Origin of the sequence: Mesorhizobium sp. LMG17149 (assembly GCF_024518695.1) — a bacterium.
Taxonomy (GTDB): Bacteria; Pseudomonadota; Alphaproteobacteria; order Rhizobiales; family Rhizobiaceae; genus Mesorhizobium.
Window position 1 is genome coordinate 54,562 of sequence record NZ_JANIFL010000004.1, and the last position, 442,595, is coordinate 497,156.

Sequence of the window (442,595 nt, forward strand, 5' to 3'; positions counted from 1 at the left end):
GACGGCCGGGCTCGAGCCGGTCGGCATTGCCGCGGCCATCTTTTCGTCAGCAGGAAACGGACCTGGGGCCGTAACGCCGCCGGTCCCAACAATGGGAGCATGCAGCATGAACTGGAAACTGACCGCGACGGCCATCGGCCTGTCGCTGCTGACTGTCACGGGCGTGGCCCGTGCCGACGGCGAGCTCAACATCTACAATTGGGGCAACTACACCAGCCCCGACCTGATCAAGAAGTTCGAGGAGACCTACAAGGTCAAGGTCACCGTCACCGACTATGACTCCAACGATACCGCCTTGGCCAAGGTCCGGCAGGGCGCCTCCGGCTATGACATCGTCGTGCCTTCGGCGAGCGTCGTGCCGGTCTGGATCAGCGAAGGTCTGCTCTTGGAGACCGATCCCAACAAGATGGAAAACTTCAAGAACGTCGATCCCAGGTGGGTCGATGTTCCATTCGATCCAGGCCGTAAATACACCGTTCCATGGCAGTGGGGCACGACCGGCATTTCGGTGAACAAGTCGGTCTATGCCGGCGATCCGAACACATCGGCGATCTTCCTCGACCCACCTCCCGAACTCATCGGCAAGATCAATGTCGTACCCGAAATGGGTGACATCATGTTCCTCGCCATCGCTTACGAGGGTGGCAAATATTGCAGCCGCGACATGCAGATGCTGAAGAAGGTGCATGACAAGCTGGTGGAGGCGAAGGCGAAATGGCTTTCGCTCGACTATGCGGCCGTCGATGGCCTGGGCAGGGGCGACATCGCCGCGGGCGTCAACTGGAACGGCATATCGCTGCGCGAGCGGCTTGAGAACGACAAGATCGTCTATGGCTATCCCAAGGAAGGCTATCCGATCTGGATGGACAATGTCGCTGTCCTCAAGGACGCCAAGAATGTCGACAACGCCAAGCTGTTCCAGAACTTCATCATGGATCCGCAGAATGCGGCGCTGATCTCAGCCTTTGCGCGTTATTCGAACGGCATCAAGGGCTCGGAAGCCTTCATGCCCGACGACATGAAGACCGCGCCGGAAGTCAACATTCCCGCCGAGTTCGCCGCCAAGGGCCAATTCATGCTGGCCTGCCCGCCCGATGTGCAGGCGCTCTACACGAAGATCTGGACCGACCTGCAGAAATGACCTGACCAGGCTTTCCCGCGCCGCCGCACGCGGCGCGGTCATCTTCCGTCCATGCCAAACGCGATGCGCAGATCGCAGGAGACTTCCCATGACCGATCTCGACCTTTGCTACATGCCGGCCAGCGAGGCGCTGCGGCTGTTCAAGGCAAAGAAGCTTTCGCCCGTCGAACTGATGCAGGCCACCATCCGCCGCGCCGAAGCCACCAAAGCGACGATCAACTGCCTCACCTTCACGCATTTCGACGAGGCGATAGACCTGGCCAGGAAAGCCGAGGCAAAATACGCCAGGGGCGCCCGGACCGGGGCGCTCGAGGGCCTGCCGATCGGCATAAAGGACGAGAGCTACATCAAGGGCAAGCCGACCTCGCACGGCTCGCTGCTGTCCGGGGATGCTATCGGTGGCCATACCTCGACGATGAACGAGCGCATCATCAAGGCCGGAGGCATTGTCCATGCCCGCACGGCGACGCCTGAATTCAGCTGCGCCGGCTACACCTGGTCGAAACGCTGGGGCGTGACGCGCAATCCGTGGAACCCGGATTTCACGCCCGGCGGTTCGTCGGGAGGCTCCGCGGCGACGCTGGCATCCGGCACGTCGTCGATCGCCACCGGTTCGGACATTGCGGGATCGATCCGGATTCCCGCGTCGGCCTGCGGTCTTGTCGGCTTCAAGCCGCCTTACGGGCGCAATCCGGACGAGCCGCCATTCAACCTCGACTTCTACTGCCACACCGGACCGCTGGCGCGAAACGTCGGGGATGCGATCCTGCTGCAGAATGTGATGGCCGGACCAAGCCCGCTCGACATCGCCACGCTGCGCCCGAAACTGCGCCTGCCGCTCGAGTACAAGCCGATCAAGGGCTGGAAGATTGCTTTCTCGATGGACCTTGGTTCTTTCGAAGTCGACCCGGACGTGCGCAAGAACACGCTTGCCGCCTGCGATGTGTTCCGTTCGCTCGGCGCCACGGTCGAGGAAGTCGATCTGGGCTGGGGCGACGAAGTGCTCAGGGCGGGCATGGCCTATCTCGAGCATCTGTTCGGCGCATCGCTGTCGCAGCTGCTCAAGAAGCACGGCAAGGACATGACGAGCTATGCCAGGCAGTTCGCCGAGGACGGGCAAAAGTCGAAGGCGACGGACTTTGTCGGAACACTCGACGTGGCGGCCAGGATGTACCAGACGCTGGGGCCGCTGCTGGAGACCTACGATGTGCTGATCTGCCCGACCAACGCGCTTCCCTCCGTGCCGGCGGAGTTCGATCAGACCACGGGTACGGTCGAGATCAACGGTAAGCAGGTGAACCCGTCGTTGGGATGGGTGATGACGACGCCGTTCAACATGATGAGCCGTTGTCCGGTTCTGTCCATCCCTTCGGGTCGGGCGGCAAGCGGCGTGCCGACAGGCATCCAGATCGTCGGCCGCACCTATTGCGATGCCGATGTTTTCCGAGCGGCCATGGCCTATGAGACGGCCAACGGGCAGTGGTACACAAACGCCGAAACGCGTCCGTCGCTATAACAGGGCGATGCGGCTCTTGCCGCGGTTGGAGAGCCGACGCCGGACACCTCGAATAGACGAATCTGTGGTGGCGCCGGTGATCGCGCCAGAAGGTCCGAAAGGAGCTGGACGAAGATGGCGCAACAAAAGGCTGCGGCGGCAAAACGCAAAGGCGCAACGGCGAAGAATGGGCGTGCGGCAAACGATGCCGCGCCGCCCAAGGACCGTCGGCGCGAGCGCGGCGAAGCCAGCGTGCAGCGGATCATCGACGCCACCATCGAACTCATCGCGGAGGAGGGGCTGGCAAGCGTCACCATGCAGCGCATCGCCGAACATGTCGGCTCGTCCAATGCCCTGGTCGTCTTCCATTTCCGCAGCAAGGAGAACCTGTTTCGCGCCGTCCTGCAGTATCTCAGCGATCGATATGATGAGCTGTGGGTGACGTTGGTGCGGGCGCCCGGCCTGTCGCCGGTTGAGCGGGCTCTGGGCGCGGTCGATTGCGCGCAACGTTTCGCCCGCCAGCATCCGAAATGGGTTTCAGTTTTTGTCGTGTTTTCCAGCGACCGCAAGAGCATGCAGATCTACAACGAAATCGGCCTGCCGAGCGACCTTGCCTACACCGCCGAGGCGCGCGAGCTGCTGATCGAGATTTCGCGCAGTGGCGGTTATACCGGCGTCGACATCGATACGCTGTCGGAGAGCCTGAATTATCTGGTTCATGGCGCCTGGTATTGGGATCACCTGAACCCTCGCGGCCGTGACACCAACGTGCTGCGCAAGACCATGCTGCTCCTGCTGCATCAGGCGTTCCCCCGGCATTTCGAACTGATGCGCTAACTGCTTCAGGGCTGCCGCAGATGGCAGCCGGCCTGCCGCTTCTGCGCCAGATACTCGTCGACAAGCTGGCGGTAGCGTACCTTGCCGAAGCTTGGGAAATGCCCGCCATGCACGACTGAGACATGGAGGTCGCGCAGGCGCATCAGCGTCGCCATGTAGTCGGGAATGTCTGAGTGGTAGACGTCGTCGATCAGCGGGCCGTCATAGATGATGTCGCCGGATAACAGGGTGCCCGTCCTGTTTTCGTAGAGCGCGATGCCGCCGGGCGAATGGCCGGGCGTGTGGATCACCTCGAAGGCACGGTCGCCGAGATCGACGACATCGCCCTGGTCGAGCAAACGGCCGGCGGGCGCAGGCAAAATGCCGTAGCGCGCCGTGTCCCAGCCTTGCGGCATGCGATCGAACATCTCGTCGGTCGCATAGGTGCCGGCTGCCGTCCATTCATTGCGCGGATCGGCGAGGATGCCGGCCTCGGCGGCGTGCACGCAGCGCTCGGGAAATTCGTGGTGGCAACCGATATGGTCGAAATGCGTGTGGCTGGCGACGCAGGTCAGCTTGCGCTCGCTCACCAGCGGTACATGGCGCCGGAGGCTGAAATGGCCGAGGCCGGTGTCGAAGAGGAGGTCGCGATCGCGACCGCGCACATGCCACATATTGCAGCGGAAGAACGGCTTTATCCACGGCTCGTGGATCAAGGTCACGCCATCGCTCATGCGGATGGTTTCGTACCAGTCGGGTGCCTCGATGAGCGGAAGTGTTGCCATGTTCAATCCGTCAGAAAAGCTCAGTCCGTCAGCAGAATAATCTGGTCGGTATTGCAGGAAATCGCGACCGTGTCGCCCGGCTGGACGGCCGCCGTCGCTGGCAATTTGGCGATGAAGTGAAGCGAGGGGTCCTCGATGGAAACCGCAAGCACGCGCTTGAAGCTGCCCTGGAAGACGACATCGCTCACCTCAGCCGTGCCGAGCCTGACACCGCCGCTGGCCTCGCCGAGGACAAGATGCTCCGGCCGTATGGCCAGCGCAACGGCGGAGCCCACCGGCAGCGCACCGGGCAGCGAGACCGGGCCGACGGGCGTGGCGACGGTGCTTGTCCTCTCCTTCGCTTCCGTGACCGTGCCGGCAAGGATCGAGCTTTCGCCCATGAAGGTGGCGGAAAAGCGCGTCGCCGGCCGTGCGTAGACGCGCTCGGGCGGACCTTCGTCCTCAATGCGCCCATCATTCATCACCACACAATGGTCGGCCAGCGCCATCGCTTCTTCCTGGTCGTGGGTGACGTGGATGAAGGCGGTGCCGACGCGCTTCTGGATCGCTTTCAACTCGTCCTGCATCTGCCGGCGTAATTTGAGATCGAGCGCGCCGAGCGGCTCGTCGAGCAGAAGCACCGCCGGCTCGATCACCAGCGCCCGCGCCAGCGCCACTCGCTGCCGTTGGCCGCCGGAGAGCTGGTGCGGCTTCTTGTCGAAGGCGGCAGCCAATCCGACCAGCGCCAACGCCTCACGCGCCTTTGCAGCGCGCGTCGTACCGTCGACGCCCTGCATGCGCAGGCCGAAGCCGACATTGCTGCCGACGCTCATATGCGGGAACAGCGCATAGTCCTGGAACACCGTCGTCGTCGGCCGCTTGGCCGGCGGCACCGAGGTGCAGTCCTCGCCACGGATGAACACCTTGCCTTCGCTGGGGATGACGAAGCCGCCCAGAATGGAGAGCAGCGTCGTCTTGCCGGAGCCGGACGGCCCGAGCAGGATGGTGTAGCTGCCGGGCTCGATCTGCAGCGAAACGTCATTCAGCACGGTGTGCTGGCCGAAGCGATGCGAGACGGCACGAATATCGACCAAAGGCGCGGTCATGCCTTTCTCCTGCGCAGCAACGTCAACTCGAACAGCACGACCAGCACGATGGAAACGGCGAAGACCAGTGAGCCGATGGCGTTGGTCTTGGGGTTGAGGCCGGAGCGCAGCAGGTTCCAGATTTCGACAGGCAGCGTGGTGTCGAAGCGGGTGAGCAGGAAGGAGATCACGAATTCGTCCCAGGAGAAGGTCATCGACAGGAAGAAGCCGGCGAAGATGGCGGGCGCCATGACCGGCACGGTGATCAGCAGCAGCACCTTCCATTCCGGCGCGCCGAGGTCGCGCGCGGCACGCTCGATGTTGATCTGGTGGTCGCCCATCTGGCTGTAGATGATGGCGAAGCACAGCGGCAGGTTGATCACGACATGGCCGATGCCGGCGGCGAGCAGCGATTTCGGCACGCCGGCCCAGTTGAACAGCACCAGCAGCCCCATGCCGATGATGAGATAGCTGACCGTCAGCGGCAGGGTGATCAGCCCGCGCAGCAGGCCGGAGCCAGGCAGGACGAAGCGGGCAAAGCCCCAGGCGGAGAGAAAGCCGAGCGTGACGGCTGCGAGCGAGGAGATGGATGCCACCAGCAGCGAGTTGACCAGCGCCGAGGTCAGCCGCGTGTCCGAAAGAACCGCATCGTACCAGCGCAGCGACGGGCCGGTGAAGGGCGGGATCGGGAACGACGTCGCCTGCAGCGAAAACAGCACCAGCACGACGACCGGCAAGAAGATGAAGCCGTAGACGGCGAGCGCGTAGAGCCAAGAGGCGATGCGGACAATCCGGCGCATCTCAGGCCCGCTCGATCTTCAGCCAGCGCGCGCAGGCGAGGTAGGCTGATGTGACCACCGCCATCAGGATGATCGACAGCGCCGAGGCCAGCGGGAAATCGCCGCGCCTGCCGATCTGCATCATCACCAGTTGCGGCATCAGCAGCTCGTTGTTGCCGCCCAGGATCTGCGGCGTGATGTAGTCGCCGATGCACAGCACGAAGGTCAGGAAGGCGCCGACCATGATGCCGGGCAAGGTCAGCGGCAGCACGACATGCAGGAAGGTGCGCACCGGCCCGGCGCCGAGATCGGCGGCCGCCTTGCGGTAGCTCGGGCTCAACTGCTTGAGGTTGGCAAAGATGGTCAGCGTCAACAGCATGACGAAGAAGTGCACGAAGCCGGTGACGGTGGCGAAACGCGTGTTGGCGAGTTGCAGCGGCTCGCTGAACAGGCCAGAGCCGGTCAGCGCCCGGTTGACGACGCCGTTCTGCGCCAGCACCAGCAGCCACGAGTAGGAGCGCACGACATAGGAGGTCCAGAACGGCAGCACGGCCAGCATCAGTGCCAGCCGCTGCCAGCGTTCCGGAACCTGTTCGGCGAGGATCCAGGCAAATGGATAGGCGAGCAGCACCGAAATCACGGTGACGATCGCGGTCACCTGCAGCGAGTTCACCATCGCCTGCCAGTAGGACGGGTTGGTGAAGAACTGGCTGTAGTTGGACGCCGTGAAGCCGCCGCCCTCATGCGCCGTCAGGCTGGAAAACCCCATGGCGATGAAGGGCAGCACGAAGAACAGCAGCGTCCAGCCGAGCGCCGGCGTGACCAGCGCCCAGGGCAGGGCAGAGCCCGCCCGGGGCAGGGCCGCCCGGGGCAGAGCAGAGCCCGCCCGGGGCAGGGCACGTCCGTTGTTTGCCGAGCTGCTCATGAGCGCTATCGGCTCATTTCGCCTGCAGCATTTCGGTCCACATATCCTGCATCTTCTTGTCGAGATCGGCGTTCGGCGCCGGATAGGCCTGGGCGCGCGCCAGGAAGCCCGGCTGCTCGTCGAAGCGCAAAACCTTCTTCTGGTCGTCGGTGAGTGCGGCCTTGGTGTTGGCCGGCATGCCCCAATAGCAGGAGGAGGTGGCAAGGCGGGCCTGGCCTTCCGGGCTCATAATGTACTGGATAAACTTCAGCGCCATGTCCTTGTTCTCGGAATCCTTGAACATGGCCAGCGACTGCGACCAGAGAATCGCACCCTCCTTGGGGACCGAGAAGTCCAGCGCCGGGTTTTCCTTGGCCAGGCCCGCCGTCACCCATTCGCCGCCGCCGACCAATATGTCGACCTCGCCGGTCGCAAGCGCCGTCTGGCTGGCGGTCACTTCGCCGACCAGCTTGGCATTGGCCTTCATCTTCAAGAGCTCGTCCTTGAGGGCGGGCAGGTCGGCTTCGGTGAGATCGGCCGTCTTCTTGCCGATCGCCAGTGCCGCCATGCCGATGACCGGCAGGTAGTAGTCGTAGATGGCGACCTTACCCTTGTACTTGTCGCCGGTGAGTGCCGCCATCGACTGCATGTCGGCCGGATCGACCTTGGTCTTGTTGTAGCCGATCGTGTTGTAGCCGAACTTTTCGGTGATGCCGTAGCGCTTGCCGCCGACCACGGTGGAGCTGTCCATCTTCACCTGCGGAAACAGGTCGGCCAGCGGCAGTTTGTCTTCCGGCAACGGCTCGAACAGTCCCTTCTCGACGCCGCGCGGCACATCGATGCTGTCGATCACCATCACATCCCAGTCGCCGGGCTGCGACTGCTCGACGATGGCGAGGCCGGCGCCGGTGCCCTCGAATTCCTTGACGTTGACCTTGACGCCATTGGCCTCCTCGAAAGGCTGCAGCAAGGCCGGATCGGCATGATCGCACCAGATCAGCGCGTTGAGATCGGCGGCCTGCGCGCTCGTCGAAAGCAGCAGCGCCGCGGCTGCGGCAGCTGTGCGCAAACGGGTCTTCAGGATGGAAAGCGGATTGCTGGCTGTGTGTGACATCGAGTGTTCTCCCTTGCCTTTGTGGCTTCTTGCAAAAAATTGAACCAATTCTAAAATTGAGTCAATTCTGTTTTTATGGCAAGAGGCTGGGAATGAGCGGATTGCGGGCTAGGCAAAAGGCGGACCGGCACCGGCGTATCATCGAGGCGGCGGCCGAACTGTTTCGCGAGGCCGGCTACGAAGGCGCCAAGATCGAGGCGATCGCCGCGCAGGCCGAGGTCTCTGTCGGGACGATCTACAACTACTACGAGAACAAGGGCGACATCCTCGGCGCCATCGTCTCGCTGGAGGTCAACGAGGTGCTGAATGCCGGGCAAGGCGTCGTCGCCAAGCCGCCGGCCAATGTCGGCGACGCGCTGGACACGCTGGTCGGCATCTATATCGAGCACTCGCTGCACTATCTCAGCAAGGAGATGTGGCGGCAGGCGATGGCAATCTCGACGCAACTGCCCGACAGCCCGTTCGGCCAGGCCTACACCGCGCTCGACCGCGCCCTGACCGAACAGATCCGCGCCCTGATCGCCCGGCTGCAGGAGATTGGCCTGGTGCGCCAGGACATCGACGGTGCAGCGCTCGGCGAACTGATCTTCAACAACATGAACATGATGTTCATCGAATTCGTGAAGCGTGACGCGGCCAAGATACCGGAACTGCGCGCGGCGATACGGAGGCAGAATAGGATATTGGTGGCGGCGATTGGGGTGTGACACGTCAGGAGCAGGCAGGAGAAAGCGTCGCTTCCGCATAAGACCTGGTTTCAGACGCGGGTCGCCTCTTGAGTTGCGTTTGAAATCTGGTACAACCTAGGAGGGCATAAATAGGGGGAGGGGTAAATGGGCACGTTTTCAGTCTGGCATTGGGCGATCTTGCTGCTGTTGATCGGCGTGCCTGTTTTCCTTGCCGTTCGATCAGCCGCGAAGCCGTCACAGAATCCTGAGGCTCTTGTGGGCTTCGGCGGCTGGCTGATGCTGCTGGCTATCGGTCAGGCAGTGTCACCATTGCGGACGCTTGCCGACTTCGCCAATTCGGCCGACGGCTACCAGCAACTCATGACCCTCTCGAATGGGCCGCTGGCGGTGTATGGCGAGGTTGCCCTTAATCTGGCGTTTCTGGCGCTTCAGCTGGTTGTGCTCGTTTCGATGCTGCGGCGTAGCCGCCGCTTTCCGCAATTGTTTCTGCTCCAGTGGCTGGCGATTCCCGTCGTGTTTATCCTGGACACGATCTGGGTTGCCTCAGTTCTGGGCGTTCCGGTGAGCCTGGTGCTCGCAGGCGATGCGCTGGTGGCCCCCATAGTCTCGTTTGTGGTGACAGGGCTCTGGGTCGCCTACGTCTACAAGTCTGTCAGGGTGCGGAACACGTTCACCAGGATTGGGGCATCCGCCCAGGTTGCGAGCGCGTCATAGAAGGCAGCCCAATTTGGGATATTTTGGAGCATCGGGGCTCGACGAACTGATCTTCAATGACATGATGTTCATCGAGTTCGTGAAGCGCGACGCGGCGAAGATACCCGGAGCTGTGCGCGGCGGTCCGCAGGCAGAACTGGATTTTGGCGGCGGCGATCAGGGTGTGACCTCGTGCACCACTATGTCGTCATCGAACCTGGAATGGCCAAATCCCGAGCCGAATGACCGCAACTGTCGTCCGTGACGGCTGCGAGCTTTTGGAAGGTCTTCATTTCGGCTTCGTTTATAGGTGCTGCCCGCGCTTTCGCCTGGAGATCAGCCAGGCGCGCCACGAGGGCTTGCGACGTCTCGACTTCAGGGCTCATCATTTTCATTGTCCGATTCAGTGGCGATTGACGAGCACAACCCGCCGCCATCCCTGCCGGCGGGCGTGGCCGGTTCGAAGTTTCAGTCGTAGACTTTCACAATCTTGCGTGTGCTCGGGTCCACCAGAACCGTTCGGTTATCGACCACAGTATAGCGGTATTTGACGTTGGGAACCTCGTGGAGCTCGACCGTGTCTGGCAGCGCCGTGCCGACGTTCAGCTCGACCCCCGGAAGCTTCACAGAAGCCAAGGGTTGCTTCTTCACGTATTCGCGCACGACGGTGTCCTGTTCCGGTGTGACAACCACATCCTGTGCCGCAACTGCGCCGACGCTGGCCAGCAGCAAGAGCGCCGCAGCGGCGCTGCTTAGGTGCATCCTCATTGTTTTTCTCCTCTTAACCTGGCGGCAGCACGATCGGCTGGCCACCCGAACACGTCGCCAGGCCAAACGTTCCTCATACGGGCTTCTGGCTGAACCCGCGCAGGACCAAAGTCTGATTGGCAAACGCAATGGTCTTACCCGCTGGGAGTAGGCGGAACGGCTTAGGCCTAAAGGTTGTTGTCTCTCCGAATTCGGAGAGAAACAGTGGAAAAAAGTGTCGGCCAGGCGCGATGGTTGCTCGCACCGATTTTGGCAACAGCCATCACCTTCCTGGTGATGGGAATAGTCCTTGGCTGACATGGCTTGGATCGGCGCAGCTACGTCCCTTCCTGCGCGGATAGGACCCGTGAGCCGCTTTCGGCGGCTGGCGGGTCCTGTATTTCACCGTGCGCTGGGCTGCTCATGCGGCAGCGCGCGCTTTCTAGCTCATGCACCTTGGGAGGTTTATTATGGATCGGCGATCCTTCTTGACCGCAATGTTTGGTGTTGCCGGGGCAGCGGCCCTTGCAAGCGCTGTCCGCCCAATCGACGCAGTGGCGGGTGTTCCAGGAGCCGGACGCGGCATCCTCGATGAACTTGAGACGCCACAAACAGCGACCTTTGACGAAGATGCACAGGCAGAAGTGCAGCAAGTCTACCATCGGGACTGGCACCACCGTCCCCACCGCCGCCGCCGGCGAGGCTGGAGACGGGTTTGCCGCAGTTACTGGCGGCATGGTCGCCGCCGCGTCCGGTGCTACCGCCGACGTGGTCCTTCGGTCGTCCTTCGATTTTAACTAGCTTTCCGCCTTGGCCCGTTCCGGCTCACGCGCCGAGAACGGGCCGCTTGGATTCTTTGGTGAACGATAACAATGACATTGGTCCAGAGATCGAATGCGAGTGGCAGCGCAAACCAACCGGGAAATGACAATGATGATCATGCGCCCGGGTTTGCGGACGCCGCCTCGTTGCCGGACGAGGAAAACATTGCCGACCTTGTCAGGCGAACAGAGCGCATGGCCATTTTGGTGGTTCTAGGAATGGGCGGCTGGTTGATGTTGGTCCCCGCCATCTACCTTGTCCTGACCCACGGGATGTGAACGGCTTTCGGTATCGCGGCGGCTGACTGCAGCATGTCTGCAGAAGCTAACGCAACATCCATGCGCGTCCAAAGTTGAATTGCGGGAGCATCGCATCGCGGCTTCCGCACCCCGTTTCCTGTATCGGCAATATGGGGACGGGCTGTTTTGCTGGCGCGAGGCACAAGTGTCTGGAACCACCTATTATAGTGGTCCACGTCCGGCATGCTGGGAAGGCGCTCTCATCCAACCAGCCGCGCATACTCGGCCTCCGGTTTGCCGTAGGTGCCATTTGCGCAAGCCGCAAGGCCGCTGCGGTCCCTGATATGCACTTCGCCACGTCGAGAATAGATGAAACCGCGCCCTTCCAGCACTTGCAGTCCAACGGTAACCCCTGGGCGTCTTGCTCCAAGCATGACGGCGAGAAACTCGTGGGTGATCGCAAGGCGTTCGCCGTGGACCCGATCGTCACACATTAGAAGCCAGCGCGCCAACCGCTCTTCAAGGTTTGATTTTGCGTTGATCAGGGCCGTATAGCTGGTCTGGATGTGGAAGTAGTGGACATAGCGCAACAGGAACAGGCGCAACGTTGGGCTGTTCGCAAGAGCCTCCTTGAAGGGCTCGGCTCCGATCCTGAAAGCGCTGCCGGGCGACTGAATGTAACATTGATGCGCCGCATAGTCAGCGCCCATCACGAGCGCGGCACCGGTCATTCCCTCAAAGCCGACAAGACCTACCTCGGCCTCCTTACCTGAAGCCGCCGCGACCACAGAGGCAATGCCGTCTTCCAGGAAGTAAACCGTCTCGATCTCCGAATCGGCTTTCTCCAAGGTCATTTTCAGCTCGAGGTCACACAGTTCAAGGTGTGGCTGCAAAAGCCCCAGGTCACCAGGGTTAAGCCGACGCAACAATTGGTTTTTATAGGAAGCGTTCTCTGGATTGGTCATAGCTCAATCCCGCTTGGGGCAAGAGCTTTCCAATCTCCCTGCCGTCTGCGCCCGTAAACACGTGCAGACGATTTGGAGAAGATACGCCCTCTGGCGCGCGATTGACAGTGAAATGCGACCTGATGCACGGCGTCCCCCCAGCCGCCGAATTACAAAACAGGGGTGTACAAAGTTAAAGGGTTGGAATCGTACAGAACTCTGCTTCGTACGAATCCGACAATTTCGTGATCGCGGCCAACGCCGGCATGATGTGCATGGTTATCGATGTCGAGGTAGAGCGACGAGAAGGCGACTGGCAGGACCGACTGGCAAGGCGAAGGCTGTGCTCCATAACGGGTCAAACAATTTGGCATCTAAATTGCTTTGACGGGTATGGGGTGGGCGAGAGCCCGTCGCTTCGCAAATGGAGCGGCGGGTCTACTCTACCTGCGACTGTCGAATGGCCACAGCAGCAGGATGTACCCGCTTTTCAGCAGAAGCTAACGGAACATCCGTGCGCGTCCAAAGTTGGATTGCAGGAAGCACCGCATGCCGGCTTCCGCAGCCCGTTTCGTGTCACCGGCAATGTGGGCGGAACGGGCTGTTTTGCGTCGGTACGCGATTTATCCAAGCGGTGACTACTTGTGGGTAATCCAGTCCAACAAGCCTGCGTCAACCTGCTCGCACCCGACATATTCGCGGACCAAGCTTTCAGCCAGGTGGCGCCATTCACACGCGGGAACGCTTGTTTCCCTTACCAGGTTTCGAAATGCAGAGCGGAGAATGTCGGCATCGAAGGCCGAGACGGCAACAGGATCTGGATCCGGATCTTCCCAACCTCGGGCCAGGTCATCGCGGTGACGTTGCCGAAGGCCCTTGAGCAGTTCGCGCGAGGCCTCGATTGCGCGTCGGGAGTGGTCCATACCGCGGCGAAATGAGGCGGTTCCGGCCAGGGAATGGTGCCGCAACCGAAAGCTGGTTTCTATAGCCGCGCGTGCGATTTCTATATGCGTTTCAACCATCGCGGCCTCCCTTCCTGCGAAGAGATTTATTTACTCTCTTTTCGCGCGTGACCCAAGAAGGATTCAACGTACGGTTTGATACGCAAGGGCGGCGTGCAGAGGGCTGCGGATCGTGGACGTCTCTAACGAGCATTCGGGCGTGAGCAAGCTGTTCGAGCAAGACCAGCATTTGCTGCTCGCTCATTCTCGCCAATACAATCTCGTCAAGCGCGCTGACCGCAGTTTTGAATCAGGGTCTAATGTGGCGGAAATACAACGGCACATATCGGCGCGCTCTGCTACGAGAGGGTGGGTTACAGGGGATCACCTATGAAGAAGCTGCTTCTTGGTTTGTCGTTGTCTCTGCTGGCTTCGTCGGCGTTCGCTGCCGATGCCATGGTCGAAGAAGTCGCCCCGGTTTTTAGCTGGACAGGTGGGTATATCGGTCTTCAGGCAGGCTACGCTCGGGGTGAGGGGAATATACGGCAGGCCAGCGGCCCGGGCTTCATTGAGACAGATCCTGACGGGTTCCTTGGAGGTGTCTACGCCGGTTACAACTACCAGATGCCGAACAATATCGTCATTGGTGCGGAACTGGACGTCGTATATGCGAATGTTGATGGCAGCGGCCAAATATTCGCCGCTCCCGGTCTCCCATTTCCGGGCGGCATCGGGACCGAGGAACTTAAGTGGAGTGGAGCGGCAAGACTTCGATTGGGATATGCCGTTGATCGCTTGCTTCCCTATGTCGCGGGTGGCGTTGCATTTGGCGACATCGACACAAGCAGTAATACCGTCTCAGGTTCTTTCGGAGACACATTTACTGGATGGACGATAGGCGCGGGCTTGGACTACGCCATGACCGACAATCTTCTGCTGCGCGCCGAGTATCGCTATACTGATTTCGGCACTGAATCATTGCCGAATGGTAATGTTGATCTGAAGATCAATGAGGTTCGCTTCGGTATCGCCTACAAATTCTAGTCCACTAAAGCCCATAGAGAGAGCCTGCCGCCAAACCGCGACGGGCTTTTTTCTTTGCGCGACAACAGAGAAATATCTCGGCAATGCGTCGTCGCATCCCTGGGACGGCGTCTCCCGCCTGGTTCCTGTCTTAGTGGTGGCTTTGGGCGCGGACCGCTTTACATGTCGTGAGGAAAGTAGGAATATTATCCTCGGGTGGGGCGACTCTTAAAAGGTGTCGCAATGGCTCGGTCAAAACCTTCGAAGCGATTATCGCAGGCTGAAATCGAGCGCTTTCTCGTGGCGGCGGAAGCGCTGCACCTGAGCATCATCAAGCCGTTCATATCGCCGCAATGCGACCACTACAGACAGACGCGCGTCTTGCATGAGGTGCTGTTAAGGGCGGTGCGGGAAGTCACCGGGAAGGATGCTACGTTCATCCGGTGGAATTTGACCGGGCCGGCACAACAAGGGCGGAGCACCCGGTAGAAGAGCCCATAGCATGGTCCGGAACGGACGAAGGGCCTGAGCCGCGAACTATTTGCGATCCAGGCCCCTAGCCGTCGGGTTCGTGGCGACATTGCGCCCGCGCTAGACCGTTCGCAAGCTGGACCTTGGTCTTGCCATTCCTGCGGAGGGCGTCAACCATCAGCGATGGGCTGAACAGTTGGAACTTCATCGCGATGCCGACGCGGAAATCGTGCGTCTGAAGCGGGTGTTCGAGCGTGCATCCGCCGCCGCAATATTCAAGCGACTTCTGCCCGCCGCTGCCGTGAATGGAGCGGCGGGCTCTATTTGGATTTGTGGTATCGTTCAAAATTGCGTCGCTACGCGCCTTGGATGCCGAAATTTCCGTCTTGGATTACTGTCGTACGGCAAGGTAGCGGTGTGGTATTTTTACACTAGCGGGAGGTCGGTGCGGTAATTACCCAAGAGTCTGCTCAAGCACTGGGGGTGCGCTTTGAAATTTTATCTCGCGACGTTGGTTTCTATCCTTGCACTGACCGCAGGCGCTAACGCTGCCGATGCGGTTGTGGAAGAAGTCCCTGCAGCTGTCGAGGTGGATGCATTCACCTGGAGCGGATTCTACGCCGGTATCCACGGTGGTTACGGTTGGGCTGACAGCGAGATTAACGTTCTTTCCGGCGGATTGAACCATACCTCGGAGGCTGATCTTGACGGATTTCTGGTCGGTGTGCACGCCGGCGCCCAGCATCAGTTCGGCAACAATATTGTTCTGGGTGTTGAGTTTGACGTCGACTACCGAGATGGCGATGGCACCGGAGAGACATTTGCCGGCGCATTTGCCTTTCCTGGATTTTCCTCGCAAGTCGAATACAACTGGACTGGTTCGGCGAGGCTTCGCGCCGGCTATGCAATGGACCGGTGGCTCCCTTATGTGACCGGCGGTTTGGCTTTTGCCGACTTCGACGCGGCTAGTCTTTTCAACGGCGCAGAGATCAGATCCTACAGCGATACCTCGGTCGGCTGGACAGCTGGTTTGGGTACTGAATATGCCTTTACCGACAATCTGATTTTCAGGGCCGAGTATCGCTACAGCGATTTCGGCAACTCAGATGGTTTCCTGCTGCTTCTACCAACCACAGGGGATCTCGATCTCACGAGCCATGACATAAATCTCGGTGTTAGCTACAAGTTCTAACCGGCATTTCCGGTCCACTTAACCCCGGCCTTCGTGCCGGGGTTTTTGTTCCCCCCGCGTCCGGACAGCCTCGTCACGGCTATCAAACATTCAATTTGTCTAAAATGGTCCGGAACCTAAGGGGCGGGTATTCCGGCTGGTAAGCCAAAATTTAAGGTGGACTAAGCGATGGACGGAACTTCACGTTCATCAATCAAGTAATTGAGATAGTTGTCTGGTGCCCCCGGACGGAATCGAACCGCCGACCTTCGGTTTACAAAACCGCTGCTCTACCAGCTGAGCTACAAGGGCACGGCGCTCCGGTTAGCATATTTGTTGCGCCAGTAAAGACAAAACTCCGTTTTTCCCCGGCATGCCGCATGGCCCGTCGACGAGGGCATCCTGAAAAGCGCTAGATTGCTTCCTACATCTAGGGGAGGTGCAATCGCTTCGAGCAGGGGTGTGGCATGATCAGATTAGTCATCATTCTCCCGATCATCTTCGTGGCCTGGATGCTGCTGGTGAAGATCATCAGCGATGTGAAGAAGGCCAATGTCGACTGGACCGGCGTCACCACCATCATCGGCTTCATCGCGCTGGCGTTCTGGCTGCGCCATGTCACGGGGATGGGGTGAGAGAGAGCGAATAGTGAGTAACGAATAGCGAATAGGGAACGGCAACGTAGCGATTGGTAAGTGGCGTTCCTGCCTTTTCCTACTCGCTATTCGCTATTCACTATTCGCTCGGGCCAAAGGCCCCACAAAAAATCTCTTCGACCTATCGAACCTTTTGCCGCGCCGCGCCGACTGATGGTTAGAGGCGAATGGGTCGCCTCGATCAAAAGATCCAGGAGATCATCATGTTCAAGCGCACTCTTACCTCAGGCCTCGTCGCCATCTTCGTCGCCACCGGCGCGCTCGCCGGCACTGTCGGCACGTCGTCAGCCCACGGCATGCACGGCCATCATCACCATCACAACCACAAACATCACAAGAAGCACTTCAAGAAGTTCTGGTGGAAGCACTACAACAACCACCACCACAACCATCACCACAGGCACGGCAGGGTGATCATTTTCCTTTGATGGAGGGACCCAATTCCCCAAAAGGGCGGCTTCGGCCGCCCTTTTTGCGTTCGGCGATCACTTTGTGAAGTGGGGACGGCAAAGCTGCCGATCTCCCCCTTTGCGGGGAGATGTCCGGCAGCACAGAGGGGGGGTGAAAGATCACCGGCTTCCCCATGAACTTTCTCTATTTTGTCCGTGCGGTTGCCTCGCCCTGATTGGTTGACAAGCTGGCGGGACAGCACCCCCTCTGCCCTGCCGGGCATCTCCCCGCAAGGGGCAGGACTATCGCATATGGATTCTTGCGAAGAGGGCCCCCCACCCTAACCCTCCCCACAAAGGGGAGGGAACGCTGCCGCGTGCCTTTAATTCTTCTTTGGCGCCGAAAAGACAGGCGATTCGCCTAGGTCAGCACCAACGGAAGTCTCCCTCCCCCTTGTGGGGAGGGGCTAGGGGTGGGGGTCCGTGCCGGGCAGACATCTCAGGAATTCCATATGCGATAGCCCTGCCGCAAGGGGGGAGATCAGCCGCATCAACTTCTTCGCCAAGCTCTCGCAAGGTCGCCGTCAGCATGACCTCGGTCGATCCGATTTCCCCGATCCCAGAAGATCGACAAAAGATTCGAACCTTTTTCCTGGCTGCGACGACAGATGATCAAGAGGCGGATGGATCGCCTCGGTCAACGGAGCAAGGAGATCGTCATGTTCAAGAACACACTCGTTTCCGGCCTTATCGCCACCGCCGTCGCCGCCGCCACGCTGGCCGGAACCGTGCAGCCTTCGACCGCTCACAGCCATCACCACAATCACGGCCTCGGCATCGGCATTGCGGCCGGCGTCGGCGGCTTTGTCCTCGGTAGCCTGCTCGCCCAGCCGCGCACCGTCTATGTCGACGAAGGCGGCGGCTCGTGGCATGTCCGCCGCTGCTACGACCGTTACGCCAGCTACGACGCGGACTCCGATACCTATCTCGGCCGCGACGGTTACCGCCACTATTGCCGTCTTTAGAGGGGAGGACCGTTTCAGCAACAGAGGGGCCCATGCGAGCCCCTCTTCTGCTGTCTGGATGGTAGCGGTGCGTACTCCATCGGCCGATTCAGCGCAGAAAGGATTGGCCCGGGCGGCAGACCGGACGGTGTAGAGAGATTTTCCGAGCGTCTATTCTGACCGCGAAACGCGGGGAGAGACCTTTGGACGAGCAGGACCCCAGGGAAGACCTGGTCGAAACGGTTTTCCGCAACGGCACCGTCACCGCCGTCGGCATCCTGCTGGCGTTTTCGCTGGGCTTCATCACGCATTGGGCCGCCAACCCGATCCCGTGGCAGACCTACCATCTTGTCGCCGTCCTGCCGATCCTGGCCGGCATTGCCTTGCAGATGCGGGCGCTCTCGCTGCTGCTCGACACGAAATGCCTGCAGCGGCGCATCTATGAACGTGCCAACCGCATCTTCATGGCCGGCCTGATATTCACCGCCTGCGGCGTCGGCATGGCCATCCTTCTCGATTTCTTTGATATCGCGACCAGGAGCGCGCTGCCCGGGACGGGCTGATCAGCTGGCTCGCACGCCGCCGATCATCCTGGTCACCTCGGCGGCGGCATCGCGCACCAGCGGGCCGATCTCGGCCAACCGCTCCGGCGTCACCCGCACCGTTGGTCCCGACACCGAAACGCCGCCGATCGGCTCGCCGAATTCGTTGAAGATGGCGGCTGCCACGCAGCGCATGCCGGGGTGCCGCTCCTCGTCGTCGACCGACCAGCCGCGCAGCTTGATCCGCGCCAGATCGTGGGCAAGCGCCGAAATGTCTGAAAGTGTCCTGTCCGTGAAGCGCTGCAGGCCTGCCTTGCGCAGGATGGTTCCGACGCGCTCCGGCTCGAGATGGGCCAGCACCGCCTTGCCGATGCCGGACGCATGGAAGGGGCTGCGTGTGCCCGGACGGAAGAAGGCGCGGATCGCCTGATGCGTCTCGACCTGGCTGACGAAGACCACGCAATCGTCCTCGGCGACGCCGAGATTGGCGGTCTCGCCGGTCCTCTCCATCAGCTCCTGCATGACGACACGCGCGCGGTCGACCAGCTTGCGGCGGCGCAGGAAGGCCGCGCCCATGCGGTAGGTCTCGACGCCGATCGACCACAGTTGGTCTGATGTGTCGAATTCGACCATGCCGTGGTTTTGCAGCGTCGTCAGCATGCGGTAGGCGGTGGAGGCGGCAAGGCCGCTCTGCGCCGATATCTCGCTCAGAGACAGGCCGCTGCCTTCCGCGACAATGGCCAGGATGCGCAGTGCCCTGTCGAGCGACTGCACCGAACTGGCCTCCGAGGGCCCGTTGAAAGCGCGCGGCCGGCCACGCTGGCGTTTTTCGGTGGTTTCCATGGCGCCATTCTCGGCCGATTTCGCCAAGCGCGCAATGAAAAAGTTTTTCACTACCATCACTAGCTGAATTCCTGGAAAACGGAAAACCCAATAAAATCAAAAACCTGATGCCGTTTTCTAGAAATGAAAAAATATTCTGAAAAAATTGAAAAATACCCGGCGTGCTGACATCCTTGGCCAATCCAACAATGACAAACCCCGTGGAGGGCTGGAAATGGCCAGGATGCGCGCTGTCGATGCCGCGGTTCTCGTTCTCGAAAAGGAAGGCATTTCCTGCGCTTTCGGCGTGCCGGGCGCGGCGATCAATCCGCTCTATTCGGCCCTGAAGGCGAGGGGAACGATCCGCCACGTGCTCGCCCGCCACGTCGAGGGCGCCTCGCACATGGCGGAAGGTTTTACCCGCGCCAAGGCAGGCAATATCGGCCTGTGCATCGGCACATCGGGTCCGGCCGGCACCGACATGATCACTGGGCTCTATTCGGCGGCCGCGGATTCCATTCCGATCCTGTGCATCACCGGGCAGGCGCCGCGGGCGCGGCTGAACAAGGAGGATTTCCAGGCCGTCGACATATCAGCCATTGCCGCGCCGGTCGCCAAATGGTCGGTCACCGTCATGGAGCCCTATCTCGTCCCCATGGCGCTGCAGAAGGCATTTCACCTGATGCGCTCGTCGCGGCCGGGTCCGGTGCTGATCGACCTGCCCGTCGACGTCCAACTGGCCGAGATCGAATTCGACATCGATGCCTATGAGCCGTTGACACCGTTCAAGCCGGCCATGACACGCGCGCAGGCCGAAAAGGCCTTGACGATGCTCAACGGGGCCGAAAAGCCGCTGATCGTCGCCGGCGGCGGCATCATCAACGCCGACGCGTCGGACCTGCTGATCGAATTCGCCGAAATTTCGGGCGTGCCGGTCATCCCGACCTTGATGGGCTGGGGCGCCATCCCCGACGACCACCGGCTGATGGCCGGCATGTGCGGGCTGCAGACCTCGCACCGCTATGGCAATGCCACGATGCTGGAAGCCGACTTCGTCTTCGGCATCGGCAACCGCTGGGCCAACCGTCACACCGGCTCCGTGGATGTCTACACCAAGGGGAAAAAGTTCATCCATGTCGACATCGAGCCCACTCAAATAGGCCGTGTCTTCGCGCCGGATCTCGGTGTCGTTTCGGATGCGGGCGCGGCGCTGAAGATGCTGCTCGACGTTGCCACCGAATGGAAGACATCAGGCAGACTGCGCGACTGGTCCGGCTGGGCGAAGGAATGCCAGGCCCGCAAGAAGACGATGAAGCGCAAGACGCATTTCGACCAGGTGCCGCTGAAGCCGCAGCGTGTCTATGAGGAGATGAACAAGGCGTTCGGCCGCGACGTCACCTATGTCACCACGATCGGCCTGTCGCAGATCGCCGGTGCGCAGTTCCTGCATGTCTACAAGCCGCGCAACTGGATCAATTGCGGCCAGGCCGGCCCGCTTGGCTGGACCTTGCCGGCAGCCCTTGGCGTGCGCGCGGCCGATCCCGACCGGACCATCGTGGCGCTGTCGGGCGACTATGACTTCCAGTTCATGATCGAGGAACTGGCGGTCGGCGCACAGCACAAATTGCCCTATCTGCATGTCGTCGTGAACAACGCCTATCTCGGCCTGATCCGGCAGGCGCAGCGTGGGTTTTCGATGGACTTCGAGGTCGACCTTGCCTTCGAGAACATCAACCGGGCAGGCGATCCCGAGGCAGGCTATGGCGTCGACCATGTTGCCGTCGCCGAAGCGATGGGCTGCAAGGCGGTCAGGGTGCGCAAGCCGGAAGAGTTCGCCGGAGCCTTCAAGGAGGCGCAGCGGCTGATGAAAGAGCACCGGGTTCCGGTCGTGCTTGAATTCATCCTCGAACGCGTCACCAACATCTCCATGGGCACCGAGATCGACAAGATCACCGAATTCGAGGAGCTTGCCGAAAGCCACGAGGATGCGCCGACGGCGATCGTGATGTTGGATTAGGAGAAAAAGAATGCCGCGTTTTTCAGCCAATCTGTCGATGCTCTTTGGCGAGCATGAGTTCCTCGACCGTTTCGATGCCGCCGCCCGCGCCGGCTTCAAGGGCGTCGAATATATCGGACCCTATGACCATGCGCCCGATGTCGTCGCCGCCCGGTTGAAGAAGAACGGCCTGACCCAGGTGCTGTTCAACCTGCCGGCCGGCGACTGGGGCAAGGGCGAGCGTGGCATTGCGGTGCTGCCGGACCGCGTGCCGGAATTCCGCCAGGGCATCGCCAAGGCGATCGTCTACGCGCAGGCGCTCGGCTGCCAGCAGGTCAATTGCCTGGCCGGCATCGCGCCGGCCGCCGCCGACCGCAAGGTGCTGGAGGATGTCTTTGCCGAAAACCTCGCTTTCGCGGCGGAAAAGCTGGAGCAGGCCGGGATCAGGCTGCTGATCGAGCCGATCAACACGCGCGATATTCCGGGCTTCTTCCTCAACTATTCCGATCAAGCCCTGGCGCTGATCGATCGTGTCGGCTCAAAAAACCTGTTCCTGCAATACGACATCTATCACATGCAGATCATGGAGGGGGATCTCGCCCGTACCATCGAGGCTAACCTCGGCAGCATCGCGCATATCCAGCTTGCGGACAATCCCGGCCGTCACGAGCCGGGGACGGGCGAGATCAATTTTCCCTTCCTGTACGAGCACATCGACCGCATCGGTTATGCCGGATGGGTCGGGGCGGAATACAAGCCGAAGGCAGGGACGGAGGCTGGGTTAGGCTGGTTTCGGGAGTTGAGCGGGCAGGGCAGTGCTGCGGCTTAGCGGCCAAGGCCCCCTCATCCGGCCCTTCGGGCCACCTTCTCCCCGGTGGGGAGAAGAGACAGGCATCAACGTCGGCATTCTCTTCTCCCCTCGGGGAGAAGGTGGTCGCGCTAGCGGCCGGATGAGGGGGCGTTTCACACAACCTTCTGGAGAACCACAATGGAAACCATCGGCTTCATCGGCCTCGGCATCATGGGCGCGCCGATGGCAGGGCATCTCTTGGACGCGGGCTACAAGGTCATCACCAGCGACCATCGCTCCAAGCCGCCGGCCGATCTCGTCGCCAAGGGGCTGAAGACCGTCACCGGCCACGCCGGCGTGGCCAAGGCTGCCGACATCATCATCCTGATGGTGCCCGACACGCCGCAGGTGGCCGATGTACTGTTCGGCGACAACGGCGTCGCGTCCGGCCTGGCCAAGGGCAAGCTGGTCATCGACATGAGCTCAATCTCGCCGATTGAGACCAAAATGTTCGCAAAGAAGATCAACGATCTCGGCTGCGACTATCTCGATGCGCCGGTCTCGGGCGGCGAGGTTGGCGCCAAGGCGGCATCGCTCACCATCATGGTCGGCGGCGAGGAAACCCCCTTCGAGCGCGCCAAGCCCGTGTTCGAGAAGATGGGCAAGAACATCACCCTGGTCGGGCCGAACGGGGTTGGCCAGACCACCAAAGTGGCCAACCAGATCGTCGTCGCGCTGACCATTGAAGCTGTCGCCGAAGCGCTTGTTTTTGCTTCGAAAGCCGGCGCCGATCCGGCCAAGGTCCAGCACGCGCTGATGGGCGGGCTGGCGGCTTCGCGCATTCTGGAAGTGCATGGCGAGCGCATGGTCAAGCGCACCTTCGCGCCTGGTTTCCGCATCGAACTGCACCAGAAGGATCTGAACCTCGCGCTGGAGGGCGCGAAGGCGCTCGGCGTTTCCTTGCCCAACACGTCGACGACTCAACAGCTGTTCAATTCCTGCGCGGCCAATGGCGGCGCCAAGGAGGATCATTCGGCGCTGGTCAGGGCGCTGGAGCGGATGGCGGGGCATGAGGTGGGGTAGGAGCGAGTAGCGAGTAGCGAATAGCGAATAGGGATTGCAGCCACGGATAGCCGGGATTCGACTTTCGCTATTCGCTACTCGCTACTCGCTAAAAACTTCCTCGCCACGTAAAGGCTGATCGCCGCGGCATTCGACACGTTGAGCGAATGGATCGCGCCGGGCATGTCGAGCCGCGCCAGCGTCGTCACCGTCTCGCGGGTCTTCTGGCGCAGGCCCTTGCCTTCGGCGCCCAGCACCAGGGCGATCTTTTCTCCGGCAAAGCTCTTTTCGAGTTCGGCCGGCGCGTCCGAATCAAGCCCGATGGTGCGAAAGCCCGCCTCGTGCAGCTGGCCGAGCGCGTCGGCGAGGTTCTTCACCTCGATCTGGTCGATGTGCTCCAGCGCGCCGGAGGCGGATTTCGCCAGCACGCCCGATTCCTGCGGGCTGTGGCGGGCTGTGGTGATCAGCGCGCCGGCGCCGAAGGCGACCGCGGAGCGCAGGATGGCGCCGACATTGTGCGGGTCGGTGATCTGGTCGAGCACCAGCACCAGCTTCGCGTCACCAAGCGCATCGAGCCGCTTGGCTTTCAGCGGCTCGGCCTCGATCAGCACACCCTGATGCACGGCATCCGACCCGGTGATCTTGTCGATGTCCCTGGGTTCGACCAGTTCGGTCTTGAAGGGCAGGGCGGCGAGATCGGCTATTTCGAGGCGCTCGGCCGCATTGCGCGTCACCAGCATCTTCCTGATCTTGCGGCGCGGATTGTCGAGTGCGGCGCGCACCGTGTGCAGGCCGTAGAGCCGCACCAGGCCGTCCGCGGCATTTTCGCCCGGCGGAACCGGCTGTCGGGGCCGGAACGCCGGCGCGCCGCCGCTTTTCTCGTCGCGATAGGCGCGGCGCAGCTTGGCGTAATGGGTGTCTTTGGGGGTGTTGGTTTTATCGCTCATGGCTGGCTTCTATAGCCGTGTCCTCCGGCCAAGGATATGGCCCGCCGTCACAGCCGGCGAACAGAAACGAAAAACCATGGTTGCGCGGTTGACACCCAATGGGCTTGCCGCCATAAGGCGCTGCGCTGGTTTCGGAGAACACATAACTCGGGTCCGGATCGGCGTGAATGCCTCGTTGCATGGCTCCGGCGGCAGACTGGAGAGGTGCCCGAGTGGTTAAAGGGGACGGACTGTAAATCCGTTAGCTTAGCTTACGTTGGTTCGAATCCAACCCTCTCCACCACTGCCGGCCCGGAAGCCCTGAAACGCGACAAGAATCGGACCGAAAAGTGCATGGCGCTTTTCGGATGAATCCGGTACTTCAGGTAAGGCGCGGGTATAGCTCAGTGGTAGAGCAGCAGCCTTCCAAGCTGAATATGCGGGTTCGATTCCCGCTACCCGCTCCAGACGCTCATCCCATCACCAGTAAATCGAAACACTGCGCACGAGGCGCAGCGCTCCAATTGTCGTGGCCGTGACGCGTCAGCTGTTGAAGGCGGTGGCGACCTGGTGCTGCTGCGGCACCTGGCCGTTCGGCGTCAGTCTGTCGACGATGCCGGGCAGGGCGGTGGACAGTTGCTTGAGCAGTTCCTGCTCGTCCAGCCCGGTCCGTTGCGCGATCTCGCGAATGATCTGCGGTCCGATCGCGGCGCCAAGATCGTTGGCGTTGATCGGCTGGTTCTGCCCGGTGCCGACCCAGGAGTCGGCGGCATTGCCGTGGCCGGCATTTCTGAGCTTGTCGAGCAGGCCGCCCAAGCCGCCAGCCAGGCCACCATCGGCGGATGTGGTTTCCGTCGGGACGGGAACGGGGGCGGTCGGAGCGGGCGCGGGAGACTGTTCTGGCGCTTCGGCACTTCTGCCGCTCAGCATCTTGCCGACCAGCAATGCGCCGAGCGCGATCATCAGGGGTTTGGTGATGTTGCCGCCGGGAACGGCATTGTCAAAAAGTCCCATAGTGGATCCTCCATAGCGACCAAGGCCCGACCCCTCCTCAACAATGAAGCATTCGGGCGGAATTTCAAGCTGGCTTGAGGTTTTGACAATCCTATGAAAATGTTCGGCTGGCGAGGGGATGGAGAGGAAAAAATGGGTATCATCAGCTGGATCATTCTCGGCGTGGTCGCCGGCTTCATAGGCAGCAAGATCGTCAACAAGACCGGCCAGGGTGTCATCATGGACATCGTGCTGGGCATCGTCGGCGCCATTGTCGGCGGTCTGATCTTCAGTGCCTTCGGCGCGTCAGGCGTCACCGGCCTCAACATCTACAGCCTGATCGTTGCCGTCATCGGAGCGGTGGTCGTTCTGTGGGCTTACCATCAGTTCAGCGCAAGGCGGACGCTTTAGGCGCCTGAGATTTCGAGTTTCTGAAGGCAAGACCGGCTTTCAGGCCGGTACGTGCAGCGGCTCGTCTATGGCATCAGCACTGCATCGGCGGCGACGAAAAAGATCAGCGTTCCGGCGATGAACACCGCCCAGCCGACAAGCGACTTGCGGATAGCGGCCTTGTGCTCGGCGTCGGAGTTGTTGTTTTGGTCAAAATCGGTCACGGGGAACTCCGCTGGCTGATTGATCATGTCGTCGTCGATCGAACGTTGCTTCGCCGATTAGACGATCTTTTTCGGCCCGGCAACGCCTCGTGAGCACCTGCCCGGGTGCCGAGGTTACGCGACGACGGCCAGCCGGCGCTGACGCTGATCCAGCGACACGATGGTCAGCCCGCTGCCGACGACCAGCAGGATGCCGCAGATCGCCAGCGCGTTGGGGAATTGCCCGAACACCAGCAGGCCCGAAATGACCGCCCAGACGGTGAAGCAATAGTAGAACGGCGCCACGGCGCTGGTCGGTCCGACGCGATAGGCCATGAAGATGAAGAAATGGCCGAAGATCAGGAAAAATCCGGCACCCGCCATCAGCAGCAGGTGATGTGCCCCAGGCATGACCCAGCGCTCTGAAACCAGATGCGCAGCGCCGGCGCCGATCAGCACCACCACGACGGCGGAAATCGCCACGATCATCCCCGGCACCTCGGCCGCGACCCGCCGGCCGGCAAGGTCGCGCGCCGCCGCAAATGTGGCATTGCCGAGCGCCAGCAAGGCGTAGACCGAAATGCCTTGCATAGTAGGCTGCGCCACCATCAGCGCTCCGACGAAGCCGAGCCCGATCAGCGCCATGCGCCGGCCGCCGATCCGCTCGCCAAACAGGATCGAGGAGCCGACCAGCATCAAGAGCGGCGTGATCTGGCCGAGCGCGGTGGAATCGGCGATCTGCATGTTGGCGAGCGCGACCACATAGCAAAGGATCGCCGCCAGCTCGAGCATGTTCCGGCTCAGGACGCGCTTGTCGAAGATCAGCGGGATCTGCTTGCCGTAGCCCAGTGCGAACAACAGCGGGAAGCCCCAGAGCGCTGCCGCGGCACCGCGCAGAAACAGCACTTCATAGGACGGCAGGCCTGCCGTCGCGAGCTTCATCATCGTGTCGTTGACGAGATACGACCCCGTCGAGACGATCATGAACAGCGGGCCGCGGATAGAGGCAGGGATGAAATGCATCCGGCCACAAGATCAGAGGCGGGTGGTGGCGGCAAGAGGTGCCAATGGGGCAGCGCCGCTCAGCAACGCCACCAATTCGCTCTGACGGCCGGTGCCGGTCTTGTAGAAGACACGCTCAAGGTAGGTACGGGCGGTTTTGACCGTGATCCCGTGGTCAAGTGCCGCCGCTTTCAGCGGACGGCCGGATACCAGCGATGCGGCAAGCTTTGCCTCGGCCGGAGACAGATCGAAGAGCGCGCTCAGAATTTGCGGCGACGGCTCTTGGTTGCCCATGCGGATCGACGCTGCAACGACAAGGATGTTTGCACCTGCGAATATGTCCCTTGCTGATCGGCGAAGCGGCAACACATGCAGGACGACAGCGGGCTGATCGATCGTCTGGCGAACGGGAATGGACCTGACGATTGGCACGATGGCAGCCGAAGTGCTCCTGACTGCCTCCTGGAACAGCAAATCGGCTTTCGGATCGCCGATTGCCAAGCCGTCATACGCCAGCGGCTGAAAAACGGACGGCAACGCATCGAACAGTCCGTTGGTGGCAACCACCTGTCCGCCGGCCGACATGACTGCGGCGGGAAGCCCAACGCTCTGCAAGGCCGACACGGTGGCCAACGCCCTCTCCAGGCCAAGCCTTGCCGCAACAAGCCCGGCGCGGGCAAGATGAGGGCGAAGGACGTTGAGCGAGGCGATGGAGGTTGGGTCATGCGGACCGTCCTGCAGACGACGCTCCACACTGTAGATCACGACCTCGCCATTGGTCATCGGTATGACCATGCCGGTTTGCCAGCCCAATCCGTACCTGATCAATTCGTGTCTCATCGGATCGGTTTCCAATTCGTCCGGACTGAAGAGTTCGACGTCGCGAAGAAACCCATCGACACTAGGCTTCCAGCGCAACGGACGATCGTTGTTTCGCCACGCGTCGGAAGAGAATTCAATCAGCGCATCCATAATCGATGCCGATGCCGCAAACCGCGGCGGATGAGCCTCGCTGGCGACCAGCAAGGCGCCGCCTACCGATCCCGACATCGTGCTCAAGCCGTCAAGCACCACCGGCCACAGCTCTGGCACGAATGCGGCTTCGTAGATTCGGTCGATCAGATCTTCCATGAAAGTTGCCCCTCAATCGGCACGGGAACGAACGATCCGCCCAGCCATCACGCTAGCGATATGAATGACCTGTATCGGCTGAGCAAACCAGATATTCGCCATATCGACAAGCGCCCGATCCTCGGCTTCGGATCCAGTATGCAACGCCCATTCCATTTGACGGTTCGCCTTCCTATATCAGCGTCATATCCCGCAATCGGATCGATGGTTCGGACTGAGTGAGACGGCACCCGGCCAAAAGACGCTTGTGTTTTTTGGCCTTTGTCGCTAATCGCCCCGCATTCGACTGAACTGAAGGTCTTCGACCGAACTGAAGATCCGGGCCGTCCAAGGAAAGAGACAATGGCAAAAGGTAAATTCGAGCGTAACAAGCCTCACGTGAACATCGGCACGATTGGCCACGTCGACCATGGCAAGACGTCGCTGACGGCGGCGATCACCAAGTATTTTGGCGAATACAAGCGCTACGACCAGATCGACGCCGCCCCTGAAGAAAAGGCGCGCGGCATCACGATCTCGACGGCGCATGTCGAATACGAGACGGCCAACCGCCACTACGCTCACGTCGACTGCCCCGGCCACGCCGACTATGTGAAGAACATGATCACCGGTGCCGCGCAGATGGACGGCGCGATCCTGGTCGTGTCGGCTGCCGACGGCCCGATGCCGCAGACCCGCGAGCACATCCTGCTGGCGCGTCAGGTCGGCGTGCCGTCGATCGTGGTGTTCCTCAACAAGGTCGACCAGGTCGACGACGCCGAGCTGCTCGAACTGGTCGAGCTCGAGGTTCGCGAGCTTCTGACCAAGAACGAGTTCCCCGGCGACGACATTCCGATCGTCAAGGGTTCGGCTCTGGCTGCTCTGGAAGATTCGGACAAGAAGATCGGTGAAGACGCGATCCGCGAGCTGATGGCTGCGGTCGATGCCTACATCCCGACGCCGGTTCGTCCGCTCGACAAGCCGTTCCTGATGCCGATCGAAGACGTGTTCTCGATCTCGGGCCGCGGCACGGTCGTGACCGGCCGCGTCGAGCGCGGCGTGGTCAAGGTCGGCGAGGAGCTGGAGATCATCGGCATCCGTCCGACGACCAAGACGACCTGCACGGGCGTGGAAATGTTCCGCAAGCTGCTCGATCAGGGCCAGGCCGGCGACAACATCGGCGCGCTGCTGCGCGGCGTTGATCGTGAAGGTGTCGAGCGCGGCCAGGTTCTGGCCAAGCCGGGCACGGTGAAGCCGCACAAGAAGTTCGTGGCCGAAGCCTACATCCTGACCAAGGACGAAGGTGGCCGTCACACGCCGTTCTTCACCAACTACCGTCCGCAGTTCTACTTCCGCACGACCGACGTGACCGGCATCGTGTCGCTGCCGGAAGGCACCGAAATGGTGATGCCGGGCGACAACATCACGGTCGATGTCGAGCTGATCGTGCCGATCGCCATGGAAGAGAAGCTGCGCTTCGCTATCCGTGAAGGCGGCCGCACCGTCGGTGCCGGCATCGTCGTCACCATCAAGGAATAATCGAGCCCGGCATTCGCCGGATCGACAAGAAAAGGGCGGTCTTCGGGCCGCCCTTTGCTTTTGCGGGGCTATCGGTTGCGGCCCGTCAGCCGAACCCTGTTGCAAGGCTCTCGGCCTCGACTAGTATAGGTTGCATCGAGGGGCTTATTCCAAATGGTTCCAAGGCGGTTTTTCCATCGTCGGGCATTGTGGCCGCTGGCTCTGACCTGGCTGCTCGCATTGCTTGCCGCAGGCCCGGGAGCCTTTGCGGCGGATGCGGCGCCGGATCTTGGGCCGACGATGCGGTTCGGCATCGTTCGCAGCAACGCACCGGGGTGCGAGCCGATCTGCCCGGAATGGATATCGGCCGAGGGCTCGATAGAAGCCGGCACGCCGGCACTCTTCAAACGCATGCTGAAGACGCTTGGTGGGCGGAAACTGCCTGTTGTCGTCGATTCTCCCGGCGGCAATGTCGAGGCGGCGCTGACGCTTGGCCGGCTGATCCGCAAGAACAAGTTCGATATCGCCATCGGCAAGACGGTGTTTTCCAGCTGCCAGCCCGATGCGAAGGGCTGCCAGGACCGTGACGCCCGCTACTTCGGCGACGTCATCGACTATGGCGCCATGTGCAATTCCGCCTGTCCTCTGATGTTTGCCGGCGGTATCAGGCGGGTGGCCGGCGAATGGGCCTATCTCGGCGTCCATCAGATCACCACGACCTACATCCGTACGAAATTGCAATACCGGACCACCTATCGCGTCGTGGGAGGCAAGAAGAAGATCCTCAACACAAAGATCGTCAGCCGCAAGAACGCCGGCAGCTACAAGACCTACGAGATGAGCAAGGCGGTTGAGAAAAAGCTGGCGGCCTACCTGAAACAGATGGGCATCGAACAAAGCATGCTCGAAACGATGAAGGGCACCCCGGCCAGCGAAATCCACCAGATCGCCCTCGACGACATGCTGGCGATGAAGCTGGTCACCAGCACGGACGCTGTAGGCCTGCTGACAGCGGCAAGCCTGTGCGAGCCCGGCCGCCTGGCCGCGAATTGCCGGGAGGTGCCGGGGAACAAGCCTGATGGCCTGACGGCGACCGCGGCCACGCCGCCACCGATCGAACCCGAGGCGGCGCGGCGCGATGAAGACATGCGCTTCGTCGTCGTTCGCGGCACCAATCCACTCTGCAATCCAGACTGCCCGGAATGGATTTCGGCGGAAGGTGCGATCACCCCCCAGACCCCGCAGAAGCTGCGCCAATTGCTCGCCATGCTCGGCAAACGGCAACTGCCTGTCGTGATCAGCTCGAGGGGAGGCGACCTGTTCAGCGCACTGGCGGTGGGACGGCTTATCCATGAAAAGAAGCTCGCCGTCGCCGTTGGTCGCACCGATTTCGTCGGCTGTGACCCAGGAGCGTGGAATTGCCTGGCCAAGGAAGGCGCCTATGCCGGGCTGAGCATCGATGCGGGCGTGGAGTGCGATTCGGCCTGCGCGCTGATGCTTGCCGGCGGCATCAGGCGGTTTGTCGGTCCCCAGGCGCGGCTTAGCCTTTACCCGATGGGGCAAAAGCAGATGGTCAAGGCCTATCTCGAGGAGATGGCGATCGGTCCCGCCCTGTTCGCGGCGATCGAGCGGCGCTCGGTCGAGCGCCGGCTGGAACCCGGCATGATGCTGAAGGTCGGCCTGACGACCGGCCTGCAATCGGTCGACGCGCTGACCGGTGCCACCATTTGCGAGGCGGTGCCAAGACCCGAGAATTGCCGGACCCGGCCTTCCGCCAATGCCGAGGCTGACGCGCCGGCCAAATTGTAGTGTGCGGCGGAGCCGGAAACCGGTCATGAGGCAGGTTGAGCCGCTTCCGATTGTTCCGCTATCGTCGCTGCTGGCGGCGCCAGGCAGGCGGAGGATCGATGCCGGCCTGGGTTGGGGCGTGCCGGGCGGCCCCTATAAGCCACCGGGTACGGAACCATGATCGGCACGAAGCGTATCGGGCGCAGGCATTCGGAATAACGCCACAATAGGGCGGAATGCTGCACTGGCCTGCAACCGTGAACGGTCCCGAGATGCTGATCGCCCATCTTCCAAGTGGCTATATTCTCGGAACGTTCATGCGCAGGCAGTGGCCTGGCAGCCCGGCTATCGTCGGGGCCGCCATAGTCGGCAGTGTCATCCCCGATATCGATATGCTGTATTTCCATTTCATCGACGGCGGACGCACCCACCATCACTCCTATATGACGCATTGGCCGCTGTTCTGGGCGGCCGCAGGGGCGCTGTCGTTGCTATTCGTCAGCTGGCGCGCCCGCTCGTATCTGGCAGCCACGGCTGCCTTCTTTGCCGCCGCCATGCTGCATATGGTCCTCGATACGCTGGCGTCGCCGATATTGTGGCTGATGCCATTCGATCGGCGGGCGTTCGAACTCGTCACTGTACCGGCGGACTTCAGCAATTGGGTGCTGAGCTTTTTGCTGCACTGGACGTTCGCATGCGAGCTCCTGATATGCGGCTGGGCGCTTTGGCTTGCACGCGGGCGACCGCAGCCTGCCACGAATGCCGCTTGAGGACGCTCCACATCGAAGAGGGCAGGCGACGTCTCTCTCAATCACGCCACCGCGCGCTGGCGACTTCAGGCCGGAGCTTGGGATCGACCCGGATGGCCTTGTCGGGATTAAGGCGCGTTTGCTTGCAAACCGCTCTTTACAGAGCGTGCGGAAGCTTTTAGGAAGCGCCTTCTGCGCCGACATGCGCACGATACGGGCATAGCTCAGTTGGTAGAGCGGCGGTCTCCAAAACCGCAGGTCGTAGGTTCGAGCCCTGCTGCCCGTGCCATTCCCTGAATGGCATTCAACCCAATGTTTCGCCGTTTCGAAATGGCGTTTCAAAGCGATATTTCCATGGCCTGGCCTTTGAAAATCGGCGACCCGCTTGCCATATAGGGTCGATTGGGGCATAAGAGCGCCATAGCCGGGACGGAACGACTGGATGGTTCCGAGGCGGTGTTTGGTCATAAAGCGGAGACTTGCCACTTGCGTGGATCAAGAATCGGTTTTATGTAGACGAAACAGACACGCGACGCGTGGAGCTGGGAAACCGGCTTTACGCGTCTGATTTGCATGGGCGAAATGATTGCGCTGATTCGGCGCGAGATTGGGCTCAGGCGGCACGTCCCGGCCAGCGGGATCATCCAGGAGACCCGGCCAACGGGTCTTGAAGACAGAGCGGCATATGGCTTCGAAAACCACAAATCCTTTCGTCTTTCTCCAGCAGGTTCGCGCGGAGACCGCCAAGGTGACTTGGCCGTCGCGACGCGAAACGATGATCTCGACGGTGATGGTTCTGGCCTTCGCAGTGATCGCGATGATCTTTTTCTTCACCGCCGATCAGCTCATGGGCCTTGCGGTCGAACAGATTCTGGGCATCGGACGCTAAGTCCGGCGATTACGGAGAAGTCTTGAAATGACCGCGCGCTGGTACATCGTCCACGCTTATTCGAACTTTGAAAAGAAGGTCGCCGAGGATATCGAGAACAAGGCCAAGCAGAAGGGCCTGTCCGCCGACATCCACCAGATCGTGGTTCCGACCGAGAAGGTCGTCGAAGTTCGCCGCGGTCGCAAGGTCGATGCCGAGCGGAAGTTCTTCCCGGGCTATGTGCTGCTGAAGGCCAATTTGACCGATGCGGTGTTCTCGCTGGTCAAGAACACACCGAAGGTCACCGGCTTCCTGGGCGACTCCAAGCCGGTGCCGATCACCGAGGCGGAAGCCCAGCGCATCCTGAACCAGGTCCAGGAAGGCGTCGAGCGGCCGAAGCCTTCGGTAACGTTCGAGATCGGCGAAGCGATCCGCGTTTCGGATGGTCCCTTCGCGTCGTTCAACGGCTTCGTCCAGGAAGTGGACGAAGAGCGGGCGCGGCTCAAGGTGGAAGTTTCGATCTTCGGGCGCGCCGTGCCTGTCGATCTGGAATTCGGACAGGTCGAAAAGGGCTGATCCGAAATCCCTGACGCCGGTTTGGCGATCGGGGGAGGCGGCGCGGAAGCGCGCGGCCTGAGACGGTGGGAGGCGAGTGCGGCTTTAGCCGGCTGCGCGAACCGCACCACCAGACTGCAACCGCCGGCATGACCGGCATAGACAAAGGCAGGAAAAGAGATGGCTAAGAAAATTGCAGGCCAGCTCAAGCTCCAGGTGAAAGCGGGATCGGCGACGCCGTCTCCCCCGATCGGCCCGGCGCTTGGTCAGCGTGGCATCAACATCATGGAATTCTGCAAGGCGTTCAACGCGCAGACCCAGGAAATGGAAAAGGGATCGCCGGTTCCGGTCGTCATCACCTACTATCAGGACAAGTCCTTCACCTTCGTCATGAAGACGGCGCCGGTGAGCTACTTCCTGAAGAAGGCGGCGAACCTGACGTCCGGTTCCAAGGAGCCGGGCAAGGTCAAGGCCGGTACGGTTTCGCGTGACAAGGTCCGCGAGATTGCCACCGCGAAGATGAAAGACCTGAACGCAAACGACGTCGAAGCGGCCATGCGCATGGTCGAGGGCTCCGCCCGCTCGATGGGTCTGGAAGTGGTGGGCTAAGATCATGGCAAAGATTGCAAAGCGCGTATCGAAGACCCGCGAAGGCATCGATCCCAACAAGGCTTATGCCCTGGGCGATGCGCTGAAGCTGCTCAAGGACCGTTCCTCGGTGAAGTTCGATGAGACCATCGAAGTCGCCATGAACCTCGGCGTCGACCCGCGCCATGCCGACCAGATGGTCCGCGGCGTGGTCAACCTGCCGAACGGCACCGGCCGCTCGGTGCGTGTCGCCGTGTTCGCCCGTGGCGACAAGGCCGACGAAGCGCGCGCCGCCGGCGCCGACATCGTCGGTGCCGAGGATCTGGTCGACATCGTCCAGAAGGGCACGATCGATTTTGATCGCTGCATCGCCACGCCGGACATGATGCCGCTCGTCGGTCGTCTGGGCAAAGTGCTCGGCCCGCGTGGCATGATGCCGAACCCGAAGGTCGGCACCGTCACCACCGACGTTGCCGCCGCCGTCAAGGCATCCAAGGGCGGCGCCGTCGAGTTCCGTGTCGAGAAGGCTGGCATCGTCCATGCCGGCGTCGGCAAGGTCTCGTTCGACGTCAAGGCCCTGGAAGAGAACATCCGCGCCTTCGCCGATGCGGTGACCAAGGCAAAGCCGACTGGCGCCAAGGGCAACTACGTCAAGAAGGTGTCGGTCACCTCGACGATGGGTCCGGGCCTCAAGCTCGACGTCGCGACGCTCAACGCGTCCTGATAAGTTTTGATCGAGATCGGCCGGTAAACGGCTGATCTGCAAAGAATTCCGGGCCTCCGACCTAGTTGGCGGCCCGGTACCGGAAGCCGAGAGGTTTCCGGACATCCTGTCCGAGATTGCAGGCGGCCCAGAAGCCTTAATTCGATTTGGGCCTGCATGAGACGGGTGAAGACCGGACAACGGAGCGATTGCTCCAATGAAAGGTTCGAACCGTGTTTGCCTTTTGTCTGCGCATCGCCGGCTTGACCGTCGATGTGGCGAAAGGGGGCAGGATCCTCGAGCGTCGTTCGGGAGATCCGTTACTGGATGGCCCGGCCGACAAAAGGCAACCCGACGCCTGTCCTCGTCAATGGGATGTTCCCGTTAACAGGATTGGGGTCAACTGGAGATAGGCAGTGGACAGAGCGGAAAAACGCGAACTCGTCACGGGCCTGAACGGTGCGTTCTCGAACGCAGGTTCAGTGGTCGTGGCCCACTACGCCGGTATCACCGTCGCGCAAATGAACGACCTTCGGTCGAAAATGCGCGCCGCCGGTGGCACCGTCAAAGTCGCGAAGAACCGTCTCGCCAAAATCGCTCTTCAGGGCACGGACTCCGCATCGATCATCGAGCTGTTCAAGGGACAGACGCTGATTGCTTATTCGGAGGATCCGATTGCGGCGCCGAAGGTCGCGTCCGATTTCGCCAAGGGAAATGACAAGCTCGTCATTCTCGGCGGCGCAATGGGCACCACCTCGCTCAATGCCGACGGTGTGAAGGCACTCGCCACACTTCCGTCGCTCGATGAGCTGCGCGCCAGGCTGGTTGGCATGATCGCCACGCCGGCAACCCGGATCGCCCAGATCGTCAATGCGCCAGCGGCCTCGGTCGCGCGCGTCATCGGCGCTTACGCCCGGAAGGACGAGGCGGCATGAGGCCGTTCCTCGCTATCACAAACACACGTTCGAACCTTATGAAGGAACACAACAATGGCTGATCTCGCAAAGATCGTAGACGACCTTTCGAAGCTGACCGTCCTCGAGGCGGCCGAGCTGTCGAAGCTTCTGGAAGAAAAGTGGGGCGTTTCCGCCGCTGCTCCGGTGGCTGTTGCCGCCGCTGGCGGTGGTGCGGCCGCCGCTGCTCCGGTCGAGGAAAAGACGGAATTCGACGTCGTCCTCACCGAGGCAGGCGCTCAGAAGATCAACGTCATCAAGGAAGTCCGCGCCATCACCGGTCTTGGCCTCAAGGAAGCCAAGGATCTGGTCGAAGCGGCTCCGAAGCCGGTCAAGGAAGGCGTTTCCAAGGCCGACGCTGACAAGTTCAAGGCCCAGCTGGAAGCAGCCGGCGCCAAGGTCGACCTGAAGTAATCGTGAAAGCGGCGGGCGGCCTCGCGCCGTCCGCCACTCCCTTCGCCCGGAGGGAGCACGCGTAACGCGAGATTTACGAGAACCTCTTTCCTGAGGGCCGAAACCGGCCTTCAGGAAACGGGTTTTCTCCCGTTCTAGCCGGCCGCCGACAGGCGCCGGGAAAACAGACAGAGGGTTGCCGCCAAGGTGGCCCAGAATGCAAGGCGAGCCGCGGCGAGGCTCGTCCCGAGTTTAGAGCTAAGGAGCGACGATGGCCCAGACCCAGACTTTCAATGGCCGCAGACGCGTACGCAAGTTCTTCGGAAAGATCCCGGAAGTTGCGGAGATGCCGAACCTCATCGAGGTTCAGAAGGCATCCTATGATCAATTCCTGATGGTGGCGGAGCCCAAGGGCGGGCGTCCGGACGAGGGACTGCAGGCTGTTTTCAAGTCGGTTTTCCCGATCTCCGATTTTTCCGGCTCCTCGATGCTGGAGTTCGTGAAGTACGAGTTCGAAGGACCGAAATTCGACGTTGACGAATGCCGTCAGCGCGACCTCACCTATGCCGCGCCGCTGAAGGTGACGCTGCGCCTCATCGTGTTCGATATCGACGAGGATACCGGCGCCAAGTCCATCAAGGACATCAAGGAGCAGGACGTCTACATGGGCGACATGCCGCTCATGACCTTGAACGGCACCTTCATCGTCAACGGCACCGAGCGCGTCATCGTCTCGCAGATGCACCGCTCGCCGGGCGTCTTCTTTGACCATGACAAGGGCAAGTCGCACTCGTCGGGCAAGCTTCTGTTTGCCGCGCGCGTCATCCCCTATCGCGGCTCGTGGCTCGACATCGAGTTCGATTCCAAGGACGTCGTGCACGCCCGCATCGATCGCCGCCGCAAGATTCCGGTGACGTCGCTGCTGATGGCGCTCGGCATGGACGGCGAAGAGATCCTGTCGACCTTCTACAACAAGATCACCTACAAGCGTGCCGGCGACCATTGGCGCATTCCGTTCAACGTCGAGCGTTTCCGCGGCCTCAAGGCCGTCGGCGACCTGGTCGATGCCGATACCGGCGAAGTCGTCGTCGAAGCCGGCAAGAAGATCACCGCCCGCCAGGCACGGGCGCTTGGCGAAAAGGGTCTCAAGGCGATCAAGGCCACCGACGAGGACCTGCTCGGCAACTATCTGGCCGAGGACATCGTCAACTACGCCACCGGCGAGATATTCCTCGAGGCCGGCGACGAGATCGACGAGAAGACGCTGAAGGTTCTGCTCGGCACCGGCGAAGACGAGATCAAGGTTCTCGACATCGACCACGTCAATGTCGGCGCCTATATCCGCAACACGCTCAACGTCGACAAGAACGAGAGCCGCCAGGACGCGCTGTTCGACATCTATCGTGTCATGCGCCCGGGCGAGCCGCCGACGCTCGAAACCGCCGAAGCCATGTTCAACTCGCTGTTCTTCGACAGTGAGCGCTACGATCTGTCGGCCGTCGGCCGCGTCAAGATGAACATGCGTCTCGAGCTCAAGGCCGAGGACACCGTGCGCGTGCTGCGCAAGGACGACATTCTGGCCGTGGTCAGGACGCTGGTCGAGCTGCGCGACGGCAAGGGCGAGATCGACGACATCGACAATCTCGGCAACCGCCGCGTGCGTTCGGTCGGCGAGCTGATGGAAAACCAGTACCGCGTCGGCCTGCTGCGCATGGAGCGCGCGATCAAGGAGCGTATGTCCTCGATCGAGATCGACACGGTCATGCCGCAGGACCTGATCAACGCCAAGCCGGCGGCTGCCGCCGTGCGCGAGTTCTTCGGTTCCTCGCAGCTGTCGCAGTTCATGGACCAGACCAACCCGCTGTCGGAGATCACCCACAAGCGCCGCCTCTCGGCGCTTGGACCGGGCGGTCTGACCCGCGAGCGCGCCGGCTTCGAAGTGCGCGACGTGCACCCGACGCATTACGGCCGCATCTGCCCGATTGAGACGCCGGAAGGCCCGAATATCGGTCTGATCAACTCGCTGGCCACCTTCGCACGCGTCAACAAATACGGCTTCATCGAGAGCCCGTACCGCAAGATCGTCGACGGCAAGCTGACCAATGACGTCGTCTATCTCTCTGCGATGGAAGAGGCCAAGCACCATGTCGCGCAGGCCAACGCCGAGCTCGACAAGAACGGTGGTTTCGTCGACGAATTCGTCATTTGCCGCAGCGCCGGCGAAGTGATGATGGCGCCGCGCGAAAACGTCGATCTGATGGACGTGTCGCCCAAGCAGATGGTGTCGGTGGCCGCGGCCCTGATCCCGTTCCTGGAAAACGACGACGCCAACCGCGCTCTGATGGGCTCGAACATGCAGCGTCAGGCCGTGCCGCTGGTGCGCGCCGAGGCGCCGTTCGTCGGCACCGGCATGGAGCCGATCGTCGCCCGTGACTCGGGCGCCGCCATCGGCGCCCGCCGCGGCGGCATCGTCGACCAGGTGGACGCGACGCGTATCGTTATCCGCGCCACCGAAGATCTCGATCCGGGCAAGTCCGGCGTCGATATCTACCGGCTGATGAAGTTCCAGCGTTCGAACCAGAACACCTGCATCAACCAGCGTCCGCTGGTTCGCATGGGTGACCGGGTCAACAAGGGCGACATCATCGCCGACGGTCCGTCGACCGAGCTCGGCGATCTGGCGCTCGGCCGCAACGTGCTGGTCGCGTTCATGCCGTGGAACGGCTACAACTACGAGGACTCGATCCTCCTGTCCGAACGCATCGTCGCCGATGACGTCTTCACCTCGATCCATATCGAGGAGTTCGAGGTCATGGCGCGCGATACCAAGCTCGGGCCGGAGGAAATCACGCGCGATATCCCGAACGTCTCGGAAGAAGCGCTGAAGAACCTCGACGAAGCCGGCATCGTCTATATCGGTGCGGAAGTTCAGCCGGGCGACATCCTGGTCGGCAAGATCACGCCGAAGGGCGAAAGCCCGATGACGCCGGAAGAGAAGCTTCTGCGCGCCATCTTCGGCGAAAAGGCATCCGATGTGCGCGACACCTCGATGCGCATGCCTCCGGGCACTTTCGGCACGGTCGTCGAGGTGCGCGTGTTCAATCGCCACGGTGTGGAGAAGGACGAGCGCGCCATGGCGATCGAGCGCGAGGAGATCGAACGCCTCGCCAAGGACCGCGACGACGAACAGGCCATTCTGGACCGTAACGTCTACGCGCGTCTTTCCGACGTGCTCGTCGGCAAGGAAGCGATCGCCGGACCGAAGGGCTTCAAGAAGGGCTCGACGCTGTCCAAGGATACGCTCGACGAGTATCCGCGTTCGCAGTGGTGGCAGTTTGCCGTGGAGAACGAAAAGCTCCAGAGCGAACTGGAAGCCCTGCGTGGCCAGTACGACGATTCCAAGAAGGCGCTCGAACAGCGTTTCATGGACAAGGTCGAGAAGGTCCAGCGCGGCGACGAAATGCCTCCGGGCGTCATGAAGATGGTCAAGGTCTTCGTGGCCGTGAAGCGCAAGATGCAGCCCGGCGACAAGATGGCCGGCCGTCACGGCAACAAGGGTGTCGTGTCGCGGATCGTTCCGGTCGAGGACATGCCTTTCCTCGAGGACGGCACGCATGCCGATATCGTGCTCAACCCGCTGGGTGTGCCGAGCCGTATGAATGTCGGCCAGATCCTGGAAACGCATCTGGGCTGGGCATGCGCGGGCATGGGCAGGAAGATCGGCGAGCTGATCGACACGTACAAGGCAGCCGGCGACATCAAGCCGCTGCGCAAGACGCTCGAGAGCTTCATCCCGGCCAACGACCGCAACGAGCCGGTTCGTGACTATGACGACGAGAGCATCGTTCGCCTCAGCGAGCAGATGCGCCGCGGCGTCTCGATCGCGACCCCGGTGTTCGACGGCGCGCATGAGGCTGACATCAACATCATGCTGGAGCAGGCGGGCCTGCACACATCAGGTCAGTCGCAGCTCTATGACGGACGCACGGGCGAGCCGTTCGATCGCAAGGTGACGATGGGCTACATCTACATGCTCAAGCTTCACCACCTCGTGGACGACAAGATCCACGCGCGTTCGATCGGTCCGTATTCGCTCGTCACGCAGCAGCCGCTGGGCGGCAAGGCGCAGTTCGGTGGCCAGCGCTTCGGCGAGATGGAGGTCTGGGCACTGGAAGCATACGGCGCCGCCTACACGCTGCAGGAAATGCTGACGGTGAAGTCCGACGACGTCGCCGGTCGTACCAAGGTCTACGAGGCGATCGTGCGTGGCGACGACACCTTCGAGGCCGGCATTCCCGAGAGCTTCAACGTTCTCGTCAAGGAAATGCGGTCTCTCGGCCTCAATGTCGAGCTGGAGAACACCAAGCTCGACGACAACCCTGTCCGGCTGCCCGATGCTGCCGAATAGGGGCGCGGCCGAGTAAACAAGACGTTCGGTCGCGGAAATCGCGACCGAACGCACCAAATTCTTCGGCCGGTGGCCGACACACGACGGCGGGCGTTTGGCCCGCGCTAGATGCAAGGGGTTTTCGAGGACCCCGAAAAGGAGAACGGCATGAACCAAGAGGTCATGAATCTCTTCAATCCGCAGGCGCCTGCGCAGGTGTTCGATTCCATCCGGATATCGCTTGCCAGCCCTGAGAAGATTCTGTCCTGGTCTTTCGGCGAGATCAAGAAGCCGGAGACCATCAACTACCGCACCTTCAAGCCGGAGCGTGACGGTCTGTTCTGCGCGCGCATTTTTGGCCCGATCAAGGACTATGAGTGCCTGTGCGGCAAGTACAAGCGCATGAAGTACAAGGGCGTCATCTGCGAAAAGTGCGGCGTCGAAGTCACGCTGTCGCGCGTTCGCCGCGAGCGCATGGGCCATATCGAGCTGGCGGCTCCGGTCGCCCATATCTGGTTCCTGAAGTCGCTGCCGTCGCGCATCGGCACGCTGCTCGACATGACCCTGAAGGACATCGAGCGCGTTCTCTACTTCGAGAACTACATCGTCACCGAACCTGGCCTCACCGCGCTGAAGGAGCACCAGCTGCTCAGCGAGGAAGAGTACATGATCGCCGTCGACGAGTATGGCGAGGATAGTTTCACCGCCATGATCGGCGCCGAGGCCATTCATGACCTCCTGGCGGGCATGGACCTGGAGAAGATCGCCGGCGACCTGCGTTCGGAACTGGCTTCGACCACCTCCGAGCTGAAGCAGAAGAAGTATCTGAAGCGGCTCAAGGTCGTCGAGAACTTCATGGAATCCGGCAACCGTCCGGAATGGATGATCATGAAAGTGGTTCCGGTGATCCCGCCGGACCTGCGCCCGCTGGTTCCGCTGGACGGCGGCCGCTTCGCCACGTCGGATCTGAACGATCTCTATCGCCGCGTCATCAACCGCAACAACCGTCTGAAGCGGCTGATCGAGCTGCGGGCGCCGGGCATCATCGTGCGCAATGAAAAGCGCATGCTGCAGGAAGCCGTCGATGCGCTGTTCGACAACGGCCGTCGCGGCCGCGTCATCACCGGCGCCAACAAGCGCCCGCTGAAGTCGCTGTCCGACATGCTCAAGGGCAAGCAGGGCCGGTTCCGTCAGAACCTGCTCGGCAAGCGCGTAGACTATTCCGGCCGCTCGGTCATCGTGACCGGTCCGGAGCTCAAGCTGCATCAGTGCGGCCTGCCCAAGAAGATGGCGCTCGAACTGTTCAAGCCCTTCATCTACGCCCGTCTCGACGCCAAGGGTTACTCCTCGACCGTCAAGCAGGCGAAGAAGCTGGTCGAAAAGGAGCGTCCGGAGGTCTGGGATATCCTCGACGAGGTCATCCGCGAACATCCGGTGCTGCTGAACCGTGCGCCGACGCTGCACCGTCTCGGCATCCAGGCGTTCGAGCCGATCCTGATCGAGGGCAAGGCGATCCAGCTGCACCCGCTGGTCTGCACGGCCTTCAACGCCGACTTCGACGGCGACCAGATGGCCGTCCACGTGCCGCTGTCGCTGGAAGCGCAGCTTGAAGCCCGCGTGCTGATGATGTCGACCAACAACATCCTGCACCCGGCTTCCGGCGCGCCGATCATCGTGCCGTCGCAGGACATGGTTCTGGGCCTCTACTATCTCTCGATCGTCAACCAGAACGAGCCGGGCGAGGGCATGGTGTTTGCCGACATGGGCGAACTCCAGCATGCGCTCGAGACCAAGGCGGTGACGCTGCACTCCAAGATCAAGGGTCGTTTCCGCACGGTCGACGCCGAAGGCAAGGTCGTGTCGAAGATCCATGACACGACGCCTGGCCGCATGATCATCGGCGAGCTTCTGCCGAAGAACGTCAACGTGCCTTACGAGACCGCCAACCAGGAGATGACCAAGAAGAACATCTCCAAGATGATCGACACCGTCTACCGCCATTGCGGTCAGAAGGAGACGGTCATTTTCTGCGATCGCATCATGGCGCTCGGATTCAGCCATGCCTGCCGTGCCGGCATTTCGTTCGGCAAGGACGACATGCTGATCCCGGATGCCAAGATCAAGCTGGTCTCCGACACCGAGGCTTTGGCCAAGGAATACGAGCAGCAGTACAATGACGGTCTGATCACGCAGGGCGAGAAGTACAACAAGGTCGTCGACGCCTGGGCCAAGTGCTCGGAAAAGGTCGCCGACGAAATGATGGCCCGCATCAAGGCGGTCGAGTTCGAGGACAATGGCCGTCAGAAGCCGATGAACTCGATCTACATGATGTCGCACTCCGGTGCGCGTGGCTCGCCCACCCAGATGCGCCAGCTTGCCGGCATGCGCGGCCTCATGGCCAAGCCGTCGGGTGAAATCATCGAGACGCCGATCATCTCGAACTTCAAGGAAGGCCTGACCGTGCTCGAGTACTTCAACTCGACCCACGGCGCCCGCAAGGGTCTGGCCGACACCGCCTTGAAGACGGCGAACTCGGGTTACCTCACCCGTCGTCTGGTCGACGTGGCGCAGGATTGCATCGTCAACTCCGTCGACTGCGGCACCGACAAGGGCCTCACCATGCAGCCGATCGTCGATGCCGGTCAGGTCGTCGCTTCGGTCGGCCAGCGCGTGCTGGGCCGTACGTCGCTCGACGACATCACCCATCCGGTGTCGGGCGAGATCCTGGTCAAGGCCGGAACGCTGATGGACGAGCGTGACGTGGAACAGATCGAAAAGGCCGGCGTCCAGTCGGTCCGCATCCGCTCGGCACTGACTTGCGAAGTCAGGGTTGGCGTCTGCGCGGTCTGCTACGGTCGCGATCTGGCCCGCGGCACCCCGGTCAATCAGGGCGAAGCCGTCGGCGTCATCGCGGCGCAGTCGATCGGCGAGCCGGGCACGCAGCTCACCATGCGTACCTTCCACATGGGCGGTACCGCGCAGGTCGTGGACAGCTCGTTCCTTGAAGCCTCGTATGAGGGCAAGGTCGAGATCCGCAACCGCAACGTGGTGCGCAACTCCGACGGCCAGCAGATGGTCATGGGCCGCAACATGGCGGTTCTGATCCTCGACGAAGCCGGCAAGGAGCGCGCCTCGCACCGCCTCACCTATGGTTCGCGCATCTTCGTGGACGATGGTGACAAGGTGAAGCGCGGCCAGCGTATCGCCGAGTGGGATCCCTATACCCGTCCGGTCCTCACTGAAATCGAGGGCAGGGTGTCGTACGAGGATCTGGTCGACGGCATTTCCGTTCAGGAAACGGCCGACGAGTCGACCGGCATCACCAAGCGTGAGGTCATCGACTGGCGCTCGACGCCACGCGGCAACGACCTGAAGCCGGCGATTGCGATCCAGGACGCCAAGGGCAAGGTCGGCAAGCTGTCGAAGGGCGGCGACGCCCGCTTCCTGCTCTCGGTCGAGGCCATTCTTTCGGTCGAGCCGGGTTCGCAGGTTCGCCCCGGCGACGTTTTGGCGCGTATTCCGATGGAAAGCGCCAAGACCAAGGACATCACCGGCGGTCTGCCGCGTGTTGCCGAGCTGTTCGAGGCACGTCGTCCGAAGGATCACGCCATCATCGCCGAGATCGACGGCACGATCCGCTTCGGCCGCGACTACAAGAACAAGCGTCGCATCATCATCGAGCCGCATGACTCGACGCTTGAGCCGGTCGAATACCTGATCCCGAAGGGCAAGCCGTTCCATCTCCAGGACGGCGACGTCATCGAGAAGGGCGACTACATCCTCGACGGCAATCCTGCGCCGCACGACATCCTGGCGATCAAGGGCGTGGAGGCACTTGCTTCCTACCTCGTCAACGAGATCCAGGAAGTCTATCGTCTGCAGGGCGTGTCGATCAACGACAAGCACATCGAGGTGATCGTTCGCCAGATGCTGCAGAAGGTCGAGATCACGGTGCAGGGCGACTCGACCTACATTCCAGGCGATCATGTCGACGTGATCGAACTGGAAGAGGTCAACGAGCGTCTGGTCGAGGACGGCAAGAAGCCGGCCGAAGGCCTGCCGGTGCTGCTCGGCATCACCAAGGCATCGCTGCAGACGCCGTCCTTCATCTCGGCCGCCTCCTTCCAGGAAACGACCCGGGTGCTGACGGAGGCTGCGGTTGCCGGCAAGACCGACATGCTGCAGGGCTTGAAGGAAAACGTCATCGTCGGCCGGCTGATCCCGGCCGGTACCGGCGGCACGATGAGCCAGATCCGGCGCATCGCCACCTCGCGCGACGAACTGATCATCGACGAGCGCCGCAAGGCCTCGGGTGCGGAAGTCGCCGAGCCGATGCTGGCCGACATGACAACCGCCGCGCAGTAAGCGCGGCGGCAGGAATCTCAGGCAAAAAAAGGCCGTCGGGGCGACCCGGCGGCCTTTTTTCATTGCGTTGGAGCCGAACTTTGTGGCGGTGGCGAAGTGAGGAGCATCGTCTGATGCCTTGTTTTGCAGGCTGGCGCCGCCCCTCATCTGCCTGCCGGCATCTTCTCCCCGTATAGTGACGGGGAGAAGGACGCCGTCGCTGACGATTTCGCCAATCGGCGACCTTGCAGGGCGAACGCCGGCGTCGCCATTGCCCCTTTCTCCCCGTCACTATACGGGGAGAAATGTCCGGCAGGACAATGAGGGGCGGCGCGCCCTTCGCAAATGATCCGGGAAGTGGGGATCGGAGCGAGGTCGCTCTTCACAGCCCATTGTCAATCGAAGAACGCCTCGACCACGTTGCGCTTGCCGAGCATGAAGGCGTCAGCGACATGCTGCAGCGGCGCCAGATCGACATCGGAGGTGCCGGCGCGGACGATCTCGGCGAAGCGCTTGTAGAGCATCGGGTACTCGGCCTCCGGCTCGTCATGAACCACCTTGCCGTCGATGGCGAGCTTCGAGCCGCCGCCCGACAGCACCATCGCGCCCTTGTCGGTGTCGGCCAGGATGTCCCAGCTTTGCGGGCCTGTCTGCAGCCAGTCGAGGTCCATCGTCACCGGCAACCCGTTCGAGGTGCGGAAGGCGATGCGCGCGGCAACCGGGGAGGCGCGGTTTTCGGGAAAATCCAGCACCGCCGAGGTGATGAACATCGCCGGCAGGATATGGGTGGCAATCGACAGCGCGTTGATGCCGGGATCGAAGACGCCGAAACCGCCGGGAGCCCAGATCCATTCCTGGGTCGGGTGCCAGCGGCGCACGTCTTCCTTCCAGTTGATGGCGGCCGACCTGATCTTGGCCTTGTCGAGGAAGGCGCGTGCGGCCTCTACGGCCGGCGCATAGCGCGAGTGCCAGCTGGCGAACAGCGAGACGCCGTTCTGCGCGGCCAATGTCTTGAGGTCCTCGACCTCGCTGACCGTGGCGCCAGGCGGCTTCTCCAGGAAGACATGCTTCTTGGCCATCAGCGCGGTGCGCGCCGCATCGTAGCGGAACTGCGGCGGCATGCAGAGCGACACGGCCTCGAGCTCGGGCACGGCATCGAGCATGGCTTCGATATCAGGGAAATTCGGGATGTCATCCACCTTGCCGTGACGGCTGGCAGCCGCGATGAGGCGATAGTCCTGGTCTTTCGCCAGGGCCGGCAGATGCTGATCGCGGACGATCTTGCCAACGCCGACGATGCCTATCTTGATGGGCTGGGACACGGCCGCTCCGTCTGTTTGATGATGGTGATGGTTTCTTACCAGAACACTTGCCCCGGGCAAGCCGAAGCCGAGAAGCCTAGCTCGGCCTTCCTTGAGGCGGCAGTGCACATTTTTGTCGGCTGGTAAGGCCACGGTCGCCGATTCGTCTCGGCAGTCGATTCGAAAGCTGGACCGGATTCGGTTCAGATCGGCACGTCGAAGGTAACGATCGACACTTCGCCTTCGAGCGCGCCCTGGAAGGCGGAGATATGCGGCTCTTCGTCGGGGATGCCGTCCATGTCGCCGATCTGGTCGAGCTCGGCCTCGGCGTATCCTTCGGCGGCAAGCGATTCGAGTGCCCGGCGCACCGCCGAATCGTCGTCGGGCGCGACCAGCATGACGTGGACGCCTTCCGGTTTGCCGCCTTTTTTCTTCCACACCCGGCCGGTGATGATGGTGACCGGGCGTTCTTCATTGTCGTTCACGGGCCGATTCCTCTTGGCAGCGGGTGGGCGGGCGAGGGGGTTTTGACTGCTCATGCGGCCTTTTCGCATGAAGCAAGGCCGCGCAACAGCGCAAACCCATTCACTTTGCCTGAAGGCTTGTCACTTTCTTCCTCGCTCTTGCAAAAATGCGAAAGAAAATTACATGCGGTTTTCGCATGGCTGCCAAGCCTTGGTCGGCGCGCAATATTTGGTGCTCCGGGCTTGACGGTCCGCGGTCTTACGAGTAGAAGCCGCCCAGTCAGAACCGATGTGAGGCTCTCCCTTCCGAAGCGACACGCTTTGGAGTTTGCCTCAAACAGGGTTCGTTTTACGAGCGAAAAGACATTTCCGGCGTGCACGAAGCGGCTTCCGCTTCCTCTGCCTTTTGTTCGGGCAAGACCGCGAGGCGCGGTTTATGGCCCGAATTTGCGTATGGAAATGACGCTTTGAGCGGCCCTGACCGGGCGAGACACGGAATTGAGAGACAAGAGGGTTTAATGCCTACCGTCAACCAGCTGATCCGCAAGCCGCGCATTGCGCCGGTGAAGCGCAACAAGGTCCCGGCCATGCAGCAGAACCCGCAGAAGCGGGGCGTCTGCACGCGCGTCTATACAACGACGCCGAAGAAGCCGAACTCGGCGCTGCGCAAGGTGGCCAAGATCCGCCTGACCAATGGTTTTGAAGTGATCGGGTACATCCCCGGCGAAGGCCACAACCTTCAGGAACACTCCGTGGTGATGATCCGCGGCGGCCGCGTCAAGGATCTTCCGGGCGTTCGCTACCACATCATCCGCGGCGTGCTCGACACGCAGGGTGTGAAGAACCGCAAGCAGCGCCGTTCGAAGTACGGCGCCAAGCGTCCGAAGTAAGGGGCGTCCGAAGTAAGATTTTCCGGCCTTGGCGCTCCTTGGGTGCGTCGGGTTATGAGATTGAGAGACAAAAGCCATGTCGCGTCGTCACAGTGCAGAAAAGCGTGAGATCAATCCGGACCCGAAGTTCGGCGATCTGATCGTCACCAAGTTCATGAACGCCGTCATGTATGACGGCAAGAAGTCGGTCGCCGAGACCATCGTCTACGGCGCGCTCGACCAGGTTCAGTCGAAGACCAAGCAGGAGCCGGTCACCGTCTTCCATCAGGCGCTCGACAATGTCGCGCCTCATGTTGAAGTGCGTTCGCGTCGTGTCGGTGGCGCCACCTACCAGGTTCCGGTTGATGTGCGCCCCGAGCGCCGCCAGGCATTGGCCATTCGCTGGCTGATCGCTGCGGCCCGCAATCGCAATGAGACCACGATGGTCGACCGCCTCTCCGGCGAGCTGATGGACGCGGCCAACAACCGCGGCACGGCTGTCAAGAAGCGTGAAGACACCCACAAGATGGCTGAAGCCAACCGCGCTTTCGCGCACTACCGCTGGTAAAGCGCGAACGAGACTGAGAGGCAGCTACGATGGCCCGCGAATACAAAATCGAAGACTACCGCAATTTCGGTATCATGGCGCATATTGACGCCGGCAAGACGACGACCACCGAGCGCGTCCTCTACTACACGGGCAAGTCGCACAAGATCGGCGAAGTCCACGACGGCGCTGCCACCATGGATTGGATGGAGCAGGAGCAGGAGCGCGGCATCACGATCACCTCCGCCGCGACCACGACCTTCTGGAAGGCTCGTGACGGCAAGATGCACCGCTTCAACATCATCGACACCCCCGGCCACGTCGACTTCACCATCGAAGTCGAGCGTTCGCTGCGCGTGCTCGACGGTGCCATCGCGCTGCTCGATGCCAATGCCGGCGTTGAGCCGCAGACCGAGACCGTCTGGCGCCAGGCCGACAAGTACCGCGTTCCGCGCATGATCTTCTGCAACAAGATGGACAAGATCGGCGCCGACTTCTACCGCTCGGTCGAGATGATCGGTTCGCGCCTCGGTGCGCATGCCGTTGTCATGCAGCTGCCGATCGGCGCCGAGACCGAGTTCAAGGGCGTCGTCGACCTCGTCGAGATGAACGCGCTTGTCTGGCGCGACGAGACGCTGGGCGCTGCCTGGGATGTCGTCGAGATCCCGGACGACCTCAAGGCTCGTGCCGAAGAATACCGCGAGAAGATGATCGAGGCCGCCGTCGAAATGGACGAGACGGCGCTTGAGAATTACCTCGAAGGCAAGATGCCGTCGAATGACGAGATCCGCGCGCTGATCCGCAAGGGCACCATCGCGGTCAAGTTCTACCCGATGTTCTGTGGCTCGGCCTTTAAGAACAAGGGCGTGCAGCCGCTGCTCGACGCCGTCGTCGAATATCTGCCGTCGCCGGCCGATGTTCCCGCCATCAAGGGTGTCGATGCCAAGACCGACGCCGAGATCGAGCGTCACGCCGACGACAACGAGCCTCTGTCGATGCTCGCCTTCAAGATCATGAACGACCCGTTCGTCGGTTCGCTGACCTTTGCCCGCATCTATTCGGGCAGGCTCACCAAGGGCATCTCGGTCGACAACACCGTGAAGGGCAAGAAAGAGCGAATCGGCCGCATGCTGCAGATGCATGCGAACTCGCGCGCCGACGTCGAAGAGGCTTTTGCCGGCGACATCGTTGCTCTTGCCGGTCTCAAGGACACGACCACCGGCGACACGCTGAGCGATCCGCTGCATCCGGTCATTCTCGAGCGCATGGAATTCCCCGATCCGGTCATCCAGATCGCCATCGAGCCGAAGACCAAGAACGACCAGGAAAAGATGGGCCTCGCCCTTCACCGTCTGGCCGCCGAGGATCCGTCCTTCCGTGTCAAGACCGACGAGGAAAGCGGCCAGACCATCATTTCCGGCATGGGCGAACTTCACCTGGACATCATCGTCGACCGCATGCGTCGCGAGTTCAAGGTCGAGGCCAATGTCGGCGCACCGCAGGTGGCTTATCGCGAGACGATCACCCGCAGGCACGAGCAGGACTACACGCACAAGAAGCAGACCGGCGGTACCGGTCAGTTCGCTCGCGTCAAGATCGTCTTCGAGCCGAACCCGGACAGCAGCGAGTTCGAGTTCGAGACCAAGATCGTCGGCGGCGCCGTGCCGAAGGAATACATCCCCGGTGTCGAAAAGGGCATCAACAGCGTCATGACCTCGGGTCCGTTCGCGGGCTTCCCGATGATCGGCGTCAAGGCGACGCTGATCGACGGCGCTTACCACGATGTCGACTCCAGCGTTCTGGCCTTCGAAATCGCCGGCCGCGCCTGCTTCCGTGAAGCCGCACCCAAGCTTGGCGTGCAGCTGCTCGAGCCGATCATGAAGGTCGAAGTGGTGACGCCGGAAGATTACGTCGGCAGCGTCATCGGCGATCTGAACGGTCGTCGTGGCCAGATCCAGGGCCAGGAAGCGCGCGGCGTCGCCGTCGTCATCAACGCGATGGTGCCGCTCGCCAACATGTTCAAGTATGTCGACAACCTGCGCTCGATGAGCCAGGGCCGTGCGGCCTACACCATGCAGTTCGATCACTATGAGCCGGTTCCGACCGCAGTGGCTCAGGAAGTCCAGAAGAAATACGCCTAAGGGTTTCTTAGCCACCGGGTCGCGCCCCTTGCGCGGTGCCGGATCTGAAGAGCGAATAACAATTTCCCCTTAGCGGGTAGAATAGACGGAGAACGATTATGGCCAAAGGTAAATTCGAGCGTAACAAGCCTCACGTGAACATCGGCACGATTGGCCACGTCGACCATGGCAAGACGTCGCTGACGGCGGCGATCACCAAGTATTTTGGCGAATACAAGCGCTACGACCAGATCGACGCTGCTCCTGAGGAAAAGGCGCGCGGCATCACGATCTCGACGGCGCATGTCGAATATGAGACGGCTGCCCGCCACTACGCTCACGTCGACTGCCCCGGCCACGCCGACTATGTGAAGAACATGATCACCGGTGCCGCGCAGATGGACGGCGCGATCCTGGTCGTGTCGGCTGCCGACGGCCCGATGCCGCAGACCCGCGAGCACATCCTGCTGGCGCGTCAGGTCGGCGTGCCGTCGATCGTGGTGTTCCTCAACAAGGTCGACCAGGTCGACGACGCCGAGCTGCTCGAACTGGTCGAGCTCGAGGTTCGCGAGCTTCTGACCAAGAACGAGTTCCCCGGCGACGACATTCCGATCGTCAAGGGTTCGGCTCTGGCTGCTCTGGAAGATTCGGACAAGAAGATCGGTGAAGACGCGATCCGCGAGCTGATGGCTGCGGTCGATGCCTACATCCCGACGCCGGTTCGTCCGCTCGACAAGCCGTTCCTGATGCCGATCGAAGACGTGTTCTCGATCTCGGGCCGCGGCACGGTCGTGACCGGCCGCGTCGAGCGCGGCGTGGTCAAGGTCGGCGAGGAGCTGGAGATCATCGGCATCCGTCCGACGACCAAGACGACCTGCACGGGCGTGGAAATGTTCCGCAAGCTGCTCGATCAGGGCCAGGCCGGCGACAACATCGGCGCGCTGCTGCGCGGCGTTGATCGTGAAGGCGTCGAGCGCGGCCAGGTTCTGGCCAAGCCCGGTACGGTGAAGCCGCACAAGAAGTTCGTGGCCGAAGCCTACATCCTGACCAAGGACGAAGGTGGCCGTCACACGCCGTTCTTCACCAACTACCGTCCGCAGTTCTACTTCCGCACGACCGACGTGACCGGCATCGTGTCGCTGCCGGAAGGCACCGAAATGGTGATGCCGGGCGACAACATCACGGTCGATGTCGAGCTGATCGTGCCGATCGCCATGGAAGAGAAGCTGCGCTTCGCCATCCGTGAAGGCGGCCGCACCGTCGGTGCCGGCATCGTCGTCACCATCAAAGAGTAATTTGGACTTAAACCGATCTGTCGCGGGCGCGGGAGTTGCCCGCGCCGCGCCAGAACAAGGAAGTGACGCATGAACGGACAGAATATCCGCATCCGCCTTAAGGCGTTTGACCACCGCGTGCTCGACGCCTCGACGAAGGAAATCGTGTCGACGGCCAAGCGTACCGGCGCAAACGTCCGCGGCCCCATTCCGCTGCCGACGCGGATCGAAAAGTTCACGGTCAACCGGTCGCCTCACGTCGACAAGAAGAGCCGCGAGCAGTTCGAGATGCGCACGCACAAGCGTCTGCTCGACATCGTCGATCCGACCCCGCAGACGGTCGATGCTTTGATGAAGCTCGATCTGGCCGCCGGCGTCGACGTCGAGATCAAGCTCTAAGGGAATGAGAGCGCGGTAAGGGGCGGTGCCCCTGGCCCGGAACTCTAAAGGAATTGAACCGATGCGTTCAGGTGTGATTGCAAAGAAGGTGGGAATGACCCGCATCTACAACGATGCCGGGGAACATGTTCCCGTCACCGTTCTCCTGATGGAGAACTGCCAGGTCGTGGCCCAGCGCACGCAAGAGAAGAATGGCTACACCGCCGTTCAGCTCGGCGTTGGCCTTGCCAAGGTGAAGAACACGTCGAAGGCGATGCGCGGCCATTTCGCGACCGCTTCCGTCGAGCCGAAGGCGAAGGTCGCCGAGTTCCGCGTCTCCGCCGACAACATGATCGATGTCGGCGCCGAGATCACCGTCGAGCACTTCGTCGCCGGCCAGAAGGTCGATGTGACGGGCACGACGATCGGCAAGGGCTTCCAGGGCGTCATCAAGCGCCACCACATGGGCGGTGGCCGTGCAACGCACGGTAACTCGGTTTCGCACCGTACGCACGGTTCGACCGGCCAGCGTCAGGACCCGGGCAAGGTGTTCAAGGGCAAGCATATGGCTGGCCACATGGGCGACACCCGCGTCACCACGCAGAATGTCGAGATCGTATCGACCGACGCCGACCGCGGCCTGATCCTGATCCGCGGTGCGGTTCCCGGATCGAAGGGCGCCTGGATCCTGGTCCGCGATGCGGCCAAGGTGGCACTGCCGGCCAATGCGCCGAAGCCTGCCGCGATCCGCGCCGTTGCTGCCGAAAGTGGCGCCAAGAACGAGGCTCCGGCCACAGAGGGAGCGGAATAATGGATCTCAAGATCACAACGCTGGGCGGCAAGGACGCCGGCAAGGTGGAACTCTCCGACGAGATTTTCGGCCTTGATCCGCGCGAAGACATCCTGCAGCGCGTCGTGCGCTGGCAGCTTGCCAAGAAGCAGCAGGGCACGCACAAGACCAAGGGTCGCGCCGAGATCGCGCGCACCGGCGCCAAGATGTACAAGCAGAAGGGTACGGGCCGCGCCCGTCACCATTCGGCACGCGCTCCGCAGTTCCGCGGCGGCGGCAAGGCCCACGGCCCGGTCGTTCGCAGCCACGAGCACGAACTGCCGAAGAAGGTTCGTGCTCTCGGCCTCAAGCATGCTCTCTCGGCCAAGGCCAAGAGCGCGTCGATCATCATCATCGACGAGCTGAAGCTGACCGAGGCCAAGACGAAGGCGCTGATCGCGAATTTCGCGACGCTGGGCCTGACCAACGCTTTGCTGATCGGCGGCGCCGAGCTTGACAAGAACTTCAAGCTGGCGGCGACGAACATCCCCAACATCGACGTGCTGCCCATCCAGGGCATCAACGTCTACGACATTCTGCGCCGCGGCACGCTGGTCCTTTCGAAGGCCGCCGTCGAGGCTCTCGAGGAGCGTTTTAAATGACCGACCTTCGTCATTACGACGTGATCGTCTCGCCGGCGATCACCGAAAAGTCGACCATGGCCTCCGAGCAGAACAAGGTCGTCTTCAACGTCGCCAAGAAGGCGTCGAAGCCGGAAATCAAGGCCGCCGTCGAAGCGCTGTTCGGCGTCAAGGTGATGGCCGTGAACACGCTTGTCCGCAAGGGCAAGATCAAGCGCTTCCGTGGCACGGTTGGCCGCCAGAGCGACGTCAAGAAGGCGGTTGTGACGCTGGCCGATGGTCAGTCGATCGACGTCGCGACGGGTCTCTGAGCAAGGCCGCGAGGACAGAACAATGGCACTGAAAAAATTCAACCCGGTAACGCCCAGCACCCGTCAGCTGGTCATCGTCGACCGCTCGGGTCTTTACAAGGGCAAGCCCGTCAAGGGTCTGACCGAAGGCCTGACCAAGTCGGGCGGCCGCAACAATCACGGTCGCATCACCGCCCGCTTCATCGGCGGTGGTCACAAGCGTTCGTACCGCATCATCGACTTCAAGCGCCGCAAGTTCGACGTCGTCGGCACGGTCGAGCGCATTGAATACGATCCGAACCGCACCGCCTTCATCGCGCTGATCAAGTATGACGATGGCGAGCTGTCCTACATCATCGCTCCGCAGCGTCTGGCTCCCGGCGACAAGATCGTCTCCGGTGAATCGGTAGATGTGAAGCCGGGCAATGCGATGCCGCTGGCTTCGATGCCGGTAGGCACCATCGTCCACAACATCGAGCTGAAGCCGGGCAAGGGCGCTCAGGTCGCCCGTTCGGCAGGTGGTTACGGTCAGCTGGTCGGTCGTGACCAGGGCATGGCGATCCTGCGCCTCAATTCGGGCGAGCAGCGTGTCGTTCACGGCTCCTGCATGGCCACTGTCGGCGCCGTGTCCAATCCGGACCACGGCAACATCAATGACGGCAAGGCCGGTCGCACGGTTTGGCGTGGCAAGCGCCCGCACAATCGCGGCGTGACCATGAACCCGGTCGACCATCCGCACGGCGGCGGTGAAGGCCGCACCTCGGGTGGCCGCCATCCGGTTTCGCCCTGGGGCAAGCCGACCAAGGGCAAGAAGACGCGGTCCAACAAGGCGACCGACAAGTTCATCCTGCGCTCGCGCCATCAGCGCAAGAGCTAAGAAGAGGTAACGCCAAGTGACTCGTTCGATTTGGAAAGGCCCCTTCATTGACGGCTACCTTCTCAAGAAGGTGGACAAGGTTCGTGAAGGTGGTCGCAATGAGGTGATCAAGATGTGGAGCCGTCGCTCCACCATCCTGCCGCAGTTCGTCGGCTTCACCTTCGGTGTCTACAACGGCCAGAAGCATGTTCCCGTCTCGGTGAACGAGGACATGGTCGGTCACAAGTTCGGTGAATTCGCTCCGACCCGGACCTATTACGGTCACGGCGCGGATAAGAAGGCGAAGAGGAAATAATCATGGGCAAGGCCAAAGCTCCGCGCAGGCTTGCTGATAACGAAGCGCGCGCCGTATTGCGCACGATCCGTATCAGCCCGCAGAAGCTCAACCTCGTTGCCGCGCTGATCCGCGGCAAGAAGGTCGCGACAGCGCTTTCCGATCTCGAATTCTCGGCCAAGCGGATTTCCGGCACGGTCAAGAAGACGCTGGAATCGGCAATCGCCAACGCGGAAAACAACCACGACCTGGATGTCGATGCGCTGATCGTGGCGGAAGCCTATGTCGGCAAGTCGATCGTCATGAAGCGGTTCCATGCCCGTGGCCGCGGTCGCGCCAGCCGTATCGAGAAGCCGTTCTCGCACCTCACGATCGTCGTTCGTGAAGTCGAAGAAAAAGGGGAGGCCGCATAATGGGCCAGAAAGTCAATCCGATCGGTCTTCGCCTCGGCATCAACCGCACCTGGGATTCGCGCTGGTTCGCGAACACCGGCGAGTACGGCAAGCTGCTGCATGAGGACATCAAGATCCGCAAGTATCTCGAGAAGGAGCTCAAGCAGGCTGCCATCTCGAAGGTCGTGATCGAGCGTCCGCACAAGAAGTGCCGCGTCACCATCCACGCCGCGCGCCCGGGTCTGATCATCGGCAAGAAGGGCGCCGACATCGAGAAGCTTCGCAAGAAGCTGATGGAGATGACGAAGTCCGAGACGCACCTCAACATCGTTGAAGTGCGCAAGCCGGAAATCGACGCGACCCTGGTCGCCCAGTCGATCGCCCAGCAGCTCGAGCGTCGTATCGCGTTCCGCCGCGCCATGAAGCGTGCCGTTCAGTCGGCGATGCGCCTCGGGGCCGAAGGCATCCGCATCAACTGCGCCGGCCGCCTCGGCGGCGCCGAGATCGCGCGCATGGAATGGTATCGCGAAGGCCGCGTGCCGCTGCATACTCTGCGTGCGGACGTCGACTACGGTACGGCCGAAGCGCACACGGCTTATGGCATCTGCGGCGTCAAGGTCTGGGTGTTCAAGGGCGAAATCCTTGAGCATGACCCGATGGCTTCGGAGCGTCGGGCCAGCGAAAGCGATGCAGCGCATGGCGGTGGTGGTGATCGCGAACGCGGTCGTCGTCGCGAAAACGCCTGAGACATTTAGGAATTTGGAGTTAGAACGATGCTGCAGCCAAAGCGCACAAAGTTCCGCAAGCAGTTCAAGGGCCGTATCCATGGTACCGCAAAGGGCGGCACCAACCTGGATTTCGGTGGTTTCGGGCTGAAGGCGCTTGAGCCGAACCGCGTCACCGCACGTGAGATCGAGGCGGCCCGCCGCGCGATCACGCGTGAAATGAAGCGCGCTGGTCGCGTCTGGATCCGTATTTTCCCGGACGTGCCGGTCACTTCGAAACCGACCGAAGTCCGCATGGGTAAGGGCAAGGGTGCGGTCGACTACTGGGCGGCGCGCGTCAAGCCGGGCCGTATCATGTTCGAGATCGACGGCGTCAATGAAGAAACCGCCCGTGAGGCACTGCGTCTCGGCGCGGCCAAGCTCTCGGTCAAGACGCGCTTCGTGCAGCGCATCGCAGAATAAGGACGGGCTGATCATGAAAGCCGAAGACATCCGGACCAAGACCCAGGACCAGCTGACCGACGACCTGGCCAGCCTGAAGAAGGAGCAGTTCAACCTGCGCTTCCAGAAGGCCACCGGCCAGCTCGAGAAGACCGCGCGCGTGAGACAGGTCCGTAAGGATATTGCGCGTATCAAGACCATCGCTGCGGAAAAGTCCGCGGCTAAGAAGGCTTAAGGACGAAAACCATGCCAAAGCGCATTCTGCAGGGCACCGTCGTCAGCGACAAGAACGAGAAGACGGTTGTCGTCAAGGTCGAACGGCGCTTCACGCATCCCGTGATGAAGAAGACCGTGCGCATGACCAAGAAGTACAAGGCGCACGACGAAAACAACGCCCACAAGGTTGGCGATCAGGTGTTCATCCAGGAATCGAAGCCGATTTCCAAGGACAAGCGCTGGATCGTCGTGTCTTCGGACCAAGCCTGACCTCGGGCGTAAACAACGAATTTTGGACAGACCGGGGAGGGGCTTTGAGCCCATCCCGTTAGAAGAGAAGAAGGCGGCCAGTCATGATTCAGATGCAAACAAACCTCGACGTCGCGGATAATTCCGGCGCCCGTCGTGTCATGTGCATCAAGGTGCTGGGCGGCTCGAAGCGGAAATACGCTTCCGTGGGCGACATCATCGTGGTGTCGATCAAGGAAGCCATTCCGCGCGGCCGCGTAAAGAAGGGCGATGTGATGAAGGCGGTCGTGGTTCGCACGGCCAAGGACATCCGCCGCCCGGACGGCAGCGTGATCCGTTTCGACAAGAACGCGGCCGTTCTCGTCGACAACAAGAAAGAGCCGATCGGCACGCGTATCTTCGGACCGGTTCCGCGCGAACTCCGCGCCAAGAACCACATGAAGATCATCTCGCTCGCGCCTGAAGTGCTGTAAGGAGCCGGACCAATGCAAAAGATTAGAAAAGGCGACAAGGTCGTCGTGCTGGCCGGCAAGGACAAGGGCCGTTCGGGCGAAGTCCTCTCGGTGCAGCCGAAGGAAGACACCGCGCTGGTGCGCGGCGTCAACATGATCCGTCGTCACCAGAAGCAGTCCCAGTCCCAAGAGGGCGGGATCATCACCAAGGAAGCGCCGATCCAGCTGTCGAACATCGCGCTGGCCGACCCCAAGGATGGCAAGCCGACCCGCGTCGGTTTCATCTTCCAGAAGGACGGCAAGAAGGTGCGCGTCGCCAAGCGCTCGGGAGAAGTCATCAATGGCTAAGGCTCAATCCAAGCAGGCGACCGCGAACAACACGCCGCGCCTCAAGCAGGTCTACAACGAGACCATCCGCAAGGCGTTGCAGGAACAGTTCGGCTACGACAACGAGATGCAGGTTCCGCGCATCGACAAGATCGTGCTGAACATGGGCGTTGGCGAAGCGACCGCCGATTCGAAGAAGCCTTCGATCGCGGCCGAAGACCTGGCGATGATCGCCGGCCAGAAGGCCGTCGTCACCCGCGCCCGCAACTCGATCGCCGGCTTCAAGGTCCGCGAGAAGATGCCGATCGGCGCCAAGGTCACGCTGCGCAAGGAACGTATGTACGAGTTCCTCGACCGTCTCGTGAACATCGCACTGCCACGCGTCCGCGACTTCCGCGGGCTCAATCCGAAGAGCTTCGATGGCCGTGGCAACTACGCCATGGGCATCAAGGAACACATCGTGTTCCCGGAGATCAACTACGACAAGGTTGATCAGATCTGGGGCATGGACGTCATCGTTTGTACGACTGCGAAGACGGATGACGAAGCCAGGGCATTGCTCAAGGCTTTCAACTTCCCCTTCCGCCAGTAACGGCAGCGAGAAAAGGAAAAATCTGAAATGGCAAAGACCAGCTCAGTCGAGAAGAACAACAGGCGCCGCAAGCTTGCCGACCAGTACGGTCCCAAGCGCGCTGCCCTGAAGGCGATAATCATGGATCAGTCCAAGCCGATGGAAGAGCGTTTCCGCGCTCAGCTCAAGCTTGCCGCCATGCCGCGCAACTCGGCCAAGATCCGCATCCGCAACCGCTGCGAAGTCACCGGCCGTCCGCGCGCCTACTATCGCAAGCTCAAAGTATCGCGCATCGCGCTTCGTGATCTCGGCAATAACGGCCAGATCCCGGGCCTGGTCAAGTCGAGCTGGTAAGGAGGACATAACATGTCATTGAGCGATCCTCTCGGCGATATGCTGACCCGCATCCGCAACGCGTACGGCCGCAAGAAGTCGAGCGTTTCGACGCCGGCTTCGCGTCTGCGCACCCGCGTCCTCGACGTGCTGAAGGCTGAAGGCTATATCCGCGATTACAGCCAGACCGACTTCGACAACGGCAAGTCCGAAATCGAGATCGAGCTGAAGTATTTCGACGGCGCGCCGGTCGTGCGCGAAATCGCCCGCGTCTCGAAGCCAGGCCGCCGCGTCTATGTTTCGGCCAAGTCGATCCCGCAGGTCGCCAACGGCCTCGGCATCGCCATCCTTTCGACACCGAAGGGCGTGATGGCCGACCATGAAGCACGTGAACAGAACGTCGGCGGTGAGATCCTCTGCCAGATCTTCTGATCTGGCAGTTGACCGCAAAGTGGAATCCGGTCTTCGGATCGTTCCCGAAGACAGAGACCTGAAACAAGAGAAGTGACGAGGACAACAAAATGTCTCGTATTGGAAAGAAACCCGTTTCGCTGCCGCAGGGCGTGACCGCGACCGTCAACGGCCAGACCGTGACGGCGAAGGGCCCCAAGGGTGAGCTGAAGTTCGTGGTGAACGACGAAGTGCTGGTCAAGATGGAAGGCAGCGAGATCGCTGTCCAGCCGCGCGACCAGACCAAGACCGCCCGCTCCAAGTGGGGCATGTCGCGCACGCAGATCGTCAACATCCTGCAGGGCGTCAAGGACGGTTTCGAGAAGAAGCTCGAGATCACCGGCGTCGGCTATCGCGCGGCACTTCAGGGCAAGAACCTGCAGCTGGCGCTTGGCTTCAGCCATGACGTCGTCTATGAGACGCCGGCCGGCATCACCATTACCGTGCCGAAGCCGACCGAAATCACCGTGGCCGGCATCGACAAGCAGCAAGTCGGCCAGGTTGCGGCGGAGATCCGCGAGTATCGCGGTCCCGAGCCCTACAAGGGCAAGGGCGTCCGCTATGCCGGCGAAAAGATCGTCCGCAAGGAAGGCAAGAAGAAGTAGCGGGCCTGGCCTCGAGAAGTTGAGGCCAAGCCAAGAAGTGTAACGCCGCGGGGAGCGGTCGCGGGAGGCGCTTTCGCCTACCGCATATGGCGGCCCCCGTTTTTTGAAGGCAAGGAAGACCATCATGGGTACCAAGGAATCCACGCAGCGCCGCGCGCAGCGCGTCCGTCGTCAGATCAAGAAGGTCGCCGGCGAGCGTCCGCGTCTGTCGGTCCACCGCACGTCGAAGAACATCTACGTGCAGGTCATCGACGACGCCAAGGGCCACACCATCGCTGCCGCTTCGACGCTCGAGAAGGATCTCAAGGGTTCGCTCAAGACCGGCGCCGACACCGCCGCCGCCGCCGCGATCGGCAAGCTGATCGCCGAGCGCGCCACCAAGGCCGGCGTCAAGGAAGTCGTCTTCGACCGCGGTGCCTACATCTATCACGGCCGCGTCAAGGCGCTCGCCGAGGCTGCCCGCGAAGGTGGCTTGAGCTTCTAAGCATAGTCCCGAAAAGTTGCAGACTTTTCGGATAGGGATTATGCGAAGGAATTGATTTCGCCCCCGGTGACCGTTTCCCGATTTATTCGGGGCGAGGCACCGGATCTTATCAGCAACCGTGCTTCCGGAAAAAAACAAGGAACAGGATATGGCACAGGAACGTAGGGATGGCGGCCGCGGCCGCGATCGTGAAGAACGCGATGACGGCATGGTGGACAAGCTCGTCCACATCAACCGCGTCGCCAAGGTCGTCAAGGGCGGCCGTCGCTTCGGTTTTGCAGCACTCGTCGTCGTCGGTGACCAGAAGGGCCGTGTCGGCTTTGGTCACGGCAAGGCGCGCGAAGTGCCGGAAGCCATCCGCAAGGCAACTGAATCGGCCAAGCGCGACATGATCTTCGTGCCGCTGCGCTCGGGCCGTACGCTGCATCACGACGTCGAAGGACGCTGGGGTGCTGGACGCGTGCTGCTGCGCGCCGCCAAGCAAGGTACCGGCATCATCGCCGGTGGCCCGATGCGCGCTGTCTTCGAGACGCTCGGCATGCATGACGTGGTCGCCAAGTCGATGGGTTCGTCGAACCCCTACAACATGGTTCGCGCCACCTTCGACGCGCTGAAGAGCCAGATGCATCCCAAGGATGTGGCTGCTGCTCGCGGCATCAAGTATTCGACCCTTCAGGCCCGCCGCGGCACCGCCGTTGCGGCTGAAGAATAGTCGATCTGACCAGGGATTTTGACCATGGCCAAGAAAGCAACCAAGACCATCACCGTTGAGCAGATCGGTTCGCCGATCCGCCGTCCGAAGGAGCAGCGCGCGACGCTGGTCGGCCTCGGCCTCAACAAGATGCACAAGCAGCGCACGCTGGAAGATACGCCCTCCGTGCGCGGCATGATCGCTGCCGTCCAGCATCTCGTCCGCGTCGTGGACGAGGGCTGAGCCAGAGCGCAGGAGAACTCAGATGAAACTCAACGATCTGCGTGACAAGGACGGCGCGACGCACTCCAAGAAGCGTCTCGGCCGTGGTATCGGCTCCGGCTCCGGCAAGACCGGCGGTCGTGGCGTCAAGGGCCAGAAGGCGCGCTCCGGCGTCGCGATCAACGGCTTCGAGGGCGGCCAGATGCCGCTCTACCGGCGCCTGCCGAAGCGTGGCTTCAACAACATCTTCGCCAAGAGCTTCACCGTCGTGTCGCTGGCCCGCATCCAGGTGGCCATCGACGCCAAGAAGCTCGACGCCAAGGCGACCGTGACGGCTGAATCGCTGGTTGCCGCCGGCGTCATCCGCCGCGTCAAGGACGGCGTGCGCATCCTCTCGGACGGCGAGATCAAGGCGAAGCTCGCCTTTGACGTCGCCGGCGCCTCCAAGGCCGCGATCGAAAAGATCGAAAAGGCCGGCGGTTCGGTCAAGCTGCCGCAGGAAAAGGCAGCTGCCGAGTAACGGCAATTTGAAGCGCGATCGGCAGGAGTGGGATCCGTTTTTGCTCACGATTGCGCTTTGATCTGCTCAACGAGGCGGCCGCGTCAACGCGGCCGCTTGCATGTTTAGAGCCCGGAGCTTATCTCGTGAGCTTCGGTGAAACGCGCCGCCTGACCTCAGGGCCATCAAGCGTTACCAAGCGGAGAATCAGGCATGGCTTCGGCTGCTGAACAATTAGCCTCGAATCTGAATTTCTCGGCCTTCGCCAAGGCGGAGGATTTGAAGAAGCGCATCTGGTTCACGATCGGCGCGCTGCTCGTCTATCGCCTCGGCACCTACATCCCGCTTCCCGGTATCAATCCCGACGCCTTCGCCCAGGCCTTCTCTTCGCAGAGCAAGGGCGTGCTTGGCATGTTCAACATGTTCGCCGGCGGCGCCGTGCAGCGCATGGCGATCTTTGCGCTCGGCATCATGCCTTACATCTCCGCCTCCATCATCATGCAGCTGATGACTTCGGTCATCCCGTCGCTGGAAGCGCTGAAGAAGGAAGGCGAACAGGGCCGCAAGGTCATCAACCAGTACACGCGCTACGGCACGGTGCTGCTTGCGCTGGTTCAGGCCTATGGCATTTCTGTCGGTCTGGAAGGCGGCAACGGCATCGTCAGCGATCCCGGCATGTTCTTCCGCATCTCGACCGTCGTCACGCTGGTCGGCGGCACCATGTTCCTGATGTGGCTGGGCGAGCAGATTACCGCGCGCGGCATCGGCAACGGCATTTCGCTGATCATCTTCTCCGGCATCGTCGCAGGCCTGCCGCACGCCATCTCCGGCACGCTGGAGCTTGGTCGCACCGGCGCGCTGTCGACCGGCCTGATCCTGGCGATCATCGTGCTGGCCGTCGTCGTCATCGCGCTCATCGTGTTCTTCGAGCGAGCCCAGCGCCGCTTGCTGATCCAGTACCCGAAGCGCCAGGTCGGCAACCGCATGTTCCAGGGCGATACCTCGCATCTGCCGCTGAAGCTCAACACGTCGGGTGTCATTCCGCCGATCTTCGCCTCGTCGCTGCTGTTGCTGCCGGCCACCGTCGCGGGCTTCTCGCAGACGGCCAACATGCCGGCCTGGGCAAGCACCATCCTGGCCGCGCTCGGCCACGGCCAGCCGCTCTACATGGCATTCTATGCGGCGATGATCGCGTTTTTCGCCTTCTTCTACACTGCGATTGTCTTCAACCCGAAGGACACCGCCGACCAGCTCAAGAAGCATTCGGGCTTCATCCCGGGCTATCGTCCGGGCGAGCGCACCGCCGATTACATCGATTACGTTCTCACCCGCATCACCGTCGTCGGCGCCATCTATCTGGTGCTGGTGTGCCTGTTGCCGGAGTTCCTGATCTCGGCGACTGGCGTACCATTCTACCTTGGTGGCACATCGCTTCTGATCGTGGTCAGTGTCACGCTCGATACGGTTGCGCAGATTCAGGGGCACCTGATTGCGCACCAGTATGAAGGCCTGATCAAGAAGTCGAAGCTGCGCGGGGGGAAGAAAGCCAGATGAGGTTGATATTGCTTGGGCCGCCAGGAGCGGGCAAGGGGACGCAAGCACAAAGACTGGTAGAAAAACACGGCATACCCCAGCTCTCGACGGGCGACATGCTGCGTGCTGCCGTCCAGGCAGGCACCGAAGTCGGCAAGCGCGCCAAGGCGGTGATGGATGCCGGTGAACTGGTGTCCGACGCGATCGTCAACGCGATCGTCGCCGAGCGTATCGATCAGCCCGACTGCGCCAAGGGGTTCATCCTCGACGGCTATCCGCGGACCCTGGTGCAGGCGGATGCGGTCGAGCAGATGCTGTCGGATCGCTCCCAGGGCCTCGACGCCGTCATTGAGCTCGTCGTCGACGACAAGGCCCTGGTTGGCCGGATCGTCAAGCGCGCCGACGAGGCGCAGGCCGCCGGCCTTCCCGTTCGCAAGGACGACAACCCGACCGTGTTCGAAGAGCGCCTGAGGGAATACTACAAGAAGACGTCGCCGCTGATTGGCTATTATTATGCCAAGGGCAAGCTCCGCAGTGTCGACGGCATGGCCGATATTGACGCCGTGACGGAACAGATCGAAGCGGTGCTCAAGGACGCAGTTCGGGGAAATTAACGATTGCACTTGACGGAGGCGGTTCGCTGCGGTATGGCGGCCCGTCTTCCTATCAGGCATGAGCTTTGCTTGTCCGCAAGGGCAAGGCAGCCGCATTGAATTGGAAACTCCCGCATGGGCCGGCCTCCACCGGACGCGGGGCAACTTAAGACAGCGCCGTGCCCGCCTCGTTTTTGAGGATTGGCCGGCCCACATGGAGAAGGGAAGAACATGGCTCGTATAGCCGGCGTCAACATTCCGACCAACAAGCGCGTTGTCATTGCGCTTCAATACATTCACGGCATTGGCAAGCGGTTCGCCCAGGAGATCGTCGACAAGGTCGGCATCCCGGCCGAGCGCCGCGTCAACCAGCTGACCGACGCGGAAGTGCTGCAGATCCGCGAAACCATCGACCGCGATTACCAGGTTGAAGGCGACCTGCGCCGCGAAGTCTCGATGAACATCAAGCGGCTCATGGACCTCGGCTGCTACCGCGGCCTGCGTCACCGCCGCTCGCTGCCGGTCCGCGGCCAGCGCACGCATACCAATGCGCGCACCCGCAAGGGCCCGGCCAAGTCGATCGCCGGCAAGAAGAAGTAATTTTTTAGGGGAATAAGGGAGTGGGGGAGTAAGGCAGTAGGGAATGCCCGCCAGTCGGGTCGCACTTTTCCCTACTCCCTTACTGCCCTATTCCCCTACTTCCTTACGAAGGTGGAGCCGCTGGCATTACGGCGGTGTAGAGATCAACTGAAAGGACTATCATGGCCAAGGAAGCCGCTCGTGTTCGCCGTCGCGAACGCAAGAATATCTCGTCGGGCGTTGCCCACGTCAATTCGACCTTCAACAACACGATGATCACCATCACCGACGCGCAGGGCAATTCGATTGCCTGGTCGTCGGCCGGTGCCCAGGGCTTCAAGGGTTCGCGCAAGTCGACCCCGTTCGCTGCCCAGATGGCTGCCGAGGATGTTGCCAAGAAGGCCCAGGAGCACGGCATGCGCATGCTCGAAGTCGAGGTCTGCGGACCCGGCTCCGGTCGTGAATCGGCGTTGCGCGCCCTGCAGGCGGCCGGCTTCACCATCACCTCGATCCGTGATGTGACGCCGATCCCGCACAATGGCTGCCGCCCGCGCAAGAAGCGTCGCGTCTAAGCATTTACCGAACGCCGCGCGAGCGCCCTTGGGCGCTCCTCCGCGGCATTCCAGGTCGCCCGCCACGATTGGATGGTGGCGGGTCAACGGAAGGAAAGCATCATGATCCAGAAAAATTGGCAGGAACTGATCAAGCCGAACAAGATCGAGTTCTCGTCGAAGAAGAAGACGCTGACCACGCTGGTCGCCGAGCCTCTCGAGCGTGGCTTTGGCCTGACGCTGGGCAACGCGCTGCGCCGCGTGCTTCTGTCTTCGCTGCGCGGTGCGGCTGTTACCGCCGTGCAGATCGACGGCGTTCTGCATGAATTCTCGTCCATCGCCGGCGTGCGCGAGGACGTGACCGATATCGTCCTCAACATCAAGGAAATCGCCATCCGCATGGAAGGCGATGGCCCCAAGCGCATGGTCGTTCGCAAGCAGGGACCGGGTGCGGTTCTCGCTGGCGACATCCAGACGGTTGGCGACGTCGAGATCCTCAACCCCGACCACGTCATCTGCACGCTGGACGAAGGCGCTGAAATCCGCATGGAATTCACCGTCGACACCGGCAAGGGTTACGTGCCGGCCGACCGCAACCGCGCCGAAGACGCGCCGATCGGCTTGATCCCGGTCGACAGCCTTTATTCGCCGGTCAAGAAAGTCTCCTACAAGGTCGAGAACACCCGTGAGGGCCAGGTTCTCGACTATGACAAGCTGACCATGACGATCGACACCGACGGTTCGATCACCGGCGAGGACGCGGTGGCTTTCGCCGCCCGCATCCTGCAGGACCAGCTCGGCCTGTTCGTCAACTTCGACGAGCCGCAGAAGGAAGTCGCCGCCGAGGCCGTCACCGAGCTCGCCTTCAACCCGGCGCTGCTCAAGAAGGTCGACGAACTCGAGCTTTCGGTGCGTTCGGCCAACTGCTTGAAGAACGACAACATCGTCTATATCGGCGACCTGATCCAGAAGACCGAAGCCGAGATGCTGCGCACCCCGAACTTCGGCCGCAAGTCGCTGAACGAGATCAAGGAAGTCCTGGCGGCGATGGGCCTGCACCTCGGCATGGAAGTGCCGGACTGGCCGCCGGAAAACATCGAAGATCTCGCTAAGCGTTACGAAGACCAATATTGAGCATGAATTCCAAGGATGGGCGGCGTGGGCCGCTCGATCCGACGGTCATGCGGAAAACCATCAGAGGCCGCGGCCTCTTGAACAACTGAAGAAGGAAAAGAGCCATGCGCCACGGTTTCAAAGGCCGTCGCTTCGCCCGAAGCATTAGCCATCGCAAGTCGATGTTCGCCAACCTCGCCGTGTCGCTGCTCGAGCACGAGCAGATCGTCACGACCTTGCCGAAGGCGAAGGACCTGCGTCCGATCGTCGAGAAGCTGGTGACGCTCGGCAAGCGCGGCGACCTGCATGCCCGCCGCCAGGTCATTGCCCAGATCGGCAATGAAGGCGTCGTCAAGCGTCTGTTCGACACCATCGCGCCGCGCTACGCCAACCGCAATGGCGGCTATCTGCGCATCATGAAGGCGGGCTTCCGTCACGGTGACAACGCCGCCATGGCCGTCATCGAGTTCGTCGATCGCGACGTTTCGGCCAAAGGCGCCGGCGACCGCGCTCGCATCGAAGCCGAAAGCGCTGACGCGGACGCCGCAGCCGCATAAGGCTCGGTTTTCCCAAATGACTTCAAAGGGGCCTGCGGGCCCCTTTTTTGTTTGCCGATGTTTGCTGTCCATCGGCCAGCGCCAGGTACTGGCTTCCGCTCAACAGCTTCCAATCGAATGCACCCGGTACCTCTTCAGTCTTCGGGTAAGGATATGAATAGATACTGTCGAGGACGGCTCGAGAATCGATTTTCGCCATCGCTTGCGACGGGGAGGAGGCCTTCAAATAGGTTTCGGCATCTTGGTTGCCGATGAAGTCGGCAGCCACATGAAAATGTATCTGAATCGGTCCGGCGCAGATGTTCATCCCGATGTCATGGCCGGATGCCGCGTAGAAAACCTTGGCCTGATCTGGAGTCCAAAGGCCGGCACCCAGGAACTCTGATGGCTTTGTCTTTCCGCTGAACCCGTCCAGGGAGAGTGCAAAGCGAGTGGTGAGAGCCTCCAAATCGCCTTTGAGGTAACTGGCCTGCTCAATTTGAAACCAGTTCATCTGGCGAGGCGGCGTGATATCAAAGGAAATTTCGAGCTTTCCGAACGTCCAGTAATCTGGATCGACATGCTCAGGCATGCCGAGCACTTCGACAATCTCGGCCATTGTCATGTCGGGGGAGATCGGCCCCAAGCTGCCGGTCTTCAAAAAGTCACGGAAAGACAGGAGTTGTTTTTTCATCAGGGCCACGAGGTTTTCGGTTTCAAGGTCAGCTGTAGCTGTTTTGCTGCCCAAAATAGTCGGATTTCAGCGGCTTAGCCTTTCATTTTGCACAATCGTCGGGACAATGCCCCCGAACTTGCCTTGGAGGATTCGCGAATGCGCGCCAGAAGACTGCCCTTTGTTCTGCTTTTCGCCATCATGGCGTTTGCGGCCGCACCGGTGGTCAGGCAGGCATTGGCCGAGGAGACGAAGACCGATCCCGGCCTGTCCGATGTGCTGACCGACCTGCTTCATGGCGTGGAAGGCGAAAACGCCACGGCTGGTCCCGACAAGCGCGTACCCTTCGGCCGCGAGGAGGTGCAATTGTCGTTTGCGCCGCTGGTCAAGCAGACAGCCCCGGCCGTGGTCAACGTCTATGCCTCGCAGACGGCCAAGGTCACGTCGCCTTTCGATGGCGATCCGTTCTTCGAGGAATTCTTCGGTCGCTCGCAGCCGCGTGCGCAGTCTTCGCTCGGCTCCGGCGTGCTGGTCGATCCGACCGGCGTCGTGGTCACCAATTACCACGTCATCAAGGATGCCGACCGGGTCAAGGTGGCGACCGCTGATGGGCGTGAGTTCGACAGCAAGGTGCTGCTCAAGGACGAGACACTCGACCTTGCCGTGCTCAAGATCACCTCGGACAAGCCGTTTCCGGTTATCGCCATCGGCGATTCCGACGCGCTCGAGGTCGGCGACCTGCTGCTGGCCATCGGCAACCCCTTCGGCGTCGGCCAAACCACCACCAGCGGCATCGTCTCGGCCCTGGCCCGCAGCCATATCGGCGTCTCCGATTCCAGCTTCTTCATCCAGACCGACGCCGCCATCAATCCGGGCAATTCCGGCGGTGCGCTGATCAACATGGGCGGCCAGCTGGTCGGCATCAACACCGCCATCTACAGCCGCAGTGGCGGTTCGATCGGCATCGGCTTCGCCATTCCCTCGAATATGGTCCGCGCTTTTGCCGACGCGGCCAAGGCCGGGCTCGACTTCTTCGAACGGCCCTATATCGGCGCCGAGTTCGAATCGGTGACGCCGCAGATCGCCGAATCGCTCGGCATGGAGAAGCCGACCGGTGCGCTGGTCTCGTCGGTCGAGGCGACCGGTCCGGCCGGCAAGGCAGGACTCAAGCCCGGCGACGTGGTGCTGCAACTCAACGGCAAGCCGGTCGAGAGCATCGAAGCGCTGGACTACCGGATGGCGACGCTGTCGATCGGCACCACCGCCAATTTCGCGGTTTTGACCAAGGGCCAGCAGGCGGCGATGGATATTGCGCTGGAGCGTGCTCCGGAAGGCATGAAAGCTGCCGAGGTGACGCTGCATGGCCGCAGCCCGTTTTCGGGCGCCAAGGTCGCGGAGCTGTCGCCCCGGCTCGCGCAGCGGCTTGGCCTGCGCACGGACATCAAGGGCGTCACCGTGGTCGACATCAACCGCGATTCACCGGCCGCCGATTTCGGCTTCCAGCCGGGCGACATCGTGCGCGAGGTGAACGGCACCACCATCGATACCGCGGCGACCCTGGAGCTGGCGGCCAGGACGGATACGCGCTGGTGGCGCTTTACCGTAGAGCGTGGCGGGCAGATAATGCGTCAGGTGTTGCGTTATTAGGGCTGGGTTCCGTGCATTCGGGCTCATGCTCCAACGAAAAAGAAGTGCATGGCCGATCTGTTCAGCGTCGATGAACCGGAAAAGACCCCGCCTGGGCGGCCGCTGGCCGACAGGCTGCGGCCGAGAAACCTTGGCGAGGTCGTCGGCCAGGAGCATCTGACCGGCCCTGACGGCGCGCTGACCCGATTGATCGGTTCCGGCTCGCTCGGCTCGATGATTTTCTGGGGACCGCCCGGCACCGGCAAGACCACCGTGGCGCGCCTGCTTGCCGGCGAAACCAGCCTGGCCTTCGAGCAGATATCGGCTGTCTTTTCCGGCGTCGCCGACCTGAAAAAGGTGTTCGAAGCGGCCAAATTGCGCCGCACCAATGGCCGCCAGACCTTGCTGTTCGTCGACGAGATACATCGCTTCAACCGTGCCCAGCAAGACAGCTTTCTCCCGGTCATGGAGGACGGGACAGTCGTGCTGGTTGGCGCCACGACCGAAAACCCGTCCTTCGAACTGAATGCCGCTTTGTTGTCACGCGCGCGCGTTCTGGTCTTCCATTCGCTTGGCGAGGAGAGCATCTCCAAGCTGATGGTGCGGGCGGAGGAGACCGAGGGCAGGGCGCTGCCGCTCGATGACGAGGCGCGGACCATGCTCATCCGCATGAGCGATGGCGACGGCCGGGCCTCGCTGACGCTCGCGGAAGAAGTCTGGCGGGCAGCCAAACCCGGCGAGGTCTTCGATCCCCAGGGACTGCAGCGCATCGTCCAGCGCCGCGCGCCGATCTACGACAAGGGCCAGGACGGCCATTACAATCTGATCTCGGCGCTGCACAAATCGGTACGCGGTTCAGACCCTGACGCGGCTCTCTACTATCTCGCACGCATGTTCGATGCCGGTGAGGATCCGCTCTATCTAGGCCGCCGGCTGGTGCGCATGGCCATGGAAGACATCGGCCTTGCCGACCCGCAGGCGCTTGTCGTCGCCAACGCCGCCAAGGATGCCTACGACTATCTCGGCTCGCCCGAGGGCGAGCTGGCTTTTGCCGAGGCCACCGTCTATCTCGCCACCGCGCCCAAATCCAACGCCGTCTACAATGCTTTCAAGGCCGCCACGCGGGCCGCGAAGGAACACGGCTCGCTGCTGCCGCCCAAGCACATCCTCAACGCACCGACAAAGCTGATGAAAGAGGAGGATTACGGCGCCGGCTATCGTTACGACCATGACGAGCCGGATGCCTTTTCGGGGCAGGATTATTTTCCCGAGAAGATGGGCCGCCAGACCTTCTATGATCCGCCCGAGCGCGGCTTCGAGCGCGACATCAGGAAGCGGCTCGACTATTGGGCGAAGCTGCGCAAGGAGCGGGAGTAGCAGGCTTGCGTGAGGCCGTTGACCAGATCCACCAGGCAGCCAGCCGGCCACGATAGCAGGGCCGTTGTGTGGTAACCCAAAAAACCTTATCAAGGCGCACGACCGGGCGGTGGTCGTTGCCGTGATTTGGGCACTTCATTCGCAACAGGATCGCGCTCCGCGCGTGGAAAAATGACAAAAACCCTTCGCAAGTCCCTTCGCAAATTCGCCATTGCCATCCCGCTTCTCGCCCTTGGCTTCTATTTCATTCCCATCCTGACGACGATCTTCATCATCTGCGGCCTGATCGACGTGCTGCGCAACGACCGCAAGGATCTGTCGCTGTTCTCAGGCTATTTTCTCGGCAACGGCCTGTTCACCTGGCTGCTTTCGCCGTTCAATCTGCTGGTCGACCTCTTGTGCTACAGAAATCCGGGTGTCTGGAAGCTGGAGCAGTTTCCCGACGACTATCAGCGCGAGGTCAACGAGGTCCTGGACATCTTCAAGGCGCGCAAGGATGAGATCATTGCCGATATCGACGCCAATTTCGGCGCCGGCCGGCGCGGCATGTATGTCTACCAGTGGTACGGCAAGCACAGGATCGATAATGTCGCCGAGTTCAACAAGGATTTCAAATACATCAAGACCATAGCCGTTTCCGTCTTCAGCAAGCGCGAATCGACGTCCTGGCATTTCGGCCCGCTGCGGCTCAGCCTACGCATTCTCTACAATCTGATCCCGGTGAAGTCGGAGATTTTCGTCGAATGCGGCAACGTCAAGAATTACTGGTACGACAATCCGCTGTTCATCTTCGACGACACGCTGCTGCATCGCTCGGTCAACGAGTATGACGGACGCCGCTACTGCGTGTTCATGGACATCATCCGGCCGTCTCCAGTTCCCAGACTGATCGCGGGCATGCTCTCAATCGTCTCGGTCAGCGTCGAGCGCATCAATTCCATGTTCTACAAGAACTGGAAGATGATCGGTTCGACCAAGCCGAAAAGTGCCGGGACGACCTGAGCAGGCAATCGATCAATGCAGCTGGCGGCATCGGCTGAATTTGAATAGCCCGGGGAAGTACCGAAGATGTTCAATCTGTTTCTCGTCGTCGTCGGTGGCGGCATCGGTGCCGGAATTCGTCACCTTGCCAACATCGGCGCGCTGCGTTTTGTCGGCCCCAGCTATCCCTGGGGCACGATGGCCATCAACATCATTGGCTCCTTCGCCATGGGGCTGTTCATCGCCTCCATGATGCGCCGTGGCGGATCGAACGAGGTCAGGCTGTTCGTTGCTACCGGCATTCTCGGCGGCTTCACCACCTTCTCCGCCTTTTCGCTCGATTTCGCGACGCTGTGGGAGCGGGGAGCCACGCTGCCTGCGCTGGCTTATGCCCTTGCCAGCGTCATTGGCGCCATTATCGCCCTGTTTCTGGGACTTTGGCTCGCAAGAAGCCTGCCTTAGTGCTATTGCCGCGCCAAGAACAGGCCGAGCTTCGCTCGGGAAACGGATAAGCGACAAAAAACATGGCAGGCGTTGAACAGATCACGGTGGAGGCCGGCGAGGCGGGCATGCGGCTCGACCGCTGGTTCAAGACCCATTTCCCGGGCCTTGGTTTCGGCCATTTGCAGAAGCTTCTGCGCTCCGGCCAGATCCGCGTCGATGGCGGACGGGTCAAGGCCGACACCCGTGTCGAGCCCGGCCAGATGGTTCGCGTCCCGCCGCTCGAGGTCGACAAGAAGGGCGAGAGTGCGCTGACCGGCCACTCGATCCGCAACCAGGGCGATGCCGATGTCCTGTCGAAAATGCTGATCCATGAAGATCCCAAGGTTTTCGTCTTCAACAAGCCGGCGGGCCTTGCGGTGCAGGGCGGCTCGGGCGTCACCCGCAATGTCGACGACATGCTGGAGGCCTGGCGCAGCCAGAAGGGCGAGAAGCCCAGACTGGTTCACAGGCTCGACCGCGACACTTCAGGTGTTCTGGTCGTCGCCCGCACCCGGCTGGCCGCCATGAAGCTCTCGGAAGCGTTTCGCGCCCGCGAGACCAAGAAGACCTATTGGGCGCTGGTCAAGGGCGTGCCGCCCAAGCGCGAGGACAAGATCTCGACCTGGCTGATCAAGGAGCCGACGCCGGACGGTGACCGCGTGCGTGTCGCCGCGCATGGCGAAAAGGGCGCCGATCACGCCGTCTCCTACTATCGCATCATCGAGCAGGCTGCGCAGACGATGACCTGGCTTGAAATGGAGCCTTATACCGGCCGCACCCACCAGCTTCGCGTTCATGCCGCCTACATCGGCTGCCCGATCCTGGGCGATCCGAAATATTTCGAGGCCGACACCAACTGGGACTTTCCAGGGGGCATTCAAAACCGCCTGCATCTGCACGCCCGCCGCATCATCATTCCGCATCCCGACAAGGGCGTCATCGATGTCACCGCGCCAATGCCGCCGCACATGCGCCAGAGCTGGAACCTGATCGGCTTCGACGACGCCAGCGCGGAGGACTGATCGTGAGCGGCGCCAGTGACGCGCTCGACCGGCGCGACACGGTCGACATGGCCGCCGCCGCCATCATGGTCGGGCTGACCTTTTCCTGGGGGTTGAATTACGTCGCCGCCAAGATCTCCTACGCCGGCTATGACCCGGTCTTCCTGTCGATCGCGCGCTCGATCATCGGCGGCCTATGTGTCTTTGCCTGGTGCCGGTGGCGCGGCATCGCGCTTTTCACGCGCGACGGGACCTTGCTCGCCGGCATCGTGGTTGGCGCGCTTTTCGGCATCGAGTTCCTTTGCCTTTATGTCGGCCTGGAGCATACGACCGTTGCCCGCAACACGCTGCTGGTCAACACGATGCCGTTCTGGATGCTGCTCGGCGGCCATTTCCTGCTCGGTGAGCAGACACATTGAGGAAATTCCTTGGCCTGCTGCTGGCCTTTGCCGGCCTTGCCGCGGTGTTTTCCGACAAGCTTGGCGGGGGCGGAGACATGCTGTTCGGCGATCTGCTGAGCCTCGGCTCCGGATTCTTCTGGGCTTTGACCAACATCCTCATCAAGCGCTCGAAGCTGGTCGAGGCGAGCGCCGAGAAGCTTCTGCTTTACCAACTCGCCGGGGCAGCGATCGTAGGCATATTGGTGCTGCCTCTCGCCGGCCCGCCCGTTCGCGACCCGACCGTGCTGCCGACCTTGGCGCTGCTCTTCCAGGCTGTCTACATCGTCGCCTTCACCTATGTGCTGTGGTTCTGGCTGTTGCGGCGCTATCCTGCGTCAGGCCTGTCCAGTTTCACTTTCCTGTCGCCGGTTTTCGGCGTGCTGTGCGGCGCCATGTTCTTGAATGAGCCGCTGACCATGCGCATTTTCCTGGCACTTGGCCTGATTGCCGCCGGCCTGATCATCGTCAACCGGCCAGTGCGCAAGCTGACGCCGGTGTAAGAGAGACCTTCTATGCGTGACATCCTCAACGACCTTGAAGCGGGCAAATATCTTTCGGATCCGGATCCGGTGCGCCGCGCCCAGATCCAGATGAAGACGCCTCTACCGAAGCGCTTCTACAAGACCGTCTCGGTCGCGCCGGTCGAAGGCGGCTTTGCCGTGTATCTCGACGGCAAGCCGGTGCGCACGCCCGGCAAGGCGCTGCTGGCAGTGCCTACCGAAGCGGCAGCCGCGCTCGTCGCCGACGAGTTCGCCGCCCAAAGCGAGACCATCAATCCGGTGACCATGCCGGTGATGCGCCTCGTCAACACCGCCATCGACGGCGTCGCCAGCGACCCGCAGGCGGTGCTGGAAGACATTCTGCGCTTCGCCTCGTCCGATCTGCTCTGTTACCGCGCCGACGCGCCGCAAGGGCTGGTGGAGCGGCAGAACCAGCATTGGGACTCGGTGATAGACTGGGCGAGGGGAACACTTGGGGTGCGCTTCAATCTCGCCGAGGGGATCATCCATGTCGAGCAGCCGCGTGAGACCATCGCGGTGCTGGGCAGCCATCTTGCCCAGCGAACAGAGCCGCTGCGTCTCGCCGCCATCCATGTGATGACGTCGCTCACAGGTTCGGCGCTGCTTGCGCTGGCTGTCGATTTCGGCGAGATCGACGCTGAGGCTGCATGGGCCGCGGCTCATGTCGACGAGGACTGGCAGATCGAGCATTGGGGGCAGGACGCCGAAGCCGTTGCCCGCCGCGCGGCTCGCAAGCACGACATGATGGCTGCTGTCGGCCTGCTGGAAGCGCTCAAGGGCTAAGGGTTTCCCAGCTCGCCCGGTTTCATCCCGCAGCGCACCTAATACCAAAGTCATAATCCCAAAGACGCGCTGCCTTTGGCGGGCGCTTTCTGTCATTTTTCCCGAATGGCTGTCGTTGAGTCCGTGCTCGGAGGAGAACGCGGACGGTGTCGCGCAGCATCGAGAACGGGTCTCACGGGAGGATAACGCAATGGCAATAGCATCGACCGCCGGCGGAGCAAGCCGCGCCATGACGCGGGAGGAGAAGAAAGTCATCTTCGCTTCCTCGCTCGGCACCGTTTTCGAATGGTATGATTTCTATCTCTACGGCTCGCTGGCGGTGTTCATTGGTTCGACCTTTTTCAGTCCAGCCATCCCGGAAGCGACCCGCAATATCTTCGCGCTGCTGGCTTTCGCTGCCGGCTTCCTGGTGCGCCCGTTCGGCGCATTGCTGTTCGGCCGCATCGGCGATCTTGTCGGCCGTAAATATACCTTCCTCGTCACCATGACGATCATGGGCCTGTCGACCTTCCTGGTCGGCTTGCTGCCTGGCTATGCGACCTTGGGCATCGCCGCTCCGGTGATCCTGATCATCCTGCGCATGCTGCAGGGCCTGGCACTGGGTGGCGAATATGGCGGCGCGGCCACTTACGTCGCCGAACATGCGCCGGACAACCGGCGCGGCTACTACACCTCGTGGATCCAGACCACGGCGACGCTCGGCCTGTTCCTGTCGCTGGTTGTGATCCTGATCGTACAGGCTTCATTGAGTAAGGAAAACTATGCTGCCTGGGGTTGGCGTATTCCGTTCATCGTGTCTTTCCTGCTGCTCGGCATCTCGATCTGGATCCGGCTTTCGCTTTCCGAATCCCCGACCTTCCAGCGCATGAAGGATGAGGGCAAGGGCTCCAAGGCGCCGCTGACGGAAGCCTTCGGTCAATGGAAGAATGCCAAGATCGCACTGCTGGCGCTGCTCGGCCTCACCGCCGGTCAGGCCGTGGTCTGGTATAACGGCCAGTTCTATGCGCTGTTCTTCCTGACCAACGTGCTCAAGGTCGACGCGCAATCGGTCAACATCATGATCGCGATCGCCCTGGCAGTAGGCTCGATCTTCTTCGTCGTCTTTGGCTGGCTCTCCGACAAGATCGGCCGCAAGCCGATCATCATGGCGGGCCTTGCCTTAGCGATTGTATGCACCTTCCCGCTGTTCAAGGCACTGACCTGGGCTGCCAATCCGGCGCTTGCCACAGCCCAGCAGAACACGCGGGCGACGGTGACGGCGGCACCTGGAGATTGCAAGTTCCAGTTCAATCCGGTGGGTACCGCGAAGTTCACGACATCCTGCGATATCGCGACCTCTTTCCTGACCAAGAACTCGGTTCCCTATGACGTCGTGTCGACGGCCGCCGCCGGCACACCCGCATCTGTCAAGATCGGCAACGAGACGGTCGAGTCCTATGACGCCATCGCCGCCGGCGATCAGGCCAAGGCCAAGGAAGCCGCCTTCATCAAGGCCGTCAACATGTCGCTGCAGGACGGCGGCTATCCGCTGAAGCGCGCGGCAGCCAAGGTTGCGGACCAGAAGCTCGATGCGTTTGTTGCCGCCAACCCGGAACTGAAGCTGGATGCCGCTGCCATCCGTGCCGGTGAGAGGGCGACGGTGCCGATCGACCAGGCAGTCAAGGACAAGCTGCTGACCACCGACGAGGCGGCGGGCGCACCCGAAGTCACCGTCTACAACATTCCGGGTGGTGGCGCGTTCGCCATGTTCGCCGATCCTGCAGCAGTGAACTGGCCAATGACGATCGGCATCCTGTTCATCCTGGTGCTGTTCGTGACCATGGTCTATGGGCCGATCGCGGCGATCCTGGTCGAGATGTTCCCGACCCGCATTCGCTACACCGGCATGTCGTTGCCCTATCACATCGGCAATGGCTGGTTCGGCGGCCTGCTGCCGGCAACCGTGTTCGCGCTCAGCGCCTATAAGGGCGACATCTACTATGGCCTTTGGTATCCGGTGGTGATCGCGGCGATAACGCTGGTCATCGGCATGATCTTCGTCAAGGATACGCTCGGCACCGACCTGCACGCCAAGGAGTAGGCAGGCCCGGTGTTCAGAAGAAAGCCCGGCGCGAGCAATCGCGCCGGGCTTTCTCTTTTCAGGCCAATTCGTTGGCGAGGGCTGCTGCCCTTTGTGTCAGCTCTTGCGGCCCCGGGTCTCATCCTCGATGGCTGCCTCATGGTACCAGCCGTCGCCGAAGTCTGCGCGGGCACCACGCAGCGAGGCAAGCTCTGCCGCAAACTTAGCCTTGCCGCTCAAATTTGAGGCAGCGGCGCGCGCTGCCGTCGGGAACATCAAAATCTTGGCCGACGGTCGTGTGGAAATGATTTCCATTGCCGGGTTCCTTTCTTCTGCCGAACCTTTTCGATTCAACTTGATCCGAAGATAAGGTCTGCAATCAAGTTAGGCAATATGCCTATGAAAAGATCAGCAATTGCATACTATTTGTGCAAATAACAACTGTGATTGATCCGAACGCATCGCTTAGGCGGCTCACCAACTTCGAGTGGAAACCGGGTCAATTTTGCCGCACCCTCCACACCAAGAATGGCACACGAATTGCATTTTAAGAATGCGGCAGGCCGGCTGCTGACGGCAGACGCATGTCGACGCCGTTCAGTGTTCGGTGATCAAGCAACGAGAGGCTAGAATGACGAAATACAAGCTCGAGTATATCTGGCTCGATGGATATACCCCGGTCCCCAACCTTCGCGGCAAGACGCAGATCAAGGAATTCGCCGAATTCCCTGATCTCGAGCAGTTGCCGCTGTGGGGCTTCGATGGTTCCTCGACCCAGCAGGCCGAAGGGCACAGCTCCGATTGCGTGCTGAAGCCGGTTGCGGTCTATCCGGATCCCGCCCGTACCAACGGCGTGCTGGTCATGTGCGAAGTCATGATGCCCGATGGCGTCACGCCGCATGCCTCCAACAAGCGCGCCACCATCCTCGATGACGAGGGCGCCTGGTTCGGCTTCGAGCAGGAATATTTCTTCTACAAGGACGGCCGGCCGCTCGGCTTCCCCGAGAGCGGCTATCCCGCACCCCAGGGCCCGTACTACACCGGCGTCGGCTATTCCAATGTCGGCTCCGTCGCGCGCCAGATCGTCGAGGAGCATCTCGACCTCTGCCTCGCCGCCGGCATCAACCACGAGGGCATCAACGCCGAAGTTGCCAAGGGCCAGTGGGAATTCCAGATTTTCGGCAAGGGCTCCAAGAAAGCCGCCGACCAGATGTGGATGGCCCGCTACCTCATGCAGCGCCTGACCGAGAAGTACGGCATCGACATCGAATACCACTGCAAGCCGCTCGGCGACACCGACTGGAACGGCTCTGGCATGCACGCCAACTTCTCGACCGCCTATATGCGCGAAGTCGGCGGCAAGGCCTATTTCGAAGCGCTGATGGCGGCCTTCGACAAGAACCTGATGGATCACATCGCCGTCTACGGCCCGGACAACGACAAGCGTTTGACCGGCAAGCACGAGACCGCGCCGTGGAACCGGTTCAGCTATGGCATTGCCGACCGTGGCGCCTCGATCCGCGTGCCGCATTCCTTCATCAAGAGCGACTACAAGGGTTATCTGGAAGACCGCCGTCCGAACTCGCAGGGCGACCCTTACCAGATCGCCTCGCAAATCCTGAAGACGATCGCCTCGGTTCCGGCAAGCGCTCAGGTTTCGGCCGCCGCGTAAGCGTTTCGGACTGCATGACAAGATGACCCCGGCGTTTCGCGCCGGGGTTCTTTTTTGGCCGTTACCCGGCTGACGGCATTCCTGGTAAAACATACCCAGAAAAAGTCAGGGAATTCACGCGGTCGCAAATCGCCCGGAAGTTCTGGCCGCAGCCATGTGAGCCTCCGGCGATCACTCCCTATAAAGCCCGGAAAAGCGCCTTTTCCAGCCCTTATCTGGGGCAATGGACCTTCCATAAGCATCTGTTCATACAGCAGAATCGGTCATTCGCGGCCCGGCTTGCAGCGTTGACAGATCACGCTACGGCATGCGTATTCGCAGGCCTTGGGGTTACGTCACGCAATGCTGTTCGGACGGGCGGGGTTTTCTGAACGGCGGCATTGGCGTGGGCGCCGGACGAGCGGTCACTGTAGCCTGAGACAGTGCTCCGCTCGCTCCTGGCTCCAACGTTGGCGACCGACCGGCCGCCTTGATCTTCACCGGACATCGCCGAGTAGTGATTGAAGTCACCGGACCGATGCTCAAGCCGGCCGCTCCTATGGACCGTGGGTCCAGAATCCAGGCATCGTATGATCGTCGAAGACGAAAGGCCAATATGGCTGTCCATGCGTGGCTGCCGCGCAGGCGAGACATGCCGGTCGGCTGGCAATTCATATTGGAGCGCAGCAAAAAGCCCTTGAAAGAGGGAAGTCTTTCAAGGGCTTGGTTATTATGGCGAATCTTAGTCTGAGATTGAAGCCTCAGACGGAGTAGTACATGTCGTATTCGACCGGATGCGGGGTCATTTCGAAGCGCATCACTTCGGCCATCTTCAGTTCGATGTAGCTGTCGATCTGGTCGTCGTCGAAGACGCCGCCAGCCTTCAGGAAGCCACGGTCCTTGTCGAGGCTCTGCAGGGCTTCGCGCAGCGAGCCGCAGACGGTCGGGATCTTCTTCAGTTCCTTCGGCGGCAGGTCGTAGAGATCCTTGTCCATCGGCTGGCCGGGATGGATCTTGTTCTTGATACCGTCGAGGCCGGCCATCAGCAGCGCGGAGAAGGCGAGGTAGGGGTTCGCGCCCGGATCGGGGAAGCGGACCTCGACGCGCTTGGCCTTCGGCGACGAGCCGAACGGGATACGGCAGGACGCCGAGCGATTGCGCGCCGAATAGGCGAGCAGAACCGGCGCTTCGTAACCCGGCACCAGGCGCTTGTAGGAGTTGGTCAGCGGGTTTGTGAAGGCGTTGATCGCCTTGGCATGCTTGATGACGCCGCCGATGAAGAACAGGCAGCTTTCCGACAGACCGGCATATTCATTGCCGGCGAAGGTCGGCTTGCCGTTCTTCCAGATCGACATGTGGACGTGCATGCCCGAGCCGTTGTCGCCGAAGATCGGCTTCGGCATGAAGGTCGCCGTCTTGCCGTAGGCATTGGCGACCTGGTGCACGACATATTTGTAGATCAGCATCTTGTCGGCGTTGCGTACCAGTGCGTCGAACTTGATGCCGAGTTCGTGCTGCGCCGCCGCCACCTCATGGTGATGCTTTTCGACGCGCACGCCCATCTCGGCGAGCACGGTCAGCATTTCCGAGCGCATGTCCTGCGCGCTGTCGATCGGCGGCACCGGGAAGTAGCCTCCCTTGACGCGCGGACGGTGGCCGAGATTGCCGGTCTCGTAGTCGGTGTCGTCGTTCGACGGCAGTTCCGTGGAGTCGAGCTTGAAACCGGTGTTGTAGGGATCGGCCTTGTACTTCACGTCGTCGAAGACGAAAAATTCGGCTTCCGGGCCGACAAAGATGGTGTCGCCGATGCCTTCGGCCTTCATGTAAGCCTCGGCCTTCTTGGCCGTGCCGCGCGGATCGCGGTTGTAGGATTCACCCGAAACCGGATCGAGGATGTCGCACAGGATGACCATGGTCGACTGGGCGAAGAACGGATCCATGTGGACCGTTTCCGGGTCGGGCATCAGCACCATGTCGGACTCGTTGATGGCCTTCCAGCCGGCAATCGACGAGCCGTCGAACATCACGCCATCGGCGAACATGTCTTCCTCGACCTCGATGACATCCATCGTCACGTGTTGCAGCTTGCCCTTCGGGTCTGTGAAGCGCAGGTCGACGAATTTCACGTCGTTGTCCTTGATCTGCTTCATGATGTCTTTGGCTGTCGTCATGTCGTGTATCCCTGTGTGATGACTTTTTTTGATGATGACGTTTTCAGGAGGGTGGGGCGGTCGGTTCAGACCGCGTCCATGCCCGTTTCGCCGGTGCGGATCCGCACGACTTCCTCGATGTTGGAGACGAAGATCTTGCCGTCACCGATGCGGCCCGTCTGGGCCGCCTTGCGGATGGCCTCGATGGCGCCTTCGACCGCGTCGTCGCCAAGCACGACCTCGATCTTCACCTTGGGCAGGAAATCGACGACATATTCGGCGCCTCGGTAGAGTTCGGTATGGCCCTTCTGACGACCGAAGCCCTTTGCCTCGGTGACGGTTATGCCTTGCAGTCCGGCCTCCTGAAGCGCTTCCTTCACTTCGTCCAGCTTGAATGGCTTGATGATCGCTTCGATCTTTTTCATGTAAAAAGTGGCCTCCACTGCCAAAAAAACGGGTTGTGACCCCCCGCTTGCGCCTCCATCAAGCACGAACTGTGCCAATTCAGCGGATTCGAAGCGGTCTCATAAGATTTCAAAGCCACGCCGCACCGGGATGCAAATTCGCGTCATTCGCTGCACCGGAAGCGGCATGGGCTGCCAGAGCCTACACAGCGCCAGCACCCGCGTCCGCACAAAAATCAGGCATATCGCCTATCCCGCAGGCAATTTTCTGCCCGCGATGCCTTCGTGCCGACGTTATGGCTGCAGATCTCGGCAACTCCCCCTTGTTTGCTTAGGATCGAAATTGGACAATGCGCGATAGCATGCGGATCGGCAATCCATGAGCAACGAACTTCTTTCCCCGGCCGAAATGAGCGAGGCTGATCGGCTGACGATCGCGGCCGGTCCGGCCGATGGAATCAGCCTGATGCGGCGCGCGGGCGAAGCGGTCGCGACCGAGGTGCTCAAGCGCTATCCCTCGGCAAAGCACATCCATGTGCTCTGCGGGCCCGGCAACAATGGCGGCGATGGCTATGTCGTCGCACGCCTCCTGGCCGGCAGCGGCGTCGGCATAACGATCTGGTCATCCGGAGCGCCGAGGCCGGAAAGCGATGCGGCGCTCGCCGCCGCGGAATCCCTGGTCAAGTCCCGGCCGCTGTCTGATTTCGACGCCGAGTTCGGCTCGATCGTGATCGACGCGCTCTATGGGGCAGGGCTGTCCAAGCCGCTGTCCGGCGATGCCGCGAAAGCTGTCGATACCGTGACAGCCCTGCGCCTGCCTGTGGTCTCGATCGACCTGCCGTCGGGCGTCTCGGGAGCCAGCGGCGAAATATTGAGCAGGGCGTTTCGTGCCGAGGTCACCGTCACCTTCGCGCGGAAAAAGCCCGGCCACTTGCTGCTGCCGGGGCGCGGGCAATGCGGTGAGATCGTGCTCGCCGATATCGGCATCGATGACGGCATCATCGCCCAGCTCGCCGTCTCGACCTTCGAAAATGTGCCGGACCTGTGGTTGCGGGAATTTCCGGTGCCGGCGGTGGACGCGCATAAATACAAGCGCGGCCATGTCGGCGTCTTTTCCGGCGGTCCCAGTGCTACCGGCGCAGCGCGGCTGTCGGCGATGGCCGCCGCGAGAAGCGGGGCAGGGGCGGTCACCGTGCTGTCGCCTGGCAATGCCATGCAGGTGAACGCGATACACCTCACCTCGATCATGCTGCGAGAGGCGGGGTCACTCGAGGAGGTGCAGGAATTTCTGACGGCGCGCCATCCCGAGGCGCTGGTGTTTGGACCGGGGCTCGGGCCAAAGCCCAAGGTCGGCGATTTCGCCCTGCAACTGATCAAGACCTTGGCGGAGGGTGCACGCGCATCGCAAACTGCAAACCATAGAGGAGCGATCGTGCTTGATGCTGACGCCATTACATCTATGGCCCATCAGCCGCAGGCGCTGTTCGAAGCCGCCCGTCACCTGAACGCGCCAGCGTTGGTGATCACGCCGCATGAGGGTGAATTCGGCCGCTTGTTCCCAGATATCGCCGGGGACAAAACCATGTCGAAATTGGACAAGGCGCGAGCGGCTGCCGCGCGGGCCAACGCAACGATCGTCTACAAGGGCGCCGACACGGTCATAGCTGCGCCTGATGGCAAGGCAGCCATCAATTCCAATGGTGCGCCGTGGCTGGCCACAGCCGGGTCAGGCGACGTGCTGTCGGGCATCATCGCCGGTCTGCTCGCACAAGGCATGCCGCCCTTCGAGGGCACCTGCGCGGCGGTGTGGCTACACGCTGAAGCCGGCAGCCGGTTCGGACCCGGCCTGATCGCCGAGGATCTGCCGCTGGCGCTGCTGCCGGTGTTGCGTGAACTCTTCGACGCGCGCACGGCCGCTCCATGAGCCGTCCCTTTGCTCTTTTGCTTGCCACTTTCTTTATCGCCTTCGTGGCGTCGACGGCGCGCGCCGAAGGCCCTGTAACCGTCGTCGACAATCCGGCGGTGCTCGCCGCGCTCGATGCCGGGGGTTTCGGCTTCGCCGATGTTTTGGGGGTTGACGGCGAGGACGGTCTAAAGACGCTTTACGACGAGGCCCCCGCCTATCACGCCATCGTCGACATCGTTGCCTCCGATGTTGCGGCGCTCCGCGCCGAGATGAAGGCCGGCGGGCGGCCGCTCTACGAGGTGACAGACGGCAATGTCGGCCGCATCATGGACGTGCGCTGGCTGAAGACCGACGCCGCGCGCTTCCGTCTGGTCGGCGTCGTCAACCGGCTCGACCGTCGCGATTTCATGCCGCTGCAAGGCGACAGGAGCTGCGGCGAGGTGCGCTTCATCTACCGCCTGGCCTACAGTTTTCGCAAGAACGGCAAGCTGCTGGCATCACGCCTGCCTTTCAACTTCAATGCCGTCTACAGCGCCGCGCCCGATGCCGATGGCGGCTGCGTCGGCACTGCCGGACGCTGGGCGCCACAGCTTGACGAGAGCGTCGATGCCGGCTGGCTGACCGGCGGGCCGCTGGAGAAGGCCGGGCTGACCTTCAAGCAGCTGGAGCTCAACGCGCAGGTGGTGCGCTTCCCGTCCGGCCAGGAAACCGAGTTCGGCGGGCAGGCGGCCTATCTCATGCGGGTATTCGGCATCTATGGCGCTGCTATCAGCGAGAAGCCGCTGGAGAACACGCCCGACACCGCACGGCTCTCGCAGGACGCGGCGCTGAAAGCACGGCTTGCCGCCTATGTCGGCGCCAATCTGCCGGCGGTCGACGAAGGCGTCTATGAAATCCCCGACGAGTTCCTGGCCAGAAAGATCATTTCATGGTCGACCTTCGGCAGCGCGCGGCAGGCCAATCATCCGTTTACGCAATTATTCCAGCCCAAGGAATTCGCATCGCTCGACTATTCCGCGCTGAAACTGGTGCGCACGCCGGAAGCGCTGGTCGAGCGGCTGGACAACGGCGCCTGCCAGGGTTGCCATCAGGCCGGTTCGACCGCCGGTTTCCATTTCATCGGGCTAGACGACAAGACGACATCGCCGTTGAACCGCATCGAGGTCGGGATTTCGCCGCATCTTCATGCCGAGATCCCGCGGCGCCAGGCGTGGCTCGCCGCCACGGCCGAAGGCAAGCAGCCGAACCGCTTCCGTCCGCTCTCCTTTGCGCCGCCGGCGGTCTGGACGAACGCCGACGCGGTCGATTACGCGCCGGCGGAGATGGCCATGCCGTGCCTGATGCCGGAAGATGCCGCGCGGTTCGGCGCGACCTGGCAATGCGACGGCGGCACCGTCTGCACGCCGCTGGCCACCGCTTCAGGCGTGCACACGAAACTGGCGCAATGCCTGCTGCCCAAGGACAGCGAAAAAATGTTTTCCGGCCACCCCTGCCTGACCGGCTCGATCGCCAGCAACGCGGTGCAGCCTTTCAACGACCGCTACAGCAGATCGGGCCAGTTCGCGGCCTTCGCCCCGGATGTCTCGCGCACCGCCTATACCTGCCGGCCGCCGAAGATCGGCGTGCCGGGCGGGATCGCTTATCGCGGCTGCGACGACAAGGACCGCGACTTCGCGGCCTTCAAAGCCGGCAAGCCGATGCCGAACGAGATTTGCGGGCTGGTCGGCGGCAAGAAATTCGATATCTGCGTGGCCACCAACAATTTCGACCAATGTCTTGGCGGCGCCGTCAATCGCGGCAACCGGCCGGCCTGTTCGGCCGATCATTTCTGCCGCGAGGACTATATGTGCCAGTCACTGCCGCCTGACACGCCGGGCATCGGCAAGGTGAAAGGCATCGGCTTCTGCTCGCCGACTTACTTTATCTTCCAGATGCGTATCGACAATCACGCGACGCCATGGGGCAGCCCTGTCCGCGCCACCATGGGGGCGGGATTTGGCGCGGCGGAAGAGGAGTGAGCTGCCCGACGGTTACCTCGGATAGATGCCCAGCCACGCCTCACAGCGGGATGTTGTCGTGCTTCTTCCAGGGGTTCTGCATGTCCTTGTTGCGCAGCATGCGTAGCGCGCGCGCGATGCGGCGGCGGGTCGAGTGCGGCATGATCACCTCATCGACATAGCCGCGCTCGGCGGCGACGAAGGGCGACAGGAAGCGATCCTCGTAAGCCTTTGTGTGGGCTGCGATCTTTTCGATGTCACCGATGTCCTTGCGATAGATGATCTCCACCGCCCCCCTGGCACCCATCACCGCGATCTGCGCCGTCGGCCAGGCATAGTTCATGTCGCCGCGCAGATGCTTTGACGCCATCACGTCATAGGCGCCGCCATAGGCTTTGCGGGTGATGACGGTGATCTTCGGCACGGTGGCCTCGGCATAGGCGAACAGGAGTTTCGCGCCATGCTTGATCAGCCCGCCATATTCCTGCGCGGTGCCAGGCAGGAAGCCGGGGACATCGACGAAGGTGACGATCGGGATCGAAAAACAGTCGCAGAAACGCACGAAGCGCGCCGCTTTGCGGCTGGCATCCGAATCGAGCACGCCGGCCAGCACCATCGGCTGGTTGGCGACGAAGCCGACGGTGCGGCCCTCGACGCGCCCGAACCCGGTGACGATGTTCTTGGCGAAGTTCTGCTGGATCTCGAAGAAGTCGCCTTCGTCGGCAACTTTCATGATCAGTTCCTTGATGTCGTAGGGCTTGTTGGCATTGTCGGGAATCAGCCGGTCGAGCGACAAATCATGGTCGGTGACCGACTGGTAGCATTCGATCTCGGGAAGCTCCGATGTGTTGGAAGCCGGCAGCAGGTCGACCAGCCGGCGCATCTGCAACAGCGCCTCGACATCATTGTCATAGGCGCCGTCGGCGATCGAGGATTTCGTCGTGTGGACGGAGGCGCCGCCGAGGCTCTCGGCGGTCACCGTCTCGTTGGTCACGGTCTTCACCACATCCGGTCCGGTGACGAACATGTAGGAAGTGTCGCGCACCATGAAGATGAAGTCGGTCATGGCAGGCGAATAGACGTCGCCGCCGGCGCACGGTCCCATGATGACGGAAATCTGCGGAATGACGCCTGAGGCCAGCACGTTGCGCTGAAAAATCTCGGCATAGCCGCCGAGTGCTGCCACGCCTTCCTGGATGCGCGCGCCGCCAGCATCGTAGAGGCCGATGATCGGCGCCCGGTTGCGCAGCGCCATCTCCTGCACCTTGATGACCTTCTCGGCATGCGCTTCCGACAGCGAGCCGCCGAACACGGTAAAATCCTTGGCGAAGAGGTAGACCGGGCGGCCGTTGACGGTGCCCCAGCCGGTGACCACGCCGTCGCCGGCGATCTTGCTCTTCTCCATGCCGAAGTCGGTCGAGCGGTGCTCGACATACATGTCGAATTCCTCGAACGAGCCCTCGTCGAGAAACACCTCGATGCGTTCGCGCGCGGTGAGTTTGCCCTTCTTGTGCTGGGCATCGATGCGAGCCTGGCCGCCGCCCATGCGGGCAATCTCGCGGCGGCGCTCGAGTTCCTTGAGAACGTCTTTCATCGATTACCTCCCAAGCCAGTGGCATTTCGTGGTAATCGTGCCGGCAAGCGAGCGCAAGCGCCGCTTGCGCCACGGGTTTTGTTGCGCTGCAGCATGACGCCCCTTGCATTTGGCGGCGAACTCAGCCATATGCAGCCCATAGGCGCTTGGGCCGGGAACGAATCCGGCCTTCTCGACGAATGAGACTGGTTGCGTCTGTTTTCCCTCTTTCCGGTATATCGGCCCTTTTTCCGGTAAATCACAAAGCGGCGAAAAAGCCCCGTGGCATGATGCCTGCGGGCACGACAGCGCAGCCGAGTGGACGAATACGTCCGCCCGCCTTGTCGTTCATCACAGATTTTTCGACGGCAGGTTGCGCCCTGCCGCCATCGATGTTTGCGGCCAGAAGCCGCGTGAAAGAAGATTATTTTGACCAACGAAAACACTTTGCCCGGTAGCACTGCGGAACTCACCGGTTTCGCGGCACTGGGTATTACGGGCGCGCTGCTCAAGGCCACCCACAACGCCGGCTTCGCCGAGCCGAAGCCGATCCAGGCACAGGCGATCCCGCCTCAGATGGAAGGCCGTGACATTTTCGGCATCGCCCAGACCGGCTCCGGCAAGACCGCGGCCTTCGCGCTGCCGATCTTGTCGAAGATCATTGCGCTTGGCACCAAGCGCCGGCCGAAGACGGCGCGTGCGCTTATCCTGGCGCCGACGCGCGAACTCGCCGTGCAGATCGAAGACACGATCAAGATCCTCGCCAAGGGCGCGCATGTCTCGACCGCGCTCGTGCTCGGCGGCGTGTCCCGCTTCAGCCAGGTGAAGAAGGTTGCTCCCGGTGTCGACATCCTGATCGCCACGCCCGGCCGGTTGACCGACCTTGTGCGTGAGGGCGACCTCGTGCTTGCCGACACCAAATGGCTGGTGCTGGACGAAGGCGACCGCATGCTCGACATGGGCTTCATCAACGACGTCAAGCGCATCGCCAAGGCCACGGCGCCCGACCGTCAGACGGTGCTGTTCTCGGCGACCATGCCCAATGAAATCGCCGAACTGGCCAAGGGCCTGCTGAAGAACCCGATCCGCGTCGAAGTTGCGCCGCAAAGCACGGCTGCGGCCGAGATCGTGCAGGGCGTCGTCTTCGCCCGCACCAAGCAGAAGCGCCAGGTTCTGTCGACGATGCTCGCCGACGAGGCGATGAAGTCCGTCATCATCTTCTCGCGCACCAAGCATGGTGCCGACAGGGTGACCAAGGACCTCGAGCGCGACGGCTTCAAGGCCGCCGTCATCCACGGCAACAAGTCGCAGAATGCCCGCCAGAAAGCGCTGAACGATTTCCGCGACGGCTCGGTGCGCATTCTGGTGGCGACCGACATTGCGGCGCGCGGCATCGACGTCCCCGGCATCAGCCATGTCGTGAATTTCGACCTGCCTGATGAAGCCGAGAGCTACGTCCACCGCATCGGACGTACCGGCCGCAACGGCATGGACGGCATCGCGATCACGCTTTGCGATCCTTCCGAGAACAGCAAGCTGCGCCAGGTCGAGCGCATCATCCGCACCAAGCTGCCGATCGTTGCCGACCATCTCGGCAGCCCCGATCCGCTGCGCAATCCGGCTGAAAAGAACGAGCGCTTCGAGCCGGCCAATGATCGCAACGACCGCAATGGCCGTCGCGACGGCAGGCGGCCCGGTGGCGAGAACAAGGGCAACGGCTTTGGCAAGAAGCGCTTCGGCGACAAGCCTGCGTTCGCAGGCGAGCGCAAGCCGGAAGGCGCCAAGCCGGCCTTCAAAGGCAACAACAAGCGCCGCTTCGGCGGCAAGCGTCCGGCAGCGCGGGCTGCGTAAGTAGCCAGCGTTGTAGTCAGTCAAGCTCAGGCTGGCTGATTGCCGGGACAGACAAGGAAAGGGCGGCTGAAGCGATGCTTCGGTCGCCCTTTCCGTTTGCCTACTTCACCACCGCTTCGATCCAGACGGCGATCCTTTGCGCCAGAAACGCCGTGGTCGACGGCGACAGCGCGTCGCCGGCAATGACGTGATTGTCCGGGTCGCCGGTGTCATCGACCGGAACCAGTTCATGCGGCGCGCCCCAGCGCCCGGCAATCTCGCGGGTGCGATCGGCCCGCACCACTTTGTCCGAATCAGAAAAGATGAACAAAGCAGGGATGGTCGCCTTCTCCACCGGCGCGCCATAGGCAAGCTCGGTCAGCGCCTGCATCGGCAAGGTTGCTTCGATCGGATAGCGGGTGGTCCAGAATTCTTCATTCAGCGCGTTGCGCGGCACGAAACTATGTTCCTTGCCGGCGACCAGCCTGGCGATTTGTTTGCCCCACGGCATGGTCAGGATCTCGGCGCCCGAAGCCTTGACGCCGAAGTTCGGGGAGATGAACGCAATCGCCGCCACCCCGTCCGATGCACCGGGCTGCGTTGCCGCCCAGACGGCCAGCGAGCCGCCGGTCGACGTCGAGATGACGATCACCTTGTCGCCGATCGCCCGGCCAATGGCGAGTGCCTCCTCATAGTCGTTGATCCAGGCGTTGATGCTGCCTTGCGTCATCGCCGCGCCATCCTGCCCATGACCGGTAAGGCGTGTGTAGAAGAGATTGGCGTCAAGATGTTCCGCCACTTCGTCGGGCAGCGGGCGGACCTCACCCTTCGATGCGGAAAAGCCGTGGATGTAGACGATCGACAGCGGCGTCCTGGCATGCACCATCGGATCGGCCCAGACGATCTCTTTTTCCAGCCCGTCACGGATTCCGGGGATGGCGGCTTCCGCCTTTGCCACATAGGCCTGCGGATCGTCAGCGATGAGCGAGGGATCGAAACGCATCGTGGTGTCGACGCGAACGCGCGGGCCGAGCACGAAGGCCAGTGCGAGAATGGCGATCAGGCCCAGCACAGCAAGCACGATCCGTCGCCCCATCGCAGACTCCACGCAGCACTTGTCTCAACCATGGCGACGGCGGCCCGAAACGGTGAGCCTGCCAATTTCGCCGGCGGCCTATTCGATCGGGGGCTTGCGGTCGTAATGCAGCGGCCGCGCCTTCCAACTGGTCATCAGGCTGATAAACCCTCTGCACAGCGGCCTCGGCAGCAGGCCGAGCAGTTTCAGGGGCCAGCTGGTCCGGCGCGGGAAATGGACTTCGAAGCCGCCCGACTTGATGCCCCGCGCCATGCGGCGCGATGCGCGGCTGACCGGCATCAGTCCCGGCATGGGCAGCATGTTCTTCTCGGTCAGCGGGGTGTCGATGAAGCCGGGATTGAACACCTGGATACGCACGTTCATCTTGTCGAAATCATACTTCAGCGACTCGGCCAGGATGTTGATGGCCGCCTTGGTGCCGCCATAGGCGGCCGTTGTCGGCCAGCCGAAATAGGATGTCACCGAGCCGACCAGCACGACATGGCCGCGCGCCCGCACACGCATGCGTTCGACCGCGGGCACGAGGCCGTTGATGATGCCGAAATAATTGACCTCGAAGGACCGGCGAAAGTCGTTGACGACAAGATTCTCCCCCGGCGTCGAAATGTAGTTTCCTGCATTGAAGATGGCGAGCACGATGGGACCGAGCTCCTTCTCGATCGCGGCGACGGTTCTTGCCATGCGCGGCTCGTCGGTGACATCGCAGGGAAAGGCCGTGACACTGCCCGGCATCTGCGCGGTCTCGACGACAAGCGTGTCGATCGGATCGTCGTCAAGCGCCGTCACCGCGACGGCATAGCCCTGGGAAGCAAGATCCCTGGCCAGCGCACGGCCGATGCCGCTTGAGCCGCCCGTGATCCAGGCGACGCCGTGCTTCGGGTTAGCCCGGTAGAGTGTCATGCTGCGCCCTATCGACTTGTTGGTGCTTTGCTCTAGAGCGGTTCACCGTTTCACGGAAACGGCGAACTGCTCTATCTCCTTGTTTCTACGCAATTCCGGACGGAAAACCGTTTCACACTCTTCCTGGAATTGCTCTAGCGGTGAAGAAATCGAATGAAAAGCCGCTTTTCAACGTCAGTCGGAAATGAACAGTGGCGCAAGAGGCCAGCCTCGGGAAGCGCCGACGCAACAACAGCACTGCAAATGCGACTGGACCAGACAAATTCTTGCCTTGAAACCGCAGCTTCGGGTTTCTAGGGTTTCGGCGCACCTACACAAGGAATCCTGAATGCCCCGTTCTGTGATCGACGCGATCGGCAACACGCCTCTGATCCGCCTCAACAAAGCTTCGGAACAAACCGGTTGCGAGATCCTGGGCAAGGCCGAATTCATGAATCCCGGCCAGTCGGTCAAGGATCGTGCGGGCCTGTTCATCATCCGCGACGCCGAGAAGCGCGGGCTGCTGAAGCCCGGCGGCGTGATCGTCGAGGGAACGGCAGGCAATACCGGCATCGGGCTGACGCTGGTCGCCAAGGCGCTCGGCTACCGGACCGTCATCGTCATTCCCGATACGCAGAGCCAGGAAAAGAAGGACACGATCAAGCTGCTCGGCGCTGAGCTGATCGAGGTGCCGGCCGTGCCCTACAGGAATCCCAACAACTACGTGAAACTGTCGGGGCGGCTGGCCGAGCAACTGGCAAAGACAGAACCGAACGGCGCCGTCTGGGCCAACCAGTTCGACAATGTCGCCAACCGTGACGGCCATATCCGCACCACCGCGGAGGAGATCTGGAGCCAGACCGGCGGCAAGGTCGACGGTTTCGTGTCGGCGGTCGGTTCTGGCGGCACGCTGGCCGGCGTCGCCTCCGGACTGAAGGCCAAAAGCCGGGATGTGAAGATCGCGCTCGCCGATCCGCTGGGGGCCGCGCTCTATTCTTTCTACACCAGCGGCGAGCTGAAGTCCGAAGGCAGCTCGATCACCGAAGGCATCGGGCAGGGGCGCATCACCGCCAATCTCGAAGGGTTCACGCCGGATTTTTCATTCCAGATCCCCGATGAGGATGCGCTGCCGATCGTCTTCGACCTGATCCAGGAAGAGGGCCTTTGCGTCGGCGGCTCGACCGGCATCAACATAGCCGGCGCGATCCGTCTGGCCAGGGAATTAGGTCCCGGCCACACCATCGTGACCATTCTTTGTGATTATGGCACGCGCTATCAATCAAAACTGTTCAACCCGGAATTCCTGCGCGAAAAGCAGCTGCCGGTGCCAGGCTGGATGGAACTGAAGAGCACAATTCCGGTGCCGTTCGAAAAGGTCGCGTGATGGCAAACAGGACGGACGCCCTGTTTCGCGACGATGCCTATCTGCGGACGGCGGACGCAACGGTCGTTGCCGTCAACGATCGCGGCGGTATCATCCTCGACCGGACCATCTTCTACGCCACTTCAGGCGGCCAACCGGGCGATACCGGGTATCTCGAACGCGGCGACGGCAGCCGTATCGTCATTGCCGCCACCCTCACCGGTGAGACCAAGGACGAGATCATACACGTGCCGGCGCCGGAGCAGGCGGTTCCGCAGCCAGGCGAGGCGCTGAGGCTGGCGATCGACTGGGAGCGGCGGCATCTCCTGATGCGCATGCACGCGGCTTGCCACCTGCTTACCGTCGTCTGTCCGTTCCCGATCACCGGTGCCTCGGTTTCCGAGGACGACAGCCGTGTCGACTTCGACGCTCCGGATGCCGGCTTCACCAAGGAGGACGTCACCGCCGGGCTGATGGACCTGGTGCGGGCCGATCATCCGATCTTTGTCAGGCTGATCAGTGACGAAGACCTGGCCGCCAATCCCGGCCTGGTGAAATCCAAGAACGTCCGGCCGCCGGTGGGCACAGGCAAGATCCGCCTGGTGTGTATCGGCGACAACGCCTCGGTGGACAGCCAGCCCTGCGGCGGCACCCATGTGAAAAGCACCGCCGAAGTCGGCGAAATCCACATTGGCAAGATCGAGAAGAAGGGCCGCGAGAACCGGCGCTTCCGCATCCGCTTTGGGCCGATGCCGGCAAACTGAACAGGACAGTGATCGCCAAAAAGCGAGCAGGAGAACAAAATGGCCGAGGACAGCCCCTTCACCGTCGACGCAGACTGGCTGCAGCAACGTCTCGGCGAGCCGGGCCTGACGATCATCGACGCATCCTGGTATCTCCCGGCGCAGAAGCGCGATGCGCGCGGCGAGTATGAGTCGGTCCACATCCCGGGCGCACGATTTCTCGATCAGGATGCCGTTTCGGACCCGGATTCGCCCCTGCCGCATACCTTGCCGTCGCCGCAGCATTTTGCCCAGTATGTCGGCGCCATGGGCGTTTCGGCCGATGACACAATCGTCGTCTACGACGGCCCGGGTTTCTTCTCCGCACCTCGGGCGTGGTGGATGTTCCGGGTGATGGGCGTCTTTCAGACCTATATTCTGGAGGGCGGCTTCGATGGCTGGAAAGCCGCCGGCAGGCCGGTGACGACCGAACCGACCAAGATCGCGCCAAGCGTGTTTCATGCCGACTTCGACGCCGGGCGCGTCGCCAGCCTCGCCGACATGCGCGGGATCGTCGACACCAAGGCGAGCCAGATCGCCGACGCCCGTGGACCGGGCCGCTTCACCGGCACTGAACCTGAGCCGCGCGCGGGTATCCGCTCCGGCCATATGCCCGGCGCGCGCAATCTGCCCTATTCGGCGCTGTCGGAAAATGGCGAGCTGCTGTCGAAGGACCGTCTGCGCAAGGTGATCGAGGAGGCCGGCATCGATCTGTCGAAACCTGTCGTCACTTCATGCGGCTCCGGTATTACCGCGGCGGTGGTGACGCTGGCGCTGGAAACGCTTGGCCATACGAACAACAGGCTTTACGACGGCTCCTGGACGGAGTGGGGCGGGCTTTCCGACACGCCCGTGGCGACCGGCAAGGAATGAAGACGATGGAAAACGGCGCGCTGGAAGACATCGAAGTCACGGTGACGTTCCTCGAGATGCATGTGCCTCCGGCCTATTCGCCGCCTGTGCCGTATAACCGTCAGGTCGCGCTGCTGAAGACCAAGGACATTCCGCTGCATTTCTACCGCTATCTGATGGACCGGGTGGGGCGCAAATGGCACTGGGTCAATGTGCTGAGGCTGGATGACGACGAGCTTTCCGCCGGCATCCATCGTGAGGATCGCGACATCAGGGTCCTTTACCTCGACGGCGCGCCCGCCGGCTTCTTCGATCTCAAGCCGCATCTGCCGGAAGAAGTCGAGCTCGCCTATTTCGGCATGATGGAACATGCCACCGGGCAAGGCATCGGCCGCTGGTTCCTGGGCTCCGCGATCGCCGCCGCATGGTCGCATGGGCCGAAGCGGGTGACGGTGCAGACCTGCACGCTCGATCATCCGGCGGCTCTGCCGCTCTACCAGAAGCTCGGCTTTGCACCGGTGGCGCAAAAGAGGGAAATCGTCCATCCGCTGCCTTTTGCCGAGCGCGCGGCCAGCGTCATGCGGCCCTAGACTAGCCGGAAGCTGACACGAGTTCGAATCTGAACCCGCCGTTCATCGGCCCTTCAGGCAGTTTTTGGCATGTTGCCGGCACCATCAATGCGGCCAAGGCCGAAGGAGACGAAGATATGCTGACCCGCCGTACACTTGCCGCCGCGCTGATCGCGGCAATTGCCATGCCAAGCCTCGCCGCAGCCCAGGCGACAACGCCTTCGGCCGCGACGATCGAGCGGAAGCTCGAGGCGGCGCCGCGTGTGAAATTGCAGCCGAACGAGCGCGTCACCATCCGCGAATTCAAGCGGCGCCCGGATTTGCGCCGCATGGCCCGCTCGATCGATATCCAGTCGATCAACTTTGCCTTCGGTTCGGCGGCTATTGCCAACTCGCAATACGACAAGATCGAGACCATTGCCGACGCGCTGCGGCGCATCCTGCGCCGCGATCGCGGCGCCCGCGTGCTGATCGAGGGCCACACCGACGCCGTCGGCTCCTTCCAGTCGAATCAGGCTCTGTCCGAACAGCGCGCCGCTTCGCTTAAGCGCACATTGGTGCGCGAATTCGGCGTGCCGGGTCATGCTCTCGAGACAGTCGGCTATGGCGAAGAGTTTTTGCTGGTGCAGACGCAGAACGAAAACTGGCAGAATCGCCGGGTGACACTGCGCCGCTTCGACGATTTCATCCGTTGAGCCGCAGCTCTGAATTTTAGTTAGCCGGCGCTTTCGACGGGACTTGATGAGAGCCGGTCGCCGACGGGCGACCGGCTCTTCGATATCTGGCAGGAATCGGGTGGGCGGCGAGAGTTCAAAGGGATAATTTCCGGTAGACCACACCGGAGATTTTCCATGACCATCCAGTTCAAAGCTTTGCCGACCGAAGGTGTCAGGACGCTGCAGCGCGGCGGGATTGATGCTTATGGCCAAATGCCCGAGCGAAAGATCTCCGACGGTGACGGCATGCCTTGCCGGCATTGCTTGAAGAACATCGCCGCCGGCGATGCCTATCTTGTTCTGGCGTACCGGCCATTCCCGCAGCTTCAGCCCTATGCTGAAACGGGGCCGATCTTCCTGCATGGCGAGGAATGCGACCGCGCTGCCGAGAGCGAGGCGCTGCCCGAGATTCTCGAAAGCCCCGACTACATCGTGCGCGGCTATGGCGGGGATGATCGCATCGTCTATGGCAGCGGCGGCGTCATCCCGACCACGGCAATTGCTGCACGGGCCGAGACGCTGTTCGAACGCGACGAGATCGCCTACGTCCATGTCCGTTCGGCGCGCAACAATTGCTACCAGTGCCGCATCGAGCGCGCTTGAGGCTGAGATTAGCCGCTGGAAACAGTTGTCGTACTCCCGTCGCATATTCGCGATAGAAAGCTATTGTCGATCGATTTGCCGACCGCGGATGAACCGGCGGTAAATCTCGACATCGAGGAAGCGGGGCTTTGGCTCCGCTTTTTTGTTGCCTGCGTTTGGCGCGGAAAGATTCGAGCAATAAAAAAAGCCCGCCGGCATGGCCGACGGGCTGCAACTGTTTGGCTGGAGGGCCTTTTAGTTGAACTTGTACTTCGCGCCGAGACGCACGGTGTGGAAAGAGGAAGTCGAGGTAAGGGTGTCGTCGGGTGCGCCGAATTCCGAAGAAAAGTCCTTCTCGGCGAACTGCGAATAGCGATATTCGAGGCCAACGGTGACATTGCTGGACAGAGCCGTTTCAAGGCCGCCACCAACCGAGAAACCGCTGGAACCCCAGTCGAGAATGTCGCCGATCGGGTCGGAAGCGTTCAGATCGAAATGCTGCCAGCTGTAGCCGGCAAGCGCATAGGCAAGGGTCGATTCGTTCATCTTCATGCCGACGCGGCCCAGCACATCGAACCCATAGTCGGTATCGACGTTGATCGACCCGCCGCCGAGATCCAGCTTGGAAGTCATGCCGGAGTAGCGTGCATCGACCATGACGCCTGCGACCCAGCTGCCGAAGTCATGATCGTAGCCGACGTTCAGTTCACCAAAGGCACCTTCGCCACCGAGACCATTGAATTCCAGGCCGCCGAGCGGCGGAACGTTGATCTGATGCACGGACGCACCGGCACCACCAGCGCCGCCGATATAGAATCCGGTCCAGTTGTAGGCTGGCGTCTCGAATGCAGCGCCGCCGCCGTTCTGGGCACCGAACCGGTAATTGGCTGCGATCTGGAAAGTATGGCGCGAGGTGTCAAGATTCAGGAGACCGTCCGGAACCCCGACAATGCCAGCCTCGGAAAGAAGATCGTCCTTGGTCCCGAAGCCCGTATAGCGATACTCAGTCTTGATCGTCCAATTGCTGTTGATGGCCGTTTCGATGCCACCTCCGACAAAATACCCGCTCTGATCCCAATCAAAGTCGAAGCCGGCGTTCGTATCGAGCTTGTACTTCTGCCAGGAATAGCCACCCAGCACGTAGCCCAGAGTGTTCGGCGTCAAGAGGTAGCCGAGACGCAGGCCAGCGTCGAAACCGTAGGTTTCCTTGATAGAAGCGTCGAACCCCGTAATGTCCAGCGTGGTCTTGATGTTGCCCACGTGAGCGTCCAGCAGACCTCCGATGAGGAACCGGGGCGAGACCATATAGTCATAGCCGACCGTCAGCTCACCATAGACGCCTTCGCCACCAATGCCGTTCAGCGAGACTGGAATAAAATCGCTGCTGAGCTCGTGTACGTTGGCACCGGCACCGACGCCAAAACCAACGTACAGACCGCTCCAGTTAAAGCCGGCAGCTTCTTCTACCGGCTGCACGACGTCTGCTGCATGAGCAGCAGACATCAAAGCCACAGCAGAAACAGCACCAAGAAGAAAAGATTTCGCGGATGTGCGAATGAACATATGCCCGTACCCCAATGAGTAAACCCAGAATGTCTCTAGCAGGGAGTCGGCCGGTACGGGAATGACAAATATGCAACAATGATGAGCAAAGTGCCGTTGCGTCACATCTTTCGACGCCATGCTTTGCCTGAAAAACAGGCTCGCAAGAAAAAACCCGCCGGCATGGAACCGGCGGGCTGGATTGAAAGGAGCTGTTTTCGCGAAAATCAGGCGGCGAGAACGGCTTTCGGCTCGACCAGTTCGTAGCCGAGCGCCTCGGCGACTGCCCGGTTGGTGATCTTGCCCTTGTGGACATTGAGGCCGTTGCGCAGGTGATGATCGTCGACCAGCGCCTTCAGGCCCTTGTCGGCAAGCTGCAGGCCATAGTGCAGCGTCGCGTTGTTGAGCGCGTGGGCCGAAGTGACCGGCACGGCACCAGGCATGTTGGCGACGCAATAGTGGATGACGCCGTCGACCTCATAGGTCGGCTCGGCATGAGTGGTGGCGTGCGAGGTCTCGAAGCAGCCGCCCTGGTCGATGGCGACGTCGACCAGCACCGAGCCTTTCTTCATGCCCGACAGCATTTCGCGCGAAACCAGTTTTGGCGCCGCGGCACCCGGGATCAGCACCGCGCCGACGACGATGTCGGCTGAAAAACACTCTTCTTCCAGCGCCTCGACAGTCGAGTAACGGGTGTGGACGCGGCCGGCGAAGAGGTCGTCGAGCTGGCGCAGGCGCGGGATCGAGCGGTCGATGATGGTGACGTCGGCGCCAAGGCCGGCCGCCATCCTGGCCGCGTGCAGGCCGACGACGCCACCGCCGAGCACGGTGACCTTGCCGGGCAGCACGCCGGGCACGCCGCCGAGCAGCACGCCGCGGCCGCCATTGGCCTTCTGCAGCGCCGTGGCGCCGGCCTGGATCGACAGGCGTCCGGCAACTTCCGACATCGGCGCCAGCAACGGCAGGCCGCCACGGTCGTCGGTCACGGTCTCGTAGGCGATTGCCGTCACGCCGGACGCAAGCAGGCCCTTGGTCTGCTCCGGATCCGGAGCAAGGTGAAGGTAGGTGTACAGGATCTGGCCTTCGCGAAGCTGCGCCCATTCGCTGGGCTGCGGCTCCTTGACCTTGACGATCATGTCCGACCTGGCGAACACCTCGGCGGCCGTCTTGGCAATCGTGGCGCCGGCGGCGCGATAGGCGTTGTCATCGGCGCCGATGCCGGCACCGGCCCCGGTCTCAACCAGCACTTCGTGGCCATGGGCGACATATTCGCGGACCGAGCCGGGGGTGAGGCCGACGCGGTATTCGTGGTTCTTGATTTCCTTGGGGCAGCCGACGCGCATTTTCTTCTCCTGATCCGGCCCTTTGGGCTCGTTCCCTGTATGGATGGAGTGAACCACGAATCGTTGCGCAGGTGTTTGCGAATGCGCTTGCGCCAACCGGCAGGTTTCGATAATCGTTGCGCAAAATAGCTGGATATTCGCAGGATTCACGAAAAATGCGGCTCGACAGGATTGATATCGCCATTCTCGAGGCTTTGCAGAAGGATGGCAGGATACCCAATGCGGCACTGGCCGAGAAGGTCGGCCTGTCGCAGTCGGCCTGTTCGCGCCGGCTCGACAATCTGGAGAAATCCGGAACCATCCGCGGCTACCATGCCCGGCTTTCCAATGCAGCACTCGGCCACCAGATGACGGCGATCGTGCACATATCGCTGTCGGGACAGTTCGAGAAGACGCTCTCGGATTTCGAGGCGGCGATCAAACGCTGCCCGAACGTGCTGTCCTGTCACCTGATGTCGGGCGAGTACGACTACATCCTGCGGATCGCGGCGAAGGATCTCGTCGACTATGAGCGCATCCACAAGGAATGGCTGTCGGCGATGCCGCATGTGACCAAGATCAATTCGTCCTTTGCGCTACGCGAAATCGTCGACAGGACCGCCATGGGCATGAAGCCGGAAATGGCCTAGGCCTCCGTTACCACCCGATCCATCGGGATATCGTGCGGCTGCGGGTAGATGGTCGCGATGCGTTGCAACTCGTAGCCGACGCCGATGACCAGCGGCTTGAACGGCATCGCTGCCAGCGTGCGGTCGAAGAAGCCGCCGCCATAACCCAGGCGGTAGTTCTGGGGATCGATGCCGACGATCGGCGAGATGACGATGTCCGGCAGCACCGGATCGCCCTCGGCCGGGATCGGGATGTTCCAGACACCTTTCTCCAGCCGGTCGCCCGCTTTGTAGGCGCGGAAGATCAGCGGGTGCCCCTTCTCGATGACGATGGGCAGGGCGGTGCGGCCGCCGCGTTCGTTTATGGACGCCATCCAAGGCCGCAAATCCGGCTCGCCGCGAAACGGCCAGTAAAGACTGACCATGCGTCCGGCGATCTCGCCGATGATCGCGTCGAGACCATCGGCGATGCGTTGCGACATTACCGTTCGGGCGTCAGCGGAAACCGCCAGCCGGGCAGCGATCAGGCGCTCGCGCTCGGCCTTGCGCCAGCGCCTGACGTCGGTCCAGTCGCTCGAAGGCGCACGGAATTCCGGATCGAGCTCGTGCATGAAACAGGGCGGCGAAGAATACTGCGCCGGAGCATCGTCGTCACGATCGTTGGCCATGCCTCACCTCATCGCGTGTTCGATGACGCTATACCTCGCGATACGATACAACATGTGCATTCACGACATGCAACGACGAGTCTCGGGCACCGTCCATCTGTTGCTGCATTGCACAAAAATACCTACATCCAGGACAGGCAATCTTGCCATCGGGGTGAACGAAATGAATGAAGCCAGGCATCATGTCGTCGTTGTCGGCGCGGGTTTCGGCGGTCTTGAGTTCACCCGTGCACTTGCTGGCGCTCCGGTGCGCATCACCATGATCGACAAGCGCAACCATCACCTCTTCCAGCCGCTGCTCTACCAGGTGGCGACGACGGCGCTGGCCACCTCCGAGGTTGCCTGGCCGATCCGCCACCTCCTGCGCAAGCGCAAGGATGTGACGACGCTGCTCGCCAATGTCACCGGTGTCGACCGCGCCGGCAAGCGCGTGCTGCTCGATGACGGCAGCGCGGTCGCCTACGACGCGCTGGTGCTCGCCACCGGTGCCCGCCACGCCTATTTCGGCCACGACGAATGGGAGCCGTTCGCACCGGGCCTGAAGACGCTGGAGGACGCCACCAGCATTCGGCGGCGAATTCTCCTGGCCTTCGAGCAGGCCGAGCGGGAGACCGATCCCGCCAAGCGCCGGGCGTTGCTGACCATTGCGATCGTCGGCGGCGGGCCGACCGGCGTCGAGCTTGCCGGCACCATCATCGAGCTGGCGCATGACACGCTGCGCGGCGAATTCCGCAACATCGACACGCGGCAGACGCGCGTGGTGCTGATCGAGGCCGGCGACCGCATCCTGGCCAATTTCGCACCGAAGCTTTCCGACTATGCCAGCAAAGCGCTCGAGCGGCTCGGCGTGACGGTCGAGCTTGGCCGGGCCGTCACGCGCTGCGACGCCGAAGGTGTTGTGTTTGGCGATAAGCAACTGGCAGCCCGAACGATCCTGTGGGCAGCCGGCGTTGCCGCTTCGCCGGCCGCTGAATGGCTGGGAGCGAAGGCGGACCGCGCGGGCAGGGTGCTGGTCGAGCCCGATCTGACTGTATCTGGCAGCCCGGAGATTTTTGTCATCGGCGACGCCGCCCTTGTGCTGCGGCCCGATGGTCGGCCGGTGCCCGGCGTCGCGCCTTCCGCCAAGCAGGAGGGCCGACATGTTGCGGCCACCATCAAGGGCAGGCTCGGCGGCGACACGACCGCGCGTCCTTTCCATTACAGGCATGCCGGCGATCTCGCCACGATCGGCAAGCGCGCCGCGGTGATCGATTTCGGCTGGCTCAAGCTGACCGGCTGGGCGGCCTGGTGGCTGTGGGGAGTGGCGCACATCTATTTCCTGATCGGTTTTCGCAACCGGCTTGCGGTTTCGCTGAGCTGGCTATGGATCTACGCGACAGGCCAGCGCAGCGCGCGGCTGATCACCCAAGGCGACGACGACAAGGGCTGATTTCCTCACCCCGATCGTTCATCGGCACGTCATCCGTTGCTGATCGAGTGGCGGCTTCATGCGCGCGACTTGTTGAATGGACTTAAGCAGGTTTCAGAGCGAAGTTCGCTTCGGGGCAGGGCTTGTCAGTTGTCGAAGGAGAAAACATGTCGCAACTGCTCCATCCCATATCCCGCCGCGATCTCCTTGCGGGCGCCGCCGCAGGGGCACTGATCATGCTGCATCCATTCTCCGCCCGCGCTCAAGGCAACCAGGCCCATCTCCGGATCATGGAGACCACCGACATCCATGTGAACGTGCTGCCTTACGATTACTACGCCGACAAAACGAACGACACGCTGGGCCTGTCGCGCACGGCGTCTCTCATCGATGCTGTGCGCAAGGAAGCCGTGAATTCGATGCTGATCGACAATGGCGACCTGCTGCAGGGCAATCCGATGGGCGACTACATCGCCTATGAGAAGGGGCTGAAGGACGGCGACCTGCATCCGATCATGAAAGGCATGAACCTGCTTGGCTACGAGTGCTCGACGCTGGGCAACCACGAGTTCAACTACGGCCTGTCGTTCCTGGATAAGGTGCTGGCCGGCGCCAATTTTCCCTTCGTCTGCGCCAATTTGATCCGCGGCACCGAGCTTGCCGCGAACCCGCGCGACGACAAGCTCTATCTCAAGCCCTATGTCATCCTCGACAAGAAGATCAAGGACGGTTCGGGCGCCGAGCAGCCGATCAGGATCGGCATCATCGGCTTCGTGCCGCCGCAGATCATGGTCTGGGATCTCAAGAACCTCGAGGGCAACGTCAAGACGCGCGACATCGTCGAGGCGGCCAAGGCCTGGGTGCCGCAGATGAAGGAGGAGGGCGCCGACATCGTCATTGCGCTGTCGCATTCCGGCATCGACGTGAAGCAGGGCGACATGATGGAGAACGCCTCGTTCTTCGTCGCCGGCGTCGATGGTATCGACGCGGTGTTCACCGGCCACCAGCATCTGGTGTTCCCCGGCAAGAAGGATTTCCAGTCGCTCGACGGTGTCGACACGCAAAAGGGCACGCTGCAGGGCAAACCCGCCGTCATGGGCGGTTTCTGGGGCTCGCATATGGGGCTGATCGACCTGATGCTGGAGCGTGACGGGTCGAAATGGAAGGTCGTTTCAGCCACCTCCGAAGCGCGGCCGATCTTCGAACGCCTCGACAACAAGAACAAGCCGACTGTCCCGGACGACAAGCGCATCATCGCGGCCCTCGAACAGGACCACCAGGCGACGCTGGCCTATGTGCGGCGTCCCGTCGGCAAGACCTCCGCGCCGCTTTATTCCTTTTTCGCGCTGGTCGCCGACGATCCGTCGGTGCAGGTCGTCAGCCAGGCGCAGACCTGGTACCTCAGGGATATCCTCAAGAACACGCAATGGAAGGATGTGCCGCTGCTGTCGGCGGCCGCGCCGTTCAAGGCCGGCGGGCGCAACGGCGCCGACTACTATACCGACGTGCCGGCAGGCGATATCGCCATCAAGAATGTTGCCGACCTCTACCTCTATCCCAACACCGTGCGTGCGGTCGAAATCACCGGTGCGCAGGTCAAGGAATGGCTGGAAATGTCGGCCGGCATCTTCAACCGGATCGAGCCTGATAAGGCCGACCAGGCCCTCATCAACACTGATTTTCCGTCCTACAATTTCGACGTCATCGACGGCGTCACCTACAAGATCGATCTGTCGCAGCCGTCGAAATACGATACCAAGGGCGGGCTGGCCAACGCTGGCGCCAATCGCATCGTCGACCTGAGTTTCGATGGAAAACCAATTGATCCTAAAGAGAAATTCGTCATCGCGACCAACAATTATCGGGCTGGCGGCGGCGGCAATTTCCCCGACATCAATGCCTCGAAGATCATCTACGAGGCGCCGGACACCAATCGCGATGTCATCGTCCGCTATATCGTCAGCGAGGGCACGATCAACCCGTCGGCGGACGACAACTGGTCGTTCGCACCGCTGCCTGGAGCCAGCGCCGTCTTCGAAACCGGCCCCAGGGCCAAGGATTTCATTGCGCAGGTGAAATCGCTGAAGATCGAACCGGCGGGCGAGGGCGAGGCGGGCTTCGCGAAATACCGCATCCTGCTTTGAAGGGTGGGCTGCGGGGCGGCTCGATCCAAGCCCCTTACGGCGTGGATTGATCCGAGCCGAAACGTTCCTTGATGTCAGGCATGACGAGATCCAGCGCATCCGTGGAAATGCCGCCGGAATAGCCGTCCGGCAGTTGCTTGATCAGTTCGGGATCGTCGAGCCCTTGCGAAAAGTCGCCGCCGGAATAAGGGCCGAGCAGATAGACGCGGCTGTCGACTCCTTGCATGCGATCGAGAAACCGGTTCGGCCACCCCCACATCCATTTCGCGACGTTGACGGGGATGAGCAAGGTGCCTTTGCGGCAGGCATCCGGAACGTAGCCGGTCCAGCCAATTGCGGCATAGCGCAGGATGCATTGCGTCACCGATGCGCGGCTTAGCGTATGCATGTCCGGCAGCGCAGCCTTGACCGCGGCAATCGGCTTGTCGCCGCCATAGACCGAGAGATAACCGCGCTCGGCTGGTGCCAGCGTGGCAAGCCATGCGGCCAGCTTTTCGCCTTCGCCCGGATCGTTGCTCTTGACGTTGATGTTGAAGCGGCGGGCCGGGAAGTGCGTCAGAACCTCATCCAGGGATGGCATCATGCCGATACCTTTGCCGCGGAATGGAAAGGTCTTGCCGCCATCCGCCGTATAGCCATAGCCGACATCGAGGGCCTTCAACTCGGCCATGGAATGGCTGCGCGTTTCTCCCGTGCCTTCCGTGCGGCAATCCAGCGTCCAGTCATGGAAGACGGCGAACTTGCCGTCCGTCGTCGGGTGAACATCCAGTTCGAGCGCGTCGGCGCCCAGCGCAAAGGCGGCCTCCATCGAGGGAATTGTGTTTTCGAGGTAGCCATGGCGCGGCGGCAACATGCGACTGGCGGTACAAGTCTGTCCTGTCATGCCTGCGCGCAAATAGTCCTGGGCAAGGCCGCGATGGGCAAGCATCTCCGGCTTGCCGGCGGGGCGACTCGATAACAGCGAGGTGTTGTTGAGCCAGATGCCCACCGCAGCGACAACAATGACGCCGAAGAAGATCGTCCGTCTGCGCATCAGGTGATTTCCGATTCGTCCGTCCTGCGCGGCATTCTGCTTCGCGATCGGACTTTTTGACGGCGCCGGCGCGGCGATGTCGAGATCATGCTCGACATAGCCTGGTCAAGAGCGTGTCGGCTTACGCCTTGTAGACCACCTGGCGCACGTCGATGTAGCTGGCGCGGAAGCCAGCCTCGCAATAGTGCAGGTAGAACTCCCAGAGTTTCTTGAAGCGGTCGTCGAAGCCGAGCGGGACGATCTTTTCCCATGACGCCCAGAACCGGTGGCGCCACTCGGCAAGCGTGCGCGCGTAGTCGTCCGGAAACACGCGCTCGCGCAGATGGGCAAGGCCATGATCCTTGCCGAGCGCCTTCAGAATCGACGGCGTCGGCAGCATGCCGCCCGGGAAGACGTAGCGCTGGATGAAATCCGGCCTTGCGCGATAGGTGTCGTAGGCGGCTTCGTTGATGGTGATGATCTGCAGGCCGGCGGTGCCGCCAGGCCTCAGACAGGCCTTCATCTTGCCGAAAAACACCGGCCAGTATTTCTCGCCGACCGCCTCGAACATCTCGATCGAGGCGATGCGGTCATAGGTGCCGGTTTCGTCGCGATAATCCTGCAGCTTGATGTCGACCTTGTCGGCAAGACCAGCCCTGGCGATGCGAGCCGTGGCAAAATCGTGCTGCTCGCGGCTGATCGTCAGCCCGGTCACGCGGCAGCCGATCTCGCGCGCCGCGAATTCGGCGAAGCCACCCCAGCCGCAACCGATTTCCAGCACATGGTCCTTCGGACCGATCCCTGTATCCTTCGCCAGAGCGCGATATTTGGCGGCCTGGGCGCCTTCCAGGTCGTTGGCACCGGTCGTGTAGAGCGCCGAGGAATAGGTCATGCTCGGATCGAGCCATTCCTTGTAGAAGGCGTTGCCGAGGTCGTAATGCGCCGAGATATTGCGTTTCGAACCGGTGCGCGTGTTCTGGTTGAACCAGTGGCGGATGCGCTGGACGGTGTTGATCAGCCAACTGGTGCCGCCCGCGATACTCTCGCCAATGACCGAATTGACCACGAACAGCTCCAGGAAGCTGGTCACATCAGGGCTTTCCCAATCGCCGTCCATATAGGATTCGGCAACGCCGATCGTGCCGCCGGAAAAGGCGCGGCCGGGCAAGCGCCAATTCTTCAGCACCAGTTCGGCATCTGGGCCAGGTCCCTTGCCGCCGACGAGCACGGCGCGGCCGTCCGGCAGCCTCACCCTGAGCGAACCGCGAGGCAGGTTCATCGCCGCCGACAGCACCATGCGCGCTTTCGCCGGCAGACCTTTGACGATCTCGGCGAAGTTGAATTCATCGAGCCTGACCGCGTCGCTCAATGCTACGCTAAAATGTTCCTTTTGCGCCATCTCATGCCCCTGGATTTCCGCGGTGCCGGCGCAAATTGCCGGACCACGGTTCTCTTGGATCATTCGCCAGCTTCGAACGCCGCCGCGACCGGTTCGTCGGCGAGCGGGCTCGAACGAAGTGCGCGCCCCCTACCAGAGCTTCAGCGCTTCCCGGTGAATCCGTGCGACAATCTTCCACGTCATGCGGGGAAACTTCAAGGGGCAGGCTGCAAGCGGGGCTGTGCCAAGCAGATTGCTCGCGCCGGCGGGCATCTATGCCTTTGCACAGCCAAGGCGCAGCGCGTCAAAAAAACGCCTATGGCCGCAGAATTCCGTGTGCGATAGATTTAGCCATGCGTTATGTAATCGTCATTGCCGCCATCGCGTTTTTCCTGATCTGGGATGGCATGTACAATCAGGGCCGCTATCTCGACACCGCTGTGAGAGAACTTAGCCATGTTGTGCGATATGTTACCAGCAAAGCTTAACTCCAGTGGCAGCAGCCGCGACATCCTTGTCGATTGACGCCAACGTCCTGCCGTCACAAAAGACCCCGGCACTTTGATAGAGGAGGCGGGGTTGATCCGGCATATCGTTTTCTTCAGCGCGCGGCGAAAAGAGGATGTCGAGGCTGTGCGCACCGGCTTGCTGGCGCTCGGCGACATTCCTCATTCCAGCCTGTTCGAGGTCACGCTCAACACCAAGGTGGATCCGCTGTCGGATGAGGTCGACGTGGTCGTCTATGCGGAGTTCGTCGATGACGCCGCGCTGGCCGCCTACAAGGCGCACCCGCTCTACGCGCAGACCACCAGCAAGGTCAAACCAATGCGTGAACTGCGCTATTCCGCCGATGTCGTCGCGGGGAGCTGATCGAACCTGCTCCAGGGGCGCCTTTCGACGTCCGGTGAATTGACGGGCGAACTGGCCGGTATTGCGATCAAGTCTTGAACGGCTTTGCGGAATGATGCACATCGCGCCTGCATGACCAGAACCGCAGCCGCAGGCACCCATCCGCTCGATCATCTGGTGCTGCCGACGCACAGCCTCGATGTGGCGCGAGCCCGGCTCACCGCGCTTGGCTTCGTCGTTGCCCCGACCGGTATCCATCCGTTCGGAACGGAAAACTGCTGTGTTTTCCTGGCCGACGGCACCTATCTCGAACCTTTGGCGGTCGGCGACGAGCAGGTGGCGGGAAAGTCTATCGCAGACGGCAATGTCTTCGTCGCGCGTGATCGCGCCTATCGCGACAGCAACGGCGACGAGGGATTTTCCGCCATTGTTCTGGGCACGGGCAATGCCGATGCCGACCATGCACGCTATGTCGATGCTGGCATCTCGGCGGGAGACATGCTGGGTTTTTCGCGCGCCTTCACCGACCCGGCCGGCAAAAGCGACGTCGCGTCGTTCAAGCTCGCCTTTGCGGCCGGAGCCGAGGCCACGGACGCCTTCCTGTTTGCCTGCGAGCGGGTCAACGCGCCTGATGTTGATCGCACGGCTTTGCAGGCCCACGCCAACGGCGCGACCGGAATTGTCGAGATCTTGGCGGTCAGCGATGCGCCCGGAAAGCAGCATGGGCTGATTTCCGTGGCGGTGGATGATCCGGCCGCCGACGGGCAGGGCGGCATTTTTCCCTTGCCGAATGCGGATTTGAGCGTGCTTGACCGCGCGGCTTTCACCGCGCGCTTCGGCCTGCCGGCCGGCGCGCCGACAGATCTACGCTGCGCAGCGGTGGTCTTTTCGGTTCGGAACGCCGATGTGACATCGAGGCTGCTTGCAGCCAATTCCGTCCAACACGATATAGCGGGCAATGATATCGTCGTGCGGCCTGCACCCGGACAGGGCGCGGCCTTCATCTTCCGGGAGATCCCATGAGCAAGCCGCAACCGTCCAATTCGATGGCGCCCAATTCGTCTGTAGCCGTCGGCAATGTCGTCTTCGACAACAGGGCGGCTTTGTCCCTGATCGCCGGCCCGTGCCAGTTTGAATCGCGCCAGCATGCCTTCGACATGGCCGGCGCACTGAAGGAACTGACCGGCAGGCTCGGCATAGGCCTCGTCTACAAGACCAGCTACGACAAGGCCAACCGCACCTCGCTGTCGGCGACGCGCGGCGCCGGCATGGACGCAGCCCTTCCCGTCTTCGACGAACTGCGCAAGGAATTTTCGCTCCCCGTGCTGACCGATGTCCACACCGAGGAGCAGTGCGCCATCGTCGCGCCGCATGTCGACGTCCTGCAGATTCCGGCTTTCCTGTCGCGCCAGACCGACATGCTGGTCGCCGCGGCGAAAACCGGCAAGGTGATCAATGTGAAGAAGGGGCAGTTCCTCGCCCCCTGGGACATGAAGAACGTCGTCGCCAAGATCACCGGTTCCGGCAATGCCAATGTGCTGACCACCGAGCGCGGCGCCTCCTTCGGCTACAACACGCTGGTCTCCGACATGCGCGCTCTTCCCATCATGGCCGAAATCGGCGCGCCGGTGATCTTCGATGCCACCCATTCGGTGCAGCAACCGGGCGGGCAGGGTGGGTCCTCGGGCGGTGAACGTCGTTTTGTCGAGACGCTGGCGCGCGCGGCCGTCGCTGTCGGTGTTGCCGGCGTGTTCATCGAGACCCACCAGGATCCTGACAATTCGACCTCGTCGGATGGTCCGAACATGCTGCCGTTAAAGGACATGCCAGCCCTGCTCGAGCGGCTGATGGCATTCGACCGTATCGCCAAGGGCCTCTAAGGCCGGACGCATACCCTGCCGACCGCCGGCGCTTGTGGAAGGCACGAGCCGGCTATACGCTTGCCTTGCAACTGAGCGTTTTGGCAGGAGGAAGCCATGTCCGTCGCCCGCGTCACCGAAATCACATCGTCGTCGAAGAAGAGCTTTCAGGACGCCATCGAACAGGGAATTGCGCGCGCCTCGAAAACCCTGAAGAACGTCGAGGGCGCTTGGATCCAGGACCAGAAGATCGTCGTCCAAGACGGCAAGATTGTTGCTTATCGCGTCAATATGAAGGTTACCTTCATCCTCTCGGAGTGACCGGGCGTCGCCGAAAAAGTCGGGAACCTTCGCCCGCGCCCCTCATTGTCCAAGTATGGTTCTAAACCACAATGAGGAGCACAATCATGACAACCCAGACAGGTCACACCCAAGCCATCGCCGCTTCACGGGTCATCGGTACATCGGTCTACAATACCGAAGGCACGAGCATCGGAAGCATCGAGGATGTGATGCTCGACAAGATGACGAACGGCATCATGTTCGCGGTGATCGGTTTTGGCGGCTTCCTCGGCATTGGCGAAAAATATCACGCCATTCCGTGGGCGAGCCTCGACTATGATGAGGACAAGGGCGGCTATGTCGTGCCGTTTTCCAAGGAACAACTCAGGGCGGCGCCTGCCTATTCGATCAACGAATTGAGCGGGGCGGATGGCGAGGCGGCGCGCGACGAATCTTACAATTACTACAAGGTCACGCCTTACTGGCATTGACAGCAACGACAAAGCGGCCCCGTCGAGAGACGGGGCCGCTTTGTATTCTGGCTTATTCGCTGACGTGTAAGGGGGCCATCGCCTTCGGCGGCGACTGCTGATTGTCGCACGACGTCAGGAATGCCGCCGCGATCAGGAACAGACTCACGATACCACTCAACTGGGACATGGCGAAACTCCTCCTGTTTCGCCCCGCGCGCTGCACCTTAACCGGAAGTCAGCCGACCGTGCATGACTTATGATGACAGCGATTTGCGCTTCGTGAATCGTTCAGAGGCTGATGCCGCGGCAATAATTGCCGGCCGGCCGATTGCCTTTTGCAGCACTTTGGCTAAGACGTGCGGCATTCTTCAGATCAATCGAGGACATCGCAAATGACCGCCATCATCGACATTGTCGGGCGTGAAATCCTGGACAGCCGTGGAAATCCGACCGTCGAGGTCGATGTCATTCTCGAAGACGGCTCGATGGGCCGCGCGGCGGTGCCGTCGGGTGCTTCGACCGGCGCCCACGAGGCCGTCGAACTGCGCGACGGTGGCGCCCGCTATCTCGGCAAGGGCGTGCTCAGGGCCGTCGAAGCGGTGAACGGCGAGCTGTTCGAGGCCATCGGCGGCATGGAAGCCGAAAACCAGATCCATATCGACCAGACCATGATCGAGCTTGACGGCACGCCCAACAAGAGCCGGCTTGGCGCCAACGCCATTCTTGGCGTTTCGCTAGCGGTGGCCAAGGCGGCCGCCGATGCCGCCGGCCTGCCGCTCTACCGCTATGTCGGCGGCACCAAGGCGCATCTCCTGCCGGTACCGATGATGAACATCATCAATGGCGGCGCGCATGCCGACAATCCGATCGATTTCCAGGAATTCATGATCCTGCCGATCGGCGCGCCGACGCTGCGCGAAGGTGTCCGCTGGGGTTCGGAAATCTTCCATACGCTGCGCAAGAAACTGAAGGACGCCGGCCACAACACCAATGTCGGCGACGAGGGCGGCTTTGCCCCGAACCTGAAAAGCGCGCCTGTGGCGCTCGATTTCATCATGGAATCGATCGAGCAGGCCGGCTTCAAGCCGGGCGACGAGATCGCGCTGGGCCTCGATTGCGCCGCGACCGAGTTCTTCAAGGACGGCAACTACGTCTATGAGGGCGAGAAGAAGACGCGCGATCCCAAGGCCCAGGCCAAATACCTGGCCAAGCTTGCCGCCGACTATCCGATCATCTCGATCGAGGACGGCTTGGCCGAGGACGACTGGGAAGGCTGGAAGTACCTGACCGACCTGATCGGCAAGAAGACGCAGCTGGTCGGCGACGACCTGTTCGTCACCAATACGGCGCGGCTGCGCGACGGCATCCGCATGGGCGTTGCCAATTCGATCCTCGTCAAGGTCAACCAGATCGGCTCGCTGACGGAAACGCTCGACGCCGTAGAGACCGCGCACAAGGCCGGCTACACTGCCGTCATGTCGCACCGCTCGGGCGAAACCGAGGATTCGACCATCGCCGATCTCGCGGTTGCCACCAATTGCGGACAGATCAAGACAGGCTCGCTGTCGCGCTCCGACCGCATGGCCAAGTACAACCAGCTGATCCGCATCGAGGAAGAACTCGGCAAGCAGGCAAGCTATGCCGGCAAGTCGGTGGTCAAGGGCTGATCCAGAAACACCGGCTCATCGATACCGGACAAAAGGGCGGGAGCATTCCCGCCCTTTTTTGTTTCGACGCCGCCCAACAGGTCACCCGTAACCGTCCGTTAAGCACAATCGGGCGAAAAAGACGGGGAGCCGCATGAGTTCGTGGCCGCGAGGATTTGGATCATGTGGACGCGTCAGCACAAGCAGAGAAACACCGGCCGACTGATCATTCCCTCGCTTTGCGTGGCGTTCCTGGCCTATTTCGGCTTTCACGCCTATCACGGCGAATTCGGCATCTATTCGAAATATCAGCTGGAAGCCCAGACGGTGGCGCTGCAAGGCCAGCTCGATGTGATCAAGGCGCGCCGCATGGAACTCGAGCGCCGCGTTCGGTTGATGCATGAAGGCACGCTCGAAAAGGACATGCTCGATGAGCAGGCACGCAAGGCGCTCAATCTGTCCCAGGCTGACGAAATCACCATTATGTTGCCGACCTCGTCGAAATAACTGATTTCAAGTTAATCATCAATATTTTCAATGATTTTAATCGCTTAGGCGCATGCCAGCTATGCAAATTCAGCATGGCGCAACGCTTTGACGCGTGTTAGCCTCCCTTAAATCGGTGGGGAAGAGCTGATCTCCCCAGAGCAGATTTCATCTGCTCTAATGTCCACAAAGAGACGCCAACAGGGAGTGATGCATGGCCACCGCCGCCAGAAAAGCGCCTGCCAAATCCAAATCCGACGGTAAATCGGGGCTTTCGGCCCCCAAGCCTGCCGAATTCACCAAGGACGAAGAGCTTGCCGCTTACCGGCACATGCTGCTCATCCGTCGTTTCGAGGAAAAGGCCGGCCAGCTTTACGGCATGGGTTTCATCGGCGGCTTCTGCCACCTCTATATCGGCCAGGAAGCGGTCGTCACCGGCATGAAGATGGCACTGATCGATGGCGATCAGATGATCACCGCCTATCGCGACCACGGCCACATGCTGGCGATGGAACTGTCGCCGCGCGGCGTCATGGCCGAGTTGACCGGGCGTCGGGGCGGCCTGTCCCGGGGCAAGGGCGGCTCCATGCACATGTTCTCCAAGGAAAAGCACTTTTACGGCGGCCACGGCATCGTCGGCGCGCAGGTGTCGCTCGGCACGGGCTTGGCCTTCGCCAACCGCTACCGCGACAACAACAATGTTTCGCTGACCTATTTCGGCGACGGCGCGGCCAACCAGGGCCAGGTGTATGAAAGCTTCAACATGGCCTCGCTGTGGAAGCTGCCGGTGATCTACATCATCGAGAACAACCGCTATGCCATGGGCACCTCGGTGTCGCGCTCTTCGGCGGAAACCAATTTTTCGCACCGTGGCGCCTCGTTCAAGATTCCCGGCATCCAGGTCGACGGCATGGATGTCCGCGCCGTCAAGGCCGCCGGCGACCAGGCGACCGAATGGTGCCGCGCCGGCAACGGGCCGATCATTCTCGAAATGCAGACCTACCGCTATCGCGGTCACTCGATGTCCGACCCGGCGAAATACCGCTCGAAGGAAGAAGTGCAGAAGATGCGCTCGGACCATGACCCGATCGAGCAGGTCAAGGCACGGCTGATGGAAAAGAAGTGGGCGACCGAGGACGAGCTCAAGACCATCGACAAGGAGGTCCGCGACATTGTCGCGGATGCCGCCGAATTTGCCCAGAACGACGCGGAGCCGGATCCGTCCGAGCTCTGGACCGATATCGTATTGTAACGGGAGGGCAAGGACATGCCGATCGAAATTCTCATGCCCGCTCTCTCGCCGACCATGGAAGAAGGCAATCTTTCGAAGTGGTTGAAGAACGAGGGCGACAAAGTCGTCGCCGGCGACGTCATCGCCGAGATCGAGACCGACAAGGCGACGATGGAAGTCGAAGCCGTTGACGAAGGCACGCTGGGCAAGATCCTGATCGCCGCCGGTACCGAAGGCGTCAAGGTCAACACACCGATCGCCGTGCTGCTACAGGACGGCGAAAGTGCCGGGGATATCGGCAAGGCCGCGGCGCCCGCCAAGGCGGAAGCGCCTGCAAAGGCAGAGGCTCCGGCGGCCGCAGAGGATAAGGCGGAGGCCGCAAAGCCGGCTGCGCCGGTGGCTGCTGCTCCGAAGTCGGAAGTCGCCGCCGATCCGGACATTCCGGCCGGCACGGAAATGGTCTCGACCACGGTGCGCGAAGCGCTGCGCGATGCGATGGCCGAGGAAATGCGCCGCGACGGCGATGTCTTCGTCATGGGCGAGGAGGTTGCCGAATACCAGGGCGCCTACAAGATCACGCAAGGCCTGCTGCAGGAATTCGGGCCGCGGCGCGTCGTCGACACGCCGATCACCGAGCATGGCTTTGCCGGCGTTGGCGTGGGTGCGGCGATGGCCGGCCTGAAGCCGATCGTCGAGTTCATGACCTTCAACTTCGCCATGCAGGCGATCGACCAGATCATCAACTCGGCCGCCAAGACGCTCTATATGTCGGGCGGCCAGATGGGCGCGCCGATCGTGTTCCGTGGACCGAACGGCGCCGCCGCACGCGTCGCCGCTCAGCACTCGCAGTGCTATGCCGCCTGGTACAGCCACATTCCGGGCCTGAAAGTGGTGATGCCCTACACCGCCGCTGACGCCAAGGGCTTGTTGAAGGCAGCGATCCGCGATCCGAACCCGATCATCTTCCTCGAGAATGAAATCCTCTACGGTCAGTCCTTCGACGTGCCGAAGCTGGACGATTTCGTGCTGCCGATCGGCAAGGCGCGCATCCATAAATCAGGCAAGGATGTCACCATCGTCTCCTTCGGCATCGGCATGACCTATGCGGTCAAGGCTGAAGCGGAACTGCGTGGCCTTGGCATCGATGCCGAGATCATCGACTTGCGCACGATCCGGCCGCTCGATCTCGACACCATCATTGCCTCGGTCAAGAAGACCAACCGCCTGGTGGTGGTGGAGGAAGGTTATCCGCAGAACTCGGTCGGCGACCATATCGCCAACCAGGTGTCGCAGCGCGCCTTCGATTTTCTTGACGCGCCGGTCATCACCATCGCCGGCAAGGATGTGCCGATGCCTTATGCGGCGAACCTCGAGAAGCTGGCGTTGCCGAATGTCGGCGAAGTCATCGAGGCGGTCAAAGCCGTCACGTATCGCTGAACCGGGCGGGAGGACAAAATGCCAATCAACATCACCATGCCGGCCCTGTCGCCCACGATGGAAGAGGGCAATCTGTCCAAGTGGCTCGTCAAGGAAGGCGACAAGGTTTCGCCGGGCGATGTGATTGCCGAGATCGAGACCGACAAGGCGACGATGGAAGTCGAGGCTGTCGATGAGGGCACGGTTGCCAAGCTCGTCGTTCCCGCCGGCACCGAAGGCGTCAAGGTCAATGCGCTGATCGCCGTGCTCGCCGGAGAGGGCGAGGATGCGGGCGCTGCCGCGAAAAGCGGCGATGCTGCCGCACCAGCCAAAGCCGAGACGCCGAAAGCGGAGGCTCCCAAGGCTGACGCACCGAAGGCTGAGACACCCAAGGCCGAACCGGTCGCGACCGCATCCAAGGCAGATGCGGCTCCGGTTGCCAACGGCCATGCGGCTGGCGAGCGCACCTTCGCGTCGCCGCTTGCGCGCCGCATCGCGAAGGAGGCCGGTGTCGATGTGTCTGCCGTGACTGGCACCGGCCCACATGGCCGGGTGGTGAAGGCGGATGTCGACGCGGCGATTGCCGGTGGCGGTGCCCAGGCGGCGCCTGCCGCCAAGGCTCCTGCTGGCGCTCCTGCGCCTGCGGTAAAGGCGATGTCGGATGATCAGGTCCTGAAACTGTTCGAACAGGGCTCCTACGAACTCGTCCCGCATGACAATATGCGCAAGACCATTGCGCGGCGCCTGGTCGAGGCCAAGACCACCATCCCGCATTTCTACCTGACGCTCGACTGCGAGCTCGATGCGCTGCTGGCGCTGCGCACGCAGATCAATGCGGCAGCCCCGGTGAAGAAGACTGACAAGGGCGAGGCGCCGGCCTACAAGCTGTCGGTCAACGACATGGTCATCAAAGCGATGGCGATGGCACTGAAGGCGGTGCCGGATGCCAATGCCTCATGGACCGAAAGCGCCATGGTCAAGCACAAGCATGCCGATGTCGGCGTTGCCGTGTCGATCCCGGGCGGCCTGATCACACCGATCATTCGGCATGCCGACGAAAAGACGCTGTCCACCATCTCCAACGAGATGAAGGACCTGGCCAGCCGTGCGCGCAGCCGCAAGCTGAAGCCGGAAGAGTATCAGGGCGGCACCACGGCTGTTTCCAACCTCGGCATGTTCGGCATCAAGGACTTTGCCGCCGTCATCAACCCGCCGCATGCGACCATCCTGGCGGTCGGTGCCGGCGAGGAGCGGGCGGTGGTCAAGAACGGCGAGATCAAGATCGCCACGGTGATGTCGGTGACGCTGTCGACCGATCACCGCGCCGTCGACGGTGCGCTGGGTGCCGAACTGCTGGTCGCCTTCAAGCGGCTGATCGAGAACCCGATGGGCATGCTGGTCTAGGACGGAGAGGGCGGTGCGGATCTTCTTCACCTCCCTCATGGCGTTTTTCCTGTCAGGATTGGCAGGCGGCCTGGTTGCTCAACAGCTGGCGGTCGCAACCCATGCGCAGGAAGAATACATTCTGGTGTTCATGACGTCGGTGCTTGTCACCATTGCTACGACGATCATGTTTTTCATCGCGCAGCTTTTTGCGAACGCACCGACGATCATCAACTGGCTGGGCCTCTGCGCAATTGTCCTGTTCGTGCTGATCGGGCTCGGCCTGATCTGTTGGACGTTCTCTCAGCCGGTCGATAAGCGCCAGTGGGGAGGTGACCTGCCGATCGTCGCCGGCCTGGTTTTGCCGAACCTGGCCACTGTGCTGGTTCACTGGCTGTTCGTGCGCTGGCGGTTGAGGCGCGGCTCGATTAACGCACAGGTGGGCGCATGAAGACGGTTCTTTGCTACGGCGACTCGCTGACCTGGGGCTACAATGCCGAAGGTGGCCGCCATGCGCTGGAAGACCGCTGGCCCAGCGTGCTCCAGGCAGTGTTAGGCGCCGGCGTGCAAGTGATTGCCGATGGCCTCAACGGCCGCACCACGGCCTTCGACGACCATCTGGCCGGCGCGGATCGCAACGGCGCCAGGCTGCTGCCAACGGTGCTGACGACCCATGCGCCGATCGACCTGATTGTCATCATGCTCGGCGCCAACGACATGAAGCCATGGATCCACGGCAATCCCGTCGCGGCCAAGCAGGGCACTCAGCGGCTGATCGACATCGTGCGCGGTCACGACTATCCGTTCGACTGGCCCGCGCCGCAGATACTGATCGTTTCGCCGCCTGTCGTCAGCCGTACTGAAAATGCCGACTTCAAGGAAATGTTCGCCGGTGGCGATGACGCCTCGAAGTTTTTGGCACCGCAATATGCAGCGCTCGCCGACGAGGCCGGCTGCGGCTTCTTCGACGCCGGCAGCGTGGCGCAAACCACACCGCTTGATGGCGTCCATCTCGATGCCGAAAACACGCGAAACATCGGCAAGGCGCTGGCACCCGTCGTGCGCGTCATGCTGGAATTGTGAAGGAGAAAACCCGTGGCTGAGAACTACGACGTCATCATCATCGGCTCCGGCCCTGGCGGCTATGTCACCGCGGTGCGTTCCGCGCAACTCGGCTTCAAGACGGCGATCGTCGAGCGCGAGCATCTCGGCGGCATTTGCCTCAACTGGGGCTGCATCCCGACCAAGGCGCTGCTGCGCTCGGCCGAGATCATGCACTATTCGGATCACCTGAAGGATTACGGGCTGAAGCTCGACGGCAAGGTCAGCGCCGACACAGCGGCCGTGGTCGATCGCTCGCGAAAGGTCTCGCTGCGGTTGAATGGCGGCGTTGCCTTCCTGATGAAGAAGAACAAGGTCGACGTCATCTGGGGCGAGGCCAAGCTTTCGAAGCCGGGCGAGATCGTCGTGTCCAAGACGGCCAAGAAGCCGATGGAGCCGCAGCCGCCGGTGCCGAAAGGCGTCAAGGGCGAGGGCACGTATACCGCCAAGCACATCATCCTGGCGACCGGCGCGCGGCCACGTGCGCTGCCCGGCATCGAGCCTGACGGCAGACTGATCTGGACCTATTTCGAGGCCATGGTGCCGAAGGAGATGCCGAAGTCGCTGCTGGTCATGGGATCGGGCGCCATCGGCATCGAATTCGCCTCCTTCTACCGCACCATGGGCGCCGAAGTAACGGTGGTCGAACTGCTGCCTGCGGTGATGCCGGTCGAGGATGCCGAAGTCTCGAAATTCGCGCAGAAGCAGTTCGAGAAGCAAGGCATGAAGATCATCCTCGAAGCCAAGGTGACCAAGGTCGAGAAGGGTCCCAATTCGGTCACGGCGCATGTCGAGATGAAGGACGGCAAGGTTGAGAAGATCACCGCCGATCGGATGATCTCGGCCGTCGGCGTGCAGGGCAACATCGAGGGCCTCGGACTCGAGGCGCTTGGCGTGAAGACGGAGCGTGGCTGCGTCGTCATCGATGGCTACGGCAAGACCAATGTGCCGGGCATCTATGCCATCGGCGATGTCGCCGGCCCGCCGATGCTTGCCCACAAGGCCGAGCATGAAGGCGTGGTGTGCATCGAGAAGATCGCTGATTTTCCCGGCGTGCATGCCACCGACAAGCTGAAGATTCCGGGCTGCACCTACTGCAATCCACAGGTTGCCTCGGTCGGCCTGACGGAAGCGAAAGCCAAGGCCGAGGGCAAGGACATCCGGGTCGGGCGCTTCCAGTTCGCCGCCAACGGCAAGGCCATTGCGCTCGGCGAGGATCAGGGTTTCGTCAAGACCATCTTCGACAAGAAGACCGGTCAACTGCTCGGCGCCCACATGGTCGGTGCCGAAGTGACCGAACTGATCCAGGGCTTTGTCGTGGCGATGAACCTGGAGACCACCGAGGAAGAGCTGATGCATACCATCTTCCCGCACCCGACGCTGTCGGAGATGATGAAGGAAAGCGTGCTCGACGCCTATGGCCGCGCGCTCAACGCCTGATAGATTGAAAGCGCTGCTACAGATGGAACCCGGCGGCAAGGTACTTCGTTTGCGGATGCGTTTCCACGCATCACACAAGGAGAAGGCATATGCACCTGAATGGCGTCGGCTGGATAGCAGCCATCATCATCGGCGGCCTGGCAGGCTGGTTCGCCGAAATGTTCATGAAGAGCGACACCGGCATCTTCATGAACATCGTTATGGGCATCGTCGGCGCGGTCGTGCTGAACGCCATTCTGCAGGCTCTCAATTTTGGCCCGTTCGGCGTCGGCTGGATTGCCTATCTCATCACCGGCTTTATCGGTGCCTGCCTGCTGATCTGGGCCGGGCGTCTTGTGCGCCGTTAGCATCACTGAAGAGGCGCCATGCGAAAAAGGCTGTTGCGGCATGCGCCGCGGCGGCCTTTTTCTTTGCGTTGAAAAGTCCTAGATGACGTTATGACAGCGAACGCCTGACTGGCGTCGCGAATGAACCAGGTTCCCCGATGGTCACTGTCCTCGATACGATCGCCAACGCCCCGCGCTTGCGGCATCCGGAAAAGGCGCACAAGCCTGACCAGGACGTGCTGCGCAAGCCCGACTGGATCCGCGTCAAGGCGCCGATGTCGAAGGGCTATGCCGAAACGCGCGAGATCGTCAAATCGCACAAGCTGGTGACGGTCTGCGAAGAGGCTGGCTGCCCCAACATCGGCGAATGCTGGGAAAAGAAGCACGCCACCTTCATGATCATGGGCGAGATCTGCACCCGCGCCTGCGCCTTCTGCAACGTCGCCACAGGCATTCCAACCGCGCTTGACCCCGATGAGCCGGCCCGCGTGGCGCATGCGGTCAAGCAGATGGGCTTGACCCATGTCGTCATCACCTCGGTCGATCGCGACGACCTCGCCGATGGCGGTGCGCAACATTTCGCCGAAGTCATTCGCGCCATCCGGGCGGCAACGCCGCTGACGACGATCGAAATCCTGACGCCCGACTTCCTGCGCAAGGACGGCGCGCTGGAGGTCGTCGTGGCCGCCAAGCCCGACGTCTTCAACCACAATCTCGAAACCGTACCGTCGAACTATCTGACGGTTCGTCCGGGCGCCCGCTATTTCCATTCGATCCGGCTGTTGCAGCGGGTCAAGGAGCTTGATCCGTCGATCTTCACCAAGTCCGGCATCATGGTGGGGCTGGGCGAGGAACGGAATGAAATCCTGCAGCTGATGGATGATCTGCGGTCCGCCAATGTCGACTTCATGACCATCGGCCAGTACCTGCAGCCGTCGAAGAAGCACCATCCGGTGATCCGCTTCGTCACTCCGGAGGAGTTTAAATCTTTCGAGACGATCGGCCGGACCAAGGGTTTCCTGCTGGTGGCGTCCAGCCCGCTGACGCGTTCGTCGCATCACGCCGGCGACGATTTCGCCAAGCTGCGTGCGGCACGGGAAGCGATTCTCAAGAAAACAGCCTAACCCGCTGGTTTCATGCCAAAATTCGAAGCCACCCGACGCGTATCCCATACACCCGAGCAGATGTTCGCGCTGGTCGCCGATGTTGAATCCTATCCGCAATTCCTGCCGCTTTGCGAAGCGCTGACGGTTCGCTCGCGCAAGGAGCGTGACGGGCGCACGGTTCTGCTTGCCGACATGAGCATCGGCTACAAGGCGATCCGCGAAACCTTCACGACGCAGGTGCTGCTGAAGCCCGCCGAGAACACCATCGACGTGAAGTACATCGACGGGCCCTTCAAATATTTGAGCAACGTCTGGCGTTTCGAAGCGGACGGCGCCGGGTGCACCGTCCGCTTCTTCATCGACTACGAGTTCAAGAGCCGTATTCTGGGCGCGGTCATGGGGACCATGTTCGATCGCGCCTTCCGCATGTTCGCCGAAGCCTTTGAGAAGCGCGCCGACGTCATCTACGGTGCAGCACCCCGGGTCCAGGGTTAGCCGAGTGCTTGCAGGCCCAGCTCCAGCGCTTGCCGGACCGTTTCGCGACGAATGAAATCGCGGCCTTTGTCTGCAAAGCGCTGGTGCTCGGCGACAATCGGTCGGCCGTCCAGCGCAACCCCGAACCAGACCAGGCCGACCGGTTTTTCCGCCGAACCGCCGCCAGGCCCAGCGATCCCGGTGACCGCCAGGGTCAGCCCGGCGCGCGAACGGGCAAGCGCGCCTGCCGCCATTTCAATTGCAGTCTCGCCCGAAACCGCGCCATGCGCCTCGAGCGTGGCGGCGGAAACACCGAGCATGTCCATCTTGGCTTCGTTGGAATAGGTGATGAAGCCACGATCGATCACGGCGGACGAGCCGGCGATGTCGGTCAACGCGGCGATGATCATGCCGCCGGTGCAGCTTTCCGCCGTTGCCAGCATGATGCCGCGTCTCTGGCAGGCTTGCAGCAGGGCATTTGCCAGCTCGTTGTGGGTCATTCCGGCACCTCGCCGGGAAACACCACGCTGGCGGTGGCGATCGCCGCAATGCCTTCCTCACGCCCGACAAAGCCGAGCTTCTCATTGGTTGTGGCCTTGATCGAGATGCGATCCGGCGTAATTGCCAGCATCTGCGAAAGGGCTGCGGTCATGGCCTCGCGATGCGGGCCGACGCGCGGCGCTTCGCAGATCAGCGTGATGTCGGCATTGGCGATGCGGCCGCCGCGCGCGCGCACCAGTTTCGCCGCATGCTCGACGAATATGCGCGACGCAGCGCCTTTCCACTGCGGGTCGGATGGCGGGAAATGCGTGCCGATGTCGCCGGCGCCGCAAGTCGCCAGCAGCGCATCGGTCAAGGCGTGCAGACCGACATCGGCGTCGGAATGGCCGGACAGCTTCTTGTCGTGCGCTATGGCGACGCCACACAAAGTGACATGGTCTCCCGGTTCGAAGGCGTGGACGTCGTAGCCATTGCCGGTACGGATGTCGGGAAAGCGCACGCGTTCGCCGGAAAGCCGCTGGTCCGCCATCGCAATATCCCGTGCCCAGGTGAGTTTGACATTGTCCGGCGAGCCCGGAACGATCTTGACCGGAATATGCGCCCATTCGGCGATCGCGGCATCGTCGGTAAAATCCATTTTTCCCAGATGATGGGCTTTCTCGTGCGCGGCAAGAATGGGCCAGAACGGAAAGCCCTGTGGCGTTTGCGCCGCGTGAAGCCCGCTGCGCGATACGGTTTCGCCAACCACGCCGGAGGCCGATTCGCGCTTCAGCGTGTCGGCGACGGGCAAAGCGGGCAACGCGCCCTCGCGCTCGCCGATGGCGGCGATGGTGCGATCTATCAGGTCCGCATCGACAAACGGACGCACGGCGTCATGGATCAGGACCTGCGCCGGCGCGTGGCCTCTAAGGGCAAGCAGGCCGAGCCGAACGGATTCCTGCCTCGTCGCCCCGCCCATGATGGCGGTGACGCGCTCGGCATTGGCGCCCGCCGCCTGCCGGAACAACTCATGGTCATCGGCATGAATGGCGACGACGATCTCGCTGGTCCGCGGGTGGGCCAGAAAAATGTCCAGCGTGTGTGCAATGACGGCAAAGCCGCCAATGTGTTGATATTGCTTCGGTCCGTTGGCCTGTCCGGCGCGCGCACCACGGCCGGCCGCAACGATCACCACCGCGACCTTGCCGTCCGCATCCGAAACGTGGTTTTCACTTGCGTCAGTCATGCCCGTTTGGTCCTAGCGCACGATCCCGAAAAGTGTAATCGGTTTTCGGAAAGATCGTGCGCTAAGTATGAAATTCCAAAGCGTCTTTTGCGCGTCCTCAGGGACGCGCGGCGCTTTGGTCGCGGCCAAAACCGAAGGCCGGCATTTTTCCCAATTGCGCCTTAATGTGGCGTCATTCCGCGTTGCACATTGCGCCGGTTCTGGCTAGAGAATGTGCAACGAATGAAGATGCTTGGTTTTTGTGCATGGTTAACTTGACCAAATTGGCCGCGCCGCTCGATGTCGGTGGCGTGAGAATCCGCAATCGCGTGTTCCTCGCACCGATGTCGGGGATTACGGACGAGCCGTTCCGGCAGCGTGCCCACGCGCATGGAGCGGGCCTGGTCGTATCCGAAATGGTTGCCAGCGGCGAGCTTGCCAAGGGCAGGGCCGGTTTCAATCTGCGCATACGCCACTCCGGCCTGCCCGTCCATATGGTTCAGCTGGCAGGCCGTGAGGCGATGCACATGGCCGAAGGTGCCAGAATCGCCGCCGGTGAGGGGGCCGACATTATCGACATCAACATGGGATGCCCGGCCAAGAAGGTCACCGGCGGTTATGCGGGTTCGGCATTGATGCTGGATCTCGACCACGCACTGTCGCTGATCGACGCCGTTGTCGGCGCGGTCGAGGTGCCGGTGACGGTCAAGATGCGGCTTGGCTGGGACGAAGGCGCGCTCAATGCGCCGATGCTCGCGCGCCGCGCCGAACAGGCCGGCGTCAGGATGGTGACCGTGCACGGCCGGACGCGCTGCCAGTTCTACCAGGGCAAGGCCGACTGGCGCGCCATCGCCCGCGTCAAGGAAGCCGTGTCCATCCCGGTCGTCGCCAATGGTGACGTCTCTTCGCCGGCGGAAGCGGCCGACATTCTCGATCAATCGGGTGCCGACGCCGTGATGATCGGCCGTGCCCATTATGGCGCGCCCTGGATTGCAGGCGGCATTGCGGCCGCAGCGACCGGCGAGGCGACGCCAAACATGCCACGGGACTCGACGGCGGTCGCCGACTACATCGTGGCCCACTATGAGGACATGCTGGCGCTCTACGGCGCCGAAAGCGGCCTGCGCCAGGCGCGCAAGCATCTTGGCTGGTATCTTGATCGGCATGCTGGCGGCGTCGCCGACGACAGCCGAAAGGCCATACTGACTGCATTCCAGCCCGCGCGCGTCATTGCCTTGCTGCGCGATGTGTTTTCGCGCGATCCGCAACCCTTGAACCTGCGGAGCGCCGCATGAACGCCGCCGCCGGCCAGGGCGCTGAAATGGCGGATGCCGCCCAGATCGTGCTCAACACCATCCGTCGCCCGGTGATCATGATCAGCGAGGAGGGGTTCATCACCTTCGCCAACGCCGATGCGGAAGACTTCTTTCGCTCGAGCGCGACCATGCTGGCGCGGAACACGCTGTCAAAACTCATTCCCTTCGGCAGCCCGCTGCTGACGCTGGTCGATCAGGTGCGCGAGCGTCGGGCTCCGGTCAACGAGTATCGGGTCGACGTGTCGTCGCCGCGTCTCGGCATCGAGAAGGTCGTCGATCTCTACGTCGCGCCGGTGCCGGAATATCCGGGCTCCGTCGTGGTGATGTTCCAGGAACGGTCGATGGCCGACAAGATCGACCGGCAGATGACGCATCGGGGTGCCGCACGTTCGGTGACCGGTCTGGCGGCGATGCTTGCCCATGAGATAAAGAACCCGCTCTCAGGCATCCGGGGCGCGGCCCAACTGCTTGAACTGTCGGCTTCCGACGAGGACCGTGCGCTGACGCGGCTGATCACCGACGAGACGGACCGCATCGTATCGCTGGTCGATCGCATGGAGGTGTTTTCCGACGAGCGGCCGATCGATCGCTATCCCGTCAATATCCATGTCGTGCTCGACCATGTGAAGGCGATTGCCAAGAACGGTTTTGCCAAGAAAATCAAGATAATGGAGGATTATGATCCTTCATTGCCTCCGGTGTTTGCCAACCGCGACCAGCTCATCCAGGTGTTCCTCAACCTGGTCAAGAACGCTGCCGAGGCGATCGGCAGCGACCCGCAGGGCGAGATCGTGCTGTCGACCGCCTTCCGGCCGGGCATCCGTGTTTCCGTTCCGGGCACGCAGGACCGCGTGTCGCTGCCGCTGGAATTCTGCGTGCGCGACAATGGCTCCGGCGTCTCCGAAGACATCCTGCCGATCCTGTTCGACCCGTTCATCACCACCAAGCCGAACGGCTCCGGGTTGGGTCTTGCGCTGGTCGCCAAGATCGTCGGCGAGCATGGCGGCATCATCGAATGCGAATCGACGCCGCGCGGCACCACATTCCGCATCCTGATGCCGGCCTGGAAAGAAGCGCCAAACGGCGCCGATGATGACGGCGAAGGAGACTTCAAATGACCGTTCGCGGCAATATTCTCGTCGCCGACGACGACGCGGCGATCCGCACCGTCCTCAACCAGGCGCTTTCACGCGCCGGTCATGAGGTGCGCGTCACCTCCAACGCTTCGACGCTTTGGCGCTGGGTGGCGGCGGGCGAGGGCGATCTGGTCATCACCGATGTGGTGATGCCGGACGAAAACGCCTTCGACATGCTGCCGCGCATCAAGAAGGCCAGGCCGGAGCTGCCGGTTATCGTCATGAGCGCCCAGAACACATTCATGACGGCGATCCGCGCCTCCGAAACCGGCGCTTACGAATATCTGCCCAAGCCGTTCGACCTGACCGAACTGCTCAACATCGTCAACCGGGCGCTTTCCGAGCCGCGTCGGCCGAAGATCGATGCGCGGCCGGAAGAACAGCCGGACGCGATGCCGCTGGTCGGCCGCTCGGCGGCCATGCAGGATATCTACCGCATGCTGGCGCGCATGATGCAGACCGACCTGACGGTGATGATCTCGGGCGAATCCGGCACCGGCAAGGAGCTGGTGGCGCGCGCGCTGCATGAATATGGCCGCCGCCGCGGCGGCCCCTTCGTCGCCATCAATATGGCGGCGATCCCGCGTGACCTGATCGAATCGGAACTGTTCGGTCACGAGAAGGGTGCCTTCACCGGCGCGCAGAACCGCTCGACCGGCCGCTTCGAGCAGGCCGAAGGCGGCACGCTGTTCCTCGATGAAATCGGCGACATGCCGATGGAGGCGCAGACGCGCCTGCTGCGCGTGCTGCAGCAGGGCGAGTACACCACGGTCGGCGGACGCACGCCGATCAAGACCGACGTGCGCATCGTCGCTGCCACCAACAAGGATCTGCGCACGCTGATCAACCAGGGGCTCTTCCGCGAGGATCTTTTCTATCGCCTCAACGTCGTGCCGCTCCGGCTGCCGGCGCTGCGTGAGCGCTCCGAGGATGTGCCGGACCTCGTCCGCCATTTCTTCAAGCTCGGCGAAATGGAAGGCCTGCAGACCAAGCGCATTTCTTCCGGCGGCATCGAGTTGATGAAGCGCTATCCGTGGCCGGGCAATGTGCGCGAACTGGAAAACCTGGTTCGCAGGCTCGCCGCGCTCTATTCGCAGGACGAGATTTCCGCCGAGATCATCGAGGCGGAGCTCAAGACCGGCGAACGTCCGGTGGTGCCGGGTGGCGGCAATCTGATCCCCGACGATTTGTCGATCGGGCAGGCGGTCGAGCACTTCCTGCAGCGCTATTTCGCTTCCTTTGCCGGCGAATTGCCGCCGGCGGGGCTTTATCAGCGCATCCTGTCCGAGGTCGAGTTTCCGCTCGTCCTGGCCTCGATGACGGCAACGCGCGGCAACCAGATCAAGGCTGCGGAACTGCTGGGCTTGAACCGCAACACGCTGCGCAAGAAGATCCGCGAGCTCGGCGTCAACGTCTACAAATCATCGCGGCAGGGCTGAGCCTTGATCTGAGCCCGCGCTCTTTTCAGGGGATCGGCTCGCGAAAGATTTCCGTCTCGGTCACACTTGTTGCATAATCGCCACAATGCGTTGCATACATCCGACGCAATCATGGCTCTAGACGGCGACATGGCTCCGCAGGCACCGACAACAAACCAACCGCTCTTCAGCGAACCCGGCGCTCGTGACGGGCGCCGGCTGCTTGCGCTGCCGGGTGTGATCGCGGTCGTCGGCGCGCTGATGACGGCGGCGATCTCGTTCACCATCCTCGTTGGCGCCACGCCGATCACACCGAACGAGTCGACGACGCTGGCGTTGATTGCCCTCAACGCGGCTTTCGTCCTGTTTCTTATCGCGCTGGTCGGGCGTGAGGTGCACCGCATCCTGATGGCGCGCCGGCATGGTAAGGCCGCTTCGCGGCTGCATGTGCGCATTGTCGCCATGTTCGCCCTGGTTGCCGCCATTCCCGCCATCATGGTGGCCATCATTGCCTCGATCACGCTCGACATCGGCCTTGACCGCTGGTTCGAGATCCGCACCAAGACGATCGTCAATTCATCCCTCTCGATCGCCGACGCCTATGTCCAGGAAAATGCCCGCAACCTCCAGGGCACGACATTGTCCATGGCCTATGATCTCGATGCGTCGCGCACGCTCTACGGCCTTGATCGTACCGGCTTTCTCGACCTGATGAACAAGGAAGCCGTGGGCCGTTCGCTGGCCCATGCGGCGCTGATCAAGCCGGACGGCTCTTTCGTCATGAGCGCCAAGACCGATACGGAGTTCGCCATGCCCGAGCCGCCGGAAGGCGCGGTGGCCAGCGCTGCCGACGGCAAGCCGGTGCTGATCGAACCGAAAACGCGCAACATCATGGGCGCCATCGTCAAGCTGCGGGAGATCGAAGGGCTCTATCTCTACACCATTCGGCTCGTCGATCCCGAAGTGATCAAGGCACGGCAGATCGTCAGGTCCAACACCGACGAATATCGGGGGCTGGAAGATAACCGCCGTACCTCGCAGGTGGCCTTCGCGCTGCCCTATCTGTCGCTGACGCTCATCATCATCCTGTCCGCGATCTGGACCGGCATTGCGGTCGCCGACCGTCTGGTGCGGCCTATTCGCCAGCTCATCGGCGCCGCCGACGAGGTGGCGACCGGCAATCTCGACGTCGCGGTTCCCGTCAGGCCTTCGGACGGCGATGTCGCCTCGCTCGGCGATACCTTCAACAAGATGCTTCTCGAACTGAAATCGCAGCGCAATGAGATCCTGTCGGCCAAGGACCTGATCGACGAACGGCGCCGCTTTTCCGAAGCCGTGCTTGCCGGCGTTACCGCCGGCGTCATCGGCGTCGATCCCTACGGCATCGTCACCATCGTCAACCGCTCGGCCGAGGCGATGCTGGCGATTTCGGCCAGCGCAGCCCTTGGGCAGAATCTTTCCGCCGTGCTGCCGCATGTCGGCCGCGTCTTCGAGATCGGTCGCAAGTCCGGCAAACCCGTCTATCGCGAGCAGGTGACCTTTTACCGCGCCGGTGCCGAGCGGACCTTCAACGTGCAGATCACCATCGAGGCCGGCGACGACGGTTCGGAGGAAAAATCCTATGTCGTGACGGTCGACGACATCACCGACCTGGTTCAGGCGCAGCGCTCGTCGGCCTGGGCTGATGTGGCACGGCGTATCGCCCACGAGATCAAGAACCCGCTGACGCCGATCCAGCTCTCGGCCGAACGCATCAAGCGCCGTTACGGCAAGGTGATTACCGAGGACCGCGAGGTTTTCGACCAATGCACCGACACCATCATCCGTCAGGTTGAGGATATCGGCCGTATGGTCGACGAATTCTCGGCGTTCGCGCGCATGCCAAAGCCCGAGATGAAGGCGATAGATCTGCGCGAATCGCTGCGTGAGGCCTCGTTCCTGGTCGAGGTCAGCCGCGCCGACATCACTTTCGAGCGGATCTTCGGCACCGAGCCGCTCAAGGGCACTTTCGACAGCCGCCTGATGGCGCAGGCTTTCGGCAATGTGATCAAGAACGCCGCCGAGGCCATCGACGGATTGGAACAGAAGGACGGTTCGCACGGCATAATCCGGATTCAAGCCGGGCGCCAGAATGGTGCGATTCGAATCGACGTCATCGACAATGGCAAAGGCCTGCCGCGCGAGAATCGCCAACGGCTGCTCGAGCCCTACATGACCACACGCGAGAAGGGCACCGGACTTGGCCTCGCTATCGTCAAGAAGATCGTGGAGGACCATGGCGGCAGGCTGGAACTACACGATGCTCCAGCGGACTTCCACGATGGGCGCGGCGCGATGATCAGCATCATCCTGCCGCCTGCGGCCGCAACGGCTCCGCGCAGCGAAAGCAGGGCGGAAAACGAAAGAGAAACTGAAAAGGTCGGTAATGGCGTCTGATATTCTCATCGTCGATGACGAGGAAGACATCCGTGAACTCGTCGCGGGCATACTGAGCGACGAAGGTCACGAAACCCGCACGGCATTCGATGCCGACAGCGCGCTCGCTGCTATAGCTGATCGCGCGCCGCGGCTGATTTTCCTCGATATCTGGCTGCAGGGCTCGCGCCTGGACGGGCTGGCGCTGCTCGACGAGATCAAGACCATGCATCCGACCTTGCCGGTGGTGATGATTTCCGGCCACGGCAACATCGAAACGGCGGTTTCCGCCATCCGTCGCGGCGCCTATGACTTCATCGAAAAACCGTTCAAGGCCGACAGGCTGATCCTTATTGCCGAGCGTGCGCTCGAGACCTCGAAATTGCGGCGCGAGGTTTCCGACCTCAAGCTGCGCAGCGGCGAAACCTTCGATCTGATCGGCATGTCGTCGGCGATGAGCCAGTTGCGCCAGACCATCGAACGCGTCGCGCCGACCAACAGCCGCGTGATGATCATCGGACCGTCGGGCTCGGGCAAGGAACTGGCCGCGCGCGCCATCCACACGCTGTCGGCGCGCAAGAGCGCACCTTTCGTGACGCTGAGCGCCGCCAACATCACGCCCGAGCGCATGGAAATCGAGCTGTTCGGTACCGAATCGAATGGCGTCGAGCGCAAGGTCGGCGCGCTGGAGGAGGCCCATCGCGGTATCCTCTACATCGACGAGGTGGCCGACATGCCGCGCGAGACGCAAAACAAGATCCTGCGCGTGCTGGTCGAGCAGCAGTTCGAGCGGGTAGGGGGAACCAAGCGGGTCAAGGTCGATGTCCGCATCATCTCCTCGACCTCGCAGAACCTCGAAGCGATGATTGCCGACGGGCGTTTCCGCGAGGATCTTTACCATCGCCTCGCGGTGGTTCCGGTCATCGTGCCTGGATTGGCCGAGCGGCGCGAGGATATTCCCTACCTCGTCGACAATTTCATGAAGCAGATCGCCCGTCAGGCCGGCATCAAGCCGCGCCGCATCGGCGACGACGCGCTGGCCGTGCTGCAGGCGCACAACTGGCCGGGCAACGTTCGCCAGCTGCGCAACAATGTCGAGCGCCTGATGATCCTTGCGCGCGGCGACGACGTCGATGCGCCGATCACCGCCGATCTGTTGCCGGCCGAGATCGGCGATGTCATGCCGCGCACGCCGAATCAATCCGACCAGCACATCATGGCGCTGCCGTTGCGCGAAGCGCGTGAGCAGTTCGAGAAGGACTACCTGATCGCCCAGATCAACCGTTTCGGCGGCAACATCTCGAAAACCGCCGAGTTCATCGGCATGGAGCGCTCCGCACTGCACCGCAAGCTGAAGTCGCTGGGCGTCTGACGCGGGTTAGCCGCGCCTGGGCCAAGCATTTGCCGGTTACGGCCGCGGTGGAATCGCATAAGAAAGCCCCAGAATTTCCTAGAGGTTGCCCATGCCGCGCATTGCCTATGTCAACGGGCGCTATGTCACGCACGCCGACGCTGCAGTGCATATCGAGGATCGCGGCTATCAGTTCGCCGACGGTGTCTATGAGGTCTGCGAGGTGGCGCATGGCTTCATCGTCGACATGCCGCGCCATCTGGCCCGGCTGAACCGCTCGCTGACCGAATTGTCGATCGCCTGGCCAGTCACCTCTCGAGTGCTGCCGCTTATCCTGCGCGAGGTGGTCAACCGCAACCATGTCGCCAACGGCCTGGTCTATGTCCAGGTGACGCGCGGCGTCGCCAGCCGCGACTTCGTCTTCCCTTCCGCCGACACCAAGCCGGCCCTGGTGGTGACCGCCAGGAAGGCCGACCCCGCAGCCGGAGCAAAGCGCGCCGAGACCGGCATCGCGGTCATCACCGTGCCGGAGAACCGCTGGGACCGCGTCGACATCAAGACCGTCGGGCTGCTGCCCAATGTATTGGCCAAGCAGAAGGCAAAGGAGGCCGGTGCGCAGGAAGCCTGGTTCGTCGACGCCGAAGGTAACGTCAAGGAAGGCGGCTCGTCCAACGCCTGGATCGTCACCAGGGACGGCGTCCTGGTCACCAGGCCGGCCGAGCACGGCATCCTGCGCGGCATCACCCGCACGACCATGTTCGAAGTGGCGGCCAAGCTCGGCCTGAAGATCGAGGAGCGCGGCTTTTCCGTCGCCGAGGCCAAGGCGGCACGCGAGGCGTTCATCAGCTCCGCAACGACACTCGCCATGCCGGTGGTGGCTATCGACGGCGATACGGTCGCCAATGGGCACCCCGGCTCAATAACACTTTCCTTGCGGCAGGCCTTTTTTGACATTGCGGAAAAAAGTCCAGCCTGATAACCGCACAGGTGGAATGAACATCAATATATCTCGTTCTGCTTGTCGTTACTGACGACAAGACGGTGTTTGCGAGCTTGACATGCGCCCGTTAATTTGGCGCATTGGCTTGCAAACCGAAGGGGATCGGCGAAAGACAAGAACAATGGCGGAACGATCGCAAAACCTTCAGGACCTGTTCCTGAATTCAGTTCGCAAGAGCAAGAACCCGCTCACCATCTTCCTTATCAACGGCGTCAAGCTGACCGGCGTGGTCACTTCGTTCGACAATTTCTGTGTCCTGCTGCGCCGTGACGGTCACTCCCAGCTCGTCTACAAGCACGCCATTTCCACGATCATGCCGAGCCAGCCGGTTCAGATGTTCGATGGCGAGGAAAGCCAGGGCGCCTGATTGGCACGTGAGAAAGACGCGGACGCCACCGTTCGCGGGAAACCAACGCATCATCCCGGGACGGAAGCCAAGGGCCCGACCCGGGCTGTTGTCATTGTGCCCGTCCTTACCCGCCACCAGCGCAACGACGACGAGACCAACCGTCCTCGGCTGATGCGTTCGGCTGATGCTCGTCACGACGAGGCCGTCGGCCTTGCCCGCGCCATCAACCTGGATCTGATCCACACTGCGGTGGTGACCGTCAACGATCCGCGCCCGGCGACGCTGCTCGGCAGCGGCAAGGTTGCGGAGTTCGCGGAAATCGTCAAAGAGGGACATGCGGAAGTGGTCGTCGTCGACCATCCGTTGACCCCGGTGCAGCAGCGCAATCTCGAAAAAGAGCTGAACGCCAAGGTGCTGGACCGCACCGGGCTGATTCTTGAGATCTTCGGCGAGCGCGCACGCACCAAGGAAGGCACGCTGCAGGTCGAACTCGCCCATCTCAACTACCAGAAGGGCCGCCTCGTGCGCAGCTGGACCCATCTGGAGCGCCAGCGCGGCGGCGCCGGCTTCCTCGGGGGCCCCGGCGAAACGCAGATCGAATCCGACCGGCGGCAGTTGCAGGAAAAGATCATCAAGCTGAAGCAGGAGCTGGAAACGGTGCGGCGCACGCGCGACCTGCACCGCGCCAAGCGCAGGAAGGTGCCGTTCCCGGTAGTGGCGATCGTCGGCTATACCAACGCCGGCAAGTCGACGCTGTTCAACCGGCTGACCGGGGCGGATGTGCTGGCGCAGGACATGCTGTTCGCCACGCTCGACCCGACGCTGCGCCGCGTGCGCCTCCCACATGGCACGCCGATCATCCTCTCCGATACGGTCGGCTTCATTTCGGACCTGCCGACGCATCTGATCGCGGCTTTCCGCGCCACCCTGGAAGAGGTGGTCGAGGCCGATCTCGTGCTTCATCTGCGCGACATTTCCGATCCGGACACTGCTGCACAAGCGGAAGATGTCGAGCGCATCCTGGCCGACCTCGGTGTCGACGCTGGCGACGCCAAGCGCGTGATAGAAGTGTGGAACAAGATCGACCGGCTCGACGAAGGCAACCGGACCCGGCTGCTTGCAGACGGCGCCGACGCCAACAAGGCGCCGCCGATTGCGGTGTCGGCGGTGACCGGCGAGGGCATCGATGCGCTGAAGGCGATCATCGAAACACGGATGGCGGGCGAACTCGAAGACCTCACCGTGACGATCGAGCCGGCCCATTTCGGCCTTGTCGACTGGCTTTACCGCAATGGCGATGTCGTTTCGCGAAGCGACAATGATGACGGCAGCGCCACCATCTCGCTCAAGGCCACGCAAAGCGCCCGCGAAGAGATCGAAAGCAGATTGCGTCGTAAAAACAACGGGTAATCCGGAGCAATTCCAGGAAAAAGTGTATAGCGGTTTTCCGTCCGGAATTGCCCGAAAGAGAGATTACTTCGCGGTCTTTGCTTCCTGCCAGAGCGCTTCCATCTCGGCCAGATCAGCCTTTTCCAGCGTGCTGCCGGATTTTTCCAGAGCTTGTTCGACATAGTGGAAGCGCGAGCGGAATTTTTCGTTGGTGCCGCTCAGCGCTGCTTCGGAATCGAGCTTGAGATGACGGCCGAGATTGACGACGGCAAACAGCATGTCGCCGAACTCGTCCTTGATCGAGGCGGTGTCGCCCTTTGCCAGCGCCTCGCGCAATTCGCCGATCTCTTCCTCGATCTTGTCGAGGATGGGCGCCGCCTCGCTCCAGTCGAAACCGACGCGGGCGGCCTTCTCCTGAAGTTTCAGCGCCCGGGTCAGTGCGGGCAGGGCGACCGGCACGCTGTCCAGAAACCCCTTGCCGTTGTCTTCGGGATCGAGACCACGCGCGAGGCGGGCGCTTCGTTTCTCCGCCTTCTCTTCGGCCTTGATCTCTTCCCACATGCCCTTGGCCATGCCGGCGTTGCGGGCTTTCTCGTCGCCGAAGACATGCGGATGGCGGCGGATCATCTTCGTCGTGATGGCTTGCACCACATCCGGGAAGGCGAATTCACCGGCCTCCTCGGCCATCTGCGCGTGATAGACAACCTGCAGCAGAAGGTCGCCGAGCTCGTCGCGCAGATCGTCAAGGTCGCCGCGCGCGATGGCGTCCGCCACCTCATAGGCTTCCTCAATCGTGTAGGGCGCGATGGTCGAGAAATCCTGTTCGATGTCCCAGGGACAGCCGGTCTTCGGCGCCCGTAGCGCCGCCATGATCTCGATCAGGCGCGAAATGTCTTTCGATGGCGTCATCTAGAGCTATTCCAGGAAAAGTGTGAAACGGTTTTCTGTCCGGAATTGCGTCAAAACAGTCTATCGGATGCTATCCCGCGACCGGCCGCGCGGCTAACGCTGTCAGCCGGCGCGGAAGCCTTGTCCACAGACAAGCCGCGTCAATCAAGAACGGAAACGATCGCCTTGGCGAGTTCGTCCATGCCGTCCTCGGGCAGGCCGGCGACATTGATGCGGCTGTCGCCGACCATGTAGACGCCGTGCTCGGCACGCAGTCGCTCGACCTGCGCTTCCGTGAGCCCAAGGCGGGAGAACATGCCGCGATGGCTGGCGACGAAATCGAAACGGTCGGAATTCGACTGCCGGCGCAGCGCCTCGGCGAACTGCACGCGTAGCCTGAGCATGCGCAGCCGCATCTCTTCAAGTTCGGCTTCCCAGTCGGCGCGCAAGGCGGCATCTTCGAGCACGATGCGCACGGCCGCCGCACCGTGGTCCGGCGGCATCGAATACATGGCGCGCGCCGCCGACAGCATCTGGCTCATCGCCACATCCGCCTGTGCGCCGTCCCTGGCCAGGATCATCGCCGCGCCGACGCGGTCGCGGTAGACAGCAAAATTCTTCGAGCAGCTCGAGGCGACGACCATTTCCGGAATTTTTGCCGCCAGCAGGCGCAAGCCGAGGGCATCGGCCTCGAGGCCATCGCCAAAGCCCTGATAGGCGATGTCGACAAACGGCAGCAGCTCGCGCTCGACGACCAGATCGGTAACGGCTGCCCACTGTGCCGCATCCAGATTGGCGCCGGTCGGGTTGTGGCAGCAGCCATGCAGCAGTACGACGTCGCCGCTCTTTGCGGTCCGCAGCGCCGCCAGCATGTCGTCGAAACGAACGGCGCCCGACGCGGCGTCGAAATAGGGATATTCACGGATCTGCAGGCCGGCGGCGCGCATCACCGGCATGTGGTTCGGCCAGGTCGGGTCCGACAGCCAGATGGTTGCATCCGAGCGTGTCCGCTTCAGCAGTTCCGCCACCAGCCGCAGCGCGCCGGAGCCGCCGGGCGCTTGTGCGGCGCGGATGCGCGTCATGTCGGCGCCTGGACCGAAGGCGAGCTTGGCCATCACCGTGTTGAAGCCGGTATCGCCGGCAAGGCCGAGATAGGTCTTGGTGTCCTGGGCCTGCAGCAGGCGCTGTTCCGCTTCGCGCACGGCGCGCATGACCGGCGTCTTGCCGTCGCGATCCTTGTAGACGCCGACACCGAGGTCGACCTTGTCTGGACGCGGATCGGCGCGATAAAGGCCGATCAGGGCGAGGATCTTGTCGGCGGGGGCGGGCTGCAGGGCTTCAAACATCGAAAATGGTTCCATTGGCGCGGCGGAGTGATACGCAAATCGGTCGCGTTTCGCCAGCGGTTTTAGCTAGGTGCTCCAGCCCGAGGCGGGGGTGCCGGGAAGCCTGCCCTGCCTGCTCCTTTCAGCTTTGCCTCGGCCAGCGGTCAGCCCCCGCCGTGTTTCCCAGTCTGCCGCAACAGATAGACGACCGCGCCCAGCACCATCAAGGCCAGCCCGAACCATGTCAGGGCATAGGCCAGATGGTTGTTGTGGAACGAAACGACCGTCAGGCCGCCGACCGGCCACCCTCCCGGATTGGGCGCGGCATCGGCATCGATGAAATAAGGAGCGACCTGCCCGAGGCCTTGCGTCGTGGCGATCGCCTGCACATCGCGCGAATACCAGCGGTTGGCGGCCGGATCGTTGTTGCGCAGGAAGCCGCCCTTCGGTTCGGTCAGGCGCAGCAGGCCGCGAATTCCGGTGTGATCGCCCGAGGGCTTGCCTGCGAGGCGGGTTGCCGGATCGCGCTTGTCCGTCGGCACGAAGCCCCTGTTCACCAGAATCGTGAAGCCATCATCCGCTCGGAACGGCGCCATTACCCAGAAACCACCGCCGCGATCGGTGACCGCCTGGACCAGGGTCTCGCGATCACCGAGAAACCGGCCCGTGACGGCAAGCTGGCGATACTCGTCATCCCTGGCGTTGATCTCTGGCCAGGCCGAAGGCGCCGGGGCGGCCACAGGTACCGCCTTGAGACGCTGGTCGACACGCTCGATCAGGTCGAGCTTCCAGACGCGGCGCTCCAGCTGCCAGATACCGAGCGCCGAGAACCCTGCGACGCCGATGGCACCGCAAAGGCAAAGCACCAACAGCGTCCATGGTGAACGCGTAACCCTTTGGCCGTCGCCTGTATTCGAATGCGGTGTCGTCCGCGCCTGTTCATCCAAAGCCAGGTCCCTCTCTCAGGGTATCTGACTCATGTCATGGCCGGGCATCATGTTGGCGTTCAGATGGTACATGACCCAGAGCGAGCCCGTCAGCGCGATCACCACCAGGATGAGGGTGAAGATCAGGGCCATCATGGTCCAGCCGCTCTCCGACCTGGTGTTCATATGCAGAAAGAACACCATGTGGACGATGATTTGCACGACGGCGAAGGCCATGATGGCAATCGCCGAAGCCATCTGATTGCCGAGTGCGTTGGTCATGACCAGCCAGAAGGGAATGGCGGTCAGCACGACGGACAGGCCGAAGCCTGTCAGATAGCCGCGCAGCGAGCCGTGATCGACGCCGTGACGCGCGTGGCTCTGGTCGCTGGTGTCTGTGTGGTGGCCGGCGCTCATCGCAACATTCCCATCAGATAAACGAAGGTAAAGACGCCGATCCAGATGACGTCAAGGAAGTGCCAGAACATGCTCAGGCACATCAGGCGCCGCTGGTTCGCGGCGATCAGCCCGTGCCTGGAGACCTGCACCATCAGCACCACCAGCCAGACCAGGCCGAAGGTGACGTGCAGGCCGTGCGTTCCGACCAGCGTGAAGAACGATGACAGGAAGCCGCTGCGCTGCGGCGTCGCCCCCTCGTGGATGAAATGGGCGAATTCGTAGAGTTCGATGCTGAGAAAGGCGAGGCCGAACAGGCCAGTGATCACCAGCCACACCTGCATGGGTTTCACCCGTCCCTTCGCCATCTCCAGCATCGCGAAGCCGTAAGTGATGGAGGACAGGAGCAGCATGGTGGTGTTCAGCGCGACCAGCGGAAGATCGAACAGGTCCTTCGGCGCGGGTCCGGCCGCGTAATTGCCACCGAGCACGCCGTAGACCGCGAACAGCATCGCGAAGATGAGGCAGTCGCTCATCAGGTAGATCCAGAAGCCGAGCATGGTGCTGCTGCCGCTCTCGGCATGGCCGTGGTCGTCTTCCAGGTGGAAGACCGTGTCGTCGATCACCGTGTCGGCGTGTGCCATGGTGCTTATCCCGCCTGGCTGGTGGCTGCGAGCAGGCGTGTCCGCTCGTCCTCGACGCGGGTGACGTCACTGGACGGAATGTGGAAGTCCCGGTCGTAGTTGAAGGTATGCGCGATGGCGTAGCCGATCAGGGCGACGAAGCTGACGATCGCCAGCCACCAGATGTACCAGATGAGCGCCATGGCAAGCACCACGCTCAACCCGGCCAGGACGACGCCGGCTCCGGTGTTGCGCGGCATGTGGATGTCGCGGAAGCCCGTCAACGGACGCTGGTAGCCGCGATTCTTCATGTCCGCCCAGGCGTCGAGATCGTGGACGACGGGCGTGAAGGCGAAATTGTAGGCCGGGGGCGGTGACGAGGTTGCCCATTCGAGGGTGCGCCCGTCCCACGGATCACCGGTATCGTCGCGAAGCTGCTCGCGCCGGCGCACGCTGACGAAGATCTGGATGAGGAAGGACAGGATCCCAAGCAGGATCAGGAAGGCGCCGAAGGCGGCGATAATGAACCAGATCTGCAGCGAGGGATCCTCAAAGGTGCGCAGCCGGCGCGTTACGCCCATCAAGCCGAGGATGTAGAGCGGCATGAAGGCGAACCAGAAGCCGACCACCCAGAACCAGAACGACATCTTTCCCCAGAACGGATCGAGCCGGAAGCCGAATGCCTTGGGGAACCAGTAGCTGATGCCGGCAAACAGGCCGAACAGCACGCCGCCGATGATGACGTTGTGGAAATGCGCGACCAGGAACAGGCTGTTGTGGAGCACGAAGTCGGCCGGCGGAACCGCGAGCAGCACGCCGGTCATGCCGCCGACAGTGAAGGTCAGCATGAAGGCGACGGTCCACATCATCGGCAGTTCGAAGCGGATGCGGCCGCGGTACATGGTGAACAGCCAGTTGAATATCTTGGCGCCTGTCGGGATCGAAATGATCATCGTTGTGATGCCGAAGAACGAGTTGACGCTCGCTCCCGATCCCATGGTGAAGAAGTGATGCAGCCAGACCAGGTAGGACAGGATGGTGATGACGACTGTCGCGTAGACCATCGACGTGTAGCCGAAGAGCCGCTTGCCGCAGAAGGCCGAGGTCACTTCCGAAAATATGCCGAAGGCCGGCAGGATCAGGATGTAGACCTCGGGGTGGCCCCAGATCCAGATCAGGTTCACGTACATCATCGGATTGCCGCCGAAGTCGTTCGTGAAGAAGTTGGTGCCGACATAGCGGTCGAGAGCCAGGAGGGCCAGCACCGCCGTCAGCACCGGGAAGGCGGCGACGATGAGCACATTGGTGCAAAGCGCGGTCCAGGTGAAGATCGGCATTCTCATCATGGTCATGCCAGGCGCGCGCATCTTGACGATGGTGCAGACCAGGTTCACGCCCGACAGCAGCGTGCCGACGCCCGCCACTTGCAGGGCCCAGATATAATAATCGACACCGACATCGGGACTGTAGCCGATCCCCGACAACGGCGGATAGGCAAGCCAGCCGGTGCGGGCGAATTCGCCGACGAACAGCGACATCATGACGATGACCGCGCCGCCGACCGTCATCCAGAAGCTGAAATTGTTGAGGAACGGAAACGACACGTCGCGGGCGCCGATCTGCAGCGGGACGACGAAATTCATCAGGCCCGTCACCAGCGGCATCGCCACGAAGAAGATCATGATCACGCCGTGCGCGGTGAAGATCTGGTCGTAGTGATGCGAATTGAGATAGCCTTCCGAACCGCCGAAGGCCATCGCCTGCTGGAGCCGCATCATGATGGCGTCGCTGAAGCCGCGCAGCAGCATGACGATGCCGAGCACCATGTACATCACGCCGATGCGCTTGTGGTCGACGCTGGTGAACCATTCGCGCCACAGATAGCCCCAGAGCTTGAAATAGGTCAGCGCGCCGACGAGGGCGATGCCGCCCAGCGCGACGACTATGAAGGTCGCGACCACGATGGGCTCGTGCAGCGGCAGCGACTCGAGCGTAAGCCGGCCGAAGATCGCCTTGAGAAGAGCAGGATTGTCGAACATGTCTTGCGTGGCGCCTCAGGAGTTGAAGGGCGACCGAAGCGTGCCGGTTGCGGAAGGTGACGGCAGTCGGATCGACAGGGGCAGTGGCCGTTGCAGACCGGCGCCGACGATCGGCGTCGAGGTCACCGGCGTGGCGGATTGATCGGCCTTCGAAGCCGCCAGTGCTTCTTCGGTCGTGCATATGCTGGCGACATAGGATGGGGCAGGGCCGAATATCGTGCCGCGCCGGGCGAACTTGTCATACAGCAGCGGCAGGGTATTGCGGATGCCGGCCATTCCCAGACCGCCCTTGGCATCGATCTGCGACATCTCGCTCATGCACATCTTGCCGGGCTCGACGCACATGTTGAGGATCGCCTTGTAGAGATCGGCATCCACCGCCGCATAGTGGCGCACTGGTTGGTTCTCGCTGGGCTGTTCGAGCTCCAGATAGCCGTTTCGGTCGAGCTTGCCGCCGCCGTCCTTTGCCTTCGCGATCCATGCCTGGAAACCGGCATCGTCCAGGCCGTGGAACGCGAAGCGCATTCCCGAGAAGCCGGCGCCGCTGTAGTTGGCGGAGAACCCTTCATAGTCGCCGGACTTGTTTATGACGGCGTGCAGCCTGGTTTCCATACCCGGCATTGCATAGATCTGGCCGGCCAGTGCTGGAATGTAGAAGGAGTTCATCACCGATGCGGAGGTGATGCGAAAGCTGATCGGCCGGTCGACCGGCGCAGCCAGTTCGTTGACCATGGCGACGCCGTACTCGGGATAGATGAACAGCCATTTCCAGTCGAGCGCGACGACCTCGACCTCAAGCGGGCGCACGTCCGGCGGCAGCGGCTTGCCGGCCGCTACACGTCCGATCGGGCGATAGGGGTCGAGCAGATGGGTGCCCATCCAGGTCACTGCGCCCAGGCAGATTATGATCAGAAGCGGCACAGCCCAAATGACGAGTTCGAGGTGGGTCGAGTGGTCCCAATCCGGCTCGTAGCGCGCCTCGCGGTTGGACTGGCGGTATCGCCAGGCAAAGAATATGGTGAGAGCCATGACCGGTATGATGACGATCAGCATCAGTGCCGTGGACACCATCAGCAGGTCGCGCTGCTGCGCGGCGACGTCGCCGGCAGGGTTCATGACGACCATGCTGCAGGAGCCGAGCGATGCCAGCAGGGGCAGCAGGAAAAGGGTACGGAGACGGCTCAATGTATGACCTGTCGGTTGTTCCCCCCAGTGCTAACCGTACCGCGGCAATGAAGGCATTGGACAATTTGTCCAATGCCGCAATGACGCGGCAGGCCTCATCAAAGCACCTGGCCCGCGCACATGGCAAGCGATCGTAATGAGACCGCGGCGGGGCGACGGAGAATGCTGTGAGCCCAACTTCTAAGATCGAAGCCGACGCAAGACGGATCAACGCGCGGCATCATGAAGTGAAGCCCGGCGAAATCGCCGTTGGCGTCATCATCGGCAGGACGTCGGAATTCTTCGACTTCTTCGTCTACGCGATCGCTTCCGTCATCGTTTTTCCGAAGCTCGTATTTCCTTATGCCGACCCGTTGACCGGCACGCTCTACTCGTTCGCCATCTTCGCGCTTGCCTTCATCGCGCGGCCGATCGGCACGGCGATCTTCACCGCGCTCGACCGCGCCTACGGACGCAGCGCCAAGCTCACCATCGCGCTGTTCCTGCTGGGGACCTCGACCGTGTCGATCGCCTTCGTGCCCGGTTACGACCAGATCGGCCAGGCTTCGGCCTGGCTGCTGGCCATGTTCCGGATCGGTCAGGGACTGGCGCTGGGCGGGACATGGGACGGACTTGCCTCGCTGCTGGCGTTGAATGCGCCCGAAAAGCGCCGCGGCTGGTATGCGATGATCCCGCAGCTGGGCGCACCACTCGGGCTCATCGTTGCCAGCGCCCTGTTTGCATATTTCGTCGGCAACCTGTCGGCCGAAGACTTCTTCAGCTGGGGCTGGCGCTACCCGTTCTTCGTCGCCTTCGCCATCAATGTCGTCGCCCTGTTCGCACGGCTGCGCATCGTGGTGACGCCGGAATACACCAAACTGTTCGAAGGCCAGGAACTGGAGCCGACTTCCGTCCGCGAGACGTTGCGCGCCGAAGGGCGCACTGTCGTGCTCGGCGCCTTCGCGCCGCTGGCGAGTTTCGCCCTGTTCCACATGGTGACGGTGTTTCCTCTGTCCTGGATTTTCCTGTTCACGCGCGAGGGACCGGCACGGTTCCTCGTCATCGAGACGATCGGAGCTTTCTTCGGCCTGGCGGCAATCGCGATCTCGGGCTTCGTCGCCGACCGGGTTGGGCGCTGGCCCTTGCTCGGAGGCTCGGCGGTGGCCATTGCCGTGTTCAGCGGTTTCGCGCCACAGTTGCTCGATGGCGGCTTCGTCGGAGAGTCCGTCTTCATGGTCTTGGGCTTCGTCCTGCTCGGCCTGTCGTTCGGCCAGTCTTCAGGAGCACTCGCCTCGAACTTTTCAAAGACCTACCGCTATACAGGGGCGGCGCTGACCTCGGATCTCGCCTGGCTGTTCGGGGCGGGCTTCGCCCCCATAGTCGCCCTGTTCCTGTCCGCCCATTTCGGGCTGATCTCATCAGGCGCCTATCTGTTGTCGGGAGCGCTATGCACGTTGCTTGCGCTGAGGCTCAATCAGCGCCTGGATCGGACGCCCGCTTGAGTGACCTGCTTGGCCAGGGCTGGGGACCTCCCGGCCCAATGACGTTGCACGACAAGACCAACAAACAGAATTTTCTGCTTCTGATTCAACTGCGCTGGATCGCGGTCGGTGGTCAGATCGTGACGATCCTGTTCGTCCGCTACGTGCTCGGCATTGGATTGCCGCTGGTCCCGATGGCGGTGGTGATCCTGCTGCTGATCGCTCTCAATGTCGCCAGCCTGCGCCGGCACAGCAGCCAGGACGCGATCACCAACACCGAGCTGTTTCTTGGACTGCTGCTCGACGTCACCGCGTTGACGGTCCAGCTTTACCTGAGCGGCGGCGCGTCCAATCCCTTCATTTCGCTTTACCTGCTCCAGGTCATCCTGGGCGCGGTGCTGCTGGAGACATGGTCGGTTTGGGCGCTTGTCTTCATTGCAAGCACGTGCTTCATCGCGCTGACTACTTTTTACCGTGAGATCAGCCTGCCCGCCGCACACGGTGCCGGGCTGTTCAGCCTGCACATCCAGGGCATGTTCATCTGTTTCGTCCTGGCGGCAACGCTTCTGGTGCTGTTCATCACCAGGGTCCAGAACAACATTCGCACCCGCGACGCCCATCTTGCGGATTTGCGCCAGCAGTCGGCGGAGGAGGCTCACATCGTCAGGATGGGCCTGCTCGCCTCCGGTGCCGCGCATGAGCTCGGCACGCCGCTGGCCACGCTTTCCGTCATCCTCAACGACTGGCAGCGCATGCCGGCTCTCGAGGCAGATCCGGATCTGGCGCAGGAAATCCGGGAGATGCAGGGCCAGTTGGACCGTTGCAAGAAGATCGTTTCGGGAATCCTGATGTCGTCGGGCGAATTGCGCGGCGAAGGCACGGTTCGCACCTGAATGGAAATCGACACGGCTGCCGCAAGGTTTCGAATACACCAGGCGTTTCGGCGCCAACCAGGAGATCGTCTCCGATCCCGCGCTCAAACAGGTGATGTTCAATGTACTGGACAACGCACTTGAAGCGTCGCCTCTATGGGTCGGGTTGATCGTCAGCCGCCACGCGGACGATCTCATCGTCGAAGTTGTCGACTCGGGACCAGGATTTGAAGAAGCCATGCTTGCAGAATTCGGCAAGCCCTACACGTCGACCAAGAACCGGCCAGGTAGCGGGCTCGGCCTGTTTCTGGTCGTCAATGTCATCCGCAAGCTGGGGGGTACCGTCACCGTAAGAAATAGAACCGAGGGGGGAGCTTCGGTTACGTTGCATCTGCCACTGGCTGCTCTGTCTGCGCGAGGGCACAATGCCGACTAAACGCACGCTGTTGATCGTCGAGGACGACATCGCCTTTGCCAACGCACTGCGCCGGTCTTTCGAACGGCGTGATTACGAAACACATAGCTGCCGGAGCGTCGACGGCGTGCATGCGCTGATCGGCACCGTTGCCTTCCAATATGCCGTCGTCGATCTCAAGCTTGCCAGCGGCTCGGGCCTGGAATGCGTCAGGGCGCTGCACGAGCACGATCCTGAAATGCGGATCGTCGTGTTGACCGGCTTTGCAAGCATCGCCACCGCTGTCGAGGCGATCAAGCTCGGCGCCTGCCAGTATCTCGCCAAACCCGCCAACACCGACGACATTGAAGCCGCTTTCGGCCAGGTCGAGGGCAATGCTTCGGTGCCGCTCGCCGAGCGACCAACCTCGATAAAGAACCTCGAATGGGAGCGCATCCACGAAATGCTGGTGGAGGCCGACTTCAACATTTCCGAGACAGCACGACGGTTGGGCATGCACCGCCGGACTTTGGCGCGGAAGCTGGAGAAGAGGCGTGTAAAGTAGACACGATCTACCGGGCATCGCACATCGTGCCGATACCAATGATAAAATTGATGCCGGCAACAATCGTTACATTCGAACGATGTCCTCCGAAGGGAAAAATTGGCAGGGCAGGGATTAAAATCCCTACATGCTCCGTAAACAGGACATGAAACCGCCGGTGCCACGCTTTGACATCATAGGACAGCTCGGTTCGCTGCGTCGCTATGCGCGCTCGCTGACGCGCGACAGCACCGACGCCGAGGATCTTGTCCATGACGCGCTGGTGCGCGCTTATGAGCGGCGCAGCACGTTCCGCTCCGGCGGAAACCTGCGCGCGTGGCTGCTGTCGATCGTCCACAACACCTTCATCGACAAGATGCGGTCCCGCAAGTCCGAAGCGTCGCGCGTCGAACAGGCTGGATACCTGGCCGACGGCAGCACGCCGGCACCACAGGAACATTCGGTGCGCCTGGCGCAGGTGCGCGAGGCTTTCTTCAGCCTGCCGGAAGAACAGCGTTCAGCGCTGCACCTCGTCGCCATCGAAGGCCTCTCCTACCAGCAGGCCGCCGATGCCAGCGGCGTGCCGCTCGGCACGCTGATGTCACGCATCGGCAGGGCGCGCGCCGCACTGCGCGAGATGGAGGAGCCCGCGAAGGCAAAAAACCACCTCAGGATCGTTGGAGGCCCGTCATGACCGCAACTGTCGATCCCGTGATCGATATCGACCTCGACGCCTATGTCGACGACCAGGTCGACGTCACCCGCCGCATCGAGGTCGAAGCATTCTTGTCCGCTCGCCCGGAGGCGGCGGCGCGCGTGATGTCGGATCTCAGGACCCGCGATGAACTGCGCGTGGCGCTTGCCGGCTCCAAGGGCATGGCGCGCCCTGCGACCGCCGATGCCGCGCGGCGGCTGGAGAGGGGGCTTGCCCGCGGCCGGCTCTTCGGCGTGTTGCAGCGCGCGGCGGCGGTAGCCGGCTTCGTCGCCGCCGGCTGGCTGGCAAACGGCATCATCGGGCCGATGTCGGTGACCAAGGTCGTCGCCTCGCCGCAGCCGCCCGCCTATGTCGACGAGGCGGTGCAGGCCCACAGGACGACGCTGGTGCGCGAGAGCATGCCATCGCAGGCGGAAACGCCCAATTACAACGCCGGCGAAATCCGCGCCGCCACTGCCATCGTCATGCCGTCGCTGCCGACGGATTGGAGGGTGCGCGACGTGCAGATCTATCCGTCGCGCTTTGGGCCGAGCGTCGAGATGGCGGTCGAGACGAAAGACATGGGGCTGGTGTCGCTGTTTGCGATCCGGCCCGGAACCTTCGACGTCGTCAAGCCGGCGATAGCGCCCTCGGGCGACATTTCGTCGGCCTATTTCCAGATCGGCGATGTCGCCTATGCGGTGGTCGGACGAAGCGAGGTCCACGACCTCGACCGCGCCGCCGAGACGCTTGCCAAGACGCTTTACTGATCGATCCACAAAGGAGAACGCAAATGAACACCCCCAATCTGGGATATCGCGTCGGCGCCGGCGCCCAAACCGGAGCCATCTTCGACGAGGGCCTGCGCCAGCATATGCTGCGCGTCTACAACTACATGGGCGTCGGCCTGGTGGTCACCGGCCTCGTCGCCTTCATGATCTCATCGACGCCGGCGCTCTACGTGCCGATCTTCTCCAGCCCGCTGAAATGGGTGGTGATGCTGGCACCGCTCGCCTTCGTCTTGCTGTTCTCGTTCAAAATGCAGACCATGTCGGCGGCGAGTGCCCAGGCGATGTTCTGGGCCTTCTGCGCGGTCATGGGCCTGTCGCTCGCCTCTGTGTTCCTGGTCTTCACCGGAACCAGCATCGCGCGCACCTTCTTCATCGCCGCCACCATGTTCGGCGCCACCAGTCTCTACGGCTACACGACAAAGCGCGACCTGACCCAGTTCTCGTCGTTCCTGATCATGGGCCTGATCGGCGTGGTGATCGCCAGCATCGTCAACATCTTCCTCGGCTCGACCGCGCTGCAGTTCGCCATCTCGGTGATCGGCATCGCCGTGTTCATCGGCCTGACCGCCTGGGATACGCAGACGATCAAAGAACAGTATGCCGAGAATTTCGACGCGGAATCGCGCCAGAAACTTGCCGTCTTCGGCGCCTTCTCGCTCTATCTGAACTTCATCAACATCTTCCAGCTGCTGCTGAACTTCACCGGCGAACGCGAGTAATCCGGACCGTAGCAGGCAACATTTCGCAACTTACCGTGGCCGGAGGGAAACCTCCGGCCACGGTTTTTTATTTGAGGCAGCATTTGCCATGTGCGGTGGATCGTTCATCGCGGCTGACTGAGACGCGATGTAAATCTGCCGCTCTTGAGTTCGCACGTCCCCTTTTGCTAGCCTGCCGGCCACGCCAGATAGCCGCGAGGACGCATGGAACAGGACAGCCTGACGCTTCACGGTGACGGCATCTCGGCGACTGTTGTCGGGCAGGGCGCCGAACTTGTCTCCCTACGCGATGCCGACGGCACAGAGTTTCTGTGGCAGGCCGGTCCGGAATGGCGGCGTCACTCGCCGGTGCTGTTTCCAATCGTCGGCCGGCTGAAGGGCGACCAACTGCGCCATCGCGGCCAGACCTATCCGATGATCCAGCACGGCTTCGCGCGCGACAAGCCGTTCGCCTGGGCGCAGAGGGGACCACGATCCTGCACGTTGGTGCTCACCGACGATGCCGATACCCGCGCGCACTACCCCTTCGCCTTTCGCCTGGCAGTGACTTACACGCTGGACCGCCATCAGCTTGATGTGACCTTCGACATCACCAACACCGGCGATGAGCCGCTGCCGGCATCGATCGGGGCGCACCCGGCGTTCAATTGGCCTTTGCTTCCGGATCTGGCCAAGACGGATTACCAGCTGACCTTTGCCTCCGCCGAGCAAGCGCCGATCCGCCGCCTGAAGGACGGCCTGCTGCTGAAAGCGCCACAACCGACGCCTGTGGAAGGCAAAAGGCTGGCACTCTCCGAAAGGCTCTTCGGCGAGGACGCGGTGATCATGGATCGGCCCGTCAGTTCCAGCGTGCGCTACGCTGCCGAGAGCGGTCCCGCGATCGAGATGTTGTGGCAGGGATTCCAGGAATTGGGTATCTGGTCCAAACCCGGCGGCGCGCCATTTCTTTGCATCGAACCCTGGCATGGCCTTGCAAGCCCGGTGGATTTCGATGGTGAGTTTATCGATAAGCCTAGCGTGATGTTGATCGAGCCTGCCGCGAAGCGTGTTCTGAGCTATCAGGTACGTCTGCTGCAGCGTCGTGCGCGAATGGCTGAATTGGAGTGAGCCCAGTGAATTCTGAAACAATCGAGATCTACCATCCACGTGGTGTTTCGAATTTGGGCCAATGGGACATTGGCGGTCTCAAGCTCAAAGTCTATGGCCTCGTCGCAGACAACAAGAAGGTCGACGGACCCATGGTGACCCTGACACAGTCATTCGTGCGACAGGAGGTTCTGCCGCGTGTGGTGGACGAGGGTGACGACAATGGCATGGGCTTTGTGATTATTCATCCTGGCGAGCTGGGTGTTTCCATCTCGGTTCACTGGTGGATACAAGGTTCGGTGCTTTGTCAGCATATCTATCGGAAGCTGTATTCCGCCGCCGAACCGATGGATACGGTAAAGAGACCTGTTGTTGCCTGTGTTTGGGAATTGGCTCTGATAAATGCCGAGCAGGAAGCTTGGCGAAAAACGATGATGAAAAGCGAGCCCAGTCCGTCAGGATACATGGACGCTCGAGCTGGCTTCGAAGCTGCATAGAGACCGCCCATGATCGACTATGGCGTGGTCGCTCAGACCGTCGGTGCCCAATGAAGCTGTATTTCAGCCGCAATCCCAACCCTCGGCTCGCGGTCGCGGTGGCACGCTACCTCGACGCGAAAGTCGAATTTGAATTCGCCTCGCCATTCGCTCCGGGGCAAGCGGAGAAATTTCGCCGGTTAAATCCCAATCTCTCGCTGCCCATCCTCGCGGAAGAAGAGGGAAAAAGCCTCTGGGAGGCAGACGCCATAGCCTGCCGGCTCTCGCGCGATGCGCATTCGGATTTCTGGCGCACCGGCGATGACGAACCCGAGATGATCCGCTGGCTGAGCTGGGGCAAGGAGCACTTCGCATTCGCTTGCGACATGGTGCATTTCGAACGTGGGACCAAACAGCGGTACGGCATCGGCCCGATCGATCAGAAGCGGGTGGAGGAGGGCCTAAACCAATTCCATACGGCCGCGGCAATACTCGACGCCGTGCTTGCCGAGCGGCAGTGGCTGGTCGGGAATTCGGTTTCCTATGCCGATTTTCGAATGGCGACCTTCCTGCCGTTCAACGAAGCCGCCAGATTGCCGCTCGACGATTATTCCTCTGTCAGCCGCTGGTACCGTCGGCTTGAAGACATCGGCGCCTGGCGTGACCCTTTCAAGGGGATGGATGCACCCGAATTGCCGCCGGTGCCGCAAACGGCTGTCGCGGACCAGCGGTGAGAACGCGCGCGAAGAGCCGCGCAGCAGGCCGAGCCTACCAAGGCAATGATGTGCGGGGGATCGGATGAATATCTATGTCCTGAGTGTGGTCGAAGGACAGGAATGGGTCCTTCCTGGACAAGCGGACGACTACCAGCTGTTTTCGACGCTCTGCGGCCGGAAGCAGAGACAATGGCATCCGCCCGGGATGGGGATCCTGTGCGAACACGACGACGGTACGCTCCGGCAATATTCAGATTTTCCATGGCTTGGCGAGCATGTGCTCATCCTGCGGGCGAGGGCGTTGAAGTTGCTTCGGCCAACCCTCGAACCGTACGGTGAATTCCTGCCGCTTCGTGCTGACGAGCCAATATCGCTCTTCAATGTCACCACCGTGATCGATGCGCTGGATGAGGAACGTTCAAAGATCGTTCGCTTTGACGATGGCGGCATAATGGTGATCGAAAGCCTCGTCCTTCGAGCGGACGCAATCGGCGGTACCGAGATATTCAAGCTGCCCGAGCGTGCCGATGGGGTGCGAATATCCGATATCTATCTGCAGGAGACGATCGTACGCCGGATCGGGGAGCTTGGGCTCAAGGGCATTGCTTTCAACTTGGTCTGGAGCGACGAGCCGGCCGGACAAGGCAGGATCGAGTACCCAGGTGTGGAAAAGGGCATTTCAACCGCGAGCTCGCTCACGCGCTTTTGGGCCGGTCTGCGGCGAAAAGCAGGGTTTTGATATCAAACCTGCCGGACGACGGTGCCGACCACATTGACGAGAAGGCGCGCGGCGGTCAGCGCTGACAGGCGGTCAATGTCGGCCGGAGGATAGAACTCGACAAGGTCGAACCCTGCGATCCGGGCCCGTCTGCCGAGGCCGGCGATCAGGTCGATCACCTGCATGTAGGTTAGGCCGCCGGGTGTACGCGCCGCCACGCCCGGCATGACGCTTGGATCGAGGCTGTCGCAGTCGAGGGTGACGACAACCCGCGCGCCTTCCGGAATATGCCGGAGCGCGGCTTCGACGCCCTGAGCGTGAACCTCGCGGGCGGTCACGAAGTGGCTGCCATAGCGCCGTGCCGCTTCGATCTCGGTGATGCGTGCGCTGCCGACGCTGCGCAGGCCGACTTGCACCATGCCTGCGACATGCGGCATCTCGCTCGCCCTGCGCATCGGGCTCGAATAGCCGTAGCATTCGCCATACACCTCGTCGCGCCAGTCGATATGGGCGTCGATCTGCAGGACCCAGACCGGCCCGTGCTCCGCAAAGCCGGCGAGGAAGGGAATGGTCATGGAACAGTCGCCGCCGATCAGGATCGGCACGGCCGGCAATGCCAGGATTTCGCGCGTTTTTGCCTCGATCCTGACCCTGTTGCCGGCATTGTCATGCATGGTGGTCAAGATATCGCCGACGTCGATGCAAGAGGCCGGCTTGCCGTCGAAGAGCGGGCCGCCGAGATCGAAATCCCAGTGCTCGACGAACGCGGCATCGTCCTGGCTCGCAACGCGGATCGCATCCGCCGCCAAGGCATGGCCGCGGCTGTCCTTGCCGGGATAAGTGCTGCCGTGACCGGCCCCGAAGATTACCGCGCGGGGCATGTGACCATCTGCGAGATGGTCTGGAAAGCCGAGAAAGGGAGGCGAGGGGGTCATGCCTTGATGGATCCTGATGATGCTTAGCGCACGCCGATCGGGTGCGGTTAAGTCAAGCGCCCCGGCTTCAGCTTTGTGCCGATTGGGTAAGCCCAATAAACTCTAAAACAATCGAGATCGATCACCCACCTGGTGTTTCAAATTTGGGCCAATGGGACATTGGCGATGGCATGGGCCGATCTCGAGGCGACATTACGCTGCCGGCGAGGACGTTGGGGCGGCTTGGATCGGCAGGCGCGATCCCGAAATTTCCAGTACGTGACGAGAATGAACCTTGGCTGGTCGCCTGGTAGCGGAACCAGGCGAGGTTCACGTTGTTACCACAGCGGGCGACTGCCGGTTGCCGGATTCGGAGTCATCGTTTCATGACCAATGGTCCATTGCCTGAAAACGTTCTGGTCTCGCTTCCCAAGATCGATGCAAAAGCGGCGCCGACGCTCAAAAATGCCGAGGCGGAGGTGTTTTACACGGAAGCAATCCGTGAGCTTACCGCCACCGACATACCCTTTCTGGTCGCCGGGACCTACGCGGTAAGCGCTTATACGGGTGTCACCCGCCAGACCAAGGACCTCGATATCTTCTGCAAGGCAGGCGACTACGCGCGGATCCTCGCCCATTTCAAGCAGCTTGGATATGCCGTCGAAATCGAGGATGACCGGTGGCTCGGCAAGGTGTTCAAGGGCACGCATTTCTTCGACGTCATATTCGGCTCGGCCAACGGCACGGTGCCTGTTGGCGACCTGTGGCTGGAACACGCCCGCCAAACAGAGCTGTTGGGCAGCAGGGTGCGGATCATCGGCCCGACCGAACTCATCTGGTCCAAATGCTTTATCCAGGACAGAGGGCGACACGATGGCGCCGATATCGCTCATACGATTCTCAAGGCGGGCGATCAGATCGATTGGCACCGGCTGCTTTCTTATCTGGAGGTTCACTGGGAGGTTCTGTTGATGCAGCTTATCAATTTCAGGTGGATCTATCCGAGCGAGCGCGATCATATCCCGGCGTGGCTGCTCGATGAATTGCTCGACCGCCTCGCCAAGCAACGGCAGTTGCCGTCTCCAAGGATGAAGATCTGCCGTGGGCGGCTGCTTTCGCAAACCGATTACGAAATCGACGTCAAGGAATGGGGCTTCGCCGGCGTCGGTGGTGTGGGAGAATTCCGTGATGGCTGATCCCGTCAAGAGCAGCGCGCCCAAGGAGGGCGCACGCGCGCTCAAAGTTGCCGCGGTCGGGGATCTCCATGTGCGGGAAGATGCGCAAACCTCGTATCGCGACCTCTTCGGCGAGATATCGAGCGAAGCCGACATTCTCGTTCTCACGGGAGATCTGACCAATCTCGGCAAGCCTCGTGAAGCGGAGATGCTGGCCGAGGATCTGCGCAACTGCTCGATCCCGGTCGTGGCGGTGCTCGGCAATCATGACTACGAGTCTGGTGCGGTGGAAGACGTCACGAAGATCCTGCGCCAGGCGCATGTTCATCTCCTCGACGGGCAGGCAGTTGAAATCGAGGAGGTGGGTTTTGTCGGCGTGAAGGGATTCATAGGCGGCTTCGGCTCACGCATGCTCGGCTCATTCGGTGAACCGGCGATCAAGACGATGGTCGCGGAAAGCGTGAACGAGGCAATGCGACTTGAAAATGCGATGCGCCAGGTGCGGGCGAAGCGCACACTGGTGATCCTCCACTACGCGCCAATTGCCGACACAGTCGCGGGAGAACCGCCGGAGATATTTCCATTTCTGGGCTCTTCACGCCTGGCGGAGACGATCGATCGATTCCAGGTTAGTGCTGTCGTGCACGGTCATGCACATCGCGGTTCTTACGAAGGTCAAACACCTGGCGGAGCCAAGGTCTACAACGTCGCCATGCATGTGGCCAAGCCAAGCGGCCGCCCCTACGCCTTGCTCGAAATCTGACGCCAGCGGCATGCGCCGTGGTGTCCATTGGCCTTGACTCAATTGGTGGCGTTGATCGATTTCGCCAACTCTTCCAGCTTCCGGGGATCGTTGCCGTGACGGCGCACCAGTTCGCGAGCCTGCCTGGACGGCAAATCGGTCGTGGCCGCCAGTTGTCGCACCTGCTGATCGTCGATGGCGACCTGCGGCAATGTATGGTCGATATTTCCTTCCTTGTCCTTCATCGCGCTTCTCCTTGATCCCTGTCGACGACAACGGCTCGAAAATCCGACCGGTTCCGAACGATCTGCAACTTTTGCGCCTTCACCTGGGCGGACCAACATACTCGTGTCCCGAGGGCGTAACGATCTCGCTGGATTCTGCCAGGAACCATGCCACGGCGCACGAGTTGTTCCGACTGAACGGAGATAGTTCGATGCCACAGCCAAGACAGCCAGACCCAAATCGCGATGTTCCCGTGCCGCCTCCAACATGGAAGCCCGAGCCGATCGAGGAACCCGAACCGGAAAGGCTCCCGGACGAGACCCCGCTGCCCAATCCCGACGAGAATGAAGAGCCTCCCATCCACGCGTAGGACGAAGGGGAGTTTCTTTATCGCGGGGCAAAGCACACCTTCATCGCGGGGCAAAGCACACCTTCGGACGGCTAACGATCGATCTCGCCAAACACGATGTCGAGCGATCCGATGATGGCGGCAACGTCGGCGATCATGTGCCCTCGAGACAGGAAATCCATCGCCTGCAGATGGGCGAAGGATGGCGCGCGTATCTTGCACCGGTAAGGGACATTGCCCCCGTCGGAAACCAGATAAACACCGAATTCTCCCTTTGGCGCTTCAACCGCGGCGTAGACTTCTCCGGCCGGCACGCGATGCCCCTCGGTATAAAGTTTGAAATGCTGGATGGTCGCCTCCATCGAGCGTTTCATCGTGGCGCGCCGCGGCGGCGTGATCTTCTGGTTTGGAAGCGCGACCGGCCCCTGGCCTTCGGGTGACCGCAGTTTTTCCAGGCATTGCTTCATGATCCGCACCGACTGGCGCATCTCCTCCATACGGACCAGGTAGCGGTCATAGCAGTCTCCGTTCTTTCCGACGGGAATGTCGAAATCCATGTCCGGGTAACATTCGTATGGCTGTGCCTTGCGCAAATCCCATGCGGCGCCCGATCCGCGCACCATCACGCCGGAAAATCCCCAGGCCCAGGCATCCTCCAGCCCGATCACGCCCACATCGACATTGCGCTGCTTGAAGATACGGCTGCCGGTGAGCAATTCGTCGAGGTTGTCACAGACTTTGAGGAACGGATCGCAGAAAGCCCAGATGTCGTCGAGAAGCTTCGGAGGCATATCCTGGTGCACGCCGCCGATTCTGAAATAATTCGCATGCATGCGGGCGCCGGAGGCGCGCTCGTAAAAAACCATCAGCTTTTCCCGCTCCGCAAACCCCCAAAGCGGCGGCGTCAGCGCGCCAATATCCATGGCCTGCGTCGTGACATTGAGGAGATGCGACAGAAGCCGGCCGATTTCGCAAAAGAGAACACGGACGAGTTGTCCACGCTTTGGAACGCTGATTTCGAGCAGTTTTTCGGCAGCGAGGCAGAACGCATGCTCCTGGTTCATCGGCGCGACATAGTCGAGCCGGTCGAAATAAGGCAGCGCTTGCAAATAGTTCTTGTGCTCTATGAGTTTTTCGGTGCCGCGATGCAGTAAGCCAATATGCGGATCGGCACGCTCGACGATCTCGCCGTCCAGTTCGAGCACCAGCCGAAGAACACCGTGGGCCGAGGGATGCTGGGGCCCGAAATTGATGGTGAAGTTGCGAACGGCGGCTTCGACCATTGCTGCTCTCCGCGACTGTCGGGGCAAGGCGTGATGCGAATGGTTCGGCGCCTCAAGTCGTCGTCTGAATGATCAGCGTGAGGGTGCCATCGCCATCTATGTTTGCAGCGACAACCTGCGAGGAATTGAGCCCATTCGCCCTCAAGGCCGATGTCGCTTGAGGCGAAGCATCGACTGAGTTTTGCAGGCGTAGCAAATCTTCGGCGCTGGTCTGATTGATCACGGCATCCGCCTGCGCCTTGATTTCGTCAGGCAGATCCTCGACGGCGACAATGGCAACGCCGGTGAAATTCAAATCAGCAGAGCCTGGATCTGGCAGCGCCTGCTCCGGTTGCACTTCGCCCTGCGGTGGCGTCACCTGGGGAAGCTGCGGTCCAACAGTTTGGGCGTAGACGGGCTGAATGATGACCGCCCCGGAAAGTGCGACAGCTATCGTCAACATGCGCATGGTCGCTCCTTGCATCCTTCGAGGGAGATTTTGAAGAAACCCCCATGCCGAGCGATTGTTCCCGCGGGGCTGGTCACACTGGGCAATTTCGCGTCGACCCCCCTGGGGAAACGCCGAACGAACCATGGCCAAGACGACGTCATATGGCTGTCTCCCAACCGGCTGAGCGGTTGCGTACGGAATCGTACCATCGATTGATCTGCACCTTGGAGAGGATCAAAATAAAGCAGAGGTGACCATGGGAGGGAGCCGCATGAGCATCGCCAGATGGGCAATAAGACCTGTCGGTACCGCCAAGGCATTTCTGGCAGAGGAGCTTCGAAGTGCGCGATACGGCGACATCGTTTCGGTCAAAGCGGCGATAGAGGCCGCTCGCAGGGACGCGCCTTATTTGCAGGATACAGACGATGAGTTGATGGAGACGATCGTCGAGCTGGCACGGGAACTGGGGCTGGCCGTCCTTTTTGACTCTCGCGATTGACCGATGAGCCATGGCTGGAGGACTCACCGGTGGTTGAAGCGATTTGGTACGAAATCGACAATTGGCTCATGGCCGAAAATGCGCAATCATTGGGAAATGGGACGACGGCTGGACGACAAACTCGATTGCAAGGCTTGTGGGACTATCCAAATGGACATTCCCGACAACGCCAAGGAATCGACGCCAATTCATTGCAGCAATTGCGGCGCCTTTCTCGGCGAGTGGGGCGAATTGCAGGACGATTTCTACCGCCAGGCTCGCGGTACCGAGGCATTCGACTTGCGCAACGGAACCATTATCAAGAAGTAGCGCGCAACGACGCGGCCTCCGGATGACATCGGCAAATTCGCAAGGGGTTGGCAGATCTAGCCGACCTCGATGACCACCATCAGCCCGCCGCCGCCCTTCTCCTCGACATTGTTGTTCGTCGTGTGATGCGGGATGTGGCAGTGAATGAGCCACTTGCCGGGACGCAGCGCCTTCCACACGACGTCATAGCGCTGTCCCGGTCCGACATTGATGGTATCAGCTAGGAAGCGTGCCGAGGGAGAAAGCGTCTCACCGTCACGGGCGACGACCTCGAAGGGTCCGCCATGGATATGCATTGGATGGACGAAGCCGTTGTTGGTGCCGATGAAACGCACCTTCAGCGTCTCGCCCACCTTCATAGGAATGGTGTCGGTTGCGGGATAGGCTTTGCCGTTGATGGTGAAGAAGTTCGGCATGCCGCCTTCCATGGGCATCGACGGATAAGTCAGCCCATCGCGCACCAGCCATTCCTGAAGTTCGATGACATAGTCGTGGTCAGCCGGAACCTCGTCGGCAGGATTGGCGGGATCGATAATCAGCGCCCCATAAAGCCCCAGCGCCTGGGTGCGGTCCGGCTTGGCATGCGGATGATAGAAGTAGGTCCCGTGCTGGGTCGCGGTGAACGCATAGGAATAGGATTGTCCAGGCTCGATCGGCGGCTGGGTGATCTCGGCAGGTCCATCCATCTGGTTCGGCAGGATCATGCCGTGCCAATGCACCGTGGTTTCCTCGGGCAGGTCGTTGGTGACGTCGATGCGAACCTTATCGCCCTGGCGAATGTGGATGCGCGGACCGGGAATCTGGCCATTGTAGGCATAGGCGTCGACCGCGACGTTGGGCAGGATCTGCCAGCGGATCACCGATGGTCTGAGCTCGAACACCTTGACGCCGTTCTCTAGACGGAATGGCAGTTCCTGGTCGCCCTTGGCGGCAAGACCATAGGACGAGGTAACGCGACGCGGATCGGTTGCAGCCATGTCACGCATGGATTCCGCCGGCGTGTCGCGACCCATGATCATGCCTTGCGGCATAATCGCGCCGCCGACGTCACGCGCCGAAAGCGTCAGGTTCAGCCAGTTCGCCGGCGCGGCCATGCCGATCGCCAACGCCAACACCGACACAATACCGAGGGCCGCAATCTGCGGCGTCGTAGCGTCCGTCTCCATCTGATGGCCGCTGCGTTTGGACTTGTGGGAGGTGTTGCGGCTTCGTCGATCGTCGCCGGCGTTGGGGTGATGCGTAGCGTGCTGTTGGTGGGCGGTCGGCTCTCCACTGCTCGTTTCGTTCGCCTGCGGGCGCTGCGTCATCAATCCGTGCTTCAGCCTGCGCGCGACCAGCCAGACATTGGCCGGATAGGCGAGCGTGAAGCCGGCGATGACGCCGATCGACATCACGCCCCAGAACAAAAGCTCGGTCGGCTCCATGGCGCGCATGTCGCGTCCCATCATCAGAAAGCTCATGACGGGCGCCATGCCGGCCATCATGAAATTCATCGAGATGAACTCGGGCAAGAAGCTCTTGCGCACGTTCTCCCAGTAGGTGCCGCCCATCATCGATTTCATGAACAGCGATTGGAAGATGAACAGGCCGAAGGCAAAGCCCGCCAGATATTCGACGATGAGGTCGAGCCACATCGGCAGGCCAAGCGTTGCCGTGATGACTGCGGCGAGAATGATGCCGGTCGCATCGCCGGCAACGCAGTGGATGGTCGAGCCGACCCCCTGTTTCCACAGCGGCCTGGTGAAGTCTTCATGCTCGCCTGGACGTGGCTCCTTGTCTGCAAGCACATAAAGCAGCAGCCCCAATGGACCCATATAGAGGGTCACCAGGATGAAGCCCCATTTCATCACCACCGGTTCGGGATTGTTGCGGTATTGATCGAAGCCGACATAAAGCGTCGAGGCGGCGGCAAGAGCGAACCAGACGGCAAGGAAATAGTCGATTGGCTGGATGAACATGGATGCATCCCGTCGCGGATCAGTGGCTTGTCACAAGCAGCCCCCGTCGATGAACGCAGCCGGCGTGTTTATGATCCCGCCGGCCCAATCCGGTTGTGTCGAATTCTCCAGCCTGGCGCTCTTGTCGAAGCATTAACGCGCGGTAATTCCCTTGAAGGCGTGGGCGCTTCGCTGCCTCAACAGGAGCTGGCCATGAAACATCAAACACTCGACCAACTGCATGCCGTCGCCAAGATTGAATCGTCGGCTGTTTATTCCGCAATGACACGAAATCAGCGCATAGAGCGCTGGGCTGAACTGCTGGAGCGTAATCCCGAGCGATGCCTTGGGGCGTTTGCAGGCACCGAACATCTGCACCCTGAAGCACGTTCATTGATGCGGGGCGAGGGAACGGCAATTTCGGTCGCCTTCGAGGATCCAGTGCTGCGCGCATCGGGTTTAAAGGACGACACATACGGTGAGGCAAGGCGCTTTTTCGAGCTGAACGACTGGCAGCTGCACGACATCGTCTGCGATTGCCACGTCGGCTCAACCATGAAAGCGCGCTGGGCTGCGACGCGGGTCCGCTCAGCCATCAGCGGCAGGTTCTTTGCGTGGTTGCGGCAAAGGATAATGCGCTGACCGTAGTTGGGGATCGTCGTCGCTTCGGTGCGGCATACGATCCCCTGTCTTGCCGATTGGATGTCTTGCCGATTGGATGTCTTGCCGATTGGATGTCTTGCCAATCGGATTGTCTTGCCGACGCGGATCAACGCTTGTCCTGGTATAGCCGGTTGGTCGCCCGGTCGCTCTCCCGTTGTTCGGCGGGTCCACGCCGACGGCGTGCGATAACGGCATAGGCCATCAGCACGATCAGCAGTAATGGGCCGCCGGCAACGACGACCAACCACATGATATCTCCAAACATGGCGGCATCTCCTTTCCCAGACAACCGGCGAGGAGGAGAACCGTTCCGTGCAGCAGGCCACCTCGGTCGCCCCTGGTCATTAACTTACGAATTGCGTTCGTAGGTTCCGATGAGTTCAGCCTGCTCAAGCGAATGTTTCTGCGCCTCCCGCCAGATGCGCTCGATGCCCACGCTCGCTGGAATGGCAAGGCTCGGCGTGTCGAGCGCGGCCAGCCGGAAATGGTAATGGTGAACGCCATGTCCGACCGGCGGTTCAGGGCCGTCGTAATAGGCGTTGCCAAAATCATTCGTTGCTTGCCTGAGGGCGCCCGGACCCGGCTTGCCGCTTTCGGCCTCGGGAAGTTCCCTCGTGTCCGGGGAGATGTTGAACACCGCCCAATGACCAAACGTTCCGCTCGGCGCGTCAGGATCCTGAACGACGAGAACGAGGCTCTTTGCTTCGTCCGGCACTCCAGACCATTTCAGCGGCGGCGATACGTTTTTGCCGTCTCGTGTGTATCTTTCGGGAATTTGTCCGCCTTCGGCAAAGGCGGCACTGCTAAGGGCAAGTGGCATGGTTCACTCCTTCCGGCGAAGTTGATCGCAGCGACGCGCAGGGCAGCTATTTGTTGGTCCGCATTTTTTGTCTTGGATCGATCCCGCCAGCGGCGGTCGTGTCGTTTTCGACGTCACCTTCGACCGTGTTCTCGCCTTCAAGCTCGAACTCTTCGCCTTCCTTGATCGTTCCCTTGGAAGTCCCGATACCAGGATTGTTCGCCAAGTCGGCATCGCTCGGTTTCTTCCATTTCGGATGTTTGGTTCCGGTCATGAGAAAACTCCTTCGACGGGGATTGCAGTTTTGAAATCGCAGACCGGATGTTCGTTCCGGTTCCACGCCTCAGCTTCTTCATTGGTTCGCCGCGCGCCGGCTAAAGCCCGAAGGGGTAGGTGTCGGGAACGCCGGTTCTTGCATGCTCCGGGCCAAGCGGCGTCACTGCCGCGGTTTTGTCGAACCATAGGAACGCGTCGAACTGCCGGGGCAGGGAAGCGTCCGCATAGTGGCTGCCCAGCTCGGTTTCCGGCCGGTAGATCACCCCGATGAATCGCTCCAGCCTGCGTTCCAGCAGCCGCTCACGCAGCGTTGTGTCGCGCCCGAGGTCGAGCAGGAACCGCGACACAAGGGAATCGTGGCAAAGCCGTTCGTAGCTGTCGGCGTGCGACGCGCGGATTTGCTTCACCTCCATTTTGCCGTCCCAGTCGCTGGCGGCCGCTACAGTGCCGGAATGCGTGCCCATACCGATCAGCGCTGCCTCATCCCCGAAACGCTGCCGGCAGAGCTGGCCGATGTTCAGTTCGTCCCTGACGACGCCCATCTCGGTAAAGCGGGCATCGCCGATATGGGAATTGTGCGCCCACACCACGGCCTTGGCGTTGGGGCCGCCGGCATGCAGCAAATGTTCCAACGTTTCGAACATGTGCGTGTCGCGCAGGTTCCAGGACTCCGCGCCGCCATAGTACATGATCCGGTAATAGTGTTCGGCGGACGCGATCAGCCGGGCATTCTGACTAGCGTCGAGAAAGTCGGTGCCGTCCCTTTTTGCATATTCGAGCTGTTTGGCGAGCAAGTCCCGGCATTGTTCCAGCACCGCTTTCTCGCATTTTTGATAGCCGGCGGTGAGCACCGCGCGGCCGTAGGTGGACGGATCGTGTTGCCAGGGCGTCAGGCAGCCATAGCGTTCGCGCGCGATCTTGGCTGCCTGGGGATCGACCCGGTCGAGATAGTCGAGGACCGCGCCGATGGAACCGCTCATATTGTAGATGTCGAGGCCGTAGAACCCTGCTTGCGCCGAAGGCTCTAGCTTCTCGTTGTGACGGCGCATCCAGTCGGTGAAGGCCGCGACATCGGTGTTGCGCCACATCCAGGTCGGAAATCGCTGGAATGGCGCGCCAGTGCCGGTTCGCGGCCGACGATGGCGAACATAGCGGTCGATCGCCGCTGCGTCGGGCCAGTCTGCCTCGACCGCGACGATGGTGAAGCCGTGGCGTTCGATGAGCCTGCGGGTGATCGCCGCGCGCGCCCTGTAGAATTCGGACGTGCCATGGCTTGCCTCGCCAAGCAGAACAATGCGCCGGTCGGCGAACCGATCGAACAATGCGCCGAAGGCCGGATCGTCGAAATCGGGCAGGGGTTCGGCCGCGGCCGCGATCATATCAGGCAGGCTGATCGGATGGGGATGTCGAAGCGGACGACCAACGTCGGTGGCCGTGCCGTTTTCCGACCAACCCTGCTCGCCGATCAGAGGGACGAAGCGCACGCCGCCGAAATCCTCCTCGCTATAGGTTGCGGCGCCTGTCCGGGTGACTTTGAGCAGACGTTGCAAATCCGGGTCGTCGCCGACCGGAATGACGAGCCTGCCGCCGACATCGAGTTGCTCCTGAAGGGCGAGCGGTGCGCCGGGACCACTGGCTGTCACCACGATGGCGTCGAACGGCGCCGCCTGCGGCCAGCCCTTGGTGCCATCGCCTGTCCGAACCTCGATGTTTTGGTAGCCGAGTTTTTCAAACCGCCGCTTCGCGGCTTCGGCCAAACCGGGATGACGCTCTATCGTGTAGACCTGTTCGACGATCCGGCTCATCACCGCGGCCGCGTATCCCGAGCCGGTGCCAATTTCGAGCACATGGTCACCCGGTTTGACATCCGCCATCTCGATCATGAACGCGACAATGTAGGGTTGCGATATGGTCTGGCCATCGGCGATCGGCAGCGGCGTGTCTTCGTAAGCAAATTCCTCGAAGCCGGGTTCGACGAAGGCCTCGCGTGGAACTTCGCGCATTGCCTGCAGAATCTCACGGTCATGAATGCCACGCCGGCCGACATGGATATTGACCATTCGATCACGGGCACGAGGAAGATCGAGCATCTTTTAGCTCCCTTTGGTGCAACGCTTCGAGGCTATCCTTCGCGGTACCTGCCTTGAGCCTGGTCTTCGCGATTTCAGTTTCTAACCGCCGGAGGACTTCAAGGTTCCCGCCTATTTGCGGATAGGGCCGCAAGCCCGGCCGAGATGGCGTCCGGTCTCTCGGCCGCGTGGGTCGTGACGCCGACCCGAACGCGGCAGTCGGGGGTTGCTCAAGCGCAAAGATGCCCCAGTTATCACCAGCGAACCGAAGCTGGAGATGTCGATGAACGACAAGGCTGCCGCGACGCCGCAGGCCATCGGCCACGAACGGATCGACCTCATGGACCGCTACTGGCGCGCCGCGAATTACATCTCGGTCGGCCAGATCTATCTGCTCGACAATCCGCTGTTGCGCGAACCGTTGAAGGCCGAACACGTCAAGCCGCGGCTGCTTGGCCATTGGGGCACGACGCCGGGGCTGAACTTTCTCTACGTGCATCTGAACCGCGTTATCCGCGAACGCGACCTCGATGTTCTGTTTATCTGCGGGCCGGGCCATGGCGGTCCCGCAATGGTCGCCAACACCTGGCTCGAGGGCACCTATGGCGAGATCTATCCCGATATCGGGCAGGGCGAAGACGGCCTCAGGAAACTGTTCCGGCAGTTTTCCTTCCCCGGCGGCGTGCCAAGCCATGCCGCGCCCGAGACGCCAGGCTCCATCCATGAGGGTGGTGAATTGGGATATGCGTTGGTTCACGCCTTTGGCGCGGCCTTCGACAACCCGGATCTGGTGGTTGCCTGTATCGTTGGTGACGGCGAAGCCGAGACCGGTCCGCTCGCGGCGGCATGGCATTCCAACAAGTTCCTGAACCCGATGTCGGACGGCGCCGTCCTGCCGATCCTGCATCTCAACGGCTACAAGATCGCCAATCCAACGATCCTCGGCCGTATGGACGATCAGGAGTTGCGAAGTCTCTTCGCCGGCTATGGCTACGAACCGTTCTTCGTCGAAGGCCACGAGCCGCTTGCCATGCACCAGTCGATGGCCGCGACGCTCGACACGGTGCTCGATCGCATCCGGTCCATTCAGGAACAGGCACGGGCTCCGGGATGGCATGGTCAACGCCCGCAATGGCCGATGATCGTGCTGCGCAGCCCCAAGGGATGGACAGGTCCCAAGGAGGTCGATGGCGAGAAGGTCGAGGGTTTCTGGCGCTCGCATCAAGTGCCGGTGTCGAACGCACGCGGAAATGAGGGCCACCGCAAGATCCTCGAAAACTGGATGCGAAGCTACGAACCGGGAGAGCTGTTCGATGAAGGCGGGCACCTGTTACCAGAGCTCGCGGCACTTGCCCCAACAGGGACAAAGCGCATGGGCGCAAGCCCGTACGCGAATGGCGGACTGTTGAAGCGCGATCTTGTGCTTCCCGACTGGAAAAGCCTGGCGCTGGAAGTGCCTCGTCCGGGAGGCGTCGTCGCTGAAGCGACGCGGATTTGCGGAAGCTATCTTCGCGAGGTGTTCCGCCTCAATGCCGAGGCGCGGAATTTTCGCCTGATGGGGCCGGACGAGACGTCATCCAACCGCCTCGACGAGGTGTTCGAAGTTACCGATCGGCTCTGGATGCAGCGCATTGAACCCTACGACGTCCATCTTTCCCGTGACGGACGTGTCATGGAGGTGCTCAGCGAGCACCTCTGCCAGGGCTGGCTTGAAGGCTATCTGCTCACCGGCCGCCACGGCCTGTTCTCCTGCTATGAGGCCTTCATCCACATTGTCGATTCGATGGTCAACCAGCATGCCAAATGGCTGAAGACCTCCGGCGAGCTTGCCTGGCGCAAGCCGATCGCCTCGCTCAATTACCTTTTGACCTCGCATGTCTGGCGGCAGGATCACAATGGTTTCAGCCATCAGGATCCGGGCTTTGCCGATCTGGTCGCCAACAAGAAGGCCGATACGGTAAGGCTCTATTTTCCGCCGGATGCCAACACCCTGCTGTGGATCACCGATCATTGCCTGAGAACCTATAACCGCATCAATGTCATTACCGCCGGCAAGCAGCCGGCACCGCAATGGCTGTCCATTGAAGAAGCCGAAGCGCATTGCAAGGCGGGGGCGGGCATCTGGGAATGGGCCGGTACGGTTGCTCAGGGCGAGGAGCCCGACGTGGTCATGGCCTGCGCCGGCGACGTGCCGACGCTGGAAACGCTGGCCGCGACCGACATTCTGCGCTCTGCGATCCCCAACCTGAAAATCCGCGTCGTCAACGTCGTCGACCTGATGACGCTGCAGTCCAACACCGAGCATCCGCACGGGCTCGCCGATGGAGACTTCGATACGTTGTTCACGAAGACACGGCCTGTCATCTTCGCCTATCACGGCTATCCCTATCTTATTCATCGCCTGACCTACCGTCGCGCCAACCATGACAACATGCATGTGCATGGCTTCCGAGAGGAGGGCACCACGACGACGCCGTTCGACATGGTGGTGCTCAACGAACTCGATCGCTACCACCTCGCGCTTGCCGCCATTGAACGTGTGCCGGGACTGGCCGAAAGGGCTGAAGGGCTTGCCGGCGAACTCCACGGCCGGTTGGTAAAGCACAGGGCTTATGTCCGCGAGCACGGCGAGGATATGCCCGAAATCCAGAAATGGAGCTGGCCCGACAAAGGCGCGGCAAAGGCGCGCCAATGACGCGTCGGTCGATCCTGGCGCTGAATGCCGGTTCGTCCAGCATCAAGTTCGCGCTCTACGATCTTACCTTGTCACAGGATATGCAGCTCGTTTCGCGCGGCACGTTGGACTTGGGCGACACACCCACACTCCGCGCAAAAGCGGCCGACGGAACGGTGCAGTGCGATCGGCAGCTCGCCACCGACAAGCCGCGGGACGCGGCCATAGGCGAGATGCTGAATTGGGTGCAGGGCGAAATCGGCGAAAGAAACCTGCTCTGCGCCGGCCATCGTATCGTGCATGGCGGAAGCGAGTTCATCGAACCTGTCCGTCTGGCCCCAGACATCATCGACGCCATCGACAGACTGACGCCGCTCGCTCCGCTGCATCAGCCTCGCAGTCTCGCGCCGGTCCGCGCGATAGCCGCCTTGCAACCGGACCTGCCACAGGTTGGTTGTTTCGACACCGCTTTCCACCAGACGATCGATCCGCTCGTGCGGCGCTTCGCCCTTCCGCGCCCATATGAAGGGCAAGGCTTGCGCCGCTACGGGTTTCACGGTCTCTCCTATGAATACATCGCCGGGCGGCTCAGCGGGATATCGCCAACTCTTGCGGCGAAACGCACCATCGTCGCCCATCTCGGCAATGGTGCCAGCCTTTGCGCTTTGCGCGAGGGCAAGAGCATCGATACGACGATGGGGTTTTCGGCCCTGGATGGCCTCGTCATGGGCACGCGGTGCGGCGCCATCGATCCCGGCGTGCTGTTGCACTTCCTACTGGAAAGAGGCATCGCGGCTGAGGAGCTGCAGACGATGCTTTACGAGAAGTCGGGACTGCTCGGCGTATCCGGTATTTCGGGCGACATGAGGACGCTGGAAGGGAGCAACGATCCTCGCGCCCAAGAGGCGATGGCGCTTTTTGCCTTCCGCGCGGCGAGGGAAGCAGCAGCGCTTGCAAACACGATGGGTGGTCTTGAATGCCTCGTGTTCACCGCCGGCATCGGCGAACGGTCCGCGTCCATCCGCAAGGCCATATGCGAAAAACTGACCTGGCTTGGCGTGGTGCTTGAAGAACGCGCCAACGACATCCACGCCGAAATCATCAGTCGTCCCGAGAGCAAGGTGGAGGTGCGCGTGATTGCGACCGATGAGGAAAGTGTCGTTGCACGTCACAGCCGCAAGGTGATGCAAGCCTGAAGGCTCGCCATTGGCATCGGAAACCCGGCGTCGGTTCGGCTCGGTAAAAGCGCGGGCAAGGGCATTCCCTGTACGAAAATTACCAAGCAAGCGGTCGGGGGAACCAACTGCCCATGGAAATATTGTGCGAGCAATCTCGGCTAACCCCGAGACCGTCGGCACGATGATCACGCCGACAGCCATACTTCAGGCATTGGCTGAGGAATCCATGTTTACGGACGATGTTGCGGTGAGGCGCCTGAAAATCCTGGTCCAGCAATATGTCGAGACACGCAAGAAACGCCACGATGTGATCTCTACCGCCAAGGCCGGAACCGCAATTCGGGAGGTGATGCCAAGTTGCCCGCTTTCGGGAAAGGCCTTCGATGATCTGATTGCGGCCTGCGCCATCGAGCATGGCCTGGCTGTGCTCTTCGACAATCCGGGTACATCAGGCACTGAAATCTGAGGCTGGCGCTTCCGATTCCATCATCGCAATGAGGAGTTCAGTCGGCATGTCCAGGTACTTTTTCGACCTTCGAGACGAGAGCGGAAGCTTGCAGGAGGATCCCGAGGGCCAGGAATTTTCTGATCTCGCGAGCGCCGAGGAAAACGCGATGGCGTCGGCGAAGGAAATCCTCGCCGAAGAGCTGCTGCATGGCAAGCCGCTGCGTACCGGATTGGCCTTCGAGATTTTTGACGAGAACCGCAACCTGGTGCTGCGCTTCCCCTTTGCCCTCGCGGCCGAAAAGGCCGGCGAACCGCCTTAATCCCGAATTGCCTGGCGGCCGATCCCCTGCAGGGGTCATGCAAGCCGGGCCTCAATGCGTCCTATCCTTCCGCCTTGAAGTTTCTGGCTTCTTTCTCGACCTTGGGGCTGTCCTTGCCATGCTTTTGCATAAGCTCCTTGGCCTGCTTGGGTGAGACGTCGGTGGTCTCTGCCAAGCGCAGCGCCTTCTTGTCCTTGCTTTCGGTCTTCTGCTTCTTGGCCGTCATGGCTCTTGAACTCCCTTGAAGCCTGTTCCGATCGATCTTTGCCGGTCCCGAGCATATCCAGATGAATTGTCATTGCCTGGTTTGCTTCGACGAGACGTCAACGAGACGATGCGGGTCAGGTTCCGTGCATCGTCTGCTCATGTCCGAACTTGTCACGCCACGCGGCGGTACCGATGGCGATCTCGGATGAATTCATTGAAGAATCGGCCTTTTGAGGAAGCTTTGGTGAAAGCGGCATAAGTTACCGGAGCAACATCCTCATAGTCGTAACGTTTGCCGCTCGGAACAAACCAGACCGAGAGGATCCTGGTGGCGGGGTCGTATTGTGCGTTTCGGATCACGGTCGATGGCATGGTGGCACCCGACGGGTCTGCCCGAATAACCCGTTAGCGATCGTCAGGTTCCGCCGATGCCCTCGCGCCTTGCACCGCGACTACCGGTCGCGCGGGTTGCCCAACTTCGGGTCGCGCTTCCTCGAATATCGGTCGATGCGTGGCAGGCTGTCATCAAACTCGATGTACGGTAGCCTCAGAACCCAATAGGCATGGGCTTGCGGCTGAAAACCTTCAGGTTTGTCAAAGAAGCCGACCGTCACGTAGAACTCGTCCGGCAGACCTTCGTCGCTATAGCCTATCGAGCTTCCACAGTCCGGGCAGAACGTGCGGGTGACGCCTGGCGTTTTGGAAAAGGCCTTCGGTGTCCCTCTAAGAAGCTGAAATTGCTCAGGCCGGTAACCGACCCAGATTGTCATCGGACTTCCGATGGCCCGGCGGCAATCGTCGTCGTGATCGTAGCATATCCAAAAAGGCTCTCCGCCCATGGCTGCGGCGATCCCTCCGCAGAAGCAGGCTCCGGTCTCGCGCCGCATCGTCTGTCCATCCTGTCGCGCCCAAGGGACGTTCAGAGAGCGGCCAAGCGGCCGCTCCCGTTCAAGGTGAAGTCCTCGAAATCATGCATCGTGATGCTCGGGCATGCTCTTGAGCTGATCCTTGGTCCAGTTCGTCACCGCGTGAACGTCGCCGTCTTCATCGCGCATGAATTCCAACTGGCTCGCGGGAACGGCCACCGGCTTGGCACCTATGCCGAGAAAGCCGCCGACATCGATGACGACCTGACTGGCGGCTCCAGAGCCGTGGACGTGCGAAACGCTGCCGACCTTGTTGTCGTCCGCGTCGTAAATTGTGGCGTCTTCGAGAATGTCTGGCGTCAGTTCGGTGCTTGTGAGGCGTACGTGGTTGGTGTGATCCATCGTTCGGACTCCTGTTGGGTGGAATATTTGAACCTCTCAGCCGGGCAATCGTTCCGAAGAATTTCGGGGCGACGGACGGACGACGCAAGGACGCAAGAACCCTCAAATCAGCCTCGGCCCGAATTGACTCGCAAAGCTCTGTACGGAAGCGTACAAAGGGCAATCGTCAGCAGCACAATTGGGCGCTGACGCTTGGGAGTGACCACCGCTCTTGCCCATCGCGAGGCATGGCGTTGCATGGCAAAGGCGCCCGAGCACCCCGGTCTGCCAGTAGACGCGATAACCGCGCTGGCGCGGGATACAGGCGCCACTGAACAGCAGATACGCGAAATCATATCGCTCCTCGGGTTCGATCGCGCCTCTATCCTGCGGGAGGCTCGTTTGCTGGCGAAAGATGGTCAGCCAACAAGGCCTTCGAGTCTTCAGCAGTAACTGTCGGTTTCATACCAACACGCCGGCTCGTCTAGTGCTGCGCGAGACGAAGTCTATGGTTCGTTACCGTCCGCTCGTTCGACGGGCGCGGCCGGCTAAGAGATTCCAGTGCTCTTGCCCAAGGGAAAAGAGTCTCGTGGATTACCAGATACTGCAAGCCAAGAGCGAATTGCTTCGCCGCATGAGCGCGGACGATCTCGCGCGGCTGAGGCCGCATCTGGCGAGCGCTTTCCTGGAGTTGCGCGCCGCTGGAGACTGCGGGGCAGAAGATCGAAGCCGTCTATTTTCTGGAAAGCGGACTGGCATCGGTGGTGGCCAGTACTTCGGAGGCAACCGAAGCGGAAGTCGGAATCATCGGGTTCGAAGGAATGACCGGTTCGGCCCTGATCATGGGGGACGACCAGGCGAACTTTGATTGTTACGTCCAGTCGACATGCGAGGCCCTCCGGATAGAGGCTGCTCCATTCGTCGAAGCCCTGGAGGACAGTCCTACATTGCGGCCGTTCCTGTTGCGCTATGTCCAATATTTCCATGTTCAGACAAGCTACACGGCATCGATCAACGCACGGCAGAGCCTGGAAGTCCGGCTGGCGAGATGGCTTTTGATGTGCAGCGACCGCACTGTCGGCGACAGACTTATGATAACCCATGAATTTCTGTCCATCATGCTTGGTGTCAGGCGTCCGGGGGTTACCGTCGGTCTGCAGATGATCGAGAGTTACGGCTATATCCGAGCGCGCCGCGGAGAGATCACGATCCGCGATCGAGATGGTCTCATAAAGTTGGCGCGAGACTCTTACGGTCCACCCGAAACCCAGTACCGCCGGCTGATCGGAGATTTGGGCTCGAAGCATCCTGCGAGGCAGGAGCGGCCACTCGCTTGAGGGCCGGGGCCAACAGAGGCTTCTCCGCCACTGAACCGCCAAGAAGACATTTCGAGTGGCCGACGCGATGATGCCGGTGAGACACCGTTGCCCAAACCCGCGCCGGCCACTGCGGCATGTTTTGGGGATGCCGCGTTGCCAATCTAGTTGCTGACAAGCAACTGGCAACGAAGGCTCGCGGTTTGGTAAGAACCGTACGTACATGCATGCAACCTCCCTCGGTCGCATTCAAGGCATGCCCGCGGAATCCTGGATTGAATACAGTCACCCCGATAGACTCCGGATTGACAGGCTTTGTCCGGTCAGCGCGGTGATATCCGCAGGGCGGAGTGCAGATTTGCTGGCTCGGTTCCGATATTGCCAGGCGGGCTGGCCTTCACCATCTAGCTGGGATGGCGACACCTAAATCGAAAGCACTCGGCTCCGGCTCATCCGGGCTCCAGCACGATCTCTTTGGTGCCGCCGACGACCTGCCGGAAGGTTTCCTCTACCAGCCTGATCTTATCACCGCGCAAGAAGAAACCGAACTCGCCCGGCATCTCGAAGGCCTGCCTTTCGAGGCGTTCGATTTCCATGGCCATCTGGCAAACCGGCGCGTCGTGGGTTTTGGCCTGCGCTACGACTACGATAGGCGCCAGGTGGTCGAGGCCCCGCCGATCCCTGACTTCCTGTTGGCCCTGCGCGACCAGATCGCGGCGTTGGCAGGCAAGCCCGCCGATGCCTTCGCGCAAGTGTTGATCAATGAATACCGGCCCGGCGCCGGCATCGGCTGGCATCGAGACAAACCTCATTTCGAAGACGTTGCGGGTGTTTCGTTGCTGGCGCCTTGCAGCTTCCGGCTCCGGCGGAAGAATGGCGCCAAGTGGGATCGCCGGACCATCGTCGTCGAACCAAGGTCGGCGTATCTCATGACTGGATCATCGCGCACGGAATGGGAGCACAGCATTCCGCCAGTTGACCTGCATCGATACTCGATCACCTTGCGGACATTGCGCTAACTCCGCAGGAGCATCGCGCACCTCGCCGTTCTGAGGCATCGCCAGCGCCATCACGAGTTCTTGAACGCAAACGGTTCCGGGAACCTCCCAACCACAAGTTGGTTTGGAGGACAGGTACAGCTTCAAAGGTGGAGAATGTCCATGGCCCGCGCCCGATCCGTGTTGGTGGCCGCCAGGCGTCCGTTGCATAGAACGCCGATGGCAGTCGCAAATGCATGTTTCGTCGGCACATTGCTGACCGACGTTGCCTATTGGCGAAGCGCTGAAATGATGTGGGCCGATTTTTCCGCCTGGCTGCTGCTTGCCGGCCTGCTTGTAGGCGTGCTCGCGGTTCTTGCAGCACTGGTCGATTTGTTTACCGACCGGCTTTCCGGTGAAGCCGGGCCTGTATGGCCATATCTCCTCGGCAGCTTCGTCGTGCTCGTCATATCGCTCTTCAATGCACTGGTGCACAGCCGGGATGCCTGGACCTCGGTCGTGCCGACGGGGCTCATCCTGTCCGCCGCCGCCGTGATCGTTATTCTCTTGGTGGGCCTGCTGGGATGGAGTTCCGGCCGCACTCAAGTGGAGGTGGTCGAATGAATGTCTCCGCCAGACATATCCCGCGTATCGCCAGCCTCGGTCTGCTGTGCGGATCGATTTTGGTGCTGCCCGCCTGCAGCGACAACGAACCGGATCCCACCGATCACGTCGGAGCGAACCCGATGCTGCCTGAGCCTATTCAGTATCTGGTGCCGCCGATGCATGTCGCGTCGGTCATCGGTTGGAAACAGGAGGAAAGGCCGACGGTCGCCAAGGGTTTGCAAATCCAGGCCTTCGCCAAGGGATTAAAGCATCCGCGCTCGCTTTACACATTGCCGAATGGTGACGTTCTGGTGGTCGAGTCCGTGGCGCCGCCCGGTGCGGTGATCAAGCGGCCGAAAGACCTGGTCATGGGCTGGATCGAGTCCATGGCGACGTCGGGCGGCGGCACCGAAGGAAGCAACCGTATCACTCTGCTGCGCGATACCAACGGCGATGGTGTGCCCGATGTCCAGGAGGTTTTTCTCGATCATCTCAATTCGCCCTTTGGTGTGGCGCTGGTCGGCAACGATCTCTACGTCGCCAACACCGACGCCATCGTGCGGTACCCCTACACGTCGGGCGACACCAAGATCACCGCCCCGGGCACCGTGCTGACGCCGTTGCCCGGCGGGCCTATCGATCACCACTGGACAAAGTCTCTCGTGGCCAGCCGCGACGGGTCTCTGCTTTATGTCGGCATCGGATCCAACAGCAACATCACCGAGAACGGCATCCAGGCGGAAAAGGACCGGGCTGCCATCTGGGAAGTCGACAGGGCCACTGGCCGTTATCGTGTTTTCGCGAGCGGCCTGCGCAACCCCAACGGGCTGAGCTGGGAGCCGCAGAGCGGCACGCTATGGGCTGTTGTCAACGAGCGCGACGAGTTCGGTCCCAACCTGGTTCCCGACTACATGACCTCGGTCAAGGACGGCGCGTTCTATGGTTGGCCGTACAGCTACTATGGTCAGCATGTCGACCCGCGCGTGATGCCGCAGCGGCCGGATTTGGTCGCCAAGGCGATCCCTCCCGACTATGCCTTGAGTTCCCACGTCGCACCTCTGGGCTTAGCGTTCTACACTGGAACCAACCTGCCGGACCTGTATCGCAACGGCGCCTTTGTTGGCGAGCATGGCAGCTGGAACCGCAAGAGCTTCAACGGCTACAAGGTCGTTTTCGTGCCGTTCAAGGATGGTCATCCAGACGGCAAGCCGCAGGATGTCGTCACCGGTTTCCTCGACAAGGACAACAAGGCGCACGGGCGGCCGGTCGGTGTTGCCGTCGACAAATCGGGCGCGTTGCTGATCGCTGACGATGTCGGAAACACGGTCTGGCGCGTAACTTCCGCGAGCCAGTAGGCACCTGCATAAACGCGGATCGCTTCACCTATCTCGGTGCAAATTCCGCCAGCGCCTTGACGAATTCTGCCGGTGCCTCGATCGGCAGGAATTCGCCGCAGTTGGCGATCACGCGACCTTGCAGGTTCTTTGCTCCAGACAGCCTCAAGCCTTCCAGGTAGTCGTCGATCGATCCGAAATCCGCGTCGCCGCGGATATAGAGGATCGGAACTTCGATGCGCGCCGGTACTGCATTGACCTTGGCATCCTCCTTGAACGCGCGATACCAATCAAAGCCGGCCTTAAGTGCCTCCGGCCTCGAATAGGCCTGCGTAAACGTCTCCCGCATTTCATTGGTCAATGCATCGGGACGGCCGGCGAGCAGATCGAAGAAGAAATCGAAGTAGGCGCGCTGGTGGCCCGTCACCAGCAACTCCGGTAACTCGGGCACCGCATGGAAAGCGAAATGCCAGATGTCCGGGTTTGCGACTACCTTCGTCCATGGATGAAGGCCGGGGATAACCGTGTTCATCGGCACCGCGCCGACGATGCGACCGCCATGATGGCGAGCAGCAGCGAAGGCAATCATGCCGCCCACATCAAAGCCTGCAACGACGATGGATTTGGCCCCAAGCGCCTCGGCTGCTGAAATCACGATATCGGCAAGAACCTTCTTTTCCGCCGACGGCGGAGTGCCACGAGATCCACCGATCTCCGGAAGATCGAAAGCCAGCGTAAAGTATCGCGCGCCGAGTTCATCGATCACACCATCGTAGATTTCCGGGAATGGGGCCAGCCGTGCAGAAGGATCAAGGCCGGTCGACCTGGATCGCCGGCCATGGATACAGCCAGCTGCATATCGCCTGCTTCGAGGGTCTGGACGAGCATCGTCTATCCATTCTCAGGAATTCAGGAGAAAACGACGAGCGGTCAAATAGGTTGCCCGCCCCGGTTTCCGCCGGCGTCGCTCACCGCCGCCTGTTCTCCAGCGGTGGTCAGTGCTCAAGAGCCAGCCCGCTCTGAGCCGGCTGGACCGTCATCAAGTGGGAGGAGGGGGCCACTCTCTCTGCTGGCCCGCCTACGGAACAAGCATTCAATCCTGGCGTTGAAATGCCGGGCGATCCCGCATGGGCTGTCGTGAAGAAGTCGGGGCGATTGCAATTAGGACAATGCAGGGAGATTCACATGCCGCTCACGGCCTTCGCACTTAATTGCTCGCTCAAAGCTTCGAACGACAGAGAAAAATCCTCCACCGATCGGTTGCTCGCCGATGTCCTGGCGGCGCTGATGCAATACGAGGTGAAGGGCGAGATCGTGCGTGCGCTCAGTCACGATATCAAGCCCGGCGTGCTCTCCGACATGGGCGAGGGCGACGATTGGCCGAAACTCAGAGAAAAAATACTGGCGGCCGACATTTTCGTACTCGGCCTCCCGATCTGGCTTGGTCAGCCCTCGAGTGTGGCCAAGCGCGTCCTGGAGCGGATGGATGCGTTTCTCGAGGAGACCGATGACAAAGGGCGCATGCCGGCAGCAGGAAAGGTGGCCTTGGTGGCCATCGTCGGCAATGAGGACGGTGCGCATCACTGCCACGCGGAATGCTTTCAGGCACTGAACGATGTTGGCTTCACCATCCCGGCCAATGGCGGGGTCTACTGGGTTGGCGAGGCCATGGAGGATGTCAACTATGTCGACCTGCCGGCAACTCCGGAAAAAGTCTCGGGTGCGATCGAAATGGCAGCATCAAACGCCGCCCATCTCGCTGGATTGCTGAAAGACCGGGGCTACTTGGGCGTCTCGGGGTGACCTTTGTTCGCCTGACATCCTTGAACCTGGCAGCGTCGATGCGGTCTCAGTCGGGAACAGGAAGGCTTGTAGCGAGTTCATAATCACATCAGCCGGCGACCGCCGCTCCGTCTAAGGCGCGAAGCCGCAAACAGGAGAGCAAGTCATGGGTCTCGGCACAATTCTTATCATCATTCTGATTATTGCATTGCTTGGCGGTTTTAGTGGGCTTGGCGGCGGGCCATTCTACGGCACCGGCTATTACGGCGGGGGCGGCCTCGGTCTTCTGCTGCTTATAGTCATTATCCTGGTCGTGCTCGGGCGTCTCTAGCCCTCGCGATGCGGTGGCAGGGTGTATCACCTGCCGCTTGCAGTCCCTTTTGCGGGTTGCTTTGAATCCATAGCAGCCCAGCAATGGCGGTCCGCCCTCTGGAGGGCGGACCACTGCTCGGACATATCAGGTCAAAATCAGGACGATCTTGAACGTATCCGGATCAACGATCACGATCCGGCCGTCCGCAAGCACGAAATACTCGTAGCTTTCGTAAGCGGGAACGATCTTGACGATACGAGCCGGCAAACGATGCAGCCTGACCTTTTGCCGCGGAACTTCGACGCCGACGGTGATGTCAAAATCGACGTTGGACACAGGCTCGACTTTCGTCTCCCGGATGATCTGGGTGACTTGGGTTTTCTGCTCCACCGTCACGTTGTTGATGGAACCGGTCGACGTCGTATCCTGCGTCGAGGCCTTGCCCTGGGCCTGCTCGTCGGTTTGCGTCTTGGCCTTGTCCTGAGCCTGCTGGTCGGTGGTGGTGCCGGCCTTGCCTTGAGCCTGCTCGTCGGTCTGCGTCTTGGCCTTGTCCTGAGCCTGCTGGTCGGTGGTGGTGCCGGCCTTGCCTTGAGCCTGCTCGTCGGTCTGCAGCTTGGTCTTGTCCTGAGCCTGCTGGTCGGTGGTGGTGCCGGCCTTGCCCTGAGCCTGCTCGTCGGTCTTCAGCTTGGTCTTGTCCTGAGCCTGCTGGTCGGTGGTGGTGCCGGCATTGCCCTGAGCCTGCTCGTCAGTCTTCAGCTTGGCCTTGCCCTGGGCCTGCTCGCCCATCTTGGAACCGCAGTCAGCCTGCCCGGAAACGCAATTGGCGTCTGCGCCAGACTGGCTTTCGGGCTGTTGTGTCTGAGCCATCGCCGTTCCACAGCCGAGCCCGATCGCCAGCATGCTGGTAGTGAGAACATGTTTCATGGGGAAATCTCCCTGGGTAAGGTTCGTCCCTTCAGTGCGTAGAACCAGCACGCAAAAAAAATGTTCCGAGATAGTTGAGTGAGGGCTAAAAAACGACCTCGCTTGAGATCATACGATCGCGGGCGAAAGCCGCCGCTAAAACGACCTTTTCAACTCTGCCGATTGCCCTAGCTCTCTCCTGAGAGGAGACCGGATATGGCAATTTATAGTCTGAGAGTGGTCAGCTTCATTTTCGTTGTATTGGCTTTCGTTCCGGCCGCCGCGCATTTCTTCACGATGTTCAACAAGATGAAGCTCGACGGGCCGAACTATCTGGCTGCGCAACGCGCCTATGATGGATGGAGCCTGTTCGGCATCGTAGTGCTGGGAGCATTGCTCTCTACGGCCGCCCTGGCGATCCTGCTCTACCGAGCGAGTGCATCTTTCGGCTTGGTTGTTGTCGCCTTTCTCAGCATCGGCGCCACGCAATTTGCCTTCTGGACGCTGACCTATCCAATCAATCAGGCGACCCGGAACTGGACTGTCCTGCCTGAAAACTGGGAGCTGCTTCGGCGCCAATGGGAGTATTCGCATGCCATCGCCGCCGGCCTCAACGCCTTGGCGTTGCTTGTGCTTTTCCTATCGGCGCTTCGCGCTGCGGTGCGTTGAACGACCACGTCTTCACCAGCACGGCCGCCGAGCGGGCAGGAACCACCAATGAAGCGAAAACATTGACCCGCCAGATGTTTCCAGCGTGGCCCGAAAATGAAGCGGTACTATTTCGATCTTCAAAACGGTGACGGCGCGATACCCGATGATAACGGGCAGCTGTTCGAATCCCGGGAACAAGCCAGAGCGGAAGCAATTCGTATTTTGCAGGATGTTGCCCAAGACGAAATGCCCGACTGCGATTTCGTCAAGGTAACCGTCAAAGTACGCGATGAGATCGGTGCGCAGATGTTTGAGGCATCGCTTGTCCTGACCTCCGGATGGAGCGTGTGATGCCGCAGTGCTAGCGGCTATACCGCACCGGGATTTGCACGACATTCTCCGATCCAGGCAGATCGAAGGCCATGGCCAACTGACGTACGGAGGCCATCTCCACGATCAGTTCTTCGATCGAAAGATCCGGCAGACCGGTCTTCACCCTCTGCCTCACCCTGGCCGCAAGTTCATGGACCCGTACCGGGACGAAAAGCGGGCTGTCGTCCAGCAGCTTGCTGATTTCGATGACCACATCGGCGTCGATGTCTTTCGGCAATTCCCGCATGGGCGTCACCTCCAATCGAAGCAACAGCCCGCCATATCGGTGCGGCGGGCGATCAGGCATTGAGCGCCGGGCAGTGGGATCGGAGAGGGACGTGCTCGACGCTGGCCGATAGCCAGATTCATAAAGCTGCGGGCATCGGTGTGTCACGAAAAAATATCAGTACGAAAATTACCAAGCGGTTCGTCCCACGCAATCCACAAGCGCCTTCCCGAAATCGCGGCTCCGGCAGCGGCTGTTCCCGACAGAGGAGGAACAAAAAATATGGCCCGGAATTGAGACTGACGAATTGGAGGATCTGGCCATGGACAGCAGGGAAGAAAAGATCAAACGGCGAGCCCATGAAATCTGGGAACAAGAGGGCCGGCCGGCTGGCCGCGAGCAGGAGCACTGGGACCAGGCCGTGCAGGAGATCGAGGCTGAGGGGTCGGAGACTGAACGTGGCCCGGTTTTGCCTGATCCGACAGTTGCAGCCGATTCCAATAGCTTGAAGCGTTGATCGTCAGATGCCGTGGCGTCTTGAGAGGACGATCAGGCAACCAAATTGGTGGAACCTCGTTTGCCGGACAGCAACCAGAGGAGGTTTCGATGAAGAGGTTCTTTTCACTCCTGGTCCTGGCCGCTGGCCTTACGCTCGGCGCCTGCGACAACAATATCGAGCCGATGAAAGCCAACACCGGCCCCATCAACAAGAACCCACAGGTTGACCAGGCCGCCAAGCCAGAGTCCGCGACTGGTGATGATAAGCCAGCTATTGCGCCTCAGAGCCAATGAACTCCGTCTCACATTGCGACACACCTCTGCTGCGCGTCGCCTATCTCGATGGTGGACCGCAGGACGGCGCCCCGGTTATCCTGCTGCATGGCTGGCCCGACGACGCGACGACATACGCTCGGATTTCGCCGGTCCTTCATGAAGCTGGCTTCCGGACGTTTTCGCCTTGGTTGCGGGGCTTCGGGCCGACATCGTTCCTGTCAAAAGAAATCATGCGCTCGGGCGAGATTGCCGCGATGGCGCAGGATGTGCTGGATTTTGCCGATGCGCTGGGCCTCAGCCGCTTTGCGGTCGTCGGACACGATTGGGGTGCCCGGATATCCTATCTGCTCGCGTCGGTTTTCCCGGACCGCATCAAGTGCTGTGCTGCGCTGTCGCTCGGCTGGCAACCAGGCAAACCAGCAACGCCGGCGCCCGGACAAGCGAAAGCATTTTGGTATCAATGGTTCATGGCGACGGCACGGGGCGCCGAGTTCGTACGAAACAACGGCAAGGAATTCGCCAGATACCAGTGGGACAGCTGGGGTCCATCAGGCTGGTTCGACGACGCTATTTTCGATGGTGTCGCGAGTTCGTTCGAAAATCCTGACTGGGCGGATGTGACGTTGCATTCCTATCGGGTCCGATGGGAAGAGGCCGAGCCCGATCCCCGCTATGCCGAACTCGCCCGCCGGCAAGCAGCGGTCAAGATCATCACGGTGCCGATCCTGACGCTTCATGGTGGCGCCGACCGCGTTGTGTTTGCCCAGTCCTCAGAGGGGCTCGAAGAGCATTTCACCGCGTTCTACAGGCGCGTGGTGCTGGATGGCATCGGACACTTCCCGACGCGTGAGGCTTCTGATCAGGTTTCGCGATTGTTGGCTGCGTTTCTCGACAGCCATGGCAAGCGCTGAAGTGAGGTCGTCATCCGACCTCATAATACAGGCCGGAACCTGACGCATCGCCGCGCATTTCGTCTCCATGCATGACGAACCGAAATGCGGCCTCGCAATCAATCGGCAGCCAGGGAGAATTTGAATGCAAGCTTCAGACGCAATCTCAGCACACCATGCTGGCCAGCTGGCCATAGTACCGTTTGTCGGCACGGTGACGGTACGATTTTCCGACGCCATAGTCGCTGCTACGGAACGGGCGAAAGTGCTTCAGGAAGAAGGACATGAGCCCGTGTTCTACATCCCTTTCGAAGACATCTATTTCGACCTTTTCGAAAAGACGAACACCACCAGCCGCTCCCCTTCGAAAGGCACCGCGAGCTACTGGCGCGTCCATGCGGTGGGCAGCTCGGCTGACGATTTCATGTGGGCATACGAGACGCCTGAAACCGCGGCGCGGCCCATTGCACGTCATGGTGCATTCGATCCGGAAAAGGCGCGCATCGATGCTGAGCCCGCGGAGGACAGACGGCACACGCCCCACGTCCCGGAGTAGATTGCCCGTTCGCAGCGGGGCGATCTGAATTCAAGGCTGGTGCTGACGGCGCGGAAACTCGTCATCAAGGATGCGTAGTGCCTCCTCATATTTGACAGTCGATGCCCCGACCTGTCGGGCCTGCCAGATATTGTCCGCCAGATCCGCGCGCTTCACCGGCAGCGCCAATGGATTCGATGCCGCCCGTCGCACAAACGCGAAGTAGTCCTCGCCATCCCTGCGCGACATGGCGTCGACGGCCGAAGCGATCGTCGGGCCAAAACCGGCCTCGTCCAACCTAGTCCGGTTCCAGCCTTCGCCCTTTTCCACAACGTCATGGAGATAGGCGACGACCTTCTGGTCCCTGGTTTCGACCGCGTCAACGACCCGGCGGCAGTGCTCGATATACGGTCGCCCGGTCTTGTCGCGCTGTGCTGCGTGGACCTCTTCGGCAATCTTGGCCGCCCGGTAAAACATGCTCATCTGGCTTACCCTTCAAACATGGTTTCACCATCGCTCCTCGGTATCGTGGTGCGGCAGGTCTATTCCGCAGCAAACCCAGCCAAGTCGCTGCCTCGATCCATAATTGTAGCGCGGCTCCAGGCGAGCCGGATCGTCGAACGTTCCGACATGCAACGCGATCTCTCCGGGCGATGCGTCATAGGCAAGGCTGAGCGGCGATCCGCAGGCGGAGCAGAAGCCCCTCCGGGCAATCGGTGAAGATCTGCGATAGGCCGGCGTCGCATTGGTCCAGGTCACGCTTTGGGAAGGCAACCAGGCCAGAACCGCGAACGCACTGCCGGTCGTTCGCCGGCACATATCACAATGGCAATAATGCACTCTCGGTTCGCTTCCAACGCGGAAGCGGATCGTGCCGCAGAGACATCCTCCGCTCAGTTCCATTTTGGCGCCCCGGCTGACTTGCGGCTCCAACGCCTCTCGCGCGGTCTCATGCGAGCACCTCCATTCATCTCAGCGGAAACGCCAGCCATTTGCGTCGGTTCCTGTGGCTATCTCAGGAACCAGTGCTTGCGCGCGGCGTTGCGTGTCTTTGCCGACAATGGGAGGAAACAGGGAAATGCATCGTCGGTCGGAGAAGCGCTGATGTCGATGCCGGGGCTGGCATACGGTCCTCTCGGCGATCGATGCATGCATGTCTGCGTGGATATGCAGCGGCTGTTTGCCGAGCCGTCTCAATGGGCAACGCCCTGGATCACCCGGGTTCTCCCGCAGATCGAGAGGCTGGTCGAAAGACGCGCGCCACAGACGGTCTTTACACGCTTCCTGCCAGCCGAAAAGCCGGGGCAGGGCGTCGGCACATGGAAGCGCTATTATGAGCGCTGGGCTTCCCTGACGATCGAGACGATCGGGCCCGAAATGACCGAACTGTTGCCGTCTTTGGCCGGCTACTGCCCGCCAGCGGCGATCATCGACAAGCACATCTATTCGCCCTGGTTCGAAGGGCGCCTCAGAGCCCTTCTGGTGGAGCGCGGCATCGATACGCTGGTCATTACCGGTGGCGAAACAGATGTTTGCGTTCTCGCCACCGTGCTCGGGGCCATCGATTTCGGCTATCGCGTGGTTCTCGTCACGGACGCGCTGTGCAGTTCTTCCGACGCAACCCATGATGCACTGCTGACCGTTTACCACCAACGTTTCGCGCAGCAGGTCGAGACGGTTGAGATGGAAACGGTTCTCTCGAACTGGACTTGACGTCCGCTAACCCGGCCCGGGTGGAAGTGTCCATGCTTCCTTGCGCGGTTGGGCTGCCTATCTGTTAAGAGAATGACGGACACCAGAACAGGTAGCAGACGTGACGCAACGATCGGGAAGTGCTGATCTTCCACTCCATGGCGGGCGCGTGCCGAAATGGCTCGGCGACCGCATGACGCGTCTTGGCGCTGTGATGTGCGAGGCGATCATTCATCACTATGGTCGAGACGAGCTGCTGCGGCGGCTGGCGCATCCATTCTGGTTCCAGTCCTTTGGTGCTGTCATGGGCATGGATTGGCACTCGTCGGGGATCACGACCAGCGTCGTGGGCGCTTTGAAGCGTGGCCTCACGCCGCTCTCCGGCGAGCTCGGCATTCATGTCTGCGGTGGTCGCGGCGCGCATTCGCGCAAAACCCCGCATGAGCTGGAGGCCATCGGCCAACGCGTCGGCTTCGACGGGGCGGGCCTGGCCACCGTCAGCCGGCTTGTCGCCAAGGTCGACAGCGCCGCGGTCCAGGACGGTTTCGATCTTTACCTGCATGGTTTCATCGTCACCGATGATGGTCGCTGGGTCGTGGTGCAGCAAGGCATGAACGGTGACAGCAAGGTGGCGCGCCGCTACCATTGGCTCTCCGAGGGCCTCAAGAGTTTTGTCGACCACCCGCATGCCGCCATAGAGGGCGCCCATCAAGGTGAGATCGTCAACCTGACCGACAGGCGCGCCGACGCGTCGCGCCAAGGGCAACTGAACCTTTTGCAAGACCTCGGACCCGATCGCATCCTGGGCGAGCTTGCAGCATTGGAGCGTTGCGCGGAGCCGACGCGCCGGCAAGAACCGGAGCAGCCGCTGCTGCCGCATTTGGTCATGCCGGCCCACCATGACGTTCGCGAAAGCGATGTCGTCATGCATCGTCTTCACGGCAATATCGCAGCCGCCGCGGACCGCGGTCCCACCGATTTCGCCGAGCTCCTTCTGGTCCCCGGCGTCGGCGCGCGTACGGTGCGCGCGCTGGCCCTCGTTGCCGAGGTGGTGCATGGCGCGCCTTGCCGGTTTTCCGATCCCGGCCGCTTCTCGCTGGCGCATGGCGGCAAGGACAGGCATCCATTTCCAGTACAGCTGAAGGTCTATGACGAGACGATCGGGGTTCTGAAGTCGGCCGTGCAGAAGGCAAAGCTCGGTCGCGATGAAGAAATCGGGGCCTTGAGGCGGCTCGACGATCAGTCGCGGCAAGTCGAGCGATACGTGACCGGCCCCAGCCTGAAGGAAATTGTCGCGGGAGAATTCGACCAGTCGCATCTGCTTGGCGGGCGCAGCGTGTTCGGGTGGGAAGCGCCGCCGGACACAGCATCAGCTGAGCGGAACGAGAAAGCGTGAGCACGGGTGGAGGGGCTGGAGATCAATCGTCAAGATCGATGAGGGCGACACCGAGCTCCGGACGCTTGCTGCGACGCAGATGACCGGGTGCTTCCACCAGGGTGATTTCGAGCGTTGGACGAACGATGCCGTCAAGCAGATGTCCACCCCGAGTGGTGCCGTCACTCAATCCAAGCACCGCATGAACGTGCAGGCTGGGCTTATCGTCGTCACCCAATGCGACATCGCCGATCGCGCTCAGAACCTCGCACTGTTCGTCGACAGGGATTTTGCGGTAGGTCTTCGAGGCCGGATCAAACCAGCCCACCGTGGCTTTCTCGAAAGCCCCTATGGCGGTCAAGGACGCGCTGCCGATCTCTTGGTCGACCGCGAAGGCGGTCAGTGCCGCGAACGCTTCTTCGCCTGGGTCGAGCACCACGACGAATGTCCGTTGTCCGCCGATCTCATTGACGAGCTGCGATTTCATCCCTGTGCTCCCGCCGCATTCAGTGCCGGCCTCATATCAATGTGCGCGGTGTTCCGCATTGCGCTTGCGGGTCGCCGCAGCTTTCCTTGCCGATTCCGATCGGCTTGCGGCAGACCGTGATGCCGATGCCTTGCCGCCGCTTTTGCCGCCTTTGTGCGCCGCTGGATGGCCCGTGTGTTTGCCGCGGCCGGAACCGCCTTCCTTCTTGCCGCCGCCATCGTCCTTGTTGACGGTAGCCCATGCGCGCCGCTCTGCCTCCTTGTCGGAAACCCCGCGCTTCTCATAGCCTTCGGCAATGTGGTCGGCTTTGCGCTCCTGCTTGTCAGTGTATTTCGATTTCTCGCCTCGTGGCACGGCCTGTTCCTCCTGTTGAATAAGGGCTGAACGTCGACTCGACGCGCTGGTTCCAACAGAAGTCGCGTAGCCAATGGCGCATCGCGATGCATGGCCAAACACCGCCGCGCCGCGCAAGCTAGCGCCTTTCGAGCCGGGGAGAGTGCAGCAGCAAGGCGAGGGGGATTGGTTCAGCCGATTGCCAACCTCACGACGATGGCCAGGATCACGACGCCGACCAAGCCGGCTATGAAGACGACCCGACGCGTGCGCGTTCGCAGGATGATCTCGCCTTGTCTCGCCTGCTCCGCAGAGAATACGGGTCCATGTCACCGTCCTTGCCATGCCGACCATCGCTCATGATCGCCTCCTTCCGGCTGTTGGCACACAACCATCGCTTGACCGGGGAGGTTCCGATTGCATCGATCCCGCCGACAGAAAAAAAGATCACAGGCTCGTGAGGAGGGAACTTTGCCCTCCGCGAGTGGTTTGGGCCGCTTGAGACCCAGCCAGCCCGGAGCCAGCCATGTCCGATGCCAAGATTTCCAGTGGCCTGAGCAGACGCATGTTCATGACGGCCTCTGTTTCGGCGGCGGCGGTGATGCCGCTTGTAAATTCCCCGACGAGAGCTGCCCAGCCCGCGTCCGCAAAACCGGCCGAACCGCGCGATTTGTCGGCGGTTTCGATGCGTATCAACAAGCAGACCTACAACCTCGCGCTCGACAATCGAACCAGCCTGCTTGACGCGCTGCGCGACCATGTCGGCCTGACCGGCACCAAGAAAGGTTGCGATCACGGTCAGTGTGGTGCCTGCACGGTGCTGATCGACGGAAAGCGGGTACTGTCCTGCCTGAGCTTTGCCGTCATGAACCAGGGCCGAGAGATCACAACGGTGGAAGGCCTGGCTTCGGCGGAAGGGGAATTGCATCCGGTCCAGAAGGCCTTCGTCGACCACGATGCCTTCCAATGCGGCTATTGCACACCGGGTCAGATCATGTCCGCCATCGGTTGCATCAACGAAGGCCATGCTGGGTCGGAAGACGATATTCGCGAATATATGAGCGGCAATCTATGTCGCTGCGCGGCCTATCCCAACATCGTTGCCGCGATCGTCCAGGCACGCGACGAGACCAGGAGGGCTTAGGATGCGCCCATTCGTATATGAAAGACCAACCAGCGTCTCCGCGGCAATCGCCATGGCGTCCCGTCCCGATACCGTGCATGTTCCGCCAACCGGTGCCGACACGCAGTTCATCGCCGGCGGCACCAATCTGGCCGACTACATGAAGCTCGGTGTCGCGCGGCCGGAGCGACTGCTCGACCTCAACACTCTTGCCGAGCCGGCCTTGCGGCAGATCAGGATAGACGATGATAAGATCCGGTTTGGTGCGCTGGTCCGTATGGGTGAAGCAGCAGACAACAATGATGTCAGGCGCCGTTGCCCGGTCCTCGCCGACAGCCTGAAATTCGCTGCCAGCGGTCAGCTTCGCAACATGGCGAGCCTGGGCGGCAATGTGCTGCAACGTACGCGCTGCGAGTATTTTCGAGAGATATCTTGGCCGTGCAACAAGCGCGAACCGGGCTCCGGCTGCGCTGCGATGGAAGGGTCCAATCGCCAGCATGCCGTGCTGGGTACGAGCGATGCCTGCATTGCCACGTATCATGGTGATTTCGCGCAGGCGCTGGTTGCGCTGGACGCCACCGTCGATGTCGAAGGTTCGCGGGGAAGGCGCACGCTCACTTTTGCCAAGCTGCATAGACGGCCGGGCGAGACGCCCGACATCGAGACGGATCTGGCCGCCGACGAGCTCATTACCGCCATCGAAGTGCCGCTCGCACGGTGGAGCAGCCGGTCGCGCTATCTGAAGATACGCGATCGCGAATCCTACGCGTTTGCGCTGGCGTCCGCGGCTGTCGCGCTCGACATGAATGGCGAGACGGTAAGGAGTGCGCGCATTGCGCTCGGCGGAGTGGCGACGGTGCCGTGGCGTGCGCGCGAAGCAGAGGACGCGCTACAGGGCAAAGTGCTTGACGAAGCCACGGCGCAGGAGGCCGCAGAGGCTGCTTTCGCCGATGCCAGACCGCGCGAGCATAACGCATTCAAGATACCGCTCGGCAAGCGCACGCTGGTGCGGGCGCTGCTCGAAACCCGGGATATGAAGGGCTGAGCCATGAACCAAGCTGCACCCGCTCCAAGGGAAAACCAGGGCGATCCCGTTGTTCGCATTGACGCCCGGCTAAAAGTTACCGGACAGGCCGGCTATCCCGCCGACATCGTCACCGCCAACGTCGCCCACGGTGCCCTTGCCACCAGCAGCATTGCGCGGGGCAAGGTTTCCGAACTTCACACGAAAGACGCCAGGGCCGTACCCGGTGTGCTGGACATCGTCACTTATGGCGATCTGGACAAGACCGACATGCCGAAATTCGGCAACACCGGCGCAAGTTCGATTGGGCCTTTGCACGACAAGACGGTTTTTCACGATGGTCAGATCATCGCTCTGGTGGTCGCCGAAAGCTTCGAGGCGGCGGAGGAGGCAGCGATGTTGATCCGCGCCGACTACGAGGACGAACGGCCCAGCGCCAGCTTTGATTCCAAGGGCGTGAAGATGGAACCGGCTGCCGGCAAAAGCCCGATGTTCAAGGAGGATGCGAAGGCCGGTGACTTCGACGCCGCTTGGGCGGATGCGACGGTGAAGATCGACGAAAAGTATTCGACGCCGACCCAGCATCATAATCCGATCGAGCTGTTTTCGACCACAGCCATATGGCAGGGCGACCAGTTGACGATCCACGAGCCCAGCCAGAATGTTACGGGCTGGAAGGTGGAACTGGCACGCCAACTGAAGCTCGATCCGGCCAATGTGCGGATCGTCAGTCCCTATATCGGCGGCGCCTTCGGCTCCAAGGGGCCGATGACGGCACGCACTGCCATCGTTGCCGTCGCGGCGCGGCGCATCGGCCGGCCGGTTCGCTGCGTCGTCAATCGCATGCAAGCCTTCGGTACGCAGACCTATCGAGCCGAAACGCGGCATCGGATCCGCATGGGCGCCGGCAAGGACGGCCGCATCACGGCGTTCGGACATGAGGCCTGGGAGGTGACGTCACGCCCTGACCCTTATGTCGTCGGCGGCACGTCCGCCACCGCGCGCATGTACAATTACGGCTCCGTTCTGACGCATGTTTCGCTGGTTCATGCCGACCGCAACACGCCTGGCTACATGCGATCGCCGCCGGAGACGCCTTATGTGTACGCGCTGGAAAACGCCATGGACGAAATGGCCGTGGCCCTCGGCATGGATCCTGTCGAGTTTCGTCGCATCAATGAACCGGAGAAGGAGCCGATCGGAGGCAAGCCATTTTCCAGCCGCTCACTCATCAAGTGCTATGACCAGGCGTCGGAGGCCTTTGGCTGGTCGAAACGCGATCCCACGGTCGGCTCGATGCGCGACGGCGATTGGCTGGTCGGGATGGGCTGTGCGACGGCAATCTATCCGACAGCCGCCGCGCCTTGCGCGGCCCGGGTTCGTCTCACCGCCGATGGCGAGGTTCGGGTCCAGTGCGGCTCGCATGAAATCGGCACCGGCGTTCGCACCATCGCCGGCCAGATGGCGGCCGAAAGGCTGGGGGTTGGCATGGACAAGATCAGCGTCGAGATGGGCGACAGTGCCTTGCCGCCGGCTCCCGTGTCAGGCGGATCGATCTCGACCGCCAGCGTCTGCTCCGCAGTCATGAAAGCCTGCGACGCGATACGCGAAAAACTGTTTGCCGCCGCTGCGGGCAAGGGGGCTCCGCTGGCAGGTTCGGCCAATGCGAAGCTGGATTTGAAGGACGAAGAGGTCGTTGCCGAGACCGGCAAGTCCGCCAAGCTGGCCGATGTCTTCAAGGCCATGCAGGTCGGCGCCATCGAAGAATATGCCGAGTTTGCGCCGAAGGGTTCTTCGCCTGAAGCCCTCAGCAAACTCTATGCCGGACAATCGGAGTTTCATGGTGGAGAGAACGACGAAGATTCGGTCAAATATGCCTTTGGCGCCGAGTTCGTCGAAGTGCGCATCAACAGCTATACACGCGAAATCCGGGTGCCGCGCATTGTCGGAGCCTTCGCTGCCGGGCGCATCATGAACACGCGCACCGCGCGCAGCCAGTTGATGGGTGGCATGATCTGGGGCATCGGCCAAGCGTTGCACGAGGCCACGGAAATCGATCAGCGACACGCGCGCTACGTCAATCGCGACCTGCAGGACTATCTCGTGCCGGTCAACGCCGACATCAAACAGGTCGACGTTATCCTGGTCCCCGAGATCGACCACCAGGTCAATCCTGCCGGCGTCAAGGGCTTGGGCGAACTCGGCAATGTCGGAACGGCTGCTGCCGTGGCGAGTGCCGTCTATCATGCCACCGGCAAGCGCATTCGCGATCTGCCGATCAGAATAGATGATTTGATAGGCTGACGATCAAGAGCTCTGGACGGAGCATCGAACTCGTAACCCATAGGAAATTCAAAAACGGCAGGTTGATGCCGTGGGGAAAAGGCACGGTCGTCACCGGAGCAAAGGGATTTGTCTACCTCTGCGGAAATACCGCAACCGCCGAGAATTACGATCCTGCCGGAAAGAGAGGAGGGGGCTTCCCTGGCGATGCGGCGGCACAGTGGCGCGCAATTTTGGCGAACATCAAATCAGATCTGGAAGAACTCGGCAGCGCGCTCGACTATCTCATCCGGCTGACCTTCTTCATCAAGGGGCCATTTCCCGATGGCGGCGTTCTAAGTTCTCCCAATTTTCGTCTCGACGTGCTGGACGAGTTCTTTGCCGAGCATTGCCCGAAGCACTGCAGCTATAACAACCCGCCGCCCTCGGAGGTGATCGGGGTTGCAGCGCTTGCGCAAGCCGACATCGTCGTTGAAATTGTCGCGGTGGCGGCGTTGCCTGACTGAAAAAGTTTTCGCGTGCAGCGATAGCTTAGTTGCCTTGGCTCTCGAGTGTCACTCCGGGGCTGTGGCCGGAGCCGTGTAACGGCGGCGTACAGCGTCAAGCACCCGCTTGCGGCTATCCTGCGCCGACAGGGTCTTGTCCTCTTCCGCCTCGGCGGTTTCGCGCGCCAGATCCTTGTCCCTGATCTGATGTCGGAACCATTTGGAATAGTCGCCGGTGCGCAAATGAAACTCCCAGGTCTTGTCGTCTATCCCCTCGGCGATCTGAGCGAAGATCATCAGATTGTGAGCCCTGAGGTTCATCGCATTGTCAGGGCCATGGAAATAGAAGCTGCCGGCTTCGTCGAGCTGGCCTTCGGCATATTTCCGGCTGTGCCGCTTGAGTGACTGACGTGGTTCGACCACCTTGACCGTCTTGACTTTCTTGCCCGACTGCGGCCGCCAGAACAGCACGCGCGCGCCTTTGGGCGTTGGAATGTCCTTTGGCGGCTCAATGCCAGTTTCCTTGCAGAAGACCTTCACCACGTCCTTCGCCTTGGGGCCAAGCGCAATGATGGCTGTGACAAGGCGCAAGGCGTCTGTCGAGATCGCCTCGGGGTGAACGGTGATCAGGATTGTGCCCGGCAATTCCAATGACAGGACCGCCCGCGTATCGTCGCGCCGCTTGGGCAGAAGATGGTGCGCTTCATCGATGACGAGCCAGTGCGGTCTCGCGGTGCGCCGGCGGAAACTGCTCAGGCCAGGCAGCAGGTCGGCAAAGAAATCCGGCCTCTCGTCGACGCGCAGGGCCAATCCATTGACGACAATGTTGCTGTCGGCCTTGGCGATCAGATCCAGCACCTGCGCCTTTGTCGGCGCGCTTGAGCCGTCTCCCAGGCGAACGGCGCCTTCGAGGCCGTCATAGTCGCCTTCGGGATCGAAGACGCAGAACTGAAAACCACTTTCGACGAAGCGTTCCGTCAGCGCGGTGGCCAAGGTGGATTTACCGATGCCGGAACTCCCGGCAATGAGGATCGTGTCGCTCGGCGACAGGTAGACATCATCGCCGGCAGACGATCCAAGAACGATGCCGTCATGGCGCTTCGGCACTATCGCGTGATCACGCTTTATCAGCTTTGCGATTAATTGCTCCACGCCCTTACCGCGGGCGCCACGCATGACCAGGTCGGCTGTATCCTTGACCGCCGGAATTGCATTGTCGACGGCGGCGCTGCAACCACAGGCCTGCAGGAACGCGTGGTCGTTCTCGGCATCGCCGACGCCGACGACGTTGTGCGGCGAAAGCCGAAGGTCCTGAAGGGCCGCAGCGAGCCCGGTGGCTTTGTTGATGCCGCTCGGCAGGATCATCACCGCGCCCTTGTTGAAGATGATTTCCAGTTCGAGACCCATCTTCTTGATGATATCGAGCACGGTCGCCTGATGGGGTTCCCAGGTTGCGACGATCGATTGCCCGACCGAAAGCGGCTTGACGCCCTGTCTCTTCAATCTGGCGACGAATTTGGGCTCGGGCGATGGGGCAATCACCCGTTCTTCCTCGCTTGCCGGCGTGTAGATCATCGCGCCATTCTCAGCGACGACCTTGTCGAAGAGGCTAAGCTCGGGAAAGACGCGCTTGAGATCGGGCAGTTCACGCCCGGTGACGAGAACCAGCTTGCGGCCGCTTTTCTTGAACCGCTCAAGTGCAGCGAGCGTCTTCCTGGCGACGATCCCATCATGAGCCAGCGTACCGTCATAGTCTGTCGCCAATGCCATGAAATACATTCCGCCGACCTTCTCGTTCCGGTTGCCCTGCGGCTAGAACGTGTGATCGAGACAAAGGCTCCCCACCGACCGGATCACAGGTCTGGAGAAGGGGACGGTTCGCCCTCGGAAATCAGGAACTCCTTCGGCGCCGGTACGTTGACCAGACAAGCCGGGAACCGTCCCGGTCTTGCTGGCGGCAAACCCCGTCGCCGAAATCCACACCAGGTGCAATGAAAGGTAAGGCCATGGGCTTCTTTTCGAAGGACATCAAGACACTCGACGATCTCTTCGTGCACACGCTGCGCGACATCTATTACGCCGAAAAGCAGATCGAGAAGGCGCTGCCGAAGATGATCGACAAGGCAACCGACCCGCAATTGAAAGCCGGATTTGAAAAACACCTCGACCAGACGAGGGGCCATATCGAGCGCGTCGAACAGGTGTTTGAGTTGCATGGCGTCAAGGCCAAGGAGGTCAACTGTCCGGCAATCGACGGCATTCTCGAGGAGGCCGACGATGTGAGCGGTGATGTCGATGACAAGGAGGTTCTCGACGCGGCGCTGATTGCTTCGGCGCAGGCCGTCGAACACTATGAGATGACCCGCTACGGCACGCTCATCGCCTGGGCCAAGCAACTCGGCCGCACCGACTGCGCCAATGTGCTAGCCAAGAATCTGAGGGAAGAACAGGCGACCGATCGCAAGCTCACCGAAATGGCGGAAAGCAAGATCAACCTGCAGGCAGCCGAATAAAGGCTGCAATCCGGCCGGCTGGTAACTCGGCCGGCCGAATTGCCGGTAGGTTCCATTCCGTCAGCGAGACGGGTCGACGCCCAAGGCCGCTGATTGCTTGCGCAGCGCCTCACCGTCGTCCTGCGGCGCATGCCCAGCAGATTCTGTTGTTTCCGTGTAGATGCGGTACGCTACGCAAGCGAGCGCCACCATGAAAAGCAGACGGCCCATCCATCCTACTCCTTGGTTACGGATTTCGTTTCGGCCATCCTCAGTATCCTCCCACGACCGGCAGGATCTCGCCGGTGATGTAGCTCGAGCAGTGCGGCGAGGCGAGGAACACATAGGCTGGCGCGAGTTCTTCCGGTTGCGCGGGTCGTTTCATCGGCGTGTCCGCGCCGAATTTGGAGACGTCGTCGGCTTCCTTGTCCGACGGATTGAGCGGCGTCCACACCGGACCCGGTGCGACCGCATTCACCCTTATGCCCTTGCCGATGAGATTGCCCGACAGGGCCCGCGTGAAGGCATGGATGCCCCCCTTGGTCATCGAATAGTCGACCAGCTGTTTTGAACCGTCGATGCCGGTTACCGAACCGGTGTTGATGATCGCCGAACCGGGCTTCATGTGCGGCACCGCTTCCTGCGCCATATGAAAATAGCCGTAAAGATTGGTCTTCAGCGTCGTGTCGAAATGTTCTTCGGTCAGCTCGCCGAAATCGCTGGAATGGATCTGGAACGCAGCGTTGTTTACCAGCACATCGATGCGGCCGAATTTTTCAACGGTCTCCATGACCGCCTTATGGCAGTGGCTGCGTTCGCTGACATCGGCCTTGACCAGGATGCAGCGTCGTCCCTCCTTTTCCACCGCTGATTTGGTCTCTTCAGCATCCTTGTCCTCGGTCAGATAGACGATCGCGACGTCGGCGCCCTCGCGGGCGAACAACACCGCCACCGAGCGGCCGATGCCGGAATCGCCGCCCGTGATGAGCGCTACCTTTTGGTCGAGTTTTTTCGATCCGAGATAGTAGGGCGCATCGTACAGCGGCTCCGGCTCTAGCGCCCATTCGTGCCCCGGTTTGGGCTGATGTTGCTCGGGGAAGGGGGGCTCGGGATATTCACGGGCGCCAGCCTGCATGGCGCCTTGCTGCTTCCCATCGCCTTTCGACTTGTCCTTGGCATCGACGCCACGTTGGATATGGCGCTGCTTTGCCGCTTCACCGGCTATTTCCGACTTCATCTGCATGATCGTCTCCTTGGCTTGGAGAGGAAACAACGCATGTCAGGCAAAAAGGTTTGCGCAAAAGATCGAGAGATTCCGGCCAGCGTTTGGCAATGCGTAACAACGACATCGCCAGTTGCACCAATTCAGCTGCAATGCAGCCGCGCCAGCCACCGCCGCCGATGGGATCGAGCACCCGGGCTTGCCCGTTGCCTGTGCCGCCTTGGCAGCGAGCCAAATGTGATGATGGGGATTGGGGAAGCTATTGCGTCAAACTGGCGTGCGCAAAGCAGCGCCATCCGGTCTGCTCCGGGCGTAGCCGCCGGAATCTATCTTGGCGAGAGGCCATCGAGCAGGAAGTCCAGGCCTTTTCGGAAAGTGCCGTCCCAATCATTGTCCAACAGCAGACGAGAGCGTTCGATTGTCGGATAGTGTTCGCTGAGACGTGTAAGACGCTGCTGTGCGGCTGCTCTGTCTTCTTCCGAGAGGTCGAAGCTTGCCCGGGTGAGGGTGGCGCCCATCACATAGTTCCAGAGCGACCAAATCGCAGCGTTGAGATCCGCGTCCGCAACACCGGCTCTGGACAAGGTCTTGCTCAGCATTTCCAGGCGACTGAGGATGTTCGGGCCAAGCGCCCGTCGCGGCAACAGCGATGCCGACCAAGGATGGCGCAACATTCTGGCGCGCCAGTTTTCGAGCATATGAACGACGTCTCCGCGCCAGTCCGGAGACTCACCTGTTTCAGGCGATGCGCGATATTCGAGCACCGAATCGAGTGCCAGATCAAAGACATCCTCCTTGTTGTCGACGTGCCAGTACAGGCTCATCACACCCGAGCCAAGGCGATCCGCCAGCCGACGCATTGTCAATCCGTCTATGCCCTGGGCGTCCAGCAGTTCCACCGCGATCGCCACGATACGCTCTCGAGACAGCGGCGGCTCGCTGCTCGCTTCCTGCATGGGTGGAAGCTTTGTCCGTTGCGATCGTTTGCTGGCACTGCGGGGTTTGGCTGCCATCTGTCTTCCTTGCTGGCCGAACGTCGATTTGGGCAGGCACCGTCAGGAATGTCGACGCTGATCGCTTGACTAGTACGACGTACCATACGATGACTCGTACATCGCACGATTCATCGTATGAGCGATCTGGTTAAAGTTCATGCCGGCCGCGAGTGCGTTTATTCGCGGTCAGCAGAGCCAGGAGAAATCATGTCACGCGCAATCAAGCATCTGCTTACCGGAGGGCTAATCATCATGACCATGGCAGTTTCCGCTGCGGCTACAGCGACTGGGAACGACCTCAAGCTGACCATCGTCAATCCACAGACGCTCTACGACCCGTCGCCGAATGGCTACAGCACCGCCGTGATCGCACCGCGCGGAGCTCGGATTGCCTACATCTCCGGGCAGGGCGGCCAAGACAGCACAGGAGCCTTGTCACCCGATTTCGCAGTCCAGGTTAAGCAGGCCTACGCAAATTTGCATGCGGCGCTCGAGGGCGTCGGCGCCAGGCCGGATCAGGTGGCGAAGCTCACGGTCTTCGTGGTCGACCACGACATGTCCAAGCTCGATGTGTTGACCAGGAACGTCAAGGACATGTTCGGCGAGGCGCTGCCGGCGCAGACACTGGTTCCCGTTGCCAAGCTTGCAATCGACCCCATGCTTTTCGAGGTGGAAGCCGTGGTCATTCTGGAGTAGGGGCGAGATCGCCCCACAAACTGAAACGGGTCGAGCGTGCCGCCGACAGCCGCACATTCGGAGCCACCATACGGAAGTAGAGCCGGCCAACGGTCGGTTGAGCTTCGCGTCAGCTCAGGTCTGTCCTTCGGTTTCGCTCGAAGCAAAGCCGCCAACTTCGCGACGCATTACAGTAGGTAGTGGCTCAGCGCGTTTTCCCTTCCGTCTACCGCGGCGGTATTTGCTCTGATACTCGCGTCGCTGTTTCGCGATTTCGTAGAGTACGATACCCGAACTGGTTCCGAGGTTTAGGCTCTCGATCATCCCGAACATTGGAATTGCTACGCACATCTCGCTGCGCTCGACCGCGAGGGTGCTGATGCCCCGTTTCTCATTACCGAACCAGACAGCGAGTTTGGTGTGCTGGGTATAATCGCCCTCGTGCAGGAAAACGCTGGTCTTTCCCTTTATATGCGGCGAGGTGACGACGGACACAAAGCCATGTTTTTCCAGATGGCTGAGGCAGGCGTCAGTGCTGTCGAATCGTTTCACAAACGTCCATTTGACGGCTGATACAGACGTTTCCGAAAGCGATTTCCGTTGGCGCATTTGCTGCCAGTCATCAGGAAGTGCTTTGCGTGGATCGACGATATAGACTCTTTCAACGCCGAGAGCATTTGCGTTTCGAATTACCGTTCCGATGTTCCTGATATCATTCGGATCTTCGACAACGGCTACCAAGTTCTTGCAGCGAAACGATTTGACCGCAGCCGCACGCTTGCGAACCGATACTCTGGGTTTCTGAGCCTCAAGGGTTTCCATGAGAGAGGTTCTTACCAGAGGCGCATCTGAATCCAAGGCCCGTGGCGACTCTATCGCCGCCACATCAGGAAGTCGCATAAGATAGATTATGGAACTGACGCATGGGCCAGGAACTGTAAATTGCCGCTGATTCTCATAGGCTTGAGCGCTCGTGGCGTATTGCCTTGAGCGGATAGCCAACCCTAGGCTGTCGAAATGAAGATGGCAAACAGCGGGATCGAAGCGGCGATCGAAGTGTTCGTGCATGGCTTCAGTGCCGACAGAAGCCGCACCTTTCCTTACGTGGCCCGCCGTGTTGGGCCGTTGTGGCTGATGCGCGACGCCGAGCGCAAGAATCCTCGCGACTACCGCGGCGAAGAATGGGTCGTCCATGACGTCGCCGCTCAACAGGCCGATGCCATCGTGCGGCAGCATGCACGGCCGGGCTTTGCCATTTCCGTTATGATCGCGCGCGAGGATCCGGACGGGCCGACACGAACTGCCTACAAAGCTCTCGGCTACCGGCTGCTTCGGACCGAAGGCTTTTTCGTCCACCGATTGCGCCGCATTCCCAGCCCGCCGGCGGTTGCTTCGATCGAACGCGTGCAGACAGCCGAACGGGCGGCGCAGTTGGGAAAGATCATCCGCAGGCAGCCGATCCCAGACGATTTGCTCGGCGACAGCGCGCCATTCCGTCAGTATGTGGCAGTCGATGGCGCCGATATCGTTGGGCGCGTACGCAGCCTTGATGCCCTGGGAGCCACATGGTGTTCGAGCATGTATGTCGAGCCGTCGCACCGGCGTCGCGGCATTGGCCAGGCTTTGATGTCGAGAATGTTGCACGACGATCGGGCGCGTGGGTCGAGGTACTCGGCGCTGGCTGCAACCCACGCCGGGGCGCTGCTTTATCCCCGGATGGGCTACGAGCGGATCGGAACGCTGCTGATATTTGCGTCAAGGAGCCGGAAGACCGTATGAGGGTTTATTCGCATCATGCTGATTTATAAGGGATTTCAGCTTGATCGGTGGTCAGAGCCCCTCTCCTTTTACAACAGCTGGCCTAGCTTAACATCTTCGATGCCGATGAACTTCATCACAGCCCGCGATTTCACCAGGGAACGGTGCGGCCGAGATAGTCAAGATATTCCAGGCCGGGGTTTCCCCGTTTTGCGAGGAGCACGTTCACAAGGCTGGGAATGCTCTCTTGGATGGTGAGCCGTGCGCCCGGACCGCCCAACTCCGTGCGAACCCAGCCCGGCGCCATCAGGACCATCGAACGGGCCTCGCCCGCGTGCCGGGCTGCGTAGCAGCGCATATACTGGTTCAAGGCGGCCTTGCTGCCGCGGTAGACCTCGCGCATGCCGGTCGTGTTGTTGCAGACGCTGCCCTGTCCAGACGACATCACGCCAATCAATCCGGACGCCTCGACAAAGTCATCGAGGCTCTCGATCACGCGCAGCGGGCTCAGCGCGTTCGTGAGCATGACCCGGATGAATTCGTCGGTCGTCACCTGCCCGACCGTATCCGTCTCGTTGTTCGTCGTTCCGGCGTTAACGAACAGCATGTCGAACATCCTGCCGGTCAGGCGCTGGCGCAGGCCCGCAATCTGGTCGGGCTCGCAGATGTCCAGGGTCTCTATCTCGACCCGGCCAGCATGCTCGTCTGCCAGATCGTGCAGCAAGGTCCGGGTTCCGCCGCCGCGAACTGTCCCGACGACATTCCATCCCTTTTTCAGGAACTCGGCCGCCATGGCATGGCCGAGGCCCCGCGATGCGCCAATGAGGAGGATTGTGCGAGCTGGGTCGCTCGGAATGTGTTTGGGCATGAGAGTTGGTAGCTTTCGATGTTGGTCCGACAGCCGATATAAGCGGCCGTGCGCAGGGCGCCAGACGCATCAAAGTCAAAGTATGGTTGCATCAAACGCTATGTCTGGCGACGCGGCTGGGATAGGCTCAGGTCATGACCAATGTTGATGTGGACCTGAACCTTCTCGTCGCACTGGATGTGCTGCTCGCCGAGGGCAGCGTGACAGGGGCAGCCCGTCGCCTCGGCTTGAGCGCATCGGCCATGAGCCGGACGCTCACGCGACTTCGGGCAGCAACAGGCGACCCGCTGCTCGTTCGCGCCGGGCGAGGCCTGGTGCCGACACCGCGCGCTGCCGAACTGCGCGAGCGCGTCCATGAGCTTGCGCGGGACGTGCAAGCAGTGCTCCGGCCGCAGATCACGCATATGGACGTCGCGTCGCTCGAACTGACATTTACCGTCCGAGTGAGCGAGGCATTTCTGGAATTTCTGTCTGGCCCCGTCGTGGCCGCGGTCACTCGGGCAGCCCCACGGATCTGCCTTCGCTTTGTCCCCAAACCTGACAAAGACGCGCGGCCGCTAAGGGAGGGGCTCATTGATCTGGAGATCGGCCTGCTTGGAACGTCCGCGCCGGAGATACGCACCCAGTTCCTGTTCCATGACAAGCTTGTCGGCGTGGCCCGAATTGGACATCCTCTTCTCGAGCGCGCGGCGGTGACCGCAGAAAGATATGCCGCCTGCGACCATGTCTTGGCGTCCAAGGATGGGGAGAGAATCGAGCCCGTCGATGCCGCCCTGGAGAAGCTGGGGCTTAAACGGGCGATAAGGGTCGTCGTGCCTGGATATCCGGATGCAATGCGGATTGCACGCCAATCGGATCTGGTCGCGCTGGTGCCGCATTCATGCCTGGGCAACAGCTTGACGAGCGATCTCCCTGTCACGTCGGGTCTTGCGACCTTCGAAGTCCCGGTGCCCACGCCGGAGTTCAAGATATCGGCGATGTGGCATCCGCGAATGGACGCCGACCCGGCCCATCGCTGGCTTCGCGATACTGTGATGGCCGTGTGCCGGGCAGCGTATCCGAGACGGTGAGGTCACGTCGTCATGCATACCGGCATCGGCAGCGGCTTTGGGCACGCGAGCCCTGGAGCCGGTCATGAAGATCTGTTTCTTTCACGCTGATTCGTAAGGGATTTCAATCATCATCCCATCATAGGCTGGTTCGACATTGGCTGGTGTCTCGGCCACCACCGTTGCGTAGTCGAGCGGCACGTGCATATGCGTCAGCACCGCATGTATCGGCGCCAGCCGCTCGATCCAATCAAGCGCTTCGCCAAGGGACAGGTGACTAGGATGCGTCCGGTATTGCAGCGCGTCGATGATCAGCACGTCGAGGGCGCGCAGCCGTTCGGCGGTGGGCTCCGGAAAGTCGCTGATGTCGGGGCAATAGGCGAGACCGCCGATGCGGAAACCGAGCGATACGATGTCGCCGTGGATCTGCGGCAGCGGCTCGAGGGTGAGGGTACCCCCCTCTCCTTCGATGATCACCGGCCTGGTGTGGTCGATGAGATGCGGCCTGACGATCGGCGGATAGGAACTGCCTTGCGGCGTCTCGAAACAGTATCCGAACGCTTCCCGCAGCCGAAGCATCGTCGCCCTGTCGGCATGAACGTCGATCAGCTGGCGCTGATCGAGAACGAAGCCGCGCAGATCGTCGATGCCATGGATATGGTCGGCATGCGGGTGGGTATAGACGACCGAATCGATACGTTTAACGCCGGCCAGCAGCATCTGCTGCCGAAAATCCGGCCCCGTGTCGATGACCACAGTCGTGCGGCCGCCATTCGACGCGATCCGCTCGACGAGTGCGGCGGCACGCGTGCGCCGGTTCTTCGGGTTGTCGGGGTCGCAATTGCCCCAGTCGCCGGTGATGCGCGGCGTACCTGGCGACGAGCCGCAGCCGAGAATGGTGAGGCGCAGCCGGTCGGTCATCGTTCAGGCGCTTTGCTCTACAGGCCGCGACATCTTGCCGAACAGCCGGAAGAAATTATCCGTCGTCAGATCGGCGATTTCAGCTTCGCTGACGCCGATGGTTTCGGCCAGCACCTTGGCGGTATGGGCGACATAGGCCGGCTCGTTGCGTTTGCCGCGAAACGGCACGGGCGCCAGGTAGGGCGCGTCGGTTTCGACCAGCAGCCGGTCATGCGGCACATCGGCGGCAATGGCGCGCAACTCAGCCGAATTCTTGAAGGTGAGGATACCCGAGAACGACACGTAGCCGCCGAGAGCGACGCCAATTTCGGCAAGCCGACGCCCGGAAGAAAAGCAGTGCAGGATGAAGGGGAAGGTGCCCTTCCCCGTTTCGGCCTCAAGAATATCAGCCATATCTGCATCGGCATCGCGCGAATGGATGACCAGCGGCAGCCCCGTTTCGCGTGCGGCGGCGATGTGATTGCGAAAGCCTTGTGCCTGCGCATCGCGTGGCGCCTTGTCGTAGAAATAGTCGAGACCGGCCTCGCCGATCGCAACCACTTTCGGGTGGGCGGCCAGCCGCACGAGATCGGCAGATGTTACGTCGAGCTCTTCCGCGGCATTGTGCGGATGGGTGCCGACCGAACAGTATACTTCGTGGAAAGTCTCTGCGATTTCAAGGATTTGCTGAAATCTCTTCACGCGAGTTGAGATCGTCACCATGCGGCCTATACCGGCCGCCTTGGCGCGAGCGACAATGGAAGCCCGCTCCTCGGCGAAATCTGGAAAATCCAGATGGCAGTGGCTGTCGACGAGCATCAGACGTTCGCGTCCGGCTGTTCGACGTAACGTGGAAAAACCCCTTCCGGCACGGGTAACGCGGTGCCCGGCACCAGCGCATGGTCCGCGTGGACATGCACGAAGTCGCGGCTGTCCGCCGGCACCGCCAGCAGATCGAGCAGTTTCGCGGCTGATCCCGGAGTAAAGGGCTGACACAGCACCGCCACGCGGCGCACGACCTCGGCGGTCGTCCACAGCACGGTTTCCATGCGCTCCGGATTGGTCTTCTTCAACGCCCATGGCGCCTCTCCGGCAAAGTAGCGATCGGCTTCCGCCACCACGCCGAAGATCGACGCCAGCGCCAGATGGATGCCCTGCTCGGCCATCGCCTTGCGCGCGGTGTCGAGAGCGGCGACGGCCTGGTCCAGGATCGCGCTGTCGGCATCCGTCAGGTCGCCGCGCTGTGGCACCACGCCGCCGCAGTTCTTGGCGATCATCGACAGCGAGCGCTGCGCCAGGTTGCCGAGACCATTGGCAAGGTCGGCATTGGTGCGGTTGACGATCGCGTCATGGCTGTAGCTGCCGTCGTTGCCGAAGGGCACCTCGCGCAGGAAGAAGTAGCGCACCTGGTCGAGACCGTAGTGCTCGATCATCGCGAATGGATCCACGACGTTGCCAACCGATTTCGACATCTTCTCGCCGCGGTTGAACAGGAAGCCATGCGCGAAAACGCGCTTTGGCAACTCGATGCCCGCCGACATCAGAAAGGCCGGCCAATAGACCGCGTGGAAGCGGACAATGTCCTTGCCGATGATGTGCGTAGCCGGCCAATAGCGCCATTGCTCGGCCTTTGTGTCGGGATAGCCGGCGGCGGTGATGTAGTTGGTCAAGGCGTCGACCCAGACATACATCACATGCTTGTCGTCGCCCGGCACCGGCACGCCCCATTTGAAGGTCGTGCGCGAGACCGACAGATCCTTCAGCCCGGACTTGACGAAGCTGAGCACCTCGTTGCGGCGCTCGGTCGGACCGACAAAGTCGGGCTGGCTCTCATAAAGCGCCAGCAATTTGTCCTGATAGGCGGAAAGCCTGAAGAAGTAGCTTTCTTCCTCGTTCCATTCGACGGGCGAGCCGAGCGGTTCGCGACGCACGCCGTCGTCGCCGAGCGTCGTCTCGCTCTCGTCGAAATAGGCTTCCTGGCGCACCGAGTACCAGCCGCTATAGCGGTCGAGATAGATGTCGCCATTGGCGGCCATCGCCTTCCAGATCGCCTGACAGGATTCGTAGTGGCGCGGTTCCGTCGTGCGGATGTAGTCGTCGTTCGAGCCGCCCATCGCCTCGGTCATCGAGCGGAAAATCGCCGAATTGCGGTCGGCCAGCGCCAGCGGCGTTATGCCTTCCTTCTCGGCCGTTTGCTGCATCTTCAGGCCGTGTTCGTCGGTACCGGTCAGGAAGAAGACGTCCTTGCCGTCCAGGCGCTGGAAGCGCGCCAGGGCGTCGGTTGCAATGACCGTATAGGCGTGGCCGATATGCGGCTTGCCGTTCGGATAAAAGATCGGGGTGGTGATGTAGAACTTGTCGCGTGACATGAATGAACCGTCATGAATGTCTGAATGGAAAGGCGTGGCGGTGGATATCGTATCGAGGCAGCATTTGCCATCCCGATGCCAATGCATGCCGCCCAAAAGTGGCCCCGGTTTTGGGGGCAACGGCATGCATCGCGAAAACCGTCACATTCGCATTGCAGAATTCAGGCGGTCGATCATGATCAGGGCGTGCTGCTTCTTGTCGAGATTGTAGGTATCGGTCTCAGATATAGCGTCCAGCGCCTCATGCCAAGTGTCCGACAATTTTTTGGCCCGTGCGAGATCGCCCGCCAGTGCTGCCTGACTTGCCGCGTCCGACAACAGGTCCAGCGCCCGGCGGTTGAAGATATCGAACTGGATCGCCTGATCGCGGCCGGCCACGGCTTCGGCGAGGCGAAACGCGCCGCCGACATCGCTCTTTCTGCCGGTGACCAGAGTGTCGAGCGTGGAGGCGATCTCCAGCCCGCCATACTGCGTCAACAGGATCGCGTTGCGGGCGCTGCCCCCTGCCCGCCCGACCAGTGCCGCGCGAGCCGCCGGATCGTCAGGCGGCGCCGGCTCGGTCGTTTCCAGCACCGTCATCAGGTCGTCGGCGTCGAGCGGGTTCAATCGCACCACCTGACAGCGCGACCGGATCGTCGGCAGCAGGCTGCCCGGCGCGTGGACAATCAGGATGAAAAGCGTCCGTGCCGGCGGCTCTTCAAGATTTTTCAGCAACGCATTGGCGGCATTGGTGTTCATGTCGTCGGCGGGATCGACGATGACCACCCGATAGCTGCCGTCGTGCGAGGTCAGCGACAGGAAGCGGCTGACCTTGCGGATCTCATCGACGGTGACGACTGTCTTGAAACTCTTGGTCTTGTCGTTCAGCGGCCGGGTCAGATGCAGCACGGAAGGATGCGCCCCGGTGGCGATCTGGCGGAACAGCGACGACGCCGGATCGGGAGCGGCAAGGCTTTCCGGCGCCTTCGCAAAATCCGGGTGCTTCAACAGATGATGCGCAAGGTGGAAGGCGAGCGTCGCCTTGCCGATGCCGACTGGCCCGGAGAAGATCAGCGCATGCGGCAGCTTGCCCGCACGGTAGGCGGCGGTGAGCACGCCCGCAGCCTGGCCGTGCCCAACCAGAAGGGGCGTTTCGGAGGGCTCCGGCACGCCGTCGAGCGTGTCGTGCTGCTCGGGTGCAATGCGCTCGAAGATCATGCCGGCGTTGCCTGCCTGTCGCGTGCCGGCGTTCTCGCCGCCAGTGCCGCGAACACCGCCGCGGTGACGACGTTCTCGACCGCGTCGGGCTCGGCGGCTGCGTCGACGACGATGCAGCGCTCCGGCTCGGCCTTGGCGATCGCCAGAAACGCCTCGCGGCGGGCCTGATGGATCGCCAGCGTCTCCTTTTCGAAGCGGTCGGCGACTGCCTCGGTGCCGCGCCGCAGCGTTGCGCGCCTCAGGCCTTCCGCCGGATCGATGTCGAAGATCAGCGTCATGTCCGGCATCATGCCGTTGATGGCGACCTGCTCCAGCGCATCCATGAACGCCGGATCGATGCCGCCGGTGACGCCCTGGTAGACGCGCGAGGAATCGAGGAAGCGGTCGCAAAGCACGATGGAGCCACGCTCGACCGCCGGCCGGATGAGCTGCTCGACATGATCGGACCGCGCGGCGGCGAAAAGCAGCGCTTCCATCTTCGGTCCGAACGGTTCGGCCGCGCCCGAAAGCAGCACATGCCTGACGGCTTCGGCGCCCGGCGAGCCGCCAGGTTCGCGGGTAAGCAGCACATCGTATTTCTTGGCGCGCATCTTCCTGGCCAGCCGCTCGATCTGCGTCGACTTGCCTGCCCCCTCGCCGCCTTCGAAGGTGATGAAAAAACCGCGTGCCAACCGAGAGGCCTTCTTGTCCATGGCTGAATGGGATTGTAGCGCTCTAGATAGTCCGCGTTCGGCCAAACGTCCATGCCGTCATTTTTTGCTTTCATGCACGTCGTTCGCCAAAACCATGGCCAGATTTGAGCGACGTGCCTTAGCGCAGCCAGCCGACCGCCAGTTCCTTGACTGCATCGAGGGCGCGCTGCGGCAGCGTGCCGACGCCGATCGATTCGGCGGCGAAAAGCGGCGTCTCCTGGCTCAGCGTATCGCCGATCCAGACGCGCAGCGCGCCCACCGGCTGCCCCTCCTCCACCGGTGCTGCAATCGGGCCGTCATAGATGATCCTGGCCGTCAGCTTGTCGCGATTGGTGATCGGCAGGAAGATGTCGATCGGACCCTTGGCCTTCAGCATCACCCCGGGCTTGGCGCCGCCAAAAACCTGGGCTTCTCCAACCACCTCGTCCCTGGCGAAGATTTCGGTCTTCTCGAACGAGCGGACACCCCAGTCGAGCAGCTTTCGCGCCTCTTCGGCACGCTCCTTGTCCGAGGCCAGCCCGCTCATCGCCGCGATCACCCGTGTGCCGTTGTGACTGACCGTACCGACGATGCCGAAGCCGGCTGCCTCGCTCGCACCGACCGCCAGGCCGTCGGCGCCGATGTCCATCGCCAGCAGCGGATTGCGGTTCCTCTGCGAAATCTTGTTCCAGGTAAAATCCTTCTGGCCGTAATAGCGGTAGAAATCCGGATAATCGCGCCACAGGTGCAGGGCGAGCTGCGCCAGCTCGCGCACGGTCGTCTGTTGGCCATCCGCCGGCAGGCCGGTCGAATTGACGAAAGTCGACGTCTTGAGGCCGATCTGGCGGGCCCGTTCGGTCATCTGCGCGGCAAAATTGTCCTCGGATCCCGACATGCCTTCGGCGATGATGATGCAGCCGTCATTGGCCGCCTGCACGGTCACGCCCTGAATCAGGTCTTCGAGCCGGATCGACGACTTGAGCTTGGCGAACATCGTCGATGTTCCCGAAGGCGCGCCACCCTTGCGCCAGGCGTTTTCGCTGACAACGAACGTATCGTCGAGCTTCAGGCGACCGGACTTGATGGCGTTGAAAACCACTTCCATGGTCATCAGCTTGGCCATCGAGGCCGGCGGTATCGGCTTGTCGGCATCCTTGGAAAACAGCACCGTCCCGGTCTCGGCGTCGATCATGAAGGCCTGTGCGGCCTTGGTCTCGAACAGCTGTGCACCGGCCGGAGCCTGGAAAAACAGCAGCAGGCCAAAAACCAGAAGCCCGGCGAGCGGGAGCAAGCGAAATTGCATGATGTTCGACCCGTTGGCCGGCACCGCCGGCAAGCCCGCAAAAAGTATCGGGCTTTTTGCACGGCGGATCAACCGCGTAGCGGAAATCCAGCCTCGCTTATGCTCAGTTGCGCACAGCCAGCGCATCGGGAGCGCCATGCGACCAGGCAGCCTGCAACATCTCGTCCAGATTGCGGTGGCCATCGGGATAGAGATTGACCGAATACCAATCCTCGCCGTCGAGTTCCGAACGCTGGATCTCGATCTTGCCGAAGGCGGCAAGCTGAGCGGCAATACGCTTGGCTTCTCCGGCGTCCTCGAACGAACCGGCAGCGACGTAGTCGGCGGACGGCCCCGGTGGCGGCTGCCGCTTCCACGATTGAAGCACGTCGGCCGGCGACATGCCGTCGCCACCCAGCGCGGCGAAGGCATTTGAGGCGCGTTCGACCCGCTCGTCGGCGTAGGACAGCGATGCCACGGCAAACGGCGATTGCGGCGGCAGATTGATCTGCGGGCGTTCCGGCACGATGGGGCCGAAATCGGGAAGCGCCAGATCGCCATAGGCCGACGACTGCGCCGACATGACCGGCTGGACAGAACCGGAATCGGTCAACTGGCCCGGAAACGGCACGGCCGCGCTGCCCGCAGGCAGGCTTGGCGACGGCCCGTTCATGGCGACCATGACGCCGGTCGGCAGTCCGTCCGACGGGTCGGGCACCCTGTTGCCGGGATGGTAGGAAGCCATCAGATATTGGTCGTCATCGCCGTCAAGCGGCGCGCGGCCGACATATTCGACCTTCACCTGAGCGGTGCCGGTGTTGGCATAGTCAAGCATCTGGGCAGCGCGCTCCGACACATCGATGATGCGGCCTTCGTGATATGGGCCGCGATCGTTGACGCGAACGATGACCGAACTGCCGGTCTTGAGATTGGTGACACGGGCATAGCTTGGCAGCGGCATGGTCGGGTGCGCTGCGGTCAGGTGGGTCATGTCGTAGACTTCGCCATTGGCGGTAAGCCGGCCATGGAAGGCATCGCCATACCAGGAGGCCAGGCCGACCTTGGCGTAGCGCTTGTCTTCCTTCGGGTAATACCACTTGCCGCGGACCTGATAGGGTTTGCCGAGCTGATCCCTGCCGCCGCCACGTTGGATGCGCCCATTCTGGGAGATCACACGCGGGCTTGCCTTCACGCCATATTCGGATTCGGCGAAATATTCCTTGGAGCGGGTCTTCTTGTAGACCATCGCTTTCGGCTCGGGCTGCGACGCACAAGCCGCCAGCAAGGCGGCCGACATGGCGAACAACGCGACTGTAGCAGCGCGACGAAGACGCGGTTGCGTCACAGCCTGCATTTTCCTGATGTCCCCTTCAGTCTTGCCTAGACGTCGTATCCAACCGTCGAAGAAGCCGAAACACTCACCCGACCAATACCAGCGACGCCTTCGAACCCCGATCCTTTGTGCGCAGGAATTGCTTATCACGGTATTAACCGATTGTGGCCGCAACCGGGCAAGATTGTGGCGTCTCCACCGCAAGAGCCCTCTGAAAAGTAACGATTTTCGCGCTTCCACGCGAGAGATGTGATGCCCTCTGCCACAGAGAGCCTGGCTTCGCTCCTGCCGGCCATACCTGCCCGTTGACAGGCTTTGTCGGGCAGCGGACCGATAGTCCGGAACAAAGAAATGCGCCGCTAGTTTCATCCGCAGGGCACTCGAACAGAAGGATGAGCATGATGAAAATGGCTTCATTGACAATCGCGATCGCAATGTCACTTTCTGCCGGGTCTGCGATCGCCGCATGCCCGGACAAGTCGGCTTCCAATGCCGGGACGGATGCCGAGCAGACCGCCGGCATTTCGAAAGATGGAACTCACGCGCCCTTAGAGGCCCCGAAAGCCACGGACAGCGCGGGCAAGCCAACCGCCAAGGATGGCGCCACAATGCCATTGGCGGGCGCTGAAGGCGGCGGCGACAAGAATCTCGCAACCTCGCAGCAGGACATTGAGGCGCAGCAGCATGGTGACAAGGCCGCGGCGGCAAAGGCCGATGAAAGCTGCAAAGACTGAGGACCGCTCAGGCCGGAGCCAAATTGCAGCTTCGGCCTTCTTCACAAGCAGCTGTTCCCTTGGCGAACTAAATTTTTTGGGGAAATACCGCAGCCGTCCCAACGGGTTGGCCCTGTGGGATTAACCGTCCGCCCAGTTGCTATGATGGTTCCGGTCGATAGCCGGACCGCGCCTTGCCTTGGGCCCCTGCATGGAAGCGCTGCAGCGCCTCACATCTCGGGCAACGCCCGCGGCGGGCTTCTTCATGCACCATTGGACCGCGATAGTCCCGGTGCTCGATCCCGACAAGCTCAGAGTCTGCCCAGGAAAGCAGGAACCGACGCAGCGGTGGTTGACGCAGCCATCAATGCCGCTTTACAGGAATGAGGCGTGAACCAGCCGGGAGCGCCTTCGGTGCCAATCCGGTGCCAACAGGCCAAACGAGCTGGCCTCGCGCTACCCAAGTGGTTGAAAAACCACGATGGAGGAATGGCCGAGCGGTTTAAGGCACCGGTCTTGAAAACCGGCGTGGGTGCAAGCTCACCGTGGGTTCGAATCCCACTTCCTCCGCCAACTGGCGTCCCTCCAACCCACCATTTCAGCTATTTTGAGCCTCCTATTGACCTTGCTTGCGCAACATGCGCCTTATTCTGTGTAACAATCTGTGTAACGTCGGGGGATAGAATGGCGCGGAAAGGTCCGCCAAAGCCGCATAAGCGCGACGGCACCTGGTACCTCGTTCGCCGTGTTCCGAAGGAATTCGCCGAGCTCGATCGCCGCGTCCTGGTCCGCATCAGCACCGACATTCCGATTGTAAACGATCCCCGTGGCATTCGCGCCAAGGAAGTGGTGCAGCGCCTCCACGTCGAGCTCGAGGCGTATTGGGGAGGGCTTCGCGACGGTCAATCTCGCGAAGCTCGCTTGCGCTTCGAGGCGGCCCAGCAGCGGGCGAAAGCTCTAGGGCTGGTCTACCAGACGAATGCCGAGCTCGCTGAAGGCGCGCGCGATGATATTGTAGAGCGAATCAGGCTGCTCCTCGACAGGAACGTCGTTGAGGACGAGCGGGAGGTGGCGGCCGTCCTAGGAGGTGAGCAGCGGCCGGCGATTCGCCTCACTGGGCTGGTTGCAGAATTTGAGAAGATCGAGGCCCAAAGTCTCAATGCCATGTCGCCGAACCAGCTCCGAAAGTGGCGAAATCCGAAAAAGCGCGCCGTTGGCAGCCTTATCGATGTTGTGGGCGACATGAACATAGCCGCCCTCACCCGGAGCCACGCGATCCAATTTCGCGAGTGGTGGCAGAAACGACTGCGTGTGGAAAGTCTCGACATCGGCACCGCAAACAAGGACTTCGGACACGTGTCGAAGATGCTGACCGCCGTCGACATGGCGCATCAGCTGAATTTGCCGCCGGTGTTTAAGAAATTGCGGCTGTCGGGACAGGTCGCGGTCCAACGAGCGGCTTTCGAAGCGGCTTTCGTCCAAGACAAGATCCTTGCCGACGGCGCGCTGGCGGAACTCAACGAGGAGGCCCGTCACCTTGTACTGCTGATAGCGGACACCGGCATGCGTTTGTCAGAGGCGGCGAACCTTCTGCCGCACCGCATCTTGCTAGATCACGCGGTGCCACATGTGCAGGTGAGGCCCGATGGACGCGTGTTAAAGACAGACCACTCCCTGCGCGACATTCCGCTCGTGGGTTGCGCGCTCGCCGTAATGACGCTCCACCCCAAAGGGTTTCCGCGCTATCTCGACAAGGCCGACTCGCTCTCTGCCCTGGTCAACAAGTTTCTCGACAACGCGAACCTCCTGCCGACCGATAACCACTCTCTCTATAGCCTGCGGCACACATATGAGGATCGGCTCACGGCCGTGGAGGCACCCGAAAAGGTCGTGGCCATGTTGATGGGTCACAAATGGCACCGGCCGAAATACGGATCTGGCCCGACGCTCGAGCATAAGCAGTTCTGGCTGGAGAAGATCGCGTTCAAACCGCCGTCGCATATTTGACCTTGCGCCACATCATTGCGGTGAGGACCGCCTGCGCCTGCCCCGGTTATGATCGTGGCGCGCTTGAGCTCGACGGCGCGCTCCAGATGCTCGAACGTCGGCTCGTATGCGCTCTCCGGGGTACTGTCACGCTTGTAAATGCGCGCGCTCCGATAAGACGGCCGTGAGCCGAGACCAAATCCGAGAGGCCGAAAGGAGGTATGGCGATGTCGTCAGGGAACTCAACCTCCAGCCTTCGGCCTCACCCGCTGAGTACATCCTCGACTTCCGCGATGCTGACGGCCTCTGAGCTCGACTTGCTTCGGCAACAGTCGAGAGAGACGGGAGACTCTGCGCAAAAAGCCTTCCAGGGTCTACGCCCCAAGACAGCGAAATCAGCCTAAGGGCTGGGGTGCCGTCGACGGTGGTACCGAGCAGACGCGCCTGGGCCGTTGGCGAGGCCGGAGGCGCGCCGGATCGTTTCCCACCTCCTTGAGCCCTGCGGCCTTGTACGTGGCGCGCAGTGCCGATTTCGAGGTGTAGAATTTCCCGTCGTGCATCGACTGGACTTCGGACATGGTGTCCGAATTGATCATCGGTGCCGGTAGCGCCGAACGCTTCGGCTTGGCAGTCTCGACCTTGCGGAAGACTTTCCGGCCGTCTCCGGCATCAAACCACGAATAGCCCAGCATAAGGATCTCACTTTGTTCGGAGTGGAACGAGGGGAACGGTCGTTCGTTGAACCGGCTGCAATTGTGAGCGGAGCGGCGCCATGGAACCCTACAAGACGACGCTTGAGCGTGCTTTCGAGCTGGCCAGATCAGGGGTTTGCGCAGACTTTGCGCAGATAAGGGCGAAACTGCGCGCAGAACGCTATGACCTCGACCAGTTGCAGGGCCTGATGCTCCGTAAGCAACTTAATGAGATTTGCCAGCAGGCGAGAGCCCCTGACGATAAGTAGGTCTCAGAGGCCTCATGCCGCCAACAGCAGGATAGCCAACATCTCGTCTTCGTCGTCGTCCTCGACGACTGCCCGAGGCATCGAACTCGCGACCAAAGCGGCGACGAGGGCGGCATAGTCTTTTGGTGCAAGCACCGGCTCATCAAAAGGCGATCTCGGCTCTTGCTCCGGCGTCTCCGGCTCGACTTCGCCGTTTGCTTTCCGCCTGGCCTTCGCGAGGATAGATCCCGAATTCCAGGCCGTTCCGGCCGCACTGATGACATTGACGCCGAGCTGGGCTGTTGCAGTGTTCACCGCCGCGCCGGCAATTTGAGTGGCATTCGCGGCCACAACGCCTGCAGTAAGGCTGACCTGGCCGGTTCCGGTGCCAGATGACAGAAGCCGGTGCAGTGGGGCTCCACCGTGGGGGCAACGGACCACACCGGCCACTGCGGGAGCGTTCCCCCGCACTGCTTGGTCTATGGGCATACTGGCAATCGCGCAATGTAGGGAATGGCTAGATCCTAGACTTGCGCCATCCAGCTTTCCGTGCGGCATCCTCCGAACAAAACCAGCGCTCGCCCTTCAGGAGATTGATGCGCGTCTCCGAATAATATTGCTGTCCTGGAACGTGATAGATGCGCTCCCCTGTGTTGTAGCTGACGTTCCCCTTAATGCCGCAACCTACAGCGGTGGGTCCAAATTCAAAGGCAAGCAAGCCAGCTAGAATTGTTCCGCCAGCAAGGATTTTTGCCCATAACGGCGTGTCATCCGAGCGATGTCGCCTGCGGCGATACCGTGCGCGATTGTACCGATTATCCCGATAGTCCCGACGGTTGCCCACGCCCCTCTCCCACCGGGAGAATGCGACTCTTGCCGATGTGAGTCCAGATGGCACTACCCAGCCGTAGACCCAAAAGAATGGCCGGTGCGGGGATGCTTGGGTTGGAAGCGTGGGCCGCACCGGCCATTGCGGGATAGCTCTTAGGGATCATCCCCCGCGCTGCCTAAGTTATAGACATACTAGCGATTGCTCAATTGAGACTTAAGCCCCTACCCAGCCGTAGGCGGTCTAACCGGCCCAGTAGTGTTCCACCGGATGAACTCGACTTCCTTACCCGTGACTTCCCGCACCGCCTTTAACAGCACCTCATGCAGGACGCGCGTCTGCCGGTAGTGGTCGCAATGCGGCGATATGAACGGCTTGATAATGCTTAGGTGCAGCGCTTCTGCTGCTACCAGAAAGCGCTCGATTTCAGCCTGCGATAACTGCTTTGAGGGTTTTGACCTAGCCATTGCGACACCTTTTGAGAGTCGCCCCACCCGAGGACAATAATCCTATTTCTCTTACGGCGTGTAAAGCGGGATCCGGGTCCGAAACGCCTTACGCAAGGGAAGACCGGAATGTGAACAAGCCAAGAACCGCTCAAGCCGTTGGGCTACTCTTGCCGCGACGCATCGCCTCGAAGATCACTTCGAACACGCTCTCGACCTCGCTACTGATTTCCTCGGCGCCGATACCGGCCTTCTCTGCCGCAGTCATCAATTGGTCTGCCAAGTCGCTCGCAGCGATCGGATCGCCGCGCGCCAGAATGGGCAGTTGCTCGGCCAGCCAATTGTCGAGAAACGTCAGGCCACGAACGCTCATTCGGGGCGCTCGACGGCGGCCTCATCGACCTCGGTTTCCATCCCGTCGCTAACAGCTTTGTTCTTGCTTATCCCCGCCAGAGGCACACCGTCATACCCTTGAAGCCAGGCTTCAGCGTTTTCCTCCCAATAAGGTGGCACTATGCGCTCCTTGCCGTCCTTTAGTGCCTGGGCACCATACATCCAGGCATAGCCGCCGCGCTCCTGATCTTTTTTGGGGACCGCCATTATTTCTCCTCTCGGTAATCCAGCAGCTTGGCATGACGAAGCTGCTCCTCACCTTTCAGGAACTTCACACGCCCGACAAGGCCCGGCTTCAGCCATTCCGCCTTGTCCCTCTTCAAGCCCTTCGGCACCGGGCCGCCCACCTTGCCCTGCACGCGGTCCCACAGGTGCTTGCGTTTGTCGAACTTGAAACTGACGTTGGCGGTGCCGACATAGCGCCCCCTGTCGGCCATCAGCACTCTTGCCGCCTGCCCCGGATCGCGCTGGACGCCGATGATCTCCATCTCCTTTTCATCGTAGCACTTGATCTTGCGCCAGTTCCTCGTTGGACCGCTGCGGTAGAGACTGTCCTTGCGTTTCGAGACGATACCTTCCTGCCCAGTCTGGTCGGCGAGGTAGTAAACAGCGTCACCCGTGCCTGGCATGGCTTCGCTGAATTGAATGCGGCCGCCGGCCTCGATCATTCCCTGTAGGATCTCGCGCCGGTCCTCCAGCGGCATGTTGCGGAGGTCGTGGCCATTCATGTGCAGGAGGTCGAAGGCGATTAGATAATAATCCTGCGACGGCTCGCGGCTGCTGACGGCCGATTGCAACGCATGAAAGTCGGAACGTCCGGCCGCATCGACTATGATGGCTTCACCTTCGATGATGAAGTCGTCAGCCTCGATCGCCGCAGCTTGGTCGGCAAGAACCTCGTACCGTGCAGTCCACTCGTATCCTCTCCTGGTCAGCAGGCGAATGCCGTCTACGTCCTTGATGATCTGCGTTCGGTACCCGTCGAACTTGATTTCGTGAATCCAGTTGTCCCCCTCGGGCGGGGTGTCGACAAGCTCCGGCTCCATCGGCGGAATGAACTTCAAACGCATGAACTGACTCGCAAGAAATGCGATTTAATTTAGCACGCGCTAAAATGGTTCCGGAACATTTTAGCCATCCTGCATGTTTCGGTGCATGCCGACGATAGACACAGAAGAGTGCAGAGCGGCGCTAACCCTGATCCGGCGAACGATCGAGGATCATTGTCCGCCTGGCGTTCTTCCGAGCGAGGAAGCGGTGAACGGTCTTTATGGGCCGGAGCTCATGCATGAGGCGGCCGCGTTGGCCACCGCCATTGTCAAGACCGTCGACAAGCTGACGTTGAGTTCGACGAGGATTCCGCCCGCGCCCAGCATTAAAGCTTAGCTGTGGATAGTAACGGCATCTTCACCAACCCGAATGATGGCCATTGCGAGCGCGAGGGGCAGGCGTAGCGTCGTTTTTGTCGGGCCACCTCCGACATAGACTGGGCGATCGGCGACCCCCGCCCCCTTACCCGTGTTGCCGATCGCCCGTTTTCGCGGGAGGCGAAGATCATGAAATGGTTGGAGCATATGGAGGCGGAAATCGCCGCTAGGCAATTCTTGATAGTGCCGCCGAGGGAAGCGCGGTACGAGAGCATTACCTACAGAAGTCGCATGGAAGCGGCGCTAGAAACGGCAATGCCCGGTTATATCTTCACTGTCACGATTGAGCATCCGGGACGGCAAGACCGCGAAGATATCATCATAGAGCCCGACGGTGTGGTCTTCGATCTTGAAGAGTTCCTTCAGCGAATTGCTGAAACATTGGCGCCGTTTGTCGCCGACCGAGCGCCGCGGCTGAACTAATCTGAGCCAAAGAAAAAGCCGCCGGCCGGAGCAGCGGCGGGTTGGCTTCAGCCTCTGGGGCCATGGGCAGTAGTCGGCACGATCAGGCAGACCAAAAACGGGGTTGAGTGACCGTGCCGACCATAGCTGGGCATGAGGGTGGGCCTAACGTCCAGGCTCCATATGCTACCGGTACACTGGCGTTGCTACAACTACGCCTGATGGCCTATGCCGCGCTTGAAAACGGAGGTCGCATGGGGCGCTCTGGCCCACCTCCTAAATTATGGAACTGTCCCCCAAGTGGCACATTGACCCTGTGAGCGGTCGATTCCAAAGCGATGTAGCCGCTTAAGCCGGGTCCGCCGCCGGCGCCTCAATAAGCGGCGGGCTTTTCCCCTAATGCCGTTCCTTCAAAAACCGAGCTTCGCGCAACAGCGAATTCCAATCGGTGCCGATAAGCTTGATCAGACCGAGCGCATCCGGCTCTGAAATGCCGACTTCTTCAGACAACCGCCGAGCCAATAGTTGCTCGCTGCCCTTCTCTCGTCCGTCGCCGTCCTTTTTCATCGTAACGAATCTCCCTGAGATCCGAACTTGCGGAATGGAGTTTCGGTTCCAGAAAAGAAAAAGCCCCGCCGCCCCATTCACGGCAGCGGCGGGCCGTCCCTAGGGATAGCGGGACTTGCCGGGGTGTTGGTTTTCCTCTGCTAATAATTGCGATGCAAAGTAAGTGCCAAGCTCAATGGTTCATAACGGTACAACATTGCGGGATGTCAAACATATATCTTGAATTGCTAATGTGATAGAACGGCCGCCAGACAAGCCGTGAACCAATTAGCATAGACCGGACCTTTGGATCTCACGTCCAAGCCTTTGGTCCTACTGGAAGACCCGCCGTGCTGGCCTTGCACGACGGGCTTATATTGTGCGGCTACATCCTAGGAATCGACCGCGATGTATCAACCTGGGACAGAGCCCGAAGTTCCAAAGAAAGCGCTCAGCAGCCTTCTGTGGTCTTTTTCATCTGGCCAGGAGCAGCCGAGTTAGCATCGGTATCCTGTTGACCTGGCGCGGCCTGCTTGGCGCTGCCAGTCTGCTGACCCGGAGCGCAGTCCTTGGCGGAGTTTGGGTTCGTTCCGCTCGTGGTGGTCGAATCCGTGCCCTGGTCGGTCGTGGTGCTCGGCATGGTCTTGGTTGTCGTCGTGGATGACCCGCCAGTGTCGGTGGTGTTGCTCGATTGGGCAAAGGCGAACCCAGTTGACAGTGCCACAATGGCGGACGCGAAGAGTAGCTGTTTCATGATCAACTCCATGTTTGAATGTCCCTTGGGCACTTAACTTCGCATTGAAGCGGCGGTTCCAACGAATGGGCCCCGAGAATCGCCCAGCACATGACCCAAAAAAGCCCGCCGGCCGGAGCCAGCGGGCAGTTCTCATGGGGGAAAGCACCGGGAGCAGTGCGACGACCGAAGTTCGACAGCGCGATTTTGTTCCACTGTCAGTGAACCCACCTCTAGCGCCATCGCGAAGACCCGGAAGTTGTCAGTAGGCCCGCCCCTACTTGCGGGCAGAGGCGGACCCGGCCCAGGCTTGGGGGCCTCGACCGGCAGCGGGGGACGCTGCCGCATTTCCAACCTTCCTCGACATATCAGGTTCCGCTAACGCATAAAAAAAGCCCGCCACCTTTCGGAAGCGGGCTTTTCTTTTAAGAGCTCGAATTTATTCCGGAGATGGCGGCGGCGGCGGTGTGAATGATGCGGCAGAACCTGCCGTAACAGCAGAAAGCCGGTCCTTTTTTGTCAGTACAGGTTTTTCGTAGGTCTTCTTCATTCGCGGTGCTCCTCGCTTTCCCACGACAGGAAACTGCTTGCGTTGGCATCCCGTGTCAACTGCTTCGCCGACGCTCGATGGTTCCAAAGGAAAAAGCCCGCCAGCCGTGAGGCCAGCGGGCAGGGTCTGTAGTAGCTGGGATCAACCAGCATAGGTCAACTTGCGGCGGCGGGGTTGGTTGCTAGGCGCAGCGAGCAAGCATGATGCCTCAGCCCTAGGAGTAATGCTTGCAAGTTTAAAATTGCAAGCATACAAAGCGACTCATGAAGCAAGCATGAGGCGATTCGATGCTGCCGGATTCTCCACAGAGCAAAGGCGGCAAAGCCCGCGCGCGCCAATTGTCATCCGAAAAGAGGCGTGAAATTGCTATTCACGCAGCACAGAAGCGATGGGCGAAGCTAAACGATCCCACCAACCTTCCCCGCGCCAGCCACCGGGGGCTGCTCCCGATTGGTGATGTCGAGATCGAGGTGTATCGCCTGCACGATGGCCGACGTCTGATCGCCAAGGTTGCCATCGCCAAAGCATTGAATCTCAAGTCAGAAGGCGGCAACGCATTTCTTCGGACGGTGACCCGAAAAGGGGTACGATCCGCAATCAACGATGATCTATGGAAAAAGATCGAAAATCCCATTGTTTTCAGATACTTGGATACCGATTCGGGTGATAGCCCCAGCGGGACCGCAGATGGCTATGAAGCTACGACGCTGATCGAGATATGTGATGCGTTGATTCAAGCACGCAACGATAAGCTGCTCGCTCCTTCCCAGAAGTTCCTGGCAATCCAGGCAGAGATCATCGTGAGATCTGCGGCAAAGCTGGGTATCGTTGCCCTAGTTGATGCCGCGACCGGCTACATCGAAGATTTAAAGAAAGATGAATATCTCCGGCTTTGGAAGGAATTCGTTTCAAAGGAGTTTCGCCAATGGGAGCTGGAGTTTCCTCATCAGTTCGCAGATATGATTTACAAGATATACGGGCTTAAGCGAAAGGATCCTAAATCCTTTAAGCATCCGCAGTTTTTCGGCTGGTTTACCCGGAAGTATATCTATCACCCGTTGGCTAATAGTAAGGGAGCCATCTTGGATTTGTTGGACGATGCGAATCCGGTAGTCTACGCAGGGGGCACAAGGAAATATAAGCTCCATCAATTCCTCGGCGAAGAGGTAGGACTCCCTGCGCTGCGCCAGCACCTATGGCAAACTATCGGTATCGGCAATTCGTCCAGAGACAAAGCTGAGTTTGAAAAAGCCTTCTATCGGGCATTCCCTGAAGCCATTCCAAAGAAGGGCGGAGCGGATCAATTCGATTTTTTTGATAAATTGAGTGCGACCGCGTAAGAAAGGGAAAAAGCGGGCTGCCTCCGCAACCCGCTTTCCCTTATTCCCGTCCTCTGGGGGTGTGCGTCAAGCGCAGTGACCGTTTCCTGAGGCTCACCACGCAGACTTAGAGCGGACGCTTCAGATATGCAAGAGACGTTTGAAAAAAACCCCGATTTCGCCACACTGTTTAAGAAATCCTTAAGCGCGTCGCGTTTTGGTACATATCTAAGTGCCTCCGCAAGCGATGAGAAGAGCGCAATTCAGCTATATCAATGGAATGCCAAAATCTCCCAATCGTTATATATATACCTCCAAGCGTGGGAGATTTGCCTTAGAAACAAGATGAACGACTTCTTTATTTGGAAATACAAAGAGGGCTGGCCATACGATCAGCAGAAGATTGTCCGTAATCTTAAAGGAGACGACCGCCGCCGCCTCACTGAAACTATTCAGCGGCAGGAAAGAGACAAGGGCGTCCGCCCTGTTAGCACCTCTGCAATCGTGGCAGACTTAACAGCTGGATTCTGGGTTTCGCAGCTCTCGGGAAACTACAACCATCATTCATGGCGTTACAATCTCGTTAAGGTGTTTGCGCACGAAACCAAACTAGATCAGGCAACCGCCTGGGCGATCTGCAATGAGCTTCTGACGCTGAGGAATCGAATAGCCCACCATGAACCGGTATTTCAACTCCCGTTGAACGACCGACGCGATAGCTTGGCGCGCATCGTGTCCGCAATGTGCCCGGCTACCTCAGCCTTTGCTGAAGCGACGTGTAATTTTGCGAGCATATGGTCGGAACGTCCGAAACCGAAATAGCCCGTTTGCCACCGTCTACAGATTTCAGTTCCTACCCGCCCCGCAGCATGCGCCAGATGTCGTGCCAATAGGCCGTAACGAGGGAGGCCAGCGCCGCCGCCGCCATACCGGTCACGCCTAGCGCGCCAAGGCCCATCAGCTTCCACCTCGTCACCTCGGCAGTTACGGCCTTCACGTCCGTCATGTCGTCGTTTAGCTTGCTGACCGCGGTTTCTGTCGCTGCAACGCGGTCGACCAGTTCGTCAGTCTTGGCATACATCTTTGATCGGCTCGCGGCCGCGCGCTGTTCGGATTGCTCATAGCTTAAGGCAGCACGGGAATCGCTGTCCTTGATATCGCGTCGGATCTCCGTGATGTCGCTGCATGTTCTGCGTGGCTTCCAAGAGCCCGCCGATCATCATTTCCAAGCTCTTGTTCGCCGAAGTTGCCATGTTCGCCCGCTAGTTCAGTTCGGCCCGGCGCGCGGCGCTGGCCTTTGTGTGGCGGTCGCACTCCGCAGCCGTGTAGAGCCTGACGGCGCACCCCGGCGCCATCGTGCGGTCAATCTTGTTCTGATCCTCGACGGTCTTGCCTTTGGCCCCGGCGAGGCTGCTACCGACCGCCGCCCGGAGGGCTGGAACATCGTTCACGCCGGAAGTCCCACAACCCCCAGCAGAATTGCAGTCATCAAAATTCCGGCTGGCATCAATGCCTTTGCGGATCGCATCCTGATTGTCCTTCTCGATCTTGGCGCGGACCTCGTCGGCGCCTTTGTGCTTCACGAATTCGTAGACCCCGAGCGCCGCGCCCGAGGCGACCAAGGCGATAGCCGCCCAGCCGATGGCGCCGCCGACCAGGCGCGAGACGCCAAGCCGGTCGACAAAAAAGGTGATGAGCAAGCTCATTGGCCGAGCCACCAAAAGAAGATGATGCCTTCGACCGCGCCAAGCCCTGCAGCGCCGGCCGCAGCGCCCAGCAGGAAGGCGACCAAAGGTTTCATGGGCGCGCTCTGCCGGCACTGTCCCGAGCGCTTCAGCAAGGTGCCTTGCCTTGCGATTGGTGTACCAGCGATAGGCAGCGCCGCCGAAGATCAGCAGCGCGCTGACCAAGGCCAGGATGACGACAATCTTGGTGATCCACTCGCTGGCGTAGGACAGGGGGGAAAGCTGCTCTTGAAGACCTTGCAGCGTGCCTGAGACGCCGAGACCGGCGCCACCGCCGCCGATCGCCGCGTCGGCTGGTGCAGTTGAGGGCGCGGCCTTGGCGTCCGACCTGGCCGCCGTCGACAAAGTTGAGTGCAACGCAGGTTTGAGCTTTCGAGCGCCCATCCGGCGAACCCTAAGACGGCGCCGGCCCGACGCTGGAACACAAGCGAGAGTGACTGCGAAAATTTGCGCCCAGGCAGCCGGCGCAGTTGTAACTGCACACAGGCGTTCAGCGCGCCTCAAAAGGCCAGTCGAATCGAAAGCCCCCGCGCCGCGTTAGCTTGTAAACCGTTAACTTCGGCAGAACTGCGTTTGGCAAGTCCAGATCATCCGCCGAATCACTCATTCGAATCAGCTAATTTCCGAGCTAGTCAGGGCAAGAACCGCCGACCGAATTCTCAATCGTCTGCATCGCGAAGGAAAGGGCTCGCTGCTTAAAAGCTATAATATCGTGCAAAAACAACTGCTTATGTTTTAGTATGGATAATTAATTAACTGTTAACCTGCTACCATTTCTACAGAGACCGTCCGCTAACGTCCGGCTGTTCGCATTAAACGCCGGAGAGTTGGAATGGCCGTACGCATAGTGAGACTCAAGGAACTGGTATTCCGATCGGGACTGGGGCGCAGCTCCATCTACGAGATGGTATCGACGGGGGACTTTCCAGCCCCTGTCCAGATTGGCGAGCGCGCCATCGGATGGATCGAAAGTGAATTCGAGGCATGGCTCAACGCAAAGGCGGCGCAACGCGATGCCATCCGTGCAAGCGCAGGAGCCCAAACGCATGCCCAGCAACTCCGCGCAATTAACCGCCAGAAACCGGCAGCGTCAGTTCCCAAAAATCTGATTTCCAGCAAGAAGAAGGGCTAATCTGATGAGAAAATTCTCAAAATTAGTCCCTCAGGTATGGTTGGCGCGTCGCACGAGGGACCTCGCTCGGGAGACCCACTATTTCTACCTTTACCTGCTTACGTCTCCGCACCAAACTAGCGGGGGCTGCTGTCAACTCCCCGACCCTCATGCCATTGCGGAGAGCCGTCTAGATGAAAACGAGCTGTCATTGGCTCGTGATGTCCTTATTAAAAATCGTTTTGTCATCTACGATCCAAAAACTGAAGAGTATTTCATCATCGACTGGTTCAAAGATAACCCGCCGATGAATGAAAAACATCGGGTTGGCTTGGTAAGCCAAATTAACATGATTGTTAGCAAGCGAGTTCGTGGGGCGGCACTATCTGAGCTTGAGCGGCTTTGCCCAGCAAAACCAGAGAAGAACCCGGACGTAGTCCAAATGCACCTGCGGCTTGCTGATACTCGAATCGTTCGAGGCGCTGGGAAGACTGGCTCGAGAGAGATTTGAAATGCTCTCAGCCAAGCTAACCTGTCGATCCTTGCCGATGCCCTATCATACCCTATCGATACCCTATCGATACCTCATCGATACCCTATCGGTGCCCATTTGATACGGTATCGACACAGAGACAGAGACAGAGACAGAGACAGGAAGGCAACAAAACCAAATAAAGAATCTTATCTAAACCATTCCGAAAAAGTTGGCCGCAGCGGCGAACTGCCCTGTCCCGCGTTGGAGCGAAAGGCGATCATGGAGGACAGAACCAGTTGACCCAAGATTACGTGGAGACATGCGGAGCTAAAACCAGGAGGGGGACGAAATGCAGTAACGCAGCTATGCCTGGAAAGCTCAGATGTCGGTTTCATGGTGGACTGAGCACAGGCCCCACGTCCCAAGCAGGAAGGGATAGGATAGCCGAAGCGCAGCGGCATCGTTGGGAGAGGTGGAGAGCCGCGGCTGATTCATAACAAAGCTAAACACACATCCGCAAATTGGCTTGGCAATCGTCGAAGCTTAACAAACGACCCCAGCCCTTAATGGACAGATGTAGACCCGGGTTGATTGCGTCAACAATTCTCTTGAATGAATTAAGGCGCAAACGGCGTCACTTCATGGGGTGTTACAATTATGTTGACTTTTGTTGACGTGAAAATTCTTTCGGTGAACGTTTTTCCAGGCGCGTGCTGAAATTGCAGCCTAGGGAACTTGAGGCGCGTGATGGATGCCGACCCCATCGCAGCCAGAGCAAACCCAGGCTCAGCGTAGCACCTCTTGGAGAATGTCGATCAGCACGTCCGGTGCAGCGATGTTATGTGTGCCTGGCGTCTCGGCTTTAAATCGAAGGACCCGATCCTTGCGCAATAGACAAGCTCGGCTTTGAGCACGGCTTTCTCGCTATCCATCAGGAGCAGCGCCTGCAGGCGGTGAAACGCCCATGGTAGGCCGCTTTCGGATTGGCGCTATCCAACGCCAGCACGATCGCGTCACGGCTCGGCGTGTAGTAAACGCCGGCGGAGCTCGGATTCATCGTGCCCACCCAGGCGCCGAACGTCTTGCGCACGATGGCGCGGATCTCGTCCTGCTCAACGGGGCTTAGGCGTCTCTGTTCCGGCCCGCCGTCGACAACGTCCAGCCAAGCTACCTAGCTGGGCTTTTGTTGGCTGGCCGAAGGCCCTGGAAGGCCCTTTTGAAGTAGTCGCCGCTCTCGATCGATTTTTGCTGCAGTGATTGCAGTTCTGCGGGCGTCAGCATCTCGGTAACGCGCGATGACGAACGCTTCGTCGCCGGTGAGGGCATTGGGGCTGATGCCGAATTCTTCACGGATGATGTTGCCATAGCGGGCCTCCACCAATCGAATGTGCTGCTTGGGGGCTCCTCTTACACCCGAGCGGCTTGCGTTAACAAGGGTGGCGGCACCCACAACCTCACCTCCGCCCCGGCGAATATGGTCCGAAAGCTCCGCCAGTGTCCCGCCCATTACCGTGACGTCGTCGACGAGGACATAGCGCCGTCCACGTTCAACCGGGCCGAAGAACGTCGGCCGCCCAAGCAAGCGGTCATACAAGCGCGGCGACCGGACGGCTGGGACGCCTTTGAAGAATTGGGACTCCTTTGCCAACACGGCGATAGTGGGCATAACCGATAGCGGGCCGGGAGCGAACGGGGCCGCTTCGAGGCTCGAATTGGCAGAAACGGGTCTTTGGCATCAGAAACAGCAACTAATGCGTTCGTGTGGGTGCAATCCTCAGCTTTTCTACGCGCATATGACACGCACATTCAACGGTCGCGGTTTGCAGCATGCCATGAAGGATTTGATCTTGCACAAGGACCAAGGCCCCTGGATGGGTAGGTTCCGCGCATGGTCCTCAATCTGCTCATCGGTACCATCGTCATAAGTCTGACGGTCCTGGTCCATACGTTTGGTCTGATCGCCGTCACGCATGCGATGGGATACCTCGTCGCCCGGTTTCGTATGCATGGGCGCCGCAGCCGGATCGTCGCGATGATCAGTGTGGTGATGGGGCTCTTCGCCGTCATGACAGCGGAGGTGTGGCTGTGGGCAGGGCTATACCGGTTGCTCGATATCTTCGCCGACTTCGAGACTGCACTCTATTTTTCGACCATCACCTTTTCGACGGTCGGCTACGGCGACATCGTGCCCGCTCATGCGTGGCGTGTCCTAGCGGCGCTCGAGGGCGTAAACGGGTTCCTGCTCATCGGCTGGTCGACCGCCTATCTGATCGCGGCGGGCACCCGCATCGGTCCATTCAAGGCCGGCGAGCATTTCTGACGGCGATGCTCACACCGCCACCGAATGCCTGGCTTTCCCGGTTTCGAAATATTTGTCGAACTTCGCCGCGACGCCCCTGACAAAGGGCCGGCTTTCCTCCGGCACGACGAAACGGTCACCGTTGAGTTCAAGCGACCGCGCAGGATCGTGAAGAGCCGTGGAACTTGCTTTCAGGAGAAGTCTTTGGCCAACTTCGCCAAAGCGCTCCACCAGTTCGATCGCCGAGAAGCCGAACTCGCACATCAGCCGCTCGATGATCCAGCCGCGAACGCGGTCGTCGTCGGAAAGCTCGATACCGCGGACAGCCGCCAGCCCACCATCTGAGACCATGCGTCCATACTCCGCGGTCGACGGCATGTTCTGCGCATAGCCTTGGCGAAACTGGCTGATGGACGACGGGCCAAGGCCTATCAATGTTTCGCAGCGATCCTCCGTGTAGCCTTGGAAATTGCGGCGCAAGCAGCCGGTTCGGGCCGCTACGGCCAAGGCATCGTTGGGCTTGGCGAAATGGTCGAAGCCGACGGGCTCATATCCCGCGTTCAGCATAAGACACGCGGCAAGTTGCGCCTGGGCAAACCGCTCTGCCGCATCCGGCAGCCAGGCCTCGTCGATCATTGTCTGGTGCTTCTTGAACCATGGCACGTGCGCGTAGCCAAAAAGGGCGATCCGGTCGGGCTCCAGGGTCAACGCTTGCGCGACCGTAGCGGAAACGCTCTCCCTGGTCTGATGGGGCAGGCCGTAGAGCAGATCGAGATTGACGGATGCGACACCGCGCTCACGAACGCCGTCGACGACCGCTTTCGTTTGCAAGAAGGTCTGCTCGCGATTGATGGCCTTCTGGACCTTGGGATCGAAATCCTGGACGCCGAGGCTCGCCCTCGTCATGCCGATTTCGGCTAGTGCGTCGAGCCGAGCTTCGTCCATATCATTTGGTTCGATTTCGACGCTAATCCTGGCATCGGGAAGAAATCCGAAGCTGTTGCGCAGCACTGTCGCCAGCGCCACCATATCCTGCGGTTTGAGCATTGTCGGCGAGCCGCCGCCGAAATGCACGGCACGCACACGGCCCTTGCCTCCGAGAAGGCCGGCGACGGTGGCGATCTCCGCATGCAGTGAGTGCAGATAGTGGGTTACCGGTTCGTAGTGGCGTGTCTGCTTCGTGTGGCACGCACAGAACCAGCAAAGCTTGTCGCAGTATGGGATGTGCAAATAGAGCGAGATCTCGTCGTCCTCGCCAAGCGCCTGCAGCCAGCCACGACAAACGGCAGCATCGACGCCCGGATGAAAATGTGGCGCCGTTGGATAGCTGGTATAGCGCGGTACGTTCTCACCAAGTCTGGCAACTAAATCTGGCCGCATCTCGCAATCAACTCCGGGGCTGTGTCGCGCGATACTCCCACGAGGGGCGACAGCCGCCTTGATCTTGGTCAATGCTCGTCGGTTGCGGACAAACTGCCGCAAGGCTTTTTCCTGGGTCGATGCTATATCCTCATGGGACTTTGGTTCCGCGGACGAACTCGATGACAGTGCGTCAGGATGTACACAGCGCCGGCATTCCCGTGCTTTGCCAATCATGCGAAGCGCGCCACCATGGCGTTTGCGGCGCGCTCGATCCGGACCAACTGATCGGGCTCGCCAAGACCTCGTCGAAGCACACCGTTGAACCGGGCGTAGAATTGATTGGCGATGCCGAGACCGTCGACAGTTACTCGAACGTGCTCTCCGGCGTGGTCAAGCTCACAAAGAGCCTTTCGGATGGGCGCCAGCAGATTGTCGGGCTTCAATTTGCTCCCGATTTTTTGGGAAGGCCCTTCAAGGTAGAAAGCGCCATCAACGCCGAAGCTGCAACCGCAGTCTCCTTGTGCTCATTCCCCAAGGCCGCCATTGAACGGATGATGAATGAGTCGCCGGGACTGGAGCATCGCCTGTTCAGGCAGACGCTGAACGAACTCGATGACGCCCGCGACTGGATGGTGACGCTGGGCCGCAAGAGTGCTTCGGAAAAAGTGGCGAGCTTTCTTCTCATGATTGCCAGGAACATCGACCCCGTGCTCGACCCCTCCGCCCAGTCGACAAGTTTCGACCTGCCGTTGACCCGCGCCGACATCGCCGATTTTCTCGGTCTGACGATCGAGACGGTTAGCCGCCAGTTGACCAGGTTGCGATCGGACAACGTGATCCGGATCGAGAACAATCGGCATGTTGTTGTCGATAGCCTGGACCGGCTGCAGCGATGCTCCGGCGCCTAGGATCAATCCACGATTCCAATCATCGGCAAAACATGCTCGCGCTCGAAGGCGATATGCCGGCGCAGGCCTTCGAAGAAGCCGCGCAGCATGAAGCCAATCGCTTCGGCATTGTCGATGGTCTCGCCATGGCCGATCGCCAGCAGAATCTCGGTCACCTCGGCGGCAAAGCATTCGTCCTCGACATGCTCGGCGCGCAATCGCCGGGCTGAATCACGATTGTCGGCCAGGGCGGTCTCGTAGGCAGGAAGATAACCGATTCTTCGTATTCGTGGCTGTCGCGCAGAAGCGAACGATTGCGTTCGCCAAAGTCAGGCATGCCAAAGGATCGACTCGGGGCAGCGTGTCTGCGATTTTTTCCAGCGCGGCGCAGAGCTGCAGCTTTTCCAGATGGGCACGTTTCATCACCGCCGCCGGAACCGCCTCCCGGCCAGATCGAGCTGCCGTATTTTCACGGCCTGTTTCGTTCAGCAACGATCCCAGCTCCTTCAACCTGTTCAACGACAGCCTCCTGATCGTTTGTGCGACCAACGCTGCCCAATCCAAAAGGATGTGGCTTTGACATGGATCAAGGCGGCGATGGGCCGACTGCTGAATTGGTGTCACGCGGATTGGCGTCCGCGCATCGGAATCGACGTCGGGGACATGTCATGAAGTTTGGTACACAAATCTTCGCTTTGGGCCTGTTCACATTTGCAGCCCTTGTCGCGGCCGGCTTCGGTGTCGACGAGCCTTTCCGGCAGCACATGTGGGTGCTGTTTTTTGTGCTGCTCGGGTTTGTCGGCATCCTGATCCGCAACACAAGCTTCGAAGCGGTCGCCCCAATCGACCCATCCGCTTACATGGATGGTCCGATCCGCTACGGCGCCATCGCCACGATGTTCTGGGGTGTCGTCGGCATGCTGGTCGGCGTCGTCATCGCGCTGCAGCTTGCCTACCCCGATCTGAACATCCAGCCCTGGTTCAATTTCGGCCGCTTGCGGCCGCTGCATACCTCAGGCGTCGTCTTCGCCTTCGGCGGCAACGCGCTCTTGTGCACATCATTGTATGTCGTACAGCGAACCTGTCGCGCCCGGCTCTTCGGTGGCGATCTCGCCTGGTTTGTGTTCTGGGGCTACCAGCTCTTCATCGTCATGGCGGCGACCGGCTACCTGCTCGGCATCACCGAGAGCCGCGAATACGCCGAACCCGAATGGTATGTCGACATCTGGCTGACCATCGTCTGGGTCGCCTATCTCGTTCTGTTCCTTGGCACCATCCTGAAGCGCAAGGAACCGCACATCTATGTCGCTAACTGGTTCTATCTGTCCTTCATCGTGACCATCGCGATGCTGCATGTGATCAACAACCTGTCGATGCCGGCGTCGTTCCTCGGCTCCAAGAGCTACTCGGCTTTTTCCGGCGTCCAGGACGCCCTGACGCAATGGTGGTATGGCCATAACGCCGTCGGCTTCTTCCTCACCGCCGGCTTCCTCGGCATGATGTATTACTTCGTGCCCAAGCAGGCGAACCGGCCGGTCTATTCCTATCGGCTGTCGATCATCCATTTCTGGGCGATCATCTTTCTCTACATCTGGGCCGGGCCGCATCACCTGCACTACACCGCCCTGCCCGATTGGGCGCAGACGCTCGGCATGGTGTTTTCGATCATGCTGTGGATGCCGTCCTGGGGCGGCATGATCAACGGCCTGATGACCTTGTCAGGTGCTTGGGACAAGCTTCGCACCGACCCCATCATCCGTATGATGGTGATGGCGATCGCCTTTTACGGCATGTCGACCTTTGAAGGGCCGATGATGTCGATCAAGGCCATCAACTCGCTATCCCACTATACCGACTGGACCATTGGTCACGTCCATTCCGGCGCGCTCGGCTGGGTCGGCATGATCTCGTTCGGCGCGATCTACTACATGGTGCCGAAGCTCTGGAACCGGCAACGGCTCTACTCGCTGCGGCTGGTCACCTGGCACTTCTGGCTGGCGACACTTGGTATCGTTGTCTACGCCGCGGTCATGTGGGTGTCCGGCATCATGCAGGGCCTGATGTGGCGTGAGTACGACGAGCAGGGCTTCCTGGTCTACTCCTTCGCCGAAACGGTTGCAGCCATGCACCCCTACTACGTCATGCGCGCCGTCGGTGGAGCCATGTACCTCTCGGGCGCCCTGATCATGGCCTGGAACATCACCATGACCATCCTCGGATATCAGCGCGAGGAGCAGCCGATGCCCGGCTCCGTTCCCGCCCTTCAGCCTGCCGAATAAGGAGCCAGATAATGGGCTTGATGGACAGACACGCAATCATCGAGAAGAACGCCACGCTCCTTCTCGTTGGCTCTCTTCTTGTGGTGACCGTCGGCGGCATCGTCGAGATCGCGCCGCTCTTCTATCTCGACAACACGATCGAGACGGTGGAAGGCATGCGCCCCTATTCGCCGCTCGAACTTGTCGGGCGCAACATCTATGTGCGCGAGGGCTGCTACCTCTGCCATAGCCAGATGATCAGACCGTTCCGCGACGAAGTCGAACGCTACGGTCACTACAGTCTGGCGGCCGAGTCGATGTACGATCATCCTTTCCAGTGGGGATCGAAGCGCACTGGACCGGACCTCGCCAGGGTTGGCGACCGCTATTCGAATGCCTGGCACGTCGCGCATCTTGCCGACCCGCGCTCGGTCGTGCCGGAATCGGTCATGCCGAGCTATGCCTTCCTGAAGGACGCGCCCATCGAGGTGGAGAACTTCTCGACACACCTGGTTGCGAACGCGCGCGTTGGCGTCCCCTATTCGGATGACATGGTCGCCAATGCCAATGCCGATCTGGCGACGCAGGCCGACCCCAATGCCGACACCTCCGGCCTTGAGAAACGCTATCCCAAAGCCAAGGTCGGAGACTTCGACGGCAATCCGCAACAGGTGACTGAAATGGATGCCCTCGTTGCGTATCTGCAGATGCTCGGGACCTTGGTGGATTTCAAGAACTACGACGAGGCCGCCGGTTACCGCTGAGGAGCTTTATTCATGGAATACAATTTGATGCGGGAGTTTGCTGACAGCTGGGGTCTGGTCGCCATGGCGCTCTTCTTTGTCGGCGCGGTTGCCTTCGCGCTGCGCCCTGGCAGCCGCAAGCTGGCCGACGAAGCTGCCCGGATTCCCCTTGAGGACGAGTGATCATGAGCGACGAGCACATCGACGAAATCTCTGGCGTCTCAACCACTGGCCATGAGTGGGACGGCATCCGGGAGCTGAACAATCCGCTTCCGCGCTGGTGGGTCATAACCTTCTACGTCACCATCGTCTGGGCGATCGGCTACATGATCGCCTATCCGGCATGGCCGCTGCTGCACTCCGCGACAACCGGTGTGCTCGGCTATTCGAGCCGCAAGGACGTCAAGAACGAGTTGGCGGCGGCAGAAGTGTCGAAGGGTAAGTATGTCGCGGCCGTAGAGTCGAAGACAGTCTCGGAGATCGCCGCGGACGATGCCTTGCGCGAATTCGCGGTCGCCGCTGGCGGCGCCGCGTTCAAGGTCAACTGCACGCAGTGCCACGGCTCTGGCGCCCAGGGGTCAGCTGGCTTTCCCAACCTCAATGACGACGACTGGCTATGGGGCGGCACGGCCGACCAGATCCAGCAGACGATCACGCATGGCATCCGCTTTGCGACTGATGCGGAAACGCGGCTGTCGGAAATGCCGGCTTTCGGCGACATCATCACCGCCGACCAGATTGCGCAGGTCAGCGCCTACGTCGCCAGCCTGTCAGGCAAGGTCCACGATGCAAGTCTGATCCAGCCGGGCGCCAAGGTCTTCGCCGACAACTGCGTTGCCTGTCATGGCGACAACGCAAAAGGCAACAAGGAGCTGGGCGGACCCGACCTGACCGACGCGATCTGGCTTTACGGCTCAGGCGAGACGGCGATCGCCGACCAGGTTCGAGCACCCAAGCAGGGCGTCATGCCAGCCTGGGGAGCGCGTCTTGGCGAAACCAAGGTCAAGGAACTGGCGGTCTACATCCATTCGCTTGGCGGTGGAGAATAGGAAGCGGGGACCTATTCTCAACCTTCACCTTCCAGGCGACGAGGCCCGGCCCTGCCGGGCCTCGACTCTTTTCCGGAGCGCGCAGATTGACCTGCATCAACGCGGGCAGGTCCACCCGGCGGCATTGTTGCCTGACGCAGTCAAATCACCGTCTGCGTGTAGAGCGGAGAAAAGTCGTTGCTGGACAAGACGCAGGTAGAACGGCTGGAAGCCGAGGCGGTCAATTCCGCCAAGATCCGTCAGCCCCTTTATGCTGCGCGCAAGAAGATCTTTCCAAAACGCGCCTCGGGCAATTTTCGACGCTTCAAATGGCTGGTGATGGCGATCACGCTTGGCATCTACTATCTGACGCCATGGCTGCGATGGGACCGTGGTCCGTTTGCGCCCGACCAGGCCGTGCTGCTCGATGTCGCCAATCGGCGATTCTACTTCTTCTTCATAGAAATATGGCCGCAGGAATTCTTTTACGTGGCTGGTCTCCTGGTCATGGCCGGCGTTGGACTTTTCCTGATCACCTCGACTGTCGGCCGTGCCTGGTGCGGCTATGCATGCCCTCAGACGGTGTGGGTCGATCTGTTCCTTGTCGTGGAGCGTGCGATAGAGGGCGACCGCAACGCCCGCATGAAGCTCGATGCAGGTCCCTGGACCGCGCGCAAGCTCATGCTGCGCGTGTCCAAGCACACCATCTGGCTGGTCATAGGCGCGGCGACTGGCGGCGCCTGGATCTTCTACTTTGCCGATGCACCGACACTGCTCGGCGAGCTCTTCACCGGCACTGCGGCGGCCGTCGCCTACATCACCGTCGCCGTCCTGACGGCGACCACCTACACGTTCGGCGGGCTGATGCGCGAGCAGGTCTGCACCTATATGTGCCCATGGCCACGCATCCAGGCGGCCATGCTCGACGAAAGTTCGCTCACCGTCACCTACAATGACTGGCGCGGCGAACCGCGTTCGCGTCATGCGAAGAAGGTGCAAGCTGCAGGGCAGTCCGTCGGCGACTGCGTTGACTGCAATGCCTGCGTCGCGGTCTGCCCGATGGGGATCGACATTCGCGATGGCCAGCAGCTCGAATGCATCACCTGCGCGCTCTGCATCGACGCCTGTGACGGCGTCATGGACAAGCTCGGCAAGGAGCGCGGGCTGATCTCCTACGCGACGCTCTCCGACTACAACACCAATATGATGCTGGCAACCGCGGGCGGCTCCAATTCAGTCAACCCGCCGCTGGTCAGGACCGCTGATGGCCTGTTCTCCGACAAGTTAGCGCATTTTCACCTCCGCAAGATCTTTCGGCCACGCACCTACGTCTACATGGGCATCTGGTCGCTGATCGGCCTGGGCCTGCTCTATTCGCTGCTGACGCGCGATCGGCTCGAACTGAACGTATTGCATGATCGCAATCCTCAGTTCGTCACGCTGTCCGACGGCTCCATCCGCAATGGCTATACCGTCAAGCTGCTCAACATGATCCCCGAGCCGCGGACGCTCGTCGTCACCATGCAGGGCCTTGAAGGCGCCGAGATGGTCGTCGTCGGCGACGACATCCCGGCAGGCCGCTCTTTCGCCATTCCGGTGGAACCCGACCGCCTGAAAATGCTGAAGGTCTTCGTGCGCCAGCCGGCGGACCAGATCCGCGCGCCGGCGCAGACTTTCAAGTTCCGCGTCGAGGACAGAGCCAGCTTCGAGTCGAACGAGTACACCGCCACCTTCAACGCGCCGGAGGCCCCCAGATGACTGCCAATGTACAAAAGCCTCGTGAATTTACCGGCAGGCACATGCTGGCCATCATCCTCGCCTTTTTCGGCGTGGTCATCGCGGTCAATCTGACCATGGCGACGCTCGCCAGCACAAGCTGGACTGGCCTTGTCGTCGAAAACACCTATGTGGCGAGCCAGCAATTCAACAAGAAGGCCACGGAAGGACGGGCACAGGCAGCCCTTGGCTGGACCGGCAAGCTGACCATCGCATGGGGTGAAGTCCGCTACAGCCTCACCGATGCCGCTGGCAAGCCGGTTCCCCTGCACGGCGTCAAAATGCTGTTTCGTCATCCGGCTTACGAGAAAGAGGACGAGTCTGTCACGCTCGCGCTCGGCTCCGGCCAGGAATTCGCCGCGCAGCATATGCCCAAGGACGGCGTCTGGATCGTCGAGATCGACGCCGACGCCGGCCTGGATAAACCGTATCGCGACGTCCGCCGGATCATGATCTCCCATGGAGCGCTACAATGAGCTGTTGTGCACCGGGCGCCGAAATGGCGCTGGACCTGGGCAGCGCGGCATCGGTGCTGCCATCCAGCCAGGAAATCAGGCTCGCGAGCCGCTCGCTTGGCGACGATCTTCGTCAGACCGATCTTTCAGTGCCGATGGTTCATTGCGCAGCCTGCATCCGCACGATCGAGACGGCGCTGGCGAAACTCGATAATGTCGAAGGCGCGCGTGTCAACCTGTCGACGAAGCGGGTCGCGATCCGATGGCGTGGAGACAAGGTGCCGCCTTTCGTCGCTTCACTAGGACGACTGGGCTACGAGGCGCATCTGTTCGCCGCCGAGATCGATAAAAATGACAAGACGCTTGCCGAGCTGATCCGCGCCGTTGCTGTCGCGGGCTTTGCCGCAGGCAACATCATGCTGCTTTCGGTCTCGGTCTGGTCCGGCGCCGAAGGGGCTACCCGCGACCTGTTTCACTGGGTCTCGGCGCTGATTGCCATCCCGGCGCTCGCCTTCGCCGGCGGCATCTTCTTCCGCTCGGCCTGGAATGCACTGCGCCATGGCCGCATGAACATGGACGTGCCAATCGCGGTTGGGGTGTCGCTCGCTTACGCGATGAGCCTCTACGAGACGATCAACCATGGCGATCACGCCTATTTCGACGCGTCGGTATCACTGCTGTTCTTCCTTTTGATCGGCCGCACGCTGGATCACGTGATGCGCGAACGTGCCCGCACCGCGGTGAAAGGCCTGTCGCAGCTCGCCGCGCGTGGCGCCATGGTGCTGCGCGGCGACGGCGCGCGCGACTATCTGCCGGTTGGCGAGATCGAACCAGGCATGCAGCTGCTGATCGCGGCCGGTGAAAGGATCCCCGTGGATGGCAAGATCATCCACGGAGCGTCTGATCTCGACTGCTCGCTGGCCTCAGGCGAAAGCACGCCGAAGAACGTGGCGCCGGGCGCAGCCGTGCAGGCCGGCGTGCTCAATCTCACCGGCCCGCTGACGATCGAGGCGACCGCAGCCGCAAAGGATTCGTTCCTCGCCGAAATGGTTCGACTGATGGAAGCCGCCGAGGGCGGTCGCGCGCACTATCGCCGCATCGCTGACCGAGTTTCAGCGCTTTACGCCCCGGTGGTTCATCTCACCGCCTTCGTGACATTCCTGGGCTGGGTAGCGGCGACCGGCGACTGGCACCGGGCGATGACGATCGCCATCGCTGTTCTCATCATCACGTGCCCCTGCGCGCTTGGCCTCGCCGTGCCGATCGTGCAGGTGGTCGCCGCACGGCGCCTGTTCGAGAACGGCATCATGGTCAAGGATGGCTCGGCCATGGAGCGCCTGGCGACAATCGACACGGCGGTGTTCGACAAGACCGGCACGCTCACGCTTGGCCAGCCGCGGCTCGTCAACGCGTCGTCGATCTATCCCGCCATGCTGGAAATCGCAGCCGGCCTGGCCGCGCATTCGCGCCATCCATATTCAAAGGCCATTTCCGGCTTTGCCGCCAGCAGCAGCCAGAACAAATTCGATAAAGTCACCGAGCATCCAGGATTCGGGATCGAAGCTACCGCCGCTGGAAGCATCTGGCGGCTGGGCCGACGCGGATGGGCTGGCTGGAAGGCCCGAACTGGCGGTGAAGGCAAACATGGCTACGGCGGAACAGTCCTGACGGAAAACGGGATGATTGTCGCATCTTTCGTTTTCGAGGATGCGGTGCGCGTCGGCGCCAGAACAGCCATCGACCAGCTGCAGAATGCTGGTCTGTGCGTGGAAATGCTGTCGGGCGACACCGCCAAAGCCTGCTCGGAGGTTGCGGACGTTCTGGGTGTCGATGACTTCGTTCCCTGCCTGCTGCCGTCCGGCAAGGTCGAACGCATCGAGAGTCTGGCGAGAGACGGGCACAAGGTTCTGATGGTTGGCGACGGGCTCAACGACACGCCGGCGCTGAGCGCTGCGCATGTCTCGATCGCGCCCGCCACAGCCGCCGACATTGGCCGCAATGCAGCCGACTTCGTTTTTCTGCGCGAAAGCCTCCTGGCGGTCCCACTGGCGCTGGACGTCTCGCGCCAGGCAGGACGCTTGATCCGGCAGAACATCGTCATCGCGATCGTCTACAATGCGGTCGCGGTACCGATCGCCATCCTCGGACATGTCACGCCTTTGATAGCGGCGATCGCCATGTCCGCCTCGTCACTGCTTGTCATTGGCAATGCGCTGCGGCTGCGCTCGTCAGAGCCAATTTCACCGGCCAGGAATATTCGCCGCGAAAGACTATCCAACGCCAACGAACTGGTCGGATCGTCATGACCACTCTCACCTACCTCATACCCGTCGCGCTTTTCCTTGGCGCACTCGGCCTGTCCGGCTTCCTGTGGGCGTTGAGAAGCGGCCAGTACGAGGATCTCGACGGCGCGGCGGAGCGCATTCTCATCGAACGCGACGACGGCGCGGAGAATGCCCGTCGTTCCAAGTGACTCAGATCAAGGTGCCGTGTGTCGCGATGTCCTATCATCGTCTGACAAAAAATCAGGAGGTGAGCATGCAAGCCGAAGCCATAATGACGAAGCCGGTCATCACGACGGATGCGAGCGCGACGATTGCCGAAGCCGTCGAGCTCATGCTCTCAAACAAAATAAGCTGCCTCCCGGTAACGGGCAGCGACGGTGCCCTTGTTGGCATTGTAAGCAAAAGCGACTTCTTGCGCCGAGAGGAACTGGGGACGCAGCGGACGCGTCCTCGCTGGCTGGAGTTTGACCTTGGCCCTGGCACAATCGCCGATGGCTATGCGCGATCGAACGGACGGATTGTCCATCAGGTAATGGTTACAAACGTCATTTCGGCGCCTCCAGGCGCCTCGATTGCTGATATTGTAAACTTGATGATGCAACACCGCATCAACAATGTGCCGATTGTCGATCGGGACAGGGTCGTCGGCATCATCACGCGAACTGATTTGCTACGCGTCCTGATCCGCACCATGTCGAAACAGGGCACCACGCCACCCGATGACGATTTGATCCGCAAGGCTGTACTTGCCGGGCTGAAGGGACAATCGTGGAGCGATGGTGATTTGATTGATGTGAGGGTCAGCGACGGCGTTGTCGAACTGACAGGGGCGATTGTCGACGAGCGTCAACGGAAGGCAGCGATCGTTGCGGCGGAGAACGTTGCCGGACTTGGGCAAGTCAAGGACAGCCTCTTCCTTACAAAATCGCTCTCGGTCATGATGGTTTCGTAGCTGCGAAAAAGCGGGGGCCGCAAAGCAGAGTCCATTGGGTTCTCCTTTCCTCCCACATCTTCGACATGAGGCCGTTGGCAACTTTCCTTCGGCATATTGCGCTCGTCATGCTTGGCGTGCCATCCGCGCCGAATGCGCCCTCTGTGATAACGTCCTGCCTGTCTCAAAACAGCTGATCTGACAGATCTCTCCTCGTTGGACCCCCGACCGTTTTTGGTGCGCATGGCCTGGGTTGCTTTGTCTGAGCCCTGAAAGAGTGACCGGCACGAAGATCGCGACGGGGCCGCCGCGCGAATTGCGATCGATTTGAAAACAAAAGCGGCCGCTGATCTTCAGAAATCCGCCGGGGACTTCGCAGCGTTGCAGAAAACTCGGATACGAAACTGCTGCATCTCAAATATCGCGCGATCGCCGCATTCCGAGGGCTGTTGTTTCTGCGATTAACGTCTATCAATTTGCGCCAGCGCAAAGAAACGCTGCGTCAGGTCAGATAGCTTCTACTCATCTGCAACGGTCGAGAGACAGGAGATTGACATGATCACGCGACGCGAAGCCCTCTTTGGAGCAGCACTTGGCGCTGCCGCCGTTGCGGCACTGCCCGCATTGTCGGCCGCGGTTACAGAGGCAGAGATTAGCGAGCTGCCTCGCGAGAAGATCACGCTCGTGGCACCGCCTTTCGTGCATCCGCATGACCAGATCGCCAAGGGCGGTCCGAAGATCGTCGAATTCACGATGATGATCGAGGAAAAGTCTGTCGTCATCGATGTCAATGGCACAAAGCTCAATGCAATGACCTACAATGGATCGATCCCCGGCCCGCTGATGGTCGTGCATCAGGACGACTACCTCGAACTGACGCTCATCAATCCCGATACCAATTCGCTTGCCCACAATATCGACTTTCACGCCGCGACCGGCGCCTTGGGTGGCGGCGAGCTCACGCTGATCAATCCTGGTGAACAGGTGACCCTGCGCTTCAAGGCGACGCGGACCGGAACGTTTGTCTATCACTGCGCTCCTGGCGGCGCGATGATCCCCTGGCATGTCGTCTCCGGCATGAATGGCGCCATCATGGTGCTGCCGCGTGACGGCTTGAGGAACGACAAGGGCGAACCGGTCAAGTACGACAGGATCTTCTACATCGGCGAGAGCGACTTCTACATTCCGCGCGACGAGAAGGGCAACTTCAAGGGCTACGAATCCGCCGGCGACGGCTACGATGACGTCGTCAAGGTAATGCGTGGACTGATCCCGACCCATGTGGTGTTCAATGGCAAGGCTGGATCCCTGACCGGCGACAACGCCATGAAGTCCAAGGTCGGTGAAACCGTGCTTATCGTCCATTCGCAGGCCAATCGCGATACGCGGCCGCATCTGATCGGCGGTCATGGCGACTATGTCTGGGAACAGGGCAAATTCTCCAACCCGCCGGCCAAGGACCTGGAAACCTGGTTCATCCGAGGCGGCTCGGCGGGCTCGGCGCTCTATACGTTCCTGCAGCCAGGTGTCTACGCCTACGTCAATCACAATCTGATTGAGGCTGTGGAACTCGGAGCGACCGCTCACTTCATGGTCGAAGGCGAGTGGGATGACGACCTGATGACGCAGGTCGAGGCGCCCAAACCCATAGCCACCAACTGACGGCACTCCAATTTGCCCGGATAGCGACGCTGTCCGGGCATGGACAAAAGCCATGTCTCCTTTCATCCTGAAGGTTCTGCCGGTCGCCCTGGCCGCTGCTGCTGTTCCGGTAGGGCTCTCGCTACAGGCGGTCTTCGGGGATCGACAACCCCACCCCGTCGCTATGACGGTGGTCTTGCTTTCCGGTTCGATCACCTATCCGACCCCAGGCGAGTTCCTGAAAGAGGGACGCCCGCAAGGCAATCCCCGCCTCGAGCGGCAACTCGACAGACCTCTCGAAATCATGGCCTACCAGGTCGGCGCAGCCGACTACGCGGACTGCGTGTCGGCTGGTGGCTGTCAGCCAGCTCAGGAGACGCGCGCGATTCCGAGCAACGCTCCCGTCACCGGAGTAAGCTATCTTGATGCGAATGACTACGCCCGGTGGTATTCGGAAGTGACCGGCGACCAATGGCGGCTGCCGTCCGACGAAGAGTGGGCCTTTGCCGCTGCGGAGCGGTTCGCAGGGGAATTCGAGGGTGTCGAAAACGACGCCAGCAACCCCGCCAGACGTTGGCTCACCAGCTACAAGGCCGAGGTGGACCTCAATCGCAAACCGGACCCGATGCCGAGGAGCCGTGGCTCGTTTGGTATCAATTCCCTGGGCCTCGCCGACTTTTCCGGCAACGTCTGGGAGTGGACTTCGACCTGCTATGTCCGCACCACGTTGGCTGCAGATGGAGGCGGTGTTGCGAGTTCGGTCGACAATTGTGGCGTCCACGTCCTTGAAGGGCTTCACAGAGCCTACATGTCGAACTTCGTCAGCGACGGGAAAAGCGGAGGCTGTGCCGTTGGCACTCCTCCCGACAATCTGGGATTCAGATTGGTCCGGGACCATTCGGGATGGGCAAGCCGGATTCTTGGCTGGCTTGGCATCGCCTGATAAGCAGGGATAGCGGGGCCACGTCTTCTCGATCGTCGCGAGTTCACCCGCCGCCCTTCCCTCGCCTCACCGTGCCTTGGGTGTCGTCAACGCGGTTCCGTGGATCAGGACGAAGCCGGCGAATGCCACCACCCATGCGGCGCCGGCCATATCGATCACCGCGGCTGAGGGGACGAAGGCGGCCAGGATTCTCAACGATCCCGCGAGCAGGACGGCCACGAAGATAAAGGAGGTGCCTCTTCCAGCCTTGAGTTCTCGTCCGGTGTGCCCGAGCGTTGCGCGGGTCATCACGGCAAGCGTCATAGCACCGACCGCACCCGTTCCGAGCGCGTGGAGCCCTGCAGCGGCCGGCACGGCGGCAGGAAGGAGGATCGAAGCCGAGACAAGGGCAAGGCCGACCGGCACGAAGGCATATGCAAGGTGGAGGATGAGCACGAGCGGATCCCGCGATGTGCGTTTGCCAGCCCAGCGCGACAGACGCCAAGCCTGGCAGATTGCGGCGACGGCCATAAGCATTCCCGAGGCGCGGTTGTCGGGGGCGAACGTCCATGCTCCCAGCGCGAGAGCTGAGATGGCTATCGATGCGATGTCGAAACGGTCAAACGGCGCAGGCAGCTTGCCAGGATTTTCCCGGGCGAGCCAGTTGCGTGTGAAGCTCGGAATGATACGCCCACCGATCAGCGAGATGAGTACGATCGCCGCAGCCATACCGAGCCTGCGGCTGATGTCGGATGTGCCTTGAAGGTGGGCCTCGAAATGGAACATGCCGTTGGCGCCCGCCAGGACGGCAAGCGGCAGCAGCACCTTGAGATTGCGCCAGTTGCGTCCCGCGACGATTTCACGTGCCGCCGCGGCAGCGACCGCAAGCAGAAAGGAGACATCGATCACGGCGGCTGCTTCCCAGCCGATATCCGCCGAGACGAAGACCGCGGCACGGCCGGCAAGCCACAGGACCACCAGCGCCAGCAGCGGCAGGCCTTGCACGGGCAGCCGGCCGGTCCAGTTCGGGATGGCGGTCAGCAGGAACCCGGTAACGATCGCCGGCAGATAGCCGAACAGCATCTCGTGAATGTGCCAGTCGACGGCAACGAACGCACTGTGGGCATCGAGTTCGCCGGCATACATCGGCAGCCAAAGCAGAATGGAGAGCGCGGCATACAGCGACCCGAGGAAGAAGAAGGGCCTGAATCCGTAGGAAAGGAATGCGGGTCCTGTGTAGGCTCGTAGGCGTGGAATCCCCATGATCTGCGTCTCCAAAATGAACAGGGCCGGATGAACCGCCGCCCTCGGTCCGTCCGGCCCTCGCCTGCCCTTCATGCGGCAGATGGCTGTATCGATTGCCGGTCAGTTGGCCGGGATTTGGCTGAACAGGTCGGCGAACACCGTCTTTGCCTTCCCCGCATGTTTGACCGTCTTGGCTGCGTCGAGGTTGACCGGCTTGCCGACAACGATCAGGGCGACCATGCCCATACCGTAGTGAGGCGCACATTTGACGCCATACACCCCCTCCTCGGTCAGTGTGACGGTGATCTCCTCGTTGGGCTTTCCCTTGAAGGCTTCGGCGCCGTCCGGAAGCATGCCCTTGATCGACTCCGCGTCATGGCTCTTGTCGGTCGGCACGAACTTGACGGTGTCGCCAGGAGCTGCATTGACGAAGGCCGGCTGGAAAACCATGGCGCCCTTTTCGCCCTTGTTGAGCATCTGCACCACATGCTCTTCGGCGCTTGCGCCGCCGGCGAGCGCCAGGAGGGAGATTGCGGCAGCGAGGATGGAGAGTTTCATCGATTTGTCCTTTGTTTCGTCTTCGCGGCATCGCGCCGTTCCATGCCATTTAGCCCGATGCGGCTGGGATCAATTTGCGCTGGCGCAAACTCAGGATAAGAAAGGTCTTCCGCACGACTGATGCGGAACCGTAGGGCCGTGAGGAATCCGCTTGGCTGCGCTGGACCGATCGCTGATTTCGCGACTGCCCCTCTTCCAGGGTCTGACGCCCGACGAGCAGAGCGAGATCCTGCGAGACGCGCGGTCGTCTCGCTATGCCAAGGAGACTGCGATCTTCGAGCAGGAAGCCGAGGCTCATTCCTTCTTCGTGCTGATCGCCGGGCACATCCGTGTGGGTCGCACCACGCCGGACGGACAACAGGTCATCGCAAGATACATCAGCGAAGGCGAGATATTTGGCGTCGCCGCGGCACTTGGCCGGACGACCTATCCCGCCAGCGCAATCGCAGCGGTGGACTGCGTGGTGCTGGCCTGGCCAAACGCTCTGTGGCCGGACCTGGCGGGACGCTTCCCTGTGTTTGGGGCGGCCACCTACAGGACGGTTGGAAGCAGGCTGCAGGAGACGCAGACGAGGGTTGTGGAGATGTCCACCGAGCAGGTGGAGCAGCGGGTTGCGCATGCGCTGCTGCGACTGGCAAACCAGACCGGCCGAAAGACCGACAGCGGCATCGAAATCGATTTCCCGATTTCCAGGCAGGACATTGCCGAGATGACGGGAACGACGCTGCACACCGTCAGCCGGCTGCTGAGCCGGTGGGAAGACGATGGAATAATTGTCAGCGGACGCCAGAAAGTCACGGTCAAGGATGCGCATCGCCTTGTGGTTCTGGCCGAGAACCGGGACAAGCGCTGATCTCATTCTCTGCGGCGGACAGTCGCTTCCAAGTCGGCGATGAAACGGCTTTCATCGACGTGGTGCTCAAGGCACGCTTCAGCCACTGTATGGAATGTGCCGATCGGGCAGCCGACGCAGAGCATCTTATATCTCAGCACCACAGCCACCGTTGCCGGCCATTTCCTCATGATTTCGTCAACGACCATGTCGGGGTCGATCGAACTGGGTTGCTTCACGATGAAGTCTCCGCGATTTGCGAAGCCTCTTCATAAATCGCGTTCAGACCGCTCTCGTTGCGCTTTCGCAATCTGAAAATGATTCAGATCAAGACACGGCGTGCGCGATCTCGATAAGCAACGGGATAAAGTATCTGAGGAGGTTGGCATGCAAGCCAAAGCCATAATGACCACACCGGTCGTTGCAATACATCCGTCTGCGTCGATCGTCGAAGCGGCCGGATTGATGCTCTCCAGCAAGATCAGCGGGCTTCCCGTCATTCGCAGCGACGGCGCGCTGGTGGGCATTATCAGCGAGGGTGATTTCCTACGCCGCGCAGAGTTGGGCACTCAGCGCAAGCGCCCACGCTGGCTGGAGTTTCTTGTCAGCCCGGGAAGAGTTGCCGAAGAATATGTCCTGGCCAACGGACGGCGGGTCGAGGACGTGATGACCGACAGCGTTGTCACTGCATCCCCCAATGCATCGCTTGCCGAGGTCGTCGAGTTGATGACGCATCACTGCATCAAACGCATCCCGATCGTCGACGGCGACAAAGTTGTCGGAATGATTGCCCGCTCCGATCTTCTTCGTGCGCTGCTTCACACGCAGCCAGCCTCGACCCCAACGGCCATTGACGACGAACGGATACGCCGGAGCATCGTCGCGGAGCTTGCAGCGCAGAAGTGGGCTGGAAATGATCTGATCAATGTCAGTGTCGACAAAGGGATCGTAAAACTGAGCGGCGCCATCTTCGACGAACGCGAGCGCCGGGCAGCCATCGTCGCGGCCGAAAACGTCGCCGGCGTCAAAGGCGTTGAGGACAATCTATTTTGCGCCGAGCCGTTGTCCGTCATCCTGGTCTCGTAGCCAAGGGCTACCCCCCACCATTTTCCCAAGGCGAACTGCGTGCGTAGCCGCTCGACGACTAACGCTGGCCGGCCGCATGCTGCAGCCGTGCGATCAGGTCGCGGTTGCGGCAATAATCTGGCGGAGCATCGGTTTGCTCGTGTTGATCGAGCCAAGTCGAGCATTCGTCCTGATGGCCGCAGGATCGGCAGCGGTTGACCGCCCGATCGGTGACGGCTGCATGGTCCGCCACCACTTTCAACTGCCTGTCGACACCAAGCTTGCGCATCATGCGACCCATCAACGCGGCCCTGGCGTCGACTGAAATCAGATAATCGAGAAAGCTCATCTTGGTCACTCCTGCCTTTTGAGAATCATAGCCATGCAGGCGGCCAACGACTTGATCTCGGTCAACAGACGGAGCCGTTGCCAGGCCAAGGCGGCGAAGGGGGTAGATTGAAGTTCCTGAACCCACCGCCGCGCACTCGGCTGCTGGGACGTCGACCCATCAATACGACATGAAGCGGTTGATGCCGCTTTCCTCAATCAGCGAGCGCGTGACCCCGCCGAACGCCCATTCCCGCAGACGGCTGTGCCCATAGGCACCCGAGACGATCAGGTCCGCATGGATCGACCGCGCAAATATCAGCAACTGATCGCCGTCAGCCTCGCCGGCAATCAGTTCGGTTCGTGCCATGATGCCGTGATGTTCCAGAAAAACCGCGATATCGGCGAGACTGTCGCGGATGCTCTCGTCGCGGTCCGTATCGATTGTGGCAACGACGACTTCGTTGGCCTTGGCCACAAGGGGCAACGCATCTGCTATCGCCCGCCGTGCTTCCCTCGTGTCTTTCCAGGCAACCAGCACGGTTTTCGCCATGACATGTTCGACATTGCTCGCGGCGACCAGGACCGGCCGGCCAATACCAAGTACCAGGCTGCCGACGTCCATTGCACGAAAGACATTTTCCCCTTTCTCGCTGCCGGTGACAATAAGATCGGCGGATCGAGCCGAAATGCTCAGGAAGCGGGCTGGACTGCAAACAGCTTGCCCCCATTCGCTAAAGATCGAAGCAGGAACCAGCCTCTCGAATTCGGCTCGCAGTTCGGCAAGCCGCTTTTCGATTTCCGTGCGCTGGATCTGCATGATCTCGCCTTCGTAGACCATACCGTCGCCAGTCGCGACCAATGGTGGGACATCTGCAGCCGCCAGACCGATGAGACGGGCGCCAAACCGTTCCGCGAGCTCGATCCCCACCTTCACTATGGGCATGGGGGAAGCATCTACCGCGAGGTTCACGATAATCGACTTGTAGGACATTGCAGGCGCCTTTCGCTGGAACCGTCGAATGTGTGATGAATTGCATTCGACAGCTCACGAGGCCTTGATGCACGTCAAGGAACCCGCCAATTGCATCCGGAGGCGAAAACGTCGGCCTCGATCCGTTTTGCGTGTACGGAGAGAAGTGATAGTTAGCCTCTCTTGTAGGCGTATCGAATCCAGGGATCTCAGGTGAGCCAAGACGAAGCGCCTATTTTGTCGGCCGGCGGGATGACGCTTAAGACAGTCTTGTCGCAAATGTTCGAACAGGCTCCGAGCTTCATGGCTCTCATGAGTGAGCCAAATCATGTCTTCGAACTGACCAATACTGCCTACCAACGGCTTATCGGCGACAGGCAAGTGATTGGAAAGTCGGTGCGCGACGCCCTTCCCGAACTCGAAGGCCAAGGCTTCTACGAACTACTGGACCAGGTCTATGAAACGGGTGAACTGTACAGGGGACGGGCCGTGAAAGTCGCGCTTCGCAAGGGCGACGAACCTGCCGAAGAGCGCATTCTCGATTTCGTCTATCAGCCCATCAAGGCCGATGACGGCCGCATCACAGCTATCTTTGTCGAAGGCACCGACGTCAGCGAGCTTTCCTTCGCAAACGCCGCTCTTCAATTGCGCGAAGATCATTTGCGGTCGATCCTGGCGACTGTGCCGGATGCAATGGTCGTCATCGACGAACAAGGCCGGATCCAATCCTTCAGCACCGCTGCCGAAACGCTGTTCGGCTACCAGTCAGGCGAAGTCATCGGTCAAAACGTGAAAATGCTGATGCCCTCGCCCTACCGCGACGAGCATGACGCCTATCTGCTTCGCTACCTGACGACGGGAGAGCGCCGGATCATCGGGCTCGGCCGCACCGTGACCGGGGCACGCAAGGATGGCACGACTTTCCCGATGGAACTTTCCGTTGGCGAGATGCATCCGGGGACCGGACGTTTCTTTACCGGCTTCTGCCGCGACTTGACCGAGCGCCACCGGGCAGAAGCAAGAATCCAGGAGCAGCAGCAGGAGCTGCTGCACATGGCGCGGTTCACCGCACTCGGCGAGATGGCCTCAACGCTTGCTCATGAAATCAACCAGCCGCTCACCGCCATCACGAACTACCTCAAAGGCAGTCGTCGACTGCTTGAGAAGAGCCGGGACGAGAATGCGCCCATGCTTCGGGATGCCGTGGAAAAGGCAGCTGAGCAGGCCTTGCGGGCAGGCGACGTCATCCGTCACCTGAGGGATTTTGTAGCCAGGGGCGAAAGCGAGCGCCAGGTCGAACGACTGCCAATGCTGATCGAGGAAGCCGCATCCCTAGCCTTGGTTGGTGCGAGAGAGATAAATCTCCTCGTCAGCTACAAGCTTGACCCAGTCGCCGAACTGGTCTTGACCGACCGCATCCAGATTCAGCAGGTTTTGCTCAACCTGATGCGCAATGCGGTGGAGGCTATGCAGGACTCGCCGCGCCGCGAATTGAAAGTCACAACAATTGCCCGGGATGATGGGATGGCCGAGGTAAGCGTGATCGATACCGGCCCGGGTGTCGCGCCGGAAGTCTCGGCTCAACTCTTCCAGCCGTTTGTAACCACCAAGAAGCAAGGCATGGGTGTCGGTCTCTCCATTTGCCGCACCATCGTGGAATCGCACGGTGGTCACATATGGGCCGAGGCGATGCCGACTGGCGGGACCGCCTTCCGATTCACCTTGCGCATTGTGGAGAAGGAAGAGGTCACAAATGGCCGGCAGTGATCTGGTGCACGTGGTTGACGACGACATGGACGTGCGCAAGTCGCTCGGTTTTCTTCTGGCGACTGCAGATTTTGCAGTACGCCTGCACGAATCGGCCACAGCTTTTCTCTCGACGGCAAAGGGCGACCTCGACGGCTGCATCGTCACCGACGTGCGCATGCCGGGCATAGACGGCATCGAGTTCCTGCGCCAACTGAGATCCGGCGGGCATACAATTCCAGTTATTGTCATGACGGGCCATGCCGATGTGGCGCTCGCCGTTCAGGCAATGAAGGAAGGCGCTTCCGATTTCATTGAAAAGCCGTTCGATGACGAGATGCTGATCGACGCGATCCGCTCCGCGTTGGCCAACCGCAACCAGGCGAATGCAACGCATCCGCAATCCGCTGAAATCCACGGGCGCCTGGCCACACTTTCGGAGCGGGAGCGGCAGGTTCTGGATGGGCTCGTGTCAGGTCTGCCGAACAAGACGATCGCCTATGACCTGGGTATCAGTCCGCGCACCGTCGAGATTCATCGTGCCAATGTGATGAGCAAGATGGCCGCGGGCAGCCTGTCGCATCTCGTGCGCATGGCGTTGATCGTGGAATCCAAACCCTAGCAAGCGTCCCCGAGAGACTTGCCGTCGTCTGTCGGCACTGTCTTCGACAGCCAATGCCGCCAATGGGTCGGGCGGATATCGACGCGCACGCCAGTCCCTGCATGCTTCCAACCCTGCCGGCCTTTTATACAGGGAAATACGAGCGCATGTTCGCCGTCCTCGTCGAAGACGGCGAGTTCGAGTTCGCGACCAAACGGAGCGCTGAGGATCGGCTTCCACATCTCCCCATGATTGGGGGAAGCGGCGAGCAGCGCCTTGATTTAAATCATTTTCCGAAATTGCCGCTTATGCCGCAGCGGGCGAGCGGCAAGCCTGCCTTGATCGCGATCAATGACATCCCCGGCGGCTGGGCCAACAGTCTGTGGGACGATCAATAGACTCAGGAGATCACACATGCTGATCCGCACATTATCCGCTCTGGAATGCACGAAATTGCTGACCGCCAACCGTGTCGGTCATCTGGCATGCGCGAAGGATGGGCAGCCCTACGTGGTGCCGGTGCACTATGCGCACGCCGACAATCATCTCTACGCGTTTTCCATGCCCGGCAAGAAGATCGACTGGATGCGTGCCAATCCGCTGGTGTCCGTCCAGGTCGACGAACACGGTGAAGGACGGGGATGGAGAAGTGTGGTTGTCGATGGGCGGTTTGAGGAACTGCCGGACCGGATCGGCCACAAGCTCGAGCGCGACCATGCATGGTCGGTGTTGAGCAAGCATTCTGATTGGTGGGAGCCCGGTGCCCTCAAGCCAGTGGTACCTCTGGTTGCGGAAAGCACACCGCACGTGTTCTTCCGGATCCTGATCGCGCAGGTGTCAGGTCGGAAGGCAAGCGAGTGAACTCTTCCACTCGCTCGTTTCGCAAAGCACGGACCTCCAGCAGGCTCAGCTGTCCTAACCGTGTTGCCTGTCGCGCCAAGATTGGAGGTGCGAGGCACTTGGCAAGGGAGGTCCCCGCGCAGATAAGATGTTATCAATGGCCATGGCGCGGGAAAACCTGGTGGTTTGCAGTACGTGCGGCGGGGTTAACCGACTGCCGCCGAGGCGCAATGCCGGAGGCGCGAAATGCGGAAAGTGCGGGAAACGGCTGTTCTCAGGTCACCCTGAAGACGTCAACGGTCGGGTTTTCGATCACCAGATCACGCGTAGCAGCATCCCCGTTGTCGTCGATATCTGGGCACCATGGTGCGGCCCGTGCAAGATGATGGCGCCGGCATATGAGGCGGCAGCGAACGAACTGGAGCCGGATGTTCGCCTGATCAAGCTCAATTCCGACAATGAGCAGGCCGTTTCAGCCAGGCTCGGCATCCGCAGTATCCCAACCATGATCCTCTTCTATGGTGGACGTGAGGTCGCGCGCACATCCGGCGCCATGACGGCGGGGCAGATCATCAGATGGGTTCGCGACCACCTGCCGATGGCCACGGCCTGAAAGTAGCAAACAATGGATTCGCTGATCGCACGGCTCGGACTTGCACTGGCAATAGGCCTGCTCGTCGGATTGGAGCGCGGCTGGCGGGAGCGCGATGCGCCAGATCGCAGCCGGACGGCCGGAATTCGAACTTTCGGCATATCCGGCCTGCTCGGTGGCATTCTCGCGACACTGGCCGAGGCGCTCGGCGCGGTTTCCGTGCTGTTAGGTGGATTCGTCGCCTTCGCCGCAATCTTTGCCTGGTACAAGGCGCGTGAGGCTGCCCATGACAAGGATTTCAGCGTTACGGGAGTCATAGCGGCCCTTGGCGTGTTCGCACTCGGCGCGCTTGCGGTCGCTGGTGACTTCCGGGCCGCTTCTGCCGGAGGAGCAGCATTGGCCGCGGTCCTTGCCAGTCGCGAAATCCTGCACGGCCTCTTGAAGAGCCTGACCTGGATCGAGCTTCGTTCGGCGCTGATCCTGGCGGTGATGACCGCGATCGTTTTACCCCTGCTGCCAAACCGGACGCTGGACCCATGGGGTGGCTTCAACCCGTGGGAGGTCTGGTTCCTCACGGTGCTGATGGCGTCGATATCGTTCGCTGGCTATGTCGCCATTCGCGTACTTGGGACCACGCGTGGGCTGCTCGTCAGCTCGCTCACCGGCGCCATCGTCTCTTCAACCGCCGTAACCGTGGCGCTCGCCCGCAACGCCGCGCCGGCAAGCAATCCATCGCCGCTTGCAGGCGCAGCTTCGCTGGCGGCGATGGTTTCGATGCTGCGCGTCTGCGCCGTGGTTCTGATCATCGAGCCGGGCGTGTTCGTTTCGGTCGGCATTCCGGCAATCGCCGCAGCACTCTCCTTTGCTGTTTTCGGAGCATTGCTCATGGCCCGGGATAACGGAGACCGCGAGGGCGGGGCGATCGCGCGCAATCCATTCGAACTAGGCCCGTTGCTGCTCTTCGCCGTGCTCTTTGCGATTGTCGCGACCTCGAGCGCCGCGTTGGCTGCTCAATTCGGCGAACGCGGCTTGCTCGCGAGCTCGGCGCTCGCAGGCGCATTCGATGTCGATGTCTCGGTGCTCAGTGCTTTGCGCCTGGTCAAGCATTCGGTCCCTGTCGAGACAGTGGGCCAGGCGGTGCTCGCGGCGCTGGCAGCAAACGCGGTCGGCCGCCTGTCGCTGGCAGTATTTGCCGGCCCGGTCAGGTTCTGGTTGCCGCTGGCCGGCGCAACCCTGATCGCCGCGACCGCCGGTGCTTGCGCGATGCTGCTGCTGCCGAGCCTCTGAGACAAGCCAGACCCTCGTGCCTTCTTCGATGCCAATCAAAGGCCAAGTCCTGCCGGCGCTTTATGACACTCCATCAAAGGAGTTCGCCTGGCAGATCTGAAGGATATTACCCCGAAATTCCGCAATATCCGGCTGTTGCTTGCTCGCGAGAAAGACCACCCGGAAGGTAACCGCAAAGAGGGCTATGACGCGCCCGCTCCATTGACCGGCGACGGCCGAATCGACGCAGACAAGTGGAAAGCAAAGGGCGTAACCGGGCGTGCACCTTCGCGATCAACGCTCCAGTGCCACCTGGGGCGGGCATCTAGGTAGTTTCCCGTAGGGACATAACCGAATTTCGCGACCCGCGGATTCGCGCGATTGCTGTGTCACGGATCAACCGGGAAAACAGCCATGCACGCCTACACCGCCTCCAGAATTTCGCTGCCGTCACGGTCTGCCCAGCCCAACCTGCCGGAGGCTTTCGGGCCCGCACTGCTGCAACCACTCAGCTTCTATCCCGCAGGCGCGGAAATCTACGCCCAGGGCGAGAAGGCCGGAGCCTTCTACCAGATGGAGTTCGGTGCCGTCCGCGTCTACCGCCTGCTTGCTGACGGCCGCCGGCAGATCAGTGCCTTTCACCTCGCCGGAGAGACATTCGGCTTCGAAGCCGACACGGCGCACCATTTCTTTGCTGAAGCGATCAATTCCACCGGTGTCCGCGTCTTCCGCCTCACAGCTGGAGCGGACATGTCCCATCAGTTGCTACCCCTGGCGCTCAAGGGGTTGACCAGAGCGCAGGAACACCTGCTGGTCCTCGGTCGCCAGAGCGCCATCGAACGCGTCGCCGCGTTCCTGGTCGACCTGGCGGAGCGCCAGGGCGGGTTGCGGCAGGTCGAACTTCCGATGTCGCGCATGGACATCGGCGATTATCTCGGCCTCACCATCGAGACGGTATCGCGGATCTTCACGCGGCTGAAGGACAAGGGCGTCATCCGCCTGCTCAGCCTGCGCAGTATCGAAATCGTCAGGCATGATGCGCTTCATGCGATGAGCGAATGAGCTGCGCTCCGACTCCTGGATGGTACTAGCACTTCAGACCAATTGACAGCGGGGCACCAAGAGCAAGATAGCAGCGCGGAGGACATCTATTTTTGCCGCTGGAAGACTGAGGAAACAGCGGGCAAGTCTATCGGCGTTCAGGCTTCGGGAGGAAGGCATGGACCGGCACATGGCCACATTGCATGCGGACCGTGTTCACGCATCGATCGCATCGGATGCCGCTGCAAAATCGGCGCTGGTCGCTTCGTGGCGGCGCTCGGCCTCGTTGCACAGGCTTGATCCTGCAGGCCAGAAATCACCCCGGCGGTTGACGGACATCGAATTCAGCGTCGCCCGACAGAAGGTCGAGCCTCTGCTCGCTGCCGCCCAGTCCAGTCTCGACAGGCTCTATCTTGCCGTCGGCGGTGTCGGCTGCTGCGTGTTGCTGGCTGATCGCGATGGTGTCCCCGTCGATCGCCGTGGCGCACCGGTCGACGACGAGACCTTTCATTCCTGGGGCCTGTGGACCGGCTCGGTCTGGAGCGAACACAGCGAGGGCACCAACGGCATCGGAACGTGCCTGGTAGAGCAACGCGCACTCACCATCCACCGTGACCAGCACTTCTTCACCCGCAACACGCTGCTCAGTTGCACCACGGCACCAGTCTACGATCATTTGGGCAACCTCGTCGCCGCGCTCGACGTGTCGTCTTGCCGGGCCGATCTGACGGATGGCTTCGTCAATCTCATCGCCATGGCTGTCAATGAAGCCGCCCGACGCATCGAAGCCGACAATTTCCGCATGGCGTTTCCGAAAGCGCGCATCCTGCTGGCACCCGTCGCCGATAGGAGTACAGGCGCGCTGGTGGCGGTCGATGCCGACGACCTTGTGGTCGGGGCGACCCGCGCAGCGCGGCTGGCGCTTGGCATCACGCAGGATTGCCTGGCCAAGCCATTGCCCGCCGCCGACCTCCTGGGCGACGCGCCGGCGGCATCGGAAGACTTGACGGAAGCCGAGCGTTCCGCCGTCCAGCGCGCACTTGCCCGGTCAGAAGGCAACGTTTCCGCTGCCGCGCAGAACCTCGGCATCTCTCGCGCCACGCTGCATCGCAAGCTCGCCCGGTTCGGTATCCGCCGCCCACATTGATGTTCGCGCCCCGACCTGTCGCAGTTTTGCGACAGGTCGGCCTGGTCCGGCGCCCGGACGGGGCTGACATTGCGGTATCCATCCTGCAACGCTTTCAACCGGAACGTCCGCATCCCGCGGCGTCGCTTTCGGGAGGAAGACATGAACAAAGTAGAATTTTCGCGCGCGGTCAAGGTCCCCTTTGCCAAGCGCTATGGCAACTTCATCGGCGGCAAATGGGCCGAGCCTCGCGCCGGCCGGTACTTTGACAATCATTCGCCGGTGAACGGCCAGTTGTTGTGCGAAGTCGCTCGTTCCGACGCGGCCGATATCGAAGCTGCGCTCGATGCCGCGCATGCCGCCAAGGACGCCTGGGGCCGCACCAGCGTAGCCGAGCGTGCGCTGATCCTCAACCGCATCGCCGATCGCATGGAGGACAATCTGGACCTCCTCGCCCTCGCCGAGACTTGGGACAATGGCAAGCCGATCCGCGAAACGACCGCCGCCGACGTGCCGCTGGCCGTTGATCATTTCCGCTATTTCGCCGGCGCACTGCGCAGCCAGGAGGGCAGCCTCTCCCAGATCGACGACGACACCGTTGCCTATCACTTTCACGAGCCTCTCGGCGTGGTTGGCCAGATCATTCCCTGGAACTTCCCGCTGCTGATGGCGTGCTGGAAGCTGGCGCCCGCGATTGCCGCCGGCAACTGCGTCGTGCTGAAGCCGGCCGAGCAGACGCCCGCCTCGATCCTTCTCTGGGCCGATCTGATCGGCGATCTTCTGCCGCCAGGGGTCCTGAACATCGTCAACGGCTTCGGCCTTGAAGCTGGCAAGCCGCTGGCCTCCTCGCCGCGCATCGCCAAGATTGCCTTCACCGGTGAGACGAGCACCGGCCGGCTGATCATGCAATATGCCGGCCAGAACCTCATCCCGGTAACGCTCGAACTCGGCGGCAAGTCGCCCAACATCTTCTTCCAGGATGTGCTCGCGGAAGACGACGACTTCTTCGACAAGGCGGTCGAGGGCTTCGTCATGTTCGCCTTCAACCAGGGTGAAGTCTGCACCTGCCCAAGCCGTGCTCTGATCCACGAGTCGATCTACGACCGCTTCATGGAGACGGCGCTGAGGCGCGTGCAGGCGATCGTGCAGGGTGACCCGCTCGATCCGGCCACCATGCTCGGCGCGCAGGCGTCCTCGGAGCAGCTCGAAAAGATCTTGAGCTATTTCGACATCGGCCGCCAGGAAGGCGCCCAGGTGCTGACCGGCGGCGGCCGCGCCGAACTTCCGGGCGACCTTGCCGGCGGCTATTACGTCCAGCCGACCGTGTTCAAGGGCCACAACAAGATGCGCGTCTTCCAGGAGGAAATCTTTGGACCGGTGGTCTCCGTCACCACCTTCAAGGATGACGAAGAGGCGCTGTCGATCGCTAACGACACCCTCTACGGCCTCGGCGCCGGTATCTGGAGCCGTGATGCAAATCGGTGCTACCGCTTCGGTCGCGCCATCCAGGCGGGCCGCGTCTGGACCAACTGCTACCACGCCTATCCGGCGCACGCCGCGTTCGGCGGTTACAAGCAGTCCGGCATTGGCCGCGAGACCCACAAGATGATGCTCGACCACTATCAGCAGACCAAGAATATGCTGGTCAGCTACAGCCCGAAGAAACTCGGCTTCTTCTGATCGCTCCGGCGGCGCCGTCACAGCAGCGAGGTCAGGTTCGACCTCGCTGCTGTGCCGATCATCTTTAGCGTTGTGCCGGGCGGTCGCAGGTCTAGTCTAGGTGTTGGCCTGACTCTCAAGGCTTCTGGTGCGCAAGGGCGGCAAAGTCTGATGCATCTGAAGCGGCTTGTCGCAGTTGCCGGATACGCAGTGCTGTATCTCGGTTCCGCGACTGCGGCACATGGCCAGCCGGCTGACAGTCTTTGCGCCCAAGGGGTGAAGCCCACGCAGGAACAGCATTTCGAAGAAGCTGCCGGATTGCTGAAGCGCGTCCTCGCTCTTCAAGTCCGCAAATTCCGACGCACTGGGTCAGCTAGGTTTCGCGGAACTGGGTCTCAATGACCTGCCCGCGGCCTGAAGCGCTTTCGCAAGGACTGTCCATAGCGCCCGCATACACGGACGCAACGTTTGGATTGGCCCAGGTCGAGTTCAGAACCGGCAACCCTGAACGCAGCACTCGCTATCATCGCGCCGCTTGCCTCCGCACAGCCCGGCAATAAGGAAGTCGCCTCGCTACTCAAATCCGTTCGCGGGGCAAAGCAGGCCGAAGCCAAGGCGACCGTCGTTGGCGCAGCATGACGAGGCCCTCATCGAGCTTTGGAACGGGACCGTGGGTCCGAACGACGACGTCTGGCAGCTTCGCCTTGGCGTCCGTCCAGACGGCGACAGTTTCGTTGTGGCCAAGGTCGACGGTCAGCCTCTGCAACCCCGCTCCCTCACACATGAGGGGGTCCGCGTTCTCGGCAAGACCTGCCTGCCCCGCATCCGATTCCACGACCTTCGGCACACCCACGCGACACAAATGCTTTCGGCCGGCGCTCATCCGAAGATTGCTAGCTAGCGCCTGGGGCATTCGAACATCGGGGTAATGTTGGACCTCTATCGCATGTCATGCCAGGAATGCAGGCAGATGCAGCGGAGCAAGTTGACGTCGCGTTGCAGGCAGCTATAAGCAGCGAGCGAAAAGGCAAATAGTTGCAAAGTGCGTTGCAAACGACAATCCGTCGCCCGCAACAAATAGAAAAAAGCACAATGTATTCAACTGTTTGGAGGAATGGCCGAGCGGCTTAAGGCAGCCGGTCTTGAAATTCGCTCGTTGGCGTCCCTGCCCTTCCCTTTCAATCCTGCCAAATCCTTGTCTGTCATGGTGTTGAGCTGTTTGCTAGTGCCTATCATGCTACGCTGTCCCGGCTGGTACCGTGGCGTTGCGTTGCAAAAATCGTAGCAACTCGTTCATCCGTTGTTCGTGGCGATTACCAGCGGGAATATCCGCCTCTGATCGTGCAACAGATCTGGCGAAGTTCTGCCCGCTAATCCCGCTTCGCTCCACCGCAATGACAAGCCCGCCACCGAGGCGGCGGCGTCCAGCTAGAACGGATTGGGTGCCAGTGGTAAAGTCGCGGCATCCGCGCGCGGGGAGGACACGTCAATGCACGAGGACGGGCGACGGCAACTTGTTCGGGATTTTCTGGCTAGGCATAAACTCGGGGCTATCAGCACCGTGCATCCGGACGGGTCTCCAGAGGCAGCCGTCATACAGGTGACGTTGGGCGACGACCTCAACATTGTGTTCGACAGCTTTCCCGGAAGTCGGAAGCTGGCAAATATTAAACGAGACAGTCGGATCGCCATGGTGATCGGCTGGGACGAAAACGTGACGGTTCAAATTGAAGGCCTGGCCCGACCTGCCAAGGCTAACGAATTGCAGCGGTTGAGAGATGTTCACGTTGCCAACTGTCCGCTTGAAGCGGAGTTTCTAAAGCAAGGGGCGCAACTCTTTACGATTTTGCCCCAATGGATTCGCTATTCCGATTTCAGGCGAGCCGATGGTTGTTGAGCTGTCCGGCCACTTGCTTGCGAAATAGAGGGGCCGCCGCCGGGGCTGCCTTTGCAACAAAGGCCGTCGATCCGCGTTGAGGCTCGTCTCAGTGGAGCTTCGAGAATGGACCAGGCAACCGCAGCAGTATTGCTTTTGCTCTCTTGCAGCCCAGGCGAGGCTGCCGTCTGCAAGCCCATTGATGCCGCGCCGACCACATATGCGTCGCTTGACGTGTGTCGGGCATCTCTGAAAGAGAGGCTCGCAGGTGCGCCAAACGGGGAAATCGTTGGACGATGCCATCCCGTCGACGAAACTGTCACCGGTTCACTGCCCGCCGGGTACACCACCGTTGTTGTCACGCGCGGCGTTGGGAGCAACGCCATCAGCAATAGCTACATCGTTCAACACAAAGAATAGAGGCCCGCGACGTGAGGCAGCGGGCCAATTGATGGGCGTCGGACCTATTGAATGCAAGAGCCCGGCGGATAGTGCTTCGGGTCATAGCTCGACGGCGAGACGAGGATGAAATCGACGTCGGCGCGGATAGGCATCATGCCGAAGATGTTGCGGTAGGCGTGGTGGAACGGCACGACTATCATGCCGTTGTTCGGCTCTATCGCCGCGGAGAGTTTGGGCGCGGTCATAGCCCGCTCCTGCAATGATCACCGGTGCGGCACAAACGGGGGAACTGTTGATGAAGGCTCTTGTCCTTTGTGCGCTACCATTGTTGGTAATGTCCTTGCCAGCCGCTGCCTACGATGATCCGGCTGTTGCGGTATGCGAATTTTCGTGGGCAAAAGGTGAGGACCTTGCCCAAGCCGGAATCCGGCGAGTTGGCGCCGTCATCGCGGGCGACACGGTCACGCTGAGCTATGAGCAATCGGTGCTGAACACCAAACCACAGACCAGCGACCAAATTTGCCATTTTGACGCTGATATACGCGGCGAACTCTCTTTGAGATTTGATCGCTCTGCAAGGGTCGATGAGTGCTCTGAGATCACCGACCGCGTGAAGGCAGCAATATTGCAGTTTGGGAGTAAATCGGCTGAGGCACGAGCTTTCGTGACGCCTCTAACTGACTGTCAGCCCATCTTGAAGGCGGCCTATGACCTGGAGATGGACCGCCTGAAGACCATTTCACTGCCGCTCTTGATGATGGGGATTTACCCCATCAAACCGGAAAACACAGAACTGAACGTGCCGGTTGATCGAGCGAAATTCCAAGCCGACTGCAACGCGAAACAGGCTGATCAAGACAAAGGCGTGATCGGAGACGAACTGACGATCCATCTGCGGGCATGCAAAGATGCCGGCTATCTCCACTGAAAGCGGCCCCGACCTGACATATCCCACACCACGGCCGGGCCGCGCGCTGCGAAGCTTGCGTTTGCTCCCGACTGGCGCGATGCTGCCCATGGGGAAAGCAATGGGAGGGGCAATACAATGGCAACACGGATCGAACGTGTAGAAGTCCGTAAGCGCGGCTTCTTCGGCATGGTATTTTGGCTGGTATTTCTAGCCTTCAACGCCTTGATGGCGCTGTGGATGTTTGCCGGGATCAAAGGAGCGTCTGACCAGTACCAGGCGACCACCGATGCGGCTTCCCATGCCGGCACGGCAATCGGTGGGACCGTTGCCCTCGGCATCCTTCTTTGGATTTGGCTGTTCGGAGCCATCATCCTCGGCTTGCTGGTGCTGCTGTCGCGCGGAAAGAAAGTCACGATCGAACGGACGATCGAGGGCTGAAACAAATGCGAAAGTCGATCGTTGCCCTTGCGGGGTGGCTTTGCGAAGCAAGCTAGCCAAGGAGAGACGTTTAAAATGGCTGGCAAGCCCTACACAAAAATGTCGCTGATCGAGCGCAACGCACTGACATTCGAATCGTTTCTAAGCCGCGATTTCGGGAATCGATTTTACCAAGCCGAGTTTCTTGACGGGATAACCGCACGGCGCATGGAGATCATTGGCCGTATCGGTAAGGCATCAAGCCAAGCGTTCTTATTTGCAACCGTCCTGGCGTTCTTCGATTTGATTTCAGGTAGCAGCTTCACCTACGGCGGATTGACGTTACAGGTTACGAAGGACCTAACGCCTATAATCTCACTGCTGACTGCCGGCGCGCTACTGAACACCACATTCGCATTCATCGACGACCAGATAATATTTCGAATTCTTTTGAAGATCGGCAGCCACATCAAAATCCAGAATTTCCAGCTCTTGCTGGTCGACAAAATGGCGCACAACCTGTGGGGCGATGCCATCGTCCCCAGAGTGTTTGGCCAGAAGTCGGGCCGCGGTCAAACCATCGCAGTCAACTTGTTGGGCATGGTGGTGCTGGTAATCTCGGCCGCGATGTACCTCTACCCAGCCTTTATGGTTGGTCGTGTATTTGTTGATCTTGTGTGCTCCGATGCGAGATGGATTGCCAAAGCTATAGCGTCGTTGGCGGCAGCAGTGACTGTATGGGCGCTACTGCTCGGCGCAATTTTCACCACCAAGTTCAAATTCTATCCTGCGGATTGGCACGAATCTACCGACCAGCCGACTGAAGAATTTATCCGCCGCATGCAAAGCGAGATCGCCAAAGGCGACGCAGGCAGCGTAAGCGACGCGCCATGATTGTTCGCCGCTCCGCGCAGGTCGATCTGCTACGTATTTTCGAAGATTTGGCGCCTCGGCTTTCGAGCGAGTATTTGACAGCTGAGAGCTATCAGGGGGATGCCCATGCGACTTTTGAAGATGCGTTCCGGAAAGCCAAAAACGGATTCCGGAAAGCCATTCGAGAGAATAGGGCAGACACCCTGCTCATGGACGGCGTGCCGTTGGCTATCGTCAGAACGCTCGTAGCGTCCAATTGGTCTGCTCGGGAAGACGTCCAACGTTGGTTTGAAATCTTGGGCTATGAATTCGCATGCAATTAGGACCGGCCAAGGTGTTTTTGCTTAGGCCGCGCCAGGCATGAATCCTGATTCTGTCCGGCTGCGCCGTCAGCGCTTCTTCGGCTTTGGCGTGATCTCTTCGACCCGCACCTTGTCGCCGATCTCCTTTGCCGTCGCCAGCGCCTTAGCCTTGTCCTTCGTGGTCAGCACCGTGCGCCAATGCGGCTTCTCAAAAACTGAGACGATGTAGGTTGTGGCAGGCTTGTCGGTCATTCTGCCTGGTCGCTGCTGTTCAAGCTGCACATGCGGATCAACCAACCTCCGCCAGCTTGGTGCTCAAAGACGCTAAGCGAAGTTCCGTTTCCGGGCGCCTCCCCTTCCGAGTAGGCCGCGAGAGACCATGCCAGATCTCCGGAGCCTCCTGCCTCGATCACTGCAAGTGTCTTGTCGGGGGTGGCGTGTTGGGTCCAGACACCGTGCAGCGCCTCTATCGCCGCTCGGCCGCGAGCTGGAGGTGCATACGGAGAATGCATTTCCGCGTTATCGGTAAATATGGACGCGCAACCGGCAGCATCCCCGGCGCGGTATGCCGCCACGTAGGTGTCCCAAAGCTCCTGCAGTTCATCGCTGATCGACATAAGCCTGCTCCTTTTTTGTCTAGTTTTCCGCATGGCTAAAACGACAGTGCCGTTATCCTTTCGAATTTCAACGGACACGATTCCATCGTCGCCCTTCCGGGGTCTGAAACATGGAGATTGCATGATCCTTTGCCGTTTTCTCGGCGTCGAACATTTCCTTGTCGACGATGCCCTGTCGTCCATACCAGATGACAGTAAAGGCCATATTCGCTCGTCCCTTCGTGCAGCCAGACATGGTATGCCGGTTGGGACGGAAAGTCACACAATGAGACGAAGCTGGAATGGTCGTACGGAAGTGGGCGCTATCCAGCCGTAGGCGATCGAACTGGCCCAGTAGTGTTCCACCGGATGAACTCAACTTCCTTGATATTTCCAAGACAACTTGCCGGAGCCAGCGCTTTGGGGCGCGTTGGAGATTCAAAATTTCCCTCGGGTAGCGACTTTTATCCACCGCCCGCCTGTCTTGGAGGCCGCCGCATGTCCTCGAAGCTGAAAAAGTGGCGCTCCCTAGTTGACTATATTGTGCGCTTCCACCCCCCCTGGCAGGGGCTGCGTGAAAAATGAGCTGCCCGCATTCGTGATCCGCTAAGCTACTTCCTGGCTGATGTCGGGGTGACTAACGGCTTGGAAGTGCGGCAGCGTCGCCTTTTGAAAACCATGAGCTCGAGGCCGCCATTTCATACGGTTCCTGGCCGCATCAACCAGTTCCTCCTCGCGGGTAAGGCCGTTCATAAAGAGCTTCAGCAGGTGAGAAGCCGCTTTTTCGGCATCGGGCGAAGTAAGCGGCAATTTGCTCTCGTCGCACACAGTCCGGCAAATGCGAGACAACATTTCAATCTCGCACGGACCAAGGCAGTGACCAGGGTATAACATAATTTTCCTCCATACGGCTGTGGTCCCAACTTACCACCCCACCGTGTCACTACTTTACCGGACTGGGCCAGCCGGTGGTTCAACCTGGCGCGCATCGAGACCATCAGCACAGTCTCGTCTTTGATGCCTGTTTGAAACAGTCGGACCAACTCTGAGGCGAGTTCCCCGGCCTCACCAGAAGTGGTTAGAATCTCGTGTTCCTCACAAAGCTGCGAGAATACAATCCTCAGCGTGCCCAGTTCCTCGGGGAAAATAGGTTGCTCGCCGCCGCTGCGGAAAATCATATGAACGCCCTTTGAATAACGCTGACCTTGAGTGCTGAAGAATGGCTCCAAAGCCAGCGACGGTCATTATCATTTGCATACAAGGCGGTGCTTGGTAAAAATCGTACGAAATTCTTCGGAGGCGCCGGCATGTGTTTGATCGAGACGCCAACGCATGCAAGGATGGGCCGGAAACTGCGCGACCTTAAGCGGCCTCTATCTCTACCGACTAACGATGCTGTTCGTCATGATCTTTGGCGATGGATGATCCCTTCGATGACTCTCGCGTCGGCATTGTATTCCGCCGCCCGCGCGGCCGTATGCCAAGCTGTGTCTTTCCCGAGCGGCTTGACTTTTGCCGTCCGTATCGCGAACTCAGCTCCGGCGCGCCCTGAGAAGACTGCAAGGAGCCTGTTCCGCATCCTCCGTGGGCAGTTGCTTGCCATTCAAGTGTAAGGACACCTCGTTGAAACATCCGAGCAGAGGCCCGTCACTGATTTCCCTGAAGTCCAGTGACCGGCCTACTTCGTCAGACGTCGGGTAGCGCTAAATCTTTCTCGGAGGGCTGGAACAAGCATCCGCAACTGAAGTTGGCAATGTGCTTGGTTGAGATGTCCCCTCCTCAAGTCCAAGCTCTGGTGCAAGGCCCGTCGCTGCATTGTGTCCTCAGCGGCGGGCTTCCTATTTCCTCAACCTAAGCCGCGCCATCGCTGGGCGTTAGATGCTGCTGATTGAGAAGCGTGGACAGGGCCGTAATGACCTGGGCCATCACGAATGGCTTGGAGATCATGATGCTGTCAGGGACGCCTTCCGCGCTCCATTGGGGAGCACCGTCGCCGCTGATATAAACCACGCTGATTGCGGGGTTCACTCGCCTAAGATGCCGGGCTAGCTGCCAGCCATTTTTGCCAGATCCAAGCCGTATGTCCGTAAGCAGGCTGCTAAACGGCACTTCGTCAAACGCCTTTATGGCCGCTTCGGCTGTTGTCACCCCGACAACCCGGAAACCGGCTTCTTCCAATCCTGTTTCAAGGTTGAGCAAGATCATTGGCTCGTCTTCAACGACCAGAACCGCAACACCGTTCATTGTGGAATCACCCCTCCGGCCCCAGCAACGGGCGCAACCGAACTTGAGTTCCGTCTAATGAAAGAATTTTCCTCCTGCGAAAGAGCAGGTTCGCGACTGGTGGAACCATGGCCGGGCCCAGTTCGTCAGCCGCTCGACCGTCTCAATGATCGCTTAGCCAGCGCCTCACCCTCATGGATCGGCTCCGGGCCGTAGCGACCTGTCACCCATTCCTCAGATGGCAGCACGCCGGCAGGGCAGACCTGCTCCACGGCCATTCGGACGAGCTTCAATGCGGCGCGTTCGCCAGTTGGATCGATTGCCATAGGGGAGTTGAGAGGCTCGGGCGTCATGGCTTAGCCTCACGGATCGCCCGCAAAGTCGCATGGCGCAGCTTGTCCTCGCGCTTAAGGGTCTTCACGCGCCCGACGAGGCCAGGTTTGATCCATTCGGCGGCGGGCTTGTCGGCCCCCTTTGGTGGCGTGCCTTTCCCCTCTTGCACCTTGGCGTAGAGGCGTTCTCGCATGGCTTTGGTTAGGGCGATATTCGCCGAGCCGACGTAGCGGCGTTCCGCATCGCGGGTTACCATCAAGGCGAGTGGAGCCGATCCCGGTTTGCGCTGCACGCCGGCAACCTCAAAGTCGACTTCCTCGTAGCATTTGGTTTTCACCCAAACTTCGGTATCACCGCTGCGATAGACGCTGTCTTCCCGCTTTGACACCATGCCCTCTAGGCCCATTCGATCAACCGCGGCGTAGAAATCAGCCCCGCCGCCATGCACATGGTGGCTGTACTGGATCACGCCTGTGGCAGGCCCGACGAGTTCGAGCAGCTTTTCCCGACCTGCCAACAACGGTTCGCGGCGCAAATCGGTGCCATCAAGGTGCAGCAGATCGAAGGCAACGAAGATGATCCGATCCGGCGCCCATCGCATTGCCGACCGCAGCCAATGGAAATCCGATACGCCCTTCTCGTTGAGAACGATTGCCTCACCGTCGATGATTGCCGACTTGGGGGAAAGGGTTGCCGCCGCCTCGACAATCGTCTTGTACGTCGATGACCAGTCGTAGCCCCTCCGCGTGATCGTTCGGGCGGTGCCGTCCTCGACAATGACTTGCGTCCGGTAGCCATCATACTCGATTTCGTGAATCCAGTTGTCCCCTGTCGGCGGCACCTCGACAAGCGTGGGGAACATTGGCCGGATGAACTTCAACATACGCGAACTCGGACAGGACCGAATTTAAATTAGAGTAGGCTAAAATAGTTGCAAAGGAATGCACCAGGGCACTTGGGTGTTCATGCCCCACCCGTTTCGGCCGGCGTCAGGGAACGATTCCATCCTCCCTGTGTTTCAATCTCATGACAAACATCCCGAAACGCCAGGGAATAGCGATGGCGGCCGAAGTCGCCAGTGCCAAGCAACGCCTGGAACGGGCCGAGCTCGCTATTCAGCGCTCGAAAGAGATGGTGGCCCAAAACATTGAGCGTTCCGGCAGGATACGGCGTTTGGTCGAGGCCGCCATACAAGATCGATAGACTCCTGAGAAGGATCCCGTGCAGGCAGAATCAAGCCGGCGCAGGCCAACTCTGGGACAAGGCCCGTCCTTACGTGGAACCCGGCGCTACTTTCGCTGTTCTCCTCTCTGGAGGAACAACCATGCCAGATGACAAAAGCAAGCGCGATTTTCGTGACCGCGACCGCGTATCGGGCGACGAGGAATACGAGGTCGGCTATCTCGCCAGCAAATTCCAGCTTACCATCCCTGAAGTCCGGGAACTTATCAAAAAGCACGGCAACGACCGTGAGACGCTGGAGCGCGAAGCGAAAGCACTGGGCAGCCGATGACGAAGCTATCCGACCTTGGACCGCCGGTCCCCGGCAAGCAGCACGGCGGCGAGCCTGCCGACGTGCGCGACAATTTCATGACCTGTCCGGTGTGCGGCCAGGAGTTCGACATGCGCGATTTTCGCCAGGTCGCTTGGCACAATCTGCCTCAGCATGAGCCGCTGGAGTCGGAGCTTGCCACGGGCCGGAACGCGAAATGGTTGCGGATGCGATCGTTGAAATAGCGGCCCTTGGCAAAGGCAGTTTTAAAATCGGCGTAGGTCTCCGGCGGCACGTCAAGAAATTCATATTGCCTGCCGCTCGCTACAAACCACACTGATAGAACCCTGGTGTCCGGATCGTATTCGAATTTGCGTATCGAGGTTGACGGCATGGTGGCACCAGATTTGCCGGCTCACGTCACGTCCTCGGCCACAGCGTCTCCACCGAAGGGACGCTGATGGCATTCCAACTTGCTCTATCGTTTTCGGTTCCCGGCAAACAAAGGCCCGCCACCTTTCGGCAGCGGGCAGCGGGCAGCGTCGCCAGATACCGCCCAGGAATACTAAAATACAGCTTACTTCCGCGGCCAGCAGCGCGGGGCGTGCTGCGGCCTGGGACTAGCCACTGACTGTCGATGAGCTGGGCGACGCCGTCACCGACGACAGTCGCTCACGCTTCGTGAAAACGGGCTTCTGATAGGTCTTTTTCATCGATCTTTCCCCTTTGCCAATCGTTCAGTCTGTCAGCCTCTGCCTTGGAGGCGGCTGCGTGTCAATCGGGCAGCCCTCATGTCTCTTCATTGGTAAGCGGTCTCGGCCGCACAATGCTCAAATCAAACTTGGTTGGAAGGTCGGATCCCGCCTTGTTGATGGCGGTGTGGTCATCCGATCGACGGGCGGGATGATTACCATCCGGACGTTTCGTTCAGGCCAAAGCGGCGCCCGGAAAAGCAGGAAAACGACTGCTACCAGAACGATGACCAACCCCGCTGCAAACGCGTTCGCAACGATCTCACCAGGCTGCATGCGCCTCCGTGAATGAGTGCCCGCCACGCAAGCGAACCGTTGCGGGTAATCAATCAACCGACGATGAAGGGACGATGATCGACGGTCACATTCCCAAATGTCGAAAAGGCTGTGTTGTTTCACGGGTCAGACCTTTGCGCTTCGGCATTGGACTTTCGTGCTTGCTAGAGGCGGCCCTCCCGAACTCCATCGGCGCACGGCGAAGGCCCGCCACCGATCAGCAATGACGGGCCTCTGCCTCGAGACCGCTCGGCTGTTAACCAAGCTACGAACTGAACTTCGATTTCAGAAACAGGTTCCCTTGATCTGCAAAATTGAGCTTCAGTGGGTCGCCTCTAGGCTTGGGGCCTCAACTGGCAGCGGGGACGCTGCCGCTTTTCCAACCTGCCTCCTGCGCCCTGTGCGCTTTTGCTGAGGGCGGCCTCTACGGCCGACATGCCGAACTCGAATACATGGTGCGATTCAATCCTCTGCCCTGGGACTTTGTTCCACACGCGCTCGTTGAATTGAACCGGAAGAGTCCGGCTGCGTTGTTGGGCAATCCTTGGAGGAAGAAAATGGCCACTACTCAAACAACTCGCGGGCGCAGCCAGGACCGCGCGAAGGTCGCTGGTGGGCAGGATCATGAAGTGAAGTATGCGGCGGGCAAGACTGGAGCCAGCAAGGCCGAGGTCAAGTCGGCCGTGAAATCGGTTGGTAATACCCGAAAGAAGGTCGAGGACAAGCTCAAGAAATAGCTGGCCGCGCAAGCGATGATCCGGATCGCCACCTTCAATGTGAACGGTGTTAATGGTCGTCTGCCGGTCCTCCTCGCGTGGCTCAAAGCGACGCGCCATGACGTCGTCTGTCTTCAAGAACTCAAAACCTCGGACGAGAAGTTTCCGGCCGAGGCAATCGGCGACGCCGGTTACGGCGCGATCTGGCATGGCCAGAAATCCTACAACGGCGTCGCTATTTTGACTCGCGGAGCCGATCCCATCGAGCGTCGACGCGGGCTTCCCGGCGACCCTGACGACAGCCATAGCCGCTATATCGAGGCTGAGGTCGGCGGGCTCGTTGTCGGCTGTCTCTACCTGCCAAACGGAAATCCCGCCCCTGGTCCCAAGTTTGACTACAAGCTGCGCTGGTTCGACCGTCTGATCAGCTACGGCCAAGCTCTTCTCCAAAAGGGCGCGCCGACCGTGCTGTGCGGCGACTATAATGTCGTCCCAACCCCGATTGATGCCGTGGTGGCGCGACGATGGATTGGCGATGCGGTTTACTTTCCCGAGAGTCGTCAAGCCTATGCCGAGATGCTCGAGGACGGCTGGATCGATGCGGTCAGGCGCATCCATCCGGAAAAGGGGGTCTATACTTATTGGAATCACTCCTATGGGGGCGGCTATGACAGGAGTTCTGGCCTGCGAATGGACCATCTGCTCGTCAGTCCCTCGTTGTCGCCCCGGCTTCGCGATGCCGGGGTGGATGTTGAGACGCGAGGGTGGGAGAAGCCGAGCGATCATGCGCCGGCGTGGATAGAGCTTGAGTAGCCTGACTTTGAGGGGTCGAATTCCGTCAGTGATTCAGACGGCGTTGTTGCAGCAGGCTTCAGACGGTGCCGCCCTTGTCCGAAACTTGCGCATATTTCGGACATGCCCGACAGCATTCTCCGATCGCGAGTGCTTGCACGGATCGAGTCCAAACCCGACGAGGTCTGGACCAAGGCGACTTTGCCGATTTCGGCCGCGTCACGGCACGGTTCACGGCCGGTAGCCGGCACAGTGGCGCGGCCGGTCATGGAGACCGCGGTCGATCCGGCGAAACTCTTGAGCAGCAGCTAGGCGCTGCAGGGTCTTGTCTACCGCGGCGCGCACCATCGGCGCACCAGATAGAGCAGGACCTCAACAGTTGCGCCTAGTGGCCCATACTTGACCGCCGCTGCTCCATTCTGGCCGCCGCCTTTCTTGCCACGCGCAACTCGTCGATCGTGGGCTGCCTCCAGATCCCGTCGTTAGTCTTGGAGCCGGGACGCGAGGGCCACGTTTTCACCAGTTCGGCGAGTGTGGCCGGACGCCATTGTCCCCAAACACTGTCGGCTGAGATTGGTATATCGGCGTAAGAGGTACGAAGGATCTTCGGATCGACCGGCTCGCCATCGCAGCCGACGAAAACGACTACGCCATAAGCAGACGTCATCACCGGCCGACCGAAGGGCGGCAGGTTCTCCGAATCGAGCGGATAGCGTCGGCGTCGGCGTTCGTTGGCGCGCGCATGCGCGGCTCGTTCCTTTTCCGACCCGCGATTAGCTTCTCGGCGCTTCTTGCGCTCTTCCGGTTCGTTGCGCCGGGCCGCCTCCTCGATCCGGCTCCAGTGCCGACGCAGGACTTCATATGATCGGTAGGGCACCGTCCACGCTCGGCGATCGCCATCCCAGGAGGCAAACGGCACTTCGCGCATCTCATCAACGACGGTGCGGGAATAAGGCGTCACCACTTCCAAATGATCATCAAGGCGCCGAAGATACTTAGAGACGATGGGATCAAAGACAAAGGCGTCGCGGCCTTTGAGATCGGCATGCGTTTGCGTCTGCGAAAGCTCTCGTTCGAGCCATCGATTGAAACGCTGCGCGGCGGTTTTGCCCGGAACGAACCATGCCTTCAAATCATCGTTCCAGCGGGCGCGAGGAAAGGTCTTTCGAAACCGCTCGACCGTCATGCGGTCAAATGGAAATGCCGCCGTCGCGCCAGGACGATTGTTGGCGTTCGAAATTGCCTTGCTATCGTTCATGCTTGATCAACACGCTGCTGTCGGCAATCGCTTGTCCCAGAACGTTTGAACCAGGTGTTCGGTTCTGGGCAACCCTCGATTCGGTCTTGTGGTCGACACCCGTTGTTCATGGCGACGCGGTCGGCGCTTGTTTCGGGTAGACCAGGAACTCCGGGGCGAGCATCGGGCCGCAAAACCGCGATCTCGGGGGAGACGGGTGCGCTACACAGCCGGCGATCTCGACAAGCGAAGGGCCCCGGGTGTCCACGACGGGTCGGTGGAACAATCGGACAAGAGCTCGGCACGCTCAACCAGCGCCGGGGTTTCATCCGCGGTTTCGCCGGTCAGAATTTCCTCGAGTAGCTTGTTCGCGACCGCCCCGGATAGACCTCGGATCGTAATCGCGCTGCCTAGATTTGAAATCTGCAAAGGTTTCCGGGGGGACGTCCAGAAGATTCATATTGCCTGCCGCTCGCTACAAAGCACACTGAGAGAACCCTCGTGTCCGGATTGTATTCGAATTACGTATCGAGGTCGACGGCATGGTGCACCAGGAATTGCCGACCGAAGTCAGCGGAAGGATAAGGGCCCGCCGCGTAGAAGCCGTATCGAGCCGGCCAAGTCCTCGGCCATCAGCGCCTCCAAGGAAGAGACGCTGATGGCATTCCAACTTGCTCCATCGTTTTCGGTTCCGGGCAAACAAAAAGCCCGCCAGCCGTCAGGCCAGCGGGGAGTTCTCATGGGGGAAAGCACTGAATGGGAACAGTGCGACGACCGAATTTCCACAGCGCGATTTTGTTCCACTGTCAGTGACCCGCCCTAGCAGCGCGAAGGCCCGGAGTTGTCACGAACTTGCAGTGGGTCCGCCCCTACTGGCGGGCAGAGGCGGACCCGGCCGAGGCTTGGGGCCTCGACCGGCAGCGGGGGACGCTGCCGCATTTCCAACCCTGCCCCAACATATCAGGTTCCGCTAATGCACAAAAAAGCCCGCCACCTTTCGGGAGCGGGCTAGGGTCTGTAAGCTAGGGAGCACCAAGCCCAGTTAGACTGGTCGCGGGCCTGCGTGTTCAGCTCAACCTGCGTGGTACTCGCGGACACCCGGCCATCAGCGTGCAAGCCTTCCCGTCGCGCAGCAAGCTGCATGATGCCGCCTTGGAAAGCTCCCTGTGAATAGGTTCACGAGCATCATTTTCGGGAAGGGTCGCGCTCAGGCCGCACCGTCTGGCTGGTGCGTAACATGCTGTGTAACAATAAATTCTTGGATGCCTTGGGTTGCTTGGATCGGTGAAAGGAATCGAATCCCACTTCCTCCGCCAGACGTCGAATTATCCAGCCCGGAGACATGGGTAGCAGTTTGTACCTAAGACGCGATGACAACCTCGTGCTTGGTTGCAAGGTCCTCTGTTCCAAGTCGATATATCCGAACTGCGAGTCATCGTCTCGATCAGAGCGCCCGGTGCGTCAGGCTCACTTTGAAGTTCGGATGGATGACTGTTATTTCCTCTCGGGAGCGCTCCGCCGAACATCTCCATGGTCCTTTCAATGAGGCGATAGATAGTCAGGTTGCGCCGGCTGCAGTCGCGGTCAATGGCTGGAGGAAGTGATCGTTGATGACACCGGCCGCCCTGCATTCAGGCGGCGGCCGGGTTGTGGAGCGGGATGACGCGGCTCGATAAGCAGCCAGCCTGTTGGCGCTGGATCGCTCCAGCTTTCGTTACCTTCCCCAGTTCAGCCCGCGGTGCTTGGCACAGGCGTGTTGAGCAGCTGCTGCTCCCAGAGGTACGCGATGCCGCTGCCAGCGACGTGCTGCTTGAGCACTTCCGTCAGCTCGCCGACGTGCTCAGTCCGCGCCCAGTCGCGCTGCCATTCCGAGGCCAGCGCCAGCCAGGTCATCATGTTCGCGCCGGCCGCGATCATGCGCTGGATGGCGACCTCGTGCGCTTCGACCGACGTGCCGCCCGAGGCGTCGGCGATGACCGTGACGTCCCAGCCTTCGCCCAACGCCTGGATAACCGGCATGGCGACGCAGATCTCGGTCCACAGGCCAGCGATGATGAGCTGCTTGCGGCCGGTCGCCTTGACCGCGTCCACGACCTTCCTGTCTTCCCAGGTATTGATGAACGTCCGGTCGATGACCTCCTGGCCGGGAAATACGTCGGTGATGTGGGGGAAGATCAGGCCGCCCCGATCGGCAACGACGCTCGTCAGGATGGTGGGAACGCCGAAGGCCTTCGCGGCCTTTGCCAAGGCCGTTGAGTTGTTGACCACTGCATGCGGATCGTGGCTGTTCAGGTTCGAGAGCTGGTAGGGCTGGTGGTCGATAAGAACGAGTACCGAATCTTCGGGACGAAGAAGCGAAGCAAGGCCGTTACGAGGGGTCATCAAGACTTCCTTTCTCTGCCGTCTGGACGGCATGGTTTTCGGGAGACATGCGCCAGCGGGCGACGTTGCCGAAACGCAATTTGCTGTTCCTTTTGGTGATGCGATAGTGCCATACTCAGGCAAGCTGTGTCGCGAAACGAGGAACGCCGATTGGACATCGAAGATCTGCAGACATTCGTCGTAGTGGCCGATGCCGGGGGCGTATCGGCCGCCGCCCGCCGACTCGGCGTCTCCAAGTCGATCGTCAGTCGGCGGCTCTTTCGGGTTGAGGCGGAGCTTGGCGTCCAGCTTCTTGCACGAACGACCCGCGGCGCCGCGCTCACGGAGGCGGGAATTACTTTCAGAGATCATGCGGCCCGAGCCAGCGCCGAGATTGATACGGCCAGGGAAGCGATCTTCCCCACCGGTGAGCTACGCGGCCGCCTGAGGGTTGCCATGCCGCTTACTTTCGGCGCGACCCATTTTGCCCCCGTGCTCGCGGAAATGGCGCGTCTGCACCCGAATCTTCACATCCATACTTCATACAGCGATCGCTTCGTCGATCTCATCGCAGAGGGTTTCGATTGCGCGATCCGGGGCGCCTACCTTCAGGACTCCAACCTGATCGCGAAGCGCGTCGGGCCTATCCATGGAAAGCTTGTCGCGAGCCCGGACTACATCAAAGCGCACGCGTCACCCGAGACTCCGGACGAACTCGTCACCCATCAGGCCCTCATGCAGGGAACGGAAGCCTGGCAGTTCATGGATGGCGGCAAGATTGTTACGGTCCAGCCGCAGGGAAGATTCAAGGCCGACAGCGCCACGGCGCTTGCCGCGGCGGCGGCGGCGGGTCTCGGCATCGCCTGGCTCCCCGATTGCATTACACATGAACATGTGGCCTCCGGCGCGCTGGTCCCGATCATGACACGCTATCCGGTACCTCCGGGAGCTGCGTATGTCGTACGCCCGCCGGGGCAGCATCCTACGCGGAAAGTGCGCGTCCTCACCGAGATGCTGATTGAGTATTTCAAACGCAACCCGGATCTTTGGGGTCTTGACGGCTAGGACACGAACGGTTCGAGCCGTGTCAAAGAACCGCGTTCGACGGTCCCATTGCTCCGAGCCGTTGCGTTCGGCGACATTGCTTCCACGTTCCGTGCGTCAGCGCCCTTACAGAGCCTTTAGCCTTTGGAAAGGGAGATATGTTTCTTCTCGAGGGAGCAGGCGGCGCGCCGGCAGCAGAGGCGAATCGATGGATATCTTCGGCATCAAGGCACTGTTGATCTGCGCGCTGATCTTCATTCCGTTCGAACATCTTTTTGCCGAGCGGCCGCAGAAGATCTTCCGCAAGGGCTTCGCTGTCGATCTGATCTATCTGCTGTTCAACGGCTTCATCATAAAGCTGGCCATCGTCATGATGGCGGCAGGCGCGCTCGGTGCCGCTGCGCTCCTTGTCCCGCCGGCGATAACGCAGGCCGTCAGCGGCCAGCCCGTCTGGCTGCAGGTTGCCGAAATCATCGTGATTACCGATATCGGCGTCTACTGGACACATCGGGCCTTCCACAAAATCCCCGCGCTTTGGAAGTTCCATGCCGTTCACCACGGCATTGAGGAACTCGACTGGCTCGGGGCCTTCCACAATCACCCCGTCGACGCCATCGTCACAAAGGCGATATCGCTGACGCCGATCTTTTTCCTCGGCTTCTCGGAAGCCTCGATCGCCGTCTTTTCGACCATCTACCTTGGACACACGCTGCTTGTGCATTCAAACGTGCGGATTCCGTTCGGCCCTTTGAAGTGGCTGATCGCCAGCCCGCAGTTCCATCGCTGGCACCATGCCAACCAGCGCGAAGCCTATGACAAGAACTTCGCCGGGCAGTTGCCTTTCCTCGACATGCTGTTCGGCACCTACAATCCCACCGGCGACAAGGTGCCGGAAAAGTACGGCGTCGACGATCCGATCCCTTCCACCTATTTCGGTCAGATCGGCTATCCCCTCCTGCGCCGCAGGAAGCTGCCGAACCGGGCAGTGCCGAACACCGAAGCCTGACAGCTGGCCCGACGGTGCGGTATCCACCCGATCCGCTTTCGGGCCGTGAAACGCCGAACCACGGGAAGGCTTTTCGCGTCGAATCGGCTAACCTTCAAGGCATGAATGAGACGTCTCTCTATGCGCCGGTGAAGCGGTTCCTCGAAAGCCTCGACTACGTCGTCAAAGGCGAGATCGGCGGCTGCGATGTTGTTGCATTGCGCGAGGGGGAGCCGCCGGTTGTCGTCATCTGCGAGTTGAAGCTGCAGTTCAATCTCGAACTGGTGCTGCAAGGTGTCGATCGTGCGGCGGCCTGCGACGAGGTCTGGCTGGCCGCGCGCATGTCGGCCCGCGGCAAAGGCCGCGAAAGCGACGCCAGGTTCCGCAATCTCTGCCGCCGTCTTGGCTTCGGCCTGCTCGGTGTGACCGCGACGGACCGGGTCGAGGTGCTTCTCAGCCCGATCGCGCTGGCGCCGCGCAAGAATGCCCGCCGGCGCTCTCGTCTGGTCGACGAGCACCAGCGCCGTCGCGGCGATCCGGTTGCCGGAGGAGGATCGCGCAATCCGATCATGACGGCCTATCGCCAAAGCGCCCTCGCCTGCGCTGCCGCCATGGCGGACGGACCCAGGCGGCCGCGAGATCTGAAGGCGGTGACGCCGATCGCGCCGAAAATCCTGCAGCACAATGTCTATGGCTGGTTCGCGCGCGTCGACCGCGGCCTTTACGATCTCACCGATGCCGGCCGTGCGTCTTTGGTCCGTTGGCCGCAGGCATCGCACGACGAATCCCGACACGCAATTTTGAACGCACCGGCCATATGATTGAAGATTCCCGCGGCGTCCGAGGCGGTTCGCTCGGTTGATTTCTCCGACAAAATATGTTGGTTGTCCCGCCCATGAAGAAGCTCTGCATGACCGCCTTGGCGTCAGTGACACTGAGTTTTCCAGCCAGCGCAATGGACAATGCATTGCGCGCCGGTCTGATGAAACTCGATCCCCAAACCCGTCTTGAACAGCGTTGCGACGCCGAAGTGCTCGACCGCATCACCCATGACGATCGCAAGTTCAAAGCCGATCGCGTCGTCGCCTACGCCTTCGCCACGCCCGAGATGGGCGCCGATGCAATCAAGAGCTCGGGTGCTGCGTTTCGCAGCAAGGGGCAGTGGTACCGGCTGAAATTCAAGTGCCAGACCGCGCCGGACCATATGGAAGTTCTGCAGCTCCGTTACCGGATCGGGGACGAGATTCCAGAAGCCGACTGGGCAAAGTACAATCTCTACGATTGATTTGTGATCGGCCATGGTTTTGCCCGGCTGCCGGCGAGTGCCGCAAAGCCTGATCCGGCTTGACGCAACGCTGCTTCGGTGATGCAGCCCCGCGTGATCCCTTGACGCCAGGGGACCACCAAGTTAGGGCCTCTGGATAATCGACGAACACTCGGCAAAATCAGCAAGGGCTTCCTGTCGATGGACATTTTTTTCAGCGCTGCCAGTCTGACCGCCCTGCTCCAGGTCATCGCCATCGACCTCGTGCTGGCTGGCGACAATGCGATCGTCATCGGCCTCGCCGCGGCCGGCCTGCCTGCCGAACAACGCAAGAAGGCGATTCTTCTCGGCGTGGTGGCGGCAACGGTGCTGCGCATTGGGTTTGCCGCAATTACCGTCAAGCTGCTGGCGATCGTCGGCCTGCTGCTCGCCGGCGGCATCCTGCTGCTGTGGGTCTGCTGGAAGATGTATCGCGAGTTGCGTACGTCCCATGCCGATGAATTGGAAGCGACCGAGGCACTGTCGAATTCGGACCTCAACAACGACCAGGCGGTCGCCGGCAAGACGAAGCGCAAGACCCTTGGCCAGGCTGCCTTGCAGATTGTCGTCGCCGATGTGTCGATGTCGCTCGACAACGTGCTGGCGGTGGCTGGAGCGGCGCGTGACCATTTTCCGGTGCTGATCATCGGCCTGGTGTTGTCGATCGCCCTGATGGGGCTGGCCGCGACTTTCATTGCCAAGCTGCTGCATCGCCACCGCTGGATTGCCTATGTCGGCCTGCTGATCATTTTCTATGTGGCTGTGGACATGATCTATCGTGGCGCGGTGGAGGTCTGGCCGCATGTAAACGGTGCGGTCGGCTGAGGCTGGCGGACATCGGCGTCTTCACGCCGTGGAAGCAAGACCGCCGTGCGTTTTGCCGCATCGCGGGCGTGCCCATACCAATGCCGCAATAAGTGTGGTACTGCGCCGGCAATCCTGAAAAGCCCGGAAACGCTCTATGTCCGCTCCACGCGTGAGTTTTGTCAGTCTTGGATGCCCGAAGGCCCTTGTGGATTCGGAGCGCATCATCACGCGCCTGCGCGCCGAAGGTTACGAAATCGCCCGCAAGCATGACGGCGCCGACCTTGTCGTCGTCAACACTTGCGGCTTTCTCGATTCCGCTCGCGACGAGTCGCTCAACGCCATCGGCTCCGCGCTTTCGGAAAACGGCCGGGTGATCGTCACCGGTTGCCTGGGCGCCGAGCCGGACGTCATTCGCGAAAAGCACCCCAATGTACTGGCGATCACCGGGCCGCAGGCCTATGAGAGCGTGATGGCTGCCGTGCATGAGGCCGCGCCGCCTTCGCACGACCCTTATGTCGATCTTTTGCCGCCGCAGGGTGTCAAGCTGACGCCGCGCCACTACGCCTATCTGAAAATTTCCGAAGGCTGCAACAACCGCTGTACCTTCTGCATCATTCCGGCACTGCGTGGCGACCTCGTCTCGCGGCCGGCGGCCGATGTGCTGCGCGAGGCCGAGAAACTGGCCAAGGCCGGGGTCAAGGAACTTCTGGTGATCTCACAGGACACCAGCGCCTACGGCATCGACATCAAGTACCAGACGTCGATGTTCGGCGACCGTGAGGTGCGCGCAAAATTCCTCGATCTGTCCGAGGAACTCGGCAAGCTCGGCATCTGGGTGCGCATGCACTATGTCTACCCCTACCCGCATGTCGCCGACGTCGTCCCGCTGATGGCAGAGGGCAAGATCCTCCCTTACCTGGATATCCCCTTCCAGCACGCTTCGCCGCAGGTGTTGAAGAACATGCGCCGGCCGGCACACGGCGAAAAGACGCTCGAGCGCATTCGCGGCTGGCGTGAGGTCTGCCCGGATCTGGCCATCCGCTCGACCTTCATCGTCGGCTTTCCCGGCGAGACGGACGACGATTTCGAGATGCTGCTCGACTGGCTCGACGAGGCCAAGATCGATCGCGCCGGCTGCTTCAAATACGAGCCGGTCCGCGGCGCCCGCTCCAACGATCTCGGTCTCGAACAGGTTCCCCAGGAGATCAAGGAGGCGCGCTGGCACCGTTTCATGCAGCGCCAGCAGAAGATTTCGGCAACGCAGCTGGCCAAGAAGGTCGGCAAGCGCCTGCCGGTGCTGATCGACGAGGCGCATGGCACGTCGGCAAAGGGCCGCACCAAATACGACGCGCCCGAGATCGATGGCTCGGTGCATATCCAATCGCGCCGCCCTTTGCGCCAGGGCGATATCGTCACCGTCAAGATCGACCGCGCCGACGCCTATGACCTTTATGGTTCGGCGGTCTGAGGGCCGTATTTACTACATCTGGCGATAGTTCAGCCTTTTAACCCGCTCAGCCGCGATCCGCTCTATGGTTTGCGGACCGGAGATGCGGGGAAATGCGGATGAACACCAGATCTGCGGAACAAAATTACATCGCGACGCTGGACCTGCTCAGGCTGGCGGCAGCACTTGCCGTCGTGTTCTTTCACTATTTCTTTCGCGGCGCGGCCGCCGAAGGCTACCTCGCGCAGGGCTATCCGCTTGCCGCACCGTTCGCCCTCTACGGCTATCTCGGCGTCAATCTGTTCTTCCTGATCAGCGGTTTCGTCATTGCCTGGTCGGCGGAAAACCGGAGCTGGGATCAGTTTGCGATCGCGCGGTTCGTTCGCCTCTATCCGGGTTTTCTGTTCTGCATGACGATCACCTTCGCAGTTCTCACCCTTGCCGGCACGCCGTTGCTTCCAGCCTCTTTCAGCCAGTACGTCGCCAACCTGTCGATGTTCGCGCCGGCCTTCGGCCAACCCTTCATGGACGGCGTCTACTGGTCGATCGTGCTTGAACTGGTGTTCTACGGATGGATCACGCTGGCCCTGTTCACCGGGCTCTTCCAGAAACGCAAGCTGGAGCTGATCTTCATCTGGCTGGCGATCTCGGCCTTGAACGAGTTCTTCATCGGCAGCGGCGGAGCCAGGCTGCTGTTCCTCACCGAGTTCGGCCCGTTCTTCGCCGCCGGCGTGCTGGTCCACCACATCCATTCGCATGGCCGTTCTGTGCCGGCCCTGCTACTGCTCGCCGCCGCGTTCCTGATCTCCTGCGGAACGCTGTCGGTGACGCAGCGCTGGATGCTCGGCCACTACGGCATTGCCGTCTCTTCGGCCAATCTTGTCCTCGCCAACGCCGTCATGCACGCGGCCCTGATCGGCGCGGTGCTGCTGCGCCACCGTGTGAGGGCATCGGCGCTCACCCTGGCGCTGGGCGGGCTGACCTATCCGCTCTATCTGCTGCATCAGGAGATCGGCTATCTCGCCATCAATGCGGCAACGCCCCTTGTCGGCAAATGGATTGCCGCCCTTGGTTGCGTCGTGCTCATGCTTTTCATTTCGTGGGCGATCTGGCGCACCTGCGAACGACCGGTACAGCGGTTGCTCAGGTTCTGGCTCGGCCGTGTGGTCGATGCCGGACGAACGCGGTTTCATCGCCCCTCTGCCGGCGAACAGCCCGCCGAATGAAGAAGGGCGCCTCGCGGCGCCCCTCCGTCTCATGTCTCGCGCTGGTTATTTCGGCAGCTTGTCGTCGACGCCCTTCACATAAAAATTCATGCCGAGCAGCGTGCCGTCGTCGGCGACTTCGCCGTCCTTCAGCCACGGCGTGCCGTCCTGCTTGGCGATCGGTCCCGTGAAGGGGTTCCAGCCGTCGACGATCTTCTTTTCGGTGGCCTGCGCCATCGCTTTCACGTCGTCGGGCATGTTGGTGTAAGCGGACATCTTGACGGCACCGTCCTTGATGCCGAGCCAGACATTGCCAGGCTTCCACGTGCCGTCGAGGGCTGCCTGGACCCGGCTGATGTAATAGGGACCCCAATCATCGGTGATCGAAGTCAGCTGCGCCTTGGGCGCGAACTTGATCATGTCCGAAGACTGGCCAAAGCCCTTCAGGCCCCGCTCTTCGGCCACTTGCAGGGCAGCAGTCGAATCGGTGTGCTGGACGATGATGTCGGCCCCCTGGTCGAACAGCGCCTTGGCGGCGTCGGCTTCTTTGCCCGGATCGAACCATGTATTCACCCAGACGATCTTTGCCTTGAAGTTCGGGTTGATCGACTGGGCGCCGAGCATGAAGGAGTTGATGCCCATCACCACTTCCGGGATCGGGAAGGAAACGATGTAGCCGGCCACGCCGGCCTTCGATTCCTTGGCGGCGATCTGGCCGAGAATGTAGCGGCCTTCATAGAAGCGGGCATTGTAGATGCCAAGATTGTCCGATGTCTTGTAGCCGGTGGCGTGCTCGAACATCACCTTGGGAAATTTCTTGGCGACCTTCACTTCCGGGTCCATGAAGCCGAAGGAGGTGCCGAAGATGAGCTTGCAGCCTTCGCGCGCCAGGCGCTCGAAAGCGCGGTCGGCGTCGGGACCTTCCGAGACGTTTTCGAGATAGGCTGTTTCGACCTTGTCACCGAGCGCCTTCTCCACATCGAGACGGCCCTGGTCGTGCTGGTAGGAGTAGCCGAAGTCGCCGATCGGGCCGGTGTAGACCCAGCATGCCTTCAGCTTGTCCGCAGCTTCCGCCGTCACTGCCAGCGACATGGCGGCGGTCGTGGTCATCAGGACAATAAGCAGTTTTTTCATTGTGTTACCTCTCTGAGTTAAGCCTTGGAGCTTCCCGTTTTTTTATTGTCAACGATCCGGAACGAATGGCTGCCCCAAGGAAGCCGGCGTGTTCATCATCGTCAGACGCTTGTTGCGCGAGATTAGAACGAGAACCACGATGGTTGCCAGATAGGGCAGCGAAGAAAGGAACTGTGAAGGCACTGGAATACCAAAAGCCTGTGCATGAAGCTGGCCGATCCACACCGCGCCGAAGATGTAGGCGCCGGCCAGCACCCGCCATGGCCGCCAGGAGGCGAACACCACTAGCGCCAGCGCGATCCAGCCGCGGCCGGCGCTCATGTTCTCGACCCATTGCGGCGTGTAGACCAGCGACAGATGGCCGCCGGCAAGCCCGGCACAGGCGCCGCCGAAGATCACCGCGAGATAGCGATAGCGGATGACCTGGATGCCAAGCGCATGGGCCGAGGTGTGGCTGTCGCCGATCGAGCGCAGCGTCAGTCCGGTCCTTGTCTTGAACAGGAACCACATGACGGCCGCGGTGAGCGCGATCGAAATGTAGAAGATCGGGTCCTGACCGAACAGCAGCCTGCCGACGACAGGCATTTCCGTCAGACCGGGAATGTAGAGGTTGGGCAGCCTTTCGCCGGGTTGGCCGACAAAGCTGGTGCCCATCATGCCGGACAGGCCAAGGCCGAGCAGCGTCAGTGACAGGCCGGTCGCCACCTGGTTGGTGGCCAGCGACAGCGTCATGACGGCAAACAGCAGCGAGAACACCGCGCCCATGGCGATTGCCGCCAAAAGGCCGATCCAGGGCGAGCCGGTGAGATAGGTCGCGCCGAATCCGCCGACAGCGCCCATGATCATCATGCCCTCGACGCCGAGATTGAGCACGCCGGAGCGCTCGACCACCAGTTCGCCGATTGCCGCGATCAACAGGGGCGTTGCCGCCGTGGCGATGGTCAGAAGGATGTTTACGGTGATGTCCATCAACGGGCTTCCTTCAGCTTTGGCGCGGCTTCGAGTTTCGCGGCACCTTCCGGCTTGGTCAGCGCCAGGCCGACCAGGCGAATGCGGTAGTGGATGAGCGTGTCGCAGCCGAGCACGAAGAACAGCAGCATGCCCTGGAACACCCGCGCCACCTTGTCGGAGATGCCGAGCGCGCTCTGCACCGCTTCGCCGCCGAGATAGGTCAGCGCCAGCACCAGACCGGCGGCAACGATGCCGAGCGGGTTGAGGCGGCCAAGGAAAGCCACGATGATGGCGGTGAAGCCATAGCCGGGCGAAATGACAGGCTGCAGTTGCCCGATAGCGCCCGAGACCTCGGAGATGCCGGCGAGACCCGCCAGAGCGCCTGACAGCAGGAAAGCAAAAAAGACCATGCGGTTGAGGCCGAAGCCGGCGAAGCGCCCTGCCCGCGGGCTTGAGCCCAGCACGCGCACCTCAAAACCTTTCAGCATGCGGCTCATCAGGATCCAGACCAGCACCGCGGCGACCAATGCGAAGACAAAACCCCAGTTTGCCCGTCCGGCATCCGGCATCAGCTCCGGCAACACGGCCGAATCGTTGAACTGGATGGTCTGCGGGAAACCATGGCCCTGCGGATCGCGCCAGGGTCCGCGCACCAGCCAATCAAGGAAGAGCTGCGCGACGTAGACCAGCATCAGGCTGGTCAGGATTTCGTTGGTGCCGAAGCGAGTCTTGAGCAGAGCCGGGATCGCGGCATAGGCCGCGCCGCCGACCATGCCGAGCAACAGCATCAGCGGCAGCACCAGCGGACCTTCGAACTGCGGAAACAGCACGGGAATCATCGAACCGGCAATGCCGCCGAGGATGAACTGGCCTTCGGCGCCGATGTTCCAGATGTTGGCCTTGTAGCAGACCGACAGGCCGACGGCGATCAGGATGAGCGGCGCTGCCTTGATCGCCAGCTCATGTAGCTGCCAGACCTGGCTGATCGGCTCGATAAAATAGATATTGAACGCGGTCAGCGGATTGACGCCGAGCAGCGCGAACATGACGGCGCCGGCAATGATGGTCAGCGCGAAGGCGATGAACGGCGACAGGGCCGAAAACAGTATGGAACGCTGCGGGCGTTTGACGAGTTCGAGGCGCATCATGCCGTCTCCAGCGAGTGTTCGGCGTGGCCTGGTTCGGCGCCGCCCATCAGCAAACCTACCTTTTCGAAGGTTGCCTCGGCGATCGGCATAGGTTTCGACAGCTCGCCATTGTGCATGACCGCGATCGCATCCGATATCTCGAACAGCTCGTCGAGATCCTGGCTGATCACCAGCACCGCCGATCCGCTGCGCGACAACTCGATCAAGGCCTGGCGGATATGAGCGGCAGCGCCCGCATCCACGCCCCAGGTCGGCTGGTTCACCACCATGACGCTTGGCCGGCGGTCGAGTTCACGGCCGACGATGAATTTCTGCAGATTGCCGCCCGAAAGGGCCGCGGCCTCCGGATCCGGCGCACTCTTGCGTACATCCATCGCCTCGATGATGCGTTGGGACGCGGCTTGGATGGCACCGCTCTTCACCATCCCGCCGGAACCGACGAACGCCTTGCCGTCGGTGGCATGGCGCGACAGCAGCAGGTTTTCGGAAAGCTTCATGCGCGGTGCCGCACCGTGGCCGAGGCGCTCCTCCGGCACGAAGGCAGCGCCCAGCAGTCGGCGCCCGGTGATGGTGAGGCCGCCTGCGTCCTTACCGCGAATGCGCACCGAGGATGCATCCTGCTGCGGCACTTCGCCTGAGACGGATTCGAAGAACTCGCCCTGGCCGTTGCCGGCGACGCCAGCGATGCCGATCACCTCGCCCGCCCGGACGTTCAGGTTGATGCCCTTGAGCGGGATCGAGAACGGTGTTGCCGGCTTGCGGCTGAGGTTGCGAATCTCGAGCAGCGGCTGCGCCGTGGCGATCCCCTCGACCGGCGCGCGCACCACGGCCTGCACCTCGTTGCCGACCATCATGCGGGCCAGCGAAGAGGCGGTTTCCTCGCGCGGGTTGCAATGGCCGACGACCTTGCCGTGACGCAGCACGGTGGCGCGGTCGCAGATGCGTTTGACCTCTTCGAGCCGGTGCGAAATGTAGAGGATGGATTTGCCTTCCGAACGCAGGCGCTCCAGCGTCTCGAACAGCTTGTCGGCTTCCTGCGGCGTCAGCACCGAGGTCGGCTCGTCCAGGATGATGAGCTGAGGCGTTTGCAACAGGCAACGGATGATTTCGATGCGTTGGCGTTCGCCTACCGACAGGTCGCCGACCAGCGATTCAGGATCGAGCGGCAGGCCGTAGCTGAAGGAAAGCGCCCTCGCCTTCGCAGCGATGCTGTTGATCGGCGAGCCGTCGTCCAGCGACAGGGCAATGTTTTCGGCCGCGGTCAGCGCCTCGAACAGCGAGAAGTGCTGGAATACCATACCGATGCCGAGTTTTTTCGCGACGCCGGGGCTGGAAATCCTGACGGCCTGCCCGTTCCAGAAGATCTCGCCGGCATTGGGCTCCAGCGAACCGAACAGCATCTTGACCAGCGTCGACTTGCCGGCGCCGTTTTCGCCAAGCAGGGCGTGGATCTCACCCCTGGCGATGTCGAGATCGATATGATCGCACGCCGTCAGCGTGCCGAATATCTTGGTGAGGCCACGAACCTCAAGCAGGTTCGTGCCGTCGTGATTTGCACTCACAGTGCCTCCCATCTGGTTAGCCAGACATGTTCTGTGTTCCCGCAGGCATGGTAGGCGCGGCCGGCTCTCATCGGAAAGCGGCACACGTCTTGAAAGAGCTTCAAGAATTTCAGCGGAAATTCAAGGGATAGCAAGGCAGAACGAACTAAGGGATGAGAATGGTCGTCCCTGTGGTCCTGCGGCCCTCGAGGTCGGAATGCGCCTTGCCGGCGTCCTTGAGCGCGTAGCGCTGGTTGATCTTGATCTCGACCGCGCCGCTGAGCACGACCTCGAACAGGGCGGCGGCAGAAGCGTCGAGGTCCTCGCGTTTTGCGTTGTAGACGAACAGTGTCGGCCTTGTTGCGAACAGCGAGCCCTTCTGGGCCAGCAATGACATGCCGAATGGCGGTATGGGTCCCGAGGACTGGCCAAAGCTGACGAACATGCCAAGCGGCCGCAGGCAGTCGAGCGAAGCCGGAAATGTGTCGTTGCCGACCGAATCATAGACGACATCGCATTTTTTGCCGCCGGTGATGGCGGCGACGCCGGCGACGAAATCCTGTTCCTTGTAGTTGATGACATGATCGAAACCATGCGCCCTGGCGAGCTCGATCTTGTCGGACGAGCTGGCGGTGCCGATGACGGTGGCGCCGAGATGTTTTGCCCATTGGCCGAGGATCAGCCCGACGCCGCCTGCCGCGGCGTGGAACAGGATCGTGTCGCCGGCCTTCACCTTGAACGTCCGGCGCAGCAGATATTCCGCGGTCATGCCCTTCAGCATCATCGCCGCGGCCTGTTCGTCGCTGATGCCATCCGGAACCTTGACGACGCGGCTGGCATCGATGACGCGCTGTTGCGCGTAAGCGCCCGTCGTCACGGCATAGGCGATGCGATCGCCCGGATTCAGCCAGTCGACGCCCTGGCCGACCTCCAGCACCACGCCGGCAGCTTCGCTGCCTGGCACGAGCGGGAAGCCGCCAGGCGGCGGGTAGAGGCCAGAGCGATGGTAGACATCGATGAAATTGAGGCCGATCGCGGTGTGCCGGACCAGGATCTGCCCGGATCCCGGCTGGCCGGGGTCAGCGTCCTCATAGGTCAGAACTTCCGGGCCGCCATTGGCGTGAATGCGGATCGCTTTCGACATTGCTGGGCTTCCTGTGGGCTAGGCTTCCTGTGGGAGCGGCTGATCAAGCCTTTTTGGCACCGAGATTGGGAAAGAACTGCATGATGCCACCGATGCAGGCAAGGTAAAGCCCGGTGATGGTAATGCCGATCTTGGTGAAGGTGCTGACCTGTTCGCCCAGCACGCCGATCTGATCGTAGAAGGCGGCCAGTGCCGCCTGGGCCAGGGCAAGCGCCCCGAAAGCGCACCACAAGAGAGTCATCCCAAGGTTGATGCGCCGCAGCCGCACCACCCGCACCGGGTGGATGAAGTTGATCGGCACGAAAGTCAGGACGCCGGCCACCACCACCACCGCGAACGAAACCCATTGCCCGGGCTCGATGACGAACAGGGTGAACACCACCATGTTCCAGACCACGGGAAAACCCTTGAAGAAATTCTCCTTCGTCTTCATGCCGGTGTCGGCATAGTAGATGGCGCTGGACACGACGATGATCGCCGCCGACAGGAACGACAGGCCCTCGCCCATGAAGCCGCGCTGATAGAGGGCGAAGGCCGGGATCAGCACGTAGGTCACGTAGTCGATGATGTTGTCGAGCAGTTCGCCCGACCAAGTCGGCAGGATCTCCTTGACCTCGAGCTTGCGCGCGATCGGTCCATCGATGCCGTCGACGAACAATGCCAGCCCGAGCCACCAGAACATTGCGGTCCAGCGCTCTTCGCTCGCCGCTACCAGCGACAGGAAGGCCAGGAATGACCCCGAAGCGGTCAAGAGGTGGACGGAGAACGCCCTCGCCTGTGGCCAGGTGACCTTCTTCTTCGGCCTGGGAATCCGGTCCGTTATCTTTTTGGCGGCTTTTCGGGCCGTTGTGTTCTTGCTCACGGGCCCCGCCAATCCAGCTTGCAGATTTCGGCCGAACGGCCGGCGAAATTCCAGTTGCGGCCGAAAGCCCGCATCTTGCTCTTGTCGGACCTGGCCACGATGATCTCGGGAGCGATCCAGTATTCCGAATTGCTGATCACCGTGTCCTTGTCGCGGTCCTTGCCGGGGATGGGTGTCACCGCCCCGTCGATGATCTTCGGAATCTGGAAGATACGCGTCTTGTCACGCGTCTCATAGGTGATTGGCACCTGCTCGACGCCAAGGAATTTGCCGACGAGGATGGAGAGCAGCGATGTGGTTCCGCCTGCCTTGCCCGTGAAGATCTTGGTCAGCGCCTTGACCGCGTAGACCGAGGCTCGGCTGTCGATGAACAGGCCGGCGGTCCAGTTGCCGCGGCTCATATAGCCGGGGATTTCCATAATCAGCCCGAGATTGACGCCGGACAGATCGACCTCACCGAAATGGCCTGCATCGATACGAAACCCCGCCCAGGTCTGGCAATAGCCTTCGGTCGGCGGATGATTGCCAAGCGATAGCACGCAGGGGCAAAAAACCGTGCAATTGCAGGAGAGTACGAGCTCTCCCTTCATCGCCCAGCTCTGGTCTGCCATCGATTTTCCCCCACTCATAGCGAGACTACTAGCAGCGCGGCTGCCCAGACAAGCAGTATCGCACCGGCCAGCCGGGTTGGAACCCTGCTGGCTGTTTGTTTTTCGATCAGGGTGAACAGCCCGATCAACGCCATCCAGAAAATGTTCATGACGCCAACGGCGAACATCACCAGCATCAAGGCCCAGCAGCAGCCGAGACACCACAGACCTTGCGCGACACCGAGCCGAAAGATGTTAAGGGGCCTTGCGCTCCAGTTCGAAAACAGGACCGAGAACGGGTTCTTGCATTTCTTCAGGCAAGCTTCCTTGAGGCCGCTGAACTGGTAGAGGCCGGCAATCACGAGAGCGAGCGCACCGGCAAGGCCGGCGACCGGATCGAGCATCCCGGCTGATAAGGCGAATGCATGGGCGGTTAAGGTCAGCGCCGCGAACATCATTGAAGCGGCGAGCCAGACGCTTAGGTAACCGGCGACCAGCACCAGCGGGTGAACGACCGGTTCGCCCTTGATGCGAGCCGTGTCAGTGATTTCGCAATAGGTGCGGATCATCGGCGCCGCCGAAGGCAGCATCATCGCGACCGCCATCAGGAGCCACATGAAAACGAGCGCGCCGACCTGCAAGCCGAGACTTGCGTCCAAAGGCACCGGTGAGAGGCACAGCACAAAGAACCGCTCCAGGAAATCGGGCAGCGGCAGTTGCGGCAGCCTGCGCAGGATCGTGTCGCCAGGGGCGCCGACGCCCGCAATCCCTGTTTCAGCCCCGCGGATTGCCATCGCCGCAAGAGACAGCCAGGCAAGCAGGATGCAAGCGGCGACAACGACGTTTACCGTGACGCGAGGATTGCGCGCGATGCCGGCCATGGCGCGGCCGGCGCGGTCGAGATGCCTGAAGTCGTCCTGCTGGCCGGTCATGACATCCGAATGGGCCGAATCGCCGCGTTGATCAAGCGGCATGATCTGACCTATATGCTCATCGAACGGCAGGTCGGGTGGACCCGCCTCGCATTGCAAGCCGGAAGCCGATCTTGGAGCATCAGCAAACTGCGCGGATACTGGTTGCCGGCACGGGGCCGGCAGGGCTGATCGCGGCGCTCGGTTTTGCCGCCGAAGGTTTCCCGGTGACGCTGGTCGGGCCGGAGCCCACTGCCCCCGACGGCCGCACGACGGCCCTGATGAACCCTGCCTTGAAAGTGCTCGACCGGCTTGGCGTGCTCGAAGCCGTCAAATCCAAGGCGGCGCCCCTGAAAGTGATGCGCATCGTCGACGCCACCAGCCGGCTGATCCGCAGCCCGGTCGTCACCTTCCGTGCCAGCGAAATCGACGAGGACCAATTCGGGCTGAACCTTCCCAACAGCGTCCTCAACCCGGCACTCGCCAGCGCCGTTGCCGCGCATGCCGGCATCGACCGGCTGATGTCGATAGTGGCGAACTGGCATCTCGATGCCGAGCACGCCCGTGCCGTCCTGGCCGACGGCAGCACGGTCGACGCATCGCTTGCCGTCGCCGCCGATGGGCGGTTGTCACCGGCGCGCCAGGCGGCCGGCATTTCGACCTCGGCCCGGTCCTACCCGCAGGCAGCTCTCGTCCTCAATTTCGGCCATAGCGGCGACCACGCTTTCACCTCGACGGAATTCCACACCGAGACCGGTCCGTTCACGCAGGTCCCGTTGCCCGGCAATCGCTCCAGCCTGGTCTGGGTGGTCAAGCCCGAGACCGCGACCGACCTCGCCGCACTGGACGATACGACGCTTTCTCAGCGGGTTGAACAGCAGATGCAGTCGATGCTGGGCCGGGTGACGGTCGAGCCGGGCCGGCAGATCTATCCGCTTTCGGCGGTGACGCCACTGCGTTTCGCCCGAGATCGGGTGGCGCTGGTCGGCGAAGCCGCCCATGTGTTTCCGCCGATTGGTGCGCAAGGCCTCAATCTCGGCATCAGGGACGTCGATGATCTGGTTGGAATCGCTTGTGAAAATCGAGCCGACCCGGGTGCAGCCAAGGCGCTTGCGGCTTACGATTTCAAGCGCCGCCCCGATATTCTGGCGCGTAGCGGTGCGGTCAACCTGCTCAACATGTCGCTGCTTTCCGACATGCTGCCGGCTCAGATGGCCCGCGTGGCCGGGCTCGGCGTGCTCGGTGGCTTCGCGCCGCTTCGGGCTTTTTTCATGCGCGAGGGGCTTCGTCCAGGCAGCGGTTTTGCCGCGCTTGCCGGCGGGTTAGGGAAACAGGTCCGGCGCTAGGATATCGTGCCGGATCAGGTAGAGCAGCCCGGTGACAGTCACGACCGATAGACAGGTTGTGATCAGCACACTGGCCGACGCGCGCTGTACCCAGACGCCATACTGCTGGGCGATGACGAAGACGTTGGTGGCGGTCGGCAATGCCGCCAGAAGCACCGCCGAGAAGACCCATGTCTCCGAGAAATTGCCGATCCAGCTCAGCACGACATAGCAGAGCAACGGGTGCAGGATCAGTTTCAGCGCCGCAATCGGAACCATCTCGTGCGGGACACGATTGAGCAGCCTGAGCGCCAGCGTGACGCCCATGGCGAACAGCGCGCAAGGTGCGGCCGCACGGGAAAGATATTCCAGAAATCGCTCCACCGGCACGGGCGGTCGAAAGCCGATATAGGCGGCGCCGACGCCCAGGGCGGTTGCGATGATGAACGGGTGCAGCACGATCTTGCGCACGACACCCAGCGCAAGCCGGAGAGGCGTGGTCTTGTCGTCGCCCGACAGCGCCATCATCATGGGCGCGATGGCGAAATGCATGATGTTCTCGAAACAGAAGATCAAGGCGACCGGCACAGCCGCCTCCTCGCCGAAGGCCAGCAATGCCAGCCCCGGTCCCATATAGCCGATATTGCCATAGGCGGCCGCGAGCGCCTTGATGGTCGATTGCGCTATCTCGCCGCGCGAGGTCAGGACCGACCCCATGAACATCAAGGAAAATATCATGAAGGTCGAGACGACCGAACCGAAGATGAAGCGCCATTCCGTCAGGTCTTCGAACGGCGTCTTGGCAAGCAGTTGGAAGAAAAGTGCCGGCAGCGCGACATAGACGATGAACGTGTTCATCCAGCCGAGCGCCTCCAGCGGCTGCCTGGTGATGCGCGCCACCAGGAACCCGACAAAAATCAAGCCGAAGAACGGAAGAACAAGACCGATGACGTCAGACATTTTTATGCTGGTCCGAAACCCTGGCGCCGGGCTAGCCCGTTGCTTAATAGGGCGTCAAGCGCCTCGGGATTGAATTGATGCGCGGTCTGCGCCAAATAAGCCCAAGGAATTCAGTGGTGAGTACGATGAAAACAGCCAAATTCGCGATCGGACAGGTGGTTCGCCACCGGCTGTTTCCATTCAGGGGCATTATTTTCGATGTCGATCCGCAATTCGCCAACACCGACGAATGGTACGAAGCCATCCCCGCCGACGTGCGGCCGCACAAGGATCAGCCTTTCTATCATCTGCTCGCCGAAAATTCGGAGACCGAGTACATCGCCTATGTCTCCGAGCAGAATCTGCTCGAGGATCAGTCGGGGGAGCCGGTCCGGCATCCGCAGATCAAGGAGATGTTCGACAAGAAGCCGGACGGCGGCTACCAGCCGAAGCGGCAGTCCAGGCATTAGCCTACTGGAAGACAATCACAAAAAAAGCGGGGCATGACCCCGCTTTCTTGTTGGCTCGGCGATATCGGCCGATCAGTTGGCGGTCTTCGCCTTGTCCTGCTCTTCCTTGAGCTTCTTGGCGAAATCCTGGTTGTTCTTGGCGACGAAGTCCTGAAGCTTCTTTTGCCGGTCCTCGATGTCCGACTGCTGCAGCGCCGGTCCGTCATAGGCGCCGCTGAAGCCCTGCAGGGCGACCTTGATCGGATTGGGCTGGTTCTGGAAATTGACGGAGGTCAGGGTAATCGCCTGGCCCTTCTTGAAGGCGGCGACGAGCTGATCGGTCAGCGGCACTTCCGCCACGCAACGATCCGGGAAGCAGATCACATAGTCGAGCTTCTGCGCCTTGCCGGTGTCGATCTGCAGGCCGATGCCGGGAGGCACCAGACGGCCGGTCGGGACCGTCACCTGGAACACCTTGCGGTTCACCTTGCCCTTCAGCTCGATCAGGCTGACGCCAGTGACCAGCTGGCCGTTGCCGGCGGTGGTGATGTTCTGGACATTGCAGATGTCGACGTCTTCCTGCTTGGTGCAGGCCTTGAACCAGCCTTGCGGAATCTGCTGTTGCTGCTGTGCGGAAGCAGCGGGAAGTCCTGCGCCGAGAAAGCCGACCACGCCAGCGGCCATGACCGACAGGCGGTACGCGTTGCTGTTCAGGCTCGTCATGTCGTGCACTTCCTCTCAAATGATCCCGGGACCGGCTTCTTCGTGCCGTGTGGTCCAGCTACCTGTTGCCGAAATGAGGCAACAGAATGACTTCGGAGGGCGTGTTACACTGCAAGCGATGCCGAATCCAGCCCGGCGTCAGCAATTGTTGAACGCGCGGTTGGCCGGCGCGCAGCCGCCTCATGCTAGGGTGCACACCGAATCATCAAGCCGACCCAGTAAGGAGACGGTCATGGGCCGCGTTGTTGTTTGGCTGATCACCGGGATATCGTTTCTCGCCCTTTCGCATCAGCCGGCCGCATCGGAGCCGAAGCACGCTATCGCCATGCAGGGCGTGCCGGCGCTACCGCCCGACTACAGGCATTTCGACTACGTCAATCCCGACGCGCCGAAGGGTGGCTCGATCACCTATTGCGTCGTCGGCAGCTTCGACAATCTGAACCCTTTCATCCTCAAGAGCCTGCGCACGACGGCGCGCGGCATGATGGATACGATCTTCGGCAATCTGGTCTTCGAGCCGTTGATGCAGCGCAATGCCGACGAGGCTTTCACGCTCTACGGTTTGTTGGCCGACAGCGCCGACATGGACCCGGAGCGCAAGAGCATCGAATTCCATCTCAATCCGAAGGCCAAATGGTCGGACGGTCAGCCGGTGACGCCGGAGGACGTGCTGTTCAGCTATGACGTCTACACCGAGAAAGGCCGCCCGCCTTACAGCGATCGCATGGCCAGGGTCGCCAAGCTCGAAAAGACCGGCGATCACAGCGTGCGCTTCACCTTCAACGACAAGGCCGATCGCGAATTCCCGCTGATCATCGCGCTGACCCCGATCATCCCGAAGCACGCCTTCGACAAGGAGACTTTCGACAGGACGACGCTCAAGCCGGTGATCGGCAGCGGCCCTTATAGGATCGCGCAGGTGCAGCCCGGCCAGCGCATCGTGTTCAAGCGCAACCCGGACTACTGGGGCAAGGACGTCCCGGCCAAGCGCGGTTTCGACAATTACGACCAGATCACCATTGAGTATTTCCTCAACGCCAACGCCAAGCTCGAAGCGTTCAAGAAAGGCCTTTGCGCCATCGACGACGACAGTGATCCGGTGAAGCGCGAGCGCGATCTCGATTTTCCGGCCTTCCACAAGGGCGACGTCGTCGCCGAAACCTTCGACACCGGCATTCCGCCCGTGGTGACCGGTTTCCTGTTCAACACGCGGTTGCCGAAATTCGCCAACCCTGTCGTGCGGCGCGCGCTCGGCATGCTCTACGACTTTGAATGGGCCAACAAGAACCTGTTCGGCGGCAAATACACGCGCACGATGAGTTACTGGCAGAATTCCGAGCTTTCCGCGATCGGCCATCCGGCCGACGACAGGGAGAAAGCGCTTCTGGCGCCCTACCCCGGCCGCGTCCCGGCCGATGTCATGGACGGTACATGGCGGCCGCCGGTGACCGACGGATCGGGCCAGGACCGCCGCGTGCTGAAGGCAGCCTTCGATCTTTTGAAAAATGTCGGCTACCACGTGCAGAATGGAACGATGCTCGATCCCGAAGGCAAACCCTTCAGCTTCGAAATCCTGACCGCATCGCAGGACGAGGAGCGCCTTGCCGGCATCTATCAGCGCACGCTGGAGAAGATCGGTATCGATCTCACCATTCGCAGCCTCGACGGCGACCAGATCCAGTCGCGCAAGCAGCGCTTCGATTTCGAGGTCCTGATCGGATCGAGCGGCTTCAACAATTCGTTGTCGCCCGGCATCGAGCAGAGCGGGCGCTGGAGTTCCGCCGCGGCCAGGACGGAAGGCTCGTTCAATCTCGCAGGCGTCGCCGATCCGGCTGTGGACGCGGCGATCGAGGCGATGCTGCGCGCCCGCTCCAAGGAGGATTATGTTGCCGACGTTCGCGTTCTCGACCGGCTGCTGATCTCCGGCAACTACATGGTGCCGATGCAGCACAACACGCAGCAATGGATTGCCTACTGGAACTACCTGGAACATCCGCAAAAGACGCCCATATTCGGGTATCAACTGCCAACATGGTGGCGCAAACCCAACTGAGGGATCAGGAGATCGAGATGAGCGAATTGAACGCCATCACCGTCGATGTGGTGTCCGATGTCGTCTGCCCCTGGTGCTTCATCGGCCAGAAGCGGCTCGACAGGGCGATTGCCGCCGTCGGCGATGTCGACGTGCATGTCCGCTGGCGGCCGTTCCAGCTCGATCCGACCATTCCGCCTGAAGGCAAGGACCGCCGCGAATACATGCTGGCAAAATTCGGCAGTGATCAGCGCATCCGCGAGATTCACGCCCGCATCGAGCCGCTGGGCGAAATCGAAGGCATCTCGTTCGCCTTTGACGCCATCAAGGTGGCGCCGAACACGCTGGATGCGCATCGGCTGATCCGCTGGGCAGGTGCCGCCGGCGAAGCCATTCAGAACAGGCTTGTGCGCCGGCTGTTCCAGCTGAATTTCGAGGAAGGCGCCAACATTGGCGATCATGCCGTGCTGGTCGAGGCGGCGCGCGAGGCCGGCATGGATGCGTCCGTGGTCGCCACGCTTTTGCCGACCGAGGCCGATGTCGAGGCGGTGCGCACCGAGATCGCCACCGCGTCGCGCATGGGCATTTCTGGCGTGCCGTGCTTCCTGCTCGAGGACAAATACGCGGTCATGGGCGCACAGGATGCCGACACGCTGGCCGATGCCATTCGCCAGGTGGCGGCCGCCAAGGCGCGCGGCGAACTGGACAAGGCCGGCTGAGCCGACCGCCCTCTCCTCTCCGCGACAGCAGCAAACGTTACTTCACCGTCGCTTTGGCCTTGCTGATGAAAAATCCATGGCCGTTCGTGGCGGTGCAGGTCAGTCCCTTGGTTGACGACTGGCACGAGAACGGCCCGGCGCTCCAGCTGTTGCCGTAGCCAAGCTTGTCGACATCGCTGCAGCAGCCCTGCTCGCCCGGGTTTTTGATCAGAGTGGCTGGCCCCTTCGGACCCAGGATAATCGTGACGTAGCTCGGCTCGACGCGCGAGCAACTCAGCTCCGGGCCGCCATCCTTTGGCTCATAGGTGCCGGTGCCGCCTTTGGCCGTGTAGATGCAGCCGATGTTGCCGGACGGCGTGTTGAACTCGATCTGGCCTTCGGCGCTGGCCGGGATGCTCTGCGCGCCGGCATGCGCCAAAGGTACGAGGGGCAGCCAGGCGAAGAGGGACAGGATTGCGGCCGCGCGTGCAAGCATTGGGAGCTTCCTTGTTGGAGAACCGGACATGCATGAGTGTCGACGATAGCGGGCAAGGTTCAATCCCAGGTGGATGAATTGTCAAACGCAGTCCCTCAGCTGACCGGACAAGACGGAACGCGCCGCTCGATCGATTCTCCCGTCACTTCCTGCCCCTGGCAAGGACGACCACGGCATTCCTGGCGAGTCACGAACCGCAAATTTTCGAGCTCTCTGGGCCGTCCGCAGTGAGAAAACCGATCGCTCGACACGATTTCGAGTTCACGAAACCGTGTGAAAGCCTTCCCCAGGGGAAGCTCCATCGACGGCATTTTATTGAAGATCAAGTATCTGAAATCAATATCGATATTTTGATTATTGCCGACCGTTGTCGCTATATTTCAGCGTGTAATCTGTTGCCTCACGGCAACGGCTGCCGGGGCAATCCGGTCGGGCCGGTTTTAAATTAATGGAAAATGATCAATTGGTGTTACCATCCGTAACAAAAGAAAAAAGGTTTGGGCGGGATCGTGATTCGGGTCGGTAGACCATCGCAAGAGTCAGTACCGGAAAAAACACCTCGCGATGCCGCAGGGCGATCGCTTCTGACGCCGGTGTCGTCGATGCGCAGCTTCTGGGGCCTGATGCGGGCCTACTGGGTTTCCGACCGCTGGAAGGAAGCCTGGACGCTGACGCTGGTGATCGCGGTGCTCACCGCGCTGTCTAGCAAGGCCGGTGTCTGGTTCGCCGAAGCCTCCGGCGAACTGGTCAATTCGATCGCCTTCTTCCATGACGCCGCCAACACCACGCCGCTTCGCTCGCTGCTGGTCAATGCCGGCGTCCTCGTGCTGCTGGTGGTACTCAAGGACGCTGGCTTCACCGGCGTCCGCAATCTTGTCTCGGCGACATTGCACCGCAAATGGCGCGGTTGGTTGGACAGCCGCTTCAATGAAGCGCTGCTGGATGGCAACCATACGCATTTCCATGCCCAGCATGCATCGACCGGCAGCGGCGCACCGGCCCCCGACAACATCGACCAGCGTGTCCAGGAATCCATCAAGGACATGACCGGGGGCGCCATCGGGCTCGCCATGGGCGTACTGGCCGTCGCCACCTCGCTCTTCTTCGTCGGCCAGAAGCTGCTCGAAAACTCCGTCGAGGTGAAGGGGCTGGAGTTCCTCGGCAGCTATGGCAGCGCCATCCTGGCCTTCCTGGCCGTCGCCACCTATGTGCCGCTGAACACATGGATCGCCGTCAAGCTCGGCGGCCTGCTCGAGCGCCTCAACGTCAGGATGCAGAAGGCCGAAGGCAGCTATCGCGGCGAACTGACGACGTTCCTGCGCCGCTCCTTCCATGTCGCGGCGTCTCAGGGCGAAGGCGTGCAAAGGACCATGCATGGCCGGCTCTATGTCGATATCGACGGCACCTGGACGCGGCTGAACATCGTCAACACCGTCTACATGTCGTTCGAGCTGATCTACAATTTCATCGGCGCCCGCATTGTCGCCTATGGACCGGGCCTCGTGCCGTTCATCCACAACCGCCTCGATCTGAAGGGCTATATAACCGGCTCCGAGCTGGTCAATTCTCTGATCGGCCAGTGTTCGTGGTTCATCCACGTCATGCCCGCCATCGCCACGCTGCGCGCCAACAGCCAGCGTGTCACCGAGTTGGCCAACGCGATCGAGAATGTCCAGCATCCGCAGGAATTCTACAGCCAGACCGGCCGCTCCGATTTCCACTACACCAGCCAGAACCCGGTTTTCGGCCTGACCATCCAGAAGCTCGAACTGGCGCATCAAGGCGAGGATGCGACGCCCTTCCTCAGCGCCGCCAATTTGCGCTTCCGGCGCGGCGAATGGACTTTCCTGAAGGGCGAGTCCGGCTGCGGCAAGACCTCGCTGATCAAGGCGATCAACGGCCTGTGGCCCTATGGCCGCGGCACCATCGTCTTCCCCGAAGGCGTGAAGAGTTTCTATGCCGCCCAGGAGGTCAAGCTGCAGCCTGTGTCGCTGAAGCAACTGGTCTGCCTGCCGGGCTCCGAGCACGACCATGGCGACGCGCAGGTGGCGTCGGCGCTGCACAAGGCCGGGCTTGGCGACTTCATCGAGCACATGGCCGACGAAAGCCGCGAAGGCAAAAGCTGGGACCAGGTGCTGTCGGGCGGCCAGAAGCAGAAGCTGGTGGTGGCTCGCATCGTGCTGCAGCAGCCGGGGCTGCTGTTCCTCGACGAGGCGACCGGCGCGCTCGACCCCGACGGCAAGGTCGCCTTCCACCAGGCCATCAAGGACAACTGCCCCGATGTCACGGTGATCAGCGTCATGCACGAAGCGGTTGCGCCGAGATCGATGAGCGGCAGCGAATTCTATCACAGCATCGTCGCGATCGCCGACGGCGTCGCCACCAAGAAGCCGCTGGTTCCGACCCTGCCCGCCGAGCTCACCACCATTCTCGTGCAGCCAAGGCCGGTCCCAAGGCCGGTCGAAGACAAGTGGCTGCGCTTCTCGCGCCGGCTGAAGCAGAAATAACGGTTATTCCACCCCGGTCTGCCGAGGCGAACGGGGGTCGGCGATCACAGTCTCGCGATCTTGGCCGCTCGTCGGCATTTTCCCTCCTCACCGCGATTGACACGGCAAGGCGCGCTCCTATGTTGCGCCCGCTTGCAGATAGTAAAAACGCGAACCCGCAAGCGGAAAGGTCACCGCGCCATGCCTGGCGACAGTCACAGTCGAACGCAACAGCCGTCCGCCCTGACGTGACCTCACATGGTTCATGTCCTGCCGGACGGCAAGGAGTGAGCCATGAACGAAATCACCACAGTGGCAAGCGACGAAGCCGTCGCGATTGCCCGTATCCTAGCCAACGATCACGTCGCCGACATTGTCGAGGCCCTCAACAGGGAGCCTCGAGAGAACGCGACGGAACTGCTCTGTGAAGTGACGTTCGAACGTCTGGTCGAGATATTCGATCAGCCGGAACTCGACGGCGCGTCCGAACTCATGGAGGCGCTGCCGCGCGCCAAGGCGGGCAAGCTGCTCACCGCCATGTCGGTCGACCGTGCCGCCGACATCCTGCGCGAGCTGGAAGAGCCGGCCCGTTCCGAGCTGCTTGGCGGGCTTGCGCCGCCGCTGCGCGCAACGCTGCTCTCCATCCTCGGCTATCCCGAAGGCAGTGCCGCATCGATCATGACGACGGAGTTCGTCAGCGTGCCCTCGGACTGGACCGTCGGGCAGACGCTCGACTACATCCGCAAGGTCGAGCGGACGCGCGAGACCGTCTACGCGATCTATATCGTCGATCCGCAGACGCACCTGCTTGTGCGCGCGACGGGCCTGCGCCGGCTGATCACCGGTGAGCCTGACGATCCGATCATGACGGTGGCGCCGGATCACCTTCCGGTGACGGTCGGCCCGCTGACCGATCGCGAAACCCTGGCGCAGACGATTTCCAAATACGATCTGCTCGCCCTTCCGGTCGTCGACCATGGCAAGATCCTAGGCATCGTCACCATCGACGACATCATCGACACGATGGTCGCGGAGACGACCGAGGACGCGCACCGTTTCGGCGGCATGGAGGCGCTGGACGAGCCGTACATGAAGATGAGCTTCCTCGCCATGATCAGGAAACGCGGCGGCTGGCTGTGCGCGCTGTTCATCTCGGAGATGCTGACGGCCAACGCCATGCAGAGCTATGAGGGCGAGCTGGAGAAGGCGATCGTACTGACGCTGTTCATCCCGCTGATCATGAGCTCCGGCGGCAATTCCGGCTCGCAGGCGACCTCGCTGGTCATCCGCGCGCTGGCGCTGCGCGAGATCGGTCTTGGCGACTGGTGGCGGGTGGCGCTGCGTGAGCTGCCCACCGGCTTGGTGCTGGGCGCCATGCTCGGCATGGTCGGCGTCTGCCGCATTGCGCTGTGGCAATATATGGGCTTCTACGATTATGGCCCGCACTGGCCGCTGATTGCCACCACGGTGGGTGCTGCACTGGTCGGCATCGTCACCTTCGGTTCGCTGTCGGGGTCGATGCTGCCGTTCGCCTTGAAACGTATCGGCTTCGACCCTGCCAGCGCATCGGCGCCGTTCGTCGCCACGCTGGTCGATGTCACCGGGCTGGTGATCTATTTTTCGGTGGCGCTTGTGATCCTGCGCGGCACGCTGCTGTAGCGACTATCTCCGCCGTGGCATGACCTTGCCGCGGCGGAGTTCCTCAACCCGGATTTGCCGTCAATCGACGCGCACGCCGTCCTTCACACGATAGGTCGGCTTGTACATGGTGACCAGTTCTTCCGCCGCTGTCGGATGCACGGCCATCGTACGGTCGAAATCGTCCTTGGTCAGGCCGGCCTTCAGCGGGATGCCGAGCAGCTGCGCCATCTCGCCTGCATCCGGCCCCAATATGTGGGCGCCAAGCACTTTTTTCGACGCGCCATCGACCACCAGCTTTATCAGCATCTTCTCGTCGCGCCCGGACAGGGTGTGCCGCATCGGCCGGAATGTCGCGCGGTAGATCTCGATGTCGGGGAAGCGCTTGAAGGCGTCGTCCTCCGACAGTCCGACAGTGCCGATCTCCGGCTGTGAAAAGACAGCGGTCGCGATCGTCTCGTGATCGGGCGCGGTCGGATTTCCCTTGAAGGCGGTTTCGATGAAGCACATCGCCTCATGGATCGCCACCGGCGTCAGCTGCACGCGGTTGGTGACGTCGCCGATCGCCCAGACGTTGTCGATGTTGGTGCGGGAATATTGGTCGACGGCGATGGCGCCAGTCTTGGTCATCTCCAGTCCGATGCCTTCCAGGCCCATATTCTCGGTGTTGGGAATGCGGCCGATGGCCAGCATCACCTGGTCGACGGTCAGCACCTCGCCGCCGCTGACGAGCGCGTCGAGCCGGCCGTCCGGCCGCTTGCGGATCCATTCGGACACGGAATGGCAGAGGATCCTTATCCCCTTCTTTTCCATCGTCTCGTGCAGCATGCGCCGCAGGTCCATGTCGAACCGGCTCAGGATCTCCTTGCCGCGATAGACCAGCGTGGTGTCGACGCCGAGACCGTGAAAGATGTTGGCGAACTCGACGGCGATATAACCGCCGCCCTCGATCATGATCGCCTTGGGCAATTCCTTGAGGTCGAAAGCCTCGTTGGAAAAGATGCAATGTTCATGGCCGGGCAGCGCCGGATGCGCCGCCGGGCGGCCGCCGGTGGCGATCAGGATCTGGTCTGCCGTGATGGTGCGATCCTCACCCAGAAGATGCACGACATGCGGATCGACGATCATGGCGCGCGAGTGGAAGGTCTCGCCGCCGGCGCCCTCGACGTTCCTGACGTAGATGGCCTCCAGCCGGCTGATCTCGCGATCCTTGTTGGCGACCAGCGTCTGCCAGTCGAAACTGGCTTCCGGCACCGTCCAGCCATAGCCGGCGGCGTCGGCGAAATGCTCGGGAAATTGCGAGGCGTAGACATAGAGCTTTTTCGGCACGCAGCCGCGGATGACGCAGGTGCCGCCATAGCGATATTCCTCGGCGATGCCGACTCGCTTGCCGAGAGCCGCGGCGACACGCGCCGCCCTTACCCCGCCCGAACCGCCGCCGATGACGAAAAGATCGTAGTCGTAACCAGCCATGACGCGGCTCCCAGGCTTCAGAAATGTGTCAGACAGGTAGGCCGCAAACCGTCAAAAGAAAAGCCCGGACAGGCCGGGCTTTCGCGGGAGGCCGCAAGGCCATTTGAAAATGCGGGGTCAGTTGTTGTCCGCAGGGGCCGCGCCATCGGCGGGCGCTGCGCCATCGGCCGGAGCGGCGGCTCCGGAGGCGGGCGCGGCAGGTGCAGCCTGCGCCTTTGCCTTGGCGGCTGCGGCCAGCGTTTCGCCGACCTGCTGGGCGAGATCGCGGCCGAGGCCGTTCTGCCAGATGTCGGCTGCCTTGACCAGTTCGCGGGTCACCGTCGGGCCGCTATCGAGCAGCTTCTTGCCCGAATCGGAATTGTAGAAGGCGGCGATGTCGGTCAGTTCCTTTTCGGAGAACACTTTTGCGTAGGCGAGTGCGGCTTCCTTCTCGAGGTCGGCGCGGCGCGAGGCCAGCGCCAGCGCCTTCTCGCTGATCGTCTTGCCGATCAGTTCCTGCATGTCCGGGTTCTTCTGGATCAGCTGCGATTCGAGCGCTGCGGCTGCCTGCGGCAGGATGTTGTCGAACGGGTCGGTTGCGTGGATCGCAGCGACCGCCGCGCGGGCGGCCTTCAGGTGCGATTCCGTGACATCCTGCGAAAACGCCGGCGAAGAAAAGGCGAAAACGGCCGAGGCCGCCAGAAGGATGGAAAGGCTGCGAACCCGGTTATGCAACATCATGATCGGTAGAACTCCCTGGTTTTCGGGCGGCATGGACGGTTTGGATACCGTCGCCGCCGGCGATGATGGCCGCTGAAGCCAGCCCGATGAAAAGACCATGCTCGACCACGCCCGGAATGGCGTGCAGAGCATTCGAAAGCGCTCTTGTATCCGGAATGCGGCCAAAAGATGCATCGAGGATAAAATGGCCGCCGTCTGTAACAAAAGCCTGGCCGCCCGTCATCCTCAATGTGACCGGCCCGGAAAGACCGAGCTTTTCAGCCGCCGCGGCAACCGCGATTTCAGTGGCGCGCAGGCCGAATGGATTGACCTCGATCGGCAGCGGAAAACGGCCGAGCGTCTCGACCATCTTGGAGCGGTCGGCGATGACGATCATGCGCTGGGACGCTGCGGCGACGATCTTCTCGCGCAGCAGCGCGCCGCCGCCGCCCTTGACCAGGGTCAGTTCCGGGTCGACTTCGTCGGCGCCGTCGACGGTGAGATCGAGCTCTGGCGTTTCCTCCAGCGTCGACAGCGGCACGCCAAGCTCGCGGCACAGCAACGCGGTGCGCTCCGAAGTCGGCACGCCGATGACGGTCATGCCGGTGGCGACCTTTTCGGCAAGCAGCCGCACGAACTCTTCGGCCGTGGTGCCGGTGCCGATGCCGAGCCGCATGCCGTCGCTCACATGGGCAAGTGCAGCCCGCGCGGCTTCGACCTTCAATTGCCTTGCATCCATGTGGGTTCTGCCCCGGAAATTCGCTGCCGGGCTCGTAGCATTTTTGCCGGTCCGGTCAAAGCCCCAGGCGGCGGGTCCCCAGGTGATCCTGCGTAGGAATTATTTCCTTGACCGGTGAGGGCAGCTATGCTACATTTTTGGTTATGGTGCTGATTTGCGCCAACGACCCGCCGCTGTGGCGGGTTTTTCATTTCTGGAAGCTCGCCGCGAAATGTCCGGTCCGATGGGGCCTGCTTGCCCGGCGCGCTCGCCCAGGACAATCGGTTCAGGTTTTGGAATTCGCCCCGTCACCCTTTTCCTGACGCTGGCGCCGCCCCTCACCTGCCTACCGGCATCCTCTCCCCGTATAGTGACGGGGAGAGGGACACTCTCATCGGTGGTTTCACCAATCACCAGCGTTGCAAGAAGGGCGCCGTCATTGCGGCCAGCCACTTCTCCCCGTCACTATACGGGGAGAAGTGCCCGGCAGGGCGATGAGGGGCAGCGCCGGCTTCCACAATTGGTGGTCCCGCCACACGTTGAAACTGTCACCGGTCTGAAGCGATTGCCAAGCCGGCTTGCCCCCAGTCAGCTTGCCATGACGCGCCGCAGCCGCTATCGCCTGCCCATTGCACACCTGCCCAGGACAGACCATGACCCGACCGATCATCGTGTTCGACCTCGACGGTACGCTGATCGACACAGCGCCGGACCTGCTCGACAGCCTGAACCACAGCTTGGCCGCCAGCGAGATCGCGGCGGTCGACGAAGCCGGCTTCAGGCGTTTCGTCGGCCACGGCGGCCGGGTGATGATCGAGCGGGCGCACGCCGCCCATCAGCGATCGCTTGCCGTCGAGGAGCACGACCGGCTGCTGAAACTTTTCCTCGACCACTACACGCTCAACATCCCCGGCAAGTCGCGCCCCTACCCCGGTGTCGTCGAGGCGATCGCGCGCTTCGAGGATGCCGGCTATATCCTGGCCATCTGCACCAACAAATACGAAGCCAACTCGCTGGCGCTGATCGAGGCGCTCGGCCTGACCAAACATTTCGCGGCCATCGCCGGCCAGGACACGTTCGCCTTCCGCAAGCCCGACCCGCGCCATCTGATCGAGACCATCAAGCTGGCCGGCGGCGACCCGCACCGCGCGCTGATGGTCGGCGATTCGCAAACCGACATCGACACGGCGAAAGCCGCCGGCATTCCGGTGGTGGCAGTCGATTTCGGCTACACCGACCGCCATGTCCGCGAATTCGAACCCTCGGCTGTGATCTCGCATTTCGATGCGCTGACGCTCGATCTGGCGCAAAGGCTGATCGCCGCGGCTGGAAACTGACCGGAAGGCGGCCAGCGTCGGTCCGAGACAGGGCGCAAAGCACAGCAAAACCGATCCGTGTCAGAACGCCGGACACCGCCTTGACTTACCGCACCCGCCTCCCTTATATCGCGGCTCGCTTGGCCTTCGGGCAACGAGCGGGCGATTAGCTCAGCGGGAGAGCACACCCTTCACACGGGTGGGGTCGCAGGTTCAATCCCTGCATCGCCCACCAAAATCCTTACGGAAGTCGGCGATGTCTGGAGATGCACGAGCCGCGATCAGCGCTTCATCGAGTGCAGGATGGCCTGCATGTGCTCTTCCAGGTCGAGTTCACCCCGAGCCTCAGCGGTCAACAGGTAATCGGCCTTGGCCTGGCGGTCGCCTCGGCTGATCGCCGGATAGGAGCAGATGGCCAGCAAGGCTTCCTGTTCGATCCGGTCTGCCCTCTTGCGTTCGTGGCTGCTGCTGCCCGCTTGATGAACAACCCTGTGAAGCCCGACATAGCTGGCTTCATGGGCTCCGATCAGCGCCCGCAAGTCGGGTGAGGCCCCTTCCGCTTCGGCAAATTTCGGTTCAATGGCAGAGGCCACGGCGGTGAACGCAAGAAGTGTACGGCGGGTGACTTCGGGCATGGCTCATATCCCTGCTGTCTGATCATGCAGGCACACCATAGCACCGGCGCAACGGTTCGAAGAGATGCTCCGGGACGCGACCACACTGTCTGCTGACAAAATGTATTCGCTTCCGTAGCCCGCCCGCCCAGCAGCCGGTGTGGCCTTAAGTCGCAATGATTGGCTTGCGAAAGCAGGGTTTCGGGGCTTCATTGGCACTGCAACCAACACCATATGGTGATCCACAGCCCTCCAAAACGAGAGAAGCTCGCTTTGACGCGGTCGCACAGCGGCCGTCAGCCGGCAATGGCTATGAACCAGGAACCTGAAAAACCATGCCTGAAAATATCAGACCGATTTCGAAAGACGTCCCCCTCATTCAGCTAGGCGTCTATCAGTGCCGCTTCCCGGTGAGCGAAGACCGGTCAGTGCCCGGCGGTTATCGTTTCTGTGCCGGGCCAACTTCGGCGGATCGCGTCTATTGCGATCACCACCACAGCATCGTGACCGCTGTCGACCCTCGCCGAACCCGTTCAGGTCTCCACTCCGCTCAACGACGCGCCGCGTAAGTCAAGCGGGCGGCGGCGCCCTCATTCGGGCAACTGCAAATCGGCAGACCAAATCGTCATCTGTTCCAGTTGCGGAACAAACCGGCGCGCCAGCGAGTTTCTGTCCGACGAAACTTGAGGGAAAGCCATGTCCAGATTGCTGCTGGCGACCAGCGTCGCCGTTCTTCTCGCCGGCGGGGCAGCCTTGGCCGCGGACGACAAGCCGCTGCCGCCGCCCAATGCCAAGAAGCTGTCGGAGATCATCGCCAAGGTCGAGCAGCGCGACGGCTTTCGCTATGTGGACGAGGTCGACTGGGACAGCGGCGCCTACACCGTCACCTATTACACGGCGGACAAGGCGAAGGTTGAAATCACCTACGATCCTGTGACGGCGGAGCCGAAATAGGGGAACGTTCCGACGCGAATCCACTGGCCTTTCTTGGCTGTGTCATCGGCCTTTCCGCTAGCGCCGCCCCTCACCTGCCTGCCGGCATCCTCTCCCCGTATAGTGACGGGGAGAGGGACGCTGGCATCGATGGTTTCGCCAATCACCATCCTTTGCAAGGCAAGGATGGCGCCGGCGTTGCGGCCAGCCCCCTTCTCCCCGTCACTATACGGGGAGAAATGTCCGGCAGGACAATGAGGGCAGCGCTGACTTTGGCGATTGGCGTTCTCCGCTGCAAGTCGGACTTGTCGTTGGCGCGATTGCCCTTGCCAACCGTGGCCCCCCTTGCGTCAGTCTCGCTTTGATGGCTGACTGTGCGCGCCGCATTGGGGGATGGGGATGGCGACGGCGAAGCACGTAATGAAGCGCATATTGATGATGTTGGCCGGCTACTTCGTGTCGGTGCTGGTCGGCCTGATCGCCATCGCGGTGATCTATGGCGTGCTCAGTTCCTTGCCCAACGCGCCCAGCTATTTCGACGTCATGGGCGTTTCGCCGATCGCGGTGCTGCTGGTGCCGCCGCTCGGCATGTTCGTCTATTTCCTGACCATCGTGGTGACCGCGCTGCAGACGCTGATCTTCGCGCTGATCGCCGAGTTCTTCTCGCTGCGCAATGTCCTGCTGCACATGGTTTTCGGCGCCGGCGCCGCGGTCGGCGGCTTCGCCTTGATCTGGCCGAGCGCGCCGGAGGATATGGACCCGGAGCGTTGGGTCGACATCGGCATCATTGCCGCTGCCGGCCTTGTCGCCGGCTTGCTCTACTGGCTGATCGCCGGGCGCGACGCCGGCTTCCGGCGGCCACTGTTCGAGCGCTACTAGCTTGCAGCCTCACAATCGCGGAGCCACGCCGATCGGCTCATGCGGAGCCTTGAAACAGATTCCGCCGCAATATGAAGGCAGTACAAACGACCTCAAAATCGGTCGCTTCTTGCTGCGCCCGAGAGCAGGCATGGCTCGTCATCGTCATGGCGCTGCTGTTCCGAGCGCAGCGGCCAGTACGTCGGCCAGGCCGCGTCCGGCGCTGCCGTCCTCATCAAGGCGCGGATTGTAGATGGTGATCTCGAGGCCGACTGCCTTGCCGCTCGCCAAGGCAAGCCGGAGCGCGGCCGTTAACTCGTCCCACGACAACCCGCCTGGCACGCGAAAATCGACAGCCGGCATGATGACGTCGTCGAGACAGTCGGCGTCGAGATGGATGAAGAAGCCGTCCAATTCCGCTCTCGTCAGGTGATCGACCGCTTCGCGTGCGGCGGCCTCGATGCCCGTCGCGCGCACAGCGGGAAGGTCAAGCACCTTGAGCTCCTCGGGGAGCGGCTGGCTTCCGTACTCCTCCTGATCCTTGTGATCGCGATACGCGAAGGCGACAGCGTCTTCAGGGCGGACCAGAGGACCGCGACCTTCGATGTCGGTCAGAAGCGAGGGACCGTAGCCGGTGACGAAGGCGAGGTCCATCGAGGCACCCTCACCATTGGGTTCCGCCTCTGGCTGGAAGAAATCGGCGTTGCCGTCAATGAAGAGCAAGCCGTAGCGGCCGCGCCGTCGAAACGCGAGCGCCGAGCCCAGCACGATCGTGCAATCGCCGCCCAGCACCACTGGAAACCCGCCTGCGTCAAGCACCGCTTCCACGGCGTCGGCGAGCTTGGGCGACCACTGCGCAATTGCCCTGGCGTTCAGGGTGCCTGTCTCGGAATCGGGCGTCGGGTCCTTCGCAGGCACAGCCAGCCGCCCGGCGCGGCGCGCCTGGATGCGCTCCGCAAGGCCAAGGTCCAGGAGCCGGCCAGGCAAGCGCTCCACACCGTCGGTCGCCAGGCCCAGCGTGGAGGGGGCTTCGAGAATCGCATAATGGCTCGACATAGGCGCCTCCGCTTCGAGCGCTCAACATCGTTCGTCCCTACCGAAACAGGATCACAGTTGCGTTTTGAGCTTGTTCGATAACGGTAGCCGCCGCTCCTCGTTCCCTCTCGGCCGCCTTTCCGCTTTCGGTCATGCCGTATTTATGAGTTAACGGCCTACCGAAAGCCCTGGATCAACTCGAAGGCGAGCGAACCGCCTCCGTGGCGTCCAGAGCCTGCTTCAGGCGCGAGTCGCGGTCGTAGACGTCGCCGAAATATTCGACCTTGCCGGACAGATCAGGCCAGGCGGTGAAATAGGCGACATAGACCGGGATGGTGCGTGTCACATTCTCGGTCGAGTGGCCGTGCTTCAGCTTCTCGGCGATATAGTCCACGGAGGTGCCAAGCACCGCCGCCGCCATGCCGCGCGGGTCCTGCAGCCGCACGCAGCCATGGCTGAGCGCGCGCATATCACGCTGGAAGAATGATTTCTGCGGCGTGTCGTGCATGTAGATCGCGTGCTTGTTGGGGAACAGGATCTTCAACTCGCCCAGCGCGTTGGCCTCGCTCGGCTGCTGGCGCACGCTGTAGGGGATGTTCGCGCCATAGGCGCCCCAGTTGACCGCCGACGAAGGAATGCGCTTGCCGCGCGAATCCGTCACCTCATAGCCGGACCGGTCGAGATAGCCCGGATCGTTGCGCAATCTCGGCAGCATCTCGTTGACGATGATCGATTGCGGCACGCCCCAATAGGGATGGAAATCGACCTGCTTGATCTGGTCGTAGAAGAAGGAGGTCTGGTTGGTGGTCCGGCCAACGACGACACGCGTCTTGAGCTTTTCCTCGCCATTGTCAATGTAGCTCGCGGTGAAGGCCGGCTGGTTGATGAAGACGCGCGGGCTGCCTAGATCGGACGGCAGCCAGCGCAGTTCCTCGAGCGCCACTTCCACCTTCAGCAGCTTGTCGGCCTTGGATGTTCCGGCCAGCGTCGCGACGGTGCGCGGGCCGATGACGCCGTCGCCCTTCATGCCTGCCTTTTGCTGCACGGCCTTGATGACCGGGACCAGTTCCGGATCATAGACTTCGCTGGTGGCCAGCCTGGACAGGATCTCGCCATAGGCGCCGCCCATCTCGTCATCGAGATTGCGCGCGATCAAGGTCAGCAGCTTCGGCAGTTCGGGGCTGGTTCCGCCCGGCTTCAGCAACAGTTTGGGGTCGACGACGATTTCGTTTTCCGCACTGGCCTGCAGCGATTCGAGTTCCACACGCAGCGCCTGGTATTCCGCATTCTGCGGATGCCGCGATTCGAGATAGGTGCGCACTTGCTGGGTATGCGCCAGCGTCCTCAGCACGCCTTGCAAGTCGAGCGGCTTGGCCGGGAAATCATAGTAGCCGGTCATGCGGTTGGGATCGACGCGGCCGTTCTGGGCGTCATGGGCATAGCGCAGCACACGCGCGGAAAGCGCCATCTCGAAACGGACGAGTTCTTTCAGTTGCGCATTGGCGTCAGTCGTCGATGCGCCGGCGGCGGGCACTTCGACCGTATAGTCGGCAGGTGTGAGGCCATAGCTTGAAGCTTCGCCAAGCACCCGCACCGCGTCCTGGGCGCGGCTGTTGAGGCTGGTTCCGCTTATCCAGATGAAATCCGGATTGGCCGAGTAATACGCGATCAGCGCCTTGGCGATGTCGGGCTCGGCTAAGAGTTCGTAGTCAGCCAAGCTGGCAACCGCTTCACGAAACGCAGCGCCCGTTGCCGACGGCACGAAAGCCGCATCCTGTGGCGTCGCCGGCTCTGGCGTCGGGGCCAGCGCCGAGAAGTCGACGCGAACCAGCCGGTCGGCCTTGTAGGTGTAATAGGATGGGCTGCTGATTCTCGCACCGCCACCGCCACCGCTGGCCGGAGCCTTCGGCTTTGGCTTGTGCTTGGGTGGCGGCGGAAACTCGCCTTGCGGAGCGTGCTTGACGCCGCCGCCGAAAAGCATGTCGAAGAGCCCCTGCGCGCCGGCCTGAGGCACACCGAAAGCGAGCGTTGCCGTGATCGCCATCAGCGGCATCACGGTTGCTTTGTTTCCGAGGAATTTCATGGATCACCCGCTCCGGCCGCAACCGGATCCCGTTCCGCACGTCAGACCGTCTCGCCCACCGCATGGCGGATGTAAGGCGCGACTATACTGATTCATACCGATTTCGTTAAGCTTTCATAAATTTTGGAAAGCCTGTTGCAGAACGGTTTCACAAGATCGTGACGGCTGGAGCGGAGGGTTGTTCCGCCCCAGCCGGTAATCTCTCGGGATCAGGCGTTGGCGCCGCCATCGATGGTCAGGGCAGCGCCGGTTACGAAGCGGCCTTCAGGGCCTGCGAGCCAGGCGACCATGCCGGCAATGTCATCGGCCTTGCCGAAACGCGGTGTTGCCATTTTCCGGCGCTGATGCTCGGCATGCGGGCCGTCGGCCGGGTTCATGTCGGTGTCGGTCGAACCGGGATGGACGACGTTGGCGGTGATGCCGCGCGGGCCGAGGTCGCGCGCCAGCGCCTTGGTCAGGCCGACCAGCGCCGCCTTGCTGGCCGAATAGGCCGTGAGGCTGCCGTCGGTCGCCCTCTCGGCAAGGTTGCTGCCGATCGAGATGATGCTGCCGCCCTCACCCATATGCACGGCCGCCGCCTTCGAGGCGATGAATGGAGCCCGGAGGTTGACCTCCATGGTCTCGTCGAAATCTGCGAGCGACAGCGTGTCGATGGGGGCGGCCCGCCAGATGCCGGCGCTGTTGACCAGGATGTCGAGCCGGCCGAAGGCGGTCACTGCGTCATCGACGGCCTTGTCTATGGCCACCGCATCGCGGTTGTCGGCCTTGATCGCGATGGCGCGGCCGCCCTTGGCCTCGATTTCGGCGACAACCGAGCGGGCCTGCTCCTCGCCATGCACATAAGTCAGCGCGACACTGGCGCCGTCGGCCGCGAGTCGTCGCGCAATCGCCGCACCTATGCCGCGACTGCCGCCGGTGACGAGCGCGGCCTTGCCGCCCAGTTGGTTGGATGACATCGATTTCTCCTTTTTTTGTAACGATCGATACATAAATATCTGTCAGCCTTGCCCGTCGGCGTCAACTTAATTATGTATCGATCAACACAGAAAAGAGCATCATGTCGGAACGAGGCCGCCCCCGCACCTTCGATCGCACCGTAGCCCTGCGCCGCGCGATGCAGGTGTTTTGGGCGCGTGGCTATGAAGGCGCATCGATGAGCGAGCTGACCGCCGCCATGGGCATCAACTCGCCCAGCCTCTATGCCGCCTTCGGCAGCAAGGAGGCCCTGTTCCTCGAGGCGACGGATTTTTATTCACACACCGAGGGTGCCGACATCTGGCTGGCATTGGACGAGGCTCCGACCGCGCGGCAGGCGATCGAACAATTCCTGTGCCTGACGGCGAAAGCCTATGCGCAGAGCGATCGCCCGCAGGGCTGCCTGATCACGCTGGGCGCGCTGCATCAGGATTCGAGCCGCGGCGCCATCTGCGACGACCTGCGCCGTCGTCGCGCCGAAAACCACACCGCACTGCAGAAGCGTCTGGAGCGCGGCGTTGCCGAAGGCGAATTGCCGGCGGATTTCGATGCGAGCGCCGCCGCGACCTTCTTCGCCACGGTCCAGCACGGCATGTCGATCCAGGCGCGCGACGGCGCCTCGCATAATGCCCTGCTGGCGACGGTAGCCGGGGCCATGGCGGCCTGGAGGACGCTGGCCGGCGGCAGCGCGGCGTGACAAACGCCGGCTGGTGTGCTCGAAATCCGCCAGCAAGGCCGGGAGGGATGAGAGCGTGAAAAAGGGTTATCGCGAGCTGCTGGACGAGGCGAACGCCGTGATCGAGGTGGTTTCGCCGGAGGAAGCGGCCGGGCTGCTCGACGATGAAGACACCATCTTCGTTGATCTGCGCGACCCTCGCGAAGTGGAACGCGACGGCAAGATTCCCGGCGCCAAGCATGTCACGCGCGGCATGCTGGAGTTCTGGATCGACCCCGAAAGCCCTTACCACAAGCCCTTCTTCGCCTCGGGCAAGAACTTCGTGTTCTTCTGCGCCGGCGGCTGGCGCTCGGCGCTGGCCACAAAGACGGCGCAGGACATGGGGCTTTCGCCGGTCAAGCACATCCTTGGCGGCTACACCGCCTGGAAGGCCGCCGGACTGCCGGTCGAACCCGGCGAGAAGAAGAAATAATCTCGACCGCCGCTCAGTGCAGCAGCAATGGCTCGCGATTCGCCACGAAGCCAACCGCGCGTTCGACCACGCCCTTGTCGGCGAGAATGCGGCGGTGGCCGAGCCCGTCGGCCCAGTAGAGCCGCACATGGCCGCCGGCGCCGGCATAGCGCCTTGCATGATCGGCCGAGACTTCGCGGTCGTCCTGCGCATGGATGACCAGGGTCGGCACCGGCGCCTGGGCGAGCTGACGGTCGCCGGTGAATTCGTGCAGGGGTCGGCCGGAAAGATGCTCGACCCGGTCCGCCATGGCGGCTTGCGAGCGCGGGCCGACATTGAGCATGCGGCTGAAGTCGGCAAAGATCGCCGGCAGGGAACTTGGCGCCGCGATCAGCACCAGGCGTCCGGCCGCCAGTGGCGGGATGTTCTTGACCGAACCGGCGATGGCGTTGGCGGCGACGGCGCCGCCGAAGGAATGGCCGACCGCTGCCACGAAGGGGCCGAACCATTCGCCGGCAACCCGCACCGCATCCACCGCATTGACCATGTTCAAGCGCCGGCCCTGCGACTGGCCGTGGCCGGGCAGGTCAAGCGAAACGACCCGGTGGCCGGCGGCGCGATAACCTTCGATCAAGGCGCGCATATATTCGGTGCGCGAGCGCCAGCCATGGACGACGAGCACCGTGCCGGCGGCCGCCCTGCCCGGCTCCGGGCGGAACTCGTGCACCATGACGCAGCCGGTCGCGGTCTTCAGCCGGTGATGACGCGCCTCGGTCATGAACCCGGCCGCACGGTCGACAGCACGGCGCTCGCCATCGCTGAGCGCCTTGACATTCGGAGTGCGGCAGAACAATTCGAACGCCGCGCGTCCGCTGAGCCGCGGCGCGACACGCTCTGCCGCACCGAACACGCCCCGGATGACCTTCAGCCCGAATGATGCCATAGTGAAAATCCATCCATACGTTCAAGCATGAACATAATAGTTCAAAGATGAACAATAAACAAGAGCTGCCTTGGGACAACCCGCGTTTCCGCAACTGGGTCGCGGTGGCGCGCGCCTGCCATGTGCTGGAGCGCACGCTGGCGGTGAAGCTTGCGCCGCTCGATTTGAAACCGGCGCAGCTCGACGTGCTGATGAACCTCTATCGCCACCCCGGCATGTCGCAGCACGATCTTGCCCGCAAGCTGCTCGTCGGCCGTTCCAACATCACCATGCTTTTGCCGCAGCTGGAAGCGCGTGGCCTGCTGCGCCGCGAAGGCGACGAGAAGGACAAGCGCATCCTGCGGCTTGCCCTCACCGAGGCTGGCGAGGCGCTGTTGATGCAGGCGCTGAAAGTGCACATGGCGCTGATAGAGAAGGCGATGAGCCAGTCTACGCCGGAACAATGTGACATGATCGGCGAGCAGATGCGCAAGATCTATGATGTGCTGAAAGAGGCGTGACGGCCTTTCAGCCCGGACCCTACCACATCGTCTTCTTCGCCCGTTCCGGCCATTCCTTGTCGTAGGTTTCGCCGTCGATGTTCTTGCGGCTGGTGATTTCCAGGATCTGCCCGGGCGTCGGCAGCGACTTCGGGTCGACATGCCTTGCCGGGTTCCAGAGCTCGGAGCGGACGATGGCCCGGGCGCATTGGAAATAGACCGAATCGATGTCGACGACGGTTACCGATCGCGCCGCCTTGCCATCCACCATGAATGATGCGCACAGCGCTGTATCCGTCGTGATATGAGCGCGGCCATTGACACGCAGCGTCGTGCCGGAGCCCGGCACCAGGAACAGCAGGCCGACGCGTGGGTCGCGGATGATGTTTTTCAGCGAATCGGCGCGGTTGTTGCCGCGACGGTCCGGCATCATCAGGGTTTTCGGATCATGGATGCGCACAAAGCCGGCGAGATCGCCGCGCGGCGAGCAATCAAGCCCCTCCGGCCCGCTGGTCGCCAGCGCGACAAAGGGCGAGGCTTCGATAAAGGCGGCATATTCGGGAATGATTTGGTCGAGTTCCTTGACCAGCGAGGCCTCGCCTGGAACCCCATAGAGCGCCTCGAGCTGCTCGACCGTGGTGATGACGGACATGTTTTCGCCTCCGAACCTTTGCCGGCGCTACGCCATCTCGATGACGTTTTGACGACAGCGAGGGGAATCAATTTTAGCGGTCCCGGCTCAGGCCCTTTTCCGCAAGCTCCGCGAGATAGGCCTCCCAGCGCGCATCCTTCTCGTGGCCGAGCGTATGCAGGTAATTCCAGGTGAAGATGCCGGTGTCGTGGAAATCGTCGAAGGTGATGCGCACGGCGTAGTTGCCGACCGGCTCTATCTTGAGGATTGCCACATTGCGCTTGCCGGGGACCGTCACCCGCTGATCCGGCGAATGGCCCTGCACCTCGGCCGATGGCGAGGCGACGCGCAGCAGTTCCGCCGGTAATTCGAATGGATGGTGGTCGGGAAAGGTGACGGACAGAAGTTTGCGGTCCTTGGAGACCCTGAGCTCTTTCGGTGCGGTCATGCTGTTCGATCCCGTCTCATCCGCCCTTCCCTACGCCGCTTCGCCAAACGGGAAAAGGCCTGATGAGACCGACCGACATGCGATGTCGGCGCAGAGATGTTACCAAAGATCGAGAGGCGCTATCTTGAATGGCAGGCCGGATCGTATCACATAGCGGTATATAACGAAGCCGTTCACGGCCACAGGAAGCGCTTGAAGCATGGACATGATTGATCCTTTCGGCCGCACGATCAGCTATCTCCGCGTGTCGGTCACCGACCGCTGCGATTTCCGCTGCACCTATTGCATGGCCGAGGACATGGCCTTCCTGCCGAAGAAGGACCTGCTGTCGCTGGAAGAGCTCGACCGGCTGTGCACGGTTTTCATCGAAAAGGGCGTCAGGCGATTGCGCCTGACCGGCGGTGAGCCGCTGGTGCGCAAGAACATCATGCATCTGGTGCGCCAGCTCTCGCGGCATCTCGCCAGCGGCGCGCTGGAAGAGCTGACGCTGACCACCAACGGCTCGCAGCTGTCGCGCTTTGCCGCCGAACTCGCCGATTGCGGCGTCAAGCGCATCAACGTGTCGCTCGATACGCTCGATGCCGACAAGTTCCACAAGATCACCCGCTGGGGCCATCTCGACAAGGTCATGCAAGGCATCGATGCCGCGCAGGCCGCGGGGCTGAAGGTCAAGCTCAACGCGGTGGCATTGAAGGATTTCAACGACGCCGAGCTGCCCGAGATGATGCGCTGGGCGCATGGCCGCGGCATGGACTTGACGGTCATCGAAACCATGCCGATGGGCGAGATCGATGCCGACCGCACCGACCAGTATCTGCCGCTGTCGCTGCTGCGCGCGTCGCTGGAACGCCAGTTCACGCTGACCGACATTCCCTTCAAGACCGGCGGCCCGGCCCGCTATGTCCAGGTCGCCGAGACTGGCGGACGGCTCGGCTTCATCACGCCGATGACGCATAATTTCTGCGAAAGCTGCAACCGCGTCCGGCTGACCTGCACCGGCACCCTCTATATGTGCCTGGGCCAGGAAGATGCCGCCGACCTGCGCGCGCCCTTGCGCGCCTCCGAAGGCAACGAGCTGGTCGCCGATGCAATAGACGAAGCCATCGGCCGCAAGCCCAAGGGCCACGACTTCATCATCGACCGCCGCACCAGCCGCCCATCGGTGTCACGCCATATGAGCGTCACCGGCGGCTGATCTTTTCGTGAAATTCATGCAAGATCGCTTCGGATCATGACTCGAGGCGAGCATGCGGCTGCACTCTTCATTCCTGGCGATTGCGACAATGGCAGCAAGCAGTGCGGTCGCCGCGCCGTTCACTTATGTGAACGAGCGCTTCGGCACCGTCTGCACCTTTCCCGACGAGATCTTCACCGTTCGCCAGCCGGAGCCCGATAATGGCGACGGACAGCAATGGCTGAGCGCCGATGGCGCCAGCCTGATCTGCTCCGGCATCCTCAACATAGACAACGATACGCCGAAGGGCTTTGTGGCGGCCGAGAAGGCCAGCGATGAAGCCGGCTACAAGGTGACCTATGGCAAGGCCGGCAGCGATTGGGCGGTGCTGTCGGGCGTTAAGGATGGAAAGATGTTTTACGAGCGACGTCTGTTTGGGAGAGACGGTATCATCCGCACGGTCTGGGTCGACTACCCTCCGGCCCTGAAGTCGAAATACGACCCGCTGGTCGGCGCCATTGCCGGCAGTCTCAAGGGGTCGTGAAAGTTTCGGACCACACCCCAGAAAAAGTCTTGTTCGCGAACCACAGCCGGATTTACGGCCAGTCTGTTCCAACCTACCCTTTCCCTGGAAGCGGATCTTCGCTCACAGGGGGAATACACCATGCGCAAACTCGTTCTTTCTCTAGCCTTGCTTGGTCTCGCGGCCGTGCCCGCTGCGGCCCAGTCGATCGGCGGCACTTATACGGTCGCCGGCACCAACTTCGACGGCTCTGCCTATGGCGGCGAGGCAACCATCACGCTGACCAGCGGGACGACGTGCGCGATCCATTGGGAAACCGGTGGCTCATCTTCCGACGGCATCTGCATGCGCAACGATGATGCCTTCTCGGCCGGCTATGTCATGGGCAAGGATATCGGCCTCGTCGTCTACAAGATGACGGACGACGGCTCGCTGCATGGTCTGTGGACCATCGCCGGCAAGGAAGGCAATGGCACCGAGGTGCTGACGCCGAAGAAGTAAGTTCTGCCGCCATTGCAGGTGATCTTCTGAGCCACAAACAAGGCTGTGGCCCAGCCCTTTGCTGTTGCTGTTTCACGCCCGGCTGTTACAGGCTTGCTGCCTAAAGCGCGTCGCGTTTGAACGGATTCAGGCGACGCGCTTTAGGTCTTTGTTTCTTATGCGTGTCGTTTCCCCAAAACCGAGGTCACTTTTGGGCGACATGCATTAGCAGAACCGGTAGCCGTCTTGCCCCTGTCACCAAATATTCGCGGCGCGTTGTTCATGATGGTGGCGATGGCCGGCTTCTGCCTCAACGATGCCATCACCAAATACTCGTCACAATCGATGAACATGGCGCAGGTCATGTTGATCCGTGGGGCTTTCGCTTCGCTTTTCGTCGGCTTGCTCGCCTGGCAGCGCGGCGCGCTCGCCCGCCCGGGTTCGATGCTGCAGCCTCTGGTGGCCCTGCGCGTGATCAGCGAGGCCGGTGCCACGGTGAGTTTTCTCGTCGCCCTCGCCCATTTGCCGATCGCCAATGTTTCGGCGGTGCTGCAGGCGCTGCCACTGGCGGTGACGATGGGGGCCGCACTCGTCTTTGGCGAGGCTGTCGGCTGGCGGCGCTGGCTGGCCATCGCCATCGGATTTGCCGGCGTGCTGATTATCGTGCGGCCTGGCTTCGAAGGGTTCAGCATGTACTCGCTGGCGGCGCTGGCCAGTGTCGCCTGTTGTGCGGTGCGCGATCTCGCCACCAAGCGAATTCCCAAGGCCATTCCGACATTGCTGGTGTCGACGGCAACCGCGCTTGCCATGACCATCGTCGGTGCGGCGCTGTTGCCGGCAATGGGCGGCTGGACGCCGATGACGAGGGACAGCACAGCCCTGCTGGCCTTGGCCGCGGTGCTGGTGGTGATCGGCTACCAGTTCATCATCATGGCGATGCGGGCGGGCGACATCTCCTTCATCGCGCCGTTCCGCTATACGGCCCTGATCTGGTCGATCCTGCTTGGCCTGTTCATCTTTGCCGATATCCCCGATCCGCCGATGATCGTCGGCGCCACCATCATCATCGGCTCCGGCCTTTATGCGCTCTATCGCGAGCGTGTGGTCGGCCGGCGAAAGATCGTCGCCGAAAGCACGGGGCCGACCATGGTGCCTGACGGAATCTAGCCAGATCATTGAAGGTTCTTGTGATTTCCGACGGCTGGCGTACAGGCTTCGTGGCATGAAGCGAGACATTGCGGGGATCATCCTGGCCGGTGGCCAGTCGAGACGGATGGGCGGCGGCGACAAGAGCCTGTTGCCGCTTGGCGATGGCTGCCTGCTTGACCAGGTCGTGTCGCGCTTCACCCCGCAAATAGAATCGCTGGCGCTCAGCGCCAATGGCGCCTCTGCGCGATTCCTGCGCTTTGGACTGCCGGTGCTTGCCGACAGCGTGCCCGGCTTTGCCGGGCCGCTCGCCGGAATCCTGACCGGCCTCGAATGGGCCGCGGCCAATACGTCTTGCAAAGCGATCGTCAGTGCTGCCGGCGACACGCCTTTCCTGCCGTTGAACCTTGTCGAGCGCCTGGCAGCGGCCGCCGATCGAAGTCCCAGTTCGATTGCCGTAGCCTGCTCGGCCGGCAAGCGGCACCCGACCTTCGCGCTCTGGCCGCTCGGCTGCCGCGATGCCTTGCGGCACTTTCTGGTCGACGAGGATATCAGGCGGGTTTCGGCTTTCATCGACCGGCACGGTTTTGTCGAGGTGGAATTCCCGGTTCTGCAATCGGCGGGGATCGACCCTTTCTTCAACATCAACGAACCGGACGATCTTGTGTCTGCCGAGCGTCTGTTGCAGAGCATCAAGCCATGAACAGACGCGTCTTCGGCATCACCGGCTGGAAGAATTCCGGCAAGACGACTTTGACCGAAAGGCTGGTCACCGAACTTGTCCGGCGCGGCTGGAAGGTGTCGACGGTGAAACACGCCCATCATGATTTCGACATCGACAAACCGGGTGCCGACAGTTTTCGCCACCGGCAGGCCGGCGCCACCGAAGTCGCGATCGTCTCCGGCGTTCGCTGGGCACTGATGCACGAGTTGCGCGGCGAGGATGAGCCGACATTGGAGACTGTCCTGTCGCGGCTTGCCCCTTGCGACCTGGTGCTGGTCGAGGGCTACAAGCGCGAAGCCCACGACAAGATCGAAACCCGCCGGCTGGATGCGAAGGACCGCACGCCGCTTTCGGCGGAGGATCCCAACATCGTCGCTGTCGCAGCCGATTTTGCGATTGAAGGCGAGCAGCTGCCGGTATTCGATCTCGACGATGCAAAATCGATAGCCGACTTCATCGAGCGCACCACCGGGCTCGTTGCTTGAGCGCTGACGCAACGGCAGAATAGCCTTGCCCATTTTTACGGTTTTGCAGTTGCTTTTTTCTTGGAAAGAGTGGGAGTATCGCGCCAGCGGGCGGTCAAAAGCACCGCCCCACAGAGCCGTTCGGAACGACGGCCGGGACCATAAAGAGAGGACCATCATGCGTATTTCACTGCGTATCGCGCTTGCCGCATCGGCCGCGCTGCTGACGCTCGGCGTCGCCCAGGCCCAGGAAAAGACCCTGAGGATCGGCACCGAAGGCGCTTACCCACCCTTCAACAACCTCACCGCCGATGGCCAGCTTGTAGGCTTCGACATCGACATCGCCAAGGCGCTTTGTGATGAGATGAAGGTAAAGTGCACCTTCGTCGCCCAGGATTGGGACGGCATCATTCCCGCCCTTCAGGCCGGCAAGTTCGACGCCATCGTCGCCTCGATGTCGATTACGCCGGAGCGGATGGAAAAGGTCGATTTCTCGCACAAATACTACAACACGCCGTCGGCGCTCGCCGTGCCGAAGGACAGCACGCTGAAAGGCGTGACCAAGGAAGACCTCGCCGGCAAGACCATCGGCGTCGCCACCACCACGACGCATTTCAACTATGCCTCGAAGACCTACACCGACAGCACCGTGAAGGGCTATCCGAGCAGCCCCGAGGAGCAGGCAGATCTTGCCAATGGCCGTCTCGACGCCATCGAGGACGATATCGTCGTGCTGCAGCAGTTTCTGGATTCGCCTGATGGCGCCTGCTGCAAGATCCTCGGCCAGCCGTCGCCGCAGCCGGTCGAGATCTTCGGGCCTGGCGCCGGCATTGCCGTGCGCAAGGGCGAAACCGACCTGGTCAACAAGCTCAACTCGGCCATCGACGCCATTCGCGCCAATGGAAAATACAAGGAAATCAACGACAAGTACTTCAAGTTCGACGTCTACGGCGCCGAGTCCTGATAAGGTCAAGACGGCGGGGAATTTCCCCGCCGCCTTTCTATTCGTTTCAGGAATGCCGTGGAGATAAGACCGGTCGATGCCAGCCCAGAGCATATGGACACTTCTCAGTTGGGGACCCGAAGGCTGGCTTGACGATATTGCCTATGGCGCACTGATCACCATTGCGCTTGCGCTTGCCACGCTGCCGATCGGATTGACGATCGGCTTTTTCATCGCCCTCGCCAAGCAGTCCGAAGAACCCTCGCTGCGCCTTGCCGCCAACATCTACACCACGGTCTTTCGCGGCCTGCCGGAACTGGTGACGCTTTTCCTGTTCTTCTTCGGCATGCCGATCCTGCTGCAGCATCTCGTCAGGTATTTCCGGCCGGACACCACCATCGACGTCAACAGCTTCGTCGCCGGCATGATCGTGCTTGCGCTGATCTTCTCGTCCTATGCCAGCGAGGTTTTTCTTTCCGCCTTCCGCGCCATTCCCAAAGGCCAGTATGAAGGCGGCTATGCCATCGGTCTTTCGAACTGGCTGACCATGCGCAAGGTGATCGTGCCGCAGCTGCTGCGCATCGCGTTCCCCGGCCTGGAGAACTGCTGGCTCAGCCTGCTCAAGGACACGTCGCTGGTGTCGGTCGTCGGCCTGGCCGAGACGCTGCGCAATGCCAGCATTGCCGCCCGCGTCACCAAGCATGCTTTCCTGTTCTTCGGTGTCGCCTCGCTGGTGTTTCTTGGCCTGGCCGTCCTGTCGTCCTTCGCCACCAGCGCGATCCTGCGCTCGCTTGGCCGGCAGGAGGCGCAGCGATGAGCGCCACGGCCACAATGGTCGAACGTCCGCCGCCACGGGCGCGCGGCTGGCCGCGCAGGCGTATCGCCGGTTACGCGCTGGTCTGCCTATGGATTTTGTTCGGCATTGGCATCGTCAGCTATCTCTTCCTTGCCTGGAATCCCGATTTCTTCGCCAAATATGCGCCCGCCTATTTGAGCGGGCTTGGGGTTACGCTCGCGCTGGTTTCCATATCGATGGTGCTCGGCGCGATTCTGTCGGTGCCCGTCGCTTATGGGCGCATGTCCAAGAACCGGATCCTGTCCGGCCTCGCCTATTGCTACGTCTATTTCTTCCGCGGCACGCCGCTGCTGGTGCAGACTTATCTCGTCTATTACGGATTGGGCTCGTTCAGGGTCGAGCTCCAGTCGATCGGCCTCTGGGACTTTTTCAAGGACGCGTTCAATTGCGGCGTCTTTGCCTTTGCGCTCAACACCGCCGCCTATCAGGCCGAGATTCTGCGCGGCGCCATCGAGAGCGTGCCAAGAGGGCAATGGGAAGGGGCGGCATCGCTTGGCCTGCACAAACTGCAAACCTTGCGCAAGATCATCCTGCCGCAAGCCTTGATCGTCGCCTTGCGGCCCTATGGCAACGAACTGATCCTGATGGTCAAGGCTTCCGCCATCGTCGCCATCATCACGGTCTATGATCTGATGGGCAATGCCAAGCTCGCCTTCGCCAACTCGTTCGACATCCAGGCCTATATCTGGGTCGCGCTCGTCTATCTGGTGATGGTCGAGATATTGCGTCATGGAGTCGAATGGATCGAGCGCCGGATCACCGTTCACCTGAAACGCTGACTATTTTCAAATTCAGCTGCACCAGTCGATCCTGCCCTGCGCATCTTGACGAATTGCGCGCAGAGCCTAGACGTCTCGCAGCAAATTCCGTTTCTGAAGGGCAAGCTCATGGCATCTGTTGCATTTCTCGGTCTTGGCGTGATGGGCTATCCGATGGCCGGGCACTTGAAGAACAAGGGCGGCCATGACGTGACCGTCTACAACCGCACCAAGGCCAAGGCCGAGCAATGGGTTGGCCAGCATGGCGGTAGCCTTGCGGCGACGCCAGCACAGGCCGCCGAAGGCAAGGATTTTGTCTTCTCCTGTGTCGGCAATGACGACGATTTGCGTTCGGTGACGACCGGTCCGGAAGGCGCCTTCAAATCGATGAAGAAGGGTTCGGTCTTCATCGACAACACCACGGCCTCGGCCGAGGTCGCTCGCGAGCTGGCGGCGGCGGCGCAAGTCGGTGGTTTTTCGTTTCTCGACGCGCCTGTCTCGGGCGGCCAGGCCGGCGCCGAGAACGGCGTGCTGACCGTCATGGTCGGCGGCGAGCAGGACGCTTTCGACAAAGCGAAGCCTGTCATCGACGCCTTTGCCCGCATGGTCGGCTTGATGGGATCGGCCGGTGCCGGCCAGCTCACCAAGATGATCAACCAGATCACCATAGCCGGGCTCGTCCAGGGCCTGGCCGAAGGCATCCATTTCGGCAAGAAGGCCGGGCTCGACATCGAGAAGGTGATAGAGGTGATTTCCAAGGGTGCCGCCGGCTCCTGGCAGATGGAGAACCGCCACAAGACGATGAACGCCGGCAAATATGATTTCGGCTTCGCCGTCGACTGGATGCGCAAGGATCTCGGCATCTGCCTGGCCGAGGCCGACCGCAATGGCGCCAGACTGCCGGTCACCGCACTCGTCGACCAGTTCTACAAGGATGTGCAGGCGATGGGCGGCAAGCGCTGGGACACGTCCTCGCTGCTCGCCCGTCTCGAGAAATAGGTTTCCGCGGTGCCAGAGCTCTCGCCTCAATCCAGTGCTGCAGAAATCGTCGCCCATCTGCGCGCTATCGGATCGGAGGAGAACCGCCTCGGCATGTTGCGCTACGGCATCAAGATCGACCGTGCACTTGGTATCACGCACGGCATGCAGCGGCAGATCGCCAGGAAGATCAAACGCAACCACGAGCGCGCCTTCGAGCTATGGGACACCGGCATCATGGAGGCGCAGTTCATCGCCTCCGTCACGGCTGACCCGAAACGGTTTTCTGCTGAAGATGCAAGACGATGGGCGGCTAGTTTCGACTCCTGGGACATCGTCGACGGCGTCTCGGATCTCTTTGTCGATACGGACGCCTGGAAAGAACTGATCGCCGAGTTTGCGGCCGATGAGCGGGAGTTCGTTCGGCGCACGGCCTTCGCCATGATGGCCTGGTCCGTCGTCCACCGGAAGAAGGAGCCAGGGGCGACCTTCCTCTCCTTCCTGCCGATCATCAAAACGCATGCGAACGACAGCCGCAATTTCGTGAAGAAGGCCGTGAACTGGGCGCTTCGGTCGATCGGCAAACGATCGATGGACATGCACGGAGCTGCCCTGGCTGTCGCCGAACGGCTGGCGCAGTCGACCGACAGGACGGCGCGCTGGATCGGCAAGGACGCGGTAAGGGAGCTGTCCAATGCCAAGACGCTGGCGCGGGTCGCCGCAAGGAAAGGCTGACGGCGCGGAAACCCGCTTTCCGCATGTCTGGATCTCGCCGACATGTGATGCGGCCGCCGACATGTGATGCGGCGGGAGCGTTGACGTCGCTGACAGCGGCGTCTTTACTGAGCTTCAAAGGTATGCGGCCAATGAGCAATCCTCCCATATCAATCCTGGCGTTCGCAGCGGCATTGTTTGTGTCCGCGGCCACCGGTGCCTCGGCCGAGACCGCGCACATATTCTGGAAGGATCTGCGTCCGGCTACGCAATCCGCCGCCGAAAACGTCGGGCTGCCGATGATCGCGGAAAAATTGCCCGACCATGGCGAGACGCTGTCCCTCAACCTGCAGGACAAAAGCATTCAGCTAGCCGGCTACGCATTGCCGGTCGATCGCGATGGTGATCTCGTCTATCAGTTCCTGCTGGTGCCCTGGACGGGTGCGTGCAGCCACATGCCGACGCCCCCGCCCAACCAGATTGTCTTGGTCACGCCGGCTCGTCCCTACAAGATGTCCGAGGCGTATCAGCCTGTCGCGGTCACCGGCGCGCTGAAACCGGACATGGAGAAGAGCCAGCTGTTCATCCTCGACGGCGTCAGCGTCATCCAGTCTGGCTACAGCGTCCGCAAGGCAGATGTGGTCGCTGTCGGCAGCGTGCCGGACACCGTCACCCTGCCGGTCAATTCTCCCTGGAGTTTCCTCAACAAAAAGAAGAACTAAGCAGGACAACCTGCTGCAGCTCAGGCGGCGTTGGCACCCGATTCCTTGTCCAGCACCATGTAGTCGAGCGGGATTTCGGTCGTGTACTTGATCTGCTCCATGGCGAAGGAAGACGACACGTCACGGATTTCGATCTTGGCGATCAGACGCTTGTAGAAGGCGTCGTAGGCGGCGATGTCGGGCACCACGACACGCAGGAGATAATCGACGTCACCGCTCATGCGGTAGAACTCGACCACCTCGGGAAACTCCTGGATGACTTCCGAGAAACGCCGCAGCCATTCATGGCTGTGCGAATTGGTGCGGATCGACACGAAGACGGTGACGCGCACATTGACCTTTTCATGGTCGAGAATGGCAACGCGCCGCTTGATGACGCCCTCCTCCTCGAGCTTCTGGATGCGCCGCCAGCAAGGTGTCGTCGACAGCCCGACTTTCTTGGCGACGTCGGCGACCGCGAGTGTCGCGTCCTCCTGCAAGAGGCGGAGGATTTTTCTATCGAGGCGATCCATATCGTGCTCCCAAAGGAATAGAATGCCTATACTCTGCCTTATCCAGGCCTTTCACAAGAAAGGAATTCTGCTGATCGGGCAAAAAGCGAGTGATTTCTTGCTGAAAGGTCAGCCGAGGCGATAGCGGATTTCCGAACGCAGAAAAGGCAGCAAATCCATTTCAAACCATGGATTCTTCTTCAGCCAGCCGGTGTTGCGCCACGACGGATGCGGCAGCGGAAGCACTTTCAGGCCGACGGAATTCTCCCAGATGGCGCGCCAGTCCATCACCGTTTCCGTCAGCGAGGGGCGGCGCGCCGCACCCATGTGCCAGGACTGCGCATAGATGCCGATCGTCAGTACCAGGTCGATCCGCGGCATCAAGGACATCAAGGGCGCGCGCCAGGCCGGCGCGCATTCGCGCCTCGGCGGCAGGTCTCCGCCCTTGGCGTCCTGGCCGGGAAAGCAGAAGCCCATCGGCACGATGGCGAATTTTTCGATGTCGTAGAATTCGTCGCTCGTCACGCCAAGCCAACTGCGCAAGCGATCGCCGGAGGCGTCGGTGAACGGCATGCCCGACAGATGCACCTTGGTCCCCGGCGCCTGGCTGGCGATCAGGATACGGGCGCTGGACGATGGGCGCAGCACAGGTCGTGGCTCATGCGGCAACGGCTTACCGGCCGGATTTTCCACGCAGATGCGACAGGCGCGGACCTTGGCGACGAGGTTTTCGAGTTCGGCAGTCATTCTCAGGCTGATGCGCTCGGCCGGCTGGAGACGGCCTGATGCCAGCGCAACACATTCGCGCAATCATCCGGCACCTTGATGCGTGCCGGCTTCATGAAGTCCACAGCGATCAGGCCGGTGATGTCGGCGATCGAATAGCTGTCACCGGCGATGAACTCCCGGCTGCCCAGTTCTCCATCCAGCAGCCTGAGGAACGCCACGGCCTTCGGCTTGTTGGCCTCGCCCCATTCGGAGACCTGCGGGATTTCCCATTCCTTCATGGCCGGATGGGTGTGCCGGAAGGCCTGCGTGACGCAGCTGAGCAAATTGAATTCCATCCGCCTCTGCCACATCTCGACCTGCGCCTTGCCGAGTGCGCCACGCCCGAACAGGGCCGGTTCGGGATGCAGTTCCTCGAAATAACGGCAGATGGCGACGGATTCCGTGATGACGGTGCCGTCGTCGAGTTCCAGCACCGGCAGGCGCTGCAAGGGATTGCGCGAGCTGACCGCCTGTTGCCTGTGTTCCAGCGCCCCCATGTCGATGGGCACCTGTGGAACTTCGATGCCTTTCTCGGCCAGGAAAACGCGGACCCGCCTTGGGTTGGGCGCTCGGCCACCGTCGAAGAGTTTCATTCCATCCTCCTGTTCGTTCTCGGTTCGGCTTTCAGGACGCGCATCACCAGAAGCGAAAAATCTCGCGGACGGCATCGCCGATCGACGCCAGTGTGCCGTGCTTCTTCTCGACGACTTCGCCGTGATGGCTGTCTCGCCAATCCTGCGGCTGATCGAACGTTCCCGCCCAGATGCCGGCCTTTCCCGCCCGGGCGACGGCCTCCTCGCTCTCGAAGTCGCCATACGCAACCGCCCAGCCCGCCTCGACCTGCGCGCGGTTGAGATCCTTGCCGCCGGCGGTGCAGTCGCCGAGCAACCGGCCATAACGATCACGTTGCCAGCCGGTACAAGAGACGGGCTTGCCGGCGATCAGGCGAACGAGCGACTGGCGCGCAAGCGTGCCGCAGGAATAGTCAGTACCGTTCTTGCGGCAGGTCTGCGTATATTCCGGAGCATCGATGCCGCGCATGCGGATACGCTCGGTGCCAAGCGTGATCGAATCGCCGTCGTTGATGATTGCCACGCCTTGCGTCTTGCGTGTCTCCACCCGGTCGAGGCGGGCCGCCAGCAGGATCAGCAGTCCGAGGATGATGACGGCAAGCCCGTAATCCACCAGCCGGCGCCACAGGCTTCTGGGGCGCGCAACGTATCTCCGGCGCGGTCTTGGCGACCATGAGCGGCTCATATGGCAAACGGTTGGTTAATCATTCGAACGTAGCTTAACACTTGGAAACCGCTGCTCGCATAAATTGAAGTTTTGATGCCCTTGCAACGCTCGAACACAGCGGACAAGTTCATTGTGGACCGCAGGAAACCTCATCGCAACAGCGATGTGGCGCGCGCGGTGCGCAAGACGCGTGACCGTCTTTCGCAGCAGGCCGGCAATCCCGATTTCGATCGTGAACTGCTGAAGCTCCATGCCCGCGCGATGACCAGCGGCGCCATCGCCATCCCGCTTCTTGTTCTGGCGATCGCGGCGGCCGGCCGGCTGGCCGGAATCGGCAACGAGATCGGGCTCTGGGCGCTGTTCACCCTGACCTGCTACACTATCGTTGCCTTCATGGCGCGGCGCATCGAGCGCACGGAAGCTTCCGAGCTCAACCCTTCGCAAGCAGGACGGGAATTCCTGATCGGCCATTTCCTGTGCGGTCTCGGCTGGGCATGGTTCGTGTGGCTTGGCTGCAGCGTCTGCGAGGTCGATCCGTTCCACATCCTCAAAGCCGTAGTGCTGTTGTTCGCCATGGCGGCGACCGCGGTGATGACCTCGTCTCTGCGCGGGGCGCTGTTGGCGACCTTTGCCGTTCCCGCGGCGCTCTACGCTTATGCCGGCGCCAAGCTATGGATGCCGGTCGAGGCGATCATGGCCGCGCTGCTGGTCGTTTCGCTGCCGTTCTTCGCCTATGTGGCCCGTCATCTCAACCACTCGTCCCTGATGATGTTGTCGTTCCGCTCCGAAAAGGATGCGCTGATCGCTGAACTGGAGACGGCGAAATCGATGTCGGACGAGGCGCGGCGGCGGGCCGAGGACGCCAATCTGGCAAAATCGCGGTTCCTCGCTTCGATGAGCCACGAATTGCGCACGCCGCTCAACGCCATTCTCGGTTTTTCCGAGGTGATGTCGAACGAGGTGCTGGGACCGATGAGCAATCCTACCTATCGCGACTATGCCCATGACGTGCACGAATCCGGTCAGCATCTGCTCGATCTGATCAACGAGATCCTCGACCTGTCGCGCATCGAGGCCGGCCGATACCAGCTCAACGAAGAACCGGTGATGCTGCTTGGTATCGTCGAGGACTGCTGTCACATGATGGAGTTGAGGGCGCGCAACAAGGATATCCGGGTCGTCCAGGATTTCGAGCACGAACTGCCGCGCCTTTTCGCTGATGAGCGTGCGGTGCGACAGATCACGCTCAACCTTCTGTCGAACGCGATAAAATTCACCGCTACCGGCGGTGAAATCCGTGTCCGCGTTGGTTGGACGGCGGGCGGCGGACAATACATCTCGATCAAGGACAACGGTCCGGGCATACCGGAAGACGAGATCCCGATCGTGCTTTCCGCCTTCGGCCAAGGCTCCATTGCCATCAAGAGCGCCGAGCAAGGCACCGGGCTTGGCCTGCCGATCGTGCAAGGGCTGCTCGCCATGCATGGCGGCGAGTTCGAACTTCACTCCAAGCTGCGCGAAGGGACGGAGGCGATCGCGATCTTCCCGCTCAGCCGAGTGATGGAGGAACTGCCGGCACTGCCGACCGCGGCGGTGGCGGCTCGACGACGGTAATCCGGCAAGACTCTAGCCACGTACCGCAGCTGCCATGCCCGAACTGGTCAGCGCGGCGGCCTTGACCAGCCCCGCAGCAAGGGCGGCCCCTGCCCCTTCGCCATGGCTGATACCCAAATCAAGCAACGGGCGCAGCCCTAGCCGTTGGGCGGCGCGTGCATGCGCGGGTTCCGGCGACAGGCTGGCCAGAAGGCAATGCTCGAGCGCTGTGGGATTGACGCCATGCAGTACCGCTGCGGCTGCCGTCGCCGCCAATCCGTCGAGCAGCACCGGGATCTTCTGCATCCGCGCGGCAAGGATGGCGCCGGCGATCGCCGCGAATTCACGGCCACCGACCCGGCGCAGCGCCTCGAGCGGGTCGCCGAGATGGCCGCCATGAAAAGCCAGCGCCGCATCGACCACGTCGGCTTTGCGTGCCTGCATCGCCGCATCGGCGCCCGACCCCGGGCCGACCCAATCGGCGCCCCCGCCCCCGAACAGTGCCGCAAACAGGGCGGCGGCGACGGTCGAGTTGCCGACGCCGAGATCGCCGAGACATAAAAGGTCGGTGCCGCCGGCGATCGCTTCCATGCCGAAGGCCATGGTGGCGGCACAGCCACGCTCGTCCAGCGCGGCCTCTTCGGTGATGTCGGCGGTCGGGATATGCAGGGCAAGATCGAAAACCTTCAGCCCGAGATCGTAGGCAATGCAGATCTGGTTGACCGCGGCACCTCCCGCGGCGCAAAGTTCGACCGCGTTGGCGGTCGCCGCCACCGGCCGTGGCGATATGGCGTGGCGCGTGACGCCGTGATTGCCGGCAAAGACCGCCATCAGTGGTCTTGTCACCGCGGGCGGAGCCCGCCCGCTCCAGCCGGCCAACCAGGCGGCGATGTCCTCGATGCGGCCAAGCGAATTGCCTGGTTTATCGGCTTTGGCAAACAGCGTGCGCACGCGGGTCTCGGCTGCCGTGTCGGCCGGTGGCAGGTTGGCCAACAGGTTGCGAAAATCGTCGAAAGGCAGTGCGCTGGTCATCTTGTTATCGATCATTCCCTGGAGTTGGTGAGCGGCATAGCCGCCTTGCGGGGTTGGCACAACCTCCGGGATGATGGGCCTGCATTTGCCGCAAAGCCGGCCCCGAAGGGCGCAATCGCGAGGGCTTGCATTGGCTTTGCCATTGCACCATGTGGAGGTGGAACAAGGGATTCCGGATGGAAGCCCAAGAGAAAGTCATGACGGCCATCGAATCCCCGTGCATCCTGGTCTGTTCGATCGACATGAAAACCGGCTTCTGTTTCGGTTGCGGTCGCACGCGCGAGGAAATCGGCGCCTGGATCGGGATGACGACGGAAACGCGCCGCAGCGTCATGGCGCAATTGCCGGCCCGGCTGGAGACGGTCGAACGCCGGCCGCGCCGGGAAACTCGCCGCACCCGTATGGCGCGCGAACGCGACGCGCCGTCGTGAGGTGCGGATGAGCCGGTTGTTCTGGATTTTGATGGCCGCGATCGGGGTGGGAGCAGTCCTGCTCATGCTCAATGATTCCGCCGGCAGCACGCTCGGCGTCGAGAACAACGATTTCAGCCGGCTGATCTGGCTCGGTGCCTTTGGCGCCCTTATCGGCGCCGGCCTGCTTCGCTCGGGCCGACCCCTGGGCGCCATGGCCCGCAATCTCGGCGCCTGGGCGGCGATCGCACTCGCGCTGATCGCCGGCTACCAGTATCGCTATGAGTTGCAGGATGTCGCCAGCCGGGTGACCGCGGGCCTTGTTCCCGGCAGCCCGCTTGCGCTTGGCGTCGAGGACGGCCACGCCACGGTGACGCTCGACAAGGCGGACAACGGCCATTTCGAAGCGCGCATCCTGATCAATGGGAACCCGGTCCGGGCCGTGGTGGATACCGGCGCAACCAGCACCGTGCTGACGTCGCAGGATGCGCAGGCCGCCGGATTCAATCCAGCGGCGCTCAACTACACCATACCGGTTTCGACCGCCAACGGCATGGCACGCGCCGCGGCCGTGAAAACCGATCAGATTGCGATCGGCGGCATCATGCGCAGGGATATGTCAGTGATGATCGCCGCACCCGGCATGCTCAGCCAGAGCCTGCTCGGCATGAACTTCATCGGTTCATTGTCGGGTTTTGACGTGCGCGGCGACCGCATGATCCTCAGGGATTGATCCCCGAAGCTCAAGCCGCTTCGGCTGCTGCGCCACCGAACTCGACGGCCGCGTAAGCCGTCTTCAGCACGTCCGGGCCGGCCCCGGGTTTTGTCGCGTCCGTGGACAGGATCTGCCGGTAGCGGCGCGCACCGGGCAGGCCATGGAACAGTCCGACCATATGGCGGGTGACATGGCCAAGCCGCCCACCCTGCTCGATATGGCGTGCCGCATAGTCCGCCATCGCATCGATCAGCGCGGCGAAATCGAACGGCTCGGACTGGACGCCGTAGAAAGCGGCATCGACGCCGGCCAGAATGCCGGGCGTGTGGTAGGCGGCGCGGCCAAGCATCGCGCCATCGACATGACCGAGATGCTTCTGCGCCTCTTCAATCGACTGAATTCCACCATTTAGACCTATGAATTTGTTATTCTTTTTTGCCTTCAGTCGATAGACTCTGCTGTAATCGAGCGGCGGGATGTCTCGGTTTTCCTTGGGACTCAGCCCTTCCAGCCACGCCTTGCGTGCATGCACCCACAACGCGTCGGCGCCGGCATCGAAAACCCCATCCGCCAGCGCATCCAGGGCCGGCTCCGGATCCTGCTCGTCGACGCCGATACGGCATTTAACGGTCACGGGGATCTTCACCGCCGCTTTCATCGCCGCGATGCAGCCGGCGACGAGGTCCGGCACTTTCATCAGGCAGGCACCGAACGTGCCCGACTGGACGCGGTCTGACGGACAGCCGACATTGAGGTTGATCTCGTCATAGCCAAAGGCCTCGCCAATGCGGGCAGCCTCGGCGAGCTTTTCACGATCCGAGCCACCGAGCTGCAGCGCGACCGGATGTTCCACCGCATCGAAGCCGAGCAGCCGCTCGCGCGCGCCATGGATGACCGCGTCGGCCACCACCATCTCGGTGTAAAGCAGCGCATGGCTTGTCAGCTGGCGGTGGAGGAACCGGCAATGCCGGTCCGTCCAGTCCATCATCGGGGCCACGGCCACTTTATGATCTTGATTTTTCAGCATTTTTTCTTTAACATCAAATCGTTAGAACCTGCCGAGTGCAGACGAATTTACGTCAGAATACGACCCTTTTTCGCCACGCTCTCAGTGCACACGGAGCGCACACGAAAAAATGGCCACCTACACAAAGCTCTCGTCCGGGTCCTGGCGTGTCCAGGTCCGTCGCAAAGGTCGCTACGTCAGCGAAACCTTCCTGCGCCGAGACGACGCACGCCGCTGGGCGACGAAACCGAGCGCCAAGTCGTCGCGGTGAGACACCGACAAAGTCTCGAACAGCGCGCCTGAAAACCTTCGGCGAACTCATCGACCTTCATATCGACGACATGTGCGATGTAGGCAAGTCCCCTCGCTGCTCCAAGGCCGCGGCCCTCGCTTTGTTCCAAAGACATCTCGGCAAGTGCAACATCGCGGCTCTCGATCGCGAGCGGCTCATTCGTTTCGGCCGTGACCGGGCTGCCCAAGGTGCTGGACCGGTGACGCTAGGCATCGACATCGGTTTCGTAAAACTCATTCTGGCTCATGCCGCTGCGGTGCACGGGCTGCCCGTCAAGGTCGAACCGGTTGACCTCGCGCGGATCGCCCTGAAGAGGCTTGGCCTCGTTGGCAAAGGCAACCAGCGGGATAGGCGGCCGACAAATTGCAGAGCGCTGAAGGCGAGCATGCACGAGATCTATGGGCCGCGAAGGGTCGGCAGGCGTTCGATGCTGAACGGCGTGAAGAGTGGATGGGACGGCGAACTTAGCCACGGTTGGCGCGAGCAACGGCCAGCACGAAGCCCGAACAGCAGACTTCCGCCGGTGCGCCAGCGCCGCAGTCAAGCTTGCGCAATAAGTTTTCGCGCTCTTCGTCACTACCGGCGACAATCTTCTCTCGGAAGGGCGCAAGACTTGAGTTGGCGAAGCTCGTCAAAGCAGGCGCTGCCCTAGGAGCAAACTTCAAATGCCAGATCGTGTTCCCCTCGAAACCTCCCGCGCCCCACAGATGCGATCATGCACACTGCGCGTTGATAGAAGCTCTATAGCCAAGGTGCGAGCCAGCGGCACTGCTCTGCACAGCAGGAACGGGCGTAAAGCGAGAGAAGCTCCTCGCCTTGGATGAGGTCGGCGAGCTGACAGTCGCCAGTGTCTCGGGCTGAAGCCAATCGACCAGCACTGCCACGTCCCATTCGTCAGGCTGGGTCCTGCGGTTCAATCGACATCTGGTCGCCCGGCGAGGCCATGATCCTGCCGGCGTCCGAATTGATGTAGGCATCGGCGGCGACGTAGTCGACGGCAGGCATTTAGCACACGCTCGGGTCGCAGCCGCGCAGCAAACGTCCAGGCCGCCCGCCTCACCCGGTTTTCTTCCTAAAAACGGGGGGCACAGGCGGAGCGGCCCTTCATACCAGCGGCTTACTCGATGACGCGGGCGTCACCGACATCTGCGGCTGACGGATCAAGCCCGTAAGCCTTGAGCGCTTCCGCGATCGCGCCATCCTTGCGGTAAGCTTCTAGGGACGTGTCAACGGCCTTCGCAAGATCCTCGTTGCTCTTGTCCAGCAGGAAGGCGGTCTGCGACGGGTTCATGGTCGCATCGATGCGCGGATCTTGTTTCAGCGCATTTACCTTATAATTCTGTCCTTCGTTCTGAATGACAGCGGAGCCGAAGCCGTCGAGCGCCGCCTCAATACGACCGGCATGAAGGTCCTGCGCGAGGTTCAGCGACGACGGATAGGTCTTGGAGCCTTCGTAAAGCTTCTCCATGTCCTGGACCCATAAATATCCTTCAACGGTGCCGACCTTCTTGCCCAGCAGACCATCGACAGTATCAATGCCGTTGGTCGAGGTGACGGACAGTTGGTCGAGATAGACCGGCGTAGACAGAGCGACGACCTTCGCGCGGGCGGCGGTACGATAGAAGCCGCCAAGCGCGATGTCCGCGCGCCGCGACTGAACTGCGGAAACCGCGCCTGGATATGTGAAGATCTCATAAGCGATCTCCAGGCAGTTCTCCTTGGCAAAACGCTTCACGAGATCGCCGTCGATACCCGCGATGCCGCTGTCTTTTTCGAGCGAATACGGAGCGGTGTTGGTAAGCGCGACTGTGAGTTTGCCCGCTGACACGGTTTCGAAAACGTGCTGCGGCTTGCAATCCTGTGCGGACGCGACGCTGGCACCCAAGGCCGTAGCAATGGCCGCGGCCGAGATAATCTTACTCCAATTTTTCACTGTGCTCTCCTCTGACATTGATGGTTTTTGATTGCAGGTCAGCCGAGATGGCTGCCCAGCCTACGTTCGGTGTACGAGACCAGCCACCCGAACGGGACGGTGATGGCGAGATAGAACAGGCCCGCCAAGATCAGGACATCGAGGTAGAGGTAGGTGGCCGCACCCACGCGATAGGCGCGCGCCAGAAGTTCGGGGATGGCGATCGTGTATGTAAGGGCCGTCGCCTGGAAGATGAGAATGGCAAAGCCCATCAGTGCGGGTATTGCGAACAGGATTCCTTGGGGGATCACTACGAAGCGCAGGATGTCCCGGCGGGTCATGCCGAGCGCCCAGCCCGCCTCGATCTCACAATGCGGAACCGCGTTCAGACCGGCGCGAAGGATCTCGCTGGTGTAGGCGCCTGTCGTTAGCGCCAACGCAATCACGCCAGAGGTGAAGGCACTTACGGTCATCCCGGAAGCAGGCAATCCATAGTAGACCATCTGCAGGACGACGAGTGCAGGCGCACCACGCCCGATCTCGACCAATACCACCGCGAAATAGCGGACGAGCCTGTTTCCAGAGGAAGAGGCAAGCGCAAGAACGAGGCCGATAGGCAATCCGAACAGCAGCGCCAGGCCCGCCAACTGAAGACTGACAATAGCTCCTTGGAAAAGCTGGGGCGACCAGTCCAGCCAGTTAGCCAGCATCTCGCTCATTTCGCTTGCCCCCTTGAGCGCAGCCGCCCGTCCACGGCGCGTGCCAACACGACAACGGGTATGGACAGCACGATGTAGAGAAGCGCGGCGAAAATGAACGGCGCGAAGCTGCCGCCGCCGCCTTGAGCCTGCTGCGATGCGTACATCATCACGTCGCGGACACCGATCGTGGAGGCCACGGTCGTGTCTTTGAGCAGGCTAACAAGGAAGGTCGCCATGGGTGGAACCGAGACGCGCAGGACCTGCGGCGCCAGGATATAGCGCAGCGTATCCAGGCGCGACATACCGAGCGCCGTGGACGCCTCCCGCTGGCCCTTCGAGAGGGCCAGGAAGCCACCCCTATAGATTTCAGCGAGATAGGCCGTTGATACCAACCCCATGCCCAGGATGGCAGCCTGATATGAACTGAGAACGATCACTCCGCTGCCCAATCCGAAGAAAATAATGAACAGCCAGACGATCGGCGGGATTCCTCGGACAACGTCGATGTATAGGCGCGCCGGCGCGCTTAGCAGAAGCAACCGGGAACGTCGCATCAGCACCAGCGGCATGGCTGCGATGGCCCCGACTCCGAAAGCGCCGAAGGTCACCAGCAGCGTGGCCGGAACGCCTCTGAGCAGTGAAACCAGCAGGTCGATCATCTGCGATCGACCACGGCACGGAAGAACTGCCGCGTGCGGGGCGACGACGGATTGCGGATCACGGCATCAGGCGGACCCTGCTCGATGATCTCTCCATTAGCCATGACGATTACGCGGTCGGCGACGTCTGCGGCAAAGGCGATCTCGTGCGTGACGATGATCATTGTCATGCCTTCCTGGGCGAGCTCGCGCATCACGGCCAACACCTCAAGCCCGAGTTCGGGATCCAGGGCGCTCGTGGGTTCGTCGAAGAGCATCACCTTGGGGTCAAGAGCCAGGGCGCGTGCGATCGCGATACGCTGCTGCTGGCCACCCGACAGGCGCGCCGGATAGGCTTGCGCCTTGTCCGTAAGGTGTACGCGTTCGAGCAATTGGGCGGTGCGCGCGTCCGCCTGCTCCTTGGTGCGCCCCAGAACCCGCATCTGCGGCAGCGAAATGTTGCGCTGCACGGTCATGTGCGGAAACAGGTTGAAGGACTGGAAAACCATCCCGGTGGAACGTCGGAGCCTCAGCAGCTCTCCGGCGGACAGATTGCGGTCGACCGAAAACCGGATGGCACCCACTTCAAGGGTGCCGGATGACGGCTGTTCGAGCATGTTGATCGCGCGCAGCAGCGTGCTCTTCCCCGCGCCGCTGGGTCCGACGATCGCCACGACCTCGCCGCGCGTGATGTCGAGCGAGACGTTCTTCACGGCGTGATGGCCGCCATAGATCACGTTGATGTTCTTGATGCGTACGATATTTTCTGCCTCGGGCATGGCTTCTTTGTCCTTGCGCTAACGCCGGTGTCCCACTGGTCAAGCCGCCGCAGTATGTGTGCCCGGAACGTTTCTTTCCGGAGTTGGAGCGAGACTTTCGGTGCCTGGGATCGATGCGGGAGAGCCCTTGAGCACCCAGTCTGCGACGATCAGCCCAATCACCGGCGCAAGCTGAATCCCGTAGCCGCCCGCACCGGCCGCGGTGATCAGACCGGGCTCCGACTGATCGACTGGTCCGACATAGGGACGGTGGTCGGCGGTGACAGGGTAGAGGCCTGCCCAGCCCCGGCCGAGCCGGGCGCCCGGCAGATCAGGCAGGCGTTCGATCAGCATCTCGGCCAGCATGACCTTGGACCCTTCCTCGCACTGCTCGTTATAGTTGTCCGGATCTTCGGGCGACGGCGAACTTACCTTGTGTATCTCGGCGATGAGCTCGCTCGCTTTCTCGTGCCGAAAGTTGAGTCCGGTGCCCTGCCCGTTCACCAGATCCATGACCATCGGCATTGTGTACGGGAGCGGCGCGTCCAAGTGGATTGTCAGCGCCTCGTGGCGCTCCGGGTGGATGTGCAGCGTCTGTCCGAGCATCTCGGCAACGCGTGGCGCCCAGGCGCCTGCCGCATTCACGACGAAGTCGCAGCCGATCGGCCCCTTGCTGGTGTCCAACCGATAGCCACCGGATGTCCGCGCGGCACCAAGCAGCTTGCGGAACTGGAAAACCTCGGAGCCGAGCTTCTTCACCTGTTGCGCCAGCAGCGTGCACATTTCGTGGGGATCGAGGAAGCCGTCGTCCGGCCCGAAGATGCCGCCTTCGAGCCCATCTGAACTCAAGTGCGGCACGAGTTGCTGAAGCTCGTTCGCCTGGTAGACCCTGGATCTGAAGCCGGCATCGCGCTGGATCTCCACCGAGCGGGCGAACAGTTCCATCTGCTCGGAGGTGCGCGCCAGACGCAGGTAGCCGATAGGGCTGAAGCCGAGACCGAGGCGCTCTTGCCACCGGCGGACGCGCTGCACCGATTGCATGCGCAGCTGTATCTCGAACGGATCCGTGAGCTGTGTCCCAACGACCCCGACCGAGCGGCCGCTGGATCCTGACGCAATGGATTGTGCGTCGATGACGATGACGCGAGCGCCCTGTTCCGCGAGCGCGTGCGCAGAACACATACCGAGGGTACCCGCACCGATGACGACGACGTGAGGAGAAGCTGTCATGTGACTTCCATCTGTTGCTGCGTCGTCCCGTGCCGGATGGATCCGGCGCTGGACGCGCTACGTCATTGCTTCGGAGCGATTGCTGCGAGGGCGCCGTCGATTGCGGAAAGGATCTCGCGTGCGTCTTCCTCGGTCATGGAGGTGGAAAGCGCGAAGAGTCCGTAACTCGCCGAAAGCACGCCGCGGTCGAGCAGACCCTTGTGGAACAGGTCGAGTTTCATGCGTTCGGACGCACCCGGATAGACTGACCGGTAGTCCGTGATCGGCAACGCCGTGAAATGAACTTTGAAGAGCGAGCCGAGACCGACGCACTGCCCGTTGAGGCCATGGCGAGCAAGCGAGGCCGTGATGCCCTCGCGAAGCAGGCTGCCGATAGCGTCCAGATGCGCGAAGCTAGCCGGGGTCAACGCGCGCATCGCCGCCAGACCGGCTCGCATCGTCACCGGGTTCGCGGTGAAGGTGCCGCCATGCGGCAATGCGGGCTTGCCTCGTGTTGGATCGAACACCGCCATCACGTCGGCGCGGCCGCCGACGGCGCCGACCGGGAATCCTCCGCCGATGATCTTGCCGAGAGCCGTCAGATCGGGCGTGATGCTCCACAGGCCCTGCGCCCCCGAATAGCCAAGGCGGAGCGAGATCACCTCGTCGAAGATCACCAGCGAGCCGGCGGCATGAGCGATCTCGACCATCGCGTCGAGATAATCCTTTCGCGCGGGAATAAGTCCGGCGCGGTTCGGCATCGGGTCGATCAGAACACCCGCTATCGTGTCGCCATGCGCGTCGAAGACGGCACGCAGCGCCTCCGTATCGTTGAACGGCACCGCGATGACATCATCGAGAACTCCCTTCGGCGTGCCTTTCGCGTATGCCGTTGAGGCAGGCATGTCGCCCCAGTTGGCGGGCGAACTGTCCAGGCTGACTTCCGCGAAGTCGTAGGAGCCATGGTAGGCACCTTCGATCTTGACGATCTTCGACCGCTCGGTGAACGCCCGAGCCGCCTTGATCGCCATCATGACGCCTTCCGTGCCGGAGTTGGCGAAGCGAACCTGCTCGACTGACGGAAGGCGCTCCACCAACAGTTCAGCAAGATCAAGTTCGCTCTCGGTGGGCGCTCCGAAAGCCGATCCCCGGGGCATCTGGTCCACCACCGCGGCCGTGACGGCGGGATGGCCGTAGCCATGGATCATGGCCGTGAAATTGTTGATGCAGTCGTAGTAGACGTTTCCATCGACGTCCCAGACGCGGCAGCCCTCGCCGCGCTGGGCATAGATCGGAAACGGGTCGATGAAGACCGTTGTCCGGGTGTTTCCTCCCGGCATGACCTTGCGGGCCCGTTCGAACATCTCGCGGGACTTCGGCATTGAATCTGGATAGTGGCGCATAATCTTGTAAACCGATGAAGGACACAGTCTTGGATGGCCGCGACGAGGGCGCGACCTCTTTCGATCACTTGGTCATGATCGTGTGGCTCTGCTCGCGCAGGTACTGTGGCAGGAACCAGGAGCCGAGACCGCCCTTGCCGCTGACCCCGGTGCCTTTCCAGCCGCAGAATGGCTGCGCGCCTGGCCATGCACCCGTCGTTGCGCCGCTCGCACGGTTGGCATAGAGAACCCCCGCTTCGGCGGTGTCGAGGAAGTGACGCAACTCTTTCTGGTCGTTGGTAAAGATGCCGGCCGACAATCCGTAGGCGATGTCGTTGCCCTCTTCGATCGCGGCATCGAGACTATCAAAACCGCGGACGACCACGAAAGGCATGAAGAGTTCGTCGCGGGTCAGCCGGCCCGGACCATCAAGTTCGACCACCGTCGGCAGGACGTAGTTGTTCGCAAAGCCCTGGCCCAGGGCGGCGCCCCCAAAATGCACCTTGCCTTTGCCCTCGACTTCCGACAGCGCTGCCTGGAAACGGCCGACTGTGGCGTCGCCATAGACAGGGCCCATAAAGGTCTCGGCCTTACGAGGATCTCCGACCACCAGCTTTCCAGCGAACGCTACCAGTTTCTCGATGAATTCCGCCTTGACCTTCTCGTCGACATACACGACCGAGCATGCGGAGCACTTCTGGCCTTGCAGGCCAAAAGCGGAGCGCGCCACCCCCTGCGCCGCGCGGTCGAGGTCGGCCTTGCTCGTCACGTAGGCGGGGTTCTTGCCACCCATTTCGGCGATGACGGGCTTCATGTGGGGCAGCGTTGCCATATGACGGAAGATGCTCATGCCGGTCTTATGGGAGCCGGTGAATGCAACGCCGTCGATGCCGTTATCGGTGGCAAGAAGGCGCCCCACCTCTCCATCGCCAAGCACGATGTTGAAAACACCTTCGGGCAAGCCCGCTTTGCGAAGCGTTTCGGCAATCAGCAGTCCGGTCAGCGCGCAACCCGGCGACGGCTTGTAGACCACCGCATTGCCTGTCAACAGCGCACCCGTGACCATGCCGATCGACAAGGCGAGCGGAAAGTTGAAAGGAGCGATGACCGCGAAGACGCCATAGGGTTTCATGACGCTCGTAGCAGTCTCGTTTTCGACCAACACGTTCATGGGCCGGACGAACCCGTTGTTCGCCTTCATCTCCGATGCGTAGTACTCGACCATGTCGAGGCATTCCTCGGCTTCGCCGACTGCCTCGATGCGGGACTTTCCGATCTCGTAGAGCGCCGCCAAACCGAGGTCATATTTCCGCTCCGCCAGTGCCTCTCGCCAGCGGGCGCCGAATGCAAGGCGATCGTCCAGCGTCGAACGGTTCCAGGTCTTCGCGCCGGCCCGGGCTGCCTGGATCGCGGACTTGACGTCTGACGGGGTTGAAACCGGGAACTTGCCGAGAGAGATCTTCTTGTCGATAGGGCTCAGGATCTCTTTCCGAGCGCCAGTCGCAAACGGCGTCGACCACTCGCGACCCAGTGTGTTCTTCTCGAAATCCGGGATCATTGCATCGAGGTGAGCGTGAACAGGGGAAAAATCCACCCCGATGTTCGAGTAGGTCACACGCGGGAGTTCAGCCATTTCAAGTTCCTCCGAAAATCGGTATTTATCCCGATAATCAGGATTTGGCTTGCGAGTCAATCGAGGGGACCATAAAATGGAAATAATACCGAATTTCGGTATTATTCGTGAGGAGGTTTCGGGTTCGGGTTACCTGGCGGAGCCCGACAGCCGAGGGCGTGCGGCCGTTCGGCTATTCTACGGAGCCCCTCGGACTCGAGGCGCGGCGGGATAACGAGAGACCGACCTTGCCCCTCACGTCTGTTTTGAACGATAACCTTCTTGCAGTCGCAATTGTCAGATCGGCGTAGGTGCCCTTGAATACGAAATCGAAGAAGCCGAGCGCCAAGGACAGTCCCCTCGAGCGCTACATCTCGATCATGGAAACGGTCGCGCCGTTCGAGCATGGCTTGACGGCGATCGAGCTCGAAACGACGCTTGGACTGCCCAAAACCACGATCAACAGGCTGCTGCATGCCTTGATCGAAAGCGGGATGATCACCGCCGAGAGCGTTCGCAATCGGACATACCGCCTCGGCGATCGCTTGCTGCAGCTGCTACAGATGTCTCCGGATAGCGGCTGGCTGACGACGCTCGCGCAGCGACCGCTTCAGGATTTGGCCGACCGCACCGGCCAGTCGGCGTTCCTGTCGAAGTTCGACGGTACCGAGGTGCGCTCGGTCACCTGCGTCGCGCCCGATACTCCGGTCCGGACCTATGTCATGCCGGGTATGGCCATGCCTGTAAATGCGACCGCTTCGGCCAAGGCGATCCTTGCGTTTCATCCGCAGGAGACCGTGAACAGGATCCTGGCGACCGAGCTGCGCAGCTATACCGATCGGACTAAAACGAAGATCGCAGAGTTGACCAGGGAATTGGCGGAGGTTCGGCAGCAGGGCTATGCCATGGACCTGGCCGAGCATGTTCCGGGCTTGGGCTCGATCGCATTTCCGATAAGGCCGACGAGCGGTGAGGTGATGTACGCGGTGGGACTTACGGGACCCTACGGTCAGATCATAGAGCAAAACTTCAAGCAGCATTGCTCGGCGCTCGCAGAAGCCGCCCAGCGCATGGCGAAGCTGGCACAGATGCACGCCTACAACGGATCGGCTATGGCCGCAAAGAGTGCTGCAGCGGATCAGCGATAGGTCGGTGCTTGAGAGGCCGGTCACTCGCGCGAAGAGATGTTGCGTGTTGAACCGAGAATGTAGTTCGCGAATGGTCTCGACGGAGGTGCGAGTGCTTATGGGACAAATTGTCACTTAGATTCGGTATTGGGGAAAATTTGAGGAGGCATCGACTTCCTGACGGGGCTGAGGCGCGACGCAAAGTTCGAAAAGCTTCCAGGAAGCCCAGTCCGTCCCTGATTGTAGAACTGTACAAGGACCTCTTCGGGCCGAAAGCGATCAATCAGTCGATGCGGATCGACATGCAGAACCTGATGGGAACGATCGCCGACACTCTCCATTCGGTGTGAAGGCGATCGGGGCATTGGTACTGACGTTAACAACAAGGGCGGCACGCGCGCCAAAAATTCGATGCCTCGTCAAATTTTGCTAAAGCCGAGCGGGCAGCCAAGGCAGCAATATATAGCTCGTGTCGCATTTTCCGAGACGCCAGCCCCGAAGATCGGGACGGCACTGATTTCAGGCAAACTTGCTGCGGGGGTTGTCGTGGCTTTATGGCTCGGCGAAAAACTTACCCTCGGCAAGCATGGTTTCGATGCCGGCCAGCAATTCGCGATTTATGCCGGTGGCAATCCCTTTCGACGCAAGGCGCGCCACCAGCGCGCCGCTGCGAAGATTGCCGGCCGCACCGGGCGCGTAGGGACAGCCGCCTAGCCCGCCGGCAGCGGCATCGAACACCCTGAGCCCGAGGTCCCAGGCAGCATCGACGTTGGCGAGCGCCAGGCCGCCGGTGTCGTGGAAATGCCCGGCCAGCCGCGCAGCCTCTGCTTCTTCGAGGGTTGCCAGCACCATGGCATGCACGCGCTCGGGTGTCGCCCTGCCGATCGTGTCGGCAACGGCGATTTCGGCGCAGCCGAGATCGCGCAGGCGCGCGACGACTCTCGCAGCGGCGCCGGGTTCGATCGGGCCTTCATAGGGACAATCGACGGCGCAGGAGACATAGCCCCGCACCGGCAAGGAATGCTCGGCGGCCAGCGCGATCACTGGCACAAAACGAGCCAGCCCTTCCTCGATGGTACAATTGGTGTTTCGTTTCGAAAACGTCTCGGAGGCGCTGGTGAAGACCGCGAGTTCCTGCGCGCCGGCCGCGATCGCGGCCCGCGCACCTTGCTCGTTGGGCACCAGCGCGGACAGCATAAGCCCCGGACGCCGCACAGCGCGCCGCATGACCTCATCATGATCGGCCATCTGCGGCACCCATTTCGGCGAGACGAAAGCCGTCGCCTCGATGCGGGCGAAGCCGCAATCGGCCAGCATGCCGATCAGGCGCAGCTTCTGCCCGGTCGAGACCAGCCGCTTTTCGTTCTGCAGGCCGTCGCGCGGACCGACTTCGACGATCGTGGCCTGCCGATCCCCACCGGGCGATTCAATGGACGGCGGCATACATGATCTTTTCTTCGGAGGCCTCGTCGATGGTCATCTCCTCGACGATACGGCCCTGGCGCGCCACCAGGATGCGATCCGACAGATTGAGGATTTCAGGCAGATAGGACGAAATAACGACGACGGCCGCGCCCGCATCGGCAAGCCGCTCGATAATCTGATGGATCTCGGCGATGGCGCCGACATCGACGCCGCGCGTCGGCTCGTCGAAGATGATCAGCGACGGCGCCTGGATTAGCGATTTGGCGATGACCACTTTCTGCTGATTGCCGCCGGAAAGCTCGACCACCCGAGCATTGGCGCCGATCGTGCGGACCTTCATCGTCTCGATCCATTCGGCCGATTGCCGGCGCGCTTCGCCAAGGCCGATTACCGAGACCGGGTTGGAGCCTTTGGCCAGCTTGCCGAGGAATACGTTCTGGGCGATGTCCATCGTGTCGAATAGGCCGTCGAGCTTGCGGTCCTCGGTGATATAGGCGACGCCGCGCCGCACGGCCTGCCGTGGCACGCGGAAGTGCACCACCTCGCCGCGCAGCGTGATGCGGCCACCATGGAAGAAGTCACGCTTCAAAACGCCCGCCGCGATCTTCATCATTTCGGTGCGGCCGGCACCGACCAGGCCGAACAGCCCGGTCACCTGGCCGGCAAAGACCGACAGCGTGGCGCTGCGCACCGCCTTACCCATCGAGACGTTCTCGAGCGCCAGCACCTTTTCGCCCGGGCGGCGCGCGACGCGTTTGGCGGCATCGTCGCCATAGAGCGCATCGGTCAGTTGCCGGCCAACCATCGCCTGGACGATTTTTTCGCGGGTGAGATTGCGCGCATCGTCGGTGACGATCAGCGCGCCGTCGCGCAGCACGCTGATGCGGTCGGCGATCGACAGCGCCTCTTCCAGCGCGTGTGAAATGAAGATGATGGAAGCGCCCTCGCCTTTCAGCCGCTCGACCAGGGCGAAGAAGTGCTGCTTTTCCTCCGGCGTCAGCGTCGCCGTCGGCTCGTCGAAGATGAAGATGCGGGCCTTGTGGTGAACCGCGCGGGCGATCTCGACCATCTGCTTCTTGGCGGCGCCGAGCGTCGACACCAGCGCGGTCGGCTCGACATGGAAGTTCAGCCGCTGCAGATGCTGCTGCGCCTTGATGTTGATGCCGCGCAACCGGTTGAAGAAGCTCTCCTCGCCGAGGAAGATGTTCTGGGCGACATTCATCGACGGGATGAGATTGGTTTCCTGGAACACCATGGCGATGCCGTGCTTCATGGCATCGGCGGGCGAGGAAAAGCCAACCGGTTTGCCGTCAATCAGCATCTCGCCCGACGTCAGCGGGTAGAGGCCGGCCAGCACCTTGGTCAACGTCGACTTCCCCGCACCGTTCTCGCCGAGCAGCGCATGGACCTCGCCTTGCCGCAGCGTGAAATCGACGTCGCGCACCGCCGCGTTGCCGGCGAACGCCTTGGTGGCCTTGCGGAACCGGACGATCTCGGCCGCGTGGGGATCAGCCATGCCGGGCTCCACCGGATGTCGCGCCGGGCAGGCGCAGCAGCGTGCCGGAGCCGCGCGAGGCGGCGTAGACGCTGCCGCCATGCTCACAGACGGAGGTGACGCCATGCATGCTGCCGTCGGCGCGGCTGTGCCAGCTTTCGCTGGGCCGGCCGCTGTCGTCGCAGCGCGCGACGAGGCCGTAGGAGCGCGATGGCGCCCACGGCTTCAGCACGCCCATCTGCCGGACCGAGCCCTGGCTCAGCGGCTGGTCCGGCCGCGCCGATCCGGCGAGTTCCGGCCCGATCCATTCGCCGGGATCGATCGTCGCCATCATCTCGCGGCGATAATCGTCCTCGCGCAGCACCAGTTCGAGAAGCTGGCGGCGCGGCGCGAACAGCGCCATCCAGAAGCCGCCATCGGAAGCGGGTGACAGGCGCGACGGATAGGCCGGCAGATTTTCCAGGATCGCCACCGGATGGGGGGATTTCGGATCAAGGGCGACGATACGATGGCGCCAGCTTTCGCTGATCGCCAGACGGCCGTTGCCGAGCACGACCGCGCCGTTGGGAAATGCCAATCCGGCTGCAAGCTCACGCTGGGAGCCGCTGTCCGGATCGATGGCGAGCACGACGCCGCTGCTGCCGCCCTCCATCAGATCGCGCTTCCAGTCGCGCGCCGGATGCTTGCGCGAGCCGACACACAGGTAGAGCGAGCCATCCACGGTAAAGAGCCCGGCGGTGAGGCAGGACGCCACGCCGCCTGACAAGCCGATGCGCCTCCAGGTGCCCGGCTGCCCGATTTGCAGGCCCTCACCCTCGATGCCGACGGCAAGGCGGCCATCGGGCGCGGATGCGACAAAGCTGATCGGCGCCGCGAACTCCGCTATTGCGACCGCCGAAGCGCCCGCTCTCCCAAGGTCGATCCGGAAGAGCGTGTTGCCGCTGCTGCACAGCAGTCTCGCTGGCGACGCAACGAGATTGTCGATGGCGGGAAGCGACAGCAGCCGCTCCGCCTCTTCCAGACGGTTGTCCGGTTTGAAGACGCCGTCCATGGCCGGCACGCTGATGCCGGCATCATCAGCCGAAAACAGCCGGCGGACGAACGTGCCAAACCCCGCCATCAGCGCTTCCCCCAGTAATCGTCATGCGCCGTCCATTGCGGATCGGCGCCTTCGATGCGAACGCGGCCGATGCGGTTGTTGGAGACGCCGCCCAGATAGAGCCAGCCCTTGTGCTCGCAGGTCGAGGTGATCGAGGGATGGTTTTCGCCGGCCTCGTCCCACAACGCGTCGATGATCTCGCCGGTTTCCGACACGCGCAGCACGCAGCCGCGATTGATGTTGGGGAACAGCCATTCGTCGGCGGCGATCCGCTTGGCCATGCGGCGGCGAAAACCCGGCTTGCGCATGGCGAGATCGAAGGTTCTGGTGCGCATGCCGAGCAGCGCGATCCAGTAGGTTCCGTCGGAGCCGCGGTTGAGATTGTCGGGATAGCCCGGCAAATTGTCGAGGAAGATTTCACGCTTGCCCTTGTCCGGTCCGTCGAACCAGAAGCGGCTGATGCGGCACGCCCATGTCTCGGCAAAGAGCAGCGACTGGCCGTCGCGGCAAATGGTGACGCCGTTGGGAAAGATCAGGCCGCGCAATATGGTGCGGGTCGAGCCGGTCCTCGGATCATGGCAGATCAGCCGGCCGTTGCCCCTGCCCTCCAGCGCATCGACCGCCCATTCAGACATCTCGTAGCGGATCGTCGCTTCACTGAAGAAGATGCGCCCGTCCGGCGCGATGTCGAGATCGTCGGGAAGCCTCAGCCGCGAATCGTCGATCACCGACAGCAGGCTGCGATTGGTTTCGTCGGTGACCTTCGCCACCGTCCCGTCCGGCGAGACGCGGTAGACGCCCATGCCGCCGACGCAGGTGAGCAGGTCGCCATTCGGCGCGAAGGCCAGCCCCAGCGGATGACCGCCGATACGGGCGAAGACCTCGCTGCGCGCATAGTCGGGCACGAGGAAACGGACGATCGTACCGTGCCGCGTACCGGTATAGAGATTGTCGTCGCGGTCGAGGACGACGTCCTCGGGACCTTCGACCGCGCCAAGCCCTATGAGCTCCGCCGCGCCAAGCCTGTCATTGACGGCAAGCACGTCGGTTCCGGTCGGCGGCGTCAAATTCGGCAGCTTCAGATAGGTCGGCGAGACATAGACTTTGCTCAACAGCTTGCCGCGGTTCTTCACCCATTTGGCGTCGAACAGCACGGCGGCGATCAGCACCAGACCGAGGATCAGCTGGTTGACCGAGCCGGGCATCGACAGGCGGATGAGGCCGCTGGTCAGGATCAGCACCAGGATGGAGCCGATCACCGCATTGCCGACCGAACCGCGGCCGCCACCCAGCGAAACGCCGCCAAGCACCACGGCGGTCAATACGGAAATCTCCAGCCCTATGCCGGTGTCGGCGCCGGTGCTGCCGAGCCGGGCGGAAAACAGAAAGGCAGCGATCGCGGTCAGCAGGCCCGATGCGACATAGGCGAGGCAAACCGTCAGCTTGACGTTGATGCCGGCATTGTAGGCGGAGCGGCGCGCACCGCCGACGGCGCGCAACCGCCATCCTGGCCTTAGCCTTGACAGGACGATATGCGCGCCAAGGGCGATGACGGCGAAAATGGCGAAGGAGACGGGCAGGCCGTAGAAGGTGCCGAAGCCGATCAGGTCCCAGGTCGGGGAGACCGGCATCGAGCCGACGATCGCGCTGGCAAGCCGGGGAAAGATGATGTCGTAGAGCGCCCGGTAGATGACCAGTGTCACCAGAGTGGTTATGAAGGCGCGCAGCCTGAGATAGCCGATCAGCACCCCGTTGAGCAGCCCGCAGACGAGGCCCGTGGCTAGCGTCGCGATCAATGCCACGCCGACCGGCAGGCCGGCAACGTTCATCGATACCAGGGCGGCAAGCACGCATAGCGCGAACATCGAGCCGACCGAGAGGTCGATGCCGCCCGAGAGGATGACGATGGTGAGCGCCAGTGCGATCAGGCCGAATTCCGACACCTGGCGGGCGAGATCGGTAAGGTTGCCGACCGAGAAATAGCCAGGGATGATCCACGTCATGACGAGGATCGTGACCACCAGCGCCAATGCCGGAATGACGTTGTCGATCCAGCTCTTGGTCAGCAATTCGCCGAACAGGCGGTCCGGCAAAAGCCGGTACCGCAGCCGTGAAAGCGCATCGCTGGTGGCCATAAGTCAGGATTCCCTACTTCAGATCGTCCAGCGTCCAGCAATTGCGCTGGTTGACGTTGGCCTTGGTGATCTGCGTCAGCGGATTGAAATAGAGCGTCTTGGTCTCGCCGGCGGTACCGTCGGAGAGCAGCAGCCTTGCGATCTCCGCATTCAGGATTTCGCCCTGCAGCGGCACGTTGTAGCTGATGTAGAGATTGAACAGGCCCTTCTCGACATTCTCGCAGCCGACCCTGTTGCCGCCGCCGCTTGTGACGAGGAAGACCTGGTCGCCCTTGCCGGCCTGCTGGATCGCAGACGCCGTGCCGGTGTCCTGATTGTCCCAGATGCCGATGGCGCCGCAAAGATCCGGATGCTGTTGCAGCACGGTCTCCATGATCGAGCGCGCCTTTTCCGGATTGTATTCGGTGGCCTGCTGCGAAACGACCTGGATGTCGGGATGCTGGTTCAAGACACGGTAGATGCCGTCGAGTTGGAACACGTCGGATGCCGCCGTCGGCACGCCGGTGTCGATAGCGACCTTGGTCGAAGCACCCTTGCCGGGGCTGCATTTGTCGACCACGGCCTGCGCCGCCTGTTCGCCGATCTCGGTCCAGTCGGCGCCGACATACGAATCGGTCTGGGTGTTCGATTCCAGGTTGATCTGCACAACTTTGATGCCGGCGGCCTGCGCCTGAGCCAGCAACCGGGCGTAGGACTGGATGTCGGGATTGTGCGCGACGATCAGGTCCGGCTTCTCGCTGATCAGCGACTGCAGCGCGCGGGTTCCCGCGTCGGTGCTCCAGGCGGGGTCGCGGATCTCGAAATCATACTTGAGGCGCTTGGCCTGCTGGCGCATCACCGCCGCCCAGCCTTCGGTCAGGTCGAAACCCATCGACAGCGGCAGGAAGACGACCTTCTTGCCTTCCAGCGTCTTGTGGAACGTCGTCGAGCGCGGATTTTCCAGGCCCTTGTCCTGGGCGCTGGCGGTGACGATACCGGCAAGCGCGATGCAGGCCGCGGCCAGCCACTTTGTCGTTTTCAGAAGTCGCATGGTTTCCTCCCATTGCATTTCGGCGTTGAAATTGGTGTCAGAGATCCCCTTGCTGGGACGTCTGCTCGTCGCGTGGGTTGACGAGCGAGTCGATGACGATGGCCAGAAGCAGGACCACGCCCTTGACCAGGTTCTGGATCGTGTAGGCGATGTTCATGATCGTCATGCCGTTGAGCAGGATGCCGACGAAGATCGTGCCCAGAATGACGTTGCGAACCTTGCCGTGGCCGCCATTCAGGCCGATGCCGCCCAACACGACGACCAGAAGGATGTCGTAGATCATCGTCGAATTGAAAAGCCGGGCGTTGATCGCCGACGCCGACGAGGCAAGCACCAGCCCGGCGCCGTAGGCGATCAGCGCGCTGATCGCATATTGCGCGACGATCATCGGCCGGTTGGAAATGCCGGTGATCCTGGCGGCGCCCGGATTGTTGCCCATGGCATAGGTCTGCCAGCCGAACCGCGTGCGGCTGAGCACCAGATGCAGCGCCAGGCAAAGCATGGCAAAGACCACCACCGTCACCGGGACGCCGAGGATGCGGCCCTGCCCGATCAGCGAGAACCATTCGGCGCCTGGCGGCACATTCTGCATCTCCAGCGTGAAGAAGAAGGTTCGGCCAAGGCCGTAGATGACGGAGCCGGCGGCAAGCGTCGCGAAGATCGGCGCGACCTCGCCGAAAGCGATCAGCATCCCGATCAGCACGCCGGCGACCACCGCGAACAGCGCGCCGATCAGCAGCGCGAATTCCAGCGAATAGCCCGAGCGGGCGATCACGAAGGCCCAGGACACCGACACCACCATCGTTGCGATCATCGAGACATCGATGCCCCTGGCGATGACGACCAGCGCCATTCCCAGCGCCAGGATGCCGAGAATCGAGACGCTTCTGATCAGGGCTAGGATGTTGCCGGGGCTGAAGAAGGACGGCAGCAGCAACGAGAACAGCACGAAGGCCAGCACCGCCAGCACCAGCACGATGCCTTCCTGGCTTTTGAGCAGGCTGGAAAGCCGAGCCTGATTTCCGTGTGCGGCCGCCTCGCTCACCGCTCAGGTCTCCTCTTTGCCCAGTCTGAGCAGGATTTCCCTGGCGCGATCGACGCGCACATCGTGATCCGCCGCAAGTTCCTTTGCCACCGTATCGATATTCGCGCCGCTCGCGCCCGCCACGATGGCGATGTTGCGGGCATGCAGCGCCATGTGTCCGCGCTGGATGCCTTCGGTGGCCAGCGCCCTGAGCGCCGCCATGTTCTGCGCCAGCCCGACCGCGACGGTGACCTCGGCAAGCTCTTGCGCCGTCGTCACGCCGAGGAGTTTCAGCGCTGCGCGCGCGGCCGGGTGCGTCTTGGTGGCGCCGCCGACCATGCCCAGCGCCATCGGCATTTCCAGCGTCCCCACGAGGTTTCCGGCGGCGTCGGTCTCCCAGCGGCTCAACGACGTATAACGGCCGCCGCGCGCCGCCCAGGCGTGGGCGCCGGCCTCGATCGCCCGCCAGTCGTTGCCGGTCGCGACGACGACTGGATCGATGCCGTTCATGATGCCCTTATTGTGCGTGGCCGCGCGGTAAGGATCAACGATCGCCAGCGAACAGGCCTCGACGATGCCGGCAACGATACGCGCGCCGGTGAACTCCTTCGTCGCCAGTGCCTTCGGCGTCAGCCGCACCCGCGCCCGCGCCAGCCTGAGGTCGGCCAGGTTGGAGAGGATGCGCAGCCGGACGGTGCCGCCCGAAATGCGCTCGATCATCGGTGCGACTGCCTCGGCCATGGTATTGACCGTGTTGGCGCCCATCGCGTCGCGCACGTCGACGAGCAGATGCAGCACCACCATCGGTCCGACTTGCGTCTCCTCGAACACCTGCACTTCAATCTCGCGGCAGCCGCCGCCGAGGCCGATCAGCACCCGGTCCTTCTCGTTGGCGGCGGCGATGATCTGGTCGCGGGCCGACAGCAGCCTGGCGCGTGCGCCGTGCGGATCGGACAGACCGAGTATCTGCACCTGTGCCCGCATGATCGGTGCGGTGCTCGATGTCTCGAAGCCGCCGCAACCGCGGGCGATGCGCGCCATGTAGGAGGCGGCGGCGACCACCGACGGCTCTTCCACCGCCATCGGGATGAGGTAATCGCGACCGTTGATGGTGAAGTTGGTGGCGACGCCGAGCGGAATCTCGAAGGTGCCGACCACATTCTCGATCATGCCGTTGGCGAGATCGAGCGGCAGGACGCCGCCGCGCAAGGCATCGCGATCCGCCTGCCCAAGACGAGCGGCGTCGCCGACCGTCGCCAGGCGATCGGCCGGCGACAGGTCGCGGAATTTCTCGATGCGGGAATTCAGCCGCGGCTCGACACCGCTGTCCTGGACAGCCACCATCACGATCGCCTCCCTGCGAATGCTTGTCGTTGAGGCAGCTATCGTTTAACTGATACCATCTATCAAGGTACAGCTACAGGAAACAGCGACAAACTGTACCAGTCCATATCAGGGCACGCAGCCCATCGGAGGATGTTCTGGGATGACGCGCGCCGAGGCCGTGGCGGCAGAGATCAGAAGGCGCATCGAGACCGGCTCGATTACCGTCGGCGCCAAGCTTCCGTCGATACGCAAGGCCGCCGAGCAATTCGACGTTTCCAAGAACACCATCGTCGATGCCTATGACCGGCTGGTATCCGCGGGCATCGCGTTTTCGCGGCCCGGCGCCGGCTTCATGGTCGCCGAGCGTCGCCGGCAGACGCCGAGCGAGCGTCCCCGCCATGTCGCGGAAGCGGTCGACATCGCCTCGCTGCTCAATGCGCAGTTGGAGGAGAGCTTTTCGATCCGCGTCGGCGACGGGCGGCCGCCCGCCTCATGGATGGAGGAATCGGAAGTGCGGCGCCATCTCGGGTTGCTCGGCCGGCACCAGAGGTCCAGCAGTGACGGCTATGGTTCGGCGATGGGCCTGCCGGCGCTGCGCGAGCGCCTCGCCTTCGACCTCATGGAGCGCGAGGTGCAGGCGAGCTCGGACCAGATCCTGCTGACATTCGGCGCCAACCACGCACTGGACCTGATCATACGCCGCTTCCTCGTCGCCGGCGATACCGTGCTGGTCGACGACCCCGGCTATTACCCGCTTTTCGCCAAGCTGAAGCTGGCGCAGATCCGCATGATCGGCGTGAAGCGGACGCCGACCGGTCCGGACCTCGACGATCTCGCCGGCAAGGCCGAGCGCGAGCGTCCGAAGCTGTTCTTCACACAATCGCTTGCGCACAATCCAACCGGCAGCTCGACCAACCTGCCGACGGCTCACTCGATCCTGACGATCGCCGCGCGCTGCGACATGCTGGTGGTCGAGGACGACCCGTTCGTCGACCTGCCGACGGTCCGTGGCGTTGGCCTTGCGCCTCTCGACCAGTTGCGGAACGTCATCTGCGTGCGCACCTTTGCCAAGACGTTGTCGGCCAGCCTGCGCTGCGGCTATATCGCCGCGCGCCCCGACCTTATCGCTTCCCTTGCCGAGTTGAAGATGCTGACGACAGTCAACAGCTCAGGACACATTGAGCGGTTGATCCATGGATTGATCAGTGAAGGTCACTATCGGCGCCACCTCAAGCGTTTGGCGCAGCGTGTGCAGCAGGCCACCGAGACGGTCGTTCCCCGCCTTCAGAAGATGGGTCTTAAGCTCTTTGCCGAGCCGACAGGTGGATACTACGTCTATCTGGAGCTTCCCGACTATGTCGATGACATCGCCCTCGCCCGGGAAGGCGCTCGCCAGGGGATTTTTATCGCACCTGGTACCGTGTTTTCGCCGGAGCGCCAACCTGCCAAGGCAGGCATCCGCGTCAACATCGCCTGGGCCTCGGATCCTCATTTTTTTGACTTCATGCTGGCAGAGCTTAGGCATCGGCGGACTTGAACATGACAAAGCCCCGCCTTGCGGCGGGGCTTAGTGCTTGACGGACCACTCCGCGGCGCGTCGTGACCAGATGAGCGAGAAGTCGCCCCCGGTGTCGGTCTCGACCAAGCTCGCGTAGATCGGAGCGGGGAAGTTGGGCTTGACGAAGTGGTAGTCGCGGCCCTCGCGCGAGGTCTTCTTCCAGGGCCGCCCCGAACTCGGGGCGGCAGCGAAAATGCGGAAGTCGGGTCTCTTTTCGTTGTCGCCATCGACCGGAGAGAACGTCACAGTCTTGACGTTGAGGTTGAGGGTCTTGACCGAACCGGAGAAGCCGTTCGCGGTGCGCGAGAATGTGCCGACCGTAGCCATCGTGGTGGTTCCATCTGTTTTTCTCGGGCCGCACCCATCTCTCGATGGTGGTCGCGAGGCCGGAGACGATCGGTCTGCATCCCGAAGGGGCTGAAACGAAGTAACGGCGGCGCGAGGCTTTCTTGGGCCGCCGAGGAATGGACGCGCAGCGACCAGGGGAAGAGAACGCAGCGACGTCGTTACGGGAAGACGATCGAGACTAAGAGAAGCGAAGGCGGTCTTCAGTCAGACCCAATCCATTCGAGGACGCCGTGGGCGTAGCTTGGAAAGAATACGCGGAAGGAATGCCACAGTGGCTAAGATCAGTCCCGGCCACTGTCGCTTGCTCCGCTGCGCTTCTCTATTTCGGTCAAGGACGCTTCCTCCCGCCCGTGGGCGGTGTTGGTCCCACTTCACCCGGTGAAGAAGGGACGTCCGATTTCTCTAATCTTTGGGCTGAATCGTCATCAGCGGTCGATGGGAGAGAATGGACGCCGCCAGATTAGGCGCGGCACGCACGGGGTCGTAGAAGTCCATGCGCCATAATAGTAATTTCCTCATTCTGGGGAGTATTTGTTTGGCTCGATCAGCCGCAGGTAAACTCAGTGCGACAGGATGCGAAACCGGCAGTTGCCGTGTAAGGTCAGGCCTTAACTTGGGGGAGAACTGGATGCGAACTGCTGTTACCTTGGCGTTCCTGGCCTTTATCAGGGTGTCGTCAGAGCAATAGAAGCCTGCCTGGCCGGGGACGTGATCAGTCTCGAACGCGGTCGTATTCGTCTTGCGCGCGCTCGAGTTCCGGCCCGTAGGTCATCGACCATTCGTAAAGCGCCTCGAACGGTTGCCGAAGGGAGTGGCCGAGCGAAGTGATCGTGTATTCGACACCGACCGGCGTCGTCGTCGTCAGCACTTCACGGCGAATGAGACCGTTACGTTCCAGACGCTTCAGCGCATCGGCGAGCGCCTTGTGCGTGATGCCGTCCAGGCGCCGCATGATCTCGTTGAATCTCGACGGCCTAGTGCACAGAACGGTCAGAATCAGGACCGACCACTTGTTGGCGATCTGCTCAAGTGCCGGCCGCGCCTTTTGCACATCTATCAACGCCTCGACGGACACGGGCTTAGGACGACGGGGTGGGCTGACCTTGACGGGCAAGTCTTCAGTCACGGCGGACATAGGTATACTCCTCGATATCTGCTCTAGTTGTAGTGCGTAATTGACCGTAGGTATAGAGCATATATCTTGAGCCATCACTTTTTGATGGAGTTCACATGAGCAGATTGGCAAACAAGATCGCACTGGTTGTCGGCGGTGCCGGCGGTATCGGCGGGGCAGTTTCACAAAGGTTCGCCAGTGAGGGAGCGCAGGTCTATGCGACCAGCCGCAAGGGTGCGGACGGCGCCTTGGAAGCGGCGGGCACCGGCAGCATCCGGACGGTCCTGGCGGATGCAAGCAACAGAGCGGATCTTGAACGTGTATTCGAGCAGATCAGATCGGAACGCGGGCGTATCGACGTGCTCATTGTGAATGCCGGCCTTTCCGAATACGCCCCGCTTGAAGATATTTCGGAGGATCATTTCGACAGGACATTCGGTCTGAATGTGCGCTCCCTGGTTTTCGCAGCACAAGGTGCCGTCAACCTCATGCAGCCAGGCGGAACGATCGTGTTGATCGGCTCTATCGCAGGCGACATCGGCACCAAAGGATATGGCGTCTACGGCGCCACCAAGGCCGCTGTCCGCTCGTTCACCCGCACCTGGGCCAACGAACTTGCTCCCAAAGGCATTCGTGTCAACGTCGTCAGCCCCGGCCCGACCGATACGGCGATGATGGCCGGGGCCTCGCAACAGATTCGAGACGCGCTTTCCAGCATGATCCCTCTCGGGCGCATGGGCCGGCCTGACGAGGTGGCCGCCGCGGTTGTTTTCCTCGCCAGCGACGAGAGCAGTTTCACAACCGGCGCGGAACTGGCCGTCGATGGCGGCATGGCCCAGGTGTGACGTGCGCCTTCGACCACTGAAACCTGGACGGCCGCCGTTGCGCGATGTGGCTTTACGCGTGGGCCGGAATAGAGTCCGGATCTCTGAGTTGTGGGCGTATGCGCTTGGAGGATACGGCGAAGTAGCCCTGACATCTGGCAGATGCGAGCCGCGCCCATCCCAGTGTCCGTGCCAATGATGGTTCATGACCTCAGTTGCGTCCTGTGTCTGGTCGGCGCCGCCGAGTGCGAGGCAATAAACTCTCACGCCCATTTCATCCAGTGCCTTGACCGTGGTACTGACATCTGTTGCTCACGGTCGAGCCGGTCGAGTTTGGTCAGGATCAAAATATCCCTACCGGCGCAGTTGCACGGTGGGTTCCCTTCAGGAGCTAGATGAGGATCCGTCCTTGTCTATGCCGTTCAGGACCGTCCTGGCTCGCTCAAGGTCTTGCTGAAGGATACTCCGTTGAAGTTGGGACAGCCGCTTCTCCTTCAACAGGCTTGCGGTCTCCCCTGCGGAACGGGGCTCATGCCGGTCGGTGTCTCGCAGTGACAGGCATGCATGTCGTTTTCTCGAAACCGGAGCAGCTTTCGAGCGACATGTTATCAATCCTCCAGAAGATAGCCCTTGCGATGGGAAAGCGGCTCGGTGCCGGCTACCTTGGCGATGACTTGGTTGGCCGCCACCAGCTTCTTCAGTCTGCGGGTGACGACCACGCCGTCAGTACGCGCATGGACGGTGATACGGGCATCGCCGCCAATCGCAGCGGGCGCGACGATGTCGGCGATCGGCTGTCCGGACGTGACCCGCTCGCCAAGTTCGACGCGGTAGACGATGACGCCGAACGCCGGCGTGCGCACCACGTCGCAGGCGTCGAAGCCTGTGACGTCGCAGAGCGGCGGCGCGGCGGGTGCTTGACCGGCGATATAGCCGCGGCGGCGCAGCACATTCAGCAGCGCCGACGCATCTGTCGCGGCCATCTCGTCGCCGATGTCGACGAAGCCGCGCAATTCGACCGTCGCTGCCATGCAGCCGACCGGTATCAGCTTGTCGGGATACGCCGCCGCGAGCTTCAACCACGGCTCGACGCTTGCTTCGGCAAAGGTCGAGCCGCCGGAGGCGCCCTGCGAAAACACGGCACGGCAGCCGAGTTCGCCCGAGATGTCCGACAGTTCCGCCGCGATCTCCGGCCGCACGAAAAGATGCATCAGCCCTTCGTCGTCGCAATGAAGATCGAGAACGAGATCAGAATCGAAGGCTTCGCGCGCCAGCACCGTATAGAGGGAATCAACCTGTTGCCTGACACAGCGTTCGTCGAGGATTGCGCGGATCGTCTCGCGGATCAGCGCCTTGTTGGCGTCGGCATCCCTTCCCAACAGGTTTCCGAGCCGGGCGATCAATTCGGGGGCAAGGTCAGGCCAGTTGCGGTTGAAGTTGCGGCCGCTGGCAAGGTCGTAACGGCCGAGATGGTCGCCATTGACGAACTGCGCCAGGCCGAGCGGGTTGGCGTAAGGCACGACGACGATCTGGCTCCGGATTTCGCCGCGCGCATCGGCGGCGTCCAACTGCTCGACCAGATGATGTGATACCAGAAGGCCGGGCGCCTCGTCGGCGTGAAGTGCCGCGTGGATATAGGCCTTGGGACGGGCGGCGGCGGCACCGTAGCGTATGATGCGCACACTGTGGCGGCTGCCCGGCGTGCCGTTGGAGAGAGGAATATCGAGGATTTCACGAGACATTGACGGCTCCGGCGAGCGCCCGTTCCGACAACGGGAAGTGGCAATTGAAGACATGGCGGGGGTCTTCGCGGTCGGTTGTTCGGGACGGGAATGCGCTTTTGCAGATGTCCTGCGCATAGCGGCAGCGGGTGTGGAACTCGCAGCCGGGAGGGCGCGTCATCAGGCTCGGCACTTCGCCTCTGAGCTCGATCCGGTCGAGCGCGGCGTCGGGATCGGGTTCCGGATTGGCCGACAGCAGCGCCTCCGTATAGGGGTGGCAAGGCTGCTCGAATATACGGTCGGTCGAGCCGACCTCGATGAAGCGGCCGAGATACATGATCGCCATGCGGTCGGTCATGTGGCGCACGACATTGAGATTGTGCGTGATGATGAGGATGGCGATGCCCAACTCCTGCTGCAAACGCCCAAGTAGGTTGAGAACTTCGCCCTGGACGGACACGTCCAGCCCCGCCGTCGGTTCGTCGGCGATAATAAGATCGGGCGCCAGCGCCAGCGCCCGCGCCACGCCCACCCGGCGCGCCTGGCCGCCGGAAAGCTGGTGGGGATATCGCCGCCCGAAATCCGCGGGCAGCCCAACCATCTTTAGCAGGCGCTCCACCTCGGCCGCTGGATCGCGGATGGTGATGCCGTGGATACGGAACGGCTCGATCAGCAGAGAGCGGACAGTGAGCCGCGGCGACAGCGATCCGACCGGATCCTGAAACATCATCGCCATGCGCCGAAGATGCAGCTTGCGATCCGCCGGGGCAAGACCGTTCAGCACCTGGCCGTCGAAACGTATGGAGCCGCTCGTCGGTGGACGCAGCCCCATGATGGCACGGGCAATGGTGGACTTGCCCGAACCGCTCTCGCCGACGAGACCGAGTGTCTCGCCCCTGCGGATCTCGAAAGACACTCCGCAGACGGCATCGACGAACGGGTTCTTCACGCCACTGGTGAACGCCTTCAGCTGGCTCATGGTGCGAAAGCGCACGCGAAGGTCCTCGACCGAAAGCAGCGGGCTCATGCCGGAACCGCCAGTGTGTCGTCGAGAAGATGGCAGCGCGCGCTGTGCGCTGCGCCGATTGCGCGGGGGGCGGGATTTTCATCCGCGCACCGGGCGAAGGCATGCGGGCAGCGCCGGCGGAAGATGCAGCCCGCCTGGGTACCGAGCAGGCTCGGCACCTCGCCCGGTATCGTCGGCAACTGACGGGTGCGCTTCCTGATCCGTCCCGGATCGCATTCGAGCAACGCGCGCGTATAGGGATGCCCCGGCCGGCGGAAGATATCGCGCACGGTGCCGTATTCGACCACCTCGCCCGCATACATGACCGCCACCCGGTCGCAGAATTCGGCGACAGCGCCGAGATGGTGCGAAACGAACAGGATCGAGCAGCCGATTTCCTTCTGCAGCTCTTTCAGCAGATGGATGATCTGCACCTCCAGCGTGGCATCGAGAGCAGTCGTCGGCTCATCCGCGATGAGCAGCGCCGGCTTCACCAGCAGGGCCATGGCGATGCAGATGCGCTGGCGCATGCCGCCCGAAAATTCATGCGAATAGCCGCCGATACGACTTTCGGGGTCCGGGATACCGACCCGGCGGAGCATGTCCACCGCACGCTGGCGCTTGATGCCGCGCGAACCGCCCTCGCGATGCTGGACATCGACCATCTGGCTCTCGATGCTGCGCACCGGGTTCAACGCCGTCATCGGATCCTGGAAGATCATCGACATGCGGTTGCCAAGCAGGCCGCGCCGCTCTGCCGGTGCCATGCCGAGCACGTCGCGTCCCTCGAACAGGATCGCCCCGTTCACCACCTCTGCATTCTCAGCCAGCAGCCCCATCACTGTGTAGGCGAGCGTGGATTTGCCCGAGCCGCTCTCGCCGACAATGCCGACCACCTCGCCCGCCGGCACGTCGATATGGACATCGCGCAGCGCATGTGCGCGGCCGCGCGGCGTGCCGAAATCGAGAGAGAGGCCGCGGATCGCCAGGAGTGGACTGCGGCTTGCGAGATGTCCTGCTTGGCTGCCACGGTTCATAGGTCTCTCCGAAGCTTGGGGTCGAAGATGTCGCGCAACGCCTCGCCGAGGAAGGTGAAGCCCAGAGTGGTTATGACGATAGGGATGCCACCGGCGATCACCAACCACACCGTTTTGTGGATATAACCGTAGCCGTCGCTGAGGATCGTTCCCCAGTCCGGTGTCGGCGGGCGCACACCCATGCCGAGGAAGCTCAGGCCTGCTTCCAGCGTGATGACCAGCGGCACATCCATGCTGACCAGGATCAGTAGCGGACCGATGACGTTGGGCAGCACGTGCACGGCGAGGATGCGCACGAGGCCGGCACCCATAGCGCGTTCTGCGGTGATGAATTCGCTTTCGCGCAGCGCGTGGGCCTGCGTGCGCACGACGCGCGCATAGATCGGCACCGACGTGACCGCGACGACGAAGATGACGCTGGCAAGGCTCGGTCCGAGCAGCGTCACCACCGCCAGCGCGAAGATGATGACCGGAAAGGAGCGGATGGTGTCGAAAACCAGCAGCAAAAGATTGTCCAGCCAGCGCGGGCCGAAGGCGGCGATGAGGCCGAGCACCAGCCCTACGCTGAGCGAGGCGCTGAGCGAGACGAAGGCGACGAGCAGCGCAATCCTTCCGCCCATGACGACGCGCGAGAAAACGTCGCGGCCCAAGTGGTCGGTGCCGAGGAGAAAATCCAGGGACGGCGGCGCCAGCCGGGGACCGACCATGATCTTGATCGGATCGTAAGGTACGATCCAGGTGGCGAAGACCGCACTCGCCACCATCAGCACGACCAGCACGGCGCCCATCAGGCCGAGCGGCGACTTACGCAGTTGCAGCAGGAACATAGCGATCGCGCCCGGCGCACGGCTTTTATCCACCGTCTCGCGAATGACTTGAACTTCGGACACGTTATAAATTCTCGCGGATTCTTGGATCGAGCGCCGCGTTGACCAGGTCGGCGAGCGTCGTGGAGATGACGAATAAAACGGTGGTGACGAGGACCGTGCCCATGACGATCGGATAGTTGCGCGAATCCACCGCCTTGACGATCAGTGCGCCGATACCCGGACGGGCGAACACCACCTCGACGAAAACGGCCGCCGAGAGCAGATGCGCCATGCCGACGCCGATGATGGTCACCGTCGGCAGGATCGCCAGCGGCAGCGCGTAGCGCGCGACGATGCGTCGCTCCGAAAGACCGAAGGAGCGCGCCATGCGGATGTGGTTCTCGCCGAGGATCTCCAGCATGGAGGCGCGCACGATGCGCGAGATGTAGCCGACCCAGCCGATGCCGATGACGAAGGCCGGCAGGATGAGGTGAACGAGCCCACCGCGGAAGCCAGAGCCGGCGCCGATGGCGGGCAGCCAGCGCAGGCCGACCGAAAAGATCAGCAGCGCATAGATCGCCATGACGAAGGACGGGATGGCAATCGTGCCGACCGCGAACACGCCCACGAGCTTGTCGATCACGGAGTTGCGGTGCATCGCCGAATAGCAACCGAGCGGCACGCCGATGAAAACGGCCCAGGCGATCGATACGAGGATCAGCTCGATCGTATAGGGCAATTGCTCGAAGACGATGGCGCTGACCGGGCGCTGTGTGAAAACGTCGGTGCCGAGATTGCCGTGCAGCAGCCCCCCGAAGAAGGAGACGATCTGCACGGGCAGCGGCTTGTCGAGGCCCATCTGCTCATGCAACTGGGCTTTCAGCTCAGGCGTCGCACGCGGCCCGAGCAGGACGGCTGCGGGATCGCCCGGAACGGCCTGGATCATCAGAAACAGCAGCGTCACTGCGACCACGATGATCGCGGCCGCCAGGGCGGTACGCTTGGCAAGGTATAGCCACATATCCTGATCCAGCCCTTCCCGGCGATCGCCGCGCTATGCCGATTTCGGCTCGAAACCGAGATAGAGCGGCCGCCCGTCGGGGCGCGTGTCGGCCTCGAGCTCGGTCGTCCGATACATGATGGGCGATCCCTCATGGGTGAGGAAGCGGTAGGAGCCGGAATCCTCCATGATGTCCTGCATCTCATAATACATCTTGGCCCGTTCCTGCGGGTCTTCGACGGTCACCGCCTTGGCGTTGAGTTCGTCGAAGCGTTCGCTGCGGAAGCGCTCCCAGTTCCAGACCCCCACCTGGTCTCGCACGAAGAAGGTGGTGGCGTAGTAGGGATCCGGCACCATCGAGAAGCGCTGCACGATCAGCTGCATGTCCTTCCAGCGCTCGCCTTCCGATTCCATGCCTATGGTCCAGAAAGAGCCGGAATCCTGAACATTGACCTCGACCGTGATGCCGATCTGCGACAACTGCGCCTGGACCATTTCCGCGATCGTTGAAAAGGTGGTCACGTTGAGCGCATCAATGGTGAGGCTGAGTTCGGTGATGCCGGCCTTGGCAAGATACTCCTTGGCTTTTTCGAGATCGCCTTCCGGCGGCACCAGTGCCTTTTCCCGATGCCCGACAAGACCCGGAGCAATGAGACCGGTGGCGACCTGCGCCTGGCCCGAATAGGCTGCATCCATAATCTGCGGCACGTTGATCGCCCATTGGATCGCCTTGCGGACATTGACATCCTTCAGCTTCGGGTGATCCGAATTCATGCCGATATAGACGTAATAGAGCGAGGGTTTCTCCTCGATCTTGGTGTTCTCGGGCGGGCTGTCCTTCAGCGTGGCCAGCGAATCGAGGCTGAAATCGGTGAAGTCGATGTCGCCGGCCTGATAGGCGCGCTCAGCGGTCTTGATGTCGCTCATCGGCAGGATATGGATTTCGTCGAAGCCCGGCTTCGGACCCTTCCATTCGGGATTGCGGGTCAACAGGACGAGTTGGTTCGGCTTCCAGTCCGACAGCATGTACGGACCTGAAAAGCAGGGCGGCTTCATGCCGAAATCGCCGCCGTCGGCAACTGCCTTCGTCACCGCTTTTTTCGAGACGATGTGGCCGCAACCATAGGGCAGCGTGATGTTCCAGAGCGGCACGAACGGGGTCTTGAGCACGATGACGCCAGTATGGTCGTCCTCAATGTCGACGCGGTCGAGCGGACCCCAGTCACCCTTGACCGGAGAGTTGTGCTGGATAACGCGCTCAAACGAGAACTTTACGTCCTCAGTTGTCATTTCCCCGAAGTCGCCAGTGAAGTTGATGCCCTTCTTCAGGCGGAAGCGGATGTGCGTCGGATCGATCTGCTCGACGGATTCGGCAGCTTCCAGCTCCCAGCCCCACTCCGAACCCGGCTTGTATCGGGTGAGCTTGGTGTAGATGCAGTTCATGACATCGACATTGTAGGCGTTCTGGTAGAAGCCGGGATCGAGCTTGTCGATGTCCGAATAGGCGCGGGCCTTGAGCACCTTGCCTTCGGCTGCCCATACGGCCTGCGACAGAGGCAGGCCGGAGGCGATGATCCCCGCGCCGAGACCGGCGCCGGCCTGCAGGAAATGCCTGCGGTTCAATGTTATTTCAGTCACGCTCTTTTCAGTCACAGTTGCGTTCCCCTTTCAACCCGAGCGGGTTTCCGGACGACTGCCGGTTCGCTCTTTTTTGGTGCCGCGCCGCCCGACGGGCCACGAGTTCGGACGGTGCATTCTTCAGTTCAGCCGGCTAACCGGTCAATTTCGCTGCCGACGCAGATGTAAGCGATATTAGCGTCAGTTCGCGAATGTCACAGCAGGCGACGCTCTATTGCCTCGGCCCATTTGTGCTCATGGACGAGAGCCTCGCCTTCCCACGCCTGCAAGTTCGCCTCGATGTGGAAATGCGAAGGCGTTGCGGTCATGGTGGTCTCGGTCACCGAGTGCATGCGCCAGTCGGCGCGTGAGAATTCGAACTCCCATTTGGCCTCGGCCTTGACCGATCCGAAATCGTCGCTGCGGAAGGAATAGCGTTCGTGGCCGAGCGAGGTGATGGTGAGGTCGTTGTCGACCATGCGATAGGTGCCGGCGCCCTCGCCGATCTCAACGACGGTCGAAGCGTCTGCCAGATTTTCCGTTATCGTCCAACCCTTTTGCGGCTTTGAGATCGTCTCCACCCGTAAGGGCGGTGCCCCTTCGGGTTCGGCAAAAGGCGCCGGTTCCGGATCTCTGGCGCTTCCGACGCGAACCGGAAGTTCAAGTCGGCAATCCGCCGGGTGGACGGTAAGCGTGACCGGCTCGGGCGAAGGCCATGCGACCGGGAAATAGTTGGTCGAGATGGACAGCCGAATGCGATGGCCGGCCCGGAAGCGCTGCGCCACATGCTTGAGCGGCACCGAAGCGCGATAGCGCGTGCCCGTTTCGAGTGGTTCAGGGTTTTCATGCCCGTCGCGATGCGTCAGGTTGAGAAGGCCGTAGCTGACGCGCGTTACCGCGCCGCCGGGCGAGACATCGCAAAGCCGTACTGCCACCATGGCGACCGGCCTGTCGCTTTCGAAGGCAAGGTCGAATATGGCGTCGCCGGCGATCTCGAGATTCTGCGCCAGCACCTCGGTTTCGTAGACAAGGCTGCCGGCGTCGTCGCCGCGCTGGTCCGCCGGCTGGTCGCCGGGCGTGGCGTAGGAGCACCATTTGCCGCCGCGCAGGCCGACCCACAAGGGCGAACGGATCGCTTGCCTTCCAGACGCATGATCTGCCTGGCGTGCGGACAGGCGCCCATTGCCGGAAAGGAAGAAAGACTGCCGCTCGACATTCGGCGACGGCCATGCCGGCTCCGTCACCCAGCGTCCGGCCCGCAATTCGTAGGAGGTTTGCGGCGGGGCGCTGTCCTGCATGAACAGGCGCAGCATCGGTTCGCCCATAATGCCGGTGTCGCGGCCCTTCAGCCAGTGATCCCACCAGCGGACGCATTCCTGGAGGAAGCCGATGGCGGGACCGGGCTTGCCGATATGCGGATAGGTGTGCGCCCACGGCCCGACCAGCCCCTTGCGCGGACCCTGCAGCTTTTCCATGAGGCGGAAGACGGAGCGGCAATAGCCGTCGGCCCAACCGCTGACGGCATAGACCGGACAGGCGATCGCGTCGAAATCCTCGCAGACCGAGCCGTGCCTCCAGAATTCGTCGCGGTGCTGGTGCTCCAGCCAGTTCTTCAGCCACAACCCGCTTTCCTTCAGCCGGCTGTGCCATAAAGCACGCCAGTTGTCCGGCTTGTTGCGGGGATCCGGCGGCAGCGTGTTGCGGCCGAACATGATCGCGGCCCAGGAGAGATTGTCGATAAGCAGCGTGCCGCCCATGTGGTGGACGTCGTCGGCGTAGCGGTCGTCGGTCGAGGCGCAACTGATCACCGCCTTCAGCGCCGGCGGACGCATGGCGGCGATCTGCAGCCCGTTGAAACCGCCCCAGGAGATGCCGATCATGCCAACCTTGCCGTCGCACCAGGGCTGGGTCGCCAGCCATTCGATGACCGAGCAGCCGTCGTCCAGCTCCTGCTGGAGATATTCGTCGAGCATCAGCCCTTCGGAATCGCCGGTTCCGCGCAGGTCGACGCGCACCACTGCGTAGCCGTGGCCAGCTACGTAGGGATGCATGACGACATCGCGCGCGGCGGTCAGATCGTTCTTGCGATAGGGGATATATTCCAGGATTGCCGGCACCGGCTTTTGTTCGGCACCCTCGGGAAGCCACATGCGCGCCGCAAGCCGGCAACCGTCCGGCATCGGGATCTCGAAATGGTCGACCGAGCGGATCGGATGGGGGAAGTTGGACACTGTGCGCAAGGTGAGGCCCTCTGTTTGGCGGGCGCCACCTTGGGCAAATCGGCAGTGTCGCACAATTTCGCGACCCTTCGCGACTTGACACTGTTCTGGCGTCAGTATGCATTAGATCCATGCAGACCGAACCGCTTCCCCAGAACCTCGCCTTCCTGTGCAGCTATTATCCGTCGATCGCCGCCGTGTGTCGGCGCCTGCAGATCAACCGCCAGCAGTTCAACAAATATCTGAGCGGCCAGACCTGGCCGTCACGCCGCAACATGCGCAAGATCTGCGATTTCTTCGGCGTGACCGAAGGCGAGCTTTTGATGGACCAGCAGCGCTTTGCCGAGATCGTCGGCCTGCGCCGCCGCCCGCTCGGCGTCCACGCGCCGTCGGACCTGCTGGTGCATATGGAGCAGCTCTATCAGCGGTCCGGCGATCTCGGGCGCTATGTCGGCTACTATTTCCGCTATTTCTACTCGTTCGGCTATGCCGGCAAGATCATCAAATGCCTCGTCGTGATCTATGAAAAGGACGGCCGCTATTTCTGGAAATGCATGGAAAGGCTCGTCCATTTCGGCAAATATGGCGTGAAGACCTCGAAATATTCGGCCGCGCTGCTGCTGCTCGGCGATCGCATATTCGCGCTCGAATCCGAAATCCTGCTCAAAACCAGCATCACCCAGGTGATCCTCTATCCGAGCTACCAGACGAGCGTCGCCTATCTGGTCGGCATCCAGACGGGCATGCCCCTTTTACGGGGGCGGAGACCCGCAGCCTCGGTCGTGCTTCTGGAATATCTCGGCCGCTCCGTCGACCAGCGCAAGGCGCTGCGGGCCTGCGGCCTATTCGACGAAACCGACCCCGCCATCGATGCTGGCATCCGCGCCATGATCACCAACCGGATACCGGCGGGCACATTCGTGCTTGAAACCGAGGAGGTGTAGCCGGCTCCCCGGTTATATTGCCCGCTCCACGCCGCACCAGCCGGCGGCGAACAGCGCGATCGTCTTCGTCACCCGGCGCAGCGACGACAGGCTGACGCGCTCGTCAATGCCATGAATATTCTCCGAAACCGGTCCATAGACCAGCGCCGGTATATTCGCATGGACGGCGAAGAGCGCCGCGTCGAGATAACAGGTCATGACGTAGGAACGCATCTCACCGCCATGCGCCAGACCGTGTGCTTCCTGAAGAACCTGTCCGGCGGAGCAGTGCGGCCGCATGCGGTAGCCGGTCTGCATGACGCCGATCCACTCGACCTTCGGATTTGCCTTGGCGAGCCGCGGATCCGCACTTGCCGTATCGGCGACGAAGGCTTCGAACGCGGCGGCGCGCTGCCTGGGATCGTCGCCAGGATAGAAGCCGATCCGGCCCTCGAAGGAGCAGGCGAAAGGGACCGAGGCCAGCCACTCGCCGCCGGAGATGGTGCCGATGTTGAGCGATGCGGGATTGGCGATCTCCTCGAAACCGGGATGGCGCGCGCGTTCGTCGTTCCACTTGGCCGCAAGACGCTGCAGGTGGCCGATCAGGCCGAGCCCGGCATCGATGGCGCTGACGCCGGACTCTGCTTCCCTCGGATGTGCGGGCACGCCATGGACGGTGATGCGGAATTTGATGACGCCGGAATTGGCCGAAACCAGCTGTTCGTCGGTAGGTTCCGGAATCAGCACCGCATCGGCGGTGCAGCCACGGGCGATTGCGGCGGCCGCGCCGTTGCCCGTCACCTCCTCGTCGAGCACCGACTGCACCTGCACCGGCGCGGTCAGGCGGTAGCCGGCCTTCTCGATCGCGTCGAGAGCGAAGATGTTGGCGATGAGCCCGGCCTTCATGTCGCCGGCGCCGCGGCCGTAGAGCCAATCGCCGTCGCGGGTGGCGGAAAACGGCGGATAGCGCCAATGTGACGGGTCCGCCGTCGGCACGACGTCGACATGGGCGTTCAGGGCCAGCGAGCGGCCGACTTGCGAAGCCGGCGTCTTCCTGCCGACCACGTTGAACGCGCCGGCATAGTCGATCGTCGCCGGCGAGAAGGCCGGATGATTGGCCATCGCCCGCATATCGATGCCGAACCGTTCCACCGCATAGCCGCGTTCGGCGAGCGCTGAGGCGACGATCTCCTGCGCGGCGCCTTCCTGCCCGCGCAGCGAAGGCGCGCGGACGAGCCGCTGTAACAGTTCGACCTGGCTTTCGAAATTGTCATCGACCGCGCGGGCGATGTGATCTGGATCGGGGAATGAGGATTTCATGACTGGCCTTCCTGACTGAACCGGCGGGGAGAAGTCGCGCGTCTCTCTTGCCCAGCCGGCACTGTCAATGGCCGTTCTGGCCGGCAGCATAGGTGCAATAGGAACCGTTGCCCGAGATAAGCGGGCCGGCGTGCCGGACGCCGCGTTGCCGGAAGCATTTGCTCTCCATGCCGCGCCCTCCCAGCTATGCCGGACAGAGGGCCTTCCGCAGGGCCTCGACGAACTGCTTCAGCGGCGGGGTTGGGCCGACGTTGTATTTCCAGTTGGTCAGTTCGATGGTCAGCGAATCCTCGTAGCTCTGGCCGCGAAGATCGGTGACCAGCTTGTCGAGATCGATGATGCCGTCGCCCCAGGCAAGATAGCTGCCGCCGGCATCCGAGTCGGTGAAATGCACATGTGCGACGCGGCCGGCGACATGGGTGAAATTATCTTCGGGCCGTTCATGCCCCTTCACCGCGCCTGCCACGTCATAGACGGAACGCTATACGCTTTCATGTGGCAACAACTCGAACGAGAGGCGAGCTAAGCTGAAGGCCTCATGAAGTAAAGTTACGCATCAGGTTTCAGAGAAACGTTGACACCCTGACGGTTTAATTCAAAACCTCGACCTAAAGGGAGATATTCAATGGCTCGCCATCCGTCGCAAGAAAATCGCATATCACAACCTAATGATGGCACGGTCATCCCAGGCGTCAAGCGCAATGCACAAGATGTCATTGGGCTCATTGTCGACCAGCAGTCACAGTTCTCCAAAACAAACCGCCGGATTGCGCACGCGATTTTGAGCGAGCCGCATAGCTTTGCCGAAAAGCCCATCGAGGAGCTCACCACTTGGCTCAATGTATCGGCGCCAACCATCACACGGTTTTCGCGCATGCTGGGATGTGACGGTCTAAAGGATCTCAAGCTCAAAATCATGGGGTCGGTGCGCGTCGGCATCCGTTATCTCGAACCCCAGACGCCGCCCGGATCCATCGCCGAAGTTGCGGAGCGCGTCAGCAAACGGGCGCAGAAAACCATTGCGGACATGCATCACAACGTCGACCTCGAACGCGCCCAGGCGGTCGTCGACAAGATCAGCGTCTGCCACACGCTCTACGCATTCGGAAGTGGCGGTGTCTCCTCATGGCTTATCGAGGAGATCCAGAACCGCTTTTTCCGGTTGGGTATACGCGTAATCCCCTGTAACGATCACCAGATGCAGTTCATGCTTGCAACAGCTGTTGAACGCACGGACGTCGTGATCTGCTGTTCGCTCACGGGCGCCAATGTCGAGCTCGAGAAGGCTGTAACCGTCGCTCGCGAGTACGGCGCGACAACCATCGCCCTGACACCGAGCGGAACCCCCCTGGCTTCCGCTGTGGACGAACTCCTGCCGATCGACTGCCCCCCGGACGAAGACATTCTGACGCCAGCGTCAATCCGCTACGCCTACATGATCGCAATCGACATCATATCCTACGGCGCCGCCATCGCACGCAAGGACGCGGGCCGGGAAAAGCTTCGCCGCCTCAAACAGCAACTGGCGATCGCACGCGATGCGGCCCAGACACAGCCCTTGTGCGACTGAGCCGGAAGATGTCAACTTTTTTGCTTTTTTGATCAAAAAATAGATCAAAAACTGACTGAATGCTCCGCACCGCCGAAAAATGACACGGAAATGAAAATTTTGTTGGACAGCTAAAAATTTTTGCGCATAGTTACCCCACAGCAAGAGCTTAACCGGCCTTACAGTTTGTCTTCTAGGCCGGAGATACTGAAAGTCATCTGCCGGCACAGCCGGTCGGCCGAAATCAAAAAAGCTATCATAATTGGGGAACTAGCATGATTTCTTCGCTGGAACGACACCTGCTGTCCAGAAGACAGATACTACAAGGCGCTGCGGGGTTATCCGCTGCGGCGATGATGGGGTCTCGCGCTTTCGCGGCACCCTCCACACCGATCAGCTTCGTCGGCTGGCAGTACCAGCCGCAGATCGTCGATGAGAACGTCAAGACGTTCATGAAACTCTACGACGAGAACGTAAATTACGAACTCGTATCGGGCGACTACCATCCCTTGGCGGAAACGAAGCTCACCGGCGGTCAGCATATCGACATGCTGTATTCCGAAGAGAACTACATCGCCCGCTGGCACGCGGCCAACTGGATCCGTGACATCGAGAGCCTGCCGGGCGTTGCCGATATCAAGGCCGGCATGTTCCCGGTCAGTGTCGAGTCGCTTTCGCTGCCCAACGGCGGGGCCCTGTGCGGGCTCCCCTACTACGCCGGCTACAACACCTTCCTCTACAACGAGGAGCATCTCAAAAACGCCGGGGTTCAGGTACCGGAAACCTGGGATGCCGTTCTTGATGTCTGCCGCAAACTCAAGAAGGACGGCATATCCGACGCGCCCTTTCACGCAATGTGGCAGCAACAATGGCCAAACATGTCCTGGTATATGTTCGCGGCTTGGTATTCCGAGGGCGCCAAGGTCTTCGATGCCGACGGAAACTTCGTCGATGAGCCGGCCTTGCGCAAGATCCTCGAAATCAACCAGACCTTCTACAAGGAGAAGCTGGTCGTCGAAGACATCATGACCTTGCCCGGCGAAGGTGTGCCCAGCTATGCCTCCGGCCGTCACACGTTCATGGTCGTCCATGACTACAACCACAAGGTCGCCAACGATCCCGCCGTTTCCAAGATCGCGGGAAAGGTGCGCAACGCGATCATGCCGGGCGCGACCCGCTCGACCATGGCCTGGACGGCGGCCTATCTGATGGGCGCCCAGCCCGTCGATGAGGAGCGCGTGTGGAACCTGCTCCAGTTCTTCGGCGGCAAAGCCAAGGATGGCCAGTATCATGTGATCAAGCGCTGGGCTCTCGAGTTCGGTCTCGGCTCGGGCTACAAGGCGGTCATGCAGGATCCGGAGATCGTCGCCAGTTTCTCGAAATGGCGCGACCTTGACATTTCGGCCAAGCAGCTCGGCATGGCGACGTCACGCGCGATCGGCAAGGCGATCTGGTTCCCGGAATGGGATATGTTCATGATGCAGCAGGTCCAGGAATATATCCGCTCAGGCAGCTCGACCGACGAGTTGGTGACAGCGCTTGCGGCCAAGGCTTCCGAGCTCAAGGCCCAATATCAGTAAGACATGACGCAACAGCCGGTCATCGGGGCCGGCTGTTGCGTCCGCACCAACCTCCAACACATCGCCAGACGCGGCATTGTCGGCGATCTGGCCCAGATGATGCGCGAGGACGCCATGACGATGACATTGCCGTCGCAAGGAGCCGAGCCGCTGGCGCGCGAACGCCGGCGCAGGATGAGCCTTCCGGCTTTTGCCTATCTCTCCGTCGCCCCGACGCTGATCCTGATGATCCTGATCGTCGGCCTGCCGCTCCTCTACAGTCTGTACTTGTCCTTCAACATCACCAATCCGATCACCAAGCGATGGATTTTCGTGGGCTTCGCCAATTATGCGAAGATCTTCCAGAATCAAGACTTCTGGTATGCGCTCGGCCGCACGCTTTACTTCTCCACGATTGCGGTCATCGGGACGACCGTACTGGGAACACTGATCGCGCTCGTCTTGAATCAGCGTTTTGCCGGCCGCGGCTTCCTGCGCAGTATCGTCCTCGTTCCCTGGGCCATGGCGCCCGTGTCTATCGGGGTGCTGTGGTCCTTCATCTATGCCGGCAATTTCGGTCTGTTGAACGGCTTTCTCAACGACATAGGCCTCGGTTCATGGGGGCGGGCATGGTTTGGAGAGGGCTTCCGCGCCCTCAACCTCGTGGCGCTGACCCAGGTCTGGAACCAGACGCCTTTGACGACGCTGATGCTCCTTTCCAGCCTGCAATCCATGCCGGGCAACCTGCATCGCGCTGCCATTCTCGACGGCACGGGACCGGTCAAGCGCTTTTTCGCGATCACTTTGCCTTGGCTCAAGTCGACGCTGCTGTTCTCCACCATCATCTCCACGATCAATGCGTTCCTGGCCTTCGACATCATCTGGATCATGACGCGCGGCGGTCCGGGCGCGGCGACCACCACACTGTCCTGGCTCGGCTACATGCAATCCTTTCAGTTCCTGAAGTTCGGCGAAGGGGCCGCTCTTCTTTACGTGCTGACGTTTCTCAGCCTTGCATTCGCCATCGCCTATTTTGCCTTCCTCAGCCCCAGGAAAGCCAGGACGACAGTGTCGGCTTTGGCGGCCCCAGGGCTGCTAACAGCCAGTTGCCCGCGGCCCGCCATGGTCGTTCTGCCGGAATGGAAGCCGAAAAGACTGATGGGCCCGATCGCTGCACGCAACGCTGGCAAGATCCTGTTCGCGCTCGCCGTCGTTGCCATTTTCGTCTGGTCGTTCCTGCCTGTTGCGGCGCTGGTCCTGATAAGCCTATCGCCAGCCACCGACCTGATCCGCACGCCCCCCTCCATCGTGCCCTCGACGCTCACTTTCGACAACTATCGGGCGGTGCTCATGGCGCAAGGCACGACCAGCGTGCAGGCCGCGCGCGTGCCGTTGTCCCTGCTCAACAGTTTCGGCATCGGCATCGTCGTCTCCGTCGTCAATGTCGCGCTCGGCACCTTGGCTGGCTACGGTTTTGCCCGCTATGCTGGACATCGTTTCTTTGCCGTCAGCCTCTGGGCGCTTCTTCTGACGCGTATGGTTCCCGCACTGACGCTGGTTCTGCCGTTCTTCGTCATCTTCCGGACGCTCGGGCTCATCGACACCCATCTCGGTCTGGTGATCGCATATTCGACGATCCTGATGCCGCTTGCCGCCTGGATGATGAAGACCAGTTTCGAGACCGTTCCAATCAGCCTTGAGCGCGCGGCACAGATCGACGGCTGCAGTCGCTGGACGATGTTCCGCAAGGTTCTGGTGCCCGTGGTGCGGCCGGCTATCGTCGCGGCGCTGATCTTCTGCTTCCTCGTGTCCTGGAACGAGTTTCTCTTTGCCATGATCCTGACCTCGACCCCCAAGACGCAGACAATCCCCGTCGTCATCGCAGGCTTTCTCAACCAGGCCCGTTTCTATGAATACGGACCGCTCTTTGCGGCCAGCGTGCTTGCCATCCTGCCGCCTGTGGCCGTTGCCTTCTTCTTCCAACGTTACCTCGTCCAGGGTGCGCTTTCCGGCGCGGTCAAGGGCTGAAAGGAGCTTCAAGCATGGCGTCGATCAAGATTGCCGGCCTTACCAAGCGGTTCGGGGCGATAGCTGTTTTGAAGGGTCTCGATCTTACGATCAACGATGGCGAGTTCATTTCCTTCCTCGGACCGTCGGGGTGCGGGAAATCGACTTTGCTGTTTTGCATCGCCGGCCTGGAGGATATCGACGAGGGATCCATCCGCTTCGACGACAAGGAGATTTCGGAGCTCGGTCCGCGTGAACGCAACATCGCGCTGGTCTTCCAGGATTACGCGCTCTACCCGCACATGACGGTGCGCGAAAACATCGCCTTTCCATTGCGCCAGCAGAAGCTGGACGAAGCGACCGTAGGCAAGCAGGTAGCCTGGGCAGCCGATGTTCTGGGCATCGAGGCCCTTCTCGATCGCCCGCCGGCGGCGCTTTCCGGCGGCCAGCGCCAGCGCGTTGCCGTTGGCCGCGCGATCGTCAGGAACCCTTCTGTCCTTCTCATGGATGAGCCGCTGTCAAATCTCGACGCCTCGCTGCGGGTGCGCATGCGCACCGAGATCCGACGCCTCCAGAAAGCGCTCGGCATTACCGTCATCTTCGTCACCCACGATCAGGAAGAGGCCATGGTGCTGTCGGACCGGATCGCAGTGATGAAGGACGGCGTCGTGCAGCAGTTCGGACCGCCGATGGAGGTCTATTCGGCTCCCGCCAACCAGTTCGTCGCCGGGTTTATCGGCAGCCCGCAAATGAACTTCCTGCCCGCCAATCTCTGTGGCGGGAGTTCTGACCGGATTCTTGGCGTGCGTCCCCACGACCTGAAGCCGGCGGCGCGCGGTAATGGTGGTCTCACCCTTTCGGGCGAACTCGTGCTGATCGAGCCCGCCGGGCCTTTCCAGTTCCTCGATGTCGACGTTGCCGGCCACATCGTCCGGGCAACCTGCAGCGATGCGTCGGGCCTGTCCGCGGGCGAACGCATCACTCTCTGCGCGAGCCCGGACGCTGTCCGCTATTTCGCCGCCGAGGACGGCACCCGTATCAATCAGCGCTTCTTGGAAACCGAAAGCCGAATTCATGCCTTATGATCTCGTTTTGAAAAATGGTCGCGTCATCGATCCTTCCCAGGGTATCGACCAGGTCACCGACGTCGCCTTCGCCGCAGGAAAGGTCGCCGCCGTCGGGAACGGTCTTTCTGGAACCGAAGAACGAAACGTCGCGGGCCTTATCGTAACGCCCGGCCTGATCGATCTGCACACGCATGTTTACTGGGGCGGGACGTCGCTTGGGGTGGATCCGGACGCGTTTGCCCGCAAGAGCGCGGTTTCGACCTGCGTCGACACGGGAAGTGCCGGACCGGGAAATTTCCCCGGATTTCGCAAGCATGTGATCGAGCGAAGCACGGCTCGCATTCTCGTCTACCTGCATATCTCCTTCGCCGGCATCTATGGTTTTGCAAAGAACATCATGATCGGCGAAAGCCATGACATGCGGCTTCTTGCCGGCCGCGAGGCCGTCGAGGTCATCAACGCCAACCGCGACATAATCATCGGGGTGAAGGTGCGCATCGGTCGCCACGCCTCTGGCCCCGCCGGTATCCAGCCTCTCGATGTCGCCCTGCAGGTCGCCGACGAGACGGGCCTGCCGTTGATGGCCCATATCGATGAGCCACCCCCTTCCTACGAGGCCGTCGTCTCGCGCCTGCGAGCTGGCGATGTACTGACCCATTGTTTTCGACCCTTCCCCAATGCGCCCATCGACGGCGCAGGCAAGATCAAGCCGGAAATCCTCGAGGCGCGGGAACGAGGCGTCCTTTTCGATATCGGCCACGGGATGGGCTCCTTCTCCTGGAAAACGGCGCGCGCGATGATGGCGCAAGGCTTCCAGCCGGACACCATCTCCTCCGATGTTCATGCGCTCTGCATCGAGGGTCCGGCCTACGACCAGGTTACGACGCTTTCGAAATTCCTTGCGCTCGGCATGTCGATCAACGACATCATCGCAGCCTCAACCGTCAATGCGGCCAAGGCATTGCAGCGCCCAGAGCTTGGAACATTCAAGATTGGCTCGGCCGGGGATGCGAGCATCCTCGAATTGCGCAATGGCGCGTTTTCCCTTGAAGACACGCGCGGCGAGATTGTCGTTGCGCCTGAACGTATCTTTGCCGCCGGTCTGGTCATCGCGGGCCAGGATATCGGTACCGATGATCAAACACTCGCTGCGGCGGCCGAATGAAGGAGATTTGAAATGGATGGTGGCTATGCCATGAAAGACGCGCCCGCCAATTTCATAGGCGGCGAATGGCAGACGGAGCCGGACACCATGCCGGCGGTCAATCCCGCAACCGGGGAGACCATTGCCCAGTTGCCGCGATCAGGCCGCGAGACGGTACAACGGGCTGTCGCGGCTGCAAAAGCAGCCGCGCCGACATGGGCCGGCATGCCGGTTTTCAAGCGCGCCGCGATCTGCGTTGCCATCGCCTCGGCAATCGACGCGGCTCAAGAAAAGATCGCACGCCTCCTGTCGACCGAGCAGGGCAAAGTTCTTGCCGAGGCCATGGGTGAGGTCGGCAAGGCCGCCGACGGCTTCCGGCTCGCATCCGAACTCGTCAAGCAGCTGGGTGGCCAGACCTTGCCCGCCGAGGATCCGACGAAGCTCGTCATGACGATCCGCCAGCCGCGCGGGGTCTACGGAGTCATTACCCCTTGGAACTTCCCGGTCAACATCCCCGTCGAATATCTGGCACCGGGCATTGCGACCGGCAACACCATCGTCTGGGTGCCCGCCCCGTCGACCTCGCTGGTCGCCTGTGCCTTGATGGAGGTAATCGACGGCGCCGGTCTTCCCGCCGGCGTCATCAATCTGGTCATCGGTGAAGGCGCTACCGCCGGCGACGCCGTCGTGGTTCATCCCGACGTCGCGGCAATCGGCTTTACGGGCAGCGCGGCGACCGGCAAGAAAATCGCCGAGCGCGGCGCCGGCAAGCCGCTGCTCCTGGAACTGGGCGGCAACGGCCCGGTGATCGTTTTCGAGGACGCTGATCTTGACGCGGCGGCCGCCGCCGCGGCCGGCGGCGCATTCTTCAACGCCGGTCAGGTCTGCGCCGCGACGGGCCGCGTTCTCGCTCATCAGTCGATTGCCGAAAGCCTCTGCGAAAAGCTCGTCGCCCATGCGCAAAAACATGTGCTTGGTGATCCCTTCCACCAGGGAACGACCATGGGGCCGCTGAACAACGCGAAGGTCGCAGCCAAGGTCAAGGAGCACATCGATGACGCAATCGCGCAGGGTGCCAAGGTGCTCTGTGGCGGCAAGCCGCGCCCCGATCTCGGCAGCGGGCTGTTTTTCGAGCCGACGATCATTACCGGCGTCACGCGCGAGATGAAACTCAATCGCGAGGAAACCTTCGGCCCCGTCGTGCCCGTTCTCACTTTCAAGAACGAGGCTGAAGCGCTCGATCTGGCGCTCGACAGCGAATATGGCCTGTCGGTCGGCGTCTTCACGGCGAATGTGGCGCGGGGTGTTTCGGTCGCCAGGGCGATCCCCGCCGGGATCGTCAATATCAATGCCGGCAGCACATGGTGGGAAATTCACCTGCCCTTCGGCGGCGGAAGCGGCACCAAGAGCGGCATCGGCCGACTGGGCGGCGTGCACACGATGGAAGCCATGACCGAACTCAAGATGATCACCGTCACGATCGATCGAAAGGCAGGTGCGGCATGAGCCCTCAATCGCATGCTCTTGCCGGCGAACGGAATTCGCCGCTTTCTCCACCTGAGAGAACGCGGATGATCCGCGCTCTTGTCGATGAACTGATCCCTGGCAACGAGAGTTGGCCCTCCGCGTCCGAGGCCGGCGTGCACGGCATCGTGTCGATGCGCCTCTTTGCGGATTGGAGCGACGTGCAGACTACGGCACTGGCCGATCTGCTGGGCTGGGAAAGGGGTGGCCTTTCAAGCAGCAATGGCGACACCCGCATCGCGGCCGTCAAGGTCTTCGAGCAAGCCGACGCGGAGCTTTTCGACAAGATCTACACGGCGGTGACACTCGCTTATTACGAAACGCCCTTCGTCATCGAGGCCATTCGGAACACGGGGCGTCCGTACTCCCACCGGCCCCATCTGACCGGCTACGACATGGCGCCTTTCGATTTCAACCGGGACCAGCCAGCCCATCGGCGCGGCCATTACCTGGAGACCGAAAAGGTCAGGCCCGTCGACACGTCGCCGCTCGGGCTGGACACGGTAATGACAGATCGCTGGGGATTGGAAAGATGACAACAGATCGCATCTGTGACGTATTGATAGTGGGCGCCGGCGCGACAGGATCCTTGGCAGCACTGACACTTGCGGAAGCCGGTCTCGATGTCGTCTGCCTGGAACAGGGATCCTGGGTGGAGGCGAAAGACCATCCGCATCTCCATTCCGACTGGTCGTGGCAGCGCCGGACCAACTGGAGCCCGGACGTCAACAAGCGCAGCCATCCGGATGATTTCCCCGTCAATTCGGACTCCTCGCAAATCCTGATGTGGAATGCCGTCGGCGGATCAACCAATGTCTATGGCGCAATCTGGCCACGCTATCGTCCTTCCGATTTCCGCAAGGGCACGGAGCATGGTCTTCAGCCGGACTGGCCGATCACGTATGAGGATCTCGCCTCCTTTTACGAGCAGGCCGACAAGCTCGTCGGCGTGTCGGGCCTTGCCGGCGACCTGGCCATGCCGCCACGAGACCGCTGTCCGACCCCGCCGATGCCTGTGTCCAAGGTAGCGAAGCGCCTTGCTTCCGGTTTCGATGCGCTTGACTGGCACTGGTGGCCGGTCGAGGCTGCGGCGATCTCCGAGGATTATGACGGTCGGCCGGCCTGCAACAACTGCGGCACATGCAACGGCTGCCCACGTGGATCGATGAGCAAATATTCGCTGTCCATCTGGCCCAAGGCTCTGGATGCCGGCTGCGAACTGCGCATCAACGCCCGCGTGCTCAAGATCGAGAAGGACCCGGACGGCCGCGCGAGCGGCGCTCTTTATGTCGACCGCAAGACCGGGAAGCAACATTTCCAGGGGGCAAAACTGGTTATCGTGGCCGCGAACGGCATCGGAACGCCACGGCTCCTTCTTGCATCCGACAATCTTGCCAACGCCAATGATCAGGTCGGACGTTATCTTCTGCACCACACGCTGGTTGCCTGCGAAATGTGGGTCGACGAGCCTGTCGACGGTCATATCGGTTACGTCGCATCCCTGCTGTCGCGGCAGTTTGCCGAGACGGACGTGTCGCGCGGTTTCGTCAACGGTTTCAACTTCAATTGCATCACCTCCACGCCGTCGGCCGGAGAGCTTGCGGCAGGCTGGTTCACGCCGGCCCACGCGCCATGGGGCCGCGACCATCACCCTTGGTTCGAGCGCCACTTCGGCCATTCCATCGGCGTTTTCGCCATTGGCGACGATCTGCCCAATCCGGAAAACCGCGTGACGCTGGATCCTGTGCTGAAGGATTCCGATGGCGTGCCTGCGGCAAAGACCCGCTACGCGCCCGGCGAGAACGACAAGCGTATGATGAACTACATGCTGGATCGCCTCGAAGAGCTCGCAAAGGCCTGCGGTGCTTTCGAATATCGGCTGCATGATTATCGCGACAAGGAGGGCGTTTATCGCACACCAGCCTGGCACATGATCGGCACCTGCCGGATGGGCAGCGACCCATCGACATCCGTCGTCAACCAATGGAACCAGACCTGGGAGGTGCCAAACCTCTTCATTGTCGATGGAAGCGTGCTCACCACCGGCGGCGTCGTCAATCCGACGGCCACCATCTCGGCGCTCGCCTTGCGTGCCGCGGCCTATATTCGCGACAATTTCGAAACCCTCTCGCGGCAGACGCGATCGTCGATAGCCGCCTGACGCGGATGATGCGGGTTGTCCGTCGATCGTCTCGCATATCAGGCAAGGACGATCCCTCGCCTGCGTGGTCCTGATTGGCATCATCGCGATCGGAGAAAGACAAAATGGTCCAGCGCCCGCCTGCCGAGCCCGGAATGAGCGAAGCGGATATCGATACCCCTGCCCTCATCATCGATCTCGATGCAATGGAAGGAAATCTCGACCGTATGGCCGCATTCTGCCGTAAAGCAGGTGTGCGGTTGCGCGCTCACGCGAAAACCCACAAGTCCCCGGTCATTGCTCACTGGCAGATTGCCAGAGGGACGATCGGCCAATGCGTGCAAAAGACAGCGGAGGCCGAGGTTCTCGCCTGGGGAGGTATAGGCGACATTCTCGTTTCGAACGAGGTCGTTTCCTCCCGCAAGCTGGCGCGACTGGCCGCGCTGTCCAGAATGTCGAAAATCTCGCTCTGTGCCGATAGCGCGGCCGTGGTCGACCAGATCGAGGCAGTGGCCGAATCCTTTGCCACGCGGTTGACAGTGCTGGTCGAGATCGACGTCAGTGGCGGTCGCTGCGGCGTGGAACCTGGCGCCCCCGCAGCGGCACTGGCGGTCCGCATAGCGAGAAGCCGCCACCTGGTGTTCGGTGGCCTGCAATCCTATCACGGGCGCGCCCAGCACCTGCGCGCCGAACAGGAGCGACGCGACGCTATCGGCCAGGCCGCGACGCGAACGGCGGATACGATCGCCGCAATCAGGAAGCAGAAGCTGGACTGCGCGATCGTCGGCGGCGCAGGCACGGGAACCTTCACCCACGAAGCAGCCAGCGGCGTCTACAACGAGCTCCAGGCCGGCTCCTATGTGTTCATGGATGCCGACTATGCACGAAATCGTCCCGCTCCCGATTTCGAACAATCGCTGTTCGTGTTGAGCACCGTCATGAGTGCGGCCCGTCACGGCATCGCGGTTCTGGACTGCGGCCACAAGGGGATTGCTATCGACAGCGGACTTCCTCTCATTCACGCCAGGCAGGATATCGACTATGCCGGCGCATCCGACGAGCACGGTTCGCTCATCCTGCGTTCGGATCCCGGAAGCCTTGCCATCGGAGAAACGCTGCGTCTCGTTCCCGGCCATTGCGATCCAACGGTCGACCGCTATGACTGGTATGTCGGCATGCGCGGCAAACGGGTCGAATGCGTCTTCCCTGTCGCAGCGCGCGGAATGATGCAATGACGCTCGCGGTTCTTCCGGGGGCCGAAACCCCGTCCCGGCAACTGAGGCTGCGCTGCATCGCTTGCAATGCCACCCGGCCGCCGACCCTGGTCTACCGTTGTCCCGATTGCGGCGGCATACTGGAGGTCACGCGTCAAAAACCGGAAGGGCGCGGCTGGCTCAGAGCTGACTTCGTCGCAGATGATATTACTCTTGGAGAAGGCGGCACGCCGCTTCGAGAACTCAGATCCGATCTCCTCCACGTCGGCTTCAGAGGCCGGTTGCTCGTCAAGGACGAAACCCGCAATCCATCCGGCTCCTTCAAGGACCGCCTTGTGGCAGCGGCATTGAGCCAGGCGATCGCGCTTGGAGCGAAGGGGATCGTCAGTGCGTCGAGCGGCAACGCCGGTGCCGCTGCCGCCTGCTATGCCGCGAATGTCGGAATTCCCGCCATCATCGTCTGCCCGGATACGACGCCGCGTGGCAAGCTGGCGCAGATTCTCGCCTATGGCGCCATGCTTGAGCAAGTGCCCGGCCATTACGGAAACGCGTTTGAACATGCCAGACTACGTTGCGCCGAGACCGGCTATGCAAACCTGACGACGACCTATCTGAATCCTTATGGCGTAGATGCCTTGCGGCTGATCGGGCAGGAACTCCATGAGCAGATGGAAGGCGTCGGACCCGATTGGATCGCCATCCCGACAAGTTCCGGACCGTTGGTTAAAGGCGTCTTTCAGGGCTTCATGGATAGGGCTGGCAAAGTGCCTCGCCTGATCGCGGCGCAGTCTGACGGCTGTGCTCCGATAGCAAGGGCCTTCGAGGACGGAAAAATCGAGGTTGATAGCTGGGAGAGCCCCAAGACGATCGCTTCGGGCATTTCGGACCCGTTGCTGGGCTATCCCGAGGAAGGCAGCCTGACGCTTTCGCTTGTCCGCGCGAGCAAGGGCGTTGCTTACGCCGTCGGAGATGCGGATATTCGCGCGGCGATGATCGACTTGGCGCACAAAGCCGGTCTTTTCTGTGAACCGACGGGCGCAACCTCTCTCGCTGCTGCCCGGGATCTGTTCATAAAAGGCTCAATCGGATCGAGCGATACCGTGATCTGCATTGTGACCGGACACGGTTTCAAGGATTTCGCTGCCTGGACCTGATGGATGGGAGCGGCGTCCTAGCCCTTTGGCCGCTCCAGCGGCTGCGGCGCGAAGGTCACCACCCTGTCCGGATGCGAGGGTGACCGGGCGAACCTTTTGGCCACATAGGCCGGGCGGAAGTGCATGAGCACGGCCCTGTTCCAGCGTGTTAACGACGTCAAGAATGCTCTCCGCAAACCACGGCTTGGCCAACATCTAATGATCCCACCTCGCGTTCTATGGCGCGGTAGATTCTACAGCCAACCTTGCTGAGCAGCCCCTCGTCGCACACACGGGCCAGATAGCTGCTGGGAATTCCGATCTCAGTGAGCTCGCGCGTTCGCACTTCACCCTTATCACGGGCAAATGATGGCTCAGGCCCGCCGGCCAATTCGATGCGCTCCGCGCTCGCGGTCACGCATGCGCGTCTTGACGGAAGGTTCTGGCGTAGTTTTGAATCGGCAACTCGTAGTTGCATTTCTTTCGGCCCGGGGAGCCGTAGCGAACCAAAACGAGCCGTAGCGAACCAAAACTGCGAACGTCAAGTCCCGCCCAATGCACACCAGGCTCGATGAGGTGTTGCCGCCCTATACAAATTGCGATGGGTGAGCGCACCGATCACGCTTGTCGCACACTTGAATCATGCATTCCGACTTCTTTCATATGTGCCCACAATTCGGTGGCGGCGCGAGGCCGAAAGTACGGAAAGCTTACAGGTCCCCAGGCAAACGGGATGCTGCAGTAGACAATGAGGTTCACGGATACCCCGGCGAACATCGCATGGTAGCGGTCGAAATGGTCGGCAGGAGAGCGGCAAAAACGGTTGTCGGCGGCGGCATCGCGGGAACGAAAAAGAAGAGAAGGTGAACTTTCGTGTGCGATTTTTGCACACGGGCTCCAGTAACTATCTGATATTACTTATCTATCTGCCCCATCCAGGGGCTATGGCTATCCTAAACCTTTGATAATGTTGCATCTTCATAGCTTCAATAAAGTTTGGGCACGCGTCGCGTGAACGCTATCGCCTGCCATGACAGCCCCCGCCGCAAATCGGCCGAATGCCCTGGCCGGCGCGACGGCGTGCGGCGCCGAATACCTCAATCGCAGGGTAGCTTATAGGTCGACCTGGCCGGAAATGCCAACGCGTTATCTGCTTTCGATGCCTGGGCGGAGGACGGAAGCCTCCAGCTTCGTATGCCGGTGTCTACGCCAATGATGTGGCTAGGAGCCGGGGAGGCCAGCCCTCGACAGCATCTCAAGGAACCGGGAATGGTGATGATCCTTCACATAGCGCGGCACAAAGCCAGGGCAGACATTGCTCAGATTGAGATGCGGAAGTTGTGACAGGCAATGGTGGATGGCCCGGGACGCTTCTTCGTTGTTCCCGGTGGCCGACGCGGTCGCGGCCCAATAAAGGGCGCCGCGAACGAAGCCCGGCTTTGTCCTGACCACTTTGCGGGCGGCTTCGAGCGCCCGCTGGTTGTCTCCGCCAGCGAAGAGCGCCACAACCAGGCCGTGGTGGCGCCAGAAGTCGATGACATCGTGCGTTCCGAGCCGGATTGCTTCGTTGGCCTCACGCACCGCTTCGTCGACCTGTCCGCGCAATGCAAAGAGCATCGAAATATCGCCGTGGCCAGTCGGGTAGCTCGGGTTGAGGCTGATCGCGTGGCGGCATTCGGCGATCGCCTCGTCGATACGACCGCAACTTTCGAGAGCGAACGACAAGATACATCGAGCAATTTCATCGTCCGGTACCGCCCGCACCGCGGCTTCCGCAAGCTCGACCGCACGCTCGATCACCCCTCGCTCCCGAGGCAGTGCACCAAACGCCACGCCCATGGATATTACGATCGAGAGCGTCCGCTTTGCACGGGCGTTGTCGGGACCTATCGAGAAGGCCTTCTCGGCAAGCTCTATCCCGACCAAAAGTGAGTCCCGAGTCATCTCAAAATATTTCATGAGAGCTTCGTTGACCAGCCTGCGCACTTCAGGGGTGCCCGGCGGGCTTTTGTCTCGAACCTTCCAGTTGGTCAGTTGAAGTTCGAGGATCACGGCAAGAACAACAGACTGTGCGATCCTGTCCTGGAATTCGAGCGCGTTCTCGGAGTGGCCGTCGAACTTCTGGGCCCAGACGTGGTGGCCGCCGGCGGCATCGACGAGTTGGACATTCACCCTCAACCCATTGCCGGATCTCTGGACACTGCCGCTGAGCATATATCGCGGCCGGAGTATCCCTGGCGTCTTGGCTTCTTCGCCCGGGCCGCTCTTCTCGGGCGGAAGCGCGGCGAGCACGACATAGTCGGCCACTTCGGACAGGGCCGTCGTGATGTCCTGGACAAGTCCCTTGGCGAAAAAGTCGTCGCCTTGCTTTCCAGTCAGATTGACGAAGTCGGCAACGCTGATGGACGGACGCCCAAGGCGCTGGCTGGCCGGAACACCACTTGTCGACTGCACATTTGAAGCGTCATCGGCGGCAAGCAACAGAGATTGCCAAAGCGCCCGCGTTTCAGGGCCGGCTTCGACGCCGAACTCCTTCTTCAGCATGCTTCTGCAGGCTTCGTATGTCCTGATTGCCCTGTCGCGTTGCCCGCATGCGAGCAGCAATTCCATCTTGAGCCGATAGGATTCTTCCCGTGTCGGTTCCATGGTCAGAATACGATCGGCCAGGATCAGCCCGGCATCGGGGTCGACGAGACGGGCCAGTTTTTCGAAGGACTCAAGCGCGCGGCCGAGCAGCCTGTCGCGTTCCGATGTGATCCAGTCATCGAACGCATTGCTTCCCAGATAAAGCCCGTCGAGGAAGGGCCCGGTGTAGTTCGCCAAGGCCTTCGCGAGGTCCTGAGCGGAACGGGCCGAGAGACCCGTTTCGAACTTCTCCACGTCGACTTGAAAGGCCTCTGGCCTCAGGGCGATCAGCTCACCGCTGGAATGGATGAGATCCACCCCCTCTCGCGCCAGATCCTGGCGCAGGACGCTGAGGGCTTGCCGAAGGCTGTTGCGCGAATGTTCGCCGTCGCTGTCGCCCCATAGGAGGTCAGCCAGCCTCTCCCGCGTCGCCGCCATGCCCGGACACCGGGCCAGATAGGCGATGATTGCCGGCCCTCGTTTCCCGGTCAGCCGAAGCGGACCGGTCGTTTCATTTTCAATCCGGAAACCGCCGAAGAGTGAGATTCTATTTGCAGCGCCCCTGTCCTCACTTTGCATTTGCTATCCCAGCCTGACGAAATCCTAACTCAAAACTAACGCTTCGCAACAGTCGGCCTTCGCGCTCAAGCGCTGCCGTAACGGCAGGCTGTTTAGGCTTTGCTAAATTAAAGTGACCAAGTCAACGAAAGGCTTGGTTCGAGGGGGACGCGTGTCCAGGACAAGAGCCAATTTGCTGCTGCTATTCGCAGCCGCTTTGTGGGGCTTCGGCAATGTCTCGCAAAAGATGGTGCTTGTGCATCTCGACGCGCTGAGTGCGGTGGGTCTGCGCTGCCTGATCGGCGGCCTGCTTGTGTTGCCCTTTGTCTTGATGGAGAGGCGGCTTCCGCTCGGGCCGGACTATTTTTCCAGCTTGGCCAAGGTGTGCGCGCTGTTTGCCATCTCCATCACGCTCCAGCAGCTTTGCTATCTCGGCGCCTCCGTCACCAATGCGAGCTTCCTGGTCAGCACGGCAACGGTAATGACACCGCTAGCCGCCTGGTTTCTCGTAGGCGAACGTCCGACAGCGAGTCTCACGGTCGCCGCCGGGCTGACCGTTGTTGGAGCCCTGCTGTTGTCGGATGGGATTGCCGGGTTCAGCAGTGGCGATCTCACCGCTGTCCTCTCGGCTGCCTGCTATGCGCTCTGGGCAGTCGAACTGGGCCGGCACATGCAGGTGCATGCGCGGCCGTTCACCGCAGCCGCGACACAGTTCTTCGGCGCCGCCGCCTTCGCCCTGCCGCTCGGCGCAGTGCAAGGCAATCTGTCGTTGACCGCCGCATTCGCAGCTGGCCCGGAACTGGCGATCCTCGGCGTGTTCTCCACTGCGATTGCCTTCGGCATACAGACGGTTGCCCTTCGCTTTACGCCGGCCAGCCACGCCGCCGTGATCGTCAGCGCAGAAAGCGTTTTCGGGGCGCTGGGCGCGGCGATCTTTCTCGGCGAGCGGAGCTCGTCCGCGAGCGCATTGGGTGCCGCCATCATTCTGGGTGCGATCCTGTCCGTGGCACTGTCGAACCGAGCGCCGCAGGCACGCACGTCCTTGCGAACCGCTTCGGTTCAACCCTTCGACGGGGCCCCTGCCTTTGCAGCTGCCGCCGCAAATTGGGCAGGCGATCGTCACCCCAACAATTCAGGTCCAGTGGAGGAATGTGATGACCCTTGCCGGTGATGCGAAACCTATTCCGGCCCCGGCTGCCGCCCGACACCGGGCCAGTGGCGTCGATCAGCCAGGCGGCGGTGGCCTTGCCGATGGCGGCAGGACTTATCGTGGGGGCGCAGTGATGGACGCGCGGACGATCCTTCTTCCTATCGCACATTTGGTATCGGCGCTTCGCGCCCGCATGAAGGGACCGGGCGGCTATTACAACAGCGGTAACGCGCTCGGCCTCATTGTCGGTCTCGCCATCCAGATTGCCACCGCGCCGGTCGATTTGCATGAGGGAAGCAGCGTTACCATGGCGGTGATCGAATACTTCGCTGGCAGCCATGGCACTGTTGCGCTGACCTTGACCACCCTGGTCTTCTTCTGGGGCGGCGAGGCCTATCACCGGGCCTGGGCAAGGCCGGATGCTCCCGATCCCGCCCTCAACCGTCTGGGCGACTTCCTGTCGGGCCTAGGGGCGATCGGGCTCGGCATTGCCCTGTTGCTGCTCGGCGATCCATTGCTTGCGGCGACCTCCGGCCTGCTGCATGCGCTCGGCAAATTCGGCAGCACCTTCCACAGGCCCGGCACGCCAATTCCGATGTGGCCGGCCGCTTGGCCCGATCCGTTCCGCAGTGCGGTGCTCGCCAGCCGGTTGCCTGCAATGCTGGCGACGACAGTGGCCCTCGGCCGTGCTTTGCCTGAAGTCTGGTCGGGCGGCTCCTTCGCGGCCCTCGCCATGCCACTGACCTTGCTCGGCTGTTATCTCTTGTGGACCAAGGCCGATCTGCTGCTGTTCGGCGTGGGCACCAAGGCGATCCGCCAGATTTCCACATGTTGAGCTCGCGTTTGAAACGACCGGATGTCGAGATGGAGAATGACATGTTTGGCAGCGTGTATCATCAGGACGCCGGCCCCCTATCCTTTCGCGAACGGGTACGGACGACAGGTTGGGGCATTCTGACGCCGGCCGGTTCAATCTCGAGAGTGACAGGGATACTTGCAGCTTCGATGTTTTGGGCGATCTCTGCCCATGCCGCGAACGTTGACGTCGCTATCGTGTTCGCGGTCGATTTCTCGTCGTCGATCGATCCGAAGATCGCCGATATGCAACGCGAGGGACATGCCGCGGCACTCACCTCGCCAGAGATCATCGCCGCCATCAGCCGGAATTATGTCGGCTGCATCGGCGTTGCCTATTTTGAATGGTCGAGCCCCGGACACGCACGCGTCGTGCTGCCGTGGACAAGCATCTGCGGACTGGAAGATGCCAAAGCGGCGGCTGCGGTGATCAGCAGGAAAGGCGATACCGGCTTCATCCGCAGAGGGCGAGGCGGAACATCCGTTTCCTCGGCTATCGACATCGGCAGTCTCCTGCTCGACCAGTTTCCGGGAAAGGCGGCCAAGAAAGTCATCGATATCTCCTCCAATGGCGAGAACAACGACGGGCTTCCCGTCCAGCCGAGCAGGTCGAACGCCATAGCCAAGGGATATACGATCAATGCCATCGCCATCCCGACGGAGGATGAGAATCCCGACGAACCTCTGGCATCCTATTTTGCCAGATCGGTCATTGGCGGTTCCCAGGCCTTCGTCATGACGCCGAAGGGGCCAGACGACTACACGATGGCGCTTCGCCGCAAGCTCGTGACTGAAGTAAGCATGAACGACGAGCGTCCGCTGTGAAAGTGTGCCACGCAAGACGAACTTTCGACCCGCCAGACCGAGCGCATTGCACAACAAGACTCGCCCCGCTGCAGCGCGAGACCTTGTAGGTCCGTCAGGACAACAGCCTATCGCCGCAACGCGTGCACCCTTGCCTCGCCTTCGCCGGGCACCGGCAACGCCATGTCGTCATCGAGAAGGCGCGTGATGCGGGCAAAGCCGGTGAACGCTTTCCTTGCTTCCTCGGCCGACATCTGGCCCGACAAGGCGGCCGAGCAACAATTCAGCGCGCACTGATAAACCGGACCGCGCCGTCCCGTCGGCCATTTCCGCAAGAACATCATGGCTTCGGCAACACTATCGATTTCTTCCGCAGGGTGTCCCTGCCCGCGCGAAATCCGCACGGGCGAAAAGAAATGCAATTGATCCATCGTTTCCTCCCGGTCGACCGCAATGCGCTCGATCGAACCCCACCAAACGCGCCAACAGCCGGTTGGTTCCAGATAAAGAATGGAATCTTTTAGAAATCTGTCAGGCGAAGGCGATCACCCGTGCGGTGGTGAGTGTCGCCTACATTGTCGGGAAGTGGCAGGCGACTTTGCGACCGGGTCGGTATTCCCGTAACTGTGGCCGCTCCGAACGGCAGCGCTCCGCCGCGATTGGGCATCGGGGATGGAAACGGCAGCCCGTTGGAGGGTTCAGAGGGCTCGGTACGTCGCCGGTGAGGATGATGCGCTTGCGCGTCCCACCCGGCGTCGTCTCCACGACGGGAACCGCCGAAATCAGCGCCTGGCTATAGGGATGGGCCGGTGCTGCAAACACGTCTTCCGCCGGCCCTTCTTCGACGATCGAGCCGAGATACATGACCGCTATGCGGGTCGACACCTGGCGCACCACCGACAGGTCGTGGGCGATGAAGATGTACGTGAGATTGAGCTTCTCCTGCAGATCGGCAAGCAGGTTGACGATTTGTGCCTGCACCGACACGTCGAGCGCGGAGACGGGTTCGTCCAGGACCACGAGGTCCGGATTCAATGCAATAGCCCGCGCGATGCCGACGCGCTGGCGTTGTCCGCCGGAAAATTCGTGCGGAAACCGCATGACGTGATCCGGCAGCAAGCCGACAAGGTCGAACAGTTCCGCCACGCGTTTGGTGATCTCGCTCGACGAGAGCCTGCCATGGATGCGCAGCGGCTCGGCCACCAGGTCGCCGACGCGCCGGCGCGGATTGAGCGACGCCGACGGGTCCTGGAAAACCATTTGCAGGCGGCGCCGAAGCGGCCTGAGTTCGGACAGCGACTTGGAGGTTATGTCGTTGCCTTCGAACAGAAGCTCGCCGTCCGATATGTCGTAGAGCCTCACCAGGCAACGCGCCAGCGTGGACTTGCCGCATCCGGATTCGCCGACCAGCCCGACCGTCTCGCCGCGCCACACGGTCAGGGAAACATTGTCGACCGCATGAACGGTTCGCTTGCCTTCGGCGGAGAAACGGCTGCCGATGGAAAAGCGCTTGCCCAGCGAACGCGTCTCGAGGATTGGGCGGTTCTTGTCGATCATCGGTCCGCTCATGCCTGTGCCACCCTGAAGCATGCCGCGGCATGGGTGCCGCTCCCGAGGTCGGGCTTGCCGGCCTGGCAGGGCTCGTAGTGAACCGGGCACCGCGGACCGAACGCACAGCCCTGCGGCAATCGCAGCAATGACGGCGGCGAACCGGGAATGGCCGGCAAGCGCCGTGGTTTTTCGCCGGTCAGCGGCGGGATCGAACCCAGCAGCGCGCGCGTATAGGGGTGTCGCGGATCGGAAAACAGTTCCATGCGACTGCCGCGCTCCACCACGCGGCCGGCATACATGACCATGACCCGGTCGGCGAGTTCGGAGACCACGCCCATGTCATGTGTGATGAAGACGACCGCCGACTTGTGCGTCGCGCGCAGCTTGCGCACCAGATCGAGAATGCCGGCCTGTACGGTGACGTCGAGCGCCGTGGTCGGTTCGTCAGCCACCAGAAGCGCCGGATTGCAGGACAAAGCCATTGCGATCACCGCCCGTTGACGCATGCCTCCGGACAGTTGGTGCGGGTAGCGCGACATCGCCTCGTGCGGGTTGGGAAAATTCACCTCGGCCAGCAGTTCCTCCACGCGCTCCATCGCCTTGGACTTGCTGATGTTGCGATGCGCGCGGATCTGTTCGGCGATCTGCCAGCCGATCGTGTAGACAGGCGTCAGCGCCGTCATCGGATCCTGGAAGATCATCGCGATCTCGTTGCCGCGCAGCCGCCTGAGCTCGCGCGCGGGCAGTCCCACGAGTTCGCGGCCTTTGTAGCGGATCGACCCTTCGATGGTGGCGTTGGGATCGGTGATGAGACCCATGACGGCCAGCAGCGACACGGTCTTGCCGGAACCGGACTCACCGACGACGCCGAGGATTTCGCTCTCCTTAAGGTCGAAGGAAACGCCATCGATGGCCCGCACCAGGCCATCATTTGTGCGGAAGGAAACTCTGAGGTCGCGCACCGACAGTATCATGATGTCCTCAGGCGCGGATCGAGAAGGATGTAGACGAAATCGACGACCGCATTGGCGATGACCACGAACATGGACGCATACATCACGGTTGCCATGATCATCGGCAGATCGAGATTCTGCAGAGCGTCGTAAGTGAGCTTGCCGATGCCGTGCAGCCCGAACACCACCTCCGTCAGCAGGGCTGAGCCTCCGACCAGCGCACCGAAGTCCAGGCCGAACAGAGTGACGAATGCGATGAGCGACGTGCGCAAGGCATGGCGCAGCAGGATGCGGGTCTCCGACAGCCCCTTGGCCCGGGCCGTGCGGATATAGTCTTCCTGCAGGGATTCGATGATTGCCGCGCGCAGCACGCGCCCGTAAATACCGATATAGAGAATGGACAGTGTGATCCACGGAATGACCAGGGTCAGGAACCAGCCCTTCGGATCGTCGGAGAAATTCTTGTAGCCGAGCGGCGGCACCCAGGAGAACGCCCAGCTGTCGTGGTAGCGGCTCTGGGTGATCAGGTTCATCACCTCGCCCAGCCAGTAGACCGGCATGGAAATGCCGAGCAGCCCTAGCGCCATCAGCAGCTTGTCCAGCCAGCTGCCGCGCGTGGCGGCGGCGGCGATGCCGATGATGATGGAGACGACCACCCACAGGATCGCCGCTCCAAACACCAGCGAGAGCGTGACCGGGATCGAATCCATGACCGCCGGCACCACCTTCCAGCCACGATTGACGAAGGAGGTCAGATCGCCGGTGACGAAGATCTTCTCCATCATCGTCACATATTGCACGTAGAGCGGCCGGTCGAAGCCGAAGCTGTGGCGTACCGCCTCCAGCACTTCGGGCGATGCATTGCGGCCGGCGATGCGCGCAGCCGGGTCGGCGCCCGGCGTTGCGAAGAAAATCAGGAAGACGATGACCGAGATGCCGAACATCACGAACAGCATCTGGCCGAACCGGCGCAGGATTGCGTAGATCATCAGTCGCGCCCCAGCCGAACCTTGGAGCGCGGATCGAGCGCGTCGCGCAGGCCGTCGCCGAAGACATTGAGCGCCATGACGGAAACCGCGATCGCCAGGCCCGGCACCAGCGCCACCAATGGCCTGGTGTAAAGCAGCGCCTGTCCGTCCTGGATGATGGTGCCCCAGCTCGCGGCCGGCGGCTGCACGCCGATCGAAAGGAAGGAAAGGGCTGATTCCGTAAGCATGTTCAGCGCCATCATCAGCGGCACGAAGACGATGAGCGTGGTGGTGACGTTGGGCAGGATGTCGCGCCACAGGATGCGCCACCCCGGCACGCCCAGATTGATCGCGGCCAGCACGAACTCGCTTTTGCGCAGCGCCATAACCTGCCCGCGTATTGGGCGGGCCACGTAGGGCACGTAGACGATGCCGATGATGATGACAGGCAGCCACAGACTGCCGGACTCGATCTGGATCGGTCCGATCGTGATGCCATGCGCGATGGTGACGATGGAGAGCGAAATCGCCAGCAGATAGATCGGGAACGCCCACAGTATGTCGAGGAACCGCGACAGCACCGTGTCGGTAACGCCGCCGAAATAGCCGGCGATCAATCCCGCCGCCGTGCCCAGGATCAGGGTGAAGATGGTGGCTGCTCCGGAGATCAGCAATGAGCTCAGCCCGCCATAGAGCATCCTGGCCATGACATCGCGCCCCTGGCTGTCGGCGCCGAGGAAATAATTGCCCAGCCGCCAGGTCGGGCCGAGCGGTGTGTAGCCAAGCCCCAGCCCTTCCGTCGATTGTTCCATCACCGGAACGTCGGCACCGTCGATCTGGACGACGGCGTCGAGCGTCGAGGCGAAGGGGTCCACGCCTGCCCATTTTGCATAAAGAGGCGCACTGAGGCAGGCAAGGACGATGAGGAGGAACACGGCCAGCGACGCCATGGCAGCCCTGTCCCTTGCCAGCTTCGCAAACGCGACGGCCCAGGGCCCTCGCGTCTTGCGCGGCGCGGCGACAGCTACGTTCGACACGGACGTGCCCCTCCGCGGTTCGTTACTGCACCCAGGCCATCACTGCACCCAGGATTGGGTGATCATCCAGTTGAACTGCCGGTTGAACTTGAAATTGCCGAGACGTTTGCTGACAAAGTCAAGCCGCTTCGGCGTGAAGAGGCCAACGGCGGGTGCCTTGTCGGTGACTTGCCTGTCGATTTCAGCCCACATTTTGTCGGCGGCTTTCTGATCGGTGACGCCGAGGTCCAATGCCTTTTGCATCTTGGCGTCGATTTCCTTGTCGCAGAAGCCGGCGATGTTGATCGAGGCATCCGAACCTTCACGGAAGGAGGCGCAGCTGAACAGGATGTTCAGGAAGTCCGAAGCCGCAGGATAGTCCTTGTACCATTGGGTAACGGACATCTGCACCTTGTTGTTGGTGTTCTGAATGTAGGTGAACTGGATATTGGACGAGATCGGCTTGACGTCGGCGACATAGCCGATGCTGGTCAGAACGCTCTGCAGATAGACGCCGATGGACCGCGAAATGGCGGTGTCCTCGACGATGATCGTCACCTTCTGGCCCTTGGTGCCGGAGTCCTCGACGAGCTGCTTTGCCTTGTCGAGATCAGGAGCCGACCATTTGGCGCCCGGATTCTTGGTGAAGGGGCAATAGTCTTCATGGCCGGGGAAGTCCGGGGGTAGGACCTGACAGACCGGCGAGGCCAGCACCTTGCCGCCGAACAGCTTGACCAGCGTGTTGCGATCGATCGCATAGGCAACGGCCTGGCGGGCTTTTTCATTGTCGAAGGGTGCGAGACGGTTGTTCAGCGGCGCGTACCACCAAGCCGAAAGCGGTGAGATGTGCAGCTGGTCCATGGACTTGCTGCCCAGTTCGCCCAGGCGATCGCTGGGCAGAGCGTCGAACATCCAGTCCGCTTCGCCGTTCTGGATCGCGGTGACGGCTGCCTCTTCGGACAGGCCGAAATCATATTGGACGACATCCGGATAGCCGTCCGGCTGGGCTTCTTCGCTCCACTGCTTGAAATTGGGGTTGCGGGAAACCGTCATGCCCTTGTTCGGGTCGAAGGCGGAGATCATGTACGCGCCGGTGCTGGGAATGGGCTTGGAGCCCATGTCTTCGGCGGGCGTGTCCGCCGGCAGGACCACGGCATGCGGCAAGGCGAGCTTGTAGAGCAGCTCGGCATCCGGCTTGGTGATGTTGATGGTGATGGTGCCGGCCGCTTCGTCGCCGACAACGCCGCCTTCCAGCGTGCAGCTCTTGGTGTCGGCCAGGCATTTGTCGGCACCGACGATGCCGGCATAGAACGTGCCGGAGGTGGGTCCGGAAACCTTGAAGATGCGCTGGAAAGAAGCGACGACGTCCTTCACGCCAAGATCCTGGCCACTGGAGAACTTGATGCCCTTGCGCAGCTTGAAGGTGAAGGTCTTGCCGTCATTGCTGACCTGGGGCAACGCCTCGGCCAGATCGGGAACGATGGTGAAGCCGTCCATACCCTCGGCCTTGCGGAAGGCTACCAGGCCGTCATAGATCGGCTGGTACATCTGCCAGCCCTGGTCCGTGTAATTGATGTGCGGATCGAGCGTTCCGGCCGCGGAGCGGGCCAGCAGGCGGATGGTGCCGCCTCGGTGCTCCTTGAGATATTCGGCCTGTGCCGGGGCCAGCCATGTACCGGCCAGCAATGCCGCGGCTGTTGCCGCCAGAAGCAGTTTCTTCATGTCTTCATTCCCCTTTTCTTCAATTGTCGTTGTGGTCCAGGAAGTCTCCCACCACCCGCATGCACGCATCTTGCTCTTCGACATGCGGCATGTGGCTGGAATGCTCGAATATCTCCCAGCGAGACCCCTTGATGCCGTCCTTGTAGGGCTGCACGGTCGCGGGCGTGGCCTCGTCGTGACGTCCGGAGATGATCAGGGTGGGAACATCGATGGCCGGCAGACGGTCGACGATGCTCCAGTTCTTCAGCGTTCCGATGACGTGGAACTCGTTTGGCCCATTCATCAGATTATAGACGGTCGGATTGCGCACGACCTGGGCGAAACTTTCCGTGACTTCGGACGGGAAAGGCACGACCTGGCAGACATGCCGCTCGTAGAACACCATCGTCGCCGCCTGGTACGCCGCATCGTTTGTCGTGCCGGCCTGCTCGTGTCGGGTCAGTGTCTCCTGCACGTCCGCGGGTAGGTCCGCACGCAACCGGTTGGCCTCTTCGACCCACAGTTTCATGGAAGCCGGCGAGTTGGCGATGGTCAGCGACTTCAGGCCCTGCGGCCGCGTCACGGCATATTCGGCGCCCAGCATGCCGCCCCAGCTCTGGCCGAGGACGTGGAAGCCCGTCCGAATGCCGAGATGGTCGACCAGGTTTTCAAGCTCGTCGATGAACAGCCCAGGTGTCCAGAAATCGGCGCCTTTCTCAGGCAGCAAGGTGGAATTGCCGCAGCCCAACTGGTCGTAGTGGATGACGGCGCGATCCCTTCGCGCAAGAAGCTTGTAGGCATCGACATAGTTGTGAGCGACGCCCGGGCCGCCATGCAGGATCACCACAGGCGCCTTTTCGCCACCGAGTTCGCCACTGACCCGATACCAGGTCTCGTAGGCGTCGAAAGCGGCCCGTCCTTCCATGCCTATGATCTCAGATGACATCCCAGTTCCCAGTGCGGTTGAAGGCATCTTGTATTTGTCCGTGACGGCAGGCGCCCTAACTCATGTTGCGGGTGACCTGCACCCACTCTTCCAGCATCTGCACGCCAAATGCCGTGGCGCCTTGCCTGCCCAGAGGCCGATCGGTGTCGGTCAGTTCCTTGCTGGCGATGTCGAGATGCACCCAGGGGCGGTCTTCCGTGAAGTGACGCAGGAAGGCCGCCGCATAGGGAGCGTCGCCGTCTTCCATGTCCTTGGCATGATGCCTGAGGTCCGCGAACGGCGATTGCAGACCCTCATCATAGGCCCGGTCGAGCGGCAGCCGCCAGAACCGCTCGCCGACCGTTTCTCCGGCCGCGATCATCTGTGAAGCGATGGCATCGTCGGTGCTGAATAGGCCTGCGAATATCGACCCCAGGCCACGCGTCACCGAATAGGTCAGCGTTGCCAGATCGACGATCACCGAAGGGTTGAAGCGCGTGGCTGCATAGTAGAGGCAGTCGGCCAGAAGCAGGCGTCCCTCCGCATCCGTGTCGAACACTTCCACTGTCTGTCCCGAGGCCGTGGTGATGATGTCGCGCGGTTTGAGCGCGGTGCCCGATGGCATGTTCTCGGCGATGCCGAGAACACCGACAACGTGTACCGGGCTGCCTTGCCGGGCGAGCGCGATCAGCAGGCCGACCACAGCCGCCGCTCCGCCCATGTCGGCTTTCATGTCGAACATCTGCGCTCCGCCCTTGATGCAGAGGCCTCCCGAATCGAAGCAGACGCCTTTGCCGACGAAAGCGAGTGGTTGGGCGGGAGCACCCTTGCCGCGGTAGCGCAGGACAGCGACCCGTGGCGGACGCGCCGAGCCCGACCCAACGGCCAGGAGCGCGTTCATGCCGAGCTCCTTCAGTTGCGCGGCATCAAGCATTTCGATGTCGATGCCGGCTTCACGCAGGGGCTCAAGATGATCGTGAAAATTGTCGGGATGGAGATGGTTTGGCGGCAGGTTGACCAGGGTGCGTGCATATTCCACGCCGTCGGCGATGGCATTGATCCGCGCCAGCGCCGCGGTCAGATCCGGGCCGCCAGCCCCGACCAGTTTCACCCGCAAGGTTCGATCCGCCCCCGCGCCTTGCCGCCGGTTGCGCATGTCGAAACGATAGCGGCGCAGCCGCATGCCAAGCGCGACACGCGCCAGGATTTCGGCGCCGGATAGTTCAATGCCAGCGATGGGGTCCAGGACCAGAGTGGCCGCGCATTCCCCCTTGCCTTCCAGATGTGCGGCCAGCAAGCCGCCGGCGCGCGCCAACGAGAGGGTGGTTACGGCTTCGGCTTTGCCCAAGGCCAGGACGACCACACGCTTGGTCGATACTGTTTGCGGGGCGATGAGATCGATGCAGGTGCCGGATTCGGCCAAGGCGGCCGGGTCGGAGCAAGCACGTGACACGATCCCGCTCATCTCAGCGTCCAGAGCCGCTGCCCGGGGACCAAAGCCTGGTTGGGCAGTTTGCAAAATCACGACGACGGAGGTTTCCGCGGAAATCTCGTCCGCAGCTTCGAAGACCGGCGCTGGCGATTGAGGCATAGGCTGGCGCTCTCTCCAATTGCGGCGATACCGAGCAAAGCTTCGCTCTCCACAGGTGAGACTGGTCAAGCCGGTCTCAGCCGTCGATGGTATGGTACCGGTGTTCCCAAACGGTCGCTTGAGACGACTTAATTGCTCTTGTCCTCTGGGTATCCCCTAACGGGGCAGGCGATCAAACGCGAATTCTGCCCATGTCGATTGACAAAAACTCAACTGACAATTCATGATCGTCCAATGGCCCTTCCCTCACTCAATGGCATGCGCGCTTTCGAGGCCGCCGCTCGCCTCGGCAGCGTCAAGGACGCGGCGGAAGAACTGCATCTGACACCCTCGGCTGTCAGCCGCCACATCCGCGCGCTTGAACGAAATCTTGGCCAGGACCTGTTCGAACGCGGTTTTCGCCAGATAACGCCAACCATCCGGGGCTCCTACTATGCGCGCAGCCTCTCGGAGGCGTTCGAAGCCATCTGGCGCGCCACCGATGACGTCAGCCTCTCCGAGGGGTCGCGCCACGGCAAGATCCAACGGGTCCGGGTCTTGTGCGTGCCCACCGTTCTGAACCTTTGGCTGGCGGACCGGTTGCCGAACTTTCGCCGGTTGCATCCGTCGGTGGATCTGGAGATCTCCACTTCAGGCAAGCGCGCCAACTTCGATTTGGCCATTGTCGACGAGTTCGTCTACAAGGCCGGCCCGGCTTTGACGCTGCTGATCCCGCTGCTTTTGACCCCGGTCTGTGCGCCTTCGCTTTTGGAGGGGCCTGTGCCGCTGCGATCGCCGGCCGATCTGGTCAATCATCATCTGATCCATGAATGCGAAACCATGAGATGGAAGCGTTGGCTGGAGCAGGAAGGCGTTCTGGAAACGACGCCAAAATCCAGCACAACACTCGATGATTGCACCCTGATCATGCGCGAAGCGATCAATGGCGCCGGAATAGCGCTTGCGGACACGATCATGGCGCAAGATTTTCTGCAGCAAGGCAAACTGGTCGCGCCGTTCCATGTCCGCCACACCTATCCGGCCGGCATTTACCTGCATCAGCGTCGCAGCATCGGCAACAAACCAGGCACCGGCCTGTTTCAGGATTGGCTGCTCGCTGAAGTCGCGGACCACAAGCAGGTGATGGCCATCGCTTAGGGCCCCCTACCGAAGATGTCGGCAGCCACCGCTTCACATTGGAAGCCCAGCGTCGAACTTCGAATCATCCGTGCCGGGTTCAGCGATGACCCACCATCACCTTGCATCGATAATCGCAGTTCTCATTGAATATCTTTAAGGCCAAAGCCGGCAAATAGGTTGCTTGTCGGTTCCCCTGCGGCAGGCTTAACCTGCACGCGGCCAACGCGTGAGGGCGCGTGCTGCAAAAGGGGAACATTGCCATGACGATACAGGGTGCTTCACCTGATCTGTACAACGAGGATCTGGCTCCGGCCAAAGTTCGAAACTGGGGACCATTCTCGATCTTCAACGTCTGGACATCGGACGTCCACAGCCTTTGGGGCTACTATCTTGCCGCCAGTCTGTTCCTGTTTTGCGGCGGCTTCGTCAATTTCATCATCGCCATCGGCATCGGATCGCTGATCATCTATGTGCTGATGAACATGGTCGGCTATGCCGGCGTGAAGACGGGCGTGCCCTACCCCGTGCTTGCCCGCGCCTCTTTCGGCATCTGGGGCGCCAACATACCGGCACTGGTGCGCGCCATCGTCGCCTGTTTCTGGTACGGCGCGCAGACAGCCGCCGCCTCGGGCGCGATCGTGGCGCTGCTGATCCGCACGCAATGGTTCGCCGATTTCAACGCCAGCACGCATTTCCTCGGCCATACCGGCCTGGAGGTGATCTGCTTCGTGGTCATCTGGGGGCTGCAACTGCTGATCATCCAGAACGGCATGGAAACGGTGCGCCGCTTCCAGGACTGGGCCGGCCCCGCGGTTTGGGTGATGATGCTGATCCTGGCGATCTATCTCTGCGTCAAATCCGGGAGATTTGCCTTCACCAGCGATATCCCGATGGACGTGCTGCTGGACAAGACGAAGGACGCGGGCGTGCCGGGCACGCCGGGATCGTGGACCTCGCTGTTTGCGGTGGCGGCAATCTGGGTCACCTATTTCTCGGCGCTCTATCTCAACTTCTGCGATTTCGCCCGTTACGCGCCGGACAAGGCATCGCTGCGCAAGGGCAACATCTGGGGCCTGCCGATCAACCTGATCCTGTTTTCGCTGGTCGCCGGCGTCACCACCATTGCCGCCTTTGATGTCTATGGCGAAGTGCTGCTGCATCCCGACCAGATCTCGGCGAAATTCGACAGCTGGTTCCTGGCAGCGCTCGCAGCCCTGACTTTTGCCGTGGCAACCCTCGGCATCAACGTGGTGGCAAACTTCGTCTCGCCGGCCTTCGACTTCTCCAACGTCTTTCCCAGGCAGATCGACTTCAAGAAGGGCGGCTATATCGCGGCCGTGATTGCCCTGCTGCTTTACCCCTTCGCGCCGTGGGAAGGCAGTGCCGCTTCCTTCGTCAACATCATCGGCGCGACAATGGGGCCGATCTTCGGCGTGATGATGGTCGACTACTACCTGATCCGGAAGGGCGAGGTCGACGTCGAGGCGCTCTACCGCGAGGACGGCGAGTTCCGTTTCCAGGGCGGCTGGCACGTCAATGCATTCATCGCAGCAGGCATCGGCGCCATCTTCTCGTCGATCCTGCCCAACTTCACCAACTGGCTGCCGTCCTGGTGGGGTGTCTATGGCTGGTTCTTCGGCGTGGCGATCGCCGGCATTATCTACTACGTGCTGCGCACCGCCGCTCTGGGCGCAGGCGCCAAGACCGCGAAAGCCTGACGAGCATCATCAGGGGCGGCGCAAAGCCGCCCCAACTACCCGATCATCTCGGCCAATTTGCGCACCGTGTTCCAGTTGCGCGACGTGCCGATGCCCATGCGCTTGTGGTTCATTGCCGCGAGCAGCCGCGAACTTGGCCTCTCTCGCGAAAAGACGACCCAGATGTCGCCGCCGAGCGAAGTCACTTTCTCGTCCTCGGCGGCATAGGCCTGCAGTGCCGTCACGGCCTCCTCGGGCGCAGGCTTACGCATCACGCGCACCGCCACCTGATCCGCGGTCGCATTCGATTCCACCGGAAACGGATTGCCGGCAGCAAGCTTCAGCCAGTCTTCGGCACCGCGCACGATAATGTCGACATGGCGGCCGAAGGTTTTCTCAAAGGCTGCCTCCAACCACTGTTCGAGGTCGGCGATATCAGTTGCCGGTGCCTCGAAGACCAGATTGCCCGTCGCCACCAGCGTGCGCGGGTTGTTCAGCCCGAGCTCTTCGGCCATGGCCTTGAGGTCGGCCATGACGACCCGTCGCCCCTCAGCCAGGATGATACTGTAAAGTAGTGCGACATAGGTCTGCATTGCCGCCCGACCTGATCGCTACACCAGCCGGCTCTGCTCCACGGCCGCCTCGATGAAACTGGCGAACAGCGGATGCGGCTCGAGCGGCCGGCTTTTCAATTCCGGGTGATACTGCACGCCGATGAACCACGGATGGTCCGGGTATTCGACCGTTTCCGGCAACACGCCGTCGGGCGACATGCCGGCAAACACCAGGCCGCAATCCTCGAGCCGCTCCTTGTAGTCGACATTGACCTCGTAGCGGTGGCGATGGCGCTCGAAAATCTGTGTGTCGCCATAGATTTCGGCGATCTTGGAGCCCTTGGCGAGCTCGGCCTGATAGGCGCCGAGCCGCATCGTGCCGCCGAGATCGCCGGTTTCGCGGCGCTTCTCCAGCATGTTGCCTTTCAGCCATTCGGTCATCAGGCCGACCACCGGTTCCTCGGTCGGACCAAACTCGGTCGAAGACGCATGTTCGACGCCGGCCAGCGACCGCGCTGCCTCGATGCAGGCCATCTGCATGCCGAAGCAGATGCCGAAATACGGCACCTTGCGCTCACGCGCGAACTTCGCCGCCAGGATCTTGCCTTCCGCACCGCGCTCGCCAAAGCCGCCTGGGACCAGGATGCCATGCACCTTTTCCAGCCAGGGCGTCGGATCCTCTTTTTCGAAGATCTCCGATTCGATCCAGTCGAGCTTGACCTTGACGTGGTTGGCAAGGCCGCCATGCGAGAGCGCCTCGATCAGAGATTTGTAGGCGTCCTTGAGGCCGGTATACTTGCCGACCACAGCGATGGTGACCTCGCCTTCCGGATTGTGGATGCGGTTGGATACCGCCTGCCAAGGCTCCATGCGCGGCTTCGGCGCCGGATCGATGCCGAAGGCGGCCAGCACTTCCGAGTCGAGCCCTTCCCTATGGTATGCCATCGGCACATCGTAGATATGCGGCACGTCGAGCGCCTGGATCACGGCACTTTCGCGCACATTGCAAAACAGCGACAGTTTCCTACGCTCTTCCTTGGGAATGGCGCGGTCGGCACGGACCAGCAGGATATCGGGCGCGATGCCGATGCCGCGCAGCTCCTTGACCGAATGCTGAGTCGGCTTGGTCTTCAGCTCGCCTGCCGTCGGGATGTAGGGCATCAGCGTCAGATGGACGTAGACGGCGTTGTTGCGCGGCAGGTCGTTGCCGAGCTGGCGAATAGCTTCCAGGAATGGCATCGCCTCGATGTCGCCGACCGTGCCGCCGATCTCGCACAACACGAAATCATAGTCGTCATTGCCGTTGAGAACGAAATTCTTGATCTCATCGGTGACGTGCGGGATGACCTGCACGGTTGCGCCGAGATAGTCGCCGCGCCGCTCGCGCTCGATGATGTTCTTGTAGATGCGGCCGGTGGTGATGTTGTCCTGCTGGTTGGCGGAGCGGCCTGTGAAGCGCTCGTAATGGCCAAGATCGAGATCGGTTTCCGCGCCATCGTCGGTGACGAAGACTTCGCCATGCTGATACGGCGACATCGTGCCGGGATCGACATTCAGGTAGGGATCGAGTTTTTTGATGCGTGCGCGATAGCCTCGCGCCTGCAGGAGAGCCCCAAGGGCCGCTGCGGCAATGCCTTTTCCAAGTGAGGAAACCACGCCGCCTGTGATGAATACATATCGCGCCATGGGAGTCATCGCTTAACGCGGCCGGATTGATTCCGCCAGAGAAAAAACCGCCGCGAAGCTTTTTTCCCAAGAAGGCGCTTGGATCGTGAACAAGGCAAAACAAAAGGGCCGGCTGAGCCGGCCCTTTCGGCAGGATGACGAAAACGTCAGATGATGACGACCTTGGTGCCAACCCTGACGCGGCTGTAAAGGTCCATGACGTGCTCGTTGATCATGCGGAAGCAACCATTCGAAGCGCTGGTTCCGATCGACTGCGGCGCAATGGTGCCGTGGATGCGCAGATGCGTGTCCTTCTTGCCGTCATAGAGATAGATGGCGCGCGCGCCGAGCGGATTCTGGCCACCGCCGGGCATACCGTCCTTATACTGGCCGTAATGCTTCGGCTCGCGCTTCTGCATGTCCAGCGTCGGGATCCAGCGCGGCCATTCCTGCTTGTCACCGACTGCAACCGTACCCTTGAACTGCAGGCCGTCGCGGCCGACCGCGATGGCGTAGCGGCGCGCGGTGGAGGACGATTCGACGAGGTAGAGGCGGCGCGCGCTGGTGTCGATAACGATGGTGCCGGCAGCGTAACCGCTGAATTCCACGTCCTGCGGCACGAATTCCGGCTTCACCTTGAACTGCTTCTTGGCTTCCCTCTTGGCGAGAGCCTGGTCGAGAGCCCGTGTCTCGGGAAGATATGAAATCGACGAAGAGGAAGAGCTACCGCCGAAGAGACCGGCGAACAAACCGCCGCTGCTCGGCTGCTTCTGGCCGATGACCTCGCTGCGCAACTCGCCATTGTTGCCGGTCAGGGCGATGTTCATCGCCTCTGCCGGAAGCGGCTCGGCCGACTGGATCGGCGTGATCGGCGCGATCGGTTCGATTGGTTCGATGATCTTGGCAACCAGCTTCTTGGCCGGCTTGGCATCGGCCACCTGGGTTGCCTGCGTGCTCTTGCCCTTCTTGGCCAGGAACGCTTGCCGTTCAGCGTCGGCCTTGGCCTTTGCCGCCTCGCGCATCGCCAGTTTCCTGGCTTCGAGCGCCTTGGCTTTGGCGGCTTCCTTGTCGGCAACGATCTTGGCCTCGATCTTCTTGATCTGGGCGAGGTCGTCGGGCGTCGGGTTTTTCTTCTTCTTGAGAAGCTTCAATTGCGACGCATCACTCTTGACGGCGACGTTGATGGCAGAAGTTGTTTCAGCCGAAGGCTGTGCGGCCATATTTGCCGGCACGCCGGCGAAGGCTGGGGAACTCATGCCGAGTGCGGCGCAAAGTCCCAGGAAAATGAAGCTGCGAAGCTGCATGGCGAAGATCCGATCGTTCTATGCTTGTTGCCCACGGCGTCGCCCAGCGCCCCCCAAGGGTGCCGGAAATGCCGCGCGCAATCTATAGTCGAATAAGCGCGGCTGCCTCAAGCGCGAGGCCCCGCCTCACCCCGTCGAATCTTCGTGATCTTGCTGCATTTGCCGCGACTGTGTTCAAACGACCACAGATCGCGGTTTCAAGCGTGGAAGACTATTGGTTCGGGACCTGCGGGGTCGCCGGTGCGGCGGGAGCCGTGCCGTTGGTCGCCGGCGGCGTCGAACCGGCGGCAGGCGCCGTGGCCGGGGCAGTCGCCGGAGCCGCAGCGTCGTTGCCGGAAGGCGGCGTCGGCGTGGTGCTGCCGGCGGGCGCCGGGGTGGTCGTGCCGGGCAACTGGTTGAGCACGCCTTTGCCCGCACCGTCCGACGTCGCCGGCACGCGGTCGAGGATGTCGATCGGCTTCTCGCCGTAGCGGGCGACGATCGACAGAGTCAGTGACGTGGCGAAGAAGGCGGCCGCCAGGATCGCCGTCGCACGCGTCAGGGCATTGGCAGCACCACGCGCGGTCATGAAGCCGGATCCGCCACCGATGCCGAGGCCGCCGCCTTCGGAACGCTGCAGCAGCACCACGCCGACAAGGGCGAGCACGACCATGAGATGGATGACGATCAGTACGGTTTCCATAGTTTATCCTGGCAAGGCCTTGCCCGGCCGCGGACACGACCGGTGAATTGGAGGCGGCTCAATACAATGCTTTGACGGCATTTCCAAGCCCGTGGCCGGAATATGGGAAGCAACCCGTCCTTTGCAACGATTTCGTGCACCGGAAGCCCTGTCCGGCGGAGCGAATGTCTTCAGGCAATATTGCGATAAGCCTCGGCGATGCCGAGAAAATCCGCCGCTTTCAGGCTGGCGCCGCCGACCAGCGCGCCGTCGACATTCCTGACGCCGAGCAGTTCGACCGCGTTGGAGGGCTTGACCGAGCCGCCGTAGAGAATGCGCATCTTCGCCGCGCCGCCGCCGAGCTTTTCCGATAGCTTTTCGCGGATATGTGCATGTGCTGCGGCCACATCGCCGGCCGTCGGCGTCAGGCCGGTGCCGATCGCCCATACCGGCTCATAGGCAATGATGGTGTTGGACGGGGTGGCGCTTGGGGGGACCGAACCATCGACCTGCCGCGACAGTACGTCCAGCGTGGCGCCCGCTTCACGCTGTTCATGCGTTTCGCCGACGCAAATGATGGCAACAAGCCCGGCACGCCATGCGGCGGATGCCTTGGCCTGGACAGTGGCGTCATCCTCGCCGCGTTGCTCGCGGCATTCGGAATGGCCGACGATGACATGGCTCGCACCGGCATCCCTCAGCATTTCCGCCGATATGCAGCCGGTGTAGGCGCCGCTCTCCTTGGTATGGCAATCCTCACCGCCGGCATGCACCGGCGTGCGTGACAGGATCTCCGCGGCGTGAGCAAGCAGGGTTGCGGGAACGCAAACCAGCGCTTCGGTCTCCGCGTCAAGTCCGCTCATGAAACCGTTGCCGATCATCCGGAGCTCGTTGAGGGAGGCGCTGGTGCCGTTCATTTTCCAGTTGCCGGCGACGAGCGGGCGAATTCCTGGCGTCATGGGTTTGCTTCTCCGGATGATATCGGGGCTCTGGCCCTCACTACCAAAATCAGGCCACAAAGCAATCGACAGTGGGCCGGAAGGGCGCTATTGCGCTTGTTTCAGACTCGGCGCATGCGAAAATGCGCATAAATCGGAAGTAAAAATGCTTGGTATATTGAGAAACGCGGCAGGCACCTGGGTCGCGAAGGGACTGTTGGTGCTGCTGGTGCTCAGCTTTTTGGTCTGGGGCGTTTCCGGACAGCTGATGAGCGGTCTTGCCGGCCACGATTCGGTGATAACCGCCGGCGGCACCAAAGTATCGATCAACGAATACCGTCTCGCCTACGATCGCCAGCTCGCCGTCATGTCGCAACAGTTCGGCCAACGTCTCAGCCACGAACAGGCAAAGGCGCTCGGCGTCGACAACCAGGTGTTGGCTCAGCTCGTCTCTGGTGCCGTTCTCGACGAACAGGCCCGCAAGCTGGGCCTCGGACTTTCCAAGGACCGGCTGGCCGAGTTGACACGCGAGGACCCAGCCTTCAAGGGCCCGGGCGGCCAGTTCGACCGCAGAACGTTCGAATATATGCTGCAGCAGATCGGCATGCGGCCCGAGGACTATTTGAAGAACCGTGCCCAGGTGGCCGTGCGCCAGCAAATTGTCGAGGCGGTCTCGGATGGCCTCAAGGCTCCGGACACTTTCTTCAAGGCGGTTGCGCTCTATCGCGGCGAAGACCGCACCATCGACTATTTGACGCTGCCCAAGGCACTGGTCGAGCCGATCGCGGCGCCGTCCGATAGCGTGCTCTCGGCCTATTTCGAAGCCAACAAGAAGACATATGCGGCACCCGAATACCGCAAATTTTCCTATGTCCGCCTCGAACCCGTCGACATCATGGATACGACCGCCGTCACCGACAGCCAGGTCAGCGACGACTACAACAAGAACAAGGCGCGTTACACCACGCCGGAACTGCGCACAGTCGAGCAGCTCGTGTTCAAGACGCCGGATGCGGCCAAGGCCGCACTCGATTCGCTCAAGGCCGGCGCTACTTTCGACAAGCTTGTCACGGCGGAAGGCAAGACGCCGGCCGATACGTTGCTCGGCACGCTTGCCAAGGACAAGATCGCCGACAAGGCGGTCGCCGACGCGGCCTTTTCGCTCAACGCCAATGAAGTCAGTCAGGTCGTGCAAGGCGCCTTCGGTCCGGTGCTGCTGCGCGTCACCGAGATCAAGCCCGAGGTGGTGAAGCCACTGGCCGAGGTGTCCGATCAGATCCGCAAGGATCTGGCGCTGGGCGAGGCAAGTCGCATCCTACTGGACGTGCGCGACAATTACGATGACACCCGCGCCGCCGGCAGTTCGCTGGCGGAGGCCGCGGCCAAGCTGAAGCTGAAGGTCGTCACCATCGACGCCATCGATCGTAGTGGACTGCGGCCAGATGCAAGCATCGTCAAGGACCTGCCGCAATCGCCGGAGCTGATCAAAGCCGTCTTCGACGCCGAACCCAACACGGAAAACGATGCCTTGACCACAGCCGACAACGGCTTCGTCTTCTATGAGGTGGCGTCCATCACGCCGGCTCGCGACCGCACGCTGGATGAGGTTCGTCAGAAAGTCGTCGCCGACTGGACGGCGGCGGAAATAAGCAAGCGGCTGGCCGCCAAGGCTGACGAACTGGAAAAGCGGCTCAAGGCCGGCGCCACGCTCGATGTCATCGCCAGCGAACTGAAGCTCGAAAAGCAGACCAAGCGCGGTGTCAAGCGTGAGGCTGACGATGTCGACTTCGGTAAGGAGGGTGCGGCAGCGATGTTCGGTGTCGGCGAAGGCGGCACCGGCTTGGTCCCCTCACCCACCGGAGACGGGCAGATCCTGTACAAGGTCGCCGAAGTGTTCGAGCCCGCCGGAGCCGATGCCAGTTCGGTGCCGGACGACGCGCAGAAATCCTTCACCTCCGGCATGTCGGATGACCTGCTCGACCAGTTGGTGGCGCAGTTGCAGACGCAGTACGACGTTCGCATCGACCAGGCCGCCGTCGCCCAAGCCTCGACAAGATGAGCGCGCTGAAAACCCATATCGCCAAGATCGCGACCGGTAGCGCGCTTTCCTTCGAGGAAGCGCGCGAGGCCTTCGACATCATCATGTCGGGTGACGCGACCCCCGGCCAGATCGGCGGTTTCCTGATGGCGCTGCGTGTGCGCGGCGAGACGGTGAGCGAGATTTCAGGCGCCGTCGCAACCATGCGGGGCAAGATGCTGCACGTCGACGCGCCCACCGACGCCATCGACATCGTCGGCACCGGCGGCGACAATTCTCACAGCGTCAACATTTCGACGGCATCGGCCTTCGTCGTTGCCGGCAGCGGCGTGCCGGTTGCCAAACACGGCAATCGCGGCCTGTCATCGTTGACGGGGGCAGCCGACGTGCTGGTTGCGCTCGGCGTCAAGATCGATATCTCGCCCGAATTCATCGGCCGCTGCATCCACGAGGCAGGCGTTGGCTTCATGTTCGCGCCTGCGCACCATCCGGCGATGAAGCATGTCGGCCCGACCCGCGTCGAACTCGGCACCCGCACCATCTTCAACCTGCTCGGGCCGCTCTCCAATCCGGCCGGCGTCAAGCGGCAGCTGGTCGGTGTGTTCCTGCCGGAATGGATCCTGCCGGTTGCCGAGACGCTGAAGGCGCTGGGTGCCGAGCATGTCTGGGTCGCCCATGGCGACGGCTATGACGAGATCACCACCACCGGCGAGACGCAGGTTGCCGAACTGATCGGCGGCGAGATCCGCAGCTTCACCCTGACCCCTGAAGCGGTTGGGTTGCCGCGCCACAGCAAGGACGAATTGCGTGGCGGCGATGCGGACTACAACGCCAAGGCCTTGCGCGATATGCTGGGCGGCGCCGCCGGCGCCTATCGCGACACCGTGCTGATGAACGCCGGTGCCGGACTGGTTGTGGCCGGCAAGGCGACGACGCTTGGCGACGGCATCGCGGCGGCGGCGCAAGCCATCGATAGCGGCCGTGCCCTGCAAGTGCTCGACAGGCTGGTCGAGATTTCGAACGGATAACGGATAGAGCGTGTCTGACATTCTTCGCAAGATCGAGGCCTACAAGCGCGACGAGATCGCGGCAGCAAAGGCACGCGTGCCGTTGGCCGAAATCAAGGCCCGGGCAAAAGACGCCGACGCACCGCGCGGCTTTCTTGCCGCACTGGAAGCGAAGCGCAAATCCGGCGCCTTCGCGCTAATCGCCGAGATCAAGAAGGCGAGCCCTTCCAAGGGTCTGATCCGTGCCGATTTCGATCCACCGGCGCTGGCGCAGGCCTATGCCAAGGGTGGTGCTGCCTGTCTTTCGGTGCTGACCGATGCACCGTCCTTCCAGGGTGCGCCCGAATTTCTCACCTGGGCGCGAGCCGCCGTCGCGCTGCCGGCGCTGCGCAAGGATTTCCTGTTCGATCCGTATCAGGTCTACGAAGCCCGCGCCTGGGGCGCGGATGCCATCCTGATCATCATGGCCAGTGTCGACGACGTCCTGGCCAGCGAGCTCGAGGCGACGGCCTTCGAACTCGGCATGGATGCACTGGTCGAAGTGCACGACGAGACCGAGACGCAGCGCGCGCTAAAACTGTCGTCGCGGCTGATCGGCATCAACAACCGCAATCTGCGCACATTCGAGACCAGCCTCGACACTTCCATGCGGCTGGCGACGATGGTTCCGGCCGACCGCTTGCTGGTCAGCGAGAGCGGTATTTTCTCGCATGACGACTGCCTCAGGCTGCAAAAGAGCGACATCGGCACTTTTCTTGTCGGCGAGAGCCTGATGCGGCAACAGGACGTCACCGCGGCGACGCGCCTGCTTCTGACAGGCAAGGCTTTGGCCGAGGCCATCTGACGATGGTATCGGGCCTTACCCATCTCGGCGCGCAGGGCGAGGCCAACATGGTCGACGTCGGCGACAAGGACGAAACAACGCGCACGGCGATCGCCGAAGGCTTTGTCGCGATGCAGCCCGAGACGCTGAAGATGATCCTCGCCGGCAACGCCAAGAAGGGCGATGTGCTCGGGACTGCGCGCATCGCCGGTATCATGGCGGCGAAGAAGACGCATGAACTGATCCCGCTCTGCCACCCGCTGCTTTTGACCAAGGTTTCCGTCGACATCGAGCCCGACCATGCTTTGCCGGGCCTGAAGGTCACCGCACTGGCGCGCGTCACCGGCAAGACGGGTGTCGAGATGGAAGCGCTGACGGCTGCCTCGGTCGCCTGCCTGACCATCTACGACATGGCCAAAGCAGTAGACCGCGCCATGGTCATCACCGGCATCCGCCTGGTCGAAAAGACCGGTGGCAAGTCGGGTGACTACAAGGCGAGCGCCTGATGGCGCTGGTTCCTATCGCGGAGGCGCTTGAACTCCTGCTTGATGGCGCGGCGCCTCTAGCCGGCGAAAGCGTTCCCCTGTTCGAGGCTGTGGATCGTGTTCTGGCGGAACCGGTCGTAGCACTTCGCACCCAGCCGCCTTTCAATGCTTCCGCCATGGACGGCTATGCAGCGCGCGCCGCCGACGTCACGTCGGTCCCATCCAGGCTGTCGGTGATCGGCATGGCGCCGGCTGGGCGTGGCTTCGACGGCACGGTCGGCCAGACGCAGGCCGTGCGCATCTTCACCGGCGCGCCGCTGCCCGAAGGCGCCGACACCATCGTCATCCAGGAGAATGTCCGCGACCTCGGCGGCGGCGAAATCGAAGTGACCGAGCCAACGGCGCAATGGCGCAATATCCGCCGCATCGGGCTCGATTTTTCAACAGGCGACATGCTGCTGGAAAAAGGTCGCTTGCTCGACCCGGCGGCGCTGTCGTTGGTGGCATCAGCCAACCATCCTCGGGTCAGCGTGGTGAAGCGGCCGCTGGTCGCCATCATCGCCACCGGCGACGAATTGCTGCCGCCCGGCAGCGATCTCGGGCCGGACCAGATCATTTCATCGAATGCCTATGGCGTCGCCGCCACCGCACACTCGGTCGGCGCCCGCGCGCTCGATCTCGGCATTGCCGCCGATCGCAAGGAGGCTATCGCCGAACTGGTGCAAAAAGCGGTCGCGGCCGGTGCGGATGTCATCGTGACGCTTGGTGGCGCCTCGGTCGGCGATCACGACCTGATCCACGACGTGCTGACCGGCGAAGGCATGACGCTCGGCTTCTGGAAGATCGCCATGCGTCCTGGCAAGCCGCTGATGTTCGGCCGCCTCGGCGATATCAGGTGCATCGGCCTGCCCGGCAATCCGGTGGCAAGCCTGGTCTGCTCGCAATTGTTCCTGAAGCCGCTGCTGGCGCGGCTCGGCGGCCGCAATCATCGCCAGGACATACGTCCGGCACGGTTGGGTGCCGCCATGCCGGCCAATGATCTGCGCCAGGACTATGTGCGGGCGGTGGTCAGGGAAGATGATGGCGCGCTGGTGGCGACGCCGTTCGGTATCCAGGATTCCTCGATGCTGAGAATGCTGGCTGACGCCAACGGGCTGATCGTGCGGGCGCCGTTTGCCCCCGCAGCAGCTGCTGGCGAGGCTTGCAGCGTACTGATGCTGCGCTGAAGCAGCGCAGAACAAACCATTAATAACAAACAGAAAATGACGTCGGCGCTATTCCGATATCAAGGCGCGGCTCAGCGGATGCGCCGGATCGGCAAGGCCGTCGACAATGCTGAAATGATGCCGGTCAGGCTCGACCACGGTGCCGGTGGTGGCGCCGAGGCCGGTCCAGATGTTGGCAAGCAGCGCATTCTGGCGCAGGAATTCGGCGCGCTCGCCGCCACCGGCCCAACAGGTGATGCGGGCACCATCCATGGGCCGCAGCAGCGCCGGGCTTTCAGCCAGCGCCTCATCTTCGTCGATGGCCAGAGTCGCGTTCATCTCGGTGCGCATGATCGGACGCAGATCGTGGACACCCGAAATCGAAACGACATGGCGCACGCGCCGCGCCACATCGTCCGCCAGAGGCGTGGTTGTCGTCACCATCCGGCTGGCAAGATGGCCGCCGGCCGAATGTCCGGTCAGCATCAGCGGCCCGTCGACCATTGCCGCCGCCTTGCCGATCGCCACGCCGATCTCCTGGACGATGCCGGCGATGCGTAAGTCCGGGCACAGCGTGTAGGACGGCATCGCCACGGCAAAGCCGCTGCTGACCGCACCATTGGCGAGATGCGACCAGAAACTCTTGTCGAACGCCTTCCAGTAACCGCCATGGATGAACACCACCAACCCTTTGGGCGTGGCGCTGGGGAGGAAGAGATCGAGCCGATTGCGTCGCCCATCGCCATAGGTGATGTCGAGCCGTGCCCGGCCCTGCGCCGAGAGTGCGTCACGAAACGCTTGCGCAGGCTCCACCCACGCGGCCGGCCATCGGTCGCTGCCGGCGATATTCGCACCGTTGGCATAGGCATCATCCCAATCGACGATGTGACGTTCGAACATCTGCGCCCTTCCCCAAAAACGGCATCGCTGTTCCGCTAGCAATGGCCACCGCCACGCCATGCGTCAATGCTCTAGGGCAAAAACATTTTAGGCTTGAAACAAATTTCGACTGGTGCGATCCTGCCCGCACGAACAGCCGACAATGGGAGGTCTGCTGTGCTGCCCGAAGCCTGCAAATGGTCACCCCGTTCGGGTGGCGTCGAGCAAGGCGCGACTTGCGGCACGAAGCCTCCTCAAAAAAAGCAGGACCTTCAGATCACTGGTCAGGCGCCTCGCGCACTGGCCGTCCAGCAGACAGGAGAGCGGCGACATGCTTGGGCCTTCAGCGCATATCGACACGTTCACGCGCGATCACCTGCCGCCGCCGGAGCAATGGCCTGAAATCCTGCTCGACGGCTTCGACTATCCCGAACGCCTCAACGCCGGTGTCGAACTGACCGACAGGCTGGTCGAGAAAGGCCTGGGCGACCACACCGCGCTGATCGGCAATGGCCGCCGCCGCACCTACAAGGAACTGTCCGACTGGACGAACAGGCTGGCCCACGCGCTGGTCGAGAATTATGGGGTCGAGCCCGGCAACCGGGTGCTGATCCGTTCGGCCAACAACCCCGCAATGGTCGCCTGCTGGCTGGCTGCCACCAAGGTTGGCGCCGTCGTCGTCAACACCATGCCGATGCTGCGCGCCGGCGAACTCGCCAAGATCGTCGACAAGGCCGAGATCACCGTCGCGCTCTGCGACACCAGGCTGATGGACGAGATGACCGCCTGCGCCAAGGACAGCGCATTCCTCAAGCAGGTCATCGGTTTCGACGGCACCGCCAACCATGATGCTGAACTCGATCGTGCCGCTCTCGACAAGCCGGTGACGTTCACCGCAGTCGACACCGGCCGCGACGATGTTGCCCTGCTCGGCTTCACCTCGGGCACAACAGGCGTTCCGAAGGCGACGATGCATTTCCACCGCGACCTGCTGATCATCGCCGACGCCTACGCCCGCGAAATCCTGGAGGTGACGCCGGACGACATCTTCGTCGGCTCGCCGCCGCTGGCCTTCACCTTCGGCCTTGGCGGACTCGCCATCTTCCCGCTGCGCTTCGGTGCGGCGGCGACGCTGCTGGAGCAGGCGACGCCACCCAACATGATCCACATCATCGAGACCTACAAAGCGACGATCTCTTTCACCGCGCCGACTGCCTACCGCGCCATGCTGAAGGCCATGGATGAAGGTGCCGACCTGTCATCGCTGCGCGTCGCCGTTTCGGCCGGCGAAACCTTGCCTGCTCCCGTTTTCGAAGAGTGGACACAAAAGACCGGAAAGCCGATCCTCGACGGCATCGGAGCCACCGAGATGCTGCACATCTTCATCTCCAACCGTTTTGACGACATGAAGCCCGCGTCGACCGGAAAGCCGGTGGGCGGCTACGAGGCGCGCGTCGTCGATGACGAGATGCGCGAGGTGCCACGCGGCGCGACCGGCAGGCTTGCGGTGCGCGGACCGACCGGCTGCCGCTACATGGCCGATGACCGGCAGAAGGAATACGTGCGCGACGGCTGGAACCTCACCGGCGATACCTTCACGCAGGACGAGGACGGCTTCTTCCATTTCGCCGCCCGCTCCGACGACATGATCGTCAGCGCCGGCTACAACATTGCCGGACCCGAGGTCGAGGCCGCACTTCTGTCGCATCCGGATGTCGCCGAATGCGCTGTCATTGGCGCCGAGGACGCCGAGCGCGGCCAGATCGTCGAGGCGCATGTCGTGCTGGTGCAGGGCGTCGCGCCCGACGCCCTCACCACCAAGCGCCTGCAGGACCATGTCAAGGCAATGATCGCGCCCTATAAATATCCGCGATCGGTAAAATTCATCGCCGCCCTGCCCAAGACCCAGACCGGCAAGATCCAGCGCTTCCGGCTGCGCACGGAGAAAATCGATTGAGCGAGCCATACGATCCGGCGTCCGAAGGCGCCCAGATGTCGTTCAAGGAGCGCATGTCCTACAGCGACTACCTGCACCTGGAGAAAGTGCTGGAGGCCCAGACGCCGCTGTCATCGGCGCATGACGAGATGCTGTTCATCATCCAGCATCAGACCTCCGAACTCTGGATGAAGCTCGCTCTGCACGAGATCGGCGCCGCGATCCGTTCCATCCGCGCCGACCGGCTCGAGCCGAGCTTCAAGATGCTGTCGCGCGTTGCGCGGATCTTCGAGCAGCTGAACAATGCCTGGGATGTGCTGCGGACGATGACGCCGAGCGAATACACCGAGTTCCGCGACGCGCTCGGCCAGTCCTCGGGTTTCCAGTCCTGGCAGTATCGCGCCATCGAGTTCATGGCCGGCAACCGCAACCTGGCCATGCTCGGGCCGCACAAGCACCGGCCCGACCTGAGCGGAAAGCTGGAAGCGATCCTGACCGAACCATCGCTCTACGACGAAGCGCTGCTGCTGCTTGCGCGCAACGGATTCGACATCGGTGCCGATGCCAGGCGCACGGACTGGCGTGAGACGCGAACCGAGAACGAAGAGGTGCTGGTCGCCTGGCAAACCATTTACCGCGATCCGCAGCGCTACTGGATGTTCTACGAACTGGCAGAGAAGCTGGTCGACTTCGAGGATTATTTCCGCCGCTGGCGCTTCAACCACGTCACCACGGTTGAGCGCATCATCGGTCTGAAACGCGGCACCGGCGGCACGTCGGGTGCTTCGTATCTGAAGAAGATGCTCGAGGTGGTGCTGTTCCCGGAACTGTGGACGGTCCGCACCCGGCTCTGACATCGTCGAAATGAAAACAGCGACACGCGGCGGCGGAACACCCTTCGCGAACAACCGGGGACTGACTGACCATGAGTGGATTTCCTGATCTCGCCGCAGTCGAAGCGATGGATGCCACAGATCCGCTGCGGGCCATGCGCGACCGTTTCATTCTGCCGGAGGGGGTGATCTATCTCGACGGCAATTCACTGGGGGCAGCGTCTCATGCCGTTTTCGGCGAGCTGCAGCAGGCGGCAACCCAGGAATGGGCCCAGGACCTCATCCGAGCCTGGAATACGGCCGGATGGTTCGAGATGCCGATCGAACTCGGCGATCAACTCGGACGCCTGATTGGAGCCGCGGCCGGCCAGACCGTCGTCTGCGACACGACGTCGACCAACATCTACAAGGTGCTGCATGCGGCGCTGGAGATGCGGCCGGGCCGGTCGGTCATCGTCGCCGAGGGTGACAGTTTCCCCACCGACCTGTACATCGCCGAAGGCGTGGCCTCGACACGGGACGGCGTCCTGCTGCGCCTCGCGGGCGTCGACGCGCCCACCATCGAAGAGCTGATCGACGAAAACGTCGCGGTGGTGCTGGTCAACCACGTCAACTACAAATCGGGTGAACTGCGCGACATGGCGGCGCTGACGCGCAAGGCTCATGCGGCCGGAGCGCTGATCGTCTGGGATCTATGCCACACCGCCGGCGCCCTGCCCGTCGAGCTCGATCAGGCAAATGCCGATTTCGCCATCGGCTGCACTTACAAGTACCTCAACGGCGGTCCGGGCGCACCGGCCTTCATCTATGTCGCGCAGCGCCATCACGGCGATATCAGCCAGCCGCTCAGCGGCTGGTGGGGCCATGCGCGGCCCTTTGCCTTCGAACGGGGGTATGTTGCCGGCACCGGTATCCGCCGCTTTCTGTGCGGCACCCAGCCTGTCCTGTCGATGCGGGCGCTCAAAGGCGCGCTTGTCATCTGGAACGACGTCGACATGGCGGCATTGCGAAAAAAGAGCGTCGCGCTGACGGAACTGTTCATCCAGCTCGTCGAAGCAAAGTGCGGCGCCTATGGCCTCACGCTGGAGACCACCCGCGACGCGACCAGGCGCGGCAGCCAGGTGTCGTTCCTTCACGATCACGGCTATCAAATCATGCGGGCGCTGATCGAGCGCGGCGTCATCGGTGATTTTCGCGCGCCATCGACCATCCGTTTCGGCTTCACGCCGCTCTATGTCGGCTACAAGGATGTGTGGCTGGCGGTTGAGGTGCTGGAGGATATTCTGCGCACGGGCGCATGGAAGGACCAGCGTTTCGCCGTCAAGGAAGCCGTTACCTGACGCAACGATCTCCGCGATTTGCCGTCGCCGCCCTCACTGCCCGGCAGATGACGGAGGGCTGAATTCCAGCCACAAATGCCAACAGACGTTGGCGTTTTGGCTCCGTTTCGTTCACGGCAAACGAACGTCCCGAAGATTGATAGCGTCCCTTGTGGAGGTCGATCGGCAGATGATGCCAAGCCTTGGGTCGAGGATGAGCCACAGGTCATTAACCATAATGGTTTCAATGTGAGCAGGCGCATTGCCGTGGTTGGCGCCTGTCGATCGCGACCCGCTGGCAAGCCCAAATAATTTCAGCAGCCTTAACAAATTCATTAAACTTTAAACGGTTGCAGAACACAACTGGAACAGATAGTGTTTGTTCTGGGTTTGTTTTTCGATTCTGGTTTCAGGTAATCTGGGGGCCGCCATGCTGACACGCAAGCAACATGAACTGCTGATGTTCATCCATGAACGCCTGAAGGAGAGCGGCATTCCGCCATCCTTCGACGAGATGAAGGAGGCGCTCGACCTTGCCTCCAAATCCGGGATTCATCGGCTGATCACCGCACTTGAGGAGCGCGGCTTTATTCGCCGGTTGCCCAACCGGGCACGGGCGCTGGAAGTGCTGCGATTGCCGGACTCCATCGCGCCCGGCCTCAACGCGGCAAAGAAGTTTTCGCCAAGCGTCATCCAGGGCAGTCTCGGTCAGGGTGGTGCCCTTGGCCGGCAGATCAAGCCGGCGCCTTCGCGGATGCCCTCGCCCGGCAATGATGACGATGCGGTCTCCGCCGTGTCGATCCCGGTCATGGGCCGTATCGCCGCCGGTGTGCCGATCGATGCCATCCAGCATCAGACGCATTCGATCTCCGTGCCGCCGGACATGATCATGGGCGGCGCCCACTATGCGCTGGAGGTCAAGGGCGACTCGATGATCGAGGCCGGTATCTTCGACGGCGACACCGTCATCATCCGCAATGCCGACACGGCGAACCCCGGCGAGATCATCGTGGCGCTGGTCGATGAAGAGGAAGCGACGCTGAAGCGGTTCCGCCGCAAGGGCGCTTCGATTGCGCTCGAAGCCGCCAATCCGGCCTATGAAACCCGTATTTTCGGCCCAGACAGGGTCAAGGTGCAAGGCAAGCTCGTCGGCCTCATCCGCCGCTACTGAGGCGGCTGCGGGTTGGCCGCTGGCTTCTCGGGTTTCTTGAAGGGTGCCAGCCCCCTCGCCTCACGAGAGTATTTGCGTTGCGTGTGCCAGGGCCGATATGGGCTGTTCACCGCGAAGCTGATTGTCGCCGGCGTGGTCGCCGATTGGCGATCGAAGAAGACGGCGGCACTGCCTTTGCGAGCCAGTTGCCGCTTGGTGATGACGAGAACCAGCGGATTGTGACAGGCGTCATAGGCGGTGGCGTCATTGATGACGATCAGCTCGGCGAAGCCGCAGGCTTTCCAGGTGTCCTTGCGGTCCTCGACATAGGCAATGATCGCACCGGACATATGCCTGGCCACGCAAACGCCTGAGGAGCAATAGAACGGCGATCCCGGCGGTAGCTCAACGGCGTCCGCGACGTCGAATTGCCCATCGCTCTTGTCGAACACCTCTGGCACGACGATGGTTTCTGATGTCAGGGCGCGTTTCCAGTTGTCGACGGTGAATTCGTTCGGCCGTTCCCGGCTGACGGCAAGCTCGCCGCCACCGATCGGCAACGCCACCAGCCGGGCGTCTTCCGAGATCAGCACATCCGGCGTGCGCGTATCCGAGACGGTCAGCAAGCCTGCCAGCGCGAATGGCAGAGCAGCGAGCCGCAGCCAAGTTGTCGCCATCGTCGCGATGACCAGGGCAATTGTCACCAGCAGGACAGATTGCTGCGAAATCAGCCCAACCCCATCGACAGGCGAACGTTCGGAGATCCAACCCGATATGGCGATCATCACCGTCAGACCCTTGCCCATCAGGTAGAGGGCCGGCCAATCCAATCCGAAAGGCATCAGCAGCGCGCTTGCGACAGCCAGGAACATGACGACGGTAACGATCGGCATAACCGCCAGATTGGCGAACAGGCTGAGCGGCGACACACGCTGAAAATGCCAGATGGCAAACAGCGTCGTGGCGCTGCCGGCGATGATGGAGGTCATGGCAAGGCCGGTTGCCGCGAGCACGAACTTTCGCGTCAGGAAACCGGGCATGGATCGCTTTGGGGGCGGCGGTCTTGCTTTTCCCGCGCGGTGATCGGCCCAGCCGGCATAGGCGCCGACCAGAGCCGCGGTCGCGGCGAACGACATCTGAAAACTCGGGCCGACCACCTCATGCGGCGACACCACGATGACGGCGATCGCCGAGATCGCCAGATTGCGCATGGTGAGTGCTGCTCGATCGAACAGCACGGCAATCAGCATCACCGCCAGCATGATGAAGCTGCGCTCGGCGGCAACGACGACTCCAGAGATGATGAGATAGGCCGCGATCGAGAACAGTGCGGCGACGGCGGCATACTTCTTGACCGGGCGACGCGCGGAAAAGTCGGGAAACAAGGCGAAGGCGCCGCGCAGCAAGCCCATGATGGTGCCTGCGACCAGCGCCATGTGCAGTCCCGAAATCGAGATGATGTGGTAGATGCCGGTACGTCGCATCGCCTCATTGATGTCATCGGGAATGCCGGCGCGCACGCCGACGATCAGCGCCGCGGCGATCTCGCCTTCGGCGCCGCCGACGCTCGCCCTGATATGGTCGGCGATGGCCTCGCGGGCATTTTCCACGCTAGAGGAAATTCGGGCCGGCAGCGGCATGTCGCCATCATCGCTGACGACAAGCTTGGGGTTGCCGAGAAAGAACCCGCTGCCGCCGATGCCGGCAAAATAGCTGTCGAAGGAGAAATCATAGCTGTCCGGCCGCACCGGCCCAGTCGGCGGCAAAAGCTTGGCATATCCAGTGATGAGGGAGCCTGCGGTCACGTCAGCCGGGATCTTGCGTGCCGAAAGCCGCACCCGTTCCGGCGCATAGCGCAGTTTCGGTCTTGCGGTCGACGTCACGTCGATGGTCAGCCGGATACGGCCAGTTTCCATCCGGTCGAGCGAGACGACGCGGCCGGTCACCTGCGTCGAGATTTCCGAGCCCAACATTTGTGTGCCCGCACGCCACGTCTCGACCTTGGCAGCAAGCAGTCCTAGGGCGCACAAAAGCGCCGCCATGAAACACAGATGGGTCTTTGGCCATGAGCGCGAGACCAGCGCACAGATCCCCGTCAAGATGACAACCGCGACAGGTCTCGCAAAGTCGGGTTCAGCCGTCAGCGAAAAATAGCCGATCGCTCCGATCGCCAGGCAGACCGGCACCAGCAGGAAGGCCACGCCCCGGTCGAGTTCCAGGCTCGCCGCCGTGTTCACGCTGTGGCGCAGGCGAGGCAGTGATGTCAGGCTGATTTGCCGGCGCACGCGAACGATCCTGCCGGTTTCGGCAACAGGAACAGAGGCGGCGACATCCGCTTGCAAGGGCGCCTTGCCGGGATCCGGCACAAGGGGCGATGGCGGCGGTAATGGGGCTGGCCGAGGCGCAAACAGGGACCGTTCGCTGACGCCGATGGCAGCGTCCTCGCCCTGATCCGAGCCCCAGCCTCGTCCAGCCATCGGGTCTGCCCCTTGCGCCCTCGACACCCTATGCTACATGAACGCCGGGCGCGCGAAAGCCCGCGCAACCGCACCCCGCTTCAGATGGTTTCCGAGAGTTCCATGTCCGACAAGGTCGTCACCCGTTTTGCCCCTTCGCCCACCGGCTATCTGCACATAGGCGGCGCGCGCACGGCACTGTTCAACTGGCTGTATGCGAAGCACACTGGCGGCACGATGCTGCTGCGCATCGAGGACACCGACCGCGAACGCTCCAATGAAGCCGCGACGGCTGCCATCCTCGACGGGCTTTCCTGGCTTGGCTTGAGCTGGGACGGCGAGCCGGTGTCGCAGTTCGAGCGTGCGCCGCGCCACCGCGAGGTGGCTGAGGAGCTCGTGCGCATGGGCAAGGCCTATTATTGCTATGCCACGCCGGCCGAACTGGAGGCCATGCGCGAGGCCGCCAGAGCCAAGGGGCTGCCGCCCCGCTATGACGGCCGCTGGCGCGACCGCGACCCCTCTGAGGCGCCCGCAGGCGTCAAGGGCGCCATTCGTATCAAGGCGCCGACCGAAGGCGAGACCATCGTCCATGACCGTGTCCAGGGCGAGGTGCGCTTTCCCAACAAGGATCTCGATGACTTCATCATCCTGCGTTCTGACGGCAATCCCACTTACATGCATGCCGTCGTCGTCGATGATCATGATATGGGAGTCACCCATATCATTCGCGGCGACGATCATCTGACCAACGCCGCTCGCCAGACCGTGATCTACAACGCCATGGGCTGGAACGTGCCGTCCATGTCGCATATCCCGCTGATCCACGGCGCCGATGGCGCCAAGCTGTCGAAGCGGCACGGCGCGCTTGGCGTCGAGGCCTATCGCGCCATGGGCTACCTGCCGGAGGCGCTGCTCAATTACCTGGCGCGCCTTGGCTGGAGCCATGGCGACGACGAGATCATGTCGATCAAGGATATGATTTCCTGGTTCGATATCGGCGATGTCAACAAGGGCGCGGCGCGCTTCGACTTCGCCAAGCTGGAGGCGATCAACGGCGCGCATATGCGCCGCATGAGCGATGCCCAACTGTTCGACATCTTCATCGCTACCCTGCCCTATCTCGAAGGTGGCCCGGCGATCGCCGCGCGCCTGAACGACAGCACCAAGGCGCAGTTGCTGGCAGCGCTCCCGGGCTTGAAGGACCGCGCCAAGACGCTGGTCGAGCTCGTCGATGGCGCGGCCTTCCTGTTCGCCACGCGCCCCCTGCCGATCGACGACAAGGCGGCCCTTCTGCTTACCGACGATGCCCGCAAGATCCTGCGCAGTGCTCACGAAGCTTTGAACGGGCTTGCGAGTGACTGGACAGCCGTCTCGGCGGAGGCGGCGATACGCGAGGTGGCAGCGGCCGGCAGTCACAAGCTCGGCGCGGTGGCCCAGCCTTTGCGCGCTGCGTTGACCGGCAAAAGCACCTCGCCGGGCGTGTTCGATGTGCTCGCCGTGCTCGGCCGCGAGGAAAGCCTGGCGCGCATCTCAGATCAAATCGATTAGGAGCAAACTGGCCCAAGAAGATTGGCATTGAAAGGCGGGTTTCGCAGTGCAACATTAGGCCTTGGCCCAATCTGGCACGCACCTCCTGAAATGCGGTGGCGAATACGCGCATTGCGGTGATTTTCGACGTGTCGCTCTGCAGAATTTTGCCTTTGCCGGCATGAGGAAACAAGAAGGAGTTTGCAATGACCGAAGCTGCGAAAAAAATGGATTTGGGCGGCAAGATCCAGGAGGCCACGGCAACGCTTGCATTCGCCGGCAAGACCCATGAATTCAAGGTGCGAAGTGGTTCGGTCGGGCCTGATGTCATCGACATCGCCTCGCTCTACTCAACCACCGGCGCCTTCACTTACGATCCGGGCTTCACCTCGACGGCAAGCTGCGAGTCCGAAATCACCTTCATCGACGGCGACGCCGGCATCCTCCTCCATCGCGGCTATCCGATCGACCAGTTGGCCGAACATGGCGACTTCCTCGAGGTCTGCTATCTCCTGCTCTACGGTGAATTGCCGACCAAGGCGCAGAAGGACGACTTCGACTACCGCGTGACGCGCCACACCATGGTGCATGAGCAGATGTCGCGCTTTTTCACCGGCTTCCGCCGCGACGCGCACCCGATGGCGGTGATGTGCGGCGTGGTCGGCGCGCTGTCGGCCTTCTACCACGACTCCACCGACATCTCCGACCCCTACCAGCGCATGGTTGCCTCCATGCGGCTGATCGCCAAGATGCCAACGATCGCGGCGATGGCCTACAAATACCACATCGGCCAGCCGTTCATTTACCCGAAGAACGAACTGAACTTCGCCGCCAACTTCCTGCACATGTGCTTTGCCGTGCCGTGCGAGGAATACAAGATCAACCCGGTGCTGGCGCGCGCCATGGAGCGCATCTTCATTCTGCACGCCGACCACGAGCAGAACGCCTCGACCTCGACCGTTCGTCTCGCCGGCTCGTCGGGCGCCAACCCGTTTGCGTGCATCGCCGCCGGCATCGCTTGCCTGTGGGGCCCAGCGCATGGCGGCGCCAATGAAGCGGCGCTCAACATGCTTGGTGAGATCGGCCATGTCGATCACATCCCCGAATTCATCGCCCGTGCCAAGGACAAGAACGATCCGTTCCGGCTGATGGGCTTCGGCCACCGCGTCTACAAGAACTACGATCCGCGCGCCAAGATCATGCAGAAGACGGCGCATGAGGTTTTGGGCGAGCTCGGCATCAAGGACGATCCGCTGCTCGACATCGCCATGGAGCTGGAAAAGATCGCGCTGACCGATTCCTACTTCATCGAGAAGAAGCTCTATCCGAATGTCGACTTCTATTCCGGTATTACACTGAAGGCGCTGGGTTTCCCCACCACCATGTTCACCGTGCTGTTCGCCGTCGCCCGCACTGTCGGCTGGATCGCGCAGTGGAAGGAAATGATCGAGGATCCGCGCCAGAAGATCGGCCGCCCCCGCCAACTCTATACCGGCGCACCCGAGCGTGACTACGTGCCGATCGCCAAGCGGTGAATTGGGAGTAGGGATTGGGCAGTAGGCAGTAGGGACGGTGAACTTCCCTACTGACTATTCCCTCTCTTGACATACCGCATCACCACCTGCGCGGCGATCTCGCCGGACGGTCTGTCCGTCGCCATGCGCCGCGTGATCTCTGCAAATCCATTCTTCTGCCAGGCGCGCATGCCGCTGTCGGCGAACAGGGCTTCCAATTGCCGGGCCAGATTGTTCGGCTTGATGTAGCCGTCGTAGAATTCCGGAATAAGCGCTCGATCCGATATCAGATTGGGCAGCAGCGCCGACCAGACGGAAACGAGGTACGGCGCCAAGACCCGCGCGACCGGGTCGAGCCTGTAGCAGGAAATCATCGGCACGCCGGCCAGCGCCAGTTCCAGCGATACCGTCCCGGACGCGATCAGCGCCGCATCGGCTTTGCCGAAAGCCTGCCATTTGCGCTGGGGATCGACGATGATCTCAGGCTTTTCATCCCAGCGGTTGACGGAGGATTTGACGAGGTCGGCGACATGCGGAACGGTCGGCAGCAGCAGCCGCAGGCGGTGGCCACGCGCACGCAGAATCGACACCGTCTCGCCGAACGGGTCGAGCAGCCGCCGTACCTCGCCACGCCGCGAACCGGGCAGGACGAGCAGGGTCTTGACGCGATCAGGAGAAAGGTCGCGCGGCAGTTCCTGCGCCTTGGCTGCGGCCAGCAAGCCCCCATCGTGGGTCAGGCGATGCCCGACATAGGTGCCTGGTGGCCCGCCGAGCCGCTCGAGCTCCTTGACCTCGAAAGGCAGGATGCAGAGGATGTGGTCGACATAGGGCTTCATCGCCACCGCCCTGCCCGGCCGCCACGCCCACACGCTCGGGCAGACATAGTGGATGATCGGAATCGACGGGTTGGCCGCACGCACCTTTTTGGCGACGCGCAACGAAAAGTCCGGACTGTCGATGGTGACCATGCAGTCCGGCTTTTCGTCGGCAACGGTCTTGGCCAGTTGGCTGATCCGCCGCATCAGGCGCGGCAGGTCGCGTAGAACGGCGCTGAACCCCATGAGGGCGATCTCGCCGGCATCGAATGGCGAGACCAGTCCCAGCGCCTGCAAATGACGGCCGCCGAGGCCGACGAGTTGCACCTCGCGCCCCACAGCCTGGCTGAGCGAGCGCACTATGTCGGCACCGAGCAGGTCGCCGGACTCCTCTCCGGCAACGATTGCGATCTTCAATGCCCTGTCAGCCATTGCGCGGCTCCGTGGCGGCACGCAGGCCTAGGACGAACAGGCCGAGTGCATTGGCGCGCGCGATGGTTTCAGGACCTTCGAGGATCAGCGAGCGTCCCGCCTCGACGGCAATGCCGGCGAGTCCGGCCGCGTGCGCTGCCTCGACCGTCTGCGGACCGATGGATGGAAGATCGGCGCGCAGTTCCTGACCGGGCTTGGCGCACTTGACGAGGACGCCGCGGGTCTTGCCCGCAATACGGCCGTGGCCGCGCAGCAGCTTCGCACGATCAAGCAGGCCGGCTGTTCCTTCGATGCCTTCCAGCGCGATTGCCCGGCCGCCAACCGCGATCGCCGCTTGGCCGACATCCAGCGCCCCGATGGCCTTTGCTGCCGCAAGGCCTGCCTCAATATCGCGCCAGTCCAATTTTCGCGGTTCGGCCTTGGTCAGCACGCCTTCGGCGGCGACAAGATTCGGCACTACTTCGTGGGCGCCAACGACCTTTACTCCACGCGCTTCGAGGCCCCGTGCCAAGACCTTCAGAAGACCATCATCGCCACGCGCGAGCGCCATGACGACCAAAGGAATCACCGCGAGCAGGCTGAGACTGGGGCGTAGCGCAAGCAATCGCGGCCGGCGCTTGATCTCGCCTGCAAGCACCAGATGGGTGATCCGGTGCCGCCGCAGCAATGGGACGAGCGAGCCTATACCTTCCAGAGCGAGGTTTTCGTGATCGTATAGGGAGAGTTCCGCGATGCGGTCGACTTCGCCTTCCATCAGGATTACGAAGGGCGGATAACCTTGTTCAGCCGAACCGGCCGCGACTTCGACCGGCAGACTGCCGCCGCCGGCAATGATGCCGACCCTGGAGCCCGGCGGAAGATCAAGACGCGCTGCCGCTGTCTCAGTCTTCGTCATCGACATCGTCGCCATCGCCGCCCTTGAGCGACGGCACAGCATAGTGCCGCTTGCCGCGACTGGTGATGAAATCGATGATCTTCATGGCGGTCGGCGACGATGCGAACTCCGCCTTGGCGAATTCGATGTTCTCGCCAACGGTGCGGGAACGATCGAAGATCATCCTGTAAGCCTTGCGCAGCACAAGGATTTCGGACCTCGGCAGGCCGGAGCGCTTGAGGCCGATGATGTTGAGACCGCGCAGACTGGCGCGGTTGCCGACCGCTATGGCAAAGGGAATGACATCGCCGACGATCGCGGAGCAGCCGCCGAGAAAGGCGTTGTCGCCGATGCGGACAAACTGATGCACTGCGGTCAGGCCGCCGATATAGACATTGTTGCCGACCTCGCAGTGGCCGCCCAGCGTTGCGCCATTGGCGAACGTCGCATTGTTGCCGACGACGCAATCATGGGCGATATGTGCGTAGGCAAGGAAATTGCCATTGTCGCCGACCGTCGTCTCGCCGCGGCTGGAATCGGTGCCGAGATGCATGGTCACGCCTTCGCGGATCGTGCAGTTCCTGCCGATGACCAAGGTGGTGCGACCGCCCTTGTGCTTGGTGTTCTGCGGCGGTGCGCCCAATGTCGCCATCGGATAGACCTTGGTCGAGGCACCGATCGACGTCGCGCCCATCACCGAGACATGACTGACCAGTTCGACGTCGTCGCCGATCACCACATCGGCACCGACATGGCAGAACGGCCCGATGCGCGCACCTTGGCCGATTTGGGCGCCTTCCTCGACAATGGAGGAAGCATGAATGGATGTCGTGATTTTCATAAGCACTCGATCGTCAGTCGCTGGTGACCATCATGGCTGAAATCTCGGCCTCGGCCGCCTTGGCGCCGTCGACCATGGCTTCACAAGCGAATTTGAGCAGGTTGCCGCGTTTCTTGATTTTCTTGACATAGATCTTCAACTGGTCGCCGGGAACCACCGGTTTGCGGAATTTGGCGTTGTCGATGGTCAGGAAATAGACCAGCGACGGCTTTTCGGTGCCCAGGCTGCGGATACAGATGGCGCCGGCCGTCTGCGCCATCGCCTCGACGATGAGCACACCCGGCATGACCGGCTGCTCAGGGAAATGGCCCTGAAAATGCGGCTCGTTTATGGTCACGTTCTTGATGCCGATAGCGGATTCGTCGCCATCGATGTCGACGATACGATCGATCATCAGGAACGGATAGCGGTGCGGCAGGAGCTTCATCAGCCCCATAATGTCGACCGCCTCCAGCGTCGTCGACGCGATCATGTCAGCCATTGCCTCCCTCGCCCTGTTTGCGGGTCCTGGCGAGCTTGCGCAGCATGGCTATCTCCCGCATGGCTTCCGCCATCGGCTGTGCCGGATAGCCGCCCCAGATCTCGCCTGCAGGGACATTGCTCATAAATCCACTTCTGGCGGCAAGCTTGGCCCCTGTCCCTATGGTCAGGTGGTCCGCAAGCCCGACGCCGCCGCCCATGGTGACATTGTCACCCACCACCACGGAACCCGAAATACCCGAAAGCCCGGCTATTATGCAATTGCGGCCGATGCGGACGTTATGGGCGATCTGCACGAGATTGTCGATCTTGGTGCCCTGGCCGATGATCGTATCGGACATGGCGCCGCGATCGACGGTGGTGTTGGAGCCGATCTCGACGTCGTCCTGGATAACGACACGGCCGATCTGCGGCACGCGCTCAGGGCCCTTGGCCCCGCCGACGAACCCAAAACCATCCTGGCCTATCCTGGCGCCGCCATGAATGATGACGCGATTGCCGATCAAGGCATACTGGATGCTGGCGCCCGGACCGACATAGCCGTCGCGGCCGATCTGGCAGGATTGTCCAATAACCGCATTCGGGGCGATGACAGTGCCGCTGCCGATCGAAGCGCCTGGCCCGATCACCGCGCCGGCCTCGATGACGGCACCGGCTTCGACATGCGCGGTTGCATCGACATGAGCGTGCGGCGAGACGCCGGTCTCACTGGTCATTGGCCCTGGTGTCGCCGCCCTCGGAAACAGCAGACGCCCGATCAGCGCAAAGGCCTGTTGCGGACGCGGATGAATGAGAACGGCTACGCTTGCCGGCGCCTTGCCGGCAAATTCCGCCGGGCACAGGACCGCGGCTGCCCGCAACGACGGCATCAGCGCGGAATTACGCTTGCCATCGACAAAGACGAGCGCATTCTCGCCGCCCTCGCTGGCAGGCGCGAGTGCTTCGATCGAAATATCGGAGTGGCCGGAATCGACGAGCACCGAGCCGGTCAGATTCGCGACTTCGCCCGCCGTATACCGGCGTGATGGCGCGAAGAACACCGGATCGGTCATTCCAGAAGCTATATCCAGCTAGGTCGGAACATTTCTCCCGGACCCTGAGGACCCGGGAGCATCGTTGGCCGCCGATCAGAAGCGGGTCGATATGCCGAAGTTGAATTCCTGCACGTCGTCGCGCGCTTCCTTCTTGACCGGGATCGCATAGTCGATACGGATCGGACCGAATGGCGATGCCCACATCAGGCCGAGGCCGACCGAGGCACGCAACTTCATGCCGACCGAGTCCTGAGTGACGCCAGCGGTGTCGACCTTGCTTCCATAGAGCGTTGCCGCGTCCGCGAAGACCGCGCCACGCAAGCCAAAGCTCTCCGGAATGACCGGGAGCGGGAACTGGGCCTCCGCCGACGCATTGAAATAGGTCGTGCCGCCGAGATGGTCGCCCGTAGCAGTATCGACAGGACCGATGCCGCCATAGGCGAAGCCACGGATCATGCGATCGGTGCTCTGGAACTGATCGAAAATCCGCAGACCATCGCTGCCGTATCCTTCAACATGGCCAGCGCCACCTGAAATGAGCCCAACCAAGTCGTACTGCTCCGACAGCGTCTGGTAGATGCTGCCGCGGCCCGTGACTTTCACGAACTTGGCATCACCACCGAGGCCTGCGACTTCCACGGTCGTGGTGGCATAGATACCCTCGTGCGGGCTCTTCATATCGTCGATGGTGTTGTAGACCAGCCCGAGGCTGACCGACGACTTGATCCAAGGGCTTTGTTCGATGCCGTCCAGGATAGCCGTGGAAACACTGCAACCGGGATCAGGAACCCCGTCGCCATTTGCATCGCAGCTGTCATCCAACTCATATTTCTCTTGCGAGATGTTGTACGCCAACTGGGTCGAGATGCTGTCGGTGATCGGCAGACCGAAGCGCACCGTCGCACCCGTGGTATCGCTGTCGTAGTTGTCGTATTCCCTGGTCGACTTGAAGATGTCGAAGCCGGCGGCGATGCGCCGTCCGAGGAAATAAGGCTCGGTGAAGGACAGGCTGTAGTCGCGTGAATTCTTGCCGCCGCCCGCCGACAGCTTGATGAACTGGCCACGACCGAGGAAGTTGCGCTCGGTCACCGATCCTTCGACCGACGGACCGGCCGTGTCGCCACCGGTCGAATAACCAGCGCCCACCGAGAACTCGCCGGTCGATTTCTCGACCACATCGACCACCAGAACGACCTGGTCAGGCTGCGAGCCCGGCACGGTCGAGATGTCGACTTTCTCAAAGTAATTCAGGTTTTCCAGGCGCTTCTTCGCGCGCTGGATGAGCACTTGGTTGAAGGCGTCGCCTTCGCTGACATCGAACTCGCGGCGAATGACATAGTCACGCGTGCGATCGTTGCCGCGGATCTCGATGCGCTCGATATAGGCCTTGGTGCCCTGGTCGATCGTGTAGACGACCGAAATGGTGTGGTTCTCGAAATTCCGGTCGCCGCGCGGCGTGACCTGCGCGAAGGCATAGCCGGAACCGGCCACCTTCTCGGTCAGCGCGATGATGGAATCCTCGACGTTCTTGGCGTTGTAGACGTCACCCTTATGGGTCTCGATCACCGATTCCAGCGACTTGCCGTCGACTTCAGGGATCGAGCTCTCGACGCTGACATCACCGAACGTGTAGCGGTCGCCTTCCTGGACGGTGATGGTGACCGTGTACTTGTTCGTCGCGCTGTCGAGCTCGCCGACAGCAGACACGACCTGGAAGTCGGCATAGCCGTGATTGTAGTAGAAGCGGCGCAGCAGCTCCTCGTCCGCGCGCAGCTTGTCATCGTCATAGACGTCGTCGCGCAGGACGAAGGAAAGCCAGGACGAGCGCTTGGTATTGATGATATCCGCCAGGCGGCGGCTGGAATAGGCACTGTTGCCGACGAAATTGACCGCCGCGATCTGCGTGCGATCGCCTTCAACGATGTTGAAGACAACATTTACGCGATTGTCGCCAAGCTGCATGACCTGCGTGGTCACGGTCACATCGTCGCGACCAATGCGCCGGTAAGCAGCCTTGACTGATTCCACGTCGGCATCGAGCGTCGCCTGTGAGAACGTTCCGCGCGGCTTCAGCTGCACCGCCGCCGCAAGCGCATTGTCCTTGAGCTTCTTGTTGTTCTGGAACAGCACCTGGTTGACCACCTGGTACTCGGCGACCTTGACCACCAGCGTCGAGCCGACCTGGTTGATCTGCACGTCCGAAAACAGGCCAGTGCCGAACAGTGCCTTGACCGCACCGTCGATATCGGAACTGGAGAACGCCTTGCCCGGCTTGATGGTGATGTAATTGCGGATGGTCTCAGCGTCGATACGCTGGTTGCCGCTCACTTCCACTCTGCTGACGACAGCGGCTTCAGCCGCCGATGTGGCAACGAACTGCACTGCGAGCGCGCCTGGCACGACCATGGCCGCGGACAGGGTCACCGCGGACGCGGCGCTTAGAAACTTGGATGCTGCCTTCATCGGGCTTAATAACCTTTTCTCGTAGTCCCCACGGCGAGAAAACCGGACGTGCGGTAATTTCCCCTACCGTATTAACCGGATTTTCCCTACACGCAAGGCTTCTGGTTAATTTGTATTTACTTAACCCTGCGGCGTGGCTTTCGCGTCACTCATATCCCCTTGCATGGTAAACGGCGTCTCAACATCGTCCATGCAGAAGCCAAATTTCTTCATGATTTCAGCACCCAAACAGATCGTTCCAAAAAACGAACCCCATGAAGCACAGCACCAGAAGCAACCCGGCCCGATAGGCCATTTCCATCATCCGTTCCGACACTGGACGGCGAATGACAGCCTCCACCCCGTAGAACAAGAGGTGACCGCCGTCGAGGGGGGGAATCGGCAAAAGGTTCAGAATTCCGATGCCAACGGATAGCAGTGCAACCAGCTGCACGAGCCATTCGAATCCCAGTTTCGCAGCCCTGCCCGCCATGTCGGCGATCTTCACCGGACCGCCCAGCTGACATTTGTCTTCGCGCCCTACAACAAAGCGCTGCAGGAACTGGCCCGTGCGCTGGATGACGTGACCGGTTTCCTCGACCGCCGCCGCGACCGCTCCGACCGGCGTGTAGGTGATGAGCCTCGGCTGACCGAGTTCCTTGTTGTTGACGACACCGATCACGGCGACCTTGACCTTGTTGCCGAGCGCGTCTTCCTGTTCCATCAGCCGCGGCGCCGCGGTCACAGTGACCTCCTGGCCGTCGCGCAACATGACGAAGGTGATTGCGTCGTCGGCACGGCCCGAGACCAGGCGTTGGACGTCGCCAAAGGTTTCGACCTTGTTGCCGTCGACACTGACGAATCGGTCGCCGGGAAGGATGCCGGCCTTCGCCGCCGGGCTGTCGGCGGTCACCTCGGCCACCATGGGCTCGGCGACATAGCGGCCATAGGCGGTGAACAGCACGGAAAAGACGACGATCGTCAGCAGGAAATTGAACAATGGTCCGGCCACCACCGTTGCCGCGCGCTTCCAGATCGGCTGAGTGTGAAAGGCGACCTTGCGCTCGTCCTCGGTCAGCGTTTCAATTTCTTCCGACGTGGGCTGGCTCGATGTGGCGTTCATGTCGCCGACGAATTTTACATAGCCGCCAAGCGGTATCGCACACAGTTTCCAGCGCGTGCCGTGGCTGTCGTTGAAGCCGAAGAGTTCCGGGCCGAAGCCGATCGAGAAGGCCCTGACGCCGATGCCGCACCAGCGCCCGACAAGGTAATGGCCCATTTCGTGGACGAACACGACTACGGTCAGCACGAAGAGGAATGGCACCAGCGTACCGAGGACAAAGCCTTCTGTGCTGAAAAGCGCGTGAAGAATCTCGTTCAAGACAAACCCTCAAATTCTTCCACGGCGCAGACTGCGCCGTGACTGTGACACCAATCCGGGCGAATCCAAGGCGCACCGCGCAAAGGACCCTGAAATGACATCGCTCAAACGGGAAACAGACCCTGCGCCGGATGATCGGCGTTCGCCGAAATCCAGCCGATGACGTATAGGGCGAATGCCGCTGCGACAAGCCCGTCGACACGATCCATGACGCCGCCATGGCCCGGGATGAGCGCACCCGAGTCCTTGCGGCCATGGCGGCGCTTGATCCATGATTCGAACAGGTCGCCTGCCTGCGAGACAATCGACAGCACGAGCGCGATCAGGCCGAGCAATACCAGATTGCCGACACCGGCAGCTGCGGCGAGGACCAGCCCGGCGACGACGCCGCCGACAGCGCCGCCGAGTGCGCCGCTGCGCGTCTTGCCGGGCGAGATAGAGGGCGCCAGTTTCGGCCCCCCAACGGCTCGGCCAACGAAATAGGCAAGGATATCGGTGGCCCAGACGACAGCGAACAGGAACAGGATGGCAATGAGGCCTGAACGATCGCCATCGCGCAGCAAGGCGAGCGACAGGCCTGAAACCGCGGCATAGGCAAGGCCGCTCGCATCCCATTGTCCGGTCTTGCGAACCGAGGCGGCTATCGCCGTTGCGGCAACGATGGTCGCCACAAGCGGCAGCAGCCAGGAGGCGGCCAGACCGCCAATCAAGGCGCCAATGAAGACAACCAGCAGTGCTTCCGGCAGGAAACCAAGGCCCGTTGCCCCGGTTGGCCGCGACATGCGGGTCCATTCATAGAAGATCGCCGCTACGATCACGGCACACAGCAGCCGGAACGGCAAACCGCCGATCCAGGTCAAGCCGAGAGTGATGATGGCGAGCACGATCGCCGAAACGATACGCAGTTGAAGATTGCTCATCCCGCGGCCGGTCGCGAAGCGACGTCCTGGCCTCCAAGTCCGCCGAAACGGCGTTCGCGGCCAGCAAACTCACGCAAAGCTTCCGCAAGGTGCTCGCGGCTGAAGTCGGGCCAGTAGCAAGGCAGGAAGACGAGTTCGCTATAGGCGGCTTGCCACAGAAGGAAGTTCGACAGCCGGAGCTCGCCGCTGGTGCGAATGACCAATTCCGGGTCGGGAATGCCTTGCGTATCGAGCGCGCCGGCAAAGCTTTCGGCTGATATCGCCTCGGCGTCGAGTTCGCCACGCGCCACGGCCGCCGCAAGCTTTTGTGCCGTACGAACGATTTCGTCTCGTCCGCCATAGTTGAAGGCGATCACCAGCGTCAGCAATTCGTTTGCGGCCGTCAGCGTTTCGGCCTCGTCGAGCAGTCCCCTGATATCAGACTGCAGCCCTGCCCGGTCACCGATGATTCTAACCCGCACACCGCTCTGGTGCAGTTCAGCAAGGTCACGGCGAATGAACATTTTCAAGAGGCCCATCAGGTCGCTGACCTCGGACTTCGGCCGCGACCAGTTCTCCGACGAGAAAGCATAGACGGTCAGGTAGGAAATGCCGAGCCCAGGTGCCGCGCGCACCGTCTTGCGCAGCGCCTCGACACCGGCACGGTGGCCCGCAAGACGGGGCATGCCGCGCGCCTTGGCCCAGCGTCCGTTTCCGTCCATGATGATCGCGACATGCGCGGGCGTTGCCATGTTCTCGCTTTCGGGTCAGCCGGCGGCCATGACCCTAAACCTGCATGATTTCAGCTTCCTTATCGGAAAGCAGGTGGTCGATGGTGCTGATCGTCTCGTCGGTAAGTTTCTGGACCTGGTCCGAGCGCTTGCGCTGATCGTCTTCGCTGATGTCGCCGTCTTTCTCCGCCTTCTTCAGGAAGTCCATGCCGTCGCGGCGCACATGGCGCGCGGCGACACGGGCGTTCTCGGCGTAGGTGTGCGAGATCTTGACCAGTTCCTTGCGGCGCTGTTCGTTAAGTTCGGGAAGTGGAATCCTGAGGTTGGTGCCGTCTACGATCGGGTTGAACCCCAAATTGGATTCGCGAATCGCGCGGTCGACCGCGCCAACCATCGACTTGTCCCATACCGATACCGAGATCATGCGCGGCTCCGGCACCGAGACGTTGGCGACCTGATTGATCGGCATGGTGGTGCCGTAGGCCTGCACCTGGATCGCATCGAGCAGATTGCTGGAGGCGCGACCGGTTCGCAGCGAGGCCAGATCATGCTTGAACGCGGCAATAGCCCCATCCATGCGCCGCTTGAGATCGTCGTACTCACCACTCATCTTTATCTCCTCGACCCGTCTAATGCGGGCTCACTGCTTCGGGCCGTCTTCGAATCGGACTTTCGAAAACCGGCTTCCCTTTTCGGGTCAGGCCGCCGATCAATCGTCCGCGACGACGGTGCAGCGGCCGCCGCCCCTCAGAATATCGCCGAAACCACCTTTTTCGTGGATCGAATAGACGATTATCGGAATGTTGTTTTCGCGCGCAAGTGCAATCGCAGCAGTATCCATGATGGAAAGGCCGCGATTTATGACTTCGCCATGGCTGATGCGCTCGAAACGCGTCGCGTTCGGGTCTTTCTTCGGGTCCGCCGAGTAGACGCCGTCGACCTGAGTGCCCTTGAACAGCGCGTCGGCGCCGATTTCAGCGGCGCGAAGGGCCGCGGCCGAATCAGTGGTGAAGAATGGATTGCCGGTGCCGCCGGCAAAGATCACCACCTTGCCCTGGTTCATGTAGGCGGTCGCCTGGCGCTGCGAAAAGCTCTCGCAAAGTTCGGGCATGGCGATCGCCGAAAGCACCACGGCGTCGACGCCGATCTTGTTCAATGACGTGCGCAGCGCCAACGAATTGATCACCGTGGCAAGCATGCCCATGTGGTCGCCGGTGACACGGTCGCCGCCCTTGGAGGCAACGGCCACGCCGCGAAAGATGTTGCCGCCGCCGATGACGACGCCGACCTCGATGCCCAATGCACGCGCCTCGGCGATGTCGCCGGCGATGCGATCCACCACTGACACGTCGATGCCGAAATGCTGCTCGCCCATCAACGCTTCGCCCGACGCTTTCAGCAAGACACGTCGGTAGAGGGGCTTCACCGTCATCTGGGCCTCTTCATTTGCATGTGGCGCGTTCCGGGTGGCTGCTCTCGCGCAGGCGCGCCACCGAAACAATGGCGTTCCGATACACGAAGGGCGCCGCGATGTCACGCGGCGCCCGACCCGGAATTCTCTCGCCTTTTGTCAACTCACGCCGGCAAATGCACCTTCCATGAGCAGGTCAGGGAAATAGCCCGCAGGCTTGCAGCCGACGGCCTGGCCCCCGGTAAGGCCGCCCTGGATTTCCGGACCGAAGAACGAGTACGGGAACGGCGTGACCGGCAGGCTGACTGCGTCGAGCCTTGCCAGGAGCTCTTGGGGGATCTCGAAATCGAGCGCGCCGAGATTGTCCCTGAGCTGATCGAGCCTCGTCGCACCGATGATCACCGAAGCGACACCGGGCCGCGTTGCCGCCCAGTTCAAGGCGATTTGGGCCATGCCGCGGCCAAGCTCGCCGGCGGCCTTTTCCAGTTCGGCAACGATTGCCCAGTTGCGTTCGGTGAACTTCTGGAAGCCGGGATTCGTCGAACCCCGTATCGCCTCCAGCCTGCCGCCGGCGTTGCTGATTGTATCTGAACGATATTTGCCGCTCAGCAAGCCGCTGGCCAGCGGGCTCCAGACCATGATGCCGGCGCCGTAGCGCGTGCCGAAAGGCACGAATTCATGCTCTATGTTGCGCTCGACCAACGAATATTCGAGCTGCAGCGCCGAAACCGGTTCATAGCCGCGCTGCTCGGCGATGGACTGCGCCCGGCTCGCGTACCAGGCGGGGACGTCGGAGAGACCGACATGGCGGATCTTTCCGGCGCCTACCAGATCGTCCAGCGTCCGCATCACCTCTTCCGGTGAAGTCAGCCTGTCCCAGGCATGCAGGACATAGAGGTCGATATAATCGGTGCCGAGCCGCTTCAGCGAGCCTTCGACGGCGCGGATGATGTTCTTGCGGCCGTTGCCGCCGGCATTCGGATTGCCCTGCTCCAGATTCATGCTGAACTTGGTGCTGATCACCGCTCTGTCGCGCAGACCGCGTTCGGCTATGAACTCGCCAAGCCAGGTCTCGGAGGTGCCGCCGGTATAGGCATCGGCCGTATCGAAGAAATTGCCGCCTGCCTCGACATAGGCATCGACCAGGGCGCGGGCCGTCTCCTTGTCGGCGCCCCAGCCCCATTCGGTGCCGAAGGTCATGGTTCCGAGCGCCAGCCGGGTGACACGAAGCCCGCTGCTGCCAAGGGTGTAGCAGGGCATGGTCATGATGTCGCTCCGATCCTGATCCAATCTTCAATGCCGATCCTGTCCGGGGGTCGTCTTGACCCACGGGTTGCCGCGTTCATGCGTCATGCGGAATGTGAAGCCGTCCACGCTCCAGTTGGCTCCCGAACGGGTCAGGTGGTGTTCGTAGGTGCCCCAGACTTCCCATAGCGGTTCGCCATTGCCTTCCATCCGGTTCCAGGCGTAGCCGTTGGAGGAGACAGTCGCGGCGTCGCCGTCGATGGCGACCTGATGGTTGGTGCGCAGGTGCAGGCTGGTCTTGTTGCCCCTGAGGTTGGCGGCCCAGGTCCCGATCAGGTCGTCCGACGCGATGGTGGCCGCAGGCTGCCCACTCAGGCTGCTGAAGTCGACGGTGACGCGGTCGGCGAAGTAACTACGGGCGAGCCGCCAATCCTGGGCATCGACCGCGCGGTCGATGGCATCGGCGATGCGTATGACGGCGCGCTCATCGGCGAGCGTGATTTCAGGGGACGATTCGGCTCCGCCGGCATCGACCGGCGCCAGCGCGATACCCGCCGCGAAGGTGGCATACCTCAATCCATTCATGTCTCTTCTCCTTTGCGCATCGGCCCGTCGCCGGTTTGCTGGCGACAATGTGGGCCAACAGGCCGGCATCGAAAAGATTGCATTATCCGCATGGACTATGCGATATTATGCATGAATGGATCGCGACCTGCTCAGCCACCTTCCCGTTATCGTCGCCGTGGCGCGGCGAGGCGGCTTTGCGCTTGCCGCTGCCGAACTCGGCATGAGCCCTTCGGCGGTCAGCCACGCTGTACGCCTTGTGGAGGAGCGCATCGGCCAGCCGCTCTTTGCCCGCACGACCCGCAGCGTATCGCTGACCGAGGCCGGTCAGGCGCTTGTCGCGACGGCCGAGCCCGCGCTGCAGGATATCGCCGAGCGGATGGAGCGTATCCGCGGCATCAAGGGTCGCCCGGCGGGACTGCTCAGAATCAATGTATCACATATCGCCGTCCCGATGGCGGTGACGCCGGTGGTGACGGCCATGGCCGAGCGCTATCCGGATGTGACAGTGGAAATCTTTGCCAATGAAGGATTGGTCGATATCGTCAGCGAAGGCTTTGACGCCGGCATCAGACTTGGCGAAATGATCGCGCAGGACATGATCGCGATCCGGATGACCCCGCCATTCCAGGTGATCATCGTAGCGTCACCAGCCTATATCGGCCGGCATGGCCGCCCGCACAGCCTGGCCGATCTCGCCGCCCACAATTGCATCGGCTACCGTCTGGTGCGATCCGGCGCGGTCTATCGTTGGGATTTGACGGAGGACGGCAAGGACGTGGCCGTGGAAACGCGCGGCACCGCCATCGTCACCGATTCGCTTGCCGCGATCGACCTGGCGCTGTCGGGAATGGGACTGGCCTATGTGTTCGAGCCGCTGGTGCGCGCCGACCTGGCCGCTGGTCGGCTTGTCCAGGTGTTGCCGCAGTCGGCAATCGAGGAACCAGGCCTGTTTCTCTACTTTCCGCGCCGGGCGGCAATGGCACCGAAGCTGCGCGCCTTTGTCGACATCACACAAGAAATCGGCCGGACACCCTCGCGAGCGCCCGGCCGAGTTGCCTGAGCCGAAAAGCTGCTTGGCAGCTTACTTCTTGACCGCTGCAGCGACTTCCGCGGCGAAATCGGTCTCTTCCTTCTCGATGCCCTCGCCCAGCGCAAAGCGCAGGTAGGCGGTGATCTTGGCCGGGGCGCCGATGTCCTTCTCGGCATCCTTCAGCGCCTTCTCGACAGTGATGTCGGGATTGAGCACGAAGGCCTGCTTCAGGAGCACGACTTCCTCGTAGAACTTGCGCAGACGGCCCTCGACCATCTTCTCGATGATCGCTTCCGGCTTGCCGGACTGGCGCGCCTGGTCGGAGAAGATCGCCTTCTCGCGTTCGACCGCGGCCGGATCGATCTGCTCTGCGGTCAGCGCCAGAGGGTTGGTGGCGGCAACATGCATGGCCACCTGGCGGCCAAAGGCGTTGGCTGCATGCTCATTGCCCGTGGTCTCGATCGCGACCAGCACGCCGAGCTTGCCAAGGCCGTCGGCAACCGCGTTGTGGACGTAGGTAGCGACAGCGCCGTGCGGGACGGTGAGCTTGGCCGAGCGGCGGAAGCCCATGTTTTCGCCGATGGTGCCGACAGCGTCCTTGATGGTGTCGGCAACCGACTTGTCGGAACCTGGATACTTTGCGGCGGCCACAGCCTCCGTCGTGCCATAGGCCAGCGCAACCTTGGCAACGTTGCCGACGATTTCCTGAAACGCGGCGTTGCGGGCCACGAAGTCGGTCTCGGAATTGACTTCCACGACGGCGGCTTCGCGCACGCCATTGTCGACGCCGATCAGACCTTCAGCCGCGGTGCGGCCAGCCTTCTTGTCGGCCTTGGAGATACCCTTCTTGCGCAGCCAGTCGACGGCCTCTTCCATGTTGCCGTTGGTCTCGGTCAACGCGGCCTTGCAATCCATCATGCCCGCGCCGGTCAAGTCGCGGAGTTCTTTGACCTGTGCAGCCGAAATGCTCATTGTCGCCTCTTTGTTTTAAATGCACCGACGCACCATCGGTATTCGATGGTGCGTCTGTTTAGCGTGCCAGAATATGAGAAAGATGAAGGCCGCAACCGGCCTTCGATTATCAAGCTTCGGGAGCTTCCGACGCCGGAGCCGGAGCCGGGTCGAGCGCGGGTTCGACCGGAGCTTCGACCGAAGCGCCGATGTCGACGCCGAGCGCGCCCTGCTGGCGGGCGATGCCGTCGATCGCAGCCTTGGCGATCAGATCGCAATAGAGCTGGATGGCGCGGGCCGCGTCGTCATTGCCGGGGATCGGGAAGTCGATCTTGTCCGGATCGCAGTTCGAATCGATGATGGCGACAACCGGGATGCCGAGGCGCTTGGCCTCGAGGATGGCGATCGCTTCCTTGTTGGTGTCGATCACGAACATCAGGTCGGGCGTCGAGCCCATGTCCTTGATGCCGCCCAGCGCCTTGTCGAGCTTCTCGCGCTCGCGGTCGAGGTTCAGGCGTTCCTTCTTGGTCAACCCTTGCGCCTCGCCGGCCAGCATCTCGTCGAGCTTGCGCAGGCGCTGGATCGAATTCGAGATCGTCTTCCAGTTGGTCAGCATGCCACCGAGCCAACGCGAGTTGACATAATACTGAGCCGAACGCTGTGCAGCATCGGCGACAATGTCGGACGCCTGGCGCTTGGTGCCGACGAACAGCACGCGGCCACCCTTGGCGACGGTGTCGGAAACCTGCTTAAGCGCCTGGTGCAGCAAAGGCACCGTCTGCGACAGGTCGATGATATGGATGTTGTTGCGGGCGCCATAGATGTAGGGCGCCATCTTCGGGTTCCAGCGGTGGGTCTGGTGGCCGAAGTGAATGCCAGCTTCCAAAAGCTGGCGCATGCTGAAATCAGGCAGTGCCATTCAAAGTTCCTTTCCGGTTAGCCTCCACGGACACAGGCATTTTTGGACTTTGTCCTCGAACGCCACCGGAGGTTTCAGCCGGATTTCTCCCGGGCAGACACCAAAGTCCGTGTGTGGAATGAGCGCGCATATAGAGGGGATGCGCGATAAACGCAAGCGCCGCGGGATTTGTGATGCGGCGTGCGACGATCCGCGCCCTGCCGTCAGCGCTTTATCTTCCCGTTCGGCACTCGCACTCGCCGGAAGACCGCGACGATCTCTTCGCGGCTGCATTCGATGGCGCCGAGCCGCACCGCTCGATCGCGCTCGAAGCCGGTTATGTCATAATGCGGCGCCGATGTCTTGGGCGGCCCCTGGTAGGATGAGCGCTTGAGGCCGAGCCGGGCGGCAAAGCGATGCAACTCGTCGGTGTCGTCGGCCAACAGATGGCACCAGCGATGGCCGGCCCAGTTCCAGATCGCTGCGTCGACATAGACCGCCATGAAGCTTGCTGTTTGCCTTCCATCCTCCACCACAGCGGGCCACGTGGCCCGTCAGGATGTCAGGGACGATAGAATGGATTCGGATAGAAAATGAAGCTGCCCTTGGCTGCAAGCTCGGCCACAATGTTGGTGACTGTATCCTGCATGCGACGGTGCAGTTCGGCAACCGCATCGTCGATCGAGCCCGCATGCTCATGCAAGCCCAGTGCCTCCGGCACCCGGATGTGGGCGCAACGCGGCCCGGCCGGCTGCGGAATGAACCGGTTTATCGTGTCGCGCAGCCCGCCTCGACAATAGTCGTTGCGGATCCGCTTCAGATGTTCGGCGATCTCCTCCTGCGTGATGCGCGGATTGGCGCAGGCCCAGGGTCCGACGCGCTGCAGCCTCTGAACCCTATCGGCGAGCGCGCGGACCTGGCTTTGCCGTTCCGTATCGTCGGTGTTTTCGCGTTGCCAGCGACGCGCACGCCGCAGAAGCTCTGCGGTGTCGGTTATGGCAGCGTCGAATGAGATGCTTTCGCCGAGTCGGCGGCCGAGTTCAGCAACCAACGCCTGCTGGCGCTCGGCATAGGTTGCGCCTTCGCCGGATGGCATGCCCGATGCTGCTTCATCGCGGGCCAGCAGCGCCGAATAGACATGGTGGATGCGCTGCGGCAGCGTGTCGGTCGCAAGGCGTTCTATTTTCAGGCTTTTCTCGACATAAGCGCATTCCTTCGCCAGCGCCGCTTCGACATTCCCGGTGAAGGCGAGCTTCCAGACGACTGGCGCGATCCAGACCTTGAAATCGGGATCCGTGGCCCGGCCGCGCTTGAGGGCCTCGAGCCCCATCTCGATGGCACCCGGCAGCAAAGGCGCAACGACATTGGCATGCCAGCCGACGCCGCCTTCGGGATGCAGCAGCACGCCATGGCCTTTCAAGGCCCAGGCGATGGAGTGTTCCTTGGCTGCCCCGCTATTGCCGGGAATCTGAGCGATCAAATTGTTGGCCAGCCAGAACTTCTGCATCAGCCGGCCAAGGCCGTTGACGACACCATTGGTTGCCCATGAGGCCGTGAGCGGGCTGACCTGCGACACGATTTCCTTGTCGATCATCCAGTCGGTGAAGAACTCGGGATGATTGGGCGTGATGAAGGTCGCCTTCCCTGCCCCGCAACTGGCCTTCAGCCGCTCAAGGTCGGCGTGGGGAAAGTCGATATGGCGGACATCTGAGACGCCGCGCAGACCGGCCAGGCGATTGAACGGCAAGATATCCCGAAATCCGGGAATGCCGCGGAGCATGACGATCCGGTTGACGGATGTCATGGCCCTGATCAGTGCCGGGTTGGGCCGCGGCGCCACGAATGTATCGATCCTGCTCAAGCTGATCCCCCTCGCGCCTGGACGCCGGGGAGAGGTTGAGAGACGATTGCGGCACGTTCAAGTCGATCGTTACGACCACGCTGCGTCGTGGTAAATCAACTGCCTAGACCGGCACTATTTGGCGGGACAGGGTTTCGTCTGGTCGAACAGCGACAGGTTGACCAGCTTGCCGGTCATCGAGAAGTCGCCATAGTCCATGACGAGATCGCGGGTGATGCCGTTCTCATGCAGCTTGAAGCTGATACGGTATTCCGGCACCTCTTCGCCCGTCTTGTTGGTGTCGCCGAAATAGGCGATGTCGACCGGCCAGTATTTGTCGGTAGCGAGCTTTGCCAGTGCCGAAGCTTCCGGGTCGGCCTTGTCGGCATCGGTTTTCTTGCCGACCACGACGGTGGTGGTCATCACCTTGTTGGCGTCTTCGGAACCGTCGAACAGGTTGGTTTCGTAAAAATTCTCGCCCTTTTCGGCCTTGCCGATCAGCTCGACCAGATGCTGGGTCGGGAATTGGGTTGTCGCCAGCTCGACGCTGTTCTTTTCAGGCTTGTCGATGTCGACCTTCAGGCCCTTGGTCTCTTTGGTGGCGATGCCCTTGACCTCCTTGTCGAGATTCTGGTCGACGAAGGATTTTGTCACGAACGAAAATGTCTTGCCTTCGGCGTCCTCGAAAGTGGTCGTCTGCTGGTCGGTCAGCCTGGTGTTGTCGGCGGTGACGATCTGGGTGACGAAGCGGAATTTCACCGTATAGCCTTCGCAGGCCGAGCCATTGAACTCATAGACCATGCGGCCGGATATGCCTGTGATGCCGGACTGATCGGACGCTTTTTTCAAGGTAAGATCGTAGACGGCGCGGTGGGCTTGCAACGCCGGCGCTGCGAAGGCAGGGCCTATCGAGAAGACCCCCGACAACAGGACGGCATGGAATGCGAGGCGCGTTGCGCGCATGAGGTACTCCGATCGTCGCGACTGATGGCAGGCCGCAGGGAAAGATGGTCCAGCTTAAAAAAAGTCGTGGCGGAAGCGAGGCAAAAATAGCAATTTCGGCCCGGCCGGCGCGGCGTCACCAAGCAATAGGGAAATACCATGAGTGAAACAATCGAAAAGCGGCTAAGCGATCTGGGTGTGACGCTTCCCGTCGCCGCCGCGCCCGCCGCCAACTACGTGCCCTATTGCCGGACCGGCAATCTGCTGTTCACCGCCGGGCAATTGCCGCTCAAGGACGGCAAGCTGCAGGCGAGCGGGCTGTTAGGTCGCGATCTCGATACCGCAGGTGGCAAGGATGCGGCAAAATACTGCGCGATCAACATCCTGGCGCAGGCCAAGGCAGCACTCGGCGACCTCGAGAAGATTAGCCGTCTGGTGAAGATCACCGTTTTCGTCGCCTCGACACCTGAGTTCGTCGAGCAGCATCTGGTTGCCAACGGCGCCTCCGATTTCCTGGTGGCGGCCCTTGGCGAGCGTGGCAAGCATGCGCGCTCCGCCGTCGGCACCGCCTGCCTGCCGCTTAATGCCGCAGTGGAAATCGAAGCCGTCTTCGAAATCGAATGAGCCAGGGGACAGATATGACCGACCTATCCTGGCTGACCGCCCGGCCCGTCGCCCATCGCGGCTTCCACGACATGAACAAGACGCGCTGGGAAAACACGCTGTCAGCCTTCGCTGCGGCCGCCGAACGCGGCTATGCCATCGAATGCGACGTCCACCTGTCGTCCGACCGCGTTCCTGTCATCATCCATGACGGAGATCTCAAGCGCCTGACCGGCCAGGATGGTTTCGTCTGGCAGCGCACCGCAGCAGAACTCGCGGCGCTAAGGGTCGGTGGCACGGCGGACCATGTGCCGACGCTGCAGGAAGCGCTCGACCTGGTGAACGGCCGCGTGCCATTGGTGGTCGAGTTGAAAGGCACGCCCGGCTATGACGAAGGCCTGGTGGCAAGCGTCGGCAAGATGCTCAAGCGCTACAAGGGCAAGGCGGCGATCATGTCGTTCGACCACTGGCTGGTCCGCGATTTTCCGAAAGACGCGCCGGGTATCCCCGGGGGTCTCACCGCCTACGGCAAGGACGTCGGGCTGATCGAGGCGCATTTCGCCATGCTGGCGCACGACATCGCCTTCACCTCCTACGCGGCCGGCGACCTGCCGAACCCATTCGTCAGCTTCGTGCGCGAAAGGCTGAAAATGCCTGTTATCACCTGGACGGTGCACGACCAGCCGGCGGTCGACCTGACCTTCAGATATGCCGACCAGATGACGTTCGAGGGGTTCGAGCCCGATCTGGTCAAAGTCGCCTGAGTGTCTGAAACGTGACTTGTACCAGGCCGGACGGAGCTTAAATAAGCCTCATGGATCAGGGCGACGAGGGTGACGGACAAACGGCCAATGCGGACTATTCGATCCGCGTCGCCGCCGGCATCGGCGCCTTCACCTGTGATGAATGGAACGGCTTTGCCGGAACTGCACGCGGAAATTCAGAAACCAGTTACAATCCTTTGGTTTCCTTCGCTTTTCTAAGCGCACTCGAAGATTCTGGATGCGCCGTGCGGCGCACCGGCTGGCAGGGCCATCACCTCAGGCTGGAGGACGGGCAAGGCAGATTGCTGGGCGCGGTGCCCTGTTATCTCAAATCGCACAGCCAGGGCGAATATGTGTTCGATCATGGCTGGTCGGATGCCTTCGAGCGCGCCGGCGGCCGTTACTATCCCAAACTGCAAAGTGCCGTGCCGTTCTCCCCGGTCACCGGCCCTCGCCTGCTGGTCAGCAAGGGCGAGGACAGCGCCAAAGTGAAGGCCGGTCTCGCGGCGGGCCTGAAGGCGGTGACGCAAAAACTCGGCGTCTCTTCCGCGCATGTCACCTTCGCGCAAGAGAGCGATGTGGAAGTGCTGGAAGCGGCAGGCTTCCTGCACCGCACCGACCAGCAATTCCATTTCTTCAACGAAGGTTTTTCGACCTATGACGACTTCCTCGCCACCCTTGCCTCGCGCAAGCGAAAGGCGATGAAGAAGGAAAGGCGTGAAGCGCTTGCCCCAGGCATTTCGATCGATCGGCTGACCGGCAAGGACCTCACGGAGAAGGCCTGGGACGATTTCTTCGCCTTCTACATGGACACCGGCAGCCGCAAATGGGGCCGGCCCTATCTCAACCGTCAATTCTTCTCGCTGATCGGCGAACGCATGGCCGACGACATCCTGCTGGTGATGGCCAGGCGCAATGGCCGCTATATCGCCGGCGCCATCAATTTCATCGGTTCGGACGCACTCTATGGCCGCAACTGGGGCTGCATCGAGGACCATCCTTTCCTGCATTTCGAGGTCTGCTATCACCAGGCGATCGACTTCGCCATCGAACGCAAGCTGAAGGTTGTCGAGGCAGGCGCGCAGGGCGAGCACAAGCTGGCGCGCGGCTACCGGCCGGTGATCATGCATTCCGCGCACTACATTGCGCACCCCGGCCTGCGCAACGCCGTCGCCGACTACCTCAGGCGCGAACGCCACGAGGTGGAGCGGATGAGCGAATATCTGGAAGAGCACACCCCGTTCCGCAAGGATCTGGAGGAGTAGCAACAGGGCTGCCTTGACGAGCAGGGCCGACTTCGTCCGATCGTCTTGCCGATTTTCCACCGTTTCGCTACACGAAAGGCACAATCCGGAGCGTTCGCCATGACCGAGGCCGCCTACGATACCGACAACATCTTCGCCAAGATCCTGCGCGGCGAAATTCCCTCGCACCGCGTCTACGAGGATGACGCTGTCATCGCCTTCATGGATGTGATGCCGCAGGGGCCGGGCCACACGCTGGTGGTGCCGAAAGCGCCGTCGCGCAACCTGCTCGACGCCGACCCGTCAATTTTCGGCCATCTCTTGAGCGTCGTTCAGAAAGTGGCGCTGGCGGTGAAAAAGGCCTTTGGCGCCGACGGCGTCACCATCATGCAGTTCAATGAGCCGGCATCGGGGCAAACCGTCTATCATCTGCACGTACATGTCATTCCGCGCTTCGACGGCATCCCGCTGAAGCCGCACACGGGAGGAATGGAGAAGCCGGAGGTGCTGACCGAAAATGCCGAAAAGATCCGGACTGCATTCGAAAATTGAGAAACGCGAGGTCAGCCGATGTGGCGGACCGGGTCGGGAATATCGAACTGACAAGCGCCGTTCAGCCCAGAAGACGGTCTAGTGCCCGGGCGTGCCGGCGCCGGGACTCAACCGTTTGCAACTCTAATCGTCTGATTAGGAAATATTGAACCGTCTCACGGTAAAATGGTAACGGCGTGGCGAGCTGGGCTTCAAAACCATGGAACATTCGGTTGCGGCATCGGCCCCACTGACGGGGGCTATTGTCGGACGTGCTTTTCCTGGCATCTTGGCGGATGCCTTTTGGCGACACCGGCTGCTGCACGCTATGGCTACCGCTGCGCTGCTTCTGGCAAGCGCAGTCGGGTGGCACACTGGAAACATGCCGGATTTCGGCGTTCTGGCGGAATACGCCGAGTATCTTTTCATCGCCTTCTGGATTTGCGGCTCAGCCCTTGCACTTGGGACGCTTTTCCACCTTGCGCTGGTCCAGCGGGAAACCGAACCGCTGCACACCTTCCTCAAGTCACTGGGTAGATTCTTTGGCGATGCCGAACGCATTGCCAACAGCCTGAATGGCCTGGGTGCGGGTCTTGCCTTCATATCCGCGATCGGTGTGTTGAAGGGAGCCATTGCAATCCTCTCTCCGTTCGCATGGGACAAAGCATTGGCTCACGCCGATCGCATCCTGCATTTCGGTCGAGCCCCGCACGAATGGTTGTGGTTTGTCGTCCAGTCGCCGCTTGCATTGAAGATCATCAACATCGCGTACAATTTCTGGTTCGTCGTGCTCATCACCGCGGTTTTCACCGTGTGCATCACACGCAAGGATACGAAGCTGCGTCACCAGTTCCTGATGAGCTTCATGACGGTGTGGACGCTGGGTGGCTTCTTCCTCGCGATGGGCCTGTCGTCGGCTGGCCCCTGCTTTTACGAGCGATTGGGGTTCGGCAACGACTTTCACCCCCTCATGCAAGCACTTGCCGTTGCCGATCGCGTCTATCCGATCTGGGCGCTCAGCACGCAGGATATGCTGTGGAGTGGCTATACCGGCGCAACTACCGGCAGCGTCGGCATATCCGCCTTCCCATCCCTGCACGTTGCGATGGCGGTGCTGTTCGCCCTCTATGCAACACGGCGGTCTCGGCTGGCCGGTCTTGTGATGTGGTTATTCGCCGGCGTCATTATGGTCGGTTCCGTCGTGCTTGGCTGGCACTATGCCTTGGATGGCTATGCGGGTGCATTCCTGATGATCGCGATCTGGAAGGTGTGCGGATATTTGCTGACCCGTTTCGCGCCGGACCGCATGGCCGCTGAAATCGAGAGCTCCACGATGCAATCGCCGGCCGTTTGCAGGCTGTAAATTCGCCGATCTGGACGAACCCGCCTGCGGCGGCCATGCCGGTCAAAACGGCTCAAGGGCCGCGCTGGATGGGTTGGATAGTTTCTGAAACGTTGTTGGATACGGTGCTTGCCGAAGCTGCTCTGCGATCGTATCCGCGCACTGCTTCGGGCTCAGGAGCGAGGTATCGACTTCCAGATCGTACACGCCTGGGCGGTGGACCTCCTCCTGCCACAGGCGCACGGGCAACGGCACCGGATCGTCTGATGAGCCGGTCACATATCTCTTGTCCGCCGCGCTGGCGGCACGCCTTTCCATGATGATTTCCAGCGGGCAGCGAACACCGACAAACAGCACCGGCAGACCTACAAGCCGGCGCGCGCAATCGGCCACAATGTGAAGTGGTCTCGAATAGGCGTCGTGATGGCCGATATCCGCCACGACATTCAGCCCCAGCCGGCTGTGGGCGGCGATCGATTCGTAGAGCGCGGCGTATAGTCCGGGCACGAGGGCCTCAAGGTCCGGACGCTCGCCACCGGGCCGCAATCCTATCCCGGGCCGATAGCGTGCCGGCGTAGCCTGCTCGTAAACGTCGACGCCGAGATTGATCCAGACGCCATCGAAGCGCTCCTGAACAGCTCTGGCGATGCTTGTTTTTCCCGATCGCGGCGCACCGTTCAGGATGATGATCTGGCCGCTCATGCCCCTCCTCCTTGCAAACGAAAAAAGCCCCGTTTCCGGGGCTTTTCGACTTTCCTCAAGGTCAGTTCTTTCTGGGCAGTTGCGGGACGAGACTGCGCTTGCCGCCGTCCTTGCCCTTGGCTTCGGGCTTCTGCGCCACCAGCTTCTTGGCCGCCGGCTTCTTCGCTACGGCCTTTCTTGGCTTCGGCGTTTCTTCAGGCTCTTCCTTCTTCGGCTTCACCGGCGCCTCGTCGGCCAGCGATTCGAGCTTCAGGCCGGTCTCGCCGGTTTCCTTCTTCTCGACGGTGACGCGCACCGTGCCGCCCTTCTTGAGCTTGCCGAACAGCACCTCATCGGCCAACGGCTTCTTGATGTGCTCCTGGATCACGCGGCCAAGCGGCCGCGCTCCCATGCGCTCATCATAGCCCTTGTCGGCGAGCCAGGCGATCGCATCCGCCGACAGGTCGAAGGTGACGCCACGCTCTGAGAGCTGGGCCTCCAACTGCATGACGAACTTCTGCACCACCTGATGGATGACCGGCACCGGCAGCGAGCCGAACGGGATGATCGCATCGAGCCGGTTGCGGAACTCCGGCGTGAACAACCGGTTGATCGCCTCGACATCGTCGCCTTCGCGCTTGGTCGAGCCGAAGCCGATCGCCGCGCGCTGCGCATCCGACGCGCCCGCATTGGTGGTCATGATCAGGATCACATTGCGGAAGTCGATCTGCTTGCCGTTATGGTCGGTCAGTTTGCCGTGGTCCATCACCTGCAACAGGATGTTGAACAGGTCCGGATGCGCCTTCTCGACCTCGTCGAGCAACAGCACGCAATGCGGATGCTGGTCGACGCCGTCCGTCAGAAGACCGCCCTGGTCGAAGCCGACATAGCCCGGAGGCGCGCCGATCAGCCGCGAGACGGTGTGGCGTTCCATATATTCCGACATGTCGAAGCGGATCAGCTCGACGCCGAGCGAGGCGGCCAACTGCTTGGCCACTTCGGTCTTGCCGACGCCGGTCGGGCCGGAGAACAGGTAGGAGCCGATCGGCTTCTCCGGTTCGCGCAGGCCGGCACGTGCCAGCTTGATCGCCGAGGTCAGCGCGGTGATCGCAGTGTCCTGGCCATAGACGACGCGCTTCAGCTCGATATCGAGGCCCTGCAGCACCTTCTCGTCATCGGCCGAAACCGTCTTCGGCGGGATGCGGGCCATGGTGGCGATCGTCGCCTCGATCTCCTTGATGCCGATGGTCTTCTTGCGCTTGGCTTCCGGCACCAGCATCTGCGAGGCGCCGGTCTCGTCGATCACGTCGATCGCTTTATCCGGCAGCTTGCGGTCGTTGATGTAGCGTGCCGACAGCTCCACCGAGGCCTTGATCGCCTCGTTGGTGAACTTCACCTTGTGGAACTCCTCATAATAGGGCTTGAGGCCCTTCATGATCTCGATGGCGTCCTCGATGGTCGGCTCGTTGACGTCGATCTTCTGGAAGCGCCGCACCAGGGCACGGTCCTTCTCGAAGAACTGGCGGAATTCCTTGTAGGTGGTCGAGCCGATGCAGCGGATCGCACCCGACGACAGCGCCGGCTTCAACAGGTTGGACGCATCCATGGCGCCGCCTGAAGTAGCCCCTGCCCCGATGACCGTGTGGATCTCGTCGATGAACAGCACGGCGCCAGGATAGTCCTCGAGCTCCTTGACGACCTGCTTCAGCCGTTCCTCGAAATCGCCGCGATAGCGCGTGCCGGCGAGCAGCGTGCCCATGTCGAGCGCGAAGATGGTGGCGTTGTGCAGCACTTCGGGAACGTCGCCCTCGACGATGCGCTTGGCCAGACCCTCGGCGATCGCCGTCTTGCCGACGCCGGGGTCGCCGACATAGAGCGGGTTGTTCTTGGAGCGGCGGCACAGCACCTGGATGGTGCGGTTGATCTCGGATTCGCGGCCGATCAGCGGATCGATCTTGCCGGCCTTGGCCTTGTTGTTGAGATTGACGCAATAAGCCGTCAGCGCGTCCTGCTGCTGCTTCTTCTTGCCGCCTTCCTCTTGCGGCTCGGCGCCGTTCTGGCCGCCCTGCTCGTCATCGGCACCGCGCGGCGAGCGTGTCTCCGACGCGCCCGGACGCTTGGCAATGCCGTGCGAGATGTAGTTGACCGCGTCGTAGCGGGTCATCTGCTGTTCCTGCAGGAAATAGGCGGCATGGCTCTCGCGCTCGGCGAAAATGGCGACGAGCACGTTGGCGCCCGACACTTCCTCGCGGCCGGACGACTGCACATGGATCACCGCGCGCTGGATGACGCGCTGGAAACCGGCGGTCGGCTTGGAGTCCTCGTCGTAACCGGTGACGAGGTTGTCCAGCTCGGTGTCGATATAGGTGAGAACCGTGTGCTTGAGCTCATCGAGATCGACATTGCAGGCGCGCATGACGGCGGCCGCCTCGGTGTCGTCGATGAGCGCGAGCAGCAGATGTTCTAGGGTTGCATATTCATGGTGCCGCTCATTGGCGAGCGTCAGCGCCTGGTGAAGCGCCTTTTCCAGGCCTTGGGAGAAAGCCGGCATGTTACCTCACTTCTTCTCCATCACGCATTGCAGCGGATGCTGATTCTGTCGGGCGAAATCCATGACCTGGGACACTTTGGTCTCGGCCACCTCGAATGTATAGACCCCGCACTCGCCCACTCCATGATTGTGAACATGAAGCATGATGCGTGTGGCGGCTTCGCGATCCTTCTGGAAAAAACGCTCCAGCACGTGAACCACGAACTCCATCGGAGTGTAGTCGTCGTTGAGGATGAGGACCCGATAAAGGCTGGGCTTCTTGGTCTTGGTTTTGGTGCGCGTGATGACGGCCGTCCCACGGCCGGCCCCATTGCCGTTACCGTCGCCGTCTTGCATTCGCACCACTCGTCTCGTGGCAGTCAAACCTGAAGTCACGTATTCCTGCCTCTTTCGATTCCCCATGCGAGTTCGACATGTAGGTGTTCGATGTACGATTTTAAGCCCTTCTGGTTAGCTGACAATATGGCTAGGTCACCAACTTGGACGATTTTCGCAATCGTGAAGGGGCGCGAGGCTCTGGAACGGAAATTGACACGAAAAAAGCCCGGCCGCGTTTCCGTGGCCGGGCTTTTTCTCGGTTCAAAGGCTGAATCTGGGGTCACGTCAGGCGAAATCAGTTCGCCCGGGCAAAATTACTTTGCCTTGGCAACGATCGATTCGAATGGCTTGTAAGCTTCCTTGGCGAGTTCGGCATAGAGATCGCCGATCTTGGTGGCCTCGGCGACGAACGCCTCATAAGACTGCTTGGCGTAGTCCGACTGGATCTCGATCGCCTTTTCCAGCGACTTGGCTGAAAACAGCTTCTCCACAGTGGCGCTGCCGGTTTCAAAACTCTTCTTGGTGTATTCACCAGCTTCGGTGGCAATCGCCTGCGCGCCCTTGGACAGCGACGCGAAGCTCTTCAATCCGGTGTCGGCGAACTCTTTGCCGTATTTGCTGAAGTCCTCATAGGTCTGGGTCATTTCACGATTCCCTTGACGGTTGAAGCGTCCTTCTTCGGGGCGCCCTTGTGCAATGCAAGATAATATATTGTGCGCCGCACAAAAGTCAAGATTTCGCGGGCTTGCGGACCCGCCTGCGCAGCCAATGGCTAAAAATCGAATAAAGAGAACCTCAAGCCCGAAGAAAATGGTGAACGCGGCGGTTACCATAAACGGATTGGTAACGCTGCGCCGGTAGCTTGACCGGAAGCGAGGCAGGACCCTTTGCCGCCTCCAACGCAACGAAGAAATCCAAGGGAAGTACCAGTGCGTAAGGCGTTGTTGGGCATCGTTTCCAAATCCACCTCCCCTCTCAAAACGATGATGATCGTCGCCTTGGCGATGACATTCGTTTTTGGCGACGTTGCCTCGTCGCTGGCGGCCAGGCAGGCGGCCATCGTCGTGGATGCCAAGACCGGCAAGGTGCTTTACTCCGCCGATGCCAACGCCAGGCGCTATCCGGCTTCGCTGACCAAGATGATGACGCTGTATCTGACCTTCGAAGCGATGGCGAAGGGCAAGATCAGCAGGAACACGCCAGTGGTGTTTTCGGCCAAGGCCTCCGCCGAGGCGCCGACGAAACTTGGCGTGAAGCCGGGCGGTTCCGTCACGGTCGAGACCGCGATCCTGTCGATCGTCACCAAGTCGGCGAATGACTCGGCGACCGCGCTCGGCGAAATGCTCGGCGGCAATGAAACCACTTTTGCCCGCATGATGACCGCCAAGGCGCGTGCGCTGGGCATGAACGGCACCGTATTTAGAAACGCCAATGGCCTGCCCGACCCCGGCCAGTTCACCACCGCGCGCGACATGGCGACGCTCGGCATCGCGCTGCGCGAGCATTTTCCGCAGTATTACGGCTATTTCTCGCAGCGCTCCTTTCTCTACGGACGCAAGCGCATCAACGGCCACAACCGCCTGCTCGGACGCATCAAGGGTGTGGACGGCATCAAGACGGGCTACACCCGCGCCTCCGGCTTCAACCTCGTCTCGTCGGTTTCCGATGGCAATCGCCGCATCGTCGGCGTGGTCATGGGCGGCACCTCGGGCGGCAGCCGTGACAATCAGATGGCCAACCTGATCAACACCTATCTGCCGAGGGCATCGACTCGCGGCGGTGGCGATCTGGTCGCCAAGGCCGGTGGCAACAACCCGATCACCGCCCTCGCCAAGGTTCTTCTGCCCAAGCATGACGCTCCGACACCGGACGACAAGCCTGTCATAGCGCAGGACGATGCCATCGTTGCCGAGGACGCCACGGTCGCCGAAGACGACACCGCGCAGGCCGAGGAAGCAGCTCCCGTCGTCAAGACCAGAAAGGTCAAGACCGTCATCGTTTCAGCCCCCCAGGTCGCGACGGCCCAGGTGGTAGCGGCCTATGCCGAGCCGACGCCGGCGGCTGTCGACCCGGTCAACACCGCGTCGGTGCCGTCGGGCTGGGCCATTCAGGTCGCCTCGTCGCCCAAGCAGTCCGAGGCCCAGGCCTTTCTCGACAAGACCACCAAGCAGGCGCCCAAGGTGCTGGCGGACGCTTCCGGTTTCACTGTCGCCTTCGACAAGGATGGCGTCACCTATTACCGCGCCCGCTTCGGTGGTTTCGGTTCGAAGACCGCCGCCTGGAAGGCCTGTACCGCTTTGAAGAAGAAGAACATCGAGTGCTACGCCGTCCAGCAGTAGGACGGCGTGCAAGCCATCTCCCGGAAAAATTCTGCGTCGAAGGAGACTAGTTGTGATTGGAGAGCAAGACGTCCTTGGCTTCGTTAATCCGCGCCGCCAGGAAAGACGTGCCGCCGACATCGGGGTGCAGGCGCTGCATCAGGCGGCGGTGCGCCTTGCGGACATCCGCCGCGGCGGCCCCCGCTTCAAGACCAAGGACCTTGTAGGCCTCCTCCTTAGTCATGGCGCCCGGACCTGGCGCAACACCCAGCCCTTCGCCACCGTTCGTCTCAGCGTTTTTGCGCCAGACGGGAAATCTGCCGTCAAGATACGTCTCTAGCAGCTGTCGGCTCTCCGGGTCGCTGGAGAGTTCGCGGTAGAGGTGTTGCAATTCCGCCAGCCCCATCGCGCCAAGCATCTTGCCTTCGTGGCGGCCAGCCAGGACCAGTCCTTCGAGGCCGCCGGTATCGTGATCGAGCTCCATTTCCAATGCCGCCGTGCGCACCGTCGAGCGTTTGCCCGGGGCAAGGCCGGCCGGCTGGCCTTTCATTCGCATGGAACCATACCAGGCAATTGCCCCGGTGAGAATCATGCCGCCGATGCCTTCACGGCCGACCACAAGCACGGCGACGCCGACGACTGCCAGAAGAGCCGGCCCGAGCGTTCGCAGCGTGCTCGCCAGTTTCGCCGGCTCGGCACGCAGAAAGATCGTCACCGCGCCGAGAAGCAGCAGAAGCAACGCTACAAAAGCGATGATTGCGCCCATTATTTTCCGCCGCCCCGCAGATGCTCGATCATCAGCCGGTCTTCCGGCCTGCCCCTGGCTTCGAGCGCCTTCAACCCGCCGGTCGCATACACGGCGACGGCCGAAAGCAGCCCTGCCAAGGTCGCGGCAGCCCGCCGATCAAATCGAAACCAAGCCCCCTTGGAAAGCCGCGCAATCTCTTTGAACGCCTTTTCCGCGCCGGAATCATAGCCTTCCTGAAACACGAAGACAGGAACGCCATGAAGGCCGAGGCTGCCGGCCTTTTCGGCCAGATCGTCGATATTCTCTTCCATCGCGTCGCCGATGTAGACCAGCGCATTGACCTTGGCGGCCGCCGTCTGTTTCAGCGCATGCGTCAGGACCTTTCCGATCTGGGTGTGGCCGCTGCGGCATTCGATCCGCGTCATCAGCTGCTTCAAGGCATTGGTGTCGCTCACGAAAGCCGACGAACGGCACTCGCCGAGGCCGCGAAAATAAACCAGTTGCACGCTGAGGGTTCCGGCCTTGCCGACTGCGTCGAACATCTGGCCCTGCAGCGTGCAGGCCAGATCCCAGGTCGGCTGGCGGCTCATCGTCGCGTCGAGGGCAAGGATCAGCCTGCCCGAACCGGTCGCCGACGCGGCAAGTGTCCTCGCCTGACGAATGAAGGCGTCGATCTCGCCGGCGTTGGATTGAGGCTTGACCGGCGCAGGACTGGTCCTCGCTGGCACAGGCTGCTTCTTATCACTCATGAAAAACAAGATGTGGCGTTGCCACATCGCTTGCAAGCCCCACATCGGGCGGTGCAAAGGGCCAGGCGGTGATGCCACCTGGGTCAGAGCAGACCGAGATCGGCCAGCTCGCGCCTGAGTTTCGGCGGCATCTCGATCAATCCGGCCTTGCCCTTACCCAGATCGAGCGGCGCGTCCGCCGGTTTCAGGTAGCGCCAGCCCTGAAAAGCCCGGCGCGGCTGCCAGTCGGTGCGTACAACCTCGGGGTCGAGTATCAGATGGCAACGGCCTATGCCTTCACTGTCGGTGAACGGCCGGATTTCGGTGATCAACTGGCGGCACTGCACATTGCCCTTGATCACCCAATAGAGCGAACCGCCATCGGTAACCTCGGCGCCGCGCGTCGGCATCATGCGGGTGGTGTGATACTGCTCGACCGGCTCACCGGCGCGCCGCCGCTCGTCGAGGCGGAAGGCGATCCACTCTTCGAGATCCTCGACGCTGTCGCAGCCGACACAGAGTTTTATGAGATTGAGAGACATCGCTTAAGGTTAGTCCCGCACGCGAACGCGTCAACGACCGGATCGACTTCTCCACAGTGGCGGTTTAGGCCAGCCTTCAGCACTCCACGACGTTGACTGCAAGCCCGCCAAGGCTGGTTTCCTTGTACTTCTCGTTCATGTCGAGGCCGGTCTGGCGCATGGTCTCGATCGCCGCATCGAGCGGTACGAAATGGATGCCGTCGCCCTTGATGGCCAGTGACGCTGCGGTCACCGCCTTGACCGCGCCCAGCGCATTGCGTTCGATGCACGGCACCTGCACCAGCCCGCCGACCGGATCGCAGGTCATGCCGAGATGATGTTCGAGCGCGATCTCGGCGGCATTCTCGACCTGCTCGGGCGTGCCGCCCATGACGGCGCACAGGCCCGCTGCGGCCATCGCCGACGCGGAGCCTACCTCACCCTGGCAGCCGACCTCGGCGCCCGAGATCGATGCGTTGGTCTTGATGATGCCGCCAACGGCGGCAGCCGTCAGCAGGAAATCACGAATGCTCGGCTGGTCCGCCTCGGGATGGAAATGCAGCCAGTAGCGCAGCACCGCCGGCAGCGTGCCGGCAGCGCCATTGGTCGGCGCGGTGACGACGCGGCCGCCGGCGGCATTTTCCTCGTTCACCGCCATGGCGTAGATCGACAGCCAGTCGTTGGCGAGCAAGGGATTGGGCCGGTTCTGCTGCCATTCTTCCTGCAGCTTGTCGTGCAGCCGGCGCGCCCGGCGGCGCACCTTCAGCCCGCCCGGCATGATGCCATCCTGCGACAGGCCACGGTCGATGCAGCCCTTCATGGCGCTCCAGATTCCGTCGAGGCCGGCGTCGAGCTCCTCGCGCGTCATCTGCGTCTCCTCGTTGACGCGTTTCATGTCGGCGATGGAAAGACCGCTTTTGCCGGCCATGGCCAGCATCTCGACCGCATTCTTGAATGGATAAGGCACTTTCTTGCCTTCTGTCGTCACTGACCCCTTGGCCTTCATCCGCTGCAGTTCTTCTTCCGAAACCACGAAGCCGCCGCCGATCGAATAATAGATGCGTTTGAGCAGCAGGCGGTCGCCGGCATCATAAGCGTAGAACGCCATGCCGTTGGCGTGCCCGGTGAGCTGCGTCTTGCGGTCCAGCACCAGATCGGTGGCCGGATCGAAGCGATAGGAGGGGTGACCGGGAGGCGAAATGCGCTTTTCGGCGGTGATGCGGCCGGCAATGCCATCCGCCTGATCGGGATCAACCGTCTGCGGCGTCAGACCGGCAAGGCCGAGCATGACGGCGCGATCACTGCCGTGGCCAATGCCGGTGTAGGCGAGTGACCCGTGCAGGCTCGCGCCAAGCCGGTCAACCTTGACGCCCGCCGGACGCGGCCAGTCATTTCCCGCGACCTCGTCGAGAAACCGCGCAGCGGCGGTCATCGGCCCCATCGTGTGCGAACTCGAGGGTCCTATGCCGATCTTGAACAGGTCGAAAACCGAAAGGAACACGCGGCGTTGTCTCCTGGAGTCAGGTCGAGGACTACATATAGGAATTCCCACGATGTTTCCGCTCTTTTGGAAATCGCGGCGCTGCACCCGCCGACCTTGTTTGCTCCGGCAGCGACATTGGTACGATCGCTGTATGCGGACATCGAAGCGATTGCGCTGAATGTGATAAATTCAGTCCATGGGCGATTCCCTCGATCTTTCGACAGCCGATCTCGCGGCGCTGGCCTTCTTCCTCGTCGCGTGGCTGCTGCACACGTTCGCCTCCGACGGCAAGCTGGTCAGCCGCATGTCGCTGACGACGGCGATGAATGCACAGCGGCAAGCCTGGATGCGGACCATGGCCGAGCGCGAGATCCGCATCGTCGACACCGCCATTATGAGCGGGCTGCAGCAAGGCACCGCCTTCTTCGCCTCCAGCTCGCTGATCGCGATCGGCGGCTGCTTTGCCTTGCTCGGCGCGTCCGACCGGGTTCTTGAAGTGCTCAGCGACCTGCCCCTGGGTGACGCGCCGTCGCGCGCGGCTTTTCAGATAAAGGTGTTCGGACTGGTGCTGATCCTGGCGTTTTCGTTCTTCAAATTCGGCTGGGCGTACCGGCTGTTCAACTATTGCACGATCCTGATCGGCGCCGTGCCGATCCCGCATGGCGAAGCCTCACGCAATCCGGTCACCGAAACGGCGGTGTGGCGTGCGGCGCAAATGAACATGCTGGCCGGAAAGCACTTCAACTCCGGCCTGCGCGGGGTGTTCTTCTCGATCGGTTATCTCGGCTGGTTCGTCGACCCCATGGTGTTCGTGTTGTCGACGCTGTTGCTGCTGGCCGTTCTGGTGCGGCGCCAGTTCTTCTCGGCCGCCAGGCAGGCGGTGATCGGTCAGCCGCCTGGAAAAGGCTGATCGATCCGGCCAGACAGCCAATAGGCAAAAAGCCCGATCCATTCGCGGATGGCCATGGTGGTGGCCTGCAGTGAGTCGGCCGGATTATCGCGGAACAGCCCGATGCCTTCTTTGCCCGAGGTGCGATAGTCGACCGGCCAGGGAACGGTGGCGAAGCCAGCCTTGTCGAACAGCGCCTTGGCGCGCGGCATATGGAAGGCTGAGGTCACGAGCAGCCAGGTCTCGCCGGGCTTCGGCGTGACCAACTCCTTGGTGAAGACCGCGTTCTCATAGGTGTTGCGGGATTTGTTCTCCAGGATCAGACGATCGGCGGCCACGCCAAGCGCGGTGAGCAGGCGCGGCGCGGTTGCGGCATCGCCCTCGCCATCGAGAAACAACGCGCCGGTGCCGCCGGAGACGACCACCTTGGCGGTGGGAAAGCGCCGGGCCAGAACTGCGGTCTCGACCATCCGATCGCCGCTGCTGTTCAACTCATAGCCGCCGCGCGCCAGATTGATGGCGCCCTCAAAGCCGCCGCCGAGCACGACGATGCCGTCGACCTTTGCCGGCAGCGGCGGGCGCGCGAAGCGCTCTTCCAGCGGATTGAGCATCATGGCGCCGAGCGACGTCCACGCCGACAACGCAAGGACCAGAAATGCCAGAACGCTGCCGGTGGCCGCCAGCCGCCGGCGCCCTATCATGGCCGCGAGCAATCCCGCCAGCAGCAGGAAGATCGCCAGGTTCAGCGGCTGGATGAAGAACCAGAATATCTTGGACAGGTAGAAGAACATCGCTCACCCCATTGCAGCGCCGCGCGGGCGTGGGCGCTCAAAGGACGCTAACACTTTGATTTTGCGCAGCATCCTTCCGAAAATCGATTCCGACTTTCAGGGCATCCGCTAGACGAGCGACGTCCCTACCACCACTTCTCCGGCTGGAACGTGCCTGCGGCCTGCTCGATGACGGCGGCGGTCTGGAACAGGGTTTCCTCGTCGAACGGCCGGCCGATCAGTTGCAGCCCGAGCGGCAGGCCCTTGGCGTCGAGCCCGGCGGGTACGGCGATGCCCGGCAGGCCGGCCATGTTCACCGTGACGGTGAAGATGTCGTTGAGGTACATCTTGACCGGATCGGCAGCCATGTCCTCATCGGCGACGCCGAAGGCGGCGGACGGCGTTGCCGGGGTCAGGATGACATCGACGCCGGCGGCGAAGACAGTCTCGAAATCGCGCTTGATCAGATTGCGCACCTTCTGCGCCTGCAGATAGTAGGCGTCGTAGTAGCCGGCCGACAGCACATAGGTGCCGATCATGATGCGGCGCTTGACCTCGCGGCCGAAACCGGCGGCGCGGGTCTTCTCATACATGTCGACGATATCCTTGCCCGGCACGCGCAAGCCGTAGCGGACGCCATCATAGCGGGCGAGGTTGGACGAAGCCTCGGCGGGCGCCACGATGTAATAGGCGGGCAGCGCGTATTTGGTGTGCGGGAGGGAAATGTCGACAATCTCGGCGCCGGCGTCCTTCAGCCAGGCAATGCCCTTCTGCCACAGCGCCTCGATCTCTTCGGGCATGCCGTCGACGCGGTATTCCCTGGGAATGCCGACCTTCATGCCCTTGATCGGCTTGCCGATCGCGGCCTCATAGTCCGGCACCGGCCGGTCGACCGACGTCGTGTCCTTCGGATCGACCGAGGCCATCGACTGCAACAGGATCGCGGCATCGCGTACGTCGCGCGCGATCGGGCCGGCCTGATCGAGCGACGAGGCGAACGCGACGATACCCCAGCGCGAGCAGCGGCCATAGGTCGGCTTGATGCCGACCGTCCCGGTGAAGGCGGCCGGCTGGCGGATCGAGCCGCCAGTATCCGTCGCGGTCGCGCCGGCGCACAGGAAGGCGGAGACTGCCGTGGCCGACCCGCCAGAAGAGCCACCCGGCACCAACTGCGCATTGTCCAGGCTGCGCACGGTCCTCGTGCCGCCGGCCGAGACGAAGCCGCCGTCGCCCTGATGCGTCGTCGGCATCACCGCAGTATCGAGGCGCGAGCGCCGCCACGGATTGATGACCGGACCATAGTAGGACGTTTCGTTGGACGAACCCATGGCGAACTCGTCCATGTTGAGCTTGCCGAGCATAACGGCGCCGTCGGCCCACAGATTTGACGTAACGGTCGACTCGTAGCGCGGCTTGAACCCGTCGAGCACATGGCTGCAAGCCTGCGTGTGGACGCCTTCGGTGCCGAACAGGTCCTTGATCCCCAACGGAATGCCTTCCAGCGCACCGCCCTCGCCCTTGACCAACCTGGCGTCGGACGCCTTGGCCATGTCGCGCGCCTTGTCGCCGGTCACGGCGACATAGGCATTGAGCGCCGGATTGGCGCGCTCGATGGCGCCGAGATAGGCCTCGGTGATCTCGGTCGCGGTGATTTCCTTGCCGCGCAGCTTGGCGCGGGCCTGTGAAATCGTCAGCTGGGTCAGGTCGCTCATCAAAGGCTCTTTTCGTAAAACACCGACCACACAGAATCGGGATAATCCAGCACCGGGCCGCAACGCGAAAACCCGGCGCGTTCGTAGACTGTCCACGCCGCGGGATGACGATCGCCCGTCTCCAGCACCAGTCGCTTCAGTCCCTCGTTGCGCGCCAGCGCCTCGACCCGCTCGACGATTTTCGCGCCGATCTTCTGGCCGCGATGCGACGGCCTGATATACATGCGCTTGACCTCGCCAATGGCGCCGTCATGACGCTTCAGCGCGCCGCAGCCAATGGCCAGGCCTTTATCTCGGGCGATGAAAACCGTCGTGTCCTCACCGGCCATCTGCTCAACCGTCAAATGGTAGCAATGCTCCGGCGGCGTCAGTTCGAGCAAGGTCTCGTTGAGTTCGGTGACCAGCCCGCGCAGGTCGTCCTGGAGCGGCGTCTCAATGGCGATCTCGATTGCCATCGGCGGACTTACTCCACGACCTTCGGCACGAGGAAGAAATTCTCTTCGGTCGCCGGCGCGTTGACGACGATGTCGGCCGCCTTGCCGCCGTCGGTGACGACATCGCTGCGCTTCTTCATGTCCATCGGCGTCACCGAGGTCATTGGCTCGACACCGGAAACATCGACCTCGTTCAGCTGCTCGACGAAGCCCAGAATGGCGTTCAGCTCGCCGGTCATCCGTTCGGCATCCTCTTCGCTCACCGCGATGCGGGCGAGATGCGCGACGCGCTTCACTGTCTGAAGATCTACGGACATGTTTTTGCCTCGGGGAAAACCAGTTCGGGCTATAGCGGCGCCGCGCGCGCTGCGCAACATGCATCGTGCGAGAGACCAGGCTGTGCCGACGGCCCGCTCATCGGCTTTCAGAATACGTCTATGGCAGGGCAACGCCTTCGCACAGATAGTAGCTGCCGCTGTTGCCGCTTGCTTCGCTTTCGTCGTCGACGGGCCGAACCGACACGAGATCGATCTGCTTCGCGTTCATTTGCGTCACCGAGAGAACGTCGGGAAAGACATAACCCGGTTCCTGGCAGATGGCCGTCACCGCCCAGCTCGGCGAAGCCGTCGCCTTGCTGATCTGCAGAAACTCGCAATTGTATTCGACGCTTTGCAGGCCGTATGCCGAAAGCACGATGTTGCCGGCGTCGATCAGCGTTTGCAGCGTGTCCTTCTTGGCCTGTTTGCAAAGCTCCTCGGACTGAAGGTAGACGCCTTCGATGAAATCATCCGCGGCGAGCGCGGGCGACGCCGCGACCAGTATGGAAACGCAAAAAGATTGCCTCAAAGCCATGGTTTTATTCCATTTTGGCTGCTTCTAAATCGTAATCGTCTCGCCAATCTTGGGCAAAGCCACCTTGATGCCGGATCCTTCCAGGCCGGCCTCGAACTTGTCGGCGGTCGGGTCGATCATCGGAAAGGTGCCGAAGTGACAGGGAACCACGGTGTCGAACTTGAAGAAGCGCCGGCAGGCAAGTGCGGCCACCGCGCCGCCCATGGTGAAGCGGTCGCCGATCGGCACCAGGCCGATCTTCGGCTCGTGCAGCTCGTTGATCAGCGCCATGTCGGAAAAGATGTCGGTGTCGCCCATGTGGTAGAGCGTCTTGTCTTCCGGGAAATGCAGGACGAGGCCGCCGGGATTGCCGAGATAGGTGTTCTGGCCGCCATCGCCGGGAAATGAAGATGAATGCAGCGCCTGGACGAAAGTGGTGGTGAAGCTGCCGCAATCGACTGTGCCGCCGATGTTGCCCGGGTTGATCTTCTTGTCGCTGGCGCCCTTGCCGACCAGGTACATGCAGATCTCGAAATTGGCGACTAGCTGGGCGCCGCTTTTGCCAAGCACTTCCAGCGCGCC

General features: G+C 61.6%; 467 protein-coding genes, 6 tRNA genes and 5 pseudogenes (2 of these 478 only partly in view). 269 read left to right on the forward strand and 209 right to left on the reverse strand.

Annotation, left to right across the window (positions count from 1 at the left end):
- Window positions 1–39, reverse strand: partial view of a hypothetical protein gene (locus NP945_RS09290; RefSeq protein ID WP_256746186.1) — the 5' end (the start) only. 141 nt of this gene lie to the left of the window's left edge; 39 of the gene's 180 nt are visible here — the first part of the coding sequence; it begins with the start codon at window positions 37–39; the stop codon falls past the left edge of the window.
- A gap of 67 nt (window positions 40–106) precedes the next feature.
- Between NP945_RS09290 and NP945_RS09295 the strand changes: the two genes are divergently transcribed.
- The 3 genes from NP945_RS09295 to NP945_RS09305 all read left to right on the forward strand — a co-directional run bounded on the left by NP945_RS09295 (window position 107) and on the right by NP945_RS09305 (window position 3,473).
- A complete protein-coding gene (locus NP945_RS09295; protein ID WP_256746187.1) occupies window positions 107–1,141 on the forward strand; it encodes an extracellular solute-binding protein in 1,035 nt (344 codons plus the stop codon).
- Between the two features lie 88 nt (window positions 1,142–1,229).
- Window positions 1,230–2,657 carry an amidase gene (locus NP945_RS09300; protein ID WP_256746188.1) on the forward strand — a complete coding sequence of 476 codons (1,428 nt, stop codon included), beginning with the start codon at window positions 1,230–1,232 and terminating at the stop codon, window positions 2,655–2,657.
- Between the two features lie 114 nt (window positions 2,658–2,771).
- On the forward strand, window positions 2,772–3,473 hold the full coding sequence (locus NP945_RS09305) for a TetR/AcrR family transcriptional regulator (RefSeq protein ID WP_256746189.1): 702 nt from the start codon (window positions 2,772–2,774) through the stop codon (window positions 3,471–3,473).
- Between the two features lie 5 nt (window positions 3,474–3,478).
- Here NP945_RS09305 and NP945_RS09310 read toward each other — a convergent pair whose 3' ends face one another.
- Genes NP945_RS09310 through NP945_RS09330 form a run of 5 tightly spaced genes read right to left on the reverse strand, consistent with a single transcriptional unit; the run spans window position 3,479 to window position 8,098 of the window.
- A complete protein-coding gene (locus NP945_RS09310; RefSeq protein WP_256746190.1) occupies window positions 3,479–4,237 on the reverse strand; it encodes an MBL fold metallo-hydrolase in 759 nt (252 codons plus the stop codon).
- 20 nt (window positions 4,238–4,257) lie between these two features.
- The gene (locus NP945_RS09315) at window positions 4,258–5,322 is read right to left on the reverse strand and encodes an ABC transporter ATP-binding protein (RefSeq protein WP_256746191.1); all 1,065 of its coding nucleotides are present in this window, start codon (window positions 5,320–5,322) and stop codon (window positions 4,258–4,260) included.
- A complete protein-coding gene (locus tag NP945_RS09320; protein WP_127321163.1) occupies window positions 5,319–6,101 on the reverse strand; it encodes an ABC transporter permease in 783 nt (260 codons plus the stop codon). The genes NP945_RS09315 and NP945_RS09320 overlap by 4 nt, the downstream gene beginning before the upstream one ends.
- A gap of 1 nt (window position 6,102) precedes the next feature.
- Window positions 6,103–7,005, reverse strand: a complete 903-nt coding sequence (locus tag NP945_RS09325; RefSeq protein ID WP_128363727.1) for an ABC transporter permease — start codon at window positions 7,003–7,005, stop codon at window positions 6,103–6,105.
- 13 nt (window positions 7,006–7,018) lie between these two features.
- Window positions 7,019–8,098 carry a spermidine/putrescine ABC transporter substrate-binding protein gene (locus NP945_RS09330; RefSeq protein ID WP_256746192.1) on the reverse strand — a complete coding sequence of 360 codons (1,080 nt, stop codon included), beginning with the start codon at window positions 8,096–8,098 and terminating at the stop codon, window positions 7,019–7,021.
- 92 nt (window positions 8,099–8,190) lie between these two features.
- Between NP945_RS09330 and NP945_RS09335 the strand changes: the two genes are divergently transcribed.
- The 3 genes from NP945_RS09335 (at window position 8,191) to NP945_RS09345 (ending at window position 9,745) form a co-directional block, all read left to right on the forward strand.
- Entirely contained in the window at window positions 8,191–8,805 is a 615-nt protein-coding gene (locus tag NP945_RS09335; RefSeq protein WP_127396424.1) for a TetR/AcrR family transcriptional regulator, read from the forward strand.
- Window positions 8,806–8,931: 126 nt separating this feature from the next.
- On the forward strand, window positions 8,932–9,501 hold the full coding sequence (locus NP945_RS09340; RefSeq protein WP_127272713.1) for a DUF2569 family protein: 570 nt from the start codon (window positions 8,932–8,934) through the stop codon (window positions 9,499–9,501).
- A 61-nt stretch (window positions 9,502–9,562) separates the two neighbouring features.
- A complete protein-coding gene (locus tag NP945_RS09345; protein ID WP_256746193.1) occupies window positions 9,563–9,745 on the forward strand; it encodes a hypothetical protein in 183 nt (60 codons plus the stop codon).
- Between the two features lie 203 nt (window positions 9,746–9,948).
- Here NP945_RS09345 and NP945_RS09350 read toward each other — a convergent pair whose 3' ends face one another.
- The gene (locus NP945_RS09350; protein ID WP_256746194.1) at window positions 9,949–10,248 is read right to left on the reverse strand and encodes a DUF1236 domain-containing protein; all 300 of its coding nucleotides are present in this window, start codon (window positions 10,246–10,248) and stop codon (window positions 9,949–9,951) included.
- An 851-nt stretch (window positions 10,249–11,099) separates the two neighbouring features.
- Between NP945_RS09350 and NP945_RS09355 the strand changes: the two genes are divergently transcribed.
- On the forward strand, window positions 11,100–11,327 hold the full coding sequence (locus NP945_RS09355; protein ID WP_256746195.1) for a hypothetical protein: 228 nt from the start codon (window positions 11,100–11,102) through the stop codon (window positions 11,325–11,327).
- 221 nt (window positions 11,328–11,548) lie between these two features.
- Here NP945_RS09355 and NP945_RS09360 read toward each other — a convergent pair whose 3' ends face one another.
- Both NP945_RS09360 and NP945_RS09365 read right to left on the reverse strand, forming a co-directional pair.
- The gene (locus NP945_RS09360; RefSeq protein ID WP_127270307.1) at window positions 11,549–12,253 is read right to left on the reverse strand and encodes a Crp/Fnr family transcriptional regulator; all 705 of its coding nucleotides are present in this window, start codon (window positions 12,251–12,253) and stop codon (window positions 11,549–11,551) included.
- Between the two features lie 617 nt (window positions 12,254–12,870).
- Window positions 12,871–13,254 (reverse strand): hypothetical protein, encoded by a 384-nt coding sequence (locus NP945_RS09365; RefSeq protein ID WP_256746196.1) that lies wholly within the window; start codon window positions 13,252–13,254, stop codon window positions 12,871–12,873.
- Between the two features lie 309 nt (window positions 13,255–13,563).
- Between NP945_RS09365 and NP945_RS09370 the strand changes: the two genes are divergently transcribed.
- Both NP945_RS09370 and NP945_RS09375 read left to right on the forward strand, forming a co-directional pair.
- Complete coding sequence (locus tag NP945_RS09370; RefSeq protein ID WP_256746197.1) at window positions 13,564–14,217, forward strand: outer membrane protein; 654 nt, start codon at window positions 13,564–13,566, stop codon at window positions 14,215–14,217.
- Between the two features lie 222 nt (window positions 14,218–14,439).
- A complete protein-coding gene (locus NP945_RS09375; RefSeq protein ID WP_256746198.1) occupies window positions 14,440–14,685 on the forward strand; it encodes a hypothetical protein in 246 nt (81 codons plus the stop codon).
- A 67-nt stretch (window positions 14,686–14,752) separates the two neighbouring features.
- Here the strand turns inward: NP945_RS09375 and NP945_RS09380 are convergent, their stop codons facing one another.
- Window positions 14,753–15,013, reverse strand: a complete 261-nt coding sequence (locus NP945_RS09380) for a hypothetical protein (RefSeq protein ID WP_256746199.1) — start codon at window positions 15,011–15,013, stop codon at window positions 14,753–14,755.
- Window positions 15,014–15,157: 144 nt separating this feature from the next.
- On the opposite strand from NP945_RS09380, the gene NP945_RS09385 reads away from it, so the two are divergent.
- Window positions 15,158–15,859 (forward strand): outer membrane protein, encoded by a 702-nt coding sequence (locus NP945_RS09385; RefSeq protein WP_256746200.1) that lies wholly within the window; start codon window positions 15,158–15,160, stop codon window positions 15,857–15,859.
- A gap of 215 nt (window positions 15,860–16,074) precedes the next feature.
- Here NP945_RS09385 and NP945_RS09390 read toward each other — a convergent pair.
- Window positions 16,075–16,150 (reverse strand) — tRNA-Thr (locus tag NP945_RS09390).
- A gap of 155 nt (window positions 16,151–16,305) precedes the next feature.
- Between NP945_RS09390 and NP945_RS09395 the strand changes: the two genes are divergently transcribed.
- The 4 genes from NP945_RS09395 to NP945_RS09410 all read left to right on the forward strand — a co-directional run bounded on the left by NP945_RS09395 (window position 16,306) and on the right by NP945_RS09410 (window position 18,450).
- Window positions 16,306–16,473, forward strand: a complete 168-nt coding sequence (locus tag NP945_RS09395) for a hypothetical protein (RefSeq protein WP_127268088.1) — start codon at window positions 16,306–16,308, stop codon at window positions 16,471–16,473.
- 224 nt (window positions 16,474–16,697) lie between these two features.
- A complete protein-coding gene (locus NP945_RS09400) occupies window positions 16,698–16,922 on the forward strand; it encodes a hypothetical protein (protein ID WP_256746201.1) in 225 nt (74 codons plus the stop codon).
- 680 nt (window positions 16,923–17,602) lie between these two features.
- Window positions 17,603–17,908, forward strand: a complete 306-nt coding sequence (locus NP945_RS09405) for a BA14K family protein (RefSeq protein ID WP_256746202.1) — start codon at window positions 17,603–17,605, stop codon at window positions 17,906–17,908.
- A gap of 182 nt (window positions 17,909–18,090) precedes the next feature.
- Window positions 18,091–18,450 (forward strand): hypothetical protein, encoded by a 360-nt coding sequence (locus NP945_RS09410; protein WP_127268085.1) that lies wholly within the window; start codon window positions 18,091–18,093, stop codon window positions 18,448–18,450.
- On the opposite strand, the gene bhcR is transcribed toward NP945_RS09410, so the two are convergent.
- Entirely contained in the window at window positions 18,451–19,272 is an 822-nt protein-coding gene (bhcR, locus tag NP945_RS09415) for an HTH-type transcriptional regulator BhcR (protein ID WP_128308709.1), read from the reverse strand. It lies immediately after the preceding gene.
- A 214-nt stretch (window positions 19,273–19,486) separates the two neighbouring features.
- Between bhcR and gcl the strand changes: the two genes are divergently transcribed.
- The 3 genes from gcl to NP945_RS09430 all read left to right on the forward strand — a co-directional run bounded on the left by gcl (window position 19,487) and on the right by NP945_RS09430 (window position 23,120).
- A complete protein-coding gene (gene gcl / locus NP945_RS09420) occupies window positions 19,487–21,268 on the forward strand; it encodes a glyoxylate carboligase (RefSeq protein ID WP_256746203.1) in 1,782 nt (593 codons plus the stop codon).
- 10 nt (window positions 21,269–21,278) lie between these two features.
- Window positions 21,279–22,076, forward strand: a complete 798-nt coding sequence (gene otnI, locus NP945_RS09425) for a 2-oxo-tetronate isomerase (protein WP_256746204.1) — start codon at window positions 21,279–21,281, stop codon at window positions 22,074–22,076.
- Between the two features lie 159 nt (window positions 22,077–22,235).
- A complete protein-coding gene (locus NP945_RS09430) occupies window positions 22,236–23,120 on the forward strand; it encodes a 2-hydroxy-3-oxopropionate reductase (protein WP_256746205.1) in 885 nt (294 codons plus the stop codon).
- A 74-nt stretch (window positions 23,121–23,194) separates the two neighbouring features.
- Here NP945_RS09430 and rlmB read toward each other — a convergent pair whose 3' ends face one another.
- Window positions 23,195–24,046, reverse strand: coding sequence for a 23S rRNA (guanosine(2251)-2'-O)-methyltransferase RlmB (gene rlmB, locus NP945_RS09435; protein WP_024505801.1), 852 nt, complete (start codon window positions 24,044–24,046; stop codon window positions 23,195–23,197).
- Between the two features lie 198 nt (window positions 24,047–24,244).
- On the opposite strand from rlmB, the gene NP945_RS09440 reads away from it, so the two are divergent.
- Both NP945_RS09440 and NP945_RS09445 read left to right on the forward strand, forming a co-directional pair.
- Window positions 24,245–24,329 (forward strand) — tRNA-Tyr (locus tag NP945_RS09440).
- Window positions 24,330–24,418: 89 nt separating this feature from the next.
- Window positions 24,419–24,492 (forward strand) — tRNA-Gly (locus tag NP945_RS09445).
- A gap of 76 nt (window positions 24,493–24,568) precedes the next feature.
- Here NP945_RS09445 and NP945_RS09450 read toward each other — a convergent pair.
- On the reverse strand, window positions 24,569–25,039 hold the full coding sequence (locus NP945_RS09450) for a YidB family protein (RefSeq protein WP_127268141.1): 471 nt from the start codon (window positions 25,037–25,039) through the stop codon (window positions 24,569–24,571).
- Window positions 25,040–25,171: 132 nt separating this feature from the next.
- On the opposite strand from NP945_RS09450, the gene NP945_RS09455 reads away from it, so the two are divergent.
- Entirely contained in the window at window positions 25,172–25,429 is a 258-nt protein-coding gene (locus NP945_RS09455) for a GlsB/YeaQ/YmgE family stress response membrane protein (RefSeq protein WP_013531402.1), read from the forward strand.
- A gap of 65 nt (window positions 25,430–25,494) precedes the next feature.
- Here NP945_RS09455 and NP945_RS09460 read toward each other — a convergent pair whose 3' ends face one another.
- The 3 genes from NP945_RS09460 to NP945_RS09470 form a co-directional block, all read right to left on the reverse strand.
- Window positions 25,495–25,632 carry a hypothetical protein gene (locus NP945_RS09460; RefSeq protein WP_164749104.1) on the reverse strand — a complete coding sequence of 46 codons (138 nt, stop codon included), beginning with the start codon at window positions 25,630–25,632 and terminating at the stop codon, window positions 25,495–25,497.
- 114 nt (window positions 25,633–25,746) lie between these two features.
- A complete protein-coding gene (locus NP945_RS09465) occupies window positions 25,747–26,634 on the reverse strand; it encodes a DMT family transporter (RefSeq protein WP_256746206.1) in 888 nt (295 codons plus the stop codon).
- A 12-nt stretch (window positions 26,635–26,646) separates the two neighbouring features.
- Window positions 26,647–27,639, reverse strand: a complete 993-nt coding sequence (locus NP945_RS09470) for a helix-turn-helix transcriptional regulator (protein WP_256746207.1) — start codon at window positions 27,637–27,639, stop codon at window positions 26,647–26,649.
- A 447-nt stretch (window positions 27,640–28,086) separates the two neighbouring features.
- On the opposite strand from NP945_RS09470, the gene tuf (NP945_RS09475) reads away from it, so the two are divergent.
- The 12 genes from tuf (NP945_RS09475) to rpoC all read left to right on the forward strand — a co-directional run bounded on the left by tuf (NP945_RS09475) (window position 28,087) and on the right by rpoC (window position 44,590).
- Window positions 28,087–29,262: an elongation factor Tu gene (gene tuf / locus NP945_RS09475; protein ID WP_013531404.1), complete on the forward strand. Its 1,176-nt coding sequence runs from the start codon at window positions 28,087–28,089 to the stop codon at window positions 29,260–29,262.
- Window positions 29,263–29,415: 153 nt separating this feature from the next.
- Complete coding sequence (locus NP945_RS09480) at window positions 29,416–31,050, forward strand: hypothetical protein (RefSeq protein ID WP_256746208.1); 1,635 nt, start codon at window positions 29,416–29,418, stop codon at window positions 31,048–31,050.
- A 251-nt stretch (window positions 31,051–31,301) separates the two neighbouring features.
- Window positions 31,302–31,799 (forward strand): metal-dependent hydrolase, encoded by a 498-nt coding sequence (locus NP945_RS09485; RefSeq protein ID WP_127332164.1) that lies wholly within the window; start codon window positions 31,302–31,304, stop codon window positions 31,797–31,799.
- A gap of 192 nt (window positions 31,800–31,991) precedes the next feature.
- Window positions 31,992–32,067: transfer RNA gene (locus NP945_RS09490), tRNA-Trp, on the forward strand.
- Between the two features lie 396 nt (window positions 32,068–32,463).
- Window positions 32,464–32,667 carry a preprotein translocase subunit SecE gene (secE, locus tag NP945_RS09495; protein WP_013531408.1) on the forward strand — a complete coding sequence of 68 codons (204 nt, stop codon included), beginning with the start codon at window positions 32,464–32,466 and terminating at the stop codon, window positions 32,665–32,667.
- 27 nt (window positions 32,668–32,694) lie between these two features.
- Window positions 32,695–33,222, forward strand: coding sequence for a transcription termination/antitermination protein NusG (nusG, locus tag NP945_RS09500; RefSeq protein WP_013531409.1), 528 nt, complete (start codon window positions 32,695–32,697; stop codon window positions 33,220–33,222).
- Window positions 33,223–33,381: 159 nt separating this feature from the next.
- Window positions 33,382–33,810 carry a 50S ribosomal protein L11 gene (gene rplK / locus NP945_RS09505; protein ID WP_013531410.1) on the forward strand — a complete coding sequence of 143 codons (429 nt, stop codon included), beginning with the start codon at window positions 33,382–33,384 and terminating at the stop codon, window positions 33,808–33,810.
- Window positions 33,811–33,814: 4 nt separating this feature from the next.
- Window positions 33,815–34,513 carry a 50S ribosomal protein L1 gene (rplA, locus tag NP945_RS09510; RefSeq protein WP_013531411.1) on the forward strand — a complete coding sequence of 233 codons (699 nt, stop codon included), beginning with the start codon at window positions 33,815–33,817 and terminating at the stop codon, window positions 34,511–34,513.
- A gap of 395 nt (window positions 34,514–34,908) precedes the next feature.
- The gene (rplJ, locus tag NP945_RS09515) at window positions 34,909–35,427 is read left to right on the forward strand and encodes a 50S ribosomal protein L10 (protein WP_013531412.1); all 519 of its coding nucleotides are present in this window, start codon (window positions 34,909–34,911) and stop codon (window positions 35,425–35,427) included.
- Window positions 35,428–35,481: 54 nt separating this feature from the next.
- Complete coding sequence (gene rplL / locus NP945_RS09520; RefSeq protein ID WP_023762907.1) at window positions 35,482–35,859, forward strand: 50S ribosomal protein L7/L12; 378 nt, start codon at window positions 35,482–35,484, stop codon at window positions 35,857–35,859.
- A gap of 250 nt (window positions 35,860–36,109) precedes the next feature.
- Complete coding sequence (rpoB, locus tag NP945_RS09525; protein ID WP_127295769.1) at window positions 36,110–40,246, forward strand: DNA-directed RNA polymerase subunit beta; 4,137 nt, start codon at window positions 36,110–36,112, stop codon at window positions 40,244–40,246.
- Between the two features lie 147 nt (window positions 40,247–40,393).
- Window positions 40,394–44,590, forward strand: coding sequence for a DNA-directed RNA polymerase subunit beta' (gene rpoC, locus NP945_RS09530; RefSeq protein WP_013531415.1), 4,197 nt, complete (start codon window positions 40,394–40,396; stop codon window positions 44,588–44,590).
- 374 nt (window positions 44,591–44,964) lie between these two features.
- Here the strand turns inward: rpoC and NP945_RS09535 are convergent, their stop codons facing one another.
- Together NP945_RS09535 and NP945_RS09540 are read right to left on the reverse strand one after the other, a co-directional pair.
- Window positions 44,965–45,891, reverse strand: coding sequence for a Gfo/Idh/MocA family protein (locus NP945_RS09535; RefSeq protein ID WP_256746209.1), 927 nt, complete (start codon window positions 45,889–45,891; stop codon window positions 44,965–44,967).
- A gap of 182 nt (window positions 45,892–46,073) precedes the next feature.
- Window positions 46,074–46,355 carry a transcriptional regulator gene (locus NP945_RS09540; RefSeq protein WP_013531420.1) on the reverse strand — a complete coding sequence of 94 codons (282 nt, stop codon included), beginning with the start codon at window positions 46,353–46,355 and terminating at the stop codon, window positions 46,074–46,076.
- Between the two features lie 497 nt (window positions 46,356–46,852).
- Here NP945_RS09540 and rpsL point away from each other — a divergent pair, with 497 nt between their 5' ends.
- From rpsL to rplQ, 31 genes are all read left to right on the forward strand, one after another.
- Window positions 46,853–47,224 carry a 30S ribosomal protein S12 gene (gene rpsL, locus NP945_RS09545; protein ID WP_006333356.1) on the forward strand — a complete coding sequence of 124 codons (372 nt, stop codon included), beginning with the start codon at window positions 46,853–46,855 and terminating at the stop codon, window positions 47,222–47,224.
- Between the two features lie 76 nt (window positions 47,225–47,300).
- Window positions 47,301–47,771 (forward strand): 30S ribosomal protein S7, encoded by a 471-nt coding sequence (rpsG, locus tag NP945_RS09550; RefSeq protein WP_008875664.1) that lies wholly within the window; start codon window positions 47,301–47,303, stop codon window positions 47,769–47,771.
- A 29-nt stretch (window positions 47,772–47,800) separates the two neighbouring features.
- Window positions 47,801–49,891 (forward strand): elongation factor G, encoded by a 2,091-nt coding sequence (gene fusA, locus NP945_RS09555; protein ID WP_027027748.1) that lies wholly within the window; start codon window positions 47,801–47,803, stop codon window positions 49,889–49,891.
- 98 nt (window positions 49,892–49,989) lie between these two features.
- Window positions 49,990–51,165 carry an elongation factor Tu gene (gene tuf, locus NP945_RS09560; RefSeq protein WP_095090666.1) on the forward strand — a complete coding sequence of 392 codons (1,176 nt, stop codon included), beginning with the start codon at window positions 49,990–49,992 and terminating at the stop codon, window positions 51,163–51,165.
- A 69-nt stretch (window positions 51,166–51,234) separates the two neighbouring features.
- Entirely contained in the window at window positions 51,235–51,543 is a 309-nt protein-coding gene (rpsJ, locus tag NP945_RS09565) for a 30S ribosomal protein S10 (RefSeq protein WP_010909272.1), read from the forward strand.
- A gap of 61 nt (window positions 51,544–51,604) precedes the next feature.
- Window positions 51,605–52,333 carry a 50S ribosomal protein L3 gene (gene rplC / locus NP945_RS09570; RefSeq protein WP_013531422.1) on the forward strand — a complete coding sequence of 243 codons (729 nt, stop codon included), beginning with the start codon at window positions 51,605–51,607 and terminating at the stop codon, window positions 52,331–52,333.
- Window positions 52,333–52,953: a 50S ribosomal protein L4 gene (gene rplD / locus NP945_RS09575; protein ID WP_013531423.1), complete on the forward strand. Its 621-nt coding sequence runs from the start codon at window positions 52,333–52,335 to the stop codon at window positions 52,951–52,953. Before rplC ends, rplD begins: the two co-directional genes overlap by 1 nt.
- Window positions 52,950–53,243 (forward strand): 50S ribosomal protein L23, encoded by a 294-nt coding sequence (locus NP945_RS09580; protein ID WP_013531424.1) that lies wholly within the window; start codon window positions 52,950–52,952, stop codon window positions 53,241–53,243. The genes rplD and NP945_RS09580 overlap by 4 nt, the downstream gene beginning before the upstream one ends.
- Before the next feature lie 22 nt (window positions 53,244–53,265).
- Window positions 53,266–54,099, forward strand: a complete 834-nt coding sequence (gene rplB / locus NP945_RS09585) for a 50S ribosomal protein L2 (protein ID WP_024505067.1) — start codon at window positions 53,266–53,268, stop codon at window positions 54,097–54,099.
- Window positions 54,100–54,115: 16 nt separating this feature from the next.
- Window positions 54,116–54,394 (forward strand): 30S ribosomal protein S19, encoded by a 279-nt coding sequence (gene rpsS / locus NP945_RS09590; RefSeq protein ID WP_006205463.1) that lies wholly within the window; start codon window positions 54,116–54,118, stop codon window positions 54,392–54,394.
- Window positions 54,395–54,396: 2 nt separating this feature from the next.
- A complete protein-coding gene (gene rplV, locus NP945_RS09595) occupies window positions 54,397–54,786 on the forward strand; it encodes a 50S ribosomal protein L22 (RefSeq protein WP_006205462.1) in 390 nt (129 codons plus the stop codon).
- Window positions 54,786–55,511 carry a 30S ribosomal protein S3 gene (gene rpsC, locus NP945_RS09600; RefSeq protein ID WP_013531426.1) on the forward strand — a complete coding sequence of 242 codons (726 nt, stop codon included), beginning with the start codon at window positions 54,786–54,788 and terminating at the stop codon, window positions 55,509–55,511. The genes rplV and rpsC overlap by 1 nt, the downstream gene beginning before the upstream one ends.
- Window positions 55,512–55,538: 27 nt before the next feature.
- Window positions 55,539–55,952: a 50S ribosomal protein L16 gene (gene rplP / locus NP945_RS09605; RefSeq protein ID WP_013531427.1), complete on the forward strand. Its 414-nt coding sequence runs from the start codon at window positions 55,539–55,541 to the stop codon at window positions 55,950–55,952.
- 13 nt (window positions 55,953–55,965) lie between these two features.
- A complete protein-coding gene (gene rpmC, locus NP945_RS09610) occupies window positions 55,966–56,166 on the forward strand; it encodes a 50S ribosomal protein L29 (RefSeq protein ID WP_006205459.1) in 201 nt (66 codons plus the stop codon).
- Between the two features lie 11 nt (window positions 56,167–56,177).
- Window positions 56,178–56,417, forward strand: a complete 240-nt coding sequence (gene rpsQ, locus NP945_RS09615) for a 30S ribosomal protein S17 (protein ID WP_010909280.1) — start codon at window positions 56,178–56,180, stop codon at window positions 56,415–56,417.
- Window positions 56,418–56,500: 83 nt separating this feature from the next.
- On the forward strand, window positions 56,501–56,869 hold the full coding sequence (gene rplN, locus NP945_RS09620; protein ID WP_006205457.1) for a 50S ribosomal protein L14: 369 nt from the start codon (window positions 56,501–56,503) through the stop codon (window positions 56,867–56,869).
- A 12-nt stretch (window positions 56,870–56,881) separates the two neighbouring features.
- Window positions 56,882–57,196: a 50S ribosomal protein L24 gene (gene rplX, locus NP945_RS09625; RefSeq protein ID WP_013531428.1), complete on the forward strand. Its 315-nt coding sequence runs from the start codon at window positions 56,882–56,884 to the stop codon at window positions 57,194–57,196.
- A complete protein-coding gene (gene rplE, locus NP945_RS09630; protein ID WP_127270613.1) occupies window positions 57,189–57,767 on the forward strand; it encodes a 50S ribosomal protein L5 in 579 nt (192 codons plus the stop codon). Before rplX ends, rplE begins: the two co-directional genes overlap by 8 nt.
- A gap of 27 nt (window positions 57,768–57,794) precedes the next feature.
- Window positions 57,795–58,100: a 30S ribosomal protein S14 gene (gene rpsN / locus NP945_RS09635; protein ID WP_013895695.1), complete on the forward strand. Its 306-nt coding sequence runs from the start codon at window positions 57,795–57,797 to the stop codon at window positions 58,098–58,100.
- A 12-nt stretch (window positions 58,101–58,112) separates the two neighbouring features.
- On the forward strand, window positions 58,113–58,511 hold the full coding sequence (rpsH, locus tag NP945_RS09640) for a 30S ribosomal protein S8 (RefSeq protein WP_013531431.1): 399 nt from the start codon (window positions 58,113–58,115) through the stop codon (window positions 58,509–58,511).
- Window positions 58,512–58,600: 89 nt separating this feature from the next.
- Window positions 58,601–59,134, forward strand: a complete 534-nt coding sequence (gene rplF, locus NP945_RS09645; RefSeq protein ID WP_013895694.1) for a 50S ribosomal protein L6 — start codon at window positions 58,601–58,603, stop codon at window positions 59,132–59,134.
- A 124-nt stretch (window positions 59,135–59,258) separates the two neighbouring features.
- Window positions 59,259–59,618, forward strand: coding sequence for a 50S ribosomal protein L18 (rplR, locus tag NP945_RS09650; RefSeq protein WP_027038735.1), 360 nt, complete (start codon window positions 59,259–59,261; stop codon window positions 59,616–59,618).
- 148 nt (window positions 59,619–59,766) lie between these two features.
- A complete protein-coding gene (gene rpsE / locus NP945_RS09655; RefSeq protein ID WP_006333394.1) occupies window positions 59,767–60,330 on the forward strand; it encodes a 30S ribosomal protein S5 in 564 nt (187 codons plus the stop codon).
- A gap of 24 nt (window positions 60,331–60,354) precedes the next feature.
- Entirely contained in the window at window positions 60,355–60,552 is a 198-nt protein-coding gene (gene rpmD, locus NP945_RS09660; protein ID WP_006205449.1) for a 50S ribosomal protein L30, read from the forward strand.
- A gap of 22 nt (window positions 60,553–60,574) precedes the next feature.
- Window positions 60,575–61,051 (forward strand): 50S ribosomal protein L15, encoded by a 477-nt coding sequence (gene rplO, locus NP945_RS09665; protein ID WP_013531434.1) that lies wholly within the window; start codon window positions 60,575–60,577, stop codon window positions 61,049–61,051.
- Between the two features lie 192 nt (window positions 61,052–61,243).
- Window positions 61,244–62,584, forward strand: coding sequence for a preprotein translocase subunit SecY (gene secY, locus NP945_RS09670; protein ID WP_027038734.1), 1,341 nt, complete (start codon window positions 61,244–61,246; stop codon window positions 62,582–62,584).
- The gene (locus tag NP945_RS09675; RefSeq protein WP_013531436.1) at window positions 62,581–63,177 is read left to right on the forward strand and encodes an adenylate kinase; all 597 of its coding nucleotides are present in this window, start codon (window positions 62,581–62,583) and stop codon (window positions 63,175–63,177) included. The genes secY and NP945_RS09675 overlap by 4 nt, the downstream gene beginning before the upstream one ends.
- A gap of 210 nt (window positions 63,178–63,387) precedes the next feature.
- Entirely contained in the window at window positions 63,388–63,756 is a 369-nt protein-coding gene (gene rpsM / locus NP945_RS09680; RefSeq protein WP_013531437.1) for a 30S ribosomal protein S13, read from the forward strand.
- A 161-nt stretch (window positions 63,757–63,917) separates the two neighbouring features.
- Window positions 63,918–64,307, forward strand: coding sequence for a 30S ribosomal protein S11 (gene rpsK, locus NP945_RS09685; RefSeq protein WP_006205444.1), 390 nt, complete (start codon window positions 63,918–63,920; stop codon window positions 64,305–64,307).
- 102 nt (window positions 64,308–64,409) lie between these two features.
- Window positions 64,410–65,420: a DNA-directed RNA polymerase subunit alpha gene (locus NP945_RS09690; protein ID WP_023812081.1), complete on the forward strand. Its 1,011-nt coding sequence runs from the start codon at window positions 64,410–64,412 to the stop codon at window positions 65,418–65,420.
- Between the two features lie 104 nt (window positions 65,421–65,524).
- Entirely contained in the window at window positions 65,525–65,956 is a 432-nt protein-coding gene (gene rplQ / locus NP945_RS09695; RefSeq protein WP_013531439.1) for a 50S ribosomal protein L17, read from the forward strand.
- Between the two features lie 22 nt (window positions 65,957–65,978).
- Here the strand turns inward: rplQ and NP945_RS09700 are convergent, their stop codons facing one another.
- The gene (locus NP945_RS09700) at window positions 65,979–66,683 is read right to left on the reverse strand and encodes a hypothetical protein (RefSeq protein ID WP_127381198.1); all 705 of its coding nucleotides are present in this window, start codon (window positions 66,681–66,683) and stop codon (window positions 65,979–65,981) included.
- Window positions 66,684–66,767: 84 nt separating this feature from the next.
- On the opposite strand from NP945_RS09700, the gene NP945_RS09705 reads away from it, so the two are divergent.
- The 8 genes and pseudogenes from NP945_RS09705 (at window position 66,768) to NP945_RS09740 (ending at window position 75,900) form a co-directional block, all read left to right on the forward strand.
- A complete protein-coding gene (locus tag NP945_RS09705; protein ID WP_127330906.1) occupies window positions 66,768–68,255 on the forward strand; it encodes a DegQ family serine endoprotease in 1,488 nt (495 codons plus the stop codon).
- 48 nt (window positions 68,256–68,303) lie between these two features.
- A complete protein-coding gene (locus tag NP945_RS09710) occupies window positions 68,304–69,611 on the forward strand; it encodes a replication-associated recombination protein A (protein WP_127810389.1) in 1,308 nt (435 codons plus the stop codon).
- A gap of 171 nt (window positions 69,612–69,782) precedes the next feature.
- The gene (locus NP945_RS09715) at window positions 69,783–70,613 is read left to right on the forward strand and encodes an aspartyl/asparaginyl beta-hydroxylase domain-containing protein (protein ID WP_256746210.1); all 831 of its coding nucleotides are present in this window, start codon (window positions 69,783–69,785) and stop codon (window positions 70,611–70,613) included.
- Between the two features lie 66 nt (window positions 70,614–70,679).
- Entirely contained in the window at window positions 70,680–71,054 is a 375-nt protein-coding gene (gene crcB, locus NP945_RS09720; protein ID WP_256746211.1) for a fluoride efflux transporter CrcB, read from the forward strand.
- Window positions 71,055–71,116: 62 nt separating this feature from the next.
- Window positions 71,117–72,097: an RluA family pseudouridine synthase gene (locus NP945_RS09725; protein WP_127271590.1), complete on the forward strand. Its 981-nt coding sequence runs from the start codon at window positions 71,117–71,119 to the stop codon at window positions 72,095–72,097.
- Window positions 72,098–72,144: 47 nt separating this feature from the next.
- Window positions 72,145–73,016 (forward strand): annotated as a pseudogene (locus NP945_RS09730) (DMT family transporter).
- 12 nt (window positions 73,017–73,028) lie between these two features.
- Window positions 73,029–73,820, forward strand: a complete 792-nt coding sequence (locus tag NP945_RS09735; RefSeq protein ID WP_256746212.1) for an ATP12 family chaperone protein — start codon at window positions 73,029–73,031, stop codon at window positions 73,818–73,820.
- Window positions 73,821–74,010: 190 nt separating this feature from the next.
- Window positions 74,011–75,900: an MFS transporter gene (locus NP945_RS09740; protein ID WP_256746213.1), complete on the forward strand. Its 1,890-nt coding sequence runs from the start codon at window positions 74,011–74,013 to the stop codon at window positions 75,898–75,900.
- 96 nt (window positions 75,901–75,996) lie between these two features.
- Here NP945_RS09740 and NP945_RS09745 read toward each other — a convergent pair whose 3' ends face one another.
- Entirely contained in the window at window positions 75,997–76,194 is a 198-nt protein-coding gene (locus NP945_RS09745) for a DUF2735 domain-containing protein (RefSeq protein ID WP_256746214.1), read from the reverse strand.
- A 316-nt stretch (window positions 76,195–76,510) separates the two neighbouring features.
- Between NP945_RS09745 and NP945_RS09750 the strand changes: the two genes are divergently transcribed.
- Complete coding sequence (locus NP945_RS09750) at window positions 76,511–77,551, forward strand: glutamine synthetase beta-grasp domain-containing protein (RefSeq protein ID WP_127260164.1); 1,041 nt, start codon at window positions 76,511–76,513, stop codon at window positions 77,549–77,551.
- A gap of 740 nt (window positions 77,552–78,291) precedes the next feature.
- Here NP945_RS09750 and glnA read toward each other — a convergent pair.
- Together glnA and NP945_RS09760 are read right to left on the reverse strand one after the other, a co-directional pair.
- Window positions 78,292–79,701 carry a type I glutamate--ammonia ligase gene (glnA, locus tag NP945_RS09755; RefSeq protein ID WP_127269124.1) on the reverse strand — a complete coding sequence of 470 codons (1,410 nt, stop codon included), beginning with the start codon at window positions 79,699–79,701 and terminating at the stop codon, window positions 78,292–78,294.
- Between the two features lie 65 nt (window positions 79,702–79,766).
- Entirely contained in the window at window positions 79,767–80,105 is a 339-nt protein-coding gene (locus NP945_RS09760) for a P-II family nitrogen regulator (RefSeq protein ID WP_006205430.1), read from the reverse strand.
- A 358-nt stretch (window positions 80,106–80,463) separates the two neighbouring features.
- Between NP945_RS09760 and NP945_RS09765 the strand changes: the two genes are divergently transcribed.
- Both NP945_RS09765 and NP945_RS09770 read left to right on the forward strand, forming a co-directional pair.
- Entirely contained in the window at window positions 80,464–82,008 is a 1,545-nt protein-coding gene (locus NP945_RS09765; protein WP_256746215.1) for an NAD(P)H-hydrate dehydratase, read from the forward strand.
- On the forward strand, window positions 82,005–84,008 hold the full coding sequence (locus NP945_RS09770; RefSeq protein ID WP_256746216.1) for a hypothetical protein: 2,004 nt from the start codon (window positions 82,005–82,007) through the stop codon (window positions 84,006–84,008). The genes NP945_RS09765 and NP945_RS09770 overlap by 4 nt, the downstream gene beginning before the upstream one ends.
- A gap of 40 nt (window positions 84,009–84,048) precedes the next feature.
- On the opposite strand, the gene NP945_RS09775 is transcribed toward NP945_RS09770, so the two are convergent.
- Window positions 84,049–85,581: an acyl-CoA carboxylase subunit beta gene (locus tag NP945_RS09775; protein WP_128310013.1), complete on the reverse strand. Its 1,533-nt coding sequence runs from the start codon at window positions 85,579–85,581 to the stop codon at window positions 84,049–84,051.
- Between the two features lie 408 nt (window positions 85,582–85,989).
- Here NP945_RS09775 and NP945_RS09780 point away from each other — a divergent pair, with 408 nt between their 5' ends.
- Complete coding sequence (locus tag NP945_RS09780) at window positions 85,990–87,411, forward strand: DEAD/DEAH box helicase (protein ID WP_127269639.1); 1,422 nt, start codon at window positions 85,990–85,992, stop codon at window positions 87,409–87,411.
- Between the two features lie 100 nt (window positions 87,412–87,511).
- Here NP945_RS09780 and NP945_RS09785 read toward each other — a convergent pair whose 3' ends face one another.
- Both NP945_RS09785 and NP945_RS09790 read right to left on the reverse strand, forming a co-directional pair.
- Window positions 87,512–88,486 (reverse strand): carboxylesterase, encoded by a 975-nt coding sequence (locus tag NP945_RS09785; protein ID WP_256746217.1) that lies wholly within the window; start codon window positions 88,484–88,486, stop codon window positions 87,512–87,514.
- 78 nt (window positions 88,487–88,564) lie between these two features.
- Window positions 88,565–89,386, reverse strand: coding sequence for an SDR family oxidoreductase (locus NP945_RS09790; protein WP_023812065.1), 822 nt, complete (start codon window positions 89,384–89,386; stop codon window positions 88,565–88,567).
- A 328-nt stretch (window positions 89,387–89,714) separates the two neighbouring features.
- On the opposite strand from NP945_RS09790, the gene NP945_RS09795 reads away from it, so the two are divergent.
- The 6 genes from NP945_RS09795 to NP945_RS09820 all read left to right on the forward strand — a co-directional run bounded on the left by NP945_RS09795 (window position 89,715) and on the right by NP945_RS09820 (window position 94,250).
- Window positions 89,715–90,749 (forward strand): cysteine synthase A, encoded by a 1,035-nt coding sequence (locus NP945_RS09795; protein WP_256746218.1) that lies wholly within the window; start codon window positions 89,715–89,717, stop codon window positions 90,747–90,749.
- A complete protein-coding gene (locus NP945_RS09800; protein ID WP_127270595.1) occupies window positions 90,749–91,492 on the forward strand; it encodes an alanyl-tRNA editing protein in 744 nt (247 codons plus the stop codon). Before NP945_RS09795 ends, NP945_RS09800 begins: the two co-directional genes overlap by 1 nt.
- Window positions 91,493–91,531: 39 nt before the next feature.
- Window positions 91,532–92,383, forward strand: coding sequence for a 3-mercaptopyruvate sulfurtransferase (sseA, locus tag NP945_RS09805; protein ID WP_256746219.1), 852 nt, complete (start codon window positions 91,532–91,534; stop codon window positions 92,381–92,383).
- Between the two features lie 5 nt (window positions 92,384–92,388).
- On the forward strand, window positions 92,389–92,952 hold the full coding sequence (locus NP945_RS09810) for a GNAT family N-acetyltransferase (protein WP_256746461.1): 564 nt from the start codon (window positions 92,389–92,391) through the stop codon (window positions 92,950–92,952).
- A gap of 116 nt (window positions 92,953–93,068) precedes the next feature.
- On the forward strand, window positions 93,069–93,626 hold the full coding sequence (locus tag NP945_RS09815; RefSeq protein WP_256746220.1) for an OmpA family protein: 558 nt from the start codon (window positions 93,069–93,071) through the stop codon (window positions 93,624–93,626).
- Between the two features lie 156 nt (window positions 93,627–93,782).
- Complete coding sequence (locus tag NP945_RS09820; protein ID WP_256746221.1) at window positions 93,783–94,250, forward strand: DUF1203 domain-containing protein; 468 nt, start codon at window positions 93,783–93,785, stop codon at window positions 94,248–94,250.
- Window positions 94,251–94,484: 234 nt separating this feature from the next.
- On the opposite strand, the gene NP945_RS09825 is transcribed toward NP945_RS09820, so the two are convergent.
- Window positions 94,485–95,792, reverse strand: coding sequence for an outer membrane protein (locus NP945_RS09825; RefSeq protein ID WP_256746222.1), 1,308 nt, complete (start codon window positions 95,790–95,792; stop codon window positions 94,485–94,487).
- A 206-nt stretch (window positions 95,793–95,998) separates the two neighbouring features.
- On the reverse strand, window positions 95,999–97,114 hold the full coding sequence (gene ald, locus NP945_RS09830) for an alanine dehydrogenase (RefSeq protein ID WP_023812057.1): 1,116 nt from the start codon (window positions 97,112–97,114) through the stop codon (window positions 95,999–96,001).
- Window positions 97,115–97,269: 155 nt separating this feature from the next.
- On the opposite strand from ald, the gene NP945_RS09835 reads away from it, so the two are divergent.
- Window positions 97,270–97,743 carry an Lrp/AsnC family transcriptional regulator gene (locus tag NP945_RS09835; protein WP_127269076.1) on the forward strand — a complete coding sequence of 158 codons (474 nt, stop codon included), beginning with the start codon at window positions 97,270–97,272 and terminating at the stop codon, window positions 97,741–97,743.
- Here NP945_RS09835 and NP945_RS09840 read toward each other — a convergent pair.
- On the reverse strand, window positions 97,740–98,390 hold the full coding sequence (locus NP945_RS09840; RefSeq protein ID WP_256746223.1) for a 5-formyltetrahydrofolate cyclo-ligase: 651 nt from the start codon (window positions 98,388–98,390) through the stop codon (window positions 97,740–97,742). The two genes, NP945_RS09835 and NP945_RS09840, sit on opposite strands and share 4 nt — an antisense overlap.
- Before the next feature lie 163 nt (window positions 98,391–98,553).
- Here NP945_RS09840 and NP945_RS09845 point away from each other — a divergent pair, with 163 nt between their 5' ends.
- Both NP945_RS09845 and NP945_RS09850 read left to right on the forward strand, forming a co-directional pair.
- Window positions 98,554–99,819 carry an NAD(P)/FAD-dependent oxidoreductase gene (locus tag NP945_RS09845; protein ID WP_256746224.1) on the forward strand — a complete coding sequence of 422 codons (1,266 nt, stop codon included), beginning with the start codon at window positions 98,554–98,556 and terminating at the stop codon, window positions 99,817–99,819.
- A gap of 146 nt (window positions 99,820–99,965) precedes the next feature.
- A complete protein-coding gene (locus NP945_RS09850) occupies window positions 99,966–101,942 on the forward strand; it encodes a bifunctional 2',3'-cyclic-nucleotide 2'-phosphodiesterase/3'-nucleotidase (RefSeq protein WP_256746225.1) in 1,977 nt (658 codons plus the stop codon).
- 34 nt (window positions 101,943–101,976) lie between these two features.
- On the opposite strand, the gene NP945_RS09855 is transcribed toward NP945_RS09850, so the two are convergent.
- Both NP945_RS09855 and NP945_RS09860 read right to left on the reverse strand, forming a co-directional pair.
- The gene (locus NP945_RS09855; protein ID WP_256746226.1) at window positions 101,977–102,975 is read right to left on the reverse strand and encodes a glycerophosphodiester phosphodiesterase family protein; all 999 of its coding nucleotides are present in this window, start codon (window positions 102,973–102,975) and stop codon (window positions 101,977–101,979) included.
- 121 nt (window positions 102,976–103,096) lie between these two features.
- On the reverse strand, window positions 103,097–104,353 hold the full coding sequence (locus tag NP945_RS09860) for a cyclopropane-fatty-acyl-phospholipid synthase family protein (RefSeq protein ID WP_256746462.1): 1,257 nt from the start codon (window positions 104,351–104,353) through the stop codon (window positions 103,097–103,099).
- Window positions 104,354–104,911: 558 nt separating this feature from the next.
- On the opposite strand from NP945_RS09860, the gene NP945_RS09865 reads away from it, so the two are divergent.
- From NP945_RS09865 to NP945_RS09940, 16 genes are all read left to right on the forward strand, one after another.
- Window positions 104,912–105,202 (forward strand): Dabb family protein, encoded by a 291-nt coding sequence (locus tag NP945_RS09865; RefSeq protein WP_127323248.1) that lies wholly within the window; start codon window positions 104,912–104,914, stop codon window positions 105,200–105,202.
- 111 nt (window positions 105,203–105,313) lie between these two features.
- Window positions 105,314–106,204, forward strand: a complete 891-nt coding sequence (locus NP945_RS09870) for a VOC family protein (RefSeq protein WP_256746227.1) — start codon at window positions 105,314–105,316, stop codon at window positions 106,202–106,204.
- A complete protein-coding gene (gene kdsA, locus NP945_RS09875) occupies window positions 106,201–107,061 on the forward strand; it encodes a 3-deoxy-8-phosphooctulonate synthase (RefSeq protein ID WP_256746228.1) in 861 nt (286 codons plus the stop codon). The genes NP945_RS09870 and kdsA overlap by 4 nt, the downstream gene beginning before the upstream one ends.
- Before the next feature lie 96 nt (window positions 107,062–107,157).
- Window positions 107,158–107,361, forward strand: a complete 204-nt coding sequence (locus NP945_RS09880; protein ID WP_256746229.1) for a dodecin family protein — start codon at window positions 107,158–107,160, stop codon at window positions 107,359–107,361.
- 86 nt (window positions 107,362–107,447) lie between these two features.
- A complete protein-coding gene (locus NP945_RS09885) occupies window positions 107,448–107,813 on the forward strand; it encodes a PRC-barrel domain-containing protein (RefSeq protein ID WP_127270592.1) in 366 nt (121 codons plus the stop codon).
- Window positions 107,814–108,187: 374 nt separating this feature from the next.
- The gene (gene eno / locus NP945_RS09890) at window positions 108,188–109,462 is read left to right on the forward strand and encodes a phosphopyruvate hydratase (RefSeq protein WP_127273626.1); all 1,275 of its coding nucleotides are present in this window, start codon (window positions 108,188–108,190) and stop codon (window positions 109,460–109,462) included.
- Between the two features lie 162 nt (window positions 109,463–109,624).
- Window positions 109,625–109,948 carry a septum formation initiator family protein gene (locus NP945_RS09895; protein WP_127270588.1) on the forward strand — a complete coding sequence of 108 codons (324 nt, stop codon included), beginning with the start codon at window positions 109,625–109,627 and terminating at the stop codon, window positions 109,946–109,948.
- Between the two features lie 193 nt (window positions 109,949–110,141).
- The gene (gene pdhA, locus NP945_RS09900) at window positions 110,142–111,179 is read left to right on the forward strand and encodes a pyruvate dehydrogenase (acetyl-transferring) E1 component subunit alpha (RefSeq protein ID WP_127272717.1); all 1,038 of its coding nucleotides are present in this window, start codon (window positions 110,142–110,144) and stop codon (window positions 111,177–111,179) included.
- Between the two features lie 15 nt (window positions 111,180–111,194).
- Entirely contained in the window at window positions 111,195–112,595 is a 1,401-nt protein-coding gene (locus NP945_RS09905) for a pyruvate dehydrogenase complex E1 component subunit beta (protein ID WP_256746230.1), read from the forward strand.
- Window positions 112,596–112,613: 18 nt separating this feature from the next.
- Window positions 112,614–113,978 carry a pyruvate dehydrogenase complex dihydrolipoamide acetyltransferase gene (locus NP945_RS09910; RefSeq protein WP_256746231.1) on the forward strand — a complete coding sequence of 455 codons (1,365 nt, stop codon included), beginning with the start codon at window positions 112,614–112,616 and terminating at the stop codon, window positions 113,976–113,978.
- Between the two features lie 13 nt (window positions 113,979–113,991).
- Window positions 113,992–114,408: a hypothetical protein gene (locus tag NP945_RS09915; RefSeq protein ID WP_256746232.1), complete on the forward strand. Its 417-nt coding sequence runs from the start codon at window positions 113,992–113,994 to the stop codon at window positions 114,406–114,408.
- Complete coding sequence (locus tag NP945_RS09920; protein WP_256746233.1) at window positions 114,405–115,040, forward strand: SGNH/GDSL hydrolase family protein; 636 nt, start codon at window positions 114,405–114,407, stop codon at window positions 115,038–115,040. The genes NP945_RS09915 and NP945_RS09920 overlap by 4 nt, the downstream gene beginning before the upstream one ends.
- Window positions 115,041–115,052: 12 nt before the next feature.
- Entirely contained in the window at window positions 115,053–116,498 is a 1,446-nt protein-coding gene (lpdA, locus tag NP945_RS09925; RefSeq protein WP_256746234.1) for a dihydrolipoyl dehydrogenase, read from the forward strand.
- Window positions 116,499–116,587: 89 nt separating this feature from the next.
- The gene (locus NP945_RS09930) at window positions 116,588–116,845 is read left to right on the forward strand and encodes a GlsB/YeaQ/YmgE family stress response membrane protein (protein ID WP_127322932.1); all 258 of its coding nucleotides are present in this window, start codon (window positions 116,588–116,590) and stop codon (window positions 116,843–116,845) included.
- Between the two features lie 137 nt (window positions 116,846–116,982).
- On the forward strand, window positions 116,983–117,948 hold the full coding sequence (lipA, locus tag NP945_RS09935; protein WP_127408712.1) for a lipoyl synthase: 966 nt from the start codon (window positions 116,983–116,985) through the stop codon (window positions 117,946–117,948).
- 12 nt (window positions 117,949–117,960) lie between these two features.
- A complete protein-coding gene (locus NP945_RS09940) occupies window positions 117,961–118,425 on the forward strand; it encodes a type II toxin-antitoxin system RatA family toxin (RefSeq protein ID WP_127267305.1) in 465 nt (154 codons plus the stop codon).
- On the opposite strand, the gene NP945_RS09945 is transcribed toward NP945_RS09940, so the two are convergent.
- Complete coding sequence (locus NP945_RS09945) at window positions 118,422–118,904, reverse strand: CinA family protein (RefSeq protein ID WP_256746235.1); 483 nt, start codon at window positions 118,902–118,904, stop codon at window positions 118,422–118,424. The two genes, NP945_RS09940 and NP945_RS09945, sit on opposite strands and share 4 nt — an antisense overlap.
- Window positions 118,901–120,130, reverse strand: a complete 1,230-nt coding sequence (locus tag NP945_RS09950; RefSeq protein ID WP_127397070.1) for a bifunctional 2-C-methyl-D-erythritol 4-phosphate cytidylyltransferase/2-C-methyl-D-erythritol 2,4-cyclodiphosphate synthase — start codon at window positions 120,128–120,130, stop codon at window positions 118,901–118,903. The genes NP945_RS09945 and NP945_RS09950 overlap by 4 nt, the downstream gene beginning before the upstream one ends.
- Before the next feature lie 245 nt (window positions 120,131–120,375).
- On the opposite strand from NP945_RS09950, the gene dusB reads away from it, so the two are divergent.
- From dusB to hflX, 8 genes are all read left to right on the forward strand, one after another.
- On the forward strand, window positions 120,376–121,404 hold the full coding sequence (dusB, locus tag NP945_RS09955; RefSeq protein ID WP_127397069.1) for a tRNA dihydrouridine synthase DusB: 1,029 nt from the start codon (window positions 120,376–120,378) through the stop codon (window positions 121,402–121,404).
- A complete protein-coding gene (locus NP945_RS09960; RefSeq protein WP_256746236.1) occupies window positions 121,401–122,543 on the forward strand; it encodes a nitrogen regulation protein NR(II) in 1,143 nt (380 codons plus the stop codon). The genes dusB and NP945_RS09960 overlap by 4 nt, the downstream gene beginning before the upstream one ends.
- On the forward strand, window positions 122,540–124,000 hold the full coding sequence (gene ntrC, locus NP945_RS09965) for a nitrogen regulation protein NR(I) (protein ID WP_127322922.1): 1,461 nt from the start codon (window positions 122,540–122,542) through the stop codon (window positions 123,998–124,000). Before NP945_RS09960 ends, ntrC begins: the two co-directional genes overlap by 4 nt.
- A gap of 129 nt (window positions 124,001–124,129) precedes the next feature.
- Complete coding sequence (locus NP945_RS09970) at window positions 124,130–126,415, forward strand: PAS domain-containing sensor histidine kinase (protein ID WP_127328257.1); 2,286 nt, start codon at window positions 124,130–124,132, stop codon at window positions 126,413–126,415.
- Window positions 126,405–127,766: a sigma-54 dependent transcriptional regulator gene (locus NP945_RS09975; RefSeq protein ID WP_023812026.1), complete on the forward strand. Its 1,362-nt coding sequence runs from the start codon at window positions 126,405–126,407 to the stop codon at window positions 127,764–127,766. Before NP945_RS09970 ends, NP945_RS09975 begins: the two co-directional genes overlap by 11 nt.
- Window positions 127,767–127,857: 91 nt before the next feature.
- Window positions 127,858–128,721: a D-amino-acid transaminase gene (locus NP945_RS09980; RefSeq protein WP_256746237.1), complete on the forward strand. Its 864-nt coding sequence runs from the start codon at window positions 127,858–127,860 to the stop codon at window positions 128,719–128,721.
- 145 nt (window positions 128,722–128,866) lie between these two features.
- On the forward strand, window positions 128,867–129,112 hold the full coding sequence (gene hfq, locus NP945_RS09985) for an RNA chaperone Hfq (RefSeq protein ID WP_006202172.1): 246 nt from the start codon (window positions 128,867–128,869) through the stop codon (window positions 129,110–129,112).
- The gene (gene hflX / locus NP945_RS09990; RefSeq protein ID WP_256746238.1) at window positions 129,113–130,504 is read left to right on the forward strand and encodes a GTPase HflX; all 1,392 of its coding nucleotides are present in this window, start codon (window positions 129,113–129,115) and stop codon (window positions 130,502–130,504) included.
- A 63-nt stretch (window positions 130,505–130,567) separates the two neighbouring features.
- Here hflX and mazG read toward each other — a convergent pair whose 3' ends face one another.
- The 7 genes from mazG to cyoA all read right to left on the reverse strand — a co-directional run bounded on the left by mazG (window position 130,568) and on the right by cyoA (window position 137,865).
- Window positions 130,568–131,392: a nucleoside triphosphate pyrophosphohydrolase gene (gene mazG, locus NP945_RS09995; protein WP_127272396.1), complete on the reverse strand. Its 825-nt coding sequence runs from the start codon at window positions 131,390–131,392 to the stop codon at window positions 130,568–130,570.
- A 140-nt stretch (window positions 131,393–131,532) separates the two neighbouring features.
- Complete coding sequence (locus NP945_RS10000; protein ID WP_127273326.1) at window positions 131,533–132,717, reverse strand: amino acid aminotransferase; 1,185 nt, start codon at window positions 132,715–132,717, stop codon at window positions 131,533–131,535.
- 143 nt (window positions 132,718–132,860) lie between these two features.
- Window positions 132,861–133,562, reverse strand: coding sequence for an SURF1 family protein (locus NP945_RS10005; protein WP_256746463.1), 702 nt, complete (start codon window positions 133,560–133,562; stop codon window positions 132,861–132,863).
- A 96-nt stretch (window positions 133,563–133,658) separates the two neighbouring features.
- Window positions 133,659–134,039, reverse strand: coding sequence for a cytochrome o ubiquinol oxidase subunit IV (gene cyoD / locus NP945_RS10010; RefSeq protein WP_127270910.1), 381 nt, complete (start codon window positions 134,037–134,039; stop codon window positions 133,659–133,661).
- Complete coding sequence (gene cyoC, locus NP945_RS10015) at window positions 134,036–134,662, reverse strand: cytochrome o ubiquinol oxidase subunit III (RefSeq protein WP_127270912.1); 627 nt, start codon at window positions 134,660–134,662, stop codon at window positions 134,036–134,038. Before cyoC ends, cyoD begins: the two co-directional genes overlap by 4 nt.
- A gap of 5 nt (window positions 134,663–134,667) precedes the next feature.
- Window positions 134,668–136,680 carry a cytochrome o ubiquinol oxidase subunit I gene (gene cyoB / locus NP945_RS10020; RefSeq protein WP_256746239.1) on the reverse strand — a complete coding sequence of 671 codons (2,013 nt, stop codon included), beginning with the start codon at window positions 136,678–136,680 and terminating at the stop codon, window positions 134,668–134,670.
- A 15-nt stretch (window positions 136,681–136,695) separates the two neighbouring features.
- Window positions 136,696–137,865 carry a ubiquinol oxidase subunit II gene (gene cyoA / locus NP945_RS10025; protein WP_256746240.1) on the reverse strand — a complete coding sequence of 390 codons (1,170 nt, stop codon included), beginning with the start codon at window positions 137,863–137,865 and terminating at the stop codon, window positions 136,696–136,698.
- Window positions 137,866–138,032: 167 nt separating this feature from the next.
- Between cyoA and NP945_RS10030 the strand changes: the two genes are divergently transcribed.
- The 11 genes from NP945_RS10030 to NP945_RS10075 all read left to right on the forward strand — a co-directional run bounded on the left by NP945_RS10030 (window position 138,033) and on the right by NP945_RS10075 (window position 146,356).
- On the forward strand, window positions 138,033–139,346 hold the full coding sequence (locus NP945_RS10030; RefSeq protein ID WP_127268838.1) for an MFS transporter: 1,314 nt from the start codon (window positions 138,033–138,035) through the stop codon (window positions 139,344–139,346).
- Entirely contained in the window at window positions 139,343–140,218 is an 876-nt protein-coding gene (locus NP945_RS10035) for a hypothetical protein (protein WP_372337963.1), read from the forward strand. Before NP945_RS10030 ends, NP945_RS10035 begins: the two co-directional genes overlap by 4 nt.
- Window positions 140,219–140,312: 94 nt before the next feature.
- Window positions 140,313–140,633 carry an ATP-binding protein gene (locus NP945_RS31965; protein WP_372337964.1) on the forward strand — a complete coding sequence of 107 codons (321 nt, stop codon included), beginning with the start codon at window positions 140,313–140,315 and terminating at the stop codon, window positions 140,631–140,633.
- Window positions 140,623–141,156 (forward strand): response regulator transcription factor, encoded by a 534-nt coding sequence (locus tag NP945_RS10040; RefSeq protein WP_023812014.1) that lies wholly within the window; start codon window positions 140,623–140,625, stop codon window positions 141,154–141,156. Before NP945_RS31965 ends, NP945_RS10040 begins: the two co-directional genes overlap by 11 nt.
- Window positions 141,157–141,283: 127 nt before the next feature.
- Window positions 141,284–141,829, forward strand: coding sequence for a sigma-70 family RNA polymerase sigma factor (locus tag NP945_RS10045; RefSeq protein WP_127321069.1), 546 nt, complete (start codon window positions 141,284–141,286; stop codon window positions 141,827–141,829).
- Window positions 141,826–142,599: an anti-sigma factor gene (locus tag NP945_RS10050; RefSeq protein WP_256746241.1), complete on the forward strand. Its 774-nt coding sequence runs from the start codon at window positions 141,826–141,828 to the stop codon at window positions 142,597–142,599. The genes NP945_RS10045 and NP945_RS10050 overlap by 4 nt, the downstream gene beginning before the upstream one ends.
- Window positions 142,600–142,622: 23 nt before the next feature.
- Window positions 142,623–143,339 (forward strand): Bax inhibitor-1/YccA family protein, encoded by a 717-nt coding sequence (locus tag NP945_RS10055; protein WP_127271130.1) that lies wholly within the window; start codon window positions 142,623–142,625, stop codon window positions 143,337–143,339.
- A gap of 204 nt (window positions 143,340–143,543) precedes the next feature.
- Window positions 143,544–144,446, forward strand: a complete 903-nt coding sequence (locus NP945_RS10060; protein ID WP_256746242.1) for an aldose 1-epimerase family protein — start codon at window positions 143,544–143,546, stop codon at window positions 144,444–144,446.
- Window positions 144,447–144,451: 5 nt separating this feature from the next.
- A complete protein-coding gene (locus tag NP945_RS10065) occupies window positions 144,452–144,922 on the forward strand; it encodes a hypothetical protein (RefSeq protein ID WP_256746243.1) in 471 nt (156 codons plus the stop codon).
- A 50-nt stretch (window positions 144,923–144,972) separates the two neighbouring features.
- On the forward strand, window positions 144,973–145,635 hold the full coding sequence (locus tag NP945_RS10070) for a glutathione S-transferase family protein (RefSeq protein WP_127329025.1): 663 nt from the start codon (window positions 144,973–144,975) through the stop codon (window positions 145,633–145,635).
- Window positions 145,636–145,699: 64 nt separating this feature from the next.
- Window positions 145,700–146,356, forward strand: a complete 657-nt coding sequence (locus tag NP945_RS10075; protein WP_256746244.1) for an imm11 family protein — start codon at window positions 145,700–145,702, stop codon at window positions 146,354–146,356.
- A 2-nt stretch (window positions 146,357–146,358) separates the two neighbouring features.
- Here the strand turns inward: NP945_RS10075 and NP945_RS10080 are convergent, their stop codons facing one another.
- Complete coding sequence (locus NP945_RS10080) at window positions 146,359–147,270, reverse strand: agmatinase (protein WP_256746245.1); 912 nt, start codon at window positions 147,268–147,270, stop codon at window positions 146,359–146,361.
- Window positions 147,271–147,635: 365 nt separating this feature from the next.
- On the opposite strand from NP945_RS10080, the gene NP945_RS10085 reads away from it, so the two are divergent.
- Window positions 147,636–148,445, forward strand: coding sequence for a nucleotidyltransferase family protein (locus NP945_RS10085; protein WP_023812007.1), 810 nt, complete (start codon window positions 147,636–147,638; stop codon window positions 148,443–148,445).
- On the forward strand, window positions 148,438–149,187 hold the full coding sequence (locus NP945_RS10090) for a metallophosphoesterase (protein ID WP_127271062.1): 750 nt from the start codon (window positions 148,438–148,440) through the stop codon (window positions 149,185–149,187). Before NP945_RS10085 ends, NP945_RS10090 begins: the two co-directional genes overlap by 8 nt.
- A gap of 38 nt (window positions 149,188–149,225) precedes the next feature.
- Here NP945_RS10090 and NP945_RS10095 read toward each other — a convergent pair whose 3' ends face one another.
- From NP945_RS10095 to NP945_RS10105, 3 genes are all read right to left on the reverse strand, one after another.
- Window positions 149,226–149,411: a hypothetical protein gene (locus NP945_RS10095; RefSeq protein WP_127271064.1), complete on the reverse strand. Its 186-nt coding sequence runs from the start codon at window positions 149,409–149,411 to the stop codon at window positions 149,226–149,228.
- 421 nt (window positions 149,412–149,832) lie between these two features.
- On the reverse strand, window positions 149,833–151,023 hold the full coding sequence (locus NP945_RS10100; protein ID WP_128309968.1) for an NADH-quinone oxidoreductase subunit D: 1,191 nt from the start codon (window positions 151,021–151,023) through the stop codon (window positions 149,833–149,835).
- Between the two features lie 52 nt (window positions 151,024–151,075).
- Window positions 151,076–151,471 (reverse strand): hypothetical protein, encoded by a 396-nt coding sequence (locus NP945_RS10105; RefSeq protein ID WP_127322666.1) that lies wholly within the window; start codon window positions 151,469–151,471, stop codon window positions 151,076–151,078.
- A 253-nt stretch (window positions 151,472–151,724) separates the two neighbouring features.
- On the opposite strand from NP945_RS10105, the gene NP945_RS10110 reads away from it, so the two are divergent.
- Both NP945_RS10110 and NP945_RS10115 read left to right on the forward strand, forming a co-directional pair.
- Window positions 151,725–151,952, forward strand: a complete 228-nt coding sequence (locus tag NP945_RS10110; RefSeq protein WP_023812003.1) for a hypothetical protein — start codon at window positions 151,725–151,727, stop codon at window positions 151,950–151,952.
- Between the two features lie 150 nt (window positions 151,953–152,102).
- Window positions 152,103–152,261 (forward strand): hypothetical protein, encoded by a 159-nt coding sequence (locus NP945_RS10115; protein WP_081738677.1) that lies wholly within the window; start codon window positions 152,103–152,105, stop codon window positions 152,259–152,261.
- Between the two features lie 56 nt (window positions 152,262–152,317).
- On the opposite strand, the gene NP945_RS10120 is transcribed toward NP945_RS10115, so the two are convergent.
- Window positions 152,318–154,219: a DUF4396 domain-containing protein gene (locus NP945_RS10120; protein WP_256746246.1), complete on the reverse strand. Its 1,902-nt coding sequence runs from the start codon at window positions 154,217–154,219 to the stop codon at window positions 152,318–152,320.
- A 192-nt stretch (window positions 154,220–154,411) separates the two neighbouring features.
- On the opposite strand from NP945_RS10120, the gene NP945_RS10125 reads away from it, so the two are divergent.
- Window positions 154,412–154,840 carry a hypothetical protein gene (locus NP945_RS10125; protein ID WP_256746464.1) on the forward strand — a complete coding sequence of 143 codons (429 nt, stop codon included), beginning with the start codon at window positions 154,412–154,414 and terminating at the stop codon, window positions 154,838–154,840.
- Window positions 154,841–154,967: 127 nt separating this feature from the next.
- On the opposite strand, the gene NP945_RS10130 is transcribed toward NP945_RS10125, so the two are convergent.
- The 4 genes from NP945_RS10130 to NP945_RS10145 form a co-directional block, all read right to left on the reverse strand.
- Window positions 154,968–155,126, reverse strand: coding sequence for a hypothetical protein (locus NP945_RS10130; RefSeq protein WP_127268877.1), 159 nt, complete (start codon window positions 155,124–155,126; stop codon window positions 154,968–154,970).
- Between the two features lie 84 nt (window positions 155,127–155,210).
- Entirely contained in the window at window positions 155,211–155,681 is a 471-nt protein-coding gene (locus NP945_RS10135) for a YbhB/YbcL family Raf kinase inhibitor-like protein (protein ID WP_127268875.1), read from the reverse strand.
- A gap of 46 nt (window positions 155,682–155,727) precedes the next feature.
- A complete protein-coding gene (locus NP945_RS10140; RefSeq protein WP_013531530.1) occupies window positions 155,728–155,934 on the reverse strand; it encodes a hypothetical protein in 207 nt (68 codons plus the stop codon).
- A gap of 100 nt (window positions 155,935–156,034) precedes the next feature.
- On the reverse strand, window positions 156,035–158,026 hold the full coding sequence (locus NP945_RS10145; protein WP_256746247.1) for a protein-L-isoaspartate(D-aspartate) O-methyltransferase: 1,992 nt from the start codon (window positions 158,024–158,026) through the stop codon (window positions 156,035–156,037).
- Window positions 158,027–158,288: 262 nt separating this feature from the next.
- On the opposite strand from NP945_RS10145, the gene NP945_RS10150 reads away from it, so the two are divergent.
- From NP945_RS10150 to NP945_RS10165, 4 genes are read left to right on the forward strand one after another with little or no spacing between them, the layout of a single operon-like run.
- On the forward strand, window positions 158,289–160,700 hold the full coding sequence (locus NP945_RS10150) for a phosphoketolase (RefSeq protein ID WP_256746248.1): 2,412 nt from the start codon (window positions 158,289–158,291) through the stop codon (window positions 160,698–160,700).
- Window positions 160,697–161,875 (forward strand): acetate/propionate family kinase, encoded by a 1,179-nt coding sequence (locus NP945_RS10155; protein WP_256746249.1) that lies wholly within the window; start codon window positions 160,697–160,699, stop codon window positions 161,873–161,875. Before NP945_RS10150 ends, NP945_RS10155 begins: the two co-directional genes overlap by 4 nt.
- 10 nt (window positions 161,876–161,885) lie before the next feature.
- Window positions 161,886–162,323, forward strand: a complete 438-nt coding sequence (locus NP945_RS10160; RefSeq protein WP_256746250.1) for a hypothetical protein — start codon at window positions 161,886–161,888, stop codon at window positions 162,321–162,323.
- Window positions 162,324–162,369: 46 nt separating this feature from the next.
- On the forward strand, window positions 162,370–162,624 hold the full coding sequence (locus tag NP945_RS10165) for a hypothetical protein (protein WP_127267425.1): 255 nt from the start codon (window positions 162,370–162,372) through the stop codon (window positions 162,622–162,624).
- 61 nt (window positions 162,625–162,685) lie between these two features.
- Here the strand turns inward: NP945_RS10165 and NP945_RS10170 are convergent, their stop codons facing one another.
- The 4 genes from NP945_RS10170 to NP945_RS10185 form a co-directional block, all read right to left on the reverse strand.
- Entirely contained in the window at window positions 162,686–162,850 is a 165-nt protein-coding gene (locus NP945_RS10170; protein ID WP_081738679.1) for a hypothetical protein, read from the reverse strand.
- A 152-nt stretch (window positions 162,851–163,002) separates the two neighbouring features.
- Window positions 163,003–163,203 carry a KTSC domain-containing protein gene (locus NP945_RS10175; protein WP_127320534.1) on the reverse strand — a complete coding sequence of 67 codons (201 nt, stop codon included), beginning with the start codon at window positions 163,201–163,203 and terminating at the stop codon, window positions 163,003–163,005.
- Between the two features lie 80 nt (window positions 163,204–163,283).
- Complete coding sequence (locus NP945_RS10180; protein WP_256746251.1) at window positions 163,284–163,718, reverse strand: GFA family protein; 435 nt, start codon at window positions 163,716–163,718, stop codon at window positions 163,284–163,286.
- A gap of 81 nt (window positions 163,719–163,799) precedes the next feature.
- Entirely contained in the window at window positions 163,800–164,099 is a 300-nt protein-coding gene (locus NP945_RS10185) for a PRC-barrel domain-containing protein (RefSeq protein WP_013531539.1), read from the reverse strand.
- A gap of 568 nt (window positions 164,100–164,667) precedes the next feature.
- On the opposite strand from NP945_RS10185, the pseudogene NP945_RS10190 reads away from it, so the two are divergent.
- From NP945_RS10190 to NP945_RS10205, 4 genes and pseudogenes are all read left to right on the forward strand, one after another.
- Window positions 164,668–165,415 (forward strand): annotated as a pseudogene (locus NP945_RS10190) (Crp/Fnr family transcriptional regulator).
- A 392-nt stretch (window positions 165,416–165,807) separates the two neighbouring features.
- A complete protein-coding gene (locus NP945_RS10195; protein ID WP_027036449.1) occupies window positions 165,808–166,413 on the forward strand; it encodes an alpha-ketoglutarate-dependent dioxygenase AlkB in 606 nt (201 codons plus the stop codon).
- A gap of 141 nt (window positions 166,414–166,554) precedes the next feature.
- Window positions 166,555–166,995 (forward strand): DUF2231 domain-containing protein, encoded by a 441-nt coding sequence (locus NP945_RS10200; RefSeq protein WP_256746252.1) that lies wholly within the window; start codon window positions 166,555–166,557, stop codon window positions 166,993–166,995.
- A complete protein-coding gene (locus NP945_RS10205) occupies window positions 166,992–168,332 on the forward strand; it encodes a sorbosone dehydrogenase family protein (RefSeq protein ID WP_256746253.1) in 1,341 nt (446 codons plus the stop codon). Before NP945_RS10200 ends, NP945_RS10205 begins: the two co-directional genes overlap by 4 nt.
- Before the next feature lie 28 nt (window positions 168,333–168,360).
- On the opposite strand, the gene NP945_RS10210 is transcribed toward NP945_RS10205, so the two are convergent.
- Complete coding sequence (locus NP945_RS10210) at window positions 168,361–169,077, reverse strand: alpha/beta fold hydrolase (RefSeq protein ID WP_256746254.1); 717 nt, start codon at window positions 169,075–169,077, stop codon at window positions 168,361–168,363.
- Window positions 169,078–169,496: 419 nt separating this feature from the next.
- On the opposite strand from NP945_RS10210, the gene NP945_RS10215 reads away from it, so the two are divergent.
- Window positions 169,497–170,114, forward strand: a complete 618-nt coding sequence (locus NP945_RS10215; protein ID WP_027036453.1) for a flavodoxin family protein — start codon at window positions 169,497–169,499, stop codon at window positions 170,112–170,114.
- A gap of 145 nt (window positions 170,115–170,259) precedes the next feature.
- Window positions 170,260–170,424 (forward strand): DUF3309 family protein, encoded by a 165-nt coding sequence (locus NP945_RS10220; protein ID WP_013531546.1) that lies wholly within the window; start codon window positions 170,260–170,262, stop codon window positions 170,422–170,424.
- Window positions 170,425–170,550: 126 nt separating this feature from the next.
- Here NP945_RS10220 and NP945_RS10225 read toward each other — a convergent pair whose 3' ends face one another.
- Window positions 170,551–171,330 (reverse strand): DUF1236 domain-containing protein, encoded by a 780-nt coding sequence (locus NP945_RS10225; protein ID WP_256746255.1) that lies wholly within the window; start codon window positions 171,328–171,330, stop codon window positions 170,551–170,553.
- Between the two features lie 195 nt (window positions 171,331–171,525).
- Between NP945_RS10225 and NP945_RS10230 the strand changes: the two genes are divergently transcribed.
- The gene (locus NP945_RS10230) at window positions 171,526–171,978 is read left to right on the forward strand and encodes a hypothetical protein (RefSeq protein ID WP_127272420.1); all 453 of its coding nucleotides are present in this window, start codon (window positions 171,526–171,528) and stop codon (window positions 171,976–171,978) included.
- A gap of 96 nt (window positions 171,979–172,074) precedes the next feature.
- Window positions 172,075–172,311 carry a hypothetical protein gene (locus NP945_RS10235; protein WP_127329012.1) on the forward strand — a complete coding sequence of 79 codons (237 nt, stop codon included), beginning with the start codon at window positions 172,075–172,077 and terminating at the stop codon, window positions 172,309–172,311.
- 10 nt (window positions 172,312–172,321) lie between these two features.
- Here NP945_RS10235 and NP945_RS10240 read toward each other — a convergent pair whose 3' ends face one another.
- Window positions 172,322–172,579, reverse strand: coding sequence for a hypothetical protein (locus NP945_RS10240; RefSeq protein ID WP_127267547.1), 258 nt, complete (start codon window positions 172,577–172,579; stop codon window positions 172,322–172,324).
- Window positions 172,580–172,880: 301 nt separating this feature from the next.
- On the opposite strand from NP945_RS10240, the gene NP945_RS10245 reads away from it, so the two are divergent.
- The 4 genes from NP945_RS10245 (at window position 172,881) to NP945_RS10260 (ending at window position 174,778) form a co-directional block, all read left to right on the forward strand.
- Window positions 172,881–173,075, forward strand: a complete 195-nt coding sequence (locus NP945_RS10245; protein ID WP_127267550.1) for a DUF2934 domain-containing protein — start codon at window positions 172,881–172,883, stop codon at window positions 173,073–173,075.
- An 89-nt stretch (window positions 173,076–173,164) separates the two neighbouring features.
- Window positions 173,165–173,350 carry a hypothetical protein gene (locus NP945_RS10250; protein ID WP_256746256.1) on the forward strand — a complete coding sequence of 62 codons (186 nt, stop codon included), beginning with the start codon at window positions 173,165–173,167 and terminating at the stop codon, window positions 173,348–173,350.
- Complete coding sequence (locus NP945_RS10255; RefSeq protein ID WP_127267545.1) at window positions 173,347–174,243, forward strand: alpha/beta fold hydrolase; 897 nt, start codon at window positions 173,347–173,349, stop codon at window positions 174,241–174,243. The genes NP945_RS10250 and NP945_RS10255 overlap by 4 nt, the downstream gene beginning before the upstream one ends.
- A gap of 124 nt (window positions 174,244–174,367) precedes the next feature.
- The gene (locus tag NP945_RS10260; RefSeq protein WP_127267544.1) at window positions 174,368–174,778 is read left to right on the forward strand and encodes a DUF427 domain-containing protein; all 411 of its coding nucleotides are present in this window, start codon (window positions 174,368–174,370) and stop codon (window positions 174,776–174,778) included.
- A gap of 30 nt (window positions 174,779–174,808) precedes the next feature.
- Here NP945_RS10260 and NP945_RS10265 read toward each other — a convergent pair whose 3' ends face one another.
- Window positions 174,809–175,240, reverse strand: coding sequence for an HD domain-containing protein (locus NP945_RS10265; RefSeq protein WP_256746257.1), 432 nt, complete (start codon window positions 175,238–175,240; stop codon window positions 174,809–174,811).
- A 24-nt stretch (window positions 175,241–175,264) separates the two neighbouring features.
- Window positions 175,265–175,660 carry a GFA family protein gene (locus NP945_RS10270; protein ID WP_256746465.1) on the reverse strand — a complete coding sequence of 132 codons (396 nt, stop codon included), beginning with the start codon at window positions 175,658–175,660 and terminating at the stop codon, window positions 175,265–175,267.
- A 201-nt stretch (window positions 175,661–175,861) separates the two neighbouring features.
- Between NP945_RS10270 and NP945_RS10275 the strand changes: the two genes are divergently transcribed.
- Window positions 175,862–176,470 carry a cysteine hydrolase family protein gene (locus NP945_RS10275; RefSeq protein ID WP_127267549.1) on the forward strand — a complete coding sequence of 203 codons (609 nt, stop codon included), beginning with the start codon at window positions 175,862–175,864 and terminating at the stop codon, window positions 176,468–176,470.
- A gap of 100 nt (window positions 176,471–176,570) precedes the next feature.
- Window positions 176,571–177,845 (forward strand): DUF763 domain-containing protein, encoded by a 1,275-nt coding sequence (locus tag NP945_RS10280; RefSeq protein WP_256746258.1) that lies wholly within the window; start codon window positions 176,571–176,573, stop codon window positions 177,843–177,845.
- 22 nt (window positions 177,846–177,867) lie between these two features.
- On the opposite strand, the gene NP945_RS10285 is transcribed toward NP945_RS10280, so the two are convergent.
- On the reverse strand, window positions 177,868–178,311 hold the full coding sequence (locus tag NP945_RS10285) for a PPC domain-containing DNA-binding protein (protein ID WP_127329005.1): 444 nt from the start codon (window positions 178,309–178,311) through the stop codon (window positions 177,868–177,870).
- A gap of 36 nt (window positions 178,312–178,347) precedes the next feature.
- On the reverse strand, window positions 178,348–178,665 hold the full coding sequence (locus tag NP945_RS10290; RefSeq protein WP_127329054.1) for a plasmid stabilization protein: 318 nt from the start codon (window positions 178,663–178,665) through the stop codon (window positions 178,348–178,350).
- 505 nt (window positions 178,666–179,170) lie between these two features.
- Between NP945_RS10290 and NP945_RS10295 the strand changes: the two genes are divergently transcribed.
- The 4 genes from NP945_RS10295 to NP945_RS10310 all read left to right on the forward strand — a co-directional run bounded on the left by NP945_RS10295 (window position 179,171) and on the right by NP945_RS10310 (window position 183,580).
- A complete protein-coding gene (locus tag NP945_RS10295) occupies window positions 179,171–179,788 on the forward strand; it encodes a (2Fe-2S)-binding protein (RefSeq protein WP_127322071.1) in 618 nt (205 codons plus the stop codon).
- A 1-nt stretch (window position 179,789) separates the two neighbouring features.
- A complete protein-coding gene (locus NP945_RS10300; protein ID WP_256746259.1) occupies window positions 179,790–180,812 on the forward strand; it encodes a xanthine dehydrogenase family protein subunit M in 1,023 nt (340 codons plus the stop codon).
- 3 nt (window positions 180,813–180,815) lie between these two features.
- A complete protein-coding gene (locus NP945_RS10305; RefSeq protein ID WP_256746260.1) occupies window positions 180,816–183,095 on the forward strand; it encodes a xanthine dehydrogenase family protein molybdopterin-binding subunit in 2,280 nt (759 codons plus the stop codon).
- A 65-nt stretch (window positions 183,096–183,160) separates the two neighbouring features.
- Window positions 183,161–183,580, forward strand: a complete 420-nt coding sequence (locus tag NP945_RS10310; RefSeq protein WP_256746466.1) for a RidA family protein — start codon at window positions 183,161–183,163, stop codon at window positions 183,578–183,580.
- Window positions 183,581–183,628: 48 nt separating this feature from the next.
- Here NP945_RS10310 and NP945_RS10315 read toward each other — a convergent pair whose 3' ends face one another.
- Window positions 183,629–185,338 carry an HAD family hydrolase gene (locus NP945_RS10315; protein WP_256746261.1) on the reverse strand — a complete coding sequence of 570 codons (1,710 nt, stop codon included), beginning with the start codon at window positions 185,336–185,338 and terminating at the stop codon, window positions 183,629–183,631.
- A gap of 227 nt (window positions 185,339–185,565) precedes the next feature.
- Here NP945_RS10315 and NP945_RS10320 point away from each other — a divergent pair, with 227 nt between their 5' ends.
- Window positions 185,566–186,072 (forward strand): ferritin-like domain-containing protein, encoded by a 507-nt coding sequence (locus NP945_RS10320; protein WP_023811961.1) that lies wholly within the window; start codon window positions 185,566–185,568, stop codon window positions 186,070–186,072.
- 60 nt (window positions 186,073–186,132) lie between these two features.
- Here the strand turns inward: NP945_RS10320 and NP945_RS10325 are convergent, their stop codons facing one another.
- The 4 genes from NP945_RS10325 to NP945_RS10340 form a co-directional block, all read right to left on the reverse strand.
- The gene (locus NP945_RS10325; protein WP_256746262.1) at window positions 186,133–186,282 is read right to left on the reverse strand and encodes a hypothetical protein; all 150 of its coding nucleotides are present in this window, start codon (window positions 186,280–186,282) and stop codon (window positions 186,133–186,135) included.
- Between the two features lie 40 nt (window positions 186,283–186,322).
- Window positions 186,323–187,294: an SDR family oxidoreductase gene (locus tag NP945_RS10330; protein WP_128309518.1), complete on the reverse strand. Its 972-nt coding sequence runs from the start codon at window positions 187,292–187,294 to the stop codon at window positions 186,323–186,325.
- The gene (locus NP945_RS10335; RefSeq protein ID WP_127268843.1) at window positions 187,266–187,466 is read right to left on the reverse strand and encodes a hypothetical protein; all 201 of its coding nucleotides are present in this window, start codon (window positions 187,464–187,466) and stop codon (window positions 187,266–187,268) included. Before NP945_RS10335 ends, NP945_RS10330 begins: the two co-directional genes overlap by 29 nt.
- Window positions 187,467–187,599: 133 nt before the next feature.
- Entirely contained in the window at window positions 187,600–188,286 is a 687-nt protein-coding gene (locus tag NP945_RS10340) for a TetR/AcrR family transcriptional regulator (protein WP_127320805.1), read from the reverse strand.
- A 189-nt stretch (window positions 188,287–188,475) separates the two neighbouring features.
- Between NP945_RS10340 and NP945_RS10345 the strand changes: the two genes are divergently transcribed.
- Window positions 188,476–188,964: a RidA family protein gene (locus tag NP945_RS10345; protein WP_128309522.1), complete on the forward strand. Its 489-nt coding sequence runs from the start codon at window positions 188,476–188,478 to the stop codon at window positions 188,962–188,964.
- Between the two features lie 114 nt (window positions 188,965–189,078).
- On the opposite strand, the gene NP945_RS10350 is transcribed toward NP945_RS10345, so the two are convergent.
- On the reverse strand, window positions 189,079–190,011 hold the full coding sequence (locus NP945_RS10350; RefSeq protein WP_256746263.1) for an RNA methyltransferase: 933 nt from the start codon (window positions 190,009–190,011) through the stop codon (window positions 189,079–189,081).
- A gap of 66 nt (window positions 190,012–190,077) precedes the next feature.
- Here NP945_RS10350 and NP945_RS10355 point away from each other — a divergent pair, with 66 nt between their 5' ends.
- Window positions 190,078–190,722, forward strand: a complete 645-nt coding sequence (locus NP945_RS10355) for a GNAT family N-acetyltransferase (protein ID WP_256746264.1) — start codon at window positions 190,078–190,080, stop codon at window positions 190,720–190,722.
- Window positions 190,723–190,852: 130 nt separating this feature from the next.
- Here the strand turns inward: NP945_RS10355 and NP945_RS10360 are convergent, their stop codons facing one another.
- The gene (locus tag NP945_RS10360) at window positions 190,853–191,569 is read right to left on the reverse strand and encodes an SDR family NAD(P)-dependent oxidoreductase (protein WP_256746265.1); all 717 of its coding nucleotides are present in this window, start codon (window positions 191,567–191,569) and stop codon (window positions 190,853–190,855) included.
- A gap of 134 nt (window positions 191,570–191,703) precedes the next feature.
- On the opposite strand from NP945_RS10360, the gene NP945_RS10365 reads away from it, so the two are divergent.
- Entirely contained in the window at window positions 191,704–192,639 is a 936-nt protein-coding gene (locus NP945_RS10365; protein ID WP_127272260.1) for a LysR family transcriptional regulator, read from the forward strand.
- 81 nt (window positions 192,640–192,720) lie between these two features.
- Here the strand turns inward: NP945_RS10365 and NP945_RS10370 are convergent, their stop codons facing one another.
- From NP945_RS10370 to NP945_RS10400, 7 genes are all read right to left on the reverse strand, one after another.
- Complete coding sequence (locus tag NP945_RS10370; RefSeq protein WP_256746266.1) at window positions 192,721–193,539, reverse strand: MBL fold metallo-hydrolase; 819 nt, start codon at window positions 193,537–193,539, stop codon at window positions 192,721–192,723.
- A 3-nt stretch (window positions 193,540–193,542) separates the two neighbouring features.
- Entirely contained in the window at window positions 193,543–194,337 is a 795-nt protein-coding gene (locus NP945_RS10375) for a TatD family hydrolase (protein WP_256746267.1), read from the reverse strand.
- The gene (metG, locus tag NP945_RS10380) at window positions 194,337–195,887 is read right to left on the reverse strand and encodes a methionine--tRNA ligase (RefSeq protein ID WP_256746268.1); all 1,551 of its coding nucleotides are present in this window, start codon (window positions 195,885–195,887) and stop codon (window positions 194,337–194,339) included. Before metG ends, NP945_RS10375 begins: the two co-directional genes overlap by 1 nt.
- A gap of 141 nt (window positions 195,888–196,028) precedes the next feature.
- Window positions 196,029–197,084, reverse strand: a complete 1,056-nt coding sequence (locus tag NP945_RS10385; protein ID WP_256746269.1) for a DNA polymerase III subunit delta' — start codon at window positions 197,082–197,084, stop codon at window positions 196,029–196,031.
- Window positions 197,081–197,755 (reverse strand): dTMP kinase, encoded by a 675-nt coding sequence (gene tmk, locus NP945_RS10390; protein WP_164895655.1) that lies wholly within the window; start codon window positions 197,753–197,755, stop codon window positions 197,081–197,083. The genes NP945_RS10385 and tmk overlap by 4 nt, the downstream gene beginning before the upstream one ends.
- A gap of 139 nt (window positions 197,756–197,894) precedes the next feature.
- Complete coding sequence (locus tag NP945_RS10395) at window positions 197,895–199,058, reverse strand: D-alanyl-D-alanine carboxypeptidase family protein (protein ID WP_256746270.1); 1,164 nt, start codon at window positions 199,056–199,058, stop codon at window positions 197,895–197,897.
- 103 nt (window positions 199,059–199,161) lie between these two features.
- On the reverse strand, window positions 199,162–200,391 hold the full coding sequence (locus NP945_RS10400; protein ID WP_256746271.1) for a septal ring lytic transglycosylase RlpA family protein: 1,230 nt from the start codon (window positions 200,389–200,391) through the stop codon (window positions 199,162–199,164).
- A 377-nt stretch (window positions 200,392–200,768) separates the two neighbouring features.
- Here NP945_RS10400 and NP945_RS10405 point away from each other — a divergent pair, with 377 nt between their 5' ends.
- From NP945_RS10405 to NP945_RS10415, 3 genes are all read left to right on the forward strand, one after another.
- Window positions 200,769–201,104 (forward strand): hypothetical protein, encoded by a 336-nt coding sequence (locus tag NP945_RS10405; protein ID WP_127269315.1) that lies wholly within the window; start codon window positions 200,769–200,771, stop codon window positions 201,102–201,104.
- 462 nt (window positions 201,105–201,566) lie between these two features.
- Window positions 201,567–201,656, forward strand: a tRNA-Ser gene (locus NP945_RS10410).
- A 111-nt stretch (window positions 201,657–201,767) separates the two neighbouring features.
- The gene (locus NP945_RS10415) at window positions 201,768–203,090 is read left to right on the forward strand and encodes an integrase (protein ID WP_256746272.1); all 1,323 of its coding nucleotides are present in this window, start codon (window positions 201,768–201,770) and stop codon (window positions 203,088–203,090) included.
- 374 nt (window positions 203,091–203,464) lie between these two features.
- Here the strand turns inward: NP945_RS10415 and NP945_RS10420 are convergent, their stop codons facing one another.
- Window positions 203,465–203,761 (reverse strand): hypothetical protein, encoded by a 297-nt coding sequence (locus NP945_RS10420; protein WP_256746273.1) that lies wholly within the window; start codon window positions 203,759–203,761, stop codon window positions 203,465–203,467.
- 80 nt (window positions 203,762–203,841) lie between these two features.
- Here NP945_RS10420 and NP945_RS10425 point away from each other — a divergent pair, with 80 nt between their 5' ends.
- Window positions 203,842–204,030: a hypothetical protein gene (locus NP945_RS10425; RefSeq protein WP_256746274.1), complete on the forward strand. Its 189-nt coding sequence runs from the start codon at window positions 203,842–203,844 to the stop codon at window positions 204,028–204,030.
- A gap of 12 nt (window positions 204,031–204,042) precedes the next feature.
- Here NP945_RS10425 and NP945_RS10430 read toward each other — a convergent pair whose 3' ends face one another.
- The 6 genes from NP945_RS10430 to NP945_RS10455 form a co-directional block, all read right to left on the reverse strand.
- Complete coding sequence (locus NP945_RS10430; protein ID WP_256746275.1) at window positions 204,043–204,360, reverse strand: hypothetical protein; 318 nt, start codon at window positions 204,358–204,360, stop codon at window positions 204,043–204,045.
- 166 nt (window positions 204,361–204,526) lie between these two features.
- Window positions 204,527–204,853 (reverse strand): hypothetical protein, encoded by a 327-nt coding sequence (locus NP945_RS31970; RefSeq protein WP_256746276.1) that lies wholly within the window; start codon window positions 204,851–204,853, stop codon window positions 204,527–204,529.
- A gap of 209 nt (window positions 204,854–205,062) precedes the next feature.
- Window positions 205,063–205,305, reverse strand: a complete 243-nt coding sequence (locus NP945_RS10440; protein ID WP_256746277.1) for a hypothetical protein — start codon at window positions 205,303–205,305, stop codon at window positions 205,063–205,065.
- A gap of 130 nt (window positions 205,306–205,435) precedes the next feature.
- Window positions 205,436–205,657, reverse strand: a complete 222-nt coding sequence (locus NP945_RS10445) for a hypothetical protein (RefSeq protein ID WP_256746278.1) — start codon at window positions 205,655–205,657, stop codon at window positions 205,436–205,438.
- The gene (locus NP945_RS10450) at window positions 205,654–205,884 is read right to left on the reverse strand and encodes a hypothetical protein (RefSeq protein WP_256746279.1); all 231 of its coding nucleotides are present in this window, start codon (window positions 205,882–205,884) and stop codon (window positions 205,654–205,656) included. The genes NP945_RS10445 and NP945_RS10450 overlap by 4 nt, the downstream gene beginning before the upstream one ends.
- Window positions 205,884–206,747: an ATP-dependent DNA ligase gene (locus NP945_RS10455; RefSeq protein WP_256746280.1), complete on the reverse strand. Its 864-nt coding sequence runs from the start codon at window positions 206,745–206,747 to the stop codon at window positions 205,884–205,886. The genes NP945_RS10450 and NP945_RS10455 overlap by 1 nt, the downstream gene beginning before the upstream one ends.
- A 486-nt stretch (window positions 206,748–207,233) precedes the next feature.
- Here NP945_RS10455 and NP945_RS10460 point away from each other — a divergent pair, with 486 nt between their 5' ends.
- Window positions 207,234–207,527 carry a hypothetical protein gene (locus NP945_RS10460; protein WP_256746281.1) on the forward strand — a complete coding sequence of 98 codons (294 nt, stop codon included), beginning with the start codon at window positions 207,234–207,236 and terminating at the stop codon, window positions 207,525–207,527.
- Window positions 207,528–207,902: 375 nt separating this feature from the next.
- Here the strand turns inward: NP945_RS10460 and NP945_RS10465 are convergent, their stop codons facing one another.
- The 3 genes from NP945_RS10465 to NP945_RS10475 all read right to left on the reverse strand — a co-directional run bounded on the left by NP945_RS10465 (window position 207,903) and on the right by NP945_RS10475 (window position 209,335).
- Window positions 207,903–208,073, reverse strand: coding sequence for a hypothetical protein (locus tag NP945_RS10465; RefSeq protein ID WP_256746282.1), 171 nt, complete (start codon window positions 208,071–208,073; stop codon window positions 207,903–207,905).
- A 430-nt stretch (window positions 208,074–208,503) separates the two neighbouring features.
- Window positions 208,504–208,806, reverse strand: coding sequence for a hypothetical protein (locus tag NP945_RS10470; RefSeq protein WP_256746283.1), 303 nt, complete (start codon window positions 208,804–208,806; stop codon window positions 208,504–208,506).
- A gap of 418 nt (window positions 208,807–209,224) precedes the next feature.
- Window positions 209,225–209,335, reverse strand: a complete 111-nt coding sequence (locus tag NP945_RS10475; protein WP_256746284.1) for a putative RiPP precursor — start codon at window positions 209,333–209,335, stop codon at window positions 209,225–209,227.
- Window positions 209,336–209,622: 287 nt separating this feature from the next.
- Between NP945_RS10475 and NP945_RS10480 the strand changes: the two genes are divergently transcribed.
- Window positions 209,623–210,675, forward strand: coding sequence for a P63C domain-containing protein (locus tag NP945_RS10480; RefSeq protein WP_256746285.1), 1,053 nt, complete (start codon window positions 209,623–209,625; stop codon window positions 210,673–210,675).
- A gap of 126 nt (window positions 210,676–210,801) precedes the next feature.
- Window positions 210,802–211,476, forward strand: coding sequence for an Abi family protein (locus tag NP945_RS10485; protein WP_256746286.1), 675 nt, complete (start codon window positions 210,802–210,804; stop codon window positions 211,474–211,476).
- A gap of 31 nt (window positions 211,477–211,507) precedes the next feature.
- On the opposite strand, the gene NP945_RS10490 is transcribed toward NP945_RS10485, so the two are convergent.
- Window positions 211,508–211,735, reverse strand: a complete 228-nt coding sequence (locus NP945_RS10490) for a DUF1515 family protein (RefSeq protein WP_256746287.1) — start codon at window positions 211,733–211,735, stop codon at window positions 211,508–211,510.
- A 181-nt stretch (window positions 211,736–211,916) separates the two neighbouring features.
- Entirely contained in the window at window positions 211,917–212,744 is an 828-nt protein-coding gene (locus tag NP945_RS10495; protein ID WP_256746288.1) for a hypothetical protein, read from the reverse strand.
- Between the two features lie 487 nt (window positions 212,745–213,231).
- Here NP945_RS10495 and NP945_RS10500 point away from each other — a divergent pair, with 487 nt between their 5' ends.
- The 3 genes from NP945_RS10500 to NP945_RS31975 all read left to right on the forward strand — a co-directional run bounded on the left by NP945_RS10500 (window position 213,232) and on the right by NP945_RS31975 (window position 214,482).
- Complete coding sequence (locus NP945_RS10500; protein WP_128290075.1) at window positions 213,232–213,531, forward strand: AlpA family transcriptional regulator; 300 nt, start codon at window positions 213,232–213,234, stop codon at window positions 213,529–213,531.
- Between the two features lie 190 nt (window positions 213,532–213,721).
- Window positions 213,722–214,021: a hypothetical protein gene (locus tag NP945_RS10505; RefSeq protein WP_256746289.1), complete on the forward strand. Its 300-nt coding sequence runs from the start codon at window positions 213,722–213,724 to the stop codon at window positions 214,019–214,021.
- A 275-nt stretch (window positions 214,022–214,296) separates the two neighbouring features.
- Window positions 214,297–214,482, forward strand: a complete 186-nt coding sequence (locus NP945_RS31975; RefSeq protein ID WP_363614477.1) for an HGGxSTG domain-containing protein — start codon at window positions 214,297–214,299, stop codon at window positions 214,480–214,482.
- Between the two features lie 434 nt (window positions 214,483–214,916).
- On the opposite strand, the gene NP945_RS10510 is transcribed toward NP945_RS31975, so the two are convergent.
- Window positions 214,917–215,042 carry a hypothetical protein gene (locus tag NP945_RS10510; RefSeq protein WP_256746290.1) on the reverse strand — a complete coding sequence of 42 codons (126 nt, stop codon included), beginning with the start codon at window positions 215,040–215,042 and terminating at the stop codon, window positions 214,917–214,919.
- 114 nt (window positions 215,043–215,156) lie between these two features.
- Window positions 215,157–215,579, reverse strand: coding sequence for a phosphoribosyltransferase (locus NP945_RS10515; protein WP_256746291.1), 423 nt, complete (start codon window positions 215,577–215,579; stop codon window positions 215,157–215,159).
- 294 nt (window positions 215,580–215,873) lie between these two features.
- On the opposite strand from NP945_RS10515, the gene NP945_RS10520 reads away from it, so the two are divergent.
- Complete coding sequence (locus NP945_RS10520; RefSeq protein ID WP_027035444.1) at window positions 215,874–216,305, forward strand: potassium channel family protein; 432 nt, start codon at window positions 215,874–215,876, stop codon at window positions 216,303–216,305.
- Window positions 216,306–216,314: 9 nt separating this feature from the next.
- Here the strand turns inward: NP945_RS10520 and hemN are convergent, their stop codons facing one another.
- The gene (gene hemN, locus NP945_RS10525) at window positions 216,315–217,664 is read right to left on the reverse strand and encodes an oxygen-independent coproporphyrinogen III oxidase (protein WP_256746292.1); all 1,350 of its coding nucleotides are present in this window, start codon (window positions 217,662–217,664) and stop codon (window positions 216,315–216,317) included.
- 161 nt (window positions 217,665–217,825) lie between these two features.
- Between hemN and NP945_RS10530 the strand changes: the two genes are divergently transcribed.
- A complete protein-coding gene (locus NP945_RS10530; protein WP_256746293.1) occupies window positions 217,826–218,554 on the forward strand; it encodes a Crp/Fnr family transcriptional regulator in 729 nt (242 codons plus the stop codon).
- Between the two features lie 2 nt (window positions 218,555–218,556).
- Here NP945_RS10530 and NP945_RS31840 read toward each other — a convergent pair whose 3' ends face one another.
- Entirely contained in the window at window positions 218,557–218,751 is a 195-nt protein-coding gene (locus NP945_RS31840) for a hypothetical protein (protein WP_306283116.1), read from the reverse strand.
- Window positions 218,752–218,764: 13 nt separating this feature from the next.
- A complete protein-coding gene (locus tag NP945_RS31845; RefSeq protein WP_306283117.1) occupies window positions 218,765–219,052 on the reverse strand; it encodes a hypothetical protein in 288 nt (95 codons plus the stop codon).
- Between the two features lie 149 nt (window positions 219,053–219,201).
- Here NP945_RS31845 and ccoN point away from each other — a divergent pair, with 149 nt between their 5' ends.
- The 11 genes from ccoN to NP945_RS10590 all read left to right on the forward strand — a co-directional run bounded on the left by ccoN (window position 219,202) and on the right by NP945_RS10590 (window position 230,593).
- Window positions 219,202–220,812: a cytochrome-c oxidase, cbb3-type subunit I gene (gene ccoN, locus NP945_RS10540; RefSeq protein ID WP_256746294.1), complete on the forward strand. Its 1,611-nt coding sequence runs from the start codon at window positions 219,202–219,204 to the stop codon at window positions 220,810–220,812.
- 11 nt (window positions 220,813–220,823) lie between these two features.
- Complete coding sequence (gene ccoO / locus NP945_RS10545) at window positions 220,824–221,555, forward strand: cytochrome-c oxidase, cbb3-type subunit II (RefSeq protein WP_256746295.1); 732 nt, start codon at window positions 220,824–220,826, stop codon at window positions 221,553–221,555.
- A gap of 12 nt (window positions 221,556–221,567) precedes the next feature.
- A complete protein-coding gene (locus NP945_RS10550; RefSeq protein ID WP_027035450.1) occupies window positions 221,568–221,717 on the forward strand; it encodes a CcoQ/FixQ family Cbb3-type cytochrome c oxidase assembly chaperone in 150 nt (49 codons plus the stop codon).
- A 2-nt stretch (window positions 221,718–221,719) separates the two neighbouring features.
- Window positions 221,720–222,583, forward strand: a complete 864-nt coding sequence (gene ccoP, locus NP945_RS10555; protein WP_256746296.1) for a cytochrome-c oxidase, cbb3-type subunit III — start codon at window positions 221,720–221,722, stop codon at window positions 222,581–222,583.
- 177 nt (window positions 222,584–222,760) lie between these two features.
- Window positions 222,761–224,320 carry a cytochrome c oxidase accessory protein CcoG gene (gene ccoG / locus NP945_RS10560; protein WP_256746297.1) on the forward strand — a complete coding sequence of 520 codons (1,560 nt, stop codon included), beginning with the start codon at window positions 222,761–222,763 and terminating at the stop codon, window positions 224,318–224,320.
- Entirely contained in the window at window positions 224,317–224,814 is a 498-nt protein-coding gene (locus NP945_RS10565) for a FixH family protein (RefSeq protein WP_256746298.1), read from the forward strand. The genes ccoG and NP945_RS10565 overlap by 4 nt, the downstream gene beginning before the upstream one ends.
- Window positions 224,811–227,099, forward strand: a complete 2,289-nt coding sequence (locus NP945_RS10570) for a cation-translocating P-type ATPase (protein ID WP_256746299.1) — start codon at window positions 224,811–224,813, stop codon at window positions 227,097–227,099. The genes NP945_RS10565 and NP945_RS10570 overlap by 4 nt, the downstream gene beginning before the upstream one ends.
- On the forward strand, window positions 227,096–227,266 hold the full coding sequence (ccoS, locus tag NP945_RS10575) for a cbb3-type cytochrome oxidase assembly protein CcoS (protein WP_256746300.1): 171 nt from the start codon (window positions 227,096–227,098) through the stop codon (window positions 227,264–227,266). Before NP945_RS10570 ends, ccoS begins: the two co-directional genes overlap by 4 nt.
- A gap of 65 nt (window positions 227,267–227,331) precedes the next feature.
- Window positions 227,332–228,030: a CBS domain-containing protein gene (locus NP945_RS10580; RefSeq protein WP_256746301.1), complete on the forward strand. Its 699-nt coding sequence runs from the start codon at window positions 227,332–227,334 to the stop codon at window positions 228,028–228,030.
- A 534-nt stretch (window positions 228,031–228,564) separates the two neighbouring features.
- The gene (gene nirK, locus NP945_RS10585; RefSeq protein WP_256746302.1) at window positions 228,565–229,671 is read left to right on the forward strand and encodes a copper-containing nitrite reductase; all 1,107 of its coding nucleotides are present in this window, start codon (window positions 228,565–228,567) and stop codon (window positions 229,669–229,671) included.
- A gap of 52 nt (window positions 229,672–229,723) precedes the next feature.
- Entirely contained in the window at window positions 229,724–230,593 is an 870-nt protein-coding gene (locus tag NP945_RS10590) for an SUMF1/EgtB/PvdO family nonheme iron enzyme (RefSeq protein WP_256746303.1), read from the forward strand.
- Window positions 230,594–230,659: 66 nt separating this feature from the next.
- On the opposite strand, the gene NP945_RS10595 is transcribed toward NP945_RS10590, so the two are convergent.
- The gene (locus tag NP945_RS10595) at window positions 230,660–231,835 is read right to left on the reverse strand and encodes an NnrS family protein (protein ID WP_256746304.1); all 1,176 of its coding nucleotides are present in this window, start codon (window positions 231,833–231,835) and stop codon (window positions 230,660–230,662) included.
- Window positions 231,836–231,937: 102 nt separating this feature from the next.
- Window positions 231,938–232,375, reverse strand: a complete 438-nt coding sequence (locus NP945_RS10600) for a pseudoazurin (RefSeq protein WP_256746305.1) — start codon at window positions 232,373–232,375, stop codon at window positions 231,938–231,940.
- A 151-nt stretch (window positions 232,376–232,526) separates the two neighbouring features.
- Here NP945_RS10600 and NP945_RS10605 point away from each other — a divergent pair, with 151 nt between their 5' ends.
- On the forward strand, window positions 232,527–233,228 hold the full coding sequence (locus NP945_RS10605) for a Crp/Fnr family transcriptional regulator (protein WP_256746306.1): 702 nt from the start codon (window positions 232,527–232,529) through the stop codon (window positions 233,226–233,228).
- 2 nt (window positions 233,229–233,230) lie between these two features.
- On the opposite strand, the gene NP945_RS10610 is transcribed toward NP945_RS10605, so the two are convergent.
- Window positions 233,231–233,446, reverse strand: a complete 216-nt coding sequence (locus NP945_RS10610; protein WP_013525381.1) for a DUF1858 domain-containing protein — start codon at window positions 233,444–233,446, stop codon at window positions 233,231–233,233.
- 148 nt (window positions 233,447–233,594) lie between these two features.
- Between NP945_RS10610 and NP945_RS10615 the strand changes: the two genes are divergently transcribed.
- Window positions 233,595–234,293 (forward strand): CBS domain-containing protein, encoded by a 699-nt coding sequence (locus tag NP945_RS10615; RefSeq protein ID WP_256746307.1) that lies wholly within the window; start codon window positions 233,595–233,597, stop codon window positions 234,291–234,293.
- 58 nt (window positions 234,294–234,351) lie between these two features.
- Here the strand turns inward: NP945_RS10615 and NP945_RS10620 are convergent, their stop codons facing one another.
- Window positions 234,352–234,621 carry a DUF6455 family protein gene (locus NP945_RS10620; RefSeq protein WP_127398772.1) on the reverse strand — a complete coding sequence of 90 codons (270 nt, stop codon included), beginning with the start codon at window positions 234,619–234,621 and terminating at the stop codon, window positions 234,352–234,354.
- A gap of 159 nt (window positions 234,622–234,780) precedes the next feature.
- Complete coding sequence (locus NP945_RS10625) at window positions 234,781–235,593, reverse strand: universal stress protein (protein WP_256746308.1); 813 nt, start codon at window positions 235,591–235,593, stop codon at window positions 234,781–234,783.
- A 231-nt stretch (window positions 235,594–235,824) separates the two neighbouring features.
- Here NP945_RS10625 and NP945_RS10630 point away from each other — a divergent pair, with 231 nt between their 5' ends.
- The 9 genes from NP945_RS10630 (at window position 235,825) to adh (ending at window position 244,464) form a co-directional block, all read left to right on the forward strand.
- Window positions 235,825–237,339, forward strand: a complete 1,515-nt coding sequence (locus NP945_RS10630) for a PAS domain-containing sensor histidine kinase (protein ID WP_256746467.1) — start codon at window positions 235,825–235,827, stop codon at window positions 237,337–237,339.
- Window positions 237,326–237,940, forward strand: coding sequence for a response regulator FixJ (fixJ, locus tag NP945_RS10635; protein WP_256746309.1), 615 nt, complete (start codon window positions 237,326–237,328; stop codon window positions 237,938–237,940). The genes NP945_RS10630 and fixJ overlap by 14 nt, the downstream gene beginning before the upstream one ends.
- Before the next feature lie 146 nt (window positions 237,941–238,086).
- Window positions 238,087–238,317 carry a hypothetical protein gene (locus NP945_RS10645; protein ID WP_256746475.1) on the forward strand — a complete coding sequence of 77 codons (231 nt, stop codon included), beginning with the start codon at window positions 238,087–238,089 and terminating at the stop codon, window positions 238,315–238,317.
- A 16-nt stretch (window positions 238,318–238,333) separates the two neighbouring features.
- A complete protein-coding gene (locus NP945_RS10650; protein ID WP_256746310.1) occupies window positions 238,334–238,780 on the forward strand; it encodes a pyridoxamine 5'-phosphate oxidase family protein in 447 nt (148 codons plus the stop codon).
- 142 nt (window positions 238,781–238,922) lie between these two features.
- Window positions 238,923–239,372, forward strand: coding sequence for a thioredoxin TrxC (gene trxC / locus NP945_RS10655; protein ID WP_256746468.1), 450 nt, complete (start codon window positions 238,923–238,925; stop codon window positions 239,370–239,372).
- A 12-nt stretch (window positions 239,373–239,384) separates the two neighbouring features.
- Window positions 239,385–240,638 carry an MgtC/SapB family protein gene (locus NP945_RS10660; protein ID WP_256746311.1) on the forward strand — a complete coding sequence of 418 codons (1,254 nt, stop codon included), beginning with the start codon at window positions 239,385–239,387 and terminating at the stop codon, window positions 240,636–240,638.
- Window positions 240,639–241,031: 393 nt separating this feature from the next.
- Complete coding sequence (locus NP945_RS10665) at window positions 241,032–241,679, forward strand: helix-turn-helix domain-containing protein (protein ID WP_256746312.1); 648 nt, start codon at window positions 241,032–241,034, stop codon at window positions 241,677–241,679.
- A gap of 169 nt (window positions 241,680–241,848) precedes the next feature.
- Complete coding sequence (locus tag NP945_RS10670) at window positions 241,849–242,805, forward strand: helix-turn-helix domain-containing protein (protein WP_372337965.1); 957 nt, start codon at window positions 241,849–241,851, stop codon at window positions 242,803–242,805.
- 141 nt (window positions 242,806–242,946) lie between these two features.
- Window positions 242,947–244,464, forward strand: coding sequence for an aldehyde dehydrogenase (adh, locus tag NP945_RS10675; RefSeq protein ID WP_256746314.1), 1,518 nt, complete (start codon window positions 242,947–242,949; stop codon window positions 244,462–244,464).
- Between the two features lie 96 nt (window positions 244,465–244,560).
- On the opposite strand, the gene NP945_RS10680 is transcribed toward adh, so the two are convergent.
- Complete coding sequence (locus NP945_RS10680; RefSeq protein ID WP_256746315.1) at window positions 244,561–244,788, reverse strand: hypothetical protein; 228 nt, start codon at window positions 244,786–244,788, stop codon at window positions 244,561–244,563.
- A 1,144-nt stretch (window positions 244,789–245,932) separates the two neighbouring features.
- Here NP945_RS10680 and NP945_RS10685 point away from each other — a divergent pair.
- Together NP945_RS10685 and NP945_RS10690 are read left to right on the forward strand one after the other, a co-directional pair.
- Window positions 245,933–246,340: a pyridoxamine 5'-phosphate oxidase family protein gene (locus tag NP945_RS10685; protein ID WP_256746316.1), complete on the forward strand. Its 408-nt coding sequence runs from the start codon at window positions 245,933–245,935 to the stop codon at window positions 246,338–246,340.
- Window positions 246,341–246,445: 105 nt separating this feature from the next.
- Window positions 246,446–246,739 carry a hypothetical protein gene (locus tag NP945_RS10690; RefSeq protein ID WP_256746317.1) on the forward strand — a complete coding sequence of 98 codons (294 nt, stop codon included), beginning with the start codon at window positions 246,446–246,448 and terminating at the stop codon, window positions 246,737–246,739.
- 44 nt (window positions 246,740–246,783) lie between these two features.
- Here the strand turns inward: NP945_RS10690 and NP945_RS10695 are convergent, their stop codons facing one another.
- Window positions 246,784–246,966 (reverse strand): hypothetical protein, encoded by a 183-nt coding sequence (locus tag NP945_RS10695; protein ID WP_256746318.1) that lies wholly within the window; start codon window positions 246,964–246,966, stop codon window positions 246,784–246,786.
- Window positions 246,967–247,016: 50 nt separating this feature from the next.
- Between NP945_RS10695 and NP945_RS10700 the strand changes: the two genes are divergently transcribed.
- The 4 genes from NP945_RS10700 (at window position 247,017) to NP945_RS10715 (ending at window position 249,244) form a co-directional block, all read left to right on the forward strand.
- A complete protein-coding gene (locus NP945_RS10700) occupies window positions 247,017–247,649 on the forward strand; it encodes a hypothetical protein (RefSeq protein WP_256746319.1) in 633 nt (210 codons plus the stop codon).
- Window positions 247,650–247,766: 117 nt separating this feature from the next.
- Complete coding sequence (locus NP945_RS10705; RefSeq protein WP_256746320.1) at window positions 247,767–248,069, forward strand: hypothetical protein; 303 nt, start codon at window positions 247,767–247,769, stop codon at window positions 248,067–248,069.
- 75 nt (window positions 248,070–248,144) lie between these two features.
- Window positions 248,145–248,942 carry a hypothetical protein gene (locus NP945_RS10710; protein ID WP_256746321.1) on the forward strand — a complete coding sequence of 266 codons (798 nt, stop codon included), beginning with the start codon at window positions 248,145–248,147 and terminating at the stop codon, window positions 248,940–248,942.
- Window positions 248,939–249,244, forward strand: a complete 306-nt coding sequence (locus NP945_RS10715) for a hypothetical protein (RefSeq protein ID WP_256746322.1) — start codon at window positions 248,939–248,941, stop codon at window positions 249,242–249,244. Before NP945_RS10710 ends, NP945_RS10715 begins: the two co-directional genes overlap by 4 nt.
- A gap of 66 nt (window positions 249,245–249,310) precedes the next feature.
- On the opposite strand, the gene NP945_RS10720 is transcribed toward NP945_RS10715, so the two are convergent.
- The 6 genes from NP945_RS10720 to NP945_RS10745 form a co-directional block, all read right to left on the reverse strand.
- Window positions 249,311–249,475: a hypothetical protein gene (locus NP945_RS10720; protein WP_256746323.1), complete on the reverse strand. Its 165-nt coding sequence runs from the start codon at window positions 249,473–249,475 to the stop codon at window positions 249,311–249,313.
- Complete coding sequence (locus NP945_RS10725) at window positions 249,472–249,840, reverse strand: nuclear transport factor 2 family protein (protein ID WP_256746324.1); 369 nt, start codon at window positions 249,838–249,840, stop codon at window positions 249,472–249,474. The genes NP945_RS10720 and NP945_RS10725 overlap by 4 nt, the downstream gene beginning before the upstream one ends.
- Window positions 249,841–250,425: 585 nt before the next feature.
- Entirely contained in the window at window positions 250,426–250,629 is a 204-nt protein-coding gene (locus NP945_RS10730) for a hypothetical protein (protein WP_256746325.1), read from the reverse strand.
- Between the two features lie 1,041 nt (window positions 250,630–251,670).
- Window positions 251,671–252,063, reverse strand: a complete 393-nt coding sequence (locus NP945_RS10735) for a response regulator (protein ID WP_256746326.1) — start codon at window positions 252,061–252,063, stop codon at window positions 251,671–251,673.
- A gap of 328 nt (window positions 252,064–252,391) precedes the next feature.
- Window positions 252,392–253,258 carry an ATP-dependent DNA ligase gene (locus NP945_RS10740; RefSeq protein ID WP_256746327.1) on the reverse strand — a complete coding sequence of 289 codons (867 nt, stop codon included), beginning with the start codon at window positions 253,256–253,258 and terminating at the stop codon, window positions 252,392–252,394.
- A gap of 80 nt (window positions 253,259–253,338) precedes the next feature.
- Window positions 253,339–253,569 carry a hypothetical protein gene (locus NP945_RS10745; RefSeq protein ID WP_256746328.1) on the reverse strand — a complete coding sequence of 77 codons (231 nt, stop codon included), beginning with the start codon at window positions 253,567–253,569 and terminating at the stop codon, window positions 253,339–253,341.
- A gap of 130 nt (window positions 253,570–253,699) precedes the next feature.
- On the opposite strand from NP945_RS10745, the gene NP945_RS10750 reads away from it, so the two are divergent.
- Both NP945_RS10750 and NP945_RS10755 read left to right on the forward strand, forming a co-directional pair.
- Window positions 253,700–253,888, forward strand: coding sequence for a DUF3606 domain-containing protein (locus NP945_RS10750; RefSeq protein ID WP_127321696.1), 189 nt, complete (start codon window positions 253,700–253,702; stop codon window positions 253,886–253,888).
- Window positions 253,885–254,112 (forward strand): hypothetical protein, encoded by a 228-nt coding sequence (locus NP945_RS10755; protein ID WP_256746329.1) that lies wholly within the window; start codon window positions 253,885–253,887, stop codon window positions 254,110–254,112. Before NP945_RS10750 ends, NP945_RS10755 begins: the two co-directional genes overlap by 4 nt.
- Here NP945_RS10755 and NP945_RS10760 read toward each other — a convergent pair.
- Entirely contained in the window at window positions 254,037–254,261 is a 225-nt protein-coding gene (locus NP945_RS10760) for a KTSC domain-containing protein (RefSeq protein WP_256746330.1), read from the reverse strand. The genes NP945_RS10755 and NP945_RS10760 overlap by 76 nt on opposite strands.
- 1,191 nt (window positions 254,262–255,452) lie before the next feature.
- On the opposite strand from NP945_RS10760, the gene NP945_RS10765 reads away from it, so the two are divergent.
- Together NP945_RS10765 and xth are read left to right on the forward strand one after the other, a co-directional pair.
- The gene (locus NP945_RS10765; RefSeq protein ID WP_256746331.1) at window positions 255,453–255,632 is read left to right on the forward strand and encodes a DUF3606 domain-containing protein; all 180 of its coding nucleotides are present in this window, start codon (window positions 255,453–255,455) and stop codon (window positions 255,630–255,632) included.
- Between the two features lie 15 nt (window positions 255,633–255,647).
- Window positions 255,648–256,424: an exodeoxyribonuclease III gene (gene xth / locus NP945_RS10770; protein WP_256746332.1), complete on the forward strand. Its 777-nt coding sequence runs from the start codon at window positions 255,648–255,650 to the stop codon at window positions 256,422–256,424.
- A gap of 364 nt (window positions 256,425–256,788) precedes the next feature.
- Here xth and NP945_RS10775 read toward each other — a convergent pair whose 3' ends face one another.
- Window positions 256,789–257,661, reverse strand: coding sequence for a hypothetical protein (locus NP945_RS10775; protein WP_256746333.1), 873 nt, complete (start codon window positions 257,659–257,661; stop codon window positions 256,789–256,791).
- 1,707 nt (window positions 257,662–259,368) lie between these two features.
- Window positions 259,369–260,022: a hydrolase gene (locus tag NP945_RS10780; RefSeq protein ID WP_127395985.1), complete on the reverse strand. Its 654-nt coding sequence runs from the start codon at window positions 260,020–260,022 to the stop codon at window positions 259,369–259,371.
- 150 nt (window positions 260,023–260,172) lie between these two features.
- On the opposite strand from NP945_RS10780, the gene NP945_RS10785 reads away from it, so the two are divergent.
- The 7 genes from NP945_RS10785 (at window position 260,173) to NP945_RS10815 (ending at window position 266,813) form a co-directional block, all read left to right on the forward strand.
- Complete coding sequence (locus NP945_RS10785; protein WP_127328986.1) at window positions 260,173–261,066, forward strand: LysR family transcriptional regulator; 894 nt, start codon at window positions 260,173–260,175, stop codon at window positions 261,064–261,066.
- Window positions 261,067–261,253: 187 nt separating this feature from the next.
- Complete coding sequence (locus NP945_RS10790) at window positions 261,254–262,051, forward strand: sterol desaturase family protein (RefSeq protein ID WP_127380380.1); 798 nt, start codon at window positions 261,254–261,256, stop codon at window positions 262,049–262,051.
- A gap of 101 nt (window positions 262,052–262,152) precedes the next feature.
- Complete coding sequence (locus NP945_RS10795; protein ID WP_127395987.1) at window positions 262,153–262,851, forward strand: DUF2161 domain-containing phosphodiesterase; 699 nt, start codon at window positions 262,153–262,155, stop codon at window positions 262,849–262,851.
- A 56-nt stretch (window positions 262,852–262,907) separates the two neighbouring features.
- Window positions 262,908–263,315, forward strand: a complete 408-nt coding sequence (locus NP945_RS10800) for a DUF930 domain-containing protein (RefSeq protein WP_164895712.1) — start codon at window positions 262,908–262,910, stop codon at window positions 263,313–263,315.
- 180 nt (window positions 263,316–263,495) lie between these two features.
- Window positions 263,496–264,158 carry a TerC family protein gene (locus NP945_RS10805; RefSeq protein ID WP_127271063.1) on the forward strand — a complete coding sequence of 221 codons (663 nt, stop codon included), beginning with the start codon at window positions 263,496–263,498 and terminating at the stop codon, window positions 264,156–264,158.
- A 136-nt stretch (window positions 264,159–264,294) separates the two neighbouring features.
- Window positions 264,295–265,608 carry a 30S ribosomal protein S12 methylthiotransferase RimO gene (gene rimO / locus NP945_RS10810; RefSeq protein ID WP_256746334.1) on the forward strand — a complete coding sequence of 438 codons (1,314 nt, stop codon included), beginning with the start codon at window positions 264,295–264,297 and terminating at the stop codon, window positions 265,606–265,608.
- Window positions 265,609–265,706: 98 nt separating this feature from the next.
- Window positions 265,707–266,813 carry an acyltransferase gene (locus NP945_RS10815; protein ID WP_256746335.1) on the forward strand — a complete coding sequence of 369 codons (1,107 nt, stop codon included), beginning with the start codon at window positions 265,707–265,709 and terminating at the stop codon, window positions 266,811–266,813.
- 45 nt (window positions 266,814–266,858) lie between these two features.
- Here NP945_RS10815 and NP945_RS10820 read toward each other — a convergent pair whose 3' ends face one another.
- The 8 genes from NP945_RS10820 to NP945_RS10855 all read right to left on the reverse strand — a co-directional run bounded on the left by NP945_RS10820 (window position 266,859) and on the right by NP945_RS10855 (window position 275,136).
- Entirely contained in the window at window positions 266,859–267,926 is a 1,068-nt protein-coding gene (locus NP945_RS10820) for a BMP family ABC transporter substrate-binding protein (protein WP_256746336.1), read from the reverse strand.
- A gap of 48 nt (window positions 267,927–267,974) precedes the next feature.
- Window positions 267,975–268,895 (reverse strand): ABC transporter permease, encoded by a 921-nt coding sequence (locus NP945_RS10825; RefSeq protein WP_127268999.1) that lies wholly within the window; start codon window positions 268,893–268,895, stop codon window positions 267,975–267,977.
- Window positions 268,895–270,025, reverse strand: coding sequence for an ABC transporter permease (locus NP945_RS10830; protein ID WP_256746337.1), 1,131 nt, complete (start codon window positions 270,023–270,025; stop codon window positions 268,895–268,897). The genes NP945_RS10825 and NP945_RS10830 overlap by 1 nt, the downstream gene beginning before the upstream one ends.
- Window positions 270,022–271,599, reverse strand: coding sequence for an ABC transporter ATP-binding protein (locus NP945_RS10835; protein WP_164749014.1), 1,578 nt, complete (start codon window positions 271,597–271,599; stop codon window positions 270,022–270,024). The genes NP945_RS10830 and NP945_RS10835 overlap by 4 nt, the downstream gene beginning before the upstream one ends.
- A 133-nt stretch (window positions 271,600–271,732) precedes the next feature.
- Entirely contained in the window at window positions 271,733–272,710 is a 978-nt protein-coding gene (locus NP945_RS10840) for a quinone oxidoreductase (RefSeq protein WP_256746338.1), read from the reverse strand.
- Window positions 272,711–272,753: 43 nt separating this feature from the next.
- Window positions 272,754–273,572, reverse strand: coding sequence for a phosphatidylcholine synthase (gene pcsA / locus NP945_RS10845; protein WP_023811884.1), 819 nt, complete (start codon window positions 273,570–273,572; stop codon window positions 272,754–272,756).
- Window positions 273,569–274,183, reverse strand: a complete 615-nt coding sequence (locus tag NP945_RS10850; protein ID WP_256746339.1) for a DUF1326 domain-containing protein — start codon at window positions 274,181–274,183, stop codon at window positions 273,569–273,571. The genes pcsA and NP945_RS10850 overlap by 4 nt, the downstream gene beginning before the upstream one ends.
- Window positions 274,184–274,197: 14 nt before the next feature.
- On the reverse strand, window positions 274,198–275,136 hold the full coding sequence (locus tag NP945_RS10855; protein ID WP_256746340.1) for a DUF2182 domain-containing protein: 939 nt from the start codon (window positions 275,134–275,136) through the stop codon (window positions 274,198–274,200).
- 71 nt (window positions 275,137–275,207) lie between these two features.
- Here NP945_RS10855 and NP945_RS10860 point away from each other — a divergent pair, with 71 nt between their 5' ends.
- Window positions 275,208–276,419: a UbiH/UbiF family hydroxylase gene (locus NP945_RS10860; RefSeq protein WP_256746341.1), complete on the forward strand. Its 1,212-nt coding sequence runs from the start codon at window positions 275,208–275,210 to the stop codon at window positions 276,417–276,419.
- Here the strand turns inward: NP945_RS10860 and NP945_RS10865 are convergent.
- On the reverse strand, window positions 276,396–277,358 hold the full coding sequence (locus tag NP945_RS10865) for an AEC family transporter (RefSeq protein WP_256746342.1): 963 nt from the start codon (window positions 277,356–277,358) through the stop codon (window positions 276,396–276,398). The genes NP945_RS10860 and NP945_RS10865 overlap by 24 nt on opposite strands.
- Before the next feature lie 125 nt (window positions 277,359–277,483).
- On the opposite strand from NP945_RS10865, the gene hspQ reads away from it, so the two are divergent.
- The gene (gene hspQ / locus NP945_RS10870; RefSeq protein ID WP_164761589.1) at window positions 277,484–277,807 is read left to right on the forward strand and encodes a heat shock protein HspQ; all 324 of its coding nucleotides are present in this window, start codon (window positions 277,484–277,486) and stop codon (window positions 277,805–277,807) included.
- Window positions 277,808–277,879: 72 nt separating this feature from the next.
- On the opposite strand, the gene NP945_RS10875 is transcribed toward hspQ, so the two are convergent.
- The gene (locus tag NP945_RS10875; protein WP_127270670.1) at window positions 277,880–278,509 is read right to left on the reverse strand and encodes an invasion associated locus B family protein; all 630 of its coding nucleotides are present in this window, start codon (window positions 278,507–278,509) and stop codon (window positions 277,880–277,882) included.
- Between the two features lie 232 nt (window positions 278,510–278,741).
- Between NP945_RS10875 and NP945_RS10880 the strand changes: the two genes are divergently transcribed.
- Both NP945_RS10880 and NP945_RS10885 read left to right on the forward strand, forming a co-directional pair.
- Window positions 278,742–280,562: an extracellular solute-binding protein gene (locus tag NP945_RS10880; RefSeq protein WP_256746343.1), complete on the forward strand. Its 1,821-nt coding sequence runs from the start codon at window positions 278,742–278,744 to the stop codon at window positions 280,560–280,562.
- Window positions 280,563–280,579: 17 nt separating this feature from the next.
- A complete protein-coding gene (locus NP945_RS10885) occupies window positions 280,580–281,260 on the forward strand; it encodes a DsbA family oxidoreductase (RefSeq protein ID WP_127272639.1) in 681 nt (226 codons plus the stop codon).
- 37 nt (window positions 281,261–281,297) lie between these two features.
- Here the strand turns inward: NP945_RS10885 and NP945_RS10890 are convergent, their stop codons facing one another.
- Window positions 281,298–281,735 (reverse strand): hypothetical protein, encoded by a 438-nt coding sequence (locus NP945_RS10890; protein WP_127272122.1) that lies wholly within the window; start codon window positions 281,733–281,735, stop codon window positions 281,298–281,300.
- Window positions 281,736–282,337: 602 nt separating this feature from the next.
- Here NP945_RS10890 and NP945_RS10895 point away from each other — a divergent pair.
- Together NP945_RS10895 and mgtE are read left to right on the forward strand one after the other, a co-directional pair.
- A complete protein-coding gene (locus tag NP945_RS10895) occupies window positions 282,338–284,242 on the forward strand; it encodes an ABC transporter ATP-binding protein/permease (protein WP_256746344.1) in 1,905 nt (634 codons plus the stop codon).
- A 273-nt stretch (window positions 284,243–284,515) separates the two neighbouring features.
- Window positions 284,516–285,880: a magnesium transporter gene (mgtE, locus tag NP945_RS10900; protein ID WP_256746345.1), complete on the forward strand. Its 1,365-nt coding sequence runs from the start codon at window positions 284,516–284,518 to the stop codon at window positions 285,878–285,880.
- 60 nt (window positions 285,881–285,940) lie between these two features.
- On the opposite strand, the gene gor is transcribed toward mgtE, so the two are convergent.
- From gor to rpiA, 3 genes are all read right to left on the reverse strand, one after another.
- Complete coding sequence (gene gor / locus NP945_RS10905; RefSeq protein WP_256746346.1) at window positions 285,941–287,332, reverse strand: glutathione-disulfide reductase; 1,392 nt, start codon at window positions 287,330–287,332, stop codon at window positions 285,941–285,943.
- Window positions 287,333–287,449: 117 nt separating this feature from the next.
- A complete protein-coding gene (locus tag NP945_RS10910) occupies window positions 287,450–288,052 on the reverse strand; it encodes a DUF2059 domain-containing protein (protein WP_256746347.1) in 603 nt (200 codons plus the stop codon).
- Window positions 288,039–288,770: a ribose-5-phosphate isomerase RpiA gene (gene rpiA / locus NP945_RS10915; protein ID WP_027036598.1), complete on the reverse strand. Its 732-nt coding sequence runs from the start codon at window positions 288,768–288,770 to the stop codon at window positions 288,039–288,041. The genes NP945_RS10910 and rpiA overlap by 14 nt, the downstream gene beginning before the upstream one ends.
- A gap of 632 nt (window positions 288,771–289,402) precedes the next feature.
- On the opposite strand from rpiA, the gene NP945_RS10920 reads away from it, so the two are divergent.
- Both NP945_RS10920 and NP945_RS10925 read left to right on the forward strand, forming a co-directional pair.
- Window positions 289,403–290,086, forward strand: a complete 684-nt coding sequence (locus tag NP945_RS10920) for a phosphoglycolate phosphatase (RefSeq protein ID WP_128310019.1) — start codon at window positions 289,403–289,405, stop codon at window positions 290,084–290,086.
- A gap of 139 nt (window positions 290,087–290,225) precedes the next feature.
- Window positions 290,226–290,300: transfer RNA gene (locus NP945_RS10925), tRNA-Val, on the forward strand.
- Between the two features lie 46 nt (window positions 290,301–290,346).
- Here the strand turns inward: NP945_RS10925 and NP945_RS10930 are convergent.
- Window positions 290,347–290,700 carry a hypothetical protein gene (locus NP945_RS10930; RefSeq protein WP_256746348.1) on the reverse strand — a complete coding sequence of 118 codons (354 nt, stop codon included), beginning with the start codon at window positions 290,698–290,700 and terminating at the stop codon, window positions 290,347–290,349.
- A 314-nt stretch (window positions 290,701–291,014) separates the two neighbouring features.
- Between NP945_RS10930 and NP945_RS31980 the strand changes: the two genes are divergently transcribed.
- The 3 genes from NP945_RS31980 to NP945_RS10940 all read left to right on the forward strand — a co-directional run bounded on the left by NP945_RS31980 (window position 291,015) and on the right by NP945_RS10940 (window position 292,491).
- The gene (locus NP945_RS31980; RefSeq protein ID WP_365981612.1) at window positions 291,015–291,248 is read left to right on the forward strand and encodes a GcrA family cell cycle regulator; all 234 of its coding nucleotides are present in this window, start codon (window positions 291,015–291,017) and stop codon (window positions 291,246–291,248) included.
- A gap of 127 nt (window positions 291,249–291,375) precedes the next feature.
- The gene (locus tag NP945_RS10935; protein ID WP_127269438.1) at window positions 291,376–291,633 is read left to right on the forward strand and encodes a PepSY domain-containing protein; all 258 of its coding nucleotides are present in this window, start codon (window positions 291,376–291,378) and stop codon (window positions 291,631–291,633) included.
- Between the two features lie 372 nt (window positions 291,634–292,005).
- Window positions 292,006–292,491 (forward strand): hypothetical protein, encoded by a 486-nt coding sequence (locus tag NP945_RS10940; protein WP_164749075.1) that lies wholly within the window; start codon window positions 292,006–292,008, stop codon window positions 292,489–292,491.
- 144 nt (window positions 292,492–292,635) lie between these two features.
- On the opposite strand, the gene NP945_RS10945 is transcribed toward NP945_RS10940, so the two are convergent.
- From NP945_RS10945 to NP945_RS10955, 3 genes are all read right to left on the reverse strand, one after another.
- Window positions 292,636–293,526, reverse strand: coding sequence for an arginase family protein (locus tag NP945_RS10945; RefSeq protein ID WP_127269436.1), 891 nt, complete (start codon window positions 293,524–293,526; stop codon window positions 292,636–292,638).
- Between the two features lie 172 nt (window positions 293,527–293,698).
- Complete coding sequence (locus NP945_RS10950; RefSeq protein WP_256746349.1) at window positions 293,699–295,588, reverse strand: murein L,D-transpeptidase; 1,890 nt, start codon at window positions 295,586–295,588, stop codon at window positions 293,699–293,701.
- A gap of 209 nt (window positions 295,589–295,797) precedes the next feature.
- On the reverse strand, window positions 295,798–296,544 hold the full coding sequence (locus NP945_RS10955) for a 3-oxoacyl-ACP reductase family protein (protein WP_127380162.1): 747 nt from the start codon (window positions 296,542–296,544) through the stop codon (window positions 295,798–295,800).
- Window positions 296,545–296,645: 101 nt separating this feature from the next.
- Between NP945_RS10955 and NP945_RS10960 the strand changes: the two genes are divergently transcribed.
- Window positions 296,646–297,260: a TetR/AcrR family transcriptional regulator gene (locus NP945_RS10960; RefSeq protein ID WP_256746350.1), complete on the forward strand. Its 615-nt coding sequence runs from the start codon at window positions 296,646–296,648 to the stop codon at window positions 297,258–297,260.
- 55 nt (window positions 297,261–297,315) lie between these two features.
- Window positions 297,316–297,711: a rhodanese-like domain-containing protein gene (locus NP945_RS10965; protein WP_256746351.1), complete on the forward strand. Its 396-nt coding sequence runs from the start codon at window positions 297,316–297,318 to the stop codon at window positions 297,709–297,711.
- A gap of 13 nt (window positions 297,712–297,724) precedes the next feature.
- Here the strand turns inward: NP945_RS10965 and NP945_RS10970 are convergent, their stop codons facing one another.
- A complete protein-coding gene (locus NP945_RS10970) occupies window positions 297,725–298,633 on the reverse strand; it encodes an alpha/beta hydrolase (RefSeq protein ID WP_127270854.1) in 909 nt (302 codons plus the stop codon).
- Between the two features lie 47 nt (window positions 298,634–298,680).
- Here NP945_RS10970 and NP945_RS10975 point away from each other — a divergent pair, with 47 nt between their 5' ends.
- The gene (locus tag NP945_RS10975) at window positions 298,681–299,133 is read left to right on the forward strand and encodes a MarR family winged helix-turn-helix transcriptional regulator (protein ID WP_023813960.1); all 453 of its coding nucleotides are present in this window, start codon (window positions 298,681–298,683) and stop codon (window positions 299,131–299,133) included.
- Between the two features lie 19 nt (window positions 299,134–299,152).
- On the opposite strand, the gene NP945_RS10980 is transcribed toward NP945_RS10975, so the two are convergent.
- Both NP945_RS10980 and NP945_RS10985 read right to left on the reverse strand, forming a co-directional pair.
- Window positions 299,153–299,764: a pyridoxamine 5'-phosphate oxidase family protein gene (locus NP945_RS10980; protein WP_256746352.1), complete on the reverse strand. Its 612-nt coding sequence runs from the start codon at window positions 299,762–299,764 to the stop codon at window positions 299,153–299,155.
- Window positions 299,765–299,837: 73 nt separating this feature from the next.
- A complete protein-coding gene (locus NP945_RS10985) occupies window positions 299,838–300,191 on the reverse strand; it encodes a gamma-butyrobetaine hydroxylase-like domain-containing protein (RefSeq protein WP_013531698.1) in 354 nt (117 codons plus the stop codon).
- A gap of 199 nt (window positions 300,192–300,390) precedes the next feature.
- Here NP945_RS10985 and moaA point away from each other — a divergent pair, with 199 nt between their 5' ends.
- The 12 genes from moaA (at window position 300,391) to NP945_RS11045 (ending at window position 309,673) form a co-directional block, all read left to right on the forward strand.
- On the forward strand, window positions 300,391–301,386 hold the full coding sequence (gene moaA, locus NP945_RS10990; protein WP_127270849.1) for a GTP 3',8-cyclase MoaA: 996 nt from the start codon (window positions 300,391–300,393) through the stop codon (window positions 301,384–301,386).
- Between the two features lie 88 nt (window positions 301,387–301,474).
- The gene (locus tag NP945_RS10995) at window positions 301,475–301,909 is read left to right on the forward strand and encodes a hypothetical protein (protein ID WP_256746353.1); all 435 of its coding nucleotides are present in this window, start codon (window positions 301,475–301,477) and stop codon (window positions 301,907–301,909) included.
- A 120-nt stretch (window positions 301,910–302,029) separates the two neighbouring features.
- A complete protein-coding gene (locus NP945_RS11000) occupies window positions 302,030–302,389 on the forward strand; it encodes a hypothetical protein (protein WP_127269771.1) in 360 nt (119 codons plus the stop codon).
- Between the two features lie 225 nt (window positions 302,390–302,614).
- Complete coding sequence (locus NP945_RS11005; RefSeq protein WP_127269772.1) at window positions 302,615–303,535, forward strand: DMT family transporter; 921 nt, start codon at window positions 302,615–302,617, stop codon at window positions 303,533–303,535.
- A 55-nt stretch (window positions 303,536–303,590) separates the two neighbouring features.
- A complete protein-coding gene (mobA, locus tag NP945_RS11010; RefSeq protein WP_127269774.1) occupies window positions 303,591–304,217 on the forward strand; it encodes a molybdenum cofactor guanylyltransferase MobA in 627 nt (208 codons plus the stop codon).
- Complete coding sequence (gene mobB / locus NP945_RS11015; protein ID WP_127269775.1) at window positions 304,214–304,723, forward strand: molybdopterin-guanine dinucleotide biosynthesis protein B; 510 nt, start codon at window positions 304,214–304,216, stop codon at window positions 304,721–304,723. The genes mobA and mobB overlap by 4 nt, the downstream gene beginning before the upstream one ends.
- Before the next feature lie 157 nt (window positions 304,724–304,880).
- The gene (locus NP945_RS11020; RefSeq protein WP_027036615.1) at window positions 304,881–305,666 is read left to right on the forward strand and encodes an ABC transporter substrate-binding protein; all 786 of its coding nucleotides are present in this window, start codon (window positions 304,881–304,883) and stop codon (window positions 305,664–305,666) included.
- Between the two features lie 76 nt (window positions 305,667–305,742).
- Window positions 305,743–306,462 (forward strand): ABC transporter permease, encoded by a 720-nt coding sequence (locus NP945_RS11025; RefSeq protein WP_127270845.1) that lies wholly within the window; start codon window positions 305,743–305,745, stop codon window positions 306,460–306,462.
- The gene (locus tag NP945_RS11030) at window positions 306,459–307,280 is read left to right on the forward strand and encodes an ABC transporter permease (protein WP_256746354.1); all 822 of its coding nucleotides are present in this window, start codon (window positions 306,459–306,461) and stop codon (window positions 307,278–307,280) included. The genes NP945_RS11025 and NP945_RS11030 overlap by 4 nt, the downstream gene beginning before the upstream one ends.
- 108 nt (window positions 307,281–307,388) lie before the next feature.
- Complete coding sequence (locus NP945_RS11035) at window positions 307,389–308,258, forward strand: NAD(P)-dependent oxidoreductase (RefSeq protein WP_127322083.1); 870 nt, start codon at window positions 307,389–307,391, stop codon at window positions 308,256–308,258.
- A gap of 9 nt (window positions 308,259–308,267) precedes the next feature.
- Complete coding sequence (locus tag NP945_RS11040) at window positions 308,268–308,972, forward strand: DNA alkylation repair protein (RefSeq protein WP_256746355.1); 705 nt, start codon at window positions 308,268–308,270, stop codon at window positions 308,970–308,972.
- A 131-nt stretch (window positions 308,973–309,103) separates the two neighbouring features.
- On the forward strand, window positions 309,104–309,673 hold the full coding sequence (locus tag NP945_RS11045) for a DUF3299 domain-containing protein (protein WP_306283131.1): 570 nt from the start codon (window positions 309,104–309,106) through the stop codon (window positions 309,671–309,673).
- A 20-nt stretch (window positions 309,674–309,693) separates the two neighbouring features.
- Here NP945_RS11045 and NP945_RS11050 read toward each other — a convergent pair whose 3' ends face one another.
- From NP945_RS11050 to NP945_RS11065, 4 genes are all read right to left on the reverse strand, one after another.
- A complete protein-coding gene (locus NP945_RS11050) occupies window positions 309,694–310,185 on the reverse strand; it encodes an Lrp/AsnC family transcriptional regulator (protein WP_006205209.1) in 492 nt (163 codons plus the stop codon).
- Window positions 310,186–310,293: 108 nt separating this feature from the next.
- Complete coding sequence (locus tag NP945_RS11055; protein ID WP_256746357.1) at window positions 310,294–310,974, reverse strand: uracil-DNA glycosylase family protein; 681 nt, start codon at window positions 310,972–310,974, stop codon at window positions 310,294–310,296.
- Complete coding sequence (locus NP945_RS11060) at window positions 310,914–311,525, reverse strand: glutathione S-transferase (protein WP_256746358.1); 612 nt, start codon at window positions 311,523–311,525, stop codon at window positions 310,914–310,916. The genes NP945_RS11055 and NP945_RS11060 overlap by 61 nt, the downstream gene beginning before the upstream one ends.
- A gap of 43 nt (window positions 311,526–311,568) precedes the next feature.
- Window positions 311,569–312,189, reverse strand: a complete 621-nt coding sequence (locus NP945_RS11065) for a thermonuclease family protein (protein ID WP_256746359.1) — start codon at window positions 312,187–312,189, stop codon at window positions 311,569–311,571.
- A 75-nt stretch (window positions 312,190–312,264) separates the two neighbouring features.
- Here NP945_RS11065 and NP945_RS11070 point away from each other — a divergent pair, with 75 nt between their 5' ends.
- Window positions 312,265–313,785 carry a HAMP domain-containing sensor histidine kinase gene (locus tag NP945_RS11070; RefSeq protein ID WP_256746360.1) on the forward strand — a complete coding sequence of 507 codons (1,521 nt, stop codon included), beginning with the start codon at window positions 312,265–312,267 and terminating at the stop codon, window positions 313,783–313,785.
- A 12-nt stretch (window positions 313,786–313,797) separates the two neighbouring features.
- On the opposite strand, the gene NP945_RS11075 is transcribed toward NP945_RS11070, so the two are convergent.
- Entirely contained in the window at window positions 313,798–314,796 is a 999-nt protein-coding gene (locus NP945_RS11075) for a nicotinate-nucleotide--dimethylbenzimidazole phosphoribosyltransferase (RefSeq protein ID WP_256746361.1), read from the reverse strand.
- A 197-nt stretch (window positions 314,797–314,993) separates the two neighbouring features.
- On the opposite strand from NP945_RS11075, the gene NP945_RS11080 reads away from it, so the two are divergent.
- Entirely contained in the window at window positions 314,994–315,227 is a 234-nt protein-coding gene (locus tag NP945_RS11080; protein ID WP_256746362.1) for a DUF1289 domain-containing protein, read from the forward strand.
- A gap of 7 nt (window positions 315,228–315,234) precedes the next feature.
- Complete coding sequence (locus NP945_RS11085) at window positions 315,235–315,939, forward strand: TIGR02281 family clan AA aspartic protease (RefSeq protein ID WP_127270820.1); 705 nt, start codon at window positions 315,235–315,237, stop codon at window positions 315,937–315,939.
- A 10-nt stretch (window positions 315,940–315,949) separates the two neighbouring features.
- Here the strand turns inward: NP945_RS11085 and dusA are convergent, their stop codons facing one another.
- On the reverse strand, window positions 315,950–316,948 hold the full coding sequence (dusA, locus tag NP945_RS11090; protein ID WP_256746363.1) for a tRNA dihydrouridine(20/20a) synthase DusA: 999 nt from the start codon (window positions 316,946–316,948) through the stop codon (window positions 315,950–315,952).
- Window positions 316,949–317,573: 625 nt separating this feature from the next.
- Here dusA and NP945_RS11095 point away from each other — a divergent pair.
- Window positions 317,574–317,687: pseudogene (locus tag NP945_RS11095) on the forward strand (conjugal transfer protein TraD); the annotation flags it as partial.
- A gap of 77 nt (window positions 317,688–317,764) precedes the next feature.
- Here the strand turns inward: NP945_RS11095 and NP945_RS31985 are convergent.
- From NP945_RS31985 to NP945_RS11130, 8 genes and pseudogenes are all read right to left on the reverse strand, one after another.
- Window positions 317,765–317,960 (reverse strand): annotated as a pseudogene (locus tag NP945_RS31985) (DUF932 domain-containing protein); the annotation flags it as partial.
- A gap of 376 nt (window positions 317,961–318,336) precedes the next feature.
- Window positions 318,337–319,152: an ABC transporter substrate-binding protein gene (locus tag NP945_RS11100; protein ID WP_164895707.1), complete on the reverse strand. Its 816-nt coding sequence runs from the start codon at window positions 319,150–319,152 to the stop codon at window positions 318,337–318,339.
- 38 nt (window positions 319,153–319,190) lie between these two features.
- Window positions 319,191–319,850 (reverse strand): amino acid ABC transporter permease, encoded by a 660-nt coding sequence (locus tag NP945_RS11105; RefSeq protein WP_127270814.1) that lies wholly within the window; start codon window positions 319,848–319,850, stop codon window positions 319,191–319,193.
- Complete coding sequence (locus tag NP945_RS11110; protein ID WP_127270812.1) at window positions 319,847–320,491, reverse strand: amino acid ABC transporter permease; 645 nt, start codon at window positions 320,489–320,491, stop codon at window positions 319,847–319,849. Before NP945_RS11110 ends, NP945_RS11105 begins: the two co-directional genes overlap by 4 nt.
- Window positions 320,488–321,249: an amino acid ABC transporter ATP-binding protein gene (locus tag NP945_RS11115; protein ID WP_127270696.1), complete on the reverse strand. Its 762-nt coding sequence runs from the start codon at window positions 321,247–321,249 to the stop codon at window positions 320,488–320,490. The genes NP945_RS11110 and NP945_RS11115 overlap by 4 nt, the downstream gene beginning before the upstream one ends.
- 39 nt (window positions 321,250–321,288) lie before the next feature.
- The gene (locus NP945_RS11120) at window positions 321,289–322,458 is read right to left on the reverse strand and encodes an FAD-binding oxidoreductase (RefSeq protein ID WP_256746364.1); all 1,170 of its coding nucleotides are present in this window, start codon (window positions 322,456–322,458) and stop codon (window positions 321,289–321,291) included.
- A 62-nt stretch (window positions 322,459–322,520) separates the two neighbouring features.
- Complete coding sequence (locus tag NP945_RS11125) at window positions 322,521–323,801, reverse strand: aspartate aminotransferase family protein (RefSeq protein WP_256746365.1); 1,281 nt, start codon at window positions 323,799–323,801, stop codon at window positions 322,521–322,523.
- A gap of 103 nt (window positions 323,802–323,904) precedes the next feature.
- A complete protein-coding gene (locus tag NP945_RS11130; protein WP_206622063.1) occupies window positions 323,905–325,512 on the reverse strand; it encodes an aldehyde dehydrogenase family protein in 1,608 nt (535 codons plus the stop codon).
- Between the two features lie 230 nt (window positions 325,513–325,742).
- On the opposite strand from NP945_RS11130, the gene NP945_RS11135 reads away from it, so the two are divergent.
- Complete coding sequence (locus NP945_RS11135; protein WP_256746366.1) at window positions 325,743–326,579, forward strand: IclR family transcriptional regulator; 837 nt, start codon at window positions 325,743–325,745, stop codon at window positions 326,577–326,579.
- A 531-nt stretch (window positions 326,580–327,110) separates the two neighbouring features.
- Here NP945_RS11135 and NP945_RS11140 read toward each other — a convergent pair.
- From NP945_RS11140 to NP945_RS11170, 7 genes are read right to left on the reverse strand one after another with little or no spacing between them, the layout of a single operon-like run.
- Window positions 327,111–328,001, reverse strand: coding sequence for a hydroxymethylglutaryl-CoA lyase (locus tag NP945_RS11140; RefSeq protein WP_256746367.1), 891 nt, complete (start codon window positions 327,999–328,001; stop codon window positions 327,111–327,113).
- Entirely contained in the window at window positions 327,985–329,499 is a 1,515-nt protein-coding gene (locus NP945_RS11145) for a sugar ABC transporter ATP-binding protein (protein ID WP_127380145.1), read from the reverse strand. Before NP945_RS11145 ends, NP945_RS11140 begins: the two co-directional genes overlap by 17 nt.
- The gene (locus NP945_RS11150) at window positions 329,492–330,598 is read right to left on the reverse strand and encodes a strictosidine synthase family protein (protein WP_256746368.1); all 1,107 of its coding nucleotides are present in this window, start codon (window positions 330,596–330,598) and stop codon (window positions 329,492–329,494) included. The genes NP945_RS11145 and NP945_RS11150 overlap by 8 nt, the downstream gene beginning before the upstream one ends.
- On the reverse strand, window positions 330,598–332,712 hold the full coding sequence (locus NP945_RS11155; RefSeq protein ID WP_256746369.1) for an SMP-30/gluconolactonase/LRE family protein: 2,115 nt from the start codon (window positions 332,710–332,712) through the stop codon (window positions 330,598–330,600). Before NP945_RS11155 ends, NP945_RS11150 begins: the two co-directional genes overlap by 1 nt.
- A gap of 13 nt (window positions 332,713–332,725) precedes the next feature.
- Window positions 332,726–333,742, reverse strand: a complete 1,017-nt coding sequence (locus NP945_RS11160; protein WP_164749005.1) for a sugar ABC transporter substrate-binding protein — start codon at window positions 333,740–333,742, stop codon at window positions 332,726–332,728.
- A 37-nt stretch (window positions 333,743–333,779) separates the two neighbouring features.
- Window positions 333,780–334,787, reverse strand: coding sequence for an ABC transporter permease (locus tag NP945_RS11165; RefSeq protein ID WP_128308858.1), 1,008 nt, complete (start codon window positions 334,785–334,787; stop codon window positions 333,780–333,782).
- Window positions 334,788–334,790: 3 nt separating this feature from the next.
- A complete protein-coding gene (locus NP945_RS11170) occupies window positions 334,791–336,110 on the reverse strand; it encodes a hydroxymethylglutaryl-CoA reductase, degradative (protein ID WP_256746469.1) in 1,320 nt (439 codons plus the stop codon).
- 142 nt (window positions 336,111–336,252) lie between these two features.
- Between NP945_RS11170 and NP945_RS11175 the strand changes: the two genes are divergently transcribed.
- A complete protein-coding gene (locus NP945_RS11175) occupies window positions 336,253–337,629 on the forward strand; it encodes a PLP-dependent aminotransferase family protein (protein WP_256746370.1) in 1,377 nt (458 codons plus the stop codon).
- 30 nt (window positions 337,630–337,659) lie between these two features.
- Here the strand turns inward: NP945_RS11175 and NP945_RS11180 are convergent, their stop codons facing one another.
- Together NP945_RS11180 and NP945_RS11185 are read right to left on the reverse strand one after the other, a co-directional pair.
- A complete protein-coding gene (locus NP945_RS11180) occupies window positions 337,660–337,977 on the reverse strand; it encodes a DUF736 domain-containing protein (RefSeq protein WP_256746371.1) in 318 nt (105 codons plus the stop codon).
- Window positions 337,978–338,710: 733 nt separating this feature from the next.
- The gene (locus NP945_RS11185; protein WP_127268214.1) at window positions 338,711–339,133 is read right to left on the reverse strand and encodes a helix-turn-helix domain-containing protein; all 423 of its coding nucleotides are present in this window, start codon (window positions 339,131–339,133) and stop codon (window positions 338,711–338,713) included.
- Window positions 339,134–339,228: 95 nt separating this feature from the next.
- Here NP945_RS11185 and NP945_RS11190 point away from each other — a divergent pair, with 95 nt between their 5' ends.
- Window positions 339,229–339,957, forward strand: coding sequence for an SDR family NAD(P)-dependent oxidoreductase (locus NP945_RS11190; RefSeq protein ID WP_127268213.1), 729 nt, complete (start codon window positions 339,229–339,231; stop codon window positions 339,955–339,957).
- Between the two features lie 180 nt (window positions 339,958–340,137).
- Here the strand turns inward: NP945_RS11190 and NP945_RS11195 are convergent.
- From NP945_RS11195 to NP945_RS11230, 8 genes and pseudogenes are all read right to left on the reverse strand, one after another.
- Window positions 340,138–340,289, reverse strand: a pseudogene (locus NP945_RS11195) (recombinase family protein); the annotation flags it as partial.
- Between the two features lie 255 nt (window positions 340,290–340,544).
- Entirely contained in the window at window positions 340,545–341,678 is a 1,134-nt protein-coding gene (locus tag NP945_RS11200; RefSeq protein ID WP_164749006.1) for a succinylglutamate desuccinylase/aspartoacylase family protein, read from the reverse strand.
- A complete protein-coding gene (locus NP945_RS11205; RefSeq protein WP_256746372.1) occupies window positions 341,668–342,684 on the reverse strand; it encodes an ABC transporter ATP-binding protein in 1,017 nt (338 codons plus the stop codon). The genes NP945_RS11200 and NP945_RS11205 overlap by 11 nt, the downstream gene beginning before the upstream one ends.
- Complete coding sequence (locus NP945_RS11210; protein WP_127268210.1) at window positions 342,681–343,700, reverse strand: ABC transporter ATP-binding protein; 1,020 nt, start codon at window positions 343,698–343,700, stop codon at window positions 342,681–342,683. Before NP945_RS11210 ends, NP945_RS11205 begins: the two co-directional genes overlap by 4 nt.
- The gene (locus tag NP945_RS11215) at window positions 343,697–344,590 is read right to left on the reverse strand and encodes an ABC transporter permease (RefSeq protein ID WP_256746373.1); all 894 of its coding nucleotides are present in this window, start codon (window positions 344,588–344,590) and stop codon (window positions 343,697–343,699) included. The genes NP945_RS11210 and NP945_RS11215 overlap by 4 nt, the downstream gene beginning before the upstream one ends.
- A 1-nt stretch (window position 344,591) precedes the next feature.
- Window positions 344,592–345,530, reverse strand: coding sequence for an ABC transporter permease (locus tag NP945_RS11220; RefSeq protein ID WP_256746374.1), 939 nt, complete (start codon window positions 345,528–345,530; stop codon window positions 344,592–344,594).
- A gap of 33 nt (window positions 345,531–345,563) precedes the next feature.
- On the reverse strand, window positions 345,564–347,147 hold the full coding sequence (locus NP945_RS11225) for an ABC transporter substrate-binding protein (protein ID WP_256746375.1): 1,584 nt from the start codon (window positions 347,145–347,147) through the stop codon (window positions 345,564–345,566).
- Between the two features lie 194 nt (window positions 347,148–347,341).
- Complete coding sequence (locus tag NP945_RS11230; RefSeq protein WP_256746470.1) at window positions 347,342–349,357, reverse strand: CocE/NonD family hydrolase; 2,016 nt, start codon at window positions 349,355–349,357, stop codon at window positions 347,342–347,344.
- A gap of 119 nt (window positions 349,358–349,476) precedes the next feature.
- Here NP945_RS11230 and NP945_RS11235 point away from each other — a divergent pair, with 119 nt between their 5' ends.
- Entirely contained in the window at window positions 349,477–350,289 is an 813-nt protein-coding gene (locus NP945_RS11235; RefSeq protein ID WP_127267312.1) for a helix-turn-helix transcriptional regulator, read from the forward strand.
- 12 nt (window positions 350,290–350,301) lie between these two features.
- Here NP945_RS11235 and NP945_RS11240 read toward each other — a convergent pair whose 3' ends face one another.
- Together NP945_RS11240 and NP945_RS11245 are read right to left on the reverse strand one after the other, a co-directional pair.
- Window positions 350,302–351,588 carry an ArgE/DapE family deacylase gene (locus tag NP945_RS11240; protein ID WP_127267311.1) on the reverse strand — a complete coding sequence of 429 codons (1,287 nt, stop codon included), beginning with the start codon at window positions 351,586–351,588 and terminating at the stop codon, window positions 350,302–350,304.
- A 184-nt stretch (window positions 351,589–351,772) separates the two neighbouring features.
- Complete coding sequence (locus NP945_RS11245; protein WP_256746376.1) at window positions 351,773–352,042, reverse strand: hypothetical protein; 270 nt, start codon at window positions 352,040–352,042, stop codon at window positions 351,773–351,775.
- A 171-nt stretch (window positions 352,043–352,213) separates the two neighbouring features.
- Between NP945_RS11245 and NP945_RS11250 the strand changes: the two genes are divergently transcribed.
- The 10 genes from NP945_RS11250 to NP945_RS11295 all read left to right on the forward strand — a co-directional run bounded on the left by NP945_RS11250 (window position 352,214) and on the right by NP945_RS11295 (window position 364,946).
- Window positions 352,214–353,158 (forward strand): MurR/RpiR family transcriptional regulator, encoded by a 945-nt coding sequence (locus NP945_RS11250; protein ID WP_256746377.1) that lies wholly within the window; start codon window positions 352,214–352,216, stop codon window positions 353,156–353,158.
- 332 nt (window positions 353,159–353,490) lie between these two features.
- Complete coding sequence (locus NP945_RS11255; protein WP_256746378.1) at window positions 353,491–354,717, forward strand: ABC transporter substrate-binding protein; 1,227 nt, start codon at window positions 353,491–353,493, stop codon at window positions 354,715–354,717.
- A gap of 3 nt (window positions 354,718–354,720) precedes the next feature.
- Complete coding sequence (locus tag NP945_RS11260; protein WP_256746379.1) at window positions 354,721–356,724, forward strand: ABC transporter permease subunit; 2,004 nt, start codon at window positions 354,721–354,723, stop codon at window positions 356,722–356,724.
- 14 nt (window positions 356,725–356,738) lie between these two features.
- Complete coding sequence (locus NP945_RS11265) at window positions 356,739–357,788, forward strand: ABC transporter ATP-binding protein (protein WP_256746380.1); 1,050 nt, start codon at window positions 356,739–356,741, stop codon at window positions 357,786–357,788.
- Window positions 357,778–358,935, forward strand: a complete 1,158-nt coding sequence (locus NP945_RS11270) for an amidohydrolase/deacetylase family metallohydrolase (RefSeq protein WP_127267307.1) — start codon at window positions 357,778–357,780, stop codon at window positions 358,933–358,935. Before NP945_RS11265 ends, NP945_RS11270 begins: the two co-directional genes overlap by 11 nt.
- A 12-nt stretch (window positions 358,936–358,947) precedes the next feature.
- Window positions 358,948–360,420, forward strand: a complete 1,473-nt coding sequence (locus tag NP945_RS11275; protein WP_256746381.1) for an aldehyde dehydrogenase — start codon at window positions 358,948–358,950, stop codon at window positions 360,418–360,420.
- 65 nt (window positions 360,421–360,485) lie between these two features.
- Complete coding sequence (locus NP945_RS11280) at window positions 360,486–360,974, forward strand: hypothetical protein (RefSeq protein ID WP_127270351.1); 489 nt, start codon at window positions 360,486–360,488, stop codon at window positions 360,972–360,974.
- A complete protein-coding gene (locus tag NP945_RS11285) occupies window positions 360,971–362,599 on the forward strand; it encodes a GMC family oxidoreductase (RefSeq protein WP_256746382.1) in 1,629 nt (542 codons plus the stop codon). Before NP945_RS11280 ends, NP945_RS11285 begins: the two co-directional genes overlap by 4 nt.
- 134 nt (window positions 362,600–362,733) lie before the next feature.
- Complete coding sequence (locus tag NP945_RS11290) at window positions 362,734–363,813, forward strand: DSD1 family PLP-dependent enzyme (protein ID WP_236383057.1); 1,080 nt, start codon at window positions 362,734–362,736, stop codon at window positions 363,811–363,813.
- Window positions 363,810–364,946, forward strand: a complete 1,137-nt coding sequence (locus NP945_RS11295) for a pyridoxal-phosphate dependent enzyme (protein ID WP_127270354.1) — start codon at window positions 363,810–363,812, stop codon at window positions 364,944–364,946. The genes NP945_RS11290 and NP945_RS11295 overlap by 4 nt, the downstream gene beginning before the upstream one ends.
- 1,200 nt (window positions 364,947–366,146) lie before the next feature.
- On the opposite strand, the gene NP945_RS11300 is transcribed toward NP945_RS11295, so the two are convergent.
- A complete protein-coding gene (locus NP945_RS11300) occupies window positions 366,147–368,129 on the reverse strand; it encodes a BTAD domain-containing putative transcriptional regulator (protein WP_256746383.1) in 1,983 nt (660 codons plus the stop codon).
- A gap of 151 nt (window positions 368,130–368,280) precedes the next feature.
- Between NP945_RS11300 and NP945_RS11305 the strand changes: the two genes are divergently transcribed.
- Genes NP945_RS11305 through NP945_RS11315 form a run of 3 tightly spaced genes read left to right on the forward strand, consistent with a single transcriptional unit; the run spans window position 368,281 to window position 370,938 of the window.
- A complete protein-coding gene (locus NP945_RS11305) occupies window positions 368,281–369,279 on the forward strand; it encodes a DMT family transporter (protein ID WP_256746384.1) in 999 nt (332 codons plus the stop codon).
- Entirely contained in the window at window positions 369,263–370,093 is an 831-nt protein-coding gene (locus NP945_RS11310) for a hypothetical protein (RefSeq protein ID WP_256746385.1), read from the forward strand. The genes NP945_RS11305 and NP945_RS11310 overlap by 17 nt, the downstream gene beginning before the upstream one ends.
- Before the next feature lie 41 nt (window positions 370,094–370,134).
- Window positions 370,135–370,938, forward strand: a complete 804-nt coding sequence (locus NP945_RS11315) for a DUF1194 domain-containing protein (RefSeq protein WP_256746471.1) — start codon at window positions 370,135–370,137, stop codon at window positions 370,936–370,938.
- A 107-nt stretch (window positions 370,939–371,045) separates the two neighbouring features.
- Here NP945_RS11315 and NP945_RS11320 read toward each other — a convergent pair whose 3' ends face one another.
- The 8 genes from NP945_RS11320 to NP945_RS11355 all read right to left on the reverse strand — a co-directional run bounded on the left by NP945_RS11320 (window position 371,046) and on the right by NP945_RS11355 (window position 379,622).
- Entirely contained in the window at window positions 371,046–371,348 is a 303-nt protein-coding gene (locus tag NP945_RS11320) for a DUF982 domain-containing protein (RefSeq protein WP_127267728.1), read from the reverse strand.
- Window positions 371,349–371,487: 139 nt separating this feature from the next.
- Window positions 371,488–372,474, reverse strand: coding sequence for an ABC transporter ATP-binding protein (locus NP945_RS11325; RefSeq protein WP_127267732.1), 987 nt, complete (start codon window positions 372,472–372,474; stop codon window positions 371,488–371,490).
- Window positions 372,475–372,482: 8 nt separating this feature from the next.
- Window positions 372,483–373,442 (reverse strand): ABC transporter ATP-binding protein, encoded by a 960-nt coding sequence (locus NP945_RS11330; RefSeq protein ID WP_256746386.1) that lies wholly within the window; start codon window positions 373,440–373,442, stop codon window positions 372,483–372,485.
- Window positions 373,439–374,410 carry an ABC transporter permease gene (locus tag NP945_RS11335; RefSeq protein ID WP_023813929.1) on the reverse strand — a complete coding sequence of 324 codons (972 nt, stop codon included), beginning with the start codon at window positions 374,408–374,410 and terminating at the stop codon, window positions 373,439–373,441. The genes NP945_RS11330 and NP945_RS11335 overlap by 4 nt, the downstream gene beginning before the upstream one ends.
- Window positions 374,410–375,426, reverse strand: coding sequence for an ABC transporter permease (locus NP945_RS11340; RefSeq protein WP_128309592.1), 1,017 nt, complete (start codon window positions 375,424–375,426; stop codon window positions 374,410–374,412). Before NP945_RS11340 ends, NP945_RS11335 begins: the two co-directional genes overlap by 1 nt.
- Before the next feature lie 39 nt (window positions 375,427–375,465).
- On the reverse strand, window positions 375,466–377,127 hold the full coding sequence (locus NP945_RS11345) for an ABC transporter substrate-binding protein (protein ID WP_024503325.1): 1,662 nt from the start codon (window positions 377,125–377,127) through the stop codon (window positions 375,466–375,468).
- Between the two features lie 19 nt (window positions 377,128–377,146).
- Window positions 377,147–378,052, reverse strand: a complete 906-nt coding sequence (locus NP945_RS11350; RefSeq protein ID WP_127399020.1) for a proline iminopeptidase-family hydrolase — start codon at window positions 378,050–378,052, stop codon at window positions 377,147–377,149.
- A gap of 55 nt (window positions 378,053–378,107) precedes the next feature.
- Window positions 378,108–379,622, reverse strand: a complete 1,515-nt coding sequence (locus NP945_RS11355) for a leucyl aminopeptidase (RefSeq protein ID WP_256746387.1) — start codon at window positions 379,620–379,622, stop codon at window positions 378,108–378,110.
- Window positions 379,623–379,856: 234 nt separating this feature from the next.
- On the opposite strand from NP945_RS11355, the gene NP945_RS11360 reads away from it, so the two are divergent.
- The gene (locus NP945_RS11360) at window positions 379,857–380,759 is read left to right on the forward strand and encodes a LysR family transcriptional regulator (RefSeq protein ID WP_127327372.1); all 903 of its coding nucleotides are present in this window, start codon (window positions 379,857–379,859) and stop codon (window positions 380,757–380,759) included.
- A 242-nt stretch (window positions 380,760–381,001) separates the two neighbouring features.
- The gene (locus tag NP945_RS11365; protein WP_127268714.1) at window positions 381,002–382,459 is read left to right on the forward strand and encodes an NCS1 family nucleobase:cation symporter-1; all 1,458 of its coding nucleotides are present in this window, start codon (window positions 381,002–381,004) and stop codon (window positions 382,457–382,459) included.
- Window positions 382,460–382,494: 35 nt separating this feature from the next.
- On the opposite strand, the gene NP945_RS11370 is transcribed toward NP945_RS11365, so the two are convergent.
- The 5 genes from NP945_RS11370 to tpiA all read right to left on the reverse strand — a co-directional run bounded on the left by NP945_RS11370 (window position 382,495) and on the right by tpiA (window position 387,581).
- Window positions 382,495–383,031 carry a DUF1697 domain-containing protein gene (locus NP945_RS11370; RefSeq protein WP_256746388.1) on the reverse strand — a complete coding sequence of 179 codons (537 nt, stop codon included), beginning with the start codon at window positions 383,029–383,031 and terminating at the stop codon, window positions 382,495–382,497.
- 18 nt (window positions 383,032–383,049) lie between these two features.
- Window positions 383,050–384,678, reverse strand: coding sequence for a CTP synthase (locus tag NP945_RS11375; protein WP_164748819.1), 1,629 nt, complete (start codon window positions 384,676–384,678; stop codon window positions 383,050–383,052).
- Between the two features lie 146 nt (window positions 384,679–384,824).
- Window positions 384,825–385,961, reverse strand: a complete 1,137-nt coding sequence (locus NP945_RS11380; RefSeq protein ID WP_256746389.1) for a L,D-transpeptidase — start codon at window positions 385,959–385,961, stop codon at window positions 384,825–384,827.
- 211 nt (window positions 385,962–386,172) lie between these two features.
- Window positions 386,173–386,643, reverse strand: a complete 471-nt coding sequence (gene secG, locus NP945_RS11385; RefSeq protein ID WP_127268768.1) for a preprotein translocase subunit SecG — start codon at window positions 386,641–386,643, stop codon at window positions 386,173–386,175.
- A gap of 170 nt (window positions 386,644–386,813) precedes the next feature.
- Entirely contained in the window at window positions 386,814–387,581 is a 768-nt protein-coding gene (tpiA, locus tag NP945_RS11390) for a triose-phosphate isomerase (protein WP_256746390.1), read from the reverse strand.
- Between the two features lie 145 nt (window positions 387,582–387,726).
- Between tpiA and NP945_RS11395 the strand changes: the two genes are divergently transcribed.
- From NP945_RS11395 to glp, 5 genes are read left to right on the forward strand one after another with little or no spacing between them, the layout of a single operon-like run.
- Window positions 387,727–389,619: a SurA N-terminal domain-containing protein gene (locus tag NP945_RS11395; protein WP_256746391.1), complete on the forward strand. Its 1,893-nt coding sequence runs from the start codon at window positions 387,727–387,729 to the stop codon at window positions 389,617–389,619.
- Window positions 389,616–390,626 carry an anthranilate phosphoribosyltransferase gene (gene trpD / locus NP945_RS11400; RefSeq protein ID WP_127397779.1) on the forward strand — a complete coding sequence of 337 codons (1,011 nt, stop codon included), beginning with the start codon at window positions 389,616–389,618 and terminating at the stop codon, window positions 390,624–390,626. The genes NP945_RS11395 and trpD overlap by 4 nt, the downstream gene beginning before the upstream one ends.
- Window positions 390,627–390,636: 10 nt before the next feature.
- Window positions 390,637–391,449 carry an indole-3-glycerol phosphate synthase TrpC gene (trpC, locus tag NP945_RS11405; protein WP_128288097.1) on the forward strand — a complete coding sequence of 271 codons (813 nt, stop codon included), beginning with the start codon at window positions 390,637–390,639 and terminating at the stop codon, window positions 391,447–391,449.
- A 2-nt stretch (window positions 391,450–391,451) separates the two neighbouring features.
- Window positions 391,452–391,934, forward strand: a complete 483-nt coding sequence (gene moaC / locus NP945_RS11410; RefSeq protein WP_127271357.1) for a cyclic pyranopterin monophosphate synthase MoaC — start codon at window positions 391,452–391,454, stop codon at window positions 391,932–391,934.
- Window positions 391,934–393,139: a gephyrin-like molybdotransferase Glp gene (glp, locus tag NP945_RS11415; protein WP_256746392.1), complete on the forward strand. Its 1,206-nt coding sequence runs from the start codon at window positions 391,934–391,936 to the stop codon at window positions 393,137–393,139. The genes moaC and glp overlap by 1 nt, the downstream gene beginning before the upstream one ends.
- Before the next feature lie 48 nt (window positions 393,140–393,187).
- Here the strand turns inward: glp and NP945_RS11420 are convergent, their stop codons facing one another.
- Window positions 393,188–394,018: an alpha/beta hydrolase gene (locus NP945_RS11420; RefSeq protein ID WP_256746393.1), complete on the reverse strand. Its 831-nt coding sequence runs from the start codon at window positions 394,016–394,018 to the stop codon at window positions 393,188–393,190.
- 310 nt (window positions 394,019–394,328) lie between these two features.
- On the opposite strand from NP945_RS11420, the gene NP945_RS11425 reads away from it, so the two are divergent.
- The 4 genes from NP945_RS11425 (at window position 394,329) to lexA (ending at window position 399,256) form a co-directional block, all read left to right on the forward strand.
- Window positions 394,329–395,954 carry an AMP-binding protein gene (locus NP945_RS11425; protein WP_256746394.1) on the forward strand — a complete coding sequence of 542 codons (1,626 nt, stop codon included), beginning with the start codon at window positions 394,329–394,331 and terminating at the stop codon, window positions 395,952–395,954.
- Window positions 395,951–396,787 (forward strand): tryptophan 2,3-dioxygenase, encoded by an 837-nt coding sequence (gene kynA / locus NP945_RS11430; RefSeq protein ID WP_127327362.1) that lies wholly within the window; start codon window positions 395,951–395,953, stop codon window positions 396,785–396,787. Before NP945_RS11425 ends, kynA begins: the two co-directional genes overlap by 4 nt.
- Window positions 396,788–396,858: 71 nt before the next feature.
- Window positions 396,859–398,106, forward strand: a complete 1,248-nt coding sequence (gene kynU, locus NP945_RS11435) for a kynureninase (protein ID WP_256746395.1) — start codon at window positions 396,859–396,861, stop codon at window positions 398,104–398,106.
- A 409-nt stretch (window positions 398,107–398,515) separates the two neighbouring features.
- Window positions 398,516–399,256, forward strand: a complete 741-nt coding sequence (gene lexA, locus NP945_RS11440; RefSeq protein WP_127272195.1) for a transcriptional repressor LexA — start codon at window positions 398,516–398,518, stop codon at window positions 399,254–399,256.
- Here the strand turns inward: lexA and NP945_RS11445 are convergent.
- Window positions 399,250–401,712 carry a ComEC/Rec2 family competence protein gene (locus NP945_RS11445; RefSeq protein ID WP_256746396.1) on the reverse strand — a complete coding sequence of 821 codons (2,463 nt, stop codon included), beginning with the start codon at window positions 401,710–401,712 and terminating at the stop codon, window positions 399,250–399,252. The genes lexA and NP945_RS11445 overlap by 7 nt on opposite strands.
- Before the next feature lie 102 nt (window positions 401,713–401,814).
- Here NP945_RS11445 and gltX point away from each other — a divergent pair, with 102 nt between their 5' ends.
- Together gltX and gltA are read left to right on the forward strand one after the other, a co-directional pair.
- Window positions 401,815–403,239 carry a glutamate--tRNA ligase gene (gene gltX / locus NP945_RS11450; RefSeq protein ID WP_256746397.1) on the forward strand — a complete coding sequence of 475 codons (1,425 nt, stop codon included), beginning with the start codon at window positions 401,815–401,817 and terminating at the stop codon, window positions 403,237–403,239.
- Between the two features lie 185 nt (window positions 403,240–403,424).
- Window positions 403,425–404,753, forward strand: a complete 1,329-nt coding sequence (gene gltA, locus NP945_RS11455; RefSeq protein ID WP_256746398.1) for a citrate synthase — start codon at window positions 403,425–403,427, stop codon at window positions 404,751–404,753.
- A gap of 47 nt (window positions 404,754–404,800) precedes the next feature.
- On the opposite strand, the gene lpxB is transcribed toward gltA, so the two are convergent.
- From lpxB to NP945_RS11520, 13 genes are all read right to left on the reverse strand, one after another.
- Window positions 404,801–405,979 carry a lipid-A-disaccharide synthase gene (lpxB, locus tag NP945_RS11460; RefSeq protein ID WP_256746399.1) on the reverse strand — a complete coding sequence of 393 codons (1,179 nt, stop codon included), beginning with the start codon at window positions 405,977–405,979 and terminating at the stop codon, window positions 404,801–404,803.
- Window positions 405,972–406,889, reverse strand: a complete 918-nt coding sequence (locus NP945_RS11465; RefSeq protein ID WP_372337966.1) for an LpxI family protein — start codon at window positions 406,887–406,889, stop codon at window positions 405,972–405,974. Before NP945_RS11465 ends, lpxB begins: the two co-directional genes overlap by 8 nt.
- Window positions 406,861–407,694 carry an acyl-ACP--UDP-N-acetylglucosamine O-acyltransferase gene (gene lpxA / locus NP945_RS11470; protein ID WP_256746401.1) on the reverse strand — a complete coding sequence of 278 codons (834 nt, stop codon included), beginning with the start codon at window positions 407,692–407,694 and terminating at the stop codon, window positions 406,861–406,863. Before lpxA ends, NP945_RS11465 begins: the two co-directional genes overlap by 29 nt.
- Window positions 407,695–407,707: 13 nt before the next feature.
- Complete coding sequence (gene fabZ / locus NP945_RS11475; protein WP_013531753.1) at window positions 407,708–408,175, reverse strand: 3-hydroxyacyl-ACP dehydratase FabZ; 468 nt, start codon at window positions 408,173–408,175, stop codon at window positions 407,708–407,710.
- The gene (lpxD, locus tag NP945_RS11480) at window positions 408,168–409,226 is read right to left on the reverse strand and encodes a UDP-3-O-(3-hydroxymyristoyl)glucosamine N-acyltransferase (RefSeq protein WP_027036658.1); all 1,059 of its coding nucleotides are present in this window, start codon (window positions 409,224–409,226) and stop codon (window positions 408,168–408,170) included. Before lpxD ends, fabZ begins: the two co-directional genes overlap by 8 nt.
- Window positions 409,227–409,301: 75 nt before the next feature.
- The gene (gene bamA / locus NP945_RS11485; protein WP_127268628.1) at window positions 409,302–411,671 is read right to left on the reverse strand and encodes an outer membrane protein assembly factor BamA; all 2,370 of its coding nucleotides are present in this window, start codon (window positions 411,669–411,671) and stop codon (window positions 409,302–409,304) included.
- 217 nt (window positions 411,672–411,888) lie between these two features.
- A complete protein-coding gene (gene rseP / locus NP945_RS11490; RefSeq protein WP_127273216.1) occupies window positions 411,889–413,031 on the reverse strand; it encodes an RIP metalloprotease RseP in 1,143 nt (380 codons plus the stop codon).
- Window positions 413,032–413,135: 104 nt separating this feature from the next.
- Entirely contained in the window at window positions 413,136–413,951 is an 816-nt protein-coding gene (locus tag NP945_RS11495; RefSeq protein ID WP_256746402.1) for a phosphatidate cytidylyltransferase, read from the reverse strand.
- Window positions 413,948–414,682 (reverse strand): isoprenyl transferase, encoded by a 735-nt coding sequence (locus NP945_RS11500; protein WP_256746403.1) that lies wholly within the window; start codon window positions 414,680–414,682, stop codon window positions 413,948–413,950. Before NP945_RS11500 ends, NP945_RS11495 begins: the two co-directional genes overlap by 4 nt.
- A gap of 34 nt (window positions 414,683–414,716) precedes the next feature.
- A complete protein-coding gene (gene frr / locus NP945_RS11505; protein WP_013531759.1) occupies window positions 414,717–415,271 on the reverse strand; it encodes a ribosome recycling factor in 555 nt (184 codons plus the stop codon).
- Between the two features lie 99 nt (window positions 415,272–415,370).
- Entirely contained in the window at window positions 415,371–416,093 is a 723-nt protein-coding gene (pyrH, locus tag NP945_RS11510) for a UMP kinase (protein ID WP_013531760.1), read from the reverse strand.
- Window positions 416,094–416,231: 138 nt separating this feature from the next.
- Entirely contained in the window at window positions 416,232–417,338 is a 1,107-nt protein-coding gene (locus NP945_RS11515; RefSeq protein WP_256746404.1) for an aldo/keto reductase, read from the reverse strand.
- 27 nt (window positions 417,339–417,365) lie between these two features.
- Window positions 417,366–417,902 (reverse strand): nuclear transport factor 2 family protein, encoded by a 537-nt coding sequence (locus tag NP945_RS11520; RefSeq protein WP_256746405.1) that lies wholly within the window; start codon window positions 417,900–417,902, stop codon window positions 417,366–417,368.
- A 115-nt stretch (window positions 417,903–418,017) separates the two neighbouring features.
- Between NP945_RS11520 and NP945_RS11525 the strand changes: the two genes are divergently transcribed.
- The gene (locus NP945_RS11525; protein WP_256746406.1) at window positions 418,018–418,944 is read left to right on the forward strand and encodes a LysR family transcriptional regulator; all 927 of its coding nucleotides are present in this window, start codon (window positions 418,018–418,020) and stop codon (window positions 418,942–418,944) included.
- 21 nt (window positions 418,945–418,965) lie between these two features.
- Here the strand turns inward: NP945_RS11525 and tsf are convergent, their stop codons facing one another.
- The 5 genes from tsf to NP945_RS11550 form a co-directional block, all read right to left on the reverse strand.
- Complete coding sequence (gene tsf, locus NP945_RS11530) at window positions 418,966–419,886, reverse strand: translation elongation factor Ts (protein WP_127321483.1); 921 nt, start codon at window positions 419,884–419,886, stop codon at window positions 418,966–418,968.
- A 109-nt stretch (window positions 419,887–419,995) separates the two neighbouring features.
- Window positions 419,996–420,784, reverse strand: a complete 789-nt coding sequence (gene rpsB / locus NP945_RS11535; protein ID WP_023812937.1) for a 30S ribosomal protein S2 — start codon at window positions 420,782–420,784, stop codon at window positions 419,996–419,998.
- A 203-nt stretch (window positions 420,785–420,987) separates the two neighbouring features.
- A complete protein-coding gene (locus tag NP945_RS11540; RefSeq protein WP_127395824.1) occupies window positions 420,988–421,266 on the reverse strand; it encodes a DUF4031 domain-containing protein in 279 nt (92 codons plus the stop codon).
- Between the two features lie 59 nt (window positions 421,267–421,325).
- A complete protein-coding gene (locus tag NP945_RS11545) occupies window positions 421,326–422,624 on the reverse strand; it encodes a hypothetical protein (protein ID WP_256746407.1) in 1,299 nt (432 codons plus the stop codon).
- A 114-nt stretch (window positions 422,625–422,738) separates the two neighbouring features.
- Window positions 422,739–423,566: a cell envelope integrity EipB family protein gene (locus NP945_RS11550; protein WP_256746408.1), complete on the reverse strand. Its 828-nt coding sequence runs from the start codon at window positions 423,564–423,566 to the stop codon at window positions 422,739–422,741.
- A gap of 138 nt (window positions 423,567–423,704) precedes the next feature.
- Between NP945_RS11550 and NP945_RS11555 the strand changes: the two genes are divergently transcribed.
- The 5 genes from NP945_RS11555 to NP945_RS11575 all read left to right on the forward strand — a co-directional run bounded on the left by NP945_RS11555 (window position 423,705) and on the right by NP945_RS11575 (window position 428,050).
- Window positions 423,705–424,169, forward strand: a complete 465-nt coding sequence (locus NP945_RS11555; protein ID WP_027036670.1) for a RidA family protein — start codon at window positions 423,705–423,707, stop codon at window positions 424,167–424,169.
- Window positions 424,170–424,183: 14 nt separating this feature from the next.
- Complete coding sequence (locus tag NP945_RS11560) at window positions 424,184–424,912, forward strand: glycerophosphodiester phosphodiesterase (RefSeq protein WP_256746409.1); 729 nt, start codon at window positions 424,184–424,186, stop codon at window positions 424,910–424,912.
- Between the two features lie 50 nt (window positions 424,913–424,962).
- Window positions 424,963–426,177 carry a GNAT family N-acetyltransferase gene (locus NP945_RS11565; protein WP_256746410.1) on the forward strand — a complete coding sequence of 405 codons (1,215 nt, stop codon included), beginning with the start codon at window positions 424,963–424,965 and terminating at the stop codon, window positions 426,175–426,177.
- A gap of 99 nt (window positions 426,178–426,276) precedes the next feature.
- A complete protein-coding gene (locus NP945_RS11570; RefSeq protein WP_256746411.1) occupies window positions 426,277–426,708 on the forward strand; it encodes an HIT family protein in 432 nt (143 codons plus the stop codon).
- A gap of 199 nt (window positions 426,709–426,907) precedes the next feature.
- A complete protein-coding gene (locus tag NP945_RS11575) occupies window positions 426,908–428,050 on the forward strand; it encodes a phosphatase PAP2 family protein (protein ID WP_256746412.1) in 1,143 nt (380 codons plus the stop codon).
- Between the two features lie 42 nt (window positions 428,051–428,092).
- Here the strand turns inward: NP945_RS11575 and NP945_RS11580 are convergent, their stop codons facing one another.
- From NP945_RS11580 to NP945_RS11595, 4 genes are all read right to left on the reverse strand, one after another.
- Window positions 428,093–428,731 (reverse strand): chloramphenicol phosphotransferase CPT family protein, encoded by a 639-nt coding sequence (locus NP945_RS11580; RefSeq protein ID WP_127270999.1) that lies wholly within the window; start codon window positions 428,729–428,731, stop codon window positions 428,093–428,095.
- Between the two features lie 61 nt (window positions 428,732–428,792).
- On the reverse strand, window positions 428,793–431,261 hold the full coding sequence (gene clpA, locus NP945_RS11585) for an ATP-dependent Clp protease ATP-binding subunit ClpA (protein ID WP_127258970.1): 2,469 nt from the start codon (window positions 431,259–431,261) through the stop codon (window positions 428,793–428,795).
- A gap of 6 nt (window positions 431,262–431,267) precedes the next feature.
- Window positions 431,268–431,597 (reverse strand): ATP-dependent Clp protease adapter ClpS, encoded by a 330-nt coding sequence (gene clpS, locus NP945_RS11590; RefSeq protein WP_023812950.1) that lies wholly within the window; start codon window positions 431,595–431,597, stop codon window positions 431,268–431,270.
- A gap of 296 nt (window positions 431,598–431,893) precedes the next feature.
- Window positions 431,894–432,223 (reverse strand): phasin family protein, encoded by a 330-nt coding sequence (locus NP945_RS11595; RefSeq protein WP_013531776.1) that lies wholly within the window; start codon window positions 432,221–432,223, stop codon window positions 431,894–431,896.
- A gap of 285 nt (window positions 432,224–432,508) precedes the next feature.
- Between NP945_RS11595 and NP945_RS11600 the strand changes: the two genes are divergently transcribed.
- Window positions 432,509–433,918, forward strand: coding sequence for a D-alanyl-D-alanine carboxypeptidase (locus NP945_RS11600; RefSeq protein ID WP_256746413.1), 1,410 nt, complete (start codon window positions 432,509–432,511; stop codon window positions 433,916–433,918).
- Window positions 433,919–433,964: 46 nt separating this feature from the next.
- On the opposite strand, the gene NP945_RS11605 is transcribed toward NP945_RS11600, so the two are convergent.
- The 4 genes from NP945_RS11605 to NP945_RS11620 form a co-directional block, all read right to left on the reverse strand.
- Entirely contained in the window at window positions 433,965–434,663 is a 699-nt protein-coding gene (locus NP945_RS11605) for a DnaJ domain-containing protein (RefSeq protein ID WP_127272505.1), read from the reverse strand.
- Window positions 434,663–435,394 (reverse strand): VWA domain-containing protein, encoded by a 732-nt coding sequence (locus tag NP945_RS11610; RefSeq protein ID WP_256746414.1) that lies wholly within the window; start codon window positions 435,392–435,394, stop codon window positions 434,663–434,665. Before NP945_RS11610 ends, NP945_RS11605 begins: the two co-directional genes overlap by 1 nt.
- Window positions 435,395–435,477: 83 nt before the next feature.
- The gene (locus NP945_RS11615) at window positions 435,478–435,915 is read right to left on the reverse strand and encodes a DUF1489 family protein (RefSeq protein ID WP_013531780.1); all 438 of its coding nucleotides are present in this window, start codon (window positions 435,913–435,915) and stop codon (window positions 435,478–435,480) included.
- 76 nt (window positions 435,916–435,991) lie between these two features.
- Window positions 435,992–437,395, reverse strand: coding sequence for an L-serine ammonia-lyase (locus tag NP945_RS11620; protein WP_256746415.1), 1,404 nt, complete (start codon window positions 437,393–437,395; stop codon window positions 435,992–435,994).
- Window positions 437,396–437,573: 178 nt separating this feature from the next.
- On the opposite strand from NP945_RS11620, the gene NP945_RS11625 reads away from it, so the two are divergent.
- A complete protein-coding gene (locus tag NP945_RS11625) occupies window positions 437,574–438,287 on the forward strand; it encodes a DUF599 domain-containing protein (RefSeq protein WP_256746416.1) in 714 nt (237 codons plus the stop codon).
- Here NP945_RS11625 and NP945_RS11630 read toward each other — a convergent pair.
- From NP945_RS11630 to NP945_RS11655, 6 genes are all read right to left on the reverse strand, one after another.
- The gene (locus NP945_RS11630) at window positions 438,266–439,057 is read right to left on the reverse strand and encodes a YdcF family protein (protein ID WP_023812955.1); all 792 of its coding nucleotides are present in this window, start codon (window positions 439,055–439,057) and stop codon (window positions 438,266–438,268) included. The genes NP945_RS11625 and NP945_RS11630 overlap by 22 nt on opposite strands.
- 125 nt (window positions 439,058–439,182) lie before the next feature.
- Window positions 439,183–440,748: an amidase gene (locus tag NP945_RS11635; RefSeq protein ID WP_127321155.1), complete on the reverse strand. Its 1,566-nt coding sequence runs from the start codon at window positions 440,746–440,748 to the stop codon at window positions 439,183–439,185.
- A complete protein-coding gene (locus tag NP945_RS11640; RefSeq protein ID WP_256746417.1) occupies window positions 440,748–441,203 on the reverse strand; it encodes a GNAT family N-acetyltransferase in 456 nt (151 codons plus the stop codon). Before NP945_RS11640 ends, NP945_RS11635 begins: the two co-directional genes overlap by 1 nt.
- Before the next feature lie 8 nt (window positions 441,204–441,211).
- The gene (gatC, locus tag NP945_RS11645) at window positions 441,212–441,499 is read right to left on the reverse strand and encodes an Asp-tRNA(Asn)/Glu-tRNA(Gln) amidotransferase subunit GatC (protein WP_127272494.1); all 288 of its coding nucleotides are present in this window, start codon (window positions 441,497–441,499) and stop codon (window positions 441,212–441,214) included.
- Between the two features lie 118 nt (window positions 441,500–441,617).
- Window positions 441,618–442,034, reverse strand: a complete 417-nt coding sequence (locus NP945_RS11650) for a hypothetical protein (protein WP_127321156.1) — start codon at window positions 442,032–442,034, stop codon at window positions 441,618–441,620.
- A 24-nt stretch (window positions 442,035–442,058) separates the two neighbouring features.
- Window positions 442,059–442,595: the 3' portion of a metal-dependent hydrolase gene (locus NP945_RS11655; protein ID WP_128308141.1), read on the reverse strand. It continues 171 nt past the right edge of the window; the window shows 537 of its 708 coding nt (coding positions 172–708); its start codon lies beyond the right edge, outside the window; it ends in the stop codon at window positions 442,059–442,061.

What these genes read in the sequence shown, in the direction of transcription:
- NP945_RS09295 (WP_256746187.1), top strand. Translation starts at nt 107, where the DNA reads ATGAACTGGAAACTGACCGCGACGGCCATCGGCCTGTCGCTGCTGACT.
- NP945_RS09300 (WP_256746188.1), top strand. Translation starts at nt 1,230, where the DNA reads ATGACCGATCTCGACCTTTGCTACATGCCGGCCAGCGAGGCGCTGCGG.
- NP945_RS09305 (WP_256746189.1), top strand. Translation starts at nt 2,772, where the DNA reads ATGGCGCAACAAAAGGCTGCGGCGGCAAAACGCAAAGGCGCAACGGCG.
- NP945_RS09310 (WP_256746190.1), bottom strand. Translation starts at nt 4,237, where the DNA reads ATGGCAACACTTCCGCTCATCGAGGCACCCGACTGGTACGAAACCATC.
- NP945_RS09315 (WP_256746191.1), bottom strand. Translation starts at nt 5,322, where the DNA reads ATGACCGCGCCTTTGGTCGATATTCGTGCCGTCTCGCATCGCTTCGGC.
- NP945_RS09320 (WP_127321163.1), bottom strand. Translation starts at nt 6,101, where the DNA reads ATGCGCCGGATTGTCCGCATCGCCTCTTGGCTCTACGCGCTCGCCGTC.
- NP945_RS09325 (WP_128363727.1), bottom strand. Translation starts at nt 7,005, where the DNA reads ATGAGCAGCTCGGCAAACAACGGACGTGCCCTGCCCCGGGCGGGCTCT.
- NP945_RS09330 (WP_256746192.1), bottom strand. Translation starts at nt 8,098, where the DNA reads ATGTCACACACAGCCAGCAATCCGCTTTCCATCCTGAAGACCCGTTTG.
- NP945_RS09335 (WP_127396424.1), top strand. Translation starts at nt 8,191, where the DNA reads ATGAGCGGATTGCGGGCTAGGCAAAAGGCGGACCGGCACCGGCGTATC.
- NP945_RS09340 (WP_127272713.1), top strand. Translation starts at nt 8,932, where the DNA reads ATGGGCACGTTTTCAGTCTGGCATTGGGCGATCTTGCTGCTGTTGATC.
- NP945_RS09345 (WP_256746193.1), top strand. Translation starts at nt 9,563, where the DNA reads ATGATGTTCATCGAGTTCGTGAAGCGCGACGCGGCGAAGATACCCGGA.
- NP945_RS09350 (WP_256746194.1), bottom strand. Translation starts at nt 10,248, where the DNA reads ATGAGGATGCACCTAAGCAGCGCCGCTGCGGCGCTCTTGCTGCTGGCC.
- NP945_RS09355 (WP_256746195.1), top strand. Translation starts at nt 11,100, where the DNA reads ATGACATTGGTCCAGAGATCGAATGCGAGTGGCAGCGCAAACCAACCG.
- NP945_RS09360 (WP_127270307.1), bottom strand. Translation starts at nt 12,253, where the DNA reads ATGACCAATCCAGAGAACGCTTCCTATAAAAACCAATTGTTGCGTCGG.
- NP945_RS09365 (WP_256746196.1), bottom strand. Translation starts at nt 13,254, where the DNA reads ATGGTTGAAACGCATATAGAAATCGCACGCGCGGCTATAGAAACCAGC.
- NP945_RS09370 (WP_256746197.1), top strand. Translation starts at nt 13,564, where the DNA reads ATGAAGAAGCTGCTTCTTGGTTTGTCGTTGTCTCTGCTGGCTTCGTCG.
- NP945_RS09375 (WP_256746198.1), top strand. Translation starts at nt 14,440, where the DNA reads ATGGCTCGGTCAAAACCTTCGAAGCGATTATCGCAGGCTGAAATCGAG.
- NP945_RS09395 (WP_127268088.1), top strand. Translation starts at nt 16,306, where the DNA reads ATGATCAGATTAGTCATCATTCTCCCGATCATCTTCGTGGCCTGGATG.
- NP945_RS09400 (WP_256746201.1), top strand. Translation starts at nt 16,698, where the DNA reads ATGTTCAAGCGCACTCTTACCTCAGGCCTCGTCGCCATCTTCGTCGCC.
- NP945_RS09405 (WP_256746202.1), top strand. Translation starts at nt 17,603, where the DNA reads ATGTTCAAGAACACACTCGTTTCCGGCCTTATCGCCACCGCCGTCGCC.
- bhcR (WP_128308709.1), bottom strand. Translation starts at nt 19,272, where the DNA reads ATGGAAACCACCGAAAAACGCCAGCGTGGCCGGCCGCGCGCTTTCAAC.
- gcl (WP_256746203.1), top strand. Translation starts at nt 19,487, where the DNA reads ATGGCCAGGATGCGCGCTGTCGATGCCGCGGTTCTCGTTCTCGAAAAG.
- otnI (WP_256746204.1), top strand. Translation starts at nt 21,279, where the DNA reads ATGCCGCGTTTTTCAGCCAATCTGTCGATGCTCTTTGGCGAGCATGAG.
- NP945_RS09430 (WP_256746205.1), top strand. Translation starts at nt 22,236, where the DNA reads ATGGAAACCATCGGCTTCATCGGCCTCGGCATCATGGGCGCGCCGATG.
- rlmB (WP_024505801.1), bottom strand. Translation starts at nt 24,046, where the DNA reads ATGAGCGATAAAACCAACACCCCCAAAGACACCCATTACGCCAAGCTG.
- NP945_RS09450 (WP_127268141.1), bottom strand. Translation starts at nt 25,039, where the DNA reads ATGGGACTTTTTGACAATGCCGTTCCCGGCGGCAACATCACCAAACCC.
- NP945_RS09455 (WP_013531402.1), top strand. Translation starts at nt 25,172, where the DNA reads ATGGGTATCATCAGCTGGATCATTCTCGGCGTGGTCGCCGGCTTCATA.
- NP945_RS09465 (WP_256746206.1), bottom strand. Translation starts at nt 26,634, where the DNA reads ATGCATTTCATCCCTGCCTCTATCCGCGGCCCGCTGTTCATGATCGTC.
- tuf (WP_013531404.1), top strand. Translation starts at nt 28,087, where the DNA reads ATGGCAAAAGGTAAATTCGAGCGTAACAAGCCTCACGTGAACATCGGC.
- NP945_RS09480 (WP_256746208.1), top strand. Translation starts at nt 29,416, where the DNA reads ATGGTTCCAAGGCGGTTTTTCCATCGTCGGGCATTGTGGCCGCTGGCT.
- NP945_RS09485 (WP_127332164.1), top strand. Translation starts at nt 31,302, where the DNA reads ATGCTGATCGCCCATCTTCCAAGTGGCTATATTCTCGGAACGTTCATG.
- secE (WP_013531408.1), top strand. Translation starts at nt 32,464, where the DNA reads ATGGCTTCGAAAACCACAAATCCTTTCGTCTTTCTCCAGCAGGTTCGC.
- nusG (WP_013531409.1), top strand. Translation starts at nt 32,695, where the DNA reads ATGACCGCGCGCTGGTACATCGTCCACGCTTATTCGAACTTTGAAAAG.
- rplK (WP_013531410.1), top strand. Translation starts at nt 33,382, where the DNA reads ATGGCTAAGAAAATTGCAGGCCAGCTCAAGCTCCAGGTGAAAGCGGGA.
- rplA (WP_013531411.1), top strand. Translation starts at nt 33,815, where the DNA reads ATGGCAAAGATTGCAAAGCGCGTATCGAAGACCCGCGAAGGCATCGAT.
- rplL (WP_023762907.1), top strand. Translation starts at nt 35,482, where the DNA reads ATGGCTGATCTCGCAAAGATCGTAGACGACCTTTCGAAGCTGACCGTC.
- rpoB (WP_127295769.1), top strand. Translation starts at nt 36,110, where the DNA reads ATGGCCCAGACCCAGACTTTCAATGGCCGCAGACGCGTACGCAAGTTC.
- rpoC (WP_013531415.1), top strand. Translation starts at nt 40,394, where the DNA reads ATGAACCAAGAGGTCATGAATCTCTTCAATCCGCAGGCGCCTGCGCAG.
- rpsL (WP_006333356.1), top strand. Translation starts at nt 46,853, where the DNA reads ATGCCTACCGTCAACCAGCTGATCCGCAAGCCGCGCATTGCGCCGGTG.
- rpsG (WP_008875664.1), top strand. Translation starts at nt 47,301, where the DNA reads ATGTCGCGTCGTCACAGTGCAGAAAAGCGTGAGATCAATCCGGACCCG.
- fusA (WP_027027748.1), top strand. Translation starts at nt 47,801, where the DNA reads ATGGCCCGCGAATACAAAATCGAAGACTACCGCAATTTCGGTATCATG.
- tuf (WP_095090666.1), top strand. Translation starts at nt 49,990, where the DNA reads ATGGCCAAAGGTAAATTCGAGCGTAACAAGCCTCACGTGAACATCGGC.
- rpsJ (WP_010909272.1), top strand. Translation starts at nt 51,235, where the DNA reads ATGAACGGACAGAATATCCGCATCCGCCTTAAGGCGTTTGACCACCGC.
- rplC (WP_013531422.1), top strand. Translation starts at nt 51,605, where the DNA reads ATGCGTTCAGGTGTGATTGCAAAGAAGGTGGGAATGACCCGCATCTAC.
- rplD (WP_013531423.1), top strand. Translation starts at nt 52,333, where the DNA reads ATGGATCTCAAGATCACAACGCTGGGCGGCAAGGACGCCGGCAAGGTG.
- NP945_RS09580 (WP_013531424.1), top strand. Translation starts at nt 52,950, where the DNA reads ATGACCGACCTTCGTCATTACGACGTGATCGTCTCGCCGGCGATCACC.
- rplB (WP_024505067.1), top strand. Translation starts at nt 53,266, where the DNA reads ATGGCACTGAAAAAATTCAACCCGGTAACGCCCAGCACCCGTCAGCTG.
- rplV (WP_006205462.1), top strand. Translation starts at nt 54,397, where the DNA reads ATGGGCAAGGCCAAAGCTCCGCGCAGGCTTGCTGATAACGAAGCGCGC.
- rpsC (WP_013531426.1), top strand. Translation starts at nt 54,786, where the DNA reads ATGGGCCAGAAAGTCAATCCGATCGGTCTTCGCCTCGGCATCAACCGC.
- rplP (WP_013531427.1), top strand. Translation starts at nt 55,539, where the DNA reads ATGCTGCAGCCAAAGCGCACAAAGTTCCGCAAGCAGTTCAAGGGCCGT.
- rpmC (WP_006205459.1), top strand. Translation starts at nt 55,966, where the DNA reads ATGAAAGCCGAAGACATCCGGACCAAGACCCAGGACCAGCTGACCGAC.
- rpsQ (WP_010909280.1), top strand. Translation starts at nt 56,178, where the DNA reads ATGCCAAAGCGCATTCTGCAGGGCACCGTCGTCAGCGACAAGAACGAG.
- rplN (WP_006205457.1), top strand. Translation starts at nt 56,501, where the DNA reads ATGATTCAGATGCAAACAAACCTCGACGTCGCGGATAATTCCGGCGCC.
- rplX (WP_013531428.1), top strand. Translation starts at nt 56,882, where the DNA reads ATGCAAAAGATTAGAAAAGGCGACAAGGTCGTCGTGCTGGCCGGCAAG.
- rplE (WP_127270613.1), top strand. Translation starts at nt 57,189, where the DNA reads ATGGCTAAGGCTCAATCCAAGCAGGCGACCGCGAACAACACGCCGCGC.
- rpsN (WP_013895695.1), top strand. Translation starts at nt 57,795, where the DNA reads ATGGCAAAGACCAGCTCAGTCGAGAAGAACAACAGGCGCCGCAAGCTT.
- rpsH (WP_013531431.1), top strand. Translation starts at nt 58,113, where the DNA reads ATGTCATTGAGCGATCCTCTCGGCGATATGCTGACCCGCATCCGCAAC.
- rplF (WP_013895694.1), top strand. Translation starts at nt 58,601, where the DNA reads ATGTCTCGTATTGGAAAGAAACCCGTTTCGCTGCCGCAGGGCGTGACC.
- rplR (WP_027038735.1), top strand. Translation starts at nt 59,259, where the DNA reads ATGGGTACCAAGGAATCCACGCAGCGCCGCGCGCAGCGCGTCCGTCGT.
- rpsE (WP_006333394.1), top strand. Translation starts at nt 59,767, where the DNA reads ATGGCACAGGAACGTAGGGATGGCGGCCGCGGCCGCGATCGTGAAGAA.
- rpmD (WP_006205449.1), top strand. Translation starts at nt 60,355, where the DNA reads ATGGCCAAGAAAGCAACCAAGACCATCACCGTTGAGCAGATCGGTTCG.
- rplO (WP_013531434.1), top strand. Translation starts at nt 60,575, where the DNA reads ATGAAACTCAACGATCTGCGTGACAAGGACGGCGCGACGCACTCCAAG.
- secY (WP_027038734.1), top strand. Translation starts at nt 61,244, where the DNA reads ATGGCTTCGGCTGCTGAACAATTAGCCTCGAATCTGAATTTCTCGGCC.
- NP945_RS09675 (WP_013531436.1), top strand. Translation starts at nt 62,581, where the DNA reads ATGAGGTTGATATTGCTTGGGCCGCCAGGAGCGGGCAAGGGGACGCAA.
- rpsM (WP_013531437.1), top strand. Translation starts at nt 63,388, where the DNA reads ATGGCTCGTATAGCCGGCGTCAACATTCCGACCAACAAGCGCGTTGTC.
- rpsK (WP_006205444.1), top strand. Translation starts at nt 63,918, where the DNA reads ATGGCCAAGGAAGCCGCTCGTGTTCGCCGTCGCGAACGCAAGAATATC.
- NP945_RS09690 (WP_023812081.1), top strand. Translation starts at nt 64,410, where the DNA reads ATGATCCAGAAAAATTGGCAGGAACTGATCAAGCCGAACAAGATCGAG.
- rplQ (WP_013531439.1), top strand. Translation starts at nt 65,525, where the DNA reads ATGCGCCACGGTTTCAAAGGCCGTCGCTTCGCCCGAAGCATTAGCCAT.
- NP945_RS09705 (WP_127330906.1), top strand. Translation starts at nt 66,768, where the DNA reads ATGCGCGCCAGAAGACTGCCCTTTGTTCTGCTTTTCGCCATCATGGCG.
- NP945_RS09710 (WP_127810389.1), top strand. Translation starts at nt 68,304, where the DNA reads ATGGCCGATCTGTTCAGCGTCGATGAACCGGAAAAGACCCCGCCTGGG.
- NP945_RS09715 (WP_256746210.1), top strand. Translation starts at nt 69,783, where the DNA reads ATGACAAAAACCCTTCGCAAGTCCCTTCGCAAATTCGCCATTGCCATC.
- crcB (WP_256746211.1), top strand. Translation starts at nt 70,680, where the DNA reads ATGTTCAATCTGTTTCTCGTCGTCGTCGGTGGCGGCATCGGTGCCGGA.
- NP945_RS09725 (WP_127271590.1), top strand. Translation starts at nt 71,117, where the DNA reads ATGGCAGGCGTTGAACAGATCACGGTGGAGGCCGGCGAGGCGGGCATG.
- NP945_RS09735 (WP_256746212.1), top strand. Translation starts at nt 73,029, where the DNA reads ATGCGTGACATCCTCAACGACCTTGAAGCGGGCAAATATCTTTCGGAT.
- NP945_RS09740 (WP_256746213.1), top strand. Translation starts at nt 74,011, where the DNA reads ATGGCAATAGCATCGACCGCCGGCGGAGCAAGCCGCGCCATGACGCGG.
- NP945_RS09745 (WP_256746214.1), bottom strand. Translation starts at nt 76,194, where the DNA reads ATGGAAATCATTTCCACACGACCGTCGGCCAAGATTTTGATGTTCCCG.
- NP945_RS09750 (WP_127260164.1), top strand. Translation starts at nt 76,511, where the DNA reads ATGACGAAATACAAGCTCGAGTATATCTGGCTCGATGGATATACCCCG.
- glnA (WP_127269124.1), bottom strand. Translation starts at nt 79,701, where the DNA reads ATGACGACAGCCAAAGACATCATGAAGCAGATCAAGGACAACGACGTG.
- NP945_RS09760 (WP_006205430.1), bottom strand. Translation starts at nt 80,105, where the DNA reads ATGAAAAAGATCGAAGCGATCATCAAGCCATTCAAGCTGGACGAAGTG.
- NP945_RS09765 (WP_256746215.1), top strand. Translation starts at nt 80,464, where the DNA reads ATGAGCAACGAACTTCTTTCCCCGGCCGAAATGAGCGAGGCTGATCGG.
- NP945_RS09770 (WP_256746216.1), top strand. Translation starts at nt 82,005, where the DNA reads ATGAGCCGTCCCTTTGCTCTTTTGCTTGCCACTTTCTTTATCGCCTTC.
- NP945_RS09775 (WP_128310013.1), bottom strand. Translation starts at nt 85,581, where the DNA reads ATGAAAGACGTTCTCAAGGAACTCGAGCGCCGCCGCGAGATTGCCCGC.
- NP945_RS09785 (WP_256746217.1), bottom strand. Translation starts at nt 88,486, where the DNA reads ATGGGGCGACGGATCGTGCTTGCTGTGCTGGGCCTGATCGCCATTCTC.
- NP945_RS09790 (WP_023812065.1), bottom strand. Translation starts at nt 89,386, where the DNA reads ATGACACTCTACCGGGCTAACCCGAAGCACGGCGTCGCCTGGATCACG.
- NP945_RS09795 (WP_256746218.1), top strand. Translation starts at nt 89,715, where the DNA reads ATGCCCCGTTCTGTGATCGACGCGATCGGCAACACGCCTCTGATCCGC.
- NP945_RS09800 (WP_127270595.1), top strand. Translation starts at nt 90,749, where the DNA reads ATGGCAAACAGGACGGACGCCCTGTTTCGCGACGATGCCTATCTGCGG.
- sseA (WP_256746219.1), top strand. Translation starts at nt 91,532, where the DNA reads ATGGCCGAGGACAGCCCCTTCACCGTCGACGCAGACTGGCTGCAGCAA.
- NP945_RS09810 (WP_256746461.1), top strand. Translation starts at nt 92,389, where the DNA reads ATGGAAAACGGCGCGCTGGAAGACATCGAAGTCACGGTGACGTTCCTC.
- NP945_RS09815 (WP_256746220.1), top strand. Translation starts at nt 93,069, where the DNA reads ATGCTGACCCGCCGTACACTTGCCGCCGCGCTGATCGCGGCAATTGCC.
- NP945_RS09820 (WP_256746221.1), top strand. Translation starts at nt 93,783, where the DNA reads ATGACCATCCAGTTCAAAGCTTTGCCGACCGAAGGTGTCAGGACGCTG.
- NP945_RS09825 (WP_256746222.1), bottom strand. Translation starts at nt 95,792, where the DNA reads ATGTTCATTCGCACATCCGCGAAATCTTTTCTTCTTGGTGCTGTTTCT.
- ald (WP_023812057.1), bottom strand. Translation starts at nt 97,114, where the DNA reads ATGCGCGTCGGCTGCCCCAAGGAAATCAAGAACCACGAATACCGCGTC.
- NP945_RS09835 (WP_127269076.1), top strand. Translation starts at nt 97,270, where the DNA reads ATGCGGCTCGACAGGATTGATATCGCCATTCTCGAGGCTTTGCAGAAG.
- NP945_RS09840 (WP_256746223.1), bottom strand. Translation starts at nt 98,390, where the DNA reads ATGGCCAACGATCGTGACGACGATGCTCCGGCGCAGTATTCTTCGCCG.
- NP945_RS09845 (WP_256746224.1), top strand. Translation starts at nt 98,554, where the DNA reads ATGAATGAAGCCAGGCATCATGTCGTCGTTGTCGGCGCGGGTTTCGGC.
- NP945_RS09850 (WP_256746225.1), top strand. Translation starts at nt 99,966, where the DNA reads ATGTCGCAACTGCTCCATCCCATATCCCGCCGCGATCTCCTTGCGGGC.
- NP945_RS09855 (WP_256746226.1), bottom strand. Translation starts at nt 102,975, where the DNA reads ATGCGCAGACGGACGATCTTCTTCGGCGTCATTGTTGTCGCTGCGGTG.
- NP945_RS09860 (WP_256746462.1), bottom strand. Translation starts at nt 104,353, where the DNA reads ATGGCGCAAAAGGAACATTTTAGCGTAGCATTGAGCGACGCGGTCAGG.
- NP945_RS09870 (WP_256746227.1), top strand. Translation starts at nt 105,314, where the DNA reads ATGACCAGAACCGCAGCCGCAGGCACCCATCCGCTCGATCATCTGGTG.
- kdsA (WP_256746228.1), top strand. Translation starts at nt 106,201, where the DNA reads ATGAGCAAGCCGCAACCGTCCAATTCGATGGCGCCCAATTCGTCTGTA.
- NP945_RS09880 (WP_256746229.1), top strand. Translation starts at nt 107,158, where the DNA reads ATGTCCGTCGCCCGCGTCACCGAAATCACATCGTCGTCGAAGAAGAGC.
- NP945_RS09885 (WP_127270592.1), top strand. Translation starts at nt 107,448, where the DNA reads ATGACAACCCAGACAGGTCACACCCAAGCCATCGCCGCTTCACGGGTC.
- eno (WP_127273626.1), top strand. Translation starts at nt 108,188, where the DNA reads ATGACCGCCATCATCGACATTGTCGGGCGTGAAATCCTGGACAGCCGT.
- NP945_RS09895 (WP_127270588.1), top strand. Translation starts at nt 109,625, where the DNA reads ATGTGGACGCGTCAGCACAAGCAGAGAAACACCGGCCGACTGATCATT.
- pdhA (WP_127272717.1), top strand. Translation starts at nt 110,142, where the DNA reads ATGGCCACCGCCGCCAGAAAAGCGCCTGCCAAATCCAAATCCGACGGT.
- NP945_RS09905 (WP_256746230.1), top strand. Translation starts at nt 111,195, where the DNA reads ATGCCGATCGAAATTCTCATGCCCGCTCTCTCGCCGACCATGGAAGAA.
- NP945_RS09910 (WP_256746231.1), top strand. Translation starts at nt 112,614, where the DNA reads ATGCCAATCAACATCACCATGCCGGCCCTGTCGCCCACGATGGAAGAG.
- NP945_RS09920 (WP_256746233.1), top strand. Translation starts at nt 114,405, where the DNA reads ATGAAGACGGTTCTTTGCTACGGCGACTCGCTGACCTGGGGCTACAAT.
- NP945_RS09930 (WP_127322932.1), top strand. Translation starts at nt 116,588, where the DNA reads ATGCACCTGAATGGCGTCGGCTGGATAGCAGCCATCATCATCGGCGGC.
- lipA (WP_127408712.1), top strand. Translation starts at nt 116,983, where the DNA reads ATGGTCACTGTCCTCGATACGATCGCCAACGCCCCGCGCTTGCGGCAT.
- NP945_RS09940 (WP_127267305.1), top strand. Translation starts at nt 117,961, where the DNA reads ATGCCAAAATTCGAAGCCACCCGACGCGTATCCCATACACCCGAGCAG.
- NP945_RS09945 (WP_256746235.1), bottom strand. Translation starts at nt 118,904, where the DNA reads ATGACCCACAACGAGCTGGCAAATGCCCTGCTGCAAGCCTGCCAGAGA.
- NP945_RS09950 (WP_127397070.1), bottom strand. Translation starts at nt 120,130, where the DNA reads ATGACTGACGCAAGTGAAAACCACGTTTCGGATGCGGACGGCAAGGTC.
- dusB (WP_127397069.1), top strand. Translation starts at nt 120,376, where the DNA reads ATGGTTAACTTGACCAAATTGGCCGCGCCGCTCGATGTCGGTGGCGTG.
- NP945_RS09960 (WP_256746236.1), top strand. Translation starts at nt 121,401, where the DNA reads ATGAACGCCGCCGCCGGCCAGGGCGCTGAAATGGCGGATGCCGCCCAG.
- ntrC (WP_127322922.1), top strand. Translation starts at nt 122,540, where the DNA reads ATGACCGTTCGCGGCAATATTCTCGTCGCCGACGACGACGCGGCGATC.
- NP945_RS09970 (WP_127328257.1), top strand. Translation starts at nt 124,130, where the DNA reads ATGGCTCCGCAGGCACCGACAACAAACCAACCGCTCTTCAGCGAACCC.
- NP945_RS09975 (WP_023812026.1), top strand. Translation starts at nt 126,405, where the DNA reads ATGGCGTCTGATATTCTCATCGTCGATGACGAGGAAGACATCCGTGAA.
- NP945_RS09980 (WP_256746237.1), top strand. Translation starts at nt 127,858, where the DNA reads ATGCCGCGCATTGCCTATGTCAACGGGCGCTATGTCACGCACGCCGAC.
- hfq (WP_006202172.1), top strand. Translation starts at nt 128,867, where the DNA reads ATGGCGGAACGATCGCAAAACCTTCAGGACCTGTTCCTGAATTCAGTT.
- mazG (WP_127272396.1), bottom strand. Translation starts at nt 131,392, where the DNA reads ATGACGCCATCGAAAGACATTTCGCGCCTGATCGAGATCATGGCGGCG.
- NP945_RS10000 (WP_127273326.1), bottom strand. Translation starts at nt 132,717, where the DNA reads ATGTTTGAAGCCCTGCAGCCCGCCCCCGCCGACAAGATCCTCGCCCTG.
- cyoD (WP_127270910.1), bottom strand. Translation starts at nt 134,039, where the DNA reads ATGAGCGCCGGCCACCACACAGACACCAGCGACCAGAGCCACGCGCGT.
- cyoC (WP_127270912.1), bottom strand. Translation starts at nt 134,662, where the DNA reads ATGGCACACGCCGACACGGTGATCGACGACACGGTCTTCCACCTGGAA.
- cyoB (WP_256746239.1), bottom strand. Translation starts at nt 136,680, where the DNA reads ATGTTCGACAATCCTGCTCTTCTCAAGGCGATCTTCGGCCGGCTTACG.
- NP945_RS31965 (WP_372337964.1), top strand. Translation starts at nt 140,313, where the DNA reads ATGTTCAATGTACTGGACAACGCACTTGAAGCGTCGCCTCTATGGGTC.
- NP945_RS10040 (WP_023812014.1), top strand. Translation starts at nt 140,623, where the DNA reads ATGCCGACTAAACGCACGCTGTTGATCGTCGAGGACGACATCGCCTTT.
- NP945_RS10045 (WP_127321069.1), top strand. Translation starts at nt 141,284, where the DNA reads ATGCTCCGTAAACAGGACATGAAACCGCCGGTGCCACGCTTTGACATC.
- NP945_RS10050 (WP_256746241.1), top strand. Translation starts at nt 141,826, where the DNA reads ATGACCGCAACTGTCGATCCCGTGATCGATATCGACCTCGACGCCTAT.
- NP945_RS10055 (WP_127271130.1), top strand. Translation starts at nt 142,623, where the DNA reads ATGAACACCCCCAATCTGGGATATCGCGTCGGCGCCGGCGCCCAAACC.
- NP945_RS10060 (WP_256746242.1), top strand. Translation starts at nt 143,544, where the DNA reads ATGGAACAGGACAGCCTGACGCTTCACGGTGACGGCATCTCGGCGACT.
- NP945_RS10070 (WP_127329025.1), top strand. Translation starts at nt 144,973, where the DNA reads ATGAAGCTGTATTTCAGCCGCAATCCCAACCCTCGGCTCGCGGTCGCG.
- NP945_RS10075 (WP_256746244.1), top strand. Translation starts at nt 145,700, where the DNA reads ATGAATATCTATGTCCTGAGTGTGGTCGAAGGACAGGAATGGGTCCTT.
- NP945_RS10080 (WP_256746245.1), bottom strand. Translation starts at nt 147,270, where the DNA reads ATGACCCCCTCGCCTCCCTTTCTCGGCTTTCCAGACCATCTCGCAGAT.
- NP945_RS10085 (WP_023812007.1), top strand. Translation starts at nt 147,636, where the DNA reads ATGACCAATGGTCCATTGCCTGAAAACGTTCTGGTCTCGCTTCCCAAG.
- NP945_RS10090 (WP_127271062.1), top strand. Translation starts at nt 148,438, where the DNA reads ATGGCTGATCCCGTCAAGAGCAGCGCGCCCAAGGAGGGCGCACGCGCG.
- NP945_RS10095 (WP_127271064.1), bottom strand. Translation starts at nt 149,411, where the DNA reads ATGAAGGACAAGGAAGGAAATATCGACCATACATTGCCGCAGGTCGCC.
- NP945_RS10100 (WP_128309968.1), bottom strand. Translation starts at nt 151,023, where the DNA reads ATGGTCGAAGCCGCCGTTCGCAACTTCACCATCAATTTCGGGCCCCAG.
- NP945_RS10105 (WP_127322666.1), bottom strand. Translation starts at nt 151,471, where the DNA reads ATGCGCATGTTGACGATAGCTGTCGCACTTTCCGGGGCGGTCATCATT.
- NP945_RS10110 (WP_023812003.1), top strand. Translation starts at nt 151,725, where the DNA reads ATGAGCATCGCCAGATGGGCAATAAGACCTGTCGGTACCGCCAAGGCA.
- NP945_RS10115 (WP_081738677.1), top strand. Translation starts at nt 152,103, where the DNA reads ATGGACATTCCCGACAACGCCAAGGAATCGACGCCAATTCATTGCAGC.
- NP945_RS10120 (WP_256746246.1), bottom strand. Translation starts at nt 154,219, where the DNA reads ATGTTCATCCAGCCAATCGACTATTTCCTTGCCGTCTGGTTCGCTCTT.
- NP945_RS10125 (WP_256746464.1), top strand. Translation starts at nt 154,412, where the DNA reads ATGAAACATCAAACACTCGACCAACTGCATGCCGTCGCCAAGATTGAA.
- NP945_RS10130 (WP_127268877.1), bottom strand. Translation starts at nt 155,126, where the DNA reads ATGTTTGGAGATATCATGTGGTTGGTCGTCGTTGCCGGCGGCCCATTA.
- NP945_RS10135 (WP_127268875.1), bottom strand. Translation starts at nt 155,681, where the DNA reads ATGCCACTTGCCCTTAGCAGTGCCGCCTTTGCCGAAGGCGGACAAATT.
- NP945_RS10140 (WP_013531530.1), bottom strand. Translation starts at nt 155,934, where the DNA reads ATGACCGGAACCAAACATCCGAAATGGAAGAAACCGAGCGATGCCGAC.
- NP945_RS10145 (WP_256746247.1), bottom strand. Translation starts at nt 158,026, where the DNA reads ATGCTCGATCTTCCTCGTGCCCGTGATCGAATGGTCAATATCCATGTC.
- NP945_RS10150 (WP_256746248.1), top strand. Translation starts at nt 158,289, where the DNA reads ATGAACGACAAGGCTGCCGCGACGCCGCAGGCCATCGGCCACGAACGG.
- NP945_RS10155 (WP_256746249.1), top strand. Translation starts at nt 160,697, where the DNA reads ATGACGCGTCGGTCGATCCTGGCGCTGAATGCCGGTTCGTCCAGCATC.
- NP945_RS10165 (WP_127267425.1), top strand. Translation starts at nt 162,370, where the DNA reads ATGTCCAGGTACTTTTTCGACCTTCGAGACGAGAGCGGAAGCTTGCAG.
- NP945_RS10170 (WP_081738679.1), bottom strand. Translation starts at nt 162,850, where the DNA reads ATGACGGCCAAGAAGCAGAAGACCGAAAGCAAGGACAAGAAGGCGCTG.
- NP945_RS10175 (WP_127320534.1), bottom strand. Translation starts at nt 163,203, where the DNA reads ATGCCATCGACCGTGATCCGAAACGCACAATACGACCCCGCCACCAGG.
- NP945_RS10180 (WP_256746251.1), bottom strand. Translation starts at nt 163,718, where the DNA reads ATGCGGCGCGAGACCGGAGCCTGCTTCTGCGGAGGGATCGCCGCAGCC.
- NP945_RS10185 (WP_013531539.1), bottom strand. Translation starts at nt 164,099, where the DNA reads ATGGATCACACCAACCACGTACGCCTCACAAGCACCGAACTGACGCCA.
- NP945_RS10195 (WP_027036449.1), top strand. Translation starts at nt 165,808, where the DNA reads ATGGCGACACCTAAATCGAAAGCACTCGGCTCCGGCTCATCCGGGCTC.
- NP945_RS10200 (WP_256746252.1), top strand. Translation starts at nt 166,555, where the DNA reads ATGGCCCGCGCCCGATCCGTGTTGGTGGCCGCCAGGCGTCCGTTGCAT.
- NP945_RS10205 (WP_256746253.1), top strand. Translation starts at nt 166,992, where the DNA reads ATGAATGTCTCCGCCAGACATATCCCGCGTATCGCCAGCCTCGGTCTG.
- NP945_RS10215 (WP_027036453.1), top strand. Translation starts at nt 169,497, where the DNA reads ATGCCGCTCACGGCCTTCGCACTTAATTGCTCGCTCAAAGCTTCGAAC.
- NP945_RS10220 (WP_013531546.1), top strand. Translation starts at nt 170,260, where the DNA reads ATGGGTCTCGGCACAATTCTTATCATCATTCTGATTATTGCATTGCTT.
- NP945_RS10225 (WP_256746255.1), bottom strand. Translation starts at nt 171,330, where the DNA reads ATGAAACATGTTCTCACTACCAGCATGCTGGCGATCGGGCTCGGCTGT.
- NP945_RS10230 (WP_127272420.1), top strand. Translation starts at nt 171,526, where the DNA reads ATGGCAATTTATAGTCTGAGAGTGGTCAGCTTCATTTTCGTTGTATTG.
- NP945_RS10235 (WP_127329012.1), top strand. Translation starts at nt 172,075, where the DNA reads ATGAAGCGGTACTATTTCGATCTTCAAAACGGTGACGGCGCGATACCC.
- NP945_RS10240 (WP_127267547.1), bottom strand. Translation starts at nt 172,579, where the DNA reads ATGCGGGAATTGCCGAAAGACATCGACGCCGATGTGGTCATCGAAATC.
- NP945_RS10245 (WP_127267550.1), top strand. Translation starts at nt 172,881, where the DNA reads ATGGACAGCAGGGAAGAAAAGATCAAACGGCGAGCCCATGAAATCTGG.
- NP945_RS10250 (WP_256746256.1), top strand. Translation starts at nt 173,165, where the DNA reads ATGAAGAGGTTCTTTTCACTCCTGGTCCTGGCCGCTGGCCTTACGCTC.
- NP945_RS10255 (WP_127267545.1), top strand. Translation starts at nt 173,347, where the DNA reads ATGAACTCCGTCTCACATTGCGACACACCTCTGCTGCGCGTCGCCTAT.
- NP945_RS10260 (WP_127267544.1), top strand. Translation starts at nt 174,368, where the DNA reads ATGCAAGCTTCAGACGCAATCTCAGCACACCATGCTGGCCAGCTGGCC.
- NP945_RS10265 (WP_256746257.1), bottom strand. Translation starts at nt 175,240, where the DNA reads ATGAGCATGTTTTACCGGGCGGCCAAGATTGCCGAAGAGGTCCACGCA.
- NP945_RS10270 (WP_256746465.1), bottom strand. Translation starts at nt 175,660, where the DNA reads ATGGAACTGAGCGGAGGATGTCTCTGCGGCACGATCCGCTTCCGCGTT.
- NP945_RS10275 (WP_127267549.1), top strand. Translation starts at nt 175,862, where the DNA reads ATGTCGATGCCGGGGCTGGCATACGGTCCTCTCGGCGATCGATGCATG.
- NP945_RS10285 (WP_127329005.1), bottom strand. Translation starts at nt 178,311, where the DNA reads ATGAAATCGCAGCTCGTCAATGAGATCGGCGGACAACGGACATTCGTC.
- NP945_RS10295 (WP_127322071.1), top strand. Translation starts at nt 179,171, where the DNA reads ATGTCCGATGCCAAGATTTCCAGTGGCCTGAGCAGACGCATGTTCATG.
- NP945_RS10300 (WP_256746259.1), top strand. Translation starts at nt 179,790, where the DNA reads ATGCGCCCATTCGTATATGAAAGACCAACCAGCGTCTCCGCGGCAATC.
- NP945_RS10305 (WP_256746260.1), top strand. Translation starts at nt 180,816, where the DNA reads ATGAACCAAGCTGCACCCGCTCCAAGGGAAAACCAGGGCGATCCCGTT.
- NP945_RS10310 (WP_256746466.1), top strand. Translation starts at nt 183,161, where the DNA reads ATGCCGTGGGGAAAAGGCACGGTCGTCACCGGAGCAAAGGGATTTGTC.
- NP945_RS10315 (WP_256746261.1), bottom strand. Translation starts at nt 185,338, where the DNA reads ATGTATTTCATGGCATTGGCGACAGACTATGACGGTACGCTGGCTCAT.
- NP945_RS10320 (WP_023811961.1), top strand. Translation starts at nt 185,566, where the DNA reads ATGGGCTTCTTTTCGAAGGACATCAAGACACTCGACGATCTCTTCGTG.
- NP945_RS10325 (WP_256746262.1), bottom strand. Translation starts at nt 186,282, where the DNA reads ATGGGCCGTCTGCTTTTCATGGTGGCGCTCGCTTGCGTAGCGTACCGC.
- NP945_RS10330 (WP_128309518.1), bottom strand. Translation starts at nt 187,294, where the DNA reads ATGCAGATGAAGTCGGAAATAGCCGGTGAAGCGGCAAAGCAGCGCCAT.
- NP945_RS10340 (WP_127320805.1), bottom strand. Translation starts at nt 188,286, where the DNA reads ATGGCAGCCAAACCCCGCAGTGCCAGCAAACGATCGCAACGGACAAAG.
- NP945_RS10345 (WP_128309522.1), top strand. Translation starts at nt 188,476, where the DNA reads ATGTCACGCGCAATCAAGCATCTGCTTACCGGAGGGCTAATCATCATG.
- NP945_RS10350 (WP_256746263.1), bottom strand. Translation starts at nt 190,011, where the DNA reads ATGCACGAACACTTCGATCGCCGCTTCGATCCCGCTGTTTGCCATCTT.
- NP945_RS10355 (WP_256746264.1), top strand. Translation starts at nt 190,078, where the DNA reads ATGCGCGACGCCGAGCGCAAGAATCCTCGCGACTACCGCGGCGAAGAA.
- NP945_RS10360 (WP_256746265.1), bottom strand. Translation starts at nt 191,569, where the DNA reads ATGCCCAAACACATTCCGAGCGACCCAGCTCGCACAATCCTCCTCATT.
- NP945_RS10365 (WP_127272260.1), top strand. Translation starts at nt 191,704, where the DNA reads ATGACCAATGTTGATGTGGACCTGAACCTTCTCGTCGCACTGGATGTG.
- NP945_RS10370 (WP_256746266.1), bottom strand. Translation starts at nt 193,539, where the DNA reads ATGACCGACCGGCTGCGCCTCACCATTCTCGGCTGCGGCTCGTCGCCA.
- NP945_RS10375 (WP_256746267.1), bottom strand. Translation starts at nt 194,337, where the DNA reads ATGCTCGTCGACAGCCACTGCCATCTGGATTTTCCAGATTTCGCCGAG.
- metG (WP_256746268.1), bottom strand. Translation starts at nt 195,887, where the DNA reads ATGTCACGCGACAAGTTCTACATCACCACCCCGATCTTTTATCCGAAC.
- NP945_RS10385 (WP_256746269.1), bottom strand. Translation starts at nt 197,084, where the DNA reads ATGATCTTCGAGCGCATTGCACCCGAGCAGCACGACACGCTCGACGGC.
- NP945_RS10395 (WP_256746270.1), bottom strand. Translation starts at nt 199,058, where the DNA reads ATGCAATTTCGCTTGCTCCCGCTCGCCGGGCTTCTGGTTTTTGGCCTG.
- NP945_RS10400 (WP_256746271.1), bottom strand. Translation starts at nt 200,391, where the DNA reads ATGCAGGCTGTGACGCAACCGCGTCTTCGTCGCGCTGCTACAGTCGCG.
- NP945_RS10405 (WP_127269315.1), top strand. Translation starts at nt 200,769, where the DNA reads ATGATGAAAATGGCTTCATTGACAATCGCGATCGCAATGTCACTTTCT.
- NP945_RS10415 (WP_256746272.1), top strand. Translation starts at nt 201,768, where the DNA reads ATGGCGCGGAAAGGTCCGCCAAAGCCGCATAAGCGCGACGGCACCTGG.
- NP945_RS10420 (WP_256746273.1), bottom strand. Translation starts at nt 203,761, where the DNA reads ATGCTGGGCTATTCGTGGTTTGATGCCGGAGACGGCCGGAAAGTCTTC.
- NP945_RS10425 (WP_256746274.1), top strand. Translation starts at nt 203,842, where the DNA reads ATGGAACCCTACAAGACGACGCTTGAGCGTGCTTTCGAGCTGGCCAGA.
- NP945_RS10440 (WP_256746277.1), bottom strand. Translation starts at nt 205,305, where the DNA reads ATGGCTAGGTCAAAACCCTCAAAGCAGTTATCGCAGGCTGAAATCGAG.
- NP945_RS10445 (WP_256746278.1), bottom strand. Translation starts at nt 205,657, where the DNA reads ATGAGCGTTCGTGGCCTGACGTTTCTCGACAATTGGCTGGCCGAGCAA.
- NP945_RS10450 (WP_256746279.1), bottom strand. Translation starts at nt 205,884, where the DNA reads ATGGCGGTCCCCAAAAAAGATCAGGAGCGCGGCGGCTATGCCTGGATG.
- NP945_RS10455 (WP_256746280.1), bottom strand. Translation starts at nt 206,747, where the DNA reads ATGCGTTTGAAGTTCATTCCGCCGATGGAGCCGGAGCTTGTCGACACC.
- NP945_RS10460 (WP_256746281.1), top strand. Translation starts at nt 207,234, where the DNA reads ATGAAATGGTTGGAGCATATGGAGGCGGAAATCGCCGCTAGGCAATTC.
- NP945_RS10465 (WP_256746282.1), bottom strand. Translation starts at nt 208,073, where the DNA reads ATGAAAAAGGACGGCGACGGACGAGAGAAGGGCAGCGAGCAACTATTG.
- NP945_RS10470 (WP_256746283.1), bottom strand. Translation starts at nt 208,806, where the DNA reads ATGAAACAGCTACTCTTCGCGTCCGCCATTGTGGCACTGTCAACTGGG.
- NP945_RS10475 (WP_256746284.1), bottom strand. Translation starts at nt 209,335, where the DNA reads ATGAAGAAGACCTACGAAAAACCTGTACTGACAAAAAAGGACCGGCTT.
- NP945_RS10480 (WP_256746285.1), top strand. Translation starts at nt 209,623, where the DNA reads ATGCTGCCGGATTCTCCACAGAGCAAAGGCGGCAAAGCCCGCGCGCGC.
- NP945_RS10485 (WP_256746286.1), top strand. Translation starts at nt 210,802, where the DNA reads ATGCAAGAGACGTTTGAAAAAAACCCCGATTTCGCCACACTGTTTAAG.
- NP945_RS10490 (WP_256746287.1), bottom strand. Translation starts at nt 211,735, where the DNA reads ATGTATGCCAAGACTGACGAACTGGTCGACCGCGTTGCAGCGACAGAA.
- NP945_RS10500 (WP_128290075.1), top strand. Translation starts at nt 213,232, where the DNA reads ATGGCCGTACGCATAGTGAGACTCAAGGAACTGGTATTCCGATCGGGA.
- NP945_RS10510 (WP_256746290.1), bottom strand. Translation starts at nt 215,042, where the DNA reads ATGAATCCGAGCTCCGCCGGCGTTTACTACACGCCGAGCCGTGACGCG.
- NP945_RS10520 (WP_027035444.1), top strand. Translation starts at nt 215,874, where the DNA reads ATGGTCCTCAATCTGCTCATCGGTACCATCGTCATAAGTCTGACGGTC.
- hemN (WP_256746292.1), bottom strand. Translation starts at nt 217,664, where the DNA reads ATGCGGCCAGATTTAGTTGCCAGACTTGGTGAGAACGTACCGCGCTAT.
- NP945_RS10530 (WP_256746293.1), top strand. Translation starts at nt 217,826, where the DNA reads ATGACAGTGCGTCAGGATGTACACAGCGCCGGCATTCCCGTGCTTTGC.
- ccoN (WP_256746294.1), top strand. Translation starts at nt 219,202, where the DNA reads ATGAAGTTTGGTACACAAATCTTCGCTTTGGGCCTGTTCACATTTGCA.
- ccoO (WP_256746295.1), top strand. Translation starts at nt 220,824, where the DNA reads ATGGGCTTGATGGACAGACACGCAATCATCGAGAAGAACGCCACGCTC.
- NP945_RS10550 (WP_027035450.1), top strand. Translation starts at nt 221,568, where the DNA reads ATGGAATACAATTTGATGCGGGAGTTTGCTGACAGCTGGGGTCTGGTC.
- ccoP (WP_256746296.1), top strand. Translation starts at nt 221,720, where the DNA reads ATGAGCGACGAGCACATCGACGAAATCTCTGGCGTCTCAACCACTGGC.
- NP945_RS10565 (WP_256746298.1), top strand. Translation starts at nt 224,317, where the DNA reads ATGACTGCCAATGTACAAAAGCCTCGTGAATTTACCGGCAGGCACATG.
- NP945_RS10570 (WP_256746299.1), top strand. Translation starts at nt 224,811, where the DNA reads ATGAGCTGTTGTGCACCGGGCGCCGAAATGGCGCTGGACCTGGGCAGC.
- ccoS (WP_256746300.1), top strand. Translation starts at nt 227,096, where the DNA reads ATGACCACTCTCACCTACCTCATACCCGTCGCGCTTTTCCTTGGCGCA.
- NP945_RS10580 (WP_256746301.1), top strand. Translation starts at nt 227,332, where the DNA reads ATGCAAGCCGAAGCCATAATGACGAAGCCGGTCATCACGACGGATGCG.
- nirK (WP_256746302.1), top strand. Translation starts at nt 228,565, where the DNA reads ATGATCACGCGACGCGAAGCCCTCTTTGGAGCAGCACTTGGCGCTGCC.
- NP945_RS10590 (WP_256746303.1), top strand. Translation starts at nt 229,724, where the DNA reads ATGTCTCCTTTCATCCTGAAGGTTCTGCCGGTCGCCCTGGCCGCTGCT.
- NP945_RS10595 (WP_256746304.1), bottom strand. Translation starts at nt 231,835, where the DNA reads ATGGGGATTCCACGCCTACGAGCCTACACAGGACCCGCATTCCTTTCC.
- NP945_RS10600 (WP_256746305.1), bottom strand. Translation starts at nt 232,375, where the DNA reads ATGAAACTCTCCATCCTCGCTGCCGCAATCTCCCTCCTGGCGCTCGCC.
- NP945_RS10615 (WP_256746307.1), top strand. Translation starts at nt 233,595, where the DNA reads ATGCAAGCCAAAGCCATAATGACCACACCGGTCGTTGCAATACATCCG.
- NP945_RS10620 (WP_127398772.1), bottom strand. Translation starts at nt 234,621, where the DNA reads ATGAGCTTTCTCGATTATCTGATTTCAGTCGACGCCAGGGCCGCGTTG.
- NP945_RS10625 (WP_256746308.1), bottom strand. Translation starts at nt 235,593, where the DNA reads ATGTCCTACAAGTCGATTATCGTGAACCTCGCGGTAGATGCTTCCCCC.
- NP945_RS10630 (WP_256746467.1), top strand. Translation starts at nt 235,825, where the DNA reads ATGACGCTTAAGACAGTCTTGTCGCAAATGTTCGAACAGGCTCCGAGC.
- fixJ (WP_256746309.1), top strand. Translation starts at nt 237,326, where the DNA reads ATGGCCGGCAGTGATCTGGTGCACGTGGTTGACGACGACATGGACGTG.
- NP945_RS10645 (WP_256746475.1), top strand. Translation starts at nt 238,087, where the DNA reads ATGTTCGCCGTCCTCGTCGAAGACGGCGAGTTCGAGTTCGCGACCAAA.
- NP945_RS10650 (WP_256746310.1), top strand. Translation starts at nt 238,334, where the DNA reads ATGCTGATCCGCACATTATCCGCTCTGGAATGCACGAAATTGCTGACC.
- trxC (WP_256746468.1), top strand. Translation starts at nt 238,923, where the DNA reads ATGGCGCGGGAAAACCTGGTGGTTTGCAGTACGTGCGGCGGGGTTAAC.
- NP945_RS10660 (WP_256746311.1), top strand. Translation starts at nt 239,385, where the DNA reads ATGGATTCGCTGATCGCACGGCTCGGACTTGCACTGGCAATAGGCCTG.
- NP945_RS10665 (WP_256746312.1), top strand. Translation starts at nt 241,032, where the DNA reads ATGCACGCCTACACCGCCTCCAGAATTTCGCTGCCGTCACGGTCTGCC.
- NP945_RS10670 (WP_372337965.1), top strand. Translation starts at nt 241,849, where the DNA reads ATGGCCACATTGCATGCGGACCGTGTTCACGCATCGATCGCATCGGAT.
- adh (WP_256746314.1), top strand. Translation starts at nt 242,947, where the DNA reads ATGAACAAAGTAGAATTTTCGCGCGCGGTCAAGGTCCCCTTTGCCAAG.
- NP945_RS10685 (WP_256746316.1), top strand. Translation starts at nt 245,933, where the DNA reads ATGCACGAGGACGGGCGACGGCAACTTGTTCGGGATTTTCTGGCTAGG.
- NP945_RS10690 (WP_256746317.1), top strand. Translation starts at nt 246,446, where the DNA reads ATGGACCAGGCAACCGCAGCAGTATTGCTTTTGCTCTCTTGCAGCCCA.
- NP945_RS10695 (WP_256746318.1), bottom strand. Translation starts at nt 246,966, where the DNA reads ATGACCGCGCCCAAACTCTCCGCGGCGATAGAGCCGAACAACGGCATG.
- NP945_RS10700 (WP_256746319.1), top strand. Translation starts at nt 247,017, where the DNA reads ATGAAGGCTCTTGTCCTTTGTGCGCTACCATTGTTGGTAATGTCCTTG.
- NP945_RS10705 (WP_256746320.1), top strand. Translation starts at nt 247,767, where the DNA reads ATGGCAACACGGATCGAACGTGTAGAAGTCCGTAAGCGCGGCTTCTTC.
- NP945_RS10710 (WP_256746321.1), top strand. Translation starts at nt 248,145, where the DNA reads ATGGCTGGCAAGCCCTACACAAAAATGTCGCTGATCGAGCGCAACGCA.
- NP945_RS10715 (WP_256746322.1), top strand. Translation starts at nt 248,939, where the DNA reads ATGATTGTTCGCCGCTCCGCGCAGGTCGATCTGCTACGTATTTTCGAA.
- NP945_RS10720 (WP_256746323.1), bottom strand. Translation starts at nt 249,475, where the DNA reads ATGACCGACAAGCCTGCCACAACCTACATCGTCTCAGTTTTTGAGAAG.
- NP945_RS10725 (WP_256746324.1), bottom strand. Translation starts at nt 249,840, where the DNA reads ATGTCGATCAGCGATGAACTGCAGGAGCTTTGGGACACCTACGTGGCG.
- NP945_RS10735 (WP_256746326.1), bottom strand. Translation starts at nt 252,063, where the DNA reads ATGAACGGTGTTGCGGTTCTGGTCGTTGAAGACGAGCCAATGATCTTG.
- NP945_RS10740 (WP_256746327.1), bottom strand. Translation starts at nt 253,258, where the DNA reads ATGTTGAAGTTCATCCGGCCAATGTTCCCCACGCTTGTCGAGGTGCCG.
- NP945_RS10750 (WP_127321696.1), top strand. Translation starts at nt 253,700, where the DNA reads ATGCCAGATGACAAAAGCAAGCGCGATTTTCGTGACCGCGACCGCGTA.
- NP945_RS10755 (WP_256746329.1), top strand. Translation starts at nt 253,885, where the DNA reads ATGACGAAGCTATCCGACCTTGGACCGCCGGTCCCCGGCAAGCAGCAC.
- NP945_RS10760 (WP_256746330.1), bottom strand. Translation starts at nt 254,261, where the DNA reads ATGCCGTCAACCTCGATACGCAAATTCGAATACGATCCGGACACCAGG.
- NP945_RS10765 (WP_256746331.1), top strand. Translation starts at nt 255,453, where the DNA reads ATGGCCACTACTCAAACAACTCGCGGGCGCAGCCAGGACCGCGCGAAG.
- xth (WP_256746332.1), top strand. Translation starts at nt 255,648, where the DNA reads ATGATCCGGATCGCCACCTTCAATGTGAACGGTGTTAATGGTCGTCTG.
- NP945_RS10775 (WP_256746333.1), bottom strand. Translation starts at nt 257,661, where the DNA reads ATGAACGATAGCAAGGCAATTTCGAACGCCAACAATCGTCCTGGCGCG.
- NP945_RS10780 (WP_127395985.1), bottom strand. Translation starts at nt 260,022, where the DNA reads ATGACCCCTCGTAACGGCCTTGCTTCGCTTCTTCGTCCCGAAGATTCG.
- NP945_RS10790 (WP_127380380.1), top strand. Translation starts at nt 261,254, where the DNA reads ATGGATATCTTCGGCATCAAGGCACTGTTGATCTGCGCGCTGATCTTC.
- NP945_RS10795 (WP_127395987.1), top strand. Translation starts at nt 262,153, where the DNA reads ATGAATGAGACGTCTCTCTATGCGCCGGTGAAGCGGTTCCTCGAAAGC.
- NP945_RS10800 (WP_164895712.1), top strand. Translation starts at nt 262,908, where the DNA reads ATGTTGGTTGTCCCGCCCATGAAGAAGCTCTGCATGACCGCCTTGGCG.
- NP945_RS10805 (WP_127271063.1), top strand. Translation starts at nt 263,496, where the DNA reads ATGGACATTTTTTTCAGCGCTGCCAGTCTGACCGCCCTGCTCCAGGTC.
- rimO (WP_256746334.1), top strand. Translation starts at nt 264,295, where the DNA reads ATGTCCGCTCCACGCGTGAGTTTTGTCAGTCTTGGATGCCCGAAGGCC.
- NP945_RS10815 (WP_256746335.1), top strand. Translation starts at nt 265,707, where the DNA reads ATGAACACCAGATCTGCGGAACAAAATTACATCGCGACGCTGGACCTG.
- NP945_RS10820 (WP_256746336.1), bottom strand. Translation starts at nt 267,926, where the DNA reads ATGAAAAAACTGCTTATTGTCCTGATGACCACGACCGCCGCCATGTCG.
- NP945_RS10825 (WP_127268999.1), bottom strand. Translation starts at nt 268,895, where the DNA reads ATGGACATCACCGTAAACATCCTTCTGACCATCGCCACGGCGGCAACG.
- NP945_RS10830 (WP_256746337.1), bottom strand. Translation starts at nt 270,025, where the DNA reads ATGATGCGCCTCGAACTCGTCAAACGCCCGCAGCGTTCCATACTGTTT.
- NP945_RS10835 (WP_164749014.1), bottom strand. Translation starts at nt 271,599, where the DNA reads ATGGGAGGCACTGTGAGTGCAAATCACGACGGCACGAACCTGCTTGAG.
- NP945_RS10840 (WP_256746338.1), bottom strand. Translation starts at nt 272,710, where the DNA reads ATGTCGAAAGCGATCCGCATTCACGCCAATGGCGGCCCGGAAGTTCTG.
- NP945_RS10850 (WP_256746339.1), bottom strand. Translation starts at nt 274,183, where the DNA reads ATGGCAGACCAGAGCTGGGCGATGAAGGGAGAGCTCGTACTCTCCTGC.
- NP945_RS10855 (WP_256746340.1), bottom strand. Translation starts at nt 275,136, where the DNA reads ATGCCGCTTGATCAACGCGGCGATTCGGCCCATTCGGATGTCATGACC.
- NP945_RS10865 (WP_256746342.1), bottom strand. Translation starts at nt 277,358, where the DNA reads ATGTCTGACGTCATCGGTCTTGTTCTTCCGTTCTTCGGCTTGATTTTT.
- hspQ (WP_164761589.1), top strand. Translation starts at nt 277,484, where the DNA reads ATGAAAACAGCCAAATTCGCGATCGGACAGGTGGTTCGCCACCGGCTG.
- NP945_RS10875 (WP_127270670.1), bottom strand. Translation starts at nt 278,509, where the DNA reads ATGACGAGCCTGAACAGCAACGCGTACCGCCTGTCGGTCATGGCCGCT.
- NP945_RS10880 (WP_256746343.1), top strand. Translation starts at nt 278,742, where the DNA reads ATGGGCCGCGTTGTTGTTTGGCTGATCACCGGGATATCGTTTCTCGCC.
- NP945_RS10885 (WP_127272639.1), top strand. Translation starts at nt 280,580, where the DNA reads ATGAGCGAATTGAACGCCATCACCGTCGATGTGGTGTCCGATGTCGTC.
- NP945_RS10890 (WP_127272122.1), bottom strand. Translation starts at nt 281,735, where the DNA reads ATGCTTGCACGCGCGGCCGCAATCCTGTCCCTCTTCGCCTGGCTGCCC.
- NP945_RS10895 (WP_256746344.1), top strand. Translation starts at nt 282,338, where the DNA reads ATGCGCAGCTTCTGGGGCCTGATGCGGGCCTACTGGGTTTCCGACCGC.
- mgtE (WP_256746345.1), top strand. Translation starts at nt 284,516, where the DNA reads ATGAACGAAATCACCACAGTGGCAAGCGACGAAGCCGTCGCGATTGCC.
- gor (WP_256746346.1), bottom strand. Translation starts at nt 287,332, where the DNA reads ATGGCTGGTTACGACTACGATCTTTTCGTCATCGGCGGCGGTTCGGGC.
- NP945_RS10910 (WP_256746347.1), bottom strand. Translation starts at nt 288,052, where the DNA reads ATGATGTTGCATAACCGGGTTCGCAGCCTTTCCATCCTTCTGGCGGCC.
- rpiA (WP_027036598.1), bottom strand. Translation starts at nt 288,770, where the DNA reads ATGGATGCAAGGCAATTGAAGGTCGAAGCCGCGCGGGCTGCACTTGCC.
- NP945_RS10920 (WP_128310019.1), top strand. Translation starts at nt 289,403, where the DNA reads ATGACCCGACCGATCATCGTGTTCGACCTCGACGGTACGCTGATCGAC.
- NP945_RS10930 (WP_256746348.1), bottom strand. Translation starts at nt 290,700, where the DNA reads ATGCCCGAAGTCACCCGCCGTACACTTCTTGCGTTCACCGCCGTGGCC.
- NP945_RS31980 (WP_365981612.1), top strand. Translation starts at nt 291,015, where the DNA reads ATGCCTGAAAATATCAGACCGATTTCGAAAGACGTCCCCCTCATTCAG.
- NP945_RS10935 (WP_127269438.1), top strand. Translation starts at nt 291,376, where the DNA reads ATGTCCAGATTGCTGCTGGCGACCAGCGTCGCCGTTCTTCTCGCCGGC.
- NP945_RS10940 (WP_164749075.1), top strand. Translation starts at nt 292,006, where the DNA reads ATGGGGATGGCGACGGCGAAGCACGTAATGAAGCGCATATTGATGATG.
- NP945_RS10945 (WP_127269436.1), bottom strand. Translation starts at nt 293,526, where the DNA reads ATGTCGAGCCATTATGCGATTCTCGAAGCCCCCTCCACGCTGGGCCTG.
- NP945_RS10950 (WP_256746349.1), bottom strand. Translation starts at nt 295,588, where the DNA reads ATGAAATTCCTCGGAAACAAAGCAACCGTGATGCCGCTGATGGCGATC.
- NP945_RS10955 (WP_127380162.1), bottom strand. Translation starts at nt 296,544, where the DNA reads ATGTCATCCAACCAACTGGGCGGCAAGGCCGCGCTCGTCACCGGCGGC.
- NP945_RS10960 (WP_256746350.1), top strand. Translation starts at nt 296,646, where the DNA reads ATGTCGGAACGAGGCCGCCCCCGCACCTTCGATCGCACCGTAGCCCTG.
- NP945_RS10970 (WP_127270854.1), bottom strand. Translation starts at nt 298,633, where the DNA reads ATGGCATCATTCGGGCTGAAGGTCATCCGGGGCGTGTTCGGTGCGGCA.
- NP945_RS10975 (WP_023813960.1), top strand. Translation starts at nt 298,681, where the DNA reads ATGAACAATAAACAAGAGCTGCCTTGGGACAACCCGCGTTTCCGCAAC.
- NP945_RS10980 (WP_256746352.1), bottom strand. Translation starts at nt 299,764, where the DNA reads ATGTCCGTCATCACCACGGTCGAGCAGCTCGAGGCGCTCTATGGGGTT.
- NP945_RS10985 (WP_013531698.1), bottom strand. Translation starts at nt 300,191, where the DNA reads ATGACCGCACCGAAAGAGCTCAGGGTCTCCAAGGACCGCAAACTTCTG.
- moaA (WP_127270849.1), top strand. Translation starts at nt 300,391, where the DNA reads ATGGACATGATTGATCCTTTCGGCCGCACGATCAGCTATCTCCGCGTG.
- NP945_RS10995 (WP_256746353.1), top strand. Translation starts at nt 301,475, where the DNA reads ATGGCAGCAAGCAGTGCGGTCGCCGCGCCGTTCACTTATGTGAACGAG.
- NP945_RS11000 (WP_127269771.1), top strand. Translation starts at nt 302,030, where the DNA reads ATGCGCAAACTCGTTCTTTCTCTAGCCTTGCTTGGTCTCGCGGCCGTG.
- mobA (WP_127269774.1), top strand. Translation starts at nt 303,591, where the DNA reads ATGAAGCGAGACATTGCGGGGATCATCCTGGCCGGTGGCCAGTCGAGA.
- mobB (WP_127269775.1), top strand. Translation starts at nt 304,214, where the DNA reads ATGAACAGACGCGTCTTCGGCATCACCGGCTGGAAGAATTCCGGCAAG.
- NP945_RS11020 (WP_027036615.1), top strand. Translation starts at nt 304,881, where the DNA reads ATGCGTATTTCACTGCGTATCGCGCTTGCCGCATCGGCCGCGCTGCTG.
- NP945_RS11025 (WP_127270845.1), top strand. Translation starts at nt 305,743, where the DNA reads ATGCCAGCCCAGAGCATATGGACACTTCTCAGTTGGGGACCCGAAGGC.
- NP945_RS11030 (WP_256746354.1), top strand. Translation starts at nt 306,459, where the DNA reads ATGAGCGCCACGGCCACAATGGTCGAACGTCCGCCGCCACGGGCGCGC.
- NP945_RS11035 (WP_127322083.1), top strand. Translation starts at nt 307,389, where the DNA reads ATGGCATCTGTTGCATTTCTCGGTCTTGGCGTGATGGGCTATCCGATG.
- NP945_RS11045 (WP_306283131.1), top strand. Translation starts at nt 309,104, where the DNA reads ATGAGCAATCCTCCCATATCAATCCTGGCGTTCGCAGCGGCATTGTTT.
- NP945_RS11050 (WP_006205209.1), bottom strand. Translation starts at nt 310,185, where the DNA reads ATGGATCGCCTCGATAGAAAAATCCTCCGCCTCTTGCAGGAGGACGCG.
- NP945_RS11060 (WP_256746358.1), bottom strand. Translation starts at nt 311,525, where the DNA reads ATGAAACTCTTCGACGGTGGCCGAGCGCCCAACCCAAGGCGGGTCCGC.
- NP945_RS11065 (WP_256746359.1), bottom strand. Translation starts at nt 312,189, where the DNA reads ATGAGCCGCTCATGGTCGCCAAGACCGCGCCGGAGATACGTTGCGCGC.
- NP945_RS11070 (WP_256746360.1), top strand. Translation starts at nt 312,265, where the DNA reads ATGCCCTTGCAACGCTCGAACACAGCGGACAAGTTCATTGTGGACCGC.
- NP945_RS11075 (WP_256746361.1), bottom strand. Translation starts at nt 314,796, where the DNA reads ATGACCAGCGCACTGCCTTTCGACGATTTTCGCAACCTGTTGGCCAAC.
- NP945_RS11080 (WP_256746362.1), top strand. Translation starts at nt 314,994, where the DNA reads ATGACGGCCATCGAATCCCCGTGCATCCTGGTCTGTTCGATCGACATG.
- NP945_RS11085 (WP_127270820.1), top strand. Translation starts at nt 315,235, where the DNA reads ATGAGCCGGTTGTTCTGGATTTTGATGGCCGCGATCGGGGTGGGAGCA.
- dusA (WP_256746363.1), bottom strand. Translation starts at nt 316,948, where the DNA reads ATGCTGAAAAATCAAGATCATAAAGTGGCCGTGGCCCCGATGATGGAC.
- NP945_RS11105 (WP_127270814.1), bottom strand. Translation starts at nt 319,850, where the DNA reads ATGAGCGAGATGCTGGCTAACTGGCTGGACTGGTCGCCCCAGCTTTTC.
- NP945_RS11110 (WP_127270812.1), bottom strand. Translation starts at nt 320,491, where the DNA reads ATGATCGACCTGCTGGTTTCACTGCTCAGAGGCGTTCCGGCCACGCTG.
- NP945_RS11115 (WP_127270696.1), bottom strand. Translation starts at nt 321,249, where the DNA reads ATGCCCGAGGCAGAAAATATCGTACGCATCAAGAACATCAACGTGATC.
- NP945_RS11120 (WP_256746364.1), bottom strand. Translation starts at nt 322,458, where the DNA reads ATGACAGCTTCTCCTCACGTCGTCGTCATCGGTGCGGGTACCCTCGGT.
- NP945_RS11125 (WP_256746365.1), bottom strand. Translation starts at nt 323,801, where the DNA reads ATGTTCGAACGGGCCCGCAAGGTCATGCCGGGAGGAAACACCCGGACA.
- NP945_RS11140 (WP_256746367.1), bottom strand. Translation starts at nt 328,001, where the DNA reads ATGCCGCCGTCCATTGAATCGCCCGGTGGGGATCGGCAGGCCACGATC.
- NP945_RS11145 (WP_127380145.1), bottom strand. Translation starts at nt 329,499, where the DNA reads ATGGCTGATCCCCACGCGGCCGAGATCGTCCGGTTCCGCAAGGCCACC.
- NP945_RS11150 (WP_256746368.1), bottom strand. Translation starts at nt 330,598, where the DNA reads ATGGCGGGGTTTGGCACGTTCGTCCGCCGGCTGTTTTCGGCTGATGAT.
- NP945_RS11155 (WP_256746369.1), bottom strand. Translation starts at nt 332,712, where the DNA reads ATGGCCACCAGCGATGCGCTTTCACGGCTGCGGTACCGGCTTTTGCCG.
- NP945_RS11160 (WP_164749005.1), bottom strand. Translation starts at nt 333,742, where the DNA reads ATGCGACTTCTGAAAACGACAAAGTGGCTGGCCGCGGCCTGCATCGCG.
- NP945_RS11170 (WP_256746469.1), bottom strand. Translation starts at nt 336,110, where the DNA reads ATGGTGGCTGTCCAGGACAGCGGTGTCGAGCCGCGGCTGAATTCCCGC.
- NP945_RS11175 (WP_256746370.1), top strand. Translation starts at nt 336,253, where the DNA reads ATGACGCGCGCCGAGGCCGTGGCGGCAGAGATCAGAAGGCGCATCGAG.
- NP945_RS11180 (WP_256746371.1), bottom strand. Translation starts at nt 337,977, where the DNA reads ATGGCTACGGTCGGCACATTCTCGCGCACCGCGAACGGCTTCTCCGGT.
- NP945_RS11185 (WP_127268214.1), bottom strand. Translation starts at nt 339,133, where the DNA reads ATGTCCGCCGTGACTGAAGACTTGCCCGTCAAGGTCAGCCCACCCCGT.
- NP945_RS11190 (WP_127268213.1), top strand. Translation starts at nt 339,229, where the DNA reads ATGAGCAGATTGGCAAACAAGATCGCACTGGTTGTCGGCGGTGCCGGC.
- NP945_RS11200 (WP_164749006.1), bottom strand. Translation starts at nt 341,678, where the DNA reads ATGTCTCGTGAAATCCTCGATATTCCTCTCTCCAACGGCACGCCGGGC.
- NP945_RS11205 (WP_256746372.1), bottom strand. Translation starts at nt 342,684, where the DNA reads ATGAGCCCGCTGCTTTCGGTCGAGGACCTTCGCGTGCGCTTTCGCACC.
- NP945_RS11210 (WP_127268210.1), bottom strand. Translation starts at nt 343,700, where the DNA reads ATGAACCGTGGCAGCCAAGCAGGACATCTCGCAAGCCGCAGTCCACTC.
- NP945_RS11220 (WP_256746374.1), bottom strand. Translation starts at nt 345,530, where the DNA reads ATGTGGCTATACCTTGCCAAGCGTACCGCCCTGGCGGCCGCGATCATC.
- NP945_RS11235 (WP_127267312.1), top strand. Translation starts at nt 349,477, where the DNA reads ATGCAGACCGAACCGCTTCCCCAGAACCTCGCCTTCCTGTGCAGCTAT.
- NP945_RS11240 (WP_127267311.1), bottom strand. Translation starts at nt 351,588, where the DNA reads ATGAAATCCTCATTCCCCGATCCAGATCACATCGCCCGCGCGGTCGAT.
- NP945_RS11250 (WP_256746377.1), top strand. Translation starts at nt 352,214, where the DNA reads ATGGCTCGCCATCCGTCGCAAGAAAATCGCATATCACAACCTAATGAT.
- NP945_RS11255 (WP_256746378.1), top strand. Translation starts at nt 353,491, where the DNA reads ATGATGGGGTCTCGCGCTTTCGCGGCACCCTCCACACCGATCAGCTTC.
- NP945_RS11260 (WP_256746379.1), top strand. Translation starts at nt 354,721, where the DNA reads ATGACGCAACAGCCGGTCATCGGGGCCGGCTGTTGCGTCCGCACCAAC.
- NP945_RS11265 (WP_256746380.1), top strand. Translation starts at nt 356,739, where the DNA reads ATGGCGTCGATCAAGATTGCCGGCCTTACCAAGCGGTTCGGGGCGATA.
- NP945_RS11270 (WP_127267307.1), top strand. Translation starts at nt 357,778, where the DNA reads ATGCCTTATGATCTCGTTTTGAAAAATGGTCGCGTCATCGATCCTTCC.
- NP945_RS11275 (WP_256746381.1), top strand. Translation starts at nt 358,948, where the DNA reads ATGGATGGTGGCTATGCCATGAAAGACGCGCCCGCCAATTTCATAGGC.
- NP945_RS11280 (WP_127270351.1), top strand. Translation starts at nt 360,486, where the DNA reads ATGATCCGCGCTCTTGTCGATGAACTGATCCCTGGCAACGAGAGTTGG.
- NP945_RS11285 (WP_256746382.1), top strand. Translation starts at nt 360,971, where the DNA reads ATGACAACAGATCGCATCTGTGACGTATTGATAGTGGGCGCCGGCGCG.
- NP945_RS11290 (WP_236383057.1), top strand. Translation starts at nt 362,734, where the DNA reads ATGAGCGAAGCGGATATCGATACCCCTGCCCTCATCATCGATCTCGAT.
- NP945_RS11295 (WP_127270354.1), top strand. Translation starts at nt 363,810, where the DNA reads ATGACGCTCGCGGTTCTTCCGGGGGCCGAAACCCCGTCCCGGCAACTG.
- NP945_RS11300 (WP_256746383.1), bottom strand. Translation starts at nt 368,129, where the DNA reads ATGCAAAGTGAGGACAGGGGCGCTGCAAATAGAATCTCACTCTTCGGC.
- NP945_RS11310 (WP_256746385.1), top strand. Translation starts at nt 369,263, where the DNA reads ATGACCCTTGCCGGTGATGCGAAACCTATTCCGGCCCCGGCTGCCGCC.
- NP945_RS11315 (WP_256746471.1), top strand. Translation starts at nt 370,135, where the DNA reads ATGTTTGGCAGCGTGTATCATCAGGACGCCGGCCCCCTATCCTTTCGC.
- NP945_RS11320 (WP_127267728.1), bottom strand. Translation starts at nt 371,348, where the DNA reads ATGGATCAATTGCATTTCTTTTCGCCCGTGCGGATTTCGCGCGGGCAG.
- NP945_RS11325 (WP_127267732.1), bottom strand. Translation starts at nt 372,474, where the DNA reads ATGATCGACAAGAACCGCCCAATCCTCGAGACGCGTTCGCTGGGCAAG.
- NP945_RS11330 (WP_256746386.1), bottom strand. Translation starts at nt 373,442, where the DNA reads ATGATACTGTCGGTGCGCGACCTCAGAGTTTCCTTCCGCACAAATGAT.
- NP945_RS11335 (WP_023813929.1), bottom strand. Translation starts at nt 374,410, where the DNA reads ATGATCTACGCAATCCTGCGCCGGTTCGGCCAGATGCTGTTCGTGATG.
- NP945_RS11345 (WP_024503325.1), bottom strand. Translation starts at nt 377,127, where the DNA reads ATGAAGAAACTGCTTCTGGCGGCAACAGCCGCGGCATTGCTGGCCGGT.
- NP945_RS11350 (WP_127399020.1), bottom strand. Translation starts at nt 378,052, where the DNA reads ATGTCATCTGAGATCATAGGCATGGAAGGACGGGCCGCTTTCGACGCC.
- NP945_RS11355 (WP_256746387.1), bottom strand. Translation starts at nt 379,622, where the DNA reads ATGCCTCAATCGCCAGCGCCGGTCTTCGAAGCTGCGGACGAGATTTCC.
- NP945_RS11360 (WP_127327372.1), top strand. Translation starts at nt 379,857, where the DNA reads ATGGCCCTTCCCTCACTCAATGGCATGCGCGCTTTCGAGGCCGCCGCT.
- NP945_RS11365 (WP_127268714.1), top strand. Translation starts at nt 381,002, where the DNA reads ATGACGATACAGGGTGCTTCACCTGATCTGTACAACGAGGATCTGGCT.
- NP945_RS11370 (WP_256746388.1), bottom strand. Translation starts at nt 383,031, where the DNA reads ATGCAGACCTATGTCGCACTACTTTACAGTATCATCCTGGCTGAGGGG.
- NP945_RS11375 (WP_164748819.1), bottom strand. Translation starts at nt 384,678, where the DNA reads ATGGCGCGATATGTATTCATCACAGGCGGCGTGGTTTCCTCACTTGGA.
- NP945_RS11380 (WP_256746389.1), bottom strand. Translation starts at nt 385,961, where the DNA reads ATGCAGCTTCGCAGCTTCATTTTCCTGGGACTTTGCGCCGCACTCGGC.
- secG (WP_127268768.1), bottom strand. Translation starts at nt 386,643, where the DNA reads ATGGAAACCGTACTGATCGTCATCCATCTCATGGTCGTGCTCGCCCTT.
- tpiA (WP_256746390.1), bottom strand. Translation starts at nt 387,581, where the DNA reads ATGACGCCAGGAATTCGCCCGCTCGTCGCCGGCAACTGGAAAATGAAC.
- NP945_RS11395 (WP_256746391.1), top strand. Translation starts at nt 387,727, where the DNA reads ATGCTTGGTATATTGAGAAACGCGGCAGGCACCTGGGTCGCGAAGGGA.
- trpD (WP_127397779.1), top strand. Translation starts at nt 389,616, where the DNA reads ATGAGCGCGCTGAAAACCCATATCGCCAAGATCGCGACCGGTAGCGCG.
- moaC (WP_127271357.1), top strand. Translation starts at nt 391,452, where the DNA reads ATGGTATCGGGCCTTACCCATCTCGGCGCGCAGGGCGAGGCCAACATG.
- glp (WP_256746392.1), top strand. Translation starts at nt 391,934, where the DNA reads ATGGCGCTGGTTCCTATCGCGGAGGCGCTTGAACTCCTGCTTGATGGC.
- NP945_RS11420 (WP_256746393.1), bottom strand. Translation starts at nt 394,018, where the DNA reads ATGTTCGAACGTCACATCGTCGATTGGGATGATGCCTATGCCAACGGT.
- NP945_RS11425 (WP_256746394.1), top strand. Translation starts at nt 394,329, where the DNA reads ATGCTTGGGCCTTCAGCGCATATCGACACGTTCACGCGCGATCACCTG.
- kynU (WP_256746395.1), top strand. Translation starts at nt 396,859, where the DNA reads ATGAGTGGATTTCCTGATCTCGCCGCAGTCGAAGCGATGGATGCCACA.
- lexA (WP_127272195.1), top strand. Translation starts at nt 398,516, where the DNA reads ATGCTGACACGCAAGCAACATGAACTGCTGATGTTCATCCATGAACGC.
- NP945_RS11445 (WP_256746396.1), bottom strand. Translation starts at nt 401,712, where the DNA reads ATGGCTGGACGAGGCTGGGGCTCGGATCAGGGCGAGGACGCTGCCATC.
- gltX (WP_256746397.1), top strand. Translation starts at nt 401,815, where the DNA reads ATGTCCGACAAGGTCGTCACCCGTTTTGCCCCTTCGCCCACCGGCTAT.
- gltA (WP_256746398.1), top strand. Translation starts at nt 403,425, where the DNA reads ATGACCGAAGCTGCGAAAAAAATGGATTTGGGCGGCAAGATCCAGGAG.
- lpxB (WP_256746399.1), bottom strand. Translation starts at nt 405,979, where the DNA reads ATGGCTGACAGGGCATTGAAGATCGCAATCGTTGCCGGAGAGGAGTCC.
- NP945_RS11465 (WP_372337966.1), bottom strand. Translation starts at nt 406,889, where the DNA reads ATGGCGACGATGTCGATGACGAAGACTGAGACAGCGGCAGCGCGTCTT.
- lpxA (WP_256746401.1), bottom strand. Translation starts at nt 407,694, where the DNA reads ATGAAAATCACGACATCCATTCATGCTTCCTCCATTGTCGAGGAAGGC.
- fabZ (WP_013531753.1), bottom strand. Translation starts at nt 408,175, where the DNA reads ATGGCTGACATGATCGCGTCGACGACGCTGGAGGCGGTCGACATTATG.
- lpxD (WP_027036658.1), bottom strand. Translation starts at nt 409,226, where the DNA reads ATGACCGATCCGGTGTTCTTCGCGCCATCACGCCGGTATACGGCGGGC.
- bamA (WP_127268628.1), bottom strand. Translation starts at nt 411,671, where the DNA reads ATGAAGGCAGCATCCAAGTTTCTAAGCGCCGCGTCCGCGGTGACCCTG.
- NP945_RS11495 (WP_256746402.1), bottom strand. Translation starts at nt 413,951, where the DNA reads ATGAGCAATCTTCAACTGCGTATCGTTTCGGCGATCGTGCTCGCCATC.
- NP945_RS11500 (WP_256746403.1), bottom strand. Translation starts at nt 414,682, where the DNA reads ATGGCAACGCCCGCGCATGTCGCGATCATCATGGACGGAAACGGACGC.
- frr (WP_013531759.1), bottom strand. Translation starts at nt 415,271, where the DNA reads ATGAGTGGTGAGTACGACGATCTCAAGCGGCGCATGGATGGGGCTATT.
- pyrH (WP_013531760.1), bottom strand. Translation starts at nt 416,093, where the DNA reads ATGACGGTGAAGCCCCTCTACCGACGTGTCTTGCTGAAAGCGTCGGGC.
- NP945_RS11515 (WP_256746404.1), bottom strand. Translation starts at nt 417,338, where the DNA reads ATGACCATGCCCTGCTACACCCTTGGCAGCAGCGGGCTTCGTGTCACC.
- NP945_RS11520 (WP_256746405.1), bottom strand. Translation starts at nt 417,902, where the DNA reads ATGAATGGATTGAGGTATGCCACCTTCGCGGCGGGTATCGCGCTGGCG.
- NP945_RS11525 (WP_256746406.1), top strand. Translation starts at nt 418,018, where the DNA reads ATGGATCGCGACCTGCTCAGCCACCTTCCCGTTATCGTCGCCGTGGCG.
- tsf (WP_127321483.1), bottom strand. Translation starts at nt 419,886, where the DNA reads ATGAGCATTTCGGCTGCACAGGTCAAAGAACTCCGCGACTTGACCGGC.
- rpsB (WP_023812937.1), bottom strand. Translation starts at nt 420,784, where the DNA reads ATGGCACTGCCTGATTTCAGCATGCGCCAGCTTTTGGAAGCTGGCATT.
- NP945_RS11540 (WP_127395824.1), bottom strand. Translation starts at nt 421,266, where the DNA reads ATGGCGGTCTATGTCGACGCAGCGATCTGGAACTGGGCCGGCCATCGC.
- NP945_RS11550 (WP_256746408.1), bottom strand. Translation starts at nt 423,566, where the DNA reads ATGCGCGCAACGCGCCTCGCATTCCATGCCGTCCTGTTGTCGGGGGTC.
- NP945_RS11555 (WP_027036670.1), top strand. Translation starts at nt 423,705, where the DNA reads ATGAGTGAAACAATCGAAAAGCGGCTAAGCGATCTGGGTGTGACGCTT.
- NP945_RS11560 (WP_256746409.1), top strand. Translation starts at nt 424,184, where the DNA reads ATGACCGACCTATCCTGGCTGACCGCCCGGCCCGTCGCCCATCGCGGC.
- NP945_RS11565 (WP_256746410.1), top strand. Translation starts at nt 424,963, where the DNA reads ATGGATCAGGGCGACGAGGGTGACGGACAAACGGCCAATGCGGACTAT.
- NP945_RS11570 (WP_256746411.1), top strand. Translation starts at nt 426,277, where the DNA reads ATGACCGAGGCCGCCTACGATACCGACAACATCTTCGCCAAGATCCTG.
- NP945_RS11575 (WP_256746412.1), top strand. Translation starts at nt 426,908, where the DNA reads ATGGAACATTCGGTTGCGGCATCGGCCCCACTGACGGGGGCTATTGTC.
- NP945_RS11580 (WP_127270999.1), bottom strand. Translation starts at nt 428,731, where the DNA reads ATGAGCGGCCAGATCATCATCCTGAACGGTGCGCCGCGATCGGGAAAA.
- clpA (WP_127258970.1), bottom strand. Translation starts at nt 431,261, where the DNA reads ATGCCGGCTTTCTCCCAAGGCCTGGAAAAGGCGCTTCACCAGGCGCTG.
- clpS (WP_023812950.1), bottom strand. Translation starts at nt 431,597, where the DNA reads ATGCAAGACGGCGACGGTAACGGCAATGGGGCCGGCCGTGGGACGGCC.
- NP945_RS11595 (WP_013531776.1), bottom strand. Translation starts at nt 432,223, where the DNA reads ATGACCCAGACCTATGAGGACTTCAGCAAATACGGCAAAGAGTTCGCC.
- NP945_RS11605 (WP_127272505.1), bottom strand. Translation starts at nt 434,663, where the DNA reads ATGGGCGCAATCATCGCTTTTGTAGCGTTGCTTCTGCTGCTTCTCGGC.
- NP945_RS11610 (WP_256746414.1), bottom strand. Translation starts at nt 435,394, where the DNA reads ATGAGTGATAAGAAGCAGCCTGTGCCAGCGAGGACCAGTCCTGCGCCG.
- NP945_RS11615 (WP_013531780.1), bottom strand. Translation starts at nt 435,915, where the DNA reads ATGTCTCTCAATCTCATAAAACTCTGTGTCGGCTGCGACAGCGTCGAG.
- NP945_RS11625 (WP_256746416.1), top strand. Translation starts at nt 437,574, where the DNA reads ATGGGCGATTCCCTCGATCTTTCGACAGCCGATCTCGCGGCGCTGGCC.
- NP945_RS11630 (WP_023812955.1), bottom strand. Translation starts at nt 439,057, where the DNA reads ATGTTCTTCTACCTGTCCAAGATATTCTGGTTCTTCATCCAGCCGCTG.
- NP945_RS11635 (WP_127321155.1), bottom strand. Translation starts at nt 440,748, where the DNA reads ATGAGCGACCTGACCCAGCTGACGATTTCACAGGCCCGCGCCAAGCTG.
- NP945_RS11640 (WP_256746417.1), bottom strand. Translation starts at nt 441,203, where the DNA reads ATGGCAATCGAGATCGCCATTGAGACGCCGCTCCAGGACGACCTGCGC.
- gatC (WP_127272494.1), bottom strand. Translation starts at nt 441,499, where the DNA reads ATGTCCGTAGATCTTCAGACAGTGAAGCGCGTCGCGCATCTCGCCCGC.
- NP945_RS11650 (WP_127321156.1), bottom strand. Translation starts at nt 442,034, where the DNA reads ATGGCTTTGAGGCAATCTTTTTGCGTTTCCATACTGGTCGCGGCGTCG.